The 454,198-nt window shown below is 66.2% G+C and carries 403 protein-coding genes, 2 tRNA genes, 2 rRNA genes and 5 pseudogenes (1 of these 412 cut by a window edge); 240 read left to right on the plus strand and 172 right to left on the minus strand.

The annotated features are described in order from the left end of the window. The 3 genes from ASD15_RS00005 to ASD15_RS00015 form a co-directional block, all read left to right on the plus strand. A 23S ribosomal RNA gene (locus tag ASD15_RS00005) occupies positions 1–94 on the plus strand; the annotation flags it as partial. Between the two features lie 106 nt (positions 95–200). Further along, positions 201–378 (plus strand): 5S ribosomal RNA (gene rrf / locus ASD15_RS00010). 158 nt (positions 379–536) lie between these two features. Beyond that, entirely contained in the window at positions 537–2,264 is a 1,728-nt protein-coding gene (locus ASD15_RS00015) for a M4 family metallopeptidase (protein WP_057152613.1), read from the plus strand. Between the two features lie 65 nt (positions 2,265–2,329). Here ASD15_RS00015 and ASD15_RS00020 read toward each other — a convergent pair whose 3' ends face one another. Continuing rightward, positions 2,330–2,875: an acyloxyacyl hydrolase gene (locus ASD15_RS00020; RefSeq protein ID WP_057152615.1), complete on the minus strand. Its 546-nt coding sequence runs from the start codon at positions 2,873–2,875 to the stop codon at positions 2,330–2,332. A 133-nt stretch (positions 2,876–3,008) separates the two neighbouring features. Between ASD15_RS00020 and ASD15_RS00025 the strand changes: the two genes are divergently transcribed. Next, positions 3,009–3,905, plus strand: coding sequence for an NAD(P)-dependent oxidoreductase (locus tag ASD15_RS00025; protein ID WP_267877818.1), 897 nt, complete (start codon positions 3,009–3,011; stop codon positions 3,903–3,905). 10 nt (positions 3,906–3,915) lie between these two features. On the opposite strand, the gene ASD15_RS00030 is transcribed toward ASD15_RS00025, so the two are convergent. After that, positions 3,916–5,112: a M20 aminoacylase family protein gene (locus ASD15_RS00030; RefSeq protein ID WP_057152619.1), complete on the minus strand. Its 1,197-nt coding sequence runs from the start codon at positions 5,110–5,112 to the stop codon at positions 3,916–3,918. Positions 5,113–5,262: 150 nt separating this feature from the next. Between ASD15_RS00030 and ASD15_RS00035 the strand changes: the two genes are divergently transcribed. The 4 genes from ASD15_RS00035 to ASD15_RS00050 all read left to right on the plus strand — a co-directional run bounded on the left by ASD15_RS00035 (position 5,263) and on the right by ASD15_RS00050 (position 12,108). Next, on the plus strand, positions 5,263–7,350 hold the full coding sequence (locus tag ASD15_RS00035) for a molybdopterin-dependent oxidoreductase (RefSeq protein WP_057152621.1): 2,088 nt from the start codon (positions 5,263–5,265) through the stop codon (positions 7,348–7,350). Between the two features lie 33 nt (positions 7,351–7,383). Continuing rightward, complete coding sequence (locus ASD15_RS00040; RefSeq protein WP_229417996.1) at positions 7,384–8,487, plus strand: aminopeptidase; 1,104 nt, start codon at positions 7,384–7,386, stop codon at positions 8,485–8,487. A 177-nt stretch (positions 8,488–8,664) separates the two neighbouring features. Beyond that, positions 8,665–10,362 carry a long-chain fatty acid--CoA ligase gene (locus ASD15_RS00045; RefSeq protein ID WP_057152624.1) on the plus strand — a complete coding sequence of 566 codons (1,698 nt, stop codon included), beginning with the start codon at positions 8,665–8,667 and terminating at the stop codon, positions 10,360–10,362. 75 nt (positions 10,363–10,437) lie between these two features. Next, entirely contained in the window at positions 10,438–12,108 is a 1,671-nt protein-coding gene (locus ASD15_RS00050; RefSeq protein ID WP_057152626.1) for a long-chain fatty acid--CoA ligase, read from the plus strand. 39 nt (positions 12,109–12,147) lie between these two features. Here the strand turns inward: ASD15_RS00050 and ASD15_RS00055 are convergent, their stop codons facing one another. Both ASD15_RS00055 and ASD15_RS00060 read right to left on the minus strand, forming a co-directional pair. Beyond that, positions 12,148–13,812 (minus strand): alkaline phosphatase, encoded by a 1,665-nt coding sequence (locus ASD15_RS00055; protein WP_057152627.1) that lies wholly within the window; start codon positions 13,810–13,812, stop codon positions 12,148–12,150. A gap of 18 nt (positions 13,813–13,830) precedes the next feature. After that, entirely contained in the window at positions 13,831–14,292 is a 462-nt protein-coding gene (locus ASD15_RS00060; protein ID WP_057152629.1) for an acyl-CoA thioesterase, read from the minus strand. Positions 14,293–14,355: 63 nt separating this feature from the next. Here ASD15_RS00060 and ASD15_RS00065 point away from each other — a divergent pair, with 63 nt between their 5' ends. Further along, complete coding sequence (locus tag ASD15_RS00065) at positions 14,356–16,185, plus strand: ABC transporter ATP-binding protein/permease (RefSeq protein WP_057152631.1); 1,830 nt, start codon at positions 14,356–14,358, stop codon at positions 16,183–16,185. 46 nt (positions 16,186–16,231) lie between these two features. On the opposite strand, the gene ASD15_RS00070 is transcribed toward ASD15_RS00065, so the two are convergent. Further along, positions 16,232–17,491, minus strand: a complete 1,260-nt coding sequence (locus ASD15_RS00070) for a dicarboxylate/amino acid:cation symporter (protein WP_057152634.1) — start codon at positions 17,489–17,491, stop codon at positions 16,232–16,234. A 195-nt stretch (positions 17,492–17,686) separates the two neighbouring features. Between ASD15_RS00070 and ASD15_RS00075 the strand changes: the two genes are divergently transcribed. From ASD15_RS00075 to ASD15_RS00095, 5 genes are read left to right on the plus strand one after another with little or no spacing between them, the layout of a single operon-like run. Then, positions 17,687–18,412 carry an amino acid ABC transporter ATP-binding protein gene (locus tag ASD15_RS00075; RefSeq protein ID WP_057152636.1) on the plus strand — a complete coding sequence of 242 codons (726 nt, stop codon included), beginning with the start codon at positions 17,687–17,689 and terminating at the stop codon, positions 18,410–18,412. Between the two features lie 50 nt (positions 18,413–18,462). Beyond that, positions 18,463–19,410: an amino acid ABC transporter substrate-binding protein gene (locus tag ASD15_RS00080; RefSeq protein ID WP_057152638.1), complete on the plus strand. Its 948-nt coding sequence runs from the start codon at positions 18,463–18,465 to the stop codon at positions 19,408–19,410. Between the two features lie 21 nt (positions 19,411–19,431). Continuing rightward, entirely contained in the window at positions 19,432–20,184 is a 753-nt protein-coding gene (locus ASD15_RS00085; RefSeq protein WP_057152640.1) for an amino acid ABC transporter permease, read from the plus strand. 1 nt (position 20,185) lies between these two features. Further along, positions 20,186–20,878, plus strand: a complete 693-nt coding sequence (locus tag ASD15_RS00090) for an amino acid ABC transporter permease (protein WP_057152642.1) — start codon at positions 20,186–20,188, stop codon at positions 20,876–20,878. Between the two features lie 33 nt (positions 20,879–20,911). Further along, entirely contained in the window at positions 20,912–22,357 is a 1,446-nt protein-coding gene (locus tag ASD15_RS00095; protein ID WP_200953897.1) for an amidohydrolase family protein, read from the plus strand. On the opposite strand, the gene ASD15_RS00100 is transcribed toward ASD15_RS00095, so the two are convergent. Next, entirely contained in the window at positions 22,358–22,621 is a 264-nt protein-coding gene (locus ASD15_RS00100) for a Txe/YoeB family addiction module toxin (protein ID WP_057152644.1), read from the minus strand. Beyond that, positions 22,621–22,860: pseudogene (locus tag ASD15_RS31445) on the minus strand (type II toxin-antitoxin system Phd/YefM family antitoxin); the annotation flags it as partial. The gene ASD15_RS00100 and the pseudogene ASD15_RS31445, both read right to left, overlap by 1 nt. Positions 22,861–22,986: 126 nt before the next feature. Between ASD15_RS31445 and pyrC the strand changes: the two are divergent. The 4 genes from pyrC to ASD15_RS00120 are packed head-to-tail and all read left to right on the plus strand — an operon-like array spanning position 22,987 to position 27,180. Beyond that, positions 22,987–24,036 (plus strand): dihydroorotase, encoded by a 1,050-nt coding sequence (pyrC, locus tag ASD15_RS00105; RefSeq protein WP_057152646.1) that lies wholly within the window; start codon positions 22,987–22,989, stop codon positions 24,034–24,036. A gap of 14 nt (positions 24,037–24,050) precedes the next feature. Continuing rightward, positions 24,051–24,875 (plus strand): DUF3025 domain-containing protein, encoded by an 825-nt coding sequence (locus ASD15_RS00110; protein WP_057152648.1) that lies wholly within the window; start codon positions 24,051–24,053, stop codon positions 24,873–24,875. Positions 24,876–24,933: 58 nt separating this feature from the next. After that, on the plus strand, positions 24,934–25,923 hold the full coding sequence (locus tag ASD15_RS00115; RefSeq protein WP_057152651.1) for a Gfo/Idh/MocA family protein: 990 nt from the start codon (positions 24,934–24,936) through the stop codon (positions 25,921–25,923). Positions 25,924–25,962: 39 nt separating this feature from the next. Then, positions 25,963–27,180: an MFS transporter gene (locus ASD15_RS00120; RefSeq protein WP_057152652.1), complete on the plus strand. Its 1,218-nt coding sequence runs from the start codon at positions 25,963–25,965 to the stop codon at positions 27,178–27,180. 74 nt (positions 27,181–27,254) lie between these two features. Here ASD15_RS00120 and ASD15_RS00125 read toward each other — a convergent pair whose 3' ends face one another. Then, a complete protein-coding gene (locus ASD15_RS00125; RefSeq protein ID WP_157200775.1) occupies positions 27,255–28,283 on the minus strand; it encodes a M23 family metallopeptidase in 1,029 nt (342 codons plus the stop codon). Positions 28,284–28,459: 176 nt separating this feature from the next. Here ASD15_RS00125 and ASD15_RS00130 point away from each other — a divergent pair, with 176 nt between their 5' ends. Next, complete coding sequence (locus tag ASD15_RS00130) at positions 28,460–28,756, plus strand: hypothetical protein (RefSeq protein WP_057152656.1); 297 nt, start codon at positions 28,460–28,462, stop codon at positions 28,754–28,756. Between the two features lie 21 nt (positions 28,757–28,777). Here ASD15_RS00130 and recG read toward each other — a convergent pair whose 3' ends face one another. Further along, positions 28,778–30,865, minus strand: a complete 2,088-nt coding sequence (gene recG / locus ASD15_RS00135) for an ATP-dependent DNA helicase RecG (RefSeq protein ID WP_057152658.1) — start codon at positions 30,863–30,865, stop codon at positions 28,778–28,780. Positions 30,866–30,941: 76 nt separating this feature from the next. Between recG and queA the strand changes: the two genes are divergently transcribed. The 13 genes from queA to ASD15_RS00205 all read left to right on the plus strand — a co-directional run bounded on the left by queA (position 30,942) and on the right by ASD15_RS00205 (position 46,364). Beyond that, a complete protein-coding gene (gene queA / locus ASD15_RS00140; RefSeq protein ID WP_057152660.1) occupies positions 30,942–31,982 on the plus strand; it encodes a tRNA preQ1(34) S-adenosylmethionine ribosyltransferase-isomerase QueA in 1,041 nt (346 codons plus the stop codon). Between the two features lie 8 nt (positions 31,983–31,990). Then, positions 31,991–33,130 carry a tRNA guanosine(34) transglycosylase Tgt gene (tgt, locus tag ASD15_RS00145; RefSeq protein WP_057152662.1) on the plus strand — a complete coding sequence of 380 codons (1,140 nt, stop codon included), beginning with the start codon at positions 31,991–31,993 and terminating at the stop codon, positions 33,128–33,130. Positions 33,131–33,247: 117 nt separating this feature from the next. Continuing rightward, the gene (yajC, locus tag ASD15_RS00150) at positions 33,248–33,577 is read left to right on the plus strand and encodes a preprotein translocase subunit YajC (RefSeq protein WP_025595760.1); all 330 of its coding nucleotides are present in this window, start codon (positions 33,248–33,250) and stop codon (positions 33,575–33,577) included. 63 nt (positions 33,578–33,640) lie between these two features. Beyond that, positions 33,641–35,509 (plus strand): protein translocase subunit SecD, encoded by a 1,869-nt coding sequence (secD, locus tag ASD15_RS00155; protein ID WP_057152664.1) that lies wholly within the window; start codon positions 33,641–33,643, stop codon positions 35,507–35,509. A 21-nt stretch (positions 35,510–35,530) separates the two neighbouring features. Further along, a complete protein-coding gene (secF, locus tag ASD15_RS00160; RefSeq protein ID WP_057152665.1) occupies positions 35,531–36,562 on the plus strand; it encodes a protein translocase subunit SecF in 1,032 nt (343 codons plus the stop codon). A 76-nt stretch (positions 36,563–36,638) separates the two neighbouring features. Continuing rightward, positions 36,639–37,331, plus strand: a complete 693-nt coding sequence (locus tag ASD15_RS00165) for a YafY family protein (RefSeq protein ID WP_057152666.1) — start codon at positions 36,639–36,641, stop codon at positions 37,329–37,331. 222 nt (positions 37,332–37,553) lie between these two features. Next, complete coding sequence (locus tag ASD15_RS00170; RefSeq protein WP_057152667.1) at positions 37,554–39,644, plus strand: TonB-dependent siderophore receptor; 2,091 nt, start codon at positions 37,554–37,556, stop codon at positions 39,642–39,644. An 88-nt stretch (positions 39,645–39,732) separates the two neighbouring features. Next, positions 39,733–40,371, plus strand: coding sequence for a glutathione S-transferase family protein (locus ASD15_RS00175; protein WP_057152668.1), 639 nt, complete (start codon positions 39,733–39,735; stop codon positions 40,369–40,371). Positions 40,372–40,638: 267 nt separating this feature from the next. Beyond that, complete coding sequence (locus ASD15_RS00185) at positions 40,639–41,778, plus strand: hypothetical protein (RefSeq protein WP_057152670.1); 1,140 nt, start codon at positions 40,639–40,641, stop codon at positions 41,776–41,778. After that, entirely contained in the window at positions 41,778–43,208 is a 1,431-nt protein-coding gene (locus ASD15_RS00190; RefSeq protein WP_267877819.1) for a DUF6384 family protein, read from the plus strand. The genes ASD15_RS00185 and ASD15_RS00190 overlap by 1 nt, the downstream gene beginning before the upstream one ends. Continuing rightward, a complete protein-coding gene (locus ASD15_RS00195) occupies positions 43,208–44,737 on the plus strand; it encodes a hypothetical protein (RefSeq protein ID WP_057152672.1) in 1,530 nt (509 codons plus the stop codon). Before ASD15_RS00190 ends, ASD15_RS00195 begins: the two co-directional genes overlap by 1 nt. A gap of 21 nt (positions 44,738–44,758) precedes the next feature. Further along, positions 44,759–45,094 (plus strand): DUF6384 family protein, encoded by a 336-nt coding sequence (locus tag ASD15_RS00200; RefSeq protein WP_157200776.1) that lies wholly within the window; start codon positions 44,759–44,761, stop codon positions 45,092–45,094. A gap of 4 nt (positions 45,095–45,098) precedes the next feature. Next, positions 45,099–46,364 (plus strand): hypothetical protein, encoded by a 1,266-nt coding sequence (locus ASD15_RS00205; protein WP_057152674.1) that lies wholly within the window; start codon positions 45,099–45,101, stop codon positions 46,362–46,364. A 51-nt stretch (positions 46,365–46,415) separates the two neighbouring features. Here the strand turns inward: ASD15_RS00205 and ASD15_RS00210 are convergent, their stop codons facing one another. The 4 genes from ASD15_RS00210 to ASD15_RS00225 all read right to left on the minus strand — a co-directional run bounded on the left by ASD15_RS00210 (position 46,416) and on the right by ASD15_RS00225 (position 49,351). After that, positions 46,416–47,606, minus strand: coding sequence for an alanine--glyoxylate aminotransferase family protein (locus tag ASD15_RS00210; protein ID WP_057152675.1), 1,191 nt, complete (start codon positions 47,604–47,606; stop codon positions 46,416–46,418). Between the two features lie 64 nt (positions 47,607–47,670). Next, positions 47,671–48,507, minus strand: coding sequence for an HDOD domain-containing protein (locus tag ASD15_RS00215; protein ID WP_057152676.1), 837 nt, complete (start codon positions 48,505–48,507; stop codon positions 47,671–47,673). Between the two features lie 102 nt (positions 48,508–48,609). Next, positions 48,610–48,894: a hypothetical protein gene (locus ASD15_RS00220; protein WP_057152677.1), complete on the minus strand. Its 285-nt coding sequence runs from the start codon at positions 48,892–48,894 to the stop codon at positions 48,610–48,612. A 67-nt stretch (positions 48,895–48,961) separates the two neighbouring features. After that, complete coding sequence (locus ASD15_RS00225) at positions 48,962–49,351, minus strand: MarR family winged helix-turn-helix transcriptional regulator (RefSeq protein ID WP_229417997.1); 390 nt, start codon at positions 49,349–49,351, stop codon at positions 48,962–48,964. Between the two features lie 135 nt (positions 49,352–49,486). Between ASD15_RS00225 and ASD15_RS00230 the strand changes: the two genes are divergently transcribed. The 9 genes from ASD15_RS00230 to ASD15_RS00270 all read left to right on the plus strand — a co-directional run bounded on the left by ASD15_RS00230 (position 49,487) and on the right by ASD15_RS00270 (position 63,666). Continuing rightward, positions 49,487–50,410, plus strand: coding sequence for a DMT family transporter (locus ASD15_RS00230; protein ID WP_057152679.1), 924 nt, complete (start codon positions 49,487–49,489; stop codon positions 50,408–50,410). A gap of 24 nt (positions 50,411–50,434) precedes the next feature. Then, positions 50,435–51,373 (plus strand): GlxA family transcriptional regulator, encoded by a 939-nt coding sequence (locus ASD15_RS00235; protein WP_057152680.1) that lies wholly within the window; start codon positions 50,435–50,437, stop codon positions 51,371–51,373. Between the two features lie 165 nt (positions 51,374–51,538). Continuing rightward, positions 51,539–52,777 (plus strand): acetylornithine/succinyldiaminopimelate transaminase, encoded by a 1,239-nt coding sequence (locus ASD15_RS00240; protein ID WP_057152681.1) that lies wholly within the window; start codon positions 51,539–51,541, stop codon positions 52,775–52,777. A gap of 69 nt (positions 52,778–52,846) precedes the next feature. Beyond that, a complete protein-coding gene (locus ASD15_RS00245; protein ID WP_057152682.1) occupies positions 52,847–53,878 on the plus strand; it encodes an arginine N-succinyltransferase in 1,032 nt (343 codons plus the stop codon). Between the two features lie 12 nt (positions 53,879–53,890). After that, positions 53,891–54,940: an arginine N-succinyltransferase gene (astA, locus tag ASD15_RS00250; protein WP_057152683.1), complete on the plus strand. Its 1,050-nt coding sequence runs from the start codon at positions 53,891–53,893 to the stop codon at positions 54,938–54,940. Further along, positions 54,933–56,417, plus strand: coding sequence for a succinylglutamate-semialdehyde dehydrogenase (astD, locus tag ASD15_RS00255; RefSeq protein WP_200953898.1), 1,485 nt, complete (start codon positions 54,933–54,935; stop codon positions 56,415–56,417). Before astA ends, astD begins: the two co-directional genes overlap by 8 nt. 13 nt (positions 56,418–56,430) lie before the next feature. Continuing rightward, positions 56,431–57,771 carry an N-succinylarginine dihydrolase gene (astB, locus tag ASD15_RS00260; RefSeq protein WP_057152684.1) on the plus strand — a complete coding sequence of 447 codons (1,341 nt, stop codon included), beginning with the start codon at positions 56,431–56,433 and terminating at the stop codon, positions 57,769–57,771. A gap of 137 nt (positions 57,772–57,908) precedes the next feature. Further along, positions 57,909–62,639 carry an NAD-glutamate dehydrogenase domain-containing protein gene (locus ASD15_RS00265; RefSeq protein WP_057152685.1) on the plus strand — a complete coding sequence of 1,577 codons (4,731 nt, stop codon included), beginning with the start codon at positions 57,909–57,911 and terminating at the stop codon, positions 62,637–62,639. A 4-nt stretch (positions 62,640–62,643) separates the two neighbouring features. Beyond that, positions 62,644–63,666: a succinylglutamate desuccinylase gene (locus tag ASD15_RS00270; RefSeq protein WP_057152686.1), complete on the plus strand. Its 1,023-nt coding sequence runs from the start codon at positions 62,644–62,646 to the stop codon at positions 63,664–63,666. 6 nt (positions 63,667–63,672) lie between these two features. Here the strand turns inward: ASD15_RS00270 and ASD15_RS00275 are convergent, their stop codons facing one another. Both ASD15_RS00275 and ASD15_RS00280 read right to left on the minus strand, forming a co-directional pair. Beyond that, on the minus strand, positions 63,673–64,542 hold the full coding sequence (locus ASD15_RS00275; protein ID WP_057153597.1) for a DUF2145 domain-containing protein: 870 nt from the start codon (positions 64,540–64,542) through the stop codon (positions 63,673–63,675). A gap of 38 nt (positions 64,543–64,580) precedes the next feature. Beyond that, positions 64,581–65,036 carry a hypothetical protein gene (locus ASD15_RS00280; RefSeq protein WP_057152687.1) on the minus strand — a complete coding sequence of 152 codons (456 nt, stop codon included), beginning with the start codon at positions 65,034–65,036 and terminating at the stop codon, positions 64,581–64,583. An 86-nt stretch (positions 65,037–65,122) separates the two neighbouring features. On the opposite strand from ASD15_RS00280, the gene ASD15_RS00285 reads away from it, so the two are divergent. After that, on the plus strand, positions 65,123–65,629 hold the full coding sequence (locus tag ASD15_RS00285; protein WP_057153598.1) for a DUF1993 family protein: 507 nt from the start codon (positions 65,123–65,125) through the stop codon (positions 65,627–65,629). Between the two features lie 3 nt (positions 65,630–65,632). On the opposite strand, the gene ASD15_RS00290 is transcribed toward ASD15_RS00285, so the two are convergent. The 19 genes from ASD15_RS00290 to ASD15_RS32100 all read right to left on the minus strand — a co-directional run bounded on the left by ASD15_RS00290 (position 65,633) and on the right by ASD15_RS32100 (position 83,700). Further along, positions 65,633–66,412, minus strand: a complete 780-nt coding sequence (locus tag ASD15_RS00290) for an FRG domain-containing protein (protein ID WP_057152688.1) — start codon at positions 66,410–66,412, stop codon at positions 65,633–65,635. A gap of 21 nt (positions 66,413–66,433) precedes the next feature. Then, a complete protein-coding gene (locus ASD15_RS33605; protein ID WP_057152689.1) occupies positions 66,434–68,041 on the minus strand; it encodes a methyl-accepting chemotaxis protein in 1,608 nt (535 codons plus the stop codon). Between the two features lie 75 nt (positions 68,042–68,116). Beyond that, complete coding sequence (locus tag ASD15_RS00300) at positions 68,117–69,196, minus strand: porin (RefSeq protein WP_057152690.1); 1,080 nt, start codon at positions 69,194–69,196, stop codon at positions 68,117–68,119. A 118-nt stretch (positions 69,197–69,314) separates the two neighbouring features. Further along, on the minus strand, positions 69,315–70,268 hold the full coding sequence (locus tag ASD15_RS00305; protein ID WP_057152691.1) for a PDR/VanB family oxidoreductase: 954 nt from the start codon (positions 70,266–70,268) through the stop codon (positions 69,315–69,317). A 27-nt stretch (positions 70,269–70,295) separates the two neighbouring features. Beyond that, on the minus strand, positions 70,296–71,321 hold the full coding sequence (locus tag ASD15_RS00310) for an aromatic ring-hydroxylating dioxygenase subunit alpha (RefSeq protein ID WP_057153599.1): 1,026 nt from the start codon (positions 71,319–71,321) through the stop codon (positions 70,296–70,298). Between the two features lie 17 nt (positions 71,322–71,338). Next, positions 71,339–71,563 carry a recombinase-like helix-turn-helix domain-containing protein gene (locus ASD15_RS00315; RefSeq protein ID WP_057152692.1) on the minus strand — a complete coding sequence of 75 codons (225 nt, stop codon included), beginning with the start codon at positions 71,561–71,563 and terminating at the stop codon, positions 71,339–71,341. Between the two features lie 13 nt (positions 71,564–71,576). Then, positions 71,577–72,548, minus strand: a complete 972-nt coding sequence (locus tag ASD15_RS00320) for a VOC family protein (RefSeq protein WP_057152693.1) — start codon at positions 72,546–72,548, stop codon at positions 71,577–71,579. Beyond that, positions 72,548–74,032, minus strand: coding sequence for an aldehyde dehydrogenase (locus ASD15_RS00325; protein ID WP_057152694.1), 1,485 nt, complete (start codon positions 74,030–74,032; stop codon positions 72,548–72,550). Before ASD15_RS00325 ends, ASD15_RS00320 begins: the two co-directional genes overlap by 1 nt. 10 nt (positions 74,033–74,042) lie before the next feature. Further along, positions 74,043–74,843 carry an aspartate dehydrogenase gene (locus tag ASD15_RS00330; protein WP_057152695.1) on the minus strand — a complete coding sequence of 267 codons (801 nt, stop codon included), beginning with the start codon at positions 74,841–74,843 and terminating at the stop codon, positions 74,043–74,045. Positions 74,844–74,855: 12 nt separating this feature from the next. Then, positions 74,856–76,547 (minus strand): thiamine pyrophosphate-binding protein, encoded by a 1,692-nt coding sequence (locus ASD15_RS00335; protein ID WP_057152696.1) that lies wholly within the window; start codon positions 76,545–76,547, stop codon positions 74,856–74,858. Next, positions 76,540–77,343, minus strand: a complete 804-nt coding sequence (locus ASD15_RS00340; RefSeq protein ID WP_057152697.1) for an SDR family oxidoreductase — start codon at positions 77,341–77,343, stop codon at positions 76,540–76,542. The genes ASD15_RS00335 and ASD15_RS00340 overlap by 8 nt, the downstream gene beginning before the upstream one ends. A gap of 16 nt (positions 77,344–77,359) precedes the next feature. Next, positions 77,360–78,196 (minus strand): IclR family transcriptional regulator, encoded by an 837-nt coding sequence (locus ASD15_RS00345; RefSeq protein ID WP_057152698.1) that lies wholly within the window; start codon positions 78,194–78,196, stop codon positions 77,360–77,362. Between the two features lie 25 nt (positions 78,197–78,221). Further along, positions 78,222–79,157, minus strand: coding sequence for an alpha/beta fold hydrolase (locus tag ASD15_RS00350; protein ID WP_082551443.1), 936 nt, complete (start codon positions 79,155–79,157; stop codon positions 78,222–78,224). A gap of 1 nt (position 79,158) precedes the next feature. Further along, positions 79,159–79,698 (minus strand): cupin domain-containing protein, encoded by a 540-nt coding sequence (locus ASD15_RS00355; RefSeq protein ID WP_057152699.1) that lies wholly within the window; start codon positions 79,696–79,698, stop codon positions 79,159–79,161. 15 nt (positions 79,699–79,713) lie between these two features. Continuing rightward, complete coding sequence (locus ASD15_RS00360; RefSeq protein WP_057152700.1) at positions 79,714–80,475, minus strand: SDR family oxidoreductase; 762 nt, start codon at positions 80,473–80,475, stop codon at positions 79,714–79,716. A gap of 13 nt (positions 80,476–80,488) precedes the next feature. Beyond that, positions 80,489–81,337, minus strand: a complete 849-nt coding sequence (locus tag ASD15_RS00365; protein ID WP_082551444.1) for an ABC transporter permease — start codon at positions 81,335–81,337, stop codon at positions 80,489–80,491. Then, positions 81,338–82,315 (minus strand): ABC transporter substrate-binding protein, encoded by a 978-nt coding sequence (locus ASD15_RS00370; protein WP_057153601.1) that lies wholly within the window; start codon positions 82,313–82,315, stop codon positions 81,338–81,340. Between the two features lie 46 nt (positions 82,316–82,361). Continuing rightward, on the minus strand, positions 82,362–83,153 hold the full coding sequence (locus ASD15_RS00375) for an ABC transporter ATP-binding protein (protein ID WP_229417999.1): 792 nt from the start codon (positions 83,151–83,153) through the stop codon (positions 82,362–82,364). Positions 83,154–83,400: 247 nt separating this feature from the next. Next, on the minus strand, positions 83,401–83,700 hold the full coding sequence (locus ASD15_RS32100) for a hypothetical protein (protein ID WP_157200777.1): 300 nt from the start codon (positions 83,698–83,700) through the stop codon (positions 83,401–83,403). A gap of 148 nt (positions 83,701–83,848) precedes the next feature. Between ASD15_RS32100 and ASD15_RS00385 the strand changes: the two genes are divergently transcribed. After that, positions 83,849–84,961 (plus strand): NADH:flavin oxidoreductase/NADH oxidase, encoded by a 1,113-nt coding sequence (locus ASD15_RS00385; protein WP_057152702.1) that lies wholly within the window; start codon positions 83,849–83,851, stop codon positions 84,959–84,961. A gap of 184 nt (positions 84,962–85,145) precedes the next feature. Continuing rightward, on the plus strand, positions 85,146–86,618 hold the full coding sequence (locus ASD15_RS00390) for an APC family permease (RefSeq protein ID WP_157200778.1): 1,473 nt from the start codon (positions 85,146–85,148) through the stop codon (positions 86,616–86,618). 71 nt (positions 86,619–86,689) lie between these two features. Here ASD15_RS00390 and ASD15_RS33485 read toward each other — a convergent pair whose 3' ends face one another. Together ASD15_RS33485 and ASD15_RS00395 are read right to left on the minus strand one after the other, a co-directional pair. Further along, on the minus strand, positions 86,690–86,812 hold the full coding sequence (locus ASD15_RS33485) for a hypothetical protein (protein WP_267877820.1): 123 nt from the start codon (positions 86,810–86,812) through the stop codon (positions 86,690–86,692). A 2-nt stretch (positions 86,813–86,814) separates the two neighbouring features. Beyond that, a complete protein-coding gene (locus ASD15_RS00395) occupies positions 86,815–87,045 on the minus strand; it encodes a hypothetical protein (RefSeq protein ID WP_157200779.1) in 231 nt (76 codons plus the stop codon). A 182-nt stretch (positions 87,046–87,227) separates the two neighbouring features. Between ASD15_RS00395 and ASD15_RS00400 the strand changes: the two genes are divergently transcribed. Further along, a complete protein-coding gene (locus tag ASD15_RS00400; protein ID WP_229418001.1) occupies positions 87,228–89,102 on the plus strand; it encodes a diguanylate cyclase in 1,875 nt (624 codons plus the stop codon). Positions 89,103–89,106: 4 nt separating this feature from the next. Here ASD15_RS00400 and ASD15_RS00405 read toward each other — a convergent pair whose 3' ends face one another. Then, the gene (locus tag ASD15_RS00405) at positions 89,107–89,436 is read right to left on the minus strand and encodes a YkgJ family cysteine cluster protein (protein WP_082551445.1); all 330 of its coding nucleotides are present in this window, start codon (positions 89,434–89,436) and stop codon (positions 89,107–89,109) included. A 93-nt stretch (positions 89,437–89,529) separates the two neighbouring features. Here ASD15_RS00405 and lhpI point away from each other — a divergent pair, with 93 nt between their 5' ends. Continuing rightward, positions 89,530–90,498, plus strand: a complete 969-nt coding sequence (lhpI, locus tag ASD15_RS00410; RefSeq protein WP_057152706.1) for a bifunctional Delta(1)-pyrroline-2-carboxylate/Delta(1)-piperideine-2-carboxylate reductase — start codon at positions 89,530–89,532, stop codon at positions 90,496–90,498. Here lhpI and ASD15_RS00415 read toward each other — a convergent pair. The 6 genes from ASD15_RS00415 to ASD15_RS00440 all read right to left on the minus strand — a co-directional run bounded on the left by ASD15_RS00415 (position 90,479) and on the right by ASD15_RS00440 (position 97,043). Continuing rightward, complete coding sequence (locus ASD15_RS00415) at positions 90,479–90,775, minus strand: addiction module antidote protein (RefSeq protein ID WP_057152707.1); 297 nt, start codon at positions 90,773–90,775, stop codon at positions 90,479–90,481. The two genes, lhpI and ASD15_RS00415, sit on opposite strands and share 20 nt — an antisense overlap. A gap of 192 nt (positions 90,776–90,967) precedes the next feature. After that, positions 90,968–91,474, minus strand: a complete 507-nt coding sequence (locus tag ASD15_RS00420) for a hypothetical protein (protein ID WP_057152708.1) — start codon at positions 91,472–91,474, stop codon at positions 90,968–90,970. A gap of 83 nt (positions 91,475–91,557) precedes the next feature. Continuing rightward, positions 91,558–92,499: an EamA family transporter gene (locus ASD15_RS00425; protein WP_057152709.1), complete on the minus strand. Its 942-nt coding sequence runs from the start codon at positions 92,497–92,499 to the stop codon at positions 91,558–91,560. A 14-nt stretch (positions 92,500–92,513) separates the two neighbouring features. Further along, positions 92,514–94,679 (minus strand): FUSC family membrane protein, encoded by a 2,166-nt coding sequence (locus tag ASD15_RS00430; protein ID WP_057152710.1) that lies wholly within the window; start codon positions 94,677–94,679, stop codon positions 92,514–92,516. Positions 94,680–94,686: 7 nt separating this feature from the next. Then, complete coding sequence (locus ASD15_RS00435; RefSeq protein ID WP_057152711.1) at positions 94,687–96,375, minus strand: M14 family zinc carboxypeptidase; 1,689 nt, start codon at positions 96,373–96,375, stop codon at positions 94,687–94,689. A 104-nt stretch (positions 96,376–96,479) separates the two neighbouring features. After that, positions 96,480–97,043, minus strand: coding sequence for an NADPH-dependent FMN reductase (locus ASD15_RS00440; RefSeq protein ID WP_057152712.1), 564 nt, complete (start codon positions 97,041–97,043; stop codon positions 96,480–96,482). A gap of 189 nt (positions 97,044–97,232) precedes the next feature. Here ASD15_RS00440 and ASD15_RS00445 point away from each other — a divergent pair, with 189 nt between their 5' ends. Continuing rightward, positions 97,233–98,240, plus strand: a complete 1,008-nt coding sequence (locus ASD15_RS00445) for an alpha/beta hydrolase (RefSeq protein ID WP_057152713.1) — start codon at positions 97,233–97,235, stop codon at positions 98,238–98,240. Positions 98,241–98,269: 29 nt separating this feature from the next. Here the strand turns inward: ASD15_RS00445 and ASD15_RS00450 are convergent, their stop codons facing one another. Continuing rightward, a complete protein-coding gene (locus tag ASD15_RS00450) occupies positions 98,270–99,241 on the minus strand; it encodes a LysR family transcriptional regulator (RefSeq protein WP_057152714.1) in 972 nt (323 codons plus the stop codon). 89 nt (positions 99,242–99,330) lie between these two features. Here ASD15_RS00450 and ASD15_RS00455 point away from each other — a divergent pair, with 89 nt between their 5' ends. Together ASD15_RS00455 and ASD15_RS00460 are read left to right on the plus strand one after the other, a co-directional pair. Next, positions 99,331–99,945: a glutathione S-transferase family protein gene (locus ASD15_RS00455; RefSeq protein ID WP_057152715.1), complete on the plus strand. Its 615-nt coding sequence runs from the start codon at positions 99,331–99,333 to the stop codon at positions 99,943–99,945. Between the two features lies 1 nt (position 99,946). Beyond that, positions 99,947–100,264 carry a multidrug efflux SMR transporter gene (locus ASD15_RS00460; RefSeq protein ID WP_057152716.1) on the plus strand — a complete coding sequence of 106 codons (318 nt, stop codon included), beginning with the start codon at positions 99,947–99,949 and terminating at the stop codon, positions 100,262–100,264. Positions 100,265–100,355: 91 nt separating this feature from the next. Here the strand turns inward: ASD15_RS00460 and ASD15_RS00465 are convergent, their stop codons facing one another. Then, positions 100,356–102,512, minus strand: coding sequence for a S46 family peptidase (locus tag ASD15_RS00465; protein WP_057152717.1), 2,157 nt, complete (start codon positions 102,510–102,512; stop codon positions 100,356–100,358). Between the two features lie 145 nt (positions 102,513–102,657). Continuing rightward, entirely contained in the window at positions 102,658–102,927 is a 270-nt protein-coding gene (locus ASD15_RS00470) for a GlsB/YeaQ/YmgE family stress response membrane protein (RefSeq protein WP_057152718.1), read from the minus strand. 214 nt (positions 102,928–103,141) lie between these two features. On the opposite strand from ASD15_RS00470, the gene ASD15_RS33610 reads away from it, so the two are divergent. Beyond that, the gene (locus tag ASD15_RS33610) at positions 103,142–103,726 is read left to right on the plus strand and encodes a glycine zipper 2TM domain-containing protein (RefSeq protein WP_057152719.1); all 585 of its coding nucleotides are present in this window, start codon (positions 103,142–103,144) and stop codon (positions 103,724–103,726) included. A 38-nt stretch (positions 103,727–103,764) separates the two neighbouring features. Then, entirely contained in the window at positions 103,765–104,928 is a 1,164-nt protein-coding gene (locus ASD15_RS00480) for an acyl-CoA dehydrogenase (protein ID WP_082551446.1), read from the plus strand. A 13-nt stretch (positions 104,929–104,941) separates the two neighbouring features. On the opposite strand, the gene ASD15_RS00485 is transcribed toward ASD15_RS00480, so the two are convergent. The 3 genes from ASD15_RS00485 to ASD15_RS00495 are packed head-to-tail and all read right to left on the minus strand — an operon-like array spanning position 104,942 to position 108,111. Continuing rightward, a complete protein-coding gene (locus tag ASD15_RS00485; RefSeq protein WP_057152720.1) occupies positions 104,942–106,639 on the minus strand; it encodes a long-chain-fatty-acid--CoA ligase in 1,698 nt (565 codons plus the stop codon). Further along, positions 106,629–107,135: a helix-turn-helix domain-containing protein gene (locus ASD15_RS00490; protein WP_057152721.1), complete on the minus strand. Its 507-nt coding sequence runs from the start codon at positions 107,133–107,135 to the stop codon at positions 106,629–106,631. Before ASD15_RS00490 ends, ASD15_RS00485 begins: the two co-directional genes overlap by 11 nt. 31 nt (positions 107,136–107,166) lie before the next feature. Beyond that, entirely contained in the window at positions 107,167–108,111 is a 945-nt protein-coding gene (locus tag ASD15_RS00495) for an HD-GYP domain-containing protein (RefSeq protein ID WP_057152722.1), read from the minus strand. Between the two features lie 241 nt (positions 108,112–108,352). Here ASD15_RS00495 and ASD15_RS00500 point away from each other — a divergent pair, with 241 nt between their 5' ends. Continuing rightward, positions 108,353–109,513, plus strand: a complete 1,161-nt coding sequence (locus ASD15_RS00500) for an AraC family transcriptional regulator (protein ID WP_229418002.1) — start codon at positions 108,353–108,355, stop codon at positions 109,511–109,513. Positions 109,514–109,594: 81 nt separating this feature from the next. On the opposite strand, the gene ASD15_RS00505 is transcribed toward ASD15_RS00500, so the two are convergent. After that, complete coding sequence (locus ASD15_RS00505) at positions 109,595–110,224, minus strand: response regulator transcription factor (RefSeq protein WP_057152724.1); 630 nt, start codon at positions 110,222–110,224, stop codon at positions 109,595–109,597. Then, positions 110,224–113,292: a triple tyrosine motif-containing protein gene (locus tag ASD15_RS00510; protein WP_162249870.1), complete on the minus strand. Its 3,069-nt coding sequence runs from the start codon at positions 113,290–113,292 to the stop codon at positions 110,224–110,226. The genes ASD15_RS00505 and ASD15_RS00510 overlap by 1 nt, the downstream gene beginning before the upstream one ends. 211 nt (positions 113,293–113,503) lie before the next feature. On the opposite strand from ASD15_RS00510, the gene ASD15_RS00515 reads away from it, so the two are divergent. From ASD15_RS00515 to ASD15_RS00525, 3 genes are read left to right on the plus strand one after another with little or no spacing between them, the layout of a single operon-like run. After that, positions 113,504–114,463, plus strand: coding sequence for an alpha/beta fold hydrolase (locus tag ASD15_RS00515; protein WP_157200808.1), 960 nt, complete (start codon positions 113,504–113,506; stop codon positions 114,461–114,463). Beyond that, positions 114,460–115,236: an SDR family NAD(P)-dependent oxidoreductase gene (locus ASD15_RS00520; protein WP_057152727.1), complete on the plus strand. Its 777-nt coding sequence runs from the start codon at positions 114,460–114,462 to the stop codon at positions 115,234–115,236. Before ASD15_RS00515 ends, ASD15_RS00520 begins: the two co-directional genes overlap by 4 nt. Before the next feature lie 19 nt (positions 115,237–115,255). Beyond that, positions 115,256–116,221: an MBL fold metallo-hydrolase gene (locus ASD15_RS00525; RefSeq protein WP_057152728.1), complete on the plus strand. Its 966-nt coding sequence runs from the start codon at positions 115,256–115,258 to the stop codon at positions 116,219–116,221. Positions 116,222–116,270: 49 nt separating this feature from the next. On the opposite strand, the gene ASD15_RS00530 is transcribed toward ASD15_RS00525, so the two are convergent. Both ASD15_RS00530 and ASD15_RS00535 read right to left on the minus strand, forming a co-directional pair. After that, on the minus strand, positions 116,271–117,674 hold the full coding sequence (locus tag ASD15_RS00530) for an ATP-binding protein (protein ID WP_229418004.1): 1,404 nt from the start codon (positions 117,672–117,674) through the stop codon (positions 116,271–116,273). Continuing rightward, the gene (locus tag ASD15_RS00535; RefSeq protein ID WP_057152729.1) at positions 117,671–118,411 is read right to left on the minus strand and encodes a response regulator; all 741 of its coding nucleotides are present in this window, start codon (positions 118,409–118,411) and stop codon (positions 117,671–117,673) included. Before ASD15_RS00535 ends, ASD15_RS00530 begins: the two co-directional genes overlap by 4 nt. Before the next feature lie 164 nt (positions 118,412–118,575). Between ASD15_RS00535 and ASD15_RS00540 the strand changes: the two genes are divergently transcribed. Both ASD15_RS00540 and ASD15_RS00545 read left to right on the plus strand, forming a co-directional pair. After that, positions 118,576–119,328 (plus strand): cytochrome c biogenesis CcdA family protein, encoded by a 753-nt coding sequence (locus ASD15_RS00540; protein WP_057152730.1) that lies wholly within the window; start codon positions 118,576–118,578, stop codon positions 119,326–119,328. Position 119,329: 1 nt separating this feature from the next. After that, positions 119,330–119,848 carry a thioredoxin family protein gene (locus ASD15_RS00545; protein ID WP_057152731.1) on the plus strand — a complete coding sequence of 173 codons (519 nt, stop codon included), beginning with the start codon at positions 119,330–119,332 and terminating at the stop codon, positions 119,846–119,848. Between the two features lie 57 nt (positions 119,849–119,905). On the opposite strand, the gene ASD15_RS00550 is transcribed toward ASD15_RS00545, so the two are convergent. The 4 genes from ASD15_RS00550 to purB all read right to left on the minus strand — a co-directional run bounded on the left by ASD15_RS00550 (position 119,906) and on the right by purB (position 123,134). Continuing rightward, entirely contained in the window at positions 119,906–120,475 is a 570-nt protein-coding gene (locus ASD15_RS00550) for a YceI family protein (protein ID WP_057152732.1), read from the minus strand. Positions 120,476–120,501: 26 nt separating this feature from the next. Next, positions 120,502–121,053 (minus strand): YceI family protein, encoded by a 552-nt coding sequence (locus ASD15_RS00555; RefSeq protein WP_057152733.1) that lies wholly within the window; start codon positions 121,051–121,053, stop codon positions 120,502–120,504. A 31-nt stretch (positions 121,054–121,084) separates the two neighbouring features. After that, the gene (locus tag ASD15_RS00560; protein ID WP_373888157.1) at positions 121,085–121,678 is read right to left on the minus strand and encodes a cytochrome b; all 594 of its coding nucleotides are present in this window, start codon (positions 121,676–121,678) and stop codon (positions 121,085–121,087) included. A 79-nt stretch (positions 121,679–121,757) separates the two neighbouring features. Then, positions 121,758–123,134 (minus strand): adenylosuccinate lyase, encoded by a 1,377-nt coding sequence (gene purB, locus ASD15_RS00565; protein WP_057153605.1) that lies wholly within the window; start codon positions 123,132–123,134, stop codon positions 121,758–121,760. Between the two features lie 128 nt (positions 123,135–123,262). On the opposite strand from purB, the gene ASD15_RS00570 reads away from it, so the two are divergent. The 6 genes from ASD15_RS00570 to ASD15_RS00595 all read left to right on the plus strand — a co-directional run bounded on the left by ASD15_RS00570 (position 123,263) and on the right by ASD15_RS00595 (position 131,889). Further along, positions 123,263–123,871, plus strand: a complete 609-nt coding sequence (locus ASD15_RS00570) for a glutathione S-transferase family protein (RefSeq protein ID WP_057152735.1) — start codon at positions 123,263–123,265, stop codon at positions 123,869–123,871. 21 nt (positions 123,872–123,892) lie between these two features. Beyond that, complete coding sequence (locus ASD15_RS00575) at positions 123,893–124,930, plus strand: LacI family DNA-binding transcriptional regulator (RefSeq protein ID WP_057152736.1); 1,038 nt, start codon at positions 123,893–123,895, stop codon at positions 124,928–124,930. Positions 124,931–125,113: 183 nt separating this feature from the next. Next, positions 125,114–127,483, plus strand: coding sequence for a TonB-dependent receptor domain-containing protein (locus ASD15_RS00580; protein ID WP_229418005.1), 2,370 nt, complete (start codon positions 125,114–125,116; stop codon positions 127,481–127,483). Between the two features lie 25 nt (positions 127,484–127,508). Then, a complete protein-coding gene (locus ASD15_RS00585) occupies positions 127,509–129,512 on the plus strand; it encodes an alpha-amylase family glycosyl hydrolase (protein ID WP_229418006.1) in 2,004 nt (667 codons plus the stop codon). Between the two features lie 20 nt (positions 129,513–129,532). After that, a complete protein-coding gene (locus tag ASD15_RS00590; protein ID WP_057152737.1) occupies positions 129,533–130,504 on the plus strand; it encodes a PfkB family carbohydrate kinase in 972 nt (323 codons plus the stop codon). A gap of 20 nt (positions 130,505–130,524) precedes the next feature. Then, positions 130,525–131,889, plus strand: coding sequence for an MFS transporter (locus tag ASD15_RS00595; RefSeq protein ID WP_057152738.1), 1,365 nt, complete (start codon positions 130,525–130,527; stop codon positions 131,887–131,889). 11 nt (positions 131,890–131,900) lie between these two features. Here the strand turns inward: ASD15_RS00595 and bfr are convergent, their stop codons facing one another. Beyond that, a complete protein-coding gene (gene bfr / locus ASD15_RS00600; RefSeq protein WP_057152739.1) occupies positions 131,901–132,371 on the minus strand; it encodes a bacterioferritin in 471 nt (156 codons plus the stop codon). 213 nt (positions 132,372–132,584) lie between these two features. Between bfr and ASD15_RS00605 the strand changes: the two genes are divergently transcribed. After that, positions 132,585–133,265, plus strand: coding sequence for a Fe2+-dependent dioxygenase (locus ASD15_RS00605; protein ID WP_057152740.1), 681 nt, complete (start codon positions 132,585–132,587; stop codon positions 133,263–133,265). A gap of 102 nt (positions 133,266–133,367) precedes the next feature. Here ASD15_RS00605 and ASD15_RS00610 read toward each other — a convergent pair whose 3' ends face one another. Together ASD15_RS00610 and ASD15_RS00615 are read right to left on the minus strand one after the other, a co-directional pair. Then, entirely contained in the window at positions 133,368–134,024 is a 657-nt protein-coding gene (locus tag ASD15_RS00610) for an energy transducer TonB (RefSeq protein WP_229418007.1), read from the minus strand. A 17-nt stretch (positions 134,025–134,041) separates the two neighbouring features. After that, complete coding sequence (locus ASD15_RS00615) at positions 134,042–134,248, minus strand: bacterioferritin-associated ferredoxin (RefSeq protein WP_057152742.1); 207 nt, start codon at positions 134,246–134,248, stop codon at positions 134,042–134,044. A gap of 220 nt (positions 134,249–134,468) precedes the next feature. Here ASD15_RS00615 and ASD15_RS00620 point away from each other — a divergent pair, with 220 nt between their 5' ends. Genes ASD15_RS00620 through ASD15_RS00630 form a run of 3 tightly spaced genes read left to right on the plus strand, consistent with a single transcriptional unit; the run spans position 134,469 to position 136,923 of the window. Next, positions 134,469–134,741 carry a FeoA family protein gene (locus tag ASD15_RS00620; RefSeq protein WP_057152743.1) on the plus strand — a complete coding sequence of 91 codons (273 nt, stop codon included), beginning with the start codon at positions 134,469–134,471 and terminating at the stop codon, positions 134,739–134,741. A gap of 3 nt (positions 134,742–134,744) precedes the next feature. Beyond that, positions 134,745–136,634, plus strand: a complete 1,890-nt coding sequence (locus ASD15_RS00625) for a ferrous iron transporter B (protein ID WP_057152744.1) — start codon at positions 134,745–134,747, stop codon at positions 136,632–136,634. A gap of 1 nt (position 136,635) precedes the next feature. Continuing rightward, the gene (locus ASD15_RS00630) at positions 136,636–136,923 is read left to right on the plus strand and encodes a DUF6587 family protein (protein ID WP_057152745.1); all 288 of its coding nucleotides are present in this window, start codon (positions 136,636–136,638) and stop codon (positions 136,921–136,923) included. 73 nt (positions 136,924–136,996) lie between these two features. On the opposite strand, the gene ASD15_RS00635 is transcribed toward ASD15_RS00630, so the two are convergent. Beyond that, positions 136,997–138,601 carry an FMN-binding glutamate synthase family protein gene (locus tag ASD15_RS00635; RefSeq protein ID WP_057152746.1) on the minus strand — a complete coding sequence of 535 codons (1,605 nt, stop codon included), beginning with the start codon at positions 138,599–138,601 and terminating at the stop codon, positions 136,997–136,999. Positions 138,602–138,728: 127 nt separating this feature from the next. Continuing rightward, the gene (locus tag ASD15_RS00640) at positions 138,729–141,101 is read right to left on the minus strand and encodes a catecholate siderophore receptor Fiu (RefSeq protein ID WP_057152747.1); all 2,373 of its coding nucleotides are present in this window, start codon (positions 141,099–141,101) and stop codon (positions 138,729–138,731) included. Positions 141,102–141,283: 182 nt separating this feature from the next. Here ASD15_RS00640 and ASD15_RS00645 point away from each other — a divergent pair, with 182 nt between their 5' ends. The 3 genes from ASD15_RS00645 (at position 141,284) to ASD15_RS00655 (ending at position 143,245) form a co-directional block, all read left to right on the plus strand. Beyond that, positions 141,284–141,955 (plus strand): glutathione S-transferase, encoded by a 672-nt coding sequence (locus tag ASD15_RS00645; protein WP_057152748.1) that lies wholly within the window; start codon positions 141,284–141,286, stop codon positions 141,953–141,955. A 69-nt stretch (positions 141,956–142,024) separates the two neighbouring features. Further along, positions 142,025–142,801, plus strand: coding sequence for a 5'-3' exonuclease (locus ASD15_RS00650; RefSeq protein WP_057152749.1), 777 nt, complete (start codon positions 142,025–142,027; stop codon positions 142,799–142,801). Positions 142,802–142,825: 24 nt separating this feature from the next. After that, positions 142,826–143,245 carry an ANTAR domain-containing response regulator gene (locus tag ASD15_RS00655; protein ID WP_057152750.1) on the plus strand — a complete coding sequence of 140 codons (420 nt, stop codon included), beginning with the start codon at positions 142,826–142,828 and terminating at the stop codon, positions 143,243–143,245. 27 nt (positions 143,246–143,272) lie between these two features. Here the strand turns inward: ASD15_RS00655 and mnmA are convergent, their stop codons facing one another. Next, entirely contained in the window at positions 143,273–144,379 is a 1,107-nt protein-coding gene (gene mnmA / locus ASD15_RS00660; RefSeq protein WP_057152751.1) for a tRNA 2-thiouridine(34) synthase MnmA, read from the minus strand. 43 nt (positions 144,380–144,422) lie between these two features. Beyond that, a complete protein-coding gene (locus tag ASD15_RS00665) occupies positions 144,423–144,905 on the minus strand; it encodes an NUDIX hydrolase (protein WP_057152752.1) in 483 nt (160 codons plus the stop codon). A 298-nt stretch (positions 144,906–145,203) separates the two neighbouring features. Here ASD15_RS00665 and ASD15_RS00670 point away from each other — a divergent pair, with 298 nt between their 5' ends. The 3 genes from ASD15_RS00670 to ASD15_RS00680 are packed head-to-tail and all read left to right on the plus strand — an operon-like array spanning position 145,204 to position 148,134. Further along, a complete protein-coding gene (locus ASD15_RS00670; RefSeq protein ID WP_057152753.1) occupies positions 145,204–146,316 on the plus strand; it encodes a Re/Si-specific NAD(P)(+) transhydrogenase subunit alpha in 1,113 nt (370 codons plus the stop codon). Positions 146,317–146,326: 10 nt separating this feature from the next. Continuing rightward, positions 146,327–146,659, plus strand: coding sequence for an NAD(P) transhydrogenase subunit alpha (locus ASD15_RS00675; RefSeq protein ID WP_057152754.1), 333 nt, complete (start codon positions 146,327–146,329; stop codon positions 146,657–146,659). After that, positions 146,656–148,134 (plus strand): NAD(P)(+) transhydrogenase (Re/Si-specific) subunit beta, encoded by a 1,479-nt coding sequence (locus tag ASD15_RS00680; RefSeq protein WP_057152755.1) that lies wholly within the window; start codon positions 146,656–146,658, stop codon positions 148,132–148,134. Before ASD15_RS00675 ends, ASD15_RS00680 begins: the two co-directional genes overlap by 4 nt. Before the next feature lie 47 nt (positions 148,135–148,181). Here the strand turns inward: ASD15_RS00680 and ASD15_RS00685 are convergent, their stop codons facing one another. The 5 genes from ASD15_RS00685 to ASD15_RS00705 are packed head-to-tail and all read right to left on the minus strand — an operon-like array spanning position 148,182 to position 153,523. Continuing rightward, the gene (locus ASD15_RS00685) at positions 148,182–149,111 is read right to left on the minus strand and encodes a TIGR02285 family protein (protein ID WP_082551449.1); all 930 of its coding nucleotides are present in this window, start codon (positions 149,109–149,111) and stop codon (positions 148,182–148,184) included. A 33-nt stretch (positions 149,112–149,144) separates the two neighbouring features. Next, positions 149,145–150,290 (minus strand): UbiH/UbiF/VisC/COQ6 family ubiquinone biosynthesis hydroxylase, encoded by a 1,146-nt coding sequence (locus ASD15_RS00690; protein ID WP_057153608.1) that lies wholly within the window; start codon positions 150,288–150,290, stop codon positions 149,145–149,147. Between the two features lie 41 nt (positions 150,291–150,331). After that, positions 150,332–151,705, minus strand: coding sequence for a Xaa-Pro aminopeptidase (gene pepP / locus ASD15_RS00695; RefSeq protein WP_057152757.1), 1,374 nt, complete (start codon positions 151,703–151,705; stop codon positions 150,332–150,334). Further along, the gene (murU, locus tag ASD15_RS00700; RefSeq protein ID WP_057152758.1) at positions 151,702–152,427 is read right to left on the minus strand and encodes an N-acetylmuramate alpha-1-phosphate uridylyltransferase MurU; all 726 of its coding nucleotides are present in this window, start codon (positions 152,425–152,427) and stop codon (positions 151,702–151,704) included. The genes pepP and murU overlap by 4 nt, the downstream gene beginning before the upstream one ends. A gap of 10 nt (positions 152,428–152,437) precedes the next feature. Further along, positions 152,438–153,523 (minus strand): aminoglycoside phosphotransferase family protein, encoded by a 1,086-nt coding sequence (locus tag ASD15_RS00705; RefSeq protein ID WP_057152759.1) that lies wholly within the window; start codon positions 153,521–153,523, stop codon positions 152,438–152,440. 99 nt (positions 153,524–153,622) lie between these two features. Here ASD15_RS00705 and ASD15_RS00710 point away from each other — a divergent pair, with 99 nt between their 5' ends. Genes ASD15_RS00710 through rsmA form a run of 4 tightly spaced genes read left to right on the plus strand, consistent with a single transcriptional unit; the run spans position 153,623 to position 159,217 of the window. Then, entirely contained in the window at positions 153,623–155,866 is a 2,244-nt protein-coding gene (locus tag ASD15_RS00710; protein WP_057152760.1) for an LPS-assembly protein LptD, read from the plus strand. 57 nt (positions 155,867–155,923) lie between these two features. Further along, positions 155,924–157,315: a peptidylprolyl isomerase gene (locus tag ASD15_RS00715; protein WP_082551450.1), complete on the plus strand. Its 1,392-nt coding sequence runs from the start codon at positions 155,924–155,926 to the stop codon at positions 157,313–157,315. A gap of 23 nt (positions 157,316–157,338) precedes the next feature. After that, the gene (gene pdxA, locus ASD15_RS00720) at positions 157,339–158,430 is read left to right on the plus strand and encodes a 4-hydroxythreonine-4-phosphate dehydrogenase PdxA (protein WP_057152762.1); all 1,092 of its coding nucleotides are present in this window, start codon (positions 157,339–157,341) and stop codon (positions 158,428–158,430) included. Positions 158,431–158,440: 10 nt separating this feature from the next. Next, entirely contained in the window at positions 158,441–159,217 is a 777-nt protein-coding gene (gene rsmA, locus ASD15_RS00725) for a 16S rRNA (adenine(1518)-N(6)/adenine(1519)-N(6))-dimethyltransferase RsmA (protein ID WP_057152763.1), read from the plus strand. A gap of 242 nt (positions 159,218–159,459) precedes the next feature. Here rsmA and ASD15_RS00730 read toward each other — a convergent pair whose 3' ends face one another. The 3 genes from ASD15_RS00730 to ASD15_RS00740 all read right to left on the minus strand — a co-directional run bounded on the left by ASD15_RS00730 (position 159,460) and on the right by ASD15_RS00740 (position 162,343). Continuing rightward, positions 159,460–160,086 (minus strand): hypothetical protein, encoded by a 627-nt coding sequence (locus tag ASD15_RS00730; RefSeq protein ID WP_057152764.1) that lies wholly within the window; start codon positions 160,084–160,086, stop codon positions 159,460–159,462. 22 nt (positions 160,087–160,108) lie between these two features. Next, positions 160,109–160,699 (minus strand): hypothetical protein, encoded by a 591-nt coding sequence (locus tag ASD15_RS00735; RefSeq protein WP_057152765.1) that lies wholly within the window; start codon positions 160,697–160,699, stop codon positions 160,109–160,111. 147 nt (positions 160,700–160,846) lie between these two features. Beyond that, positions 160,847–162,343, minus strand: a complete 1,497-nt coding sequence (locus ASD15_RS00740) for a metallophosphoesterase (RefSeq protein WP_229418008.1) — start codon at positions 162,341–162,343, stop codon at positions 160,847–160,849. A gap of 115 nt (positions 162,344–162,458) precedes the next feature. On the opposite strand from ASD15_RS00740, the gene ASD15_RS00745 reads away from it, so the two are divergent. Continuing rightward, the gene (locus tag ASD15_RS00745) at positions 162,459–163,178 is read left to right on the plus strand and encodes an HAD family hydrolase (RefSeq protein ID WP_229418009.1); all 720 of its coding nucleotides are present in this window, start codon (positions 162,459–162,461) and stop codon (positions 163,176–163,178) included. 37 nt (positions 163,179–163,215) lie between these two features. Beyond that, complete coding sequence (gene hrcA / locus ASD15_RS00750; RefSeq protein WP_057152766.1) at positions 163,216–164,232, plus strand: heat-inducible transcriptional repressor HrcA; 1,017 nt, start codon at positions 163,216–163,218, stop codon at positions 164,230–164,232. Between the two features lie 60 nt (positions 164,233–164,292). Here hrcA and fur read toward each other — a convergent pair whose 3' ends face one another. Further along, a complete protein-coding gene (gene fur / locus ASD15_RS00755; RefSeq protein WP_057152767.1) occupies positions 164,293–164,721 on the minus strand; it encodes a ferric iron uptake transcriptional regulator in 429 nt (142 codons plus the stop codon). A 121-nt stretch (positions 164,722–164,842) separates the two neighbouring features. Here fur and ASD15_RS00760 point away from each other — a divergent pair, with 121 nt between their 5' ends. The 12 genes from ASD15_RS00760 (at position 164,843) to ASD15_RS00815 (ending at position 177,279) form a co-directional block, all read left to right on the plus strand. Continuing rightward, on the plus strand, positions 164,843–165,448 hold the full coding sequence (locus tag ASD15_RS00760; protein WP_229418010.1) for an outer membrane protein assembly factor BamE: 606 nt from the start codon (positions 164,843–164,845) through the stop codon (positions 165,446–165,448). A gap of 12 nt (positions 165,449–165,460) precedes the next feature. Continuing rightward, a complete protein-coding gene (gene dapB / locus ASD15_RS00765; protein WP_057152769.1) occupies positions 165,461–166,267 on the plus strand; it encodes a 4-hydroxy-tetrahydrodipicolinate reductase in 807 nt (268 codons plus the stop codon). 2 nt (positions 166,268–166,269) lie between these two features. Beyond that, entirely contained in the window at positions 166,270–166,941 is a 672-nt protein-coding gene (locus ASD15_RS00770; RefSeq protein ID WP_057152770.1) for a MotA/TolQ/ExbB proton channel family protein, read from the plus strand. 9 nt (positions 166,942–166,950) lie between these two features. Next, on the plus strand, positions 166,951–167,370 hold the full coding sequence (locus tag ASD15_RS00775; protein WP_057152771.1) for a biopolymer transporter ExbD: 420 nt from the start codon (positions 166,951–166,953) through the stop codon (positions 167,368–167,370). Between the two features lie 2 nt (positions 167,371–167,372). Next, positions 167,373–167,699 carry a barstar family protein gene (locus tag ASD15_RS00780; protein WP_057152772.1) on the plus strand — a complete coding sequence of 109 codons (327 nt, stop codon included), beginning with the start codon at positions 167,373–167,375 and terminating at the stop codon, positions 167,697–167,699. 106 nt (positions 167,700–167,805) lie between these two features. Next, a complete protein-coding gene (gene tssI / locus ASD15_RS00785) occupies positions 167,806–170,994 on the plus strand; it encodes a type VI secretion system Vgr family protein (protein WP_082551452.1) in 3,189 nt (1,062 codons plus the stop codon). Continuing rightward, the gene (locus ASD15_RS00790) at positions 170,991–172,565 is read left to right on the plus strand and encodes a hypothetical protein (RefSeq protein WP_057152773.1); all 1,575 of its coding nucleotides are present in this window, start codon (positions 170,991–170,993) and stop codon (positions 172,563–172,565) included. The genes tssI and ASD15_RS00790 overlap by 4 nt, the downstream gene beginning before the upstream one ends. 1 nt (position 172,566) lies before the next feature. Further along, the gene (locus tag ASD15_RS00795) at positions 172,567–173,556 is read left to right on the plus strand and encodes a PoNe immunity protein domain-containing protein (RefSeq protein ID WP_082551453.1); all 990 of its coding nucleotides are present in this window, start codon (positions 172,567–172,569) and stop codon (positions 173,554–173,556) included. A 178-nt stretch (positions 173,557–173,734) separates the two neighbouring features. Next, complete coding sequence (locus ASD15_RS32735; protein WP_057152775.1) at positions 173,735–174,409, plus strand: PoNe immunity protein domain-containing protein; 675 nt, start codon at positions 173,735–173,737, stop codon at positions 174,407–174,409. Between the two features lie 21 nt (positions 174,410–174,430). Continuing rightward, positions 174,431–175,444 carry a PoNe immunity protein domain-containing protein gene (locus tag ASD15_RS00805; protein WP_057152776.1) on the plus strand — a complete coding sequence of 338 codons (1,014 nt, stop codon included), beginning with the start codon at positions 174,431–174,433 and terminating at the stop codon, positions 175,442–175,444. Beyond that, positions 175,441–176,430 (plus strand): PoNe immunity protein domain-containing protein, encoded by a 990-nt coding sequence (locus ASD15_RS00810; RefSeq protein WP_057152777.1) that lies wholly within the window; start codon positions 175,441–175,443, stop codon positions 176,428–176,430. Before ASD15_RS00805 ends, ASD15_RS00810 begins: the two co-directional genes overlap by 4 nt. Positions 176,431–176,451: 21 nt before the next feature. Further along, entirely contained in the window at positions 176,452–177,279 is an 828-nt protein-coding gene (locus tag ASD15_RS00815; protein WP_057152778.1) for a PoNe immunity protein domain-containing protein, read from the plus strand. A 1-nt stretch (position 177,280) separates the two neighbouring features. Here the strand turns inward: ASD15_RS00815 and map are convergent, their stop codons facing one another. From map to ASD15_RS00835, 4 genes are all read right to left on the minus strand, one after another. Then, the gene (map, locus tag ASD15_RS00820; RefSeq protein ID WP_057152779.1) at positions 177,281–178,072 is read right to left on the minus strand and encodes a type I methionyl aminopeptidase; all 792 of its coding nucleotides are present in this window, start codon (positions 178,070–178,072) and stop codon (positions 177,281–177,283) included. Continuing rightward, positions 178,065–178,307, minus strand: coding sequence for a ParD-like family protein (locus tag ASD15_RS00825; RefSeq protein ID WP_056401606.1), 243 nt, complete (start codon positions 178,305–178,307; stop codon positions 178,065–178,067). Before ASD15_RS00825 ends, map begins: the two co-directional genes overlap by 8 nt. Before the next feature lie 71 nt (positions 178,308–178,378). Further along, positions 178,379–178,744, minus strand: coding sequence for a VOC family protein (locus ASD15_RS00830; RefSeq protein WP_057152780.1), 366 nt, complete (start codon positions 178,742–178,744; stop codon positions 178,379–178,381). Between the two features lie 71 nt (positions 178,745–178,815). Beyond that, the gene (locus ASD15_RS00835; RefSeq protein WP_057152781.1) at positions 178,816–179,658 is read right to left on the minus strand and encodes a helix-turn-helix domain-containing protein; all 843 of its coding nucleotides are present in this window, start codon (positions 179,656–179,658) and stop codon (positions 178,816–178,818) included. A gap of 55 nt (positions 179,659–179,713) precedes the next feature. Between ASD15_RS00835 and leuS the strand changes: the two genes are divergently transcribed. From leuS to ASD15_RS00890, 11 genes are all read left to right on the plus strand, one after another. Continuing rightward, the gene (leuS, locus tag ASD15_RS00840; protein WP_057152782.1) at positions 179,714–182,365 is read left to right on the plus strand and encodes a leucine--tRNA ligase; all 2,652 of its coding nucleotides are present in this window, start codon (positions 179,714–179,716) and stop codon (positions 182,363–182,365) included. A gap of 2 nt (positions 182,366–182,367) precedes the next feature. Continuing rightward, positions 182,368–182,952 carry an LPS assembly lipoprotein LptE gene (gene lptE / locus ASD15_RS00845; protein WP_057152783.1) on the plus strand — a complete coding sequence of 195 codons (585 nt, stop codon included), beginning with the start codon at positions 182,368–182,370 and terminating at the stop codon, positions 182,950–182,952. Between the two features lie 18 nt (positions 182,953–182,970). After that, on the plus strand, positions 182,971–183,987 hold the full coding sequence (gene holA, locus ASD15_RS00850; RefSeq protein WP_057152784.1) for a DNA polymerase III subunit delta: 1,017 nt from the start codon (positions 182,971–182,973) through the stop codon (positions 183,985–183,987). Between the two features lie 75 nt (positions 183,988–184,062). Next, on the plus strand, positions 184,063–185,328 hold the full coding sequence (locus tag ASD15_RS00855; protein ID WP_057152785.1) for a glutamate-5-semialdehyde dehydrogenase: 1,266 nt from the start codon (positions 184,063–184,065) through the stop codon (positions 185,326–185,328). Between the two features lie 8 nt (positions 185,329–185,336). Next, positions 185,337–185,765 carry a CopD family protein gene (locus ASD15_RS00860; protein WP_057152786.1) on the plus strand — a complete coding sequence of 143 codons (429 nt, stop codon included), beginning with the start codon at positions 185,337–185,339 and terminating at the stop codon, positions 185,763–185,765. An 11-nt stretch (positions 185,766–185,776) separates the two neighbouring features. Then, positions 185,777–186,379 (plus strand): 2-hydroxychromene-2-carboxylate isomerase, encoded by a 603-nt coding sequence (locus ASD15_RS00865; protein WP_057152787.1) that lies wholly within the window; start codon positions 185,777–185,779, stop codon positions 186,377–186,379. A gap of 56 nt (positions 186,380–186,435) precedes the next feature. Continuing rightward, positions 186,436–187,641, plus strand: coding sequence for a class I SAM-dependent RNA methyltransferase (locus tag ASD15_RS00870; protein ID WP_373888149.1), 1,206 nt, complete (start codon positions 186,436–186,438; stop codon positions 187,639–187,641). A gap of 57 nt (positions 187,642–187,698) precedes the next feature. Continuing rightward, positions 187,699–188,982 carry a multidrug effflux MFS transporter gene (locus ASD15_RS00875; RefSeq protein WP_082551454.1) on the plus strand — a complete coding sequence of 428 codons (1,284 nt, stop codon included), beginning with the start codon at positions 187,699–187,701 and terminating at the stop codon, positions 188,980–188,982. A 201-nt stretch (positions 188,983–189,183) separates the two neighbouring features. Next, a complete protein-coding gene (locus tag ASD15_RS00880) occupies positions 189,184–191,343 on the plus strand; it encodes an HDOD domain-containing protein (protein WP_057152788.1) in 2,160 nt (719 codons plus the stop codon). Then, a complete protein-coding gene (locus tag ASD15_RS00885) occupies positions 191,340–193,625 on the plus strand; it encodes an EAL domain-containing protein (RefSeq protein WP_229418012.1) in 2,286 nt (761 codons plus the stop codon). The genes ASD15_RS00880 and ASD15_RS00885 overlap by 4 nt, the downstream gene beginning before the upstream one ends. A gap of 16 nt (positions 193,626–193,641) precedes the next feature. Continuing rightward, positions 193,642–195,273 carry a tetratricopeptide repeat protein gene (locus ASD15_RS00890; protein ID WP_057152789.1) on the plus strand — a complete coding sequence of 544 codons (1,632 nt, stop codon included), beginning with the start codon at positions 193,642–193,644 and terminating at the stop codon, positions 195,271–195,273. A 20-nt stretch (positions 195,274–195,293) separates the two neighbouring features. On the opposite strand, the gene ASD15_RS00895 is transcribed toward ASD15_RS00890, so the two are convergent. Then, complete coding sequence (locus tag ASD15_RS00895) at positions 195,294–196,529, minus strand: dienelactone hydrolase family protein (protein ID WP_057152790.1); 1,236 nt, start codon at positions 196,527–196,529, stop codon at positions 195,294–195,296. An 80-nt stretch (positions 196,530–196,609) separates the two neighbouring features. Between ASD15_RS00895 and ASD15_RS00900 the strand changes: the two genes are divergently transcribed. Together ASD15_RS00900 and ASD15_RS00905 are read left to right on the plus strand one after the other, a co-directional pair. After that, positions 196,610–197,638 carry a TraB/GumN family protein gene (locus tag ASD15_RS00900; RefSeq protein ID WP_057152791.1) on the plus strand — a complete coding sequence of 343 codons (1,029 nt, stop codon included), beginning with the start codon at positions 196,610–196,612 and terminating at the stop codon, positions 197,636–197,638. 98 nt (positions 197,639–197,736) lie between these two features. Continuing rightward, positions 197,737–199,197, plus strand: coding sequence for a hypothetical protein (locus tag ASD15_RS00905; RefSeq protein WP_057152792.1), 1,461 nt, complete (start codon positions 197,737–197,739; stop codon positions 199,195–199,197). A gap of 60 nt (positions 199,198–199,257) precedes the next feature. Here the strand turns inward: ASD15_RS00905 and ASD15_RS00910 are convergent, their stop codons facing one another. Both ASD15_RS00910 and ASD15_RS00915 read right to left on the minus strand, forming a co-directional pair. Further along, positions 199,258–200,919 carry a methyl-accepting chemotaxis protein gene (locus ASD15_RS00910; RefSeq protein ID WP_057153613.1) on the minus strand — a complete coding sequence of 554 codons (1,662 nt, stop codon included), beginning with the start codon at positions 200,917–200,919 and terminating at the stop codon, positions 199,258–199,260. Positions 200,920–201,022: 103 nt separating this feature from the next. Continuing rightward, positions 201,023–202,315: a M20/M25/M40 family metallo-hydrolase gene (locus ASD15_RS00915; protein WP_157200781.1), complete on the minus strand. Its 1,293-nt coding sequence runs from the start codon at positions 202,313–202,315 to the stop codon at positions 201,023–201,025. 146 nt (positions 202,316–202,461) lie between these two features. Here ASD15_RS00915 and ASD15_RS00920 point away from each other — a divergent pair, with 146 nt between their 5' ends. From ASD15_RS00920 to ASD15_RS00930, 3 genes are all read left to right on the plus strand, one after another. Beyond that, on the plus strand, positions 202,462–203,619 hold the full coding sequence (locus tag ASD15_RS00920; RefSeq protein WP_057152793.1) for a sugar-transfer associated ATP-grasp domain-containing protein: 1,158 nt from the start codon (positions 202,462–202,464) through the stop codon (positions 203,617–203,619). Positions 203,620–203,705: 86 nt separating this feature from the next. Beyond that, positions 203,706–204,662: an alpha/beta fold hydrolase gene (locus tag ASD15_RS00925; RefSeq protein ID WP_082551457.1), complete on the plus strand. Its 957-nt coding sequence runs from the start codon at positions 203,706–203,708 to the stop codon at positions 204,660–204,662. Positions 204,663–204,716: 54 nt separating this feature from the next. Continuing rightward, a tRNA-Gly gene (locus tag ASD15_RS00930) sits at positions 204,717–204,790 on the plus strand. 73 nt (positions 204,791–204,863) lie between these two features. On the opposite strand, the gene ASD15_RS00935 is transcribed toward ASD15_RS00930, so the two are convergent. Further along, on the minus strand, positions 204,864–206,348 hold the full coding sequence (locus ASD15_RS00935; protein ID WP_057152794.1) for a DUF4214 domain-containing protein: 1,485 nt from the start codon (positions 206,346–206,348) through the stop codon (positions 204,864–204,866). Between the two features lie 30 nt (positions 206,349–206,378). Next, the gene (locus tag ASD15_RS00940; protein WP_057152795.1) at positions 206,379–206,855 is read right to left on the minus strand and encodes a hypothetical protein; all 477 of its coding nucleotides are present in this window, start codon (positions 206,853–206,855) and stop codon (positions 206,379–206,381) included. A 192-nt stretch (positions 206,856–207,047) separates the two neighbouring features. Between ASD15_RS00940 and trmB the strand changes: the two genes are divergently transcribed. Next, positions 207,048–207,728, plus strand: a complete 681-nt coding sequence (gene trmB / locus ASD15_RS00945) for a tRNA (guanosine(46)-N7)-methyltransferase TrmB (RefSeq protein WP_057152796.1) — start codon at positions 207,048–207,050, stop codon at positions 207,726–207,728. Here trmB and ASD15_RS00950 read toward each other — a convergent pair whose 3' ends face one another. Together ASD15_RS00950 and ASD15_RS00955 are read right to left on the minus strand one after the other, a co-directional pair. Then, positions 207,729–209,519, minus strand: coding sequence for an amidohydrolase (locus tag ASD15_RS00950; RefSeq protein ID WP_057152797.1), 1,791 nt, complete (start codon positions 209,517–209,519; stop codon positions 207,729–207,731). It lies immediately after the preceding gene. An 18-nt stretch (positions 209,520–209,537) separates the two neighbouring features. Beyond that, the gene (locus tag ASD15_RS00955) at positions 209,538–210,440 is read right to left on the minus strand and encodes a DMT family transporter (RefSeq protein ID WP_057152798.1); all 903 of its coding nucleotides are present in this window, start codon (positions 210,438–210,440) and stop codon (positions 209,538–209,540) included. A gap of 377 nt (positions 210,441–210,817) precedes the next feature. Between ASD15_RS00955 and ASD15_RS00960 the strand changes: the two genes are divergently transcribed. Beyond that, positions 210,818–211,750, plus strand: coding sequence for an AraC family transcriptional regulator (locus ASD15_RS00960; RefSeq protein ID WP_057152799.1), 933 nt, complete (start codon positions 210,818–210,820; stop codon positions 211,748–211,750). A gap of 15 nt (positions 211,751–211,765) precedes the next feature. Here ASD15_RS00960 and recQ read toward each other — a convergent pair whose 3' ends face one another. Both recQ and ASD15_RS00970 read right to left on the minus strand, forming a co-directional pair. Continuing rightward, the gene (gene recQ, locus ASD15_RS00965) at positions 211,766–213,592 is read right to left on the minus strand and encodes a DNA helicase RecQ (protein WP_057152800.1); all 1,827 of its coding nucleotides are present in this window, start codon (positions 213,590–213,592) and stop codon (positions 211,766–211,768) included. Positions 213,593–213,601: 9 nt separating this feature from the next. Further along, positions 213,602–214,435: an undecaprenyl-diphosphate phosphatase gene (locus ASD15_RS00970; RefSeq protein ID WP_057152801.1), complete on the minus strand. Its 834-nt coding sequence runs from the start codon at positions 214,433–214,435 to the stop codon at positions 213,602–213,604. 201 nt (positions 214,436–214,636) lie between these two features. Here ASD15_RS00970 and ASD15_RS00975 point away from each other — a divergent pair, with 201 nt between their 5' ends. After that, positions 214,637–215,854 (plus strand): MFS transporter, encoded by a 1,218-nt coding sequence (locus ASD15_RS00975; RefSeq protein ID WP_082551459.1) that lies wholly within the window; start codon positions 214,637–214,639, stop codon positions 215,852–215,854. Here the strand turns inward: ASD15_RS00975 and ASD15_RS00980 are convergent. Then, positions 215,784–216,719 (minus strand): LysR substrate-binding domain-containing protein, encoded by a 936-nt coding sequence (locus ASD15_RS00980; protein ID WP_057152803.1) that lies wholly within the window; start codon positions 216,717–216,719, stop codon positions 215,784–215,786. The genes ASD15_RS00975 and ASD15_RS00980 overlap by 71 nt on opposite strands. Positions 216,720–216,823: 104 nt before the next feature. Here ASD15_RS00980 and ASD15_RS00985 point away from each other — a divergent pair, with 104 nt between their 5' ends. Beyond that, complete coding sequence (locus ASD15_RS00985) at positions 216,824–217,804, plus strand: aldo/keto reductase (protein WP_057152804.1); 981 nt, start codon at positions 216,824–216,826, stop codon at positions 217,802–217,804. 28 nt (positions 217,805–217,832) lie between these two features. On the opposite strand, the gene ASD15_RS33725 is transcribed toward ASD15_RS00985, so the two are convergent. Then, positions 217,833–218,006, minus strand: coding sequence for a hypothetical protein (locus ASD15_RS33725; protein ID WP_157200782.1), 174 nt, complete (start codon positions 218,004–218,006; stop codon positions 217,833–217,835). A gap of 117 nt (positions 218,007–218,123) precedes the next feature. On the opposite strand from ASD15_RS33725, the gene ASD15_RS33730 reads away from it, so the two are divergent. Beyond that, positions 218,124–218,402, plus strand: coding sequence for a hypothetical protein (locus ASD15_RS33730; protein WP_373888150.1), 279 nt, complete (start codon positions 218,124–218,126; stop codon positions 218,400–218,402). A 51-nt stretch (positions 218,403–218,453) separates the two neighbouring features. Then, positions 218,454–218,627, plus strand: a complete 174-nt coding sequence (locus tag ASD15_RS32110) for a hypothetical protein (RefSeq protein WP_157200783.1) — start codon at positions 218,454–218,456, stop codon at positions 218,625–218,627. A 13-nt stretch (positions 218,628–218,640) separates the two neighbouring features. Here the strand turns inward: ASD15_RS32110 and ASD15_RS00995 are convergent, their stop codons facing one another. From ASD15_RS00995 to ASD15_RS01005, 3 genes are all read right to left on the minus strand, one after another. Further along, a complete protein-coding gene (locus ASD15_RS00995; protein WP_057152805.1) occupies positions 218,641–218,916 on the minus strand; it encodes a YkgJ family cysteine cluster protein in 276 nt (91 codons plus the stop codon). 61 nt (positions 218,917–218,977) lie between these two features. Then, positions 218,978–219,616, minus strand: coding sequence for an HlyD family efflux transporter periplasmic adaptor subunit (locus tag ASD15_RS01000; RefSeq protein ID WP_082551460.1), 639 nt, complete (start codon positions 219,614–219,616; stop codon positions 218,978–218,980). A 139-nt stretch (positions 219,617–219,755) separates the two neighbouring features. After that, on the minus strand, positions 219,756–220,739 hold the full coding sequence (locus ASD15_RS01005) for a CHAD domain-containing protein (protein ID WP_057152807.1): 984 nt from the start codon (positions 220,737–220,739) through the stop codon (positions 219,756–219,758). A 201-nt stretch (positions 220,740–220,940) separates the two neighbouring features. Between ASD15_RS01005 and ASD15_RS01010 the strand changes: the two genes are divergently transcribed. The 6 genes from ASD15_RS01010 to ASD15_RS01035 all read left to right on the plus strand — a co-directional run bounded on the left by ASD15_RS01010 (position 220,941) and on the right by ASD15_RS01035 (position 225,297). Next, the gene (locus ASD15_RS01010) at positions 220,941–222,179 is read left to right on the plus strand and encodes a SpoIIE family protein phosphatase (RefSeq protein ID WP_057152808.1); all 1,239 of its coding nucleotides are present in this window, start codon (positions 220,941–220,943) and stop codon (positions 222,177–222,179) included. Positions 222,180–222,193: 14 nt separating this feature from the next. Further along, entirely contained in the window at positions 222,194–222,751 is a 558-nt protein-coding gene (locus ASD15_RS01015; RefSeq protein WP_057152809.1) for a SiaB family protein kinase, read from the plus strand. Positions 222,752–222,768: 17 nt separating this feature from the next. Next, positions 222,769–223,158 carry a DUF1987 domain-containing protein gene (locus tag ASD15_RS01020; RefSeq protein ID WP_057152810.1) on the plus strand — a complete coding sequence of 130 codons (390 nt, stop codon included), beginning with the start codon at positions 222,769–222,771 and terminating at the stop codon, positions 223,156–223,158. 4 nt (positions 223,159–223,162) lie between these two features. Continuing rightward, a complete protein-coding gene (locus ASD15_RS01025; RefSeq protein ID WP_057152811.1) occupies positions 223,163–223,885 on the plus strand; it encodes a GGDEF domain-containing protein in 723 nt (240 codons plus the stop codon). 123 nt (positions 223,886–224,008) lie between these two features. After that, a complete protein-coding gene (locus tag ASD15_RS01030) occupies positions 224,009–224,596 on the plus strand; it encodes a sigma-70 family RNA polymerase sigma factor (RefSeq protein WP_057152812.1) in 588 nt (195 codons plus the stop codon). Next, positions 224,593–225,297, plus strand: coding sequence for an anti-sigma factor domain-containing protein (locus ASD15_RS01035; RefSeq protein WP_057152813.1), 705 nt, complete (start codon positions 224,593–224,595; stop codon positions 225,295–225,297). Before ASD15_RS01030 ends, ASD15_RS01035 begins: the two co-directional genes overlap by 4 nt. 9 nt (positions 225,298–225,306) lie before the next feature. Here ASD15_RS01035 and ASD15_RS33025 read toward each other — a convergent pair whose 3' ends face one another. From ASD15_RS33025 to ASD15_RS01055, 4 genes are all read right to left on the minus strand, one after another. Next, positions 225,307–228,513, minus strand: a complete 3,207-nt coding sequence (locus ASD15_RS33025; RefSeq protein WP_082551462.1) for a TonB-dependent receptor domain-containing protein — start codon at positions 228,511–228,513, stop codon at positions 225,307–225,309. Then, the gene (locus ASD15_RS01045) at positions 228,510–229,796 is read right to left on the minus strand and encodes a hypothetical protein (RefSeq protein ID WP_229418014.1); all 1,287 of its coding nucleotides are present in this window, start codon (positions 229,794–229,796) and stop codon (positions 228,510–228,512) included. Before ASD15_RS01045 ends, ASD15_RS33025 begins: the two co-directional genes overlap by 4 nt. A 65-nt stretch (positions 229,797–229,861) precedes the next feature. Continuing rightward, entirely contained in the window at positions 229,862–230,110 is a 249-nt protein-coding gene (locus ASD15_RS01050; RefSeq protein WP_057152814.1) for a hypothetical protein, read from the minus strand. Positions 230,111–230,118: 8 nt separating this feature from the next. Beyond that, on the minus strand, positions 230,119–231,621 hold the full coding sequence (locus ASD15_RS01055) for a DUF4331 domain-containing protein (RefSeq protein WP_057152815.1): 1,503 nt from the start codon (positions 231,619–231,621) through the stop codon (positions 230,119–230,121). A 160-nt stretch (positions 231,622–231,781) separates the two neighbouring features. Between ASD15_RS01055 and ASD15_RS01060 the strand changes: the two genes are divergently transcribed. From ASD15_RS01060 to ASD15_RS33615, 7 genes are all read left to right on the plus strand, one after another. Continuing rightward, a complete protein-coding gene (locus ASD15_RS01060; RefSeq protein WP_082551463.1) occupies positions 231,782–233,635 on the plus strand; it encodes a DAHL domain-containing protein in 1,854 nt (617 codons plus the stop codon). Between the two features lie 155 nt (positions 233,636–233,790). Continuing rightward, the gene (locus ASD15_RS01065; protein WP_229418015.1) at positions 233,791–235,911 is read left to right on the plus strand and encodes an ATP-binding protein; all 2,121 of its coding nucleotides are present in this window, start codon (positions 233,791–233,793) and stop codon (positions 235,909–235,911) included. Beyond that, positions 235,908–236,546 carry a response regulator transcription factor gene (locus ASD15_RS01070; RefSeq protein ID WP_057152819.1) on the plus strand — a complete coding sequence of 213 codons (639 nt, stop codon included), beginning with the start codon at positions 235,908–235,910 and terminating at the stop codon, positions 236,544–236,546. Before ASD15_RS01065 ends, ASD15_RS01070 begins: the two co-directional genes overlap by 4 nt. A 54-nt stretch (positions 236,547–236,600) precedes the next feature. Then, positions 236,601–236,987 (plus strand): response regulator transcription factor, encoded by a 387-nt coding sequence (locus ASD15_RS01075; protein WP_057152820.1) that lies wholly within the window; start codon positions 236,601–236,603, stop codon positions 236,985–236,987. A 32-nt stretch (positions 236,988–237,019) separates the two neighbouring features. Beyond that, the gene (locus ASD15_RS01080) at positions 237,020–239,164 is read left to right on the plus strand and encodes an EAL domain-containing protein (protein ID WP_057152822.1); all 2,145 of its coding nucleotides are present in this window, start codon (positions 237,020–237,022) and stop codon (positions 239,162–239,164) included. 23 nt (positions 239,165–239,187) lie between these two features. Beyond that, positions 239,188–240,204 carry a cytochrome-c peroxidase gene (locus ASD15_RS01085; RefSeq protein WP_082551549.1) on the plus strand — a complete coding sequence of 339 codons (1,017 nt, stop codon included), beginning with the start codon at positions 239,188–239,190 and terminating at the stop codon, positions 240,202–240,204. Next, on the plus strand, positions 240,201–242,102 hold the full coding sequence (locus ASD15_RS33615) for a DAHL domain-containing protein (protein WP_157200784.1): 1,902 nt from the start codon (positions 240,201–240,203) through the stop codon (positions 242,100–242,102). Before ASD15_RS01085 ends, ASD15_RS33615 begins: the two co-directional genes overlap by 4 nt. Here ASD15_RS33615 and chrA read toward each other — a convergent pair. Next, positions 242,024–243,388 carry a chromate efflux transporter gene (gene chrA / locus ASD15_RS01095; protein WP_057152826.1) on the minus strand — a complete coding sequence of 455 codons (1,365 nt, stop codon included), beginning with the start codon at positions 243,386–243,388 and terminating at the stop codon, positions 242,024–242,026. The two genes, ASD15_RS33615 and chrA, sit on opposite strands and share 79 nt — an antisense overlap. 86 nt (positions 243,389–243,474) lie before the next feature. On the opposite strand from chrA, the gene ASD15_RS01100 reads away from it, so the two are divergent. Next, positions 243,475–244,158 carry a cation transporter gene (locus ASD15_RS01100; RefSeq protein ID WP_057152827.1) on the plus strand — a complete coding sequence of 228 codons (684 nt, stop codon included), beginning with the start codon at positions 243,475–243,477 and terminating at the stop codon, positions 244,156–244,158. Here the strand turns inward: ASD15_RS01100 and ASD15_RS01105 are convergent. Then, positions 244,149–244,586 carry a universal stress protein gene (locus ASD15_RS01105; protein WP_057152829.1) on the minus strand — a complete coding sequence of 146 codons (438 nt, stop codon included), beginning with the start codon at positions 244,584–244,586 and terminating at the stop codon, positions 244,149–244,151. The two genes, ASD15_RS01100 and ASD15_RS01105, sit on opposite strands and share 10 nt — an antisense overlap. 837 nt (positions 244,587–245,423) lie before the next feature. Between ASD15_RS01105 and ASD15_RS01110 the strand changes: the two genes are divergently transcribed. Beyond that, positions 245,424–245,798 carry a hypothetical protein gene (locus ASD15_RS01110; protein ID WP_157200785.1) on the plus strand — a complete coding sequence of 125 codons (375 nt, stop codon included), beginning with the start codon at positions 245,424–245,426 and terminating at the stop codon, positions 245,796–245,798. 12 nt (positions 245,799–245,810) lie between these two features. Then, positions 245,811–246,050, plus strand: coding sequence for a hypothetical protein (locus tag ASD15_RS33735; RefSeq protein ID WP_373888158.1), 240 nt, complete (start codon positions 245,811–245,813; stop codon positions 246,048–246,050). A gap of 114 nt (positions 246,051–246,164) precedes the next feature. On the opposite strand, the pseudogene ASD15_RS33740 reads toward ASD15_RS33735, so the two are convergent. Further along, positions 246,165–246,318: pseudogene (locus ASD15_RS33740) on the minus strand (helix-turn-helix domain-containing protein); the annotation flags it as partial. A 183-nt stretch (positions 246,319–246,501) separates the two neighbouring features. Further along, a complete protein-coding gene (locus ASD15_RS31470) occupies positions 246,502–248,295 on the minus strand; it encodes an erythromycin esterase family protein (RefSeq protein ID WP_082551464.1) in 1,794 nt (597 codons plus the stop codon). Positions 248,296–248,412: 117 nt separating this feature from the next. Here ASD15_RS31470 and ASD15_RS33745 point away from each other — a divergent pair, with 117 nt between their 5' ends. The 11 genes and pseudogenes from ASD15_RS33745 (at position 248,413) to ASD15_RS01160 (ending at position 259,552) form a co-directional block, all read left to right on the plus strand. Then, positions 248,413–248,805: a cysteine peptidase family C39 domain-containing protein gene (locus ASD15_RS33745; RefSeq protein WP_082551465.1), complete on the plus strand. Its 393-nt coding sequence runs from the start codon at positions 248,413–248,415 to the stop codon at positions 248,803–248,805. 277 nt (positions 248,806–249,082) lie between these two features. Further along, complete coding sequence (locus tag ASD15_RS33750) at positions 249,083–249,268, plus strand: hypothetical protein (RefSeq protein ID WP_373888159.1); 186 nt, start codon at positions 249,083–249,085, stop codon at positions 249,266–249,268. Between the two features lie 209 nt (positions 249,269–249,477). Beyond that, positions 249,478–249,792: pseudogene (locus tag ASD15_RS01120) on the plus strand (IS21 family transposase); the annotation flags it as partial. A gap of 265 nt (positions 249,793–250,057) precedes the next feature. After that, on the plus strand, positions 250,058–250,708 hold the full coding sequence (locus tag ASD15_RS01125; protein WP_057152837.1) for a TetR/AcrR family transcriptional regulator: 651 nt from the start codon (positions 250,058–250,060) through the stop codon (positions 250,706–250,708). 154 nt (positions 250,709–250,862) lie between these two features. Next, complete coding sequence (locus ASD15_RS01130; RefSeq protein WP_057152839.1) at positions 250,863–251,513, plus strand: protein-L-isoaspartate O-methyltransferase; 651 nt, start codon at positions 250,863–250,865, stop codon at positions 251,511–251,513. Positions 251,514–251,531: 18 nt separating this feature from the next. After that, positions 251,532–251,855, plus strand: a complete 324-nt coding sequence (locus tag ASD15_RS01135) for a rhodanese-like domain-containing protein (protein ID WP_057152841.1) — start codon at positions 251,532–251,534, stop codon at positions 251,853–251,855. Positions 251,856–251,881: 26 nt separating this feature from the next. Next, a complete protein-coding gene (locus tag ASD15_RS01140) occupies positions 251,882–253,201 on the plus strand; it encodes a TolC family outer membrane protein (protein WP_057152843.1) in 1,320 nt (439 codons plus the stop codon). 151 nt (positions 253,202–253,352) lie between these two features. Next, entirely contained in the window at positions 253,353–253,859 is a 507-nt protein-coding gene (locus tag ASD15_RS01145) for a sigma-70 family RNA polymerase sigma factor (RefSeq protein ID WP_057152845.1), read from the plus strand. A 3-nt stretch (positions 253,860–253,862) separates the two neighbouring features. Next, positions 253,863–254,906, plus strand: coding sequence for a FecR domain-containing protein (locus tag ASD15_RS01150; protein WP_200953900.1), 1,044 nt, complete (start codon positions 253,863–253,865; stop codon positions 254,904–254,906). A gap of 86 nt (positions 254,907–254,992) precedes the next feature. Further along, a complete protein-coding gene (locus tag ASD15_RS01155; RefSeq protein WP_057152846.1) occupies positions 254,993–257,404 on the plus strand; it encodes a TonB-dependent siderophore receptor in 2,412 nt (803 codons plus the stop codon). A 24-nt stretch (positions 257,405–257,428) separates the two neighbouring features. Further along, complete coding sequence (locus ASD15_RS01160; protein WP_057152848.1) at positions 257,429–259,552, plus strand: TonB-dependent siderophore receptor; 2,124 nt, start codon at positions 257,429–257,431, stop codon at positions 259,550–259,552. Between the two features lie 27 nt (positions 259,553–259,579). Here ASD15_RS01160 and gloA read toward each other — a convergent pair whose 3' ends face one another. The 4 genes from gloA to ASD15_RS01180 all read right to left on the minus strand — a co-directional run bounded on the left by gloA (position 259,580) and on the right by ASD15_RS01180 (position 262,298). Beyond that, positions 259,580–259,993, minus strand: a complete 414-nt coding sequence (gloA, locus tag ASD15_RS01165; RefSeq protein WP_082551466.1) for a lactoylglutathione lyase — start codon at positions 259,991–259,993, stop codon at positions 259,580–259,582. Positions 259,994–260,067: 74 nt separating this feature from the next. Further along, on the minus strand, positions 260,068–260,571 hold the full coding sequence (locus ASD15_RS01170; protein WP_057152850.1) for a PRC-barrel domain-containing protein: 504 nt from the start codon (positions 260,569–260,571) through the stop codon (positions 260,068–260,070). 81 nt (positions 260,572–260,652) lie between these two features. Then, the gene (locus ASD15_RS01175; protein WP_057152852.1) at positions 260,653–261,990 is read right to left on the minus strand and encodes a sorbosone dehydrogenase family protein; all 1,338 of its coding nucleotides are present in this window, start codon (positions 261,988–261,990) and stop codon (positions 260,653–260,655) included. A 50-nt stretch (positions 261,991–262,040) separates the two neighbouring features. Then, positions 262,041–262,298 carry a hypothetical protein gene (locus tag ASD15_RS01180; protein WP_057152853.1) on the minus strand — a complete coding sequence of 86 codons (258 nt, stop codon included), beginning with the start codon at positions 262,296–262,298 and terminating at the stop codon, positions 262,041–262,043. 150 nt (positions 262,299–262,448) lie between these two features. On the opposite strand from ASD15_RS01180, the gene ASD15_RS01185 reads away from it, so the two are divergent. Continuing rightward, complete coding sequence (locus tag ASD15_RS01185; RefSeq protein ID WP_057152855.1) at positions 262,449–263,402, plus strand: DUF3667 domain-containing protein; 954 nt, start codon at positions 262,449–262,451, stop codon at positions 263,400–263,402. A 14-nt stretch (positions 263,403–263,416) separates the two neighbouring features. On the opposite strand, the gene ASD15_RS01190 is transcribed toward ASD15_RS01185, so the two are convergent. Next, positions 263,417–263,797: a VOC family protein gene (locus tag ASD15_RS01190; RefSeq protein WP_057152857.1), complete on the minus strand. Its 381-nt coding sequence runs from the start codon at positions 263,795–263,797 to the stop codon at positions 263,417–263,419. Positions 263,798–264,003: 206 nt separating this feature from the next. Between ASD15_RS01190 and ASD15_RS01195 the strand changes: the two genes are divergently transcribed. The 24 genes and pseudogenes from ASD15_RS01195 to ASD15_RS01315 all read left to right on the plus strand — a co-directional run bounded on the left by ASD15_RS01195 (position 264,004) and on the right by ASD15_RS01315 (position 293,678). Beyond that, positions 264,004–264,906 carry an NAD kinase gene (locus ASD15_RS01195; protein WP_057152859.1) on the plus strand — a complete coding sequence of 301 codons (903 nt, stop codon included), beginning with the start codon at positions 264,004–264,006 and terminating at the stop codon, positions 264,904–264,906. Positions 264,907–264,936: 30 nt separating this feature from the next. After that, positions 264,937–266,604: a DNA repair protein RecN gene (gene recN, locus ASD15_RS01200; protein WP_057152861.1), complete on the plus strand. Its 1,668-nt coding sequence runs from the start codon at positions 264,937–264,939 to the stop codon at positions 266,602–266,604. 30 nt (positions 266,605–266,634) lie between these two features. Next, a complete protein-coding gene (hemH, locus tag ASD15_RS01205; RefSeq protein ID WP_057152862.1) occupies positions 266,635–267,744 on the plus strand; it encodes a ferrochelatase in 1,110 nt (369 codons plus the stop codon). 410 nt (positions 267,745–268,154) lie between these two features. Next, positions 268,155–268,700, plus strand: a complete 546-nt coding sequence (gene grpE, locus ASD15_RS01210; protein ID WP_057152864.1) for a nucleotide exchange factor GrpE — start codon at positions 268,155–268,157, stop codon at positions 268,698–268,700. Positions 268,701–268,794: 94 nt separating this feature from the next. Then, positions 268,795–270,744: a molecular chaperone DnaK gene (gene dnaK / locus ASD15_RS01215; protein ID WP_057152866.1), complete on the plus strand. Its 1,950-nt coding sequence runs from the start codon at positions 268,795–268,797 to the stop codon at positions 270,742–270,744. A 113-nt stretch (positions 270,745–270,857) separates the two neighbouring features. Then, positions 270,858–271,988 (plus strand): molecular chaperone DnaJ, encoded by a 1,131-nt coding sequence (dnaJ, locus tag ASD15_RS01220; protein WP_057152868.1) that lies wholly within the window; start codon positions 270,858–270,860, stop codon positions 271,986–271,988. Positions 271,989–272,104: 116 nt separating this feature from the next. Then, positions 272,105–272,779: a carbonate dehydratase gene (gene can / locus ASD15_RS01225; protein ID WP_057152870.1), complete on the plus strand. Its 675-nt coding sequence runs from the start codon at positions 272,105–272,107 to the stop codon at positions 272,777–272,779. 157 nt (positions 272,780–272,936) lie between these two features. Beyond that, a complete protein-coding gene (locus ASD15_RS01230; protein WP_057152872.1) occupies positions 272,937–274,178 on the plus strand; it encodes a putative DNA modification/repair radical SAM protein in 1,242 nt (413 codons plus the stop codon). Then, entirely contained in the window at positions 274,178–275,731 is a 1,554-nt protein-coding gene (locus ASD15_RS01235) for a UdgX family uracil-DNA binding protein (RefSeq protein WP_057152874.1), read from the plus strand. Before ASD15_RS01230 ends, ASD15_RS01235 begins: the two co-directional genes overlap by 1 nt. Before the next feature lie 56 nt (positions 275,732–275,787). Then, a complete protein-coding gene (locus tag ASD15_RS01240) occupies positions 275,788–276,012 on the plus strand; it encodes an addiction module protein (RefSeq protein WP_162249872.1) in 225 nt (74 codons plus the stop codon). A gap of 388 nt (positions 276,013–276,400) precedes the next feature. Further along, positions 276,401–277,276, plus strand: coding sequence for a TauD/TfdA family dioxygenase (locus ASD15_RS01250; RefSeq protein ID WP_057152879.1), 876 nt, complete (start codon positions 276,401–276,403; stop codon positions 277,274–277,276). Between the two features lie 17 nt (positions 277,277–277,293). Next, the gene (locus ASD15_RS01255) at positions 277,294–278,298 is read left to right on the plus strand and encodes an ABC transporter substrate-binding protein (protein WP_057152881.1); all 1,005 of its coding nucleotides are present in this window, start codon (positions 277,294–277,296) and stop codon (positions 278,296–278,298) included. Between the two features lie 7 nt (positions 278,299–278,305). Continuing rightward, positions 278,306–279,187 (plus strand): annotated as a pseudogene (locus ASD15_RS01260) (ABC transporter ATP-binding protein); the annotation flags it as partial. Between the two features lie 218 nt (positions 279,188–279,405). Next, positions 279,406–280,278, plus strand: coding sequence for an ABC transporter permease (locus ASD15_RS01265; RefSeq protein ID WP_057152883.1), 873 nt, complete (start codon positions 279,406–279,408; stop codon positions 280,276–280,278). A gap of 413 nt (positions 280,279–280,691) precedes the next feature. Continuing rightward, positions 280,692–281,903: a dipeptidase gene (locus ASD15_RS01270; RefSeq protein WP_057152884.1), complete on the plus strand. Its 1,212-nt coding sequence runs from the start codon at positions 280,692–280,694 to the stop codon at positions 281,901–281,903. Positions 281,904–281,965: 62 nt separating this feature from the next. Further along, positions 281,966–282,583 (plus strand): ANTAR domain-containing response regulator, encoded by a 618-nt coding sequence (locus tag ASD15_RS01275; protein ID WP_082551469.1) that lies wholly within the window; start codon positions 281,966–281,968, stop codon positions 282,581–282,583. Between the two features lie 48 nt (positions 282,584–282,631). Beyond that, on the plus strand, positions 282,632–283,774 hold the full coding sequence (locus ASD15_RS01280; RefSeq protein ID WP_057152885.1) for a CmpA/NrtA family ABC transporter substrate-binding protein: 1,143 nt from the start codon (positions 282,632–282,634) through the stop codon (positions 283,772–283,774). Between the two features lie 24 nt (positions 283,775–283,798). Next, positions 283,799–284,473 (plus strand): methyl-accepting chemotaxis protein, encoded by a 675-nt coding sequence (locus tag ASD15_RS01285; protein WP_057152887.1) that lies wholly within the window; start codon positions 283,799–283,801, stop codon positions 284,471–284,473. 9 nt (positions 284,474–284,482) lie between these two features. Next, positions 284,483–285,295: a uroporphyrinogen-III C-methyltransferase gene (cobA, locus tag ASD15_RS01290; RefSeq protein ID WP_082551470.1), complete on the plus strand. Its 813-nt coding sequence runs from the start codon at positions 284,483–284,485 to the stop codon at positions 285,293–285,295. Positions 285,296–285,510: 215 nt separating this feature from the next. After that, positions 285,511–286,809 (plus strand): MFS transporter, encoded by a 1,299-nt coding sequence (locus ASD15_RS01295; protein ID WP_057152889.1) that lies wholly within the window; start codon positions 285,511–285,513, stop codon positions 286,807–286,809. An 18-nt stretch (positions 286,810–286,827) separates the two neighbouring features. Further along, entirely contained in the window at positions 286,828–289,359 is a 2,532-nt protein-coding gene (nirB, locus tag ASD15_RS01300; protein ID WP_057152891.1) for a nitrite reductase large subunit NirB, read from the plus strand. 11 nt (positions 289,360–289,370) lie between these two features. Further along, complete coding sequence (nirD, locus tag ASD15_RS01305; protein ID WP_057152894.1) at positions 289,371–289,718, plus strand: nitrite reductase small subunit NirD; 348 nt, start codon at positions 289,371–289,373, stop codon at positions 289,716–289,718. Continuing rightward, a complete protein-coding gene (locus tag ASD15_RS01310; RefSeq protein WP_057152896.1) occupies positions 289,718–290,926 on the plus strand; it encodes an NAD(P)/FAD-dependent oxidoreductase in 1,209 nt (402 codons plus the stop codon). Before nirD ends, ASD15_RS01310 begins: the two co-directional genes overlap by 1 nt. 19 nt (positions 290,927–290,945) lie before the next feature. Next, positions 290,946–293,678: a nitrate reductase gene (locus tag ASD15_RS01315; RefSeq protein ID WP_057152897.1), complete on the plus strand. Its 2,733-nt coding sequence runs from the start codon at positions 290,946–290,948 to the stop codon at positions 293,676–293,678. 12 nt (positions 293,679–293,690) lie between these two features. On the opposite strand, the gene ASD15_RS01320 is transcribed toward ASD15_RS01315, so the two are convergent. Both ASD15_RS01320 and ASD15_RS01325 read right to left on the minus strand, forming a co-directional pair. Beyond that, positions 293,691–295,589: a DUF4214 domain-containing protein gene (locus ASD15_RS01320; protein WP_057152899.1), complete on the minus strand. Its 1,899-nt coding sequence runs from the start codon at positions 295,587–295,589 to the stop codon at positions 293,691–293,693. 83 nt (positions 295,590–295,672) lie between these two features. Continuing rightward, positions 295,673–296,833 carry an MFS transporter gene (locus ASD15_RS01325; RefSeq protein WP_057152901.1) on the minus strand — a complete coding sequence of 387 codons (1,161 nt, stop codon included), beginning with the start codon at positions 296,831–296,833 and terminating at the stop codon, positions 295,673–295,675. Between the two features lie 105 nt (positions 296,834–296,938). Here ASD15_RS01325 and ASD15_RS01330 point away from each other — a divergent pair, with 105 nt between their 5' ends. The 7 genes from ASD15_RS01330 to ASD15_RS01360 all read left to right on the plus strand — a co-directional run bounded on the left by ASD15_RS01330 (position 296,939) and on the right by ASD15_RS01360 (position 305,090). Further along, positions 296,939–297,694: a gamma-glutamyl-gamma-aminobutyrate hydrolase family protein gene (locus tag ASD15_RS01330; RefSeq protein WP_057152902.1), complete on the plus strand. Its 756-nt coding sequence runs from the start codon at positions 296,939–296,941 to the stop codon at positions 297,692–297,694. A 93-nt stretch (positions 297,695–297,787) separates the two neighbouring features. After that, entirely contained in the window at positions 297,788–299,158 is a 1,371-nt protein-coding gene (locus ASD15_RS01335; RefSeq protein WP_057152904.1) for a glutamine synthetase family protein, read from the plus strand. 13 nt (positions 299,159–299,171) lie between these two features. Continuing rightward, positions 299,172–300,548 (plus strand): aspartate aminotransferase family protein, encoded by a 1,377-nt coding sequence (locus tag ASD15_RS01340; RefSeq protein ID WP_082551472.1) that lies wholly within the window; start codon positions 299,172–299,174, stop codon positions 300,546–300,548. 106 nt (positions 300,549–300,654) lie between these two features. Beyond that, entirely contained in the window at positions 300,655–301,791 is a 1,137-nt protein-coding gene (locus tag ASD15_RS01345) for an ABC transporter ATP-binding protein (RefSeq protein ID WP_057152908.1), read from the plus strand. Positions 301,792–301,807: 16 nt separating this feature from the next. Then, positions 301,808–302,725: an ABC transporter permease subunit gene (locus ASD15_RS01350; protein ID WP_057152910.1), complete on the plus strand. Its 918-nt coding sequence runs from the start codon at positions 301,808–301,810 to the stop codon at positions 302,723–302,725. After that, entirely contained in the window at positions 302,722–303,561 is an 840-nt protein-coding gene (locus ASD15_RS01355) for an ABC transporter permease (protein WP_057152912.1), read from the plus strand. The genes ASD15_RS01350 and ASD15_RS01355 overlap by 4 nt, the downstream gene beginning before the upstream one ends. 41 nt (positions 303,562–303,602) lie before the next feature. After that, on the plus strand, positions 303,603–305,090 hold the full coding sequence (locus ASD15_RS01360; protein WP_057152914.1) for an aldehyde dehydrogenase: 1,488 nt from the start codon (positions 303,603–303,605) through the stop codon (positions 305,088–305,090). 44 nt (positions 305,091–305,134) lie between these two features. Here the strand turns inward: ASD15_RS01360 and panB are convergent, their stop codons facing one another. The 7 genes from panB to ASD15_RS01395 all read right to left on the minus strand — a co-directional run bounded on the left by panB (position 305,135) and on the right by ASD15_RS01395 (position 311,040). Continuing rightward, entirely contained in the window at positions 305,135–306,034 is a 900-nt protein-coding gene (panB, locus tag ASD15_RS01365; RefSeq protein ID WP_082551473.1) for a 3-methyl-2-oxobutanoate hydroxymethyltransferase, read from the minus strand. Positions 306,035–306,154: 120 nt separating this feature from the next. After that, complete coding sequence (locus ASD15_RS01370; RefSeq protein WP_056401868.1) at positions 306,155–306,490, minus strand: DMT family protein; 336 nt, start codon at positions 306,488–306,490, stop codon at positions 306,155–306,157. A gap of 6 nt (positions 306,491–306,496) precedes the next feature. Next, positions 306,497–306,994, minus strand: a complete 498-nt coding sequence (gene folK / locus ASD15_RS01375) for a 2-amino-4-hydroxy-6-hydroxymethyldihydropteridine diphosphokinase (RefSeq protein ID WP_057152917.1) — start codon at positions 306,992–306,994, stop codon at positions 306,497–306,499. After that, positions 306,991–308,589, minus strand: coding sequence for a polynucleotide adenylyltransferase PcnB (pcnB, locus tag ASD15_RS01380; RefSeq protein ID WP_082551474.1), 1,599 nt, complete (start codon positions 308,587–308,589; stop codon positions 306,991–306,993). The genes folK and pcnB overlap by 4 nt, the downstream gene beginning before the upstream one ends. Further along, positions 308,582–309,253, minus strand: coding sequence for an HAD family phosphatase (locus tag ASD15_RS01385; protein WP_057153622.1), 672 nt, complete (start codon positions 309,251–309,253; stop codon positions 308,582–308,584). Before ASD15_RS01385 ends, pcnB begins: the two co-directional genes overlap by 8 nt. Next, a complete protein-coding gene (hda, locus tag ASD15_RS01390; protein WP_057152919.1) occupies positions 309,253–309,921 on the minus strand; it encodes a DnaA regulatory inactivator Hda in 669 nt (222 codons plus the stop codon). Before hda ends, ASD15_RS01385 begins: the two co-directional genes overlap by 1 nt. Before the next feature lie 36 nt (positions 309,922–309,957). Then, on the minus strand, positions 309,958–311,040 hold the full coding sequence (locus tag ASD15_RS01395) for an AI-2E family transporter (RefSeq protein ID WP_057152921.1): 1,083 nt from the start codon (positions 311,038–311,040) through the stop codon (positions 309,958–309,960). A 139-nt stretch (positions 311,041–311,179) separates the two neighbouring features. Between ASD15_RS01395 and purM the strand changes: the two genes are divergently transcribed. The 3 genes from purM (at position 311,180) to ASD15_RS01410 (ending at position 313,987) form a co-directional block, all read left to right on the plus strand. Next, complete coding sequence (purM, locus tag ASD15_RS01400) at positions 311,180–312,223, plus strand: phosphoribosylformylglycinamidine cyclo-ligase (protein WP_057152923.1); 1,044 nt, start codon at positions 311,180–311,182, stop codon at positions 312,221–312,223. A gap of 215 nt (positions 312,224–312,438) precedes the next feature. Next, complete coding sequence (locus tag ASD15_RS01405; RefSeq protein ID WP_057152925.1) at positions 312,439–312,993, plus strand: flavodoxin family protein; 555 nt, start codon at positions 312,439–312,441, stop codon at positions 312,991–312,993. A 10-nt stretch (positions 312,994–313,003) separates the two neighbouring features. After that, entirely contained in the window at positions 313,004–313,987 is a 984-nt protein-coding gene (locus tag ASD15_RS01410; RefSeq protein WP_082551475.1) for an enoyl-CoA hydratase/isomerase family protein, read from the plus strand. A gap of 34 nt (positions 313,988–314,021) precedes the next feature. Here ASD15_RS01410 and ASD15_RS01415 read toward each other — a convergent pair whose 3' ends face one another. Continuing rightward, on the minus strand, positions 314,022–314,954 hold the full coding sequence (locus tag ASD15_RS01415) for a LysR family transcriptional regulator (protein ID WP_057152927.1): 933 nt from the start codon (positions 314,952–314,954) through the stop codon (positions 314,022–314,024). A gap of 127 nt (positions 314,955–315,081) precedes the next feature. Here ASD15_RS01415 and ASD15_RS01420 point away from each other — a divergent pair, with 127 nt between their 5' ends. Genes ASD15_RS01420 through ASD15_RS01435 form a run of 4 tightly spaced genes read left to right on the plus strand, consistent with a single transcriptional unit; the run spans position 315,082 to position 317,201 of the window. Continuing rightward, the gene (locus ASD15_RS01420; protein ID WP_057152929.1) at positions 315,082–315,822 is read left to right on the plus strand and encodes an SDR family NAD(P)-dependent oxidoreductase; all 741 of its coding nucleotides are present in this window, start codon (positions 315,082–315,084) and stop codon (positions 315,820–315,822) included. A 41-nt stretch (positions 315,823–315,863) separates the two neighbouring features. After that, entirely contained in the window at positions 315,864–316,103 is a 240-nt protein-coding gene (locus tag ASD15_RS01425; protein ID WP_057152931.1) for a 4-oxalocrotonate tautomerase family protein, read from the plus strand. Then, positions 316,100–316,750 (plus strand): DsbA family protein, encoded by a 651-nt coding sequence (locus ASD15_RS01430; RefSeq protein ID WP_057152933.1) that lies wholly within the window; start codon positions 316,100–316,102, stop codon positions 316,748–316,750. The genes ASD15_RS01425 and ASD15_RS01430 overlap by 4 nt, the downstream gene beginning before the upstream one ends. A gap of 58 nt (positions 316,751–316,808) precedes the next feature. Then, positions 316,809–317,201 (plus strand): nuclear transport factor 2 family protein, encoded by a 393-nt coding sequence (locus tag ASD15_RS01435; RefSeq protein ID WP_082551476.1) that lies wholly within the window; start codon positions 316,809–316,811, stop codon positions 317,199–317,201. Here the strand turns inward: ASD15_RS01435 and ASD15_RS01440 are convergent. The 10 genes from ASD15_RS01440 to ASD15_RS01485 form a co-directional block, all read right to left on the minus strand. After that, positions 317,191–318,405: a 6-phosphofructokinase gene (locus tag ASD15_RS01440; RefSeq protein ID WP_057152935.1), complete on the minus strand. Its 1,215-nt coding sequence runs from the start codon at positions 318,403–318,405 to the stop codon at positions 317,191–317,193. The two genes, ASD15_RS01435 and ASD15_RS01440, sit on opposite strands and share 11 nt — an antisense overlap. 43 nt (positions 318,406–318,448) lie before the next feature. Next, positions 318,449–320,458, minus strand: a complete 2,010-nt coding sequence (locus tag ASD15_RS01445) for an alpha/beta fold hydrolase (protein WP_082551477.1) — start codon at positions 320,456–320,458, stop codon at positions 318,449–318,451. 83 nt (positions 320,459–320,541) lie between these two features. Next, positions 320,542–322,569 carry a S9 family peptidase gene (locus ASD15_RS01450; RefSeq protein ID WP_229418016.1) on the minus strand — a complete coding sequence of 676 codons (2,028 nt, stop codon included), beginning with the start codon at positions 322,567–322,569 and terminating at the stop codon, positions 320,542–320,544. Then, positions 322,566–324,590, minus strand: a complete 2,025-nt coding sequence (locus ASD15_RS01455) for an alpha/beta fold hydrolase (RefSeq protein WP_057152939.1) — start codon at positions 324,588–324,590, stop codon at positions 322,566–322,568. The genes ASD15_RS01450 and ASD15_RS01455 overlap by 4 nt, the downstream gene beginning before the upstream one ends. Positions 324,591–324,635: 45 nt before the next feature. After that, on the minus strand, positions 324,636–326,642 hold the full coding sequence (locus ASD15_RS01460) for a S9 family peptidase (RefSeq protein ID WP_057152941.1): 2,007 nt from the start codon (positions 326,640–326,642) through the stop codon (positions 324,636–324,638). A gap of 3 nt (positions 326,643–326,645) precedes the next feature. Further along, complete coding sequence (locus ASD15_RS01465; RefSeq protein ID WP_229418017.1) at positions 326,646–328,685, minus strand: S9 family peptidase; 2,040 nt, start codon at positions 328,683–328,685, stop codon at positions 326,646–326,648. Positions 328,686–328,751: 66 nt separating this feature from the next. Then, positions 328,752–330,800 (minus strand): sodium:solute symporter family protein, encoded by a 2,049-nt coding sequence (locus ASD15_RS01470; protein ID WP_057152942.1) that lies wholly within the window; start codon positions 330,798–330,800, stop codon positions 328,752–328,754. Further along, complete coding sequence (locus tag ASD15_RS01475; RefSeq protein ID WP_057152943.1) at positions 330,797–331,138, minus strand: DUF4212 domain-containing protein; 342 nt, start codon at positions 331,136–331,138, stop codon at positions 330,797–330,799. The genes ASD15_RS01470 and ASD15_RS01475 overlap by 4 nt, the downstream gene beginning before the upstream one ends. After that, entirely contained in the window at positions 331,131–332,669 is a 1,539-nt protein-coding gene (locus ASD15_RS01480) for a sensor histidine kinase (protein WP_373888151.1), read from the minus strand. Before ASD15_RS01480 ends, ASD15_RS01475 begins: the two co-directional genes overlap by 8 nt. A 3-nt stretch (positions 332,670–332,672) precedes the next feature. After that, on the minus strand, positions 332,673–333,365 hold the full coding sequence (locus tag ASD15_RS01485; protein ID WP_057152945.1) for a response regulator transcription factor: 693 nt from the start codon (positions 333,363–333,365) through the stop codon (positions 332,673–332,675). 160 nt (positions 333,366–333,525) lie between these two features. Here ASD15_RS01485 and recA point away from each other — a divergent pair, with 160 nt between their 5' ends. The 7 genes from recA (at position 333,526) to ASD15_RS01520 (ending at position 339,462) form a co-directional block, all read left to right on the plus strand. Then, the gene (gene recA, locus ASD15_RS01490) at positions 333,526–334,593 is read left to right on the plus strand and encodes a recombinase RecA (RefSeq protein ID WP_057152947.1); all 1,068 of its coding nucleotides are present in this window, start codon (positions 333,526–333,528) and stop codon (positions 334,591–334,593) included. A 37-nt stretch (positions 334,594–334,630) separates the two neighbouring features. Beyond that, a complete protein-coding gene (recX, locus tag ASD15_RS01495) occupies positions 334,631–335,086 on the plus strand; it encodes a recombination regulator RecX (protein ID WP_057152949.1) in 456 nt (151 codons plus the stop codon). A gap of 221 nt (positions 335,087–335,307) precedes the next feature. After that, on the plus strand, positions 335,308–335,877 hold the full coding sequence (locus tag ASD15_RS01500; RefSeq protein WP_057152951.1) for a DUF2889 domain-containing protein: 570 nt from the start codon (positions 335,308–335,310) through the stop codon (positions 335,875–335,877). A 68-nt stretch (positions 335,878–335,945) separates the two neighbouring features. Further along, positions 335,946–337,115 carry an ADP-forming succinate--CoA ligase subunit beta gene (sucC, locus tag ASD15_RS01505; protein ID WP_057152953.1) on the plus strand — a complete coding sequence of 390 codons (1,170 nt, stop codon included), beginning with the start codon at positions 335,946–335,948 and terminating at the stop codon, positions 337,113–337,115. 13 nt (positions 337,116–337,128) lie between these two features. Next, positions 337,129–338,010 carry a succinate--CoA ligase subunit alpha gene (sucD, locus tag ASD15_RS01510; protein ID WP_056401948.1) on the plus strand — a complete coding sequence of 294 codons (882 nt, stop codon included), beginning with the start codon at positions 337,129–337,131 and terminating at the stop codon, positions 338,008–338,010. A 67-nt stretch (positions 338,011–338,077) separates the two neighbouring features. Next, positions 338,078–338,782, plus strand: coding sequence for an FHA domain-containing protein (locus ASD15_RS33040; protein ID WP_057152955.1), 705 nt, complete (start codon positions 338,078–338,080; stop codon positions 338,780–338,782). A gap of 182 nt (positions 338,783–338,964) precedes the next feature. Further along, positions 338,965–339,462 carry a pilin gene (locus ASD15_RS01520; RefSeq protein WP_082551478.1) on the plus strand — a complete coding sequence of 166 codons (498 nt, stop codon included), beginning with the start codon at positions 338,965–338,967 and terminating at the stop codon, positions 339,460–339,462. A gap of 84 nt (positions 339,463–339,546) precedes the next feature. Here the strand turns inward: ASD15_RS01520 and ASD15_RS01525 are convergent, their stop codons facing one another. Further along, entirely contained in the window at positions 339,547–340,260 is a 714-nt protein-coding gene (locus tag ASD15_RS01525; RefSeq protein ID WP_057152959.1) for a flagellar brake protein, read from the minus strand. A 131-nt stretch (positions 340,261–340,391) separates the two neighbouring features. On the opposite strand from ASD15_RS01525, the gene ASD15_RS01530 reads away from it, so the two are divergent. After that, complete coding sequence (locus ASD15_RS01530; RefSeq protein ID WP_229418018.1) at positions 340,392–343,358, plus strand: sensor histidine kinase; 2,967 nt, start codon at positions 340,392–340,394, stop codon at positions 343,356–343,358. 28 nt (positions 343,359–343,386) lie between these two features. On the opposite strand, the gene moaC is transcribed toward ASD15_RS01530, so the two are convergent. Continuing rightward, positions 343,387–343,884: a cyclic pyranopterin monophosphate synthase MoaC gene (moaC, locus tag ASD15_RS01535; protein ID WP_057152962.1), complete on the minus strand. Its 498-nt coding sequence runs from the start codon at positions 343,882–343,884 to the stop codon at positions 343,387–343,389. Between the two features lie 119 nt (positions 343,885–344,003). Here moaC and ASD15_RS01540 point away from each other — a divergent pair, with 119 nt between their 5' ends. After that, a complete protein-coding gene (locus tag ASD15_RS01540) occupies positions 344,004–345,494 on the plus strand; it encodes a M48 family metalloprotease (protein WP_057152964.1) in 1,491 nt (496 codons plus the stop codon). A gap of 115 nt (positions 345,495–345,609) precedes the next feature. On the opposite strand, the gene ASD15_RS01545 is transcribed toward ASD15_RS01540, so the two are convergent. From ASD15_RS01545 to ASD15_RS01560, 4 genes are read right to left on the minus strand one after another with little or no spacing between them, the layout of a single operon-like run. Beyond that, on the minus strand, positions 345,610–346,215 hold the full coding sequence (locus ASD15_RS01545) for a DUF2946 family protein (protein ID WP_057152966.1): 606 nt from the start codon (positions 346,213–346,215) through the stop codon (positions 345,610–345,612). A gap of 3 nt (positions 346,216–346,218) precedes the next feature. Beyond that, the gene (locus tag ASD15_RS01550; protein ID WP_057152968.1) at positions 346,219–347,211 is read right to left on the minus strand and encodes a YheT family hydrolase; all 993 of its coding nucleotides are present in this window, start codon (positions 347,209–347,211) and stop codon (positions 346,219–346,221) included. A 37-nt stretch (positions 347,212–347,248) separates the two neighbouring features. Then, entirely contained in the window at positions 347,249–347,668 is a 420-nt protein-coding gene (locus tag ASD15_RS01555; protein ID WP_057152970.1) for a nuclear transport factor 2 family protein, read from the minus strand. A 37-nt stretch (positions 347,669–347,705) separates the two neighbouring features. Continuing rightward, positions 347,706–347,903 carry a zinc-finger domain-containing protein gene (locus ASD15_RS01560; RefSeq protein WP_057152971.1) on the minus strand — a complete coding sequence of 66 codons (198 nt, stop codon included), beginning with the start codon at positions 347,901–347,903 and terminating at the stop codon, positions 347,706–347,708. 152 nt (positions 347,904–348,055) lie between these two features. Here ASD15_RS01560 and ASD15_RS01565 point away from each other — a divergent pair, with 152 nt between their 5' ends. The 13 genes from ASD15_RS01565 to ASD15_RS01625 all read left to right on the plus strand — a co-directional run bounded on the left by ASD15_RS01565 (position 348,056) and on the right by ASD15_RS01625 (position 362,494). Beyond that, on the plus strand, positions 348,056–348,847 hold the full coding sequence (locus ASD15_RS01565) for an AzlC family ABC transporter permease (protein ID WP_082551479.1): 792 nt from the start codon (positions 348,056–348,058) through the stop codon (positions 348,845–348,847). Continuing rightward, positions 348,840–349,172: an AzlD domain-containing protein gene (locus tag ASD15_RS01570; protein WP_057152973.1), complete on the plus strand. Its 333-nt coding sequence runs from the start codon at positions 348,840–348,842 to the stop codon at positions 349,170–349,172. The genes ASD15_RS01565 and ASD15_RS01570 overlap by 8 nt, the downstream gene beginning before the upstream one ends. Positions 349,173–349,235: 63 nt before the next feature. Then, entirely contained in the window at positions 349,236–350,450 is a 1,215-nt protein-coding gene (locus ASD15_RS01575; RefSeq protein WP_082551480.1) for a phosphoglycerate kinase, read from the plus strand. A gap of 72 nt (positions 350,451–350,522) precedes the next feature. Continuing rightward, positions 350,523–351,977 (plus strand): pyruvate kinase, encoded by a 1,455-nt coding sequence (pyk, locus tag ASD15_RS01580; protein ID WP_057152975.1) that lies wholly within the window; start codon positions 350,523–350,525, stop codon positions 351,975–351,977. A gap of 36 nt (positions 351,978–352,013) precedes the next feature. Then, positions 352,014–353,078 (plus strand): class II fructose-bisphosphate aldolase, encoded by a 1,065-nt coding sequence (fba, locus tag ASD15_RS01585; RefSeq protein ID WP_057152977.1) that lies wholly within the window; start codon positions 352,014–352,016, stop codon positions 353,076–353,078. A 115-nt stretch (positions 353,079–353,193) separates the two neighbouring features. Further along, positions 353,194–354,087 (plus strand): phosphoribosylaminoimidazolesuccinocarboxamide synthase, encoded by an 894-nt coding sequence (locus tag ASD15_RS01590; RefSeq protein WP_057152979.1) that lies wholly within the window; start codon positions 353,194–353,196, stop codon positions 354,085–354,087. A gap of 2 nt (positions 354,088–354,089) precedes the next feature. Continuing rightward, positions 354,090–354,602 carry a 5-(carboxyamino)imidazole ribonucleotide mutase gene (gene purE, locus ASD15_RS01595; RefSeq protein ID WP_057152981.1) on the plus strand — a complete coding sequence of 171 codons (513 nt, stop codon included), beginning with the start codon at positions 354,090–354,092 and terminating at the stop codon, positions 354,600–354,602. 16 nt (positions 354,603–354,618) lie between these two features. Next, positions 354,619–355,851 carry a 5-(carboxyamino)imidazole ribonucleotide synthase gene (locus ASD15_RS01600; RefSeq protein ID WP_057152983.1) on the plus strand — a complete coding sequence of 411 codons (1,233 nt, stop codon included), beginning with the start codon at positions 354,619–354,621 and terminating at the stop codon, positions 355,849–355,851. Further along, positions 355,848–356,981: an L-threonylcarbamoyladenylate synthase gene (locus ASD15_RS01605; protein WP_057152984.1), complete on the plus strand. Its 1,134-nt coding sequence runs from the start codon at positions 355,848–355,850 to the stop codon at positions 356,979–356,981. Before ASD15_RS01600 ends, ASD15_RS01605 begins: the two co-directional genes overlap by 4 nt. 56 nt (positions 356,982–357,037) lie before the next feature. Further along, entirely contained in the window at positions 357,038–358,672 is a 1,635-nt protein-coding gene (locus ASD15_RS01610) for a S9 family peptidase (protein ID WP_082551481.1), read from the plus strand. Positions 358,673–358,730: 58 nt separating this feature from the next. Further along, positions 358,731–360,242 carry a S9 family peptidase gene (locus ASD15_RS01615; RefSeq protein WP_057152988.1) on the plus strand — a complete coding sequence of 504 codons (1,512 nt, stop codon included), beginning with the start codon at positions 358,731–358,733 and terminating at the stop codon, positions 360,240–360,242. Between the two features lie 170 nt (positions 360,243–360,412). Next, positions 360,413–361,786, plus strand: coding sequence for an SGNH/GDSL hydrolase family protein (locus tag ASD15_RS01620; protein WP_057152989.1), 1,374 nt, complete (start codon positions 360,413–360,415; stop codon positions 361,784–361,786). Between the two features lie 27 nt (positions 361,787–361,813). Beyond that, complete coding sequence (locus tag ASD15_RS01625) at positions 361,814–362,494, plus strand: OmpW family protein (RefSeq protein WP_057152990.1); 681 nt, start codon at positions 361,814–361,816, stop codon at positions 362,492–362,494. Between the two features lie 58 nt (positions 362,495–362,552). On the opposite strand, the gene ASD15_RS01630 is transcribed toward ASD15_RS01625, so the two are convergent. Further along, the gene (locus ASD15_RS01630) at positions 362,553–363,737 is read right to left on the minus strand and encodes an acyl-CoA dehydrogenase (protein WP_057152992.1); all 1,185 of its coding nucleotides are present in this window, start codon (positions 363,735–363,737) and stop codon (positions 362,553–362,555) included. Between the two features lie 102 nt (positions 363,738–363,839). Continuing rightward, a complete protein-coding gene (locus ASD15_RS01635) occupies positions 363,840–364,343 on the minus strand; it encodes a flavin reductase family protein (RefSeq protein ID WP_057152994.1) in 504 nt (167 codons plus the stop codon). 123 nt (positions 364,344–364,466) lie between these two features. On the opposite strand from ASD15_RS01635, the gene msrA reads away from it, so the two are divergent. The 3 genes from msrA to ASD15_RS01650 are packed head-to-tail and all read left to right on the plus strand — an operon-like array spanning position 364,467 to position 368,344. Then, on the plus strand, positions 364,467–365,009 hold the full coding sequence (gene msrA / locus ASD15_RS01640) for a peptide-methionine (S)-S-oxide reductase MsrA (RefSeq protein WP_057152996.1): 543 nt from the start codon (positions 364,467–364,469) through the stop codon (positions 365,007–365,009). Positions 365,010–365,044: 35 nt separating this feature from the next. Beyond that, positions 365,045–366,079 carry an HD-GYP domain-containing protein gene (locus ASD15_RS01645; RefSeq protein ID WP_057152998.1) on the plus strand — a complete coding sequence of 345 codons (1,035 nt, stop codon included), beginning with the start codon at positions 365,045–365,047 and terminating at the stop codon, positions 366,077–366,079. Between the two features lie 21 nt (positions 366,080–366,100). Further along, positions 366,101–368,344 carry a PAS domain-containing hybrid sensor histidine kinase/response regulator gene (locus ASD15_RS01650; RefSeq protein ID WP_057153000.1) on the plus strand — a complete coding sequence of 748 codons (2,244 nt, stop codon included), beginning with the start codon at positions 366,101–366,103 and terminating at the stop codon, positions 368,342–368,344. Here the strand turns inward: ASD15_RS01650 and ASD15_RS01655 are convergent. Together ASD15_RS01655 and pdxH are read right to left on the minus strand one after the other, a co-directional pair. Beyond that, complete coding sequence (locus tag ASD15_RS01655; protein ID WP_057153002.1) at positions 368,314–369,555, minus strand: cyclopropane-fatty-acyl-phospholipid synthase family protein; 1,242 nt, start codon at positions 369,553–369,555, stop codon at positions 368,314–368,316. The genes ASD15_RS01650 and ASD15_RS01655 overlap by 31 nt on opposite strands. Positions 369,556–369,573: 18 nt before the next feature. Beyond that, positions 369,574–370,776: a pyridoxamine 5'-phosphate oxidase gene (pdxH, locus tag ASD15_RS31485; protein ID WP_082551482.1), complete on the minus strand. Its 1,203-nt coding sequence runs from the start codon at positions 370,774–370,776 to the stop codon at positions 369,574–369,576. Positions 370,777–370,857: 81 nt separating this feature from the next. Here pdxH and tcdA point away from each other — a divergent pair, with 81 nt between their 5' ends. After that, entirely contained in the window at positions 370,858–371,691 is an 834-nt protein-coding gene (tcdA, locus tag ASD15_RS01665) for a tRNA cyclic N6-threonylcarbamoyladenosine(37) synthase TcdA (protein ID WP_057153004.1), read from the plus strand. Between the two features lie 159 nt (positions 371,692–371,850). Here tcdA and thpR read toward each other — a convergent pair whose 3' ends face one another. Further along, entirely contained in the window at positions 371,851–372,399 is a 549-nt protein-coding gene (gene thpR / locus ASD15_RS01670; RefSeq protein ID WP_082551483.1) for an RNA 2',3'-cyclic phosphodiesterase, read from the minus strand. A 35-nt stretch (positions 372,400–372,434) separates the two neighbouring features. Between thpR and ASD15_RS01675 the strand changes: the two genes are divergently transcribed. Together ASD15_RS01675 and cysK are read left to right on the plus strand one after the other, a co-directional pair. Continuing rightward, entirely contained in the window at positions 372,435–372,932 is a 498-nt protein-coding gene (locus ASD15_RS01675; RefSeq protein ID WP_057153008.1) for an FKBP-type peptidyl-prolyl cis-trans isomerase, read from the plus strand. 86 nt (positions 372,933–373,018) lie between these two features. Further along, positions 373,019–373,954 (plus strand): cysteine synthase A, encoded by a 936-nt coding sequence (gene cysK, locus ASD15_RS01680; protein ID WP_057153010.1) that lies wholly within the window; start codon positions 373,019–373,021, stop codon positions 373,952–373,954. A 13-nt stretch (positions 373,955–373,967) separates the two neighbouring features. On the opposite strand, the gene ASD15_RS01685 is transcribed toward cysK, so the two are convergent. From ASD15_RS01685 to ASD15_RS01705, 5 genes are read right to left on the minus strand one after another with little or no spacing between them, the layout of a single operon-like run. After that, positions 373,968–375,038: a cation diffusion facilitator family transporter gene (locus tag ASD15_RS01685; RefSeq protein WP_057153012.1), complete on the minus strand. Its 1,071-nt coding sequence runs from the start codon at positions 375,036–375,038 to the stop codon at positions 373,968–373,970. Between the two features lie 3 nt (positions 375,039–375,041). Next, a complete protein-coding gene (locus ASD15_RS01690; RefSeq protein ID WP_057153014.1) occupies positions 375,042–375,344 on the minus strand; it encodes a helix-turn-helix transcriptional regulator in 303 nt (100 codons plus the stop codon). A 50-nt stretch (positions 375,345–375,394) separates the two neighbouring features. Next, positions 375,395–375,910 (minus strand): hypothetical protein, encoded by a 516-nt coding sequence (locus ASD15_RS01695; protein WP_057153016.1) that lies wholly within the window; start codon positions 375,908–375,910, stop codon positions 375,395–375,397. 12 nt (positions 375,911–375,922) lie between these two features. After that, entirely contained in the window at positions 375,923–376,651 is a 729-nt protein-coding gene (locus ASD15_RS01700) for a hypothetical protein (RefSeq protein ID WP_057153017.1), read from the minus strand. 49 nt (positions 376,652–376,700) lie between these two features. Continuing rightward, on the minus strand, positions 376,701–377,225 hold the full coding sequence (locus tag ASD15_RS01705) for a CinA family protein (RefSeq protein WP_082551484.1): 525 nt from the start codon (positions 377,223–377,225) through the stop codon (positions 376,701–376,703). A gap of 158 nt (positions 377,226–377,383) precedes the next feature. Here ASD15_RS01705 and ASD15_RS01710 point away from each other — a divergent pair, with 158 nt between their 5' ends. Genes ASD15_RS01710 through ASD15_RS01720 form a run of 3 tightly spaced genes read left to right on the plus strand, consistent with a single transcriptional unit; the run spans position 377,384 to position 382,700 of the window. Continuing rightward, positions 377,384–378,007: a YfiR family protein gene (locus ASD15_RS01710; protein WP_057153018.1), complete on the plus strand. Its 624-nt coding sequence runs from the start codon at positions 377,384–377,386 to the stop codon at positions 378,005–378,007. Continuing rightward, positions 378,004–380,085, plus strand: a complete 2,082-nt coding sequence (locus tag ASD15_RS01715) for an ATP-binding protein (protein ID WP_229418019.1) — start codon at positions 378,004–378,006, stop codon at positions 380,083–380,085. Before ASD15_RS01710 ends, ASD15_RS01715 begins: the two co-directional genes overlap by 4 nt. Next, positions 380,082–382,700 (plus strand): EAL domain-containing protein, encoded by a 2,619-nt coding sequence (locus tag ASD15_RS01720; RefSeq protein WP_057153019.1) that lies wholly within the window; start codon positions 380,082–380,084, stop codon positions 382,698–382,700. The genes ASD15_RS01715 and ASD15_RS01720 overlap by 4 nt, the downstream gene beginning before the upstream one ends. Before the next feature lie 11 nt (positions 382,701–382,711). On the opposite strand, the gene thiL is transcribed toward ASD15_RS01720, so the two are convergent. Then, entirely contained in the window at positions 382,712–383,710 is a 999-nt protein-coding gene (gene thiL, locus ASD15_RS01725) for a thiamine-phosphate kinase (RefSeq protein WP_057153020.1), read from the minus strand. 20 nt (positions 383,711–383,730) lie between these two features. Beyond that, complete coding sequence (locus ASD15_RS01730) at positions 383,731–383,946, minus strand: hypothetical protein (RefSeq protein WP_057153021.1); 216 nt, start codon at positions 383,944–383,946, stop codon at positions 383,731–383,733. A gap of 279 nt (positions 383,947–384,225) precedes the next feature. Between ASD15_RS01730 and ASD15_RS01735 the strand changes: the two genes are divergently transcribed. The 5 genes from ASD15_RS01735 (at position 384,226) to ASD15_RS01755 (ending at position 390,905) form a co-directional block, all read left to right on the plus strand. Next, positions 384,226–386,544: an NADP-dependent malic enzyme gene (locus tag ASD15_RS01735; protein ID WP_057153022.1), complete on the plus strand. Its 2,319-nt coding sequence runs from the start codon at positions 384,226–384,228 to the stop codon at positions 386,542–386,544. A gap of 129 nt (positions 386,545–386,673) precedes the next feature. Continuing rightward, positions 386,674–387,717 (plus strand): GDP-mannose 4,6-dehydratase, encoded by a 1,044-nt coding sequence (gene gmd, locus ASD15_RS01740; protein WP_057153633.1) that lies wholly within the window; start codon positions 386,674–386,676, stop codon positions 387,715–387,717. Continuing rightward, the gene (locus tag ASD15_RS01745) at positions 387,717–388,658 is read left to right on the plus strand and encodes an NAD-dependent epimerase/dehydratase family protein (protein WP_057153023.1); all 942 of its coding nucleotides are present in this window, start codon (positions 387,717–387,719) and stop codon (positions 388,656–388,658) included. Before gmd ends, ASD15_RS01745 begins: the two co-directional genes overlap by 1 nt. A gap of 5 nt (positions 388,659–388,663) precedes the next feature. Continuing rightward, positions 388,664–389,788 carry a glycosyltransferase family 1 protein gene (locus ASD15_RS01750; RefSeq protein WP_307188264.1) on the plus strand — a complete coding sequence of 375 codons (1,125 nt, stop codon included), beginning with the start codon at positions 388,664–388,666 and terminating at the stop codon, positions 389,786–389,788. A gap of 4 nt (positions 389,789–389,792) precedes the next feature. Further along, on the plus strand, positions 389,793–390,905 hold the full coding sequence (locus ASD15_RS01755; protein WP_057153025.1) for a glycosyltransferase family 4 protein: 1,113 nt from the start codon (positions 389,793–389,795) through the stop codon (positions 390,903–390,905). Between the two features lie 3 nt (positions 390,906–390,908). Here ASD15_RS01755 and ASD15_RS01760 read toward each other — a convergent pair whose 3' ends face one another. Next, the gene (locus ASD15_RS01760) at positions 390,909–391,901 is read right to left on the minus strand and encodes an HD domain-containing phosphohydrolase (protein WP_057153026.1); all 993 of its coding nucleotides are present in this window, start codon (positions 391,899–391,901) and stop codon (positions 390,909–390,911) included. Then, on the minus strand, positions 391,898–395,476 hold the full coding sequence (locus tag ASD15_RS01765; protein WP_057153027.1) for an MHYT domain-containing protein: 3,579 nt from the start codon (positions 395,474–395,476) through the stop codon (positions 391,898–391,900). The genes ASD15_RS01760 and ASD15_RS01765 overlap by 4 nt, the downstream gene beginning before the upstream one ends. A gap of 145 nt (positions 395,477–395,621) precedes the next feature. Here ASD15_RS01765 and ASD15_RS01770 point away from each other — a divergent pair, with 145 nt between their 5' ends. Then, on the plus strand, positions 395,622–396,107 hold the full coding sequence (locus ASD15_RS01770) for a hypothetical protein (protein WP_057153028.1): 486 nt from the start codon (positions 395,622–395,624) through the stop codon (positions 396,105–396,107). A 53-nt stretch (positions 396,108–396,160) separates the two neighbouring features. After that, positions 396,161–396,292, plus strand: coding sequence for a hypothetical protein (locus ASD15_RS33505; protein WP_267877821.1), 132 nt, complete (start codon positions 396,161–396,163; stop codon positions 396,290–396,292). A gap of 23 nt (positions 396,293–396,315) precedes the next feature. Here ASD15_RS33505 and ASD15_RS01775 read toward each other — a convergent pair whose 3' ends face one another. Both ASD15_RS01775 and ASD15_RS01780 read right to left on the minus strand, forming a co-directional pair. Next, a complete protein-coding gene (locus ASD15_RS01775) occupies positions 396,316–396,540 on the minus strand; it encodes a hypothetical protein (protein ID WP_157200787.1) in 225 nt (74 codons plus the stop codon). Between the two features lie 146 nt (positions 396,541–396,686). Further along, positions 396,687–396,771, minus strand: a tRNA-Leu gene (locus tag ASD15_RS01780). A 123-nt stretch (positions 396,772–396,894) separates the two neighbouring features. Here ASD15_RS01780 and ASD15_RS01785 point away from each other — a divergent pair. After that, the gene (locus tag ASD15_RS01785) at positions 396,895–398,856 is read left to right on the plus strand and encodes an APC family permease (RefSeq protein ID WP_057153030.1); all 1,962 of its coding nucleotides are present in this window, start codon (positions 396,895–396,897) and stop codon (positions 398,854–398,856) included. A 7-nt stretch (positions 398,857–398,863) separates the two neighbouring features. Here ASD15_RS01785 and ASD15_RS01790 read toward each other — a convergent pair whose 3' ends face one another. After that, a complete protein-coding gene (locus tag ASD15_RS01790; protein ID WP_057153031.1) occupies positions 398,864–399,328 on the minus strand; it encodes a GNAT family N-acetyltransferase in 465 nt (154 codons plus the stop codon). Between the two features lie 180 nt (positions 399,329–399,508). On the opposite strand from ASD15_RS01790, the gene ASD15_RS01795 reads away from it, so the two are divergent. Further along, positions 399,509–399,916 carry a hypothetical protein gene (locus ASD15_RS01795; RefSeq protein ID WP_157200788.1) on the plus strand — a complete coding sequence of 136 codons (408 nt, stop codon included), beginning with the start codon at positions 399,509–399,511 and terminating at the stop codon, positions 399,914–399,916. Positions 399,917–400,061: 145 nt separating this feature from the next. Next, entirely contained in the window at positions 400,062–400,463 is a 402-nt protein-coding gene (locus ASD15_RS01800; protein ID WP_157200789.1) for a hypothetical protein, read from the plus strand. 1 nt (position 400,464) lies between these two features. Here the strand turns inward: ASD15_RS01800 and ASD15_RS01805 are convergent, their stop codons facing one another. From ASD15_RS01805 to hutC, 9 genes are all read right to left on the minus strand, one after another. Further along, entirely contained in the window at positions 400,465–402,417 is a 1,953-nt protein-coding gene (locus ASD15_RS01805) for an AAA family ATPase (RefSeq protein WP_057153034.1), read from the minus strand. Between the two features lie 222 nt (positions 402,418–402,639). Further along, complete coding sequence (locus tag ASD15_RS01810) at positions 402,640–403,374, minus strand: ABC transporter substrate-binding protein (protein ID WP_229418022.1); 735 nt, start codon at positions 403,372–403,374, stop codon at positions 402,640–402,642. A 71-nt stretch (positions 403,375–403,445) separates the two neighbouring features. After that, positions 403,446–405,161, minus strand: a complete 1,716-nt coding sequence (locus tag ASD15_RS01815) for a glycosyltransferase family 39 protein (protein ID WP_057153036.1) — start codon at positions 405,159–405,161, stop codon at positions 403,446–403,448. A gap of 78 nt (positions 405,162–405,239) precedes the next feature. Continuing rightward, the gene (locus tag ASD15_RS01820; protein ID WP_057153037.1) at positions 405,240–405,509 is read right to left on the minus strand and encodes a type B 50S ribosomal protein L31; all 270 of its coding nucleotides are present in this window, start codon (positions 405,507–405,509) and stop codon (positions 405,240–405,242) included. 171 nt (positions 405,510–405,680) lie between these two features. Next, positions 405,681–406,943 (minus strand): transcription termination factor Rho, encoded by a 1,263-nt coding sequence (gene rho, locus ASD15_RS01825; RefSeq protein ID WP_057153038.1) that lies wholly within the window; start codon positions 406,941–406,943, stop codon positions 405,681–405,683. Between the two features lie 135 nt (positions 406,944–407,078). Further along, a complete protein-coding gene (gene trxA / locus ASD15_RS01830) occupies positions 407,079–407,405 on the minus strand; it encodes a thioredoxin TrxA (protein ID WP_057153039.1) in 327 nt (108 codons plus the stop codon). A 257-nt stretch (positions 407,406–407,662) separates the two neighbouring features. Further along, positions 407,663–408,100: a response regulator gene (locus ASD15_RS01835; RefSeq protein WP_229418023.1), complete on the minus strand. Its 438-nt coding sequence runs from the start codon at positions 408,098–408,100 to the stop codon at positions 407,663–407,665. A gap of 14 nt (positions 408,101–408,114) precedes the next feature. Next, positions 408,115–412,884 (minus strand): PAS domain S-box protein, encoded by a 4,770-nt coding sequence (locus ASD15_RS01840; protein WP_082551485.1) that lies wholly within the window; start codon positions 412,882–412,884, stop codon positions 408,115–408,117. Positions 412,885–413,042: 158 nt separating this feature from the next. Further along, the gene (gene hutC / locus ASD15_RS01845; RefSeq protein WP_057153041.1) at positions 413,043–413,762 is read right to left on the minus strand and encodes a histidine utilization repressor; all 720 of its coding nucleotides are present in this window, start codon (positions 413,760–413,762) and stop codon (positions 413,043–413,045) included. 92 nt (positions 413,763–413,854) lie between these two features. Between hutC and ada the strand changes: the two genes are divergently transcribed. Then, a complete protein-coding gene (ada, locus tag ASD15_RS01850) occupies positions 413,855–414,919 on the plus strand; it encodes a bifunctional DNA-binding transcriptional regulator/O6-methylguanine-DNA methyltransferase Ada (RefSeq protein ID WP_057153042.1) in 1,065 nt (354 codons plus the stop codon). Further along, on the plus strand, positions 414,916–415,671 hold the full coding sequence (locus tag ASD15_RS01855; protein ID WP_082551486.1) for a 2OG-Fe(II) oxygenase: 756 nt from the start codon (positions 414,916–414,918) through the stop codon (positions 415,669–415,671). The genes ada and ASD15_RS01855 overlap by 4 nt, the downstream gene beginning before the upstream one ends. A 3-nt stretch (positions 415,672–415,674) precedes the next feature. Here the strand turns inward: ASD15_RS01855 and ASD15_RS01860 are convergent, their stop codons facing one another. Continuing rightward, positions 415,675–416,313 (minus strand): glutathione S-transferase family protein, encoded by a 639-nt coding sequence (locus tag ASD15_RS01860; protein WP_057153043.1) that lies wholly within the window; start codon positions 416,311–416,313, stop codon positions 415,675–415,677. A gap of 93 nt (positions 416,314–416,406) precedes the next feature. On the opposite strand from ASD15_RS01860, the gene ASD15_RS01865 reads away from it, so the two are divergent. The 9 genes from ASD15_RS01865 (at position 416,407) to ASD15_RS01905 (ending at position 430,101) form a co-directional block, all read left to right on the plus strand. Next, a complete protein-coding gene (locus ASD15_RS01865; RefSeq protein ID WP_057153044.1) occupies positions 416,407–418,068 on the plus strand; it encodes an amidohydrolase in 1,662 nt (553 codons plus the stop codon). Positions 418,069–418,413: 345 nt separating this feature from the next. Continuing rightward, positions 418,414–420,117 (plus strand): urocanate hydratase, encoded by a 1,704-nt coding sequence (gene hutU, locus ASD15_RS01870; protein ID WP_057153045.1) that lies wholly within the window; start codon positions 418,414–418,416, stop codon positions 420,115–420,117. An 11-nt stretch (positions 420,118–420,128) separates the two neighbouring features. Continuing rightward, positions 420,129–421,685 (plus strand): histidine ammonia-lyase, encoded by a 1,557-nt coding sequence (gene hutH / locus ASD15_RS01875; protein ID WP_057153046.1) that lies wholly within the window; start codon positions 420,129–420,131, stop codon positions 421,683–421,685. A 22-nt stretch (positions 421,686–421,707) separates the two neighbouring features. Then, positions 421,708–422,508 (plus strand): N-formylglutamate deformylase, encoded by an 801-nt coding sequence (gene hutG, locus ASD15_RS01880; protein ID WP_057153047.1) that lies wholly within the window; start codon positions 421,708–421,710, stop codon positions 422,506–422,508. Beyond that, positions 422,505–423,869: a formimidoylglutamate deiminase gene (locus ASD15_RS01885; RefSeq protein WP_057153048.1), complete on the plus strand. Its 1,365-nt coding sequence runs from the start codon at positions 422,505–422,507 to the stop codon at positions 423,867–423,869. The genes hutG and ASD15_RS01885 overlap by 4 nt, the downstream gene beginning before the upstream one ends. Then, a complete protein-coding gene (locus ASD15_RS01890) occupies positions 423,869–424,462 on the plus strand; it encodes a HutD family protein (RefSeq protein ID WP_057153049.1) in 594 nt (197 codons plus the stop codon). The genes ASD15_RS01885 and ASD15_RS01890 overlap by 1 nt, the downstream gene beginning before the upstream one ends. Beyond that, entirely contained in the window at positions 424,462–425,682 is a 1,221-nt protein-coding gene (gene hutI / locus ASD15_RS01895) for an imidazolonepropionase (RefSeq protein WP_057153050.1), read from the plus strand. Before ASD15_RS01890 ends, hutI begins: the two co-directional genes overlap by 1 nt. A 26-nt stretch (positions 425,683–425,708) precedes the next feature. Then, positions 425,709–428,414 carry a zinc-dependent metalloprotease gene (locus tag ASD15_RS01900; RefSeq protein ID WP_229418024.1) on the plus strand — a complete coding sequence of 902 codons (2,706 nt, stop codon included), beginning with the start codon at positions 425,709–425,711 and terminating at the stop codon, positions 428,412–428,414. Positions 428,415–428,529: 115 nt separating this feature from the next. Next, on the plus strand, positions 428,530–430,101 hold the full coding sequence (locus tag ASD15_RS01905; protein ID WP_057153637.1) for a glycine betaine ABC transporter substrate-binding protein: 1,572 nt from the start codon (positions 428,530–428,532) through the stop codon (positions 430,099–430,101). Here the strand turns inward: ASD15_RS01905 and ASD15_RS01910 are convergent. The 3 genes from ASD15_RS01910 to ASD15_RS01920 are packed head-to-tail and all read right to left on the minus strand — an operon-like array spanning position 430,091 to position 432,004. Next, positions 430,091–430,579, minus strand: coding sequence for a GNAT family N-acetyltransferase (locus ASD15_RS01910; RefSeq protein WP_057153051.1), 489 nt, complete (start codon positions 430,577–430,579; stop codon positions 430,091–430,093). The two genes, ASD15_RS01905 and ASD15_RS01910, sit on opposite strands and share 11 nt — an antisense overlap. Continuing rightward, positions 430,576–431,508 carry a DMT family transporter gene (locus tag ASD15_RS01915; protein WP_057153052.1) on the minus strand — a complete coding sequence of 311 codons (933 nt, stop codon included), beginning with the start codon at positions 431,506–431,508 and terminating at the stop codon, positions 430,576–430,578. Before ASD15_RS01915 ends, ASD15_RS01910 begins: the two co-directional genes overlap by 4 nt. A gap of 58 nt (positions 431,509–431,566) precedes the next feature. Further along, positions 431,567–432,004: a DUF962 domain-containing protein gene (locus ASD15_RS01920; RefSeq protein ID WP_057153638.1), complete on the minus strand. Its 438-nt coding sequence runs from the start codon at positions 432,002–432,004 to the stop codon at positions 431,567–431,569. Between the two features lie 77 nt (positions 432,005–432,081). On the opposite strand from ASD15_RS01920, the gene ASD15_RS01925 reads away from it, so the two are divergent. Next, on the plus strand, positions 432,082–432,576 hold the full coding sequence (locus tag ASD15_RS01925; RefSeq protein WP_057153053.1) for a DNA-deoxyinosine glycosylase: 495 nt from the start codon (positions 432,082–432,084) through the stop codon (positions 432,574–432,576). Here the strand turns inward: ASD15_RS01925 and ASD15_RS01930 are convergent. Both ASD15_RS01930 and ASD15_RS01935 read right to left on the minus strand, forming a co-directional pair. Next, on the minus strand, positions 432,573–433,697 hold the full coding sequence (locus ASD15_RS01930) for an SRPBCC domain-containing protein (RefSeq protein WP_200953901.1): 1,125 nt from the start codon (positions 433,695–433,697) through the stop codon (positions 432,573–432,575). The two genes, ASD15_RS01925 and ASD15_RS01930, sit on opposite strands and share 4 nt — an antisense overlap. Beyond that, positions 433,694–434,050 (minus strand): helix-turn-helix transcriptional regulator, encoded by a 357-nt coding sequence (locus tag ASD15_RS01935; protein WP_057153054.1) that lies wholly within the window; start codon positions 434,048–434,050, stop codon positions 433,694–433,696. The genes ASD15_RS01930 and ASD15_RS01935 overlap by 4 nt, the downstream gene beginning before the upstream one ends. 137 nt (positions 434,051–434,187) lie before the next feature. On the opposite strand from ASD15_RS01935, the gene ASD15_RS01940 reads away from it, so the two are divergent. Further along, positions 434,188–434,559: a carboxymuconolactone decarboxylase family protein gene (locus ASD15_RS01940; protein WP_057153055.1), complete on the plus strand. Its 372-nt coding sequence runs from the start codon at positions 434,188–434,190 to the stop codon at positions 434,557–434,559. Positions 434,560–434,589: 30 nt separating this feature from the next. Beyond that, entirely contained in the window at positions 434,590–435,933 is a 1,344-nt protein-coding gene (locus ASD15_RS01945) for an MBL fold metallo-hydrolase (protein WP_057153640.1), read from the plus strand. A 37-nt stretch (positions 435,934–435,970) separates the two neighbouring features. Here ASD15_RS01945 and ASD15_RS01950 read toward each other — a convergent pair whose 3' ends face one another. Next, complete coding sequence (locus ASD15_RS01950; protein ID WP_057153056.1) at positions 435,971–436,699, minus strand: hypothetical protein; 729 nt, start codon at positions 436,697–436,699, stop codon at positions 435,971–435,973. A 374-nt stretch (positions 436,700–437,073) separates the two neighbouring features. On the opposite strand from ASD15_RS01950, the gene infA reads away from it, so the two are divergent. Beyond that, on the plus strand, positions 437,074–437,337 hold the full coding sequence (gene infA, locus ASD15_RS01955; RefSeq protein WP_057153057.1) for a translation initiation factor IF-1: 264 nt from the start codon (positions 437,074–437,076) through the stop codon (positions 437,335–437,337). Between the two features lie 46 nt (positions 437,338–437,383). Here infA and ASD15_RS33620 read toward each other — a convergent pair. The 5 genes and pseudogenes from ASD15_RS33620 to ASD15_RS01980 all read right to left on the minus strand — a co-directional run bounded on the left by ASD15_RS33620 (position 437,384) and on the right by ASD15_RS01980 (position 444,703). After that, a pseudogene (locus ASD15_RS33620) lies at positions 437,384–439,242 on the minus strand (methyl-accepting chemotaxis protein). Positions 439,243–439,292: 50 nt separating this feature from the next. Continuing rightward, positions 439,293–441,287, minus strand: a complete 1,995-nt coding sequence (locus tag ASD15_RS01965) for a CocE/NonD family hydrolase (RefSeq protein ID WP_057153059.1) — start codon at positions 441,285–441,287, stop codon at positions 439,293–439,295. Positions 441,288–441,345: 58 nt separating this feature from the next. Then, complete coding sequence (locus ASD15_RS01970) at positions 441,346–442,524, minus strand: tetratricopeptide repeat protein (RefSeq protein WP_057153060.1); 1,179 nt, start codon at positions 442,522–442,524, stop codon at positions 441,346–441,348. Between the two features lie 102 nt (positions 442,525–442,626). Further along, on the minus strand, positions 442,627–443,817 hold the full coding sequence (locus ASD15_RS01975) for a DUF2863 family protein (protein ID WP_057153061.1): 1,191 nt from the start codon (positions 443,815–443,817) through the stop codon (positions 442,627–442,629). A 19-nt stretch (positions 443,818–443,836) separates the two neighbouring features. Continuing rightward, complete coding sequence (locus ASD15_RS01980) at positions 443,837–444,703, minus strand: HDOD domain-containing protein (RefSeq protein ID WP_057153062.1); 867 nt, start codon at positions 444,701–444,703, stop codon at positions 443,837–443,839. A gap of 173 nt (positions 444,704–444,876) precedes the next feature. Here ASD15_RS01980 and ASD15_RS01985 point away from each other — a divergent pair, with 173 nt between their 5' ends. After that, complete coding sequence (locus tag ASD15_RS01985) at positions 444,877–445,452, plus strand: DNA-3-methyladenine glycosylase (protein WP_057153063.1); 576 nt, start codon at positions 444,877–444,879, stop codon at positions 445,450–445,452. 157 nt (positions 445,453–445,609) lie between these two features. Here the strand turns inward: ASD15_RS01985 and ASD15_RS01990 are convergent, their stop codons facing one another. Continuing rightward, positions 445,610–447,268 (minus strand): methyl-accepting chemotaxis protein, encoded by a 1,659-nt coding sequence (locus ASD15_RS01990; protein ID WP_057153064.1) that lies wholly within the window; start codon positions 447,266–447,268, stop codon positions 445,610–445,612. A gap of 42 nt (positions 447,269–447,310) precedes the next feature. Beyond that, the gene (locus ASD15_RS01995) at positions 447,311–447,766 is read right to left on the minus strand and encodes a cache domain-containing protein (protein WP_229418063.1); all 456 of its coding nucleotides are present in this window, start codon (positions 447,764–447,766) and stop codon (positions 447,311–447,313) included. A 237-nt stretch (positions 447,767–448,003) separates the two neighbouring features. Here ASD15_RS01995 and ASD15_RS02000 point away from each other — a divergent pair, with 237 nt between their 5' ends. Genes ASD15_RS02000 through ASD15_RS02010 form a run of 3 tightly spaced genes read left to right on the plus strand, consistent with a single transcriptional unit; the run spans position 448,004 to position 451,743 of the window. Next, entirely contained in the window at positions 448,004–449,398 is a 1,395-nt protein-coding gene (locus tag ASD15_RS02000) for a KamA family radical SAM protein (RefSeq protein WP_057153066.1), read from the plus strand. A 13-nt stretch (positions 449,399–449,411) separates the two neighbouring features. Continuing rightward, complete coding sequence (locus ASD15_RS02005) at positions 449,412–450,944, plus strand: MFS transporter (RefSeq protein WP_082551487.1); 1,533 nt, start codon at positions 449,412–449,414, stop codon at positions 450,942–450,944. Further along, a complete protein-coding gene (locus tag ASD15_RS02010) occupies positions 450,892–451,743 on the plus strand; it encodes a fumarylacetoacetate hydrolase family protein (RefSeq protein ID WP_057153067.1) in 852 nt (283 codons plus the stop codon). The genes ASD15_RS02005 and ASD15_RS02010 overlap by 53 nt, the downstream gene beginning before the upstream one ends. A 72-nt stretch (positions 451,744–451,815) precedes the next feature. Here the strand turns inward: ASD15_RS02010 and ASD15_RS02015 are convergent, their stop codons facing one another. Both ASD15_RS02015 and ASD15_RS02020 read right to left on the minus strand, forming a co-directional pair. Beyond that, positions 451,816–453,138, minus strand: a complete 1,323-nt coding sequence (locus ASD15_RS02015; RefSeq protein WP_057153068.1) for an aspartate aminotransferase family protein — start codon at positions 453,136–453,138, stop codon at positions 451,816–451,818. A gap of 91 nt (positions 453,139–453,229) precedes the next feature. Continuing rightward, complete coding sequence (locus ASD15_RS02020; RefSeq protein ID WP_082551488.1) at positions 453,230–453,805, minus strand: PEP-CTERM sorting domain-containing protein; 576 nt, start codon at positions 453,803–453,805, stop codon at positions 453,230–453,232. A 126-nt stretch (positions 453,806–453,931) separates the two neighbouring features. Between ASD15_RS02020 and ASD15_RS02025 the strand changes: the two genes are divergently transcribed. Further along, positions 453,932–454,198, plus strand: the 5' portion of a protein-coding gene (locus ASD15_RS02025; RefSeq protein ID WP_057153070.1) for a carboxymuconolactone decarboxylase family protein. It continues 285 nt past the right edge of the window; only the first 267 of its 552 coding nucleotides appear in the window; it begins with the start codon at positions 453,932–453,934; the stop codon falls past the right edge of the window.

Raw genomic sequence — 454,198 nt, forward strand, 5'->3', positions numbered from 1 at the left:
GGGTCGTTCGAGACCAGGACGTTGATAGGCTGGGTGTGGAAGTGCAGTAATGCATTAAGCTAACCAGTACTAATTGCCCGTAAGGCTTGTCCCTATAACCTTGACGGTTATATCGCATTTGCCTGTGTTTGAATTTACTACCTAATTTACTTCTTCCAGATTGCAGCCACACACCTGAGTGTGTGGCGTACAAGTCAAAGCCTGATGACCATAGCAAATCGGTCCCACCCCTTCCCATCCCGAACAGGACCGTGAAACGATTTTGCGCCGATGATAGTGCTGCAACCAGCCACCCCTTCCCATCCCGAACAGGACCGTGAAACGATTTTGCGCCGATGATAGTGCTGCAACCAGTGTGAAAGTAGGTTATCGTCAGGCTAGTTATATAAAGAAGCCCACCAAGTGATCTTGGTGGGCTTTTTTCATTTTTGTCCCATTTGAGACACTTTCCACCAAAAAGTCTCATTTCCCGCCTTTTTTGACTCCCCCTGAACGGATGGGCTAACTTTCCTCTCCTACCAACCTGGGAGATAGAAATGGCACTTCGTACGACCATGCTAGCCGCCGCCGTTGCAGCGTCGCTACTTTCCACCGCCCACGCCGCCCCCATCATGGGCGCGCCGGCGTCGTTTTCCCCGCAAGAAAAGGCCCGGCTGATCAGCACGCTGAACGGCGAACGCGGCAAGCACGGCCTGGATACCGATCACGGCTTCGTCATCGGCAGCCAGCATCCCGGCGCACGCGGCCATGCCATCAGCCGCCTGAACCACACCTACAAGGGCGTGCGCATCTTCGAATCCGAGTCGGTGGTGGTGTCCGATGCCGGCGGCAACATCCTCAGCGAATCGATCGCGGACCGCCGCGGCGCGCTGTCGGCCAAGCGCATGGACATCAAGCCGAAGCTGCATGCCCAGCAGGCCGTGGACGTGGCGCTGCGCCGTGTCGGTCCGTACGGCGTGGCGATCGACCCGCCAAGCGCCGAGCTGATCATCTATCCCGTCATGAAGACCGTGCGCGCACCCGGCGCGGAGAACAAGGCGGAAGCCGAGCTGAATGCCACTGACGTCACCGAGGTGCTGGACGGCTACAAGCTGGCCTACCTGGTGCAGACCCGCATGGCCAACGGCAACAAACCCGTGTTCCACAACACCATCGTCAACGCCCAGGACGGCAGCGTGATCGAGCAGTGGAACATGCTGCAAACCGTGATCGGTACCGGCAACAGCCAGTACAACGGCGCCGTGCCTATCAACACCACCCTGAGCGGCACCACCTACAAGATGGTGGACGGCTCGCGCGGCACCGGCGGCACCTTCGGCGCCATGGCCATCACCAACGCCAACCACACCACCAGCGCCGGCAGCGTGTACACCAATTCCAGCAACACCTGGGGCGACGGCCAGCAGTACATCGCCGGCGGCAGCACCACCAACGCCAACGGCCAGACCGCCGCCGTCAACGCGCTGTGGGGCTTGATGAACACCTACGACATGCTGAAGAACGTGCTGGGCTGGCAGTCGCTGGACGGCAACAACACCTCGACCTACATCGCGGCCCACGTCAACACCGCCTACGACAACGCCTACTATTCCGACGGCTGCAAATGCATGTACATCGGCGACGGCGGCAGCTACTTTAACAACCTGGGCTCGATCGACGTGATCGGGCACGAGATGGGCCACGGCGTCACCGCTGCCACGTCCAACCTGAACTACCGGGGCGAATCCGGCGGCCTGAACGAGTCGAGCTCGGACATCACCGGCGAAGCGGTGGAAGCGTATGCGCGCGCCGGCGGCAGCGGCGCCACGCTGCCGTCGCCTGGCGCCAACGACTGGATGATGGGCAAGGAAATCGCCAAGGATGGCCAGCCGCTGCGCTGGATGTACAAACCCAGCAAGGACGGCAGCAGCCCGGATGCCTGGAGCACCTCGCTCAAGCGCCTGGACGTGCACTACAGCAGCGGCCCGAACAACCGCATGTTCTACTTCCTGGCCAAGGGTTCCAGCTCGAGCGCCGGCAGCGAGTACTACAGCAAATACCTGACCAAGGCGCCGTTGGCGATGACCGGCATCGGCCTGGACAAGGCTTACCGCATCTGGTTCAAGGCGCTGAGCACCAAGTTCACCTCCTCGACCAACTATGCGGACGCGCGCCTGAAAGTGCTGGCTTCCGCGCAGGAGCTGTATGGCGTCAACAGCGCGGAGGCCAAGGCCGTGCAGCGCGCTTACGCGGCCATCAACGTGGGAACGGACGTGGCCGAGTAAGCCATCGGCGGGACGAAAAAAAACCTCCGCAGTGTGAACTGCGGAGGTTTTTTCTTGCGTGCGGATTAGTAGCGGTAGGCCAGCTTCACCACGGCGTAGTCGACGCCGCTGTTCGGCTTCTTGATGCCGCCGTTCGAGAAGTGCTGGATCTTGGCGGCCACTTCCCAGTGGTTGTCGAACACGTAGCCAACGCCGATGTGGTCGCCGAACTGGAAGGCGGTGGAGAGCTTGTCGTCGTTGTTGTTGTACAGCTTGGACAGCAGGTGCACGCCGATGCCGCCTTCAACGTAGAAACCCTTCTTGTTGTCGGCGCCGTAGCGGAACACGGGCGTGAAACCGACGTCCACCAGGTCCTGGTGCGCGCCCGGCACATTGTTGGCCATCTTGCCGCGCCACGCGCCGAAGCTGGCGTCCCAGTAACCGCTCAGGCTGGTGCCGTTGGATTGGAACCACTGCTTGTTCCAGTCGGAAGTGGCGCCGATGCGCGCCATCTGGATCTTGGAGGCGCTGGCGTATTCCACGTAGGACGTATCGATCAGCTTGTCGTCGGCAACTGCGGCTTGCATTGCCAGAATTGCGGCGGCCGCCGCGAGGATTTTTTTAGTTTGCATGGCTTCTTTCAGAGTCTGCGCTATATGTCGAGTTATATAGCAGTACTTCATTCTACCGAGATTCACAAAATCGTTCAGGAGGCGCTACTATTCTTACGACATCCTCAACATTGTTCACTCAGGAGTAGTCCCATTGTCAACGCAAATTTCATTCCTTGGTATCGGCTTGATGGGAGAGCCGATGGTGCGGCGCCTGCTGCAAGCCGGCTTCCCCGTCACTGTCTGGAACCGCACGGCCAGCAAGGCCGAACCGCTGGCTGAATTCGGCGCCATGCCGGTGGCCGAACTGGGGGACGCTGTCAGCTCTGCGGACGTGGTGATCTCCATGCTCGAGGCCGGGCCCGTGGTGGGCCTGGTGATCGATGCGGCGCTGCCCTCGCTGCGGCCGGGCGCGCTGTGGATAGACATGAGCTCCACCCGTCAATCCGAGGCGCAGGAGTTCCACACGCGGCTCACGGCGGGCGGCTGCCGTTTCGTGGACGCACCGGTGTCCGGCGGCGTGGCCGGCGCACAGGCGGGCACGCTGGCCATCATGGCGGGCGGCAATGCGCAAGACTATGCGGACGCCGAGCCGGTGTTTGCCGCCATGGGGCGCTGCACGCTGGTTGGACCGGCTGGCAGCGGGCAGGTGTCCAAGCTGTGCAACCAGCTGATCGTGGGCGGTACCATCAACATCGTGGCGGAGGCGCTGCTGCTGGCACAGGCGGCCGGCGCGGACCCGGCTGCGGTGCGGGCCGCGATACGGGGCGGTTTTGCCGAGAGCAAGGTGCTGGAGGTGCATGGACAGCGCATGCTGGAGCGCAATTTCATGCCGGGCGGGCAGGTGCGCACGCAGCTCAAGGACCAGCACAACATCCTGGCCGCCGCGGCTGCGGCGGGCGTGCAGTTGCCGGTCACCGACCTGGTGACGCAGCGCTATGAGGCGATTGTGGACATGTTCCCGCAGGCGGATCACTCGGCCGCGCTGCTGGGGCTGGAGCAGCTCAACACCGGGCAGCGCGTGGGGAACGGGCCGGACCAGTTGCCCTAACGCGCCGCTCTCAGCGCGCCAGCGGCAGCGCCGTTTCCGCCAGCCGCACCCAGAAGCTGGCGCCGATGGGCAGCAGGTTGTCGTTAAAGTCGTAGCTGCCGTTGTGCAGCACGCAGGGACCCAGGCCGTGGCCGCCGTCGCGGTGGTCGCCGTCGCCATTGCCGAGGAAGATGTAGCAGCCCGGCTTTTCCTGCAGGAAGAAGGCGAAGTCTTCCGCACCCATGGTCGGCTCGACCTGCTCGTCCACCTGGTCGGCGCCGGCCACTGCCTTCATCACTTCCACCGCGAACCGGGTTTCCTTCGCATGGTTCACCAGCGGCGGATAGTTGCGCCTGAACGCAAAATCGACTTCCGCATCGAAGCCCGCCGCGATGTTCTCGGCCAGCAGCCGCATGCGCTGCTCGATCAGGTCCAGCACCTCGGTGGTGAAGGTGCGCACCGTGCCCACCATCTTCGCCTCGTCCGGAATCACGTTGGTCGCGCTGCCGGCGTGGATCTGGGTGATCGACAGCACCGCCGTGTCGAGCGGGCTCTTGTTGCGGGTGACGATGGTCTGCCAGGCCTGCGCGATCTGCACTGCCACCATGATGGGATCGATGCCCTTGTGCGGCTGGGCCGCGTGGGCGCCCTTGCCGCGTATGGTCACATGAAACTCATTGCTCGACGCCATCATGGGGCCCTCACACACGCCGAAGCTGCCGGCCGGCATGCCCGGCCAGTTGTGCATGCCGTACACCGCTTCCATCGGGAAACGCTCGAACAGGCCGTCCTGGATCATGCGGCGCGCGCCGGCCCCGCCTTCCTCGGCCGGCTGGAAAATCAGGTACACGGTGCCGTCGAAATCGCGGTGCTGCGCCAGGTGGCGGGCCGCGCCCAGCAGCATCGAGGTGTGGCCGTCGTGGCCGCAGGCGTGCATCTTGCCTTCGTGCTTGGATGCATGGGCGAAAGTGTTGATTTCCTGCATGGGCAGCGCGTCCATATCGGCGCGCAGGCCGATGGCGCGCTCCGAGGTGCCGCTCTTGATAATGCCGACCACGCCGGTCAGGCCCAGGCCGCGCACGACGGGGATACCCCATTCGGTCAGCTTGGCAGCCACCACGTCGGAGGTGCGGACTTCCTCGTAGCAAAGTTCCGGGTGCGCGTGCAGATCGCGCCGGATCTGCTGCAACTCGGATTGAAACGCAATAATCGGTTCTACAAGTTTCATTCTGGGCTCTCCAGTATTTTATTCTTGCTTGCGTCTTTGTAAGACGCCGTGCGCTATAGCGGTATAGCCATTGTAGCCTTTGCCGCCGCCGGATGGGGTAGCGCGGAATCGTTTACGATAGTGGTTTCGATGTTTGTTCCTGGACCCGCCATGACCTCCACCAGCCACGTCCGTGCCGCCTGCCCGCACGATTGCCCCGACACCTGCGCCATCATCGTCACCGTCGAAGACGGCGTCGCCACCGAAGTGAAAGGCGACCCGGACCACCCGCCCACCGGCGGCGTGCTCTGTACCAAGGTGGCGCGCTACACCGAGCGCACTTACCACCCGGACCGCCTGCTGCATCCGCTGCGCCGGGTCGGCAAGAAGGGCGAGGGCAAGTTCGAGCGCATCAGCTGGGACGAAGCGCTGGACGCCATCGCCGCCAAGCTGAAGCCTATCGTGGCGCGCGCACCGGAAGCGCTGCTGCCCTACAGCTACGCCGGCACCATGGGCTTGCTGCAGGGCGAATCCATGGCAGGACGCTTCTTCCACACCTTGGGCGCCTCGCAGCTGGACCGCACCATCTGCGCCACGGCCGGCGCCACCGGCTACAAATACACGGTGGGCGGCTCCACGGGCACCGACCTTGAGCATTTCCAGGACGCCAAGCTGATCATCATCTGGGGCGGCAATCCCATCGCTTCCAACCTGCATTTCTGGACTCGCGCCCAGGCCGCCAAGCGCAACGGCGCCAGGCTGATCGCCATCGATCCCTACCGCTCGCTGACGGCCGAGAAATGCCACCAGCACATCGCCCTGCTGCCCGGCACCGACGCCGCGCTGGCGCTGGGCATGATGCATGTGCTGATCGCCGAAGACCTGCTGGACCACGATTACATCGCCGGGTATACGCTGGGCTTCGAGCAACTGAAAGAACGCGCCGCCGAATGGACCCCCGAGCGCACTGCGGAAACCTGCGGCATCACGGTGCAGGAAGTGGTGGAACTGGCGCGCCTGTACGGCGGCATGGCGAAGAACGGCGAGCCGGTGGCCATCCGCACCAACTACGGCGTGCAGCGCGTGCGCGGCGGCGGCATGGCGGTGCGCAATATCGCCTGCCTGCCGGCGCTGGTGGGCGCCTGGCGCCACGCGGCCGGCGGCATCCAGCTGTCTTCCAGCGGCTCCTTCCCGGCCAACAAGGCCCTGCTGCAGCGCACCGACCTGCTGCAGCGGCACGCCAAACTGCCGCGCACCATCAACATGAGCACCATCGGCGACGACTTGCTGCGCCCGGCCTCGCCTGAATTCGGCCCGCAGGTGGAGGCGGTGATCGTGTACAACTCCAACCCGGTGGCGGTGGCGCCCGATTCGGCCAAGGTGGCGGCCGGCTTTGCGCGCGACGACCTGTTTACCGTGGTGCTGGAGCACTTCCAGACCGACACCGTGGACTACGCCGACATCGTGCTGCCCGCCACCACGCAGCTGGAACACGTGGACGTGCACACGTCTTACGGCCACCTGTACATGATGGCCAACAACGCTGCCATCGCGCCCATGGGCGAAGCCAAGCCGAACACGGAAATCTTCCGCCTGCTGGCCGCGCGCATGGGCCTGGACGATCCTGTTTTCCATGAGAGCGACGATCAGCTGGCGGCGCAGGCTTTCAATACGAAAGACGCGCGCGCCGTCCATTTCGACTGGGAGTCGCTCAAGCAGAAAGGCTGGCAGCGCCTGAACATGCCGGCCGCGCCGTTCGCGCAGGGCGGCTTCCCCACGCCGTCCGGCAAATGCGAGTTCTATTCGGCGCAGATGCTGGCCGACGGCCTCGATCCGCTGCCCGCATATATTGCGCCGTACGAGTCGCGCGCCAGCAATCCGGCGCTGGCCGCGAAGTACCCGCTGGGCATGATTTCTCCGCCGCAGCGCAACTTCCTGAACTCCACCTTTGTCAATGTGACCAGCTTGCGCGCCACCGAGGGCGAGCCGCAGCTCGACATGCATCCGGACGACGCGGCGCAGCGCGGCGTGGCGCACGGCGAAATGGTGCGCATATACAACGATCGTGGCTCATTCGTATGTAAATTGCGCGTCACCGACAAGGCCCGCGCGGGGCTCGTGGTGGGCCTCTCCATATGGTGGAAGAAGCTCGCCGGCGACGGCAAAAACGCCAACGAAGTGACCAGCCAGCGGCTTACCGATATGGGCCGCGCGCCGACTTTTTACGATACACTGGTCCAGGTAGAGAAAGCGGCGTGAGAGTGAAAAATGCGCAAATTTGCCCGACAGCTAATGCGTGCCAGGTTCTGGCTGGCGGCGGGCGCGTGCGCATTGATGCTGGCTGGCTGCGCCCAGTTTAAGTACTACTTCCAGGCCGCGCAGGGCCAGTACGCGCTGTGGTCCGAAGCGCGTCCCATCGAAGACTGGCTGGGCGATCCGGCCACCGACGCCAAGCTCAAGGCGCGCCTGGAAAAGGCGCTGCTGATACGCCGCTTCGCCGTCAAGGAGCTTGGCCTGCCGGACAACGCCAGCTACCGCAACTACGCCGCCCTGAACCGGCCTTATGTGCTGTGGAACGTGGTGGCCACGCCGTCGCTGTCGCTGCGGCCCATCCAGTGGTGTTTCCCGATTGCCGGCTGCGTCAGCTATCGCGGCTACTACAGCAAGGAGGACGCCGAAGCCTACGCCGACGAGCTGCGCAAGGAAGGCAACGACGTGCAGCTGGGCGGCGTGCCGGCCTATTCCACCCTGGGCTGGTTCAGCGATCCGCTGCTGTCGTCCTTCATCAACTATTCCGACGCTGAACTGGCGCGCATGGTGTTCCACGAGCTGGCGCACCAGGTTGCCTACGTGCAGGGCGATTCGCGCTTCAACGAAGCGTTCGCCACGGCGGTGGAGGAAGCCGGCGTGCAGCGCTGGCTGGACATGTACGGCAACCCCGCCATGCGCGAAGCCTACGAGCGCTACAGCGTGCGCCGGCGCGACTTCCTCGACCTGCTGGTGCGGCACCGCGCGCTGCTGGCGTCGAACTATGCGCGCAAGGTCAGCGACAAGAAGAAGCGGGAAGAGAAACTGCGCATTTTCGCCGCGCTGAAAGAGGAATATCAGTTGATGAAAGTCAACAGTTGGGGCGGCTACGCGGGCTATGATCGTTTCTTCGCCGAACCATTAAATAATGCCCACCTTGCCTCTGTTGCAACTTACAATGATTTTTTACCGGGCTTCCGCGCCTTGCTGGCGCAGGAAAAGACCTTCCCGCGCTTTTATGCTGCGGTGCAAGGCATGTCGACCTTGAGCCTGCAGGAGCGCCAGGCCCGCTTGCTGCATCTGGGACAGCCGCCGCCACCCCCACCCGATACGGTCGCTACGCAATCGCTAGCGTCGCCGGAACACTGAACTCTGCTGCGCTGCAGCAGGTTGCGTCTGCGCATTACTTCGTAGAGCAGGGGTTCAAAATCTGCAAAAGCGCTTGCATACTAGCGTGGCGCCCGATAGCATCTTACTCAGTTTGTGTACGAGCGTACTATTTTTTGTTTGCCCCCCAAAAAAACATATCAAGAGACGAGGCACAGGATGGAAAAAATTTGGCTGCAGTCGTACCCCCCCGGCGTTCCAGCGGAGATCGATCCGAACCAATATCGTTCGCTGGTGCATTTGCTGGAAGAGTCCTTCCAGAAGTACGCGGACCGCAATGCCTACGTCTGCATGGACAAATTCCTCACCTATGCCGAACTTGATAGCTATTCCAAGCGCCTGGGCGCGTGGCTGCAAAGCCGCAGCCTGAAAAAGGGCGCGCGCGTGGCGGTGATGATGCCCAACGTGCTGCAATACCCGATCGCCATCGCCGCCATCCTGCGCGCCGGCTATACCGTGGTCAACGTCAACCCGCTGTATACGCCGCGCGAGCTGGAGCACCAGCTGAACGACTCCGGCGCGGAAGCCATCCTGATCCTCGAGAACTTTGCCACCACGCTGGAACAGGTGCTGCCGCGCACCAAGATCAAGCACATTGTGGTGGCCAGCATGGGCGAAATGCTGGGCGGGCTGAAGGGCGTGATCGTCAACTTCGTGGTGCGCAATGTGAAGAAGATGGTGCCGGCCTTCTCGCTGCCGAACGCGGTGCGTTTCAAGGACGCGCTGTCGCAGGGCGCGGGCATGAAGCTCACGCCGGTGGAGCTGAACGCGTCCGACGTGGCCTTCCTGCAGTACACGGGCGGCACCACGGGCGTGTCCAAGGGCGCCACGCTGACCCACCGCAACATCGTCGCCAACCTGCTGCAGAACGAAGCCTGGGCCCAGCCGCGCCTGAAGACCTTGCCGGCCAATGAGCCGCTGACCATCGTCTGCGCGCTGCCGCTGTACCATATCTTCGCGCTGACGGCCTGCGCCATGTGGGGCATGCGCATGGGCGCGATGAACATCCTGATCCCCAACCCGCGCGACATCGGCGGCTTCATCAAGGAACTGTCCAAGTACAAGTTCAACATGCTGCCGGCCGTGAACACGCTGTACAACGCGCTGGTGAACCATCCCGAGTTCAGCAAGCTGGATTTCTCCGGCGTGGTGATCTGCAACGGCGGCGGCATGGCGGTGCAGCAGGCCGTCAACGACAAGTGGCTGAAAGTGACGGGCGTGCCCATCATCGAAGGCTACGGCTTGTCCGAGACCTCGCCGACCGCCACCTGCAACCGCGCCGACGGCACGGCCTTCACCGCCACCATCGGCCTGCCGGTGCCGTCCACCGACATCGCCATCCTGGACGACGACGGCAAGGAAGTGCCGCTGGGCCAGCCGGGCGAGATCGCCATCCGCGGTCCGCAAGTGATGGTGGGCTACTGGAACCGTCCGGAGGAAACCGCCAAGGTGATGACGCCGGAGGGCTTCTTCAAATCCGGCGACGTCGGCGTGATGGACGCCAACGGCTACGTGAAGATCGTCGACCGCAAGAAGGACATGGTGCTGGTGTCCGGCTTCAACGTGTATCCGAACGAAGTGGAAGGCGTAATCGCCGGCCATCCGGGCGTGCTGGAATGCGCCTGCATCGGCGTGCCGGACGAGCATTCGGGCGAAGCGGTGAAAGTGTTCGTGGTGCGCAAGGACCCGAACCTGAGCGTGGAGACCCTGATGGCCTACTGCAAGGAAAACCTGACCGGCTACAAGAAGCCGAAATACATCGAGTTCCGCGACGAGCTGCCGAAGACCAACGTCGGCAAGATCCTGCGCCGCGTGCTGCGCGACGAAGTGGTGGGCGAGAAGAAGAAAGCGGCATAAGCCCACTGGCCACAGGCACAACCGCCTGCTGGCCAGGCGGTTTTTTTATCGAATAATGTTTGAGCGAGGCTACTGATGGACAAGATTTGGTTGAATTCCTACCCCCAAGGCGTACCTGCGGAAATCGACAACACGCAATACAGCTCGGTAACGCATTTGCTGGAGGAGTCTTTCCGTCAGTTTGCCGACCGTAACGCCTACGTGTGCATGGACAAGTTCCTGACCTACCGCGAAGTGGACCAGATGTCCAAGCAGATGGGCGCCTGGCTGCAAAGCAAGGGACTGGAAAAGGGTGCGCGCGTGGCCATCATGCTGCCCAACGTGCTGCAATATCCGGTCGCCATGGCGGGCATCCTGCGCGCCGGCTACACGGTGGTCAACGTCAACCCGCTGTACACGCCGCGCGAACTGCAGCACCAGTTGAACGACTCCGGCGCCGAAGCCATCATCGTGCTGGAGAACTTTGCCACCACGGTGCAGCAGGTGCTGTCGGCCACCAAGGTCAAGCACGTGATCGTGGCCAGCATGGGCGACCTGCTGGGCGGCCTGAAAGGCGCCATCGTCAACTTCGTGGTGCGCAACGTGAAGAAAATGGTGCCGGCCTGGTCGCTGCCGGGTTCCATCAGCTTCAAGAAAATGCTGGCCGAAGGCGCGCGCCTGACGCTCAAGCCGGTGCAGCTGGGCCACGAGGACATCGCCTTCCTGCAATACACCGGCGGCACCACCGGGGTTTCCAAGGGCGCCGTGCTGCTGCATCGCAACGTCATCTCCAACGTGCTGCAGAACGAAGCCTGGCTGGGCCTGGACACCAGCGGCAAGCAGGTGGTGTTCGTGTGCGCGCTGCCGCTGTACCACATCTACTCGCTCACCATCAGCGCCTTCATGGGCATGCGTTTCGGCGGCTTGAACATCCTGGTGCCGAACCCGCGCGACATTCCCGGCTTCGTCAAGGAACTGGCCAAGTATCCGGTGGTGGTGTTCCCGGCTGTAAACACGCTGTACAACGCGCTGCTCAACAACCCGGACTTCGCCAAGCTCGACTTCTCCAGCTACAAGGTATGCAACGGCGGCGGCATGGCGGTGCAGCAGGCGGTGGCGGACCGCTGGCTGAAGCTGACCGGCACGCCTATCATCGAAGGTTACGGCCTGTCCGAAACGTCGCCGGTGGCGACCGCCAACCGGGTCGACATCAAGGAGTTTACCGGCACCATCGGCCTGCCGATCCCGTCGACCGAGATCAAGATCCTGGACGACGACGGCGTCGAAGTGCCGCTGGGCCAGCCGGGCGAGATCGCCATCCGCGGCCCGCAGGTGATGGCCGGCTACTGGCAGCGTCCGGACGAAACGGCCAAGACCATGACGGCCGACGGTTTCTTCAAGACCGGCGACGTCGGCATCATGGACGAGCGCGGCTACACCCGCATTGTCGACCGCAAGAAAGACATGATCCTGGTGTCCGGCTTCAACGTCTACCCGAATGAAATCGAAGGCGTGGTGGCGGCGCACCCGGGCGTGCTGGAAGTGGCCTGCATCGGCGTGCCGGACAAAAATTCCGGCGAAGCGGTCAAGCTGTTCGTGGTGCGCAAAGACCCCAACCTGACCGCCGAAGCCATCCAGGAATTCTGCAAGCACGAACTGACCGCCTACAAGAAGCCGAAATACATCGAGTTCCGCGACGAGCTGCCGAAAACCAACGTCGGCAAAATCCTGCGTCGCCAGCTGCGTGACGAAAAGCAAGCCGCCTGAAGACCTGAATAGTTTCACCCCCGCAAAATGGGGTCAGGGTTAATTAAAAGTTGCACTTTTAATTAACCCTGACCCCATTTTGCTGTTCGGAACGGTGAAGCTGGCAAGGGTGGCGATGGGGCTGGCGGGGTTGCGCACGTCGTCCAGGCCCAGGAACTGCACGCGGCTGCGCTCGGGGCCGATGTCGAACAGCATGTAGCCGCGCTTGTCGCTGCGGCCGTATTTGAGCTGCGGGTTCATGTCGACGTATTGCAGCGTGCGCGCCTGCGCGCGCGAGCCGGAGGTGATGGAGGTGCCGCAGAACTCGGTCGCCAGCACGGGGTTGCCGGCGCCGGCGGGACGGCGGCCGTCGCGCGTGAGCTCGGCGGCGTAGAAGGTGTGCACGTCGCCGGACAGCACCAGCGGGTTGGCAGCGCCGCTGCCCTGCAGCGCGTCGTACAGGCGCTGGCGCGCCGCCGGGTAGCCGTCCCAGCCGTCGGTCCAGTAGCGGCCTGCCTCGCCGTTCACCAGCGGCACCTGGCTGCCGCCGGCCATCAGGGTTTGCTGCGCCAGGATGTTCCAGCGCGCCGTCGACTCCTTCAGCCCCTGTTCCAGCCAGCGCTGCTGTCCGCGGCCCAGCATTTCGCGCGCCGGGTCGCGCAGCTCGGCGCAGGCGCGCCAGTAGACCGAGCTGGAGCCGCCGCGCCCGACAGTGCAGGCTTGCGGCGCGCGGTGCTGGCGGTTGTCGAGCACGTGGAAGCGCGCCAGCCGGCCCCAGTCGTAGCGCTGGTGCATGCGCAGCGTGCCGTAGCCGCCGCCCTGCAGCGTGAGGCGGATCGGCTGGTGCTCGTAGTAGGCCTGGTAGGCGGCGGCGCGGCGCGCGGCGAAGGTGGCGGACAGTCGCTCGTCGCGGTCGGCGGCGTAGTCGTTGGCCACTTCGTGGTCGTCCCAGGTGAGTATCCACGGCGCGGCGCGGTGCGCGGCCTGCAGGTCGGCGTCGCTTTTGTATTGCGCGTAGCGGGCGCGGTACTGCTCCAGCGTGTAGCTTTCGTCCGAGCGCACGGCACGGCCGGGATGCTGGCGCTGGTAGGCGCCCCATTCGTAGATGTAGTCGCCGAGGAAGGCCACCAGGTCGGGCGCGGCGGCGGCGATGTGGCGGTGCGCGGCGTAGCTGCCGAACTCCCAGTGCTGGCAGGAGGCCACGGCCAGCTTGAGCGCGGCCGGCATACTGTCCGGCGCGGGCGCGGTGCGGGTGCGGCCCACCGGGCTGACGGCGTCGCCCAGCATGAAGCGGTACCAGTACCAGCGGCCGGGCTCCAGCCCGGCCACGTCCACATGCACGCTGTGCGCCAGTTCGGGGGCGGCCAGCGCGTTGCCCCTGGCGGCAATGCTGCGGAAGGCTTCGTCGTGCGCCACTTCCCAGCGCACGGCCATGGCCAGCGGCGGCATGGCGGCCGCGTTGAACGGGTCGTACAGGATGCGGGTCCACAGCACCACGGATGTGGGCAGCGGCGAGCCGGAGGCCACGCCGAGGGAGAAGGGGTAGCCGGCGCCGTTCAGGGCGCCCGGGCTGGGCTGCCCGGCGCCGCCGCGGGCGCGCGCCTGTCCACCTGGCTGTCCGCGCGCCGGCTCGCTGCCGGCGAGTGTGGCGCCGGCGGCGGCCATCGCGGCGAGCGCCGATAGCCGGGCTCCGCTCAGCAGGAGGATGCGGCGTCCTGGCTCCATGCGCGGGCGACGTCGCGCTTACAGCAGCGTTTCCAGCGGCGGCACCTGGCGCGGCTTGCGGTCCGGGCCGGTGGCGACGTAGGTCAGCGTGGCTTCGGTTACCTTGACGGTGCACGCCTGCAGGCGGTTGCGCTCCGCGTACACTTCCACGTTCACGGTGATGGAAGTGTTGCCGACCTTGATGATGTCGGCGTAGAAGGACAGCAGATCGCCGACGAAGACGGGGTTTTTGAACACAAAGGAGTTCACCGCCACGGTGGCCACGCGGCCATTGGCGCGCCGCGTGGCGGGCAGCGAGCCGGCGATGTCCACCTGCGCCATGATCCAGCCGCCGAACACGTCGCCGTAGACGTTGGCGTCGGACGGGGCGGGCATGACGCGCAGTTCGGGCATTTTCCCCGGCGGCAGGCCTTGCCGTTCCGGCGCCTGGGGCGCGGCAGCTGCAACGGCCGCAGTGGTGGTGTTTTCGGGCGTGGTCATCGTGATGTCTCGGTAAGGGCTACAATTGGGACTGATTGTAAACCACGGAAGCCCCGTTTCGCCATGCGCCGCTCAGCCACCTCGCCCCCACCGCCACCCGCTCCAGACGCCGCCGGCAAGCCGCCGCGCAGCGACATGGCCACCCTGAAGACCCTGATTCCCTACCTGTGGGTCTATAAATGGCGCGTGCTGGCCGCGCTGCTTTGCCTGATCGGTGCCAAGATGGCCAACGTGGGCGTGCCGGTGGTGCTGAAAAAGCTGGTGGACGAGATGACCATTTCGCCGTCGCACCCGCACGCGCTGCTGGTGCTGCCGCTCGGCGCCCTGGTGGCTTACGGCCTGCTGCGCCTGTCGACCACGGTGTTCACCGAGCTGCGCGAGTTCCTGTTCGCGCGCGTGACGCAGCGCGCCGTGCGCACCATCGCGCTCAAGGTGTTCCGCCATTTGCACTCGCTGTCGCTGCGCTTCCACCTGAACCGCCAGACCGGCGGCATGACGCGCGACATCGAGCGCGGCACGCGCGGCGTCGGTTCGCTGATCTCGTACACGCTGTTCAACATCCTGCCCACGCTGGTGGAGATTTCGCTGGTGCTGGCCTACCTCGTTACGCATTACGACATCTGGTTCAGCGCCATCACCTTCGTGGCGCTGGTGTCCTATATCGTGTTCACCATCACGGTCACCGACTGGCGCACGCACTTCCGCCGCACCATGAACGACCTCGATTCCAAGGCCAACACCAAGGCCATCGATTCGCTGATCAACTACGAAACCGTGAAGTACTTCGGCAACGAGGACTACGAGGCCAGGCGTTACGACGAGGGCCTGCAGCGCTTCGAGTCGGCTGCGGTGAAGTCGCAGACCTCGCTGTCCTTCCTGAACACCGGCCAGTCGCTGATTATTGCCACCGCTGTCACGCTGATCCTGTGGCGCGCCACGCAAGGCGTCATCGACGGCAAGATGACCCTGGGCGACCTGGTGCTGGTGAATGCCTTCATGATCCAGCTCTACATCCCGCTCAATTTCCTGGGTGTGATCTACCGCGAGATCAAGCAAAGCCTGGCCGACATGGAGCGCCTGTTCTCGCTGCTGGACCAGAACCGCGAAGTGGCGGACGCACCGGACGCCAAGCCGCTGCACACCCAGGGCGCGCAGCTGCGTTTCGCGCACGTGGACTTCAGCTACGAGTCCAAGCGGCAGATCCTGTTCGACGTCGACTTCACCATCGCGGCCGGCACCACCACGGCGGTGGTGGGGCACAGCGGTTCGGGCAAGTCCACCCTGTCGCGCCTGCTGTATCGCTTCTATGAAGTGAACCAGGGCGCCATCACCATCGACGGCCAGGACCTGCGCGCGGTGACGCAGGATTCGCTGCGCCACGCGATCGGCATCGTACCGCAGGACACGGTGCTGTTCAACGACACCATCGAGTACAACATCGCCTACGGCAAGCCCGGCTCCAGCAAGGAGGACATCGTGGCCGCTGCCAAGGCGGCGTCGATCCACGACTTCATCGCCAGCCTGCCGGACGGCTACGCCACCATGGTGGGCGAGCGCGGCCTGAAACTGTCCGGCGGCGAGAAGCAGCGCGTGGCCATCGCGCGCACCCTGCTGAAGAACCCGGCCATCCTGATCTTCGATGAAGCCACCTCCGCGCTGGACTCGAAGGCCGAGCAGGCCATCCAGGCCCAGCTCAAAGAGATTGCCAGGCACCGCACCACCATGGTCATTGCGCACCGCCTGTCGACGGTGGTGGACGCGGAGCAGATCATTGTGCTCGACCATGGCCGCATCGTGGAGCGCGGCACGCACCAGTCGCTGCTGGCGGCGGACGGGCTGTATGCGCAGATGTGGCAGCGCCAGCAGGCCAAGGTGGAAGAAGAAGTAGAGTAAAAAAAAGGCTTCCCGAGGGAAGCCTTTTTTAGGTCCGTGCCGAAGATTACGGCAGCGGCGAATCCGACAGTTCCTTGTCCAGCGGGGCAACCAGTTCGCCCTCCCACTTGGCCACCACGGCGGCGGCCACGCTGTTGCCGATCACGTTGGTGGCGGAGCGCGCCATGTCCAGGAAGTGGTCGATACCGAGCAGCAGCAGCAGGCCGGCTTCAGGGATGTTGAACTGGCCCAGGGTGGCGGCGATCACCACCAGCGAAGCGCGCGGCACGCCGGCAATACCCTTGGAGGTCAGCATCAGCACGGCCATCATGGTCAGCTGCGTGGCCATCGACAGTTCAATGCCGTAAGCCTGCGCGATGAACACGGTGGCGAAGGTGCAGTACATCATCGAGCCATCCAGGTTGAAGGAATAGCCGATCGGCAGCACGAAGGAGGCGATGCGGTTGCGCACGCCGAAACGCTCCAGGCCTTCCAGCGTTTTCGGATAGGCCGCTTCGCTCGAGGCGCAGGAGAAGGCCAGCAGGGCCGGGCCCTTCATTTCGTTCATCAGGGCGAAGATGCGGCGGCCCAGGAAGATGAAACCGGCGAAGATCAGCAGGCCCCACAGGATGCCGATGCTCAGGTAGAACTCGGCCATGAACACGCCATAGGTGCCCAGCACGCCCACGCCGCTCTTGGCGATGGTGCCTGCCACGGCCGCGAACACGGCCACCGGTGCGAAGTTCATCACATAGCCGGTCACCTTCAGCATGATGTGGGCCAGGCCGTCGACCGCGTCCACCAGCGGTTCAGCCTTCACGCCCACCGCGGCGGCGGCGGTGCCGAAGAACAGCGAGAAGATCACGATCTGCAGGATTTCATTCTTGGCCATGCCGTCGATGATGGAGGCCGGCACCAGGTGGGTGATGAACTCTTTCAGCGACAGGCCGGTGGCAGCGATGCCGGATGGCGTGGTGACCGCCGGCAGGTGGCCCACCAGGGCGTCGCCCGGACGGAAGATGTTGACCATGACGAGGCCCAGCAGCAGCGACATGACGGAGGCGATGAAGAACCAGCCCAGCGTCTTCAGGCCGATGCGGCCCACTTCCTTGGCGTCGCCCATGCGCGCGATACCTACCACCAGGGTGGCAAACACCAGCGGAGCGATGATCATCTTGATCAAACGCAGGAAGATGGTGGTCAGATAAGACATATACTCGGCAAAGCTGCCAGGATTGGCCAGGCCGACGTTGGCGAAATACCCCACGATGATGCCTAGCACCAGGCTAACCATGATGTAGGTTGTCAAATTATTGCGTGTTTTCATAGGCGGGGTTTCCTGTGGTAGTGTCTCTAAACTGCGCGCCATTGGGTAAATGGCCGGTAGAATGTTGTTTGTGTGATCAATAACTGAGCAAGTGTCGCAGTATCCTTGCGGCCCAGTAGCGTGTCAAGCAACTGTGTCACGAGGCATACATCGCGTGAAATAAACAGTTTGCGGGCCGAATTTTAAACGCAAAAAATGATAGCCATAAAAAAACTCAATAAATGGTACGGCCAGTTCCAGGTGCTCACCGACTGCAGCACCGAGGTGGCCAAGGGCGATGTCATGGTGATTTGCGGACCTTCCGGCTCGGGGAAATCCACGCTGATCAAGACCGTCAACGGCCTGGAACCGTTCCAGGAGGGCGAAATCATCGTCGATGGCACCTCCGTCGGCGCCAAGGGCACCGACCTGCCGGCGCTGCGCGCGCGCATCGGCATGGTGTTCCAGAATTTCGAGCTGTTCCCGCACCTCTCCGTGCGCGAGAACCTCACGCTGGGACAGGTCAAGGTGCTGGGCCGCAGCAAGGACGAAGCCAATGAGCGCGGCCTGAAATACCTGGACCGCGTCGGCCTGCTGGCGCAGCAGGACAAATTCCCCAACCAGCTGTCCGGCGGCCAGCAGCAGCGCGTGGCCATTGCGCGCGCCTTGTCGATGGACCCGATCGCCATGCTGTTCGACGAGCCCACATCGGCGCTGGACCCGGAAATGATCAATGAAGTGCTGGACGTGATGGTGGGCCTGGCGCAGGAAGGCATGACCATGATGGTGGTCACGCACGAAATGGGCTTTGCGAAAAAGGTGGCCAACCGGGTAGTATTCATGGACAAGGGCCATATCCTGGAGGACTGCTCGAAGGACGAATTCTTCGGCGCGCCGCGCTCCGAACGGGCAAAGGACTTTTTGGCGCGTATTATTCACTAGGCCATTTCGGAATCGGGCATCACGTTGTTGAACTTCTTACCGGAGGAATCATGACGTTGAAATCACTGCTGGCTATCTTCATGTGCATGGCCACCGCTACGGCGGCGGCGCAGGAACTCACCGGCACCCTGGCCAAGATCAAGCGCACCGGCACCATCACGCTGGGCGTGCGCGACGGCTCGGTGCCATTCTCCTACCTGGACGACAAGCAGCAGTACATCGGCTATTCGGTCGACCTGTGCATGAAGATCGTCACCGCCGCGCAGAAGCAGCTGGGCATGACGTCGGTGAAGGTGACGATGAACCCGGTCACGCCGGCCAACCGCATCCCGCTCATGGCCAACGGCACCATCGACCTCGAATGCGGCTCCGCCACCAACAACGCCGAACGCCAGAAGCAGGTTGCCTTCGCGCCCACCATGTTCGTGGTGGCCAACAAGCTGCTGGTGAAGAAATCCTCGGGCATCAAGAGCCTGGCCGACATGAAGGGCAAGCCGCTGGTGGTCACCGCCGGCACCACCACGCAGAAGCAGCTGACCATCCTGAACAACGAAATGGGCCTCGGCATGACCATCCTGGTCGGCAAGGACCACCCGGAGTCGTTCCTGATGCTGGAGACCGGCCGCGCGGTGGCGCAGGCCAACGACGACATCCTGCTGGCCGCGCAAGTGGCCGCCGCCAAGAATCCGGGCGACTACGAGATCACCAGGGAGGCGCTGTCGGTCGAACCGTACGGCATCATGCTGCGCCGCGAGGATCCGGCCTTCAAGCAGCTGGTGGACGCCACCCTGGCGCGCTTCTACCAGAGCGAGGACTTCAAGAAGGTGTACGACAAGTGGTTCATGTCGCCGATCCCGCCCAAGGGCATCAATCTCAATTTCCCCATGCCGCCGCAGCTGCAGGCAGTGCTGGCCAAGCCGACCGATTCGCCCGATCCGGCCGCCTATGCGGCGGTGCCGGCCGCGCAGCAGGCCGCCGCCAGGAAGAAACCGAAATAAGCCGGCGCCGGCGGCCGCAGCATGAACTACAACTGGAACTGGCGCATCTTCTGGGATGAGTCGCCGGACGGCGTCCACACCTACTGGGAAACGCTGGTTGACGGCCTGCAATGGACGCTGGCCGCGTCGCTGTGCGGCTGGATCATGGCGCTGGCGCTGGGCGTATTGATCGGCACCGCGCGCACCTTGCCCGACACCCGCGCCGGCGCCGTGCTGCGCCGCCTTGGCACCGCCTATATCGAACTGTTCCGCAACGTGCCGCTGCTGGTGCAGATGTTCCTGTGGTACTTCGTCATGCCCGAACTGGTGCCGGCCGACACCGGCGCCTGGCTCAAGGCGCTGCCGAACGCGCCCTTCGTCACGGCCGTCATCTCGCTCGGCTTCTACACCTCGGCGCGGGTGGCGGTGCAGGTCACTGCCGGCATCGAGTCGCTGTCGGGAGGGCAGGGCACGGCGACGCTGGCGCTCGGCCTGTCGCGCTGGCAGGCCTACCGCTACGTGCTGCTGCCGCTGGCCTTCCGCGTCATCCTGCCGCCGCTCACCAGCGAATTCCTCAACATCATCAAGAACAGCTCCATCGCGCTGACCATCGGCCTGACCGAGCTGACCGCCAGCGCGCGCGCCATCCAGGAGTTCTCCTTCCAGGTGTTCGAGGCGTTTTCCGCCGCCACGCTGATCTACGTCACCGTCAACATCGTCGTGGTGGGTCTGATGCATCTGCTCGAGCGCAAGCTGGCGCTGCCCGGCACTTTCCAGTCCGGCGGGGTGCGCTGACATGTTCGCCGGCTTCGACTTCGACGTTATCGCCCGCTCCTGGGTCTACCTGTTCCAGGTCGGCATGCTGTTTACGCTGGAGCTCACCGTGTTCGCCATGCTGGGCGGCGTGGTGCTGGGCACCCTGCTGGCGCTGGGGCGCCTGTCTTCCAACCCGGTGCTGTCGCTGCTGGCGTCCGGCTATGTGAACCTGATGCGCGCCGTGCCGCTGGTGCTGGTGATCTTCTGGTTCTACTTCCTGGTGCCCTACATCGGCGCCTGGATCATCGGCTCGCCCGAGCCGGTCAAGGTGGGCGCATTCTGGTCGGCGCTGATCACCTTCATCCTGTTCCAGGCCGCCTACTACTGCGAGATCATGCGCGGCGGCATACAGTCCGTGGCGCGCGGGCAGATGCTGGCGGCGCAGGCGCTGGGCATGGGCTACTGGCAGGTGATGGGCCATGTGATCCTGCCGCAGGCCTTCCGCAACATGCTGCCGGTGCTGCTCACCCAGACCATCGTGCTGTTCCAGGACGTGTCGCTGGTGTACGTATTGTCGGTGGCGGACTTCGTCGGCGCCGCCAGCAAGGTGGCGCAGCGCGACGGCAGGCTGGTGGAAATGTATTTGTTCGTGGCGGTAGTGTATTTCGCGGCGTGCAGCCTGCTGTCCTGGCTGGTGCGCAAGCTGCAGCGCAAAGTGGCCATCATCCGGTAATATGCGCGCACTCGAATTTCCAGGGACACTGCCATGCCGTCGATGAAAACCCTCTCCGCCGCGCTGGTTACGCTCGGCCTGCTCCATAGCGCACACGCCGCCGACAAGATCGCGGCCGACCTGGTGCTGACCCAGGCTACGCTGATCGACGTCGCAGCCGGCAAGGCCGTCAAAGGCAAGTCCGTGGTGCTCAAGGGCGACACCATCCTGGCCGTGGTGGACGACAAGGCGCTGAAGAACTACGCACCGAAGAAGACCATCCGCTTGCCGGGCAAATACCTGATGCCCGGCCTGTGGGACACCCATGTGCACTTCGGCGGCGGGCCGGAACTGATCGAAGAAAACAAGCAGCTGATGCCGCTCTACCTGGCGCACGGCATCACCGCCGTGCGCGACTGCTCGGGCGACCTGGCCGGCACGGTGCTGGACTGGCGCGCGCAAGTCGCCGCGGGCAAGATGAGCGGCCCCACCATCTTCACCTCCGGCCAGAAGCTGGAGGGCATCAAGCCGCTGTGGAAGGGCACCATCGAAGTCGGCAACCCGGCGGAAGTGAGCGCCGCGCTGGACCAGCTGCAGGGCCAGAAGGTGGACTTCGTGAAGATCACCGAAAACACGCTCACGCCGGCGCTGTACCTGGAAGCGCTGAAGCAGGCCAGGCAGCGCGGCATGCGCACCTCCGGCCACGTGCCGGTGCAGCTCACGCTGGACACCATGTTCAACGCCGGCCTGGGCACGGTGGAACACCAGTCCTACCTGCTGCGCGCAGCCACTCCGCGCGAGGCCGAGCTGACGGCGCAGGTGGCCGAAGGCAAGCTGACCAGCCGGGACGCCATGAAGCTGAGCCTGGAAAGCTACGACGAAGCGGCCGCGCGCGCCGCCTTCAAGCGCATGGCCGCCGCCGGCACGGCCATCGTGCCCACGCTGTACGGTTCCTACGTCACCGCCTATCTCGACAAGAACGACCACGGCAAGGACGCCTACCTGCAATACATCGGCAAAGGCCTGCGCGCCACCTACGACTGGCGCGTGCAGCGCGCCGCCAAGGACGGCCCGGAAGCGGTCGCCCTGCGCCACGCCCTGTTCGAGAAATCCGCCGCGCTGCTGCCCATCCTGGCGCAGGAAGGGGTCAGCATCGTGGCCGGCACCGACGCCGGCTTCCTGAACTCGTTCGACTATCCCGGCCAGGCGCTGCACGACGAAATCGGCCTGTACGTGAAATACGGCCTGACGCCGGCACAGGCGCTGCAGAGCGCCGTCATCGCCGGCCCGCGTTTCCTGGGCAAATTGGACCGCTATGGCAGCGTAGCGGAAGGCAAAGCCGCCGACCTGCTGGTGCTGGACGCGGACCCGCTGCAGGACATCGCCGCCACCCGCAAGGTCCGCATGGTGGTCAGCCGCGGCACCGCGTACGACCGCGCCGCGCTCGACAAGATGTTGGCAGACGTGAAAGCCTGGGTGGCCGCACAGGACGCGAAGTAGTCATTCGTAATGTGACCACATGCGCAGGACGCGGACCGTCTTTCGGTCCGCGATGATTTCGTAGACCAGCCGGTGATGAATATTGATGCGCCCGGAATAGGTGCCCGCCAGATCGCCGACAAGTTTTTCGTAGCGCGGCGGAGTGGCAAGGGGATCTGACGCCAGGATGTCGAGCAGGACATGCGCCTTGTCTTTTAAGCCAGCGGCGGCGATTTTTTGCGCATCTTTCTGCGCCTGCCTGGTAAAAACCAGGCGCCAGCGCACCAGCTTAGTTCCTCGCTGCTGTTTTCCAACGGCTCGGCCATTCCTGCGCGTATGGACTCGCGCATGCCCGGCACGGACAGGACGAAAAGGGTTTCCTGTACTGCGGCCCAGTCCTCGGCCGAAACGAGCACGGCGCTGCCGTTTGGCCCGGTAATGGTGACCGGCGTATGATTGCTTGCCGTTTCATCAATCAAGCTATGAAGACGGGCGCTGGCGTCGCTGGCGGAAATCGTATCCATGAGTAGCCTCCACGTAGGATTTCACGGCACGCCACTGGCGATGCCCTGTCAAACGGTCTGCGCAACTGTGCGTCATGCCGGGCGCAGAGGGTAAAATGGCGGCATTCCTCACTGAGAGCAGCCGCCATGTCCAACATTGCAACCCCTGACAGCATCACCATCATCCGCCCAGACGACTGGCATTTGCACCTGCGCGACGGCGCCACCATGGCCAGCGTGCTGCCGCACAGCGCGCGCCAGTTCGGCCGCGCCATCGTCATGCCCAACCTGAAGCCGCCGGTCACCACCGTGGCCGCCGCCGAGGTCTACCGCAGCCGCATCCTGGCCGCGCTGCCGGAAGGCATGAGCTTCCAGCCTTTGATGACGCTGTACCTGACCAACAATACCGACCCGGACGAGATCCGCCGCGCCGTCGACAGCGGTGTCGTGCACGCCGTGAAGCTATACCCGGCCGGCGCCACCACCAACTCCGACGCCGGCGTGACCGACCTGAAAAACTGCTACAAGACGCTGGAAGTGATGCAGGAACTGGATCTGCCTTTCCTGGTGCATGGGGAAGTGACCGATCCGGAAGTGGACGTGTTCGATCGTGAAGCGGTCTTCATCGAACGCGTGATGCGCCCGCTGCGCAAGGACTTCCCGGAGCTGAAAGTGGTGTTCGAGCACATCACCACCCGCCAGGCGGCAGAATACGTGGCTGAAGCGGAAGGCCCGATCGCCGCCACCATCACCGCGCACCACTTGCTGTACAACCGCAACGAGATCTTCAAGGGCGGCATCCGCCCGCACTACTACTGCCTGCCGATCCTGAAGCGCGAAGAGCACCGCCTGGCGCTGATGACGGCCGCCACCAGCGGCGACGAGCGCTTTTTCCTCGGCACCGACTCCGCGCCGCACGCGCAGGGCGCCAAGGAACACGCCTGCGGCTGCGCCGGCTGCTACACCGCGCTGCACGCGATGGAAATGTACGCCGAGGCCTTCGAGCGCGCCGGCGCGCTGGACAAGCTGGAAGCGTTCGCCAGCCTGAACGGCCCGGCCTTTTACAACCTGGAGCCGAACGCCGGCACCATCACCCTGCGCCGCGAGCAGTGGACGCTGCCGGCTACGCTGCCGCTGGGCGAGCTGGAGGTGGTGCCGCTGAACGCGGGCGAAACCATCAATTGGAAGATGGCGTAAGGCTGGCTACTAGCGTGTTTGCAGCAATCGACTGGGCGCGTCCCTGGTACCACTCGGTGCGCGCCGCTGCTGCGGCGGCGCGTGTCGACAGCGACTTCGGCGCGGCCAGCATCATCCCCTTCTTCAACGCGCAAGCGGGCGCGCGCGAATTGTGCAATCATCAAGGGCTGCCGCTGGCGTTCGTGCCGCAAAGCGCGCTGCCGGAAGGCGTGGCCTACGAGGAGTTCATCGGCGCCACGGGCGGCGTGCCCACGCGCGAAAACCTGCACGACTTTTTCAACGCCCTGGTGTGGCTCAGCTTCCCGCGCATCAAGCGCCAGCTGAACGCCTTGCAGGCCGCGCAGATCGCGCAGGACGGCGTCGGCAAATCGCGCGGACCGGCGCGCGACGCCGCCACGCTGTTCGACGAGAACGCCGCGCTGCTGGTGGTACACGACACGCAGCAGGGCAGGGCGCTGGTGCAGGCGCTGCGCGGCCACGACTGGCGCACGGCGTTTATCGGCCGGCGCGCGCTGTTCGGCGAAGGGCAGGCACAGGTCTGGCTGTTCGGCCACGCGCTGATGGAAAAACTGGTGGCGCCGTACAAGGCCATCACCGCCCACACCCGCGTGGTGATGGCGGACGAAGGCTACTTCGCGCTCGACCGCGCCGCCCAGCATGCCTGGCTGGACGCGGAAGTGGCGCGGCAACTGCAGGACGAAGGATTGAGCAAGGCCTCCTTCACCCCGCTGCCGGTGCTCGGCGTGCCGGGCTGGTGGCCGCAGCAGGACGAAGAATTCTATAGCGACGCCGCGGTCTTCCGCCCGAAGCGTCAACATGCAACCCGTAGGGCGGGTTAGCGCGGAACGCGCCTGACCCGCCGCAGCGCCGCCCGTGCGGCAGAAAGCGAAAGAAACGATGGACAAGGCAATCCGCTGGGGCATACTGGGCACGGGAAAAATCGCCAAGGCAATGGCGGAAGGCCTGCGCGACACCCCCGGCGCCGAACTGGTAGCGGTAGCATCGCGCACGCAGGAAAGCGCGGACGAGTTCGGCGCGCAATACGGCGTAAAGCGCCGCCACGCCAGCTACCAGGCGCTGGCCGACGACCCGCACGTGGACGTCATCTACATCGCCACCCCGCACCCCATGCACTACGAGAATGCCATCATGTGCCTGAACGCCGGCAAGGCGCTGCTGGTGGAAAAATCGTTCACCGTGAACCGCCGCCAGGCCGAAGAAATCGTCGCCCTCGCGCGCGAGAAAAAGCTGTTCATGATGGAAGCCATGTGGAGCCGATTCATGCCGGCCATCGTGGAAGCCAAGCGCATCGTGGACAGCGGCGACATCGGCAAGCCCGCCGGCGTCACCGCGGACTTCGGCTTCGCCTCGGACGCCGGCCCTGAGCACCGCCTGTTCAACCCCGAGCTGGGTGGCGGCTCGCTGCTCGACCTGGGCATCTACCCGCTGTCGCTGTCGGCCTATTTCCTCGGGCCGGTCGCCTCGGTGCAGGCGCAGGGCGAACTGGGCGCCACCGGTGTCGACGTGCAGGCCGCGTTCACGCTCAAGCATGAAAGCGGCGCCGTGTCCTCCTGCCTGTCCAGCCTGCGCGCCCGCACGCCGTGCGAACTGACCATCTCCGGCGACAAGGGCCATGTGCGGCTGAACTCGCGCTTCCACTACACCAATTCGCTGACGGTGGAACTGGCCGATGGCAGCAAGACCGAGCTGCACATTCCGCGCAGCGGCAACGGCTACCCGCACGAGGCGGCCGAAGTGGTGCGCTGCCTGCGCGCCGGTCTGCTGGAGAGCCCGGTTATGCCGCTCGACGAGAGCATCGCCCTGATGGGCATTCTCGACACCATGCGCGCCCAGATCGGCGTGCGCTACAGCGCCGACGCGTCGTAACCGCATCAACAACAAACCATAAAAACCAGGAGCCACGCCATGTTCACATCAGACCGCGTACCGACGCTCAAATCCGTGCTGCTGGCCAGCGGCGTGGTGCTGACTTTGGCCATGGGCGTGCGCCACGGTTTCGGCTTCTGGATGCAGCCCATCTCGGAAGCCAACGGCTGGACCCGCGAAACCTATTCGCTGGCGCTGGCCCTGCAGAACCTGTTGTGGGGCGCTTTCGGTCCCTTCGCCGGCATGGCGGCGGACCGCTTCGGCACCATGCGCGTGGTGCTGGTCGGCGCGCTCAGCTACATGGCTGGCCTGGTGTGGATGGCGGTGGTCACGCAGCCCACGCTGTTCATCGCCGGCTCCGGCGTATTCATCGGCCTCGGGCTGTCCTGCACCGCGTTCGGCGCGGTCAGCGGCATCATCGGCCGCGTGGCGCCGGTGGAGCGGCGTTCGTGGGCCTTCGGCGTGTCCGGCGCCGCCAGTTCCTTCGGCCAGTTCCTCATGATGCCGCTGGAGCAGTACCTGATTTCGTCGATCGGCTGGCAGGGCGCCTTCTACATGCTGGCGGCGGCGGTCATCATCGCCATGGTGCCGATGGCCCTCTTCCTGCGCGAGCCGCCGGTGGCGCCGGCCGGCGCCGCGCACCAGAGCATCGGCGATGCCTTCGGCGAAGCGATGCGCAACCGTTCCTTCCTGTTCCTGGTGGCGGGCTATTTCGTGTGCGGCTTCCAGGTGGTGTTCATCGCGGTGCACCTGCCGGCCTACCTGAAGGACAAGGGCATGGCGGACCCCAGGCTGGCCGTGATGGCGCTGGCGCTGATCGGCCTGTTCAACATCTTCGGTTCCTACTACGCCGGCAAGTGGGGCGGCATGGTGCCCAAACGCTACCTGCTGTCGGGGATCTACTTCATCCGCTCCATCGTGATCGGGTTGTTCCTGCTGGCGCCCCTGTCTTCCATGTCGGTGTACCTGTTCGCGGCGGCCATGGGCTTCATCTGGCTGTCCACGGTGCCGCTCACCAACGGCGTTATCGCGGGCATCTTCGGCGTCAAGCACATGTCCATGCTGGCTGGCGTGGTGTTCTTCTCGCACCAGATCGGCAGTTTCCTCGGCGTGTGGCTGGGAGGCTACCTGTTCGCCTTGCAGGGCAATTACAACGTGGTGTGGGGCATTGCGATTGCGCTGGGCGTGATGGCGGGGCTGGCCAATCTGCCGGTGGACGAGCGTCCGCTGGCGCGCGGCGCGCTCAAGCCTGCGTAGGCGCGGGAGGGCAGCATGAAGGTCTGGCTGATACGTGCGGCAATGGCGGGCGTGCTGGCGCTGGTGTTCCTGGCCTACTTGCGGCCGGAATTCTTGCTGGACTTGGGCGCGCGCTTCTTGATGTGCTTCTGAGGCGCCGCTTTGCCGGTATTGCCCGCTTTGGCTTTGCTGGAGCTCTTCTCTGTCTTGCCAGTCTTGCCTGTTTTCCCGGCCTTTCCTGCCTTCGCGGGCGCCACGTAGGGCGCTTTGGTGACAAAGCTGCCGTCGGTCGAGGTGTACTGCTTGGCGTTCAGCGCCGACGGCAGCGCGATGTCTTCCAGGCCCGCCAGCAGATGCCCCGGGTCGGTGCGGGCGCCGTTGTAGAACGCTTCCAGGTGCAGGTGCGGGCCGGTTGAGTGGCCGGTTTGGCCGGACTGGCCGATAGACTGGCCGGCCTTCACTTCGTCGCCGACCTTCACGTCGCGCGTGTTCAGGTGTGCGTACAGCGATTTGAAGCCGTTCAAGTGCTCGATCACCACCACTTCGCCGTACTTCTTGTCGCCCAGGTAGCGGTTGGTGGATGCCACCACCACGCCACTGTCGGTTGCCTTGACGGGCGTGCCGACCGGGGTGGAGATGTCGACGCCGCCGTGCGCGCGCCGGCCGCGCAGCGCGCCGAAGAAGCTGCTGACGCGGGCTTTGGCGCTTTCCAGCGGCCACAGCCACCTGGATTTCGGCTTCTCTGCTGCGGCTGTTCCAGTTTCAGGCGTCGCCGCCACCGGCGCCGGCGCTGGTTTCGGACCCAGCATCGCGCCCAGCATGGCGCCAGCTGTCGTTCCCACTGCCGTCACCACCGTCACGCCCAGCGTGGAACTTGCTGATGCGGTGGCGGTAGCCCCCGCCGCTGCCGTCGCCGCTGGCGCCGGCGACGTCGATGCAGCAGCCGCAGCGGCCGCCGGTGCGTGCGCCGGCGTTGCAGGCGTAGGCGCGGATGGCGCGGCCACAGCTACCGCAGGTGTGACGGGGCCTGCCACGTACTGCTGGTCGGCATGCGCGGGCTTCGCCAGTTGCAAACAGGCTGCAGCGACGGCCAGGGACAGGATGGAGGTGGAGAGTGTGCGCATTAGGTGGGCGAGTTTCGCACACCCCGTTCCATCGCGCAACTTCATGCAATTACTGCAACTCTGTCGGCGTCATCAGCCACCGCTTGGCGACTTGGCCCAGCGGGCTTGGTACACACGCCCCGCCGGCCGGTTGCGCCGCCGTCAGCGGCAAATACTGTTCCAGCCTGTGCCTCACAATGAGCCTGATCTTCTTCGCGCTGATCAAAATCTGCGGTATCGCCTTGCCGCAGCTCAGTAGTGAAGAGGAGCGCGCGGTGCGCGTGCTGTCCGAGATGAAGGTGCCGCATCCACTCGCGCCCAAGGGCGACGCTGCGCTGACCGGCAGTTCGACCCTCTCCTGGCCGGGCGAAACGGTGGAGGATGCGTCCCGGACCCAGGCGGCGCTGGCTTGGCTGACGAAACTGAGTCCGGCCTGGCAGAGCAACCTGGCACACTTGCCAGGCAGCCCGCTGTGGCTGGCCGTGGCGAGCTAGCCATCCTGGCGCACGGCTAGGCTACACTTTCAGGAACTCTTCGCGGCCGCCGAGCCAGCGCTCCAGATGGGTTGCCACGGTTTCCGCGCTGGCCGGATCGTGCAGCAGGGCGTGGGCGGCGTCGCGCGCCTGGTCCACCAGCCAGCCGTCGGTCTCCAGGTCGGCGAAGCGCAGCATGGCCTGGCCGCTCTGGCGCGAGCCGAGGAATTCGCCGGGGCCGCGTATCTCCAGGTCGCGCCGTGCGATTTCGAAGCCGTCGGTGGTCTCGCGCATCGTCATCAGGCGCTGCCTTGCGATCTGGCCCAGCGGGCTTTGGTACAGCAGCAGGCACACGCTGGCCGCCGAGCCGCGCCCCACGCGCCCGCGCAGCTGGTGCAGCTGAGACAGGCCGAAGCGCTCGGCGTGTTCGATCACCATCAGCGAGGCGTTCGGCACGTCCACGCCCACCTCGATCACGGTGGTGGCCACCAGCACCTGCATCTGATTGGCGCTGAAGGCGTCCATGATGGCCTGCTTCTCGGCCGGCTTCAGGCGGCCGTGCACCAGGCCCACGTTCAGGTCCGGCAGCGCTTCGGCCAGCAACTGGTGGGTCTCGGTGGCGGTTTGCAGCTGCAGCGCTTCGGATTCCTCGATCAGCGGGCAAACCCAGTACACCTGCCGCCCCTCCAGCGCCGCCGCGTGCACGCGCGCCACCACTTCGTCGCGCCGGTTCTGGTCGATGGCGCGCGTGACGATGGGCGTGCGGCCCGGCGGCAGCTCGTCGATCACCGACACTTCCAGGTCGGCGTAGTAGGTCATCGCCAGGGTGCGCGGAATTGGCGTGGCCGACATCATCAGCTGGTGCGGAATGGCGCCCGTGTTGCCCTTGTTGCGCAGGGTGAGGCGCTGGCCCACGCCGAAGCGGTGCTGCTCGTCCACGATCACCAGGCCCAGGTTCTCGAACTGCACCGTGTCCTGGATCAGCGCGTGGGTGCCGATCACCAGCCGCGCCTCGCCGGACTCCACCAGTTCGGTGGCCAGCGTCTTTTCCTTCTTCTTCAGGCTGCCCGTCAGCCACACCACCCTCACGCCCAGCGGTTCCATCCACGCGGCGATCTTGCGGAAGTGCTGGTCGGCCAGGATCTCGGTGGGCGCCATCAGCGCGGCCTGGTAGCCGCTGTCGATGGCTTGCGCCGCAGCCAGCGCGGCCACCACGGTCTTGCCGGCGCCCACGTCGCCCTGCAGCAGGCGCTGCATCGGATACTGCTGGCGCAGGTCGGCGCGGATCTCGTCCAGCACGCGCTGCTGGGCGCCGGTCAGCTTGAACGGCAGCGCGGCCTGGAAGGCTGTCGATAACTGGCCCACCTTCTTCAGCGCGGCCGCGCCCTTGGAGCGGCGCGCCTGCTGTGCGCGTTTCAGCGACAGCTGCTGCGCCAGCAGTTCGTCGAATTTCACCCGCGTCCAGGCCGGGTGCGAGCGGTCCATCAGCGCGTGCTCGTCCACTTCCGGCGTGGGCGAGTGCAGCAGGCGCACGGCCGGCTCGAAGTCGCTCAGGTGCATGCGCCGCACCAGCTCAGCAGGCAGGGTGTCGGTCCAGTCCACGCGCTTCATGGCCTCGGTGATGGCGCGCCGCAGGAAGTACTGCGGCAGGCCTTCGCCGGACGGGTAAACCGGCGTGAGCGCGGTGGGCAGCGGCGCGCCTTCGTTGATTACCTTGTATACCGGATGCACCATCTCGGCGCCGAAGAAACCGTGCTTTACTTCGCCCCTCGCCCGTACCCGCGTGCCTTCGGCCAGCTGCTTGACCTGGCTGCCGTAGAAGTTCATGAAGCGCAGCTGGATGTCGCCGGTCTCGTCGGCGATGTGCACCAGCAGCTGGCGCCGCGGCTTGAAGGTGATTTCGTTCCTGGTCACCACGCCCTCCACCTGCCAGGTCTGCCCGCCGCGCAGGCAGGCGTCGGCGATGGTGAACACCTGGGTTTCGTCCTCGTAGCGCATGGGCAGGTGCAGCACCAGGTCCATATCGGTGCGCAGGCCCAGTTTGGCGAGCTTGGCTTCGGCGTTGGCGGCGGTGAGCTTGCCGCCCTTGGCGGGTGCTTTCTTGACAGGTTTTTGCGTCGGTACGGGCATAGGTTAGGCAAATTCGCAGGTGCTTCCGTCTACTAGCGTAAAATAGAGGGTTGCCCAACAGTTTCAGAAGTGCGTCATGTATTCTCTATCAGATTTCGATTTTAACTTGCCACAGGAGCGCATAGCGCAATTTCCGCTGCCGGACCGCAGCGCATCGCGCCTGCTGCACGTGGATGGACAAGGCGCGGCGCTCGCGCTGCACGACCGCCAGTTCACCGATATCCTGGACCAGCTCCAGGCCGGCGACCTGCTGGTGATGAACGACACCCGCGTGCTGAAAGCCCGCTTCTTCGGCGTCAAGGACAGCGGCGGCAAGGTCGAGGCGCTGGTCGAGCGCGTGCTCGACACCCGCACCGTGCTGGCCCAGGTGCGCGCCTCCAAGTCGCCCGGCCCCGGCGTGAAGATCCGCCTGGCCGACGCCTTCGACGTCACCGTCGGCGAGCGCGCCGGCGAGTTCTACACCCTGCACTTCGAGGATGACGTGTTCGAGCTGATCGAAGCGCACGGCCGCCTGCCGCTGCCGCCCTACATCGAGCACGCCGCCGACGAGTTCGACGAAACCCGCTACCAGACCGTGTTCAACAAGGTGCCGGGCGCCGTGGCCGCGCCCACCGCCGGCCTGCATTTCGACGAAGCGCTGCTGCAAAAGCTGCGCGACAAGGGCGTCAATTTCGCCTACGTCACGCTGCACGTGGGCGCCGGCACTTTCCAGCCGGTGCGCACCGAAAACCTGGCCGAGCACAAGATGCACACCGAGTGGTACACCATGCCGCAGGCCACCGTGGACGCGGTGCGCGCCACCCGCGCCGCCGGCCGCGACGTCGTCGCCGTGGGCACCACCAGCCTGCGCGCGCTGGAATCGGCCTCGCAGAGCGGCCGGATCGAAGCCGGCAGCGCCGACACGGCCCTGTTCATCACCCCGGGCTACCGGTTCAAGTCGGTCACCCGCCTGATCACCAATTTCCACCTGCCGAAGTCGACCCTGCTGATGCTGGTGTCGGCCTTCGCAGGCTTTGAAGAGATCCGCCAGGCTTACGCCCACGCGATCGCCAACGAATACCGCTTCTTCAGCTACGGGGACGCGATGCTGCTGACGACGCAGTCCCGGGCACAATAAGGAAAACCATGCTGGAATTTAAACTCATCAAGACCGATACCACCGGCTTGACCAAGGCCCGCCGCGGCACCGTGAAACTGAACCATGGCGAAGTGCAGACGCCGATCTTCATGCCGGTCGGCACCTACGGCTCGGTGAAAGCCATGTCGCCGCTGGAACTGAAGGAAATCGGCGCCCAGATCATCCTGGGCAACACCTTCCACCTGTGGCTGCGCCCCGGCAACGACGTGATGTCCAAGTTCGGCGGCCTGCACGGCTTCATGGCCTGGGACAAGCCCATCCTGACCGACTCGGGCGGCTTCCAGGTGTTTTCGCTGGGCGACATGCGCAAGATCACGGAAGAGGGCGTGCACTTCAATTCGCCCATCAACGGCGACAAGCTGTTCCTGTCGCCGGAAATCTCGATGCAGATCCAGCGCGTGCTGAACTCGGACATCGTGATGCAGTTCGACGAATGCACGCCGTATGAAATCCAGGGCCGTCCGGCCACCGTGGACGAAGCGGCCAAGTCGATGCGCATGTCGCTGCGCTGGGCGCAGCGCTCCATGGACGAGTTCAACCGCGGCGAGAACCCGAACGCGCTGTTCGGCATCGTCCAGGGCGGCATGTTCGAGAACCTGCGCGACGAATCGCTGGCCAAGCTGGAAGAGATCGACTTCCCCGGCCTGGCCATCGGCGGCCTGTCGGTGGGCGAGCCGAAGGAAGACATGATGCGCGTGCTGGCCCACGTCGGCCCGCGCCTGCCGCCCAACAAGCCGCACTACCTGATGGGGGTGGGCACGCCGGAAGACCTGGTGGCCGGCGTGTCGAACGGTGTCGACATGTTCGACTGCGTGATGCCGACCCGCAATGCGCGCAACGGCTGGATCTTCACCCGCTTCGGCGACGTCAAGATCAAGAACGCGCGCTACAAGGAAGATACGCAGCCGCTGGACGAAACCTGCTCCTGCTACGCCTGCCGCAACTTCTCGCGCGCCTACCTGCACCACCTGCACCGCTCGCAGGAAATCCTCGGTGCGCGCCTGAACACCATCCACAACCTGCATTACTACCTCGACATCATGCGCCAGATGCGCGAGGCGCTGGACGAGGACCGATTCCCGGCCTGGGTGACGCAATTCCATGCCGACCGGGCGCGCGGAGTCTAAGCGGCAAGCTTGCAAAAACATTTACCGGCCCCACATGGTGGAAACGTCTAGCCCGGACCGGCCAATGCTAGAATACAGCGCTATTTTTTCAAACTAATATAACTACTGGAGTTCCCTGTGTTCATTTCCAATGCCTACGCTCAAGCCCCTACAGACGCACTCGGCCTGGGCGGCAACCTCACCAGCTTCCTGCCGCTGGTCCTGATGTTCGTGGTCATGTATTTCCTGATGATCCGTCCTCAGCAAAAGCGCGCCAAGGAACAGAAAGCGATGATGGACGCACTGGCCAAGGGCGACGAAGTCGTCACCGCCGGCGGCATCCTGGGCAAGGTTTCGAAAGTGACCGACGTCTACGTGACCCTGGAAGTGGCCGCCGGCACCGAGATCGTGGTGCAGAAGCCATCGATCACCACGCTGCTGCCTAAGGGCACGCTGAAAGCGCTGTAATCACCACGGGCCGCCTATCCAGCATACGCGGCCCGTTTGAGTCTCTCCTGGAACGCAGAATATATGAATCGCTATCCTGTCTGGAAGTACATCATCATCGCCATTACCGTGCTGCTGGGCGCACTGTATACGGCGCCGAACTATTTCGGCGAATCCCCCGCACTGCAGGTCACCAGCGGCAAGTCCACCGTCAAGGTCACCAGCGAGCTGAGCGCCCGCGTGGACAGCCTGCTCAAACAGGAGAAACTGGCGCATGAAGCCGTGACCCTGGATGGCGCCGGCAACCGCGTCTCGGTGCGCGTGCGCTTCAACGACACCGACACCCAGTTCAAGGCCAAGCTGTCGCTGGAACGCGCCCTGAACCCGGACCCGAACGACCCGACCTACATCGTCACCAACAACCTGACGGCCAACACGCCGGCCTGGATGCAAAGCATCCGCGCGCTGCCGATGTACCTGGGCCTGGACTTGCGCGGCGGCGTGCACTTCCTGATGCAGGTGGACGTGCAGGCCGCGCTGGACAAGCGCGTGCAAGGCATCCAGACCGCTGTGCGCAGCCAGCTGCGTGACAAGAACATCCGCCACGCCGGCATCGAGCGCAAGGGCAACACCGTCGAGGTGAAGTTCCGCGACGCGGCCACCCGCACCGCCGCCAGGGCCGCCATCGCCGACCAGCAGCAGGACCTGACCATGGCCGACGGCAGCGACGGCGCCGACCTGCTGCTCACGCTGAGCCTGAAGCCGGCCGCCCTGAAGGACGCAATGGACAACGGCGTGCGCCAGAACATCGCCACGCTGTCCAAGCGCGTCAATGAACTGGGCGTGTCCGAGCCGGTGATCCAGCAGCAGGGCCCGGACCGCATCGTGGTCCAGCTGCCCGGCGTGCAGGACGTGGCGCGCGCCAAGGCCATCATCGGCCGCACCGCCACGCTGGAAGTGCGCATGGTGGACGAGAGCATCACCCCCGGCACCGAACTGCAGGCGGCCGTTCCGTTCAATTCCGAGCTGTTCACCGTCGGCAAGAACGTGCCTGTGGTGCTGTACAAGGACATCGTGCTGAGCGGCGACTACATCTCGCGCGCCACCGCCAGCTTCGACCAGAACCAGCAGCCTGCCGTGTCGATCGACCTGAACGGCGACGGCGGCCGCAAGATGCGTGAAGCCACCCGTGAACGCGTGGGCAAGAAAATGGCCATCGTGCTGTACGAACAGAAGGGCAAGCCGGAAGTGCTGTCGGTGGCCACCATCCAGAGTGAACTGGGCAGCAGCTTCCAGATCACCGGCATGGGCAACGCCGAGAACTCGGCCGAGCTGGCGCTGCTGCTGCGCTCCGGCGCGCTGTACGCACCGATGACCGTGATCGAAGAACGCACCGTCGGCCCCGCGCTGGGCGCCGAGAACATCAAGAAGGGCCAGCTGTCCATGGTGTACGGCTTTGCCGCCATCGCCGTGTTCATGATCGCCTACTACATGATGTTCGGCTTCTTCAGCGTGCTGGCGCTGGGCGTCAACCTGCTGCTGCTGATCGCGCTGCTGTCCATGATGCAGGCCACGCTGACCCTGCCGGGCATCGCCGCTATCGCGCTGGCGCTGGGCATGGCGATCGACGCCAACGTGCTGATCAACGAACGCATCCGCGAGGAGCTGCGCGCCGGCGCATCGCCGCAGGCCGCCATCGCGGCCGGCTTCGACCGCGCCTTCGCCACCATCCTGGACTCCAACGTCACCACCCTGATTGTCGGCCTGGCGCTGCTAGTGTTCGGTTCGGGCGCCGTGCGCGGCTTCGCCGTGGTGCACTGCCTGGGCATCCTGACCTCGATGTTCTCCGCCGTCTTCGTGTCGCGCGGCGTGGTCAACCTGTGGTACGGCCGCAAGAAGAAGCTGCAGTCCATCGCTATCGGCACGGTCTGGGTTCCAGGCCAGTCGAAATAACCGTACAGAAGGTAGAACAACATGGAATTTTTCCGCATTAGAAAAGACATCCCCTTCATGCGCCACGCGTTGATCTTCAACGTGGTGTCGGCGCTGACGTTCGTGGCGGCTGTCTTCTTCCTGCTGCACAAGGGCCTGAACCTGTCGATCGAGTTCAAGGGCGGCACCGTGATGGAAGTGAAGTACCCGCACGCTGCCAACCTGGAAGGCATCCGCGCCACCGTGCAGGGCCTGGGCTACGAGCACCCTGAAGTGACCAGCTTCGGCACCGCGCGCGACGTGATGCTGAAACTGCCGATCGTGCAGGGCGCCAAGGGCACCGACACGGCCAACGCGTCGCAGAAGGTGTTCGAGGCGCTGTGCAAGGCCGACAGCGGCAGCATCAAGCGCATGGAGACCGTCTCCGCCAAGGGCGAGCAGATCGCCAAGAACGCTTGCGTGGACGCGGCCGGCGCCGAGACCGTGCAGCTGAACAAGGTGGAATTCGTCGGCCCGCAGGTGGGCGACGAGCTGGCCCAGAACGGCCTGAACGCGCTGGTGATGGTGATCGTCGGCGTGATGATCTACCTGGCCGTGCGTTTCGAGTGGAAATACGCGGTGGCGGCGATTATCGCGAACTTGCACGACGTGGTCATCATCCTGGGCTTCTTCGCCTACTTCGGCTGGGAATTCTCGCTGACGGTACTGGCGGCGGTGCTGGCGGTGCTGGGCTACTCGGTCAACGAGTCGGTGGTTATTTTCGACCGTATCCGCGAAAATTTCCGCAAGCAGCGCAAGGCCTCGGTGCATGAAGTGATCGACAACGCGATCACCTCCACCATCTCGCGTACCATCATCACCCACGGCTGCACCCAGATGATGGTGCTGTCGATGCTGCTGTTCGGCGGCCCGACCCTGCACTACTTCGCCATCGCGCTGACCATCGGTATCTGCTTCGGCATTTACTCGTCGGTGTTCGTGGCCGCCGCCGTGGCCATGTGGCTGGGCGTGAAGCGCGAAGACTTGATCAAGCCGATCAAGGAGAAGGACGAAACCGACGGCGCTGTGGTGTAACACTCCCGCCCCGCGACAATGCCGCCACGCGCAAGCCTGGCGGCATTTTTCATACAGCAATACCAAAGGATGCACGATGAGCCGTACCGGAAGACTATTCCAGCTGATGGACGCCATGCGCGGCAGCCGGCGCCCGGTGACGGCGGCGGTGCTGGCCGAGCAGCTGGGCGTGTCCGAGCGTACCATCTACCGCGACATGCAGACCCTGGCCGAGCTGGGCGCGCCGCTGGAAGGCGAGGCCGGCGTGGGCTACCTGCTGCGCGCCGGCTTCTTCCTGCCGCCGCTGATGTTCGGCGCCGACGAGCTGGAGGCGCTGGTGCTGGGTGCGCGCTGGGTCAAGCGCCAGGGCGACCCGGACCTGGCCCGTGCCGCCGCCAGCGCGCTGGCCAAGATCGCCACCGCCACGCCGAAAGACCTGCGCGACGACATGGCCGAAACCAGCTTGTGGGTGCCGATCGGCTTCAACCAGCAGCAGGAAGACCCGCACATCCTGCCTGCGCGGCTGGCGATACGGCGCCAGCACAAGCTGCGCATCTGCTACAGCGACGAGCAGGGGCGCGCCTCCGAGCGCGTGGTATGGCCATTCGCGCTGGCCTACTTCGAGGGCCGGCGCCTGCTGGCCGCGTTCTGTGAAATGCGCGGCGCGCTGCGCCATTTCCGCATGGACCGCATCCGGTCCGCCGACAGCATTGCAGAACGCTATCCGACCCCGCGCCACGCGCTGCTCAAGACCTGGCGCGAGGAAAACTGCATCACGGAGGAGAGCTAGGCGCGGTTGGCCGCGCAGTTGCCGCCGCAGTTGCCGATTGCGTTAGTCAGCGCACAGAGTGCGCGGCCCCCCGGGCTTATAGTGGAACCGTCTCTTTCAGGACATCCCTAGTTTTGGACTTCACCCGCCGCTCCCCGGCGGGTTTTTTTTGCCCAAATTTGAGAATGATTCTCATTTGCGATATGATGCCGGGTCAGTCACTGCAAATTTGAAAGCCACGTCATGCCCCGCTTTTTCTTCCTCACTTTCGTGCTGTCCGCCTCGTCCCTGGCCTGGGCCCAGGACGATACCGTGCTCGGCACGGTGCGCGTCACCGCCGCGCGCGCGCAGGGCTTCCTGCCCAACACGGTGGAAGCGGGCAGCTTCCGCGGCAGCAGCATCATGGACGTGCCCTCCACCGTCAACGTGGTCACGCGCGACGTGCTGGAACTGCAGGCCGCGGGCGGGCTGTACGACGCGCTGCGCAACACCGCCGGCGTTACGCGCCAGCAGAACGCCGGCGACACCTGGGACCAGCTGGTAATACGCGGCATCCCGGTCGAGAACCGCACCAACTACCGCCTGAACGGCTCGCTGCCCATCATGAACTTCTCGCAGGTGGCGATGGAGAACAAGGAGCGGGTGGAAGTGCTGAAGGGCGCCTCGGCGCTGTACTACGGCTTCACCACGCCGGCCGGGGTGGTGAACTTCGTCACCAGGCGCGCCGGCGCCACCCCCGTCACCAGTGCCGGCCTGCAGATCGACGATAACGGCAGCGCCGTGGCCAGCGCCGACGTGGCGCGCCGCTTCGGCGGCGCCAACGAATTCGGCCTGCGCGTGAACGCCGCCGGCGGCGTGCTGGGCTCCCACCTGGACGGCGTGGACGACGGCATGCGCCGCTTCGCCTCGGCCGCCTTCGACTGGCGCGTGTCGCCGCGCCTGCTGCTGAAAGCGGACCTGGAATACGACCGCCGCAAGATGACCGAGCAGGTGGGCGTCGCGCTGCCGGCCGTGGCCGACGGCGCCATCCCGCTGCCGCGCGCGGTGGACCCGCGCCGCCCGGCCGGCCCCGAAGAAGCCCTCTTCGAAGCGCGCGTGGCCAACGCCCAGTTGCGTGCCGACTATGCGCTGGGCGACAACTGGGCGCTGACCGTGGAAGCAGGCCGCTCGGAGACGGAGCGCGGCCGCCGCCTGGCCATCTTCCGCTTCAACAACAACGCCGCCGTGGCCACCGGCGCCGGCCGCATCAACGGCAACATCCAGACCTCGGTGACCGCGTCCGAGCTGCTGCGGGCGGAACTGGCCGGCAGCTTCGGCACCGGCGCCATCCGCCACGAGCTGACCCTGGGCGCCGCCCGCACCGTCAAGACCCAGGATCCGATCTACCAGGCCAACTACACCATCGCCGCGCAAAACCTGTACCACCCGCAGCCGATCGCCGGCATCGTCTACGGCGCCGTGCCCACGGCGCCCACCACGGCGGCGCTGGCCTCGCGCGACGCCGGCCTGTACGCGCTGGACCGCATGGAGCTGGGGGCGCGGTGGCAGCTGATCGCCGGCCTGCGCCGCGCCGGCTACCGCAGCGAGCAGGGTGCGGCGCGCTACGACGCCGCCAAGACCGCGCCGATGGCGGCCGTGGTCTACAAGGCCGCGCCGGAGCTGAGCTTCTACGCTTCCGCCGCGCAAGGCCTGGAAGAGGGCGAAACCGGCCCCACCGGCACCGCCAACCAGGGCGAGCGCCTGGCGCCGGGCGTCAGCAAGCAGCGCGAGCTGGGCACGCGCTGGCGCGCCGGTGGCGGCAACGGCGGCACCCTGCTGTCGGCGGCGCTGTTCGAGATCGAGCGTCCCGGCTACTACACCAACAGTGCCAACCGTTACGTGGCAGACGGCCAGCAGCGCTACCGCGGCCTGGAGCTGTCCACCCAGGGCCAGCTCACGCGCGAACTGGCGTGGCAAACCTCGGCGCAGTGGCTCGCTCCGCGTTTCCGCAACATCAGCGCCGCCTACAACGGCAAGCTGCCGGAGAACGCCGCGCGCCAGACCGCCAGCGCCTTCCTGTCCTACGCGCCGGCGGCGCTGCCTGGCTGGTCGATCAACGGCGGCGCCTACCATACCGGCAAGCGCCCGGTGAACGATCTGAACCAGGCCTGGCTGGGCGGCGTCACCCTGTTCAGCGCCGGTACCCGTTACGTGACGCAGGCGTTCGGCAAGCGCACCACCTGGCAAGCCAATGTGGAAAACGCAAGCGGCAAGCAGTACTGGGCGGCCGGCGGCACGCGCCTGTCGGCCGGCCTGCCGCGCACGGTCAAGCTCAGCATGAAAGTGGATCTGTAGCGCGGATTTATAGCCTAACGCTACTGACAGAAACTGTCATGGCTGTCTCTTAATATAGCTTTATCGCTAATCACAAACGGAGCCAGCCATGCGCATATACCACCACCCGATTTCGTCCAATGCCCGCCGCGTGGCCATGCTGGCTGCCCACCTGGGGGCGGCGGTGGAATTCGTCGAAGTTGACCTGATGAGCGCGGACGACCGGCGCCGCCTGGGCGAGCTCAATCCCAACAGCAAGATCCCGGTGCTGGAAGACGACGGCTTCGTGCTGTGGGAATCCTGCGCCATCATGCAGTACCTGGCCGAGAAGACGCCGGGCCAGACCGTCTACCCGCAGGACGTGCGTGTGCGCGCCGACGTCAACCGCTGGATGTTCTGGGCCTGCCAGCACCTCTCGCCGGCCATCGGCGTGCTGACCTGGGAGCGTATCTGGAAAGGCTATGTGACCGGCCAGGGACCGGACGCGCGCGAAGAAGAGCGCGGCGAAAGCGACCTGGCCGATTACGCCACCGTGCTGGACAAGCACCTGGCGGGCCGCCAGTGGGTGGTGGGCGACAGCCTGACCCTGGCCGACCTGGCGCTGGCCGCGCCCATCATGTACCTCGACCAGGCCGCGCTGCCGCTGGGCGGCTACGCCAACCTGATGGCCTGGTTCGGGCGCATGCAGCAGCTGCCTGCGTGGAAGCGGACGCAGCAGGCGCTGCCGCCGCAGCCGGCGGAGGCCTGAGCCATGTGCCTGTTATGCGACACGGCGCGCAAGTCGCGCCAGCGCCTGGCGGGCGCGGTGAATTCGGCGCATCCGGCGCCGAACCTGGCTCCGGGCCCGTTGCCGAATTTGCTGCTTGGTTTGCTGCCCAATATGGGCCCGGCTTTGGCCGGGCTTGCGGTTCCGCAAGCGATAAAAGCCGGGTGAGATTTTCGCAAGGATGTTTTTGTTATAAGATGCGTTGCGGGCTACTTTCTTTATAGCAAACCCATCACTTGCGAGTCTCGAATGAACCAAATCAGCTATCTCGACCGTGCAGTCAATGCGCTGCGCACCATCGGCGTCAACCTGGGCAACCGCGAGGCTGCTCCGGTGGTGCCGCTGCTGGAGAAAGTCTCCAAATACGATGCCGTGAAAATCACGGCCATCGCCACCACGCTGCAGTACTCGTCCACCTTCAACGCCGCCGTGCGCGACCAGATCCAGGGCATGGACATCTCCACCCGCTACGCCGAGATCACCACCGGCTTCAACTCCATCCGCGAGGATGCCGAGAAGATGAGCGGCTGGATGGCCGACGGCAAGATCGACTTCCAGGAACGCATCCAGATGGGCTGGATGAAGATGCGCCGCGGTTCGATTCCCGACCGCTTCAACGACATCCGCGCCACCTACCTGGACGTGGCCAAGTCGGCCAACGAACAGATCCAGCGCGAGAACGCCATCCTGGAAGCCTACCGCGACTTCCGCATGGCGCTGAAAACGGCCGAGGTGGACGCGCAGCAGGTGCTGGAAACGGCGACCGCCGAACTGGAGCGCCGCAAGGTTGCGCTGGACGTGGCCAACAAGGCCACCGAAAACGTGGCCGACGCCGTCGAGCGCGCGCGCCTGGAACTGGCGCGCGACGAAGCGCTGCGCGCGGTGCAGGACGAGGACAAGTCCTACCAGATCGTGAAAGACATCGCCGACGACCTGAAGACCTCCTACAACACGGCCGAACTGGTGTTCGCCCGCCTGCAGCAGACCCATACCGTCAAGGAGCGCATCTACCAGCGCGCCGTGACCTTCTTCGCCACCAACGAAGTGGTGTTCACCGGCCTGGCCGCGTCGTTCACCTCGATGGCCGGCCTGGCAGAAACCACCAGCACCATGGACGCCATGACCGACGGCATCAACCAGGGCCTGGAATCGCTGGCCAAGGCCGGCGGCCAGCAGCTCGAAGCGGGCCTGCGCGCCGGCTACGGTTCCACGCTGAAGGCCAGCTCGGTGAGCGCGCTGGCCAACGCCATCGTTGAATTCCAGGGCAGCAGCCTGAAACTGATCGAAGAACTGCGCGAGGAATCGACCCGCACCTCGAAAGAGATCGAAGCGGCCACCGAGGACAGCAAACAGCGCTTCATCGCCCTGCTGAACAAGGGCGCTGCTTAGTGGCGGCAGGCAGGCTGTCCGAACAACTGGGAGCGATGTCCATCATTGATGATCTGCGCCACCGGCAAATGGTGGTGGCCGAGCATCTCGACCTGCCGCGCCGCCGCGCCGACGCGGAGCAGCGCATCCGCAACTACTACGCGGCGCACAACATCCCGGTGGACGACGCGCTGGTCGCGCAAGGCGTGCGCGCCTACTTCGACGGCCGCCTGGAATTCCGTCCCGCCGCGCCGGGCAAGCTGGCCGGCTTGCTGTCGCGCCTGTACGTCAAGCGCGGCGAGCACGCGAAGGCCTACGGTCTGTGGCTGGGCTGCGCCGCGACCTGCCTGGCCATGTGGGGCGGCATGAACTACCGCGACCACTGGCGCCTGCACCGCGACAGCCGCGAACACGTGGCGCAGCTGGCCGAGGTGCTGGAGCAGGCGCGCGCCAGCCAGAAGGACGTGATCGCGCAGGCGGTGCAGCTGGCCGGACGCTCCGGCGCGGCCCACGCGCAGCTGCGGCCCGCCGCAGCCATGCTGGCCCAGGTGCAGGCCGGGCTGCAACAAACCGAAGCAACGCTGAAGGACGCCGCGCCCGAAGCGGACGCCATCACCGCAGACAACCGCGGCGCCTTCCTGGCGGCGCTCGGCCAGCGCAAGGCCGAAGCCCAGTCCGCGCAAGCCGTGCTGACGCAGGCGCAGCACACGCTGCAGCGGCTGGAGCTGATGCTTGGGGCGCAATCGGCCATGCTGGCGCTGCAGCGCCAGTACAGCGAAGCGGTGCTGTGGAACGCGCCGGCCATCCGGCAGCAGGTGCGCAAGGTGCAACTGGCGCTGGAAGAAAACAATGGCGCCGGCGCCACCGCCGCGCAGCTCGCCGTAACGGAACTGGGTACGCAGCTGGCGCAGGCCGCCCTGGCGGAAGGCCACCTGCAGGACGTGCGCCAAGTCGTTTCACTGCTTGGCAAGATGGGCTTGTCCGGCGACGACAGGCTGCGCGTGCAGGCGCTGTCGCAGTCGGCCCTGAGTGCCGCCGCGCAGCTGGACGCAGGGCGCGTGGAGGCGCTGGCCGCGCAGGCTGAGGCCTTGCTGAGCTTCGCCAGGCTGCCGCTGAACATTCTGGTGGCCGACCGCGACGGTGTGCGCTCGGGAGTGGAGCGCAACTACAACGCATCGGGCGGCAAGTCCTGGTACCTGATTGTCGAAGCGCTGGACGCGGAGGGCAACAATGTGCAAGTCCCGGTGCGCAATGCGGAAACCGGCGACAGCACCTGGACCGAATTCTATGGCGTGCGCGTGAGCCGCAGCGAGTATGAGAGGGTGAAGGCCGAGAAGCAGTCCAGCGGCCACGTGGACAGCCGCGAGATGGGCAGCAAGCCGGCCAACTCGCTCACGGTGCGCTACGCGCGCACGCTGAAGGCGCAGCCCGACACGATTACGGAGTGGTGATGGAGCAGGATACCTACATTGCGGAACTCGAGGCCTTTTGCAGCCAGCACGAGCAGGCCCTGGCCGGCATCGAACGGCAGAGCGCCGACACCGCCGCGCGCCAGGCCGGGTGCGACGCCGCCAGCGCCGGGCTGCTGGGACAGGTGGCCGAGCTCCAGCTGGACCAGCAGGTCGAGTTCGGCAACCGGGTCAAGAGCGAACTGGCCGACCGCGCGCGCGAAGAGCAGCGCGAGCGCGCCCGGCTGGCCCAGGCCGAAGCCACGGTGGCGCAGGCGCTGGCCGCGCGCGACCTTGCGCGCCGCGAGTGCGAGGCGCTGCGCAGCCAGCTGCACGCCAACCTGGCCGCCGACACGGCGTTCGTCATCAGTGCGCAGACGCACGTGCTGGCGCGCCAGGCGCGCGATGCCTTCCAGCCGGACCACCACGAGCTGAGCGCCGAATGCAGCGCCAAGCTGGGCCCCTACCAGGCCGAGGGCAGCCTGTACGCCTACCTGCGGCAGCGCCGCTACGGCGACCGCAGCTACGGCGCGCTGCCGCCGGTGCGCATGCTGGATGCCTGGGTCGCGCGGCTCTGCCATTTCAAGGAAAACCGCGCCTCGGAGCAGACCTTGCTGGAGATGCAGCAGGAACTGGCGCGCCGCGCCTGCTTGCTGGACGCGGACCTGGCGCAGGCGGCCCAAGCCGAGCACAAGCTGCTTGACGCCGCCGCCGCCGCGCTGGGCCTGCCGGGCGCCGAGGCGCGCCTGGCCGAGCGCAGCCGCGAGCTGGACTTGCAGCAGGGCGCCGTCGCCGGCGTGCGCGCGGTGCTGGCCGCCTACGCGGACAAGAGCGACGCGCGCTATGTCGCGGCGCAGCAGCTGGTGCGGAATTTCCTGCAGGCCCGTTCCATCGACGAGCTGGCGGCGCAGGCGGCCGCCACCCCGGCAGCGGAAGACGACGCGCTGGTGCAGCGCCTGGCCGGCCTGCGGCAGGAGCGCGCCGCGCTGGAGCAGGCATACGGCGCGCTGGCGGAGCGCCTGCGCGAGGCCCGCGAAAAACGGCTGCTGGCCGGCGAAATCCGGGACCGGCTGCTCGAGGCGCTGCCGCAGGCGGGCGGCGTGACGCGCCACTTCTTCGAGGACGAACTGGATCTGCGGCAGGTGCTGGACGGCTACGTGAACGGCAAGTACAGCGAACAGCAGGTGCACGCGGAAATCGGGCGCCACACGCGCGAGCTGGGGCCTTACCATGACGACGATGGTACGATCTCGTGGATCGAAGTCGGCAAGACCGGCGCCAAGCTTACCGGCACCGTGCTGCTGACGGTGGGGGCCGTGGTGGTGGCGGTGGTGGGCGCGCTGGCCAGCAGCGGCGGTGGCTCGTCCTCTTCCGGCTCGCGCCGGCGTTCGGGGCGCGGCAATTCGGGCGGCAGCAACTGGGGCAGCAGCGCATCGGGCGGCACATCAAACGGCCGCTCCAGCGGTAGTGGCAGTAGCAGCAGCTCGGACAGCAGCAGCGGCGGCAGCTACAGCACCAGCGACAGTTTTTAGTGGCATGAAAGGACAGGCGGTATGGCAGGGAGTCTGAGTGAGCAGCTGGGCGCGATGGCCATCATCGACGAGCTGCGCCACCGGCAGATGGTGGTGGACGAATATCTCGACCTGCCCAGGCGGCGCGAGGAAGTGGCCGCGCGCATCCGCGAATACTACGCAGCGAACCGGCTCGCCGTGGATGACGAGCTGATCGCCGAAGGCGTGCGCGCCTATTTCGCACAGCGCCTGGAATTCGAACCCGGCCCCGCCGACCCCGCCGAACGCGAAAAAGCGCTGCAATACATTGCAGCCCAGCGTGCCGGCCAGGGACGCCCGTCCGGCTGGAAAAGCTGGCTGACCCGCCTTGTCAAATAACGCCATGCTCGCCAGCGAATTCACCGCCGCCATCGCCGAGAACACCCGCATCTACCAGGGCAAGCTGGAAAGCTGCGACCAGCGCACGGCCGATGCCAGCCGGGACCAGACCGCGCTGGAACAGAAGATCGCCGGCCTGCTGCGGCAGGTAGCCTCGCTGCATCTGGAAGGCGGCCAGAATATCGCGGCCGAAGTGGAGCGCGAACTGGCCTTCCGCGCCGATGAGTGGCAAGCCCTGCGCGCCGAACTGCAAACCGTCAACAGCGACGTCGCCAACCATGTGGCAGCCATCCGCCAGCGCGGCGCAGAGATCCGCGAAGCGGCGCTGCGGCCCGGCGCCCACCTGGACGCGGCCCAGGTCCTGCAAGCGGCGCGCGAACGCTACCAGCGCGCCGAGGACGCGCACCAGGCGCTGCTGGCCATGAACGCCGAACTGGAGACCGAGATCGTCTCCAAGCTGGCCGGCTATCGCAGCGACCCCTTGTATGTCTTCCTGCGCGAAGCGGGCTACCGCACGGCCGACTACCGCCGCAGCGGCGCGCAGACCGTCAAGGACGACTGGATCGCGGGCCTGTGTAATTTCGACGCCAACCGCCGCAACGAGAACATCCTGCTGGCCATGCAGCAAGCCTTGCCGGCGCGTGCCGAACGCAGCGCGCAGGCGCTGGCCGATGCGCGCGCGCAGCTCGATGCGCTGTCTTTCGCGCCGCCGCCGCCCACCATCGCCGAGCGCATTGCGCAGGCCGTGGCGCCGCTGGAAGCAGCCCTGGCGCAGGCGGACGAACGGCTGCGCCGCGTGCGCGCCGGCCTGGCCGAGTACGCCGCCTGCACCGACGCGCGCTACCGCCGCGCGCAGGAGCTGCAGGCGGCAAGCCTGAAGTCGCTGCCGATCGCGGAGCTGATCGCACAGGCGCGCGCCACGCCCAGCCCGGAGGACGACAAGCTGGTGCTGGAGGTGGTGAACCTGCAGGACAAGCTGGCCGGCAGCCGGCGCGACTACGAACGCGCACTGGCCGCGCGCCAGCACGCGGAAGAGGATGCGCAGCGCGCCGAGGCGCTGGAAGCGGACCTGCGGCGCGGCGGCTTCATCGACACCAGGGAGATTGATTTCCGCGACGGTCTGGACCTGCCGCCGCTGATCGGCCGCTACATGAACGGCGAACTGTCGCTGGGCGGCTTCACGCTCGAGCTGCAGCAGTTCGCCCGCGAGCTGCGGCCGAAATTCCGCTACAGCGAAACCGCCTGGGGCAGCGGCTCAAGCCGCAGCTGAGCAAAGCCGGTGGCCGCTTGCCTCCGGCGCCGGGGCGCCGCCGGCCGCGCCTTACAGCGCGCCCTGCAGCTGCCGCTCCAGCGCCGCCACGCCGGCCGCCACGTCCACGTCCGCGCCCAGCTCCTTCATGGTCGAACCCAGCGCATGCAGCGTGCGGAACAGGTGGTGGGCGCGGCACTGCTCGCCCATCTGGCCGATGCGCACGATGTTCAGGCCGAAGGAGCCGGAAATCTCCACCCGGTACTTGAGCGAGATCTGTTCGCAGATCTCGGCCCGGTTAATGCCCTCCGGCACCACGATGCCGACCACGGAATTGAGGCGCGACTCCGGCGTGCCGTACAGCTTCAGTCCCATCGCCTCCACGCCGCGCTGCAGGCCCATGGAGCAGCGCAGGTGGCGCGCGAAGCGCACTTCCAGCGTCTCCTGGCAGATCAGGTGCAGCGCCTCGTGCAGCGCCAGGATGCCGGACACCGGCGCCGTGTAGTGGTAGGAAGCGTTATGCCAGAACTGCTCCGCCAACTTGGCATCCAGGCACCAGTGCGGCGGCGGCACGGGGCGCGCGTTGATGCGCTCCCAGGCGCGCTCCGAAAACGCGATCAGCGACACGCCGGGAATCGACGACAGGCCCTTCTGGCCGCCGGTCACCATCGCATCGATCTTCCAGTTGTCCATCTCGCACGGCATGGTGCTCAGGGTGCAAACCGCGTCCACGATCACGTAGCAGCCATACTCGCGCGCCAGCCGGGTGATCTGCGGCAGGTGGATGTTGAACACGGTGGAGGAGGTTTCGCCCTGGGCGATGGTCAGCACCTCGGGGCGGAAGCGTTCCAGGTGTTCGCGCACGGCCGCCACCTGGGCCGCCTCGCCGTCCGCCACGTTCAGGCACGCCACCTGGCCGCCCACGCGGGTGGCCATCTCGGCGAAGCGGCGGCCGAAGTAGCCGTTGCACACGCTCAGCACGCGCGTGCCGGGGAACACCAGGTTGCAGACGCTCATCTCCATCGCCGCCGACCCGGGGCCGGCCACGCCCAGTATCCAGCGCGATTCGGTCTGGAACACGTAGCGCGCCATTTCCTTCATCTGGTGGATGATCTTGGCCATCGTGCCGCCGAGGTGGTTGATGACGATGGAATTGGCTTGCGCCACGCTGTGCGGAATCGGCACCGGGCCGGCGCCCATCATCAGCAGCGGTTCGGAAGGAAGCAGGGAATTGATACTGTCTACGGTGGGCGGCGAGAACATGGAAGCGTGAGTTGTAGTTAATGTTGCTGCAACTATAGCCCATCTTCAGCGAACCGGCAGCAAGCTACAGCATCAGCACCGAGAACAGCGATTTCACGTCGCTGGCCGATTCGCGCAGGATGCCGTCCAGCGTGCCTTCGCCGATGGCGAAATCGATGGTGCGGGCCGCCGCCGGGGTGGTGGCGCCGGGGCGCTGGTGCATGGGGGAGGGCACCGGGGCCAGGTCGTTGGCCAGCAGCAGGGTGTCGCCCAGGTTTTCCGGCGGCAGCGCGCGCATGCCTTCCCACATCGCCTCCACGGACGCCATCACGGCTTCCGGTACCACCAGCTTGCGCAGCACGCCGCGTCCGATGACCATCTCGCCGTGCTCCACCCAGTCTTCCGGTTCGCCCTGCATGACGCCGGGGTAGGCGTCGGCCTGGGCCAGCATGTAGAAGGCGCCCACCTCGTGGATGATGCCGGTAAACAGCGCCGTATCGGGATCGACATGGGTGACGCGGCGCGCGATCACCTGGGCCAGCGCCGCCACATGGGCGGTGTGCTCCCACAGCTGGGCGGCCATGGCTTTCAGGGTGGGATCGGTGATCTTGCTGCCGAGCTGGCGCACGATAAGCGCGGCCACCAGCGACTGCAGGGTGCGCACGCCGAGCCGCTGGACGGCCGAGCGCACGCTGGAAATTTCAGTGCCGGAACGGTTGTAGGCCACCGAGTTGGCGATGGCCACGGTGCGGGCCGCCAGCAGCGGGTCGGCCTGGATCAGCTTGGCTGCGGCCTCGACGTGGCAGTCGGGATCGCTGAGCGCCTCCTGCAGCCGGATCGACGCGTTCACATTGGTCGGGAACGCAAGATCCCCCCGGCTCGCTTGAGCAGCGATTTGCTTGAAGGCGTCCAGTCTGTCCATCAGGAAATTATACGCAAATTATTGCCGTGTGGAATTTATTTGCGACACAATTCGTGCCGGGACTGCGGGTCGCGCCGCCACGCGGCGTGATCCGCTTGTATTTTAGTCGGCTTCGCTGAAGATAGCGTCGCAACCTTCGCTGGTGCCTTCGCTGTCCTGCAGTTCGTCGACCAGGCCGAGGTCGAACAGCTCCTCGATGGCGTTCATGAAGCTGTTGTGCTTGGTGGCGCCGATCAGGCGGTAGATTTCGCCGTCTTCATTGCGCACGCCGATAATCAGCTTTTCCTTGCGCACTTCGTCCGGGGTGTCGACGTTGAGCAACAGGTTGCCGATGATGTGCTTGTCGAATTTCGCAGGCTTTTTGCCTTCGAGCAGGGAGGTTTTCAATGTCGTTCCTTGGTTGTTGGGGGGATGGGCGCGCGCTGGGCCGCTGTGCGAGTCCGCTGGCCGGCCCTCAGGCGCCGCCTGCCGATATCACTTGTTTGAGGCCGGACAGGGTTTTTTCAAGGGCGGCGAAGTCGTCGTCGCTGTAGCCGGCGAACACCTCGCCGCCACGGGAGATGACTTTGGGGAACACTTCGCGGAACACTTGCTCGCCTTGCGGGCTGAGGCGGATGAACCACGAGCGCTTGTCGTCCAGGCTGCGGACCCGTTCCACCAGGCCTTTTTGCTCCAGGCGTTCGATCACGCCTGTCATGGTGCCTTTGGTGATCAGGGTCTTGTCGCCCAGCTCCTTGTAGGACATGCCTTCGGTGTTGCCCAGCGTGGCGATGATGTCGAATTGCGCATGGGTCAGCCCGCACTCGCGCACGTGCTCGCCCGACAGGCGTTCAAAGCCCTGCATGCATTCGGCCAGTAACCGGATACTTTTCAAATATCGTTCGCCCATAGACCGTGATTATAGCTCCCTGCTGCGGGGCGGCAATCGCGGTACACTACGCGGCCAGCGAATATTGATAAATGAACATGAAGCCGATCCATGCCGTCCCTGCCTAGCCACGCCCGCGGCATCGCCGCCCTGCTGCTCGTCACCGTTGTCTGGGGCACCACCTTCCCGGCCATGAAGGACATGACTGCGTACCTGTCCACCAACTGGATCGTGGTGTCGCGCTTTGCCATGGCCAGCGTGCTGCTGTCGCCCTTCCTGGTGCGCGCCAGGTGGGCGGACTGCCGCTACGGCTTGCTTAGCGGCATCGTGCTGTTTTTCTGCTACCTGTTCCAGGTGGAAGGCTTGTCGCTGACCAGTTCGAACCGCAACGCCTTCGTCTGCGGCCTGAACGTGCTGGTGCCGCCGCTGCTGGGCGTGTTCCTGGGCAAGCTGCCGGAGCGCCGCATCGTCGCCGCCCTGGCGCTGGCGCTGGTGGGCCTGTTCGCGCTGTGCTGGGACGGCGCCTTTGTCTGGGGCCGGGGCGACACGCTGGCGCTGCTGGCCGCGCTGTGCTTCGGCTGCTACATCAAGATGATGGAAGTGTTCACCCGCAAGGCCGGGCGCCTGATGACGCTGACGGCGGCGCAAATCCTCACCGTGGCGGTATGCGCGGCGCTGTGGATCGCGCTGCGCGAGGTGCCGCGCGGCCCGGTGGCCGGCCCGCAGGACATGGGCGACTACTGGGAATACATCTGGCAGGGCCTGAAGCTGTACCGCTGGAACCTGATTTACCTGGGGGTGGTGGCCACCGCCCTCATCATTTCGCTGCAAACCTGGGGCCAGCGCCACAGCACGGCCAACGAGGCGGCCGTGATTTATGCCTTCGAGCCGGGCTGCGCCGCCATGTTCGGCTATTTCTGGCTGGGCGAGACGCTCGCCTGGACGGGCCTGCTCGGCGCGGTTTTGTTGATCTCCGGTATGATAGTGAGCCAATGGAGCGTAGCGCGGCCTCCGACCGCGCTGGCGCCCGAGTAATCACCCACTAGCTCAGATCCGCCGATGCCGTTTTCCCCTTTGTCCCGCCTGTCCCAGGAGCAGCCGCTGCGCGTGCTGCTGGTCAATGCGGGCGAGGCGGACACGCTTACCTGGGCCGGCCTGGTCCAGCCGCTGCGCCTGGCCGCGCGCAGCGTGGGCCCGCCATTCCAGCTCGACATCCGCACCCCGCAGCAACTGGCCGCCGGGCCCGCCGGGGGCTGGCACCTGGCGCTGCTGGTGGCCGACGAGCAGCAGGAAGCGCCGCCGCCCGCGCAGCTGCGCGCCGTGGTGGAGCGGCTGCGTGCCGCGCCCTACTGGGGCGGGGTGGGCGCTGGCGTCCTGTGGCTGGCCGAAGCCGGGCTGATGGGCGGCGTGCGCATCGCCCTGCCGTGGGCGCTGTACGCCGACACGGAAAGCATTTCCGAGCGCGCCATCCTGACGCCGCACCTGTTCGAGATCGACGGCCCGCACCTGAGCTGCTGCGGCGGCGCCGCCAGCGCCGACTTCGCGCTGACGCTGGTGGACGCGCTGTATGGCGCCAACGTGCAGGCCGAAGTGAAGGAGGCGCTGTGCATCGACCGCGTGCGCAATCACGAGGAGCGCCAGCGGGTGGCCCTGCAGGCCCGCTTCGGGGCGCTGCAGCCCAAGCTGTCGGAGGCGGTGACCTTGATGGAGGCCAATATCGAGGAGCCGCTGTCGACCGACGACATCGCCAACCTGGTGGGCCTGTCGCGCCGCCAGCTGGAGCGGCTGTTCAAGCAGTACCTGGGCAGCCTGCCGTCGCGCTACTACCTGGAGCTGCGCCTGCAGCGCGCGCGCCAGTTGTTGCTTGAGACCAATTCATCCATCGTGCAGGTGGGGCTGATGTGCGGCTTCTCCTCCGGCTCGCATTTTTCCACCGCCTTCGGCACCCTGTTCGGCAACACCCCGCGCGAGGAGCGCCAGCGCAAGCTGAACGGCTGAGCCGTGGCATAGTCCGCCGGGCATACCGGGTATGCGGAGGCCTTCTGAATTATGAAAATCCTTGTCGCATCCGCAAAAGAGTTTTAGCATCCCGCTTTTTATAATGTCGTACCACCCGTGGCCGCCTGGTTGCGGCCGTACCTCTATACATTGATAGGGAATGCCATGAACGCAAAGCTTGATTCGACTGTAACCACTCGCCCTGTCACCCGGCAGACTTTTGACGAAGTACTGGTTCCAACCTACGCGCCAGCCGCGATGGTGCCGGTGCGCGCATCGGGCCTGGACCTGTGGGACCAGAACGGCAAGCACTACCTGGACTTCACCTCCGGCATCGCCGTGACGGCGCTGGGCCATTGCAATCCCGTCATCGTCGAAGCGCTGACCAAGCAGGCCAACACCCTGTGGCACCTGGGTAACGGCTACACCAACGAGCCGGTGCTGCGCCTGGGCCTGGCCCTGACCGAAGCCACCTTCGCCGACCGCGCCTTCTTCTGCAACTCCGGCGCCGAAGCCAACGAAGCGGCCCTGAAACTGGCCCGCAAGCACGCCCACGCCAAGTTCGGCGAGCACAAATCGCGCATCGTGTCCTGCTTCAGCTCCTTCCACGGCCGCACGCTGTTTACCGTGTCGGTTGGCGGCCAGTCGAAGTACACCGAAGGATTCGAGCCGCTGCCGCCAGCGATCGACCACATCGAATACAACAACATCGAGTCCGCACGCGCCGCCATTGGCGACGACGTGTGCGCCGTGATCGTGGAACCGATCCAGGGCGAAGGCGGTGTGCTGCCGGGCGACAAGGCTTTCCTGCAAGAGCTGCGCGACCTGTGCGACAAGACCGGCGCCGTGCTGATCTTCGACGAAGTGCAGTCCGGCATGGGCCGCACCGGCCACCTGTTCGCCTACCAGGGCTATGGCATCACCCCGGACGTGCTGACCTCGGCCAAGGCGCTGGGCAACGGCTACCCTGTGGCGGCCATGCTGACCACCAACGAACTGGCGGCCTCGCTGGGCGTCGGTTCGCACGGCACCACTTACGGCGGCAACCCGCTGGCCGCCAGCGTGGCGCTGACCGTGCTGAACACCATCAACCAGCCGGCCTTCCTGGCGCGCGTGAATGAAGCGTCGGGCAAGCTGGTGGCCCTGCTGCAGGACCTGACCAAGGAATACCCTGCCATCCTGTCGACCGTGCGCGGCAGCGGCCTGCTGCTGGGCGTGGTGGTGGCCGACGCGTGGAAGGGCAAGTCGAAAGACATCCAGAAGGCAGCCGAAGCGCAAGGCCTGATGGTGCTGATCGCCGGTACCGACGTGGTGCGTTTCGCGCCCGCGCTGGTGGTGAGCGACGAGCAGATCGCCGAAGCCGGCCGCCTGCTGCGCGCCGCGCTCGACAGCCTGGCCGCGTAATGCCCCCGGGGACGGGCCGCCCGGTCCGTCCCCTGCAGCGCCCGTAAGTATAAAAACAAAGGAGTTCACATGTATGTTGTCCGTCCGGTAGAACTTGCGGATATCGCAGCGCTGGAAAAGCTGGCTGCGGTAAGCATGCCGGGTGTCCATACCTTGCCCAAGACGCGCGACAAAATCGCGCAGGCGGTCGAGGCTTCGATCGCATCCTTCAGCGCCCACGTCGATATCCCCAGCGAGGAATCGTACCTGTTCGTGCTGGAATCCCTGGCGGACCACGGCATCGTGGGCACCGCCGCCATCTTCGCTTCGGCCGGCTCCAATGGCACCTATTTCTCGTTCCGCAACGACGTGATCCAGCAGGTGTCGCGCGACCTGAACATCAGCCATAGCGTGCACGCCTTGACGCTGTGCTCCGAGCTGACTGCCTATTCGCAGCTGTCCAGTTTCTATGTCAACGAAGCGGTGCAGAACCGCCCCGAGGCGGCGCTGCTGTCGCGCGCGCGCCTGCTGTTCGCCGCCATGGCGCCGCAGCGCTTCGCCGACCGTTTCTTCGTGCCCCTGGCCGGCGCCACCGGCCCGAACGGCGAGTCGCCGTTCTGGGACGCCGTGGGCCGCAAATTCTTCCAGATGGACTTCCTCGACGCCGAGCGCACCATAGGCGGCGCGCGCAACCGCACGCTGATCGTCGAGCTGATGCCGCACTACCCGGTGTACGTGCCGCTGCTGCCGGGCGACGCGCAAGCCGTGATGGGCCAGATCCATCCGTCCGGCGAACTGGCCTTCAGCCTGCTCACGGCCGAAGGCTTCGAGGCCGACGACTACATCGACATTTTCGACGGCGGCCCCATACTGCAGGCGCACAAGCACGCGCTGCGCACCTGCACCTCGTCGCTGCAGCGCACCGTGGCCACGCCGCGCCCGTCGCGCGCGGGCGAACCGGTGGTGCCCTACGCGGTGGCCGCCAACGCCGGCCAGGAGTTCCGCGCCGTGGTGGTGGCGGTGCCGGCCATCGAAGGCAGCGCCACCATCGCCCTGCCGGTGGAAGTGCAGGAAACGCTGCAGGTTGCCGAAGGCGGCAGCGTGATTTGTGTACGCATCTAAAAAGAGACTCCTATGCTAGTAGTACGCGCCATACAAGCCAGCGACCTGGACGCCCTGTTCGACATGGCCAGCCAGGTCGGCTCCGGCATGACCACGCTCAAGCCGGACATGAAGATGCTGGGCGACCGCCTGGAAATCGCCGTGGCCTCCTTCGCCGAAACCATCCCGCCCGAAAAGCGCGACTACATGTTCGTCATGGAGGACACCGACAGCGGCCGCCTGGCCGGCGTGTGCGCCATCAAGGGCTCGGTGGGCCTGGACGAGCCGTTCTACAATTACCGCATCGGCACCCTGGTGCATTCCAGCCGCGAACTGAAGGTGTTCACGCGCATGGAGACGCTGTATCTGTCCAACGACCTGACCGGCAGCACCGAACTGTGCTCGCTGTTCCTGAACCCGGACTACCGCCACGGCAACAACGGCAAATTCCTGTCCAAGTGCCGCTTCCTGTTCATCGCCCAGTTCCCGCACCTGTTCACGGAAAAGCTGATCGCCGAAATGCGCGGCTACCAGGAGTCGGACGGCCGCTCGCCGTTCTATGAAGGCCTGGGCCGCCACTTCTTCAAGATGGAGTTCGACCATGTCGATGCCCTCACCGCGCAGGGCAAGAAGTCCTTCATCGCCGAGCTGATGCCGCGCCAGCCGCTGTACGTGGCCTACCTGCCGCAGGACGCGCAGGACGTGGTGGGCAAGGTGCACACCTCCACCGTGCCGGCGCGCCGCCTGCTGGAGCAGGAAGGCATGCACTTCGAAGGCTACGTCGACATCTTCGACGCCGGGCCGGTGCTGCAGGGCCGCGTGTCCGAGCTGCGCGCGGTGCGCGACAGCGCCCTGGCCGTGGTCGACGTCGACACCGACATGACGCACGCCTGCGCGCCGCAGCAGGAGCCGGTGCTGGTGTCGAACACCAACCTGAAGGATTTTCGCATGATCCTGTCGGACGCCGCCTCGGTGAACGGCAAGATCGACCTGTCCGCCGACGACCAGAAACTGCTGCGCGTGCACGCCGGCGACGTCGTGCGCACCTTGACTCTCAACGTGAGGAAAAACACCAATGTCTGACGCATCGAACAACGCCCTGAGCAATTTCATCAACGGCCAGTGGTCCGCCGGCCATGGCGCCGAACTGGTGACCATCGACCCGTCGAACGGCAAGCAGACCTGGGCCAGCCGCGAAGCGACCCCGGAAGACGTGGCCGCGGCGGCTGGCGCGGCGCGCGCAGCGTTCGAAGGCTGGGCCCTCGCGCCGCTGGAGCAGCGCGTGGCCATCGTCACCCGCTTCCGCGACCTGCTGAAGGAAAACGCCGAAGAGCTGGCGCTGCTGATCGCCGAGGAGGTGGGCAAGCCGCTGTGGGAGGCGCGCACCGAAGTAACCACCATGGCCAACAAGGTGGACATCTCGATCCAGTCCTACGGCGCGCGCACCGGCGAAACCCGCAGCAAGGTGGCCGACGGCGAAGCCGTGCTGCGCCACCGCCCGCACGGCGTATTCGGCGTGTTCGGCCCGTACAACTTCCCCGGCCACCTGCCCAACGGCCACATCGTACCCGCGCTGATCGCCGGTAATACCGTGGTCTTCAAGCCCAGCGAATACGCGCCGCGCACCGCCGTGAAAACCGTGCAGCTGTGGCAGCTGGCCGGCTTGCCGGCCGGCGTGCTGAACCTGGTGAACGGCGGCCGCGACACCGGCATCGCGCTGGGCCAGAACAAGGATATCGACGGCGTGCTGTTCACCGGCAGCAGCCAGACCGGCGCCGCGCTGCACCGCCAGTTCGCCGGCCAGACCGGCAAGCTGCTGGCGCTGGAAATGGGCGGCAACAACCCGCTGGTGGTGTGGGACATCAAGGACGTCGACGCAGCCGTCTTCATGGCCGTGTCGTCCGCCTTCATCTCGGCCGGCCAGCGCTGCACCTGTGCGCGCCGCCTGGTGGTGCAGACCGGCCCGGCCGGCGACGCCTTCATCGCGCGCCTGGTGGAAGTCGCCTCCAAGCTGGTGGTGGGCGCCTCGAACGCCGAGCCGCAGCCGTTCATGGGCCCGGTGGTGTCGGCGCCGATCGCCGCGCGCCTGGTGCAGGCCCAGCACGACATGGTGGCCAGGGGCGGCAAGCTGCTGCTGGAAATGAAGCAGCTGCAGCAAGGCACCGGCTTCGTTTCGGCCGGCATCGTGGACACCACCAACGCCAAGGGCATCCCGGACGAGGAATGGTTCGGTCCCCTGCTGCAGATTATCCGCGTGGACGATTTCGACAGCGCCATCAAAGCCGCCAACGCCACCGAATACGGCCTGGCAGCAGCGCTGATCTCGAACGACGCAGCGCTGTGGAACAAGTTCCAGGTGCTGGCGCGCGCCGGCATCGTCAACTGGAACCGCCCCACCACGGGCGCTGCCAGCAGCGCGCCGTTCGGCGGCGTGGGCAAGTCCGGCAACCACCGTCCGAGCGCCTACTACGCGGCGGATTATTGCGCCTACCCGGTCGCTTCGATCGAGAACAGCGCACTCGAAATGCCGGCCAAGCTGTCGCCCGGCATGAACTTCTAAGGAAAACGACGCCATGGCGCAAGCACGCGAATTCAACTTCGATGGCCTGGTAGGCCCGTCCCATAACTATGCCGGCCTCTCGTTCGGCAACGTGGCTTCGTTCAACAACGTCAAGAGCGCGTCGAACCCGAAGCAGGCCGCCTTGCAGGGCTTGGCGAAGATGCGCGCGCTGGCGCAGCGCGGTTTTGCGCAAGCACTGCTGCCGCCGCAGGACCGTCCCAATTTCCGCCTGCTGCGCAGCCTGGGCTTCACCGGCAGCGACGCCGACGTGCTGGCCAGGGCCTACAAGGAATCGCCGGTGATTCTGGCTTGCGCCTACTCCGCCTCGCCGATGTGGACCGCCAACGCCGCCACCGTCAGCCCCTCGGCGGACACCGGCGACGGCCGCGTGCACTTCACGCCGGCCAACCTGAACAACAAGCTGCACCGCGCTTTCGAGCACGCGCAGTCGGCGCGCAGCCTGCGCGCCATCTTCAGCGATCCGAAGCACTTCGCCGTGCATGACGCGCTGCCCGGTACTCCGGCCTTCGGCGATGAAGGCGCGGCCAACCACACGCGCCTGTGCGCCGCACACGGCGCGCAAGCGGTCGAAGTGTTCGTCTACGGCCGCGTGGAGTTCGACGCGGCCGCGCCCGCGCCCAAGCGCTTCCCGGCGCGCCAGACGCTGGAAGCATCGCAAGCCGTGGCGCGCCTGCACGGCCTGGCCGCCGAGCGCACCGTCTACGTCCAGCAAAACCCGGACGTGATCGACCAGGGCGTGTTCCACAACGACGTGATCGCGGTCGGTAACGGCAACGTGCTGTTCTACCACGAGCAGGCTTTCGCCGACGAAGCGGCCACGCTGGAGCGCGTGCGCGCGGCCATGGCCGGCGTGGGCGCGGAGCTGCAGGCGGTGCGCGTGGACACCGGCGCCGTGGCCGTGGCCGACGCGGTGCACAGCTACCTGTTCAACTCCCAGCTGCTGTCCAAGGCGGACGGCAAGATGGCGCTGGTGATCCCGCAGGAGTGCCAGGAGAACCCCGCCGTGGCGCGCTACCTGGACGGCCTGGTGGCCAGCGGCGGCCCGGTCGATGAACTGATCCATTTCGACCTGCGCCAGTCGATGCGCAACGGCGGCGGCCCTGCGTGCCTGCGCCTGCGCGTGGCGCTGACGGACCAGGAAGCGGCGGCCATGCACCAGGGCGTGGTCATGACCGAGGCGCTGTACCACACGCTGGTGGCGTGGGTGGAGAAGCACTACCGCGACCACCTGGAGCCGCAAGACCTGGCCGACCCCGCGCTGGCGCTGGAAACCCGCGCCGCACTGGAGGAGCTGACCCGCATGCTGGGCTTGCCGGGGCTGTATGATCTGTAAGTTCGATCTGTAAATTCGAGTAATCATCCCCATATGGTTGCGGGGCCAACCCCCGCAACCGAATAAAGCGTCGCCGCCGTCCAGCCAAAAGCCTCACGGTGTGGACGGAATACACACAACGTATTGGAGAAGCAACGATGACACAAATGCCACAAGACCTGCGCAAACAGACGCTGGACCTGATCAACGCGAACAAGTCGGCCGACAGCGGCCAAGTCTCCGCCCTGATCGGCGCCTGGCTCGCGGCCATAGATGAAGAAGACCTGGCCGGCGTCGCGCCGGACAGTCTGGTCCCGGTGCTGTGGGAAGGTTTTGCGCAGGCTGCCAAGCGCAGCGGCGCAGGTGTGCAGATCGCCAAATTGCGCTACGCCGACGGCCGCGGCGGCAAGGCGACCGCGTTGCTGATCCTGAACGACGACATGCCGTACCTGGTGGACTCCATCGTCATGGCCTTGCGCAAGCAGCGCCTGATCGCCAACGGCGTGCTGAACGCGGTGCTGCCGGTGGCGCGTTCCGCCGACGGCGTGGCGACCGCCGTCGGCGCTGACGCGGCCGGCGGCAAGTTCGAATCCTACGTGCTGGTCCTGCTGGCCGACGACCTGGCCGAAGGCGACCTGGCGGCCCTGGTGGCGCGCCTGGAAATGGTGGCGCGCGACGCCGCCGTGGTGCGCCGCGACCTGGACGCCATGAAAGAGCGCTTCACCAGCGTGGGCGCGGCAGCAGCCGCGAACGGCGGTGCAGAAGGCCAGGAAGTGGCCGCCTTCCTGGACTGGGCCCGCACCGAAGGCTTCGAGCCGTTCGGCTACGCCTATTACCAGGTCAAGCCTGGCGTACGCGAACTGGAACGCGACATCCCGAGCCGCATCGGCGTGCTGCAGGACACCTCGCACCCGATCTACGGCACCTGCCTGGCCAACATCCCCGGCGACTTCGACACCCTCTCCAAGCGTCCGCATACCCTGTCCATCGTCAAGGCCGACGTGGAAGGCACGCTGCACCGCGACCAGCACCTGGACTTCATCGGCGTGCGCAACACCGACGCCAACGGCGCCATCCTGGGCGAACACTGCTTCGTCGGCCTGTTCACCCGCGCCGCCACCATCACCCCGCTGACCCGCATGCCGTTCGCGCGCGGCCGCATCGCGCAGGTGCTGCAGATCGCCGGCGTGCGCAAGGAAGGCTTCCGCGCCGAGAAGTTCGTCGAGATCCTGGAATCGCTGCCGCGCACCGAAGCGATGGAAGCCGAACCGCAGTGGCTGGCCGACGTGTGCGGCGCGGTCGTGTCGCTGTACAAGCAGCCGCGCACCAAGGTGTTCGCCCGCCGCGACGTGTACGCCCGCCACCTGAATGTGCTGGTCTACCTGCCGCGCGAGCGCTACAGCGCCTCGGTGGCGCACGCGCTGGCCAAGGCCCTGCAGCAAAGCTCGGGCGCCTCGCACGTCAGCTCGCAAACCCTGGTGGCCGACGGCCCGCTGGCGCGCGTTTACCTGATCGCGCACGCCGCCCGTTATCCGCTGGACCTGGAGTCCGACATCCAGCGTCCGCTGCTGTCCATCCTGGATGGCTGGCACAACAGCTTCTCCACCCTGGCCGACGCCGTGTTCGAAGAGGGCACCCGCACCAGCCTGCGCAAACTGTGCGCCACGCTGCCGGTGGACTACGTGAACGCCACCGCACCCGCCGTGGCCTTCCATGACCTGGGCGCCATGCTGCGCCAGGGCGACGGCGGCCGCGTGGCCGCGCGCGTGGAACTGGCTTCGGCCGACAGCAAGGCCACCACCATCCGCCTGTACTCGGTGGAGCGCGTGCCGTCGCTGTCCAATATCCTGCCGGCGCTGCACAATGCCGGCGTGGCGATCGACCGCGAGCAGACCTACACCATCCACACCGGCGACGGCAAGCGCCACTTCGTCACCAGCCTGCTGGTGGACGAGGTCAGCGCCGCCAAGCTGGCGCAGCCCGGCGTGGCCGAAGTGGTGCAGGACCTGGTCACCTCGCTGTTCAACAACGAAGCAGAAGACGGCCGCCTGAACGGCCTGGTCATCGAAGGCGGCTTGAGCACCCGCCAGGTGCAGCTGGTGCGCGCCTATGCGAGCTACTGGCGCCAGGCCGGCAGCCGCTTCTCGGTGCGCTACGTGGCTGAAACGCTGCGCAAGCAGCCGGCCCTGGTGAAGGAACTGGTCGATGCGTTTGAACAGCGCTTCAACCCCGCGCTGCCGGAAGCCGAGCGCACCGCAGCGCTGGAGAAACTGGCCGGCGTCAAGTCGCGCCTGGCGTCCGTGAACCATGCGGACACCGAGGAAATCCTGGCCGCCATGGTCGACCTGATGGCCGCCACGCTGCGCACCAACTACTACCAGAACAAGCAGCAGGGCGACAAGATCATCTTCAAGTTCGACACCAGCCACCTGGCGCTGGTGCCGGAACCGCGTCCGTTCCGCGAGATCTTCGTGTTTTCGCGCCGTTTCGAAGGCGTGCACCTGCGCGGCGGCCCCGTGGCGCGCGGCGGCCTGCGCTGGTCGGACCGCATGGAAGACTACCGCACCGAGGTGCTGGGCCTGGTAAAAGCGCAGATGGTGAAGAACGCCGTCATCGTACCGGCCGGCGCCAAGGGCGGCTTCGTGTGCAAGATGATGCCGAAGGACGCCGTGCGCGAAACCATCGCCGCTGAAGGCGAAGCCGTGTACCGCCTGTTCATTTCCAGCCTGCTGGAGGTGACCGACAACCGCGTGCTGGGCAATATCGTCTCGCCAGCGGACACCGTCTGCTACGACGGCGCCGACCCCTACCTGGTGGTGGCCGCCGACAAGGGCACCGCGACCTTCTCCGACATCGCCAACGGCATCGCCGTGCAGCGCGGCTTCTGGCTGGGCGACGCTTTCGCCTCCGGCGGCTCGAACGGCTACGACCACAAGAAGATGGGCATCACCGCCAAGGGCGCGTTCGAAGCGGTCAAGCGCCACTTCTACGAGATGGACCACAACATGGAAACCACCCCGTTTACCGTGGTGGGCGTGGGCGACATGTCGGGCGACGTGTTCGGCAACGGCGTGCTGCTGTCGAACCAGATCAAGCTGCTGGCCGCGTTCGACCACCGCCACATCTTCCTGGACCCGAATCCGGACACCGCCGTTTCCTTTGCCGAACGCCAGCGCATGTTCGCCCTGCCGCGCTCTTCGTGGGAAGACTACAACAAGGAACTGATCTCGCAGGGCGGCGGCGTATTCCCGCGCAGCGCCCGCTCGATCGAACTGTCGCCGCAGATCCGCGCCGCGCTGGACATCGCGGAAACCGCGCTGCCGCCGGAAGAGCTGATGCACCGCATCCTGCTGGCGCCGGTGGACCTGTTCTACAACGGCGGCATCGGCACCTACATCAAGTCGTCGGCCGAGTCGCATGCGCAAGTGAAGGACCGCGCCAACGACAATATCCGCGTCAACGGCAGTGAACTGCGCTGCAAGATCGTGGCCGAAGGCGGCAACCTGGGCGCCACCCAGGCCGGCCGCATCGAGTTCGCGCTGGCGGGCGGCCGCATCTTCACCGATGCGATCGACAACTCGGCCGGCGTGGACTGCTCGGACCATGAGGTGAACGCGAAGATGTGGCTGGACGTGGAAATGAACGCCGGCCAGCTGTCCGAAGCGGACCGCAACCGCATCCTGAACGAAATGACGGACGACATCGAGCGCCTGGTCCTGCGCGACAACACGCTGCAGACGCACCTGCTGGTGCGCGAACAGCAAGCACAGTCCGAGGCAGCGGTGCAGGACGGCTACGCCGCGCTGATCGCCAGCCTGGAAGAAGAGGGTGCGCTGTCGCGTGAACTGGAGCAGCTGCCCACCGTGGCTGAACTGGCGCGCCGCAAGCTCGACGGCCGTGGTTTGACCACGCCGGAACTGGCGGTGGTGATCGCCAACGTGAAGAACCGCTACAAGCGCCTGCTGTCGGCGCTGCCGCTGACGGAAGAGAGCTGGGCCGAGGCGGTGCTCAAGCCGTACTTCCCGGACCTGCTGGTGGCCACCCGTCCCGCGCTGGCGCACCCGCTGGCCAACGCCATCCTGGCCACCGTGCTGGCCAACGAATCGGTGAACCGCTGCGGTCCGCTGATGCTGCGCGAACTGGCTGCCGAACATAGCGTGGATGAAGCCGACGTGATCCTGGCCTGGGGCCAGGCATGGTCGGCGCTGAACCTGGCGCCGGTGTTCGAGGCGCTGGACGCGGATGCATTGAAAGTGCCGCGCGCCGTGTCGATCAAGGTCGACGGCCGCACCCGCAGCCTGCAGCGCGCTGTGATCCAGGGCGTGCTGGCCGTGCCTGCCGACCAGCTGCGCGCAGCCGGCGGCGTGGACGAGCTGACCCGCCTGTTCGCCCAGCCGGACATGCTGAAGAAACTGGTGCCGGCCGATGGCCAGTCCGAAGCCGACACCACGCCGGGCCTGCGTCCTGAATTCGCGCATGCATGGAAAGCGGTGGACGCGGTGGAAGCCGTGGCGGCCTTCGTGTTCGCGGCGCTGTCGGTCAAGCGTCCGGGCGGCATGGACCTGCCGGCCTTCCTGCAAGTGGGCATGGCCCTGCGCAGCCAGGCGGGCATCGACACGCTGGAACGCGGCCTGAAGCTGCCTGCCGCCAGCCGCTCGCAAGAGCAGCTGCGCAGCTACGCCCAGCACGCGCTGCGCCGCACGCAGCAGCGCCTGCTGACGCAAGTGCTGGCCCGCGCCACCAACGGCCACGACGCGGCCGAAGCCGTGGAAGTGGTGACCAACACGCTGGGGCTGTCCGGCTACGCCACCTCGGCGGACCTGGAGCAGGCGATGCTGGACGTGTGGGCGCTGTCCGAAGCGGCCAACGCCGTTCCGCTGGCGGCTTAAGCGCATGGCGATGTTGCCTGAAGCAGTAAGGGCGTTGGCCGAGGCGGACTTCAGCGCCGTCGCGGCCCGCTTCGCGGCGGCCGGTTTTGCGGTGACGCAGCCGGCCGACGGCATCCTGACCGTGAAGCGTCCTACCCCGGCCGATGCCGGTGCGGATGCCGATGGCGCCGCGCGTGCTGCGGTGCTGGTCTCGGTCGGTGTGCATGGCGATGAGACCGGCCCGATCGAAGTGGTGGCCTACCTGCTGGACGCGCTGTCGCGCGACGTTGCGGCCAATGCGTCGGCATTGGCGGTGGACCTGATGCTTTGTGTCGGCAACATCGGCGCCATCCGCGCCGGCAAGCGTTTCATCGACGCGGATCTGAACCGCATGTTCCGCGCCCAGCGCGGCACGCTGGAAGGCACGGCCGAAGCGGCGCGCGCCGACGTGATGATTGCCGCCACCAGCGACTTTTTCAAGGATGCGGGGCCGGTGCGCTGGCACCTGGACCTGCACACCGCCATCCGCCCCTCGGTCTACCCGACCTTCGCCATTGTCCCCGAGATCATCGAGGACGGCGCGCGCGGAAAGCTGATCGGCTGGCTGGGGCAGGCGGCGATCGGCGCCGTCATCATGAATCCGGCATCGGTGGGCACCTACAGCTACTACTCCGCCGAGCATCACGCCGCAGCCGGCACCACGGTGGAGCTGGGCCGTGTCGGCACGCTGGGCGAAAACAACCTGGAGCAGTTCACGGAAGCGTCGCAGGCGCTGGACGACCTGCTGCGCGGCGCGGAGCCCAGGCAGGCGAAAGCGGCGCCGCACGTGTACGCCACCGCGCGCCAGATCATCAAGCTGAGCGACCAATTCCAGATGGCGTTCGGCAAGGACACCTGGAACTTCACACCGCTCAAGCAGGGTGACGAAATCGCGCGCGACGGCGACACGGTCTATACCGTTCAGCACCCGGAAGAAATGGTGGTGTTCCCGAACCCGGACGTCCGCATCGGCTTGCGCGCAGGCTTGATGGTGGTGCGGCTCAGTTAGTCCAGGCTAGTCCAGGGCGATCACCCGGTCGCCCGGTCCGGCCTGGCATCCCGCAGCGGCCGGTGTCCATCCCTTGTGCACCACGATTTGCCGCGCGTTGTGGCAGATCTCCGTGCGCTCGCTGGCAGGATAGCGCTGCTGCACAAAGGCCTCCAGCGTGGACGGCAAGCTCACCTTCAGTTTCATCTCATAGCGGTCCTGCGCCGGATGGTCGTCCAGGTGTACATGCGGCACGAAGTACGAAGCCAGCATCAGGAAGCTCGAGTTTACAGCCACGCCCTCCGGCGCATAGCCCGTTTCGCGCAGCCAGGCCTGCGCCCGCTCGCGCACGTCGCCGCCGTTGGCCAGGTTGCCCCACGCGGCGGCCAGCAGCTCCGCCACCCATTGATTGCAGTTCTGGTATTGCAGGCCGAAGGCGTAGGCGTTCGCGCTGTAAGTGCCCGCCAGCAGGCCAAGTGCAATCTGCCCGTCCAGCGAAGCGAGGCGCACCGTGTTGGCCGCTTCCGCCGGCAGGCGCACCACCGAGATATAGCCCAGCTTCGGATCGTCCGTGCCCATGACGAAGCCGGCCACGCCCTGGTCGAAGATGCGCGGGCGGTCTTCGTCGCAGGAATAGTAAAGCTGGCGCGTGGTCCAGCCGCCGGCATCGCCGCGCCAGCCGAGCGCTGCGTGCGAGTAGCGGATGTTGAAGCGCGACAGGTCCAGGCCGGAGCGGCTCACCAGTGCTGCGCTGCCGCCAGGCTGGCCCAGCTCTTCGCGCACCACGGCGGCGAAGCGCAGCAGGCGATCCTGCTCACCGGCGGTGAGGCTGTTGGAGCGGTCGCAGAAGGTGGCCGCCTGGGCGCCGCCAAGCGGCAGCGCGGCCAGGCTCAGCATGCATGCGCTCAGCGCGCATGCCGCCAGGTGGCGCAATGTCACAGGTTGACGGGACGCGCGGCCAGTTCGCTATGCCAGTCGTCCTCCAGCACCAGGAAGAAGGCTTTTTGCGTGTCCGCGTGCGCGAACTCGAAACCGTAGGAGCGCGGCTGCGTCAGCACCACGCCGCCCAGTTCCAGGCCTTCCTTGGCCGCGATGGCCGCCGGCAGGTCGAGCACCAGCAGCTTGCCGCTGGCGTCGTGCTGCAGGGTCAGGCGGGTGGTGTTGGCCTTGCCCGGCGCTGCCGCCATCTGGATGATGTGGTACGGGCCGCCGGCGGTCTTGTTGTCGCCGCTGGAGCTGTTGCTGGAACCGTTCAGCGAAGTGGACACGCTGCCGCTGGAAGCGGAGCCCGCGCTCGACGCGGAGGAGGTGAAGCTGTCGGCCTGCGCGTTCAGGGCCAGGGTGGCCGCAGCGGCAACGCCGGCGGCCTTGAAAATCGATGGGAACTTCATTGTCATTCCTATAATTGCGCTTCTGCGAGCGAAAACCAGATAATACACGTATGATTTCCACCTTCCTATCATCGAAAGAAGCCGCCATGTCCCTATCCATGTATCAGGTGTCGGTCCCGGTGTTTGTGCGCGGGCTCAATGTATTGTCCGCGTTGCTGAAGAAGGGCGAGGAGCATGCCGCCGCCAGCGGCGCCGTGCCGGACGTGCTGCTGGGCGCTCGCCTGGCCGAAGACATGCTCCCGCTGTCGGCGCAAGTGCAACGCGCCAGCGACGCCTCCAAGCTGTGCGTGGCGCGCCTGTGCGCGGTGGATGCGCCCAAGTTTGAAGACAACGAAGCGAGCTTCCAGCAGTTGCAGGAACGCATCGAGAAAACCATCGTTTTCCTGGAGAGCGTGCCCCAGGCGCAGTTCGACGGCGCCGATGCGCGCGAGGTGACGCTGGCGTTCGGCGCCTTCAGCCAGTCCTTTACCGGCTCGGGCTACCTGCTCACCTTCGCGCTGCCGAACTTCTACTTCCACATCACGACCGCTTACGGCATCCTGCGCGCGCAGGGCGTGAAGCTGGGCAAGCTGGATTTCCTCGGGCCGTTCTGAGAATCACGGGCCGGTGGCGACCGGCCACACCATCTCCAGCTCCATGCCGATGGAGCGCGCCAGGCCGTCCAGGTCCGGGAACAGCGTGGCGTTGGTGATGTTCATCCGGTACAGCGCTTTCATCGCCTCGTCGCGCATGGCCTGCGGCAGCACGATCTGCTTGAGCAGGGCGCCGCTGTCGCCATAGGCGGGCAGGATCTCGTCCAGCGGCTTGTCCAGCATGCCGGGCACCACCAGCGTGCCCGATTGGGCCACCAGGCGCCGGTCCATCTCGGTCGGCTCGCCGATCCAGATGATGGCGTGGCTGTTGGGCAGGTAGAAGCGCGTGAAGTTGCCGCCCTCGCGCGGGTCGATATGGTCGCGGTCCATGCCGGGATCGGTGTGCGGCGCGGCGGTCCACAGGCGCGGCGTGTTCAGCGCGTAGACGGCGGCGTCGCCGGTGGCGCGCTCCAGCGCGAAGAACGCCGCCACGAAGGGCGACTTGGTGAAGTCCAGCAGGCGGGTGGGCGCGCCGTGGTGCTGCATCAGTGCCAGGCAGCGCAGCGCGTTGTCCAGCACCGACGGGTCGGTCAGGTAGTTGTGCGCCTTGCGGCGGAAGATGCGGATGGCGCGTTCCTCGCGCGCGCGCCAGCTGGCCTGGTCCGGGATGTAGGCGCTCAGGTAGCGCGCCAGGGATGTCATCAGCGGCCAGCGCACATCCTGCTGGCCACGGAATGCCCAGCCGTCCAGCTCCGCGCTGAGGGCCGTGAATTCGTTCCAGTTGCTTACACTGATCTGTTCCATCCGCACTCCTCTCAAAATCGGTCAGGCTGCCAGCAGGGCGGGACGCGGGCCCGCCGCGCGGAGCGCCGGACCGTGCATGCCGTCGCCGGCGTTCAGGCGGAACACGCTCACCAGCCGCGCCAGCTCTGCCGCGCGGTCCTGCAGCGCCTGCGCCGCCGCTGCCGCCTGCTCCACCAGCGCCGCGTTCTGCTGCGTGGTCTCATCCATTTGCACCACCGCCTGGTTCACCTGCGCCAGGCCGCTGCTTTGTTCCGCGCTGGCGGAAGCGATCTCGCTGACCGACACCGCCACCTGCGCCACGCTGGTGACCACATTATGCATCGTCGCTCCGGCCTGCTGCGCAAGCTTGCCGCCGCTCGCCACGCTGGCGGTGGAGGCGTCGATCAGGTGCTTGATGTCCTTGGCCGCGGCCGCCGAGCGCTGCGCCAGCGTACGCACTTCGGACGCCACCACGGCAAAGCCGCGTCCCTGTTCGCCTGCGCGCGCCGCCTCCACTGCCGCGTTCAGCGCCAGGATATTGGTCTGGAAGGCGATGCCGTCGATCACGCCAATGATATCGCCGATCTGGCGCGAGGACGCGCTGATCGCATCCATGGTCGCCACCACCTGCTCCACCACCGAACTGCTGCCGGCGGCCACGCAGGACGCGTCCTGCGCCCGTTCGCGCGCCTGCCGCGCGTGCTCCGCGTTCTGGCTCACGGTGGCCGACAGCTCTTCCATGGCCGACGCGGTTTCCTCCAGTGCGCTGGCCTGCTGCTCGGTGCGGCCCGACAGATCCAGGTTGCCCTGCGCGATTTCGCTGGCGGCGCCGGCAATCGCGTCGGTCCCGCTGCGTACTTCACTGACGATGTTGCGCAGGCTGCCGTTCATTTCCTTCAAGGCCTGCAGGAGCTGGCCCACTTCATCCTGCGAGCGCACCTCGATCTCGCTGCTCAGGTCCCCGCCGGCCACGGTGCGTGCCACCCGCACCGCCTCGCCCAGCGGGCCGGTGATGGTGCGCGTGATCCACAGCCCGAAGCCGACCGCCAGCACGCAGGCTGCGGCGGCCAGCAGCAGGATGTGCAAACGCTTGGCGGCATACAGGTCGGCCGCCTCGCGCCCGCTCTTTTCCATCAGCTTGCCGCCGCCGGCCAGGAAGCCTTTCATGCGCGCGGTGTAGGCCAGCTGGTCGTCGCGCAGCGTGGTCATGAGCAGCGCGGACGCGTCGATGGTGCCGCCGCTGCCCGCCAGTTTCATGAACTCGGCCTGGCCGGCCTGGTACTTCGCACGCAGCACCTGCATATCCGCGTAGGCCTTGCGTCCCGCCTCGCTGGACAGCATGCCCTGCAGCTTGTTCAACCCTTCGGCGATGGCCTGCTCGCCGGCGGCGATGGAGGCGGTTTCCGCCTTCAGCATGTCCGGATTATCGGCCAGCAGCATGTTGCGCATCGAGATGGCGTTCTCATTCACCTGCAACAGCAGGCTGGTGGTCAGCACCACTTGCGGATAGCGGTCGTCGACGATCTGGCTGGTGGCCTGATTCAGGCTGGCCAGGCTTTGTACCGCCACCAGTACGATACCGCCCAGTAGCGCGATGATGATGCCGAAGCCTGCCGCCAGCCGGTTGCCGATTTTAAGATTTGCGAACATGTGAACTCCATGGAGAACGCCGCGCGGCCCTGACCGGAACAGGGGCACGGCGCGGCGTGGCACTGCGATCAGGTTTTAGAACGAGTGGTGCACGCCCATCGTGGTCACCAGCTGGTTGCGGCCATCGGCCGCGCCGGTGTTGTTCTGCAGCGCGAAGCGCGCCGAACCGCTGGCTTTCTGGTAGGCCGCCTGCACGTAGAACTCGGTGCGCTTGGAGAAAGCGTAAGCGTTGCCGATGCTGAACTGGTTGTACTTGGCGCCGCCCAGCTTGGAGTTGGTGAAGCCGATGTTCAGGGTGTTCAGCGGGGTGTAGTTCCAGGCCGCGCCCAGGTCCACGTTCTTCTGCTTGAAGCTGGAGGCCGGCAGGTCCACGGTGCTTTGCGTGTACAGCGCGTTCAGGCGCCAGTCGCCGACCTTGTAGCCGCCGCCGGCCGCCCAGGTGGTCAGGCTGTCGAACACGGTGCCGGCGTTGCCCAGGTTGAGCGTGGAGAGGAAGGCGCCCGCATAGCCGGCGGCGCGGTCGTTCTGCTTGCTGTAGGCCAGGGCCAGGCGCACCGGGCCGTTGACGTAGTTGGCGCCGGCGCTGACGTTGCGGCCCTTGCTGCTGTCGCCGGCCTGTTCGCCCATGCCCACCATGGCGCTGACGGTCAGGCCGTTCATGACAGGCGAGGTGTAGCGCACCACGTTGTTGTACTGGTAGGTATTGGCCAGCGTGTCCAGGTTGCCGGGGTGGAAAAGGTAGAAGTTCGTCAGCTGGAAGCCGTTGCTCAGTTTGCCCGCGTAGTCGAACACGATGTCCGGCATGTTGCCAAGCGTGACGCTGCCGAAATTGCCGGACAGGCCGACCATGGTGGTGCGGTTGAACAGCTTGGTGGCGTTGACGCTGGCGCCGGTGTCGGTGGCAAAGCCGCCTTCCAGCTGGAACACGGCCTTCAGGCCGCCGCCCAGGTCTTCCACGCCGCGGAAGCCGAAGCGGTCCGGCTGCATGGTGCCCTGGTCGACGCGCACGGTGGACTTGCCAGCCAGGTTGCTCACGTAAGCCACGCCCGCATCCAGGCTGCCGTAGATGGTGACGTTGCTTTGCGCCTGGGCTGCGCCGCCGGTGATTGCGGTGCTGGCGATTGCTGCTGCTGCGGCGTAGATGTGCTTCTTCATCGGAACTCCCCTTTTGTTATAGGCGGCGCGAGCCGCGTTTCATGGATAAAACGTCGTTTCAAACTTGAATTGGGCGCAAAAAAAACCGGCCGGGTGCCGGTAGCGCAGCGCGCGTGGCTTAGAGGTCGAGCACCAGGCGGTTCCCCTTGCAGCCGGAGACGCAGACCATCATGGTCTTGCCCGACTCGCGTTCGGCCTTGGTCAGCACGCCGTCGCGGTGTTCCGGCACGCCGTCGATCACCGCCGTTTCGCACGAGCCGCACACGCCTTCCCGGCAGCTGTGGTCCACATCGATGCCAGCTTCCAGCAGCGCGTCGAGCAGCGACTTCCCGGCCGGGACCATCACCATCTTCTGCGAGCGGGCCAGCTGGCATTCGTACTCGCTGCCCTGCATCGCCACCACCGGCTCGGCCGGGGCAAAGCGCTCGATGTGCACATTGGGCAGCTTCAGTTCCGCGCAAATGCTTTCGAACGCGTTCAGCATCGGCGTTGGGCCGCAGCAGTAGAAGTGGGCCGCGGCCGACTTGCCGGCCAGGTAGCCGCGCAGGTCCGGCGGGCCGCCCGCCTCCTGGTCGAAGTGGGTCTGTGCGCGGCCGTCGGCCAGCAGCTGGTCGACGAACGCCGCCTCGTTGCGGCTGCGCGCGCAGTACAGCAGTTCCACCGACTTGCCCATGCGGCGCAGTTCGTTGAGCATGCTGTAGATGGGCGTGATGCCGATGCCGCCGGCGATCAGCACCGTGTGCGCGGCCGTTTCGTCGAGCGGGAAGTTGTTGCGCGGCGCGCCTATCTGTATCGTGGAGCCCACCCTCAGCTGCTCGTGCACGTAGCGCGAGCCGCCGCGCGAGTTCCGGTCATGCAGCACGCCGATTACGTAGCGGCGCCGCTCCAGCGGCGAATTCGACAGCGAGTAGCTGCGCACCACGCCGTTCGGCAAATGCAGGTCGATGTGCGAACCGGCCGCGAAGGCGGGCAGCTCGGCGCCGTCCGGCGACACCAGCTCCACGCTGACGATGCCCTGCGCTTCGAAGCGCATGGCCTGCACGCGCACGGTGATCTGTTGACTGTTGCTCATGGCGATTGCTCCCGATACTCTGATGTCTTAGGCGGTCTTCTCTTCGGCGGCGGCGATCTGCGCCTTGGCCAGGCCGCGCAGGTGGCGCCGCAGGCGCACGATGCCCATGTCGTGCTGGTACAGCATTTCGCGCTGGTTGGCGTCCGGCTCCATCGCTTCCAGGATCTCGCGGTCCTGCTCCAGCACATGCCAGTGGCGCGCTTCCAGGCGGTTCTTGTACAGGAAGCGCCAGGTGTCGCGCTGCCAGCCTTCCACCTTGCGCACGCGCCAGAAGAACACGGCGGTGGCGCCTTCCTCCATCGGCGCGTAGCCGCCGATGATGATGAAGTTGCCGCCCGGGCCGCCGGTCTTCGGATAGGGGATCTCGAGGCGCATCCACTGGATGCCGGTTTCGGCATATTCGGTCCAGTCGAAGTTCACGCCGCGCTGGCCTTCCTTCTCGAACACGAAGCCGGTGTCGGTGTCGCGCACGCGGAAGGCGGCGGTGGATTCGCCTTCGGCCATCGAGTGCGACTGCTTGTGCAGGAAGGTGCCGTGCATCGGGTCGAGCACGTTGTCCAGCACGTAGCGGTAGTCGCCGTTCCATTCGGCGTAGCACAGGAAATTCGAGTACTCGGGCGCGCTCAGTTCCGGCGGCAGTTCCAGCGGCGGCGGCTGGTCCACATCCTTGCTGGCGTTGTACAGGAAGATGGCGCCGGCCGCCTCCTGCACATGGAAGGAGCGGGTGGCTTTGGCGCCTTCCAGCTTGCAGCCCGGGCTGCCCGGTACGCTGGTCACCACGCCGTCGAAGCGCACCTGCACGCCGTGGTAGCCGCACGCGATGCGGTCGCCCAGCACGATGCCCTTCGACAGCGGCGCGCCGCGGTGCGGGCAGTGGTCTTCCAGCGCGTGCAGGGTGCCGTTCGCTTCGCGCCACAGCACGAACTTGCGGCCCAGGCGGCGCAGCGAGACGGGGCGCTCGGCGATAAAGCCGGACGGGCAGATCGGATACCACAGGTCTTTCAGGCCGGCGGCGAGGACGGCTTCTACTGGATCGTTGGCTACGGTTCTCATGGCTTGTCCTTCCTTGTTCAGCATTCAGCGGCCAGGCGCGCTACTTCGGCCTGGTACCCTTCTTCGGTCCATGCGCCGCCGCCGGGGAAGCCGGGGCCGGTGCGGTTCAGGTGCGCCACCAGCGCGGTGAGGTCGGCGATGCCGGACGCGAAAGCGCGTTCGATGGAATCGCCCAGCAAGTCCTCATAGCCGGTGGGTTCACGGCGGCGGGTCTGGTGTACGGTCAGGTAACGTTCTTGCATGATGTGTCTCCGTTCAGGACTTTGGTTTGTCGGTCAGGAATTTGCCTTCGGGCGCCTTGGCGTTGCGTTGCCTGCGCGTGTTGCCATCCAGGCCGCCTTCGATGGCCCATTCCGCGAACACCGTGGGGCCGGGTTCGAACTCGCGCGGCTCCCAGTGCTGGTCCAGCTGGTCCTCGTCGGCGTAGTATTCGATCAGGCCGCCGGCCGGATTCTTGAAGTACCAGAAGTAGGCCGACGAGATCGGGTGGCGCCCCGGTCCCAGCTGCGTGTCCCAGCCCTGGCGCGACATGTGCATGCCGCCGCCGAACACTTCGTGGATGTCGCGCACGGTGAAGGCCACGTGGTTCAGGCCGGCCTTCGGATCGGGCGTCTGCAGCAGGAAGATGTCGTGGTGGCCGCCCACGTCGGCGCAGCGCAGGAAGGCGCCGCGGCCGGGGTAGCTGTCCGACTGCACAAAGCCGAAGTGCTTGCGGTAGAAGGCTTCGCAGGCCGCCACGTCCTTCACGAAGAACACCACGTGGCCGACCTCGATCGGGGTGGCGCGCTCGTAGGCCGGGCTGCGCTGGTTCACGCGCGGGCGGTGCGACCAGGTGTTCATCTCGGCGCATTGCACGTCCACGTCCTGCTTGCGGGTGACCTGGAAGCGCACGGCCAGGCCGTTCGGGTCGGTGCAGCCGATGCGGCCGGCGGCAGCGTCTTCGTATGCGCCGGGCAGGCCCCGCACGATGGCGCCGAAGCGCTCCATCACCTCGGGCGATGACACGCCCCACACCACTTCGCGCAGCGTGGGACCGGCTTCGATGGCCGGCGGCAGCGCCGGGTCGTCCGCGCGGCGCACCAGCACGCGGCAGCCGTTCAGCGTCTCGAATGCCAGCAGGCCTGCGGTTTCCTCCACCAGCTTCAGTCCCCAGTCGGAGAAGAAGGTCTTGCAGGCGGGCAGGTCGTCCGCGCCGTAGGTGATCTCGTCGATTCCAAGTACGTCCATTACTTTGCTCCCTGCGCCCACGGCAGCGGCATGTCGTTCATGCCCCAGTAGACGCTTTTCTGTTCCATGTATTGCAGAATGCCGAGGCGGCCCTTTTCGCGTCCCAGGCCGCTGTCGCGCCAGCCGCCGAACGGGGTCGAAATCGAAAACTGCTTGTAGGTGTTGATCCACACGTTCCCGGCCTGCACCGCGCGCGCGTAGCGCCAGGCCTTCTTGTAGTCCTGGGTCCAGATGCCGGCGGCCAGCGCGTACACGCTGTCGTTGGCCTGGGCGATCAGGTCCGCTTCGTCTGTGAAGGGCATGGCCACCAGCACCGGGCCGAAGATCTCTTCCTGGCAGATGCGCCAGTCGTTCTGCACGCCTTCGATGATGGTCGGCAGGTAGTAATTGCCCTTCTCGAACTGGGCGCCTTGCGGGCGCATGCCGCCGGTGCGGATGCGGCCGCCCTCGGCCACGCCCAGCGCCACATAGGACTCGATGCTGTCGCGGTGGCGCGCGGTGATCAGGGGGCCGAGCTGGGTCTTCTCGTCGGCCGGGTCGCCCACGCGCAGCGCGGCGGCGCCGGCGGCCAGGCGCTCCATGAAGCTGTCGTAGATGCTGTGCGCCACGAACAGGCGCGAACCGGCGATACACGACTCGCCCGAGCTGCTGAAGATCCCGTACAGCACGCCGGCCACGGCGTGGTCCAGGTCCGCGTCCTCGAACACGATGGTGGGCGACTTGCCGCCCAGTTCCAGCGACACCGGCATCATCTTGTCGGCCGCGATGTGGGCGATGTGCTTGCCGGTGCTGGTGCCGCCGGTGAAGGACACGCGCTTGACCAGCGGGTGCAGGGTGATGGCGTCGCCGATCACCGAGCCTTTGCCCGGCAGGACGCTGATCAGGCCGGCCGGCACGCCGGCTTCGATGCAGATGCGGGCCAGTTCCAGCGCCGCCAGCGGCGTCACTTCGGCGGGTTTCACCACCACCGCGTTGCCGGCCGCCAGTGCCGGCGCCATCTTCTGCGCTTCGCTGGCAATGGGCGAGTTCCACGGCGTGATGGCGGCCACCACGCCCATCGGCTCGTAGACGCTCATGGTGAGGTTGTCGCCGCGCGCCGGGGTGATGGTTTCCTCCAGCGTTTCGCAGGCTGCCGCGAAGAACTGGAAGGTGGCGGCGGCGCTGGCCACCAGGTTGCGCGTTTCGGTGATCGGCTTGCCGTTGTCCAGGCGCTGCATCTGCGCCAGTTCCTCGCCGCGTTCGCGGATCAGCTGCGCCACTTTGTTCAGCACGGCGGCGCGCTCGTGCGGTTTGCGCTGTGCCCAGCCGCTGGTGCGGAAGGCCAGGTCGGCGCGCTCGATGGCTTCGTGCACGTCGTCCACGCTGGCGGCGTGCAGGTAGGCTACCGGTTCGCCGGTGGCGGGATACAGCGTGGCATACTTGTCGCCGCCGCCGAGGCGCCATTCGCCCGCGACGCAGATTTGTTGAGTGATGTTCGGGTTCATCTGTCTTGCCTTAGATCGAGAGGGCGTGCGCGCGGTTGTTCAGTGCGCGCACCACGCTGAATACCGTCAGCGCGGAAGTCTTGGGATTGGCCGCCAGCGGCTTGCCGCGCATGGTCAGCTCGAAGCCGCCGAAGGCGCCGCTCGCTTCCACGTGGTGCACGTTCTCGGTCGCGGCGGGATCGGCCAGCAGGCGCACCTGCGTGTGGTCCAGGCCCAGGCCCGCCAGCGACAGCGTGGCCGCCACGTTGGCGTTCTTCGGATACAGGCGCGCCGCTTCGCGCGCCGTGCCTTCGAAGATGACCGTGGCCTGCGTCAGCGCGTCCAGGTCCACCAGCTTTTCGGCGGGCGTATCCTTCCACGCGCCGGGCGGCTTGCGGCCGGTGTAGACCACCGAATCCAGGCCGCCGATGCGGGCCGCAGCCAGCGCGTCGATCGCGCCGATCGCCCCGGACAGCAGCTGCACCTGGGTTTTGCCGCGCTGCGCCGCCTGTTCGAGTTTTTCAGCCAGGCCTTCCTCGGACAGGGCGCCCACCGACACCACCATGCACGGAATGCCGCTCTCCAGCGCCGGGATGATGTGTTCCTCGATGGCGCGGTGGCCGGCGCATTCGATCAGCAGGTCGGGCCGGCTGCCGTTCAGGCCGACGCCCACCTTGGTGTGCGGGCACAGTTCGCGCACGGTGGCGCCGGCGTGCTCAAGGCCGGACTCCGGCACGATCACCAGGTCGAACACCACCTCGGGATCGCTTTTCAGCAGCTCCATCACGCCGACGCCGATGGCGCCGCAACCTATCATCGATACATGCAGCATGGCGGGCTCTCCTTATGCGGTGGCGGTGGCGGCTTCGGCCGGCGCGGCTGCCTTCACCGGCGGACCTGCGAAGGCGGTCTTGAAGCTGCCGATGGACAGCATGTCGATCTCCAGCAGGAAGGGACCCGGTTCGGACAGCGCGGTGCGCAGCGCCTGGCCGGCATCGGCCAGGTTGCTCACGCGGGCGTGGCGCAGCTGCAGCGAGTGCGACAGCTCGGCATAGTCCGGCGTGTGCAGGTCGACGTAGTGGCGGCGGCCGCCGTACTGCACGTCCTGGATGTTCTTGATCACGCCGTAGCCCTTGTCGTTCATCAGCACGATGACCATGTCGGCCTTTTCCTGCACTGCCGTGGCCAGCTCGCCCAGGTTCAGGATGAAGCCGCCGTCGCCGGCCAGCGTGAAGGTCTTCTTGCCCGACTTGGTCACCGCCGCGCCGACCGCTGCGCCGATGCCCATGGCCAGGCCCTGGCCGATGCCGCCGCCCAGTGCATGCACGCCCGCCAGCGGATCGAAGATGCGCAGGTAGCGGTTGCCCCAGGTGGAGTTCGACACCGTCACGTCGCGCACCCAGTTGAAGCGGCGGCCCGCCGCTTCCTGCAGCTGGTCCACCAGCGCGCTGTAGGGGCCGAGGCCGTCGACCAGGCCGGCCACCGCCACCGCGCGGGCGGCCTGCAGGTCGGCGATGAAGGACGGGTCGATGCTCATCTTGCCTTCCAGGCGGTCGGCCAGCGCTTCCAGCGCCAGCTCCGCGTCGCCGCAGACGAAGTAGTCGCTCTTGTAGCAGCGGCCTTCGGCGGCCGGATCTGCGTCGATGCGGTACAGCGCGCGCGGCAGCTTCAGTTCGTACTTCAGCGTTTCATTGCCGCGCAGGCGGGAACCCACCACCAGCATGGCGTCGCAGGTCTGGTAGAAGTTCTCCACCGGCTTATGCAGGTTGAAGGCGCCCAGCGAACGCGGGTCGTCTTCGGCCACTACGCCGCGGCCCTGGGTGGTGGTGACCACGCCGAAGCCCATGTCCAGCAGGCGCTGCACCTGCTTCGAGGCGCCGCGGCTGCCGCCGCCCAGCCACAGCATCGGGCGCTTGGCCTTCTTCAGCTGCGCGGCCAGTTCGTCGAGCGCGTGCACCGACGGCTCGTTGCGCTGGATGGGCAGCGGCTTGAAGTCGGACGGCATGTCGATCAGCGCGGCCTGGATGTCGATCGGGATCTCCACGCTGACCGGGCCCATCGGCGGTGTCAGCGCGATCTGGACCGCCTGCTTGACGGTGCTCAGCGCGGTGTCCGTGCTGCGGATGCGGAAAGCGGCTTTGGACACGGCCTTGAGCATGGTCAGCTGGTCCGGCGCCTCGTGGATATAGGACAGGCTCTGGTCCAGGTAAGGCGTTTCAATCTGGCCGGTCAGGTGCAGCAGCGGGGTGCCGGCGGTGAGCGCTTCCACCATGGCGCCGGCGGCGTTGCCGGCCGCCGTGCCGGTCGAGGTCAGGCATACGCCCAGGCCGCCGGTGCTGCGGGCATAGGAGTCGGCCATGTTGGCGCCGCCCGCTTCGCCGCGTGCCGGCACGAAGCGGATCTGGCCGCGTTCGCCGAAGGCGTCCAGGATGGGCATGTTGTGGATGGAGATCACGCCGAAGGCGGCTTTCACGCCGCACTGCTCGAGGAAAGCGGCAATGGCGCCGCCGACGGTGATTTGATTGGTATTAGACATGGCGTGAAAGTCCTCCAGAGACGTCGATATGGCTGCCGGTAGTGTAGGAAGAGAGCGGAGAGGCCAGGAACATGATGGCGCGCGCTGCTTCTTCGGGGAGGCCGAGACGGCCGATTTGAATCTGTTTTTTCTGTGCCAGGCGGCGCGTCCACGCGGCCCAGTCCAGGTGTTGGTCCTCTTCCGGACGGGCGTCGAAGCGGCGCTTCCACTGGCCCGATTCCACCAGGCCGATCAGGATGCCGTTCACGCGCACGCCGTCCGGCGCGAATTCGGTGGCCAGCGAGCGCACCAGGTTGTGCACGCCGGCGCGCGCGGCGGACGTGGCCACCATGTGCGGCTCCGGCTGCACCGCCAGCAGCGAGTTGACGCACACCACCGCGGCGCCGGGCCCGGTCTTGAGCTGCGGCAGGAAGGCGCGGGTGGGGTGGATGATGGAGAAGAACTTCAAACGCAGTTCTTCCATCCACGCTTCGTCGGCGGTATCGGCGAAAGTCGATACGCGGCCCTGGCCGGCATTGTTCACCAGGATGGACGCGGCGCCCAGTTCCCGCTGCACGCGGGCAGCGAATGCCGCCACTTGTTCCGGCGCCAGCACGTCGCAGGTTTGCGCCAGCAGGCGCGCGGCGGGGAACTGCGCGCGCAGTTCGGCGCCAGCCGATTCGAGGCGGGCGGCGTCGCGGCCGCACAGGGCCACGGCGGCGCCGGCTTCCAGCAGCAGCTGTACGGTCGCGTAGCCGATGCCGGACGAACCGCCCGTCACCACCGCTACCCGGCCTGCAAGATTAGTCATGCTCATCATGTGCTCCGTAAAATCAGCGCTGCCAGAGGTTGACGATTTGCGCGGTTTCGGTCGGCGCATGGTCCAGCAGGCGGGAAAGCTCGTCCGCGCTGCCGCGTACCTGGGCCACGATGCGCTCCAGGTGGCCGGTGCCGATCTGCTGGTCGGGGATGGTGGCGCCCAGCGCGGCGACCACTTTGCCGCTGTGGTCGCGCACCGGCGCGGCCATGGTGGAAATGCCGCGCTCGAAGAAGCCCTGTTCCCACACGTAGCCGCGTTCGCGGTCCTGCTGCAGCATGTTGAACAGGTCCAGTACCGTGTGCGGCGTGCTGTCCGAGTACACCTTCAGGTGCTCTTCCGGATACAGCTCGCGCAGCTGCGGCAGGGTCAGGTCCTGCAGCAGCACGCGGCCCAGTACGGTGGCGTGCGCCGGCAGGCGGGTGCCGACGTTGACGGTGCTGACGAACGGCGCCGGGGTACTGGACTTGGCCACGTAGACGATGTTGCGCGCGTCGCGCACCACCAGCGTGGTGGAGTAGCCGATTTCGTCGCGCAGCCGTTCCAGCAGCGGGCGGCCGATCTCGGTCAGCTCCAGCGAAGCCAGGTATTCAAAGCCCATGCGCAGCACGGCCATGCCGAGGCGGTAATCGCGGCCGCCTTCGGCGCGCTCGACGAAGCCCATGCGCTCCAGCGTGGTCAGCAGGCGGAACACCGTGGAACGCGGCACGTCCAGGCGCTTGGCCAGTTCCGGCGCCGACAAGGTCTTCTCGTGGCGGCTGAATTCGCACAGCAGGCGCAGGCCGCGTTCGAGGCCGGGCACCGTGTATTTGTCGGCGCTGTCATCTTCCGCTTGTTCAGGCTTGTTGTTCATGTTTGGTCCCGTAAGTTGTAATGGTTTAGTTCAGGATGGCCGCCGCGGCAGCCTGGGGCTGCTCCACGTAGCAGGCGTGGCCTGCCTGGTCGATCAGGGCGAACGGCAATCCGTGGTGTTCGGCCACCAGGCGGCAATCGGCCGGCGTGGTGACGTTGTCGGCGCTGCCGCAATGGACCGAGGCCACCGCGCACACCGCGCCGGACAGCGCATAATTGTCGATGGCGTCGCCGCACAGCAGGTGCACGGCTTGGGTGTAGCCTGGCAGGTTCAGCTGCGCCATGTTCCAGCGCACCCAGTCGCGCTGGGTAGTGCCGGCATTGCCCGACAACAGGCGGCTGGAGCGTTGCGTGGCCATGCCGTGCACACCCAGTTCGCCGACCGTGGACAGGCGCTCGCGCGCCACTTGCGCACCTTGCGCCAGCCGCGCCGCCTGGCCGTAGCCGCGCGCTGGGCTGAGCAGCACCAGCTTGTCCAGCGTGGCAGGGTGGGCGGCGGCGTAGGCGCAGGCCATCATCGCACCCAGTGAGTGGCCCACCAGCACAAAGCGGCCGGAGTCCAGTACCCCCAGTGCCTGCAGCATCTGGCGCAAGCGGGCGGCGTAGGCTTCCGCGCCGGGACGCGCTGCGGCCAGCACGGAGGAGCTGCCGTAGCCGGGCGCGTTCCATGCGATCACGCGGCTGCCCGGTGCGGCGGCGGCCAGCTCCAGCGCGCAGGGCAGCCAGGAGGCGGCGCCCGAGCCTATGCCGTGCAGCAGCACTACGGTTGACTGCGTGGCGGACTGCGCGGCGGGCGCCGGCGGCACGCCTGGCGCGCCCGGGGCGGCTGCGATTTCGCGGTAGCTCACCATGCCGCCTTCAACGGCGACCGTGCGTTCCGCGAAATGGCGCTCCAGCAGGGACAGGGCGTATTGCAAGCCGTCCGCTTCCGGTGCCATGGCGCTGATGCCGGCAAAGTTCATCTCAGCCTCGCTTGATGCTGGCCAGCGGGTGCTCTGGCGGATAGGTTGGCGTGATGGGCTTTTGCGCGCCCAGCATCACGCACATCAGCGCGTCTTCCTCGCCGATATTGATCTCTTCGCGGTACACGCCGGGCGGAATCGACACCACGTCGCGGTCGGTCAGGATGGTCTCGAAGCGCTCGCCGTCCTTTTCCAGCACCAGCTTCAGCTTGCCGCGCAGGACGAAGAACACTTCTTCCACGTCCACGTGCACGTGCGGCGGGCCTTCATGGCCGGCCGGGATGATCATGGTCGAGAAGGTGAAGTGCTCGGACGGGATCACGCTGCTGTCGTTGGCCACGCCGGTGCCGCCGGTGCCGATGTAGCGCATCTGCGCGCGGCGGTACTTCGGATCGTAGTCGGCCTGGAATTTCAGCGCGTTCCAGTCGTACTTGCGGGTGGAGAAGCGCGCCACGCGCGTGTTCATCCATTCCTCGAAGGAGGCGCCTTGCGGCTGGTCCCAGCTGCGCTGGATCTGCTTTTGTTCGGATACGTCGCTCATTTGTATGCTCCTGATTTAGTTCATTACGAAGCCGCCATTGACGGCAAGGACTTGGCCGGTGACGAAGCGGGACAGGCCGGACAGCGCGAACAGCACCGCGCCGGTCACGTCTTCCGGCACCTGCAGGCGCTGCAGGGCGCGCCCGTCCTGGTAGGTCTGGTAGCGCTGGGCCGGCACGTACTCGGTGGCTTCCACCTTGGTCAGGCCCGGCGCCACCGCGTTGACGGTGATGTTGTGGGCACCTTCCTCGCGCGCCAGCGAACGGGTCATGCCCATGATGGCGCCCTTGCTGGCCACGTAGGCCATCAGGTTGGGCGCGCCCCACAGCGGCGTGTCCGATGCCAGGTTGACGATGGCGCCGCTGCCGGAGGCGCGCAGCGCGGGCAGGCAGGCGTTGGTCATCAGCCAGGTGCCGCGCACGTTTACTTCCATCACCTTGTCCCACATGGCGATCTCGATCTGCTCGGACGACCTGCCGCCCGAATTGGTGATGGCGGCGTTGTTGACCAGGCCGTCGAGCCCGCCCAGCCGGGCCACCGCCGCGGCGGCGCAGGCGTCGATCGAAGCCGGGTCGGCCATGTCGAGCGGGAAGCCGTGCACCTGCAGGCCGCGTTCACGCAGCGCCGCCACCGAAGCGGCCAGCGTGTCGTGCAGGATGTCAGCCAGCGCCACGGTAGCGCCGGCCTCGGCGATGGCGGTGGCGAAGGCCAGGCCCAGGCCGCGCGCAGCGCCGGTGACGAGCACCTTGCGGCCGGCCAGGAGTTGGATAGTAGTCATCTGAAGCGCCTCCTTATTTCGTGCTGGTTGCTGCTTTAGGCAGGTAGTGCAGCACGCGCCGTTCGGCCCATACCACCGCGCCGTAGGTGACGATGCCCGTCAGCGTCAGCGCGCAGATGGCCACGAACACGGCGGCGGTGTTGCCCTGGCCCTCGCCGTCCACCAGCAGGAAGCCCAGGCCCTGGTTGCCGCCCACCAGTTCGCCCACCGTCACGCCGATCACGGCCAGGGTGGAGGCGATGCGCAGGCCGGAGAACAGGGCCGGCATGGCGGAGCGGAATTCCACCAGGCAGAAGATCTGCCAGCGCGACGCGTTCAGCGTGCGCACCAGGTTCACCATGTCCGGGTCCACCGTGCGGATGGCCGAGAGCACGTTGATCATCACCGGGAAGAACACGATCAGCACCGCGACGATGATCTTCGGGTAGATGGTGTAGCCCAGCCACATCACGAACAGCGGCGCGAAGGCGACTTTCGGCGCGATCTGCAGCGCCAGGATGTAGGGCGAGAGCATGGCTTCGGCGCGCGGCGACAGGCCCAGCGCCACGCCGACCGCCAGTCCCAGCAGGGAGCCGAGCGCGAAGCCGATCACCACTTCCATGGCGGTGATGCCGAAGTGGCCCAGCAGGTCGCTGTTTTTCCACATGAAGACCGATTCCTGCAGCACGCGCGAGAAGCGGGGCAGGATGAACTCGGGCATGCCCAGCGCGCCGGGACCCCATTCCCAGGCCGCCAGGAAGATCGCCAGCACCAGCAGGCTGCCCAGCACGGTGCGCGTTTTTTCGCTCAGCAGCGGGGCGGTCTTGGCGGGCGTGGTCATGATGGCGGGGGAGACTGAATTGGCTGAAGTTGCGGTATCCATTTAGCGCGCCGTCCCGATGAACTGGTTGGTGAACAGGTCGTTGACGGCGGCCGCCTTGGAGACGATGCCTTCGCTGACATAGAACTTCTGCACGCTTTCCATGCGCGCGCCGTCGATCTGGCCCAGCGGCTTCTGGTTGGCGTAGACATATTTGCGGTACATATTGAAGATCTGCTCGATGCTCGCTTCCTTGCCCTTGTAGGAAGGGATGGCTTCGACGTAGGCGGCGGTGGCGGCCTTCGGATCTTTCATGATGTCTTCCATGCCGCGCAGCGTGGCGCGCACCAGGCGCTTGAGCAGTTCCGGCTTGTTCTTGATGGTGTCGTCGGACGCCAGGATGGCCTGCGCCATGGACTTGAAGCCGTTGGTCTCGATGATGTCCACCTTGGCGCCGGCGTCGGTGGCGCTGACGATCCAGTCCGGCACGCCGGCCAGCGCCTGCGATTTGCCGGCCGCGAACACCTGCCACACGCCGGACGGGCCGGCGGCCTGGATCGCCGCGTCGCTCTTGCCCAGGTCCACGTGCTTCATATTGCCCAGCAGTGCGTAGTAGGTGGTGTCGGTGTAGGACATGACGGTGATGGTCTTGCCCTTCAGGTCGGCCAGCGACTTGATGCCGCCGCCCTGGTGCACGCCGACCATGGTCAGCGAGCCCGCGCCCAGCACCGCGATGGCTTTCACCGGCACGCCGTTGGCGCGCACGATGATGGGGGTGTCGCCGATGGCGCCGCCGATCACCGCGTTGCCGGCGCCGATCTGTTTGGCCACGTCCACGCCGCCCTTGGCCGCCACGAAGTTCACTTTCAAGTTCTCTTCCGCGTAGTAGCCCTTCTGCTGCGCGATCATCCACGGCGCGAAGGCCGGGGTGTTCGGCGGCGCCGGCAGCAGGTAGGTGACTTCTTCAGGTGCCGCCAGCACTGGTGCGGCGGCGAAGGCCATGGCGACGGCACAGGCGGCCGAGGCGAGGATTTTATGCATGCTCATATACACTCCTGATTAGTATCGAAACGGCGTTCGGTATGGATTAATGCAGTTCGGCTTCCTGGTCCTTGCCCACTTTCAGCAGCTCCATCAGGCGTCCCGCCAGGGGACCGATTTCGGGCAGCTTGCGGCGCGCCAGCGGATCGTTGCGGTGCGGCAGATCGACCACGATTTCCTCGATCACGGTGCCGGGGCGCTCGCTCATCACCAGCAGGCGGTCGGACAAGGCGATGGCTTCGATCAGGTCGTGGGTGATGAACAGCGCGGTGCGCTGCTTCTCGTACAGCATCTGTGCCAGATCCTGCTGCAGGATCATCTTGGTCTGGGCGTCCAGCGCGGAGAATGGCTCGTCCAGCAGCAGCACATGCGGGTCCACCGCCAGGGTGCGGGCCAGCGCCGCGCGCTGGCGCATGCCGCCGGACAGCTGGTAAGGGTAGTGGCTTTCAAAGCCTTTCAGGTGGCACTTGGCCAGCAGCGCATTGGCGGCCTGGTCGCGCTCCTTGGCGGACACGCCGTCGATCTCCAGGCCCAGCCCCACGTTGGCGCGGATGGTGCGCCATGGCATCAGCAAATCCTTTTGCAGCATGAAGGCCACTTTCTTCACCGGCTTGGTCACCAGTTCGCCGCCCACGTACACCTCGCCCACCGTCGGCAGGTACAAGCCGGCGCCCATGTTCAGCAGTGTGCTTTTGCCGCAGCCGGACGGACCGATGATGGACACGACTTCTCCGCTGCGAATGGAAATGTTGACGTTGGTAACCGCAGAACGCGGCTGTGAGGTTTGCCGGTCGATGAAACTCTTGCCGACGTTGCGGAATTCGATTTCGATCATCATTTCTCTCACAATCATATGTTCCACATATAAAACAACGCTTCGTATGTGGGTTGTAATGTGATTGAAATATAGCAGACATTTTTCGAGAATCCAGCTTTTTGTCTCAAATAAAAATCAGCGTTTCATAGGTAAAACAAAGCAAAAAAAATGGGCAGAAATGCCCGGGCGTGAAAAAGGGGGCGCCGCCCTATGGCGCCGCCCCCTTTTCAATTGAAAGTTGCTCTGGAGTGCTGTTGTTTTTTTGCGCTCAGGTTGTAGAGGTCACATGCGCGGCGCGGCGCACGCGCGGCTGCATGGAACGGTCGGGCGCAGGGGCAGCAACGGGTGCTGCAACCGGAGCCGCAATCGGCGACGCTTGGGGAGCGGAAGAAACCGGCGGCAAGTCATTATCCGGTGTGTCCTGTCCTGCCGCGCGCGGGTGGGCAGGCAGCCAGCCGGCGATGGCGGCGGTGCCGGCCATGCACAGGATAATGACGGAGATCGCCGCAACTGCGCTCAGCGCTGAGAAGCGGTTGCTGACAGTGGGGATTTTTTTGATGATCGCCATGATGATCTCCTTTGTTATTTTGCCGAGACTCAAGATTAACGATCCGGCACGCCGCAAGCTATACATGGCCCTGTATCAAAAGTAAGCAACTGTAACTGGCCACTTGAAGTGGCGGTACACTGGCATTTTTTCCCTTCTGGAGCGCTTCATGAGCCAGCTGTTCACCCCTTACGCACTTGGCCCGCTGACGCTGGCGAACCGCATCGCCATCGCGCCCATGTGCCAGTATTCCGCCGAGGACGGCCTGGCCACCGAATGGCATATGATCCACCTCGGCCAGCTGGCGCTGTCCGGCGCCGGCCTGCTGATGACCGAGGCCACCGCCGTGTCGCCCGAGGGCAGGATTTCGGCCTGGGACCTGGGCTTGTGGTCCGACGCGCACCAGGCCGCGCTGGCGCCGGTGGTGCAGGCCATCCGCAAGCATTCGGCCATGCCGCTGGCGGTGCAGCTGGGGCACGCCGGCCGCAAGGCTTCCAGCCAGCGCCCTTGGGAGGGCGGCGCCAGCGTGCCGCCCGCGCACGGCGGCTGGCAGACCGTGGCGCCGTCCGCCGTGCCGCATGCAACGGGCGAGCACGCCCCGCTGGCGCTGGACGAGGCGGGACTGCAGCGCGTGAAGGATGACTTCGTGGCCGCGGCGCGCCGCGTGCATGCGCTGGGCATCGAAGGTATCGAGCTGCACGGCGCGCACGGCTACCTGCTGCACCAGTTCCTGTCGCCGCTGTCCAATCAGCGCACGGACCGCTACGGCGGCACGCTGGAGAACCGCATGCGCTTTCCGCTGGAGGTGCTGCGCGCGGTGCGGACGGCGGTGCCGGAGTCGGTGTGCGTGGGCATGCGCATCTCGGCGTCGGACTGGGTGCAGGGCGGCTGGGACATCGAGCAGAGCGTGGTGCTCGCGCGCGAACTGCAGCAGGCCGGCGCGCACTTCGTCCACGTGTCCAGCGGCGGCATCTCGCCCTTGCAGCAGATTCCGCTGGGGCCGGGCTACCAGATCCATTTCGCCCGCCGCATCAAGCACGCCACCGGCTTGCCGACCATCGGCGTCGGCCTGGTGACGGAACCGGAGCACGCCGAATCCATCGTGGCGCAGGAGGACGCGGACGTGGTGGCGCTGGCGCGCGCCATGCTGTACGACCCGCGCTGGCCCTGGCACGCGGCGGCCAAACTGGGCGCGCAGGTGCAGGCGCCGCCGCAGTACTGGCGTTCACAGCCGCGCGAACTGAAGGATTTGTTCGGCAGCACGCGCCTGGGCCAGCGCTGAGGGCCGGGGGCACGGAGGCGGCCGGCCTGCGTCTTAACGCAACAACACAGTTGTCATTCTTGTACAAAAATCCTCATGGCGAGCGCGGCGTAAGGCCCTATAATCGCTTGTTTTTGACCGTACCCATCAGCAGAGCGCGGCGGCACAACCGGCGCGGCGGCTACACACCATACAAGGAATGCCTGTGACTCAAACGCTGGCCCAGAAATTGACCCGTACCAAGCCGGTCGGTTTGCACGCCGAACAGGGCGACACCCATACCGGAGGCCTGGCCCGTTCCATGGGCCTGTTTTCGCTGACCATGATAGGCGTCGGCGCCACCATCGGTACCGGCATTTTCTTCACCATGGTGGAAGCGGTGCCCAAGGCCGGCCCCTCGGTGATCCTGTCCTTCCTGCTGGCGGCCATCACTGCCGGCCTGACCGCGCTGTGCTACGCCGAGCTGTCGTTCCGCATTCCCGCTTCCGGTTCCGCCTATTCCTTCGCCTACAGCACGGTGGGCGAGTTCCTGGCCTTCATCGTCGCTTTCTGCCTGCTGCTTGAATACGGGCTGGCGGCCAGCGCCACGGCGATCGGCTGGTCGGACTACCTGAACAACTTCCTGGTCAACGCCATCGGCTGGCAGATCCCGGAGACGCTGCGCACACCGCTGATCCTGGCCACGCCCACCGGCTGGGCATGGAACGTCGGCCATTTCAACCTGCCCCCGATGATACTGGTGGCCATGTGCTGCGTGCTGCTGGTGCGCGGCACCAAGGAATCGGCCACCACCAACGCCATCATGGTGCTGGTCAAGCTGGCCATCCTGGTCTTCTTCGCCGCCGTCGCGCTGAGCGGCTTCGATTCCAACAACTTCACACCCTTCCTGAAACCGGTGAGCGGCGAGTGGCTGCCGGGCGCCACCGGCATCGCGGCGGCGGCGGGGACGGTGTTCTTCTCGTTCATCGGCCTGGACACCATCGCCACCGCCGGCGAGGAAGTGCGCAACCCCAAGCGCAACGTGCCCATCGGCATCCTGAGTGCGCTGGTCATTGTCACCGTGTTCTACTTGCTGGTCGCCGTGGCGGCCATGGGCGCCCAGCCGGCGCACAAGTTCGAAGGCCAGGCCGCCGGCCTGGCGGTGATCCTGCAGAACGTCACCGGCAAGGCCTGGCCCGCGCTGGTGCTGTCGGCGGGCGCCGTGATCTCGGTGTTCTCGGTGACGCTGGTGACCATCTACGGCCAGACCCGCATCCTGTACGCCATCTCGAAGGACGGCCTGGTGCCGAAGACTTTCCAGAAGGTGAACGCGAAAACCCATTCCCCGGTCAGCAACACGCTGATCGTGTGCCTGGTGGTGGGCGTGGTGGCCGGCCTGGTCGATTCCACCTTCCTGTGGGACATGGTTTCGATGGGCACGCTGACCGCCTTCATCATCGTGTCCGTGGCGGTGCCGGTCCTGCGCCGCAAGGACCGCGAGGCGGGCATTCCGACCAAGGGCGGCTTCCGCGTGCCGTTCGGACCTTACTTTGTGCCGGCCCTCAGCATCGGCGCCTGCGCTTACCTGATGGTCAACCTGTCGCACGCCACCAAGGTGATTTTCACCATCTGGATGCTGGTGGCGGTGGTGACTTACTTCGGCTACAGCATGCACAACTCGCGCTTGAAGAAGGCCTGACCGTCGGCGGGCATGTGCCCAGAATGACAAAAACCCGGCCTCGGCCGGGTTTTTCTTTGGTATTGCCTGCCTTAGTGCGCCTTGGCCAGGGTTTCCAGCTCTTCCAGCGAACGGTCCAGGACGGGTTGCAGGCAGATGCGGGCAGCGACTGCGGCGGCGGCGATGACAGTGGTGAACAGGGCGATCAGTTCCATGATTAACCCCGCGATGCCATGAAGTGCAGTTCGGTCATCAGGTTAGGCATGTTCGCGTCTGGACGGCTGGCCAGTTCGAACAGCGTAGCCTGTGGTTTGCTGCGCTGCACCGGTGCGGCGGCAGGCTTGTGGGCCAGCAGGGCAGCCATCAGACCGCGTGCTGCCCGGCCAACGTTGGCGAAATAGCTGGTTTCGTTGTAGCTGTTGAACGTCAGGTTGCTTGCGGTGGTCATGATGTGCTCCAATGCGTGTGATGTTGCAGTGCAGTATAGATGCTCCACATCCATAAATAAACTTTTCATTTGTGATGTGGCCTATAAAAAATTCAAATAACTCTGCCGAAGCTGCAGGCACGCAGAGGTAGCTCTGCTGTATCATTGATGGCCTAAAAGCAATTAAAAACAGGGGATTCGGGATGTCTTTGCGTATCAAACTCATGCTCGCCTTGCTGCTGACCGGACTGGCGTCGGTGGCGGTGGTGGGCGGCCTGACTTATTCCAGTGTCAACACCAAGTTCGACACCATACGGAGCAAGCAGGCCGCCGAGCACTTCCATAAATTCATGACGGCTTATTTGACCGAGTATGGCGATTGGAAGACGGCGATTGCCACTGAGTCCTTTGACCGCTTCGTCCAGCGCACCGAGCGCGGCCAGGTGGCGCCGGACAGCGAGCGTCCGAGCGACCTGCTTGAACGCATGCCGCCCAATATCGACCGCCAGTCGCGCCAGGACGAGGCGCGGCCGCCACGCCCCGAAGGCGCCCCTCAGCCCGACGCGCGCCGTGGCCCACCCGATGGCCGCCGCCCCGAACTCGACGAGCGCCGTGGCCCGCCCGACGCGCGCCGCCCCGAGTTCGACGAGCGTCGTGGCCCACCCGATGGCCGCCGCCCCGAACTCGACGAGCGCCGTGGCCCACCCGATGGCCGCCGCCCCGAATTCGACGAGCGCCGTGGCCCGCCCGATGGCCGCCGCCCCGAATTAGACGAGCGCCGTGGCCCGTCCGACGGCCGCCGCCCCGAATTCGACGAGCGCCGTGGCCCGCCCGACGGCCGCCGCCCCGAGTTCGACGAGCGCCGTGGCCCGCCCGATGGCCGCCGCCCCGAGTTCGAAGACCGCCGCGCGCCTCCGGCCGCCGCTCCGGCTAAGGAGGACCGCAGCGTGCAGGCCGACGAGCGCGGCACGCCGCAGGCGGCGCCCCGTATCTGGCGCGCCGCTTACCTGCAGCAGCCGCAGGCAACCGGCGCGACCGAGCCGTTCGCCGGCCAGCGCCAGGCTCCGTCCGACGACCGTCCAGAGCGCGGCCGCCAGCGCCAGGCGCCACCATACCGCTTCGTGCTGACCGACCCGGACTACAAAGTCCTGCTCGGCGCCGGCCAGTACAGCCGCGACAGCCAGTTGCCGGCCGATGCCCGCGCCAAGGCGCGCCCGATCGAAGTGAATGGCAAGGTGGCCGCTTACGTCTCTCCTGAAGGCGTGATCACGCCCAGCCGGCAGGAACTCGAATTCCTTGCCGCCATGCGTTCCTCCCTGGCCGCCGGCGCCGCCGGTGCTGCGCTGCTGGCGCTGGGCCTCGGCCTGGCGCTCAGCCGGGGCCTGAGCAGCCGCCTGAGCCACCTCACCAGCGCCGTGCGCGCCATGCACGGCGGCTCGCTGCGCCAGCAAGTGCCGGTGCAAGGCAAGGACGAAGTGGCCACCCTGGCCAGCGCCTTCAACGAAATGAGCGAACAGCTGGCGCGCAGCCACGAAGAACTGCAAGCGTCGCACCAGACCATCTTGCAGCAGGCCGACCAGCTGCGTGAGCTCAGCATCCGCGACGCGCTCACCAACCTGTACAACCGCCGCCATTTCGACGAACAGGCCAGCACCTTGTACAACCAGGCGGTGCGCCACAAGCGCCCACTCAGCCTGGTCATCGGCGACATCGACTTCTTCAAGAAGATCAACGACAACTACTCGCACGCGACCGGCGACGCGGTGCTGCGCCAGGTGGGCGCCATCCTGCGCCAGCACGTGCGGCTGAGCGACCTGGTAGCGCGTTACGGCGGCGAGGAATTCGTGCTGGCACTACCGGAAACCGACCTGCCGCAAGCGGCTGCCCTGTGCGATAAGCTGCGCCAGATCATCGAGCAGCACCCGTGGCACGAGGTGGAGCCCGGCTTGAAGGTCACCATGAGCATGGGCGTGTTTGCCGACTACGCCGTGGGCACTGCCGAAGCCATGCTGCAAAAGGCCGACGCGCTGCTCTACCAGGCCAAGGAAGCGGGGCGCAACCGCGTCTGCCACGCATAAGCTCCTAAACGGCTTCGGCGTCGGTTTCGATCTCGGTCAGACCATAATGGGCGCGCGCTGCGTTGCAGGCTGGCGTGCCCGCCTCGAATTCGTGGCAGGTGCTGGAACGCTGCGGATAGATGGAACAGCCGACCTGCCGGCCGACTTCGCCGTCCAGCGCCGAACAGCGCGACGGCCGGTGCTCGGTGCCGCGCATCGCCACCAGGTGCGGCGAGATCGGCACCACCATGCGCTGCGGCACGGTGCCGCCCGGATGCGCATCGGTTTCGCCCCAATAGAATGACACGCGGAATTTGGCGCAGCAGGCGCCACAGCTCTGACAGTGTGCGGACATCTTCCATAACAATGAAACAATGTTGACTGCTATGATAGTCAGGACACCGCACGCAATCAAGCGTGCGCGCGGCTACCGGAAACGGAGACATCCATGTCCTCAGCAGCATTGAACGCGGCCGACACCGCCGCCCTGATTCCTTTTCCCGCGCTGCTGGATGCGCTGCGCCTGGCCGTATGGCAGGCCGCGCAAGGCGTCATCGCCTGCCCGGCGCGGCAAGTGGCGCCGCTGGCCGGCGGCGGCGTGATCCTGTCCATGGTCGCCACCGCGCCCGACATCGCGGTCCACAAGCTGATTACCGTGGTGCCGGACAACAGCGTGCGCGGCCTGCCCACCATCGCGGGCCAGGTCAGCGTGCTGGACGCGACTACCGGCGCCGTCGTCCTCACGCTGGACGGCGCCACCGTCACGGGCCGCCGCACCGCCGCGCTGTCCATGCTCGGCATCGCCACGCTGCTGGGCCGCGCGCCGCGCCATGTGCTGCTGGTCGGCACCGGCACCCAGACGCTGAACCATGCGAAGGCGCTGGCCGTCATCTACCCGCACGCCGCCGTCAGCATCGGCGGCCGCACCGGCGCCTCCGCCGAACGTTTCATCTCCGAGCACCTGCACGCGGCGCATGCTGGCGCCCATGGTGCAGACTCGCATGAACCGGGCGCCTTCGCGCGCCCGCCCGCAGCCGCCGACATCGCCGCCATGGCCGACGACATCGACGTCGTCATCACCGGCACCACCAGCAAGCAGCCGGTCTACCTGCACCCCGCGCGCGCCGGGCGCCTCATCATCGCCGTCGGCGCCTTCAAACCCGACGCCGCCGAAATCGCCCCCGCCACGGTGTCAGGCAGCCGCATCTACGTCGACGACCCCGAAGGCGCCCGCCACGAAGCCGGCGACCTGCTGCAAGCCGGCACCGACTGGTCGCAAGTGCAAGGCATCGCCCAAGCCCTGGGCGCCGCCCCGATGGCCGACGCCGAGCCCGTGCTCTTCAAAACCGTCGGCTGCGCCGCCTGGGACCTCGCCGCCGCCCGCGTGGCGCTAAGCACTAGGCACGACCAGGGCTGAACGATAAGCCAAGTGCCTTCGCGACCTTCATGATGGTCGCGAATTCAGGGTTGCCCTCTGCCGACAATGCCTTGTAGAGGCTTTCGCGGGCAAGCCCGGTATCCTTGGCCAGCTGCGTCAATTCTGAGCTCGCTGATGCCATCGCGCAGATATTTGTGTCGCCAAAATTTCCCGCCCGCAAACGCTCCAGTCTCGCGTTGATGCGCAAGACTGCCTGACGATTCTTGAGTGCCGTTTGCCAGCGTTTGAACCTTTCGCTTTGCAGAATCTGAAGCATAAATAACTGTAGTCCATGGGCTACAGCGATGCAAATCGTCCTATCAAACGATAGTCAAGGGAACGCGGTATTGGTGTCGCCACAGTTGGCGATCCGTGGCAGTGTTACTGGCCTGTGTGCGGTTTGTCCCGAGATTCAATTTGAGGGACGGGAATTTTGCTTTTCGGGAGCATCGGATATGCATAGTTGAATCTAAGGCTGCACCTTGTGGTCTTCGGCCTGGGCTTGTTCCATGGCGGCGGGTTCGAGTTCTTCCGCCGAGCGGTTGAGGTGGACGAAGATGCCCCAGGAGGCCAGCAGCACGCCGACGCTGGCGACCAGCGCTGCGACGTAAACCAAGTCTTCGGCGTCCTCGTGGACGGCGCGGAAGGTGGCAACCAGGCCTTCGATGGCCAGCGCCACCACCACCACCACGAAAAAGCGCGACAGGAAGCGCCGCACCCGCGTAGGCGCGCTGATGTCGGCGTCGCGCACCACTTCTTCCTCGATGATGGTTTCGGCGATTTGCAGCGCCACCACGGCGGCCGCCAGGATGCCGATCGCTTCGATCACTTCCTGCGCCGCAGCCAGGCCGAGTTCACCGCCGGCCGCATACCAGCCCATGCGCGCGGCAATGGCGACCAGCAGCAGCGCGCCGCCGCCGAACAGCAGCGCGATCAGGGCATGCAGGCCGCTGCAAACGAGCATCAGCTGTTTCATCGTGGTGCTTCCGGTTGGTTGGGGGTGCTTGTATTGTAGAGCTGACTGGCCGCGCCTTATGTGCGCTACACATCATATGCCGCCTATGGCCGTGGGCGCGCGCGGTCCAGGAAACGGCCGCCCCACAGCACGCAGGCGAGGGCGGCGACGATCAGGGCGATGCCCGCCCACTGCAGGGCGTTGATGGTGTCGCCCAGCACCAGCATGCCGGCCGCGATGCCCACCACGGGCACGCCCAGGCTGAACGGCGCCACCCGGTTCACGGGGTGGCGCTTGAGCAGGCCGGTCCACATGGCGTAGCCGAGGATGGTGGCCATCCAGCCCAGGTAGGCCAGCGAGGCCCAGGTGCTGGGCGGCGCGCCGGTCCAGCGCCAGCGCGTGGCCGGGTCGTCGAACAGCAGCGACAGGCCGATGAAGGGCAGGATGGGCGCCAGGCTGCTCCATACCATGAAGGCCAGCACGTCGAACTGCGGTGTGCTGCGCTGCGCGCGCCGCACCACAATATTGGACGCCGCCCACATCGCGGCCGCGCATAGGCACAGGAGGAAGCCGGCCAGGGTGGTCCCGCCCGCCGCTGCGCCTGCGGCCGCATTGGCCCCGCCCACGTAGTTCAGGCCGAAGCATCCAAGCCCGCAGGCGGCCAGCGCCAGGCCGGCCAGCAGCGCGCGGCTGGGGCGCTCGCTCAGCAGGGCGTAGCTGAAGATGGCGGTGAAGAAGACCTGCGTCTGCAGGATCACGGAGGCCAGCGCGGCGCTCATGCCGGCCCGCAGCGAGAGAAACAGCAATCCGAACTGCCCCACGCCCTGGCACAGCCCGTACAGCAGCACGATGCGCCACGACAGCTTGGGCGGGCGGATGAAGAACACCAGCGGCAGGATGGCGAACAGGAAGCGCCCGGCGCCGAGCTGGAATGGCGTGAAGTCGCGCAGGCCGAACTTCATGGCCACGAAGTTGGTGCCCCAGATGAGGACCACGCACAGCGCCGCTATCAGGTCGCGTCCGCTCAAGGGGGCGTGGTCGGTCATGCTGTCTCCTGTGGCTAGTTGGGGGAGACGTTGTGGACGATCGCCTCGCTGTGAACCACGATTTTATCCGCATCCGCCTGAAGCAGCCGGATGCGCCTCTGAACCACCGGCCAGCCCGGCCAGGCCACCGCCGCTTCCGCGTGGGGGGGCTCGGTCGGAACCGGCTGCGCCGGCAGCGGCGCAATCGGCTGGCCGTGCTGCGCCAGCGCGCGCGACAGGGTCAGGTACACCTGGGCGTGGCTGTGCGCCAGCATGGCGTTGACCGCGTCCGCCGGAATATCCTTCACGTGCCGCCGCAGGATGGCGCGCAGCGCCGCCACGTGCGCCACCAGCAGGTAGTTCTGCACGATGAACAGGTTGATGTCCTCGGCCGCGCGCTGCTTGCTGGCCGGCTCGTCGAGCATGCGCACCAGCGCCGCGCTCAGGCCCGCCAGGCTGTCCATCAGCCGCTTGCGCTCTATGCGGTAGGGGAAGTCGTTGCGGCTTTTTCCCTGCAGCAGTTCGAACGAAGCCTGCATATAGCGCAGGTTCACGTCCAGCACCTGCCGTATCAGGCGCGGCAAGGTCTGGTATTCCCAGTTGGCCAGCACGAAGCTGAATACGGTGGCCACCGCCGCGCCGATGAAGGTGTCCACCAGGCGCTCGGTGATCAGGCTGGTGTTCCCAGGTGCGATCAGGTGCATCTGCAGCAGGATCATGATGGATACCGCAATCGCCGCGTAGCGGTAGCGCAGGTAGATGAAGGTGGGCGTGGCCACCGTCGCCAGGATCAGGATGCCGACGATGGCCGGTGTGTAGTCGACGAACTTCAGTATCAGCGCCGTGATCACGCAGCCGATGATGGTGCCGGCGATGCGGTCGCTGCGGCGCTGCTTGGTCATGCTGAAGCTGGGCTTCAGGATGATCACGATGGTGAGCACGATCCAGTAGCTGTGCGCCGCGTACGGCAGCATGTGGCCCACCGCCAGTCCGGCCGCAATCGCCATCGCCACCCGCAGCGAGAAGCGGAAGATAGGCGAGTCCATGCGGAAGTGCGACAGCATCAGCTGCAGTTCGTACTTCTGCTGCGACAGGAAGGGCTGCATGTCGGCGTCCACCCAGAACGGTGTGCCTTCGTACTCCTTCTGGCTGGCCACGTGCAGCTCGCCTATCATGCGGATGATGGCGCGGATCTTGTTGCGCTGGGCGCGCAGCACAGCCAGCGCCTCGCCTGCGGGCTTGCCCGCGTCGGCGTCCGCCTGCAGCTGCGCGATGGCCGCTTCCAGCGCCTCCATCTCGGGCGCGTAGCTGATGGCCGCGTGCGAGGGCCGCTTGCGCGTCACCGCGTAGCCGACCGACTCGATATCGCGCGCGGCCTTGTAGGCCAGGTCGTGCAGTGTCCTGAGCACCGGCGCGTCGGCCAGGTGGGTGCGCAGCAGCGCGTAGTCGGTGTGGGTGGACAGGATCTGCTCGTACAGGTCCAGCATGCAGACGTGGACCTGCACCACGATGGCGTCCTTGCGGTTCTGGTGGCTGCGCAGGATCAGGTCGCGAGAAGCCTGCTGGCGGTCGGCCAGCAGCGCCTGATGCCGCACCAGCTTGTTAAACTGCTCGGTGAGGTTGTAGCGCGTGTCGTAGAAGTCGGCCTTGATGTCGATGTAGGCGGCCAGCTCGAACAGCGCCTCGGCCAGCACCTGCTGCTTGATGCGGTGGCGCAGCAGCCATGCCAGCGCCATCGCATAGGCCAGATAGGCCACGCTGCCCAGCAGGAACAGGCCGGCGTGGATAAAGGACTCGCGCACCGTCATCACATGTTCCATCGACATGGTCATGATGAACAGCGTGGCGAGCTGCAAAGGCATGGACTTCTTCCCGTACACCACCATCATGCTGGCGAAGAAGCTCACCAGCACCAGCATGGTCATCAGCAGCCAGGGCACGGGGCCGCACAGGCTGATGAGCAGCGTGACGGTCGTGCACAGCAGCACCGACGCCAGCATCTCGTTGAGCTTGTGCTTCAGGGGGCTGGGCATGTCCATCAGCGCCGTGCACAGCGCGCCGATGCACACCGTCATGGCGACGGCCATGCCGGTAAACTGCAGCGCGATGATGGTGACGCCGACCAGGCCTGCCGCGAAGCGCAGGCCCAGGTGGAAGTAGTGGCTGTAGAAGAAGGTCCGCAGGTTGAGTGCGTAGTGCATCGATCTCTTACAGGATCGACAGCACTGGGTAGCGGCGCCACTCCGGCTCGGCATGCCGTTTGCCGTTGTGGAAGATGAAGTGCAGCACCGCGTCCTGGTTGCTCAGCAGGGCAGGGTTGGCCAGCTTCCACGCTTCGAATTTGGCTTTCAGTTCAGGCTCGGTTTCCAGCATGTCCAAAGCCAGGTCTTCGAACACGTAGTCGGAGAAGGCTTCCTTCTTTTCCAGCACGCTGTTGAAGAAGCCCCAGCGGAAGAAGCTGTCGTGGCCTTGCGGCTCCAGCGTCTCCACCGCATAGCGGGCGTTGTCCTGGTCCAGCGAAACGATGTAGTCGCCCACGTTGAGCTGGAAGGCGCCCGTGCGCGCTTCCACTTCCACGCCGTCGTGGAACATGTGGCCCTCGTAGGCGGTGGGGCGCGATTGCACGGAGGCGATGTGGTAGTACTGCGCCTGCACCGTTTCGGCTTTCTCAACGCGCGTCATCCGCACGCCGTTCCATTGCAGGCGCTCGATGGCTTCGCGCCACTGCTGCGGCACCACATACGCTTTCGGCGCGCGCACGGTGACGCTGGCGGGGAAGCTGTTGTAGTAGGCGATGTCCTTTTCCCAAGGCTGGCTGCGGTCATAGGAGAGGCGGGTGTAGTTGCCGATCACGCTGGCGTGGCGCCTGGCGGCGTAGCCCTTGAAGCGGAAGGTGGCGGGATTGCTCTCGTCCATCTGCCACATCACCGGCCAGGCGGCCTGCTTGCGGCCCTCGGCCCTGGCCTCGGCGCGCAGGCGCTTGATTTCGGCGCCGTGCCTGACGGTGAAGGCCAGCGTGGTTTCCACCAGCGCGCGCATGGATTCGTAGCGGTCCGCGAAGGGCTTGAGCATGTGCGTTTCGGGCATGAAGCCGATCACGTGGTGCAGCGCCGCGAAGCCGGTGGAGAAGCGCGGCACTTCCAGGAATTCGGCGATGCCGTCGTCCGGCGTGTCCTGCACCGGATTGACGTACGGGCAGGTCGGCCAGCCGCGCTGCTCCATCTCGGCGTAGATCGCAGGCAGCATGGTGTTGCGCAGGAAGGGGCCGAGGCCGTAACCCAGCTTGTCGGCCTGGGTGTGGATCAGCGTCATGGTATACGGGTAGTCGGCGCCGTTGGAGGTGTGGGTATCCACCATCACGTCCGGCTGCCACGAGGCGATCAGTTGGTTGAACAGCTTCGCGTTCAGGGTGTCGCACTTGACGAAGTCGCGGTTCAGGTCCAGGTGGCGGCTGTTGCCGCGGAAGCCGAACTGCTCCGGGCCGTCCTGGTTCACGCGCGAGGTGTTGGCGCGGTTCAGGCAGCCGTCCACGTTGTATACGGGGATGAACAGGAACACGGTTTCGCCCAGCGCGGCCAGCTTGGCCGGGTCGTGGCAAAAGTCGCGCACCATGGCCATGCAGCTGTCCACGCCTTCCGGCTCGCCCGGGTGGATGCCGTTGTTGTTGAAGAAGACGGTGCGGCCGGCGGCCTTGATCTCTTCGCGGCCGAACACGCCGTCCGCGCTCACCACGCCGCGGTGCACCGGAATGCCGCCGTCCGATACGCCGATCTGCTCGAAGCGCAGCACCTGCGGGAAGCGGCGCGCCAGCTCTTCGTAGAAGGCGATGCATTCGGTCCAAAGGGTGGTCTGGTTACGGTTGCCCTTTTCGTAGGGCGTGAGCATTTCTGGGTGCATGGCGTCTGGATCTCAGAGGTATGGTGGTGAAGGCGCGCCGGGTAGGCGCTGGATCAGAGCCGAATTGTAGCACCGGGGCGGTCTTCCCCGCCCCGGCCGCGCGCTTACACAGGCGCGTTTTTGTCCACCCAGGCCGCGTAGGCGGTGATGAACTTGCGCAGCACTTCGCGGGTCTGGTCGTTGTTCACTTTGCCGTCCTCACCCAGCATCTTGGCGGCGCCGCCGATATAGGCTTCCGGCGCGGGCATGGTGGCCACGTTGAGCGCCACCAGCGACTGGCGGATGGCATGATTGGCGCCGAAGCCACCCACGCCGCCCGGCGACACCGTGACCACGCCGCCGGCCTTGCCGCTCCAGATGCTCTTGCCGGCAGGGCGGGAGCCCACGTCCAGCGCGTTCTTGACCGAGGCCGGCATGGAGCGGTTGTACTCGGGCGAGACGATCAGCACGCCGTCCACCCTGGCCATGGTGTCGCGGAAGGCGGTCCAGGCGGCGGGCGCCTGGCCTACGTCGTCCAGGTCCTGGTTGTACAGGGCCAGGCCGCCGATGTCGACGAACTCGAACGCCAGCGAGGCCGGCGCCAGGGCGATCAGCTCGTGGGCGAACTTGCGGTTGATGGAATCCTTGCGCAGGCTGCCGATCAGGACGGCGATTTTCTTGGTGGTCATGGGACTTCCTTTCATTGGTGAATATGCAAACCTGACTTTAACGCAAGTGCCGCCCGCCGGGCGGACGATAAAAATAGCTTGCTATTAAATCGCGCGCTATATATTATTCATCCCATGCAGCGGCAACAACGTTGCCGGCCTCCCTCAAATAAGTAGTGCACTATTAAATAACCAACGATAGGAAACATCATGCGCACCATCAAAACCCTGATCGCAGCATCCCTGGCCACCCTGATCGCATCGAGCGCCTTCGCCGGCGCCCTGCCGGGCGTGGAAGCCAAGACCGCCAAGTTCCTGACCGCGCTGGAGGGCGGCCAGCCGCTCGAGACCATGACCCCGGCCGCCGCCCGCGCCGTGCTGGAAGGCGCGCAGAGGGGCGCCAAGCTGCCCGCAGCCGACGTGTCGCGCAAGACCATCAGCGTGGACGGGGAAGAGATCAAGCTGGTGATCGTGCGTCCCGCCGGCAGCAAGAGTACGCTGCCCGCCTTCATGTTCTTCCACGGCGGCGGCTGGGTGCTGGGCGACTTCCCCACCCACGAACGCCTGATCCGCGACTTGGTGTCGGGCTCCGGCGCGGTGGCGGTCTATGTAGACTACACCCGCTCGCCGGAAGCCGGTTACGGCGTGGCCATCAAGCAGGCTTACGCCGCCACCAGGTGGGTGGCAGCGCACGGCAAGGAGATCCAGGTGGACGGCAGCCGCCTGGCGGTGGCGGGCAACAGCGTGGGCGGCAATATGGCGGCGGTGGTGGCGCTGATGTCCAAGGACAAGGGTGAACCGAAGCTGCGCTCGCAGGTGCTGCTGTGGCCAGTGACGGACGCCAATTTTGACACGCCCTCCTACCAGCAATTCGCCGACAACCACTTCCTCACCAAAAACATGATGGTCTGGTTCTGGGACAGCTACACCAAGGACGCAGCCCAGCGCAAAGAAATCTACGCGTCGCCGCTGCAAGCCACGCTGCCGCAACTGCAAGGCCTGCCGCCAGCCCTGATCCAGACCGCCGAATTCGATGTGCTGCGCGACGAAGGCGAAGCCTATGGCCGCAAGCTGGACGCCGCCGGAGTGAGCGTCACCACGGTGCGCTACAACGGCATGATCCACGACTTCGGCCTGCTGAACCCACTGACCGGCGTGGACGGCGTGCGCGCGGCGATGAGCCAGGCGTCGCAGGAACTGAAAGCGCGCCTGAAGTAAGCGCGGCGGTGGTTGTTTAGCCCAGCCGTTTAGCCCAGCGCCGGACCCAGGTCTTCGTAGAGGAACTGGGTCAGCGCTTTGATGCGCGCGGTGTCTTTCAGGTCGCGGTGGGTCAGCACCCACAGGCCGGTGTCGAAGCGCGGATCGGGTCCGGCCACGCGCTGCAGGCGGCGCTCCGGGTCCGCCAGGTGGCACAGCAGCGGCGCCATGCCGATACCGTCGCGCGCGGCGTCGACCATGGCCAGCAGGCTGTCGACCCGCATGCGCACCCGCTCGGGCGGCACGTGGCGCGCCAGCCAGCGTGCCTGCTCCAGGTGGGCCAGCGTGTCGTCCAGGCCGATCCAGTCGTGCGCAGCCCAGTCGTCCGGGCCGATGCCGGTGGCGCCGTTGCCGCTGCCGCCGCCATCGCCGCCGCTGATGCGGCCGGCGCCACCCGCGCCGCCAAGCCCCCGCTTGGCGGCCGCTTTCAGATAGCTGTGCGAGGCGTAGATGGCGCTCGACAGCGCGCCGAGGCGTCGGCCGACCAAGGTGTCGGGCGGCGAGTTGGACGGGCGCAGCGCCACGTCGGCCTCGCGTCGGTTCAGGTTCAGGAAGGCGTTGTTGAGCACCAGCTGGAGGCGCACCCCGGGATGGCGCTGCTGGAAGCGCGCCAGGCAGGGCATGAGCAGGCTGCGCGCCAGGGTGTCGGTGGTGGTGATGCGAATCTCGCCTTCCAGCTGCTGGTCCTGGCCGGCCACGGCGCTGCGGGCCGAGGCGATCTGTTCCTCCGCGCCGGCCAATCTGGCCTGCAGCGTTTCGCCGGCCTGCGTCATCGTGTAGCCGGACTGGAAGCGCTCGAACAGCCGCACGCCGAGCGCGCGTTCCAGGCTGTCCAGCCGGCGCAGCACGGTGGAGTGGTTCACGCCCAGTTCGCGCGCGGCGGCCGACACGCCGCCGCCACGGCCCATGGCGCCGCTCAGGGCCATGAAGTAGCGCAGGTCTTCCCAATCCATGTTATGCATTTTCGCAGAATCATTAAGCAGTTTTTGCCAATTTTAATGCGTTTTCGCAGAACCTATACTGGCTCCATCGATTCAACAGGAGCCGCACCATGCTGACGCTGTACACCGCCAACACACCGAACGGCCAGAAGGCCACCATCGCCCTGCAGGAGCTGGAACTGCCGCATGAAGTCCGCGTGCTGGACCTGAACGCCGGCCAGCAGCACCAGCCGGACTTCGCCGCCATGAGCCCCAACCACAAGATCCCGCTGCTGGTGGACGACGGCCAGGCCATCTTTGAATCCGGCGCCATCCTGATCCACTTGGCCGATAAGGCCGGACGCCTGCTGCCGAAAGACGGCGCGGCGCGCAGCGAAGTGCTGCAATGGCTGTTCCTGCAGGTGGCAAGCGTGGGGCCGATGCTGGGGCAGCTGTGGTGGTTCCGCCATGGCGCTTGCACCGAACCGCGCAACGAACAGGCGCTGGAGCGCTACGGCCGCGAAGTGCGCCGTCTTTATGGCGTGTATGAACAGCGGCTGGCGGCCAGCGCCTGGCTGGCGGGCGGCGACTACAGCATTGCCGACATTGCCACCTGGCCGTGGCTGGCCTCGCACCACGAACTGGGGCTGGACATGGCGGCGTATCCTGCGGTGTCCGCGTGGCTGGAGCGCATTGCGCGCCGCCCCGCCACGGCGCGCGGCATGGCGCAGGCGCAAGGGGAATGACATGGCCTGGACGATATTGCTGGCCGCCGCACTGGTAGACATCGCGATGGCGGTGGCCCTCAAATACGCCGAAGGCTGGACCCGTTTCTGGCCCAGCGTGGCGGGCCTGGTGTTCGCCAACGGCGCCATAGCGCTGCTGACGATCTCGCTCAAGCACCTGCCGGTGGGCACCGCCTTTGCCGTGTTTACCGGCCTGGGCGCGGCCGGCGCCGCGCTGATCGGCATCGCCGCCTTCGGCGAAAGCGCCAGCCCCCTGCGCCTGCTGCTGATCGCCGCCATCATCGCCTGCATCGCCGGCCTGAAACTGGCGCCGGCCTGATCGGAGAGGCGAAAAAAAGCCACGCGGGCAGTCGGGCGCGCGTGGCTTTCAAAAGGGCGGGGAGTGACCGCCCGGGGTTAGACGCCGATGTTTACTCGGCGCCCATTTCTTTCAACAGGTTGTCGGCCTTGTCCACGTGCTTCATGTTCCACAGCATGTAGCGCAGGTCGACCTGGATGTCGCGCGTGTTGGCGTTGTTGAAGTCCCAGTCGGAAATGATTGAGTCCAGCGTGCCGTCGAAGGCCAGGCCGATGAACTCGCCCTTGGCGTTCAGCGCGGCCGAACCGGAGTTGCCGCCGGTGATGTCCAGCGTGGCCAGGTAGTTCACCGGTACCGATTTCAGCACAGGGTCGACGTATTTGCCGAAGTCCTTGTTCTTGATCGCGTCCAGCTGCGCTTTCGGTGCGTTGAACTCGCCCGTGCCGGTGGCTTTGGCGGCCACGCCCTTGACGGTGGTGAACGCGGTCCAGGCGGTGCCGTCGGCGGTGCCCCATGGGCGGCCGGCGATCTTGCCGAAGGTCACGCGCAGGGTGCTGTTGGCGTCGGGGTAGACGGCCTGGCCCTTGGTCTTCATGTAGGCGATCTTGGCCTTCATGTAGCTCGAGTAGGCCTGCTGCAGGCTGCCCGCCAGTTCTTCCTCTTCCGCTTCTTCCTTCATGGCCACGTCGTACATTGCGACGGCGGCCTTGATGAAGCTGTCGTTGGCGGCCTGGAAGTCGGCCGGCTTCTTGCCCAGCCATGCCTTGCGCTCGGCGGCGTCGCCCAGCTTGCTGCCGGCGTACAGCTTGTCGATCACGCCTTTCAGCGCGGCCGCGTCCATGCCGTCGACGATGCCGATGGCGGCGTCCCAGTTGGCGTTGCGCTCTGCCTTCGGCATGGCGGCGTACTTGGCCAGGTGGTGCAGCACCAGCGCCTTGTCGACCTTTTCGTCGTAGTTGCGCACCAGTGCCGCCACCGAAGCTTCAATGCGCTTCAGGTCGCGTTCCTGGTAGCCGGCCTTGCGCTCCACGTCCGGCTTTTGCGATTCATTGGCCAGGCGGTACAGCGTGCGCGCGGTGTTCAGCAGGCGCGGCTGCGAGTAGCTCAGTTCGAACTCGCGCTTGACGTTGGCGTCGCGCTTGGCGATCAGCTCTTCCACCTGCGCGATGCCGGCCGCGTATTCGGCCTTGCGCTTGGCGTCGCTGTTGACCCACGCTTTCAGCTCTTCATGCTCGCGCGTCTTGCGGGCCAGGAAATCGCTGCCAGCGTAGGAGTCCAGCATGCCCTGGCGGTTCTTGTAGTAGTTGTTGACGTTGGCAACCTGGCCGGCGTACTTCAGCGCGGCATCCTTGTTGTCCTTGGTCTCGGCGGCGATGATGGCCAGGTTGTCGCCCGACGCCTTCACGAACTGCGGATAGTTCCAGCCGAAGGTGAAGTCCACTTCCGACGGCAGGCGGTGGCGGTTGGTGCGGCCGGGGTAGCCGGCCACCATGATGAAGTCGCCTTCCTTCACGCCTTCCTTGGCCAGCTTCAGCACGTGCTTCGGCACGTAAGGCACGTTGTCCTTGCTGAAGTCGGCGGCCTTGCCGTCCTTGCTCACATAGGCGCGGTAGAAGCCGTAGTCGCCGGTGTGGCGCGGCCACATCCAGTTATCCGTGTCGCCGCCAAACTTGCCCACGCCTTCAGGCGGCGCGTGCACCAGGCGCACGTCGCGGATTTCCAGCTGTTTGATCTTGTAGTATTCCAGGCTGCCATAGTAGGCCGACACGGTGCAGCGGTGGCCCGGATCCTTTTCGCACTCGGCCACCATGGCCTTCTGGTTCTTTTCGATCGCGTCGCTGCGCTTCTTGCCGTTCAGCCTGGCCACTTCCGGGGTGATGATCTTGGACGTCACGTCCAGCACCTCGGTGGTCACGAAGATGCGCGTGCCCGGCGTGGCCGGCACTTCGTCGGCGAAGGTCTTGGCCAGGAAACCGTTGGCCAGCAGGTCGTTCTGCGGCGTGGAGTTGTGCGCCACGCTGTTGTACACGCAGTGGTGGTTGGTGGCAACCAGGCCTTGCGGCGACACGAAGGAGGCCGAGCAGCCGCCCAGGCTGACGATGGCGCCCATCGGGAACTCGGTCAGCTGGGTCAGTTTGGACGGGTCCAGCTTCAGGCCGGCGGCTTTCAGTTGCTTAGCTACTTGTGGCAGCTGTTGCGGCATCCACATGCCTTCATCGGCGTGGGCTGCGGTGCTCAGGATGGCGAGCGCGATCAGGGTTTTGTTCATTGAATAGGACACTCAAGGGCGGAAAAATGCCGAGTATCCTTATGGCGTTCAATTACGTCAACGATATTCTTGGTTGCTGTGCACAAAAAGCCAACGCTGGGCGTTGGCTTTTCGATAATGATTTACCGGCGGGGCAGGGCGCTAGCTAGCGCAAGCGGCCCCGGAATATCAGGTTGACGATACCCAGCAGGATAACCGCACCCAGGAAGGAAACCAGCAGCGACAGCGCGCTGAAATCGTCCGCGTTGATGGTGGAAACGCCGAACAGCGGCGAGAGCAGCCAACCGCCCAGCAGCGCGCCTACGATACCGACCACCATGTTCAGCAGGATGCCTTGCTGCGCGTCGGTTTTCATGACCATGCTGGCAAGCCAGCCGATGATGCCGCCAATTACGATCCAGATGATAAAGTTCATGTCGATTCCCCTTCACAGTTGACAGACAGGCCAACCCGGCCGGGTGGCCCTTGGGACTATTCTCGGCGGGAAGAGGGGGGCAGTCCGTGCGCCAGCGTACGCTGGCCGCTTACATTTGATTACTCTGGAAACATTTTTCCAACAGCCCGATCCGTTTTTGGCGCGTTATCACCGGTATCGGCGCCATTGTGCGTCTATCCTACGGAGAACAAAAATGGAAAATACCTCGACCAGCACCCGCATCCACCCGCTGATGGCTGTCGCCGCCGCGTCCGTCACCATCGCCAGCCTGGTTGGCGCCGCCGCCTTCGCCGGCCTGCTGCCCGGCGCGAAAAGCGATGTGGCGACTGTGCCCGCCACGGCTGCGGTGCAGGGCAGCGCGCCGGCCGAGCTGAGCCCCACCGCGCCGGCCACGCTGCCTGCAGGCAATGCGCTGGCCGTCCAGCCTGCCGCGGCGGCGCCAGCCCCGGCCCCCGCGCCGGCAGCGGCACCGGCGCCGGCGCCCAAGCAGGTCGTGCATCACAAGACCGTGGTGCACCATGAGTACGCGAAGCCTGTCCCGCAGCCGGCGCCGCAGGTGGCGCAGCAGCCCGCTGCGGCGCCCGCGCCTGCCGCCGAGCCTCAGAACAGTGCGCTCGGCATCGGCATCGGCGCGGTGGTGGGCGGCCTGGTGGGCAACCAGGTGGGCGGCGGCAAAGGCCGCACGCTGGCCACGGTGGCCGGCGCCATCGGCGGCGGCTACCTCGGCAACGAGATCGCCAAGCGCAACCAGGCCAGCTCGGCGCCTGAGCAGAAATAATGCGAGAATGCTGGGCTTAGCTACTGAGCAAGCCCAGCATGACCGACTCCGCCGACGCATCCTCCCCCCCGTCCCCCGCCGCATCTGCCTCCCTGCCGGGGGCCGCGCCGGACAGCTACGCTGCGCCGCTGGCGGCGCGCGATGCGCGCCGCATTGCGCACTACGCCGCCGCGGCGGACGCTGAACGCTTGCTGCATCCCGTCCAGCAAGCCTTGCTGCACCGGCGCGGCTGGCTGAAAATGCTGGCGCCGCGCGCCTGCGGCGGCGCCGAACTGGCCTTGCCGGACGCGGTGCGGCTCGAGGAAGCGGTGGCCGCCATCGACGGCAGCATGGGCTGGGTGCTGACCCTGTGCGCCGGCGCCGGCTGGTTCGCCGGTTTCCTGCCGCCCGACACGGCGCGCGCCATCGTCGGCACGCGGCGCGTGTGCGTGGGCGGCAGCGGCGCGCCCACCGGCCATGCCGACCTGGAGGGCGACGGCTACCGCATCAGCGGCCGCTGGGACTACGCCAGCGGCGCCCCCATGGCCACTCATTTCACCTTGAACGCGGTGTTGCGCGAACACGGCCGGCCGCTGCTGGACGAGCATGGCGCGCCGCGCATCCGCGCCTTCATTGTGCCGGCCGGGCAGGTGAAAATGGTGCCGTCGTGGGGCAGCATCGGCATGCGCGCCAGCGCCTCGCACAGCTACCGCATCGCCGGACAGTGGCTGCACCGCGACCATGGTTTTTCCATCGGCGCGGCCAGCGCCACGGCGGACGGTCCGTTGTACCGCTTCCCGTTCTACTCGCTGGCTTTCGTCACGCTGGCCGCCAACATGGCCGGCATGGCCGCCCATTTCATGCAGCTGGCGCGGCCCGCGATGAGCCGCCGCAAGCATTCCATGTCCGGCTTGCCGCTGCTGGAGGCGCCGGGCGTGGCGGCGCTGCTGGAGGCGAAACAGCATTCCTTCGCGGCCGCGCGCAAGCATTTCTATTGGGTGCTGGAGCGCGCCTGGGCGCTGGTGGCGGCGGGCGCGCAACTGGGCGCGGCCGACATGGCGGGACTGCAAGCCGCTTCGCTGGCGCTGGTGGCCGTGTCGCGCCAGGCGGTGGACGAACTGTATCCCTATTGCGGCCTGTACGCCGCCCACGAAGAGAGCGAAATCAACCGCGTCTGGCGCGACTTCCACACCGCCAGCCAGCACTCGCTGCTGCTGCCCTGAGCCGGCTGCCGCGCTAGGCCGCTTCCCGCAGTTCCCTGCGCAGGATCTTGCCGACATTGGACTTCGGCAGCGCGTCGCGGAACTCGATGTATTTCGGCTTCTTGTAGGCGGTCAGCTGCGCCTTGCAGTAGTCCATCAGCTGCGCCTGGGTGAGCGCGGCGTTGCGGCGCACCACGAACAGCTTGACCGCTTCGCCCGAGCCGGAATCTGGCACGCCGATGCAGGCGCACTCCAGCACGTCCGGGTGCGCCGCCACCACGCCTTCCACTTCGTTCGGGTAGACGTTGAAGCCGGACACCAGGATCATGTCCTTCTTGCGGTCGACGATTTTCACGTAGCCGCGTTCGTCCATGACGCCGACGTCGCCCGATTTGAAATAGCCGCTGGCGGTCATCGCTTGCGCGGTCTCGTCGGGCCGGTTCCAATAGCCCGCCATCACTTGCGGGCCGCGTATTGCGATTTCCCCCGCTTGGCCTGGCGGCAGCGGCTGGCCGTGGTCGTCCAGGATGGCCACTTCGGTGGACGGCACCGGCAGGCCGATGGTGCCGGAGAACTCGCCTTGGCCGGGCGGGCACAGCGTGGCGGTGGGCGACGTTTCGGACAGGCCGTAGCCTTCCAGGATAGGCACGCCGGTGATGCCGCGCCAGCGGTCGCTGACCGCCTTCTGCACCGCCATGCCGCCGCCCAGCGTGATGCGCAGGCCGGAGAAGTCCAGCTTGGAAAAGCCGGGCTGGTTCAGCAGGCCGTTGAACAGCGTGTTCACACCGGGGAAGAAGTTCACGCGGTACCGCGACAGTTCCTTGACGAAGCCGGCCATGTCGCGCGGATTGGGGATCAGCAGGTTGGTGGCGCCCCAGCGCGCGCCCATCAACATGCAGGCGTTCAGCGCCAGGATGTGGTACAGAGGCAGTGCGCACACGGTCACCAGTGCGCCGCCCGCCTGCGCCTGGCGCAGCGCCGGACCGGCCCAGGCGTCGTTCTGCAGCATATTGGCGATGACGTTGCGGTGCGTCAGCGTGGCGCCCTTGGACACGCCGGTGGTGCCGCCGGTGTACTGCAGGAAGGCGACGTCGCCGTGTTGCGGTTGCACCGGCCGCAACGGCAGCGCGGCGCCCTGTTGCAGCGCCTGGCGAAAGGGAACCGCGCCAGGCAGGCGGTAGGCCGGCACCATTTTTTTCACCCGGCGCAGCACCAGGTTTACCAGCGCGCCTTTGAGCGTGCCGAGCATGTCGCCCATGGTGGCCAGCACAACGTGCTTGATGTCCGGCGCGCCGTCCGCGAGTACCTGTTCCAGCGTTCCCGCGAAGTTCTCCAGGATGATGATGGCTTCGGCGCCGGAGTCCTTCAGCTGGTGCGCCAGTTCGCGCGGCGTGTACAGCGGATTGACGTTGACCACGGTGCAGCCGGCGCGCAGGATGGCGGCCACCGCGATCGGATACTGCAGCAGGTTTGGCATCATCACCGCCACCCGCGCGCCCTGGCCCAGGCCGCGCTGCTGCAGCCACGCCGCCAGGCTGCGCGAGTGGCCGTCCAGCTCCGCGTAGGTGAGCGCGCTGCCCATGCAGACGTAGGCATTGCGCGCGGCAAAGCGCGCGAAGGACTCGTCGAACAACTGCAGCAGCGAGCGGTATTGTTCCGGGTCGATGGTGGCCGGGACGCCTTCCGGATAGGACTTGAGCCAGCGCAGGTCTTGGTCAACTTCAGGATGCATCTCTTATGGTCTCCTCTCGTATCCGCATCAATGCGTGCGTGCTGTCGTCGGCGCCGGGGCCGGCCACCGTGTCGATCTGGTCCGGCATCAGCTGGCGCCCGTCGGCCGACAGGATGCCCACGCCGGCCACCGGCAGCCCGGTGGCGCGTTCCACCATGGTCAGGCGCGCGCCCTTGGGGTTGGGCGCCCATTGTTCGCCCCAGAGCGTCATGGCGGCCAGGATGGGGTAGAGCGAGCGGCCCTTGTCGGTCAGCAGGTAGTGCAGTACGCGGCCGTCGTCCGGGGCCGGCTGGCGCAGCAGGATGCCGCTGTCGACCAGGCGGTTCAGGCGCTGCGTCAGGATGCTGGTGCTGATGCCCAGGTGCTGCTGGAATTCCTGGAAGCGGCGCATGCCGCAGAAGGCGTTGCGCAGGATGACGAAAGTCCACCATTCGCCCACCTGCTCCAGCGTCTGGGCGATGGGGCAGTTCTTGTCGGCGAAGGAGGTTTTGCTCATCGATGCGGCCTGCTTGGTGAAGTTACAACGACTATAGTAAATTCACTTCGGTTACGCAAGTGAAATTTGCGGCGGGGGCGATGCCGATGCAGCGCACGAAGGCGGCGAAGACGGCGGGATCGAAATGGCCTTCGCGGGTCCAGGCCGCCATGCGCCGCAGCGCGTCCGGCGGGCTCCAGGGCGCCTTGTAGGGACGCTGCGAGGTGATGGCGTCGTACACGTCGCAGACCGCGCCCATGCGGGCCTGCAGGCTGATGTCGGCGCCGGCCAGGCGCGACGGGTAGCCCATGCCGTCGTAGCGTTCGTGGTGGTGCAGGCAGACGTCCGCCACCACCGCCGGCAGGCCGCCTGCCGCGTTCAGCAGCGCGTGCCCGGTCACCGGGTGCAGCTTGACCGCTTCGAACTCGGCCGGGCTGAGCCGGTCGGGCTTGTTCAGGATCTCCGGCGGCACCGTGGCCTTGCCGATGTCGTGCAGCAGGCCGGCCAGGCCGCATTCGCGCACCGCGCCGGGGGCCATGCCCATATGCTGGGCTAGCGCTACCATCAGCGTGCAGACGGCGACCGAATGGGTGTAGGTGTAGTCGTCGCTGGTGCGCAGCCGGATCAGGCTCAGCATGGCGCCGGGATGGTGCGAGAGGGAGCCGATGATGTCGTCCACCAGCGGCAGGGTGGACGCCAGCGCGCCCGGCAGCGCGGCGGCGTCGCCCGCGCGCGCCTGGCTGAACAGCGCGCAGACGGCCGCGCGCGCGCGGTCCACCAGTTCGGCGGCGCGCGCCAGCTCGTTGCCGCTTGCGGCGACGCCTTTGGCGGGGTCGATCCACATTTCCTCCACCGCGCTGGCCTGCAGCCTGGCCAGCATGTCGCTGTCGCGGATCAGGAAGGAGCGTTGCCAGAATGGATGGCTATACCAGCTGCCGCACAATGCCTGCACATACATGCCGACGCGGGCTTGCTCGCGCGTGATTTTCTTGAACATATCCGGAGGTCTTTCAATTGCATCAGATCAGTATCAAGGCGATCACAAGCAAACCCCAAAGACAGGCTCTGATAAAAATCATCGAATTGATCTATTGCTGAAGAGCAGAATGATGGCTGCCTGATTATTGAATGCCACTTGTAAAATATATTTTCAATTTGTGAACTCTTAAAGATCGGGTGCTATAATTTTTATCTGAATCAGTTGGCGCTGAATTGCAAAATGACCAATATACTTCCTTTTGGGAAATGTTCATAGGTCGATACCGGACATTCTTCAGGTCAGTTCAGGACAGGTTAAAAGAGAGATGAATCAGTCAGTCAAGGTCAGTCAATTGCTTCAGGATTCCAGCCCGTCCCCCGCCGCGCCCGCGCCCTACAGCCACGGCGTGCGCTTCTATCCCGCTCACCTGGTGGTGTTCCTGCTGAACCACCTGGCTGCGCGCGGCGTGGCTGCGCAGCAGGCGCTGGCCGGCAGCGGCATCGGGGAGGACGAGATGCGTGTCGCTGCGACGCGCTTTTCCGTGCTGCAGATGGTGGCGGTGATCCGCAACGCCATCCGCTATGCGCCGGACGCCGCGCTGCAAGTGGGCACTTGCTTCAATGCCTCGGCCTGCGGAATTTTCGGGTTTGCCCTGCTGAGCAGTCCGAACCGCAGGGCGCTGCTGCAAGCCATATTGAAATACGATTGCCTGATCGACCCGCTGACGAGCCTGCGTTATGCAGGCAAGGATTGCTGGGCCGTTTGGCAAATCGAGCCCAAGCTGGCCTGCGCCCCCACCGATCCCTTATACCGTTTCGTCGTCGAATTGAAAATGTCGTGTTTTAAATCGATGGTGCGGGATTTATATGGCGACGGCTTTGAATTTAAAAGCATCAGGCTGCGATTCGCCGCGCCGCCGCATGCGGCAGAATATATGGCGATATTCAACTGCGAGATATTATTTGAGCAGGAAAGAAATGAAATCGTTTTCAGCGAAATGCAGACCATAAAGGAGCGGCCGGAAGCGGACGCCATCACGCACGCGATGATGCTGGAATTGTGCGAGCAGTCCTTGCAGAAGATGACGCGCAACGCCACTGCGGCGGGCGCCGTGCTGATGATATTGCTGGGCTGCTCGGGAGTATTTCCCAACATAGACGAAATAGCGCAGGAATTGGCGGTGAACGCCCGCACCTTGCGCCGCCGGCTGGAGGCGGAAGGCACCACGTATAGTGAAATCCTGTCGCGCCACCGCATGCAGCTGGCGCTCAGTTATTTAAGAACCAGCGACCTGAATAATAATGAAATCGCGGCGCGCCTGGGTTATAGCGACGCGACCAATTTCAGGCGCGCCTTCGTCTCGTGGGCGGGTGCGCCGCCCAGCCATTTCCGGCCGGCGGGCGACCTTGCCGGCCCCTAGGGCCGGTTCCTCGGCCTTGGCAAAGCGCCAGGCGCGCTTCCGCCGCCGCCGGGGCGTATCCGGTGAAGGCCAGCTCGATGATCAGAGCTGCATGATGCCGCGCCGTACCGCGATCGCCACGGCTTCCGAGCGGCCGCTGGCGCCCAGCTTGTCCAGGATGTGCTTCATATGCGCCTTCACCGTTTCTTCTGAAATGAACAGCTGACCGGCGATGTCCTTGTTGCGGTGGCCGCGGGCGACCTTGCACAGCACCTCGATCTCCCGCGCCGTCAGGCCGGACTCGCCGGTGTAGTGGGCAAGCTGCGCTGCCACGTCCGCCGGAATGCACCGCCTGCCTTGATGGGCCTGGCGGATGATCGCCGTCAGCTCGTGCGGCAATGTACTTTTAAGGACATAGCCGTGCGCCCCGCCGCGCAGGCAGCGCTGAATGTCCACGTCCCCTTCGGCGGTGGTGAAGATGATGACGTTCGCTTGCGGATCCTCGGCGCGGATTGCCGCCAGGACTTCGATACCGCCGATATCGGGCAGACGCAGATCGAGCAGCGTAATGGCCGGCCTGTGCTGGCGGTACAGTGCCAACGCTTCGCCGCCTTTGGCCGCTTGCGCCACGACATGCATGTCGGGCTGATCGTTGATCACCTTCGACACGCCTTCGCGCATCAGCGGATGGTCATCGACGACGAGCAAGCTGATTTTGGCGGGTTCGCTCATCACATCGGTCCTTTGGCGTCGTCAGTGGCAGCCTGTCTGCGCGGGAAGCAGTGTGCGACCTTCTTAGAAAGCCGTTTCAGCATGCCGTAGTGGTGTTCTGCGTACACCATCTTTCCTGGAACGGCCAGTTCCACCACGGTACCGCCAGTCGACCCGCTCCCTATGGTCAACTTTGCATGGATGCGGCAAGCCCGCTCCTGCATGCCCAGCAAGCCGAAGTGCCCGGGCCTGCCGCTCCTGGCGATATCGGGTGCGATCCCTGTTCCATTGTCGGTGATGCGCACGATCAGCCTGTGCGCGTAAACCAGCACGACGTTCAGCTTATCGCCGCCTGAATGCCTGAGGCCATTGAGGATGGCTTCGTTCCCGATGCGATACACTTCCTCGCGCACGATGGGATGCAGGTCGCGCGCCCTGCCTTCAACAAACACTGTAAATCGCATCGACGCCGGGACGCCGAGCGATTCGGCGGCGCACTGGAATGCCTGGGCGAGGTCGTTCTTTTCCACCGTGGACGAACGCAGGTCGTTCAGTGCCGCGCGCGCCTCCACGGTCGCCTTCGCGAGCCAGTTGGAGATGCTGACGATAGCGTCGTTGAGTTCCCCGGGTTTTTTGGATTCCGCATCGTGGCGCGCGTGATCGGCTATCAGCTTGGTGGCCTGTATCGATTGCAGTATGGTGTCATGCAGCTCTGCCGCAAGCCGGGTGCGCTCGGCGGTCCGCTCATCAAACCGCGCGGTGAGGGCGGCAGCAATTTGCCGCACCCTGATACGGTATGCCAGATAGAAGATCATGACGGTCAAGGCAGCGGCCAGGGCGCGGAACCACGTGGTCTGATAATACGCCGGGGTAACCGTGAACTGAATCGCTGCGCCGGTGTCGTTCCAGACGCCGTCATTGTTGCAGGCGATCACGTTGAAGCGGTAGCTCCCTGGCCGCAGATCGTTGTAGAACGCCTGGCGCCGGTTGCCCGGTTCCTGCCAGGTGGCGTCATGCCCGTCAAGCTTGTAACGGAATTTGACCTTCTGGGGCAGTGCATAGCTCAGCGCTACGTAGTCGATCTGGATGTCTTTCGTCAGCGCGGGCAAGCGCAGGCCGTCCGCGAGCGCGTAGCGCTTGCGGTCGGCGATGATTGCTTCGATATGTACCGGCGGCGGGACGCGGTTAGCCGGCAAGCGGCGCGGATCGATGACTTGCAAGGTCCTGTCATTGGCAAACCACAGCCGGCCATCAGTCGATTTCGCGACCTCGGGAGAGAAGGGCGACGAACCTGCGACGTAACCGTCCAGCAAGCCGAAAAGCCGGAACTTCACCACGGCATTCGGACTGCTCCACCAGGTGTTCAATTCCGAGGCGGGAATGGCGATCACCCCGCAGCTTGCGTAGACCCACAGGGTGCCGGCATCGTCTTTAATCAACGATTCGGTACGGTTGCAGGGCAGTCCGTTGCGGCTGTCCATGATCCGTAGCACGTTGTCCTTCCAGCGCGCAATGCCACGAGACGTTGCCCCCCATAATGAGCCGTCGCGCTCCATCCACATTCCGCCGATACCATTGCCATCCCCCGCGCTGGCCACCACCGTCATTTTTCCGCCCGTGTAGCGCTGCAGGTCGCCGCGCGCTCCGCCGATCCAAACGCCCTCGCGGACGTCGGCCTCGATCGCCCGGCCCGTCGCGGACTTCGGGACCGGAATGGATTCGAGCACTTGCGCGCCGCGGATTTTATGGAGTGTTTGCGGACTGCCGGTCGTCACGGCCCAAATGTTCTGCTCTCCGTCCTGCACGATGCCGATGACGACGCCGAGCGCGCCGCCGTCGGGTTTGGTCACCATCCGGGAGCGGCCTTCCTCTCTCACCACCAGATTCACATCGACGCCATACCACAGCCTGTCCCGGTGGTCGATCAACATCGCCGTGATCTGCTTGCCCAGCAGATCGTCCCCAGTGAGCGAGTGGAGGCGTTTGTCGTCCTTCAGGAAATCCAGCGCGTTGCCATTGCCGACCCAGAGCCCACCGTCGCGCGTGGCGGCCACGCTGGCCACATGGTCGCCGCTCAGTCCCTGCTGGGCGGTCAATGAAACGATAGGCAAATCGCGGAAGCGGTCGATGCCTTGCGATGATGCGACCCAGATATTCCCTTCGCGGTCTTCAAACAACGCATCCGGGGACTCGCTGGCCAGTCCATCATGCCGGCTGAAACGATCCACCGCGTTACGCTGCACGTGGTAGATGCCGTCGCGGACCGTCGCCACCCAGAGGCCGCCTGAGCGGTCGGCATGCAGGGCACTGACAGCCCAGGCTGTCCCGTTGGCATCGTGGGCCCGGAAGCCGCGCCATGCACCATCCTGCAATCGTTGCAGCCCGAGCCCTTCGCCGCTTTGTCCCACGCCGACCAGCACGCTGCCGTCGGCCTGGCGCAGCAGTGCCAGTACACCGGTCGCGCCCGACGCGGAGGCGAGGGGCGGCGGCAAATGCGGGGTGATCTGTTGTGGCGTCCAGTGGTACACGCCATGAACCGTACCCAGCCACATTCCTCCTGAGCCGTCCTCGGCGAGCGCTGCCAGGCCGTCCGTTTTGAATGGGAGACCTTCTTTGGCGCCGAAGCAGCTGATGGCGGCTTCCGTGATGCGGCAGAGCGGCGCGTCGTCCGGGGCGATCAGCCTGGACTTGGCGATCCAGACGTTGCCGGCGCGGTCTTCGACGATCTGGTTGATCTGTGCGCGGAGCGGGTACTTCTTCGCGCTGCCGTTCTTGACGCGGTATAGCCAGCGGGGCGTGCCGACCCATAAGCTGCCGTCCCGTGCCGCCAGCAGACTCAGGATGGCGCATTCGCAGAGGGCGTCTCCTGCCGGCGCCACCCAGGGCACAAAGCGCGCGCCGTCGAAGCGGACCAGGCCTCCCCCTGTCCCTACCCAAAGGTAGCCGTCGGTCGTCTGCGCGATTGCATGGGGAATGCCAGGCAGTTCGCCGTCGGCCATGCGCCATGTCGTATGGGCATATTGCGAGACTGAGCGGTCTGGATCGAGGGCGCGGGCGGTGCGGGCGGGCAGCAAGGACAACAGCAGCATTCCGAGCAGCACCCAGCATCCGCCCCAGCGCGAAGTTAGCACCATGTTTCCGTCTTCTTCTGAGAGGCAGTCCACTGAATTTTTTCAGTCTAACATTGAATTTGTGACATGTGGGTGGCGGAAAAATAACCCTTTCACGGGATAGTCGCCAACAGGCGCCAGTGACATGATCGGTTCCGGTTTTCACGTTACGCAAACAAAGGAGCTGATGATGAAACGGTGTGTGACAGCGGTTTTCATGATGCTGACCCTGAGCGGTCCGTATTTCTTCAACGCCGCCATGGCGGCCGGGCAGAAGATCCCTTCGCTGCCGTCGAGCTTTAAAGCACGGACTGTCAAGGCGCCCGACGGCACGGCGATTTTTGTCCGGTCGGGCGGGTCCGGCCCTGCCGTGGTGCTCATCCACGGCTATGCGGAGAACAGCGATTCCTGGGGCCCGCTGGCGGCCGACCTGATGAAGGACCATACCGTGATCGTCCCCGATTTGCGCGGCATTGGACGGTCGTCGATTCCGGCCGGCGGCTATGACAAGAAAACGCAGGCCGGCGACATCCGCGCTGTGGTCGAGGCCCTGGGACATGACAAGACAGCGGTGGTGGCACACGATATCGGCAATATGGTCGCCTATGCGTATACGGCGACGTATCCCGACAAGGTGGAACGCCTGGCCGTCATGGATGCGCCGATTCCCGGCATCGGCCCCTGGAACCAGATCCTGCAGCACCCTGGCGTCTGGCATTTCAATTTCAACGGACCGGATGCGGAGCGCCTCGTGGCGGGCCGCGAACGGATCTATCTGAACCGCATCTGGAACGCCTTTTCCGCCAGCCCGGATCAACCCAATGCGGCCACCAAGGACTTCTTCGCCAAGACCTACTCCCGTCCGGGCGGCATGCGGGCCGGCTTCGCCCAGTTCGCCGCATTCAGCCAGGACGCCCAGGACAACCAGGCCTTTGCCAAGAGCAAGCTGACCATGCCGGTGCTGGCCATGGGCGGGGAAAAGTCCTTTGGCGCCATGCAGGCGCAGATCATGCGGGAAGTGGCGGCCAATGTGCAAGAGTCCGTCATCCAGGGATCGGGCCACTGGCTGATGGAAGAGAAACCGGCCGAGGCCGTGGCGGTGATCCGCACATTCCTCGGCGCCCCTTCCATGAAAGGCGGACAGCCATGAATCTCGACCTGGCAGGAAAAACCGCGCTGGTCACCGGCTCCACCGCCGGGATCGGCCTGGCCATCGCCACACGGCTGGCAAGCGAGGGCGCGGACGTGATCGTGAACGGCCGCACCGAAGAGCGCGTCAGCAAGGCGATGGCCGCCAGCGGCGCCGCGCATGGCCTGGCGGCGGACCTGGCAAGCGAAGAAGGTTTCCGGCTATGCACCGAGCGCTTTCCGCAAGTCGATATCCTGGTGAATAACCTGGGCATTTTCGAGGCCAAGCCGTTCGGTGACATATCGGACGCCGACTGGCATCGTTTTTTCGACGTCAACGTGGTGAGCGGCATACGGCTGTGCCGTCACTATCTCGCGCCCATGCTGGCGCAGGACTGGGGCCGCATCGTCTTCATTTCCAGCGAATCGGGCCTGCAGATCCCGACCGAGATGATCCACTACGGCATGAGCAAGACAGCGCAGCTTGCCGTCTCGCGCGGCTTGGCGGAAACGACCGCAGGCAGCGCCGTGACAGTGAACGCGGTCTTGCCCGGTCCCACCAGCTCGGAAGGTGTGAGCGCCTTTGTCGACCAGATGGCCAGGGAGGGCGGCCAGGGCAGGGACGCGTTCGAGAAAGCATTCTTCCAGACCGTGCGGCCATCATCGATACTGCAGCGCTTTATCACCCCGGACGAAATCGCGGCGGTCGTCACGTTCGTCTGCAGTCCCCTGGCGGCCGCGATCAACGGCACGTCACTGAAGGCGGACGGCGGCGTGGTCCGCTCCATCGCCTGAAGCCTGGGAGGACAGCGACATGAACATTCTTCACCTTATCGCGCTAGCCGGGTCCTTGCTTGCCGCGCACGCGCGCGGCGCCGAGCCTATCTGGGACGGTAACCAGGTCGACATGGTGAGCGAGAAGCTGGCGGACGGCGTGTATGCCTACTACGCCAGCAATGCGAAGGAGCTCAACGCCAAAGGCGGCGCTGCGGCCACCAGCGGCGGCCTGGTGGTGGGCGCCAAGGGCGCGCTGCTGGTCGACACCATGCTGAACAAGCGCTTGAACAGCCAGGTACAAGCCTTGAGCCGGCGGCTCGGGCACAAGCCCATCCTGTACGCCGTCAACACCAGCTCGCACGGCGACCATACTTACGGCAACATGTATTTGCCGGCGCAGACCATCATCATCCAGCATGCGCAGACGCGCAGTTATCTGTCCGGGCACCTGGACGACGACAAGGCGTTCATGATCAAGCATTTCGGAACCGGGCGCGGCATTGAGCAAATCCAGGCGCGCGCGGCTGATCTGCTGGTTGTGCCGGGCGGCAGACTGACGCTGGACTTGGGCGGCAAAACAGTCGACATCATCGACTTCGGCTTTGCACAGACCGGCGGCGATTTGTGGGTATGGGAGCCGCAGGCAAAAGTCCTATGGACGGGCAACCCGGTGATCGCCCACAAGCCCGCGCTGCCCTGGCTGCTCGATGGCCACCTGGTCGCGACGCTGGACACGCTGCGCCGGGTGTATGCCTTCCTGCCGGCCGACGCCCGTGTCGTTCCGGGGCACGGTGTGCCGATGGGCAAAGAAGACATCAAGTGGCATATCGACTACCTCGATAGCGTCCGCAGCCAGGTACAAGCCGCGGTGGACAAAGGGCTGGGCCTGGATGAGACGGTAAAGCAGGTCGCCATGCCGGAGTTTTCCGGTTACGCGCTGTTCGATTGGGTCCATCCGGCCTTGAACGTCCCTGCCGCCTATCAGGATTTAAGCGGGAAGTAAGCGAGGCACGCTGCGCGGCGGGCGTGCGGCGCCCAGCCGCTTGCGTCGCTCAGCCGTGGCGCAGTGCCAGGCGCGCTTCCAGGCCGCCGCCGGGGCGCTGGTGCAGGCTCAGCGTAGCGTCCATCGCCTGCGCCAGCTGGCGCGCGATCGCCAGGCCGAGGCCGGTGCCGCCGGTGCCCCGGTTGCGCGATGTTTCCAGCCGCACGAACGGCTCGAACACGGCCTCCAGAGACTCGGCCGGAATGCCGGGGCCACGATCCAGCACCGAGATCGTCAGCAGGCCCGCTTGCGGCTGCACCGCGATTTCCGCCGCGCCGCCGAACTTGAGCGCGTTGTCCACCAGGTTGCCCAGCACGCGGCGCAGCGCCTGCGGCCGCGCTACCAGCGCGCCGCCGGCCTTGCCGTGCAGGGTGACGTCGTGGCCCGCGTCGCGGTAGTCGGCCAGCATGCTGTCGAGCAGGGCGTCGGGATCGATGCGGCGCGGCTCCTCGCTGGTGCCGTGCAGGGTGCGCGCATAGGCCACGCCTTCCTTGACCAGGGTTTCCATCTCCTGCAGGTCCTGCTGCAGCTTGGCGTGCTGGGGCGCGTCGTCCATCATATCGACCCGCAGCCGCATGCGCGTGATCGGCGTTTGCAGATCGTGCGAGATGGCGGCCAGGATCTGCAGGCGCTCGGTCATGTAGCCGGCGATGCGGTCCTGCATGGCGTTGAAGGCGCGCGCCGCGCGCGCCACTTCGGACGGGCCGTCTTCCGGCAGGCGTTCAGCCTTCAGGTCCGGCCCCAGGGTGTCGGCGGCCTGCGCCAGCTGGTGCAGCGGACGGGTGGCCAGGCGCACGGCGAACCAGCAGCAGGCGATCAGCACCGCCAGCTGCAGCACCATCACCAGCGGCAGCCAGCGCGATAGCGGGATGCCGGGCATGGGCGTGATGTCGATGGTCAGCGGCGAACCGTCGCTCAGGCGCAGGTGCACCTGCAGGCGCTCGCGGTCGCCGGGCACGGCGTTGGCGGTCAGCTCGTAGGTGGTGCCGATGCCGTCCGCGATCGAGGCGGCTACGCGGGCCGACAGGGTGGCGTCGGGCGCCCCGCCGTCCACGCCCGGTTCCAGCATGAAGTGGTAGCTGCGGCGCGCCAGGCGCGGCAGCCAGGCCGGGCGTTCGGCGGCGGGCAGGCGGTCCAGCAGGGCGACCGAGCTGGCCACCTCGCGCTCGATGTAGCCGACCATGACGTTCATGGTGGCCTGGTTGCGCTCGGTCATGGTGAGCCAGAAGGAGGCGGCGTTGCCGGCCGCCAGGCCGACGAACAGGATCAACGCCAGCCGGGCGAACAGGGAGCGCGGCCAGCGCAGCGCGGGCCCGCGATTGGGGCCGCCGTCGGGCTTGCCGTCGGGGCCGCCGTCGGACCCGCGTGCCGCCCCGGCGGCGGCATCCATGCCCGCGCTGGCGCCGGCCTTCATCCGCGCCCCTCCAGCACGGTCACGGCGGACGAGAACACGTAGCCCTCGCTGCGCAGCGTCTTGATGTAGCGCGGCTCGCGCGGCTCGTCCTTCAAGGTCTGGCGCAAGCGGCTCACCAGCAGGTCGATGGAGCGGTCGAAGGCGTCGGCCTGGCGGCCCTGGGTCAGGTTCAGCAGCTGGTCGCGCGTCAGCACCCGCTGCGGATGGTCGAGGAACACCCGCAGCAGGCGGTATTCGGCGCCGCTCAGCGCCACCATGGTGCCGTCCGCGTCGAGCAGGTGGCGCGCCACCGTGTCCAGCTTCCAGTCGCCGAAGCCGAGCACATGGGCGGCCTCGGTCACCTGCATGTTCTTGGGCAGCATGCGCGCGCGGCGCAGCACGGCGCGGATGCGCGCCAGCAGTTCGCGCGAGGCGAAGGGCTTGGACAGGTAGTCGTCGGCGCCCATCTCCAGGCCGACGATGCGGTCGGCCTCCTCGCTGAGCGCGGTCAGCATCAGCACCGGCACGGTGCGGTGCTTGCCGGCCCGCAGTTCGCGGCACAGCAGCAGGCCGTCCTCGCCGGGCAGCATCAGGTCCAGCACGATCAGGTCCGGTTCGCCCTGTTCCAGCACGGCGCGCATCTGGCGCCCATTGGCGGCCAGCGACACGCGCATGCCGTTCTTTTCAAGGTAGGCAGCCAGCAGTTCGCGGATGCCGCGGTCGTCGTCGACGATGAGGATGTGGTCGGTGTTTTCCATGCAGCCATGATACCCCAGCCCAATTCGGTCTTTGTATCCCTCTGTATCCGCTGCGGCGCGGTACACACTACATTGCAACGGCGCCGCGCGGCGGACACATGCAGGATACCTGCGGGCGGTCCAATGGAGCTTATCCAAACCAATCCGAGAAAGGGAGCGGCGCCATGTACAACCTGCTCGAAACGCCGCTGGCCCTGCTGGCAGGCGTGTTTACCATCGCTTCCCCCTGCGTGCTGCCGGTGATGCCCATCCTGCTGGGCAGCGCGGCGGCGCGCCCCGGCGCGGAGGCGGTAGCCGGCGTTGCCGGCAAGACTGGCAGGAACACCCGGCCGCTGTTCATCGTCGCCGGCTTCATTCTCACCTTCGCCTCCTTCGCCATGCTGCTGGGCGCGGTGTCCTCGGCGGTGCACCAGGCGCAGGAGGCGCTGCGCAACGCCGCCATCGCCATGCTGGCCATTTCCGGCCTGCTGCGCCTGTGGCCTGGCCCCTATGACTGGCTGGTGGCGCGCCTGCAGCAGGCGCTGCCCGGCATGGGCGCGGCGGTGGGGGCGGGCGGCGCGGGCGACGGCCATTTCGGTGGTTTCGTGCTGGGCATGTCGCTGGGCGCGGTATGGACGCCGTGCGCCGGTCCGGTGCTGGCCTCCATCCTGGCGCTGGTGGTGCGCTCGCAGGACCTGGCCTGGTCCGCGCTGCTGATCACGCTGTACGCCATCGGCGCCGCCATCCCCATGCTCGGCATCATCTACGGCGGCCAGTACGCCACCGCCAAAGTGCGCATCGTGGCGCGCCACGCCGCCCGGCTGCAGCAAGTGTTCGGCGTGCTGGTGATTGCCACCGCTGCTGCCATCTACCTGCAATACGACATCCTGATCTACGCCCAAGTGGCTGCCGTTTTCCCTACCCTGAAAGGACTGTGACATGAACATCCCACGCACCCTGGCGCTTGCCGCCGCCTGCGCCATCGCCAGCGGCGGCGCCGTGGCCGGCCCGCTGAAGAACCCCACGCCGGCCGCCGAATTCACCGGCATCGAAAAATGGCTCAACAGCGAGCCGCTCACGGTGCAGCAACTGCGCGGCAAGGTGGTGCTGGTGGACTTCTGGACCTACACCTGCATCAACTGCATCAACGTGCTGCCGCACGTGAAGTCCTGGCACGAGAAGTACAAGGACCAGGGGCTGGTGGTGATCGGCGTGCACACGCCGGAATTCCCCTTCGAGCGCAGCACCAGCAACGTGCAGACCGCTCTCAAGCGCTTCGACATCCGCTACCCGGTGGCGCAGGACAACCGCTACGCCACCTGGAGCGCGTACCGCAACCAGTACTGGCCGGCGCTGTACCTGATCGACCGCAGCGGCAAGGTGGTGTACACCCATTTCGGCGAGGGCCAGTATGGCCAGACCGAAGCGGCCATCAAGGCGCTGCTGGCGCAGAAATAGACCGCCGTGCACATGGCGCACGGCGACGGGGGCGCCTGCGAGCACAGGCGGGCAGGCTTAGTCGGCCTTGATCGCTTCCACCTGGATCGCCAGTTTCACTTCCGGCGAGAAGTTCGGCAGGCCGTAGTTCATGCCGAAGTCGCTGCGCTTGAATTCGCCGGTGGCGTCGGCGCCGCACACTTCACGCTTGTAGCGCGGGTGCATGATGCACTTGAATTTGCTCACGTTCAGCGTCACCGGCTTGGTCACGCCCAGCAGGGTCAGGTCGCCTTCGACCGCCACCAGCTTGTCGCCGTCGAATTTCAGCGACGTGCTTTTGTAGGTCACTTCCGGGAATTTCTCGACGTTGAACATGTCCGCCTTGCGCGCGTGGACGTTCATCGCTTCCAGGCCGAAGTCGATGGTCTTGGCGTCGATCACGATGTCCAGGCTGCCCTTCCTGGCGGCGCGGTCCAGCTGCACGGTGCCGGTGGTCTTGCCGAACTTGCCGCGCCAGACCGACAGGCCCATGTGGTCGGCTTCAAAGCTAGGGAAGGTGTGGTTCGGGTCGATGTTGAAGGTTTCGGCAGCCATGGACGAACCGGCGGTGGCGGCGATCAGTGCGGCGATCAGGAACTTGAATTTCATTGCGTCTCCGTGCAAAGGGGGGATTTTTACTGTGCGACTACGTGGAACTTGATCGTAACATCATCGGCAACCATGCCGGTGTCCTTCCATTCGCCTTCGCCGATGTTGAAGGCCAGGCGCTTGATCGGCAGTGCGCCGTCGAATACCTGGTTCTTGCCGTCGGCCTTCACGGTCAGCGGGAAGCTCACATCGGCGGCCTTGCCCTTGATGGTCAGCTTGCCGGTGACGGTCAGCTTGCCGGGGCCGGCGCTCTTGATGGCGGTGGAGGTGAAGGTGGCTTTCGGGAACTGGGCCGAGTTGAACCATTCCTTCTTGGCCACTTCCTTGTTCATGTCGGCGTCGCCCAGGTCCATGCTGGCGGTCTCGATTTCCACCGTGGCCTTGGACGTTTCCGGCGCGGCCGCGTTGTAGTCGATGACGATGTTGTGCTTCTTGAACTTGGATTCGATCGGCACGTTCATCTGCTTGAAGGTGGCCGAAACGCTGGACTTGGCGGCGTCCGTTTTCAGGACGGCGGCGCTGGCGGCCAGCGACAGGCCCAGCAGGGAAACGAGGACGGCGCGGTGCGTGGTGTTCATGAAAGCTCCAGGGGTAGGTGGCAGGTGGAAATCAGTTGCGCAGCTTGGACAGGTCCGGCAGCTTGGGCAGCATGCGCTTGAGCACATCGTCGCGGTCGATGAAATGGTGCTTCAGCGCGGCGCCGGCATGGGCCAGCACGGCGGCGGCCATGGCCATGTTCAGCCAGTAGTGGATGGGTTTGAAGAATTCCTTCAGCTCGGGCGTGCCTTCGAACAGCGCGGGGATTTGCCACAGGCCGAGGTAGACCACCGGCACGTTGGCGGCGGTGGTGTACAGGTAGCCGGACAGCGGCACGGCGAACATGAAGAAGTACAGCGCGTAGTGCATGGCGTCGGCGGCCTTGACCTGCCACTGCGGCAGGCTGGCCGGCGGCGGCGGCGGCACAGTGGCCTTGCGCCACAGGATGCGCACGGCGGCCAGCAGCAGCACGGTCACGCCCAGCCATTTATGCCAGGAATAGTACTTGAGCTTGGTGGGCGAGAAGCCCTTGATGTCGACCATCGTCAGCCCCAGGAAGAAGGCGGCGATGATGAGGATGGCGACCAGCCAATGCAGCAGCATGGCGGTTTTGGAATAGCGTTGCATCGGCGCCTTTCGGAAATTAGTACGTGTTAGGACTAATATACCAAAGAAAATCAAACCGTGCTTAAGACTGCCTTAGATAGGGCGCGCGGCGGGGCGTTCACGCCCCGCGCGCAGGTCCTTAGATGGCCTTGGCCAGCTTGTCGGCGATGCCGATGTAGTTGGACGGGGTCATGGCCAGCAGCAGGTCTTTGGCTTCCTGCGGGATCGCCAGGCCGGTGATGAAGTCGCGCAGCGCTTCTTTCGAGATGCCCTTGCCGCGGGTCAGCTCTTTCAGCTGCTCGTACGGGTTCTCGATGCCGTAGCGGCGCATGACGGTCTGCACCGGCTCGGCCAGCACTTCCCAGCTGGCGTCCAGGTCGGCCGCCAGGCGCGCCGGGTTCACTTCCAGCTTGTTCAGGCCGCGCAGGCAGCTGTCATAGGCCAGCAGGGTGTAGCCGAAGCCCACGCCGATGTTGCGCAGCACGGTCGAGTCGGTCAGGTCGCGCTGCATGCGCGACACCGGCAGCTTCTCGGACAGGTGCTTGAGCACGGCATTGGCCAGGCCCAGGTTGCCTTCCGAGTTCTCGAAGTCGATCGGGTTGACCTTGTGCGGCATGGTGGAGGAACCGATTTCGCCGGCCTTCAGCTTCTGCTTGAAGTAGCCCAGCGAGACGTAGGTCCAGATGTCGCGGTTCAGGTCCAGCAGGATGGTGTTGGCGCGCGCGAAGGCGTCGAACAGTTCTGCCATGTAGTCGTGCGGTTCGATCTGGATGGTGTACGGGTTGAACACCAGGCCCAGGCGCTGCTCGATCACGGCTTGCGAGAACGCGGCCCAGTCGAACGACGGGTAGGCCGACAGGTGGGCGTTGTAGTTGCCCACGGCGCCGTTCATCTTGCCCAGGATTTCAACCTGCTCGATGCGCTTGACGGCGCGCTGCAGGCGGGCCACCACGTTGGCGAACTCCTTGCCCAGCGTGGTCGGCGAGGCGGTCTGGCCGTGGGTGCGCGACAGCATCGGCAGCTCGGCGTTGACGTGGGCGATCTCGGTCAGCTTGGCCACCAGGCCTTGCAGGGCCGGCACCATCACGCCGTCGCGGGCCGCTTTCAGCATCATGCCGTGCGAAGTGTTGTTGATGTCTTCCGAGGTGCACGCGAAGTGGATGAACTCGGAGGCGGCCACCAGTTCCGGCACGTCCTTGACTTGTTCTTTCAGCCAATATTCCACGGCTTTCACGTCATGGTTGGTGACCGCTTCGATTTCCTTGATGCGGGCCGCATCGGCTTCCGTGAAGTCCGACACCAGCTTGTCCAGCAGCGCGGTGGCGTCGGCCGAGAATGGCTTGATCTCGGCGAAACCGGCTTGCGACAGCGCTTGCAGCCAGTTGATTTCAACCTTCACGCGGTTGTGCATGAAGCCGGACTCGGACAGGATGGGGCGCAGCTTGTCGGTCTTGGAAGCGTAGCGGCCGTCGAGCGGAGACAGGGCCGACAGAGTGGAATATGGCGTAGTAGTCATGGAGGCGGGAAGCAAGTTAATGAAGACGGAGCAATAGAAGACGCAGCAGGCCGCCATTCTACCACCGCAGCGCCTTGGGCCGGATTGTCGATGTTATACTGGCGCCTACTTCTACCCTGTTGGCCTCTATGAAACTCATCGGTTCCCTCGCCAGTCCTTATGTACGCAAAGTCCGCGTTGTGTTGGCAGAAAAGAAGCTGGATTGCCAGTTCGAACTGGAAAACGTGTGGGTGTCCGAAACCCGCATCAATGAAGTCAATCCGCTCGGCAAGGTACCCTGCCTGATCATGGAAGACGGCCAGGCGATGATCGATTCGCGCGTCATGGTCGAATACCTCGACACGCTGACCCCGGTCTGCAAGCTGCTGCCGCCCAACGGCCGCGACCGCGCCGACATCAAGTGCTGGGAAGCCCTGGCGGACGGCATCACCGACGCCGGCGTGCTGGTGCGCCTGGAGCGCACCCAGCGTCCGCCCGAGCAGCAGAGCGCCGACTGGATCGCGCGCCAGCTGAAAAAGGTGGAGCTGGGCCTGGCCGAACTGTCGCGCAGGCTGGACGAGTCGCCGTACTGCGCCGGCATCCACTATTCGCTGGCGGACGTGGCCGTGGGCTGCACGCTGGGCTGGCTGTCCTTCCGCTTCCCGGAAATCGACTGGCGCGGCGCCCATCCCAACCTGGCGCGCCTGTACGACAAGCTGTCCGAGCGGCCGTCGTTCCGCGACACCGCGCCGCAGTAAGCCACCGCCGCCCGCCGCACCATGCCGCCCACCAAGCCGGACGCGCCCAGCGCCCAGCAGCGCCGCCTGCAGATGGCCGACATCGCGCGCCTGGCCGGCGTGTCCACGTCCACCGTGTCGCGCGCGCTGGCGGGCAGCAAGCTGGTCAACGATGAAACCCGGCAGCGCGTCATGGAACTGGCGCGCTCGCTGAATTACTCCATCAACATCGGCGCGCAGAACCTGCGCCTGAAGCAGAACCGCACGGTGGGCGTGGTGGTGCCCTACGACCCGGACACCCGCCAGCAGCTCACCGATCCCTTCTTCCTGGCCATGCTGGGCAGCCTGGCCGACGCGCTCACCGAGCAGGGCCTGGACATGCTGCTGACACGGGTCGACGCCGGCACGCTGGACGCCGCCGCGCAGCCATTCGACAGCGGCCGCGTGATCGGCGTGATCCTGATCGGCCAGTGGCGCCACCATGACCAGCTGAACCAGCTGGCCGCGCGCCGCGTGCCCATTGTGGTGTGGGGCGCGCAATTGCCGCAGCAGCTGTACTGCACTGTCGGCGGCGACAACGTGGCCGGCGGCGCGCTGGCCACCGGGCATTTGCTGGCCCAGGGCCGCAAGCGCATCGCCTTCCTGGGCGACACCAACCTGCCTGAAGTGGCGCAGCGTTACCAGGGCTATTGCCAGGCGCTGGCCGCACAGGGGCTGCAGGCCGATCCGCAGCTGATGGTGCCGGTGTCCTTCCTGCCGGGCGGCGGTGAGGAGGGCGTGCGCGAACTGCAGCGCCGTGGCGCGCACTTCGACGGCCTGTTCGCCTGCAGCGACTTGCTGGCCATGGCGGCCATCAATACCCTGCGCGCGCTCGGGCGCGGCGTGCCGGACGACGTGGCGGTGGTCGGCTACGACGATATCGAGCTGGCTTCCTATTTCCATCCTCCCCTGAGCACGGTGCGCCAGCCCATCGCCGCGGCCGGGCGCGCGCTGGTCGGCGCGCTGCTGGCGCTGGCCGACGGCCACGACGCTGCCTCGCAGCAATTGCCCACCGAACTGGTGCGGCGCGCCAGCGCCTGACCCGGCGCTTCCCCACAGTCAAACTGCAACCGTTTGCAATTCGTAAGGCAAAGGCGCTGCAACGTCTTTGGAAAATTTATTGCAATCGATTGCAATAAAATGCGAACTGGTGAATAATGAGGCAACTGCACACCGCAGACCTGCCGCCAGCGAATGCGGCGCCACCGAGAAAAACCAGGAGACATGATGCAAAACCATCCCGCAAAACTGGGTTGCATGGCTGCGGCCGTCGCAGCCGCCCTGATGCACCTGAGCGCCGCCGCGCAGTCCGCCGCCGCTCCCGAAGCCGCCGTTCCCGCATCCACCGCCGCCAGCGCCAGCGCCGCTCCCGTCCCTGCGGCCGCACCTGCCGCGCCGGCAGCCGACGGCCTGAACATGGAGCGCGTGGTCGTCACCGGCACCGCGCGCGGCAGTTCCAAGATGAAGTCCAGCGTTTCCGTCAGCACCATGGATGCCGACACCATCGCCCTGGCCGCGCCCACCAGCGCGGCCGAGGTGCTGCGTTCGGTGCCCGGCCTGCGCTCGGAGTCCTCCGGCGGCGAAGGCAACGCCAACATCACCGTGCGCGGCGTGCCGATTTCGGCCGGCGGCTCGCGCTACGTGCAGATGCAGGAAGACGGCCTGCCGCTGCTGCAGTCGGGCGACTTCAACTTCATCACGCCGGACAGCTACGTGAAGATCGACGGCACGCTGGACCACCTGGAAGTGGTGCGCGGCGGCTCGGCCTCCACCCTGGCCAGCAACTCGCCGGGCGGCATCATCAACTTCATCAGCAAGACCGGCGAAAGCAAGGGCGGCAGCATCGGCATCGCGCGCGGCCTCGGCTACGACCAGACCCGCTACGACTTCAGCTACGGCGCCCCGCTGACCGACAAGACGCGCTTCTTCATCGGCGGCCACTACCGTACCGGCGAAGGCATCCGCCGCACCGGCATGAGCACGGAAGAGGGTGGCCAGATCCGCGGCAACCTGACCCACGAATTCGAACGCGGCACCATCCGCCTGTCCTTCAAGCACCTGGACGACAAGTCGCCTACCGCGCTGCCGGTGCCGGTGCAGGTCAGCAACGGCCGCATCTCGGAGATTCCGGGTATCGACCCGCGCAGCGTGAGCTTCTACTCGCCGTACTGGGTGCGCGACGTGTCGCTGGACAAGGGCAACGGCCATGTTTCCAGCAACGTCAACGATGGCCTGGCCGTGAAGAGCGACAGCTTCGGCATCGCCCTGTCGCTGGACCTGGGCAATGGTGTAACGCTGAGCGAGAACTTCCGCAAGAGCGACAACAGCGGCCGCTTCATCGGCGTGTTCCCTGCCAATAATGGCGTGATGGGCGCGTACACCATTGCCAGCGGTCCGCAGAAGGGCCAGGCCTACAACGGTCGCGCCTTCAACGCCGTGGTGTTCAACACCGCCATCGACGACGCGGGCAATACGCTGAACGACGTCAAGCTGTCCAAGTCGCTGTCCGTCGGCGGCGGCAAGCTGACCGGCACGGCGGGCTTGTACAGCTCCCTGCAAAAGCTGGGCCTGACCTGGAATTTCAACGAATACCTGATGCAGGCCAAGGGCGACAGTCCGGCGCTGCTGCAAACGTCCAGCGCCACGCCCGGCCTGATCGGCGCGGCCTTCGGCGGCTGCTGCTCGCGCGCCGTGGACATGGAATACAAGCTCACTTCGCCGTACGCCAACCTGGGCTGGGAAAGCGGCCCGCTGAACATCGACGCCAGCGTGCGCCAGGACAACCAGCGCGCCACCGGCAGCGGCAATATCGCCAGCGGCGTTGGCAATGCCGGCTTGCGCTACGAAGCGGCCACGCAGCAACTGGTGAACTACCAGGCCGATCGCACCTCGTATTCGGTGGGCGGCAACTACCAGCTGCAGCGCAACCTGGCGCTGTTCGCCCGCATCAGCGACGGCGTGTCCTTCAATGCGGACCGCATCCTGTTCGGCAGCCCGCTGGACGGCAGCGCGCCGATCAGCCTGAACACCGTCAAGCAGGCCGAAGGCGGTGTGAAATGGCGCCAGGGCGGCGCCAGCGCCTTCCTCACGCTGTTCCAGGCCAAGACCAACGAGAGCAATTTCGAAGCGACCACGCAGCTCAGCACCGCCAACCGCTACGAAGCCAAGGGCGCCGAGCTGGAGGCCGCGTGGAGCATGGGCGGCTTCCGCGTCAGCGGCGGCCTGACCTACACGGACGCCGAGATTGTCGGCACCGCCCCCGGCCAGGAATCGGTGATCGGCCATACGCCGCGCCGCCAGGCCAAGGTGGTGTACCAGGTCGCGCCGAGTTATGAAATCGGCGACGTGACCGTCGGCGCCAGCATCATCGGCACCGGCCGCTCGTGGGCGGACGACGCCAACACCATCGACATGCCGGCCTACCGCGTGGTGCACGCCTACCTGAAGTACCAGCTCAATCCGCAGACCGTGCTGTCGCTCAGCGCCAACAACCTGTTCAACAAGCTGGGCTACACCGAGGTGGAAGGGGACGGCCACGCGGCGCGCGCCATTACCGGCCGCGCGGTCAAGGCCAGCCTGAGCTACAGCTTCTGATCCACCCGCAACCCTCTAGAAGAAGATGATCGAGATGTCCCAGCCTTTGCCGCCTTTGCAATCCCTGCTGTCCGCCATGCCGGCGCTGCCCGACGCGCGGCGCGGCGAATTCGCGCGCCGCTACAGCGAACAGGAGGCCGTGCTGCATCAGCGCCTGTCCGGACTGTACGGCACCCTGCCCGGCTTTGCGCGCTGGTATGCCGAACTGGCGGCGCAAGTGGGGCGCCTGGCGGCGGCCCGCCCGGCAGAGCTGCAGGCGCAGGACGAACAGCGGCTGGCCAATCCGGACTGGTTCCAGGACCAGTCCATGCTGGGCTACTGCGCCTACGCCGACCGTTTCGGCGGCAGCCTGGCCGGCGTGGCGCAGCGCATTCCGCACTTGCGGGAGCTGGGCGTGCGCTATCTGCACTTGCTGCCTTTCCTGCGCCCGCGCGCCGGCGAAAACGACGGCGGCTTCGCCGTCGCCAGCTTCGACGACGTCGATCCCAAGCTGGGCGGCAACGCCGACCTGGATGCGCTGACGGCGCGGTTGCGCGCTGCCGGCATCAGCCTGTGCTCGGACTTCATCCTCAACCACGTGGCGGACGACCATCCTTGGGCACGCGGCGCGCGGCGCGGCGACAGCGCGCTGCGCGCGTACTTCCACGTCTTCCCCGACCGCCGCATGCCGGACCGCTACGAGCGCACGCTGGGCCAGGTGTTCCCGCAAGTGGCGCCAGGAAATTTCAGCTATGTGGAAGACATGGGCGGCTGGGTCTGGACCACGTTCTATCCCTACCAATGGGACCTGAACTACGCCAACCCGGCGGTGTTTGCGGACATGGCGGCAGCCCTGCTGCGCCTGGCCAACCGTGGCATTGAAGTGTTCCGGCTCGATTCCACGGCCTTCCTGTGGAAGCGCGAAGGCAGCAACTGCATGAACCAGCCGGAGGCGCACGCGCTGCTGCAGGCCTTGCGCGCGATTGTCGCCATCGCCGCGCCGGGCGTGCTGCTCAAGGCCGAGGCCATCGTGCCGACGCGCGAGCTGCCGGCCTACTTCGGCGACGCGCAAGCGCCCGAATGCCATATCGCCTACCACAGCAGCCTGATGGCGGCAGGGTGGGGCGCGCTGGCCGAGCAGGACGCCGCGCTGCTGCGTGCCGTGCTGGCCCGTACGCCCGAATTGCCGCCGCACACATCGTGGCTGAGCTATGTGCGCTGCCATGACGACATCGGCTGGAACGTGCTGCGCGCCGAGGCGGGCGAGGCGGACGGCGCGGACGCCGGCCCGGAGCGTGCACGCGCGCGCCTGGCCGCCATCGCCAACTTCTACAGCGGCTCGGCAGGTCAGTACGCCGATGGCGCGCGGCCGAGCGGCGCCGCCTTCCAGAGCAGCGACCCGCACGCGGCGCACGGCAGCAACGGCATGGCCGCCTCGCTGGCTGGCCTGGCCGGGGTACCGGCCCAGGTAGCGCCACCTCCATCGCCGCAGCATCCGTCGCGGCCGCAGCCGCTTGCACAGGACCTGGAGCGGCAGCAAGCCGCCCTGCGCCGCGCGCTGCTGCTGCACGGCCTGGCACTGAGTGCGGGCGCGCTGCCCGTGCTCTACATGGGCGATGAACTGGCCCAGCGCAACGACGACAGCTACCGCGGGCGCTCCGAGCACGCCATGGATAGCCGCTGGCTGCAGCGCCCGGTATTTGACGAATATGCTTTCGCCCAGCGCGGCGACCCGGCCACGCCCGCCGGGCAAATGTATGGCGGCCTGCGCGCGCTGCTGGGCGCCCGGCGGCGGCTGGACGCGCTGGCGGCAGGCGCCCCGCGCACCGTGCTGGCCTCGGCTGCCGCCGTGCTGGCGCTGGCGCGCGGCCCGCGCTTCGTGGCACTGTTCAATTTTTCCGGCAGCATGCAGCCGCACACCCTGGCGCGAGTCACGCCAGGGCAGGGTGCCGCAGACGCCGGCTGGCGCGACAGCTTGACAGGCCAGCTATGCTCGGGTGTAGTGGAGCTCGCGCCCTGGTCCATGCTGTGGCTGGAGGCGGCGCCATGAACCAGCTTAAAGGAGCAGCAATGGAACAAGCACGCGGAGCGGCAACGGCCGTGGTATTTGGCGAAGCGCTGGTGGACGATTTCGGCGACTTGCAGGTAGTCGGCGGCGCACCGTTCAACGTGGCGCGCAACCTGGCCGGCTTCGGCATGCCGCCCTTGATGGTCACCCGCATCGGCGACGACGCCAACGGCGCCCGCATGCGCAGCGAGTTCCAGCGCTTCGGCATGAGCGAGGCCGGCCTGCAAGTGGGCGCCGGTGAACCGACCGGCCGCGTGCAAGTCGAACGCACCGGTGACGGCAGCCACCGCTTCCACATCCTGCCGGACCAGGCCTACGACCGCGTGCAGCCCGCACCCATGCTGGGCGCGCTGGCCGGCCTGGCCGAGCCAGGCCCCGGCCCCGGCGCCCCCTCCGCCGTCTACTTCGGCACCCTGGCCCAGCGCACCGCCGAAGGCCGCGCCGCCCTGCGAGCGCTGCTGCAAGCCTGCAAAGCACCGCGCTACCTCGATCTGAACCTGCGCGACGGCCAGGCCAGCGAAGCCACCGTGTTCGATTCGCTGTGCCACGCCGACACGCTCAAGGTCAACGAAGAAGAACTGGTGCAGCTGTTCGACTGGTACGCCCACATCAGCCCCGGCACCGCCGACATGGACAGCCTGGACGTGCGCCTGGCGTGCGCCGAATTGATCACCAAGTTCTCGCTGGCCTGCATCATCGTCACGCTGGGCCCGCGCGGCGCGGTGCACTACGGCGCCGATGGCGAAGTTACCGCCAGCGGCCCGGCCGACGTGCCGCGCATGGTGGACACCGTGGGCGCCGGCGACGCCTTCTCCGCGGTCTACCTGTACGGCAGCGCCCAAGGCTGGCCGCTCGCGCTCACCATGGCGCGCGCCAACGCCTTCGCCGGCGGCATCTGCGGCATCGCCGGCGCCGTCCCGCAGGACACCGCCTTCTACCAACCCTGGCTCGCGCGCTGGCACAGCGCCGCCTGACACCCCAACCGGAGCACGCCATGGCGCTGCACAAGCCCCGCCTTTCGTTCTGGCAGATCGTCAACATGAACGTCGGATTCTTCGGCATCCAGTTCAGTTTCGGCCTGCAGCAAAGCAGCATGAGCCCCATCTACAGCTACCTCGGCGCCGACGAAGCCAGCCTGCCCTACCTGTGGCTGGCCGGTCCCGTCACCGGCCTGCTGGTGCAGCCGCTGGTGGGGGCGCTGAGCGACCGCACCTTGAGCCGCTGGGGCCGGCGCCGCCCTTACTTCCTGGTCGGCGCCATCCTGTGCAGCCTGGGCCTGCTGGCCATGCCTTTCAGCGCCGCGCTGTGGATGGCGGCCAGCCTGCTGTGGATACTGGACGCGGCCAACAACGTCACCATGGAGCCGTACCGCGCCTTCGTCAGCGACCGCCTGGCGCCGGCCCAGCACTCGCTGGGCTTCCTGACCCAGAGCGCGTTCACCGGCCTGGGACAAACGCTGGCCTACCTCACGCCGTCGCTGCTGGTGTTTCTCGGCATGAGCCGGGACGCCGTCAGCGGCAGCCACATCCCGCATGTGGTGATCGCCGCCTTCCTGATCGGTTCCGTGTTCTCGCTGGCCAGCGTGCTATGGACGCTGAAGACCACGCCCGAGCTGCCGCTGGACGACGAGGAAATCCGCCGCATCCGCGCCGCGCCGGTGGGCTGGCGCAGCACGCTGATTGAAATCGGCGCGGCCGTGCGCGACATGCCGTCGACCATGCGCCAGCTGGCGCTGGTGCAGCTGTTCCAGTGGTACGCCATGTTCTGCTACTGGCAATACATCGTGCTGTCGCTGGCGGCCACCATGTTCCACAGCAGCGATCCGGCTTCGCCCGGCTTCCGTGAAGCGGGCCTGCTGAACGGCCAGATCGGCGCCTTCTACAACTTCATCGCTTTCCTGGCCGCGTTCGCGCTGGTGCCGTTCACGCGCCGCTACGGCCCCAAGCGCATGCACAGCGTATGCCTGGCGCTGGCCGGCGCGGGCATGCTGTGCATCCCGCTGATCGACAGCCCGGCCTTGCTGCTGCTGCCCATGCTGGGCATCGGCGTGGCCTGGGCCAGCATGATGGGCAATCCCTACGTGATCCTGGCGGGCAGCATTCCGCCCGAGCGCACCGGCGTCTACATGGGCATCTTCAATATGTTCATCGTGATCCCGATGATCATCCAGATCCTCACGCTGCCGCTGTACTACCGCGCGTGGCTGGGCGGCCATCCGGAGAACGTGATCAGGCTGGCGGGTGCGCTGCTGCTGTGCGCTGCGCTGGCGATGCTGCTGGTGAAGGTGAAGGCGGCGCGCGGCCGGGACGCGGAAGAAGCGGAACTGGCCGCCGCAGCGGGGGCGGCGGCCAAGGGGTAATGCGGAGCGGCTTATTCGGACATCTGGCTCTGCAGGTAGTTCTGGATGCCGACTTTGCCGATCAGGTCGATCTGGGTTTCCAGCCACTCGATGTGCTCTTCGGTGTCTTCCAGGATCATCAGCAGCAGGTCGCGCGACACGTAGTCGCCGACCTTCTCGGCTTGGGCGATGCCTTCCTTGATCGTGATGTGGGCGGCGCGCTCCAGTTTCAGGTCGCAGTCCAGCATCTCTTCGGTGTTCTCGCCTATCATCACCTTGTGCATGGCTTGCAGGTTAGGCAGGCCTTCCAGCATCAGGATGCGGTCGATCAGCTTGTCGGCGTGCTTCATCTCGCCGATCGATTCTTCGTACTCTTTCTTCGCAATCTTCTCGAAGCCCCAGTGGCGGTACATGCGCGCGTGCAGGAAGTACTGGTTGATGGCGGTCAGCTCATTGGTCAGCTGCGCGTTCAGCAGGCGGATTACGTCGTTGTCACCCTTCATGGGATACCTCTTTTTGTCTGGTTGTTGAAGCAGGAAATGCCGCCATTCTGCCATGAACAAGCTCATATCTGTAAGGAAAACATGAAAAAATGGTCAGATAATAGTGGTGGTGAAAACGCTGTTCGAAGTGCGAACAATTCTCGTTTTCGTTACTCGCGCAGTTGCGCACACTTGGCGGATAATATCGGCTGATCTTCAAGCAAGGACACCGATATGATGCTGCACATTCCCGGCGTGCTCACGCCGGAACAGGTACTGTATTTCCGCCAGCGCCTGGCGCAAACCGACTGGGTCGATGGCCGCGAAAGCGTGGGCGCGCAAGGCGCGCAGGTCAAGCGCAACCGCCAGCTGGCCGAGGGCTCGCCGCTGGCCAAGGAGCTGGGCGACATGGTGGCGCGCGCGCTCACCGCCAACCCGCTGTTCTTCGCCGCCGCGCTGCCGCTGCGCATCCTGCCGCCGTACTTCAACAGCTACGCCGGCGGCGAGCAGTACGGCCTGCATATCGACGGCGCCGTGCGCACCGACGGCCGCACCCTGCAGACCCTGCGCGCGGACGTCTCCACCACGGTGTTCCTGAGCGAACCGGAAGAGTACGAAGGCGGCGAACTGGTGGTGATGGACTCCTACGGCTCGCACGAGGTCAAGCTGCCGGCCGGCGACGCCATCGTCTACCCGTCCAGCAGCGTGCACCGCGTGATGCCGGTGACCCGCGGCGAGCGCATGGCGTCCTTCCTGTGGACCCAGAGCATGGTGCGCGAGGACGCCCGGCGCGCCATGCTGTTCGAGCTGGATCAGAACATCCAGAAGGTGCGCGGCCAGCTGGGCGACAACCACACCACGGTCGGGCTGACCGGCCACTATCACAACCTGCTGCGCATGTGGGCCGAGATGTAGGGGCTGGCAGCCAGGACGAAAAAAATCCCCGCCGGCGCCATGAGGCGCCGGTGGGGACTGAAGGGGTGGTACTCGTAAGCGGTGAAAAGGGAGGCGGGGCGCTCAGACCTGCTGGAAGTTGATCGGCACCAGCACGTACACCGCGACCGGCTTGCCGTCTTCCATATAGGGCTTGAACAGCGCGCGCATGGCGGCGACGCGGCCCGCTTCGTCCAGGTTGCCGGAACCGGAGGACTTGGCGATGATGGCCTGCTCCGGCAAGCCTTTTTCGCTGATCAGCACGCGCAGCATGACTACGCCGGTTTCGCCCAGGCGGCGTGAAATGGTGGGATACACCGGCGCCGGCGCACGCACGTACTCCACGCCCTGCACCAGGCGCGGCGCGGCAGGTGGCGCCGGCGGCGCCGGGGCGGCCTGCTGCGGCTGCGCGGTGGACGGCGCGCTTGGCGCGTCCGCGCTGCGCGGCTGGGCCGGCGGCGGCGTGATGGTGTTTTCGACGGTGATGTTCAGCAGCGGCAGTGGCGGCGGCGTGATGGCCGGGGCCTGCATGACGGGAACGGTCTTGGGCGCCGGCGGTTCCGGCTGCGGCGCGGGAGGCGCCACGAACGACACGTTGACTACCTGCGGCAGCACGGCATGCACGGCGTCGCGCAGCATGCCCGTTTGCAGCAGGTAGAAGAATCCTGCATGAATGGCGACGATCGCCGTGAATTTACCCAGCTTTGCCAGCCCGTCGGGTGAGGGCCCGTCTATCGTCATCGCATGCATTGCATTCCTTACGTGGTCATGGAAGGCCGCTTCAATACTGTTTCATTGATGCAGCCCAGATGTGCGGTCAGGATCTCTTCGGCAGTCGAAGCGCATTGGCCGCAGCACGTGGCCAGGCCCAGGTCGGCGCGCAATTCGTCGATCGAAGTGATGCCCAGTTCTATGGCTTGACGGATTTCGCGGTCTGAGATGTTGTTGCAAATACAAACAATCATTGCGTTACCTTCTGGCTAGGATGGTGCTAACTAAATGCTCACTGATTCTGATGCCGATTCGTCACTTTTAATTGTTTCTTAATGAGAATCATTATCATTACGTTTCCTATTCTGCCGCAACCCGGCGTACAATGCAAGCAGTTCCTGCAAATCCAACTCATTCTCATTTAGCTCTATAATGGCCGCACAGAAATTCATCACCGATCCGACTGGAAGCCCCATGACGCAAGCGCCCCCCCTGACCCAACTCGACACGCTGGAGACCGGCAGAAGCGCCGTGGTCGTGCACGTGGCGCCGGGCAATCCGCAAGAAATGGAAGACGGCGCCGACCTGGCGCGGCGCCTGATGGAGCTGGGCTTCGTGCCCGGCGAGCGCATCCGCATGCTGAAGCGCGGCATGCCGGGCGGCGAGCCGCTGGCCATCAAGGTCGGCAACTCCACTTTTGCATTGCGCCGCTTCGAGGCCGCGCTGATCTCCATTCAACCGGAATAAACCATGGGTGCAGTAGAAAAACCGGCGCAGGCCGCAGCGCAGGCGCCGATGGTGGCCCTGCTGGGCAATCCGAACTGCGGCAAGACCGCGCTGTTCAACCGCATCACCGGCGCGCGCCAGAAAGTGGCCAACTACGCCGGCGTGACCATCGAACGCAAGGAAGGCCAGTTCACTTCGCCCGACGGCCACGGCTTCCGCCTGCTGGACCTGCCGGGCGCCTATTCGCTGAAAGCCCACACGCCGGACGAAGCCATCACGCGTGACGTGGTGGCCGGCCTGCGCGCCGGCGAAGCGGCGCCGGACGTGGTGGTGTGCGTGGTGGACGCCACCAACCTGCGCCTGAACCTGCGCCTGGTGCTGGAGATCAAGCGCCTCGGCCTGCCGATGATACTGGCGCTGAACATGGTGGACGTGGCCAGGAAGCGCGGTATCGCGATCGACGCCGACAAGCTGGCCCGGGAACTGGGCATGACGGTGGTGGAAACCGTGGCGGTGACGGCGGGCGGCGAAAAGTCGCTGCTGCGCGCGCTGGACCTGATGTGGCCGCTGGCCGCCAGCAAGGCCAATCCGCTGGCCGCCATCGACGCGGTGCCGGTGGAGGAGACGCAGCGCGAAGTGCGGCGCATCCTGTCCGTGGTCAGCAACGACAGCGCGGACAAGGGCAACCTGAGCGAAAAGATCGATGACGTGGTGCTGCACCCGGTGCTCGGCCCCATCATCCTGGCGGTGCTGATGTTCCTGGTGTTCCAGGCGGTGTTCGCCTGGGCCGCGCCCGTCATGGAATGGATCAAGGACACGGTGGACGGCGGCGGCGGCCTGCTCAAGGAGCACATGGCCGACGGCGTGCTGCGCAGCCTGCTGGTGGACGGCGTGATCAGCGGCGTGGGCAGCGTGCTGGTGTTCCTGCCGCAGATCCTGATCCTGTTCTTCTTCATCTTGGTACTGGAAGACTGCGGCTACCTGCCGCGCGCGGCCTTCCTGCTGGACCGCATGATGGGCGGCGTGGGCCTGTCCGGGCGCGCCTTCATCCCGCTGCTGTCCAGCTTTGCCTGCGCCATCCCGGGCGTGATGGCGGCGCGCACCATCCAGAATCCGCGCGACCGCCTGGTCACCATCATGATCGCCCCGCTGATGACTTGCTCGGCGCGCCTGCCGGTGTACGCGCTGGTGATTGCCGCCTTCATCCCCGAGCGCGAAGTGTGGGGCATGCTCAGCCTGCAGGGCCTGGTGCTGTTCGGGCTGTACGTGGCCGGCATCGTCTCGGCCATGGCGGTGGCGTGGTTCTTCAAGCGTTCGCTGGGCGCCAAGAGCAAGCAGCCGCTGATGCTGGAACTGCCCAGCTACCACTGGCCGCATATGCGCAACCTGGCCATCGGCCTGTGGGAGCGCGCCAAGATCTTCCTGACCCGCGTCGGCACCGTGATCCTGACGTTGATGGTGCTGCTGTGGGCGCTGAGCAGCTTCCCCGGCGCGCCGGAAGGCGCCACCCATCCGCCGATCTACTACAGCCTGGCGGGCTTGCTGGGGCGCGGCCTGGAATTCATCTTCGCGCCGATCGGCTTCAACTGGCAGATCTGCATCGCGCTGGTGCCGGGCATGGCCGCGCGCGAAGTGGCGGTAGGCGCGCTGGGCACGGTGTACGCGCTGTCCCAGACCGGCGACGAGCTGGCCTCGCAGCTCGAGCCCATCCTGTCGCAGACCTGGTCGATGGCCACCGCGCTGTCGCTGCTGGCCTGGTACGTGTTCGCGCCGCAATGCCTGTCCACCCTGTCGGTGGTGCGCCGCGAAACCGGCAGCGTGCGCTACGCCTTCATCATGGCTGGCTACATGTTCGCGCTGGCCTATACGGCGTCGTTCATCACCTACCGCGTTGCGGTCATGCTGGGAGCCTGATATGTGGCAGCAGATCATCGTCGGCCTGATCGTCGCAGCGGCGCTGGTGCACGCCAGCACCAAGTATCTGCCGGCCGGCTGGCGCCGCCGCATCGTCTACGGGCTGGCCCGGTGCGGGCTGAACGAAGACAAGCTGGCCAGGTTCTTCAAGGTGCAGGACAGCTGCGGTTCCGGCTGCGGTTCCTGCGGCAGCTGCGGCAGCGGCGGCAGCGGCGGTAGCAAAGACGCCGCCGCCCCGCCGTCCCCGCCGGTATCCCGGCGCGTCATCAAGCTCCACGTCCAGCGCTGATCTTTCCGGCCAGACAAATGGGGTCAGGGTTAATTTTCCCGTGCGGGAAAATTAACCCTGACCCCATTTTGCTTTACGGCAGTGGATGGAAGGACTCGGCCTGGGCCACGGGCCAGTACAGGCCGAACACCGGCGGCAGCTTGGAGAGCAGGGTGGGATCGAGCAGCTGGCCGGGCTCGAGGTAGGGCAGCAGCGCGGACGCGAGCTTGACCTGGTTGGGCGAGATGCGCCGCACGATGTGGTGCGGCTTCAGTTGCGACGGATGGGTCAGGCCGGCGGCGGCGATCAGCTCGGCCAGCGCTTTCAGCGTGTTCTGGTGGAAGTGCGCCACGCGCTGGGTCTTGTCCGGCACCACCAGCGCGCGCTGGCGCAGCTTGTCTTGCGTGGCCACGCCGGTCGGGCAGTGGTCGGTGTGGCAGCTCTGGCTCTGGATGCAGCCCAGCGCGAACATGAAGCCGCGCGCGGAGTTGCACCAGTCGGCGCCCAGCGCCAAGGTGCGCGCGATGTCGAAGGCGGTGATGATCTTGCCCGAGGCGCCGATCTTGATGCGCTCGCGCAGCCCGGCCCCTACCAGCGTGTTGTGCACCAGCAGCAGCGCCTCCTGCAGCGGCGTGCCGACGTGGTCGGTGAACTCCAGCGGCGCCGCGCCGGTGCCGCCTTCGCTGCCGTCGACCACGATGAAGTCGGGCGTGATGCCGCACGCCAGCATGGCCTTGACGATGCCGAAAAATTCCCACGGGTGGCCGATGGCCAGCTTGAAACCGGTCGGCTTGCCGCCGGACAGCTTGCGCAGCCGGTCGATGAAGGCCAGCATTTCCAGCGGCGTGGAGAAGGCCGAGTGGTTGGCCGGCGAGATGCAGTCCACGCCCGCCATGACGCCGCGCGTGGCGGCGATCTCCGCGCTCACCTTGGGCCCGGGCAGCACGCCGCCGTGGCCGGGCTTGGCGCCCTGCGACAGCTTCAGTTCTATCATCTTCACCTGCGCGGTGCAGGCGTTGGCGGCGAAGTTCTGTTCCGAGAAGCTGCCGTCCGCGTTGCGGCAGCCGAAGTAGCCCGAGCCGATTTCCCATACCAGGTCGCCGCCGTTTTCGCGGTGGTAGGGGCTGATGCTGCCTTCGCCGGTGTCGTGCATGAAGCCGCCGATGCGCGCGCCGCCGTTGAGCGCCAGGATGGCGTTGGCCGACAGCGAGCCGAAGCTCATGGCCGACACGTTGAACACGCTGGCCTTGTAGGGCTGGGCGCGCGGGCAGTCCGGATGGTTGCCGATTTCGATGCGGAAGTCGTGGCCGTTCACCGGCACCGGCTGGATCGAGTGGTTGATCCATTCGTAGCCGGCCTGGTAGACGTCAAGCTGGGTGCCGAAGGGGCGCTTGTCGGTGTCGAGCTTGGCGCGCTGGTAGACGATGCTGCGCTGGTTGCGCGAGAACGGCGCGGCCGACTGGTCGTCCTCCAGCAGGTATTGGCGGATCTCGGGCCGGATCGCCTCGAACATGAAGCGGAAGTGCGCCAGGATGGGGTAGTTGCGCCGCAGCGCGCGCTTGGTCTGCAGCACGTCGGCGATGCCGACGGCGGTCAGCACGGCCGCCGCCGCCGGCACCCACAGCGGCGCGCCCATGGCCAGTGACAGCGGCAGGGCGGCGGCAGCGCCGGCGAATGCGGAATAACGCAGCATGGTCATGGACGCTCCTGGTCGGTACGGTGGGCCGATTGTAGGGCGGAAACAAAAAAAGCGCCACCGGGGTTCGGTGAACCCGGTGGCGCTGCACGCATGGCCTGCCCGCGAAGGGGCGGCCGGGGCGGGATGCTTAGAAGCGGAAGTTGGCGGTCAGGCTGGCCGAGCGCGGGGTGCTCGGGGTGTAGCGGTAGCCGGACTTGTTGATCGCCGCGACATAGGTCTCGTCGGTGATGTTGTTGATGTTCAGCTGCAGGTCCACGTTCTTGTTGATGGCGTACGCAGCCATGGCGTTGGCAACCCAGTAGCCTTCCACGAAGGCCGGGGTGCCGACGGCGCCGTCGGTGCCGCGCAGCATGTCGCCCGAATAGCGCAGGCCGCCGCCGATCTTCAGGCCCATCGGCAGGGTGTACGAGGTCCATGCGGTGAACGAATCCTTGGGCGTGTAGGTCAGCTGGTTCTCGCCGCTGGCGCTGATGGTCTTGCCGGACAGGACTTCGGTTTTCATGTGGGCGTAGCCCGCGCTGACCAGCCAGCCGCGCGCGATCTCGCCGGTGACGCCGATTTCAATGCCTTCGACGCGCTTCTTGCCGGTCTGGTAGTACTTGGTCAGGTCGGTCGCGTCCTGCTCCACTTCGTTCTTCACGGTGGTGCGGTAGATGGCGCCGGTCAGGGCCAGCTTCTGCTTCAGCAGGTCCCACTTGCCGCCGATTTCCTGGGTCACGGTTTCCTGCGGGTCGAACTTCGGATTGGCCGCGCTGTTGGCGCTGGCGGACAGGGCGAAATTGTTGCCGCCCGGCGGCTGCTTGGAGGTGGCCACGGTGGCGTACACGCTGCTGTCCGGGGTCGGCTTGTACAGCGCCGACAGCTTGCCGTTGACCAGCGTGTCCGACGCGGTCAGGTTGGTCGGCACCGGGGTGCCCACCGGGATCGCGGTACCGGTGGCGGTCGACAGGGCCACCGCGTTGTAGGTGGTGCGGTAGTGGTCGGCGCGGATGCCGCCGCTGAACATCCACTGCTCGCCCAGCTTGGCGGTGTCGAACAGGTACAGGCTCTGGGTGTTGGTGCTGCCGTCGGTGAACGCGCCGCTGCGGGTCGGGTTCAGGCCGGTGAGCGCGGCCGACGGGTCGGGCGCGTACAGCGGGGTGTCGGCCAGGGTGCCCAGGCTGGCGGCCAGGTAGCTGTAGCTGACCTGCTTCTCGTTGGTGAACTCCACGCCGGCCACGGCGGTGTGCTTCATGCCGGCCGCGTCGAATTCGGCGGTCAGGTTGGTCTGGTTGGTCAGGATCTCGTTGCGCTGGTCCTTGATGGTGCGGGTGTTGCGCTTCAACATCCATTGCGAGGTCGGCAGCACCACGCCGGCCGGGGTCTCGGTGATCAGGTTGCCCACCGCGCCGGTGGTGGCGTTCAGGCCGGTCACCATGAAGGCGGTCAGCAGGTAGTCCTGCTTGGTCTTGCCGAAGCGCGCGGTGTTCTGCAGCTTCAGGGACGGCGAGAAGTCGTGGTCCACGCGCACGGTGGCCATGTCCGCTTTCACCTTGTCGTAGTCGCTGGTCGAGCCGTAGAAGCCTTCCGGGTCCACCATGGCGGCGCTGTTCAGGTACAGGCGGCGCTTGGCGGCGTCTTTATTGTTCGAGTCCGGGCTGCTGTAGCCGGGCAGGCCGATGGTCGGCACGCCGCCATCGGGGATGTTGTCCTGGTCCACGTGCAGGTAGCTCAGGGTCAGGCGGGTCGGGCTGCCCAGGCCGAAGGAAACGGTCGGCGCGATGGCCCAGCGCTTGTTCTTGATCACGTCGCGGCCCGGCTTGCCGCTGTCCTGCGCCAGCGCGTTGAAGCGGAAAGCGATGCCTTTTTCAGCGCTCAGCACCTGGTTCACGTCGGCGGTGGCGCGCTTTTGCTTGGCGCTGCCCACGGTCACGCGGCCGGAGTAGGCGTCCTGCATCTGGGCCTGCTTGGAGGTCAGGTTGACCGAGCCGGTCGGCGAGCCGCGGCCGCTGTCGGTGCCGGCCGGGCCCTTCAGGATGTCGATCTGTTCCACGTTGAAGGTGTCGCGCGAGATCGAGCCCATGTCGCGCACGCCGTCCACGTAGATGCTGCTGGAGGCGTCGAAGCCGCGCATGAAGATGGCGTCGCCGGTGTTGGTGTTGCCGTTTTCTCCCAGGAAGAAGGCGCCCACGCCCGGGGTGTTGGCCAGCGCTTCGGTCAGGGTCACGGCGCCTTGCTGTTCGATCAGCTCGCGCTTGATGACGGTGATGGTCTGCGGCGTGTTGACCAGCAGTTCCGTGTATTTGCCGGACGCGGCGCGGTCGGCCTTGAATTCGTTCTCTTTGGCGCCTTCGACGCGCACTTCCTGCACCGCGCCGGCCGGGGCGGCGGCACTGCTGCCGGCGGCGGCGGCTTCGGCTGCGTGGGCGCCAGTGGCAGCCATCGGCAGCAGCATGGCGGCCAGGAGCGTGTTCATCGGAGTGAAGGCTGGGGTTGCGTGCTTGCGGCTTTTGATTGCCATGTTGTGTTTTCTCGGTAAAAGTTTGTAAAGATCAACGAGATGATAGCAATTGCAAGCCACTATGTAAACGAGAATTGTTATCATTCCCATTCAGCTAGAGTGATAGTTCCAGCCGAAACATGGCGGGAATGCTAAGCTGGCGGATTGCGGGGCGCGCCCCGCGCACTATGAGGAAAGCCGTCATGATCGTGGTCCATCACCTGAACAATTCGCGCTCGCAACGCGTGCTGTGGCTGCTCGAGGAACTGGGGCTGGAATACGACATCGTGCGCTACCAGCGCGACGCCAAGACCATGCTGGCGCCGCCGTCGCTGCGCGCCATCCACCCGCTGGGCAAGTCGCCCGTGATCACCGACGGCGACGCCACGGTGGCCGAATCGGGCGCCATCATCGAATACCTGGTGGAAAAGTACGGCAACGGCAGGCTGGTGCCGCCCGCCGGCAGCGCCGACAAGCGGCGCTGGACCTATTTCCTGCACTATGCGGAAGGCTCGGCCATGGCGCCGCTGCTGATGAAGCTGGTGTTCGACCGGGTCGAGAGCAGTCCGGCGCCGTTCTTCGTCAAACCCATCGCCAAGGCCATCGCGGCCAAGGTCAAGGGCAGCTACATCCTGCCGCAGATCGAGCAGCACCTGGATTACCTGGAAGGCGAACTGGGCAAGACCGAGTGGTTCGCCGGCGCCGAGTTCAGCGCGGCCGACGTGCAGATGAGCTTCCCGCTCGAAGCGGCCGCCGCGCGCGGCGGCCTGGCGCGCAGCCGCCCCAAGCTGATGGCCTTCCTGGAGCGCATCCACGCCCGCCACGCCTACCAGCGCGCGCTGGAAAAAGGCGGCCCCTACGAGCTGCTGCGCTGAGCCGGTGCGCTGGGGGGGCGGCGGTGGCCAGTGCTAGAATGGCGCCACTGAACCAGAAGCAGATTCTCCATGGGTAGACTCCTCGCCATCGACGGCTTGAACATTGTGCGCCGCGTGTATGAAGCCAGCCCCGAACCCGATTCGGACCTGAAGGCCGACATCGCGCTGCGCCACGCGCTGTCCTCGTTCCGCAACCTGATCACCGACCACCAGCCGACCCACGTGCTGCCGGCTTTCGACTACGGCGGCGCCACCTGGCGCCACCAGCTCTACGCCGGCTACCGCGAGGGCCGCGCGCCCATGCCCGGCGTGCTGCGCGAGGCGCTGCCGGAGTTCTACCAGCGCCTGGCCGGCTTCGGCCTGCGCGTGGTCAGCCTGCCGGAGGTGGAGGCGGACGACGTGATCGGCACCGTGGTGCTGCGCTGGCTGGCCGAGGACAGGGGCGCGGCGGTGGTGGCCACCACCGACAAGGACCTGCATTGCCTGGTTGCCCAGGGCGCGCTGGTGTGGGACCATTTCAAGAGCGAATGGCACGACTATGCCTGGTGCGAGAAGAAGTGGGGCGTGCCGCCCGAGCAGCTGCCGGATCTGCTGGCGCTGATGGGCGACGCCACCGACAGCATTCCCGGCGTGTCCAAGGTGGGCCTGAAGACAGCGGCCAGGCTGTTGCGCACTTACGGCAATCTGGACGCCATCATGGCCGGCGCCGGCATCCTCAAGGACACGCTGGGCGAAACGTTACGAAAAGAGCGCGAGATGCTGTATCTTTCTCGTCAGCTGGTGCAGTTGAAGACCGACGTGCGGGTCGGCGTGAGCTGGAACATGCTGGCCTGGGAATCCGCGTAAAAGATAAAACAAGTGGGGTGAGAGATGTTAAAAGCGGTGATAGTCGACACCAGCGCGGTGGCGCGCGGCTTGCTGAACACGGTGCTGCTCGACGGCGGCTACGACGTGGTGGGCCAGGGCCACACCGGCGCCAGCGCCATCGCCCTGATGGTGAAGCACCAGCCGCAGCTGGTGTGCATTGCGCGCGACGTGTTCGACGCCGACGAGGCCTCCGTGGCCGAGCTGCGCAAGGGCTGGCCGAAGTCGCTGATCTTCATGGTGTCGAGCGAGTTCGACGCGGCCACGGTGCAGAAGGCGCACGCCATGGGCGTGAACGGCTTCATCGTCAAGCCCTTCAACGCCGGCACGGTGCTCAACACCATCCGCAACACCGTGATCGCGATGGTCAAGCGCCAGCAGAAAGCGCTGGCGGAGCAGAACGGCGGCGAAGCGCCGGGCGGGTAGGGGGGAGCGCAGCGTGGCCCGCCGAGCTCAGAACGTCGAGCCAGCGATAATCCCGCCGCCCAGGCACACATCGCCGTCATACAGCACGGCCGACTGCCCCGGCGTCACCGCCCACTGGGCGTCCGGGAAGCCCAGCGAGAAGTTGAGCGCCCCGTCGGCCTGCACGTCGCACGGCACGTCGGCCTGGCGGTAGCGCGTCTTGGCCGAGATGCGGCCGGCTTCAGGCGCCTCGCCGGCGATCCAGCTGGCCTGGTCCGCCGTCAGCGCGGACGACAGCAGCCACGGATGGTCGTGGCCTTGCACCACCCACAGCGTATTGTTTTCAATGTCCTTGCGCGCCACGTACCAGGCGTCGCTGGAACCGTCGGGGTTCTGGTAAGTCTTCACGCCGCCGATGCCGATGCCCTTGCGCTGGCCCAGCGTGTAGAACGACAGGCCCACATGCTCGCCCACCACCTTGCCGTCCGGCGTCTTCATCGGGCCCGGCTTGTGCTGCAGGTAGCGGCCCAGGAATTCGCGGAACGGGCGCTCGCCGATGAAGCAGATGCCGGTCGAATCCTTCTTGGCCGCGTTCGGCAGCTGCAGCTGCTCGGCGATCTTGCGCACTTCGGTTTTCGGGATTTCACCCAGCGGGAACAGCGTCTTCGACAGCTGCGCCTGGTTCAGGCGGTGCAGGAAGTAGCTCTGGTCCTTGGTGTGGTCGAAGGCCTTGAGCAGCTCGAAGCGGCCGTGCCGGGCATTCTGGCGCACGCGCGCGTAGTGGCCGGTGGCGATCAGGTCCGCGCCCAGGTGCATGGCGTGGTCGAGGAAGGCCTTGAACTTGATTTCGGCGTTGCACAGCACGTCCGGGTTCGGCGTGCGGCCGGCCTGGTATTCGCGCAGGAACTCGGCGAACACCCGGTCCTTGTACTCGGCGGCGAAGTTGACCGCCTCGATGTCCACGCCCACCACGTCGGCCACGCTGGCCGCGTCGATCCAGTCCTGGCGCGTGGAGCAGTATTCGGAGTCGTCGTCATCTTCCCAGTTCTTCATGAACAGGCCGATCACCTCGTAACCCTGTTCCTTGAGCATCCACGCCGCGACCGAGGAATCGACCCCGCCCGACATGCCGATAACGACTTTTTTCTTACTCATTCTTGATTTCCGTCAAACTTCTTTTAACTTGCTTCAAATTCGCTCAAACCTCGTCAAACACGGAGACATGTGTGTGCAACAGGTCCAGGGGCGCCCGTTTGCCCGCCAGGTACTCGTCGACGCAGGTGAGCAGCAAAGGACTGCGGTGGCGCTCGGCGCAGGCCGCGATTTCATCGCGCGTGAGCCACATGGTGCGCAGGATGCCTTCGTCCAGCGGGCGCCCTTCGTGCAGGGCGCCTGCCACGCCGCAAAAGGCGAAGCGCAGATACTGCACCGCCTCGCCGGTGCGTGCCGAACGGTAGCGCGACATATACATGCCCACCAGGCCGGTGGGCGTGAAATCGTAGGCGGTTTCTTCCAGCACTTCGCGCACCACGGCCTGCTCCAGCGACTCGAGCGGATCCAGGTGGCCGGCCGGCTGGTTCAGGCGTATTCCGTCGCTGGTTTCCTCCTCGATCAATAGGAATTTGCCATCGCGTTCGATGACAGCGGCAACGGTTACAGAGGGTCTCCAGGTACGCGGCATGTGTCTCTTCCTTGAAAGAGCCGCCATTTTAGCTTGTTCCGGGGTGTTGCGTTCCGATGTCGCCTAAATAGAGGGAAACTTCGATTAAAACCGGTTTTTGGGACTTGTTTTGCACGTGGTGGAATATGGTTTCCACGGTATGAAACCGGGGGTGTCTTATGCGCGACAGGCTATGGTTGTTGCTCGGCCAAAAAGGTTATCTTTCTAGAAAACCGTGCTATGTTCTCTGGAAGAGCAAGATTTGCAACATTATTTGGCAATATATTTCGCAATATTATTAGCAACTTCTGGAGGCAACATGAGGATAGGCATACCGGCGGAAACGAGGCCTGGGGAAACCCGGGTCGCGGCCACGCCAGAGACAGTAAAGAAGCTCGCTGCCAAGCACCAAATCATCGTCCAGGCGGGGGCCGGCATCACGGCCTCGGTGACCGATGAGGCGTATGCGGCGGCCGGCGCCACCATCGGCACGGCGGCGGACGCGTATGGCGCCGAGGTGGTGCTGAAAGTACGCGCCCCGAGCGCCGAGGAGCGCGTGCTGATGAAGCCGGGCACGGTGTTGATCGGCATGCTCAACCCTTTCGATGCGGAAAACATCACCGCCATGGCCGCTGCCGGGCTGCAAGCCTTCGCGCTGGAAGCGGTGCCGCGCATCACGCGCGCGCAGTCGATGGACGTGCTGTCCTCGCAGGCCAACATCGCCGGCTACAAGGCGGTGCTGGTGGGCGCCAACACCTACCAGCGCTTCATGCCCATGCTGATGACCGCCGCCGGCACCGTGAAGGCGGCCCGCGTGCTGATCATGGGCGTCGGCGTGGCCGGCCTGCAGGCGATCGCGACCGCCAAGCGCCTCGGCGCGGTGATTGAAGCGTCGGACGTGCGCCCGCCGGTGAAGGAGCAGGTGGAATCGCTGGGCGCCAAGTTCATCGACGTGCCCTTCCTCACCGACGAAGAGAAAGAGATTGCGCAAGGTTCGGGCGGCTATGCCCGTTCCATGCCGGCCGACTGGATGAAGCGCCAGGCGGCACTGGTGCACGAGCGCGCCAAGCTGGCCGACATCGTGATCACCACCGCGCTGATCCCGGGCCGCGCCGCGCCGGTGCTCATTTCCGAGGAAACCGTGAAGGCCATGAAGCCGGGCTCCGTCATCGTCGACCTGGCCGTCAGCCAGGGCGGCAACTGCCCGCTGTCGGAACTGAACAAGACCGTCATCAAGCACGGCGTGCACATCGTCGGCGAGCCGGACCTGGCCTGCCACGTGGCGGCGGACGCCTCCGCCCTGTACGCGCGCAACGTGCTGGACTTCCTCAAACTGATCATCGACAAGGAAGACAAACTGGTGATCGACCGCGAAGACGAGATCCTGAAGGCCACCCTGGTGTGCGCCGACAATCTGGTCCTGCGCAAATAAGGAGAACAAAATGGAAGTTAGCCACACCATCATCAATCTCATTATCTTCGTGCTGGCGATCTACGTCGGCTACCACGTGGTCTGGGGCGTTACGCCCGCGCTGCATACACCGCTGATGGCGGTGACCAATGCGGTATCGGCCATCATCATCGTCGGCGCCATGCTGGCGGCCGGTCTGACCGAAGGCCTGACCGGCCAGGTTGCCGGCACCGTGGCGGTGGCGCTGGCCGCCGTCAACGTGTTCGGCGGTTTCCTGGTCACCCAGCGCATGCTGGAAATGTTCAAGAAAAAGGAACCCAAGGCCAAGCCTGTGGCTGCCGCGATCGAGGGAGGCAAAGCATGAGCTTCATCAGCATGAACCTCGTCACGATGATGTACCTGATTGCCTCGGTGTGTTTCATCCAGGCGCTCAAGGGCTTGTCGTCGCCGGCCAACGCGCGCCGCGGCAATGCCTTCGGCATGACCGGCATGGCCATCGCGGCCGTCACCACGCTGGCGCTGATCCTCAAACTGCGCGCCGACGCTGCCAGCGCGGGCATCGGCTCGGGCAATGGCCTGGGCCTCGGCCTGGTGGCGCTGGGCGTGGTGGTGGGCGGCAGCATCGGCGCCTATCTGGCCAAGACCGTCGAGATGACCAAGATGCCGGAACTGGTGGCCGCCATGCACTCGCTGATCGGCCTGGCCGCAGTTTGCATCGCGGTGGCAGCCGTGTCCGAGCCGCACGCCTTCAACATCGCCAAGGTGGGCGAGGCACTGCCGCTGGGTAACCGGCTGGAACTGTTCATCGGCACCTTTGTCGGCGCCATCACCTTCTCGGGATCGGTGATCGCTTTCGGCAAGCTGGCGGGCAAGTACAAGTTCCGCCTGTTCCAGGGCGCGCCGGTGGTGTTCGCCGGCCAGCACATGCTGAACCTGGCGCTGGCGGTGGTGATGGTCGGCCTCGGCCTGGCCTTCGTGTTCGCCGGCGGCGTGGAACCGGCATGGACCCCGTTCATCATCATGACCGCCATCGCCTTCGTGCTGGGCGTGCTGATCATCATCCCGATCGGCGGCGCGGACATGCCGGTGGTGGTGTCGATGCTGAACTCCTACTCCGGCTGGGCGGCGGCCGGCATCGGCTTCTCGCTGAACAACTCCATGCTGATCATCGCCGGTTCGCTGGTGGGTTCCTCGGGTGCGATCCTGTCCTACATCATGTGCAAGGCCATGAACCGCTCCTTCTTCAACGTGATCCTGGGCGGCTTCGGCGGCGACGCAGCGGCGGCCACCTCGGGCGGCGGTTCGCAGCCTGCGCGCCCGGTCAAATCGGGTTCGGCGGACGACGCGGCCTTCATCATGTCGAATGCGGAAACCGTCATCATCGTGCCAGGCTACGGCCTGGCGGTGGCGCGCGCGCAGCACTCGCTCAAAGAGCTGGTCGAGAAGCTGACCCACAAGGGGGTGACCGTGAAGTATGCGATCCATCCGGTGGCGGGCCGCATGCCCGGCCACATGAACGTGCTGCTGGCGGAAGCCGAAGTGCCGTACGACCAGGTGTTCGAGATGGAAGACATCAATGGCGAATTCGGCCAGACCGACGTGGTGCTGGTGCTGGGCGCGAACGACGTGGTGAACCCCGCCGCGAAAGATCCGAAATCGCCGATCGCTGGCATGCCGATCCTGGAGGCTTACAAAGCGAAGAGCATCATCGTCAACAAGCGCTCCATGGCCTCCGGCTATGCGGGCCTGGATAACGACCTGTTCTACCAGGCCAACACCATGATGGTGTTCGGCGACGCCAAGAAAGTAATTGAAGACATGGTCAAAGCGGTCGAATAAGGCGGCTGCGCGCCAGACCAAAGCCCGCCTTCCGGCGGGCTTTTTTTTTAGTCGAAATCGGACGCGGGGCTGGGCCTGGCGCGCCGGCGGGCGAATTCGGCGGTGTCGGCGGCGTAGCGCTGGCGCGACGATTCGGTTTGCCAGCTCGATTGCGCGCGCACCAGTGCGGCCGCGCCTTCGCGCGTGCCGAGCAGGCGGTCGATGCGGATGATGGCGGCGCGGCCCCACGGCGTGCGAGGGCAGGCGAAACCGGCGGTGACGGGGGCGCCGCTGCCGGCCACCGGCACCGTGGCCAGCGTGGCCAGCTCCGGCGCGCGCGCGCGCTCGTAGGCGAAAGCGAAGTCATAGTCCAGCGTGTAGTCGGTGCGGCCGGCGGCGATCATCTTGAAGATGTTCTTGCCGTAGTTGCCGGCCGCCGTGGTGTGCAGCCCGGATGGCGCGGGCCGCTGCGCGATGGCCTGGTCGGCGAACTCGCCATAGCTGCGCTTGTCCACCACCAGGCCGCGCAGCGCGCCCTGCGCCAGCAGGGCGGTGAGGTTGGCTTCGCCGGCACTGTTGAGCGGTATGGCCGGCAGGGTGTCGCTGCGCACCACGAGGCTGGGCGGCGGCAGGCGGTTGGCGTCGCTGAAGTAGGCGATCCGTTCGCGGTCCGGCGTGCGCAGCGCCGCAGCGAAGCAGACCTGCTCGCCGCGCCCCAGCATCTCCCAGGTACGGCGCGCGTTGGCGTAGATGAAGCGGTGTTCGGTGTGCGGCCATCTGGCCAGGATGAAATTGACCGCCTGGTCGGCCACGCCCTGGCCCGGCTTGCCGTTCACAGGGATGGAAGCGGGGGCGAAGTCGGGCATCACCCAGGTCATCACGTCGCCGGCTTGCGCGGCGCGGCAGGCGGACAGCAACGCCGCCACGGCCAGCGCCACGCTCAACGCGCGCCGGTGCAGCGGAAGGGAGGCGCTGGCTTGGGGGGCGGAGGCGGGCATGGCGCGTCGGCTGGCTGGTGGCTGGCTGGGCGTCTAGCGGCGGCCGTACATCATCAGTTCGGCCAGCACGCTGCGCGCGGGGCCGAACAAGTCGATGGCGGCAAGCGAGGCGCCCAGCAGGACCTGCGCGGGCGAGTCGTTGGCGAACACGCGCGCCATGGTGTCGGTCAGGTGCACGGTCAGGCTGCGGTCGCCGCGGCGCAGGCTTTCATATTGCGCCAGCATGGACGGCGTGGCGCCTTGCGCCAGCAGGCGCGCCAGCACGGCGGCGTCGCGCAGGCCCAGGTTCAGGCCCTGGCCCGCCACCGGGTGCAGGGTCTGCGCGGCGTTGCCGATGGCGGCCATGCGCGCCGATCCCTGTACGCCGGCGTTCAATCCGAGCGGGAAGGCCAGCCGGCGCGAGACGCCGGTGAAGCTGCCCAGCCGCGTGCCGAAGGCCTCGCCCAGCTGCTGCAGGAAGGCCGCGTCGTCCAGGCCGAGCAGGCTGTGCGCCGTCTCCGGCCGCACGCACCACACCAGCGAGTATTCATCGTCCTGCGGCAGCAGCGCCAGCGGGCCTTGCGCGGTGAAGCGCTCGTAGGCGCGGTGCGGCACCGGCGCGCTGCTGCGCACCTGCGCGATGATGGCGGTCTGGCCATAGTCGCGCTGCATGGACTTGGCCTGCTGCTCGCCGAACAGGCCGCCCTCGGCCTGCACCACGATGGAGGCCGTGAGCGTGCGCCGCTTGCCGTCCTCCTCGACGGCGATGGCGACCTGGCCGGGCTGCTCGTCCAGGCCGGTCACCAGCGCGGGCCGCAGCGCGGCGATGCCGGCGCGCCCGCAGGCCGCGCCCAGCTCCGTCACGAGCGCGCCGTATCGGCTCACGTAGCCCAGTGCGTCGAGCTTGTGCTCCTCGCGGTCTATCACGCTGCGGCCGAACTGGCCACGGCGCGACACGTGGATCTGGTGGATGGCGGTGGCGGGCACCGGCCAGCTGCCGATGTCTTCCAGGATCTGGCGGCTGCCGTAGGACAGGGCCAGCGAGCGCGGATCGTTGCTGGCCTGCTGCAGGGTGCGTGCGTCGATCAGCGCGATGCGCTGGGGCGCCACGCTGCGCTTGACCAGCAGCGCCGCCAGCGCCATGCCGGCCGGGCCGGCGCCGCAGATGGCGATGTCATAGTCCGGCGGCAGCGGCTGCATCTGCTGCACCGGCGCTGCGCCGGTATAGGTGCGCGGGCCGCTCATGGCTGCGCGGCCGGCTGCGCCGCTTGCTGCACGGCGTGCTGCATCAGCGTCTCGATCTCTTCCACCGTCTTCGGCGCGGCGGCGCTCAGGATGGTATAGCCCTCGTTCGTCACCAGCACGTCGTCCTCGATACGGATGCCGATGTGCCAGTACTGCTCGGGCACGTCCTCGCCCGGGCGCACGTAAATGCCCGGTTCCACCGTCAGCACCATGCCCGCGTGCAGCAGGCGCGACGGGGTGCCGGCGGTGTGTACATCGCGGTACAGGCCCACATCGTGCACGTCCATGCCCAGCCAGTGGCCGGTGCCGTGCATATAAAAGCGCGTGTAGGCCTTGGCGGCGATGGCTTCATCCACGCTGGCGTACTTGCTCTTGTCCAGCAGGCCCAGGTCCAGCATGCCCTGCGCCAGCACCCGCACGGCGGCGTCGTGCACCGCCTGGTAGGGCTGGCCGGGGTGGATCGCCTGCAGCGCGGCGGCCTGCGCCGCCAGCACCAGTTCGTACAGCGTGCGCTGCGGCGCGCTGAAGCGGCCGTTGACCGGATAGGTGCGCGTAATGTCGGAAGCGTAGCCATCGAGCTCGCAGCCGGCGTCGATCAGCACCAGGTCGCCGTCTTTGGTTTGCGCATTGTTGGCGTTGTAGTGCAGCACGCAGGCATTGGCGCCACTGGCGACGATGGAGTTGTAGGCCGGCGCCTGCGCGCCATGGCGGCGGAACTCGTACAGCAGCTCCGCCTCGATCTCGTACTCGTGCATGCCGGGCCGCGAGGCACGCATGGCGCGCGCGTGGGCCAGGCCGGAAATGGTGGCGGCGCGCAGCATGGTGGCCTGCTCGTCCTCGTCCTTGACCAGGCGCATCTCATCGATCAGCGGCAGCAGGTTGTGCTGCGTTTCCGGCGCCGTCACGCCGCTGCGGGACTGGCCGCGCACCGCGTCTATCCAGCGCTTGATTTGCGGCTCCAGCAGTGTGTGCTGCGCCGCGCGGCCTTGCGGCGCGTACAGCGTGGCGACGTTGGCCAGCAGGCGCGCCATCTCGGTATCGAGCGCGGCGATGGGGAAGGCGGCGTCGACGCCGAAGGCTGCGCGCGCCGCTTCGGGGCCGTGCCGGTAGCCCTCCCAGATTTCGCGCTCGGCGTTTTTCTCGCGGCAGAACAGGATGGCCTGGGCCGGCGTGTCGTGATGCGGCGCCGCCAGCACCAGCACCGCTTCGGGCTCGGTGAAGCCGGTCAGGTAGTAGAAGTGGCTGTCGTGGCGGTAGGGATAGTCGCTGTCGCTGTTGCGCGGCACTTCGGGCGCGGTGGCCAGCACGGCCACGCTGCCCGGCTCCATCAGCGCCAGCAGGCGCTTGCGGCGCAGGGCGTAGGCGTTCATGGCGCGGAGCTTCCGGCGGCGGCCTTCACGCCGTTGAGCTCATTGAGCTGGTCCACCGTGCCGACGTTGACCCAGTCGCCCTCGTACAGCTCGCCGCCCACCTGGCCCAGGTCCGCATACTGGCGCAGCAGCTTGCCCAGGCCGGCGCGCTGGCCCGGCGCGATGCCGTCGAACATTTCGGCGCGGTACACGCCGATGTTACCGAAGTTCCACAGCGTCTCGCCTTCATTGGCGACGGTGTACATGTTCAGCGCGAAGTCGCCCTTCGGGTTGTGCCAGGGGTTCTTGGTCAGCCAGATCCAGGCCGCGTCGCGCTTGTCCTTCGGGTAAGGGTTGCCCCACATGTCCTTATCGTGCAGCACGTCCTTGACCTGTTCGAAGTCGAAGTAGGGACAGTAGATGTCGCCCGAGATGGCCAGGAAGGGCTCTTCGCCCAGCAGGTGGCGCGCCTGCGCGATGCCGCCCGCCGTTTCCAGCGGCACCGGCTCCGGCGAATAGCGGATCTGTGCGCCGAACTGGCTGCCGTCGCCCAGCGCGTCCTCGATCATGTGGCCGAGGTGGGAATGGTTGATGACGATGTCCGTGATCCCGGCGCGCACCAGGTTCAGGATGTGCCAGACGATCAGCGGCCGGCCGCGCACCTTCAGCAGCGGTTTCGGGCAGTCGTCGGTCAGCGGACGCATGCGCTCGCCGCGTCCGGCGGCCAGTATCATGGCTTTCATGGCGCCGTCCTCAGAAGGTGTAGCCGACTTGGGGCTGCTTGTTTTCCAGCGCGTCCAGCAGGCGCACCAGCGGCTTCAAGTCCTTGTAGCGGCCGGCCGTCTTGCGCACGTACTCCAGCACCGTCGGCAAGTCGCCCAGGTACAGCGGCTTGCCGTCGCGGTAGTTCAGGCGGCAGAAGATGCCGAGGATTTTCAAGTGGCGCTGCAGCGCCATGTACTCGAAGTCCTTGTAGAAGGAATCGATGTCCTTGTTTACCGGCAGGCCCTCGGCCTTGGCGTGCTGCCAGTAGCGGATGGCCCAGTCCAGCACCAGTTCCTCGTCCCACGAAATGTAGGCGTCGCGCAGCAGCGAGGCCACGTCGTAGGTGATGGGGCCGTACACGGCGTCCTGGAAATCGAGGATGCCGGGATTCTTCTCGTCCATCCACATCAGGTTGCGCGAGTGGAAATCGCGGTGCATGTAGACCTGCTGCTGCGCCAGGCAGTTGGCGATGATGGCGTCGAACACCTTCTGCAGCTCGGCCGCCTGGGCTTCGGTCAGCACCGCGCCCAGGTGCTTGGCGATGTACCATTCCGGGAACAGGTTCAGCTCGCGCAGCATGAAGGCGCGGTCGAATTCGGGCAGCACGCCGGGCTGGCTGGCCTTCTGGATGTTCACCAGCGCTTCCAGCGCCTCGGCATACATGGTGGAGGCATTGTCGTGGTCCAGCACTTGCAGATAGGTGCTCACGCCCAGGTCCTGCAGCAGCAGCAAGCCGCGCTCGACGTCCTGCGCCACGATGGCAGGCACCGATACGCCGGCGGCGGCGAACAGCGCGTCAACCTTGACGAAGGCCGGCACGTTCTCGCGTTCGGGCGGCGCGTCCATCACGATCAGGGTGGCGCCGTGGGCCGGCTGGTGCGCGGGCAGCACGTCGACGCGGAAATAGCGGCGGAAGCTGGCGTCTGCCGAGGCAGGGCGGGCCGACGCGGGATCGACCAGGTTGAGGGAAACGAGCCAATCTTTCAACAGGATCAGGCGTGCGTCGGTCGCCTGGGCGCCGTCGTGGGCGGCGTTGCATGCGCCGTTAGGTGATAAGTTAGACAATAAAGACATGAAACAGCCTGTGGAATCCGGTTGGTGTGAACAATTCCCATATAATAAGGGATTCAACTTAAAAAATCGCCTGTCAATGGTGTTTCGTCCCTTCATTTCATGAGCCGGTTCTCAGTCCCTCCTAGCCCCCACAGCTGGGCGTTCGCGCTCACGGCCCTCGTCACCGCCGCCGCGGTGCCCGGCTATGCCCAGACCGCCCCCAAACGCAGCCACGTGGCGGACCCGGAAGCGCCCACCGTCATCCGCGCCGAAGAATTCGACGGCCGGCCGGACCGCGAGCTGAATCTGACGCGCGATGTGGAAATCGTGCGCGACAAGACCCGCGTCACCGCCGACACGGCCTGCTTCCGCCAGGTCGAGGACGAGGTGGAGGCGCGCGGCGGCGTCAAGATCTGGCGCTACGGCGACTACTACACCGGCGACGAGCTCAAGTTGAACATGGAGTCGGGCAAGGGCTATATGCTCAACCCGACCTACAAGCTGGAGCTGAACGCGGCCCAGGGCAAGGCGCAGCGCATCAACTTCCTCAACGAGGACGAGGCGCTGGTCATCGACGGCACCTACAGCACCTGCCAGGGACCGAATCCGGACTGGTACCTGAAATCGAGCACGCTGAACCTGGATTCCGGGCGCGACGTGGGCGTGGCCGGCAAGACCGTCGTCTACTTCAAGGACGTGCCCATCATCGGCACCCCGGCCATGTCGTTCTCGCTGTCGGGCGCGCGCCGCTCCGGCTGGCTGCCGCCGATCCCGGGCTTCGGCTCCAAGGGCCGCGCCGAGCTGACGGTGCCGTACTACTTCAACATCGCGCCCAACCGCGACCTGACGCTGTTCCCGCGCCTGATCGCGCGGCGCGGCATCCAGATCGGGGCGCATGCGCGCTATATCGGCGAAACCGACGCCGGCAGCTACGCCGGCGACACCTTCGTCGAGTACCTGCCGAACGACAAGCTGGCCGACGCCGACCGCTGGATGATCACGTCCAACCACACGCAGGCCATCGCCAAGGACTGGTCCTACGGCTGGAACGTGCGCGCCGCATCGGACAACAACTACCCGAACGACTTTTCCAAGACCGTGTCCGGCTCGGCCGAGCGCCAGCTGCTGCGCGAGCTGCGCACCGACTATCGCGGCGAATACTGGAGCCTGTCGGCGCGGGTGCAGAAGTACCAGGTGCTGCAAGACCCGGCGGCCGTCGCCGGCTCGCCGCTGTTCGTGCCGCGCCCGTACGACCGCCTGCCGGCCATCAATTTCCACGCCGCCCGCTACGACGTGGCCGGCTTCGACTGGCAGGTCAGCAGTGAACTGACCAGCTTCTGGCATCCGACCCTGACGCGCGGCAACCGCCTGGTGGCGGTGCCGCAGGTGAGCTACCCCATCATCGGCCCCAGCTACTTCATCACGCCCAAGCTGATGCTCAACGCAGCGGCCTACCAGCTCGACCCGCACGACGGCGCGGACGGCAAGTCGCTCACGCGCGCCGTGCCCACCATGTCGCTCGATTCGGGTCTGGTGTTCGAGCGCGACACCAAGCTGTTCGGCCGCAACGCCACGCAGACGCTGGAGCCGCGCCTGTTCTACGTGAAGACGCCGTACCGTGACCAGAAGGAGTTCCCGAACTTCGACACGGCGGCGGCCACCTTCAACTTCTCGCAGATCTTCAACGAAAACCGCTTCGTCGGCTCGGACCGGGTGGGCGACGCCAACCACGTCACGGCGGCGGTGGTGTCGCGCTTCCTGGAAGCGAGCGGCGCCGAGCGCCTGCGCCTGGCCTTTGGCCAGCGTTTCTACTTCAGCGACCAGCGCGTGCAGCTCGACGCCAGCACCCCCACGCGCGACGCCAAGTCGGACATCCTGCTGGCGGCCACCGGCGTCATCTCCGACAGCTGGGTGCTCGACAGCGCGGTGCAGTACAATCCCTCGGACAGCCGGGTGGTCAGCTCGAACCACGCGGTGCGCTGGAGCCCCGGCCCGAAGAAAGTGCTGAACCTGGGCTACCGCTACCTGCGCGACTCGGTCAGCAACAAGGACGTGTTCAAGAACGTGGACCTGTCCAGCCAATGGCCGCTGACGGCGCGCTGGTACGGCGTGGGCCGCATCAGCTATTCTTTGCAGGGCAAGAAGATCCTGGAAGGCTTGCTGGGCCTGGAATACGCGCACGATTGCTGGGTGTTCCGCATGGGCGCGCAGCGCTTCGTGACCACCGCCGAGGAAGCGTCCACGCCGATCTTCTTCCAGCTGGAACTGAACGGCCTGTCCAAGTTCGGCGTCGGCAATCCGCTGGAGGTGCTGCGCAACAGCATTCCAGGCTACCAGCGCCTGAACGAGAGCACCCGCCGCTAACCCGGCTTTATCCTTCACCACTGACTCATGAGCGTCACATCTATGCGTAATGCCCGTATGCACCAACTCAAGATCGCAGCCCTGCTGCTGTGCGCCATCACCGCCGGCGGCCAAGCCCTGGCGCAGGACGCCAAGCCAGCCGCCACCCCCGCAGCCGCCCCTGCCGCCGGCAAGGGCTTCACGCCGCCGGTCCCGGTCGGCCAGACCAATAACACGCCGATCGACTCGATCGCCGTGGTCGTCAATGAAGACGTCATCACCCGCCGCGAGCTGACCGAGCGCGTCAAGACCGTGGTGCAGCGCATGAAGGCGCAAAACGTGCAGCTGCCCGGCGACGCCGACCTGCAGCGCCAGATCCTGGAGCGCATGATCGTCGAACGCGCCCAGCTGCAGCTGGCCAAGGAAATGGGCGTGCGCGTGGACGACAATCAGCTCGACCGCGCCATCGCCCGTATCGCCGAGCAGCAGAAGCTCACCGTGCAGGACATGCGCAACCAGATGGAGAAGGAAGGCATCACCTTCGCCGCCTTCCGCGAAGAGATCCGCGAAGAGATCATCATGCAGCGCCTGCGCGAGCACGAGGTCGACTCCAAGGTGCAGATTTCGGACGCCGAAGTGGACGCCCACCTGGCCGCCGAAGCGGCCATGGCCGCCGAGCAGTTTGAAATGAACATCTCGCAGATCATGATCCGGATTCCGGAGAACGCCTCGCCGGAAGTGATCGCGCAGAAGAAAGCGCGCGCCGACGAAGTGATGCGCCAGCTGCGCACCGGCGCCGACTTCGCCAAGATGGCCGCCACCTACTCCGACGCCGGCGACGCGCTCAAGGGCGGCGAAGTGGGCTGGCGCAGCGCCGACCGCCTGCCGCCGCTGTTCGCCGAAGCGCTGGAAAAACTCAAGCCGGGCCAGGTCACGCCGGTGATGAAAAGCGTGGGCGCCTTCCACATCCTGAAGCTGAGCGAAAAGCGCAGCATGGCCGAAGCCCAGGCGGCGGCGGCCGTGACGCAGACCCGCGCGCGCCACATCCTGATCAAGGTCACCCCCAGCACCAGCGCGGCCGACGCCAAGCGCAAGCTGGAAGACCTGAAGGAGCGCCTGGACAACAAGGCCGCCAAGTTCGAAGATCTGGCGCGCCTGCAGTCGAACGACACCTCGGCTTCCAAGGGCGGCGACCTGGGCTGGCTGATGCCGGGCGACACGCTGCCGGAGTTCGAGGCGGCCATGAACGGCCTGAAGATCGGCGAAGTGAGCGCCCCGGTGGAAACCAGTTTCGGCTACCACCTGATCGAAGTGCTCGAGCGCAAGACCGACGACCTGTCGAAAGAGAAGCAGCGCACCGCCGCCCGCAACGCCATCCGCGAACGCAAGACCGAGGAAGCGGCCGAAGACTGGCAGCGCCAGGTACGCGACCGCGCCTACGTCGAGTACCGCGGCGACGACCTGAAATAATCCACCAGGGAAGGGGAGCCTCGATGAGCGCCACTCTGCAATCCGGGCGCCCCAGAGTGCGCCCCCCCGGCGCCCGCCCGGCCATTGCGGTCACGGTGGGCGAACCGGCCGGCATCGGTCCGGAAATTTCCATCCGCGCCGCCTGGGCCATGCGCAAGGAAGTCAATTGCGTGCTGCTGGGCGACGCCGCCTTCCTGGCCATGACGGCCAGCTATATCGACCCCGAGATCCGGCTGTCCGCGCTGTCGCTGCAGGCGGTGCGCAACGGCGGCCTGCCGCACTTCGGCCCCGGCACCGTCAGCGTGATCGACGTGCCGCTGGCCGCGCACGTGGTGCCCGGCACGCTGGACAAGGAAAACGGCCGTGCCGTGCTGGCCACGCTGGACGCGGCCATCGAAGGCATCGGCGCCGGCTGGTTCGACGCGGTGGCCACGGCGCCGCTGCAAAAGAGCACCATCAACGACGCCGGCGTGCCGTTCTCCGGCCACACCGAATACTTCGCCGAAAAAACCGGCACCGCGCAAGTGGTGATGATGCTGGCCGGGCAACCGCTGTCGCCGGCCGGCGAGGCGCCGCAGCCGCCGCTGCGGGTGGCCCTGGCCACCACCCATTTGCCGCTCAAGGATGTCGCCGGCGCGCTGACGGTGGACAGCCTGGGCACCACGCTGGACATCATCGCGCACGACCTGAAGACTAAATTCGGCATCGCCGCGCCGCGCATCCTGGTGGCCGGCCTGAACCCGCACGCGGGCGAAAACGGTTACCTGGGGCGCGAAGACCTCGACGTGGTGGCCCCGGCCATCGCGGCGGCGCAGGGGCGCGGCATCGCCGCCAGCGGCCCCTATCCGGCCGACACCCTGTTCCAGCCCAAATACCTGCGCGACGCCGACTGCGTGCTGGCCATGTACCACGACCAGGGCCTGCCGGTGCTCAAATACGCCACCTTCGGGCGCGGCATCAACATCACGCTCGGCCTGCCGCTGATCCGCACCTCGGTCGACCACGGCACCGCGCTCGACCTGGCCGCGCAAGGCCTGGGCCGCGCCGAATGCGGCAGCATGGAAGCGGCCATCGCCGCGGCCGCCGCCATGGCCGGCGCCGCTCACCACATTTAAAAGAACAACCATGAAACACATCGCACGCAAACGCTTCGGCCAGAACTTCCTGCACGACGACAACGTCCTGTCCAGCATCACCGAATCCATCAACCCGCGCCCCGGCGACGCCATGGTGGAAATCGGCCCCGGGCTGGCCGCGATGACCGACCAGCTGCTGCGTTCGTTGCCCCACATGCACGTGGTCGAGCTGGACCGCGACCTGGTGGCGCGGCTGGAAAAGAAATACCCGCGCGACAAGCTGACCATCCACTCCGGCGACGCGCTCAAGTTCGACTTCGGCAGCATCCCGGTGCCGGCAGGGCAAAAGCTGCGGGTGGTCGGCAACCTGCCGTACAACATCTCCAGCCCGCTCCTGTTCCACCTGGCCGACTTCGCGCCGCAGGTGCAGGACCAGCACTTCATGCTGCAAAAAGAAGTGGTCGAGCGCATGGTGGCCGAGCCGGGCAGCAAGGTATATGGCCGGCTGTCGGTGATGCTGCAATGGCGCTACCACATGGACCTGCTGTTCGTGGTGCCGCCGGAAGCGTTCGACCCGCCGCCAAAGGTCGATTCGGCCATCGTGCGCATGATCCCGGTGGCCAAGCCGCTGCCGTGCGACCGCGAGACCCTGGAAGCGGTGGTGCAGAAGGCGTTCTCCCAGCGCCGCAAGGTGATCCGCAACTGCCTGTCCGGCATGTTCACCGAAGAGCAGATCCGCGCCGCCGGCATCGACCCCACCGCCCGCCCCGAGACGGTCGCGCTGGAAGGCTATGTCGCCCTCGCCAACTTGCTGAAACCGGTCTAACTTTCCCAACCCCAAAATGGGGTCAGGGTTAATTATCTATGCAATCCACGCATAGATAATTAACCCTGACCCCATTTTGCGTTGGAGCAAGCAAAAAAAAAGCCCGCTCAGGGAGCGGGCTAAATCCAATTCTTTGGGAAGAAATGGAGGAGACAGGTGCATTATGCTGCGCCGCAGAATATATCGCCAATTTATTTTGGCGATACCAGTTATTCTGCTAATTTATATCTCCCCGCTCCTTCTTACGGCGTCGGTGCGCAGGTCACCACGATGTTGGCGCGCGGGGCGTTGCCCATCACGTCGGTGCCATTGGCAACGCTGCAGCCCAGCTTGACCGGGCTGACCGTGACCGAGGTGATTTCCAGCACGGACACGCCGTAGGCCTGGCCATCCGCGACCGGGGTGCCGAAGGTGAAGTTCGGCGTGTCCTTGGTCAGCAGGACCTGGCCGCCCAGGCTGCCGTTGGTCAGCTTGACGTTGTAGTCGCCGGTGATGCCGGTGACCGTGCCGCCTATGGTGTAGGTGTTCTGGGTGCAGATTACGCTGGCCGAGATGGAGGCGGTGTGGCCGGCCGAACCGCTGCCGTTGACCACGCTGCACGTCATGTGGTCCGGCTGCTTCAGCACCTTGATGTCGTAGGCGGTACCGTAGGAAATGCTGTTGCCGAACTTGAAGGTGGTGGCGCCCACCGGCACCGGCAGGTTGTCGCTGCCGTTTTGCAGCACCAGGCCGCTATTGGCCATCGGCTGCGAAACGCCTTGGCTGGTGACGAACACGCCGGCCACGTCGAACGACGCTTTGCCGCCGCAGGCGCTCAGCGCCAGCAGCAGGGCCGCCGCAGCGGTAGTGCGTACAGGGAATGCTTTCATGTATTGCTCCAGGCTTGTTTGATCACGCAGGTTTGTTCACGCAGGTCACGGCGACGGTGTTGACGGCGGCCATCGGCATCTTGGCCGCAGTGCCGTTGGCGACGGTGCAGTTCTGCCCGGCCGGCTGCGTGAGCACGGTCACGCCGTACGGCGCGCCGTTCGGCACCGGGACCGGGAAGGTGAACGTGGTGGCGCCAGGCAGGATGGCCACCGTGTTGTCGCCGTTGGCCAATGCCAGGCCGGCGCCGGTCAGGCCGCTAACCGTGCCGCCCAGCGCAAACGGCTCGGTGGAGCAGGTGATCACCGTGGTGCTGTAGGTGTAGTAGTTGATCTTGTTCTTGTTGTTGCTCGGCAGGCAAGTCTGGCCGTCCGGGCTCTTGTCGACCTTCACTTCGAACGCGGTGTCCGGCGCCAGCAGGTCGGGGAAGGAGAAGCTGGACGGCGCGCCGTCGATCACCAGCTGCTTGCCGCCGTTGCTCAGGATCAGGCCGGCACGGTTCAGGCCGATAATGCTGCCGCTCACCGGCAGGCTGCCGCTGTCGCTGCCGCCGCAAGCGGCCAGCGCGCTGGCCAACAGCAGGGCGGCGCCGCAACGCGAGGTCAAACTTTTCATAAAACTCTCCAGATACTGATGTAGGTACAAAGGTAAGGAAGGCCGGGCCTTGCGGCTGCGGAGGCAAGAGGCGCAATCGGCGCCTATTTTAGTGCATCCGGAACCGGCAACTTGTAACAGCTTGTGACTTTTGACATGCGAAACCGGCTATTGTACTTGTGTCACGCTGCATACGGAGCGTCGGCCGCTGATACGGCAGCGGTTTTTTATCGCGCCATGGCGGTCGTGCACCGTCACACTCCACTCGCCCGGCGCGCCGCGCTCCATGGCCATGAAGCCGAAGCCGCCTATCCAGCTGCTGAACTGATCGACCACCGCACCGGGCGCCGGGGTGATGCCGGCCGGTAGCCTGGCCGGCAGCGGGGCCATGGCCTCGGCGGTGCCGGAGAAGCCTGCCACGAACTGGGTCGGGTGCGCACTGGAAAAGCTCAGCTGCTGCCACAGGTGCACATGCCCGGACAGCAGCGCCTGCACCCGCGCCGGCAACAGCTGCGGATTGAGCGAACCGAAGCTTTGCTGCAGGCCGAGGTCGCCCAGGTGCCAGGCCAGCGCCCCGTTCGGCTGGACTTCGGCGCCCACACCCAGGATGGGGTGGTGCATCACGGCGATGTTCCACTCGGCCTGCTGCGCCAGCCCGTCCAGCCGCTGGTAGGTGGCGCGGTATTGCTCGTGGCCGGTGTCCCCCGGTTTCAGCCCTTTCCAGGTGGTGGAAGCCGTGTCGGCCACCAGCAGCTGGGCGCCGCCGCCCAGCGGTACGGCGTAGGGCGCGCTGTAGTTGGCGTCGCCGTCGCGTGCGGGATCGATGCAGTCGCGGCCGCTCTGCAGGGGGCGTGGGTCGAGCAGGCGCCACCAGCCCTGCCCGGCGCGCTCGCAGTGTTCGTGGTTGCCGCGCGCCACGACCCATGGCGCGGCCGCCAGCAGGGCGGCCCCGGGGCGGAAGAAGTCTTCGCGCCAGGTGTCCCAGCCGTAGCCGTAGGGGCTGCCGGCGCAGCCCGCCTTGCCGGGCGGGCAGGGGCTTTCCCGGTAGTGGTAGTCGCCCACGTGCACCACCAGGTCCGGCTTCCAGGCCGCCGCCGCCGCCGCCACCGTGGCGAAGGGGTAGGCTTGCGGGTCGTTGCAGTCCTGGAATTCGTTGCCGCTCCTTTTAAGGCGGCAGCCGGTGTCGCCGATGACGACGATGCGCTGCGGCGCGGGGCGCGGCAGCGGCAAGGCGGTGGCAAAGCCCGGCCCTTCCACCCTGGCGCTGGCGGCTCCGGGCGGCAGGTCCGCTTCGCACACGCGTAGCGGGAAGGCGGAGGGCTTGGCGTCGCCCTTGGTGGCGTTGGGGCGCAGCGGCAGGGTGGCCGGCGCGGCGCGCTGCGCCATCGGGCGGCTGGCGCCATCGACCACGATGGCGGGGCAGGCTGCCGCGTCGAGCACCACGCGCGCGACGGCGCCGGACTCGCCCACCAGCACGTAGGCGGCGTAGCCGCCCTGCGCGTCCGGTGCGGCCGGGGCGGACAGCTGTGCCGGCCCTGCCGTGGGCTGGAGGGAACAGGCTGCCAGCAAAGCCAGCTGGGCCAGCGCGGCCAGCGGCCGCCATGCCCGCCATAGCGGCGACAATGGCAGCGGGGAGGGGGCGCGCAAGGCGGGCAGTTGGGGCAAGGGACACTCCGTGTGGACAATCCGCTAATTTAGCATGCGCTGGCCCTGCCTTGCACCGCAACCGCAGCGCCGCCGCGTGCTCCCCATGCCGCCGCAGCCGTGCGACAATACCGCCATGACTGCCCGCATGCCCCCGAAAGCCATCCTGTTCGACCTGGACGACACGCTGTGGCCGATTGCCCCGGTGATCGCCCAGGCCGAAGTGACCCTGCACGCCTGGCTGGCCGAGCACGCCCCGCGCGTGGCGCAGCAGTTCTCCATCGACCAGCTGCGCGCGCGCCGCATGGCGCTGCTGGTCGAGCGCCCCGAGCTGCACGTGGACCTAGCCAGCCTGCGCCGCGCCGGCCTGCAGGCGGCGTTCGCTGAGCTGGGCGAGGACGAGCGCCACCTGGACGGCGCCATGCGCCATTTCTCGGCCGCGCGCAACGCCGTCCAGCTGTACGATGATGTGCTGCCCGGCCTGCTCAAGCTGAAGGAGCGCCTGGTGCTGGGCACCATCACCAACGGCAACGCGGATCTTGAAGTTGTCGGCATGGCCCACCATTTCAAGGTGTCGCTGGCGGCCGCCCACTTCGGCAGCGCCAAGCCGGACCCGGCCATTTTCCTGGAAGCGTGCCGGGTGCTGAACGTGCCGCCGTCGGCGGCGGTATATGTCGGCGACGATTTGAAACTGGACGTGGAGGGCGCCCAGCGCGCCGGCCTGCGCGCGGTGTGGATGAACCGGCGCGGCGCCGCCGCCCTGGCCGAGGCCGAGGCGCACGGCATCGCGCCGGACGCCGTCTGCGCCACATTCGACGAACTTCTGCACTGGCTGGAGACCCAGCTGGCAGATTGATCTACAGCCAGCGCGCGTCTGCGTGCATAATAACCCTATGCAACTCGATATTCGTGCCCAAACCCTGCTCAAGGCGCTCGTGGAGCGCTACATTGCCGACGGCCAGCCGGTAGGCTCGCGCGCGCTGTCGAAAATCTCGGGACTGGAGCTGTCCCCGGCCACCATCCGCAACATCATGGCGGACCTGGAGGAGCTGGGCTACGTATCCAGCCCGCACACCTCGGCCGGCCGCATTCCCACGCCGCGCGGCTACCGCATCTTCGTCGACACGCTGCTGACGGTGCAGCATATCGACGAGAGCTCGGTGGAGGCGCGCATGCGCCTGCCCAGCCAGCAGCCGCAAAAGCTGATCGCCAACGCGGCGCAGATGCTGTCCTCGCTGTCCCAGTTTGCCGGGGTGGTGATGGCGCCGCGCCACGAGTCGGTGTTCCAGCAGATTGAATTCCTGCGCCTGTCGGAGAAGCGCATCCTGCTGGTGATCGTCAGCCCGGCCGGCGACGTGCAGAACCGCATGCTGCTGACCGACGTCGACTACACGCCGGCCCAGCTGGTGCAATCGGCCAACTACATCAACCAGCATTACAGCGGCCTGGCGCTGGAGGAAGTGCGCGGACGCATGCAGGGCGAGCTGCGCCAGCTGCAGACCGACATGGGACGCCTGATGCAGCAGGCAGTGGAGGCCGGCAGCGAAGCGATGGCCGACAGCGCGGACGACATGGTCATTTCCGGCGAGCGCAACCTGCTGTCGGTGAGCGACTTGTCGTCCAACATGACGTCGCTGCGCCAGATGTTCGACATGTTCGAGCAGAAGACCGGCCTGATGCAGCTGCTGGACGTGTCGAGCAAGGCTTCCGGCGTGCAGATCTACATCGGCGGCGAGTCGAACCTGGTGCCGATGGACGAGATGAGCGTGGTGACCGCGCCGTACGAGGCGAACGGCAAGATTGTCGGCACGCTGGGGGTGATCGGGCCGACGCGCATGGCGTATGAACGGGTGATACCGATCGTCGACATCACCGCCAAGCTGCTGTCAAACGCCCTCAGCAACCACTAGGCTACCATCAGGCAGCCATCAGGCAGCCATCAGGCGACCACGCGCCAACCACTCAGGAAATTACGGCTTGTGCGGGCAGGCCGTCTTGACGCAGTTGCCGTAGATGGCCAGCGCGTGCTCGGCGATCTTGAAGCCGCGCGCTTCGGCAATGCTTTGCTGGCGCTGCTCGATTTCTTCGTCGAAGAATTCTTCCACCCGGCCGCAGTCCAGGCACACCAGGTGGTCATGGTGCGAGCCGGCGTTCAGCTCGAAGATGGCTTTGCCGGTCTCGAAGTGGTTGCGGTTCAGCAGGCCGGCCTGCTCGAACTGGGTCAGCACACGGTAGACCGTTGCCAGGCCAACATCCATATTGTCCGCCAGCAGGATCTTGTAAACATCCTCCGCAGTCAGGTGGCGCACCGGGCTATTCTGGAAAATGTCGAGGATCTTCAGGCGCGGTAAAGTCGCTTTCAGGCCGCTTGCCTTCAGGTCGGTTGGGTTGTTGCTCATGTTTCTTACTCGTGTGTGGGACAATGTGCTTTATCATATAGTGTTTTGGCACTTCCGCTCAATCGATTTGAGGTCATTTATGCGCATCACCCAGGCTATACCGCAGTCCATGTTGCACACTATGAAACGCCGCACGCCCCTCGCGGCGGGCGCGATTTGCCTTGCGCTGGCCGTTTCCGGCTGCGCCTCGCTCAGCACGCTGGGCGAAAAGAAGGCTGACCTGAAAGTCGAAGACAACGCGGTGGTGGCCGGCAAGGGCGCCCAGGTCCGCAGCATTTCGCAGCTGCAGAAATTCATGTGGTTCTTCTCCCCTTACCGTCCCGACATCCAGCAGGGCAACTTCATCTCCCAGGAAATGCTGCAGCAGCTGAAGCCCGGCATGACGCGCGACCAGGTCCGCTTCATCCTCGGCACCCCGCTGCTGCAGGACATCTTCCACGCCGACCGCTGGGACTATCCGTTCCGCCTGGCGCGCGGCAATGGCGAGACCATCGACAGCACCGTGGTGGTGTACTTCAAGGAAGGCAAGGTCGACCGCTTCGAAGGCGGCAACCTGCCCACCGAGCAGGAGTACATCGCGCTGATCGCCGGTCCGCCGAAAAACGCCAAGCAGGTGCTGAAAGAGCAGAACAAGGGCGTGTCGCCGACCTCGGCGCCGCTGCCGGCCGGCACCGACTCGGGCGCAGGCGCGGCCGTGCCGGTCACGCCGAAAATCGAATCGAAGTAAGAAGGACCGAGCATGACTGAACTGAACATTGCAATCGCGGGCGCGAGCGGCCGCATGGGCCGCATGCTGATCGAAGCCGTGCAGGGCACGCCGGAAGTGCGCCTGTCCGGCGCGCTGGACCGCGAAGGTTCGCCCAGCCTGGGCCAGGACGCCGCCGCCTTCTCCGGCAAGCCGGCCGGCGTGGCCATCGAATCGGACCTGGCCAAGGGCCTGGCCGGCGCGCAGGTGCTGATCGACTTCACGCGCCCCGAAGGCACGCTGGAACACCTGGCCTACTGCGCCGAGCACGGCATCAAGATGGTGATCGGCACCACCGGTTTCGACGAGGCCGGCAAGGCGGCCATCGCCGCGGCGGCCAAGAAGACCGCCATCGTGTTCGCGCCCAATATGAGCGTGGGCGTGAACGTTACGCTCAAGCTGCTGCAACTGGCGGCCAGGAACCTGAACGTGGGCTATGACATCGAAATCATCGAAGCGCACCACCGCCACAAGGTGGACGCGCCGTCCGGCACCGCGCTGAAGATGGGCGAAGTGGTGGCCGAGGCGCTGGGCCGCGACCTGAAGGATTGCGCGGTCTACGCGCGCGAAGGCGTGACCGGTCCGCGCGATCCGTCCTCGATCGGCTTTGCCACCATCCGCGGCGGCGACATCATCGGCGACCACACCGTGCTGTTCGCGGCGGACGGCGAGCGCATCGAGATCAGCCACAAGTCCAGCAGCCGCGTGTCCTATGCCAACGGTTCGGTGCGCGCCGCGCGCTTCCTGGCCGACAAGTCCGTGGGCCTGTTCGACATGAATGACGTGCTGTCGCTGAACTGACGATGAACGACCTGGAGAACCACTTCAGCCTGGCCCGCTACTGGGAGCAGGGCGATGCGCTGAGCCACGCGGTGGCCTATGTGCTGCTGGCGATGTCGCTGGTGAGCTGGTACTTCATCCTGTCCAAGGCGTTCGCCTCGTGGCGGGTGCGGCGCAGCGCCGGCGCCGTGGAAATCTTCTGGAACGCACCCACCATGGGCGACGGCGTGGCCGCGCTGGAAGCGGCCGACCCGGAGCGCATCTACCTGCCGCTGGCCCAGCAAGGCGCAGCGCAGGTGGACGTGGTCAGCAAGCGCACACTGGCCGGCGACATGGGCCACGCCGAACAGGTCACGCGCGTGCTGCGCGGCGCCATCCACCGCTCCACCATCAAGCTGGAAAGCGGCCTGACGCTGCTGGCCTCGATCGGCTCCACCGCGCCCTTTGTCGGCCTGCTGGGCACGGTGTGGGGTATCTACCATGCGCTGTCGGCCGTCTCCAGCCACGGCACGGTGCAGATCGACAAGATCGCCGGCCCGGTGGGCGAGGCGCTGATCATGACCGGCATCGGCCTCATGGTGGCGATCCCCGCGGTGCTGGCCTACAATGGATTCAACCGCGTGAACCGCCTCACGCTGTCCGAACTGGACGCGTTTGCGCACGACCTGCACGCCTACCTGACCAAAGCCCGCTAAGGAACCGCCATGGCTTTCGGCGCATTCAACCACCACCGGCAGAAGGAAGCGATGTCCGACATCAACGTCACGCCCATGGTGGACGTGATGCTGGTGCTGCTGGTGATTTTCATCCTGGGCGCGCCGGCCTTTACCAGCGCCGTCAAGCTGGACTTGCCCAAGGCCCAGGCGCAGCAGTCGCAGCAGCAACCGGCCACGGTGACGGTGGCCATCGACGGCGCGGGCAAGCTTTACTGGAACAATGAAGCGGTCGCGCAGGCCGTGCTCGAGCAGCGCCTGGACGAAGCGGCCAGGATGGAAGTACAGCCCGAGCTGCAACTGCGGGCCGACAAGGACACCCGCTACGAAGTGGTAGCGCAAGTGATGGCGGCCGCGCAGACGCGCGGCCTGAGCAAGATGGGTTTCGTTACCGACCCGAAGGAAAAATAATCATGGCTACCGCAGAATTGAACGGCGCAGCGATCAAGGATTTCGACAGCTTCCACGCCGAATGCAAGGCCGCCTTCGGCTTCCCCGACACCTACGGCAACACCATGGACGCGTGGATCGACTGCCTGAGCTATGTGCGCGACGAAGACGGCATGACCAGCTTCCACCTGAAGCCGAACGAGGTGCTGGAGGTGGTCATCAAGGATGCCGCCGCCATGAAAGCGGCGGTGCCGGACATCCTCGAAGAGATCACGTTCTGCATCGGCGGCATCAACGAGCGCTACGAAGACTACGGCGAAAAGCCCGCCTTGAAGCTGACCCTGAAGTAAGCCGGGCGCCGCCCGCAGGTTACTGCGCGGCAATCGAATCGTTCTTGCGTGATGTGTATTTCTGAGTTGTAATCTCAGCCGTACATATTAATTCGCTAACATTCCGATGCCCGCGCCTGACTTCACTCAAGCAAGCCGATTGTTGCAACTTGCCACCCCGCTCGGGGCGGACGTGCTGCTGGCCGAGCGCGTGCGGGCGGAAGAGGCGCTGGGCGAAGGCTTCCGGGTGCGCATCGACGCGCTGTCCACCGACGCCGGCCTGGGCCTGCGCGCACTGATCGGCCAGCCGGCCGTGCTGCAGGTGCTCTCGCAAGAGGCCGGCGCGCCGCGCGCCTTCCACGGCCACATCACCGCTGCCGAGCTGGGCGGCGCGGACGGCGGCTTCGCCCGCTACGCGCTCACCCTGGAACCATGGACCGCCTTCCTGGCCCACGGCCGCGACAGCCGCGTGTTCCAGGACGCGACCGTGTTCGACATCCTGGACGCCGTGTTTGCGCGCTGGCACGGGCAGGGCAAGCTGGCCCCGGCCTGGCGCTTCGACATCCAGGACCGCGCGCAATATCCGCGCCGCAGCCTGGTCACCCAATACCAGGAGAGCGACTTCGCCTTCGCCGAACGGCTGATGAGCGAAGAGGGCCTGTTCTACTACTACGAGCACAGCGCGGATCCGGCCAGCCCCAGCCTCGGCATGCACACGCTGGTGGTTGCCGACCACAACGGCAGCTTCCAGCCCAACCCCTGCGGCGAAGTGCGCTTTACGCAGCCGGGCGCCGTCATGAAGCAGGACAGCATGGACCGCTGGCGTACCGAATTCCGGCTCGGCACCAACGCGGTCGAGCTGCTCAGCTGGGACTACCGCGCGCTGGACGTGCGCAGCGTCAGTGCCGCCAGCGCCGACCCGGCCGGCGACGGCGCCCCGCTGGCCAGCCGCGACGCGCCCGGCCTGTACGCCTATGTGAGCCGAGAGCACGGCCAGCGCATCGCGCAGCGCCAGCTGGAAGCGCTGGAAGCGCAGCAGGAAGTGCACGTGGGCGCCGGCACCGTGCGCACGCTGCTGCCCGGCACCACCTTCACCCTCAGCGGCGAAGCGACCTTGGACGCCGCCGGCGGCGACGCGCGCACCATGCTGGTGGTGCGCGCCGTCCACCTGATGCACAACAACCTGGCCGCCGACCTGCGCGCCAGCGTGGCCCGCGCGCTGCCCGCCAGCCCGCTGCAAGCCCTGCTGGATGGCGAGCTGGGCGCCGTGCTGCACAGCGCCGCCGTATCTGCTGTCGGCGCCGCTGCTGCCGGCCGCAGCGCAGGCGATGCCAATGGCGCCGGAGCCGCCGTCGGGGCCTCCGGCCGCGCTGCAGGCCTGCTCGACAGTACCGCCAGCGCGCACGCTGCCGGCGACAGCATCGCCGAGCGCCCGCTGTACCGCAACCGTATTGAAGCCATCCGCGCCGCCGTCCCTTACCGCTCGCGGCGCGACGACGGCCAGGGCCAGCTGCTGCGCCCCCGTCCCGCCGTGCGCGGCCAGCAGACCGCGCTGGTGGTCGGCCCGCCCGGCGCGCCCGTGTACACCGACCGCGACCACCGCATCAAGGTCCAGTTCCACTGGCAGCGCGGCGACGCCAGCCATAGCCGCCTGGCGCACCCGGACCCGGCCAGCCACGCCGGCGCCCCGGCCGACGACCAGGCCGGCACCTGGGTGCGCGTGGCAACGCCGCTGGCCCCGGTGGCGGGCGCCAACTGGGGCAGCAACGCCGTGCCGCGCGTCGGCCAGGAAGTGCTGGTGGACTTCATCGAAGGCGACATCGACCGCCCCGTCGTAATCGGCGTGCTCTACAACGGCAAAGGCGCCGCCGACGCCCAAAGCAACCAGGTGGCGCAAGGCGGCGGCAGCGCCACCGGCAACGCCGCCGCCTGGTTTCCCGGCGAAGCGGCTGGCCATGCGCATCCAGCCGTACTGTCCGGCATCAAGAGCCAGGCCCTGCAAGCGAGCCAGCGCGGCGACGGCAGCTACCGCCAGCTGGTGTTCGACGACAGCCCCGGCCAGCCGCGCGTGGCCTTGCAGCACCATGCCAGCCCGCACACCGGCACGGCCGAACTCAACCTCGGCCATCTGCGGCACCAGACCGACAACCAGCGTCTTGTCCCGGCCGGCTTCGGCGCCGAACTCAAAGCCGAGCACGCCACGGCGCTGCGCGCCGGCGCCGGCATGCTGCTGTCGGCCGACGCCCGCGCCGGCGGCATCGGCGCCCACATGGACGCGCGCGAAGCGCAAACCCAGCTTGACAGCGCAGCCCAGCTGCAAACCCAGCTGGCCGATACCGCCCAGCAGCACAACGCCGGCCTGCCGGACGCCAACGGCGCCAAGCCCGCACCGGCCGAGCTGCCAGCCATCAAGCAGACCACGCAGACCGCCGCAGCGCTCTGCGCCGTTGCCGGCGGCAGCGCCATGGGCGGCGGCAGCGAGGGTGGCGAAGGCGGCCTGGGCGACGCCACCGCCTACAGCCAGCCGCTGCTGCAGCTGTCCAGCCCGGCCGGCATCGCCGCGCTCACCCCGGCCTCCGCCATCGTCACGGCAGCGGCCCACAGCGCCATCACCGCCGGGCAGGACATCGACCAGGCCGCGCAAGGCAACCTGCTGCACCAGGTCAAATCGGGCATCACCCTGTTCACCTACGGCAAAGCCGGCAACGCGGACAAGCCCAACCAGGAAACCGGCATACGCCTGCACGCCGCCAGCGGCAAGTTCAGCAGCCAAAGCCAGTCCGGCCCCACCCGCGCCACGGCCGACAAAACCATCACCGTGGCCAGCACGGCCGGCAGCGTCACCGCCGCCGCGCGCCAGCACGTGCTGCTCACGGCACAGGGCGCCTACATTCGCCTTGAAGGCGGCAACATCGACGTGCACGGCCCCGGCACCATGTCCTTCAAGGCCGCCATGAAAGACCTGACCGGCCCGTCCAGCGCCAGTCCCGAACTGCCCGCGCTGCCGCACCCGGACAACATCGGCAACGACATCGAACTGCGCTTCCAGTACGACGACCTGGACGGCGTGCCTGGCGCCCCTTTCCTCGTCACCTTCGCCAACGGCACCGTTCGCAAAGGCAAGCTGGACGACAAAGGCCACGCCCAGCTGAAGAACGTGCCGCCGGGCGACTACACCGTGGAGTTCGGCGAAGACCCGCGCGACTGGGAAGCGCCGCCACTGCCCGAACCGGAGCACAGGAAAGCCGAGGTGCGCGAGCAGGGCAGGCTGGCCGTTGAGCAGGCGCGCGCCGAGTACGAAAGGGGGCAAGCTTGAGCATCATCGACGACTGCGTGAAGTTCCTGGAAGACCTCATCATGGGCGACTTCAACGATGAGCAAATGGTGTCCGCGCAAATCATCGGCGGCCTGGTCTCGCTGATCCCCGTGATGGACCAGGTGATGGACGTGCGCGACATCTCCGGCACGCTGTACCGCATCAACAAGCACGGCGGCTTCGGCAAGGCCTCGCTGGACCAGAAAGTGGACCTGGGTTTCGCCGCCTTCGGCGTGATCCCCGAAGTGGGCAGCGCCTTCAAGACCGTGTTCAAGCCGCTGTACCGGCAGCGTAAGCGCGCCAAGGGCGTCATCAACAGCGGCGTGGCGATGATAGAAACCATGCTCGGCAAAAAGAAAGGCGGCGCCGTGCGCTGGGTGCGCGCGCTGGACTGGGCCGGCAACACGCAAGCGGCCATCATCCAGGCCAACATGGCGCTGGAAAGCTGCATTGCCATGCTGGACTACCTGGGCCAGAAACACTGGTGGTGCCCCGACCGCATAGAACAGTTGGCGCGCGACGTCGCCCCCAGCCTGCGCTCCATGCGCGGCAAGCTCGCCGCCCCGATCCGCGAAGCCGCCGCCGAGATCCGCAAATTCCTGGAAGGCCTGCTGGGTGAGCATGCGGCTGCCGTGGCGATGTCGGTGGCGGGCAATGCTGCGATGGTGCGCGGCAGCGGCGCCCCCGCCAGCCGTGCAAACGGTGCGCGTAGTCCGCCGAGGCATAAGGATATGGCGGAAACTCCTCGCACTCAAGGTAAGAAAGCATCTGGACGCACACTTACTGTGGCCCAAAAAATGGCCTATGAAGCTTATGCTGTCCTAAATCATGCATTGAAGGGGCTATTGGGGGAACACATTGTTGATCATTATGTTATCGAAAAGAAGAGCTGGGGAATGCAGTGGAATCGGCACGACATAATTGCTGCGAGCAGGGGAGGCAAAAAGAGCGGATGGCAAAATGATTACAAGAAAATTAATGACAATGAGATTCCTTTGTATTTGTGCACGCCAAGCTCTCATGTTTTGACCAGCGGCATAGATTCACTCTGGATAACAAACCGTAATGTTCCTCGTCAATATGCTGTAGTCGAGGCCAAGGCTAGTATGAACCCGGGGGCTCAATTACTTAGTTTGCTTGGGGAAGCAAACGGTACAGCAGTACCGGGCCAATCTCCTGGCGGACAACGGCCGGGCAGTGGAGGGAATAGAACCGGAGCTGCAAGGCCTCGACCCGCTCGAAAGCCTGTGCAGTCCAAAGTCCTGCAGATGAGTGAAGAGTGGGTCCAGGCGCGACTAAGAAGAGATTTTGGATCAATATTTATTAGAGTCGATGATAACTACACTCGTCACGTTATGTTGGTTACTCCTGTGGAAGCAGCGGAACATATTTCTGCATTAAATAAGATATTAGAAAATGATTTGATTAATAAACCTCGAGAGGCACAGGAGTTCGCATCTGAGCATGCTAACCACAGTATTGCCAATGAGTTTGATGCGGTGGATATAGATAAGGCTAACGAGACATACAAAAAATCGGGTAAGCCCCCTAAGACAAGGCCGAAAAAATAAAATGAACAATGAATTTGAACTGGTGCGCCGTCAGCCATATATTGACAAACAAACTTTTTTAAACACGATCACGCATTATCGTAGCGATGAGACGATTGCTGAGGAAAAGCTATTGCGGCAGGAGGGCTCACCGAAGCGACAACGCGGGACGCTGGTCTTCATGGCGGGGAATCTCTGGCGAGAGTTCCAGCTGCGCTACACAGCGGGCGATGCGCTTGCCGACTTGGCTGTCTTCCTTACGGTCGTGGTGGAAGGTTACGAGCGGGCAGCAGAGATAGGAGACCAAGTTCCAGAAAACGATTACGCGCCAGTGTTCACGCTGAATGACCCGATGGATGAGTACGTGGATTACATCGGTTTGCTGAGCGCCGCAGTCCTGCTGCATCGAGAGGATCTGATACCCAGAATTCACGCCCTCCTTGCAGGGACGGATTTCGACGAGGCAGATCTGCTGGTTGAAGAACTGTTGAATTTTTATCTGCCTGATCGCCCAATGGTCGATCAGTGGTTCTGGGACAAGCCCTACGGTATATTGGTGGAAGTGATTGACAGCGAGACTGCAGCGGCCAAAGTCAAAGGCATGCAAAAGTATGTGACGAAGTGGTACTCTTCGATGAAGGGGCAAGCTCATTTCTGGGGCAAGCACGAGAAAATCACGCCGGAATACTCGGACTATGTCGGCTACTGGGCGTTCTGCGCCGCTGCCTTCACTTACCTCTATGATATCGACGACAGCGGATACCGGAATGAAACGGTGTATCCAAAGGACTTGGTGGACTACGCCCGCAGTAAGCCGCGCCAACCTGTCCGCCTCAAGGACGGAAATGAAATCCTGCGTGTTGCTGGCGGCCAGCCCTGCCCACAGACTGGAAATTGGTTCAGCCCTGCCAAGGAAGACAGCGCGCGCCACTTCAAGGAAGGCGAGCTCATGCCGACGTTCAATGCGTCCGAATACGGCCAGACAATCTGGCAGTGGAGCCCTAGTATCTAAGCACGCGCGACAGGCCATCGTGAATGCTACGTTTTCGGAGCGGCGGCGTCAGCCCTACATCGATGAGATCAGTTTTATAAATACACTTGCTCACAACCGGAGCGAAGCAGAATTTGGGGAACAGGAACTACTAAGATATCGAGATACAGAGCGTGACAGGAGCGTAATTCTAGGGGCCTTGGCCACTTCTATATGGGGCGATTTTCAGTTGCGGTACACGGCGGGCGAGGCGCCGTCCAAACTGCACCGCGAGGATTTGATTCCACGTATCCATGCGCTCATGAAAGGTACCGACTATGACGGGTCAGATCTCCTGATCGAAGAATTATTCAACTTCTATCTCCCGGAGCGTCCCATGGTAGATGAATGGTTCTGGGATAAGCCGTACGGTATGTTAGTCGAGGTGATTGACAGCGAATCATCAGTTGCCAGAGCTAAAGCCATGAAGAAGTACGTGACGAAGTGGTATTCGTCAGTGAAGGGGCTGGCGCATTTTTGGGGCAAGCACGAAAAGGTCACTTCAGAATACTCGGAATATGTCGGATACTGGGCATTTTGTGCCGCCGCGTTCACGTACTTGTACGATATCGATGACACCGCTTACCGGGACGAAGTCGTGTATCCCAAAGACCTGGTAGACTATGCGCGCAGTATGCCTCGCCAGCCCGTCCGACTCAAGGACGGTACTGAATTTCTTAGGGTGGCAGGAGGCCAGCCTTGTCCACGCGCGGGAAACTGGTTCAGTCCAGCCAAAGAGAACAGCGCGCGGCACTTTAACGATGGTGAACTTATGCCGACCTTCAACGCATCCGAATACGGCCGGACAATTTGGCAATGGAACCCAAGTGCATAGCCATGCGTCTAAGGCCGTATCGTGAGCGCACCGTTCTCGGTCCGCCGGCGTCAGCCGTATATCGACGAGCAAACCTTTCTCAATACGATAGCGCACTATCGCCGGGAGGCGGAACAGGGCGAGCAAGATCTAGTCGAGAATTCACATTTGCCGCGTGAGCAAAGTGTGATTCTTGGATTTATGGCGGGCTTCCTCTGGCGCGAATTCCAGCTACGATACACCGCTGGTGATCCTCTTCCCGAGCTAGCTGAGTTGCTTACCAAGGTCGTAGTTGCGTATGAACGCGAAGCCGAGTCGTCGGACCGGTTGCCCGAGGAAGAGTACATTCCTGTCTTTGCACTAGATGATCCTATCGATGAGTATGTGGACTTTATCGGATTGATTAGTGCCTGCGTACTTCTACATCGCGAGGACCTGATCCCGCGTATACACGCTTTGGTGGCCGGAAGCGCATATGACGAAGTGGATTTCTTGATTGAGGAATTGCTGGGTTTTTATCTACCGGACCGTCCCGCAATGGATGAGTGGCTCTGGGATAAACCCTACGGGCTGCTAGTTGAGGTCATCGTCGGCGAAACAGTTGCAGTCAAAACCAAAGCGATGAAAAAGTATGTGTCGAAGTGGTATTCGTCGATGAAAGGACTGGCCCATTTTTGGGGCAAGCACGAGAAGATGAAGCCTGAGTATTCTTCGTACGTCGGGTATTGGGCATTTTCTGCTGCGGCTTTTACCTATCTCTACGACCTCGATGACAGCGCGTATCGCGACGAGGTGGCGTACCCGCAGGACTTTGTTGAGTATGCTCGCAGCATGCCACGTCGGCCAGTCAAACTGGAGAACGGAAGCGAATTGCTTCGTGTCGCGGGTGGCCAATCATGCCGCGCGCTGGAAACTGGTTCAGTCCTGCGAAAGAGGGAAGTGGCCGCCAGTTCAAAGAAGGCGAGCATATGCCTTCGTTCGATGCCTCTGAATATGGCCAGACAATTTGGCAGTGGAATCCGGGTACCTGAGCGTGAGCGCGTGGAGATGAAATGACCACTCCGTTCAAGGTCCGCCGGCGCCAGCTTTATATTGATGAGCAGAGCTTTGCCAGCACAATAGCTACCTATCGGCGCAATGAGGAGCTGGCAGAAGAGACGTGGCCAGAGCGAAAAGATGCTCCCCGTGGCGGGACCGTGCTTTTGGGTTACATAGCTGGAGGACGTTGGCGTGAGTTTCAGCTACGATACACGGCAGGCGAAGGTCTGGCTGACCTTGCTGCTTTTCTCACGGTAGTCGTCGAAGCATATGAGCGCGAGGCCGACGCAACGGACCGGCTACCCGAGGACGAATACAGCGCTGTGTTCACGCTGGACGATCCAATCGACGAGTATGTGGACTATATAGGATTGCTTAGCGTCTCAGCATTGCTGCACCGCGAAGACCTCATACCGCGCATCTTTGCCCTGATGGAGGGGACAGACTATGATGAAACCGATCTGCTGATTGAAGAGCTCTTGAATTTCTATTTGCCTGACCGCCCAGCAGTAGATGAATGGTATTGGGACAAACCTTACGGCATGTTGGTTGAGGTGATCGACAGCGAGACACCCGCCGCCAGAGCCAAGGCCATGAAAAAGTATGTGACTAAGTGGTATCCGTCCATGAAGGGCCTTGCGCATTTCTGGGGCAAGCACGAGAAAATCTCGCCGGAGTACTCAGATTACGTTGGTTACTGGGCGTTCTGCGCCGCCGCATTCACCTATCTTTACGACATTGACGACGGCGGATATCGGAACGAAATAGTGTATCCCAAGGACTTGGTGGACTACGCCCGCAGCATGCCGCGCAAACCTGTCCGCCTCAAGGACGGCAATGAAATGCTGCGTGTTGCCGGCGGCCAGCGCTGCCCAAGGGCGGGAAACTGGTTCAGCCCAGCCAAAGAGGACAGCGCCCGGCATTTCAATGAAGGCGAACTCATGCCTTCGTTCGATGCATCCGAATACGGCCAGACAATTTGGCAGTGGAATTCCGCTACATGAGCGTAAGTGCCTGGAGGTGAAATGGCCACTCCCTTCTTAGTCCGCCGGCGCCAGCCTTACATCGACGAGCAGATCTTTCTCAACACGATAGCCCACTATCGCCGCGACGAAGATCAAGGCGAGCAAAAACTGACGGAGAACGGGCACGTGCCGCGTGAGCAAAGTGTGATTCTCGGATTCTTGGCAAACTTCCTGTGGTGCGAGTTTCAACTGCGGTACACGGCAGGCGATCCGCTTCCCGACCTGGCAGAATTGCTCACGAAAGTGGTCGCCGCCTATGAGAGAGAAGCAGAGTCATCCGCCCGCCTGCCCGATGACGAATACATTCCAGTCTTCGCCATGGACGATCCTATCGATGAGTATGTCGACTTTATCGGCTTGATCAGTGCCTGCGTTTTGCTGCATCGCGAGGATCTGCTACCGCGCGTTTACACCTTGGTAGCAGGTGGCGCGTACGATGCAGTGGATCTTGTGGTGGAAGAACTGCTGGTTTTTTATCTGCCTGACCGTCCTCCAGTAGATGAATGGTTCTGGAATAAACCCTACGGGTTGCTGGTTGACGTGATAGATAGCGACACGCCGGCAGCCAAAACCCAAGCGATGAAGAAGTACGTGTCGAAGTGGTATTCTTCGATGAAAGGGCTGGCGCATTTCTGGGGAAAGCACGAGAAAATGAAGCCTGAGTATTCTTCATACGTAGGCTACTGGGCCTTCTGCGCCGCCGCGTTCACTTACCTCTACGATATCGACGACAGCGCATACCGCGACGAGTTGGTGTATCCGAAGGACCTGGTCGACTACGCCCGCAAAACGCCGCCGCCCGCCGCAAAAGCGACCGGGGGCGCTTAGCTTATTGCTGCTGCTCGCCGGGTGCCAGGGTCAGCACCTCGAAACCGGTCTCGGTCACCGTCACCATATGCTCCCACTGCGCGGACAGCGAACGGTCGGCGGTGACGACGGTCCAGCCGTCCGGCATTTCGCGCGTTTGCGGCTTGCCGGCGTTGATCATCGGTTCGATGGTAAACAGCATGCCCGGCTGCAGCACCACGCCGGTGCCCGGCTTGCCGTAGTGCCGCACTTCCAGGTCCTCGTGGTACACCAGGCCGATGCCGTGGCCGCAGTAGTCGCGCACCACGCTGAAGCCGGCCGCTTCGGCCACGGTCTGGATCGCGTGGCCGACGTCGCCCAGCGTCGCGCCCGGCTTCACCGCGCGGATGCCGGCCCACATCGACTTGTAGGTGACGTCCACCAGCCGTTCGGCCTGCTTGCTGGGCTGGCCCACGTAGTACATGCGGCTGGTGTCGCCGTGCCAGCCGTCCTTGATCACGGCCACGTCGATGTTGATGATGTCGCCGTCGCGCAGCACGCGCTTGGGCGAGGGGATGCCGTGGCAGATCACTTCGTTCACCGAGGTGCACACGGTGGCCGGGAAGCCACCGTAGCCCACGTTGGCCGGGATCACCTGCTGCTCCTTGACGATGTAGTCGTTGCAGATCTTGTCCAGCTGTTCGGTGGTGACGCCGGCCTTGATGTGCGGGCCGATCATGGTCAGCACGTCGGCCGCCAGCTGGGCCGCCACGCGCGCCTGGGCGATCTGGTCGGGACTCTTGATGAGGATGTCGTTCGGCTTTTTCTTACGCATGGTGCCGGCGCTCCTCGATGGGGGCGCCGATGGCGTCGGCCAGCGTCGGGCCGTCCTGCGCGGCGGAGCGCAGCAGCATCTGGCAGATGTCGCTGTAGCGCAGTTCGGGATTGGTTTCGGCCAGCATGCCGATGCGCAGCCAGTGTTCGGCCTGCGCGTTGATGGAGCGGCTCAGTGCGCCGCTCGCCACCCGCAGGTTCTCGTGCATCTGGTCGGAGATTTTTACTATGCCCATGGTTGTTCGTTTGATATATGAAGTGTATATGAAACGTATATTACCATGGGTTGCGGATCAGCGCACGGGGGTCAGCGTACGTCCTCCGCCTTGAACAGCGGGTTGTAGATCAGGCCCAGCACGTTGCCGTAGGGGTCGTTCAGTTCGGCTACCCTGATGCCTTCGCCCACGTCCTGGATGGCGGAAAATACCGTGGCGCCCAGCGCGGTGATGCGGGCCACTTCGGCGTCGATGTCGTCCACGCCCCAGTAGACGCGGCTGCCGGACGGGCCGGGCGTGCCGTCCGGGAACAGCCCCAGCTCGAAGCCGCCGATGGCGAAGCCGATATAGAACGGCTGGTCGAAATAGGGGCCCACGCCGAACACGCTGGTGTACCAGGCCTTGCCTTGTTCCATGTCCGGCACGGGGTACATGGCGGTGCGTAATCCTTTGATCATCTTGCTCTCCCTGGTTGAAATGATGGCTATCTTGCCACGCCGGGAGCGGCCGCGATTGGAAAATTGGAAGGTCAGCGCAGGAAGTTTTCCGGGGCGCTGCCGGAGAATTCCTGGAAGTCGTGGATCAAGTGGGACTGGTCGAAGTAGCCGCAGTCCAGGGCCAGCCGGGCCCAGTCCGGGGCCGGGGCTTCGGCCAGGGCGCCGGTGGCGCGGCGAAAGCGGGCGATGCGGGCGTACATCTTGGGCGTCAGGCCCACCTTGGCGCGGAACTGGGCGGCCAGGTGCTGGCGCGACACACCCAGTCCGTCGGCCAGTGTCTCGATGCGCAAGGCACCGCCGCTGCGCTCGATGGCGTCCAGCGCGGCGCCGACCAGCGGGCCGGCCGGTGACGGCGCGGACAGGCCGCCTGCCGATGGCCGGGCCGGGCGCGGGGGAATTGCTGCGGCCGCCTTGCCGCCAGCGGCGGCTTCCCGCAGCCGGGCCAGCAGGCTGCGCTCGATCAGCGCCAAGCGCTGGGTGTCGCTCAGCTCGCGGCCCCACAGGCTGTCGGCCAGCCGGTCGGCGCCGCTGCGGCCCCAGAGCTGGTCCAGGTCGCTGCGCCGGTCGGCCAGGTGGTGCAGCGGCAGCGCCGGGCCATGCGGCGGCGACAGGAATATGCCTGCCGCGCCCGGCTTGAAGCGCACCGCCACGGTGCGCACCACCCGCTCGGAGGCCACATGGATGGCGCGTGTCATCATGCCGACGGCGAACGCCGGCGCGCCGGTATCCTGCCACAGGATGTCGATGCAGTTGTCCGGCAGCACCCGGTGCGAGGCCGCGCGGCCGTCCTGCGCCGGGCCGCCGGACGCGCTCGCCCACAGGCACGCGACATACGGGCGCAAGACGGGGTGAGGCGGAAATTCCTTATAGTGCATGCTGTTATAATGACCGGTTCATATCCACCAATATTTCATACTGGCCGCACACATCATGCAAGATAAATATAGTCCCGCCGACGTTGAAAAAGCCGCCCAATCGCACTGGAAGGCGATCGACGCCTACAAAGCGGTAGAAAACGACCCACGTTTCCCCAAAGGCAAGTATTACGCTTGCTCGATGCTGCCTTACCCTTCGGGCAAGCTGCACATGGGCCACGTGCGCAACTATACAATCAATGACGTGATGTACCGCTACCTGCGCATGAACGGCTACAACGTGCTGATGCCGATGGGCTGGGACGCGTTCGGCATGCCGGCGGAAAACGCGGCCATGGCCAACAACGTGCCGCCTGCGCAATGGACCTACTCCAACATCGCCCACATGCGCGAGCAGATGGAGTCCATGGGCCTGGCCATCGACTGGTCGCGCGAAATGACCGCGTGCAAGCCGGAATACTACAAGTGGAACCAGTGGATGTTCCTGAAGATGCTGGAAAAAGGCATCATCTACAAAAAGACCGGCACCGTGAACTGGGACCCGATCGACCAGACCGTGCTGGCCAACGAGCAAGTGGTGGACGGCCGCGGCTGGCGTTCGGGCGCGCTGATTGAAAAGCGCGAAATCCCGATGTACTACGCCCGCATCACCGACTACGCCGACGAGCTGCTGGAATACGTGGACACCAAGCTGCCGGGCTGGCCCGAGCGCGTGCGCACCATGCAGACCAACTGGATCGGCAAATCGACCGGCGTGCGCTTCGCCTTCCCGCACGAGATCAAGGACGCCGACGGCAAGCTGATCCAGGACGGCAAGATGTTCGTCTTCACCACCCGCCCGGACACCATCATGGGCGTGACCTTCTGCGCCGTGGCGGCCGAGCACCCGCTGGCCGCGCACGCCGCGCAGAACAACCCGGAACTGCAGGCCTTCATCGCCGAGTGCAAGATGGGCTCCGTGATCGAGGCCGACATGGCCACGATGGAGAAGAAGGGCATGCCGACCGGCCTGTTCGTCACCCATCCGCTGACCGGCGCGCAGGTTGAAGTCTGGGTCGGCAACTACGTGCTGATCACCTACGGCGACGGCGCCGTGATGGGCGTGCCTGCGCACGACGAGCGCGACTTCGCCTTCGCCAACAAATACAACCTGCCGATCAAGCAGGTCATCACCACCGCCGCCAATCCCGAGTTCTCCAGCACCGAATGGCAGGAATGGTATGGCGACAAGGACGTGTCCATCGTCACCAACTCCGGCAAGTACGACGGCCTGAATTACGCCGCCGCTGTCGACGCCGTGGCGGCCGACATGGAAGCCAAGGGCCTGGGCGAGAAGAAGGTCACCTTCCGCTTGCGCGACTGGGGCATTTCGCGCCAGCGCTACTGGGGCACGCCGATCCCGATGATCCACTGCGCCGACTGCGGCTCGGTGCCGGTGCCGGAAAAAGACCTGCCGGTGGTGCTGCCGGAAGACTGCGTGCCGGACGGCACCGGCAACCCGCTGAACAAGTACGAAGCCTTCCTGAAGTGCGACTGCCCGCAGTGCGGCAAGCCTGCGCGCCGCGAAACCGACACCATGGACACCTTCGTCGATTCGTCGTGGTACTACATGCGCTATACCTCGCCGGGTTCGAACAACGCCATGGTGGACGAGCGCAACGACTACTGGATGCCGATGGACCAGTACATCGGCGGCATCGAGCACGCCGTGATGCACCTGCTGTACGCGCGCTTCTGGACCAAGATCATGCGCGACTTCGGCCTGGTGAAGTTCGACGAGCCGTTCGTCAACCTGCTGACGCAGGGCATGGTGCTGAACGAGACCTACTACCGTGAAGACGCGGCGGGCAAGAAGACCTGGTACAACCCGGCCGACATCAACCTGACCACCGACGACAAGGGCCGCCCGCAAAGCGCGCTGCTGAAGGAAGACGGCCAGCCGGTGAACATCGGCGGCACCGAGAAGATGTCCAAGTCGAAGAACAACGGCATCGACCCGGCCGCGCAGATCGAGCAGTACGGCGCCGATACGGCCCGCCTGTTCACCATGTTCGCCTCGCCGCCCGAGCAGACGCTGGAATGGTCGGGCTCCGGCGTGGAAGGCGCGAACCGCTTCCTGCGCCGCGTGTGGGCCTTCGGCTATGCGCAGAAAGCGCGCATCGAAGCGGTGGGCGGCAGCGCCACCGTGTCGGCGGCCGTGGCCGGCGACGCGCAGAAAACCCTGCGCCGCGAACTGCACAAGATCCTGCAGCAGGCCGACTATGACCTGAAGCGCATCCAGTACAACACCGTGGTGTCGGCCTGCATGAAGATGCTCAACACCATGGAGTCGGCCAAGCTGGACGACAGCGCCGAATCCAACGCCGTGATCGCGGAAGGCTTCGCCATCTTCCTGCGCCTGCTCAATCCCGTGGCGCCGCACATCACCCACGTGCTGTGGGAAGAGCTGGGCTACGGCAAGGCGCTGGGCGACCTGCTGAACGCGCCGTGGCCGCAGGTCGATGCCGCCGCGCTCGAGCAGTCCGAGATCGAGATGATGATCCAGGTGAACGGCAAGCTGCGCGGCTCGGTGAAGGTGGCCAAGGGCGCCGACAAGGCCGCCATCGAAGCTGCCGCGCTGGCCGAGGAAAGCGTGCAGAAGTTCATCGAAGGCACGCCGAAGAAGGTCATCGTGGTGCCGGGCAAACTCGTCAACATCGTGGTGTAAGCATGCAGACCACCATCCATAACCTGAAACGCGGCGCCGGCGCGCTGCTGGTGGCGGCGGCGCTGGCCGGCTCGCTGTCGGCCTGCGGCTTCCACCTGCGCGGCTCGGGCGGCCACTACACGCTGCCGTTCCCGGCCATGTACGTCGGCCTGCCGGAATCGTCGCCGCTGGCGATCGATTTGAAGCGCAACATCCGCGTCAACGGCAACACGGTGGTGGTCTCCGATCCGGCCAAGGCCGACGGTGTGATCGAGGTGCTGACCGATCCGGAAAAGACCCGCACCAAGAGCATTCTGTCGCTGAACAACAATGGCCGCGTGCGTGAATACCTGCTGGCCTACACCATCGTGTTTCGCGTGCGCGACAAGCTTGGCAACGAGCTGCTGGCGCCCACCAGCATCAGCCTGAATCGTCCGATCACCTTCGACGAGACCCAGCTGCTGGCGAAGGAGCAGGAAGAGGCGTTGCTGTACAAGGACATGCAGACCGACCTGGTGCAGCAGATGATGCGCCGCATGGCCGCCATCAAGCCAGTGTCGCAGATGTCGATGGCGCCGGCCACGCCGGTTGCCGCGCCCAAGGAATAAACGGATGCGGAACAACGTATGCAACTGAGGCTGGACGCGCTGGACGGGCATTTGAGCAAGCCGCTGGCGCAGCTGTACGTCATCACCAGCGACGAGCATCTGCTGGCGCTGGAAGCGGCGGACAAGATCCGCCGCAGCGCGCGCGCGCAGGGTTATTCCGAGCGCGACGTGCTGACCGTCGAGCGCAGCTTCAAGTGGGGCGAGCTGCTGGCGGCGAACCAGGCGTTGTCCCTGTTCGGCGACAAGAAGCTGATCGAGCTGCGCATCCCGACCGGCAAGCCGGGCAAGGACGGCGGCGCGGCGCTGCAGAACTATGTGAAGGATCTGAGTCCGGACAACCTGACGCTGATCACGCTGCCCAAGCTGGACTGGCAGACGCAGAAGGCGGCCTGGGTGGCCAGCCTGCAGCAGGCCGCCGTGTACATCGACATTCCGAATGTCGAACGCGCGCAGCTGCCGGGCTGGATCGGCAACCGCCTGGCTGCGCAAGGCCAGAGCGCGGACCGCCAGAGCATCGACTTCATCGCCGACCGCGTTGAAGGCAATTTGCTGGCGGCGCACCAGGAGATACAGAAACTGGGCCTGCTGCACGAAGCGGGCAAACTGACATACGAACAAGTGCATGACGCGGTGCTGAACGTGGCGCGCTATGACGTGTTCAAACTGAGTGAAGCGATGCTGTCCGGCGATCCCGCGCGGCTGGTGCGGATGCTCGAAGGCTTGAAAGGCGAAGGCGAAGCGCTGCCGCTGGTGCTGTGGGCGGTGTCGGAGGAAATCCGCACGCTGCTCAAGCTGAAGGCCGGTACGGCGCAGGGACGGCCGCTGGGCGCGCTGCTCAAGGAGTACCGCATCTGGGGCCCGAAAGAGCGCATGATGGAACCGGCGCTGCGGCGCGTGTCGCTGCCGCTGCTGGAGGCTGCGCTGCAGGAAGCGGCGCAAATCGATAAGATGATCAAGGGCCTGCGCGCCAAGGCTTTCGCGGGCGACGCATGGGACGCAATGCTGCAGCTGGCGCTGAAGGTGGCGCGCGGCTGACAACCAACCGCAACGGCCGGGATCGGACCCGATGGTCTGACCCCGGAACTTGCAGTGGTTTTCCGAGGGAATGTAATGGACATCACGCAATACATGGAACAAGTGGGCCGCCAGGCGCGCGCTGCATCGCGCGCCATGGCCCGCGCCGACAGCGCGCAGCGCAATCGCGCGCTGCTGCTGATCGCCGACGCGATCGAACGCGACGCGGCCGCCCTGCGCGCCGCCAACCAGCTGGACCTAGACGCGGCCGCCGCCGCCGGCATGGCCCCGGCATTGCTGGACCGCCTGGCGCTGTCCGACAAGGCCATCGCCACCATGGTGGAAGGCCTGCGCCAGATCGTGGCGCTGCCGGACCCCATCGGCGAGATCAGCGGCCTGAAATTCCGCCCGAGCGGCATCCAGGTGGGCCAGATGCGCGTGCCGCTGGGCGTCATCGGCATCATCTACGAAGCCCGCCCGAACGTCACTGTGGACGCGGCCGGCCTGTGCATCAAGAGCGGCAACGCTACCATCCTGCGCGGCGGTTCGGAAGCGATCAATTGCAACCGCGCGCTGGCCAGGCTGGTGATGGAAGGCTTGCAGGGCGCCGGCCTGCCGAAAGACGGCGTGCAGGTGGTCGACACCACCGACCGCGCCGCCGTCGGCGCGCTGATCACCATGCCGCAGTATGTGGACGTGATCGTGCCGCGCGGTGGCAAGGGCCTGATCGCGCGCCTGATGAAGGAGTCCACCGTGCCGATGATCAAGCACCTGGACGGCATCTGCCACGTCTACATCGACGCCAAGGCCGACATGAAGAAGGCGCTGGACGTGGCCTTCAACGCCAAGTGCCAGCGCTACAGCCCGTGCAACACCATGGAAACGCTGCTGGTGGCGCGCGCCATCGCGCCGCAGGTGCTGCCGGAACTGGCCAGGCTGTACGCGGCCGAGCAGGTGGAGCTGCGCTGCGATCCGGAGTCGTACAAGATCCTGGAAGGCTACCCGCACCTGGCGCACGCCACCGAGGAGGACTGGGCCACCGAATACCTGGCGCCGATCCTCGCCGTGCGCGTGGTGGACGGCATCGAGCAGGCCATGGACCACATCAGCACCTGGTCGTCCAAGCACACCGAATCGATCATCACCGAAGACTACAGCGACGCCATGCGCTTCCTGCGCGAAGTCGATTCGGCTTCGGTGATGGTGAACGCGTCCACCCGCTTCGCGGACGGCTTCGAGTACGGCCTGGGCGCCGAGATCGGCATCTCGAACGACAAGCTGCACGCGCGCGGCCCGGTCGGCCTGGAAGGCCTGACCTCGCTCAAATACGTGGTGTTCGGCCACGGCGAAGTACGGAAATAAGGCGGCCTATGCTCTGGGTAAAAGCGTTCCACATCCTGTTCGTCGTGTCCTGGTTCTCCGGGCTGTTCTACCTGCCGCGCATCTTCGTCAACCTGGCGCTGGAGAAGGAAAGCGTGAGCAAGGAGCGCCTGCTGCTGATGGCGCGCAAGCTGTACCGCTTCATGATGATGCTGTCGGTGCCGGCGGTGCTGCTGGGCGCGTGGCTGCTGTGGCTGCAGTACGGCGGCGGCGACAGCTTCAAGATGCCGGGCTGGATGCACGCCAAGCTGGCGCTGGTGATCCTGGCCATCGGCTATTCGCACGCCTGCGGCGCCATCCTGAAGAAATTCGAGCGCGGCGTGAATACCCGCAGCCACACGTGGTACCGCTGGTTCAATGAAGTGCCGGTGCTGCTGCTGCTGGCCATCGTCATCCTGGTTGTCGTCAAACCCTTCTAAGAGAGAAGCGCATGAGCAAAACCTGCCAATACTACTTTGCCCCGCATTCGCCGTGGAGCTACCTGGGCCACGAGCGTTTCGTGGCGCTGGCCAAGGCGCACGGTGCGCAGATCGATATCCGTCCCTTCGATCTGGGCAAGGTGTTTGGCGTGTCCGGCGGCCTGCCGCTGGCCAAGCGCGCCCCGCAGCGCCAGGCTTACCGCCTGGTGGAGCTGGCGCGCTGGTCCACCTTCCTCGGCGTGCCGATGAACGTGCAGCCCAGGTTCTTCCCGGTGTCGCCGGATGCGGCGGCCAAACTGATCATCGCCGCGCGCCTGACGCACGGCGTGGACACGGCGCTGCAGCTGTCGGGCGCCATCATGCGCGGCCTGTGGGCCGAGGAGCGCAACATCGGCGACGAAGAGACGCTGGTGCAGATCGCGAACAGCTGCGGCCTGGATGGCCGCGCGCTGGTCAAATCGTCGGAGACGGCCAGCGTGCAGGCCGAGTACGACAAGAACACCGAGGAAGCCACCGCCGCCAATATATTCGGCTCGCCGTGGTACATCCTCGATGGTGAAAGTTTCTGGGGGCAGGACAGGCTCGATTTCCTCGAGCGCGCACTGGCCCCCTGAAGTACATCGTTCCGCGCAGGCGGAACGTTTTTTTTAAACGGATAAAAGGTACCCCTATGGCTTCCTATTTTTGCCCATGCCCGCGCGGCATGGAAGCGGCGCTGGCCGAAGAACTGACTGAAATCACGCAGCTGCCCGGCAGCACCCTGAAGGTGCACAACCAGGTGCCCGGCGGCGTGCATTGCTCCGGCGCGCTGGAAGACGCCTACCGCGTCAACCTGCATTCGCGCATCGCCTCGCGCGTGCTGATGCGCATGGCCGCCGGCGGCTACAAGAACGAGAACGACATCTACGACTTGACCCTGGCGCAGCCGTGGGAAGAATGGTTCGGCGTCGACCACACCATCCGCGTCGATGTGACGGCCGTGAAGTCGCCCTTGAAGAGCCTGGAATTCACCACGCTGAAGATCAAGGACGCGATCTGCGACCGCTACCGCGACATGTACGGTTCGCGCCCGTCGGTGAACACGCGCGAACCGGACATGCGCATCGTCGGTTTCCTGGACGCGCACCAGTACATCGTCTACCTGGATACCTCGGGCGAAGCGCTGTTCAAGCGCGGCTGGCGCGACGAAACGGGCGACGCGCCGCTGCGCGAAAACCTGGCCGCCGGCCTGCTGCGCGTCTCCGGCTGGAAGCCGGGCACGCCGCTGTTCGATCCGATGTGCGGCTCCGGCACCATCCTGTGCGAAGCGGCGCAGATGGTGCAGGGCATTCCGCCCGGCGCGCGCCGCCGTTTCGCGTTCGAGAAGTTCCACGACTTCCAGCCTGCGGTCTGGGCCGACATGAAGAACGCCATCAAGCCTAACCCGCTGCCGTCCGAACCGACCATTTTCGGCTCCGACATTTCGGGCGACATGGTGGCCATGACGCGCCACAACCTGAAGTGCGCCGGCATCATGTTCGACATTCCGCTCAAGCAGATCGAGGCGCAGGAAGTGAAGGCGCCGACCGAGCAGCCGGGCATCCTGCTGACCAACCCGCCGTACGGCGAACGCATCGGCGTGCGCGGCGACAGTAGCCTGCCGGAAGACGAACTGGCGACCTCGTTCTACTCGGCCTTCGGCACCACGCTCAAGCAGCGCTTCGCCGGCTGGACCGCCTTCCTGTTCACTGCCGACCTGGGCCTGCCCAAGCTGCTGCGGTTGAAGGAAGCGCGCAAGACGCCGTTCTTCAACGGCGCGCTGGAATGCCGTCTGTTCCGCTTCGACATGGTGGCCGGCTACAACCGCCGCGAAGAAGCCAAGCCGAAAGCACAATAAGCATTACCCGCCGCGCAGGTCCGGCGATGCCGGACCGGCGGCAGAACCGGACCTGACATGTTTCCTACGCCTCCCGCGAACCTCCCTCCCGATCCCGTCGCCGAGATCCCCCCGCCCGAACCGAGCCACGCCAAGCCGCTGAGCGCCTTCGCGCTGGCCATCGTGCTGGCGTCGCTGTCGATGCTGGGACCGTTCTCGATCGACGCCTACCTGCCGGCCTTCCCGAATATCCAGGCTTCGCTGCACGCCACGCCGCTGGAAGTGCAGCAAACCCTCACCGCCTACATGCTGGCCTTCGCCGCCATGGTGCTGTGGCACGGCGCGCTGGCCGACGCCTTCGGGCGCCGCAACGTGGTGCTGGTGTCGCTGGTGCTGTTCGCCATCGGCACCATGGGCTGCGCCGCCGCACACTCGGTGCATTACCTGTGGTTCTTCCGCGTGCTGCAGGGCGTGTCGGCCGGGGCCGGCGTGGTGGTGGGGCGCGCCATCATCCGCGACCTGTACGCGGACGCGCCGGCCGCGCGCCTGCTGTCCATGGTCACCATGATCTTCTCGATCGCGCCGGCCATCGCGCCGGTACTGGGCGGCGTCATCGTCAAATACCTGGACTGGCGCGCCATCTTCCTGTTCCTGTTCATCTACACCGTGGGCCTGTTCCTGGTGTGCTACCGCCGCCTGCCCGAAACGCTGCCGCCCGGCCGGCGCCAGCCCTTCAATCCGCGCTACCTGGCGCGCAACTACCGCACCATCTTGACGTCGCCGCTGTTCCACCTGAAGTCCGGCGTGGTGGCGTTCAACTTCGCCGGCCTGTTCGTCTACATCACGGCGGCGCCGGTGATGCTGCCGCGCCACCTCGGACTCGGACCGGACCAGTTCGGCTGGCTGTTCATTCCCGCCGTGAGCGGCATCTTCCTCGGCGCGCTGGCGGCCAACCGCATCGCCGGCAAGATGAGCTTCGCGCGCCAGATCGGCATCGGCTTCTGCTTCCTGATCGCGGCGGCCAGCGTCAACGTCATCTACCATTGGTTCCAGCCGCCGTCGCTGCCGTGGAGCGTGGCGCCGCTGTTCTTCTACACCTTCGGCATGTCGGTGGTGGCGCCGGCGGCCACCTTGCTGGGACTGGATCTGTTCCCGCATATTCGTGGTACGGTAGCATCTTGCCAGTCATTCGCCACCACCTTGCTGGGCGCCGTGGTGGCCGGCGCCATCGCACCGGTGCTGTCGGACTCCGTGTTGTGGCTGGCATACGGGCAGTTGGCGTTCACCGTGACGGCGCTGGCATTGTGGTTGACGGCGCGCTATTACCGGAGCATGCTGTCAGCCCAACAGGCGGGCGGATAGTTATCGGCAAGGAAGTGTGATAAGTTTAGGAAGAAATTTTAATTGCCGATAAGTTATCTAAGTTGTTTATGCTACTATCGCTTTCCGAGTGCCTGATTTTTCTACAGTTTTCTACAGTTGGTTAAATATTAATGCGGTGGCGCCCTGCCGTTGAGCGCCTCTCAACTTCGATAAAGTTCCTTGGCGGCAATGCGTGATACGATGCATCAATCAGACCATGATATTCGCAATCGCTTGCTGATTGCCCGTCTGCCGGCCATGCCGCAGATACTCATCAAGTTGATAGAGCACTTGCAGGCCGACGACGCCGGCATGCCGGAGCTGGCCGCGCTGATTGCCAAGGACGCCGGCATGACCAGCAAGATCCTGTCGGTCGCCAACAGTTCCGCCTACCACCGCAACAACCGCGCCGTGGGGCTGGAGCAGTCGCTGGTATCGCTCGGCACGGACATGATCAAGACGCTGGTCATCAGCGAATCGGTATTTCAGACATTTAACAGTTTCCCCCATTCCGGCAGCACCGACCTGCGCAGCTTCTGGAAAAGCTCGCTGACCACCGCCGTCATCGCGCGCGACATCGCCAAGCAGCTCGAGTACCCGCACGCCGAAGAAGCCTACCTGGCCGGCCTGCTGCACAACGTCGGCCGCCTGGCGCTGCTGGCCACCGCGCCGAAAGAATACGCCTTCAACTTCACCGCGCGCGACGACGAAGACCTGTGCGCGGTGGAGCAGCGCACCCTGCAGATCACGCACTCCGAAGCGGGCGCCTGGCTGATCGAGCGCTGGAACCTGGACTCCTTCCTGGCCGACAGCGTGCTGTACCACCACGAGCCGGTGGCGCGCCTGGAAGCGGCCCATCCGCTGATCCGCATCGTGCGCCTGGCGCACCTGCTGTGCAGCCATGAGGACGAGGACGAGGCCATTGAGGCGGCCGCCGGCCTGTGCGCCATCGGCAGCGACGCGCTGCACGTGATCTGCCACGCCGCCGCGCGCCAGGTGGAAAAGTCGGCCGCCTACCTCGGCATCGAACTGGCCGGCGCGGACGACATCGTGGCGCCGGTCGCCTACGCGCCGCCGCCGCCGGTGGACCCGGTGCAGCAGCGCCTGTCCGAGGAGGTGCGCAACATGGTGCTGGTGTCCGAAATGGGCCAGACCTTCGCGCGCCAGACCGGCGAGACCGGCATGCTGGAAGCGATGACGCGCTCGGCGCGCATCCTGTTCGACTTCGACAATACCGTGATCCTGCTGGAGAACCCCACCGGCCACGCCCTGGTGGGCATGGCGGCGGGCGAGCAGCAGCAGCGCCTGGCCGAATTCTCCATCCCGCTGGCCAAGGGCGGCACGGTAGCCGACGCCGCGCGCGAGCGCCGCGTGGCTTACCTGAGCCAGGCCGGGCAGGGTGCGGCGCCGGTCGGCATCTCGGAAGAGCAGCTGTTCCGCATCCTCGGCACCGAGAGTTTCGTGTGCGTGCCGCTGGTGGCCGGGCAGCGCTGCCTGGGCGTGCTGGTGGGCGGCGCTGCGGCCTGGCAGCTGCCTTCGTACCACAAGCGCGAGCGCTTCCTGCAGGCCTTCGGCAACCAGGCTGCCGCCGCGCTGGAAACCCAGCTCTCCGAACGCGGCCACGCGCGGCGCCAGATCGCCCACGTGGCCGAGGAATACCGCGAGGCCTCGCGCCGCGTGGTGCACGAGGTCAACAACCCGCTGTCCATCATCAAGAACTACCTGTCGGTGCTGGACACCAAGCTGGCGCGGCGCGAGCCGGTGGTGGGCGAGATGTCCATCCTGAACGAGGAGATCGACCGGGTCGGCGCGCTGATCAACGGCCTGGCCGACCTGCAGCCGTCCGACGGCAACCGCGTGACCGACGTGGCGCGCGTGGTGGACGACGTGCTGCGCCTGTTCCGCGCCACCGACTTCGTGCCGGCCTCGGTGCAGATCCTGGTGCGCATGCAGGACGAGCCGGCCGAGATCGAGGGCGACGCCGACATCCTGAAACAGATCCTGGTCAACCTGGTCAAGAACGCGGTCGAAGCGCTGCCGGACGGCGGCCGGATAGAGATCGCCAACCGCGGCCATGTGAACCGCGAGCGCAGGCTGTACCTGGAGCTGGTGATCGGCGACAATGGCCCCGGTTTGTCGACCGAGGTGCTGGCCAACCTGTTTACGCCGGTGCGCAGCAACAAGGAGGGCAAGCACCACGGCCTGGGCCTGTCTATCGTGCACAGCCTGGTCAAGAAGCTGGACGGCATGATCACCTGCCGCAGCGGCAAAGCCGGCACGACTTTTGAAATCCTGCTGCCCGTGAGGGGCGGCAACAACCTCACCGCCGGCGCGCAATCGCGGGCGATGGATTCTGTATGAAAGACGCGATGAACTCGCCCTACGCTGCCGGCGCCCAAACCCCGCTCCCGGCAACCGACGCCACGAGTGCAACCGCCGCCGTACCCCTGGCGAGCGATTTCTGTCCCCGCCTGCTGCTGGTGGATGACGAGCCACGCCTGCTGTCTTCCCTGTACGAACTGCTGCGCGACCGCGACTACCAGCTGGTGACCGCCACCTGCGGCAGCGAAGCGCTGGCCCAACTGACCAAAATGAAGTTCGACCTGGTGCTGCTGGACCTGCGCCTGCCCGACATGAGCGGGCACGAGATCATGGACTTCATGAACGGCAAGGGCATCGACAGCGACGTGATCGTGATGAGCGGCGACGTCGGCATCGAAGCGGCGATCGGCGCGCTCAAGCGCGGCGCCTACGACTACCTGCGCAAGCCCTACAGCCGCGAAGAACTGCTCAAGACCGTGGAAAACGCGCTGGCGCAGCGCCGCCTGGCGGTGGACAACGAGCGCATCGCCGAGCGGCTGGAAACCTCCGAGCGCATGTACCGCAACCTGGTGGACAGCTCGCCGGACATCATCTACACGCTGAACCAGGATGGCCACTTTACCTTCGTCAACGACCGCGCCTACCAGCTGCTGGGCTTCACGCGCGAAGAACTGCTGGGACGGCACTACTCGGTGCTGATCCACGACGAGGACCTGGAGCGCGCGCGCTACGTGTTCAACGAGCGCGGCGGCGAACGCAGGGTCGATGAACGCACTTCGCGCAACGTCGAGCTGCGCCTGAAGTGCAAGGGCAACGGCATCGAGCGCACCTTCAGCAACACCTTGATGACGATGCCGATGAACGCCATCGGCGTGCACACCCCGGAGCATGCGCGGCAGGAGCACTACGGCATCTACGGCGTGGCGCGCGACATCACCGACCGCAAGCGTGCCGAGGAAGTGATTTCCTACCAGGCCTACCACGACATCCTGACCGACCTGCCGAACCGCATGCTGTTCAAGGACCGCCTGGGCCTGGCGGTGATCCAGGCCAAGCGCAAGCTTACCGAACTGGCCGTGATGTTCGTCGACCTGGACCGCTTCAAGCTGGTCAACGACACGCTGGGCCACGTCAAGGGCGACGAGCTGCTGCAGCAGGCCGCGCTGCGGCTGAAGGAATGCCTGCGCAAGGGCGACACGCTGGCGCGCCAGGGCGGCGACGAATTCACCATCGTGCTGCCGGAGCTGCGCGACCGGGGCGACGCCAAGGTGATTGCCGAGAAGTTCCTGGAAAGCCTGCAAAAGCCATTCGACCTGGACGGCCACCAGGTGCACATCTCGGCCTCGATCGGCATTGCCGTGTATCCAAGCGACGGCGAGAGCATCGACGAGCTGCTGCGCCATGCCGACATCGCCATGTACCAGGTGAAAGCGCTGGGCAAGAACGGCCACAGCTTCTATCACAACTCCATGCTGGACATGTCGCACCAGAAGATCGCGCTGGAGCAGGCGCTGCGCCGCGCGCTGGAGCAGAACGAGCTGGAAATGTATTACCAGCCGCAGATCGACGTGGCCACCGGCCGCATCATCGGCGCCGAGGGGCTGATGCGCTGGAACCATCCGCAGCGCGGCCTGCTGTCGGCCGGCGAGTTCCTGCCCTTCGCCGAAGAGAACGGCCTGATGCTGCCGATCTCGGACTGGATGCTGGGCGCGCTGTGCCGCGACCTGCTGCAGTGGAACGCGAACGGCGGCGAAGCGCTGCGCCTGTCGCTGAACCTGTCGCCGCAATACCTGGACCGGGGCGACTTCTTCGAGAAAATGCGCGGCGCGCTGACGCGCTACGGCATTTCGCCGGCGCAGATCGAGGTGGAGATCACCGAGAACATCTGCATCCGCAATCCGCTCTACGCCATCGAGCAGCTCAACAAGCTGTGCCAGCTGGGCGTGTCGGTGGCGATCGACGACTTCGGCACCGGCTATTCCTCGCTGTCCTATCTGCACCGCTTCCCTATCCACACCATCAAGATCGACCAGAGCTTCGTCAAGGAAATCCACGACGAGCAGGGCCACTATCCGGTGATCCTGGCCATCATTTCGATCGCGCGCGGCCTCGGCCTGCACCTGGTGGCCGAAGGCGTGGAGACCGAGATCCAGGCGCGCTACCTGCAAGCCAACGGCTGCACCACCATGCAGGGCTACCTCTACCACCGGCCGATTTCGCTGACCAGCTTCATCGGCGTGCTGCAGCAGCAGGCGCCCGAGCATGCGCGCGCCGACGCGCTGGTCCAGCACGAAGCGGTCATCGCGGCCTTCCAGGCCTGACGCGGCGGAACCGGCCATGCAGAAATTTTCCGCCTCGGAAGCGCACGCCCCTGGCGCCGGCACCGGGCCGGAGAACTACACCGCCGAATTCCTGCGTGTGAAAGACCTGGCCGAGCGCGGCGTGGCCAACGCCCAGCACAGCCTGGGCTTCATGTACTTCAACGGCCAGGGCGTGGAACAGAGCTATGAGCTGGCCGTGGCCTGGTACCGCCAGGCCGCCAACGCGGGCCTGGAGCACGCGCAGTACAACCTGGGCGTGATGTGCCAGAAAGGGCAGGGCCTCAAGCAGGACCTGGCCGAGGCGGCGCGCTGGTACCAGCTGTCGGCCGAGCAGGGCTACGCCGCTGCGCAATACAACCTGGGCTGGATGTACGCCAAGGGCCATGGCCTGCAGCAGGATACGCAGCAGGCCATGCACTGGTTCAGCAAGGCCGCCGAGCAGGGCGACGCGGGTGCGCAGAACAACCTGGGCATGATGTACGACACCGGCAAGGGCGTGCCGCAGGACTTCAGGCAGGCCATCGCCTGGTACCGCAAGGCGGCCGAGCAGGGCTACGCGCGCGCCCAGTTCAATCTCGGCCTGCGCTATGACAACGGGCAGGGCGTGGCCAAGGACGTGAACCAGGCCATGTCCTGGTACCGCAAGGCCGCCAAGCAGGGCTACGCGCCGGCGCAGTTCAACCTGGCGCTGCGCTACGACAAGGGCGACGGCGTGCCGCAGGACACCCAGCAGGCCATCCAGTGGTACCGCTGCGCGGCCGAGCAGGATCACGCCAGTTCGCAGTTCAACCTGGGCCTGATCTACGACAATGGCGGCGGCAGCGGAGCTGGCGAGCCTGTCCCGCGCGACGAGCAGAAGGCGCTGCACTGGTACCGCAAGGCCGCCGCGCTGGGCCATGCCGCTGCGCAGAACAACCTCGGTCTGCGCTACGACCATGGCCAGGGCGTGCCGCAGGACTACGAACAGGCGCAGCACTGGTACCGCATGGCCGCCGAACAGGGCTACGCCGCCGCGCAATACCATCTTGGCCTGCTGTACGACAATGGCCACGGCGTGGTGCAGGATGTGCAGGAAGCCGTGTTCTGGTACCGCAAGGCAGCCGACCAGGGCCACCTGCGCGCGCAGTTCGACCTCGGCCTGCGCTATGAAACGGGACGCGGCGTGCCGCAGGACGGGCGCAAGGCCATCGCCTGGTACCGCAAGGCGGCCGAGCAGGATTACGCGGCGGCGCAGTACAGCCTGGGCCAGCTGCTCGACAGCGACGACAGCCCGGCGCCGGACAGCGTGCAGGCCGGCCTGTGGTACCGCAAGGCGGCCGAGCAGGGCCACGCGCTGGCGCAGTTCGCGCTGGCGCTGCGCTACGACACCGGGCACGGGCTGCTGCGCGACTACGGCGAGGCGCTGGCCTGGTATCAGAAGGCGGCCGCGCAGGGGCATGCGCGCGCGCAGTTCAACGTGGGATTGATGTATTACAGCGGGCAGGGCACCGCGCCGGACATGGCGCAGGCATGGCTATGGCTGTCGATGGCCGATCGCGGCGGCGTCAGCGCCGCCGCGCGCTATCTGCAAAACGCCGCCGGCCGCATGGACCCGCCCCAGCTGGCGCTGCTGCGCGAGCGCGTCGAGCTGTTGCCAGCACCGGCCTAGGCGCAGGCGGCTCCTGCGGGCTAGCGCGGAGCGCGTAACCCGCCATCGCCCGGCGCGCGTCCGAACTGCTTCTCCAGCCAGTCAAACGCATCATCCTGCTCCTGTTGCGGAAACACGTGCCCGCCCGGCAGCATGCGCGCCTCGAATTTGTCCTGTGCGCCCCAGGCCCGCCACACCTTCTCCATCTTGCCGAACGCCTGCTGCACCGACGCGGCGGGGAACAGCCTGTCCTGCGCGCCAGCGAAGAACATCGCCGGCTTGGGCGCGGCCAGGCTGGCCACGTCCGGAAAATCCATGTGCCGCAGCAGGCCGGGATGCAGCATATTCCAGGCCGAACTCCCGCGCAGCTGGTTATTCCCCGGCACCATCAAGCCCTCCGTGGTGGCCATCCAGTTGGCCGCCACCACGGCCGTCACCGCGTCCGACAGCGCCGCCACCTGCCAGGCCCGGAACGCGCCCATGGAAAAGCCTATCGCCGCCACCCTGCGCGCATCCACCTCCGGCCGCGAGGCCAGGAAGGCCGCCGCGCGCGCGTCCTCGGCGGCCATGATGCCGGCCAGCGAACTGCCCAGGTTGAAGGCGTTGGCGGCCAGCGCCTGCTGCGTGTCGCCCGTCAGCGGCCCCCGGTCGCCCCAGCCCAGCGCGTCCACCGCCAGCACCACGTAGCCGCGCCTGGCCAGCGCGTCGCCCGGATAGCGGCCGGAGAAGTGCTTGTCGGCCCAGGCCTGCGAGGACGCCAGGCGCGCCTTGTCCTGTTCCGAATCCTGCGGCGTGTCGCCCCAGGGCCGGATGGCCTTCTCCTTGCCGATGTCGAACTTGCCGCCATGGTCGTGCAGCATCAGCGCGGCGGGGAATGGTCCGGCGCCCTTCGGCACCAGCATCAGCGCACGCACGCGGCTCTCGGCGCTCAGGTTGAACACCACCTGGCGCGCCACGTAGCTGCCCCGGTCGGTCTCGGCGATCGCCTGCGGCTGGAAGGGCGTGTTGTCGGGCGCCTGCAGGGTGAGTTCCCACAGTTTGGCGCGGCCGGTGCTGCGCCAGGCCGGCAAGTCTTTCACCTGCGGCGACCAGGCCATGGGAAAGGCCAGCTTGGCCTTCAGCGCCTGCTGGAACACCGGCATGTTGTCGGCCACGCCGGCGCGCTGGTAGTCTTGCTGGTGATCGTGCTGGAGCGCCTGCTGGTCCTGCGCCGCGGCCGGCAGCGCCAGGCCTGCCGCCAGCAGCACGGCGCTCAGATTCGGGAACGATATAGGCATATGTGTAACATCCTGAAAAATTGCCACGCAACAAATGCAAGAATAGTAACCTTGGACTTCTTTTATTGAAAGGACGTGTCATGCTGAAACAAGTGCTTCCCGTGTTGTGCCTGATTTTGCCAGCCGCTTCGGCTTGGGCGCAAACCGAAGCGACGCCGCCGGCGGTCCAAACGGAGGCTGCGGCCGGCGCCGAGGCCGAGGCCGTGCCGGAAAAAATCCTGGTGGTGGGACAGAAGCCGGGACCGGGCTTGTGGAAGGTGAGCAAGGATGGACACGTGCTGTGGGTGTTCGGCACCTATTCGCCGCTGCCCCAGAAAATGGAATGGCGTTCGCAGCAGGTTGAATCGGTGCTGTCCCAGTCGCAGGAGTACCTGACGCCGCCCGGCGCGTCGGCCAGCGTCGGCTGGCTGCGCGGCCTGACGCTGCTGCCAAGCCTGATCGGCGTGAAGAAGAATCCCGACGGCGCCACCCTGAAGGACGTGCTGCCGGCCGACGTCTACGCGCGCTGGCTGCCGCTGAAAGCCAAATACCTGGGCGACAACGACAGCATCGAGCGTGAGCGCCCCATCTTCGTTGCCGAAACCCTGTTCCGCGCCGGCATGCAGCAGGCCGGCCTGTCCAAGGGCTACGAAGTGGGCCGCAAGCTGGACGGCATCGTCAAGCAGCACAACATCAAGGTCGTCAAGACCGGCATCCAGCTGCCGACGGACGACGCCTCCGGCATGATGAAGGACTTCAAGAAGTCGCAGCTGGCCGATGTCGCCTGCTTCTCGAAGACGCTGGAACGCCTGGAAAGCGACCTTGACGCCATGCGCGTGCGCGCCAACGCGTGGGCCAAGGGCGACCTGGAAGCGATCCAGAAGTTGAGCTTCCCCGACCAGGAAACCGAATGCGGCGACGCCATGCTGAACGCCGAATTCGCCAAGAGCCGGCCCGGCTTCCAGAACGTGAAGGAAAGGATGCAGGCCGCCTGGGTGACGGCCGCCGAGAAGGCGCTGGCCACCAACAACAGCACCTTCGCCACCCTGCGCCTGGCCGACATCCTCAAGCCGGATGGCTACCTGGCCGCGCTCAAGGCCAAGGGCTACACCGTGGAAAGCCCGGACTGAGCGGCCCCGCGCAAGGCATTGCCAACGCCGCTGCGCCCCCTTAGCATAGCGCCTTCGGCGGCAACGGCGCTGCTTGAAAATAAGACAAGGGGACGTGAATGAAACGATACGGCAAGCTGGCCATCATGGTGATGGCGGCGTGGGCATGCGCGGGCGCGGGCATGCATGCACAGGCGCAGGAGGCCGCGGGCGGCGCCAGCGTCTGGGCCGGCAAGAAGTCGTCCTGGCTGGCGCTGCAGGGCGGCCAGCGCGACGAAGTGTTCCGCTTCGCCGAGCAGTACAAGCAGTACCTTGCGGTGGCGCGCAGCCCCTACACCGCCACGGCCGAAGCGATCCGCCTGGCCAAGGCGGCCGGCTTCGCCGAACTGACCCGCCCCGACCAGGTGAAACCGGGTGCGCGCCTGATCCTGCCCGCGCGCGACCGCGCCGTGGTGCTGGCGGTGGTAGGCCAGCAGCCGCTGGTGTCCGGTTCGCACGTGGTGGGCACCCACCACGACAGCCCGCACATCGCGCTCAAGGCGCGCCCGGTGAACGGCGCCGCGCGCGACGGCCTGGCCGTGTTCAACACCGTCTACTACGGCGGCATCAAGAAATACCAGTGGGCCAATGTGCCGCTGGCGCTGACCGGGCGCATCGACACCACCGACGGCCGCACCATCGCCGTCTCGATCGGCTTCGATGCGGCAGATCCGGTGTTCGCCATCGGCGACGCGGCGCCGCACGCGGACAAGGAACTGCGCAACCGCAGCTACACCGAAGTGTTCAAGGGCGAGGAACTGGACCCCGTGGCGGGCAGTATCCCTGGCGAGAAAGCCAGCGTGGTGGCCGAAGTGCTGCGCGCGCTGAAGGAGAAATACCGCATCCAGGAAGAAGACTTCGTCAGCGCCGATCTGCACCTGGTGCCTGCAACGCAGCCGCGCGACGTGGGCATAGACCGCGGCCTGGTGGGTTCCCACGGCCAGGACGACCGCCTGAGCACCTACTGCGCGCTGCGCGCCTTGCTGGACCTGGACGGCGCACCGGCGCAAACGGCCATCGCCTACCTGTCCAATTTCGAGGAAGTCGGCTCGGTCAACAATACCGGCGCATCGTCGCAGTTGCTGAACACCGCCTACGCGCGCCTGGTGAGCGGCCAGAAGGGCGCGCTGTACAGCGAGATCGATCTGCGCACGGCCTTGCGCCACGCGCAGGTGGTCAGCGCCGACACCAACGATGGCTTGTCGCCGCTGTTCCCGGAAGCGTCCGAGGCAAGCAACGCCGCCCGCATCGGTTTCGGCGTGACCATCAAGCGCTACGGCGGCGGCTTCGACGCCAACTCCGAGTACACCGCCAGGATACGCGGCATCCTCGACCAGGCGTCCATCCCGTGGCAAACCCATACGCCCAAGGTGGATGTGGGCACCGGCGGCACCATCGGCCGCTTCATGTCGCAGCAGGAGATGGAAGTGATCGACATGGGCGTGCCGCTGATTAGCATGCACTCCACCTTCGAGATGGCGAGCAAGGTGGATGTGTGGAACTTCTACCGCTTCATGAAGGCGTTCTACGCCGCCAGGTAAGCGGCGGCATCAAACCCGGATCAAGCGGTATCAAGCGGTATCAAGCGGTATCAAGTGAAATCAGGCCCGGCGCGCCATCGGCAGCGCCGCGTGCCTGGTCCGTGCCGGCACCGCCGGCGCCGCGCTGACAGCCGCTCCGGGCGAGGTTTTCCGCGCGTCCGCCTGCGGCGGCAGCTTGAACACTTCCAGCGCCTTGGCCACTGCTTGCGCCTGCGTGTCCAGCACGGCGGTGGCGGCCGAGGCTTGCTCCACCATCAGCGCGTTCTGGTGCGTTACCTCGTCCAGTTGGACGATCGCGTCCTTCACCTGGCTAATGCCGGTGCTCTGCTCGCGGGTTGAATGGCTGATGTCGCCCATGATACCGGCCACCCGGCCGATGGCCGCGATCACCGCATCCATATCCTTGCCGGCCGTGCCGGCGATGTCTGCGCCGGCCGCTATCTTGCCGGCCGAAGCGTCGATCAGCGCCTTGATGTCCTTGGCCGCCGCCGCGCTGCGCTGCGCCAGGCTGCGCACCTCGCCGGCCACCACGGCGAACCCGCGCCCGCTCTCGCCGGCGCGCGCCGCTTCCACCGCCGCATTGAGCGCCAGGATATTGGTCTGGAAAGCGATGCCGTCGATCAGGCTGACGATGTCCACGATCTGGCGCGAAGAGCTGCTGATGTCGTTCATGGCCACCACCACCTGCGCCACCGCCACGCCGGTGCGCTCGGCCAGCGCGGTCGCCTCGCTCGCCACGCCGCTGGCGGCGTTCACGTTGTCCGCCGTCTGGCTCACGGTGCCGGTGATGTGGCCCATATTGGCCGACGTCTGTTCCAGGTTGGACGCCTGCGCCTCGGTGCGCGCCGACAGGTCCGCATTGGCGCTGCGCACCTGGGTGGTGGTGCTGCGCGTGAGCGCGAAGTTGCCACGGATATCGACCAGGATGGAGGCCAGGTTCAGGTTCAGCTGGCGGATGAATGCCTGCAGCTGGCCCAGTTCATCGTGCCGGTCCACCGCCATGCGGGTGGTCAGGTCGCCGCCCGCCAGGATGCGGGTGGCGTTGATGCTGGCCTGCACCGGCGCCACGATGGCCTGGTGCAGATTGCGCCAGCCGGACAGCGCCATCAGCGCCATCAGCAGCGCCTGCAGGTGCAAGGCGCGTTCGCCATACGGCAGCACGGCATGGGCCGCCATCGCCAGCGCCAGCAGCGTCATGCCGCCGAAGCACAGCGCCAGGCGCTGCGCCAGCGTGATGTCGCGCAGCGCATTGGCCAGCTTGCGCCAGCCGCGCGCCGCAGCGGCGCCGCGCACGATGCTGATGCCGTCCGGGTTGCCGCCCTTGACGCTGCGGTACAGCTGCTCGGCGTCCTGGATCTGCTGGCGCTTGGGCTTGGTGCACACCGACATGAAGCCGGTCGCCGCGCCTTTCTCTATCACCGGCGTGACGTTGGCGATGCACCAGAAAAAGCCGCCGTCCTTGCGGCCGTATTTCACCAGCCCGCGCCACGGTTCGCCGGACAGCACGGTGCGCCACATGTCCGCGTCCACTTCCGGCGGCATGTCGGCATGGTACAGCGCATTCTGCGCGCGCCCGGCCAGCTCCTCGTCGGCAAAACCGCTGGCGTGCATGAAGGTGGAGTTGGCGTAGGTAAGGCGCCCCTTCAGATCCGTGGTGGTGACGATGGGCTTGCCGTCTTCAAGGACGGTCTCGTGGCCGGCCGCTTGCGGTGTGCTGCGCATGTGCAATCCTGTGCATGGAGTTGACGAAAGGTGGCCTGCATACTAACAGATTCAAGTGTCAACTATTTCCCAGTGGCATGGTTACAACAGTGCGTGGTTCAGCTCATTTTCTTTGTGCCGGCTTGACGCGCGCGCCGGCCAGCTGCGCCACACCGGCCAGCGTGGTTTGCGCCGCGTTCAGGCCAAGCAGGAAGTCCTTGTCCGAAAAGTTCGCGTACAGGTCGGTGGGCTGGTGCCAGTGCGGATTCCAGCCGGCGCCGATCTGTTGTCCGCGCTCGTTCTCGCGCAGCGAAATCGATGGCACCAGGTCCATGAACGGCGTGGAGTCGGTGTTGGTCATATGGAAGCCGACAGCCGCCGGGTAGTGGGTGGCGTACTTGTCGTTGGCGGCGCGGAAGGCCCAGGCCAGCTTGGCCGAGGCGTCCGCCTGTTTCGACTGCGACTGGTACTCGATGTTTACGTCCGCCTCCGCGCGCTGCTCCTTCGGCGCGGTGTACACCGGCTGGCCCTTCGCGTCCAGCACCGGCTTGCCCGCCGCGTCCAGCTTGGGCACAGGCATGCCATGGTCGAACAGCATCATGTCGTGCTGGATCATGCCCAGCCACTTCGGTTCAGGATACTTGCCCGATCCCGGCGGCGATTCCACGCCCTGCAGATGCTGGCGCTGCGCCACGTAGGCGCTGGCGCCGTTCAAGCCGGTCTCCTCGTTGTTCCACAGGATGAAGCGGATCGAGCGGTCCGTCTCCACGCCCGGTGCGCTGAAGATGCGCGCCAGCTCCATCACCAGTGCGGTGCCGGAGCCGTCGTCATTGGCCGCCTCGCCGAAGCCGATGCCGTCCATGTGCGCGCTGACGATGTACATTTCGCCCGGATGCGTGCTGCCTAGCTTTGTGCAATAGACGTTCTCGCGCAGCGAGGTGCCCAGCGGCGTCGGCTCCGCATTGATCGCGCGCAGGCGTTCGTCGGGCTGCAGCATGGGATCGTTGTTCACGCCGATGGGCGCGCGCTTGCCGAACAGCGTGCTGCCACCCTGGCCCGGCGGCCCGCCCGCGCCGCCGCCGGCCTGCACCGCAGGCTTGCCGCGCACCGCCGGTTCCGTGAACTGGTACTGCACCCGTTCGGTGTTGGTGCAGCCATAGGACTTCAGCTGCGCCTCGATCCAGTCCAGCGCCTGGCGGTTACGCTCCGTGCCCTGGCGCCTGTCGCCGAAACGGGTCAGGCTCTTGATGGTGGCCTTGTACTTTTCCAGGTCCAGCTGATTGACCAGCGCGGCGACCGGATCGGCGGACGCCGCCGGTGCTGCTGCCGGGGGCTGCGCGGCGGCGTGCGGGACGGCGAATGTGAACGACATGGCCAGCGCGGCAAGGCCGGCGTTGCGGGTGGAAATCGGCGTCATGCAAAGTCCTCGGATCGGGGGAAATACCGGCCATCATGGCAGATCCGCAAATGGAGCGCAAACCAGCGATTCAGGTTGAATTGGCGCATGTTCTCACCTACTCTGGAAGCTCGCATCCGGCCACCCTGATAGATCGGAGTGAGAACATGCTGACAAAGTACGCCGAGAGTTTGAACGAATGGCGCAGTTGGAGCGCGCTGGCCAGGCAGCAGACCGGCAAGAGTGTCATGACGCAGCTGCGCGAGATCCACGCCCTGCGCAGCATGGGCGGCCGATGCGGCATGTCCGACTACTACTGCTACAAACTGTACGACGACAGCTACCAGCTGGGGCGCGGCGCGCGCGACTACCTGGGCTGGCGGCTGGAGTCCAGCCTCGGGATGGCGCTCAATCCGCGCCACGCGGTCCTGCCGGCCTGGGACAAGCTTGCGTTCACGGCGCTGGCCGGCGCCGCAGGATTGCCCGTCGTACCGCTGCGGGCCTACTATCACAGCGCGGCGCTTGTGCCGCCGAGCCATGGCGAGCATCTGAAGACGCCAGCCGAAGTGGGCGCCTTCCTGCGCAACCCTGCCAATTTCCCGCTGTTCGCCAAGCCCGCTTTCTCGCAGCAAGGGAAGGGCGCCGAATACTTGTCTGGCTACGACCGGGAAATCGACGCGCTGCAGATCCTTGGCGGCGCCACCGTGGCGGTGGACGATTTCCTGCGCCGCCTCACCGTCAGCATCGATCCTCGCTATCACCGTCCCGAGTGCGGCTTCGTGTTCCAGTCGCCGCTGGCGCCCGCGCCGGAAATCCACGCGCTGACCCACTGGGCCGCCATCTGCGGCGTGCGCGTCATCTGCCTGAACGGACCGGAAGGCGCCAGGCCCATCGCCGCGCTGTGGAAAATCGCCGTGCCGCCCAACCACGTCGACAACTTCAGCAAGGGCAAGTACGGCAACCTGCTGGCCAGCGTCAACCTGGCCGACGGCAGCGTCACCCGCACGCTGACGGCGTTTTGGCCCAACACCTCCGTCCACCTCGCGCACCCGCTCACCGGCGCGCGGCTGGAAGGGTTCAGGGTGCCGGGCTGGGAGCAGGTGCTGGAGGCATGCCGCCAGGGCGGCGCGTGCTTCCCGCTGATGCGCATCCACCATTGGGATTTCGCCCTGACCGACAAGGGGCCGGTGATACTGGAACTGAACGACCTGGGAATGACCATCGGCCCGCAAATCCACGGACGCGGCCTGCTGACCGAAGAAATGCGCGCTTTCCTGCGGCGCCACGCCAACCTGGACGCACATCCGTGGATCAAGGCGCTGTAGCGCGCTTGCGCCGGCCCGGCTGCCAAATTGCCAAATGGCACACAAAAGCCGCGTAGAATGCAGTTTTGGCAATTCGGGATTATTTCATGACGAAAAGAAGCATAGCCGCATTCCTGTTTGCGGCCTTGGTTCCGCTGTACGCATGCCAAGCTCACAACGCGACCGCACCGGCACCGCAGGGCACTTCTGCGCTTCTGACGCCTGAAATCGGCGGAATCAAGCAAGTCGTGCAAATAACGACGGATGATCCCGGCAAACCCGTTCTCCTGTTTCTATCCGGCGGCCCCGGAAGTTCCATGATGAACAACGCCGCCTCCTACACCAATATCTTGAGAGAACGATTCACTATCGTTCAATGGGACCAGCGGGATGCCGGCAAGACCTTCAAACTGAATCCCTCACCCGTCCAGCCGAGCGTGGCGCTAATGGAACGCGATACGTTTGAAGTCATCGAGTTCCTCAGAAAAGAGCTGAAGCAGGAGAAGATCTATCTGTTGGGCAGTTCCTGGGGAAACGTCCTGGGATTCCAGATGGTCCGTAACCATGCCCATCTGCTGCACGCGTACTTCGCGGTTAACCCTGTAGTCAGCCAACTGGCAAGCGAGAAAGAATTGCTGGCGACCTTGAAGACCCACTTCGCGGAAGATTCCGTGGCGAGCGCAGAACTGGCCAAGGTCAATATCCCATTCAAGAATGACGAAGACTTGCTATACCTGAGGAAATGGCTCTTCTACAAAGAAGGTAAAAAGCAGGTAACAAGCAACGAATTCCGAACCGGCTTTCTCCATTGGTCGAAGAACTGGTCTCCGGTATGGAATGAAGTGATGAATATCGATTTGCCCAAGACCTTGGGGCGAGTTGAAATCCCCATCTACTTCTTCGTTGGCAAGAACGACATCCAGACATCCACCCGAATCACGACAGAGTATTACGAGAGACTACGGGCTCCGAAGAAGGGCCTGTTCTCATTCGAAAATTCAGGACATCAGATTCATCACGATGAGCCGGAGAAGTTTCAGCAGGCATTACTCCGGGCGTTGTAGGAATCGCTTGCGGGTTTGCCAACAGCGTGCAAACCCGCGTAGAATGCGTGGCATGCGGGTGTAGCTCAATGGTAGAGCAGAAGCTTCCCAAGCTTACGACGAGGGTTCGATCCCCTTCACCCGCTCCAGCTGCTCCGGCCACTGGCGCGCAGGCGCCGAGCCACTGCGGGCCCGCATTCGCGCCCGCTCCCATCCAGAACCTTAGCCGTACGGCGTGTAAGCGAAACCGTTGGCGATCAGGCCGGCGTTCAGCGCCTGGCTTTCCAGACTCTCCGAGAATCCAAGCATCACCTGCGCCACGCTCACGCCGGCTGCCAGTCCGTTCATCCAGAACGCCTTGCCTTCCGCGTCCGGCTGGCGGTCCAGCGTGTTGACGTACAAGCCGGTGACCAGCGTGTCCAAATTGGTGATGCTGCCATACAGGTTCAGGAACTCCGGCGTCCGGGTGAAGCTGTCGGCGATCTGTTCGAGCGAGTAGCCGTTGTCCATCGCCTGCAGCCAGAAGCCCAGGCCTCCGGCCGCCGGTGCGCGGTTGAAGGCGCTCTGGAACAGGCGGAAAATCTGGCCGGCGCTGCCGCTGGCGTCCACGTCCAGCGCCAGGCTGCTGTCGGCGAACTGGATGCGCTCCACGCCCGTCAAGGTATTGACAGCGCCGCCTGCTGCCGCACCGACGGTGTAGCCGCCGGCCACGCCCGTCACCGTGTAGGCGGCGCGGTTGCCGGCGAGGACGACGGTGTCGATGCCTTCGCCGCCGTTGACGGCGTGGCCATTGTCGCCCAGGACGATGCTGTCCCTGCCGGTGCCGGCGTTAACCGACAGCCGCGCGCCGCCGCCAGTCACGCTGATGCGGTCATTGCCGTCGCCCGCCGCCACCAGCCAGTTCGTGTTGACGATGGCCGGCAGCGACACGCTGATCACGTCATTGCCGGCAAAGTTGGCTGCGTTGGCCAGCAGCTGCTGTTCGTTGGGCACCGTGCTGCCGGTGACCGCCATCGATGCGCCGCTGATCAGGGCCGAGCTGCCGTCCACGTAGTACTGGGCATAGTCGGTGAGCGTTCCCGAGACGGTGGCGCTGGCGGTGCCCTGGCCGATGGCCGTGGCGTTGCCAGATATGTTGAAGGTGCCGGTGATGCGGCCGCCTTGTTCGAACAGCTCGGTGGTGCGGGTGAGGGTGTCCACCACGCCGGAGAAGATGTTGCCGTCGCTGACGATGGCGCCGTGCGCCTTGAGTACCGTGTTGCCGATCGTGCTGTCATAACCCGTTGCGCCGCTGGTGACCAGCTGCTGCAGCGTGAGTGTGCTGAACGTGCCGCCCTTGTTCGCCAGCAGCAGGCCGCCGCTGGCGTTGCTGGTATAGCCGAAGTTCAGCTGGCCGTCGTACACCAGGCGGTAGCTGCCCGACACGTGTTCTTCCAGCGAGCCGGCCGAGAAGTTGCCGCTGGCCGCGCCGGGATTCGTGTTGACCAGGCCAGCCAGGGTCTGGAATGCGCCGTCCGGGTAGTCCAGGTAGCCGTCCGGGCCGGCCAGCGAGCCGGTGGCGTAAGTGCTATGGGCGGCGGTGAAGTTGGCGCCGGCCGTGATGAATTTTCCGACCTCGCCGGCAAGCGAGGCGGTGGGACGCGCGGTGCGGTGGGCTTCCAGGGTGGCCAGCATGGCCTGGCTGAAATTAACGGTAACGGTAGTCATTGCGTATCTTCTTAATAAGGACAGCGATCATCAGCGGGACAGCTCTACGTCCACCCATACAGCATACGCTAAATGCTTGTTTTGCCAAACTGCGCCGCCGCGTATGGCCGCGTCGCAGGAGACGGACTGGCCTTCGATCTCTTCGCGCCGCTGGCGGTCGCGGAAGGCTTGCGCGTCCTTCTGCGACAGGTAGCCCGTCATGCGGCCCGCAATGAATACCGCGACCGGCTTGTCGTCATAGGGATTGAGCGGGTCCACCGCCAGCACCGCCTGCAGGCGCGAGTCGGCGCCCTGGTCGCCGTGCTCGCCCGCCAGCGCGCGCACGGTGGCGAGGTAGCGCGATTCGGCCACCACCTCGGTCAGCATGCGGCCGCCGTCGGACCAGTGCTTCACCGGCGCCGCCGGCTGTGCGGGCTCGTAAGCGCCTGCCTGCTTGGGGGCGGGCGCCGGCGGCACGCGGAAGCCCTTTTTCAGCAGCAGGTACATGGCGGCCAGGGACAGTGCCATGATGGCAAGAAGGAGTGCATCGGTCATTGTGGGGAGGGCTAGTCGGTCAAAGCCGTATTATCGCAGGCCCGGCGCCGCCGGTGGTTGCTGCGGACCGGCTCACGTATAATGGCGGATCGTCCTTAGAATTCGTCCCTTACTCACATGTCTTCCGATACTCCAAACGATAACCCGGCCAACCCAGCACGCGCCATGCTTTACGACCCGACCGAACACCGCATCCGCAGCTTCGTCACGCGCGCGGGCCGCCTGTCCACCGCGCAGGCGCGCGCGCTGGAAGAACTGGGTCCGAAATTCATGGTGCCTTACGTGAAAGCGCCGCTCGACTTCGAGCAAGCCTTTGGCCGCAAGGCGCCGGTGGTGCTGGAGATCGGCTTCGGCATGGGCGACACCACGTCGCACATCGCGCGCGGCATGCCGGAGAAGGACTTCCTCGGCGTGGAAGTGCACACGCCCGGCGTGGGCAGCCTGCTCAAGCAGATCGGCGAGCAGGAGCTGACCAACCTGCGCCTGATCCAGCATGACGCGGTGGAAGTACTGAACAACATGATCCCGGACGGCTCGCTGCACGGCGTGCATGTGTTCTTCCCGGACCCATGGCACAAGGCGCGCCACAACAAGCGCCGCCTGATCCAGGGCCCGTTCGTCAAACTGCTGACCGAGAAGCTGGCGCCGGGCGGCTACCTGCACTGCGCCACCGACTGGCAGGAATACGCGGAGCAGATGCTGGAAGTGCTGGGCGCCGAGCCTGGCCTGCAAAACACGGCCGAAGGCTACGCGCCGCAGCCGGCCTACCGTCCGCTCACCAAGTTTGAAAACCGCGGCCTGAAACTGGGCCACGGCGTATGGGACCTGGTGTTCACCAAGAAGTAATCAAAAAGCCACCGCCTCGTACACGACCTTACCGCCCACCACGGTCTGCAGCACCTTGGTGTCGGCGATGTCCTCGGCCGGGACTTCCATGAAGTTCCGGTCCAGCACGATCAGGTCGGCCAGCTTGCCGACTTCCAGCGAACCCGTCTCCTTCTCCTGCCGCAGGGTGTACGCCGCGTTCATCGTGACGGCGCGCAGCACGGCCGCGCGCGGCATGCCGGGCGCCTCGCCCAGCCGGCCGGCGTACTCGGGTGGCGCCGGGTTGGCGGCGCCTTGCGCCGCAGTGCGCGTCACGCCCACTTTCAAGGCGTACCACAGGTTCAGCGGGTCCACCGGCCAGTCGCTGCCATAGGCGATGCGCGCGCCCGCGTCCAGCAGCAGCGATTGCGGCTGCACGATGGCGTAGCGTTCCTTGCCCAGGTATTCCTTCAGCGCCCCCACCGTGTCCGGCGCCGGCTTGGCCCATTGGAAGGACAGCACAGCCGTGGCGTCCAGCTGCTTGAAGCGGGGGAAGTCGGCCGGGTCCACGATTTCGTCGTGCGCCAGTGCGGCGCGCACGTCCTTGCCTTCCGGCGCGGCGCGCAGCGTTTGCAGGGCGTTGAGGGTGTCGCGCACGGCGCCGTCGCCGTCGGCGTGGATGTGCGGGTCGATGCGGGCTTTTGCGAGCGCCGACAGCGTGGATTTCAGCAGCGCCGGGGTGAAGTAGCTGTCCGGTCCCTTGCTGGTGCCGGGCGCCCAGTGCGGATGCTGCGGCGTGCCCTGGTTCGTGTAGTAGGGCGCCAGCATGGTGCCGGTGAGGGCCGGCGCGGCGATCACGCCGTCCATGAACAGCTTGGCGTGGCGCACCTGCATGGACGGCGCGGTGCGCGTGGGACCCTGGTCGAATCGCCTGGCGAGCTGACTGATTTCCTTGAACGCCTTGCCGGATATGGCGTCCTGCGGATCGACCAGCACCGCGAAGTGCCCGCGCGCGGTGAGCTTGCCCTGCTTTTGCAGCTGCGAGAAGGCGGCCAGCGTCTCGGGATCGGTATAGGCGTCGAGGAAGGTGGTGATACCCTGCTTGCGCATGGCCTCCAGCGCGGCGGAGGAGGCGGCCAGGTTTTCCTTCGGCGTGAGCACGGGCATGAACTTGCTGACCATGTCCTGCGCCGCGTCCTCCAGGATGCCGGTGGCGTTGCCGGCGGCGTCGCGCGCGATTTTTCCGCCCTCAGGATCGGGCGTGCGGGCGGTGACGCCGGCCAGCTTCAGGGCTTTGGAGTTGAGCAGCACGGAGTGGCCGAAGGACGAGCGCACCACCACCGGGCGGCTGGTTTTAAGGCTGTCCAGCGCGGCGCTGGTGATCGCCACGCCGTCCGGCAGCATGCCCTGCTGGAACCAGTTCACCACCTTCAGCCAGCGCTGTGGAGCGGCGTTCTTCTCCTTGTCCAGGCAGGCCTGGATGCGTGCCTGGAACTGCGGCACCGTGAGCGGCTGATAGTCGAGGCTGCAATTGAGCAGGCGCGAGCCGCCGGATTGCGGATGCATGTGGCCGTCCACCAGCCCGGGCATCAGCATGCGGCCCTGCAGGTCGATCACGCGGGTCTGGCCGCTGGTGTGGGCTTGCGCGCCGGCGTTGTCGCCCACGTAGACGATACGGCCGCCGCGCACGGCCAGCGCCTGCTGCACGCTGTCCTGCGCGTCCACGGTGTAGATGTAGCCGTTGCGGTAGACCGTGTCGGCCGGGGCGGCCGGGGAGGCAAGCGCCGCTGCCGGGAGCAGCAACAAGGTGAGGGCGAATCCGGTACCGCGCATGCAGTTCTCCTGGTTTGTTTATCTCGCGCGGGCCTCCGTGCGGCCCAGCGCAGGCCAGGACGGCATGAAGGCCAGCAGGTTGCCGGCCAGGACCAGCGCCAGGCCGCAGAAGGCCAGCGCGGTCCAGTGGTAGTCCTCGAATATGGTGGACGCGCTCAGCGCCACGATGGGGAATAATACTGTGGAATAGGCAGCACGGTCAGGGCCGATGCGCCCGACCAGCATCAGATAGGCGGTGAAGGCGATCACCGAACCGGGAATGGCAAGGTAAAGCAGCGAACCGGCATAGCGCAGGCCCGGCTCCCAGGTGAAGGGGATGCCCAGCACCAGCGCGCCCACGGTCAGGATGGAAGCGCCGATGGTCATGGCCCAGACGTTGGTCAGCCACGGCGCCAGGCCGAGCGCCTGCATGCGGCTGGACAGCAGGTTGCCGGTCGAGAAGCAGAGGGTGCCCAGCAAGGCCAGTCCCAGGCCGGCCAGCATGCCGCCGTCGTTCCAGTGGCCCTGCATCTGGGGCAGGAACAGCAGGGCGATGCCGCACAGGCCGAGCAGGGCGCCGCCCACCACCTGCGGGCGCAGCGCCCGGCCCAGGAACAGGCGGCCGTTCAGCGCGTTCCAGATCGGCGCGGTGGAGAAGACCACGGCCACCAAGCCGCTCGGCACCCACTGGCTGGCATAGTAAAAGCAAAGGAAATTACAGCAGAACAGCGCCACGCCCTGCGCGGCCAGGTAAGGCCAGGCCGCGCGCGGCGGCCAAATTTTCTTGCGCATGGCAAACAGCACCAGCAGCAGCACTGCCGCCGCGATCCAGAAGCGGTAAGCGATGGACACGGGCGCCGGCACCACGCCGAGTTGGAACTTGATGGCGATCCAGGTCGTGCCCCAGATCAGGACGGTAAGCAGGTAAAGAAAAGCGTTCATGGTGCGGTCCGTTAGATGGCGAGCTGGCATGATGGCGCCGTCCCGTCCCCGCCGCTTGTCCCGGTTTGCGCAATTATCAGCCACCCTTGGCGACCTGAGCCGCATCCCGCCAACTTCGGGGTCTGACCCCGAAGTTGGCGGGATGCGGCTCAGGCTGCTTGTGGGAGTTGTCCGATGGATGAGGGATAGTCCGATTTGGCGCAGCTTGCAAAGCGAGCTGAGCCGCATTCTTTCCCCTTCGGGGTCTGACCCCGGTTTTGGGGGAATGCGGCTCAGGCTGGTTGTGGGAATTGTCTGGGTGGGGAGGGATTGTCTGATCTTGCGCAAATTGGGGCGGGCGGCGGGCGGGTGCTTGGCGGGCGTGCTAGACTTTTTGCATGGCTACTTTTTCCCGCTCCGCTTTCGATACGGCCGCGCCGCCCGGCGCGGAGGCGATTTCGCATGCGGTCTTCAAGACCATGTCGAATACCGACGCGACCCTGGAGCGCTTTGCCTGGCTGGGCGACGGGCTGGCCGCCGCCATCTGGCAACGGGAGACGGATGAGGAAGTGACCACTTACTCGCAGCCGGGACACCATACCTTTTCCTGCTATCTGGGCGGCGGTTACCGCACCGAGCGCAATGGCGCGGGTGTGGCGCCGGGGCAGTATGGGGCGCCGCAGCGCCTGTGCACCTTGCCGGACTGGCACGAGTCGCACTGGCTGGTGCGTGACAAGCTGCGCCTGCTGCACGTGTATTTCATGCCGGAGCATTTCACCCGGCGCGCCGTGGTGGAGCTGGACCGCGAGCCGCGCGAGTTGACCCTGGCCGACCGCACCTACTTCGAGGATCCGCGCCTGGTGCAGCTGTGCGAGGCGCTGGTGGCTTCGCCGTGGCAGGGCGCCGACGCGCTGCTGCGCGTGAACGAAATTACCCACGCGACCTTGAGCGAGCTGCTGAAGTCACAGTCGATGATAGACCCGGGCGCGCGGCTGCGCGGCGGACTGGCGCCGGTGGTGCGGCGCAGGCTGGCGGAGTTTATCGAGGCCCACCTGGCCGAGGCCATCACGCTGGGCATGCTGGCGCAGGTGGCTTGCCTGTCCGAGTTCCACCTGGCGCGCATGTTCAAGGTGTCGTTCGGGATGCCGCCGTCGGCCTGGGTGGCGCAGCGCCGCCTGGACCGGGCGCGCAGCATGCTGAGGTCGGGCGAGTTGCCCTTGCAGCAGGTGGCGGATGCTTGCGGTTACGCGGACTTGAGCCATTTTAGCCACCGTTTCCGTGCCGCCACCGGCGCGCCGCCGGGACGCTACCGGCAGATCGTCGCCGCCTGACGCGCGCTCCAGCCTTTACAGCATGTCCGCGATCAGGGCGACGATCTCGTCGCCGTACGAGGCGAGCTTTTTCTCGCCCACGCCACTGATGCCGCGCATGTCGTCCAGCGAGGTCGGCTGCGCCTTGGCGATTTCGCGCAGGGTGGCGTCGACGAAGATCACGTACGCCGGCACGCTGTGCGCCCGCGCCGTCTCCACCCGCCACCAGCGCAGCTTGTCGAAGATGGCCTGTTCCTTGCCCGACAGTTCGGTCTCGGCGTAGCCCTTGGCCGCCGCCGCCGTGGAGCGCTTCTGCTTGACCGGCTTCTGGTACTGCCGCAGCTGCACCTTCTGGCCGCCCTTGAGCACCGGCCGCGCCGCGTCGGTCAGCTTGAGGGAGCTGTATTGTTCGTGGTCCACCGTCACCAGCCCGAGCGCGATCAGCTGGCGCAGGATGGCGCGCCATTCCTGCTCGCTGCGGTCGGCGCCGATGCCGAACACGGACAGCGAGTCGTGGTGCCAGGTCTTGATGCGCTCCGTTTCCACGCCGCGCAGCACTTCGATCACGTGCCCGGCGGCGAAGCGCTGGTCGACCCGGTAGATGGCCGACAGCAGTTTTTGCGCCGGCACCGTGCCGTCAAAGCTGATCGGCGGGATCAAGCAGGTGTCGCAGTTGCCGCACGGGATGGCCTGCTCGCCGAAATAGTCCAGCAGCCGCACGCGCCGGCAGCTCAGCGTTTCGCACAGGCCCAGCATGGCGTCGAGCTTGGTGCCCAGCACGCGCTTGAAGGTTTCGTCCGCTTCCGATTCGTCGATCATGCGCCGCTGCAGCACCACGTCCTGCAGGCCGTAGGCCATCCAGGCGCTGGCCGGCATGCCGTCGCGGCCGGCGCGCCCGGTCTCCTGGTAGTAGCCTTCGATCGACTTGGGCAGGTCCAGGTGGCACACGAAGCGCACGTCCGGCTTGTCGATGCCCATGCCGAAGGCGATGGTGGCGCACATGACAATATTGTCTTCGCGCAGGAAGCGGGCCTGGTTGGCGGCGCGCTTGGCGTGCTCCATGCCAGCATGGTAGGCCATGGCGCGCACCCCGTTCTCGTTCAGGAACTCGGCCGTCTCTTCGACCTTCTTGCGCGACAGGCAGTAGACTATCCCGGAGTCGCCGCCATGCTCGGCGGTGATGAAGTCGAGCAGCTGCTTGCGGCCGTTGGCTTTCTCGACGATCTGATAGCGGATGTTGGGCCGGTCGAAGGAGGACACGAACTGCATCGCGTCTTCCAGCTGCAGGCGCTGCACGATCTCGGCGCGGGTCTGCTGGTCGGCGGTGGCGGTGAGGGCGATGCGCGGCACGTTGGGGAACTGCTCGTGCAGGATCGACAGCTTGATGTACTCGGGCCGGAAGTCGTGGCCCCATTGCGACACGCAGTGCGCTTCGTCGATGGCGAACAGCGCGATGTTGGAGGCCTGGAACAGGTCGAAGCAGCGCTGCGTCATCAGCCGCTCGGGCGCCACGTACACCAGGTCGATCTGGCCGGTGCGCACCAGGCGCTCGATGCGGCTGGCTTCTTCGTAGGTCTGGGTGGAGTTCAGGAAGGCGGCGCGCACGCCTACCTCTGCCAGCGCGTCCACCTGGTCCTGCATCAGGGCGATCAGCGGCGAGATCACCACGCCCACGCCGTCGCGCACCAGCGCGGGAATCTGATAGCACAGCGACTTGCCGCCGCCGGTGGGCATCAGGACCAGCGCGTCGCCGCCGTTGCTGACATGGTCGACAATTTCTGCCTGGTGGCCGCGGAAGGCTGGGTAGCCGAAAACGGTTTGCAGCAGATTGAGGGCGCGTTCGCTGGTGTCCTGATTGGTCATTTCTCTACTTTAATCGGCCCACACTACCAGGCCGGAATAATCGGTGGCGATTACCACCAGTCCGAATATGATGCGATACCACGCAAAAATTGTGAAGTCGTGCGAGCTGATATAGCGCAACAACCAGCGCACGCAGAGGAAGGCCGACACGAATGCGGCTACCATGCCGACGCCGAACATCGGCAAGTCGGCCGCCGACAGCAGCGCGCGTTCCTTGTACAGCGAGTATACCGTGGCCGACAGCAGCAGGGGAATGGCGAGGAAGAAGGAAAATTCCGTGGCCGCCTTGCGCGACAGGCCGAACATCATGCCGCCGATGATGGTGGCGCCGGAACGGCTGGTGCCGGGGATCAGCGCGAACGCCTGGGCGCAGCCGACCTTGAGCGCGTCCAGCGCGCTCATGTCGTCCACCGACTGCACGCGCACGGCGGCCGGGTTGACCTTGGCGCGCTTTTCCACCCACAGGATGACGAAGCCGCCCACGATGAAGGCCGCCGCTACCGGCACCGGCGAGAACAAATGCGCCTTGATGGCCTTGTTGAACAGGAAACCGAGGACGGCCGCCGGCAGGAAGCCGATCACCAGATTGGCGATGAAGCGCTGCGCCTTGGGATCGCTGAACATGCCGCTGAGTACCGAGGCCAGGCGTACGCGGTATTCCCACATGACGGCGATGATGGCGCCGGTCTGGATCACGATCTCGAACACTTTCACTTTCTCGCCGACGAAATTGAGCAGGCTGCCGGCCAGGATCAGGTGGCCGGTGGAGGAGATGGGCAGGAATTCGGTAAAGCCTTCTACCAGGCCCATGATCAAGGCCTGCAACGCGAGTGTGATGTCCATATTTGTCGTAATAGCAAGTGATTGGGAAAAGGGCGTCGAAGCTTACCATGACCTGCCGCGTTCGCCCGCCCCCTATCGGGCGCGGCCCGCATTGTACCTTGCCGGTGATAAGCTGGACTTATCACAGCCCCGGTAAAGTCGAATTGGATGTAAACGGACGGCAATTCCATACTCCTGCCATCGATCAAGCAGGAGCAAATCATGACGACTATGAAGGAAACGGCAGCGCCGAAGGGACTGATAACACTGCTGGCGCTGGTGTGCGGCGTCTCCATCGCCAGCGGCTACTACGCGCAGCCGCTGCTGGGCGACATCGGCCGCGCGCTGGGCGTATCCGAAGCCTACGCGGGCGCGCTGCCCATGTTTACCCAGATCGGCATCGCCATCGGCGCGCTGCTGTTTCTGCCCCTGGGCGACATTGTCAATGACCGCAAGCTGATACTGGCTATGATTTGCGCGCACGTGGGCGCGCTTGCGCTGGTGGCCCTGGCGCCGTCCGCGCCGGCGCTGACCTGGGCCAGCGCGCTGATGGGCGTCACCACCATCACGCCTTATTTGCTGCCGGCCTACGCCGCCAAGATCGTGCCGCCGGCGCAGCGCGGCCACGTCACCGGCCTGCTGGTGCGCGGCATCTTCGCCGGCATCCTGCTGGCGCGCACGGCCAGCGGCTATATCGGCCACTACACGGACTGGCGCACGGTGTACTGGATCGCCGCCGCGCTGATGATGGCCATGGCGGCGCTGCTGGCCTGGCGCCTGCCGCCCACCATGCCGCGCAGCGATCTGAGCTATCCGCGCCTGCTGGCTTCCCTCTGGACCGTATTCCGCCGGCAGCCGGTGGTGCGCTACGCCACCGCGCGCCAGGGTTTGATGTTCGGCGCCTTCAATGCCTTCTGGATCAGCCTGGTGTTCTACCTGGAGACGCCGCGCTTCCACATGGGCAGCGACGTGGCCGGCCTGTTCGGCGTGATCGGTGCGGCAGGCGCCTTCGCCGCGCCTGTTTTCGGCAAGGTGGCCGACCGGCGCGGCCCGCTGTTCGCGGTGCGCCTGGGCACCGCCTTGGCACTGCTGGCGTGGATGGTGATGGCGCTGTTCGGCCAGCATCTGGCCGGGCTGGTGGCGGGCGTGCTGCTGCTGGACCTGGGGGTGACGGCCTCGCACGTGTCGAACCAGACCATGATCTACCACCTGGGGCAGGACATACGCGGCCGCGTCAGCACCATCTACATCCTCGGCACCTTCATCGGCGCGGCGCTCATGTCCGGGCTGACGGCCTGGGTGTGGGGCCGCTGGGCCTGGAGCGGCGTGTGCGCGCTGGGCATCGCCGCCACCGGGCTGGCGGTGGCGGTCAGCTTCGCCCAGAGAGCTCGGCCAGATCGAACTGGGCCCTGCGCGCTTCAGCCGCAACCAGTTCGATGAATTCGAGGATCAGCGGGTTGTCCTCGCCGCCGCGCGAGAACACCTGCACCTGCAGCGGCCCCATGCCCTCCACCGGGCGCACCACGAGGCCGGCGGGCGGCGCCGAGAAGATATAGGTGGCGCCCACCATCGCCCCCATACCCTGGCCCACCAGCGACATGCCCATCTGCGGCTGCGAGGTTTCGTAGACGAAGCTGGGCGTAAAGCCGTGCGCGCGGCAGCTGTCGACCATGCGGTCATACAGGTCGGTGTTCAGACGGCGCTCGAACATGATCAGGCGCTGGCTGCGCAGGTCGTCCACGGTGATGGCGGCGCGCGCGGCCAGCGGATCGTCCTCGCGCAGCAGCAGGGCCCAGCCGGAATCGAAGATGGGCTGGCCGCGCAGGCTGCCGTCGGCCGGCAGCGGCGCCACCTGCACGCCGAAGCCGACGTCGATGGTGCGCTTGAGCAGCGCGTCCATCTGCAGCACCGAATTCATTTCATGGCGCAGGATGCGCACGTTGGGATACAGCGCCTGCAGCCGTATCAGCGCGGGCGGGATGAAGGCCAGGTTGGTGTACTCGACCAGGCCGATGGACAGCGTGCAGCTGCGGTATTGGCCGGCCTCGCGCGTAAGGCGCAGCGCGCGCTCCATCTGGCTGAACATGATGTCGAGTTCATCGCGCAGCACCGCGCCGGCGGGCGTCAGCTCCACGCTGCGCCGGTCGCGCCGCAGCAGCTCCACGCCCATGGTCTGCTCCAGCTTGGCAATCTGCTGGCTCAGCGCGGGTTGCGTGACGAACGCCAGTTCCGCCGCGCGGCGGAAGTGCAATTCCTTCGCCACGATGGAAAAATAGCGCAGCTGCCGAAGTTCGATGCCTCTCATACGTCCTCACTTACAACTTATCGTGGTTTCTGTTTTACCATGCATGATATAGATACAATGAATCGGCCGCGTTATAGTGGCCCGGACTGTCAAGGAGGAGTTGCATGGAATATGTGAATCTCGGCCGCAGCGGCCTCAAAATATCGCGCCTGGCGCTGGGCTGCATGACCTACGGCGTACCGGACCGCGGCGGCCATGCATGGACGCTGGACGAAGAGCAGAGCCGTCCCGTGATCCGCCACGCGCTGGAGGCGGGCATCAACTTCTTCGACACCGCCAACTCGTACTCGGACGGCACCAGCGAGGAAATTGTCGGCCGCGCCCTGCGCGACTTCGCCCGCCGCGACGAAGTGGTGATCGCCACCAAGGCCTATTTCCCGCAGGGGAAGGGACCGAACCAGCGCGGCCTGTCGCGCAAGGCCCTGATGGCGGAAATCGACAACAGCCTGCGCCGCCTCGGCACCGACTACGTGGACCTGTACCAGATCCACCGCTGGGACTACAGCACGCCGATCGAGGAAACGCTGGAAGCGCTGCACGACATCGTCAAGGCCGGCAAGGCGCGCTACATCGGCGCCTCGTCAATGTACGCCTGGCAGTTCGCCAAGGCGCTGTATGCCGCCGACCGCCATGGCTGGACGCGCTTCGTCTCGATGCAGAACCAGCTCAACCTGATCAACCGCGAGGAAGAACGCGAAATGTTGCCGCTGTGCGCGGCCGAAGGCATCGGCGTGATCCCGTGGAGCCCGATGGCGCGCGGCCGCCTGACGCGCGACTGGGCCGAAGCCAGCAGGCGCTCCGACACCGACCTGATCGCCAAGGAAATGTACACCGCCACCGAAGCGTCGGACCGGCTGGTGGCCGAGCGCGTGAAGCAAGTGGCGGAGGCGCGCGGCATCCCGCGCGCGCAGGTGGCGCTGGCCTGGGTGCTGCAGAAGTCCGTGGTCACCTCGCCCATCATCGGCGCGGCCAAGTTCTCGCACGTGGACGACGCGGTGCAGGCGCTGTCCGTGCGGTTGAGCAGGGAAGAGCTGGCGCTGCTCGAATCGGCCTATGTGCCGCACCCGGTGGCCGGCTTCAGCTGACAGGCAGCTGCCGTCTATGCGCAACCTTTCATCCCGGCTGGTCGTCAGGCGGCTTGCCGGCGCGAAGCCTGCAATCGGTATCTGGTGGATGGTCCTGGCGGCACTGGCCGGTATTGCCGTGCCGCTCCTGATGTATCCGCTGGCGACGCTGTCGGCCCTCGCCGGGTTTGGTGTGCTGATCAGGTGTGACCTGGCGCGGCACGCGAACAAGGTCGCTGGCGGTTTATCGCTTCTTGCAGCCCGGCGGCAGGGGCGATCGATTTGCCATTTCGCGCGGGAGTTCGATTGCCGCGCAACCGACACCTGGGTTGTTCGCGCTGTGTATGAAACACTGCAGGACGAACTTGGCGCATACCGCGCAGGCTTTCCGCTGTCGGCCGGCGACCGGCTCGTCGCAGACCTGTTTATCGATCATGAGGATCTGGATCTGGCAATTGTCCCGGGCATCGCACACCGTTCGCTGCGTTCGCTGGAGAACCTGGAGCAGAATCCGCGGCATGGGCAAGTCGTAACGGTGGGGGACCTGGTGCGCTTCTTCCAGGCGCAACCCCAGGTCGACAGTCCCAATGGACTCCTGTGTACGCCAGCGAACGGATAGCATCGCGAGCGGGGCGTAAGGTGGTTGTTCCAGCCACCGAAGGAGATTGCCATGAGCAAGCACAACAACGATCCACGCGAACAGCAGCAGCGCGAGGCGCAGCAAGCGCAGCAGGAAGCGGCCAAGAACCAGCAGCGCGCCGAGGAAGCTGAAGTCGCGGGCCGCCACAAGAACGACGGCCAGAAGGATCACAAGGGCGCCGACAAGGGCCCGCGCGGCCAGTAAGGCCTGCCCGCCCTCAGGGCGCGGTCGCGCGTTCCAGGTCCGCCAGCCAGACCATGGCGTGCTCGCGGCTGCCGCCGCACATGTCGGCGGCCGGCTGCAGGCCGGCGCAGAAAGCGGGCCGTTCCGGCTGGCCGAAGATCATGCAGCGCATGTCGTCGGCCAGCTGGATGCAGCGCTCGCCGGCCGGCTTGCCGTTGGGCATGCCCGGAATCGGCGACGTGATGGAGGGCGCGGTGCAGCAGGCCCCGCATCCGGGGCGGCACTGCACCGCGGTTTTTGCTGTTGTCATGAGTACACTGTTGCGCGGCGCTGGAATTCGAGGCCGACAGTATACTCCTGCGCCGGCAACGTTAGGGCCGCAGCGAAGGCCAGCTGCTCAGCGCAAAGGTGGCGCGCGCCTGCTGGCCGGGTAGCAGGCCGTCCACTTCACCCAGTTCCAGATAGAGCTTGGCCATCTGCATCGGCTTGTCGCCTTGCGAGATGACGATCACTTTCTGCGCCTTGACACGCTGCTTCAGCGCGGCAATGTCCACTTGCACCGGCTCGTCCAGGTTCAGTTCGCGCAAGCGCGAGCGCGGCACCGAGGCGACCACGCGCATGCGGGTCGGATCGAACAAGGTGATGACGTGCCGGCCCGGCATCGCCACGTCGCCCACCTTGGCCAAGGTGGCCGAGACGATGGCGTCGTAGGGCGCGGCGATTTCCGTGCCGCCGATGCGCGCCAGCAGCTGGCCGGCTTTCACGCGGTCGCCGGTCTTGACCAGCAGCTCGGTGACTTCGCCGGCCACGCCGGAACGCAGCGTGCATTGGCGCAGCGACTCGGCGTAGGCGTCGCTGATACGGGTTTCGTTGGTTTCCTGCGCCGCTGTGGCCGCGTGCGCGGCATGCAGCGGGAACAAGGTGAGCGGCGGCAGCGATAGCGCGGCGGCTACGCAAAAGCACATACTGGCCAGCGATTTTGAGGCTGGCGCATGCAAGGTCTGAGGCATGGTTGGTGCGTCCCTGGAGCGTTATATTTTTTATCATGCCCGTGCAGTGCGGGGGTGGGGCACGCGCGGGCAAGCTGCCGAGTATATAAAACACCGGGAAAGAAATCATGCAAATTGTTACGTACTGTTGTTTCTTTGCTCAGGCCGGCGCGCGCGCCTGCCGGACGCGGCGCCACAGTTTGCGCAGCTTGCCCTTGCCGCCGTGCGTGGTGGAAGCCAGATAGCCGCGCGTGAAGGCGGCGCTGCCGTCCAGCCGCGCTTCGCCGTGCTGCAGTTTTTTCAGCAGGCCGTCCGCCACGGCGGTGTCGTTCAGCCAGCCCAGTTCGTCCTGCAGCTTGGCCAGGCTGCCGATATACGGCCGCACTTGCCGCTTGGGATAGAGCGACTGGAAGAATTCGGCTGCGTAGCGCGCGCGCTTGGCGGCGATGCGCACGCGGTGGCGCGCCTTCGCGCCCCGGTGCGCACCGGACAGGCGCAGTTTGCGGCCGCGCTTGAGCAGGCGCGCGCGGCTTTGCGCCAGCGCTTCGTCGGCGAATCCGAGCGCGGACTGCGACAGCGCCTGGCGCTGGCGCCCGGTGCAGTGGCTGCGCCAGGCCGCGTCGTGCAGCCAGCCGCCCAGGTTGCGCATCAGCTCTGCGTAGCGTTCCGTGCTGACCGCGTCGGCCGCCGCCGCGCGCAGGTCGTTGGCGCGGCTTTCGGCCGCCAGCCGCACCAGCACCAGTTCCATGTCGTCCGGCAGGCCTTCCGCCACGCGCGGCAGCGTGGACGATGCCAGCACGTCCCAGTCGCGCGCCGCGCCCAGCTGTTCTCCCAGCCAGCGCAGGTCGCTGCGCAGCGCCGCGGGCAGTTCCAGCAGCGGCGCGTACAGCGCCAGTGCCGAGCGCAGGCGGCGCAAGCCCACCCGCATCTGGTGCAGCGCTTCGGGCGCGTTGCCGCGCGCGACGGCGGCGTGGTTGGCGGCGATCTGCTCGCGGCAATTGGCGGCGATGCGGCGGAAGGCCTGCTCCGCGCTGAGCTGCCTGTTGAGCGTGAGCGGCGCGGCGCGGACGGCGGCGGTGTCGGCCTCCGCGCGGTGCACTTCGGCGATGGTGGGCTGTTCCGCCAGGTCGAGATGGGCGTTCATGGCTTTGCTCCTGATGCAGAAGTTCTACCTTAGCACTGCCGGCCCGCCCGCCGCGCTAGCTTGCCGACAACCAAGGTTGCCGTAGCGTCATACTGATGTAACAAAGGCATGGCAAGATGCCGGCTGTTCATCTCTCTCCCAATGGATGTTTTGGCCCGCACTCTCCCCGGTGCGGGCCGTTTTTTTCTAAAGGAACCGGCTGTGGAGTTCAACGCATCGCGCCTGGATCTGCCCCGCTTCCGTCTGTCGACGGCGGCCGATTTGTGCATAGAAACCGTGTCCGTGCAGTCGGACATGAGCAACTTCGGCGTGCTGGAACTGTTCACCGAACGGCGCGACCTGATGAGCCTGCCCGTCATCGAGAACGACCGCCCGATCGGCCTGATCAGCCGCAACATCTTCATGTCGCAGATGTCCAAGCCCTTCTACCACGAGGTGTACGGCAAGAAGAGCTGCATCGCCTTCATGGACAAGGAGCCGCTGATCGTGGACGCGGCCATGAGCATCGAGGCGCTCACTTTCCGCGCCGTGGAGTCGGGCGAGAAGGCGCTGGCGGACGGCTTCATCATCACGCGCGGCGGCGCCTTGGGCGGCGTCGGCTTCGGCCTGCAGCTGATGAACGTGGTGGCCAATATGCAGGCCGAGAAAAACCGCCAGATCATGCACAGCATCGACTACGCCAGCGTGATCCAGCGCGCCATGCTGCGCACCTCGCGCGCGGCGCTGGCGGAAACGCTGCCGGACGCGCACCTGGTATGGCAGCCGCGCGACGTGGTCGGCGGCGATTTCTACTACTTCGCGAAATACGGGGACGGCTGGTTCGCCGCCATCGCCGACTGCACCGGCCACGGCGTGCCGGGCGCCTTCATGACCCTGATCTCCTCGTCCATCCTGACGCAGGCCTTGCAGGCGTTGGGCCCGCGCGATCCGGCCGCGCTCATCGCGGAGGTGAGCCGCGGCGTGAAATCCATGCTGGGCCAGATGGAAGGGCAGGGCGGCGCCACCGAATCGGACGATGGCATGGACGCGGCCTTCCTGTGGTTCGAGCAGTCCAGCCGCAAGCTCAGCTTCGCCGGCGCGCGCCTGGCGCTGCACATCGTGCCGCCGGCGCAGGACGGATCGGACGCGCCGGTGCAGACCTTGGACAGCGACCGCATGGGCGTCGGTTACGTCGGCACGCCGTTCGGCTTCCGCTGGGACGCGCGCACGGTGGAAGTGGCGCCGGGCAGCCTGCTGTTCATCACCACCGACGGCCTGGTCGACCAGATCGGCGGCCCGCGCGAGATCGCTTACGGCAAGCGCCGTATCCGCGACGTGCTGCTGGCGCAGCGCGCCGCGCCGTCCGCGCAGCTCAGCCAGGCCTTGCTGGACGACTTCCAGGCCTGGCAAGGCGCGCAGCCGCGCCGCGACGACCTTACCTTTTTCTGCTGCCGTCCCTAAGGAGGGAACTAGCTTTGCTTTACGAAGAATTCAACGAGTTTTGGGACGTGGCGCGCAAGCGCAACATCATCTTTTTCTACGCCGGCTACTTCTCGCAGCACGTGGTGGCCGCCATCGCCGAGACCATCAAGGCGCGCCTGGACACGGCTGGCGCGGCGGGGCCGACGCGGCGCCGCATCTTCTCGTCCTTTGTCGAGATGTCGCAGAACATCATGCACTACTCGTCGGACACGCTGACGCCGGACCACGCGCTGGCGAGCCAGATGCGGCGCGGCTCGTTCTGCATCGGCATGCGCGGGGACAGCTTCTTCCTGCTGTGCGCCAACCCGGTGTCGACCGAGAGCGTGGAGAATATCCGCGCGCGCCTGGAGCCGCTGCACAGCATGACCATGGAAGAGATCAAAACCGCCTACAAGAAGGCGCTGCGCGACGAAACCCCTGCCGACAGCAAGGGCGCGGGGCTCGGCTTCCTGACCATGGCGCGCGACGCCAGCGCGCCGCTGGAGTTCGAGTTCGTCAAGGAGACGCACGACCCGGATACCACGGTGTTCTGCATCAAGGCCATTATCTGAACAAGAAAACCTACGACATGGAACCCTACTACATCTCAGCTTCCCCCACCTCGCCCGAGATCGATTTCCGCTTCGACCGCCACACGCTGTCGATCAAGGGCGAATCCTATCCGGAAAACGCCGCGCTGTTCTACGGCCCGGTGATCGAACAAGTGCGCGCCTACCTGGCCGGCTGCGGCCAGGCCGACATCACGGTCAACGTGTCGCTGGCCTACTTCAACAGCTCCAGCACCAAGATGCTGTTTACGCTGTTCGAGGCGTTCAACCAGGCCGCCATGGACGGCTGCGCGGTGCGCCTGAACTGGTACTACGACGAGGACGACGACACCATCCTGGAGTTCGGCCAGGAGCTGCAGGACGACTTCGGCGCGCTGGAATTCGTCAATCATCCCGTGGCGCACAACTGACGCCATGGCCGAGCCGGATCTGTTCGCCGCCGAGAGCGCGGTGCTGGCCGCGGCGCGCGCGGCGCACGAGGACGACAATGCCGGCGCGGCCGACTACCGCCGCGTGCTGGGCGAAATGATGGTGCACTACGAGCGCCTGATGCGCGAGACGCGCCGCCTGATCCGCCGCAGCGACCGCGCCGAACGCGACATGAACCAGCTGAACCGCCAGCTGCACGAGCTGGCATGCCAGCTGGAGTACCGCGCCACGCACGACCCGCTGACCGGGGCGCTGAACCGCGCCGCGCTGATCGAGCGTGCCAGCGGCCTGCTGGAGCAGGACGACGTGGCCCTGATCGTGCTCGATATCGACCATTTCAAGCAGGTCAACGACGATTTCGGCCACCCGGCCGGCGACGCGGTGATCCAGGCCGTGGTGCGCTGCCTGAATGGCTTGCTGGGCGAGCAGGTGGCGGTGGGCCGGGTGGGCGGCGAGGAGTTTTCCGTGGTGTGGCCGACGCGCCACCTGGCCGAGGCGGCCGTGCTGGGCGAGCGCATTTGCCACGCCATCGCGCGCGAAGTGTTCGCCGCGCCGATCGACCGGGCGGTGACGGCCAGCGTGGGCATCAGCTGGAACCCGCGCGGCACGCCGTTCGACACGGCCTACCTGCGCGCCGACGAGGCGCTGTACGACGCCAAGCGCGCCGGCCGCAACTGTGTGCGCCTGTCGCCGGAGACGGGACGTTGAACTGGAATTGAACTGGTCCCCACCGAGACAATGCTCGCTTCGGCGTTGAAATTGCGCTAATCTTTACCGCTGTTGCTGTCACCGCGCGGTTTCCCATTAACGCAAGTTCCACCGAGGCATACCTTGGCATCAGCGTCCCCCACCGATCCCCAGCAACTCCGAGCCTGGCTGGCCGCTGCGGCCGCCCGCGACGCCAAGGCCTTCCGCGCCCTGTACGATGCAACTTCCCCGAAACTGTTCGGCTACGCGCTGCGTATATTGCATAAGCGCGAGCTGGCCGAGGAAGTGCTGCAGGAGAGTTTCGTCTCTATCTGGAACAGCGCCCGCAGCTACCAGAGCCAGTTGGCCGCGCCCATGACGTGGATGGCGGCCATCGTGCGCAACAAGGCGCTCGACGCGCTGCGCCGCACGGACGGAACCCTGGAGATCAATGTGGACACTTTCGACAGCAGCATCCTGAATGCCTTGCACGATCCCGGCGCCACGCCCATCGAGGCGCTGCAGATCAGCAGCGACGCCAAGGCGCTGGCCTACTGCATGTCGATGCTGGAAGGGTTGCACCGGCAGGTGATCGGCATGGCGTTCTACCACGACCTGTCGCACAGCGAAGTGGCGCAGCAGATGGCCATCCCGATCGGCACGGTGAAAACCTGGATCCGCCGCAGCCTGGAGCGCCTGAAGACCTGCCTGGCCAAGGGGGAACGGCAATGAACCTCCGCGACAAGCCGGGCCTGCGCGAGAAGCTGGCCGCCGAGTACGTGCTGGGTACGCTGAAGGGCGGTGCGCGGCGCCGCTTCGAGGGCCATCTGCACAACGACGCAGCGCTGCGCCGCACCGTGGCCGAATGGCAGGATCGCCTGCTGCCGCTGTCCGAGTTCGCAGGCGAGCAGCGCCCGCGCGCGGAAGTGTGGCGCGGCATCGAGCGGCGCCTGAACCTGAAGGCGCCGGCGCCTGCGTGGCAGTTCTGGCGCCAGGAATCGGTGGGCTTCTGGCGCGGCCTGAGCCTGGCGTCCGGCGCGTTGGCCGTGGTGCTTGCCGTGACGCTGACCCAGGCGCCGCCGGAGGTGCCGGCCATCAACTACGCCGCCACGCTGACGGACGAGCGGTCGCAAACCGCCATCCTGCTGACCGGCGATAGCCGGCGCCAGGTGCTGGAGGTGCGCGTGGTGAACAGCGTGGCCGTGGCGGACGACAAGACACTGCAGCTGTGGGCGATTCCGAAGCAGGGCAACCCGCGCTCGCTGGGCATCCTGCCGGACAACCGCAGCGCGAAGCTGGCGCTGTCCGAGCGCGCCATCGGCAGCGACGTGCAGCTGCTGGCGATCAGCCTGGAGCCGAAAGGCGGCTCGCCCAATCCGGACGGTCCCACCGGTCCGGTGCTGTACAAGGGTAACTGGGTGAGGCTGCTCTGACGCGCCGGGTTAAAACCTGTGCGTCAGCGTGAGCCTGAAGGAGCGCGGCTCGACGGGGTGGAAGTGGCGGTCTGCCACCCCTTCGGCCGCTTCGCCGGGCAGGCGCGAGACGTAGTAGTAATCGATGTCGCTGGCGCGCTTGTTGAACAGGTTGAACACGTCCAGTGCGAGGCTGGTGCCGGCGCCGAGCTTGTAGCCCACGCGCGCGTAGGCCAGCGCGCTCGAGGCCGAACGTACGCCATTGTCTTCGGCCAGCGGGCGCGGGCCGAAATAGCGCAGCTGCACGCCGCCGGACCAGCGCTGCACATCCGTCACCGTCACGCCGAACGAGGCCACCTTTTCCAGCGCGCCGGGTATGCGCCTGCCGGCCGGGTCGCTGTCGCGGTAGCGCGCGCGGGAGGCTGCCAGGTCCAGGTCGAACTGCAGCCAGGGCCGGGCCAGATAGTGGTTGTTCCATTCGATGCCGCTGCGGCGGCTGGCGCGGCTGGCTTCGGTTTGGCCCGCGTCGCCGACAAACACCAGTTCCGAATCGAGGTCCAGCCGCCACAGCGCCAGGGAGCTTTGCAGGCCGGGCAGCAGTTCGCTGCGCAGTCCGGCTTCATAGCCGCGCGTGGCGGCCAGCGGCGTGGCCGGCTGGGACGGCGTGCCGCCGGCCTGGCCGCTTTGCGTTACGCCGCGCGCGTCGTTGCTGTGGAAACCCTTGCCGAAGTTGAGGAAGTACTCGGTGCGCGCCCAGGGGCCGAAGATCAGCGACAGCTTGGGCGAGACGATACCGCCGGACGCCTGTTCGTTGCCGTTGCCGCCGGCGGCGCCACCGGACACCGCGAAGCGGTAGGCGTCGTAGCGCAGGCCTGCCACGGAGCGGAACGCCGGCAGCCACTGGGCCACGTTCTCGGCATACAGCGCGGCGCTGCTTTCTGCAACGCGGTCTTCGCGGATGGTGGCGGTGCGTTCGCGCCGTCGGGTGGCGTACAGCCCAACCGGCGACAGCTTGTCGTAGCGGCCTTGCGCGCCGATCCTGCTGCGCATCTCGACACCGTGCAGAGCATGCAGCCAGGTATGGCTGGCGTCGAAGCCGGCCACGTTGCGGTGCTCGCTCTGGTTGAACTGGTCGCCCTGTCCGGAATCGGCCAGCAGGTAGGTGAAGTTGCTGTACAGGTCCAGGCTGGAACGGATGGCGTAGGCGCTCAGTTCGGAGCGGCTGGCGGCGCCGCGCCGGTGCAGCTGCCAGGACAGGCTGTAGCGCGCGCTGTCGCCGCCGTCGCTGGGATCCAGCGTGCCGTAGCGCCCTATCAGGCCCGCCTCGACGGCGCGCAGCGGCACCTGGTCGGTGGCGCTCCAGCGGTTGCGGTAGGCCATGGCGGTGAGGCTGTAGCCCTGGTCCGCCGTGCCGGCGCTGTAGCGCAGCACAGCGCTGTATTTGCGCACGCGCTCGGGCGTGTCCCAGGGGCCGTCGTTGCGGTTCGCTTCCAGCGCGTACAGCAGCTTGCCGTCGGGCGCCGCGCTGCCGGTGAGGGCGCCAGTGCCAGTGCCGATGCCGGTGCTGCCCGCCGCCATGGCGCGCCGGTAGCCGTTGCCGCCGATGGTGGCGCTGGCCATGGACGGCAGTTCGTCGGCCAGGCGGATGCGGGCCGTGCCGGCGGAGGCGAAGTCGCCCTCCTCGGAGAAATAGGGGCCTTTGCGGTAGTCGATGCGTTGCACCAGTTCCGGTATCAGGAAGTTCATGTCCGAATAGCCCTGGCCGTGCGCGTGGCTGCGCATGTTGACCGGCATGCCGTCGATGAAGGTGGCGAAGTCGGTGCCGTGGTCGAGGTTGAACCCGCGCAGGAAATACTGGTTGGCTTTGCCGTCGCCGCTGTGCTGGGTGACGATCATGCCGGGCACGAATTCCAGCAGTTCGCCGGTGCGTAGCGCGGGCCTGCTGGCAATCAGGCTGGAGGTGATGCGGCCCTGGCTGGCCGCGTCCGATGTCCCGACGGCGTTGTCGTAGTGCCCCACGACCGCGACCACCAGGGGCGGCCCGGCGGCGAAGGCGCGTTCGCTGAACCACATGCTGGCTGCCGCGATGATGATCGTCGAACCGCCCGCCACCACCACGCGGCGGTAGAACCAGGTGGCGCGCATCAGGAAGGCCAGCGGCAGGAAGGCGGCCACGATGGCCAGCTGTCCCAGCTCGACGCCGGCATTGAAGCCCAGTAGTGCCAGCAGCAGCGACCCTTGCGGCAGCCCCAGGCCGCCCAGCACGCCGGCGAAGCCGAAGCCGTGGATCAGGCCGAAGGCGAAGGCGCCCGCCCAGCGCCGCGTGTGCACGAAGGGTCTGAGGTTGTTCAGTGCGGCGACGATCACCGAGGCGGCGATCACGGATTCCACCAGCTGCGACGGCAGGGCGACCACGCCGAGCGCGGCCAGGCTGAGGGTAATGGAGTGCGCCAGCGTGAAGGCGCTGACTGTCTTCAATACGTCGATGGCGGCCGCGCGGAAGTGGGGCGTTTCGCGCCAGGCACGCTCGCGCCAGACCAGCACGGACGGCAGCAGCAGCGACAGCAGGAACAGGATATGGTCGTAGCCGATCCAGATATGCCACACGCCGTGCTTCAGGTAGGCGCTGAACTGCGCCAGGCGGGAAGCTTGCGCAAGCTGCAGTACCTGCTCCGGCCGCTCGCTGCCGAAGATGGCGCTGCTGCTGTGCGCTGCGCCGCCGGCGGTGTGCTCCAGGCGCAGCAGGCCTTTGTGCTGCGGGTCGGTGTCGGCGAACAGCCGGTAGCCGATGCGCAGCGCCTCCGGGACGGCGGGGCAGTGGGCGCGAAAGCGCAGCACCGAGTAGGCGCCGTCGGTGTGATGGTCGATCAGCTGCTCGCCGGCGGTGACGGTGCAGGGCGCCGAAGCGGCGCCGCCGGCTGCCAGGCTGAGACGGGACAGCGCGTAGGCGGCGATTTGCGGGTGGCGCTCGCGCACTTCGTCCCAGGTGAGCTGGCCGTCGCCGTCGCTGTCGAGGCCCAGCGCATAGTCCAGGTCGCGCAGTGCGATGTCCCACTGGCCGTCGATCTGTTCGCCGCCGGTGCGCAAGGTGAGGTAGCTGTCGCTGGGCTTGTGGGCCTGTGCGGTGCCGGCCGGCAGCGCCAGCATGACTGCCAGGGTGGCCGCTAGTGCGGCTTTGATCGTGGCTGCGGCTGCGCGGCGCGGCAGCCGGCGCGCGGTGCGAAGGCGGCGCATCATGGCCGGCTCCGCGCGGCGATGGCGATGGGCGTTGCGCCCGCCGGCATGGCAAGTTGAACGGCGAGCGGCTGGATGCTGCTGTCCTCCAGGCCGGTTTGCGCCAGCCAGGCCAGCGCGGGTGCCGCGGCGGCGCGGTCGTTCGCCTGCCGGGCCGCTTCAAGCAGGATGCGCAGGTCGGCCGGCTCTTTCTGCACCGCCCAGTTTTGCAGCGCCAGTGCCAGCGCGGCCCTGGCGTTGCCGCGCAGGTGCAGCTCGTAGCGGGCCTGTTCGCGCTGGTGCACGCTGTCGCCGCGCAGGGAGGCGGCGTCGAAGCGTGCCTGCAGTTCGCGCACGGCGTCGGCCAGCGCCGCTTGCCGCGCCGGGGAGGGCAGCGTGGCTTGGCTTTGCTTGAGCGCCAGCGCGTAGCGCAGCAGCAGGCCATCGATGCGGCGCTGTTCTTTGAGCAGCCCGGCCGCTTGGCCGGGCTGCCCGCGGTCCAGCAGAAAGTCGGCGTAGGCGCCTAGCAGGTAGCTGTCGCGCGGGGCCAGCTTGAGCGCGGCCAGGAAGCGCGCTTCAGCCAGGCGCGCGTCGCCGCGCCGGGCGGCCATTTCGGCCAGCTGGGTCAGCGTCCACGCCTGCATGGCGGGGTCGGCGCCGGCGCTGCGCTGCAAGGTGGTGGCGAGCAGCAGCTCGCTCTTGCGCAGTTGCCCGGTCAGGCCGGACACATTGGTCAGGCAGGTGATGCTGGCCAGCTCGCCCGCCAGCGCCGACAGGCGCGCGCAGCTGGCGGTGGCGGCGGCGTACTGTCCCAGTACCGTCTGCACGGTGGCGCGCGTGAGCCAGGCTTGCGCGTTCGCCGGCTCGGCCGCCGTCACCGCGTCCAGGTCCGTCATGGCCTCCGCGAAGTGGTGCGTGCCTTGCAGCAGCGTGGCGCGCAGTAGCCGCACGGCGGCGGGCGGCGCGGCCTGCTTCCACCACGGCGCCAGCGCCGCTTGCGCATAGCCGAAGTAGCGCGGGTCGGCCTCGCTGCGGCCGGCGGCGATGTAGCGCTGCGCCAGGGCGGCGGCCAGCTGCACGTCTGCCGGTGCGGCGGCCAGCTGCAGCCGCATGCGGCGCAGTTCCTGCTGCTGCGGGTCGGCGCGGCGCGGCAGGGTTTCGATCACGTCCGCGCCCGAGCGCGGCAGGTAGGGCGCCGCCAGCGCCGGCGGCGCCTGCAGCGCAACGATGGCGGCGAAAGCGGCTGCCATCAGAAAGGGCGCCATGACCGCCGTGCTGGCGGGCAGGATGGAGCGAGTCTTGTGCATGGTATTGCATCCAATGAGAGCCCTGCACCGGACGGGGTTGCGGTACGGCGCAGGGCGTTGCCGGCCTACTCGGCCGGTTCGCTGTTTTCCGGCGTGGTAACTGCCACGCCGTCGATCGCCGCTGGTTCCTTGTCCTCGGGGCTGGCGCCGATGAGGGCCAGCACAGCGGAATAGAAGGCGTCGGCCATGGTGACCGGCGGCGGCGGCGCCACCACCGGCGCGGCGGGGGTGCCGCCGCCGGAGCCGCCGCAGCCTCCCAGCAGCAGGGCCAATGCAAGCGGTGCGAGCGTTGTAACGCGGATGGGCGTTTTCATGGCGCCTCCTATTTCTGCGGAGAGCCGGCCAGCGGCGTCTTCAGGTAAGGGAAGCCGGCCGTGACGAAGGTTTCGTCCAGGAAGGCGCCGTCGGTGAAGCGCAGCGCCCCGGCCGGAGCGTCGGCCGGGGTGCAGCCCAGGTTCAGGGTGCACAGCTTGCCCATCATCACGCGCAGCGCGATGTCGACCACGTCGTCCCCGGGGCGGCGGCCGTTGGGGAAGCCGGCGTTGTCGCCGTCGATCACGCCCAGGCGCTTTTGCGCCCCGCTCGGCGTGGGAGCGATCGCGGTGTTCAGGCGCAGCATCTCGGACGCGGTCACCGTGGCCGGCTGGTTCAGGCCTTTCACGCCGGTCAGGAAGGCCGCCACCAGGTCGTTGCGCGGGAAGTTGGTGGGCGCCTTGGCGCCGGCGCTGCCGTACAGGATTTCAACCAGCGCCGGCAGCGTGGGGTTGGTCACGTAGTCGGCGAACTGGCCGTCGGCGGAAGGCTTGCTGTGGTTGAAGCGGTCCTTGTCCTTCAGGCCGATCACCACCTCGTTGACCAGCGGCGCGCCCAGGCGCGACACCTGGGTCCAGGCGCCGCCTTCTTTCGAAGAGCCCACCGCGCTGCCCGGCGTGGCGTTGAGGAGGCGGCCCTGGCGCATGCTGGCGGTGGTCCAGCCGCCGATGACGGGGTCGCCGCCGGTGGCGGAGGCGGTCAGGCAGTCGGCCGCCACCTCCAGTTCGATCGAGGTGACGTTCTTGAACGCCAGGTCGTCGCGGGCGTTCTTCTCGGCGCTGGCCAGGAACTCCACCGCCGGCGCCTTGATGTTGATCAGGTCGAAGGTTTCGCCCAGGTTCACCACGAAGGGGTCCTTGCGCTGGCCCACAAACAGGCGCGCCGGCGTGCCGCAGCCGGGAATGTTGACCGCGTAGACGTGCTTGGCGGCGTAGCCGGCGTAGTCCGGAATGGTCTTGTTGCCAATGTTGTCGACCGGTTTGTCGAAGGTGCTGCCGCCGCCGGCCGCGTTGGTCAGCGCCGCGCGGCCGCCGCCACGGCGGTCGCCGCGCACCACGGACACACTGTAGGTTTCGCGCACATTGAGCCCGGCGGGGTTGACGTCGTTCACGGCGCCGCCGTTGATCACCAGCGGGATCGACACCTTCTTGCCGCCCACAGTGAGCTGGGTGTCCTTGTTGGTGCTGCTGAAACGGAACTGGAAGGTCAGGTCTTCCCTGGCGTCGCCGTTGTTGTCGATGTGGATCTCGTACAACGCGTCCGGGTCCATGGCGAAGTAGTTTGGGCCGCCGTAGGCGTCCTGCAGCGGCACGTAGTTGGCGATCAGGGTGACGAACTTTTCGCGGCCGGGCTCGTAGCTGCGGAACATATAGAAGTCGGTGGCGTCCACCTTGGGCTGTTTGGTAATGAAAGGCGCTTCCCTGTGGCTGGACGCGAACGCTTGCGGCGCCAGTGCCAGGGCGACCAGGTTGCCGATCAACCAGGGTCTGAGGTGCAGTCTGCTATTTGCCATGCTAGTTCCCCTTTTGTCATGTGGTGTGGAGGTGCTGCACACGCATATACGTCAGGGGCGCCGGATCGGTTTCAGGAAAACGCGAATTTAGCGGCGACACCGCGGCCATTGTTCAATACAATCGAGTTCGACCTGACAGTAGCGGGGAGGCGCTTCGCTCATGCGCGCACGAGAGCAGCTTTTCACAAGCAACCCAGCCCTGGGACCGGATACCGGACCAGCCGCGCGCGCGCGGGGCTGGTGGCCGTTGGGCTTGCTGGCGGTGCTGCTGGCGGGCGCGCTGCTCTACCTGTTCCTGCAGGACAGGCGCAGCGCGGCCTCGGATTATTACGAGAACGTGGCCCTGCTGCGCCAGATCAAGGAGCTGGACGCCACCTGGGAGGCCGACGTGCTGAAGGCCCGGCTGGGCATGAAACAGGACGGTGAAGCGCTGGCGGCCACACTGCACGAGCTGGACCGCTTGCCCAAGCTGTTGCGTATCCCCCCGGCCGGCCAATCCGGTTCCGGCGCGCTGGACGCCAGCGTGGCGGCGCTGCGGAGCGCGCTGACGCACAAGGCCGGGCTGATTGCGCAGTTCCAGGTCCATAACGATGCACTGCGCAATGCGCTGGCATTCCTGCCGCAGGCCACCGACGAACTGGTGGAGCTGGGCGCCGACGGCGGCAGCGGCGCGGTGCGGCATGCCGGCGCGGCCGCCAACAAGGTGCTGCTGGCTACGCTGGTCTACAACGGCAGGCCCAGCGACGAAGCCTTTTTCGATATTGAACTGGCGCTGGCGGTGCTGTCCGCCGCCGCGCGGCCTCTGCCGCCGGCGCTGGCGCAGCGGCTGGAGCAGATCGGCTTGCACGCGCGCACGGTGGTGCGCGAACGGCTCGCCGTGCGCGACCTGCTGTTGCGCGTCACGGCGGCGCCGGCGGCCGCGCATGCGGACCGCATCAGCGCCATCCTCACCGCCGAGCATCAGCACAGTATCGCCAGGGTGCAGCAGCAGCGCCTGTATTTGCTGCTGCTGTCGGCCGCGCTGGCGGCGCTGCTGCTGTACGCGGCGCTGCGCCTGATCCGCAGCCATGCCATCATCCAGCGCGTCAACAGCGAGCTGCAGCAGGTCAACGAGGGGCTGGAGGCGGCGGTGCGCGAACGCACCGGCGAACTGCTGAGCGCCAACGGCCAGCTGCAGACCGAAATCGCCGAACGCAAGCAGCTCGAGGGGCGCCTGGTGCAGTCCGAGAAGCTGGCCTCGATCGGCCAGCTGGCGGCCGGCGTGGCGCACGAGATCAACAATCCGCTGGCCTTCCTGGGCGCCAACGCCGCCATGCTGGAGCAGTACCTGGCGCGCCTGTTCGAGATGCTGGCCATCTACCGGGACGCGGAGCAGGCCATGGCCGCCCAGCCCGAGCTGGCGGCCCGCCTGCGGCGCGAGCGCGAACGGCTGGAGCTGGACTATCTGCACGAGGACATCCCGGACATCCTGCGCGAATCGCGCCAGGGCATGGCGCGCGTCAGCAAGATTGTGCAGGCGCTGAAGGAGTTCGCGCGCAGCGACGCGCAGCAGCAGTGGGAACCGGCCGATCTGCATCGCTGCATCGACGCTACGCTGGAGCTGATCGCCAGCGACTTGCAGCAGAAGGCCGGCGTGGTCAAGCAATACGGCGCGCTGCCGGACATCGAATGCGTGCCCTCGCAGCTGAGCCAGGTGGTCATGCACCTGCTGCTGAACGCCTGCCAGGCCGTGGGCCCGCAGCGCGGCCGCATCACCATCCGCACCGGTACGCAAGACGGGCAGGCCTGGTTCGAAGTGGCCGACGACGGCTGCGGCATGGCGCCCGAGGTGGTGCCGCGCATATTCGATCCCTTCTTCACCACGCGCGACATCGGCCAGGGCACCGGCCTGGGCCTGGCGCTCTCCTACGGCATCGTGCAGCAGCACCGGGGGCGCATCGATGTGCAATCCGCGCCGGGCGCGGGCAGCACCTTCCGTGTCACCTTGCCGCTACGGCGGGCGGAGGAAAGTTAGCGACGTGATGCCGGTTTTGCAATAGAATCGAAGCGTCGTTTCCGCCAGCAGGAGGTGCACCGTCCATGCGCTCGTCCGAGCCGCCGCCCCCACGCAGGCAAGCCATCGGTGTGCGCGCCAGCCTCGCCCTGCTTGTCGTGGGTTGCATTGTGCCCATGGCCGCAGTGGCTGGCTTTTTGATAGTCGATTTCTACACGCGCGAACGCGCCCAGCTGCTGGCCAGCACGGTGGGCCAGGCGCGCGCCATCATGGCCGCCGTGGACGCCGGGTTCCGCAGCACCGAAGCGGCGCTGCAGGCGTTGAGTACGTCGCACCAGCTCGAGCGCGGCGACCTGGCCGGTTTCCATGCCCGCGCCGTCGAGGCGCAGCGCCAAATGGAGGCCGACGGCGTGATCCTGATCGACGCCGGCGGCAACTTGCTGATGTCGACCCGCCGCGCCTACGGCGAACCCTTGCCCAAGCTGGGGCCGACACCGCTGCTGAAGCGCATCCTGGCCACCGGCCGGCCGGGCGTCTCCAACCTGTTCCCGGCCCCGGTGGGCGGGCAGCTGATGTACACCATCGGCGTGCCGGTCCGGCGCGACGGCGCGATCGCCATGTCGCTCAACGCCACCGCCTCGCCGGTGCAGCTGGCCGCGCTGCTGGCCGCGCGCAAGCTGCCCGACAGCTGGCGCACGGCCATTATCGACGGCAGCGGCAAGATCGCCGCGCGCAGTCACGACATCGCGCGTTTCGCAGGCCGCCCCACCACGCCGGCGCTGCTGCGCCAGCTCGAGCTGGCCGACGAGGGCGGATTCGAAACCACCACCCTGGACGGCATCCCGGTGTACACCGTGTACAGCCGCTCGCCGGACAGCCGCTGGAGCGTGGCACTGGGCATTCCGCTGGACGAATTGACAGCTGGCCTGCGCCGTTCGCTGGCCTGGCTGATCGCCGTTACGCTGGCCGCGCTGGCGCTCGGCCTGGCGCTGGCCTGGCGCATCGGCGGCGGCATCGCGCGCTCGGTGCGTGCGCTGGCCGGCCCGGCGGCGGCGGTGGCCTCCGGCGAGGTGCCGGCGATCCCGCCGCTGGCGCTGCGCGAGGCCAATGAGCTGGGCCTGGCCCTGCAGCAGGCGGGGGCCACGGTGCGCACTGCCCAGGCCGAGCGGCGCGAGAGCGAGCAGCAGCTGGCGCTGGCGGCCGAAGCGGCGCGCATGGGCATCTGGGTGCGCGACCTGGTGCGCGAGCGGGTCTGGGTGTCGGCCTCCTGGCGCGAACTGTTCGGCTTCCGCCCGGACGAGCCGGTGTCGGTCGAGACGCTGCTGCAGCGGGTGCACCCGGACGACAGCGCCGCCGTGCGGCGCGTGCTGGAGCAGGCCGCGCGCGGCGAGCGCTATGAAATCGAGTACCGCATCGAGCCACCGCAGGGCGGCTTATGCTGGGTGGCTTCGCGCGGCAGCTGCGAAGCGGGCAGCGACGGCGTGCCGCGGCTGGTGCGCGGGGTGGCGCTCGACATCACGCAGCGCAAACTGGCCGAACTGGAAATGCAGCAAAAGCAGCGCGAGGTGACGCACCTGGCGCGGGTGGCGACGCTGGGCGAGCTGTCCGGCGCGCTGGCCCATGAGCTGAACCAGCCGCTGACAGCCATCCTGAGCAACGCGCAGGCGGCGCAGCGCTTCCTGCGCCATTCCACGCCCGACCTGCTGGAGGTGGACGCCATCCTGGCCGACATCGTGGCCGAGGACCAGCGCGCGGGCGAAATCATCCGCCGCCTGCGGCGCCTGTTCGACAAACGCGAGGCGCCGCGGCAGCCGGTGGACGTAAACCAGGTGGTGATCGGCGTGCTGCGCCTGCTGCGCAACGACCTGCTCAGCCATGGCGTGGCGCTGTCGTCGGTGCTGGGCGCCGGCGGCGCGCACGTGCTGGCCGACAGCGTGCAGCTGCAGCAGGTGCTGATCAACCTGCTGATGAACGCCTGCGACGCCATGGCCTTGACGGAAGCGGGCGGCAAGGCGATCGGCGTGCGCACCGCGCTGGACGACGATGGCTGGGTGCGCATCATCATCGCCGACTGCGGCAGCGGCATCCCCGCCGCCGCGCTGGAGCAGGTGTTCGCGCCCTTTTACAGCACCAAGGAAAGCGGCATGGGACTGGGCCTGTCGATCTGCCGCGGCATTGTGTCGGCGCACGGCGGCCAGCTGTGGGCCGAGAGCAATCCGGACCGCGGCGCCAGTTTCCACGTCCGGCTGCCGCTGGCCGGCGCCGAAGCGGCGGTGGGACAGGGAGCGCCGGCATGAACGGCGCCATGCTGCCGCCACCGGTGCGGCCGCCGCCGCGGGTGTTCGTGGTGGACGACCAGCCGGCCATCCTGAAGGCGCTGACCCGGCTGCTGGCCTCGGCCGGTTTCGCCGTGGCGCCTTACGAGTCGGCGCAGGCCTTCCTGGCCAGCGGCGCCGCGGCGGAGCCGGGCTGCCTGGTGCTGGACCTGTCCATGCCGGACATGGACGGCATGGCCCTGCAGCAGGCGCTGGCAACCCAGGGCAGCGTGCTGCCGCTGATCTTCCTGACCGGCCATGGCGACATCGCCAGCGGCGTGCGGGCCATGAAGCAGGGCGCCTTCGACTTCCTCACCAAGCCGGTGGACGCCGACGAGCTGATGGCGGCGGTGCAGGCTGCGCTGGAACTCAACACGCTGCTGCGCACGGCGGACGCCGAGCGCGACGCGCTGCGCCGGCGTTACGACAGCCTGACCCCGCGCGAACGCGAGGTGATGGCGCTGCTGGTCGAAGGCCTGCTCAACAAGCAGGTGGCGGCCCAGCTGGGCACGGTGGAAAAGACCGTCAAGGTGCACCGCGCCCGCGTGATGCAGAAAATGCAAGTGCGCTCGCTGACGGCGCTGGTGCGCCTGGCCGACAAGCTGCGCACCCGGTAGGGTTGGGCCAAGGTCCAATATCGCGCGCCGGCCCGGCGCGCTATCTTGCCAGTCATGGATACCACCACACTTCCCTGGGTTGCCGTTGTCGACGACGAGGCAGCCATCCGGCGCGCGCTGATGCGGCTGTTGCGCGCGGCCGGCATCCCGGCCCGCGACTACGACGGCGGCGCCGCGCTGCTGGCGGCGCTGCAAGACGGCGCCGGCGCGCCGTTCTGCGTGGTGCTGGACCTGCACATGCCGGGCATGTCCGGCCTCGAGGTGCAGCGGCGCCTGGCCGAGCTGGCGCCGCGCACCGGCGTGATCGCCGTCACCGGCCAGCACACGGCCGAAGGGCAGGCGCGCGTGCAGCGCGGCTGCGCGCTAGCTTATATGCTCAAACCGATGAACGACCAAGCCTTGCTGGAGGCGATCGCCGCCGCCCGCACGGGCTGGCAATAGCTGCAACCATAACAACAGCACTGGAGAATACCATGGCAAGCTTGTCCGAATTGCAGCAGGCCGGCATCCTGATCGTCGACGACCGCCCCGTCAACGTGGTGCTGCTCAAAACCATGCTGGAGTGCGCCGGCTACGCGCGTGTCGATACCACCAGCGACCCGTGCGGCGTGGTGGAACTGCACCGCGCGCAGCGCTATGACCTGATCCTGCTGGACCTGAACATGCCGTTCATGAATGGCTTTGAAGTGCTGGAAGGGCTGAAGGAAGTGGAGGCGGGCGAATATCTGCCCGTGCTGGCGGTGACGGCGGCCCCCGAGCACAAGCAGCGCGCGCTGGACGCCGGCGTGATGGACTTCATCTGCAAGCCGTTCGACCACTGCGAGGTGCTGGCCCGCATCCGCAACCTGCTTGAAGTGCGCTTGCTGTACACCGGCACGCGCGACCAGGGCGCCCGCCTGGCCTGTTACGACGCGCTGACCGGCCTGCCCAACCGCAGCCTGTTCCAGCGTTCGCTGGAGCAGATGCTGGCGGGCGAAGGGGAGCGCTCCAGCGCGGTGCTGATGCTGGACCTGGACGGCTTCGCGCGCACCAACGACACCCTGGGCCATGCCGCCGGCGACGCGCTGCTGCGCCAGTTCGCCCAGCGCCTGCAGCAATGCGCGCCGGAAGGCAGCGTGGTGAGCCGCTTCGGCAACGACGAATTCGCCATGGCCTTGGGCGGCCTGGCCACGCAGCACGACGCGCTGCAGGCCGCCGAGCAGCTGCGCCACTGCTGCGCCCGGCCGTTCCAGCTGGAGCAGGGCGAAACGCTGCTGACGGCCAGCATCGGCATTGCGCTGCATCCCGCCGACGCGGCCGACGCCGCCACGCTGATGAAATACGCCAGCACCGCGCTGCACCAGGCCAAGCAGGGCGGCGGCGGCGCTTGCCGCTTCTTCACCGACGCGATGGACGTGCAGGCCCAGCGCCGCTTTGAATTCGAGCGCGCGCTGCGGCTGGCGGTGGCCAACGGCGAATTCGAACTGTACTACCAGCCCAAGGTGGAAGTGAGCAGCGGCCGCATGGTCGGCGCCGAGGCGCTGCTGCGCTGGAACCGGCCCGGCTACGGCCCGGTGTCGCCGTCGGCCTTCATCCCGCTGCTCGAGGAGACGGGCTTGATCGTGGAAGTGGGCGCCTGGGTTATCGACACGGCCTGCCGCCAGATTGCCCTGTGGGCCGCATGTCCCGGCGGGCCGGTGCCGGTGGCGGTCAATGTGGCCAGCCGCCAGTTCGCCGACAGCGGCCTGCAGCAAACCGTGGCGCACGCCATCGCGGCGCACGGCATCGCGCCCGAGCTGCTGGCGCTGGAGGTCACCGAGAGCGCGCTGATGGACGACACCGAGCGTACCGCCGCTGCCATGGCGACGCTGCGCACCATGGGCGTGAAAGTGGCCATCGACGATTTCGGCACCGGCTATTCCAGCCTGGCCTACCTGAAGCGCTTCCCGGTGGACGCGCTCAAGATCGACATCGCCTTCATCCGCGACGTCACCGTGGACCCGGGCGACGCCGCGCTGGTGGACGCGATCATCGCCATGGCGCACAGCCTGGACCTGGAAGTAGTCGCCGAAGGCGTGGAGACCGAAGCCCAGCTGGCCTACCTGGCGCGCCACCGCTGCGACCAGATCCAGGGCTACTATTTCAGCCGCCCGGTGCCTGCCATGCAGTTCCAGCGCCTGCTGCTGGAAGGCGCCAGCCTGGCGCTGCCCGACACCGGCGCACCGCCGCTGCGCACGCTGCTGCTGATCGACGACGAGCCGCACGTGCTGTCGTCGCTGCAGCGCCTGCTGCGCCAGGACGGCTACCGCGTGCTGACCGCCAGCGGCGCGGCCGAGGCCTTCGAACTGCTGGCGCGCCACCAGGTGCAGCTGGTGCTGTGCGACCAGCGCATGGAGGAAATGAGCGGCACCGAGCTGCTCGACAAGGTCAAGGACATGTATCCGGATACTTTCCGCATCATCCTGTCCGGCTACACCGACCTGGCCACCATCATGGAGTCGATCAACCGGGGCTCGCTGTACCGGTTCTGGACCAAGCCCGGGGACAACCGCATGCTGCGCGAGAATGTCCGTGCCGCGTTCCGCCACTACTGGCAGCTGCACGGCCTGTCCAGCGCCGACCAGGCGCAGTGCGCCTGACCATTCCGCCGCAGGAGCCCGCCATGTCGTTCCGCCATCCACAATACAGGACCGCTGCGCCACCCGCACGGCGGTGCGCGGCCATGCCGGCGCTGGCGCTGTTGCTGGCGACTGCGCCCGTGCCGGCCGCCCCGGTCAACGAACCGATCCAGCCCGTGCCGCAGTCGCTGCGCCAGGATCCCGCCAAGGCCGCGCTAGGGCAGCGCCTGTTCAACGATACGCGCCTGTCGGCCAACAACCGCGTGTCCTGCGCCACCTGCCACGACCTGGCGCGCGGCGGCGCCGACAGCCGTGGCGTGTCCCTTGGACTGGATGGCAAACCGGCCGCGATGAATGCGCCCAGCGTGTTCAACGCGGCGCTCAACTTCAAACAGTTCTGGAACGGCCGCGCCGACACGCTGGAGGCGCAAATTGGCCTGGTGGTAGAAAACCCGGCCGAGATGGGATCGCGCTGGCCGGACGTGGTGCGCAAGGTTCAGCAGGACGCGGCCTACAGCAGCGCCTTCGCGGCTGCCTACAAGGACGGCGTAACGCGCGCCAACATCGAGCACGCGCTGGCCTCGTTCGAGCGCACCCTGATTACGCCCAATTCGCGCTTCGACCGCTACCTGCGCGGGGAGCACGGCGCCATCAGCGCAGCCGAGCGGGCAGGTTACACGCGCTTCAAGCAGTACGGATGCATCGCCTGCCATCAGGGCGTCAATGTGGGAGGCAATATGTTCCAGAAATTCGGCGTGATGGCCGACTATCCTGCGCGCGGCGGGGCCGGCTGGTCCGCCGGCCGGCCGGACCAGGGGCGCTATGCGCTTACCGGCAGCGAAGAAGACAGATACGTCTTCAAGGTACCCAGCCTGCGCAACGTGGCGCGTACCGCGCCGTACTTCCACGACGGCTCGGCCGCCACCCTGGAACAGGCCATCGACATCATGTTCAAGTACCAGCTGGGACGCCCCGGCAGCGCCGAGGACAAGGCGCTGATTGCCCAGTTCCTGGCCACGCTGGACGCGCAGCCGGTATCGCGGCCGGGAGCACGGCCATGAACTCCCGGCTGCCGCTGCTGGGCGGGATTCTTGGCGTTGCGCTGGCCGGTGCGCTGCTGTTCCAGTATCGGCAGGGCCCCAGCTACGACGCCTCGTCCTATTTTGAGAGCGTGGCGCGCCTGCGCCAGATCAAGCAGCTCGACGCGCAATGGGAACTCGACGCGATGAAGTCCAGGCTGGGCATCAACCAGAGTTACGACGAGCTGGTCAATCCCTTGCCGATGCTGCACGCGCTGCCGCAACAGCTCGGCGCGGACACCGGCGCGCTCGACCGCCCTGGCGCGCAAGCCCTGGCCGGCAGCGTGGCGGCACTGGAACGCGAATTGTCGCGCAAGGCCGCGCTGATCGAGTCGTTCAAGTCGCACAACGCGGTACTGCGCAACTCGCTGGCCTTTCTGCCGGTCGCCACCGGCGAACTGGTGGACCTGGGGCGCAGCCAGGCGCCGGACAGCGCCATCGGGCGCGCCGGCGCGGCGGCCAGCAAAGTGCTGCTGGCCACGCTGGTGCACAACCAGACCGGCGCCGACGAGCACCTGGCGGCCATTGAAGTGGAACTGGCCGGGCTGGCGGCGGCGCGCCGTTCGCTGCCGCCGGAACTGGCGCAGCGGCTGGACCTGTTCACCCTCCACGTGCACACCGCGCTGCGCGAGCAGCAAGCCGTGCATGGCCTGCTGGCGCGCGTCGCCGCCGCGCCCACCGGCACGCACATGGACCAGATCAGCGCATTGCTCAACCACGGACAGGAGCGCGACGCGCGGCAGATGCAGCAGCACCGCGCCGGCCTGCTGCTGCTGTCGGCGGCGCTGGCCGCGCTGTTGCTCTACGCCGGCTGGCGGCTGATCCGCAGCCACGCCATCATCAATAGCTTCAACAGCCGGCTTCTGCAGGCCAACGAGGGCCTGGAGGCGGCGGTGCGCGAGCGCACTGGCGAGCTGCTGCGCGCCAACGACAAGCTGCAAACCGAGATGGCCGAGCGCAAGCAGCTGGAAGGACGCCTGGTGCAGTCCGAGAAGCTGGCCTCCATCGGCCAGCTGGCGGCCGGCGTGGCGCACGAAATCAACAATCCGCTCGGCTTCCTGGCCTCCAATTCCGACATGCTGGAGCAGTACCTGGAGCGGCTGTTCGAGATGCTGGCGATCTACCAGGACGCCGAGCCGGCCATGGGCGCCGTTCCGGGCCTGGCGCCACGGCTGCAGGCGCAGCGTTTGCGGCTGGAGCTGGACTACCTGCGCGATGACATCCCGGTTTTGCTGGCCGAATCGCGCGACGGCATGGCCCGCGTCAGCAAGATCGTGCAGTCGCTGAAGGATTTTTCGCGCACCGACTCGCTGCAGCAGTGGGAGTGGGCCGATTTGCACCGCTGCATCGACTCCACCCTCAACATCATCGCCAGCGAAGTGCGCAAGGTGGCCGACGTGCGCAAGGAATACGGCCCGCTGCCGGACGTGGAATGCATGCCCTCGCAGCTGAACCAGGTGTTCATGAACCTGCTGGTCAACGCCAGCCACGCAGTGGGGCCGGAGCGCGGCCTGATCACCATCCGCACCGGTGTGGCGGACGGCCAGGGCTGGATCGAAGTGGCCGACACCGGCTGCGGCATCGCGGACGATGTGTTGCCGCGCATATTCGATCCCTTCTTCACCACCAAGGCCATCGGCAAGGGCACCGGGCTGGGCTTGTCGCTGTCGTACGGCATCGTGCAGAACCATCGTGGCCGCATCGATGTGGAGAGCGCGCCCGGCGCCGGCAGCCGCTTCCGCATCACGCTGCCGCTGCAGCAGTCAAGCCAGCGGCAGTCGAGTTTGCAAGACGGCCAGCGCTACGCGGCGCCGGCCAGCCGCAGCGCCAGCCCGGCCAGCGCGCAAGCGGCAATGACCTGCACCACGTTGACCTTGTAGCGCAACAGCGCCACGGTGGCGCCCAGCGCGACCAGCGCCGACAGCCAGTCGAAGCGGCCCTCGAAGCCCTGCGGCCACAGCACGTGGTAGCCGAAGAACAGTGCCAAATTCACGATCACGCCCACTACCGCGGCCGTGATGGCGGTCAGCGGCGCGGTAAATTTCAGGTCGCCGTGGGTCGATTCGACCAGTGGGCCGCCGGCCAGGATGAACAGGAAGGAAGGCAGGAAGGTAAACCACGTGACCAGCGCGGCTGCCGTGGCGCCGGCCAGCAACAGCAGGTCCGGCCCCAGCGCTGCCTTGGCGTAGCCGCCCACGAAGGCGACGAAGGCCACCACCATGATCAGCGGGCCGGGCGTGGTTTCGCCCAGCGCCAGGCCGTCCATCATCTGCGTGGCCGTAAGCCAGCCGAAATGGTCAACCGCGCCCTGGTAGACATAGGGCAGCACCGCGTACGCGCCGCCGAAGGTGAGCAGCGCGGCCTTGGTGAAGAACCAGCTCATTTGCGTGAGCGTGTGCTGCCAGCCGAACAAGGCCGTCAGCGTCGCCATGGGCACGGCCCACAGCGCGGCGCCCGCGGCGGCGATGAGGGCGAGCTTGCGCCAGCTGAAGCGCGCGTGGGCCGGCGTGGGCGTATGGTCGTCGATCAGCGCCGCGCCGAAGGACGGGAGCGCCGCCCCGTGGCCGCCGCCGGCCTGGAATTTGTCCGGCATGCAGCGTCCGCCCGCGTAGCCGGCCAGCGCGGCGGCCAGCACGATGGCGGGGAAGGGCACGCCGCCGGCGAAGATGGCGGCGAAGGAGGCGCCGGCGATGCCCCACAGCCAGCCGTTCTTCAGCGCCCGTCCGCCGATGCGGTGCGCTGCCTGCAGCACGATGGCCGCCACGGCCGGCTTGATGCCGTAGAACAGGCCGGCCACCAGCGGCAGGTCGCCATAGGCCACGTACACCCATGACAGGCCGGTGAGGATCAGCAGCGAAGGCAGCACGAACAGCGCGCCGGCCACCACGCCGCCCAAGGTGCGGTGCATCAGCCAGCCGATATAGGTGGCCAGCTGCTGGGCCTCGGGGCCGGGCAGCAGCATGCAGTAATTCAGCGCGTGCAGGAAGCGCCGCTCCGAAATCCAGCGGCGGCGCTCCACCAGTTCCTGGTGCATGATGGCGATCTGTCCGGCCGGGCCGCCGAAACTGATGAAGCCCAGCTTGAGCCAGAAGCGGAACGCCTCGCCGAAGCTGACGGCTGCAGGGGCGGCGGTGCCGGAATCGCTGAGTGGCGCTGGTGTATGCATGCGGCGGGCTGGCTGTTAAAAGGATGGCAGTATTCTATCAACCGGTCTTATAGTACTGCTAAGCTTGAATTTCTTCGGAGCACACCATGTCCAGTTGCTGCGGCGGCGCTTGCGCCTCAAGCAAGCCGCCCATCGATCCCCGCTACCGGCGCATCCTGTGGGTGGCCCTGTTCATCAACGCCGCCATGTTCGGCGTCGAGCTGTTGGGGGGACTGCGGGCCGAGTCGGTGTCGCTGCTGGCCGACGCCGTCGACTTTTTCGGCGATGCCGCCAACTACGCGCTGTCGCTGTTTGTGCTCGGCATGGCGGCGGCGTGGCGCGCGCGCGCCGCGCTGGCCAAGGGCGTCATGATGGGCGGCTACGGCGTGTTTGTGCTGGGCAAGGCTGGCTGGAGCCTGGCCGCCGGCACGGCGCCCGAGCCGGCCACCATGGGCCTGATCGGCGTCATCGCCCTGCTGGCGAACGGCACGGTCGCGCTATTGCTGTACGCCTTCCGCGACGGCGACGCCAACATGCGTTCGGTGTGGCTGTGTTCGCGCAACGATGCGATCGGCAACGTCGCGGTCATGCTGGCCGCGCTGGGCGTATTCGGCAGCGGCGCCAGCTGGCCGGACCTGGCCGTGGCGGCCGTGATGGCGGTGCTGGGACTGACGGCGGCGCGCACCGTCATCGTGCAGGCGCGCCGCGAACTGCGCGCAGGCGCGGGCAGCGGCGGGGCCATGAGCGGCTCGCCAGCGCCGCCCAAGGCCCGTAACAGCGCTCAGCGGTAAACCAGCACCGGGATGTCGGTATGGGTCAGCACTTTCTGGGTTTCGCTGCCCAGCAGCACGCCCTTCACGCCCTTGCGTCCGTGCGACGCCATGCAGATCAGGTCGCAACCCTTGTCCCGGGCCGCCTTGACGATGGCTTCATAGGGATGGTCATTGACCATGGACACGGTCTTGCACGCCACGCCGGTCTCGTCTGCCGCGCCCTGAATCCCGGCCAGCACCTTGGCGGCGAAGGCCTGGCTGTCCAGCCGGTATTGCCCGGACGTGTCCGACAAGACGCCAGGCAGGATCGACAGCACGTGAAACTCCGGGGTCACGCAGAGGCCGGTGACCTGCGCGCCCATCTCCTTGGCCAGCGCGATGCACTTGCGGCTTGCCATTTCGGACATGGCCGACCCGTCGGTGGGTAAGAGAATATGCTTGAACATGTTAACCTCCATAGCTTTGGCGGCATGTCCAGCTGCACGCACGCTACGCCACGCTGCTGCCCATGGCCGTATTGGCAGCGCCGGCACCAGCGCGCCGTCGGGCACCATGCTGCTCCTTGCAGCAGTCCCTTCTTCAGTATAGGCCGCGCCGTCGGCGCGTGTAAGGCGCCGCCTGTTCAGCGAGCCGGCGTAGTGCGGAAGGTCTTCTCTCTATTGGACGTGCATCGTTGAGCTTGCCTGCCATCGGTGCAGTCATCTATTCGGACACCAGAGCGGTGGCAGCTCGGAACATTGACTTGAACAAGGGGCCTTTAGAATCATGGGCTTACGGCTCGGCCCCTCATTCTAGCCGCGCTCCCGTAGCTTGAACAACCTGCTGCAGTGCCTATCTGTGGAAACGGCGAATAAATATAGACTTGAACGGGAGCGTGCAGTAGCCAGGTCGATCACCCGCGGCGCAGGCCTGAGCGACTGTGCCGTCGTGAAGGACTATAATTGGCTGTCAGGCTCCGCCTTCGAGGAAAATTATGAAAGCTTCGCAGTTGATGGTTTACCGTTTCTCCGAGCCGCCAGCGGAGCTGACTGTACAGACCAAAATTCTTGGGACGACCGCTGCCGAATGGGAGGAAGCGAGGGTAGTTACTTCCGGATCACCCTTCGCGAGCTGGAAGAGCGCGCAAAACAAGCTTGTGAGCTAGCCCCGCCGTTTTAAGCCGCCCTTCGCCTAGCCGCCAAATGGACGTAGCCCAGCTCCGCGCAATTTTGAGAGGTGAATTTGCCCACATGACGGTCGCGGTCACCCACAGGACCATACCCCAGCTATGCGAAGACTTGGGAATGCCTGACCCCGACAGCGAGATGTCAAAGCGAGGTCGGCTGGACTGGGCCATCAGTGAAGTTCCCGATGAGGAGCTTGCCGACATAGCCGGCCGATTTCTCGAAAAATGCGCGCCGAGTCCGGCTGTGCGCATGAGCTTGGAAGATATCATCTGGGCCGATGACTGCTGCCCCGATATTTCCAAGCGCTGCAGGCGCGAAGTGGCGCGCGTACTAGACACCGTTGACCTCTATACCGACGTCAAGGGATTTGACGCGTTGCTGGACTCGCTCTGGGACCTCGGTTCAGACCCATGGGCGGACGTTTTCGGGCGCCAACCGTCGGGGCTGCTCGCCGACATTGAGCAACACGTCCACAGAAATCCCGACGATTGACCTGTTGAAACGCTGTTTGACAAATTGGGAGCGTTCGATGCTCCTAACCGCCGGTTTGCGTATTTATTGGAAGGCTTGGCATCGGGCAATGTGCGGCCCGACGAACCGGCACAGCGCCATTTTGTCGATCTCGTCAACAAAATGCTCCGGTCCCATGCCATTGAGCTCGCGAAACGGGGAATAAGGACGGCTATCCGGTCTTCAGTATTGTCTCGATGGGCTATAGAGCTGTTCGTTTGCGCGCTGAATTGACCCACTCCGTTTGACCCTCCCTCCACTGTCTGGCGAACGCCGCGACCCTGTCGTAAGACCCCTTAAATCCCAAATTGATCAGGAAGGCGTATGGATCGATGGCGCTGGCGGATTGGCGCTCCGCATAGGCGGGTTCGGTAATTTCCGAGCGCAGATAGCGCCGGACGGTGTTGCGGGAGATGCCGAGCCTCTTGGCAATTTCCCTGAGCGGGACCTGGTCACGAAGGTGCCAGCGTCTGATTATTCCTAGTAATGCCACGTCAATCACTCCGATCCCCTGCTCATTCTGATAAGTAGGATTGTGTGCTAACCGTGGGTCAATTTTCGATGCAAATTATGCGGCAAAGTGGGTCAGTTTTCGGTGCAAATCAACAAGCTTGGGCTATCCTCTTTCGGCGTTAAGTAATATTAGCGAAGCCAAAATTTTCTCGGCTTCGCATTCTTTTTATCACTATCGGGTCAGGTACTTCGGTGGCGACACTTCGTTCACAAAAATCAAACCATCAAAACTAAGTTTTGGAGTGATCTGAATAATATTTATTCCCCAATTACGCGTGTAAATTTTCTGCTTCCAACGAGTGTCTTGTTGACTATCGCTTAGGTTCACAAAGCATACTTTGCATTTCTGCCCGCTAAGTACCCCTTCCAAAGTCGTGCTCTCCGGCTGAGTTATTTCATAGACTTGGCGGGCATTATTTGACGCCCTGCCATTTCCCATGATGAGCCCAATAGCGTACAGTTTCGCCGACAGAGCTGTGCTTAGACGTTCTCCCATCATGAGGGATCCTGTCGGTCCAGGCCAATTGCGAGCCACATGAGAATTGTGGGCCCAGACGACCATGCGATCACCTTTGGGTAGATTTTCTGCCAATAGCTGCACGTTGGCTGCCATCGCTGCGTCTCGACGGTTCAGTCGCTCACTGCCGCCAAGGGCAGTTTGCTGCATCGATATATAATCTTGGCGAGCAGTTAAGAGGGAAATGAGATAATTTATACGTGCTACCTCGTCTACCCTGCTCATACCTTTTATACGTTGCCGCAGCACGGTCTCAAGATCGCGGTAAGTTTTTTCTATACCATCGAATTGTTTATCCTTTAACGCTACTATTAGCTTCTTCTCGGCGATCTGTAATGCGCGAGCAGTGCTCTCCCGGTCAGAGGTATTCCTCGAAATCTCGTCAATTATCGCGGGTTTAAACTTCGGCTCTTGAATGTCAAAGCCAACTATATCAAGCGTTCGCCCTGCAGCGCGAGCGCTCTTGATATATTTGAACAATTCGACAACTTCTTTGGTGTGCCAAACTTGAAACAAGCACTTCCGCACCGCCGCCTCAGCATCCATGCTTTCGAGTACTGTATTTACCTCCGCACAACTCTGCATTGGACTCTCGAAAGCGACGACGCTTACTCGAGCATTTTCGTGCAAATATTTAATAAGATCAGATTTTACGGTTGAAAACTCGGAGACGCCATGCCCGCTTTCCCCTAAAGCAACAATCTGAGCCCGTCTTGCGTCTAGAATGTCCTTTAATATTTTAAAGTCAATTCGTTTTTCTAAGGCAGAGGCTGAAAAATTATGGAGGCGCTCCGCCCCCGATCCTGAAAACTCAGTGGGCCTTGCGGCTACTTCAGGCGCGGCTGACAATTTCCCATCATCAACTGTAGAATTATTAACAGTCAGATGAATGTCGTCAAACCAAGACTCACCATCACCGCTGAATAAGACGCCGTACACAATCCGAGCTGTACCTGGCGGAATTTTTTGATGTATCTCATACTTTGTCCAATCGGTGCTGCCATGTGGAGTTCTACCATACATATTGTCAAGGGCAAGCGTCTTTCCTTCTTTTGAAACGGTCTTAATCCAAAGTGCTGAAATTCCCGAAACGTGATTTTTTGTTCTAATCCACCCAGCCAAGACGACTGTTCCTGACAATTCTGAGGCGGGTAAGCTTTGATGTAACTGCACCATGCCACCCCGCGTTGGCGTTGCTTTGCTGAGATAGATGGCACATTTTCCAGAGTGGGAGTTAGCGCAGTGCGGCATGGAGTCCCCTATGTCGACGTTAGCTTGCCAGTATTTTAGCGATAATCCTCCCTCCCATTCTTCAAAGCTGGGATTTCGCACCGTGAAGTCGTTCGCCTGAGCGCCGCCAACGGCGGCTACGAAGAGGAACGCCACGGTCACACGGCATTTTTTTACTGGCTTGCCTTCCCAAAACTTAAATATTTTCATCCATTCCATATATAATCTTTCCGATAGTCAATGTGCCGTTATGATGCGTCAAATCTCATTATCAAGCAAGTAAAGCTCACCTAGAACGATGTGTTCGTTCTTCGTTAAAGGTCAACATAGAAAATTATGAGAGAAATTCTTCAGACAGAGGCCAGCGAGTCTGGCTTGGCTTGTATTGCCATGTTATCGAGTTATCATGGTCACCATATCGACCTTCAACAATTGCGTCGGCGCTTTCCAACAAGTTTAAAGGGCAGCGCCTTGCCGCAGCTCATCAAAACAGCCGATGCTTTGGTCCTCGCGGCACGTGCCGTTCGAGCAGAAATGGAAGAGTTGGAACATCTTCAGCTGCCTGCAGTTCTTCATTGGAATATGAACCACTTTGTTGTATTAAAGAGGCTAAACTTTAGCGGAAAAAACGCACAGCAGTCATACTGGACCCTGGCTACGGCGAACGGGAGGTATCACTCAATGAACTTTCCCGTAGTTTTACCGGGGTGGCACTTGAATTCAGCGTAACGCCCAGATTTGAAAAACGCAAAGCGCAGCCGACAGCCCCATTATCCGACCTGGTTGGCCCCGTCGTGGCTATCCGCCGGGCGCTTGCGCACATATTAACGCTTGCGGTGGCACTAGAAATTTTAGCGATTGGCGCTCCACTTTTTAATCAGTTCATTATCGATGGTGCGATCGTTTCACAAGATCGCGAGATGATGACGGTCCTGGTGATGTCTTTTTGGCTAGTATTGGTCACTAGAACTCTAATTGACTTGGCGCGAAGTTGGTTTTTAATGCGATGGGGGTAGAAATTGGCTACCAATGGGCAACTAGGGTTTTCTCGCATTTGGCTCGACTTCCCGTCCAGTATTTTGAGAAGCGGCATGTCGGTGATATTGTATCGAAGTTTGCTAGCTTAAACTCGATTCAATCTACGCTCACATCACTATTTATTGAAAGTGTGTTGATTTGCACCGAAAACTGACCCACTTTGCCGCATAATTTGCATCGAAAATTGACCCACGGTTAGCACACAATCCTACTTATCAGAATGAGTAGGGGATCGGAGTGATTGACGTGGCATTACTAGGAATAATCAGACGCTGGCACCTTCGTGACCAGGTCCCGCTCAGGGAAATTGCCAAGAGGCTCTGCATCTCCCGCAACACCGTCCGGCGCTATCTGCGCTCGGAAATTACCGAACCCGCCTATGCGGAGCGCCAATCCGCCAGCGCCATCGATCCATACGCCGGCATCTCCCGCAACACCGTCCGGCGCTATCTGCGCTCGGAAATTACCGAACCCGCCTATGCGGAGCGCCAATCCGCCAGCGCCATCGATCCATACGCCTTCCAGCTTTCGGGCTGGCTCAAGACAGAGGCGGCCAAATCCCGTAAGCAGAGACGCAGCCTCAAGCAGCTTCACGAGGAGCTGATCAATTTGGGATTTAAGGGGTCTTACGACAGGGTCGCGGCGTTCGCCAGACAGTGGAGGGAGGGTCAAACGGAGTGGGTCAATTCAGCGCGCAAACGAACACCGCCGTGCCAAGCGAGACAATACTGAAGACCGGATAGNTGATCAATTTGGGATTTAAGGGGTCTTACGACAGGGTCGCGGCGTTCGCCAGACAGTGGAGGGAGGGTCAAACGGAGTGGGTCAATTCAGCGCGCAAACGAACACCGCCGTGCCAAGCGGGCAAACTTGACGCCCCCTTGCCGGGGGTCTAATATAAATGACTCAAAAGTAAGTAAGATGGCAAGTCATCACTATCCCCATGCAAGCTCCAACTGATATCAAACCGCGCTGGGAACGGCGCAAGGACGCGCGGCCGCAGGAACTGCTGGAGGCCGCGCTGGAGCTGTTCGTCGAGCGCGGCTTCGCCGCCACCCGGCTGGAAGACGTGGCGCGCCGCGCCGGCGTCTCCAAGGGCACGCTGTATCTCTATTTCGAAAACAAGGAAGAACTGTTCAAGGCCGTGGTGCGCGCCACCATCGGCCAGGCCATCGGCCAGGCCGAGCTGGACCTGGCCGCTTCCGACGCCCCCAGCGCCACGCTGCTGAAGGAAATGCTGATGCGCTGGTGGGGCCAGGTCGGCGCCACCAAGCTGGCCGGCATCACCAAGCTGATGATGGCCGAGTCGGGCAATTTCCCGGAACTGGTGCGCTTCTATGAAGACGAGGTGGTGGCGCGCGGCAATGCGTTGCTGGTGCGCGTGCTCGAGCGCGGCCTGGCGCGCGGCGAGTTCCGCCCGCACGACCCGCAGGTGATGATGCCGGTGCTGAGCGCCCCGGTGCTGATGCTGATGATGTGGAACAACGCCTTCCTGCCCTGTGGCGGCGGCAGCAGCATCGATCCGGAGCAGTACATGGCCGCCTTCCTCGACCTGGCCGTGCGGGGGCTGGCCCCGGACGCCGCGGTGCCGTAAAAATGGGCAGCGCGGGCGTTTTTTGCGCGTTCAGCCCCCCGAATCTGCAGGCTGTCGCAATTTCCCTCAGTCCGTCGCCGATATCGTTAATATGCCGTCCTGACCAGTTCAACGATAAAATGACGGATTATTTAATCCTTCACCGAGTTTAAAGATGAATATCGAACAAGCCCGCTTCAACATGATCGAACAGCAAATCCGTCCATGGGACGTCCTGGATGTGGACGTGCTGGAGGTGCTGAACGTGGTCAAGCGCGAGAACTTCGTCCCTGCCAGCCACAAGAACCTGGCCTTCGCCGATACCGAAATCCCGCTGGGCAATGGCTACACCATGCTGACCCCCAAGCTGGAAGCGCGCATCCTGCAGGACGTGCAGCTGAAAAAACATGAGAACGTGCTGGAAATCGGCACCGGCAGCGGCTACATGGCCGCCCTGCTGGCGCATCGCGGCCGCCACGTCACCACCGTCGAGATTGCGCCGGAACAGAAGGCGCAGGCCGAGCAGAGCCTGGCTGCCGCCGGCGTCACCAACGTCACCGTGGAACTGGGCGACGGCTCCCAGGGCTGGACCAACGGCGCCCCGTTCGACGTCATCGTGCTGTCGGGCGCGCTGCCCAAGCTGCCGGAAGCGTTCCTGCAGCAGGTCAAAGTGGGCGGCCGCATCTTCGCCCTGATCGGCGAGGCGCCGGTCATGTCGGGCGTGCTGATCACCCGCACCTCGGACGGCTACGAGCAGAAGAAACTGTTTGAAACCGACGTCAAGCCGCTGCAATCGGCCACCAAGCCGTCGCAGTTCACGTTCTAAGCGGAACGGGAGCGTCGCATGCAACACATTACTGCGCTGGAACTGGCCGACTGGCTGGCCGACGACGCGCGCCCCAGCCCGTTTTTGCTGGACGTGCGCGAGAACTGGGAGTACGAGACCTGCCATATCGCCGGTTCCACGCTGATGCCGATGAACTCCATCCCGGCCCGCATCGACGACCTCGATGAGGACGCGGCCATCGTCTGCATTTGCCACCACGGCGCGCGCAGCATGCAGGTGGCCGCTTTCCTGGAGCGCAACGGTTTCGGCAAGATCACGAATTTGACGGGCGGCATACATGCGTGGGCTGTTCAGGTCGACAGCACCATGCCAAAATACTAATTGTTATTGATTCCACGGAGAACGCAATGCAGAAACCCTTAATCGCCTTGCTGATCAGCAGCGCACTGTTGACCATAAACGCACAGGCGGCCGACCTCATCCAAGTGTACCAGCAGGCGCTCGCCAACGACGCCACGTATGCCAGCGCGCGCGCTGCACTTGCTGCAGGTCAGGAAAGGACGACGCAAGGGCGCTCCGGTTTGCTGCCGGTGATTGGCCTGGGTGGTTCCAGCACCAAGATCACCGGCGACTTCGAATCGAAGGCCGACGACCCGTTCGGCGCCGGCAGCGGCCCGCGCGACAACTCGCGCAACCAGTGGTCGCTGAGCCTGTCGCAGCCGCTGTTCCGCTGGGACCGCTGGGAAACCTACCAGCAGAGCAAACTGAGCCAGGCGTCCACGGAAGCCGTGTTCGCCCAGGCCCAGCAAGACCTGATCACCCGCGTGGCGCAAGCCTATTTCGACGTGCTGACCGCGCAGGACAACCTGTCGTCGATCCAGGCGCAGAAATCGGCCACCACCGAACAGCTGGCCTCGGCCAAGCGCAACTTCGAGGTCGGCACCCAGACCATCACCGACACGCACGAAGCGCAGGCGGCGTACGACCTGGTGGTGGCGCAGGAGTTCGCCGCCATAAACGACCTGGAAGTCAAACGCAACGCGCTGCAGCAGATCATCGGCGCCGCGCCGGGCTCGCTGTCCACGCTGCGCACCGGCGTGACCATCGCCGCGCCGCAGCCGGCCGCGATCGAACCGTGGATAGCGTCGGCCGAGCAGCAGAACTATTCCGTGGTGGGCGCACAGCTGAACCTGGAAATCGCCAAGCGCGACATCTCGCGCAACCGCGCCGGCCACCTGCCGACGCTGGACCTGGTGGCCAGCAAGGGCCGCGACAGCGTGACCGCCTCCGGCATCACCAAGACCAACGCGGTCGGCGTGCAGTGGAACGTGCCGCTGTTTAACGGCTTCGCCGTGACCAGCCGGGTGCGCGAATCGATCGCGCTGGAAGACAAGGCGCGCAACGACCTGGAGGCCACGCGCCGCGCCGCCGCGCAGAACGCGCGCACCGCTTTCCTGGGCATGAACAGCGGCCTGGCGCAGGTGCGCGCGCTGGAAGCGGCCGAAGTGTCGAGCAAGTCGGCGCTGGACTCGAACAAGCTGGGCTACCAGGTGGGCGTGCGCATCAACATCGACGTGCTGAACGCGCAGCGCCAGCTGTACTCCACCCAGCGCGACCTGTCGCGCGCACGCTACGACACCATCATGAACGGCCTGCGCCTGAAGTCGGCGGCCGGCACGCTGAAGGAAGCGGACCTGGCGCCGATCAACGAACTGCTGGTGAAGTAAGCTGCGGCTTGCCTGTCCCGACACAAACCCCGCATCTGCGGGGTTTTTTGTTGTATTGACATACAGTTTGATTAAGATAATAATGAGAATCATTCTTATGTAGCCAGCCTGCCTGGGCAAGCCAACATTCCCCTCTGTTCCGGAGTCTGGCTTGGGCTTAGCCGCCGCACACGATCCTGTTGCCGATTTATATGCCCGCCACCACGGCTGGCTGAGCGGCTGGCTGCGCAAAAAAATGGGTTGCGCCGACAACGCCGCCGACCTTGCGCAGGACACTTTTGTGCGCATCCTCTGCCGTCCGCTCGACTGGAGCCAAGTGCGCGAACCGCGCGCCTTCCTGAGCACGGTGGCGCACGGCCTGATGGTCAACCAGCTGCGGCGCCAGGCCATGGAACGCGCCTACCTGGACGCGCTGGCCGCCCAGCCCGGCCAGTCCAGCCCTTGTCCCGAGAGCCGGGCGCTGGTGGTCGAGGCGCTGATGGAAATCGACGCGCTGCTCGACGGCCTGCCGCCCAAGGCGCGCCTGGCCTTCCTGCTGTCGCAGCTGGAAGGGCTGCCGTACGCGCAGATCGCGGAGCGGCTCCATGTGTCGCTGAGCATGGTGAAGAAATACATGCTGCAGGCGGTGACCCACTGCATGCGCATCGAGCGGGCCTGAATCGTGGACGGCAAGCGTACGAAGGCGGGCGCCGTGGAGCAGGCCGCGCAGTGGTTCGTGGTGCTGGCGTCCGGCGAGGCCGGCGAGGCGGACCGCGTGTGCTGGCAGGCCTGGCGCGACGCGCATCCTGACCATGAACAGGCCTGGCAGCGGGTGGAGGGCAGCACCGCCCGCTTTGCCGCCATTCCGCAGGGGCATGCGGCCGCGTCGCTGCGCGCGCTGGCCGATCCCCGTTTGTCCAATCCCCTTCCCACTTTGCCTGCCGCCGCCGCGCCCCCGTCGCGCAGCCGCCGCAAGGGACTGGCGCAGCTGGCGGTGCTGCTGGCCGTCGCGGCCGGCGGCATGCAGGCCTACCGCCTGAGCGACTGGTCGGCCGACTTCGTCACCGCCGCCGGCGAGCAGCGCGACACCACGCTGGCCGACGGCAGCCGCCTGCTGCTCGACACCGGCAGCGCCGTGGACGTGGCGTTTTCGTCCGGCAGCCGGGTGCTGCGGCTGCGGCGCGGCCGCATCCTGGTCGTCACGGCGGCCGATCCGGCGCCGCGCAAGCGTCCCTTCATGGTGGAGACGGCGGACGGCCGGGTGCAGGCGCTGGGCACCCGCTTCACCGTGCGCAAGGACCCGGACAGCACGCTGGCCACCGTGCTGGCGGCGCGCGTGGCGCTGCATGCCGGCGGCATTGCCGGCGTCGCCGCCGCGCTGCCCGCCGACGGCCGGGCGCCCATCCTGGACGCGGGACAAGCCGCCCGCTTCAACCGCAACGGCCTGCTCGAACGGCACGCCGCGCCGCCCGCCGGCGAGGCCTGGGTCTCTGGCATGCTGGTGGCCGACGATATGCCGCTGGGCGAGCTGGTGGCCGAACTGGCGCGCTACCGCGCCGCGCCGCTGCTCTGCGACCCGTCCGCCGCCCGCTTGCGCATCTCCGGCGCCTTTCCGCTGCGCGACACCGAGCGCGCCCTGGCTGCTGTCGGCGCCACGCTGCCGGTGCGGGTGGAGCGCCGCGCCCAGCCCGGCGGGGAAAGCGACTTGCTGGTGCGCCGAAAATAAATGGCGATGCGGACTGTACTTTTTCCGGTTTCGATTGGCAAGCAGGGGATAGCACCATTACTCCAACCTTGCAAGGAACCCTTTTCATGACACGCATACCATCCGGCCGCCGCGCCAGCCATCTGTTCGCCCTCCACCTTGCCGCCAGCGGCGTGCTGCTGGGCGGCGCCGGCCTGGCCGGCAGCGCCTACGCGCAGGCGGCCAGGCAGTACGCCATTCCCGCCGGTCCGTTGGGTCCAGCGCTGACCCGCTTTGCCGCCGAAGCCGGCGTGGTGCTGAGCTTTGCGCCAGCGGCCGTGGCCGGCAAGACCAGCCCCGGGCTGAACGGCAGCTTTAGCCCTGAAGACGGCTTGCGCGCGCTGCTGCGCGGCAGCGGCCGGCAGCTGGAAAAGACCGCCGCCGGCTACACCCTGGCCGTCGCGCCCGCAGCGGCGCAGCAAGCGGCTCCGCAGGAAGCCACGCTGGGCGAGGTGACGGTGCTGGCGCAGGCCGGGCAGGAAAGCGCCTGGGGCCCGGTCATCGGCTACGCGGCCAGGCGCAGCGCGGCCGGCACCAAGACCGACACGCCGCTGCTGGAAACGCCGCAGGCGGTGTCGGTGGTGACGGCCGACCAGATGGCGGTGCTCAAGGTGCAGAGCCTGGGCGACGCGCTGGCCTACACGCCCGGCGTGATTGCCGTGGCCGGCTACAGCAAATCCTACGACAATTTCGTCAGCCGCGGCTTCGCGCTGCGCGACGACAGCGGCAGCCTGGTGCGCGACGGCCTGAAGCTGGGCGGTAGCGGCTGGGCGTCCGGCCAGCAGGAGCCGTACGGCCTGGAACGGGTGGAACTGCTGAAGGGCGCCGCCTCGGTGCTGTACGGCGCCAGCGCGCCGGGCGGCGTGCTCAACACCGTCAGCAAGCGGCCGGGGCCGGACATGCTGCGCGAAGTGCGCGCCGGGATCGGCAACCTGGGCCACCGTGAGGCCGCCTTCGACCTGGGCGGCGCCGTGGCGCCGGACAGCGCGTGGAGCTGGCGCCTGACCGGCCTGGCGCGCAACGGCGACACCCATGTCGACCACACCCCCAGCAACGGCCGCTACATCGCGCCCGCCGCGACCTGGCGCCCCGACGCGGCCACCTCGCTGACCCTGCTCGGCTACCACCAGGAACGGCGCACCGCCTATTACTACCCCTTGCCCGCCGAGGGCACGCTGGTGCCCGGCCGCTACGGCCGGCTGCCGCGTGAGCGCTTCGTCGGCGAGCCGGACTTCGACCGCGAGGACACGCGCCAGAGCGCCTTCGGCTGGCTGTTCGAGCACGCCTTCTCCGATACCGTGAAGCTGCGCCACGGCCTGCGCTGGATCAAGTCCTCCAACCGCGTGCGCTTCACCGGCCTGGACGGCTGGGTCGATCCGGCCGCGCCGCGCGCGCAGCACCGCACCGCGTACGACGAACTGGAGAGCACTTCCGGCGTGAGCACCGACACCAGCGTGGAATACCGGGTGCAGTCCGGCGGCGTGGCGCACACGCTGCTGGTGGGCCTGGACGCCAGCCGGCTGCGCCCGCACAGCCAGTGGTCCCTGGCCAGCTTGGCGCCGCTGGACCTGTACGCGCCGGTGTACGGCGCGCAGCCCGGCCCGATGACACTGGTGCCCAGCTATTCGCAGCGGACGGTGCAGACCCGCAAGGGCCTGTACGCGCAGGACCAGATCAAGTTCGGCCAGCGCTGGGTGCTGCTGCTGGGCGGGCGCCAGGACTGGACGCGCGACGCCGCCTCGCCGCTGTTCGGCACGCCGGCCTGGAGCACGGAACGCGACAGCGCCTTCACCGGCCGCGCCGGCGGCGTCTACCTGGCCGACGGCGGCCTGGCGCCGTTCGTCAGCTTCAGCCAGTCCTTCCAGCCGCAGGCGGGCAGCGACCAGAGCGGCAAGCGCTTCAAGCCCACCGAAGGCGAACAGGCCGAGTTCGGCCTGCGCTGGCAGCTGGCGCCGGACGGCCTGCTGCTGTCGGTCAGCGCCTACCAGCTGGCCCAGCAGAACGTGGTGACGCGCGACCCGGCGCAGCCGCAGCTGCGGCGCCAGCTGGGCGAAGTGCGCGCGCGCGGCGTGGAGCTGGAAGCCAAGGGCCGCATCGGCGGGCACCTGAACCTGATCGCGTCCTATGCCTACACGGATGCGCGCACCACCCGGAGCTTGAACACGGCCGAGGTCGGCAAGCGCACCGAGTACGTGCCCTACCACCAGGCGTCGGTGTGGGCGGACGGCGAGCTGGGCGGCGGTTTCCAGGCCGGCCTGGGCGCGCGCCACGTGGGCAGCTATGCGGATGTCAACGGCACCGGCGCGGGCGTGCCGGCGGTGAACGTGGTCGACGCCATGCTGGGTTACCGGACCGGCCCCTGGCTGCTGGCGCTGAACTTCTCCAACCTCGGCAACAAGCAGGCGCTGGCCTGCGGTTCCGGCAGCTGCAACTACGGCGAAGGCCGCCGTGCCAGCGCCAGCCTGGCTTATCGCTGGTAAACCCTGTTCTTTTTGGAGTGTGATTTGCGCATCAATCTACTGTGCGGCCTGGCCGCCACGATGGCCCCGGCAACGGCGGCAATGGCCGCCGACCCCGCACCGGACAGCCGTATCCTGCCGCAGGTGACCGTTACCGCCGAGGCCGAAGGCCTGCTGCCGCAGGCGTACGCGGGCGGCCAGCTGGCGCGCGGCGGCCGCCTCGGCCTGCTGGGCAACGTCGACACCATGGACACGCCGTTCCAGCTCAGCAGTTTCACCGCCCAGGCCATTGCCGACCAGCAGGCCGCCACCGTGGCCGACATGGTGCGGCTGGACCCGTCGGTGCGCAGCACGGCGCCGGGCGGCGACGTGGCGGACGCCTTCTTCGTGCGCGGCTTTGCGCTGGGCGACAACAACATCGGCGAAATCGCCTTCGACGGCCTGTACGGCGTGGCGCCCAACTACCGCCTCATGGCCGACTACGCCGAGCGTATCGAGGTGCTGAAAGGCCCGGCGGCCATGCTGTACGGCATGTCGCCGAACAGCGGGGTGGGCGGCAGTATCAACCTGGTGCCCAAGCGCGCCGGTGCCGACCTGAGCCGCGTGCGGGCCGACTTGTCGTCGCGTTCGCAGCTGGGCGGGCACCTCGACCTGAGCCGCCGTTTCGGCGCGCAGCGCCAGTTCGGCGCGCGCTTCAACGCCACGCTGCAGGACGGCGACACCGCGCTTGACCAGCAGTCGCGCCGCGCGCGCATGGGCGCGCTGGCGCTGGACTACGAGGACGCACGCCTGCGCGTCACGCTGGACGCCATCGACCAGCGCGAGCAGGTCGACGCGCCGACGCGGCGGCCGTTCCTGAGCGCCGGCCTGGCCGTGCCGCAGGCGCCCGGCGCCCGGCGCAACCTGACCCAGCGCTGGGAATGGTACGACAGCACCGAACGCTCGGCGCTGCTGCGCGCCGAGTACCAGGCGGCGCGCGCGCTGACGCTGTTCGCCAGCCACGGCGCGGCCAGCTCGGACGTGCAGCGCCTGTTCAACACGCCGTCCATCGTCAACGCCGCCGGCGACACCAGCGTGGCGCCGGCCCGGGCCGGCTTCGATATCGAGCGCGACGCCGGCGAAGCGGGGCTGCGCGCCGCTTTCGCCACTGGCGCCGTGCGGCACCGGCTTACGCTGCAATGGAGCCGCTACAACGACCGCTACGGCACCGGCTCGGTGGCCGGGCAGGCCTACGCGTCGAATATCCACCGGCCTGCCGAACGGCCGGCGCAGGCCGTGTCCGCGCCGGCCTCGCTGCCGCTGCGTTCCGCCAGCCGGCTGGACGGCGCCGCCGTGTCGGACACCCTGTCCCTGTTCGGCGAGCGCCTGCAACTGATGCTGGGCTTGCGCAAGCAGGACGTGCGCTCCGACAACTTCTCCCCCGCCGGCGCCGTGACGGCGCGCTACGACGATAGCGCCGTCACGCCGATGGTGGCCGTGGTGATCCAGCCGGCACACGGGCTGGCGCTGTACGGTAACTATGTGGAAGGCTTGAGCAAGGGCGACATCGCGCCCGGCACGGCCAGCAACGCTGGCGAGGTGTTCGCGCCCTACAAGGCCAGGCAGCGCGAAGTGGGCGTCAAGGTCGACCATGGCCGGCTGATGACCAGCCTGAGTGTGTTCCAGATCACGCGCCCGAGCGGCTTCATGAGCGGCAACGTGTTCGGCGTGGAAGGCGAACAGCGCAACCGCGGCGTCGAGTTGAACGCCTACGGCGCGGTCGCGGGCGGCCTGCGCCTGCACGGCGGGCTGGCCTGGACAGACGCCAAGCTCGTCAAGACCGGCAATCCCGCCACGGCGGGAAAGACCGCCGTCGGCGTGCCGGATCTCCAGCTCAGCGCGCAAGCCGAGTGGGATGTGCCGCAGCTGGCGGGGCTGACCCTGACCGGCGGCGTGCTGCACAACAGCGCGCAGTACGCCAACCAGGCCAACAGCCAGCGCTTGCCGGCCTGGACCACTGTCGATGCCGGAGCCCGCTACCGCACGGTGGTGGGCGGCAAGCAGGTGGTGCTGCGCGCCACGCTGCGCAATGCCGGCGGCAAAGACTACTGGTCCGGCGCGTCCACCTGGGGCACGCTCACGGCGGGGGCGCCGCGCAGCCTGCTGCTCTCGGCCACCACCGACTTCTGAGCGGGCCGCGCCGGGGCGGCCGCGCGCTTAGGCGTGCAGGCCGGCGCCGGCGGCGTCGAACTTGCGCTCGATCAGCTCGATCTTGTAGCCGTCCGGGTCGGTGACAAAGGCAATCACGGTGCTGCCGCCCTTGACCGGGCCCGGTTCGCGCGTCACGTTGCCGCCGTTGGCCTTGACGGCGGCGCAGGCGCTGACGATGTCGTCGGCCGAGATGGCCAGGTGGCCGTAGGCCGTGCCCTGCTCGTACTCGGTGACGCCGTAGTTATAGGTCAGTTCCAGTTCCGCGTGGTCGGGATTGGAACCGTAGCCGACGAAGGCCAGCGTGTACTGGTATTCGGGATTGTCGCTGGTGCGCAGCAAGTTCATGCCGAGCACCTTGGTGTAGAAATCGATGGAGCGTTGCAGGTCGCCGACCCGCAGCATGGTGTGCAGTATGCGCATAGAAATCCTCATGTAAAAGCAGGATTCTATGCGCTTTGCCGCGATCGCGCTGGCGCTGCGGCCAGCGCCGGCGTTTAGCGGTTGCCGGGGTTGGTCGGGTTGTAGCCGCTGCCGCCCAGGTCGCTCTGCAGCGTGCTGCTGCCCGAGCCCATCACGCTGCCGCTGGCGGTGCGGTAGCCGGCGCCGGGCGTGGTGCCGTAGTAGCTGTGGATCTGGTTGCTGAACTCGGCGCTGGCCATGTCGGGCCAGTGGTCCTTGTCGAAGCCGGGGGCGTTTTCCAGGCGCTCCTTGCTCACATCCAGGATGAAGCGCTTGTTCACGGTGTCCAGTTCCAGCGCCTGGAAGGGTACGGCGAACAGCTTGTTGCCCATGCCCAGGATACCGCCGAAGGACAGCACCGCGTACGCCACTTGCCCGGTCTGCATGTCGAGCATGAACTCCTTGATGTCGCCCAGGTCCTCATCCATGCGGTTGTACACGTCTTCACCCATCAGCGTGTCGGCCCCCATCAGGCGCGGGCCGGGGCCGCTGTCGGTGTCGCGGTAAATGCCAAAAGTGTCTCGGTCCAGATAGCTCATTGTCGTCTCCAATTCGAGTAAGGCCGGCCGGGCAAAAACCGGCAAAAGGTTGCCCGTCGTGCGTGCTCTTTCAGTTCCCTTTTAGTTTCCCTTGGGCGTGACGCGCCAGATGATGTTGCCGACATCGTCGGCCACCAGCAGCGCGCCGCCCTTATCTACCGCCACCCCCACCGGGCGGCCCTGCGCCTTGCCGTCCCGGTTCAGGAAGCCGGCCAGGAAATCTTGCGGCGGGCCGGACGGCTGGCCGTTGGCAAACGGCACGAACACCACTTTGTAGCCGCTGTGCGGCTTGCGGTTCCACGAGCCGTGCTGGCCGATGAAGGCGCCGTTCCGGTAGCGTTCGGGGAACAGCTGCCCTTCGTAGAACGCCAGGCCCAGCGAAGCGGTATGGCCGCCCAGCGCGTAGTCGGGCGCGATCGCCGTGGCCACCAGTTCCGGCCTGGGCGGCTTGACGCGCGCGTCCACGTTCTGGCCGAAGTAGCTGTAGGGCCAGCCGTAGAAGCCGCCTTCCTTCACCGAGGTCAGGTAGTCCGGCACCAGGTCGTTGCCCAGCTCGTCGCGTTCGTTGACCACGGTCCATAGCGCCTTTGACTGCGGCTGCCAGGCCATGCCGTTCGGATTGCGCAGGCCGGTGGCGAACAGCCTGGCTTTATTGGTGGCCAGGTCCAGCTGCCAGATGGCGGCGCGGCCTTCCTCCTTGTCCATGCCGTTCTCGCCCACGTTGCTGTTCGAGCCCACCGTGGCGTACAGGTATTTGCCGTCCGGGCTGGCGATGATGTTCTTGGTCCAGTGGTGGTTCAGCGGGCCGCCCGGCAAGTCCATCACCTTCACCGGTGCGGCCGTGATCTCGGTCTGGCCTTCCTGGTAGGGGAACTTGACCACCGCGTCGGTGTTGGCCACGTACAGGTCCTGGCCCACCAGCGCCACGCCGAACGGCGAATGCAGGTTCTTCAGGAACACGCTGCGGGTTTTCGCCACGCCGTTGGCGTCGATGCCGCGCAGCAGCGTGATGCGGTTGGCCGATTGCGTGACGGCGCCGGCCTTCTTCATCTGCGACTTCATGATCTTGCCCTTGATGCCTTTGTCATCCTCCGGCTTGGGCGGGGCGTTGCTTTCCACCACAAGCACGTCGCCGTTCGGCAATACATACACCCAGCGCGGATGGTCCAGGTCCCGCGCGTAGGCGCGCACCGAGAAGCCGGCCGCCGCCACCGGCGCGCCATTGGCGGCCCAGCGCGCCACCGGCGCCACGTTGACCGTGGGGATCAGCGAGCGCTCGGGCGCGGGCAGCACGGGTTGCGGTCCGAAACCGGGCGGATACTGCTGGGCTTCGGCTGCGCCGGTCATGACAACCAGCGCGGCAGCGGCAAAGGCGGCCAGGGCGAGTGCGGGGCGGATCGGTGCGGCGTTCGAGCTCATGGGCGGCGTCTCTCGGTGGGTGGTCGTTCGGCTGGGGCGGTTGCGGCGCGTCAGTCCTGTTTCACTCCGGCTTGCGGCTGGGCCTTGCCGGGCGCGCGCGGTTGCACTTTTTCCACACCGCGCACGCCGTGCAGGTCGGTGTCCACCAGGCCTTGTTCAAGGTCGCTGGCGGCTTGCCGGATCACGCTGCGCGCTTTGGGCGGATGGCCGTCGGGCGACTCGTCGCGCTCGTGCGGCAGGCGTTTTTCATCGTCGCTGCGCACCGGCGTCTCGGTGTTGACCTGGCGGTCCTTGGCTTCGGTAACCATGATCGGCCTCCCTTGTCTGCATTGAGGAATCATCTTAGCGCCGCGAACGGTGCGCAGTCGCGCAATTGAACTTTATTGAAACAGTGCATCTTTTGCATGAACTCAGGTAACATTCCTGCTTGTGCCGTCAGCCCAGAAGAGAACTCAGCCGTGAAGCCCGAACTCGCCCAGCAGCAGGACCGTCCACCCGAACCGCACGATCAGCACGCCGCGCCCGCCAACTGCCTGAACTGCAACGCCGGCATCAGCGGCAATTACTGTCACAACTGCGGCCAGGAAACACGCACCCATGCGCCCAGCTTCATGGAATTTGCGCACGAGTTCGTCGGCCATTACGTGGCGCTGGAAGGGCGGCTGTGGGGCACCTTTACGCGCCTGCTGTTCCGCCCGGGCGCGCTCACCAATGAATACCTGGCCGGGCGCCGCAAGCGCTACGTGGAGCCGCTGCGCCTGTACCTGACGCTGAGCATCCTGTTTTTCGCGCTGCTGAAATTCACCAATACCGAAGTGATCAACCTGGACGCCAAGACGCCGCAGCCGGCGGCCGAGGTGGCGCAGGCGGTCAAGCAGGAGGCGCAGGGCATACGCCGCGAGATCATCGCCAACGGCACGGTCAAGGACAAGGAAGGGCGCGACGTGATGCTGCAGGAGACCGTGCGCTCCAAATCGCCGCGCATGGCCGACGCCATCGAGAACTTCGACAAGCTGCCCGCCGAACGCAAGGGCCAGGCGCTGTCGGACGGCTTCTTCCGCTACGGGCCGTACGCCATGTTCGCGCTGATGCCGCTGTTCGCGCTGTACCTGAAGGTGTTGTACCTGGGATCGGGCCGGCGCTACGGCGAGCACCTGCTGTTCGCGCTGCACACCAGTTCGTTTGCCTTCGTCATGTTCGCGGCGATCAAGCTGATCCCGGAAGACAATTTCTTCACCTTCGTGCTGCTGTGCTGGCTGGTCGGCTATCTGCCGTGGGCCATGCGCCGGGTGTACGGCGGCAGCCGGAGCGCGACGGCGCTGCGCTGGACGGTGCTGATGATGGCGCACGGCATTTCGCTGGCCATCGCCATCACCGTGGCCATGGGCGCCGGGGTGGCCACGGCGCACTAGGCCGGCAGGACGGGCTACTCGGGCGCCACCGCCGGCTGCCACAGCTCGACCTTGTTGCCGTCCGGGTCCATGAACCAGCCGAAGCGGCCGTAGTCGAAGGTCTGCGGATCGCCCACCAGTTCGGCGCCGCCGGCCACCACCTGGGCCAATGCCTCGTCCAGGTTGTCCACCACCAGGTTGAACATGAACTCGCGCTTGGACGGCGCGAAGTAACCGGTGGTGTCCTTGAACGGGCTGAACACGGTGCAGCCGCCGGCCGGCATGGCGCCGGGGAAGAAGGACGCGTAGTCGGTGGATTCGCCGGGGAAGCCCAGGTGGGCCTGGTACCAGCTCATCAGCGCTTGCGGATTGCGCGATTTGAAAAAGACGCCGCCCACGCCCAATGCTTTTGCCATGCTGTTCTCCCTGTGGTGATGACCGCTGTTGTCGCCGGTCGTTATCCTTGATGCAATCTTGCTTGCACTCCGCCGCCGGCCGTTTTATACTGTTTGCATATACAGTATTTGTGTGCGTTTGCTGCATGGCAGAAGGCTGCATTATCGGTTACTCTGACTGGTGTTGCCACCCCAAGTTGCTCCCCCCAATCAAGACCGAGAGATCTATGCCCGCCACGCAAGCCCTATTCAACACCATCGCCCTGGTTGTCCGCCAAAACACGGCCGGTATCGAAACGCCGGTCCGCAGCCTGCTGGCGTTCCTGCAGGAAGGCGGCCACCACATCGTGCTGGAGGCGGAAACGGCGGCCCACCTGGGCATGCAGGATTACCCGGCCATGACGCCGGACGAGATCGGCCGGCACGCCAGCGCGGCCATCGTCATGGGCGGCGACGGCACCATGCTGGGCCTGGCGCGCCAGCTCGCGCCCTACGACGTGCCGCTGATCGGCATCAACCAGGGCCGGCTCGGCTTCATGACCGACATTCCGCTGGAAGGCATGCTGCCCATCCTGGCGCAGATGCTGGCCGGCAGCTACCAGGCCGAGCGGCGCACCCTGCTGGAAGGCAGCGTGCTGCGCGACGGCAAGGAAATCCATGTCGGCCTGGCGGTCAACGACGTGGTGGTGTCGCGCGGCGCCGGCGCCGGCATGGCTGAGCTGCGGGTCGATGTCGATACCCACTTCATGTACAACCAGCGCTCGGACGGCCTGATCATCTCGACCCCCACCGGCTCGACCGCCTACGCGCTGTCGGCCGGCGGGCCGCTGCTGCATCCCACGCTGGGCGGCATCGTGCTGGTGCCGATCGCGCCGCACGCGCTGTCGAACCGGCCCATCGTGCTGCCGGATTCGAGCGAGATCCAGATCGAGATCGTGCGCGGGCGCGACATCACCGTCAATTTCGACATGCAGACCTTCGCCAGCCTGCAGGCGCAGGACCGCATCATCATCAAGCGTTCGCCGCACGCCATCACCTTCCTGCACCCGGAAGGCTGGAGCTACTACAACACGCTGCGCGAAAAGCTGCACTGGAACGAATACCCGTCCACCGACGGCAAATTAGTCTGACACTGGTCCAACTTCACTTTGCTATTGCCCATGCTGCGTACCCTGTCCATCCGCGACTTCGTCATTGTCGACACCATCGAGCTTGAATTTTCCGCCGGCTTCACCGTCTTCACCGGCGAAACCGGCGCCGGCAAATCCATCCTGATCGACGCGCTGACCCTGGCGCTGGGCGGGCGCGGCGACGCCAGCGTGGTGCGCGAAGGCGCGGCCAAGGCCGACATCACGGCCGACTTCGCCGTGACCGAGCAGGCCGCCGCCTGGCTGGCCGCCAACGAGTTCGCCACCGACGAGGGCGGGGCGCTGCTGCGCCGCGTGATCGACAACGCCGGCCGTTCCAAGGCCTACATCAACGGCGTGGCCGCCACCGCCGCCCAGCTGCGCGAGCTGGGCGACCTGCTGGTCGACATCCACGGCCAGCACGCCCACCAGTCGCTGCTGAAAACGGACGCGCAGCGCGAGCTGCTGGACAACCAGGCCATCATCAAGGACGGCGCCGCCGCCGAGTCCCTGAAGGCGGTGGCCGCCGCGCACAAGGCCTGGCGCGCGCTGGCGCGCCAGCTGGAGGAATACGAAACCAACGCCGCCAACCTGGCCTACGAGCGCGAACGCCTGGAGTGGCAGGTGGGCGAACTGGACAAGCTGGCCGCCAAGCCCGGCGAGTGGCAGGACATCTCCAACGAGCACAGCCGCCTGTCGCACGCGGCCAGCCTGCTGGAAGGCGCGCAGGAAGCGCTGGCCGCCATCTCCGAAGCGGAAGACCATCCCATCGTCTCGCAGCTCGGTTCGCTGAGCCAGAAGCTGGGCAAGCTGGCCGCCATCGACACCGAGCTGCAGCCCACGGTGGACCTGATCGAATCGGCCCGCATCCAGCTGCAGGAATCGGTGTACGCGCTGAACACCTACCTGGACCGGGTGGAGCTGGACCCGGACCGCCTGCGCCAGGTGGACGCGCGCATGGAAGCGCTGCATTCGGCCGCGCGCAAGTTCCGTGTGGCGCCGGACGACCTGCCGGACGAGCACGCGCAGCTGTCGGCCAAGCTGCGCCAGCTGGCCGACGCCAGCGACCTGGACAGCCTGCGCCAGCAGGAAGAACAGCTGAAGGCGGCCTATATGGCGCTGGCGCGCCGGCTGTCCGCCACCCGCGCCGCCGCTGCCAGGGGCCTGGCTACCGCCGTCACGCAGGCCATGCAGGAACTGAACATGACCGGCGGCGCCTTCGACATTGCGCTCAACCCCTGCGAGCCGGGCGCGCGCGGGCTGGAGCAGGTGGAATTCCTGGTGGCCGGCCACGCCGGCGTAGCGCCGCGTCCGCTGGCCAAGGTCGCCTCCGGCGGCGAGCTGGCGCGCATCGCACTGGCCATTTCCGTCATCACCTCCAACGCCACCGCCACGCCGACCCTGATTTTCGACGAAGTCGACAGCGGTATCGGCGGCGGCGTGGCCGAGGTGGTGGGGCGCCTGCTGAAGCGCCTGGGCCAGGCGCGCCAGGTGCTGTGCGTGACGCACTTGCCGCAGGTGGCCAGCCAGGCCAACCAGCACTTCCAGGTGGCCAAGGGCACGCTGGACAACGGCAAGACCGCTTCCCGCATCGACGTGCTCGACAGCAAGGCCCGCGTGGAAGAAGTGGCGCGCATGCTGGGCGGGCTGGAAATCACCGCCACCACCCGCAAGCACGCCCGGGAGTTGTTGGCTTTATAATGTCGGGTCTTCCTCCCGTCATTGCGATCCATGGCCTTCCTCAAAGAACCACCCCACACCCACGGCAGTCCCGGCGGCAGCGCCGTGGTGCTGGTCAACCTCGGCACGCCGGATGCGCCCACGCGCTCGGCGGTACGGCGCTACCTGAAACAGTTCCTGTCCGACCCGCGCGTGGTGGAGATTCCGCGCGCGCTGTGGTGGTTCATTCTCAACCTCATCATCCTGCCTTTCCGTTCCGGCCAGTCCGCCAAAAAATACGCGTCGATCTGGACCCGCGAGGGCTCGCCGCTCAAGGTCAACACCCAGGAGCAGGCGCTGCTGCTGCGCGCCGCGCTGGGCGAGCGCGGCCATGACCACGTCACCGTCGCCATGGCCATGCGCTACGGTTCGCCGTCGCTGCCGGACGTGCTGGCGCGCCTGAAGGCGGACGGCTGCGAGCGCGTGCTGCTGCTGCCGGCCTATCCGCAGTATTCGGGCACCACCACCGGCTCCATCTACGACGCCGTGTTCGCCCATTACAAACAGATCCGCAACGTGCCGGAACTGCGCTTCATCCGCAATTACCACGACCATGAGGGCTATATCCACGCGCTGCAGGAGTCCATCCTGGCGCACTGGGAGGCGCACGGCCGTCCGGAAAAACTGGTGCTGAGCTTCCACGGCGTGCCCAAGCGCACCCTGCTGCTGGGCGACCCCTACCACTGCGAATGCCTGAAAACGGCGCGCCTGCTGGCCGCCAGGCTGAAGTTGACGCCGGAGCAATACGTGGTCACTTTCCAGTCCCGCTTCGGCAAGGCCGAGTGGCTGCAGCCCTACACGGCGCCCACCGTGCAGCAGCTGGCGCGCGACGGCGTGCGCCGGGTGGACGTGATCTGCCCCGGCTTCACCAGCGACTGCCTGGAAACCCTGGAAGAAATCGCCATGGAAGTGCGGCACGACTTCATGGCCGCCGGCGGCAAGGAATTCCACTACATCCCCTGCCTGAACGCCACCGCCGGCTGGATCGCCGCGCTGGCCGAGATCGCCGAACAGCACATGATAGGCTGGCCGACCATGGTGGCCCAGCCCCAGCGCGATGCTCTCAAGAAAGAGGGCGAAGCCGCGCGCGCGGCCGCCCTCAAGCTTGGTGCGGAAAACTGACGCTCGCCCGGCAATGCTGTCCAAGTGATAATCAGCACTTGCCGGTGGTGAGTGCCAGCCTGTTACAATACCCGGTCTTCGGGCGGCAACTACTGTAGTAATTCGGAGTAGCAGATCCAGGCGACGGCCAGAACGATGTAGGCCACGATGGACGCTGCGATGAGTGGCAACTTCATGATGCGCTCCCCACGCTGTACGGTTGGCTGGACGGCGGCGCCGTGCTCGCCTTCCATTACATAGTAGCTGCTGCGGTGCAAAAAAATATCTCTCTTGTGAGTCAGTTTGTAACGGCGCTGTTACGCAAAGTGCAACGCCGCGCGAATACCCCTTGAAAAGGTAGGTTATAGCCCCACTTGCTGCCCGTGCCGTACCAAGTAATGTCTAACACACGATTTGTAGGAGTCTTTCAGATGCAAGATCAGGAAAATCAAGCAGTCCCGAATCCCGAGGCGGAAGCAGCGCCAGCGCAGCCATCGACTCCCGCCGACGGCGCCGCTCCTACGCTGGAAGAGCAGCTGGCCAGCACCGAAGCGCGCCTGGCTGAAATGCACGACGCCTTCATGCGCGCCAAGGCCGACGGTGAAAACATCCGCCGCCGCGCCCAGGAAGACGTTGCGAAAGCGCACAAATTCGCCGTTGAGAGCTTCGCCGAGGCCATGGTGCCGGTGAAGGACAGCCTGGAAATGGCGCTGAAGGTGGAAGCGCCGACGCTGGAATCGCTGAAGGAAGGCGTGGAAATGACGCTGAAACAGCTCAATTCGGCCTTCGAGAAGAACCGCCTGCTGGAAATCATGCCGGCCCAGGGCGACAAGCTGGACCCGAACAAGCACCAGGCCGTGGCCGTGGTGCCTGCCGAGCAGGAAGCGAACACCGTGGTATCGGTGCTGCAGAAGGGGTATATGATCGCCGACCGCCTGCTGCGCCCGGCCATCGTGACCGCTGCGCAGGCAAAATAAATAGTAAGAGTTGCTCAGCGCAAGCACTTGAAATCACACAGCATTTCCCACATATAAGAAGCATCTGAAACTTAGCAAACAAGGAAAATAAATCATGGGCAAAATTATCGGTATTGACCTGGGAACCACCAACTCCTGCGTTTCCATCATGGAAAACGGTCAGCCTAAGGTAATCGAGAACGCGGAAGGCGCGCGTACCACGCCATCGATCATTGCTTACCAAGATGACGGCGAAATTCTGGTCGGCGCGCCGGCCAAGCGCCAGGCAGTCACCAACCCGAAGAACACCCTGTTCGCGGTGAAGCGCCTGATCGGCCGCAAATTCGAAGAAAAAGAAGTGCAGAAGGACATCGCGCTGATGCCTTACCAGATCACCAAAGCCGACAACGGCGATGCGTGGATCGGCGTGCGCGACAAGAAACTGGCGCCACCGCAGATCTCGGCGGAAGTGCTGCGCAAGATGAAGAAAACGGCGGAAGACTACCTCGGTGAAGAAGTCACCGAAGCCGTGATCACCGTGCCTGCTTACTTCAACGACTCGCAGCGCCAGGCCACCAAGGACGCCGGCCGTATCGCCGGCCTGGACGTCAAGCGCATCATCAACGAGCCGACCGCGGCCGCGCTGGCCTTCGGCCTGGACAAGACCGACAAGGGCGACCGCAAGATTGCCGTGTACGACCTGGGCGGCGGTACCTTCGACGTATCGATCATTGAAATCGCGGACGTGGACGGCGAGAAGCAGTTCGAAGTGCTGTCGACCAACGGCGACACCTTCCTGGGCGGCGAAGACTTCGACCAGCGCGTGATCGACTATATCATCGACGAATTCAAGAAGATCAACGGCCTGGACCTGAAAAAGGATCCGATCGCCCTGCAGCGCATCAAGGCTTCGGCCGAGCGCGCCAAGATCGAACTGTCGTCGTCGCAGCAGACCGAGATCAACGAGCCCTACATCGCCATGGCGAACGGCGCGCCGGTCCACCTGAACCTGAAGATGACCCGCGCCAAGCTGGAATCGCTGGTCGAAGAGCTGATCAACGCCACCATCGAGCCATGCCGCACCGCCATCAAGGATGCCGGCGTGAAAGTGACCGACATCGACGACATCATCCTGGTCGGCGGCATGACCCGCATGCCCAAGGTGCAGGAAAAGGTCAAAGAGTTCTTCGGCAAGGATCCACGCAAGGACGTGAACCCGGACGAAGCCGTGGCCGTCGGCGCCGCGATCCAGGGTTCGGTGCTGTCGGGCGACCGCAAGGACTTGCTGCTGCTGGACGTGACCCCGCTGTCGCTGGGTATTGAAACCCTGGGCGGCGTGATGACCAAGATGATTCACAAGAACACCACGATTCCGACCAAGTTCTCGCAAGTGTTCTCGACCGCCGACGACAACCAGCCTGCGGTGACCATCAAGGTCTACCAGGGCGAGCGTGAAATCGCGGCCGGCAACAAGGGCCTGGGCGAATTCAACCTGGAAGGCATCCCGCCGGCATCGCGCGGCACGCCGCAGATTGAAGTGACCTTCGACATCGACGCCAACGGCATCCTGCACGTGGGCGCCAAGGACAAGGCCACCGGCAAGGAAAACAAGATCACCATCAAGGCGAACTCGGGCCTGACCGAAGACGAGATCCAGAAGATGGTGAAGGACGCCGAGCTGAACGCGGAAGAAGACAAGAAGGTCAAGGAACTGGCCGAGTCGCGCAACCAGGCCGACGCGCTGGTGCACTCGACCCGCAAGTCCCTGACCGAATACGGCGACAAGCTGGAAGCTGGCGAGAAAGAGAAGATCGAAGCGGCCATCACCGATCTGGAAGCCTCGATCAAGGCCGGCGACAAGGCCGACATCGACGCCAAGGTGGCAGCGCTGTCGACCGCTTCGCAGAAGCTGGGCGAGAAGATGTACGCCGACATGCAGGCGCAGCAGGCTGCGGCCGGCGGCGGCGCCGAAGGCGGCCAGCAGGCTGGCGGCCAGCAAGAGTCCAAGGCGCAGCAGGACGACGTGGTCGACGCCGACTTCAAGGAAGTCAAAGACAGCAAGTAATTGGTTTTTCGGCTGCGGCCGCAAGACTGACGCCGAGCCGTGCATCCCTGCAAAGGGGCCGGCTCGGCTTTTTCGCATAATCAGTACCAGTAAATAAGCAAGGTGCCTACAACATGGCAAAGCGTGATTTTTACGAGATCCTCGGCGTCGCGAAGAATGCGTCCGAAGACGAGATCAAGAAGTCCTATCGCAAGCTGGCGATGAAATACCATCCGGACCGCAATCCGGACAGCAAGGAATCGGAAGAGAAGTTCAAGGAGGTCAAAGAGGCCTACGAGATGCTGACCAATCCGGAAAAACGCGAAGCGTATGACCGCTACGGTCACGCCGGCGTGGACCCGAACATGGGCGGCGGCGGGGGCGGCGGTTTCGGCGCGGGCGGCTTCGGCGATGCCTTCGGCGACATCTTCGGCGACATTTTCGGCGGCGGCGGCCGTGGCCGCAGCTCCGGCCCGCAGGTCTACCGCGGCGCGGACCTGCGCTACAACCTGGAAATCACGCTGGAACAGGCGGCGCACGGCTTCGACACCACCATCCGCGTACCGTCCTGGGACAAGTGCGACACTTGCCACGGTTCCGGCGCCAAGCCCGGCACCGCGCCGGTCACGTGCTCCACGTGCGGCGGCCACGGCCAGGTGCGCATGCAGCAGGGCTTCTTCAGCATCCAGCAGACCTGCCCGAAATGCCATGGCACCGGCAAGATCATCACCGATCCTTGCTCGCCTTGCGGCGGCGCGGGCCGCATCAAGCGCAACAAGACGCTGGAAGTGAAGATCCCGGTCGGCATCGACAACGGCATGCGCATCCGCTCGTCGGGCAACGGCGAACCGGGCACCAACGGCGGGCCGCCGGGCGACTTGTACGTGGAAATCCACATCAAGCAGCACGCGGTGTTCCAGCGTGAAGGCGACGACCTGCATTGCGAAATGCCGATCTCGTTCGCGCGCGCGGCGCTGGGCGGCGAAATCGAAGTGCCTACGCTGTCGGGCAAGGTGTCGTTCACCATTCCCGAAGGCACCCAGTCGGGCAAGACTTTCCGCCTGAAGGGCAAAGGCATCAAGGGCGTGCGTTCGGGTTACCCGGGCGACCTGTTCTGCCACGTGGCCGTGGAAACGCCGGTCAAGCTGACCGACAAGCAGAAGGAACTGCTGCGCGAGTTCGACCGCGCCACCGTGGAAGGCGGTTCCAAGCACAGCCCGCAGAGCAAGACCTGGCGCGACAAGGTGAAGGACTTCTTCGAATAGCAGCCATTGTTCGGCGCAGATGATGCGCCGCACCAAATCAGGTAACATAGCGTTATTCCCGGACCGCCCCTTGCCACCCCGGCAAACGGGCGGTCTTCGCACGTTTGAGAGGACATATGAGCGAACAAAACGTAAGCAATTCGCCGCTGGCAGACCTGCTGGTCAACAACCGCGCCTGGGCCGATTCCATGGTTCAGCGCGATCCTGAATTCTTCAAGCGCCTGGAGCAGCAGGCCTCGCCCGAATACCTGTGGATAGGCTGTTCCGACAGCCGCGTGCCCGCAAACGAGCTGCTGGGCCTGGCTCCCGGCGACGTGTTCGTCCACCGCAACATCGCCAACGTGGTGGTGCACTCGGACCTCAATTGCCTGTCGGTGCTGCAGTTCGCCATCGAAGTGCTGAAGGTCAAGCACGTGATCGTGGTCGGCCACTATGGCTGCAAGGGCGTGCACGCCGCCATGACCGGCACCCGCGTCGGCCTGGTCGACAACTGGCTGCGCCATGTCAACGACGTGGCGCAGAAGCACGAGCGCTACCTGGGCGACGTGCTGCCGTCGCGCGAACGTGCCGAGCGCATGTGCGAGCTGAACGTGGTGGAGCAAGTGGTCAACGTGTGCCAGACCACCATCGTGCAGGACGCGTGGGACCGCGGCCAGCCGCTGACCGTGCACGGCTGGGTGTACGGCCTGAAGGACGGCCATCTGCACGACCTGGAAATGACGGTCAGCGCCGGGCACGAACTGGCCGCCCGCCTGGGAAGCCGCCTCGGCAAATACGACGCCACCGCCTAAGCGCCGCGGCGCCCCGGGTCCTGGGCGCTGGCCGGAGGGCGGCTTGGCGCTGCAAGCGCCGCACCCGCCAGGCTGACCCGCCCCTGACCCGCTAATTTTCGGTAGCTCCCCGCCTGCCTGCGATATACTGTTTATATATACAGTATCGAGGCAATCAATGGAGCTCACCGACAAGCTGGAAATCCTGGCCGACGCCGCGAAGTACGACGCCTCCTGCGCCAGCAGCGGCGCGCCCCGGCGTCACTCCATCGGCAAGGACGGCCTGGGCGCCAGCACCGGCATGGGCATCTGCCATAGCTACACGCCGGACGGCCGCTGCGTGTCGCTGCTGAAAATCCTGCTCACCAATTTCTGCATCTACGACTGCCAGTACTGCGTCAACCGCCGCACCTCCAACGTGCCGCGCGCCCGCTTCACGGTGCAGGAGGTGGTCAAGCTGACGGTCGACTTCTACCTGCGCAACTACATCGACGGCCTGTTCCTCAGCAGCGGCATCATCCAGTCTGCCGACTACACCATGGAACAGCTGGTCGCCATCGCCCGCGAGCTGCGCGAAACGCACCAGTTCCGCGGCTACATCCACTTGAAGACCATTCCCGACGCCGATCCCGCGCTGATCGCCGCCGCCGGCCGCTATGCCGACCGGCTCAGCGTGAACATCGAGCTGCCGTCTCAGGACAGCATCGCGCGCCTGGCGCCGGAGAAGAACGTGCACACCATCAAGCTGGCCATGGGCGCCATCCGCCTGCGGCTGGACGAAAAAGCCGAGGAACCGAAGGCGCCCGCCTTCGCCCCTGCCGGCCAGAGCACGCAAATGATCGTCGGCGCCGACGCCAGCGACGACAAGCACATCCTGGGCACGGCTGAAACGCTGTACAGCAGCTACAAGCTCAAGCGCGTGTACTACTCGGCCTTCAGCCCGATCCCGGACAGTCCGAAAAGCGTGCCGCTGGCGCCGCCGCCCATGCAGCGCGAGCACCGCCTGTACCAGGCCGACTTCCTGCTGCGCAGCTACGGCTTCCGGGTCAGCGAACTGCTGCCGGGCGACGGCACGCAACCCGGCAACCTGGCGCTGGACATCGACCCCAAGCTGGCCTGGGCGCTGGCCAACCGCGAGCATTTCCCGATGGATCTGAACCGCGCCGACGCGGCCATGATCGCGCGCGTGCCCGGCATCGGCCTGCGCAACGCGCAGCGCATCGTCGAGCTGCGGCGCCTGCGGCGGGTGCGCTACGCCGACCTGTCGCGCCTGCGCTGCAGCATGAAGAAGATCGCCCCCTTCATCATCGTGGCCGATTACGCGCCCGCGAGCGACACCACGCCGTCCGACACGCTGCGCCGCGCCATGGCCGATGCGCCGCAGCAGATGAACTTGTGGCCGGAGTTGCGGGCGGCGTAATGGCCGGGCTCGTTCACTCCATTGCCGTGGCCGGCTTCGACGACTGGCGCGCGGCTGCGCGCGGACTGATCGTGCGCCGCGTGCCGCCTGAATCCGTACAATGGAGCGCACCTGGAGGCGGCGGCGACTTGTTCGGCGCCGTGGCCGGCCCGGCTCCCGTGCCCGGTACTGCCGCTCAGCCCGCTTCGCCCGCGATACCGCGTGCAGCTGTTGGCGTGGCCGCCGCCTCGGTTAGCGCAGCGTCCCTGGGCAGCGCAGCGTCCGTCGCGCCGGCAATGCCTGCGGCGTCCGCCATGCGCATTCCGCGCGAGCTGATGGCGCTGCTGCAAGGGGCCGCCTGCTACCGTGCTGAAGACCGTTGGGCCTTCCTGTACAAGATCCTGTGGCGCTGGCAGCAAGGCCAGCGGGAGGTGATGTCGATGGCGGACGAAGACGGCAACCGCTTGCACGGCATGGTCCGCGCCGTGCGCCGCGAAGAACACGACATGCACGCCTATTTGCGCTTCCGCGAACGGCCTGCGGGCGAGGGTGCGCCGCGCTTCGTGGCCTGGTTCGAGCCCGCGCACGACGTGCTGCCGCAAGTGGCGCAGCACTTCGCCGCCCGCATGGGCCGCGCCACCTGGCTTATCGCCACGCCGGAGGCCACCGTGCTGTGGGACGGCGCCGCGCTGCACGCCACCGGCCCGCTCGCGCGCGGCCCTGCCGACATCGAGGACGCCGGCGAAGCGCTGTGGCTCACCTACTACCGCAGCATCTTCAACCCCGCGCGCCTGAACCCGGACGTGATGCACAGCCACGTGCGCTCGCGCTTCTGGAAGCATATGCCCGAAGCGGCGCTGGTGCCGGAGATGGTGTCGCAAGCGGCGGCCGGCGCGCGCCGCGTGGGCCAGGCCAGCGCCGTTGGCCGCCGCAGCGGCACCACGATTCCCATCGCGCCCGAGAAAGCGCAGCCCGAGCGCCAGCAGCCGCACACGCTGGACGAATGCCGCCGCTGCGAACTGTGGCAGCACGCCACGCAAGCCGTGCCGGGCGAGGGCGCGCGGAAGGCGCGCATCATGCTGGTGGGCGAGCAGCCCGGCGACCAGGAAGACCTGCAAGGCCATCCCTTCGTCGGCCCCGCCGGCGCGCTGCTCGACCGCGCCCTCGCGCAGGCCGGCGTGGACCGCGCCACAGTCTACGTCACCAACGCAGTGAAGCATTTCAAATGGGAACCGCGCGGCAAGCGCCGCCTGCACAAGACCCCCGCGCAGAAGGAGATCCTGGCCTGCCACTACTGGCTGGAGGGCGAACTGGAGCAGGTCGCCCCGCAAGTGGTGGTCGCACTCGGCAGCACCGCGCTGAAGGCCATCCTCGAAGACAGCCACGCCGCGCTGAAAGACTATATGGAGCAGCCGGTGCAGCACGCCGGCCGCTGGGTGGTGGCCACCTACCATCCCGCCTACGTGCTGCGCGTGCCCGGCGCCGACGAAAAATCCCGCGCCCTTGCCGCCATGGTCGCCGCGCTGCGCAAAGCGCGCGAGATTATTGATGCACAGCAGAGGACCGGGCGGTAGTTTGGGGAGAGACCTGAAGCGGAGGTATGATTATCCAGGCTGAAGAGGAGCACCGAATGCAAACGAAACTTGAACTATTGGCAGCAGAGGCATTGAAGCTATCGCAGGGAGAGCGCGAGGCATTCGTGCAATTGCTAGTCGCCAGTTTGGATACGGAAGCTGGCAATGAAGACGCGCTTGCGGCCGAAGTCGAGCGTCGTATCGACGAAGTCGAAAGCGGGAAGACGAAGGTTATCCCCATGGCGGATGCCTTGGCGCTGGTGCGTGCGGGCTTGAAGTGAAACTGGTGATCGTTCCTGCGGCCCTCGTGGAATTGCAGGATGCGGCCGCTTTCTATACTGTGCAAGCGAATGCTGAGTTGGGGCGTGCGTTTGTGGCCGAGTTTGAGCGGGTCGTGAATCTTGTCTTTTCAGCCCCCAATTGGGCGCCGTTTTTCGCGGTGCCCGTCGCCGCTACTTTCTTCGCAGATTTCCTTATAGCGTCATCTATCAAGTGGCTCCAGAGGAACTGCGTGTGGTTGCGCTTGCTCATCAAAGGCGCCGGCCGGCCTACTGGGCTGGGCGGAAATAGTATGCGACAAGAATCGCATATGAATAGCCGATAAGCTTCGTTTTCTTCATGAGGGGAGCGGCATAGACTGGGGGCATATTCAACGCAAGGACCAGTCCCATGTCTGCCGTGCTCAGTCCTGTTCAATCTTTCGATATCAAGGTTTTCGACGCGCCGCTCGGCGCGGAAGTGACGGACCTCGACCTGTCGCAGCCGCTCGGCAACCGCGACTTCCAGCGCCTGCACCGCGCGCACCTGGACCACCACGTGCTGGTGTTCCGCGACCAGCGCATCACGCCGCAGCAGCAAGTGGCGTTCAGCCGCCGCTTCGGCCCCTTGCAGATCCACGTGCTGCGCAATTTCCAGCTGGCCGAGGCGCCCGAGGTGCTGATCATTTCCAACATCATCGAGAACGGCCAGCCCACCGGCCTGGGGGACGCCGGCCACTTCTGGCACTCGGACCTGTCGTACAAGGACAAGCCCAGCCTGGGTTCCATGCTGCACGCGCAGGAGCTGCCGGAGCAGGGCGGCGATACGCTGTTCGCCAATATGCACCTGGCCTACGAAACATTGCCGGTGGCGCTGCGCCGCGCCGTGCAGGGGCTGCGTGCGGAGCACAGCTACCTTGCGCAGTACGAGCAACTGCGGCGCCGCAATCCTTTCCGCCCGCCGCTGACGCAGGAGCAGATCGATGAAGTCAAGCCGGTGCTGCAGCCGGTGGTGCGCGTGCATCCGGAAACGGGGCGCCGCGCGCTGTTCGTCAGCGAGCATTTCACCACGCGCATCGCGGGTTTGCCGGAAGACGAGAGCACCGCCCTGCTGGCGGAACTGTTCGCGCACAGCGTCAAGCCCGAGCACATCTACCGCCACCAGTGGCGCCCGCGTGACATGGTGTTCTGGGATAACCGCTCGTTGATGCATCTGGCGGCCGGCTGTCCGCCCCACATGCGCCGCAAGCTGTACCGCACCACCATCGAGGGCGACGTCCCGTTCTGAACATATCTGGAGCAAGCATGAGTAAACTGAAGTTCATCGCCGCCGCCGTGGCTGCCGCCGCGCTCGGCCTGAGCGCGCAGGCGCGAGCCGAAGGCCGCATCCGCATCGCCGAGCAGTACGGCGTCACCTATCTGCTGCTGAACATTGCGCAGGACCACAAGCTGATTGAAAAGCATGGCAAGCAGCAGGGCATCGATATCGCTGTCGAGCGCACGCAGCTCTCGGGCGGCGCCGCCATCAACGACGCGCTGCTGTCCGGCAGCATCGATATCGCCAGCGCGGGAGTCGGCCCGCTGCTGACGATATGGGACCGCACCAACGGCAAGCAGAATGTGCGCGGCGTGGCCTCGCTCGGAAACTTCCCCTACTACCTGGTCAGCAACAACCCCAAGGTGAAGACCATCGCCGACTTCACCGAGAAGGACCGCATCGGCCTGCCGGCGGCGGGCGTGTCGGTGCAGTCGCGCATCCTGCAGATGGCGGTGGCCAGGCAGTGGGGCGACAAGGAGTTCAACCGCCTGGACAAGCTCACGCAAACGCTGCCGCATCCTGATGCCGCCGCGGCGGTGATCGCGGGCGGCACGGAGATCAATGCGCACTTCGGCAATTCGCCTTACCAGGAGCAGGAGCTGGCGCAGAATCCGAACGCGCGCATCGTGCTCAATTCCTACGATGTGCTGGGCGGGCCGAGTTCGTCGACGGTGCTGTACGCCACCGAGAAGTACCGCAACGAGAACCCCAGGACCTACCGCGCCTTCACGGCCGCGCTGGCGGAGGCGGCGCAGTTCGCGACCGCCAATCCCGAGGGCGCGGCCGATGCGTATCTGCGCGTGAGCAAGAGCAAGGTGGACCGCGCGCTGCTGCTGAAGATCATCAAGAACCCGCAGGTGCAGTTCAAGGTGGCGCCGCAGAACACCTTCGGGCTGGCGCAGTTCCTGCACCGCGTGGGCGTGCTGAAGAACCAGCCCGCCAGCTGGCGCGATTACTTCTTTGAAGACCCGGCCATTGGCCAGGGCGGATAGGACGATCATGAGCCAGCAGTCGCGACAGCATCCGACGCCACATGCGCCATTGCACGCCGTGCCGAAATGGCACACGCTCCCCAACGGCGCGGCGCAGGCGGCCGTGCAGCCGCTGCTGCGCGCCGAGGGCGTGAGCCTCGAATACCGCAGCCGGGCGCACACGGTGCGCGCCACGCATGACGTGAGCTTCGATGTCTATCGCGGCGACCGCTTTGTGCTGCTTGGACCTTCGGGCTGCGGCAAGTCGTCGCTGCTGAAGGCGGCGGGCGGCTTCCTCGCGCCGAGTGCCGGCAGCATCAGCCTGAACGGGCAGGCGGTGCATGGACCGGGACCGGACCGCGTGGCCGTGTTCCAGGAGTTCGACCAGCTGCCGCCGTGGAAGACTGTGAAGCAGAACGTCATGTTCCCGCTGCTGGCTTCCCGCAAGCTGAAGCGCGGCGAGGCCGAGGAACGCGCCATGCACTGGATCGGCAAGGTAGGCTTGGCCGGCTTTGCGGACGCGTATCCGCACACGCTGTCGGGCGGCATGAAGCAGCGCGTGGCGATTGCGCGCGCGCTCGCCATGCAGCCGGAAGTGCTGCTGATGGACGAGCCCTTTGCCGCGCTGGACGCGCTCACGCGCCGCAAGATGCAAGAGGAGCTGGGCCGCCTGTGGGAGGAGGCGCGCTTCACGCTGCTGTTCGTCACGCACTCGATAGAAGAGGCGCTGGTGGTCGGCAACCGCATCCTGCTGCTGTCGCCGCACCCGGGTCGCGTGCGGGCCGAGCTGAACAGCCACCAGTTTGGCCTGCACAGCACCGGCAGCCCCGAGTTCCAGGCCGCTGCCAATCGCATCCACCGCTTGCTGTTCGACGAGGATGTATCCGCCGCGCCCGACAGCGACGCTGCCAGCGCTGCATCGGCCACCGTCACGCCCGCATCCGCAACGGCATCCGCCTCCGCCAGGGATGCCAGGACCGCCGCTGCTCCGGCCGAAGCCTCCATCTCTGCCGCCGCGATTGCAATCGCCAGTGCGGCTGGCCTGCCGGTGCCGGTCCCGGCATCAACGCCTGCTTTGCCGCTGGGCCGCTATGATGCCGTGGATGCCATCGGCCGGAGGCTCGCGTTATGAACCTGCTGCTCGAACCGCCGATCCGCCAGGAATTCGAATACGCCGCCGCGCCGCCGGCGCCGGCCAGCGTCACGCGTCCGCTACCGCTCGCGCAGCGCGTATGGCAGCAGGACTGGCTGCGCAAGGCGTTGATCCTGCTGGCGCTGGCCGCCGGATGGGAAGCCATCGCGCGCTGGCAGAACAACGACCTGCTGCTGCCCACCTTCCTGCAAACCGCAAGCGCCTTCGCGGCAGGCGTCGCCAGCGGCGAACTGCTGGAGCGCGTGCGTGTCTCGCTCAGTATCCTGCTGCAAGGCTATGTGCTGGGCGTAGTCGCTGCTTTCGCGCTCACCGCGCTGGCCGTCACCACCCGCCTCGGGCGCGACCTGCTGGAAACACTGGTCGCCATGTTCAACCCCTTGCCCGCCATCGCGCTGTTGCCGCTCGCGCTGCTGTGGTTCGGCCTGGGCAACGGCAGCCTGCTGTTCGTCATCGTGCACGCGGTGCTTTGGCCGCTGGCGCTGGGCGCCTACGCCGGCTTCCAGGGCGTTCCCGAAACGCTGCGCATGGCCGGCCGCAACTACGGCCTGCGCGGCCTGCCGCTGGTGGTGCAGATCCTCGTCCCCGCCGCGCTGCCCGCGATAGTCTCCGGCCTCAAGATCGGCTGGGCCTTTGCCTGGCGCACGCTGATCGCCGCCGAGCTGGTGTTCGGCGTCTCGTCCGGCAAGGGAGGTCTGGGCTGGTACATCTTCCAGAACCGCAATGAGCTCTACACCGACAAAGTCTTCGCCGGCCTGGCCGCCGTGATCCTGATCGGCCTGCTGGTCGACAGCCTGGTGTTCCGCACCCTCGAACGCGCCACCATCCGCCGCTGGGGTATGCAACGCTGATGCGGCCTATTCCAGAACCCAGCGTCCGTTGCGTTGAATCTGCTCATGCATGGCGTCGGGAGCGAGGTCGCGTGGAATTGTCCTGCAGCCTGACTTCGATAACCTCCCAGTGCATTTTTACTCCCAAGGCGGTATGGGATTTGGGCGCTGCAACGTCTGGCACCACTGCCAGTTGGTGAGCAGTTCGTTCTGATGTAGCTTAGCCCAGCCAAGCACGAGGCTCAAGGCGCGAAGCGTCTCATGGAACGAGCGAATCGTGGGCATCAGTTACTCCGGCGTTCACGGGGGGCAGCCAGCGTACTGCCGCGTGTGCGCTACGGTTTGTGCTATGTCATGCTTGAGCAGAAAAATGGTTAAGATGGCTGTCTTGCCAATTCATGAAAGCCATACTCATGCGTCATGCATATGCTTTTTTGCTCGCCTTCGGACTCACCGCCGCCCACGCCGCCGAAGCGCCTGCCGAGGCGGCGCTCAAGCACGCCAAGGCGCTGCTGGACAAGGTGCCGCTGGTGGACGGCCATAACGACCTGCCGTGGACCATACGTGAGGACAAGGCCCATCCGATGGATGTGGATGCCTACGACCTGCGCAAGCTGAACGGCCAGCAGACCGACTTGCCGCGCCTGAAGGAAGGCCGCGTGGCGGTGCAGTTCTGGAGCGTGTTCGTGCCCGGCGAACTGAAACAGGGCTGGGCGCGCACCCAGCTGGAGCAGATCGACCTGGCCAAGCGCATGATCGCGCGCTACCCGGAACGCCTGGTGCTGGCCACCCGCAGCACCGACATCGCCAAGGCCCGCAAGGCCGGCAAGCTGGCCAGCTTCATCGGCATGGAGGGGGGCCACGTCATCGAAAACAGCCTGGGCGCGCTGCGCGCCTATTACGACCTGGGCGCCCGCTACATGACCTTGACCCACAACGTGACCCTGGACTGGGCCGACGCCGCCCTCGACCTGCCGCGCAACAAGGGCCTGAGCAACTTCGGCAAGGAAGTGGTGCGCGAGATGAACCGCCTCGGCATGCTGGTGGACCTGAGCCACACCAGCCCGGACGTGATGCGCCAGGCGCTCGACACCAGCGCAGCGCCGGTCATCTTCTCCCACTCCAGCGCCCGCGCGCTGGTGGACCATCCGCGCAACGTGCCGGACGACGTGCTGGCCCGCATGGCGGCCAACGGCGGCGTGGTGATGGTGACCTTCGTGCCGGCCTTCGTCTCCACCGACTACATGCGCTGGAAGGACGGCCTGATCGCCCGCACCCGCACCATGGAGCGCGACAGCCCCGCCTACAAGGTGGTGGAAGCGGCCTATATCAGGCAGGCCGGCCCCGCGCCCAAGACCACCTTGCAGCAGGTGGCCGACCATATCGATCACGTGGCCAAGGTGGCCGGCATGGACCATGTGGGCCTCGCCGCCGATTTCGACGGCGGCGCCACCACCGAGGGCTTGAATGACGTGTCCACCTACCCGGCGCTGTTCGCCGAACTGATACAGCGCGGCTGGAAGGACGCCGACCTGGCCAAGCTGGCCGGCGGCAACATCATCCGCGCGCTGGCCAAGGCCGAACAGGTCGCCGCCCGCCTGCAGAAAGAGCGCGCGCCCTCCATCGCCGGGCTGCCGGCAAAATAGTGATCGTTCGGGGGTGGTTTGATTCTTGCTAGTAACCCAGTATTGAATCAGAGCACCCCAAGATGGCATCCAAGCGACAATCAGCGCCCCCGGCGCGCAATCTACGTATCGTGGTGGTCCAGGCGGCCGACGCGGCAACGCGCGCGCACGCCCTGAACGCCGGCCTGCAGGAGGCGGGCTACGAGATCGTCGCCTCCCTTCCCGCCGACATGCATCTGCCCGAGCAGATCGCCCTGCTGCAGCCCGACATGATCATCATCGACGCCGAATCGGACGCGCGCGACGTGCTGGAGCACATCGTCATCGCCACCCGCGACGAGCGCCGCCCCATCGTCATGTTTACCGAGGACGACGCTCCTTCCAGCATGGAAGCGGCGATGGCGGCCGGCGTGTCCGCGTACATCGTGGCGGGCCTGCAGGCCGAGCGCATCAAGCCGGTGCTGAACGTGGCGCTGGCGCGCTTCAAGCAGGAGCAGAAGCTGCTGGCCGAACTGGACGACACCCGCCACAAACTGGCCGAACGCAAGGTGATTGACCGTGCCAAGGGCCTGCTGATGACGCGCCACGGCATGACCGAGGACGCGGCCTACCAGAAGCTGCGCAGCATGGCCATGAACAAGAATTTGAAGCTTGCCGAGATCGCCCAGCGCATCCTCGACGTCGAGGATTTACTGGGCTGATTTTGGTGCATGCACCATTATGGTGCATTTTTGTAGAGGAAAAGAGCGATGACGAAGCATGCGGCACCGGAAAAGCAAGTGGTCAGGATCGGGTTCAACCCGCTGACCGACTGCGCCTCCGTGATCATGGCTGCGGTGCTGGGCTTTGATGAGAAATACGGCATCAAGATCGTGCCGAGCAAGGAGTCGTCGTGGGCCGGCGTGCGCGACAAGCTGCTCACCGGGGAACTGGACGCGGCGCACTCGCTGTACGGCATGGTGTACGGCACCCAACTGGGCATCGGCTGGCAAAAGCGCGACATGGCCATCCTGATGAATCTGAACCGCAACGGCCAGGCCATCACCTTGTCGCGCCGCCTGGCCGAGCAGGGCGCGGTGGACGGCGCTTCGCTGGCCGCGCTGATGAAAAGCGCGCCGCGCACCTACACCTTCGCGCAGACCTTCCCCACCGGCACCCACGCCATGTGGCTGTACTACTGGATGGCGGCGCACGGCATCGATCCGATGCGCCATGCGCGCGTGATCACGGTGCCGCCGGCGCAGATGGTGTCCAACCTGGGCGCCGGCCACATGGACGGCTTTTGCGCCGGCGAGCCCTGGGGCCATCGCGCCGTGATGGACGGCATCGGCATTACCGCCGCCACCAGCCAGCAGATCTGGCCCGAGCATCCGGAAAAGGTGCTGGCCGCGTCGGCCGAATTCGCGCGCACGCATCCCAACACCTGCCGCGCGGTGATTGCCGCCGTGCTGGAGGCCAGCCGCTGGATAGACGCCAGCGCCGCCAACCGCATGGCCATGGCCGAGATCATTTCGGCCGTGCCCTACGTGAACACCAGCAAGGACGTGATCTGCCAGCGCATCCTGGGCCACTACCAGGACGGCCTGGGCAAGAGCTGGGAAGACCCGCACCCGCTGCGCTTCCACCACGAAGGCGCGGTGAATTTCCCTTACCTGTCGGACGGCATGTGGTTCATGACCCAGCAACGGCGCTGGGGCCTGCTCAAGGCCGATCCCGACTACCTGGCCGTGGCCAGTTCGGTACACCAGATAAACCTATACCGCGAAGCAGCGGAAATGACGGAGACACCCGTGCCGCAAAGCGTCCTGCGCAGTTCCACGCTGATGGATGGCAAACAGTGGAACGGCAGCGACCCGGAACGCTATGCGGCGTCCTTCAGCATCAGGCAGTAGTAGAAACCCACCAAGAGGGTGCAGATGGCAAATTACGGAGCGGCCGCACTGGCCACCAAGAACGAAGCGCCCGCGCTGTCGGGCGAAGTATTTGGCGCATTGATCAATCTTTCCGGCCGGCGGCGCTTCACGTCGCAGCGCCTGGTGCTGTACGCGGTGCTGGCCGGCCAAGGCCAGGAAAACGCCGCCGCCACCGCGCGCGAGGCGCTGGCGCTGTTCCGCGGCGCCCACCACGCGCTGGTGGAGGGCAGCGATACCGTGCCGGGCATCTTCTGCCCCGAGCTGGAGGAGGTCTACTTCGGCCGCCCCGGCGGCGATCGCCAGATCCGGGACTTCATGGACCTGGCCGAGCGCACCCTGCGGGCCTGCGAGGACGAGTCGCGCGGCGCGCAGGCGCTGCTGGCCCAGCTGGTCGAGATGACAACGCCGGTGCTGGCGCTGCTGAACCAGATCACCGCCATCTATGAAGAGCAGTCCAAAAAGCACGCGCTGCTGATGAAAAAGCAGCTGCGCGGGGTGATCACGGAAATCGAAACCATTGCCAAGCAGGCCAAGATGGTGGCCTTCAACGCGCGCATCGTGGCGGCGCGGGCCGGTTTCGCCGGGCGCGAATTCGCCGTGGTGGCGGGCGTGCTGTCGAACATCACCGGCGAAATCGACGACATGGTGAAAACGGCCCTGAACACGGCCAATGCATAGGAGCGTAGCATGAACCAGCAAGGCAAAGTCACCCTGGTGGGCGCCGGTCCCGGCGACCCGGACCTGCTCACCCTCAAGGCCGCCAAGGCCATCGCCGCCGCCGACGTGCTGCTGGTGGACGACCTGGTGAACCCGGACATCCTGGCCTGCGCATCGCCGCGGGCGCGCGTAGTCCAGGTCGGCAAGCGCGGCGGCTGCCAGTCCACGCCGCAGGAATTCATCGAGCGGCTGATGATCGCCGAAGCGCGCGCCGGCCAGCATGTGGTGCGCCTGAAGGGCGGCGACCCCTACCTGTTCGGGCGCGGCGGCGAAGAGCGCGCGCAGCTGCTGGCGCACGGCATACAAGTGGAGGTGGTGCCCGGCATCAGCAGCGGCCTGGCAGCGCCGTCCAGCATCGGCATCCCGCTCACGCACCGCAGCTGGAGCCAGGGTGCGGTGTTCGTCACCGGCCACGGCAAGGACGCCGGCTCGGAGCCGAACTGGCCGGCGCTGGCGCAAAGCGGGCTGACCCTGGTGATCTATATGGGCGTGGCGCGCTGCGCCGCAATACAGGCCGGCCTGCTGGCCGGCGGCGCGCGCCCGGACACGCCGGTGGCGGTGGTGCAATCGGCCACCCGTGACGCGCAGCGCCAGCTGATCACCACGCTGGGCGAACTGCCCCAGGCGCTGGCCGCCAGCGGCCTGGGCAGCCCCAGCATCATCGTGGTGGGCGACGTGGTGCGCTGCGCGGACGCATGGGGCGGTGCACACGATGGTGCACCCGCATACGCACCATCGGAGTGCGCTGTTGCACCGCAATATGCCACCGGCACCCTGAATTAAGTTCGTTGAAGTAACAATATCGGCCGCTCCCCCCTGTAAACCGCACTGCGCCTGTCTGGCACGCCTCTTGCAAAGGATAAGGACAGGATCAATGGCGATCCCCCAAACAAATGCGCTGGTCTAACGACGGACTGGCAGGACAACGGCGTCCGCCCAGCTTGATGTTAGATCAAGGCTGCGCGGACGCTTTTTTGTTTTCTAGACGGGATAAAAAAATGGCCAGCAAAGCTACCAGCATCAAGCTCTTCACCATCTCCACGCCGCCGATGCGTGCCTTCCACCTGACCTGGATGGCGTTCTTCATCTGTTTCTTCGCCTGGTTCGCCTGCGCGCCGCTGATGCCGGTGATTAAGGGAGAGTTCGGCCTGACGATGGCGCAGATCGCCAACATCAATATCGCCGCAGTAGCCATCACCATCGTCGTGCGCCTGATCATCGGCCCGCTGTGCGACCATTTCGGCCCGCGCAAGGCCTATACCGGCCTGCTGCTGCTGGGCGCGATCCCGGTGCTGGGCGTGGCCGCCGCGCAGAGCTACGAAAGCTTTTTATTTTTCCGCCTGCTGATCGGCGCGGTCGGCGCCAGCTTTGTCATCACCCAGTACCACACCTCGGTGATGTTCGGGCCGAACGTGGTGGGCACGGCCAACGCGGCAGCCGCGGGCTGGGGCAACGCCGGCGGCGGTGCGGCGCAGGCGCTGATGCCGCTGCTGATGGCCGCCATGATCATGCTGGGCGTGGGCGAGAAGTTCGGCTGGCGCGCGGCACTGGTGGTGCCGGGCGTGCTGATGCTGGTCATGGCCGTGGTGTACTACCAATTCACGCAGGACTGCCCGCAAGGTAACTACAGCGAGCTGCGCGCGGCCGGCATCGCCATCGAAGGCGGTAAGAAAGGCGGCTGGGACAGCTTCAAGCTGGCCGCCACCAACTACCGCGTGTGGCTGCTGTTCGTCACCTACGGCGCCTGCTTCGGGGTGGAGATCTTCATCCACAACATCGCCGCCGTCTACTACGTGGACCACTTCAAATTGTCGCTGGGCCAGGCCGGCATGGCCGCCGGCAGCTTCGGCCTGCTGGCGCTGTTCGCCCGCGCCCTGGGCGGCTGGGTATCCGACAAGGCCGCCATGCGCGGCACCCTGAACAGCCGCGTCACGCTGCTGTTCATCATGATGATCGGCGAAGGCGTGGGCCTGCTGTGGTTCGCCAACGCCGACAGCGTCGCCTTCGCGGTGATCGCCATGCTGGTGTTCGGCCTGTTCACCCACATGGCTTGCGGCGCCACCTACGCGCTGGTGCCGTTCGTCGACAAGCGCGCCCTGGGCGGCGTGGCCGGCATCATCGGCGCGGGCGGCAACGTCGGCGCGGTGGCGGCGGGCTTCCTCATGAAGGGCATGGGCGGCGACGTGCAGCAAACCCTGAGCATCCTCGGCGTGCTGGTCGCGGCATCGGCGGTATGCGCCATCGCAGCGCGCTTCAGCAGCGCGGCGGTTGAAGAGTCGGCCCTGGCCGCAGCTTAAGAATCTAGGAGCAAAGCAATGAACATCATCGTCATCGGCCACGGCATGGTAGGCCACAAATTCCTCGAAAGCCTGGCCACCCACGGCGGCAACGCCAGGCTGAACGTGACCATCCTGTGCGAAGAACCGCGTCCGGCCTACGACCGCGTGCACCTGTCCGAGTTCTTCGCAGGGAAAAGCGCCGAGGACCTGTCGCTGGTCAAGCCCGGCTTCTTCGACCGCGACGACATGGTGCTGCGCCTGAACGCCCGCGCCACGGCCATCGATGCTGCCGCCAAGACCGTCACCACCAGCGACGGCGAAGTGCTCAGCTACGACAAGCTGGTGATGGCCACCGGCTCCTTCCCCTTCGTGCCGCCGCTGCCGGGCAAGGAACGCAAGGACTGCTTCGTCTACCGCACCATCGAAGACCTGGAAGCCATGCTCGAATGCGGCAAGCGCTCCAAGACCGGCGTGGTGATCGGCGGCGGCCTGCTGGGCCTGGAATGCGCCAAGGCGCTGCGCGACATGAACCTGGACACCCACGTGGTCGAGTTCTCGCCGCGCCTGATGGCGGTGCAGGTCGATGACGGCGGCGCGCGCGTGCTGCGCTCCAAGATCGAAGCGCTGGGCGTGACCGTGCACACGGCGAAGAACACCACCGCCATCGTCGACGGCGTGGACGGCACCCACCGCATGCAGTTCGCCGACGGCAGCCACCTGGACGCCGACATGATCGTGTTCTCGGCCGGCATCCGCCCGCGCGACATGCTGGCCAAGGAAAGCGGCCTGGAAGTGGGGCCGCGCGGCGGCATCGTCATCGACAACAACTGCATGACCTCGGACCGCGACATCTACGCCATCGGCGAATGCGCGCTGTGGGGCGGCATGATCTACGGCCTGGTGGCGCCCGGCTACGAAATGGCGCGCGTGGCGGCCAAGCACCTGCTGGGCGAAGCGGCCGAATTCAACGGCGCGGACATGAGCACCAAGCTGAAACTGATGGGCGTGGACGTGGCCTCCATCGGCGACCCGCACGGCAAGGAAGAAGGCAGCCGCGTGTACCAGTTCATGGACGAGCGCAAGCAGATCTACAAGAAGATCGTGGTGTCGAGCTGCGGCCGCTACCTGCTGGGCGGCGTGATGGTGGGCGACGCCAGCGAGTACGGCACCCTGCTGCAAATGATGCTCAACAAGATCGAACTGCCGGAGTCGCCCGAGTTCCTGATCCTGCCGCAGTCGGACGGCAAGGCCAAGCCGGGGCTGGGCGTGGACGCGCTGCCCGAAGGCGCCCAGATCTGCTCCTGCAACGACGTGTCGAAAGGCGCCATCTGCGCCGCCGTCGGCGACGGCGCCACCAGCATCGGCGCGCTCAAGTCCTGCACCAAGGCCGGCACCGCCTGCGGCGGCTGCGTGCCGCTGGTGACCCAGGTGATGAAGGCCGAGATGAAGAAGCTGGGCATGGACGTCAACAACCATGTCTGCGAACACTTCGCCTACTCGCGCCAGGAACTGTACCACCTGATCCGCGTCGGCCAGATCCGCACCTTCGACGCGCTGCTGGCGCAGCACGGCAAGGGCCTGGGCTGCGACGTGTGCAAGCCGCTGGCCGCCAGCATCCTGGCCTCCTGCTGGAACGACTTCGTGCTGAAGAAGGAACACGCCAGCCTGCAGGACACCAACGACTACTTCCTGGGCAATATCCAGAAGGACGGCACCTACTCGGTGGTGCCGCGCATGCCGGGCGGGGAAGTGACCGCCGACGGCCTGATCGCGGTCGGCACCGTGGCCAAGAAATACGGCCTGTACACCAAGATCACCGGCGGCCAGCGCGTCGACCTGTTCGGCGCGCGCGTCGAGCAGCTGCCGCTGATCTGGGAAGAGCTGATTGCCGCCGGCTTCGAAACCGGCCACGCCTACGGCAAGTCGCTGCGTACCGTGAAGTCCTGCGTCGGCTCCACCTGGTGCCGCTACGGCGTGGACGACAGCGTGGGCCTGGCCATCGAGCTGGAAAACCGCTACAAGGGCCTGCGCACGCCGCACAAGATCAAATTCGGCGTGTCCGGCTGCACCCGCGAGTGCGCCGAAGCGCAGGGCAAGGACGTCGGCATCATCGCCACCGAAAAAGGCTGGAACCTGTACGTGTGCGGCAACGGCGGCATGAAGCCGCGCCACGCCGAACTGATCGCCTCCGACCTGGACAAGGCCACGCTGGTGCAGTACATCGACCGCTTCCTGATGTTCTACACCCGCACCGCCGACCGCCTGCAGCGCACCAGCACCTGGCGCGACAACCTGGAAGGCGGCCTGGACTACCTGAAGGACGTGGTCATCAAGGACAAGCTGAACATCGCCGCCGAGCTGGAAGCCGAAATGCAGAACGTCGTCGACACCTACGAGTGCGAGTGGAAGGTGGCCGTTACCGACCCTGAGACGCGCAAGCGCTTCCGCCACTTCGTCAACAGCGAGCAGGCCGACCCGAACGTCATCTTCATGGAAGAACGCGGCCAGATCCGCCCGGCCACGCTGGAAGAGCGCAAGGCCGTCGTCATCCCGATCAAAGTAGCTTGAGGAGAAGCACCATGCACCGCGATATCCAAAACGACCGCTGGACCGCCATCTGCGCGCTGGAAGACATCGTCCCGAACACCGGCGTGTGCGCGCTGCTGCAGGGCGAGCACGTGGCCGTGTTCCACGTGAACGACGGCGAGCAGCGCGTGTTCGCCATCCACAACTACGACCCCAACTCGCACGCGTCGGTGCTCTCGCGCGGCCTGGTGGGCAATCTGGGCGAACGCATCGTGGTCGCCTCGCCCATCTACAAGCACCATTTCGACCTGCAGACCGGCGAATGCCTGGAAGCGCCGGAACACTCGGTGGCGACCTATCCGGCCCGCATCGACGGCGGCAAAGTCTGGGTGGGTGCGTAATGAAACCGGCACTGGTCGTCATCGGCAACGGCATGGCGGGCATGCGCACCGTCGAGGAGCTGCACAAGCTGGCGCCGGACCTGTACGACATTACCGTGTTCGGCGCCGAGCCATACGGTAACTACAACCGCATCCTGCTGTCGCCGGTGCTGGCGGGCGAGAAGACGGTCGACGACATCATGCTGCACACCCGCGAGTGGTACGAGAGCCACAACATCACGCTGCACGCGGGCGACCCGGTGGTGCACATCGACCGCCGCAAGCGCATCGTGCGCGCGCAGTCCGGCAAGGAAGTGCGTTACGACCGCCTGCTGCTGGCCACCGGCTCCAAGCCCTTCATTATCCCGGTGCCCGGCCACCAGCTGCCCGGCGTGATCGCCTTCCGCGACATCCAGGACGTGGAGACCATGCTGGAGGCGTCGCGCAACCACAAGCACGCGGTGGTCATCGGCGGCGGCCTGCTCGGGCTGGAAGCGGCCAACGGCCTGCTGCGCCAGGGTATGCAGGTGACCGTGGTGCACGTCACCGATGCGCTGATGAACCAGCAGCTCGACAAGCCGGCCGCCCAGCTGCTGCAGAAGGCGCTGGAAAACAAGGGCCTGAACTTCATGCTGAACGCACAGACCGCAGAAATAGCGGGCCCGGACCGTGTAACGTCGGTGCGCTTCAAGGACGGCAGCGAAATACCGGCCGACCTGGTGGTGATGACCGCCGGCGTGCGCCCCAACATCGCGCTGGCCAAGGAAGCCGGCCTGCACTGCGACCGCGCCATCGTGGTCGACGACACGCTGCAAACCTACGACCCGCGCGTCTATGCCGTGGGTGAATGCGTGCAGCACCGCAGCGCCACGTTCGGCCTGGTGGCCCCGATCTGGGAGCAGGCGCGCGTGTGCGGCGCCCACCTGGCCGGCGCCGGCCACCGCCGCTACGTGCAGCAGACATCCCCCACCCGGCTGAAAGTGACGGGCGTGGACCTGTACTCGGTGGGCGACTTCATCGGCGGCGAAGGCAGCGAAGACCTGGTGCTGCGCGACGCCAAGCGCGGCGTGTACAAGCGCCTGGTGCTGAAGAACGGCTGCATCACCGGCGCCGTGCTGTACGGCGACGTGCAGGACGGCCCGTGGTACTACGACCTGATCCAGAACCGCACCGACATCACCCCGATACGCCAGCACCTGCTGTTCGGCCAGGCCCTGTGCGCCGCGTAAAAATTGAGTGAGAACCATCGTGAACCTGTCCCAAGATAATCTGTCGGTACAAACCACTTGCGCATACTGCGGCGTCGGCTGCGGCGTGAAGGCCACTCCGCAGGGCGACGGCACGGTTGCCGTGGCCGGCGACCAGGACCACCCCGCCAACCTGGGCAAGCTGTGCGTCAAGGGTTCCGCGCTGGGCGAGACGGTAAGCCTGGACGGCCGCCTGCTGTATCCGCAGGTGAGGGATGAACGCGGTTCTGCCGCCTTGCGCCGGGTCTCCTGGGACGAAGCGCTCGGCAAGGTGGCCGGCAAATGGCAGGCCGTCATCGCCGAACACGGCCCGGACGCGGTGGCGCTGTACGTCTCCGGCCAGCTGCTGACGGAAGACTACTACGTCGCCAACAAGCTGATGAAGGGCTACGTCGGCAGCGCCAATATCGACACCAACTCGCGCCTGTGCATGTCGTCGGCCGTGGCCGGCCACAAGCGCGCCTTTGGCGAAGACCTGGTGCCGGTCTGCTACGAAGACCTGGAACTGGCCGACATGATCGTGCTGGTGGGCTCCAACATGGCCTGGTGCCATCCCATCCTGTTCCAGCGCATCGCCCGCGAACGCGAGAAGCGCCCCAATCTGAAGCTGGTGGTGGTCGACCCGCGCCGCACCGCCACCTGCGAACTGGCCGACCTGCACCTGCCGGTCAAGCCGGGCACCGACGTGTGGCTGTTCAACGGCCTGCTCAGCTATCTGTCGCGCATCGGCGCGGTCGATCCCGAATACGTGGCGGCGCACACCAACGGCTTCGAGGCCGCGCTGGCCGCCGCCGAAGTCGATTGCGCCGATCCGGCCGCCGTCGCCAAGGCCTGCAAGATCAGCCTGGGCGCGCTGATGGAATTCTACGAATCGTTCGCCGCCACCGCCAAGGTCATCACCGCCTTCTCGATGGGCGTGAACCAGTCCTCGGCCGGCACCGACAAGGCCAACAGCATCATCAACTGCCACCTGGTCGGCGGCCGCATCGGCAAGCCGGGCATGGGCCCGTTCTCCATCACCGGCCAGCCGAACGCCATGGGCGGGCGCGAAGTGGGCGGCCTGGCCAATATGCTGGCCGCGCACATGGACCTGGACAACTGCGCCCACCGCGACGCGGTGCAGACCTTCTGGGACTCGCCGCGCATGGCGGACAAGCCCGGCCTGAAAGCGGTGGACCTGTTCGAGGCCATTGAAGCCGGCCGCGTGAAGGCGGTGTGGATCATGGCCACCAATCCGGTGGTGAGCCTGCCGAACGCGGACCAGGTCAAGCGCGCGCTGGCCAAGTGCGAGCTGGTGGTGGCCTCCGACATCGTCCTCGGCACCGACACCAACGCCTACGCAGACGTGCTGCTGCCGGCCCTGGGCTGGGGCGAGAAGGACGGCACGGTCACCAATTCCGAACGCCGCATCTCGCGCCAGCGCGCCTTCCTGCCGGCGCCGGGCGAAGCGCGCGGCGACTGGTGGATCATCTCGCAGTTCGCCCAGCGCATGGGCTACGCCGGCTTCGATTTCGGCGCCGTGCACGAAGTGTTCGACGAACACGCGCGCCTGAGCGCCTGGCGCAACAGCGCCGACGACCTGCCGCGCGTGTTCAACATCGGCGGCCTGGCGAACATGAACCATAGCGCTTTCGACACCATGTCGCCTGTCCAGTGGCCGGTGCGCGAGCACGTCGGCGTGGACGGCGGCACGGCGCGCCTGTTCGAGGATGGACGCTATTCGCACCCGGACGGCAAGGCGCGCTTCATCGCCACCTTGCCGCGCCTGCCGGCACACCAGATCGACGAGGACTTCCCGCTGGCGCTGAACACCGGCCGCGTGCGCGACCAGTGGCACACCATGACGCGCACCGGCCGCTCGGCCAGGCTGGCGGACCACGTTCCGGAATCGTTCATCGACATGCATCCGCAGGACGCGCTGATCCACGGTGTGCGCGAAGGCGAGCTGGCGCGCGTGACCAGCCAGTGGGGTTCGATGGTGGCGCGCGTGCAGCACGGCGGCGGCATCGCGCGCGGCGGCGTGTTCATTCCCATCCACTGGAGCGGCCAGACTTCGTCGGACGCGCGCGTGGGCGGGGTGGTCAACCCGGTGGTCGATCCGGTGTCGGGCGAGCCTGAGTTCAAGCACACGCCGGTGCGCATCGAGCAGTTCCGCGTGAGCTGGCATGCCTTCATCCTGAGCCGCAGCGAGCTCGGCCTGGACAGCGTGGCGCACTGGACCCGCATCCAGGGCAAGGAATTCGCGCGCTACGAACTGGCCGGCCGCAACAGCATCGCCGACTTCAGCGGCTGGGCGCGCGAACTGCTGGGCGTGCAGGATCCTGACGCGGACTGGCTGGAATACGCCGACCGCACCGAGGGCATGTACCGCGCGGTGCACGTGGTGGACGACCGCATCGAGCAGTGCATCTTCCTGTCGCCGCGCCTGGACCTGCCGGCGCGCAGCTGGCTGGCCGGCCTGTTCGCCGAGGAGGCACTGGCCGACGCCGACCGCGCCAGCCTGCTGATCGGCCGTCCGCTGAAGAAGGGCGTGGATGTGGGGCCCACCGTGTGCTCCTGCTTCGGCGTGGGCCGCAACACGATCTGCTCGGCCATCCGCGAGCAGGACCTGAAGTCGGTGCCGGAAGTGACCGCCTGCGTCAAGGCCGGCGGCAACTGCGGCTCCTGCGTGCCGGAGCTGAAAAAACTGCTGGCGGAAACGCGGCTGGAAATCGCCGCCGATGCGCCGGCCTGAGGCGGATACGCCTCAGAACACGCGGCGTATCCGCCCGCGCAGGGCGCTGCTGCCGCCCTCGCAGTGCTGTTCGAAGCGGGCGTCGAGTTCTTTCACGTTGCCGTTTTCGTAGCTGATCTTGTCGATCACGAACCAGCCGGTCAGCGTATTGCAGCCGCGTCCGTTGCCACCCCACGACATGCCGCCTTTGACGGCGTTGTGGAAGGGGTAGCGCTGCAGTCCGCCGTAGTAGCCCGGTTTGAGCTCGCTGAGCGAATTCATGCCCACGAACTCGCCGCTCCAGCGGTCGCCGTTGCTGTTGACGCTGACGGTAAAGCTGTTGCCGGTAACGCTGACGGTGGCAGCGCTCTCCAGATAGAGGTATTTCTTGCCGCCGCCGATGTAGTCGCCCGCCGTGCTTTCCAGGTAGACCGAATTGCCGGCCGGGTTCACCGTAGGCGTCCACAGACCCGCGGGCACCGGCAGTACCGGGCCTGGCGCGCCGGTGTTGTCGGCCGCGTTCCAGTGCACCTGCCCGCGCAGCGCCGAGCTGCCGCCTTCGCAGTGCTGCTCGAAGCGCAGGTCGATTGCCGACAGCTTGGCGCCGGCGTATTCCACCTTGTCCACCACGAACCAGCCGCGCAGCGTGTTGCAGCCGCGTCCTTCACCGGACCAGTCGAGGCCGCCCATATTCGCGTTCTGGAAGGGATAGCGCGTCAGGTCGCCGTAGTAGCCGGGCGAGAGCCTGGCGCCGCTGCCCGATTGCTTGAAGTCGCCCGTCCAGTCCTGGTCGCCCGCCACCCGCAGCGACAGGTAGTTGTCGCTGGCCGACAGGGTAAACGCGGCATCGCTCTGGCGGTACAGATAACTGCGGTTGCCGACGATGTAGTCGCCGCCCGAACCTTGCAGGTACACGTAGTTGCCGGCCGCCGGCAATGCGCTGGCGTCCGGCTTCCACAGTTCCGGTATCACCTTGGCCACCACCAGCAAGGACACTTCCTTGCTGCGCGTGGCGCCGGTGCGCACCGTCAGCGTCACCAGGTATTGGCCGGCAACGTCGGGGGTGAACGTGGGCGTGCCGCCCTGGGTGTTGGCCAATACCGCCTGGCTGCCGCCGGGACGCATCAGCATGGCCCACTCATAGGTCAGCGGTCCATTGGCCGTGCTGGCCGTGCCGTCCAGCTGCACCTGCGAGCCGGCCAGTACCTCTTGCGAGCCGCCGGTGCGCGCCACCGGGGTGTAGCTGACGCCGCGCTCGAAGATGGCAATGCCTTGTTGCATGGCGGCCTTCACGCCCAGGCGGTTTTCGTCGCTTTCGCTGAACCCCATCAGCACTTGCGGCGGCGTGGCGACGCCGCGAATCAGGGCGGTGAGCCAGAAGGCGACGCCGTCCGGATCGCCATCGCGGTGCAGGATGTTCCGATACAGCTTGCTGACGAAGTCGTTCGGTGCGGGGGCCGGACCGTACAGGCGGCGGAATTCGTCGGAGTCGATGAAATTGCCGGCAATGGTTTCCAGCGAATAGCCGCTGTCCAGCGCATTGGTCCAGAAGGTCAGGCCGCCAATGGCGGGGGCGCGGCCGAACGCCGCCTGGTACAGGCGGTAGACCACCGCAGGTGTGCCGTCCGTGCCCAGCACCAGGGAGCTGTCGGAGAAGCGCAGCGTGCTGTTGACCGGTACGCTGACCTGCACGCCGCTCTTGTTGGTGACCGTGGCATAGCTGCCGGAGTTGTAGACGGTGTAGTCCGAGCGCAGGCCTTCGAAGCGGCGCACCTCGGTGCCGGCGCTGACGGCGGCAGCGGCGCTGGCGACGGCGCCGCCGCTCAGCAGCTTGGGCTGCATGGCTGCCGCTGGTTCGGCAGGCTGTTCGCCGCCGCATCCGGCCAGCATGCTGGCCAGCAGCAGCGCGCCAAATAGTAGTCTTGCGTTCATTGATTGAGCTGGAGGAGAAAAAGGAGCGCTAGCGTAGCATGGCGGCCTGTGTCCAAATGTCACCAATTTCCACGCCGGCGCGCTCAGGGAGTGCTGCGCGCGGGGGCCAGGCCGCGCTGCCGTTCCCACCACGCGCTGGCCAGGAACAGCGCGCAGCCCGCGAACAGCACGGCGGGCAGCGCCTGGATGCCGGCGCTCTGCATCAGCACCCCCGTGACCAGCGGACCGCCCGCGCTGGCCACGCCCCACGAGGCATTGACCACCGCGCTGGCCGTGGTGAGCGACGGCCCGGAGAATTTCTCTCCGCATGCCACCAGCGACAGCATGTAGATGGCGCCGGCCGCCGCGCCCAGCGCCACCAGCAGCGTCCACCATAGCCACGGCGTGCCGGCGGCGAACGGCAGCAGCGGCAGCAGCAGGCACACCGCCACGCCGCAGGCGACGTGCACGCGCCGGCGGCCGTAGCGGTCCGCCAGCCAGCCCATGGCGAACTGCAGCGCCGTATCGCCCACCAGCACCACGGTGGCCGACAGCAGCGCCAGCTCCGTTACGATGCCCTGGCGGATCGCATACACTGGCAGGAAGCTCAGGATCAACGTGTCGAACAGCGCGAAGAAGGCCGCGCCCATCACGATCATCGGCATTTTCGGCAGCACGCTCTGCCAGCGCGGATGCGGCTCATCGCTGTCCGGCAGGCGCGCCCCGTTGATCAGTCCCAGGCCCGGCAGCGCGAGCAGGAACAGGCCGCCGCAGGCCGCAAAGCTCCACGCCACCTTGCCGTTCAGCGCCGCCACCAGCGCCGGACCGGCCAGCTGGAACAGCGTAAAGCTGGTGGTGTAGATGGCCACCACGCGCCCGCGCGAGTTGTCCGGCGCCAGCCGGTTCACCCATGCCTCGCCCACCGTAAACAGCACGCCCATGGCGGCGCCGAACACGAAGCGCAGCACGCCCCACAGCCACACGTTGTCCGTGATCTGCATCAGGGCGGTGGACAGCGCCGCCGCCCATACCGCGCCGATCATGGTGCCGCGCGGCCCGAAACGCGCCACCCAGCCGGTGACGAAAGGCGCCGAGCCGAGGATGCCGAGCGCACTGGCCGCCGTCACCAGGCCGATCAAGTGCGCGCCCGCGCCGCGCTGGTCCAGCGTGAGCGCGGCGAGGGGAATGGTGGCGCCGAGCCCGAGGCCGACGACGCCGATACTGAGGATGAGGGCGAAGAAGTCGCGCCAGGGAAGATGTTTCAATGTGTGGCTTTGCAGCAAAAGTGTTGTGCGTGATGATAGCAAATCTGGAAATGTGATAAATTGGCTTATCGCTTAAACGGAGGCCTCTGCACAGAGACTGAAGCCATGCGCCGACCATTAGTTATCGTCCCCGCCTGCACCCGGCATATAGGCTCGCATCCCGACCACGCCGTGCATTCCAAGTACATCGACGCCGTTGTACAGGGAGCCCGCTGCATGCCGCTGATCCTGCCTGCGCTGGGCGCGCAGACCGATTTCGAAGCCGTGCTCTCGGCCGCCGACGGCATCATGCTCACCGGCTCGGCCTCCAATCTGCAAGCCATCCTGTACGGCCAGGAAGTACTCAACCTCGAACTGCCGCAGGACCATGCGCGCGACGCCACCACGCTGCCGCTGATACGCGCCGCCCTCAAGCGCGGCATCCCGCTGATGGCGATCTGCCGCGGCTTCCAGGAACTGAACGTGGCGCTGGGCGGCACCCTGCACCAGGCGGTGCAGGAAGTGCCGGGCATGCTGGACCACCGCGACAGTCCGCTGGATACGCTTGAAAAACAGTATGGCCCGGCGCACCGCGTCCAAATCGCGCCGGGCGGAAAACTCGCGCACATCCTCGATGGCGCGCGCGAGATCATGGTCAATTCCCTGCACGGGCAGGGTATCGACCGTCTCGCGCCGGGGCTGGTGGCGGAAGCCACCGCCGACGACGGGCTGGTGGAAGCCTGCACCGTCGCCACGGCGCCCGGCTTCACGCTGGCGGTGCAGTGGCACCCTGAGTGGCAGGCCACCGCCAACCAGGATTCAATGAAAATGTTCCAAGCCTTCGGGCAGGCATGCCGTACCTACCAGGAACGCATTCCTTAGCTGCGCTCTCATTGCAGCCACGCTGCAGTCCCGCGTACACGGCCCGCAAGCGATACCCGGCCGTGTCAGATCAAGACTTTTAGAGAGCTCATCATGGCAATTCGCGAAAACTTTACGTACACAGATATGGATTTGTGGCTCAATGAAAAACGGGTCACCGAAATTGAATGCCTGGTCCCCGACCTGACCGGCGTCGCCCGTGGAAAGATCCTGCCGCGCGGGAAATTCACGCAGGAGCGCGGCATGCGCATCCCTGAAGCGGTGCTGGGCATGACCGTCACCGGCAACTATCCGACCGACGACGCGGCCTACGACCGCGCCATCTCGGCCACCGACCGCGACATGATCCTCAAGGCCGACCCCACTACCATCACCATGGTGCCGTGGGCCACCGACCCCACCGCGCAGGTGATCCACGATTGCTATTTCGCCGACGGCGCGCTGGTGGACTTCGCGCCGCGCACCGTGCTGCGGCGCGTGCTCAAGCTGTACGCGGAGCGCGGCTGGAAGCCGGTGGTGGCGCCCGAGCTGGAGTTTTACCTGACCGCCAAGAATATCGATCCCGACCTGCCGCTCAAGGCGCCCATCGGCCGCAGCGGCCGCGCCGAGACCAGCCGCCAGATCTACAGCATCGACGCGGTCAACGAGTTCGATCCGCTGTTCGAGGACATCTACGACTACTGCGACCTGATGGGCCTGGACGTGGACACGCTGATCCACGAAATCGGCGCCGGCCAGATGGAGATCAATTTCCTGCACGGCGACCCGCTCGGCCTGGCCGACAAGGTGTTCTTCTTCAAGCGCACCCTGCGCGAAGCGGCGCTCAAGCACGACATGTACGCCACCTTCATGGCCAAGCCCATGGCGGGCGAACCCGGATCGGCCATGCACGTGCACCAGAGCGTGGTGGACGTGAAGAGCGGCCGCAACATCTTCAGCAACGAGGACGGCTCGCCGGCCGCCGTGTTCAAGCACTACATCGGCGGCCTGCAGCGCTACATGCCCGCCGCCATGGCCATCGTGGCGCCGTACGTGAACTCCTACCGCCGCCTGGTGCGCCACACCGCCGCGCCGATCAACATCCAGTGGGGCGTGGACAACCGCACCGTGGGCTTCCGCGTGCCCGAATCCGGCGTGCAGGACCGCCGCGTGGAAAACCGCATCATCGGCGCGGACGCCAATCCCTACCTGGCGCTGGCCGTCACGCTGGCCTGCGGCTACCTCGGCATGACCGAGCAGCTCGAACCGACGCCGGCCACCACCGGCAGCGCCTACGACATGAAATACGAGCTGCCGCAAGGCCTGCCGGAAGCGCTGGCCGCGCTGCGCAAGGAGGACAAGCTGCGCGCCGTGCTGGGCGACCGCTTCATCGACGTCTACGCCGCCATCAAGGACGTGGAGCACCAGGAGTTCATGAAGGTCATCAGCCCCTGGGAACGCGAACATTTGCTGCTGCACGTTTGACAGGGGCGCCATCATGACGGACACCAAAACCATCCAGCAGCAGGACCATGCGCACTACCTGCATCCCTTCACCGACCACAAGGCGCTGGGCGAGAAGGGCGTGCGCGTGATGGTGCGCGGCGAGGGCATCTACCTGTGGGACTCGGAAGGCAACAAGATTTTGGACGGCATGTCCGGCCTGTGGTGCGTGGCGGTGGGCTACGGCCGCACCAGCATCTCCAGGGCCGTGTACGAGCAGATGGAGACGCTGCCGTTCTATAACAGCTTCTTCAACACCACCAACGTGCCGGCGGTGCAGCTGGCGGCGCGCCTGGCGCAGCTGGCGCCGGCGGGCTTCAACCGCGTGTTCTTTACCGGCTCCGGCTCGGAAGCGAACGACACCAATGTGCGCATGGTGCGGCGCTACTGGGACCTGCTGGGCTTCAAGGAGCGCCACGTCATCATCAGCCGCCACAACTCCTACCACGGCAGCACCATGGCGGGCGCCTCGCTGGGCGGCATGAGCGGCATGCACGAGCAGGGCGGCTTGCCGATTCCCGGCATCGTCCACATCGGCCAGCCGAATTACTACGACGACGGCGCCGGCCTCACGCCCGACGAATTCGGCCTGCGCTCGGCATCCTGGCTGGAAGCGAAAATCCTGGAAGTGGGACCGGACAAGGTGGCCGCCTTCATCGGCGAGCCGGTGCAGGGCGCCGGCGGGGTGATCATCCCGCCGGACACTTACTGGCCCGAGATCCGCCGCATCTGCGACAAGTACGGCATCCTGCTGATCGCCGACGAGGTCATCACCGGCTTCGGGCGGCTGGGGCGCTGGTTCGCCTCCGAGCCCTTCAGGCCGGATTTGATCACCTTCGCCAAGGGCGTCACCTCCGGCTACGTGCCGCTGGGCGGCGTGCTGGTGAGCGACCGCGTGGCCGACGTGCTGATCGCGCAGGGCGGCGACTTCAACCACGGCTTCACCTATTCCGGCCACCCGGTGGCCTGCGCGGCGGCGCTGGAAAACCTGCGCATCCTCGAAGAGGAGGGGCTGGTCGGACGCGTGGCGAACGACACCGGCCCCTATCTGAAGCGGGCTTTCCTCACGCTGGCCGAGCACCCGCTGGTCGGCAGCGCGGAGAGCTGCGGCTTCGTGGCCGGGCTCAACCTGGTCAAGCGCAAGGCGGAAAACGTGCACTACCAGGTGCGGTTCGACCCGGCGCTGGGCGTGGGCATGCTGTGCCGCGCCCACATGTTCAACACCGGCATCATCATGCGCGCCGTGGGCGAGCGCATGATCATTGCCCCGCCGCTGGTGATGACGCACGCGCAAATCGACGAGATGGTGTCGCTGATCCGCCGCGCGCTGGACCTGACGCTGGAAGAAGTGCGCCAAAGAGGGCTGTTGTAACCGCATTTTGGTAGTCTTCCTCGATATGCTGCATTTATAATCACGTCTCTTGCCGTGCGGCCTCGCCGCGCGCGTGCATCCCGATTAAGCTTATCAATTCGCCAATATGACGACAGTCCAACCCGCCGACGCTGGCCAGCCTTTCCTGTTAATCCGCAATCTGGTCAAGGATTTTGACGGCGTGCGCGCCGTCAATGATGTGTCGGTGACGATCAACAAGGGCGAGATTTTCGCCCTGCTGGGCAGTTCGGGCTGCGGCAAGTCGACCCTGCTGCGCATGCTGGCCGGTTTCGAAACGCCCACCTCCGGCGCCATTACCCTGGGCGGCAAGGACATCATCAGCACCCCGCCGTACGAGCGCCCCATCAACATGATGTTCCAGTCCTACGCGCTGTTTCCGCACCTGTCGGTGTGGGACAACATCGCCTTCGGCCTGCGCCGCGACGGGTTGCCGGCGCAGGAAGTGGCCGCGCGCGTGGACCACATGCTGTCGCTGGTGCAGCTCACGGCCTACGGCAAGCGCAAGCCGCACCAGCTGTCCGGCGGCCAGCAGCAGCGCGTGGCGCTGGCGCGCAGCCTGGCCAAGCGCCCGCAGCTGCTGCTGCTGGACGAACCGCTCGGCGCGCTGGACAAGAAACTGCGCGAGCAGACCCAGGTCGAGCTGGTCAACATCATCGAACAGGTCGGCGTGACCTGCGTGATGGTCACCCACGACCAGGACGAGGCGATGAGCATGGCCACCCGCATTGCCATCATGAGCGAGGGCCGCATCCTGCAGGTGGGCGCGCCGGGCGAAATCTATGAAACCCCGAACTGCCGCTTCGTGGCCGACTTCATCGGCTCGGTCAACCTGTTCGAAGGCCGGGTCACCGAAGACCAGCCCAGCTACGTGGTGATCGAATCGGACGAAACCAGCCACTACGTCAGCCACGGCATCACCGGCACCGACGACATGGAAGTGAGCGTGGCGGTGCGCCCGGAGAAGATCGTGCTGCAGCCGAACGCGCCCACCATGTCGCAGCGCGCCAAGGTGGAAGAGCACGGCCACAACTGCGTGCAGGGCGTGATCGCGGCGGTGTCCTACTTCGGCAACGAAACCCACTACCAGGTCAGGCTGGACAGCGGCATGCGGCTCAAGGTGGCGCGCACCAACTCGGCGCGCCATGCCGAAGCACCCCTGCAGCGCGAGCAGCGCGTGCACGCGTGGTGGGACGGCAGCGACGTTGTCGTGCTGACCCGTTGAGCGGCAGGGGCTTTCCATGTTCACATTCTTCAAAGACCTGCTGACGCTGCGCTGGCTGAGCGGCCGCAGCGCCGTCATCGCCGTGCCCTACCTGTGGCTGATCGGCGCCTTCCTGATCCCCTTCCTGATCGTGGCGCGCATCAGCTTCACCGAGGTCGATGCCGGCAATCCCTTCGGCACCCTGGTGACCTATGCCGAGGGCATCGTCGATATCAAGATCAAGGTATCGAACTACCTGTTCATCGCGGCCGACGAGCTGTATGTGCTGACCTATCTGAGCTCGCTCAAGTACGCCGCCATCACCACCGCCTGCTGCCTGCTGATCGGCTACCCGTTCGCCTATTTCATGGCGCGCGCGCGGCCCTCGCTGCGCCCGGTGCTGCTGATGATGGTGATGCTGCCGTTCTGGACTTCCTTCCTGCTGCGCATCTACGCCTGGAAGGGCATCCTGGCCAACCAGGGCATCCTGAACAACTTCCTCATCTCCATCGGCGCCATCCAGGAACCGCTGCACATGATGAACACCTCGTTTTCGCTGGTGCTCGGCATGGTGTACGCCTACCTGCCGTTCATGATACTGCCGCTGTACACCAACCTGGCCAAGATGGACCTGCGTTACCTGGAAGCGGCGGCCGACCTGGGCGCCACCCCGTGGCAGGCGTTCTGGCGCATCACGGTGCCGCTGTCGAAGTCCGGCATCATCGCCGGCTCCATGCTGGTGTTCATTCCCGCCGTGGGCGAATACGTCATCCCCGAGCTGCTGGGCGGCCCGGAAACGCTGATGATAGGGCGCGTGCTGTGGGACGAATTCTTTACCAATAACGACTGGCCGATGGCGTCCTCCGTCACCGTGGTGGTCATTCTGCTGATCCTGGTGCCGATGGCGATCCTTAACAAATACCAGGCCGAACAAAGCGAAGGAGGGCGCAAATGAAGGGCTCCCTGATCCCGCGCTGGTTCGGCCGCGGCTGGCTTTCGCTCGGCTACATCTTCCTCTACCTGCCGATCATCGTGCTGGTGGTGTTCTCGTTTAACAGTTCGCGCCAGGACATGGTGTGGAGCGGCTTCTCCACCCAGTGGTACGGCGAGTTGATGCACGACAGCGAGATCATTTCCGGTTTCGGCCTGTCCTTGCGCATTGCCTTCCTGACGGCCTGCTCATCGGTGGTGCTGGGCACCTTCGCCGCCTTCGTGCTGAACCGCTACCGCCGCTTCGCCGGCCGTACCCTGTTCTCGGCCATGACCAGCGCGCCGCTGGTGATGCCGGAAGTGATCATCGGCCTGTCGCTGCTGCTGATGCTGGTGTCGGCGCAGAAGATGTTCGGTTTCCCGGAGCGCGGCCTGAACACCATCTGGATCGGCCACACGCTGCTCGGCATGGCCTACGCCACCGTGGTGGTGCAGTCGCGCCTGCAGGAGATGAGCAAGTCGCTGGAAGAGGCGGCCATGGACCTGGGCTGCCGTCCCTACCAGGTGTTCTTCCTGGTCACGCTGCCCAACATCAAGCAGGCGCTGGCCTCGGCCTGGCTGCTGACGTTCACGCTGTCGCTGGACGATGTGGTGCTGTCGGCCTTCCTGTCCGGGCCAGGCTCGACCACCATGCCGCTGGTGATCTTCTCGCGCGCCCGCCTCGGGCTGGACCCGCGTGTGAACGCGGTGGCAGCCATCACCATCCTGGTGGTGACGGTGGCGGTGATCGCCTCCAGCGTCTACATGGCGCGCACCCAGCGCGCACGAATGAAACAAGTCTCCGCCGCCGGCAAGGCGTAAAATGATCTGGCGGGCGCCTGCCCGCCAATCAAGGAGCAAGCATGGCAGACGCACTTTGGCACGAGCGCGCACTTGCGCTGAACATCGACGGCCGCGCCTTCATCAACGGTGAGCGCGCCTGGTCCCGCACCGAACAGCAGTTCGACAAACATTCCCCCATCGATGGCCGCAAGCTGGCCGCCGTGGCCCGCTGCGGCGCGCCCGACGTGGACGCGGCCGTGCAAGCCGCCCGCGCCGCCTTCGAGGATGGCCGCTGGGCCGGCATGCCGCCCGCCAAACGCAAGCGCGTGCTGATCCGCTTTGCGGACCTGATCCAGCAAAACGCCGCCGACCTGGCGCTGCTGGAAACCCTGGACATGGGCAAGCCGATCAAATACAGTCAGAGCGTGGACGTGGGCGCGGCCGCCAACTGCATGCGCTGGTACGGCGAAGCGGTGGACAAGGTGTACGGCGAAATCGCCCCCACCGCCAGCAACAGCCTGGCGCTGATTACGCGCGAACCGGTGGGCGTGGTGGGCGCCATCATTCCGTGGAACTACCCGATGATCATGGCCGCGTGGAAGATCGCCCCGGCGCTCGCGGCGGGCAACAGCGTGGTGCTCAAGCCGTCCGAAAAGGCGCCGCTGACTTCATTGCGGCTGGCCGAGCTGGCGCTGCAGGCGGGCATTCCGGCCGGCGTGTTCAGCGTGCTGCCGGGCTACGGTAACGAAGCGGGCAGCGCGCTGGCGCTGCACATGGACGTCGACTGCATCGCCTTCACCGGCTCCACCCGGGTGGGCAAGCAGATCATGCAGATGGCGGGGCAGTCGAACCTGAAGCGCGCCTGGACTGAATTGGGCGGCAAGTCCGCCAACATTGTCTGCGCCGACTGCCCGGACCTGGACGCGGCGGTGGCGGCGGCGGTGGGCTCGATCTATTTCAACCAGGGCGAAAGCTGCAACGCGCCGTCGCGCCTGTTCGTGGAAGAGTCGATCAAGGACGCCTTCATCGAAAAGGCGCTGGCCATGGTGCCGCGCTACCAGCCGGGCGATCCGCTGGACGAAGCCACCGTGATGGGGGCCATCGTGGACGAAGTGCAGATGAAAACGGTGCTGGGCTATATCGAGGCGGGCAAGGCAGGCGGCGCGCGGCTGCTGGCGGGCGGCGCGCAGGAGCGCGCGCAAAGCGGCGGCTATTACGTCGCGCCGACCTTGTTCGACCAGGTCGACAGCGGCATGAGGATCGCGCAGGAAGAGATATTCGGACCGGTACTGTCGGTGCTCAGCTTCACGGATGTGCAGGACGCGGTGAAGCAGGCCAACGCCACGCCGTACGGCTTGCAGGCGGCGGTGTGGAGCGCCAACATGAGCAAGGCGATCCAGGTGGCGCGGGCCTTGAGGGCCGGCACGGTGCACGTGAACCAGTACGACGGCGACGACATCACCGTGCCTTTCGGCGGCTACAAGCAGTCCGGCAACGGGCGCGACAAATCGCTGCACGCCTTCGACAAGTACACCGAGCTGAAGACGACCTGGATACAGATCGGCTGACGATGGGCGGGTGACGCGCCCGAGGCGCCAACCCGCCGTTGCGCCTAGAAGCAGTGTTCCTGGGCCGGGAAGGAACCATCCTTGACGGCGGCCACATAGGCGCTGACGGCCGCGTCGATGCTGGTCTGCCCTTCCATGAAGTTCTTCACGAAGCGTGCCTTGCGGCCAGGGAACACGCCCAGCAGGTCGTGCATCACCAGCACCTGGCCGGAGCAGTCCGGACCGGCGCCGATGCCGATGGTCGGCATGGCCAGCAGCTCGGTCACTTCCTTGCCCAGCTGGGTGGGAATCGCCTCCAGCACCACCATCGCGGCGCCGGCGGCCTGCAGCTTCAGCGCGTCCGACTTCAGCAGCTCGGCGCTCTCGATGGTCTTGCCCTGCACCTTGTAGCCGCCCAGCTGGTGCACCGACTGCGGCGTCAGGCCCAGGTGCGCGCATACCGGCACCGAGCGCTCGGTCAGGAACTTCACGGTCTCGGCCAGCCAGGCGCCGCCCTCGATCTTCACCATGTGCGCGCCGGCCTGCATCAGCTTGACCGCGTTGTCGAACGCCTGCTGCGGGTTGGCGTAGGTACCGAACGGCATATCGGCCAGCACCAGCGCAGACTTGTTGCCACGCGCGACCGCCCGGGTGTGGTAAGCCACTTCGTCCAGCGTCACCGGCAGCGTCGAGTCCAGGCCATTGCAGACCATGCCCAGCGAATCGCCGATCAGCAGCACTTCCACGCCGCAGCGGTCCATCAGCGAGGCGAAGCTCGCGTCATAGCAGGTGAGCATGGTGATCTTGTCGCCGGCGGCTTTGCGCGCGTTCAGCGCTGGGATGGTGACCGCCTTGTGCGCCACGGGTTTTGCCGGCGCCGCGGCCGGAGCGGCGGCAGCGCTTGCACCAGCGGCCGGCACAGGAGCGCTGCCCGCCATTTCGTTACCTTGCAAATAACCAGACATGGATGTTCCTCAAGTAGTGTGATCCCGGTGGCGCCAGTGTAATGCCTGCCGCCAAACCGCGTATTCTACCTGCGAAAGAACTTTCTTTTCAGCGTGGGGATCCGAAATAGACGGCGGCCACTATTTGCCCACAAAGAGGAAGGCTACGGCCGCCATGATGCAGCCGAACGCCGCCAGGTGCCGCCAGCTCACCGGCTCGCCCAGCACGGTCACCATGAACACGCCGAACACGATCAGCGCGATGGCCTCCTGCGTCACCTTCAGCTGCCCGGCGCTCCAGCCGCTGGCAAAGCCGATCCGGTTGGCCGGCACCGCCAGGCAGTACTCCACGAACGCGATGGCCCAGCTGATCATGATGACCGTGAACAGCGGCTTGTTCATGCCGCCCTTCAGGTGCCAGTACCATGCAATGGTCATGAAGATGTTGGAGGCGGCGAGCAGAAGGAGGGTTTGCATGGGCGCTTACAGCTTGGTGATGGCCTGGCCGGCGACGGCCGATTCGAAGCAGCGCGCGGGGACGCGGCCGGGGATGGCGATGTTGCCGGCGATTTCCAGCAGCGGCACGATGACGAAGGCGCGCTCGCACATGCGCGGGTGCGGCACGGTCAGCTCGGGGCTGTTGATCTGTTGCCGGCCGTAGAGCAGCAGGTCCAGGTCCAGCGTGCGCGGGGCGTTGTGGTAGGGGCGCTCGCGGCCGTGCGCCTGCTCGATGCCCTGCAGCGCCTGCAGCAGCGCTTGCGCACCCAGTTCCGTTTCCAGGCAGGCCACGGCGTTGATGTAGTCGTCGCCGCTGGAGTCGATCGGGGCGGTGCGGTACAGCGAGGAGACGGCGCTCACGGTGCAGCCGGGCAGGGCGCGCAGGCGCGCGATGGCGTCCTGCACGTTGGCCTGTGCGTCGCCCAGGTTGGCGCCGATGCCGATGTAGGCGGTGGTGCCCATGGCGTTCAGCACCGCGCTCATTGGCCGTCGTTGCCGCCGCCGTTGCCGGTGTCGGCGCTGGCAGGGGCGCGTTTGCGGGGCGCGCGCGGTGCACGCGAGCGCGGCGGACGCGGTTCGCGCGGCGCGGCGTCGGCGCCTGCTTCCGCGTGCGCATTGCCCCCCGCTGTGCGGCCGCCGGCCTGGCCCGCGTCGGCGCGGCTGCCGCCGCTGTAGTCGCTGTCGCCGTCCTGGCTGCCTTGGCCGGCATCGCCGCCTTCGCCGCCTTCGCCGCCTTCGCCTTTGCTGCGGCCGCCGCGGCGCGGAGGACGCTTGCGCTTCGCACCGCCGGCAGCGCCGCCGCCGTGGCTCAAGCCGGCCACCAGCTGTTCGCGTTCGGTTTCGTCGCCGTCGTAGAAGGCGGTCCACCATTCGCCCAGCTCGGCGTCGATCTCGCCCGAGGCGCAGCGCAGCAGCAGGAAGTCATAGCCGGCGCGGAAGCGCAGGTGTTCCAGCAGCTTGTACGGGTTCTTGCCGGTGCGGCGTTCGAAGCGCGGCTGCATCGACCAGATGTCGCGCATGTCCGAACCGATCTTGCGCTGCAGGGCCAGTTTTTCGGTTTGCGAATCGAGCACGTCGTCCGCCGCCAGGTGCAGCGCGGGGATCGGGAATTCGCTGGCGGCCTTGTAGGCGTTCCACTTCTCCAGCACCTGGTGCCACAGCAGCGACGCGAACAGGAAGCCCGGCGAGACGGTCTTGCCGGCGTGGATGCGCTTGTCGGTCGAGTCCAGCGCCAGGGTCACGAACTTCACGCCCAGCGGCTGCTCCAGCACCACGTCGAGCAGCGGCAGCAGGCCGTGATGCAGGCCTTCCTTGCGCAGCTGCAGCAGGCAGGCCAGCGCCTGGCCCGACATCAGGAGCTTGAGCATCTCGTCGAACACGCGCGCCGGGGGCACGTTGTTGATCAGCGGCGCCATGATGGTGATCGGCTCGCGCGTGCCCGGCTCGATCTGGAAGCCCAGCTTGGCCGCGAAGCGCGTCACGCGCAGCATGCGCACCGGGTCTTCGCGGTAGCGCGCTTCGGGCACGCCGATGATGCGCAGCGTCCTGGCGCGGATGTCCTCGATGCCGCCGTGGTAGTCCCACACTTCCTCGTTGGCCGGGTTGTAGTACATGGCGTTGATGGTGAAGTCGCGCCGCTCGGCGTCCTCGGCCATGCTGCCGAAGGTGTTGTCGCGCAGGACGCGGCCGTGTTCATCCTTGGGCGCGTTCTCGATCGAGGGGCCGCGGAAGGTGGTCACCTCCAGCAGGTCCTGGCCGAACATCACGTGCACGATCTGGAAGCGCTTGCCGATGATGAAGGCGCGCCGGAACAGGCGCTTGACCTGCTCGGGCGTGGCGTCGGTGGCGATGTCGAAGTCTTTCGGCTTCACGCCCAGCAGCAGGTCGCGCACGGCACCGCCGACCACGAAGGCCTGGTAGCCCGCTTCCTGCAGGGTGCTGGTGACGCGCACGGCGTTCGAGGACAGCAGGCGCGGGTCGATGCCGTGCTGGTTGGCGCCAAGTACCACCGGGACACTGGTGTCTCGCACGGGGGCTTCTTTGACACCGAGGATTTTGCGGATCAATTTCTTAATCATTGAATATATTTATCGTTGGCCAGCCTTTTTCGGCGGCGTGGCTGGTCAGTGCGGCGTTCGGATTGGTGGCCACCGGGTGGGTGACGACCGACATCAGCGGGATGTCGTTGTGCGAGTCGCTGTAGAAATGCACGGTCTCGAAGTCTTCCAGGCGCTTGCCCAGTTTCTCGAGCCAGGCCTTGGTGTGCACCACTTTGCCGTGGCCCTGGGTCGGCGTGCCCACCAGCTTGCCGGTGATGCTGCCGTCGGCCGCCACTTCCGGCATGGCCGCGATCAGGTGCTCGATACCCAGCGCCTCGGCGATGGGCGCGGTGATGAAGTGGTTGGTGGCGGTGACGATGGCCACCAGGTCGCCGGCGTCCAGGTGCTTTTGCAGCAGCGCGCGCGCGGTCGGGCGGATGGCCGGGGCGATCACTTCGCGCATGAACTGCGCGTGCATCTGGTCCAGTCTGGCGCGCGGGAAGCCGGCCAGGGTGCCGAGCGAAAACTCCAGGTACTCCACCGGGTCCAGCGTGCCGGCCTGGTACTGCTCGAAGAAGGCCTGGTTGCGGGCCGCGAAGGCCTGCGCGTCGACGGCGCCGATGCGGCACAGGAATTGGCCCCATTCGTAGTCCGAATCGATGGGCAGGAGGGTGTGGTCGAGGTCAAACAGGGCCAGGTTCATCATTCTTTCGCTTCCGCCTGCAGCCATTCGCGCAGCAGCGGCAGGGTAATGGGACGTTGGGTTTCAAGGGAATATTGGTCGAGCGCGTCCAGCATTTCCGACAGCGAGCGCATGTCGCGCCGGTAATGCGAAAGCAAATAGGGTAACACGCCGGGCGACAGCGTCAAGCCGCGGGCCGCCGCCGCCGTGGTCAATGCGGCAACCTTTTCATCGTCGGTCAGGCCGTGCAGGCGGTAGATCAGGCCCCAGCCCATGCGCGTGCGCAAGTCCTCGCGCACCGGCAGCACGGCCGGCGCCACCGCGCCGCTGCACACCATGAAGGCGTTGTTGGCGCGGATCTCGTTGAACAGGGCGAAGGCGTCGATCTGCGCCAGCGGCGACAGCTTCTCGCAGTCGTCGAGCAGGTACAGGTCCACCTCCGGCGAATAGACGAATTCGGATTCGATCGAGAACGGCGAGATGTAGCGCGCCCCTTCCAGGGCGCCGAGTGCCTTCAGGATGTGGCTCTTGCCGGCGCCGGTGTCGCCCCACAGGTAGGCGAAATGCTCGCGCGAGGTGCGGCCGGCGAACTCGCGCATCAGCGCGGCCACCTCGGCGTTCTGGCCCACCTCGAAGGAGTCGAGGGTGAGCACAGGCTCGGCGCCTAAATCCAGCACCAGTTGCTTCATGGCTCCCGCCCCGCAGTTTGCATATTCGTCTTCACACTACGCATTATAAAAGCTGCTGCGCAAGTAGTGGCCGCGAAGATGCTTGAAGGCCACCATCAGGATGGCCGAGGCGGGCAGGGCCAGCAGCACGCCGACGAAGCCGAACAGCTGGCCGAAGGCCAGCAGCGCGAAGATCACCGCCAGCGGGTTGAGGCCGATGCGCTCGCCCACCAGGCGCGGCGTGAGGAAAAAGCCTTCGATGACCTGGCCGGCGCCGTAGATCACGGCCACCGCGATCACGCCGCTCCAGTCGGTGAACTGCAGCACGGCGGCGATCAGCGCCAGCACCAGACCCAGGCCGAAGCCCAGGTAGGGGATGAACACCAGCAGGCCGGTCAGGATGCCCACCGGCAGCGCCACGTCGAAGCCGGCGATGGCCAGGCAGCTCGAGTAGTACACGGCCAGCACCACCATCACCAGCAGCTGGCCGCGCAGGTACTGCGCCAGCAGGGTGTCGACCTCCTCGGCCATGGCCACGGTGGCGCCGATATAGCGGCGCGGCACGGCGCCGGCGATGCGCGCCATCATCTGGTGCCAGTCCAGCAGCAGGTAGAACAGCAGCACCGGCACCAGCACCAGGGTGGCGATCCAGCCCAGTACGGCGGTGCCGCCCACGCGCGCCGAGGCCAGCACGGCGGTCCAGATTTCGTCGCCGCTGGCGACCATCTGCTGCGAGACGAGTTTTTTGATGCCGGCCGAATCGAGCTGCACCTTGATGCCCATTTCGCGCAGGCGCGGGCTCAGCAGGTCGTTGGCCTTGGCCAGGAAAGCGGGAATCTGCGCCTGCAGCAGCGGGATCTCGGTTTGCAGCACGGGTACCACGATCAGCACCATCGACAGCACCGCGCACAGGAACAGCAGCACCACCGCCACCACCGCGATCGGGCGCGGCACGTCGAAGCGGCCCACGCGCAGGCGGTCGATGCGGTCCACGCCGGGATTGAGGGCGTAGGCGATGATGGCCGCCGCCAGGAATGGTGTCAGGACAGGGCCCAGCGCCACCAGCAGGACGCCGAATGCCAGCCACAATGCTACCCAGAATGCCGTTTGTTTTTGTTCGACCGAGAGGGGGAATGGCATGTGGGGAAGATGTTTTTCGTAAAAACGGCAGGTTGACGGGGCATTTTGATAAAATAGCGGACTTGCCGGGTTTTGCGTCACAAATGCACGAATTCCGGCCACCGCCTTCTATTTTACCGCCTCCGCTGCGAAATACACCATGAGCCAACCTTCTAATGTTTCCCTGTCCTACCGTGACGCCGGCGTCGATATCGACGCTGGTGATGCTTTAGTCGAAGCGATCAAGCCGTTTGCCAAGCGCACCATGCGCGAAGGCGTCATGGCCGGCATCGGCGGCTTCGGCGCGCTGTTCGAGATCAGCAAGAAGTACCAGGAGCCGGTGCTGGTGTCCGGCACGGACGGCGTCGGCACCAAGCTGAAGCTGGCCTTCGAACTGAACCGCCACGACACGGTGGGCATCGACCTGGTGGCCATGAGCGTCAACGACATCCTGGTGCAGGGCGCCGAGCCGCTGTTCTTCCTGGACTACTTCGCGTGCGGCAAGCTGGACGTGCCGCAGGCGACCGACGTCATCAAGGGCATCGCCAAGGGCTGCGAGCAGTCCGGCGCGGCGCTGATCGGCGGCGAGACGGCGGAAATGCCGAGCATGTACCCGGCCGGCGAGTACGACCTGGCCGGTTTCGCGGTGGGCGTGGTGGAAAAATCGAAAATCATCGACGGCACCAAGATCGCCCCGGGCGACGTGGTGCTGGGCCTGGCCTCGTCGGGCGCGCACTCGAACGGTTACTCGCTGGTGCGCAAGATCATCGAAGTGGCCAAGCCGGACCTGGAAGGCGACTTCCACGGCCGCAAGCTGGCCGACGTGCTGATGGAGCCGACCCGCATCTACGTCAAGCCGCTGCTGGCGCTGATGGCCTCGATGGAAGTGAAGGGCCTGGTGCACATCACCGGCGGCGGCCTGGTGGAAAACATCCCGCGCGTGCTGCAGCCCGGCCTGACGGCCGAGCTGGACGGCAAGTCGTGGACCCTGCCGCCGCTGTTCCAGTGGCTGCAACAGCACGGCGGCGTGGCCGACGCTGAAATGCACCGCGTGTTCAACTGCGGCATCGGCATGACCGTGATCGTCTCGGCCGACAACGCCGACGCCGCCATGGCCCAGCTGCAAGCGGCCGGCGAAACCGTCTACCGCATCGGCGCCATCCGCGCGTCGGCGGCAGGCGAACACCAGTGCGTGGTGGTCTAATGGCCAAGGCGCGGACCTGATCCGCGCCGCAGCACACCATCCCAGGCATGCTGCGGCATGCCTTTTTTACGTCTTTATTGGTTACATGATGTATCAAATGAATTGCTGATTGTGGGATTTATGTTCGCCTTGGGAACAACTATAGTGGTTCCATGCCGAACGGAAACGACGGCAGCAGCTAAGGAAACCCCACCATCACAACCTGGAGAACCATCATGAACTCGCACATCGTCATCGTGTACCACAGCGGCTACGGCCACACCGCCAGGATCGCCGAGGCAGTTGCCGAAGGCAGCGGCGCCACCTTGCTGGCCATCGACGCCGAAGGCCAGCTGCCTGAAGCGGGCTGGGACTTGCTGGCCAAGGCGCAAACCATCATCTTCGGCTCGCCCACCTACATGGGCAACGTGAGCTGGCAGTTCAAGCGCTTTGCCGACACCGCCTCGTCGGTGTGGTTCAAGCAGGGCTGGAAGGACAAGCTGGCGGCCGGCTTCACCAACTCGGCCTCGGTGGCGGGCGACAAGCAGACCACGCTGTACACCCTGTTCACCCTGGCGCAGCAGCACGGCATGCTGTGGGCCGGTACCGGCATGATGCCGAGCAACGCCAAGAGCGCGCACCGCGACGACGTCAACTACCTGTCCTCCTTTGCCGGCCTGGCCACCGCCACCCCGTCCGACGCCGCGGTGGACGAAATCCCCGCCGGCGACCTGAAGACCGCGCGCCTGTTCGGCGAACGCATCCGCCAAGTCACGGCACGCCTGGCCTGAGGAGACCATCATGACCTTCGCCATCAAACGCATCGCCGGTGCGCTGGCGGCCGCCTTCGCCGCCGCCACCCTTGCCGCGAGCTTCGCCGGCGCCGCCCAGGCTGCCGCACCGAAGGCGCCTGCCGCCAGCGCCGCCCCGATCAGCGCCGCCCCGATTGGCGCCGAAGCGCCGGACGCCAAGATCCGCCTGACCCGTGTCACGCCGGCATACTGGAAAGTGACCTTCGCCAACGCGCCGCTGAACATCGTCGGCCCGAAGGAAGTACGCGAACTGGTCCGGATCGTGGAAGCCATCGAAGCCGACCAGCAGGTGCAGGTGGTGGTGTTCGACAGCGCCATCCCCGGCAGTTTCATCGCCCACTACGACCTGCTTACCCCGCTGGAAGAATCGACCGGCATGGCGCCCGGCCCCACCGGCATGCACCCGGTGCCGGACCTCATGGTGCGCATCGCCCGCCTGCCGATCGTCACCATCTCGGCAATCCGCGGCCGCGCCACCGGCATCGGCAGCGAGCTGATACTGGCCACCGACATGCGCTTCGCCAGCCGCGAAAAAGCCGTGCTGTCGCAGTGGGAGGTGGGCGCCGGCCTGGTGGCGGGCGGCGGCCCGATGGCGCGCCTGCCGCGCCTGGTGGGACGCGGCCGCGCGCTGGAAATCCTGGTGGCTTCGGACGACATCAACGGCGACGTGGCCGAGCGCTACGGCTACGTGAACCGTTCGCTGCCGGATGCCGAGCTGGACGGTTTCGTCGACACCATGGCGCGCCGCATCGCCTCCTTCGAGCGCGCCGCCATCGTCGACACCAAGGCGCTGGTGAACCTGGCCAGCCTGCCGCCGGACGCCGAAATGCAGCCGGGCTGGGACGCCTTCATCGCCTCGGTCAAGCGTCCCGCCACCCAGCAGCGCCTGAAAGCGCTGGTGGAGCAGGGCTTGCAGCAACCCGGCGCCATCGAGGACAACCTCGGCCGCGCCACCGCCGCCTACCGCAAATAAGCCGCCAAGGGCCGCCGGCCCTGCCCGGCGCGTGTTACACCCGCTCCCGGGGCGCGGCTTGCCCCAGGCGCCCCGTCATGAAATCGACAAAGGCGCGCACCCGCAGCGACAGGTGGCGCGCGTGCGGGTACAGCAGGATGAAGGGGCGCGAGGTGCCGCCGAACTGCGGCAGCAGCTCCACCAGCGAGCCGTCCGCCAGGTCGCGCTCGACGATGTAGCGGTAGGTCTGCACCAGCCCCGCGCCCGCGCGCGCCAGGGTCACGATGCCCAGCACGTCTTCGGCGCAGGTGTAGCCGCCGCTGGTCATCATGTCGATCTGCTTGCCGTCCACCTTGAACTGCCACGGGATCTTGCGCCCGCTGCTGGGCAGGTCGAACTGGATGCACTCGTGCTGTTTCAGCTCGTCCAGCGACTTGGGCGCGCCAGCGCGTCTCAGGTAGGCCGGCGCCGCCACCAGCACCAGTTCCGCATCCTCCAGCTTGCGCGCGATCAGCGATGAATCGGCCGGGTCGCGTCCGCGCACCACCATGTCGTAGCTTTCGTCGGCGAAATCGATGTTGCGGTTGCTGATGTGGACCTGCACCGTCACCTCCGGATACAGCGCACGGAACTCGGGCAACATGGGCAGCAGCCGGTAGTGGCCGTAGGGCGTGGGCACGCTGATGCGCAGCGGGCCCGCCGGCGCCTTCTGCGCGCCGGTGACTTCCCGCTCCGCCTCGAGCAGCCGGTCCAGCGCCTCGCGGCACTGCTCGTAGTAGCGCTGGCCGCCGTCCGTCAACCGGATCTGGCGCGTGGTGCGCACGAACAGGCGCACCCCCAGCCGCTCCTCCAGCCGCGCGATCGAGCGGCTCACCGCCGCCGGCGTCACGCCGCTCTGGTTGGCCGCCGCCGTGAAGCTGCCCAGTTCCGCCGCCTGGCAGAACAGCTCGATGGTGCCGAGCTGCATTTCGTCGAAGTTACGCTGCATAGATTACACCGTGTATTAAGTCATGTTCCATATTAGCCATTTATTGGCCCGGATGGAATAAGTAAAGTGTGTTCATGCCGCAAACAAACCCAGCGGTAACCCTCTCAAACCTGAACTGGAGCACACCATGAACAGCAACAAAACCGTCATCGTCACCGGCGCATCGAGCGGCATCGGCTTTGCCATCGCCAAGGCTTACCTGGCGCGCGGCTACAACGTGGTCGGCAACGCCCGCAGCGCCGACGGCCTGCAGACCGCCGCCGCCCAGCTGGGCAACCCCGCCAACTTCCTGCCGGTGGCCGGCGACATCGCACTGGCCTCCACCGCCGCCGCGCTGTTCGAGCAAGCCGTTGCCGCGTTCGGCAAGGTGGACATCCTGATCAACAACGCCGGCATCTTCCTGCCCAAGGCCGTGGGCGACTACACGGAAGAAGAAGTCAACACCATTGTCGGCACCAACCTGATGGGTTTCTTCTACCCGTCGCAGCAGGCGGCGCGCCACATGAGCGCCAACCAGGCCGGCCACATCGTCACCATCACCGCTGCCATCGCCGAGCAGCCCAACGCCAAGGTCAACGCGCTGCTGCCCATCCTGATCAAGGGCGGCCTGAACCACGCCACGCGCGGCCTGGCGATTGAACTGGCCGGCTCCAATGTGCAAGTCAACGCGGTGGCGCCCGGCATTATCCGCACCCCGATGCACGGCACCGACGAAGGCACCCAGCACTTCCTGAAAGGCCTGTCGCCCGCCAACCGCGTCGGCGAGACCGACGACATCGTCAACGCCGTGCTGTACCTGACCGACTCGTCTTTCGTCAGCGGCACCGTGGCCGTGGTCGACGGCGGCGCAGCGGCCGGCACCTGGTAAGCACCCCCACCGCCCATCACTTCACCCCAAGGAGAATCACCATGCCGTACGTAAATATCCGCATCACCAAGGAAGGCGCCACCGCTGCGCAGAAGCTGGAACTGATCGAAGGCGCAACCGACCTGCTGCAGCGCGTGCTGAACAAGAACCCGGCCACCACCTTCGTCATCATCGACGAAGTGGAGATGGACAGCTGGGGCGTGAACCGCGAGAACGTGGTCACCATGCGCGCGCGCGAAGCGGCAGCCCGCGCGGCGGCCAAGCTGGGAGACAAGTCATGAAACTGGTCTTCGCCGGCGACCCGATGTGCTCGTGGTGCTACGGCTTTGGCAAAGAGCTGACCGCGCTGACGCAGCGCCACCCGGAGCTGGAACTGCAGATCCTGGTGGGCGGCGTGCGGGCCGGCGCCACCGACCTGCTGGACGACACCGGCAAGCAATTCCGCCTGGGCCACTGGGCCCGGGTCGAGGACAGCAGCGGCCTGCCGTTCAACCGCGCCGCGTTCCTGGCGCGCGAGAACTTCGTCTACGACACCGAGCCGATTTGCCGCGCTGTGGTGGCGGTGCGGCGCGTGGCGCCGCAGGCCGACCAGCTGGCCGTGTTCCGCGCCCTGCAGCATGCGTTCTATGTCGACGGCCTGGACACGACCGACGGCGCGGTGCTGGCCGAGGTGGCGTCGGCGGCGCTGGCCAAGGCCGGCCACGCGGTGCCGGCCGCCGCCCTGCATGCGGAGTGGAATAGCGCGGCGGCCATCGCCGTGACGGCGGCCGAGTTCTCGCATGTGCGTTCGCTGGGCATCCGCAGCTTCCCCGCGCTGCTGCTGGACACCGGCGACGGTTTGTACGAGATCAGCCCCGGCTATGCCCATGCCGACAAGCTGGAGCAGCAATTGCAGGCAACCTTGCAGCACGTCGCTGCCGCCGCATAGCGCTGCGGCACGGGGAGGGCGCCAGCCGGCGTGTTCCCCTTTTTGAAAGGAGCATGAGATGAACCAGCCACCCACGCGGCCCGCAGCGGCCGACATCGCCGGGATCGCCGCCGTGGCCGAAGCCTATCTGCGCGGCGTATATGAAGGGGACAGCGCCGCCCTGGCGGCGCTGTTCGCGCCCGAGGCCCAGGTCTACGGCGACATCGACGGCCAGCCCTACTTCAAGACCATCGCCGCCTACCTGGCAGGCGTGGCCAGCCGCGCCAGTCCACAGTCGCTGGGCGAGCCGTACCGCATGCGGGTGCTGTCGGTGGACAGCATGGGCAGCATCGCCACTGTGCGGCTGCATTCGCCCATGCTGGGATTCAATTACCACCTATACCTGACCTTGCGCCTGGCCGACGGCGCGTGGCGCATCGTCAACAAGACCTTCGCCCACCTCACTTCTTGAGGATCTTGGCCACCGGCGCCGGGCGCAGGCGGAACGCGTCCGGCATGCCGGAGCCGAGCAGGGGCCGCAGGTACAGGCGGAAGGCGTCCGTCACGCCAGTGCCGCTGGCGGTGATGAATTCGTCCTCCATGGTGCGCGTCTTGCCCGCCACGTCGGCCAGCGGCAGCAGCACGTAGTCGGCCGAATAGTAGCCGGTGCGCTTGATGGCCACCGAGCCGCAGCGATCGCCCCACATGGCGAACTGCACCGCCTTCTCGCCCACTTCGCGCGCCTCGCGCTGGTCCACGTCCGACACGCAGCCGATGAAGGAGCGTTGCAGATAGCCGAAGGTGTCGCCGCGCACGCGCTTGATGCCCAGCCTGGCCTTGATCTGGTCGCACAGCAGGTCGGCCAGCGCGCCGGTGCCCGACAGCTGCACATTGCCGTGCGCATCGCGCTCCACCTCCTTGGCCAGCAGGGTGGCGATGGCTTCGCCGGACGCGTCGTGGATGCCTTCGGACACCGCGATCACGCAGCGGCCGTACTGCGCGTGAGTGGCTTGCACGTCCGCCAGGAACTGCTCCAGCGAGAACACGCGCTCGGGCAGGTAGATCAGGTGCGGGCCGTCGTCGGGGAACTTCTTGCCCAGCGCGGAGGCGGCCGTCAGGAAGCCGGCATGGCGCCCCATCACCACGCCCACGTAGACCCCGGGCAGCGCGGCGTTGTCCAGGTTGGCGCCGGCGAACGCTTGCGCCACGAAGCGCGCCGCCGAAGGGAAGCCGGGCGTGTGGTCGCTGCCCACCAGGTCATTGTCGATGGTCTTGGGGATGTGGATGCAGCGCAGCGGGTAGCCGGCCGCCCTGGCGCGCTCGCTGACGATGCGCACCGTGTCGGACGAGTCATTGCCGCCGATGTAGAAGAAGTGCTCGATCTCGTGCGCGCGCAGCACTTCGAAGATCTGCTCGCAGTAGGCCGCGTCCGGCTTGTCGCGGGTGGAGCCGAGCGCGGAGGAGGGCGTGGCGGCCACCATCTCCAGGTTGTGGCTGGTTTCCTGGGTCAGGTCGACGAAGTCCTCGTTGACGATGCCACGCACGCCGTGCAGCGCGCCGTACACCCGCGTCACATGCTGGAAACGGCGCGCCTCCAGCACCACGCCCACCAGCGACTGGTTGATGACGGCGGTGGGACCGCCTCCCTGTGCGACCAGAATTTTTCCCGACGGCATGCGCATCTCCTCGTGAGTGGACTGCCGCCAGCTTACTCCGTTTTTACTCGGCTTTGGCGGCCCCGCCGATTTGCCGGGCCAGGAATTTCTCCACCCGGCTCCAGAAGTCGATCTTGGTCTGGGGAATGTCCCAGCTGTGCTCCTTGTTCTCGTACTCCATCAGCTCGGCTTGCGGATTATGGGCCTTGAGCGCTTTGTAGAGGCTGCGGCCGTGGCTGAGTGGAACGTGTCTGTCGGTGCTGCCGTAAGCCATCAGCAGGGGCTGGCGGATGCGCGATGCCTGCTGCAGTGGCGAGGTGGCTGCCAGCTGCGCTGCATCTTGCTTCAAGTCGCCCACCAGCGCCGGCATGCCGGGGCCGCGCCAGTCCACGGGCAGGTAGTACGGTTCAAACCGATCTTCCTGTTGCATCAGCGCGATGTCGGTCACGCCGGCCCAGTTGACGCCGCATTTGAACAACTGTGGATCTTTCAACAGGCCCATCAAGGCGGAGTAGCCGCCGTAGCCGGCACCGGCGATGCAGATACGCTGCGGGTCAGCGATGCCCTGCTCGATGGCCCAGCGCGCCGCGTCCGCCACGTCGTCCTGCATCGACAGGCCCCACTGCTTGAGGCCGGCGCGGAAGTGCCTGTTGCCATAGCCGGTGCTGCCCCTGAATTCGGGCTCCAGCACGGCGTAGCCCCGCGAGGCGAGGAATTGCGCTTGCTCGTCCCATTGCAGCTCGCCGCCCCGTTGCCAGGGACCGCCATGCACGAGCACCACCATCGGCAGGCTTTTTTTCCTGCCACTGGGCAGTGTCAGCCAGGCCGGCAGCGGCAAGCCGTCGCGCGCCTTGAGCCATTTCAAGTCCTTCTGCCCCATGTCGTCGGGCCGGATGGCCGGCCGGGTGGCGGCAATGGTGGTGAGCTTCCCGGTGTCGCGGCGATACACCATGTAGACCATCGGTTGCTGGTCCGAGTAGCTGCGCACCAGCAGCCACGGCGATTGCGGGCGCAGCGGCGGCGTCACCAGGTTGATCAGGCCTGGCGCCAGCGTATCGATGTGCTTTTGCACCGCCTTCATGTCCTCGTCCAGCCAGGCCATGGTGCGCCCGTCGGCCAGCACTTCGTAGCCGAGCAATTTTCCGTTGCTCAGCACGGGTACTCCGCTGAAATCGAAGGCCGGCAGTGCGACCAGCGCATCACGTTCCAATTCACCGGTAGCCGGGTCCATGCGGCGCAAGGCCAGCTTGTCGCCTCCGGCACGCGTGCTGACCAGCAGTTTGCCATCGGGGCTAAATGCGACCGGGTCGAAACTGCTGGCTGATTCCCCAGCGGCGTCGAAGCTGGCCAGCACGCGCCAGCTGTCGCTGTCGGGCTGCAGATAGTAGTAGGTGCTCTTGCCGTTCATAACCGAGAGCGTCAGACGCGGCCGGCCTTGCGCATCGAGCAGCAATCCATGCATCGGTGCCGGCAAGGACACAACGCTGGTGTTTCTGCTCAAGGTGTCGATCTGGAGCAGCTCAAAACTGACGGAGGTGCCCTTGTTGTCCCATTGGGCCCGTGCGGCATGGACCGTGTTGTTGTCCCGCCCGGGCGGCTGATCCAGAAAGTAGGTGTTGTAGGGCAGTATCTCGCCCGGGGCGCTGCCATGAACTTCGCTGGATTGGCCGTCGCGGGAAACCAGCTGCCGCTCGCCGCTGCCGTCCCGGTTGACGGCGAACAGCCCCGGCGCGTAGTACCGGTTGCCAATGGCGGTCGACTTGTCGCCCAGGTTGTAGACCAGGCGCTCGTCGCTGATCCACATGAACTGGTTCACGTCGGCTTCGTCGTACTGCGCCAGTACTTGCAGCTTGCCGGTGTCCAGTTCCATCACCGACAGGCCGTCGCGCGTACGGTAGCCGCCGGTGCGCAGCGCCAGATAGCGCCCGGAGGGCGAAAGCTTGGCGCCGCTGACCGGGGCCTTTTCGAAGAACCTGCGGACCGGCACCTCGGCCTCCGCTGGCGCCGTCAACATCAGCGCGAACAGCAGCGCAGCGACGCCTTGCAGACCGCCTTGCAACACTTTCAATCCCATAGCCGCTCTCCCCTTTAATGATGAGAGAGCGTAGCTTGCCGCCGTTGAGTGCGGCGCGCGCTTCCACTGCGTGTGCGCAGGCCCTAGCGCGCTGCGTTCGGGCCGATGTGGCGGTCCAGGAATTTCTCCACCCGGCCCCAGAAGTCGACGCGGGTCTTGGGCAGCGTCCAGCCGTGGCCCTCGTCGCCGTAGATGACCAGCTCGCTGTCCGGGCTGCCGGGCTTGAGCGCGTCGTACAGCAGCTTGGTCTGCGCCACCGGCACGCGCTGGTCCGCGCCGCCGTGCGCCAGCAGCACCGGACGGTGGATGGCGGCCGCCTGCTGCAGCGGGGAGGTGGCCTTGAAGCGCGCCGCGTCCTTGACCGGGTCGCCCAGCAGGACCGGCAAGCCGAACTGGCGGTAGGTGTCGCCCATGTCGGACACGAAGCGGTTGTTCTGGCTGGCCAGCATGGTCAGGTCCGACACGCCCGCCCAGCTGATGCCGCACTGGTACAGCTGCGGATCTTTGACCAGGCCCATCAGCGTGGCGTAGCCGCCGTAGCTGGCGCCCGCGATGCAGATGCGCTTGGGATCGGCTATTCCTTGCGCCACCGCCCAGCGGGTGGCGTCGGCCACGTCGTCCTGCATGGCCAGGCCCCATTGCTTCCAGCCCGAGTGGGCGTGGCGCGCGCCAAAGCCGGTGCTGCCGCGGAACTCCGGCTGCAGCACCGCGTAGCCGCGCGAGGCCAGGAACTGCGCTTGCGCTTCCCACTGCCATTCGTTGCCGCGCACATACGGGCCGCCGTGCACCAGCACCACCATGGGCAGCATTTTCTTCGCCTGCTTCTCGCTGCCCTTTGGCAGCGTCAGCCAGGTCGGGATCACCAGGCCGTCGCGCGCCGTCACGCGGTGCAGGTCCTGCTGGGCCATCGCTGCCGGGTCGACTGCCGGTTGGGCGGCGCCGATCTTGCTGAGCGCCTTGGTCTCGGTGTTGTACACCAGGTATAGCGCCGGCTGCTTGTCGGAAAACGCCTCCACCAGCATCCATGGCGATTGCGGCCGCCGCGGCGGGCGCACGATGTTGGCGGTGTCCGGCAGCAGCGCATCGACGGCCTGCTGGACTGCCGCCATGGCAGGATCGAGCCAGGTGGTGCCGCGCGCGTCGCTCAGCAGTTCCACGCCCACCATGCGGCCCTGGCTGTACACCAGTGCGCCGGAAAAGTCGTAGTCGGCCAGCTCAAGCAGCGCATCCTTGTCCATGCCGGACCTGGCCAGGTCGTAGGTGTACAGGCCGCGCTTGTCCTTGCCGTGCTGCGCGCTGACGTACAGCTTGCTGTTCGCGCCGAAACCGAGCGGCGTGAAGACGCCGGTCGTGAGGCCATAGCTCGCGAAGCTGGCCAGCTTGCGCCAGCTGTTTTGCGCCGGGTCCAGGTACATTACCGAGGTCTTGTCCTGTTCTTCGGTCAGCACCAGGCGCGGCGCGCCGTTCTGGTCGAGCAGCCAGCTCTGCACCTCGCCGGGCCGCGTCAGCGTTTCGACTGCGCCGTTGACGGTGTTCATGCGCAGCAGGTCGTAGCTCTTCACCTCGTTGCGCACCTCGTTGAAATTGGCGCGCTGCACGTAGATGGAATCGGAGTCCTGCGCGCCCACCTGGGACAGCAGGTAGACGTTGAACGGCAGCACCCGCGTGCGGATGCTGGTTTGCGTGCTGTCGCGCGCGTACGTGGCGCGTTCCACCAGCTGGCGCATGTCGCTGCCGTCGCGGTTGGCGGCATACATGCCCGGCGCGTAGCGCACGGCGCCGGGCGCTTCGGCAAGGTCCACCGTATCGAACACCAGGCGCTGGTTGTTTACCCACTGGAACTTGCCGATGTCGGCGTCGCTAAAGCGCGCCACGCCGCTGACTTTGCGGGTGTCCAGCTCCACCACGGCCAGGCCGTCGCGTTCCTTGCCGTTGTTGACCTTGAAGGCCACGTAGCGCCCGTCCGGCGACAATTCCGCGTCGCTGAAGCTGGGGTGGTTGAAAAAGCTTTCGATGGCGGGCGGCGCGGCGGCGGCCGGACCGGGCAGGGCTGCCAGGGCGGCCGGCAGTGCGGTGCGCAGGGCCAGGTGCAAATGGGCGATACGCATCATTGCGCTCCTTTCGCAGGGCCGATGTTTTTATCCAGGAAGCGTTCCACGCGGGTCCAGAAATCGATCTGGGTCTTGGTCAGTTTCCAGCCATGCCCCTCGTCCGGGTACAGCACCCATTCAGGCGCCTGGCCTGCGGCCTGCAGCGCGTCGCGCATCTGCGTGCCGTGCTCCTGGGTCACGCGGCGGTCGGCGCCGCCGTACGCCATCAGCAGCGGACGCTGGATGCGCGCGGCCTGCTGCAGCGGCGAGGTGGCCTTCAGCTGGGCGGCGTCCTTGTCCTGATCGCCCACCAGCAGCGGCATGGCGTACTGCTTCCAGTCGTCGCTCAGGTCGGGGCGGATATGCCACTTGCCCTTGGCGCTGTACATCAGCGCGATATCGGTCACGCCCACCCAGTTGATGCCGCACTGGTACAGGTCGCCGTCGTTGACCAGGCCCATCAGCGCAGCGTAGCCGCCGTAACTGGCGCCGGCGATGCAGATGCGCTTGCCGTCGGCGATGCCTTGCGCGGTCGCCCACTTGGCCGCGTCGGCCACGTCGTCCTGCATCTTCAGTCCCCACTGCTTCCAGCCGGCGCGGAAGTGCGCGTCGCCCAGGCCGGTGCTGCCGCGGAAATCCGGTTCCAGCACGGCGTAGCCGCGCGTGGCCAGGAACTGGGTGTGCGGATTCCAGCCCCAGCTGCTGCCGCGCGAGTACGGGCCGCCATGCACCAGCACCACCAGCGGCAAATGCTTGCTGCGGCCGGGCGGCAGCGTCAGCAGGGCGGGGATCTGCAGCCCGTCGCGCGCAGCGTAGCGCACCACGGCCTGCTTGCCCATGGCGCCCGCATCGATCTTCGGATAGCTGCTGCCCACGCGGTCCAGCTTGTTCTTTTCGCGGTCGTACAGGTAGTAGCTGGACGGCTGGCTGTCCGAGTAAGCCGTCACCAGCACCATCGGGGTTTCCGGGCGGCGCGGCAAGGTCACCAGGTTGGTGGTGTGCGGCATCAGGGCGTCGATCCGCGCCTGCATCGCCTTCATGGCCGGATCGAGCCACACCGTGTCGACGGCGTCGGCCGAGTAGCGCACGCCGAGCAGCTTGTCCTTGTCCATGATCAGACTGCCTGCGAAGTCATAATCGGCCACCGTCACCAGCGGCTTGGCGGCCAGCTTGCCGCTGGCGATATCGTAGCTGTACAGCGACGTCTTATCCTGCCCGGCGCGCGCGCTGACATACAGGGTGCCGTCCGGTCCCAGTCCCACCGGCGTGAAGCTGTTCAGCTCGGCATAGGCGGGGAACGCGGTCAGCTGGCGCCATTTTTCCGTGGCCGGGTCCAGGTAGTGGATGGCCGCCTGGTCGCGGTCGAGCGTCAGGGCCATCCGCGCGTTGCCCTTGAAATCGAGCAGCCAGGCGCGCGTCGGGCCGGGACGGCTGACCTGGCTGGCCTTGCCGGTGAGCGTGTTCAGGCGCAGCAGGTCGACATAGTCGATGCCGCCGGCGCTGTATTGCGGACTGAGGACGTAGACGAACTCGCTGTCCTGCGGCCCCCGCTGCTGCAGCAGGACGACGTTGGACGGCACCAGCTTGGCCGCCGGGGACGGGTGGTCGTAGGCGATGTTGCGGTTGACCAGCTGCTTGTAGCCGCTGCCGTCGCGGTTGACGGCGTACAGGCCGGGGCCGGACTTTTCGTCGCCCGGCGCCAGCGTGCGGTCGGTCGAATCGAAGGCGATACGCTCATCGTTGACCCAGGTGATGCTGCTGATGTCGGCATTGCTGAACTGCGCCACCACCTTGGCGCTGTTGTCCTTCAGGTCCAGCACGGCCAGGCGGTCGCGCTGGCCCTTGCCGCCCAGGCGCGCGGCCAGGTAGCGGCCGCTGGGCGACAGGGTCGGGCTGCTGAACTCGGGCGTGCTGAAGAAGTCCTCAACCGGCGGCAGGGCGGCCGCCGTGGCGGACGGCGCGGCGGCGCAGGCGAACGGGGCGCCCAGCGCCGCCAGCGACAGCGCGGCGGCCAGGATGGTGCGTTGGAACAAACGCTGCATGGTTATCCTTCCGATTGTAAAATTATCAATATAACAAAGCTTGGATCACGGCTGGGGGCCGATGTGCTGGCCCAGGAACTTCTCCACCCGGGTCCAGAAGTCGATGCGGGTCCGGGTCAGCGACCAGCCGTGGCCTTCACCCGGGTAGACCACCAGTTCGGCCGCCGGGTTGTGGGCCTGCACGGCCGCGTGGAAGCTGCGCCCGTGCGGCAGCGGCACGCGGCGGTCCTCGCCGCCGTACGCCATCAGCAGCGGCTGCCGGATGCGCGCGGCGCGGTGGACCGGCGAGGTGTCGCGCAATTGCTGCGCGTCCTGCACCGGATCGCCCACCAGCTGCGGCATGCCGTACTGGCGCCAGCCCTCGTCGGTATCGGAGATCGCGCTCCAGTGGTCCTTGTACAGCAGCGCCAGGTCGGTCACGCCCAGCCACTGCACGCCGCATTTGAACAGCTCCGGGTTGTTCGCCAGGCCCATCAGGGTGGCGTAGCCGCCGTAGCTGGCGCCGGCGATGCAGATGCGCTGCGGGTCGGCGTGGCCCTGCGCGATGGCCCATGTGGCGGCGTCGGCGATGTCGTCCTGCATGGCCAGGCCCCATTGCTTCCAGCCGGCGCGGAAATGGCGCGAGCCGAAGCCGGTGCTGCCGCGGAACTCGGGCTCCAGCACCGCGTAGCCGCGCGAGGCCAGGAACTGTGCCTGCTCGTCCCAGCCCCACTCGTTGCCGCGCACGAAAGGCCCGCCGTGCACCAGCACCACCAGCGGCAGCTGCTTGCCGCCGCCGGCCGGCAGCGTCAGCCAGGCCGGGATGGCCAGGCCGTCGCGCGCCTTGATCTGCACCAGGTCCTGCTGGCCCATGGCGGCCGGGTCGATGCGGCCGTACGCCGCGCCCAACCTGCCCAGCTCCTGCGTGTCGGCGTTGTACACGTAGTAGATCTTGGGCTGGCGGTCCGAATACGAGGTCACCAGCATCCACGGCGTTTGCGGCCGCAGCGCCGGGCGCACCAGGTTCACCAGGCCCGGCAGCTTGGCGTCTACGTCCGCCTGCACCGCCTTCATGCGCGCGTCCAGCCAGACTGTGCTGCGCGCATCCGACAGCAGCTCCAGGCCGACGATCTTGCCGCCGCTGTAGATCATCCTGCCCTGGTAGTCATAGTCGGCCAGCGACACCAGCGGCTCGGCGGCGAGCTGCTGCTTTGCCGTGTCGTACAGGTACAGCGCCTCCTTGTCCTTGCCGGCGCGGCTGCTCACGTACAGCTTGCCGTCCGAGGCCAGGCCAACCGGCCAGAAGTTGCCGGGCGAGTCGCCGTAGGACGGGAAGCTGGCCAGCTGGCGCCAGGCCTTGCCGGCCGGGTCCATGAAATGCACGGTGGCGGTGCCGTCCTGGTCCGACATGGCCACACGCGGTTCGCCCTGCGCGTCGAGCAGCCAGCTCAGCACCTTGGCCGGGCGCGGCAGCACGTCGGCCTTGCCGGTGACGGTGTTCAGGCGCAGCAGGTCGTAGTTGTCCAGATCCCAGGTCAGTTCGTTCCAGTTGGCGCGGCGCACATAGATCGAGTCGCTGTCCTGGGCGCCCTGCTGGCCCAGCAGGTAAGTGTTGTAGGGCAGCGCGCGCTGCTTGACCATGCTGCCGGTTTCGCTGGCCGGGGTGAAGCTGGGGTCCACCAGCATGCGGTAGCCGCTGCCGTCCACGTTGGCGGCGAACATGCCGGGGGCGCTGCTGCGGTCGCCGGCCGGCACGCTGGCGTCGCGCGTGTCGAAGACCAGGCGCTGCGGATTGACCCACTCGAAGTCATCGATGTCGACATTGTCGAAGCGCGCCACGCCCTTCACGCTGCGGGTGGCCAGTTCCAGCGCGTACAGGGCGGCGCGGCCGCCTTCGCGGCTGCCGGTGAAGGCCACATATTTGCCGTCGGGCGACAGCTTGGGCCGGCTGAAGCTGGGGCTTTCGAAGAAATGCCCGGCGGACGGCGGTGTCGCGGCCGAGGCGGCCAGGGCCGGCGCGGCAAGCGCCGCGCACAGGATCAGGCGCGCGGACTGGAGGGGATGGCTGCGCATGGCTTACTCCTTGGCTGGTGCTGCCTGGCGGGGGCCGATGTGGCGGCCCAGAAATTGTTCGACCCGGGTCCAGAAGTCGACCCGGGTGGCCGGCTTGCTCCAGCCGTGCTCCTCGTCTTCGTACTCGATCCATTCCACTTGCTGGTTGCCGGCCGCGCGCAGCGCCTTGCGCAGCCGTTCGCCGTGCACCGGCAGCACGCGCCGGTCGTCGTCGCCGTAGGCCAGCAGCAGCGGCTGGGTGATGCGCGCGGCCTGCTGCAGCGGCGAGGTGGCCTTGAACTGCTCGGCGTGCGTGACCGGGTCGCCGAGCAGCGTGGGCATGCCGTATTGCTGGAAGTCCTTGGACAAGTTGGCATTGAAGCGCCAGTGGCCGTCGTACAGCAGCTGGATGTCGGTGACGGCGGCCCAGGCTATGCCGCACTTGAACAGCTGCGGATCGTTTACCAGGCCCATCAGCGCGGCATAGCCGCCATAGCTGCCGCCGGCGATGCAGATGCGCTTGCCGTCCGCGATGCCTTGCCCGACAGCCCAGCTGGCGCCATCGGCGATGTCGTCCTGCATCTTCAGTCCCCATTGCTGCCATCCGGCGCGGTAGTGGGCGTAGCCGTTGCCCGTGCTGCCGCGATATTCAGGCTCCAGCACGGCATAGCCGCGCGAGGCCAGGAACTGGGTCTCGGCGTTCCAGCCCCACAGCGTGCCGCGCACTGCCGGCCCGCCATGCACCAGCACCACCAGCGGCAGCTGCGCGGCCTGCCCGGCAGGCAAGGTCAGCAGGGCGGGAATGTCCAGGCCGTCGCGCGCCTTGTAGCGCACCATGCGCTGCGTGCCCATCTGCTGCGGCGCCATGGCGGGACGGCTCTCGGCCACGCGCACCAGTGCCCCGGTGCCGGTGTTGAACACCGAGTAGACGGCCGGCTGGCGGTCCGAAAACGATTGCACCAGCACCCAGGCGGTGGCGGCGCGGGCCGGCAGTTCCACCAGGTTGCGGGTGTCGGGCAGCAGGCTGTCGATGGCCTTCTGCATCGCGCTCAAGGCCGCGTCGTCCCACCACATGCCCTGGTCGTCGCCCGCGTAGCGCAGGCCGCGCACCCCGTTCTTGCCAACGATGAACTCGCCTTCGAAATCGCGGCCCGGCAACGCGAGCCAGCGCTTGTCAAGCAGTTGCCGCGCGTCCGGATCGAACACATACACGCCGCTTTTGTCGTTGTCCCGGTTGGCGCGGGCCAGCAGCTTGCCGTTGGGCAGGAAGACCAGCGGGTCGAAGCTGTCTTCACTGCCGGTAAATGTCTTGAAGCTGGCCACCACTTCCCATTTGCCGGTGGCCGGTTGACGGTAATAGATACCGGTGTCGCCCTGGGTGCCCGCCACGCCCAGGCGCGGCTCGCCCTGCGCGTCGAGCAGGTAGCGCGCCACGCCGGGCGGCGAGTCGATCTCCTGCCGGTCGCCGGTGACGGTGTCGAGCTTGAGCAGCCGGGCACTGTAGCCATAGCCTGCGCCGGCGTGGCGCACGTCGGCGACATAGACCCAGTCCGAGTCCTGCGCGCCGGCGTCGTCGAGCATGAAGGTATGCCATGGCAACAGGCGGGTGGCGGTTTCGGACCGGACCGCCCGGCTGGTGCGGGCCGCCAGTTGCCGGTAGCCGCTGCCGTCGCGGTTGACCGCGAACAGGCCTGGCGCGTAGCGTTCCGAGTAGCGTTCGGCATAGCGGTTGCCCGCAGTAAACAGGAGGCGCTCGTCGTTGACCCAGCGGAACTCGCCCACGTCGGCGTCGGCGAAGCGCGCCGCCACCGTGCGGCTGTTGTCGCGCAAATCGATCACGCTGACTTGCTGGCGCTTCGGTCCGGCTTCCCGGATCGCCAGGAAGTGCCCCCCGGGGGACAGGGCCGCCGCGCTGACGGCCGGCGGCTGGAAGAAGCTGGCGGCGGGGAGGGGGCGGTCTGCCGCCAGGGCGGCCGGAGCTGCCGTGACTGCCGAGCTTGCCAAGCCGGGCGCGGCGGCGAAGATGCAGGCCGCAGCGGCGCACATGGGCTGGAAGGTAGGCATACGGTCGGGCTAGTGCGGTTGCAAATTAGATAATTTCCACACAATAACATTTCCCGCCGCGTTTGCCTAGTTTTGCTCCGGTGAACGGATATGGGCCAGCAGCGCCTGGGTGTCGCGCCCGGGCGGCGCCGTCAGCAGGCTGACCACGGCCATCGCCAGCATGCCGGCCGGCACGCCGAAGATGCCGGCCGACACCGGCGCGATGTGGAACCACTGGCCGGCCGCGCTGCCGCCCAGGATGGGATTGGCGTGCAGCATGTAGTACAGGCACACGCCGAAGCCCGCCACCATGCCGGCCACCGCGCCCTGGCGGTTGGCGCGCGGCCAGAACACGCCCAGCACCAGCGCCGGGAACATGGTCGAGCCGGCCAGCGAGAACGCCGCGCTCACCAGCGACAGGATGTCGGCCGGCTTGGTGGAGGCGGCGTAGGCGGCGATGAAGGCCACCGCCAGCAGCAGCAGCTTGGAGATGGTGACCCGCTTCTGGGTCGAGGCGCTGGGATCGACGATGCGGTAATAGATGTCGTGCGACAGCGCGTTGGAAATGGCCAGCAGCAGTCCGTCCGCCGTGGACAGCGCGGCGGCCAGGCCGCCGGCCGCCACCAGGCCCGATATCACGTAGGGCAGGCCGGCGATTTCGGGCGTGGCCAGCACCAGCACGTCGCCGTCGATGGCGATCTCGGCCAGCTGCACGATGCCGTCGCGGTTCACGTCGGCGATGCTGATCAGCGGATGCAGCTTGTCCACGTTGGCCCAGTAGGACACCCAGGTGGGCAGCTTGGCAAAGTCGCTGCCGACCATGGCGGTGTAGACGTCGAACTTCACCAGCACCGCCAGCGCCGGGATGGTCAGGTAGATCAGCAGGATGAAGAACAGGGTCCAGAACACCGACACCCGGGTTTCGTGCACCGACGGCGTGGTGTAGGAGCGCATCAGGATGTGCGGCAGGGCGGCCGTGCCCACCATCAGGCAGAACACCAGCGCCAGGAAGTTGTTGCGCTTGGTGTCCGACTGGGCCCGGTCCTGCGCCGGGAAGGGCTCGGCGTGCGGCGTGGGCGGCGCCGCGCGGCGCAGGTTGTAGGCGCGCGCGGCGTCCCAGGCGGCGGCCGCTTCCTCGACGGTTTTCGGATAGTTGATCAGGGCCTTTTCCGCCGCGCGGATGTCCAGCAGCGTGGCGTTGCGCTGCTTGACCGCGTCCAGCCGGCGCTGCGCTTCCACCCGGCCGGCGTCCCAGCTGGCCGGCAGGCCGTCGAGCTTCTGGCCATAGTCGTTGGCGCGCTGCAGGAAGATGGCGCGCACCTCCTGTTCCCTGGGATCGTGCGCCAGGCTGGCCTCGCGCGCGCCCAGCGTGGGCAGCAGCTTGCCGTAAGCCACTTGCGGGATCGGGTTGCCGCTGTGCTTGGCCGACAGCCACATGGCCGGCAGCAGAAAGGCCACCAGGATGATGATGTATTGCGCCACCTGGGTCCAGGTGATGGCGCGCATGCCGCCCAGGAAGGAGCACACCAGGATGGAGGCCAGGCCGAGGAAAATGCCGACCGAGAAGTCCACCCCGGTGAAGCGCGAGGCGATCAGGCCCACCGCGTAGATCTGCGCCACCACGTAGATGAAGGAGACGACGATGGTGGCCGCCACCGCCATGATGCGCACATAGCGCCCGTGGTGCGGGCCGCCGTAGCGCGCGGCCAGGAAGTCGGGGATGGTGTACTGGCTGAACTTGCGCAGGTAGGGCGCGATCAGCAGCGCCACCAGGCAGTAGCCGCCGGTCCAGCCCATCACGTAGGCCAGGCCGTCGAAGCCGTGCAGGTACAGGGTGCCGGCCAGGGAAATGAAGCTGGCCGCCGAGATCCAGTCGGCGGCGGTGGCCATGCCGTTGAACATGGCCGGCACGCGCCGACCGGCCACGTAGTATTCGGCCACGTTGGAGGTGCGGCTGACCAGGCCGATGGCCGCGTACAGCGTGATGGTGGCCAGCATGAACAGATAGCCTATCCACACGCGCGGCATGCCCTCGTTCTCCAGCACCGCCAGCGCCACCAGGAAGCAGGCGAAGCCGGCCGAGAAGGTCAGGTAGTAGCGCGACAGGCGCCTGAAGTAACCGGGCTTGGCGCTCATGCGTGCTCTCCGGCCGGCGGCGCGGCCGGCGGCGCGGCGGCGTGGAACTGGCGGTCCAGCCGGCGCATGCGCCAGGCGTAGAGACCGATGATGGCCAGGTAGACCAGCGAAGCGCCCTGCGCCGCCAGGTAGAACGACAGCGGCCAGCCGAACAGCATCAGCCCGGTCAGCTCGCGCGCGAAAAACACCACGCCAAAGCTGGTGGCCAGCCACAGCAGCAGCAGGGCGGTGGTGACGCGGCGCGTCTTGCGCCAGTGCAGGGCGCGCCGCGCGCGCAGCGCGCCGGGATCGGCGCCGGCCGGGGCGGGCGGCGCGGCGTGGTCTGCGGGCTTAACCATAGTAAGGCTCTTCTGGATCGGGTTCGCCGTCGGCCGCGCGCAGCGGGAAGCTCAGGCGGAACAGGCTGCCGGGCAGCTTGGCGTTGTTGCTGCGCGGGTTGCTGAAAATGTCGATGTCGGCGCCGTGCTGGTGCGCGATCTCGCGCACGATGGCCAGCCCCAGTCCGCTGCCCTCGGCGCTGCTGCCGAGGATGCGGTAGAAGCGTTCGAAAACATGGGGGCGCTCGGCGGGCGGAATGCCGGGCCCGGTGTCTTCCACTTCCACCACGCCCTCGCGCTCGGAGCGCCGCACCCGCACCGTGACGGCGCCGCCGGCCGGGGTGTAGCGCAGCGCGTTGTCGATCAGGTTGGACAGCGCCTCGCGCAGCATGGTGGGATTGCCCTCGATCGGCACGTCGCCGTCGGCCGGCGCCTCGAAGCCGAGGTCGATGCGGTAGTTGAAGGAGGCCGGCACCCAGTCGCGCACGGCGCTGCGCGCCAGCTCGGCCAGGTCCACCGGCAGCAGCGCGGCGCCGGCCTGCGGCTGGTTTTCCGCGCGCGCCAGGGCCAGCAGCTGGTTTACCAGCCGGGTGGCCGATTCCGAACTTTTCGCCAGCTGCTCCAGCGAGCGGTGGATCTCGTCCTGGTCGGTCTGGCGCAGCGCCAGCTCGGACTGCATGCGCATGCCGGCCAGCGGCGTCTTCATCTGGTGGGCGGCGTCGGCGATGAAGCGTTTCTGCATCTCGATCGACAGCGACAGCCGGCTCAGCATCTCGTTGAGCGAGCGCACCAGCGGCGTGATCTCCTCCGGCACCTGGCGCGAATCGATGGGGCTGAGGTCGTCCGAACTGCGCGCGCGGATGCGCTCCTGCAACTGCGCCAGCGGCGACAGGCCGCGCGCCAGCGCGAACCACACCAGGGCCAGCACGATGGGCAGCACGATGAACTGCGGCAGGATCACGCCCTTGATGATTTCATTGGCCAGCTTGGCGCGCTTTTCCAGCGTCTCGGCCACCTGCACCAGTGCCAGCCGCGATTCCTCCGCGCCCTGGTCCTCCAGCCCGACCCAGGAATAGGCGATGCGGATCGGCGTGCCGTGCATGTTGCCGTTGCGGAACTGCACCAGGCCGGGCTTGACCCGGTCCTCCTCCGACGGCGGCGCCAGTTCGCGGTCGCCGTCCACGTAGGCGCCGTTGGGGCCGACGATCTGGAAGTACACGCTGTCGACATCGTCCGCGCGCAGGATGTCGCGCGCCGAACCGGGCAGGCGCGGCGCCAGCTTGCCGTTTACTTCGTGGATTTGCTGCGCCAGCACGGTCACGCTGTCTTCCAGCGCGTGGTCGAAGGGCTGGTTGGCGATGGACTTGGCCACCAGGTAGGTGATCGCGATGCTCATCGGCCACAGCAGCAGCAGCGGGGCCAGCATCCAGTCCAGGATCTCGCCGAACAGCGAGTGCTGGATATCGTCTTCCTTGCCGGCGCCGGCGGGCTCCTGCCAGGGCAGGTCTTCCTCGTCCTGCTCTTTGAGCGTGCCGGCGTCGCGCTGGTCCACGGCTTACTTGGCCTCGCCGCGCGGCGTTTCGCTGTATTTTTCCAGGCAATAGCCCAGCCCGCGCACGGTGGCGATGCGCACGCCGCCCACCTCGATCTTCTTGCGCAGCCGGTGCACGTAGACTTCGATGGCGTTGTTGCTCACTTCCTCGCCCCATTCGCACAGGTGGTCCACCAGCTGTTCCTTGGACACCAGCCGACCGGTGCGTGCCAGCAATATCTCCAGCAGGCCCAGTTCGCGCGCCGACAAGTCCAGCATCTGGTCGTTGATGTAGGCCGAGCGGCCCACCTGGTCGTAGCTCAGCGGGCCGTGCTTGATGATGGTGGAGCCGCCGCCCTGGCCGCGCCGGGTCAGCGCGCGCACCCGCGCCTCCAGCTCGGACAGCGCGAAAGGCTTGGCCATGTAGTCGTCCGCCCCCAGGTCCAGGCCGTTGACGCGCTGCTCGATGGAGTCGGCGGCCGTCAGGATCAGCACCGGCAGCAGCGAGGAGCGCGCGCGCAGGCGGCGCAGCACCTCCAGCCCGGACAGCTTGGGCAGGCCCAGGTCCAGGATCAGCAGGTCGAACTCCCGGGTGGACAGGGCGGTGTCGGCCTCCTGCCCGTTCTTCACGCAGTCGATCGCATAACCGGACTGGCGCAGCGAACGGGTCAGCCCGTCGGCCAGTACGCTGTCGTCCTCGGCAAGTAAAATACGCATAATGTCACCCGGCTTCAGAAGCTTCCATTGTGTTTCATTTCTCTCAAGGTGGCTAGCTTTTGATCTGCTGCAAACTCCGTTGAAAACAGTGCTTGCAAAAAGCACTGGTTTTTTATACAGTACCACCTGTACAGACCAACCTCTTGCCGAAAGATTAATCATGGACGATAAAAAAGGCGCAGTACCCGCAGCCGAAAAAGCCAAGGCCCTGGCCGCCGCACTGGCTCAGATCGAAAAGCAGTTCGGCAAGGGCTCCGTCATGCGCATGGACGCCAGCGCGCCGATCGAAGAAGTGCAGGTGGTCTCCACCGGCTCGCTGGGCCTGGACATCGCGCTGGGCGTAGGCGGCTTGCCGCGCGGCCGCGTAGTGGAAATCTACGGCCCGGAATCGTCGGGTAAAACCACGCTGACCCTGCAAACCATCGCTGAAATGCAAAAGCTGGGCGGCACCTGCGCCTTTATCGACGCCGAGCACGCGCTGGACGTGGGCTACGCGCAGAAGCTGGGCGTGAACCTGCACGAGCTGCTGATCTCGCAGCCGGACACGGGCGAACAGGCGCTGGAAATCTGCGACGCGCTGGTGCGCTCCGGTTCCGTGGACATGGTGGTGGTCGACTCCGTCGCCGCGCTGACGCCGCGCGCCGAGATCGAAGGCGACATGGGCGACTCGCTGCCCGGCCTGCAAGCCCGCCTGATGTCGCAGGCGCTGCGCAAGCTGACCGGCTCCATCAACCGCACCAACACTCTGGTCATCTTCATCAACCAGATCCGCATGAAGATCGGCGTGATGTTCGGTTCGCCCGAAACCACCACCGGCGGCAATGCGCTGAAGTTCTACGCCTCCGTGCGCCTGGACATCCGCCGCACCGGCTCCATCAAGTCGGGCGACGAGGTGATCGGCAACGAAACCAAGGTCAAGGTCGTCAAGAACAAGATCGCGCCGCCGTTCAAGGAAGCCCACTTCGACATCCTGTACGGCGCGGGCACCTCGCGCGAAGGCGAAATCATCGACCTGGGCGTGGAAGCGAAGATCGTCGAGAAGTCCGGTTCCTGGTACAGCTACAACGGTGAACGCATCGGCCAGGGCAAGGACAACGCCCGCACCTTCCTGGTGGAGCGTCCCGAACTGGCGCACGAGATTGAAAACAAGGTGCGCGCCTCGCTCGGCGTGCGCGCGCTGCCGGCCATGGGCGCCGACCCTGCGCCCAAGCTCAAAGCCGTAGAATAAAACCAGGGGCGGACCGGTCAGTCCGCCCTTTTCACATATGCCCATGCCTCCCGTCAGCCTCAAAGCCCGCGCGCTGCGCCTGCTGTCCGCGCGCGAGCACAGCCGCACTGAGCTGGCGCGCAAGCTGGCGCGCCACGCGGAAGAGGGCGACGATATCGAAGCGCTGCTCGACTTCCTCGAAAAGAACAACTGGCTGTCCGAGGAACGCTACGCCGAATCGCTGATCCACCGCCGCTCGGCGCGCTACGGCAACGCCCGCATCGTGGCCGAGCTGCAGCAGAACGGCATCAAGGGCGACGCGCTGAACGAACTGAAGGCCGGCCTGGCCGAAGACGAAACCGCGCGCTGCTGCGAAGTGTGGCGCCGCAAGTTCGGCGAACTGCCGCAGGACGCCCAGGAACGCAACAAGCAAATGCGTTTCCTGCTGCAGCGCGGCTTCTCCTCCAAGGCCATCCAGGCCGCTATGAAAGGCGTCGACCTCGATGAATACTGACGCCCGTGCGCAAGCGTAAAAGTCCCTGCGGCGGCTAAGGATTTGCAACTACTTGTTATATGCCACGTCGCAAGTCGCGCTTGGGTGTGCTACACTTTTGGGGTTTTTGCAGCACCGCGGGTGCGGTGGTTGTCCGTAGAAGCTGCGGCAACGTGCATTCTTGTTAAGAGAATAGTGCAAGGCTGCTTACTAAATTTGGCCGCGCGAGCGGCATCGGTCTTATGTCCCTGTCAACTCCAGTCTCCCGACGTGCGCTGCGGCACACGCGCGCAATAGACATCCAGGCGTTCGCGCGCGAGGATGGGCTATGGGATCTCGACGCCCATATCACCGACATCAAAGTAAACGCCACCAAGCTCGCCTCCGGCGTGCGCGACGGCGGCATGCCCCTGCACGACCTTTCCTTACGCATTACGGTAGACCGCCAACTGAACATCGTTGCCGCCGAAGCCGTCTCTGACGCGGTTCCCTATCCCGGTTTTTGCAACACCATCGGCCCTGCTTACGCGGCCCTGGTGGGACTGAACCTGATGAAAGGATTCCGGCATGAACTCAAGCAGCGCCTGCATGGCATCGCCGGCTGCACCCATCTGACGGAACTGGCCCAGATCCTGCCAACGGCGGCAGTCCAGGCCTTCGCTAACGATGTCTGGCCGACGCATGATGCGGCTAGCGACAACGTTCCGCATGAAAAGCCTTTCCAGCTCGACAAATGCCACGCCCTCCGCACCGACGGCGGGGCAGTTGCCCAGTTTTACCCGCGTTGGGTAGCCAAACCCGAGTTGGCCTAGCGCACGCACTATCCTAGTTTTTTAAACATAAACTTTAAACATCAGTTTCAATCAGAAGGGAAGCCAGCATGAAAATCCATGAGTATCAGGGCAAAGAAATCCTCCGAAAATTCGGAGTGACGGTTCCGCGCGGTATCCCGTGCCTGTCCGCAGACGACGCAGTCAAAGCTGCCGAGACGCTGGGCGGTTCGGTTTGGGTAGTCAAAGCGCAGATCCATGCTGGCGGCCGCGGCAAAGGCGGCGGCGTGAAAGTAGCCAAGTCCCTGGAACAAGTGAAAGAATACGCTGACCAGATCATGGGCATGCAGCTGGTGACCCACCAGACCAGCCCTGAAGGCCAGAAAGTACGCCGCCTGCTGATCGAAGAAGGCGCGGACATCAAGAAAGAACTGTACGTATCCCTGGTAACCGACCGTGTTACCCAGCGCGTCGTGCTGATGGCTTCCTCCGAAGGCGGCATGGACATCGAAGAAGTTGCCGAGTCCCACCCAGAACTGATCCACACCATCGCCATCGATCCTGCAGTTGGCCTGACCGACGCTGAAGCGGCCGGCATCGCCGCCAAGATCGGCGTACCGGAAGGTTCGATCGCCGACGCCGTCACCAACCTGCAAGGCCTGTACAAAGCCTACTGGGAAACCGACGCATCGCTGGCCGAAATCAACCCGCTGATCCTGACCGGTTCGGGCAAAGTCATCGCCCTGGACGCCAAGTTCAACTTCGACGCCAACGCCCTGTTCCGCCAGCCGGAAATCGTCGCCTACCGCGACCTGGACGAAGAAGATCCAGCCGAAGTCGAAGCATCGAAATTCGACCTGGCCTACATCTCCCTGGACGGCAACATCGGCTGCCTGGTGAACGGCGCCGGCCTGGCCATGGCCACCATGGACACCATCAAGCTGTTCGGCGGCGAGCCAGCCAACTTCCTGGACGTAGGCGGCGGCGCCACTGCAGAGAAAGTCACCGAAGCGTTCAAGATCATGCTGAAGAACCCAGAGCTGAAAGCGATCCTGGTGAACATCTTCGGCGGCATCATGCGTTGCGACGTGATCGCCGAAGGCGTGATCACCGCATCGAAAGCCGTTTCGCTGAAAGTGCCTCTGGTGGTGCGCATGAAGGGCACCAACGAAGACTTGGGCAAGAAGATGCTGGCCGAATCCGGTCTGCCTATCATCGCAGCCGACACCATGGAAGATGCAGCCAAGAGCGTTGTCGCCGCTGCAGCCGGTCAAGCTTAATTAAGGAATCAACATGTCCATTCTGATCAATAAAGACACCAAAGTCGTCACCCAAGGCATCACCGGCAAGACCGGCCAGTTCCACACCCGTATGTGCCGCGAATACGCGAACGGCAAAAATGCCTTCGTCGCAGGCGTGAACCCGAAGAAAGCCGGCGAAGACTTCGAAGGCATTCCAATTTTCGCTAACGTAACCGAAGCGAAAAAAGAAACCGGCGCCAACGTTTCCGTGATCTACGTTCCACCAGCAGGCGCAGCTGCCGCCATCTGGGAAGCCGTGGAAGCCGAAATGGACCTGGCCATTTGCATCACCGAAGGCATTCCTGTCCGCGACATGATGGCCCTGAAGGACCGCATGGCCAAAGCCGGCTCGAAGACCCTGCTGCTGGGCCCTAACTGCCCAGGCCTGATCACCCCTGACGAAATCAAGATCGGCATCATGCCAGGCCACATCCACCGCAAGGGCCGCATCGGCGTGGTTTCCCGTTCGGGCACCCTGACCTATGAAGCAGTGGCACAGCTGACCGCCCTGGGTCTGGGCCAGTCGTCGGCAGTTGGCATCGGCGGCGACCCGATCAACGGTCTGAAGCACATCGACATCATGAAGGCCTTCAACGACGATCCGGATACCGACGCGGTCATCATGATCGGCGAAATCGGCGGTCCGGACGAAGCCAATGCTGCATATTGGATCAAGGACAACATGAAGAAGCCGGTAGTGGGCTTCATCGCCGGTGTCACCGCTCCTCCGGGCAAGCGCATGGGCCACGCCGGCGCGCTGATCTCCGGCGGCGCCGACACCGCGCAAGCCAAGCTGGAAATCATGGAAGCCTGCGGCATCACCGTCACCAAGAACCCGTCCGAAATGGCGCGTCTGCTGAAGGCAATGCTGTAATTCACTGTTTTAGTGAATAATAACGGGGAGCTTAGGCTCCCCGTTTTTTATTGCCTGGAGATTTTGCTTGGGGAAGATCATCATTTCGCGCGACGGCGTGGTGGAACAGGAAGTCCCGCTGAGCCGGGAACGGATGAGCATCGGCCGCCGCAGCCGCAACGACATCGTGCTGAGCCATCCGGCCGTCAGCGGCGAGCACGCCGTCATCACCACCATCCTCGACGAATCCTTCCTGGAAGACCTGCGCAGCACCAATGGCACCTTCGTCAACGGCCAGCGCGTGGGCAAGCACTTCCTGCAGCACCAGGACACCATCAAGATCGCCAGATACCGGATCGAATACCTGGCCGACGGCGTGCGCCCGGTTCCCGCACCGATGGGCGAGAGCGTCACCATCCCGGTCGCCCCTCCATACCGCCCGGGCTCCGCTCCGGCGGCCGCAAACGCGTCCACGCCCGCCGCCGCTGCGGCGCCTGCCGCGCTGTCCGCAGCATTACCCCCTGCCGCGCTTGGCCGCATTGAAGTGCTGAACGGCGCCAACGCGGGCAAGCAACTGGCGCTGACCAAACCGCTGACCACGCTGGGCCGGCCCGGCGTGCAGGTGATTGTCGTCTCGCGCGCGGCGGACGGCTATTCCGTGGTGCAAGCCGACGGCGACGCCATCGCCACCCTGAACGGCGCCGCCCTTGGCAGGCAGCCCCAACGCCTGCAAAACGGCGACGTGCTTGACCTGAGCGGCACGCAGATGGCATTCAAACAAGATTTAGCCTGACAAAAATCGTCAACTGCCAAACTTCGGCAGCCCGGCTGACAAAAATCGTCAGCCAGACGGGGCCGAAGTGACGAAAATTGGCGCAGATTACATGCAAAAGGCCGGTTTAGGACCTGGCACACCAATTGCTCTAACTCAAGTGTGGCACCAAACAACCAGTTCACCCCTTGAGGAGCAGCAAAATGAAATCCATGAAAATGATGAAGAAACAAGCCCAAGCCGGTTTCACCCTGATCGAACTGATGATCGTCGTGGCAATTATCGGTATCCTGGCAGCAGTGGCAATTCCTGCGTACAGCGACTACACCATCAAAGCCAAGGTCGGTAATGCACTGGGTTCGGTCAACTCCATCAAGACTGCGGTTGGTCTGTGCTCGCAAGAAGCCGGTGGCTCGTTCGACACCTGCGATACCGGCTCCGGCGGCGTTCCTGTTTTCACCCCAACTAAAGAAGTCGCCGGCGTAACCGTCACGAACGGTACCATTGTCTTGACCATGGGTACTGGCATCGGCACTGGTGTGGATGGTCTGCTCATTACCATGGCACCTACGCTGAACGGCTCGACGATTTCTTGGGATAACACGACCACGGTGACTCAACCTGCCGCACTGGCCGCCATTACGAAGAATAACGTTACCGCGGCAGCAGCCCCAGCCCCAGCCCCAGCGCCAGCCCCATAAGCTAACACCCCATCACCGCAGACGGCGCTCCGGCGCCGGCGCGAAAAAAAACCTGGCCTCGGCCAGGTTTTTTTGCTTTTATGCCTACACAATCTTCTGCCGGTCGGCGATCAGCGCTTCGTAGGTGAGGTTCTGCAGCAAGGTGTAATGCGTCGGGTCGAGATTCACGAACTGCACGCCATAGGTGAACACCTCCGGCTTGTCGCCCGCCGCAGGCTTGATCACGTTGATATTGCGGATGCTCGCGTGCGTGTTGACCAGCACCTGCCGGTTGCCCGGCTGCGCAATCAGCGTGAACGACAGTCCCACCATCGCATCATCCGATTCCAGTTGCCGCTTCGATTCGATCAGCGCCCCCGACACGCTCAGGTTCACCAGGAACACCGACACGCTGCCGCTGGTCTCGCAGCTCAGCTGCGCCGGAATATCCACCTTCACCCGCATCGCCGTGCGCAAGCTGGTACCCTGGATCTTCTCGGGGAAGGACAGGTGGGCGTAGAACAGCGGCCGCCCGAACACGCGCTGCACGATGGCCGAGAAGGAACATACGTTCACGCCCGAAAACACCCGTATGGTCAGCTTGTCCCCCTCGGTGACCGAGATGGGCGCGCCGCTTTCGAACGGCACCTTGACGATCATGTACTCGTCCTTCACCCAGCCGATCAGCGTGGAAAAGTGCTGGATTGGCTTCATGGTCCGGTGCGTGATGAACTGTATCCTCCCTCCGACCTGGAGGTTCATCTGTTCAAATTCATATTCCTGAGGCTTGATCTCGGCTGGCGTGCTACCACTGCTCATTCGTGCGCCCTTTTGTTGTTCCTATGTCTATGAAATCGATTATATACCGGGGGTAATATTTTTACAGTATTGCAATAATGACGCTCCTTTCTATACCATCGCAGCACTCCACCGTAACAATGCCGTGCCACATGATGATCCTGCCTGCCATCACATCCCTGTTGTTTCTGTTATTGCTCGCCGGGTATCCAACCGCCGCTGCGGCCGCGCCCCGGCCGCTGCTCATCGACTACACCCACACAGCCTGGACTGAGCTGGACGGCGCGCCGGCCGGCGCGACGAAGTTTGCGCAAGCGCCGGACGGCTGGCTGTGGATCTCCACTCCAACCGGCCTGTATCGCTTCGACGGCGTGCGCTTCGAGCGCACCGAGAAGGTCTACGGCCATCCGCTTGCCGCCAGCAACATCATGGGCCTGGCCACCACGCAGGATGGCGCAGTCTGGGTCGGCTACCGCGTCGGCGGCGTGTCGGTCTTCAGGAAGGACGGCGCGCACACCTATGGGGAAAGCGACGGCCTGCGAACAGTGGGCGTCATGCATATCGAAGCGGCGCCGGACGGGGCGGTCTGGGCCGCCATGCGCGACGGCGTGGCGGTGCTGCCCCCGGGCGGCAAGCGCTTCCAATACCTTGGCCCCGAAGCCGGCCTGCCGTCGCTGGGCGCGTTCCAGATCCTGTTCACCCGCGATGGCGTCACCTGGATCGGTACCAACACCGGGGCCTACTTCCGCCGGCCGGGCGAAACCCGCTTCAGCCAGGCATGGCCGCGCAAGGCGCTCGTGGCGCTGTGCGAAGCGCCCGACGGCGCCCTGTGGGGCAACGATTTTGCAGGCGGCTACTACCGGATACACACCGTCGCCCCCGCCGCCGGGGAGGGACCCGTCAAGCCCGAGCTCGAAGGCTCGTTCATGCGCTTCGACCGGCAGGGCACCATGTGGATGATCCACCGCGACAGCCTGGAGCGCAGGCTGGCGCCCGACGGTCCCAGCCTGCCCGACCAGCGCCTGTCGAAACTGAACGGTATCAGCGGCCCCATGCTGGGCGCCTCATTCCTGGACCGCGAAGGCAATCTGTGGATCGGCACTTCGCGCGGCATAGACCGGCTGCGCCCGAACCGCTTGCGCACCATGCCCGTCGAGAAGCAGCTGGAGTTTCCGGCGCTGGTGGCCGGGCCGTCCGGCGACGTATGGGTGGGCGACTATTCGGGCGACGTGTGGAGCTACCGCGCCGAGGGCCGTGTCCGCCGCGAGGTCGCGGGGCCGATCACTGCCAGCTACACCGGCCCGGACGGCGTACTGTGGCTGGGCGGAATGGAAGGCGTGCAGCGCCGCGCGCCCGATGGCAGCGAGACGCTGATACGCTCGCCGGACGAGGTGAAAAGCCTGCGCATACACGCCATGCAGCAGGACCGCGACGGCGCCCTGTGGGTCTCCTTCTCGTCCGGCAAAGGCGTATACAAGCTTGTGCAAGGGGCATGGACGAAGCTGGGCGCTTTGCAGGGCATTCCCGCGCCGCTGATCACCACCATGGCGCTCGATGGCGAAGGCAACGTCTGGATGGGGCATCTGCGCAGCCAGATCACGGTCGCCGCACCAGGGCAGGTACGCCGGCTCGGGCCGCAACAGGGTTTGCAGATCGGGACCGCCTTGCATCTGTACTTCGACGGCAACACCATGTGGGCCGGCGGCGAAAACGGCGTTGCCGCCTACCGGGACGGCCGTTTCGTCCCCCTGCGCGGTGAACGCAGCGAGCAATTCAGGGGCGTGTCCGGCATCGTGCGCCTGCCCGGCGGCGACCTGTGGCTGAACGGGGCAGACGGCCTGTTCCGCGTTTCCTCAGCCGACCTCGGCGCGTGGCTGAACAGCGGCGCGAAGCCGGTGGCATTCGAGCGCTTCAATGCGCAGGACGGCATGCAGGGGCGCGCGCCGCAGTTGCGGCCGGTGCCCTCGCTGAGGCTGTCAAGCGAGGGCGCGTTGTGGTACGCCACCACCGGCTCGGTCGGCACCATCGATCCGGCCAGGATCCCGCGCAATCCGTTGCCGCCCCCGGTGGAAGTGGTCAGCGTGCTGTCCGGTGGCGTGCGCTACGCCATCCCGGATGCCGGCGCGCTGGCGCTGCCGCAGGGCACGCGCGACCTGCAGATCGACTTCACCGCGCTGAGCCTGTCGCTTCCGGAGCGCGTGCGGCTGCGCTATCGGCTGGCCGGGCTGGATCAAGCGTGGCAAGAGCCGGAAGGGCGGCGGCAGGCGTACTACACCAATCTGGCACCCGGCAAATACCGTTTCGAGGTCACGGCATCGAACGAAGACCATCTATGGAACACCAAGGGCGCGGCGCTGGAACTGGAAATACCGCCCACCTTCGTGCAAACCGGCTGGTTCAAGCTGCTGCTGGGTGCGCTCGTGCTGCTGCTGTTGTACGCGGCTTATGCGCTGCGCATACGCTACCTCACGCGGCGGATGCAGGAACGGCTGCAAGAGCGCCTGGCGGAGCGCACCCGCATCGCGCGCGCCCTGCACGACACCCTGTTGCAGAGCATGCACTCGTTGCTGATCTCCTTCGACGCGCACAGCCGCCACTTGGAGGAGGGCACGCAGGAGCGCACCCGCCTGGACCGTACCCTCAACCTGGCGGAGCAGCTGCTGGTGGAAGGCCGCGACCAGATCCTGGACTTGCGCGCGTCGGCCTCGCCGGACATGCTGGAGCTGACCCTCGAGCAGCTCGGCAAGGCGCTGGCCGACCACCGTCCGCATGCGTTCGCCATGCAGGTCGCCGGCACGCCGAGGCAGTTGCGCAAGGAAGTGCAGGATGAGATTTACGCCGTCGCGCGGGAGGCGCTGTTCAATGCTTCGCGTTACGCCGATGCCACGCGCATCGAACTGGAACTGGCGTATGGCGGCAGCGCCTTCGTGCTGCGCATCCGGGACAACGGCCGGGGGCTGGACGAGTCGGTGGCCGCTGCCGGCCACCGGCCGGGCCACTGGGGCCTGGTCGGCATGCGCGAGCGCGCCGGCGGCATCGGCGCCAGCCTGGAGATCGGCAGCAAGCCGGGCGCCGGCACCGAGATCACGCTGACGGTGCCCGGCAAGCGGGCGTACTGAGCCGCGTACGGAGCCGCGTACTGAAAACTTAGCTGGTCGCGCTCCAGTCGCCGCTCTTGCCGCCGTGCTTTTCCATCACGCGGATATCGGACATCACCATGCCGCGGTCGACCGCCTTGCACATGTCGTACACGGTCAGCAGCCCCACCTGCACCGCAGTCAGCGCCTCCATTTCCACGCCGGTCTTGCCGTAGGTTTCCACCTGCGCAGTGCAGTGCACGCTGGAGGCGGCCTCGTCGGTGGTGAAGTCCACCGTCACGCGCGTCAGCGCCAGCGGATGGCACAGCGGCACCAGGTCGCTGGTGCGCTTGGCGCCCATGATGGCGGCGATGCGCGCGATCCCCAGCACGTCCCCCTTCTTTGCGCTTCCCGCTAAAATGATCGCCAGCGTCTCCGGTTTCATGCGGATACTGCCGGCGGCCACGGCGGTGCGGTGCGTTTCCTGTTTTGCGCCGACGTCCACCATGTGGGCCTGGCCGGTGGTGTCGAAGTGGGTGAGCTGGTCTGGGGCTGGAGTGCTGGTCATTGGAGTATAGTTCGTCAGTTGCAGGTATCGACAGGTATCATATCATTGTGAAATCAAAACGTTTTTTGCTGCGCTTGCTCCCTCTGGCTGCATCCCTGCTGTTGGCCGCCCCCACGGGCATGGCCCAGATGCCGCTGTCCAAGCCCCTGAATCTCCCCAGCCTCGGCGACACCGAGCGGCAGGAGCTGTCGCCGTTGATCGAGCGCAAGCTGGGCGAGGAGATCATGTATGACATCCGCAGCAACAAGGATTACCTCGACGACGCCCCCATCCTGGAATACCTGAACACGCTGGGCAACACCCTGGTGGCGGCCCATCCGGGCGCGCGCGGCGAGGCCAGCTTCAACTACTTCTTCTTCGCCGTGCGCGACGGCCAGCTGAACGCGTTCGCGCTGCCGGGTGGCTTCATAGCCGTGCATTCGGCGCTGCTGCTGGCGGCGCAGTCCGAGTCCGAACTGGCGTCGGTGCTGGGCCACGAAATCGGCCACGTGGCGCAGCGCCACATCGCGCGCCAGCTGGGGCAGCAGAAGCAGGACGCGCTGATCCCGCTGGCGGCCATGATCCTGGCCATCCTGGCGGCCAAGTCCAGTCCGGACGCGGCCATGGGGGTGATGATGGGCGGGCAGGGCCTGGCCATCCAGCGGCAGCTCAACTTCGGCCGCGATGCCGAACGCGAGGCGGACCGGGTCGGTTTCCAGATCATGGGCGAGGCCGGTTTCGACACCAGCGGCATGGTGGCTTTCTTCCAGCGCATGCAGACCGCCAGCCGCAACTACAGCGACCTGGTGCCGGCCTATCTGCTGACCCATCCGTTGACCACCGAACGCATCGCCGACATCCAGGCCCGCATCCGCGAGCAGCCCTACAAGCAGCGCCTCGACAGCCTGGCGTTCTACCTGGTGCGCTCGCGCGCGCGGGTGCTGCAGGATTTGAGCACGCAGGGGCTGGCGGAGTCGATCCAGTATTTCGAAAGCCTGATGGAACAGGACAACCGCCAGCAGAAGACGGCCGGCCAGTACGGCATGGCCTTCGCCATGTTCAAGAAGAACGATTTCGTGGCGGCGCAGCGCTGGCTGGACAAGGCCCGCGCCACCATCGAGGCGCCGATGCCGGCCGGCGTGTTCGGCATGGGCAAGCGCGACACGGCGCCGACCGTGTTCACCAGCCTGTCGCTCGATATCAAGCTGGCGCAGGAGTCGAATCAGGCGATGGTGGCGGCGGCCTTGAAGGAGGCGCTGGCGGCGCACCAGCAGTTCCCGTTGTCGCGCGGCATTGCGCACCAGTACGCGGAGGCGATGATACTGTCCGGCCAGCTGGAGGAGGCGGCGCGCTACTTGCGCGAGCAGGCGCAGTTCTACAAGGAAGAGCCGGAGGTGCACGATCTGCTGGCCAGGGCGTATGCGAAGCAGGGCAAGATGGCCTTGCAGCATATGGCGCTGGCGGAGTCGTACACTTTGCAGGGCGGCACGCTGGCGGCGCTGGACCAGCTGAACCTGGCGCGCAAGGCCAGCGATGCGTCCTTCTACGACCAGGCGCAGATCGATGCGCGCGAACGCGAGCTCAAGCAGCGGCGCAAGGATGCAATGGGGGACAAGTACAAGGAGCCGTAGGCGGCGCCTGGCGGACTACGCGCTGCGCGCTAATCCGCCCTGTGGGCGAGCGGGACGAGCGGGTAGCCGGCCGCGTAGCGCGGGTTCGGTGCGGAGCACCGTAAGCCGCCGGGCGTCAGGGCGCCGCGTCCGCTTGCGGCAGGCGCACGAAGCCGAAGCGGGCGGGGATGTCGTCGCGCCGCAGGCGCTGCACCGGCACCGTTGCACCGCCGGTGCGCAAGGTGAGCGCGGCGGTGGCCGCGCTGTCCTCGATCCATGCCAGCAAGGTGTCGTCGCCTACCGGGTGGCCATCCATCTGCAGCAGCTCCATCGCTTGCGCCACGTCGCGGTCGTCCAGCTGCGCCACCACGGCGCCGCGTTGCAGCAGCACCTCGCCGTCTTCCGTCAGATACGCCGCCTCCGGCCGGCCCAGCGCCTCGCCGGTGTGCAGCACAAAGCCCTGCGCCGGATCGGTGCGCGCCACGAACGGCGTGGTCTCCAAATTCAGATACACCCGCTGCGGGCCATTCTGGAAGTACCAGCAGCCGCGCTCGTCGCTGGCGTAGTTGCGCACGATGAAGCCCACCAGCGCGGCGTTGGTCAGCTTGTCGCCGGGCAGATTGAAGTGCTGCGCGCGCTCGTCGCGCATGCGCCAGTTGCCGCGCGCATCCAGGCCGAGCCAGCCGTAGCAGTGCGGCACGTTCGGCCATTTGGCCAGCGCCTGTTTTACGATGTCATCCATGGTTCAAGCTTCGCACATCTGGCCACGGCCGGCCGCACGGCTGGCGGTTTCGCCTTCCAGGAAGTGGATCATGCGCCTGGGCAGCCAGTTGAGCGAACCGGGCGGGCGGCCCACGGCAAAGCCGACATGCCCGCCCTGTTCCGGATACTCCAGCAGCACGCCGGGCGCCGCCTTGCGCGGCAGGTGAATGCCGGGCAGGAAGGGGTCGTTCCTGGCGTTCAGCACCAGGGTCGGCACCGTGATGTCGAGCAGCACGTGCTTGGCGCTGGCGCGGTCCCAGTAGTCGTCCGTGTTGCGGTAGCCGTGCAGCGGCGCGGTCACCACGTTGTCGAAGGCGTACAGGTCGTCGGCGGCCATCAGCGCGTTCAAGTCGTACAGGCCGGGGAACTGCTTCAGCTTGGCCACGCACTTGGGCTTGAGCGTGTTCAGGAACATGCGCGTGTAGATGCGGTTGAAGCCGCGCGACAGCGATTCGCCGCCGCGCGCCAGGTCCAGCGGGGCCGACACGGCGCACGCCGCATCGACGATCTCGGCGCCATGCTGCGACTCGCCCAGCCAGCGCAGCAGCGCATTGCCGCCCAGCGACACGCCGGTGGCGTAGAAGCGGCTGCAGGCGGCATCCATGGCGCGCGCGTGCAGGCGACGGATGACCCATTCGATCTCGGCCGCGTCGCCGGAATGGTAGAAGCGCGGCGCCAGGTTGGCCTCGCCCGAGCAGCCCCGGAAATGCGGCACCGCGCCGGACCAGCCGCGTGCGCACACGTCGGCCATCAGCGCGCGCGCGTAGTGGCTGTCGGACGAGCCTTCCAGGCCGTGGAACAGCACCACGAAGGGCTGGCCGGGCTGGCCGTCGACGAAATCGACATCGATGAAGTCGCCGTCCGGCGCCTGCCAGCGCTCGCGGCGGAAGGCCACCGGCGGCTTGCTGATGCAGGTGGCGGGGTAGATGGTTTGCAGGTGGCCGCTGGGCAGCCACAGTGGTGCGGTGTAGTTCATGGCCCTGTACTCACAACGGAACTCGGCTGCGGCAACCTTAATGCAGCACCTGCTGCGGATTGTCCACCGGGATCGGGCCGGGCGCCACGGACACATGGCGCAGCACGATGCGCCAGCCCTTCGGCGTCTTGATGTAGACGTTGCTGGCCACCAGGTGGGCCGGCTCGCCGGTGGCGGCGGTGGTGCCTTCCACCACGGAGTGGATGGAACTCATCAGATTGTGCGTTTCATGCAACACCGCCGGCCGGATGTGCAGGCCGCCATGTTCCAGGATGATGGACCACGATTCGCGGATCGCGCGGTGCCCCACCAGGCGCGGACCGCCCGGGTGGATGCAGGCGATTTCCTCGTCGTCAGCCCACAGGGCCATCAGGGCTTCCACGTCGGCCCGGTTCAGCGCATCGTAAAAAGCGGCTTCGACTTCGCTTGCGCTACCGTTTAATTGCTTTTTTGGCATGGCAGCCTCCGGGCGTTGATGGAAAACATGCTGATGCTTAGTGGTGCGGCACCACCGCGCCCGGCTTCAGGCGGTAGGCGGTACCGCAGTACGGGCATTTGGCCACGCCATCATGGTTGAACTCCAGGAATACGCGCGGGTGCGAGGACCACAGCGGCATGGCTGGGTTCGGGCAATGGGCCGGCAGGTCTTTTCCGTCGAGCTCAACTGCAGCGGCTTGGGTGGCTTGGGTCATCTTGGCTATCTCCGTGAAACTTAGGCTGAAAACACCGATTTTAACGGATTCGCGCAATTCCAAGAATCATCGGTAGAATAGCGCCTGATCTACAGTACCGGCCGATGGCGTTCGCTTCCACTGAAACGAGGCGCGCGTGGCAGGAAAACCACATGAACGAAGCCACGCCTGCCCCTGTTCCGGCCACCGCCGCCGCCACCGCCACAGTCACAGCCGCCGACGTAGCCCTGCACGACGAAGCCGCCTGGCGCGAGGGACTGCGCACCGGCATTCCCACCTTGTTCGGCATCGGCGCCTGGGGCCTGGTGGTGGGCGTGGCCATGGTCAAGAGCGGGCTGACGGTGCCGCAGGCGCTGGGCATGACCTTGATGGTGTTTGCCGGCTCGGCCCAGCTGGCCTCGCTGCCGCTGATCGCGGCAGGCGCGCCGATCTGGGTCATTTTCCTGACCGCGTTTGCCGTCAACCTGCGTTTCGTGATCTTTTCCGTCATCCTGGCGCCGCATTTCGCCGGCTTGCCGTGGCGCCAGCGCTTCGTGCTCGGTTATTGCTCCGGCGACATGACGGCCGCGCTGTTCCTGCAAAAATACCCCAGCGTGGAACCGGTGCGCGGCAAGGTCTCCTATCTGAAAGGCTTGATGTACCCCAACTGGGCCGCCTGGCAGATCGGCTCCATCGCCGGCGTGTTCCTGGGCAGCGCCGTGCCGGCCGAGTGGGGGCTGGGCTTCGCGGGCACCCTGGCCATCATCTGCATCATGGTGCCGCTGACGGCCAACCGGCCGGCCGTGGTCGGCGTGATCGTGGCGGGCGCGGTGGCGGTGGCCGGCGCCGGCCTGCCATACAAGCTGGGCCTGCTGGCCGCTGTCGTGATCGGCATGCTGAGCGCCATGGCGGTGGAAGAATTGACGGAAAAGCGCGGACGCCTGAAGGAAGACAAGCATGGCTGACTGGGAAATCTGGCTGACCATCGCGGCGCTGGCCATCGCCACGGCCGCCACGCGCGCCTCGTTCTGGCTGGTGGGGCACCACATCACCATCCCGAAACGGGTCAACGAAATGCTGCGCTATGCGCCGGCCTGCGCGCTGGCGGCCATCGTGGCGCCGGACTTGCTGCTGGCGCAGGACGGCGCGGTGCATATCGGCTTCGACAACCTGAAACTGGTGGCCGGCGCGGTCTCAATCGCGTTTTACGTGGTGCGCAGGAACATGCTGGAAACCATCATTTTCGGCATGCTGTTCTTCACAACCCTGAGACTGTTGCATATCTTCTAAGGGAATCGGGCCCGGCGTTGCGGTAGAATAGCGGTCTTTCCAACCTTCGTCCTTTGGGTAGCCATGCAAGCTGTTCTGAACTTCATTCGTCTGCAAGATCTGATCGACCAACATGCGCTGCAAGGCAAGCGCGTGTTCATCCGCGCCGACTTGAACGTGCCGCAAGATGACGCCGGCAACATCACCGAAGATACCCGCATCCGCGCCTCCGTGCCGGCCATCCGCGCCGCCGTGGCGGCCGGCGCCAAGGTCATGGTCACCTCGCACCTGGGCCGCCCCACCGAGGGCGAGTTCAAGCCGGAAGACAGCCTGGCGCCGGTCGCCAGGCGCCTGGCCGAGCTGCTGGGCCAGCCGGTCGAACTGAAGCAGGACTGGGTGGACGGCGCCGGTCTGGAAGGCCTGCAGGCCGGCCAGGTGGTGCTGCTGGAAAACGTGCGTGTGAACAAGGGCGAAAAGAAGAATGCCGACGAGCTGGCGCAGAAGATGGCCGCCCTGTGCGACGTCTATGTCAACGACGCGTTCGGCACCGCGCACCGCGCCGAGGCCTCCACCCACGGCATCGCCAAGTTCGCGCCGGTGGCTGCCGCCGGTCCGCTGCTGGCGGCCGAGCTGGACGCGCTGGGCAAGGCGCTGGGCGCCCCGGCCCGTCCGCTGCTGGCCATCGTGGCCGGCTCGAAAGTGTCGTCCAAGCTGTCCATCCTGAAGGCGCTGTCCGAGAAAGTGGACGGCCTGATTGTCGGCGGCGGCATCGCCAACACCTTCATGAAGGCGGTCGGCCTGAACATCGGCAAGTCGCTGGTGGAAAACGACCTGGTGGCCGAAGCCAAGGCCATCATCGACATCATGGCCGCGCGCGGCGCCGAAGTGCCGATCCCGGTGGATGTGGTGTGCGCCAAGGAATTCTCGCCAACGGCGGCGGCCACCATCAAGGATGTGGCCGACGTGGCGGACGACGACATGATCCTGGACATCGGCCCGAAAACGGCCAAGCTGCTGGCCGACAAGATCGCCGCGGCCGGCACCGTGGTGTGGAACGGCCCGGTTGGCGTGTTCGAGTTCGACCAGTTCGGCGAAGGCACCAGGACGCTGGCGCTGGCCATCGCCGGTTCCAAGGCATATTCGATTGCCGGTGGCGGCGATACGCTGGCGGCGATTGCAAAATATGACATTACCGATAAAATTGGTTATATCTCGACCGGCGGCGGCGCTTTCCTGGAGTTCCTGGAAGGCAAGACTCTGCCTGCGGTGGAAATTCTGACCCAGCGTTTCAACAAGTAAAACCTGGGGGCGGACCCGATGGGTCTGCCCCGCCCGTCGCATCTGCTTGTCCGCTCCCAGCAAAGGAACTCTATGTCCCGTGGTACCAAAATCGTCGCCACCATCGGCCCCGCTTCCACCGACTTCGCCATCCTGGTCAAAATGATACGGGCCGGCGTGGACGTGGTGCGGCTGAATTTCTCGCACGGCAAGGCGCAGGACCATATCGAGCGCGCCGCGCTGGTGCGCAAGGCGGCCGCCGAGTGCGGCCGCGAGGTGGCGATCATGGCGGACATGCAGGGCCCGAAAATCCGCATCGGCAAGTTTGAAAGCGGCAAGATCGAACTGGCCAACGGCGACCAGTTCATCCTCGACGCGAAGTGGGGCGAGAACGGCGAACTGGGCAACCAGGAGCGCGTGGGCCTGGACTATAAGGCGCTGCCGACCGACGTGCGCCCGGCCGACGTGCTGCTGCTGAACGACGGCCTGATCGTGCTGGTGGTGGAGCGCGTCAGCGGCAGCGAAATCCACACCACCGTGAAAATCGGCGGCGAGCTGTCCAACAACAAGGGCATCAACCGCCACGGCGGCGGCTTGACCGCGCCGGCCCTGACGGCCAAGGACATGGAAGACATCAAGACCGCGATGAGCTTCCAGGCCGACTACCTGGCCATTTCCTTCCCGAAAAACGCCACCGACATGGCGATGGCGCGCCAGCTGGCCAACATCGCCGGCGAGCCATACCGCCACAAGGCCATGATGATCGCCAAGATCGAGCGCGCCGAAGCGATTCCGGCGCTGCAGGAGATCCTGGACGCGTCCGACGGCATCATGGTGGCGCGCGGCGACCTGGCCGTGGAAGTGGGCAACGCCGCCGTGCCGGCGCTGCAAAAGCGCATGATCAAGATGGCGCGCGAATCGAACAAGCTGGCCATCACCGCGACCCAGATGATGGAGTCCATGATCGTCAACGCGGTGCCGACCCGGGCCGAAGTGTCCGACGTGGCCAACGCCGTGCTGGACGGCACCGACGCCGTCATGACCTCGGCCGAAACGGCCTCCGGCAAATACCCGATCGAGACCGTCGAAATGATGGCCGCGATTTGCGTCGAGGCCGAGCAATCCGAATACAACAAGCTGGACGCCGATTTCCTCAACGTCCGTTTCACCCGCATCGACCAGTCCATCGCCTACGGCGCGCTGTTCACCGCGCACCACCTGCGCGTGAAGGCCATCGTGGCGCTGACCGAATCCGGCTCCACCGCGCTGTGGATGAGCCGCCACAGCATCGACACGCCGATTTTCGCGCTCACCCCGAGCGTGACCACCGCCCGCAAGGCCTCGCTGTACCGCAACGTGCGCGCCTACCAGCTGGCGCAGGGCGATTCGAGCGAAGTGGTGCTGCACCAGGTCGAAGAGCTGCTGGTGGAGTACGGCATCGTCAAGAAGGGCGACATGATCGTGGTCACCTGGGGCGAGCCGATGGGCCAGGTGGGCGGCACCAACGCATTGAAGATAGTGAAGGTGGGGGAATTCTCCCCGGCCTGATCACGTACCGATTTTTTTATTGTTTGGAGTAATACCATGTCCCTCGTATCCATGCGTCAGCTGCTGGACCATGCCGCCGAAAACGGCTATGGCATCCCAGCCTTCAACGTCAACAACCTGGAGCAGGTGCAGGCCATCATGGCTGCCGCCGATGCCCTGAACAGCCCGGTCATCATGCAAGCATCGGCCGGCGCCCGCAAATACGCCGGTGAAGCCTTCCTGCGCCACCTGATCGACGCCGCCGTCGAAGCCTATCCGCACATCCCGGTCGTCATGCACCAGGACCACGGCCAGTCGCCGGCGGTCTGCATGGCCGCGATCCGCTCCGGCTTCACCTCGGTGATGATGGACGGTTCGCTGGAAGCGGACGGCAAATCGGTGGCTTCCTACGACTACAACGTGGAAGTGTCGCGCGAAGTGGTCAAGTTCTCGCACGCCATCGGCGTGACGGTGGAAGCCGAACTGGGCGTGCTCGGTTCGCTGGAAACCATGAAGGGCGACAAGGAAGACGGCCACGGCGCCGACGGCACCATGACCCGCGAGCAGCTGCTGACCGACGTGGCCCAGGCCGCCGACTTCGTGCAGCGCACCCAGTGCGACGCGCTGGCCATCGCCATCGGCACCTCGCACGGCGCCTACAAGTTCACCCGCAAGCCGACCGGCGACATCCTGGCGATCGACCGCATCAAGGAAATCCACGCCCGCATTCCGAACACCCACCTGGTGATGCACGGCTCCTCGTCGGTGCCGCAGGAACTGCTGGCCATCATCCGCGAATTCGGCGGCGACATGAAGGAAACCTACGGCGTGCCGGTCGAAGAGATCCAGGAAGGCATCCGCCACGGCGTGCGCAAGATCAACATCGACACCGACATCCGCCTGGCCATGACCGCCGCCATCCGCAAATACCTGTTCGAGAACCCCGCCAAGTTCGACCCGCGCGACTACCTGAAGCCGGCCCGCGCCGCCGCTGAAGAGATCGTCAAGGCGCGCCTGCTGGCGTTCGGCTGCGAAGGCCAGGCCGGCAAGATCAAGCCGCTGCCGCTGGAAAAAATGGCCGAGCGTTACAAGGCCGGCGCCCTGGCGCAGATTGTGAAGTAAAATTCTGTCTGGAACGGGCCGGGGGATTCCCCGGCCCGATTTTCTTGACCGGCGGGCACGCAGGCCCGCGCGCCGGTTTCGCTTTGTCTCGCTTTATCACATCACCCTCCCCGCTATGAACAGCCTTTACCAATCCTCCATCAAATCCCTGCCACTGCTCGGCCATGGCAAAGTGCGCGACAACTACGCTGTCGGCGACGACAAGATCCTGATCGTCACCACCGACCGCCTGTCGGCCTTCGACGTTGTCATGAACGAACCGATTCCCGGCAAGGGCATGGTTTTGAACCAGATGAGCGACTTCTGGTTCGAGAAACTGGGCCACATCGTGCCGAACCACCTGACCGGCGTGGCGCCGGAATCCGTGGTGGCCGCCGATGAAGTGGAGCAGGTAAAGGGCCGCGCCGTGGTGGCCAAGCGCCTCAAGCCCATCATGGTGGAAGCGGTGGTGCGCGGCTACATCATCGGCTCCGGCTGGAAGGATTACCAGGACACCGGCAGCATCTGCGGCATCGCGCTGCCGGCCGGCCTGAAGCAGGCTGAAAAGCTGCCCGAGCCGCTGTTCACCCCGGCCGCCAAGGCCGACCTGGGCGAGCATGACGAAAACATCAGCTTTGCCGAAATGGAAAGCCGCATCGGCGCCGAACTGGCCGCCAAGATGCGCGACACCAGCATCGCCCTGTACCGGGCGGCCGCCGAATACGCCGCCACCAAGGGCATCATCATCGCCGACACCAAGTTCGAATTCGGCCTGGACGAAAACGGCGTGATGCACCTGATGGACGAAGTGCTGACGGCCGACTCGTCGCGTTTCTGGCCGGCCGATTCCTACCAGCCCGGCATGTCGCCGCCGTCGTTCGACAAGCAGTTCGTGCGCGACTACCTGGAAACGCTGGCCTGGGGCAAAACCGCACCGGCGCCTGCGCTGCCGGCCGACGTCATCGACAAAACCCAGGCCAAGTATTTCGAAGCCATCGAACGCCTGACCGGCGAGAAGCTGAAGGTATAAGCATGGCCGATCAGAACAAGCCTGTCGTCGGCGTCATCATGGGTTCGTCCTCGGACTGGGACGTGATGCAGAACGCGGTGTCCATCCTCAAGCAGTTCGGCGTGCCGTTCGAGGCCCAAGTCATTTCCGCGCACCGCATGCCCGACCAGATGTACGCCTACGCCAAGAGCGCGCGCGCGCGCGGCCTGCGCGCCATCATCGCCGGCGCCGGCGGCGCGGCCCACCTGCCCGGCATGGTGGCCGCCATGACCATCGTGCCGGTGCTGGGCGTGCCGGTGCCGTCCAAGTACCTGCGCGGCGAGGACTCGCTGCTGTCCATCGTGCAGATGCCCAAGGGCGTGCCGGTGGCCACCTTCGCCATCGGCGAAGCGGGCGCCGCCAACGCCGCGCTGACGGCGGTGGCCATGCTTGCCGCCACCGACGACGCGCTGGCCGACAAGCTGGAAGCGTTCCGCGTCCAGCAAACCGGCGTGGCCCAGGCCATGACCTTGCCGCTCCACGACTTTGCCGCTTGAATGGTGCGCTTGAATAATGAGTAATCCCAAGTCTTCACCGCAGGCGGCCCGCCAGCCTGCAACCGCGCTGGCCCCGTTCCTGCCCACCGCCAATCCGCAAGCCTGGCTGGGCGTCATGGGCGGCGGCCAGCTGGGCCGCATGTTCGCGCAAGCCGCGCAAAGCATGGGCTACCAGGTGGCCGTGCTGGAACCGTCCGACGACTGCCCGGCAGGGCAGGTCGCGCAGCGCCTGATCAACGCCGGCTACAGCGACGGCCCCGGCCTCGACGTGCTGGCCGCGCAGTGCTTCGCCGTCACCACCGAGTTCGAGAACGTGCCGGCCGACAGTCTGTCGCGCCTGGCGCAGCACGTCTTCGTTGCGCCCGACGCGCACGGCGTGTCGGTGGCGCAGGACCGCATCGCCGAGAAACGCTTTTTCGTCGATTGCGCGGCCAAGTCCGGCGTGCAGCCGGCGCCGCACAAGGTGATCGCCTCGCAGGACGACATCGACGCCATCGGCGACGCGTTGCTGCCGGGCATCCTGAAAACCGTGCGCATGGGCTACGACGGCAAGGGCCAGGTGCGCGTGCGCTCCCGCGAGGACGTGCGCGCCGCGTTTGAATCCATGGGCAAGGTGACCTGCCTGCTGGAGAAAATGCTGCCGCTGGCCTACGAAGTGTCGGTGCTGACCGCGCGCGGTGCGGACGGCCAGTCGGTGGTCTACCCGATCGCCGAAAATGTGCACCGCGACGGCATCCTGTTTACCACCACCGTGCCGGGCCCGAATGTGTCCGACGACTGCGCGAAAAAGGCGCAGGCGGCGGCGCAAGCCATCGTGGCCGAACTGGGCTACGTGGGCGTGCTGTGCATCGAGTTCTTTGTGCTGGCCGACGGCTCGCTGGTGGTCAACGAGATGGCGCCGCGCCCGCACAACAGCGGCCACTACACCATGGACGCCTGCGTCACCAGCCAGTTTGCGCAGCAGGTGCGCGCCATGGCGCGGCTGCCGCTGGGCGACGTGCGCCAGCATTCGCCGGCCGTGATGCTGAACATCCTGGGCGACGTCTGGTTCAGCGACGAGTCGGACGCCACGCGCGAGCCGGCCTGGGACCAGGTGCTGGCGCTGCCCGGCGCCAATCTGCACTTGTACGGCAAGGACGACCCGCGCCGCGCGCGCAAGATGGGCCATGTGACCTTCGTCGCGCCTACGCTGGCGGAGGCACGGCGGCAGCTGGAAGCGGCCTGCGCCATCCTGGGCATCGCACCGTGACCGCAGCGATCGACCTGGCCGCCATCCGCGCGGCCGCCGTGCTGCTGGAAGCGGGCAAGCTGGTGGCGTTTCCCACCGAGACCGTGTACGGCCTCGGTGCGGACGCCGAAAACCCGCAAGCGGTGGCGGCCATCTACGCCGCCAAGGGCAGGCCGCAGGACCATCCGGTCATCGTGCACGTGGCGCCGGGCGCCGACCTCGGCTACTGGTGCAGCGACATCCCGGCCGAGGCCTACCAGCTGGCCAAGGCCTTCTGGCCCGGCCCGCTGACCATGATCCTCAAGCGCAACGCCCATATCCCGGACGCCGTGTCCGGCGGCCAGGACACGGTGGGCATGCGCTGCCCGTCGCACCCGGTGGCCATCGCCTTGCTGGCCGCCTTCAAGGGCGGCAAGGGCGGCGTGGCCGCGCCGTCGGCCAACAAGTTCGGCAACGTCAGCCCGACCACCGCGCAGCATGTGCGCGACGAATTCGGCGCCATGGTGCTGGACGAGGCGGAAGCGGCCGAAGCCGCCGCCCACGCCTACGCCGCCGCCATCACCGCCAGCATGGCGGACCCGGCCGATGCAGCCGCCGGCGCGGCGTCGGCCGCCGGCGCGCTGCGCCTTGCCGTGCTCGACGGCGGTTCCAGCCAGGTCGGCATCGAATCGACCATCCTCGACCTGTCGCGCCTGGCCACGCACGGCCCGGTGCTGCTGCGCCCCGGCCATATCGGCGCGCAGGACATCGCCGACGTCATCGGCGCCATGCCCAACCTGCCCGACCAGAGCGCCCCGCGCGCCTCCGGCACGCTGGAATCGCACTACGCGCCCAAGGCCCCGGTCGTCCTGGCCGACAGCGCGGTGCTGCCCGACCTGCTGGCCAAGCTGGCCGCCAAGGGCCGCAAGGCAGCCGTGATCCATTATTCGGCCCTGCCGCAGGCGAAGCAGGGGCCGCACCAGCATATGCCGCCGGACGCCGCCGGCTATGCCTTCGGCCTGTACGCCGCGCTACGCGCCATGGACCAGACCGGCGCCGAGTTGATCCTCGTCGAAACGCCGCCACAAAACGACGCATGGCTGGGCGTCAATGACCGACTCCGGCGCGCAGCTTTCGGTTCTTCTGGTATTGTTGAGACGTTCCTGCAATAGTGAAAGGGAACCACGCCGGAGCGGTCCGGCGCGCATAACAAGAAGAGGAGGTCGCCATGACCCGAACCTTGTATGCCTGGCTGGCGGCGATCCTTGCCGCCGCACCTGCAAGCTCGCCGGCCCAGGACGCGCCGCCGCCGTTCGCGCCGGTCAGCATGCCCCGGCCGGGCGCCGCCTCCGCGCCGCCTCCTGCTGCCATCCCGTCCGCCCCCGCAATTGCCACCCCGACCGCCCCTGCAAGCGCCCGCGCGGTCCACAAGACGGTGCCATCGGCCGCCATGTCCGTGCAGCCGGCGGCCCCGCGCGGCACCTTGCTGGCCGGTCCCGCCGTGGTGCCGATCGACCTGGTCACCGACAAGGTCGACAAGCTTGAAGCTGCGCTGCTGCGCACGCTGCTGGAACGGCGCGACGGCCTGCTGGCCGTCACCGGCGAGCCGCGCTGCACCATCGCCGTCCACAGCCTGCGCTACCAGACCGTGGGCGGGCAGGGCGAGCCGGCCGACGCCGGCGGCGTCATCATGCTGCCCTCCGGCGCCGATCCGCAGTGCAGCGGCCCCCGCCCGGTACTGCTGTACGCCCACGGCACCGTGCTCGACAAGACCTTCAGCATGGCGCGCCTGAACGGCGAAGCGCGCCTGGTCGCCTCCATGTTCGCGGCCCAGGGCTATATCGTGGTGGCGCCGGACTACGCCGGCTACGGCAACTCCAGCCTGCCTTACCACCCCTACCTGAACGCCGAGCAGCAGGCCGGCGACATGGTGGACGCGCTGCGCGCCGCGCGCACCGCCTACGCCGTGCTCGGCGCCAAGGCGTCCGCCCAGCTTTTCCTGACCGGCTACTCCCAGGGCGGCTTCGTGGCGCTGGCCACGCAGCGCGCCATCCAGCTGCACCATGCGGACGAATTCACCGTCACCGCCACCGCGGCGCTGTCCGGCCCGTATGCGCTGGTGAGAATGGCCGACGGCATCTTCAGCGGCCGCCCCAACACCGGCGTCACGTCCTATCTGCCGCTGCTCACCACCTCCGGCCAGCGCGCCGGCGCCGCCCTGTACGCCGCGCCGGAAGACCTGTACGAAGCGCGCTACGCCAGCGGCATAGAAAGCCTGCTGCCCAACAAGGTCCGGCTGGACGACCTGGTCAGGAAGGGCCGGCTGCCCAAGGGCGGCGCCCTGTTTGCGCGCGACTCGCAGCCGCAGGCGGCGGACGCCTCCGCCTTCTTCGCGGACAGCAACCTGGTGCGCACCAGCTACCGCAATGCCTACCTGCAGGACATGGCCAGCAACCCCTGCGAGCGCGACCCGGCCGAACCGCTGGCCTGCGCGCCCCAGCACAATCTGCGCAAATGGATGCAGAAGAACGACTTGCGCACCTTCACGCCGACCTCGCCGCTGATGCTGTGCGGCGCCGGCAAGGACCCGGTGGTGCCGTTCGCGAACGCCGTCGCCACCCATGCCTACTTTGCCGCGCATGGCGCGGCAGCGGTGCTGGTGGACCTGGAAACGCCGCTGCCGGACGATCCTTATTTGCCGTTCAAACAAGGTTTCGCGCGAGAACGCGACACGATGCGCGCCGATGCTGTCAAAAAGGGTAGCGATCCTGTCAAGGCGGTGTCCGATCGATACCACAGCCGGCTGGCTGCGCAGTTCTGCCTGATGTCCGCGCGCAGCTTTTTCCAGTCCGCAATGCCCTGACTCTGCTATGCTGATTTGACAGAAAAATCGGCGGAGTTGGCATGTTTTACCAGAAGTTTTGACAGTTTCACTACTGGCGGTTGCAGTGGCCGCTTGCGGTGGCGGCAGCGCAGGCAGTGGCAGTGGCGGCGGCAACAGCGGCGCGCCGGGCGGCACCAGCCCCGTGGTGGTGGCGCCGCCGCCATCCCAGCGCGGCACCCTGGTGGGCGGCCCCACGGCGGTCGCTGCCTACGACGCGCAAGCGCTCAAGCAGCTGCTTGACAGCGCGCAGAGCGGCGCCAGCAGCATCACCAGCACGCCGCTGTGCGCCGTCAGCACCTATACGCTGCGCTATCGCACCATCGGTTCGGCCGGCGAAGACACCGACGCCAGCACCGCCCTCATGCTGCCGTCCGGCGCCGATCCCGCCTGCACCGGTCCGCGCCCGGTGCTGCTGTACGCGCACGGCACCTCGCCGCTGAAGTCCTACGATATGAGCAAGCTGGACGGCACCGAGGCGCGCCTGATCGCCGCCATCTTCGCCGCGCAAGGCTACATCGTGGTCGCGCCCAACTATGCCGGCTACGCCGGCTCCTCGCTGGGCTACCACGCCTACCTGGACGCCGAGCAGCAATCGGCCGACATGGTGGACGGCCTGCGCGCGGCCCGGGCCGCGTTCAGCGCTGTCGGCGCCAGCGCCTCGGCGCGGCTGTACGTCACCGGCTATTCGCAGGGCGGCTACGTGGCGCTGGCCACGCAGCGCGCCATGCAGACGCGCCACGCCGCCGAGTTCACGGTAACCGCCGCCGCCGGCCTGTCCGGTCCCTACGCGCTGCTCAAATTCGGCGACGCCATGTTCGGCGGCGCGCCCACGCACGGCGCCACCGCCTTCCTGCCCATGCTGGTCAACGCCGGCCAGCACGCCGGCGCGCGCCTGTACGCCAGCCCCGGCGAGATGTACGAGGCGCCGTACGCCTTCGGCGTCGAAGACATCCTGCCCGGCACGCTCAGCCTGGGCGACCTGGCCAGCCTGGGCAAGCTGCCCGCCAGTGCCTTGTTCGCCTTGGATTCCATGCCGCAGGCGGACGGCAGCAAGGCCTACTTCAATGACGGCAACCTGGTCCGCACCAGCTACCGCGATGCCTACACGGCCGACCTGCGCGCGCGGCCCTGTGACGCTAGCGGGACTGCCGCCGCCGACGCGCTGGCCTGCGCGCCCCAGCACCCGCTGCGCCTGTGGCTGCAGAAGAACGACCTGCGCAATTACGCGCCGGCCGCGCCGCTGCTGTTGTGCGGCGGCGACGCCGATCCCCTGGTTCCCTATTACAACACCAGCGCGGCGGCCGACCATTTCCGCGCCCGCAATCCGGGCGGCACGCTGCACGTGGTGAACCTCGACGCCACCCCGTCGCTGTTCGGCGACGATTATTCCCAGCCCAAGCTGGGCTTCCTGGCCGCCAAGACGGCGGTGCGCGCCAATGCCGCCGTCAGCGGCGGCTCGGGCGACGCCGCCGTGCGCGACGCCTACCACGCCGGCCTGGTGGCGCCGTTCTGCCTGCGCGCGGCGCGCGACTTCTTCCGTGCCCGGTGAAATGTATCCTGAGTGAAATGTATCCGTACTGTAATTATTTGACGCTTTAGTCTAAACTGCCCAATTTACAAAATTGCGCTATACAACCCCTGCCGGGGCTGGCATATTAATCGGGTTGCAAATAGCACGCCCGTGCGTTTAAAACAAGAATATTCTTTTCAGGAGATACAATGCGTCACACCAAACTCGCCCTGGCGGTCATGGCCGCGGCAATTCTGGCCGCTTGCGGCAGCGGCAGCCCAACCGGCGGCGACCAAACCCTCAAAGTCAAATTCGCATCCCAGGTGTCGTTCGGCGACAGCCTGTCCGACGTCGGCACCTACAAGGTCGGCACCGTGGCAGCCCTGGGCGGCGGCAAGTTCACCATCAACGGCAACAACACCGCCGCCAATCCCGCGCTGACCGGCAAGATCTGGATCGAGCTGCTGGCGGCCCAGTTCGGCCTGCCGGCCCCCTGCGCGGCGCAGACCGGCCTGGAAGGCAACGCGGCCAAGGGCTTCAGCGTGCCGGTGCAGAACCACACCGGCTGCTACGCCTACGGCCAGGGCGGCTCGCGCGTCACCAACCCGGTGGGCGACAACCACAAGTCCACCGGCAGCGACGTCGGCGCGCTGACCGTGCCGGCCGTGACCCAGGTGAAAAACCACCTGGCGGCCGTGGGCGGCAAGTTCAAGGGCGACGAGATCGTCTTCATGTGGAGCGGCAATAACGACCTGCTGCTGGGCCTGGAGCACCTGTCCACCGCCGCCACCGCCGCCGGCGCCGCCGCCGGCAACACCGCCTTCGCCAACAGCCTGGTGGCCCAGCTGGCGGCCGGCGCGACCAACCCGCAAACGGCGGCAGCGTCCATCGGCCTGGCCCTGGCCACCGAAAACGCGCGTCCCGGCAAGACCGAGACCTCGGTGGTGACCGCCGCCGTGACCGCCGCCGTCATGGCCGGCAACACCGCCGCCGCGGTGCCGGCCAACCAGCTGGCCATCGTCACCAAGGCCAAGGCAGACGGCGCTGCCGCCGGCGCCAAGGCTGGCGCCGACTACGCCGCCGCCAACGGCCCGGCACTGGTGCCGGTGATGATCACCGCCGCCAAGGAAGTTTCGGCCCTGGTGAAGACGCAGATCCTGGCCAACGGCGCCAAGTACGTGGTGGTCAACAACATCCCGGACGTGGCCAACACGCCGTCCGGCCTGTCGCGCTCGGAATCGACGCGCACGCTGATCAACGCCATGGTAAAGGGCTTCAACGATACGCTGACCGCCGAACTGGGCACCACCGACGGCGTGCTGATCATCGACACCTACAGCGTCAGCCATGACCAGGCCACCAACCCGGGCCCGTACGGCCTGACCAACGTCAAGGAAACCGCTTGCGACCTGACGGCGGCCAAGAACCCGCTGAGCAGCTCGCTGACCTGCAACGGCTCCAACCTGAAAGCCGGCGACGTCAGCCACTACTCGTACGCCGACACCGTGCACCCGACCCCGTTCCTGCACTTCCTGCTGGCGCGCTACGTGTCGGAAAAAATGGTCGTCAAGGGCTGGCTGTAATCACTGCAATTCTGGAGACATAACAAGATGAAAATTCGTTTCAATAGCGCTGTCAAAATGCTGGCGCTGGCTGCCGCCATGGGCGCCGCCTCGGGCGCGTCGGCGCAGGCGGCCGGCGAATGGGTGGTGAAAGCCGGTATCAACAAGATCACGCCCAAGGTCAAGAGCGGCAACGTCAGCGCCCCGGCGCTGCCGGAGAGCAAAGCCGACATCGGCGCGGACACCCAGCCGATCTTCACCATCGGCCGCATGCTGACCGATAACATCTCGGCCGAACTGGACCTGGGCTTGCCGTACAAGCACAAGATCTATGGCGCCGGATCGCTGGAAGGCACGGGCCAGCTGGCCACCTCGGAAGTGCTGCCGCCCACTGCCTTCCTGCAATACCGCCTGTTCCAGCCGACCGCCACGATCCGTCCTTACGCCGGCGTCGGCCTGACCTACGCCTACTTTCGCAAGGAAACCGGTTCCGGCCAGCTGACCGCGCTGCTCAACCCGGGCGGCCCCGCGTCGACCTTCACGATGAAGAACAAGTGGGCCGCCAGCGTGCAACTGGGTGCCACCATGGCCATCAACGCCAAGTGGTTCGCGGACGTGAACGTGGTCAAGACCAGGCTCAAGACCACCGCCAGCTACTCCACCGGCCAGACGCAGGAAGCGCGCCTGGACCCGACCGCCGTTGCCATCATGCTCGGCACCCACTTCTAAGCCGCGGCAGACGAAAAAAAACCGCCTCACGGCGGTTTTTTTTTCGTCCGGGCCCGGCTTACTGGAAAGCCTGGATGCCGGTCTGGGCGCGGCCCAGGATCAGCGCGTGGATGTCGTGCGTGCCTTCATAGGTGTTGACCACTTCCAGGTTCACCATGTGGCGGATCACGCCGAACTCGTCGGAGATGCCGTTGCCGCCCAACATATCGCGCGCCACGCGGGCGATGTCCAGCGACTTGCCGCAGGAATTGCGCTTCATCATGGAGGTGATCTCGACGGCGGCGGTGCCGGCGTCCTTCATGCGGCCCAGCTGCAGGCAGCCTTGCAGGCCCAGCGTGATCTCGGTCTGCATGTCGGCCAGCTTCTTCTGCACCAGCTGGTTGGCCGCCAGCGGACGGCCGAACTGCTGGCGGTCCATGGTGTACTGGCGCGCCGTGTGCCAGCAGGCTTCCGCCGCGCCCAGCGCGCCCCAGGCGATGCCGTAGCGCGCCGAGTTCAGGCAGGTGAACGGGCCTTTCAGGCCGCACACGTCCGGGAAGGCGTTTTCTTCCGGGCAGAACACATTGTCCATCACGATTTCGCCGGTGACCGAGGCGCGCAGGCCGAACTTGCCGTGGATGGCGGGCGCGGACAGGCCGGCCATGCCTTTTTCCAGCACGAAGCCGCGGATCGCGCCTTCATCGTCCTTGGCCCACACCACGAACACGTCCGCCACCGGGGAATTGGTGATCCACATCTTGGCGCCGGACAGCGCGTAGCCGCCCGCTACCTTCCGGGCGCGGGTAATCATCGAGCCGGGGTCGGAACCGTGGTTCGGCTCGGTCAGGCCGAAGCAGCCGATCCACTCGCCGGTGGCCAGCTTGGGCAGGTATTTCTGTTTTTGTGCTTCGGTGCCGAACTCGAAGATGGGCACCATCACCAGCGACGACTGCACGCTCATCATGGAGCGGTAGCCGGAGTCCACGCGTTCGACTTCGCGCGCGATCAGGCCGTAGCTGACGTAGTTCAGGCCGGGGCCGCCGTACTGGTCCGGGATGGTGGGGCCGAGCAGGCCCAGTTCGCCCATCTCGCGGAAGATGCTGGTGTCCATGCGCTCGTGGCGGAACGCTTCCAGGATACGCGGCGCCAGCTTGTCCTGGCAGTAGGCGGCGGCGGCGTCGCGCACCATGCGTTCTTCGCTGGTCAGCTGGTCGTTCAGCAACAGGGGATCGTCCCAGTGGAATTGCGCGCGGGCTTGGCTCATGGTGTGGTCTCTGGTTATGGTGAAAGATCCCGGTATTCTAGAACGCCGACCCCGCAGCGGCTATTCAAATGGCGACACCAATTTCCGTTTTTAGCCCAGGGTTCAGCGCAGCCCCCGGAACTGCCCGCCGTGGAACACCAGCGGCGCCTGCGGGGCCGATTCGCAGTGCTCCACTTCGCCCACGAAAATCACGTGGTCGCCCTCCGGGTAGCGGCTGCGGTTGTGGCATTCGAACCACGCGGCGGCGCCCTTCAGGATGGGCTGGCCGGTGCGCGACAGCTCGTACTCGGCGCTGGCCCACGGGTCTTCGCCGCGGCTGGAGAACAGCTTGGCCAGGTGTGCCTGGCTGGCGTTGAGCACGTTGATCACGTAGTGCGAGTTGCCGGTGAAGATGGGCAGGCTGTTGGCGCCGTTGGCCAGGCTCCACAGCACCAGCGGCGGGTCGAGCGAGACGGAATTGAAGGAGCTGGCCGTCAGGCCGCGGAAGGTGCCGTCGGCCAGGCGGGTGGTGATGACGGTAACGCCGGTGGCAAACTGCGACAACGCCTGGCGGAAGTGCAGCGTATCGAATTCACGCGAGTCGGCGCGGGGGGAGCTAATATTCATGGGGAACCTGTATTTTCCAACATTATGCCAAAGAACCGCACCGCACAGCATTTGCAGGTGCATGCGCTTGCGCTTTGCGTTACAGTAGTCATCATCAAACGTGCTCTGAGCGGGAGGGACGGTATGACTAGCAATGCGGCAGCGACGGAAGTGGCCGTGCTTGGCGGCGGCTGTTTCTGGTGCACCGAGGCCGTGTACCTGGAAGTGCGCGGCGTGCGCGGCGTGCAATCGGGCTACACCGGCGGCCAGCAGCCCGACCCCACCTATGAACAGGTGTGCACCGGCGCCACCGGCCATGCCGAAGTGGTGCGGCTCGAGTTCGACCCGGCCGTCATCAGCTACCGCGACCTGCTGGAAATCTTCTTCACCATCCATGACCCCACCACCTTGAACCGCCAGGGCAACGACGTCGGCACCCAGTACCGCTCGGTGATCTATTACCAGTCGCCGGAACAGGAAGCCACCGCGCGCCAGGTGATCGCCGAAATGGCGGTGGTGTGGGACGCGCCCATCGTCACCGAACTGTCGCCCGCGCAGCCTTTCTACAAGGCCGAGGACTATCACCAGAATTATTTCGAGCAGCACCCGCTGCAAGGCTATTGCGCCTTCGTGGTGGCGCCCAAGGTGGCCAAGTTCCGCAAGACCTACAGCAACCGCCTGAAGTAAGCTGTATAAAAACGATAACAATAAGTGGCTGCCCCATGAAGGTAGTGATTGTTGACGATACCCACATCAACCTGGTGTTGATGTCGCGCCTGATCGGCAAGCTCGAAGGCGTGGAGACGGTCAGCTTCCGGGCCGCGCACCCGGCGCTGGCATGGTGCAACAGCCATGCCTGGGACTTGCTGATCATCGACTACATGATGCCCGACATGGACGGCCTGGCGCTGATCGCCGGGTTGAACCATGGCCTGCAGGCGGACCCGCGCGAACGCCCGCCGGTGCTGATGGTCACCGCCAGCACCGACGTCGAGGTGCGCCACCGCGCGCTGGAGAACGGCGCCAGCGACTTCCTGATCAAGCCGATCGACAAGGTGGAGTTCCTGGCCCGCACGCGCAACATGCTGCAGCTGCGCCGCGCCACCGTGGGCCTGCGCGACGAGGTGCGCAAGGCCACCGCCGAACTGCGCGCGCGCGAGCAGGAAACCATCATGCTGCTGGCGCGCGCCTCCGAATACCGCGATCCGGAAACCGGCGCCCACATCCTGCGCATGGCGCATTATTCGCGCCTGATCGCGGCCGAACTGGGGCTGTCCGAACAGGAGCAGGAAGACATTTTGAACGCGGCGCCGATGCACGACGTGGGCAAGGTCGGCACGCCGGACCAGATCCTGCTCAAGCCGGGCCGCCTGAACGAGGAGGAAATGGCGGTGATGCGCCAGCATGCGCGCATGGGCTATGACATCCTCAAGGGCAGCCAGGCGCGCATGCTGCAGCTGGCCGCCGAGATCGCGCTCAGCCACCACGAGCGCTGGGACGGCGCCGGCTATCCGGGCGGCCACGCCGGCGAGGACATCCCGCTGGTGGGCCGCATCGTCGCCGTGGCCGATGTGTTCGACGCGCTCACCAGCGTGCGGCCGTACAAGCAGGCCTGGAGCATGGAACAGGCGCGCCAGTACCTGCTGGACCACCGCGGCAGCCATTTCGACGCGCGCTGCGTGAACGCGCTGCTGGCGCGCTGGGGCGAAGTGCAGGCCATCAGCGCGCGCTACCGCGACGAGGGACGGCCGGCCTGAGGCCAGCCGCGCGGCGCCGCCATGCAGTACGCCCGCCTGCTCAACCTGGTGCAGCGCGCGCTGGGCGCGCAGGACGACGCGGAAATGCGGCAGCGCCTGGCGGACCTGCGCGCCATCGGCGAAACCACGCTGGCCAACGGCTTGCTGGCCCTGCTGGTGGAGGGCGAGCGCGCCGACCCCGGCCCCGGTCCCGGCCTGCCGCCGCAGCGTGAGACGGAGGCGGACGCGCGCCACCGGCAGGAGCTCACCGAACAGATCCTGGACCAGCTGCCCATCCCCGTGTTCCTGAAGGACCGCGAAGGGCATTTCCTGCGCTTTAACAAGCGCTTCGAGGAATTCACGCAGCGCACGCGCGAAGAAATCCTGGGGCGCACCATCGAGCACTTCGCCTCCCCGCGCTGGGCCGAGGCCACGCGCGCCGAGGACAGCCTGGCCTGGCGCAGCGGCCGCATGGTGACCAGCGAGCGGCGCCTGATGAGCTTTGATCCGCCGCGCGACGTGCTGGTCAGCCGCAGCGTCATCAACAGCGGCGGGCGCAGCTATATGCTGGGCTACTTCATCGACATCAGCGAACAGCGCGCCGCGCGCGACGCCATGCAGCGCGCGGTGGAATCGGCCGAAACGGCCAGCCGCGCCAAGAGCGAGTTCCTGGCCAATATGAGCCACGAAGTGCGCACGCCGATGAACGGCATTCTCGGCATGACGGAACTGGTGCTCGAATCGGACCTCACGCCCGAGCAGCGCGCCGACATCGGCCTGGTGAAGGCCTCGGCCGACGCCTTGCTGGCCATCGTCAACGACATCCTGGACTTCTCCAAGATCGAGGCCGGCAAGCTCGACCTGGAGGACGTGCCGTTCGACCTGCGCCAGATGGTGGAGGACAGCGTGCGCGTGATGGCGCTGCGCGCGCGGCAGAAAGGGCTGGCGCTGCGCTGCGAACTGCCGGCCTCCCTGCCGCGCAACGTGAAGGGCGACCCGGGGCGGCTGCGGCAGGTGCTGATCAACCTGATCGGCAACGCCATCAAGTTCACCGGCCAGGGCGGCGTCACGGTGGCGGTGGCGCTGGGGCGCGAGGACGACGAGCGCTGCGACGTCACGTTTTCGGTGCGCGACACCGGCATCGGCATCCCGCTGGAAAAGCAGAAGCTGATCTTCGAGGCGTTCGCGCAGGTGGACGGCTCCACCACGCGCGAATACGGCGGCACCGGGCTGGGGCTGACCATCTGCCGCCGGCTGGTGATCCTGATGCAGGGGCAGATCGGCGTGGCCAGCGAGCCGGGGGCGGGCAGCACCTTCAGCTTCACGGTGCCGCTGCGGCACACCGGCCTGGCCGTGGCCGCGCCGCTGCCCGCGCTGCAGCCGCCTGCCGCGCGCGGGCTGGTGCTGGCGGAGGGCGATGTGGCGGCCGCGTCGCCGGGCCCGGCGACGCCGCGCCACGCCGACATGCGCAGCGGCCAGGACCGCCGCCGCGATCCGGCCGCCGCCGGCAGTCCCGGGGCGCCGGCCGAGGCGCGCGCCGGCAGCCTGCGCGTGCTGCTGGCGGAGGACAACCCGGTCAACCAGCGCCTGGCGCTGCGCCTGCTGGAAAAACTGGGCCACCGCGCCACGCTGGTCGACAGCGGCGTCGCGGCGCTGGAATACGCCACCAGCGTGCGCTATGACGCCGTGCTGATGGACGTGCAGATGCCCGGTCTGGATGGCCTGGCGGCCACGCGCCACATCCGCCTCTGGGAGCAGGGCAGAGATCAAGGCGCAGGGCAGGGCGGCGCACCCGGCGCGGCGGCGGCGCGGCGGCTGCCCATCATCGCCATGACCGCGCGCGCCATGGCCGGCGACCGCGAGCGCTGCCTGGAAGCGGGCATGGACGGCTACCTGTCCAAGCCCATCAGCCTGGCGCGCCTGCGGGACGCCCTGGCCGGCTGCGCGGCGCCCGCCCTGGCCCGGCGGGAGGCGGACGGTGCTCCCGGCGGCCTGCCGGTGCTGGACTGGCAGGCCGCACTGCAGCGGCTCGATGGCGACCAGGACTTGCTGCGCGAACTGGCCGCGCTGTTCCTGCTGGACGGCCCGCAGCTCTGGCGCGAAGTGGCGGACGCGCAGGCCGCGCAGGACAGGGAGCGCGCCGCGCGCGCCGTGCACAACCTCAAAGGCGTGCTGATGAACTTCGGCGCCGCGCGCGCCATCGCCGCCGCCGACAGCGCCAGCATCCCCGCCATGGAAGCGGCGCTGCAGCAGCTCTACTCAGCCCTCGGCGACGCCCTGGCTTGAGATGCCCCGGCCTGGTACATATAGCCGCGCGACCAGGGCAGCACGCGCGGATTGCGCCCGGCCTTGCCGCACACGATCTGGTACAAGCTGAGCAGATCCTGTTCGAAGCCGTACACGCAGCCCGCCAGATACACATGCCAGATGCGGAAGCGCTTCTCGCCGGCCAGCGTCCTGATGCGCTCCGCGTTGGCCTCGAAATTGTCGGTCCAGATCGAACAGGTGCGCGCGTAGTGGCGGCGCAGGTTCTCCACGTCGTACGCCTCCAGCCCGCCTTGCTGCATGGCCTTGAGCACCTGCCCGAGGTGCACCAGCTCCCCGTGCGGGAACACATACTTGTCGATGAATTCGCCGCCGCCGTATGGCGTCTCGCCGCCCTCCGCGTCGGTGCTGGTGATGCCATGGTTCATGGCCACGCCGTCCTCCGCCAGCAGGGCATTGATGGCGCTGAAATAGGCCGGCAAATACTTCAGGCCCACGTGCTCGAACATGCCCACGCTGGTGATGCGGTCGAAGCTGCCGCGCACGTCGCGGTAATCCTGCAGGCGGATTTCCACCAGCTGTTCCAGCCCCGCCTCGCGCACCCGCTCGCGCGCCAGCTCGAACTGGTTCTGCGACAGCGTGATGCCGACGCAGCGCGCACCGTGGCGCTGCGCCGCGCGTATCACCAGCGCGCCCCAGCCGCAGCCGATGTCGAGCAGCGTCTGCCCCGGCTGCAGCCGGATCTTGGCCAGGATATGGTCGATTTTCTTGATCTGCGCGGCCGCCAGGTCCTCGTCGCCGCGCTCGAAGTAGGCGCAGGAATACACCATGGCCGGGTCCAGGAACTGCTGGTAGAACTCGTTGGAGACGTCGTAGTGGTAGCGGATCGCCTCGGCGTCCTTCTTGCGGTCATGCGTAAAATTGCGCGCGATGCGGGCGAAGCGCCCTTGCTCCTTGAGGGTGGAGCGCGCCAGCGCGTTCACCACGGCGATCATGTCGCGCGCCGCGCCGCGCACCTCGATCAGGCCCTCCACGTAGGCCGAACCGAGGTTGGACAGGGACGGCGTGAGTAGGTAGCGCGCGGCGGATGCGCGCGGCAGGCGTATCGTCACGCGCGGCGGCTCAGGGGAAAAGTCGAACTGCTGGCCGTTCCACAGTTCTATGCGCAGCGGCATGGCGGTCTGGTGCTGCACCCCCGCCATCCAGGCGCTGAGTCGGTTTTGCGCGAACACGGTTGCCTCCCTAAAAAATCAGGGCTGCAAGCGCTCCTTCTTCCAGCTGCCGTCCGCTTGCAGCGTAAACACGATGCGGTCATGGAAGCGCGAGCGGCGGCCCTGCCAGAATTCGACCCGCTCCGGCACCAGGCGGTAGCCGCCCCAGTGCGGCGGGCGCTGCGGCTGGCCGCCGCTGGCCGCTTCCACGGCCGCAAAATTCGCTTCCATCTCGGCCCGGCTGGCAATGCGTTCGCTCTGATGCGAGGCCACCGCCGCCAGCTGGCTCTTCACGGGACGGCTGTAGAAGTACGTATCGCTGTCCTCGGCCGAGGTCTTTTCCACGCGGCCCTCGATGCGCACCTGGCGTTCCAGCTCGCGCCAGAAAAACAGCAGGGCCGCATGCGGGTTCTGCGCTAACTGCTGGCCTTTCTGGCTCTCGTAATTGGTGTACCACGTGAAGCCGCGCGCGTCGTATTGCTTGATCAGCACGACGCGCGAGCTGGGCTTGCCGTCCGCGCCCACGGTGGCCACGCTCATGGCGTTGGCCTCGAAAACTTCGGCCGTCATGGCTTCGTCGAACCACTTGGCGAACTGGTCCACCGGGTGGTCCAGCGTGTCGGCCTCGTCCAGGCTGGCGCGGCCGTAATCGAGCCGCAAGTCGGCGATGTCGACGCCGGCGGCGGTGGCTGGGGCCGGCGCCGCTGCCGGCGCGATGCCCCGCCGCGCCTGCATGGCATCGCCCAGTTGCTGCATCTGCACCGGGCTGAAGATGCGCTTGGCCATCGGCGCGATGTGCTGTTCTTCCTGCTCCATGTGGGCCGTGTAGTCGGCGACGAATTTCTCCACCGCTGGAGCGGACAGGGCGGTATCTGTCCCTGTGGCAATTTTGTCAAGTTGTGCTTTAATTATAAGCCAATCCCCATCCATTTGCTGGTGCTGCGCAAGGAGGCGCGGCATCATGTCGCGCAGCACGGCGGCATCGTCGCCGCGCGCGGTGGCGTCCAGCATGGGCAGCAGGTTGCGCTCCTCGTCCTCGTGGTGCAAATGGGCCGCGTTGCTGAAATATTTCAGCACCGCCTGCGCCGCCTGGCGCGCCTGCTGGTCGGCGCCGTGCTGCGGCAGGTGGGCCAGCAGCTTGCGCAGGGTGGCGAGCTGCTGGCGGATGCGGTCGTGGCAGTGTTTCAGGACGGCGATGGGCTGGCTGAAGTCGGGCGCCGTGTCGATCAGGGAATTGCTCATGGAGGGGCTCGTCGGTTTGGCTATGGATAGTCAGCCATTCTAGAATAAATCCTTGCCGCCCGCGTCCGTTAGAATGACGGGATGACCGACCTAATTTCCCCCCCCAACCCCGAAGTGGACTACGAGCGCCGCTTCGGCGGCGTTGGCCGCCTGTACGGCCAGCCCGCGCTGGAACGCTTCCGCAACGCCCACGTCTGCGTGATCGGCGTCGGCGGCGTCGGCTCCTGGATCGTCGAGGCGCTGGCCCGCAGCGCCATCGGGCGCCTGACCCTGATCGACCTCGACAACGTGGCCGAATCGAACATCAACCGCCAGATCCAGGCCCTGACCGGCACGCTCGGCCAGGCCAAGATCCACGCGCTGGCCGAGCGCATCGCGCAGATCAACCCCTACTGCGACGTGACGCAGATCGAGGACTTCATCGAGCCGGACAACCTGGAGCAGATGGTCGGCGTGGGCCGCTACGACTACGTGGTTGACGCCATCGACAGCGCCAAGGCCAAGACCGCGCTGGTGGCCCACTGCCACCGCCACAAGATCCCGCTGATCGTGATCGGCAGCGCCGGCGGCAAGACCGACCCGGCCAAGATCGAAGTGCGCGACCTGTCCAAGACCGAGCAGGAGCCGCTGCTCAAGAAAGTGCGGCGCCGGCTGCGCAGCAACTACGGCTTCCCGCCGGGCATGAAGAACAAGTACAACATCGACGCCGTGTTCTCGATGGAGCCGCTGCAGGCGCCCAACACCGGCGAAGCGTGCTCGATCGACGGCGACGAGCGGGCGGTCACCGGCCTGAACTGCGCCGGCTACGGCTCCGCGATGGTGGTCACCGCCACCTTCGGCATGGTCGCCGCCGGCCACGTCCTGAACAAGCTCGCCGCCCAGGTCACCCCGCCCCCCGCCCCGGCTGCAGCCTGAACCAACATCCCCCAGCCCAGCCTAGCCCAGCCTAACCTAGCCCAGCCCAGCCCAGCCCAGCCAGGCAAAGCCCAGCCAAGCAGCCTGAGCCGCATTTACCCCCACTTCGGGGTCAGACCCCGAAGTGGGGGTAAATGCGGCTGAGCTCGCTTGCGTAAGTTATTGATTTACTTGAGCATGTTTTGCGGCAATGGCCATGTAGCTGCCGTTGGGGAAGGATTCGACCAGCGCCACGCCGGTGGCGTGCCACGGCACCGGTTCGAATTGCGCGTCCGGCGGGGCGCTTTTTGCTTCGCGCGCCAGCGTGATGTGGGGTTTGAAGTCGCCGTGCGTGGCGGCGGTAAAGCCGGCCGCTTCCAGCCGCCCCATCAGGTCGGCCTGCAGCGCGGACAGCGCCGGCGGCGGCGCCGACATGCCGGCCCAGGCAATCCGCGGACGCTGGAAGTAGCCCAGCATGTCCACCCGCAGCCGCAGCTCCGGCACCGCCAGCCCGTCCAGTATCGACAGCAGCGGCGCCATCGCCGCGGCCGGCTGTTGCCCCAGGAACGCCAGCGTCAGGTGCAGCTTGGCCGGGGCGATGGCCCGTCCCGGCGCCAGCGGCTGCAGCCGCGCCAGCGCGGCGCGCGTGTCCTCATCCGGCCACAACGCGAAAAAAAGCTTGTGGCCGGTCTGTTGAATAATTGCATCGGATGGCTGATTTGTTATCATGTGCGTCGCTTGAAACCTCAACGAAAGAATACATTATGGCCCGTCGTTCTGTTTTGTTCGCATTCCTGCTTGCCAGCATCGCCACCGCCACCCTGGCGCAGGCCGCCGGCCAAGCGCCCGCCACCGCTGCCGCCGCTGATGCGCCCGCGCCGGCGCCGGTCGTGGTCGGCTCGGCCCAGCCCGGCCCAGCCGCCGATTCGCTGATCGTCAACGACGTCAAAGTCGGCGCCGGCAAGGAAGCCACCGCCGGCCACCTGGTGCGCGTCAACTACACGGGCTGGCTGTACCGCCCGCTGGCCAAGAACCAGCGCGGCAAGAAGTTCGACAGTTCCATCGGCCGCGAGCCGCTCGAGTTTACGCTGGGCAAGGGCCAGGTCATCAAGGGCTGGGACCAGGGCGTGCAGGGCATGAAGGTGGGCGGCAAGCGCATCCTCATCATCCCGGCGGAACTGGCTTACGGCCCGCGTTCGGCCGGCGAGATTCCGCCGAACTCGGCACTGACCTTTGAAGTGGAACTGCTGGACGTGAAATAAGTCCTGCCAGGCCGCGCCCGGCGTGGTGCGCGGCCTCGAATTCGGCGTAGACTGAAGCTTCCAGCCACTCGAGCGGAGCCTACGCCATGAATATTGCCAACGATGTCACTGAACTGATCGGCAACACGCCGCTGGTTCGCATCAACCGGATGGCCGCCGGCGCACCGGCGCAAATCCTTGCCAAGCTAGAGTTTTACAGTCCCGCGCACAGCGTGAAAGACCGCATCGGCCTGTCCATGATCCAGGCCGCCGAAGCGGCCGGCCAGATCCGCCCCGATTCCATCATCCTTGAGCCTACCAGCGGCAATACCGGCATTGCGCTGGCCATGGTGTGCGCCGCGCGCGGCTACCGCTGCGCGCTGACCATGCCCGACACCATGAGCCGCGAACGCCGCATGCTGCTGCGCGCCTATGGCGCCGAGCTGATACTGACGCCGGGCAGCGAGGGCATGCTGGGCGCGATCCGCCGCGCCGAGCAGCTGGCCGAGTCGGACCCGCGCTACCTGATCCTGCAGCAGTTCAACAACCCGGCCAACCCGGAGGTGCACCGCCGCACCACCGCCGAGGAAATCTGGCGCGACACCGACGGCCGCGCCGACATCCTGGTGGCCGGCGTGGGCACCGGCGGCACCATCACCGGGGTGGGCGAAGTGATCAAGGCGCGCAAGCCGGAGTTCCAGTGCATTGCCGTGGAGCCGGACGCGTCGCCGGTGCTGTCGGGCGGCCCCAAGGGGGCGCACCCGATCCAGGGCATCGGCGCCGGCTTCGTGCCGGCCGTGCTGAACACCCAGGTGTACAAGGAAGTGATACGGGTGAAGAACGAGGATGCCTTCGCCACCGCGCGGGCGGCGGCGTCGCAGGAAGGGCTGATGGTGGGCATTTCGTCGGGCGCGGCGCTGTGGGCCGCGATCCAGGTGGCGCAGCGGCCCGAGAACGCGGGCAAGCTGATCGTCACCATCATCCCGTCGTTCGGCGAGCGCTACCTGAGCACGGCGCTGTTCTCGGGACTGGCCGACCAGTAGCGGCCGGCCGCGCTCAGGGCGCCTGCAGGCAGCAGGCGTGGTCGGTTGTGCCCATCTCCACCTGCAGCGTGCAGTGGTGCACCGCGAAGTCGGCCTTCAGGCGCGCGGCGATCTCGTCGAGCGCCTCGTCGCCGGGGTGCCCGCCCGGCATCACCAGGTGGGCGGTGAGCGCCGTTTCGGTGGTGCTCATGGCCCAGATGTGCAGGTCGTGCACCTCGTTCACGCCGGGCCGGGCGCGCAGGAAGCGCTCCACTTCGGGCGCGTCCACCGATTCCGGCACCGCCGCCAGCACCAGCTTCAGCGCTTCGCGCAGCAGCGCCCAGGTGCTCACCATGATGATGACCACGATGGCGATGCTGACCAGCGGGTCGAGCCAGGTCCAGCCGGTCCACAGCACGGCCAGGCCAGCCAGCAGCACGCCCAGCGAGATGGCGGCGTCGGCCGCCAGGTGCAGGTAGGCGCCGCGGATGTTGATGTCGTCCTTGGCGCCGGCCATGAACAGCCAGGCCGAGAAGCCGTTGACGGCGATGCCCACCGCCGCCACCACCGACACCGTCAGCCCGTGCACCGGGGTGGGGTTCATCAGCTGCTGCACCGCTTCCCAGGCGATGGCGCCGCAGGCGGCCATCAGCAGCATGGCGTTGAACAGCGCGGCCAGCATGGAGCTGCTGCGCAGGCCGTAGGTGTAGCGCTGGTTGGGCGCGCGCCTGGCCAGGATGGCGGCGCCCCAGGCCAGCATCAGGCCCAGCACGTCGGACAGGTTGTGGCCGGCGTCGGCCATCAGCGCAGTGGAGTTGGCGACGAAGCCGTAGCCGAATTCGATGGCGACAAAAACCGTGTTCAGCGCAATGGCGATGGCGAACGCGCGGCCCTGGCTGTTCGGGTCGCCATGGTGGTGGTGATGGCCGCCATGGCCGTGACCGTGGCCGTGATCATGGTCATGGTTGCGGCCGTGGTCATGCTGGTGTCCATGCTCATGGTCGTGCTCGTCATCGTGGGCATGTTGGTGGCCATGCTGGTGCTCGTGCGCGCGGCGGTGGCCGGCGCGCTGCGGTTCGTGCTGGTGGTCGTGGTCGTGTGGCATGGCTTATCCGGGTTCGGCGATATGCTCGAGCATATCGTGGAGCACGCCGCTGATGTGGGCATCGGCGGCGGCGTAGAAGACCTGCTTGCCCAGGCGCTCGGATTTGACGATGCGGGCGGCGCGCAGCAGGCGCAAATGGTGGCTGACGAGCGAACTGCTCAATTGCAGCGCGGCGGCGATGTCGCCCACGGCCACCGGCGCCGCCACGCAGGCGAGCACGATGCGCAGCCGCGTCGGATCGCCCAGCAGGTGGAACAGGTCAGCCAGCTGGGCGATGGACGCGTCGGATTCGGGTGGGGTGCACATAAGTCAACATATGAATAGGTGTTCACATGTTAGCACATTACGGCGGGCGCTTACTTTTGCAGTTCAGCCTGGATCTGCTCGCGGGCCTTGGCGTCCAGCTTGTCGATGGCGCGGGTCAGCTTCTCGGCCTGGGCCAGCGCCGCCGCTTGCTGCACGGTCAACTGGGGCGCCGCCGCAGGCTTGCTGAACAGCGCCTGCACGCCGGTCACCAGCAACGCGGTCAGCAGCGAGATGCCGGCGGCGGCGGCCAGCAGGCGCAGTTCGCGCGGCGTCAGCAGCGGCGACTGGGTGGCGATGGCTTGCACCGGCGCGGCCGGGGCGGGCGCGTAGCCGGCGGTGGCGGGGGCGGCCGGGCTGGCCGGGGCGCGGGCCGGCGCCAGGCCGCCGGCGGCGCGCGCCTGCTCGGCCAGCTCCTGCGAGGCGGCGTCGATGCGCGCGATGTGGCGCTCCACCGATTCGGCCAGCACCGCTTCGTTCAGCGCCACCAGCGCGAAGATGGGATCGTCGATATCGACCTTGACGCCGGTTTTTTCAAACACGAGGCTGCGCAGCTTGTGCTGGTCCATGGCGCCGTCCTCTTACCAGCTGACTTTGTCGAGCTGCTCGAACAGGTCGCGGAACACCACCTTGATGCGCTGCTTTTCCATTACGTTGAATTTGTCGCTGGCTTTCACTTCGTCGGCCGTCAGGCGCGCCGTGTTCATCTTCTTGATGTCGGCGCCGAAGGTGTCGGCGTTGCGTTGCGTGAGCACCACGCGGCCCACCACGCGCGCGGCGTTGTCGGCGTAGGTCTGCGATTCGATGAAGGACTTGCCGGAGGCCGACACCAGCTGGCCGAAGTGTTCGTTCTCCCACAGCACCAGCGGCACCGAGGTCGATTTTGCCGTGGACAAAAAGCCCATCGCGGTGTCGTGCAGCGTGTCGCCGCCGCCGACGATGGTGTGGATGTAGACCTTGCGGCCCGACTCCTGCAGCAGCGCGAAGCAGTCGTTTTCGATCAGGTAGGCCACCAGCGGCGAGAAGGTGTTGGCGCCGTTGTCGATCACGCAGTTGCCGTCTTCCTCCAGGATGTCGATCATCAGCGCGTCGAAGCGCTTGGGGTCGATGGTGCGCGCGTCCGTCATCACCGGCACGTGCTTCACGTCCATCGCCTTGTAGCGCGAGAAGGTGGCGTTTTCCTGGTCGGTGTCGTAGCAGCGCAGCGGGGTTTCGTCCTTGGCCGCCAGCCATTGCGCCAGGATGGTCGACACCAGGGTCTTGCCTATGCCGCCTTTGCCCTGCAGGATGAAATGTACGGTGTTCTGCATCGCGCTCTCGTGAAATATGTCTCTGATTAGTGGGCCTGCCCGGCACGCACTATACCAAAAAGCGCAGCAGCCCTTGCAGCGAATGCGCCACGGCCTGCTCGCGCACGGCGCGCCGGTCGCCGCCGAACACCAGCCGCTCGGTGCGCACCCAGCCCGGCCCGGCCCAGCCGAAGCACACCGTGCCCACCGGCTTGCCGGCCACCGCGCCGCCCGGGCCGGCGATGCCGGTGGTCGACAGCGCCACCTGGGCCGCGCTGTGGGCCAGCGCGCCCACCGCCATCGCCGCCGCCACTTCCTCGCTGACGGCGCCGTGCTGCGCGATCAGGCCGGCCGGCACGCCCAGCATGCCGGTCTTGGATTCGTTGGAATAGGTGACGAATCCGCGCTCGAACCAGCCGCTGGAGCCGGCAATTTCCGTCACCGCCTGCGCCGCGCCGCCGCCGGTGCAGGACTCGGCAGTGCACAGCCGCAGGCCGCGGCTGTGCAGCGCTGCGCCCACGTCGGCGGCCAGGCGCTGCGGCCCGTCCGGTCCTTCCAGCGCCTGGCTTGCCTGTTCCGTTGCCGTGTTGTCCATTTGCGTACTCCTCTTGCATTGCGTACAGTTATTTAATGGACACATTCTAGCCCGCCGCGCTTTGCGCACGGTCAAAAAATTATGCTCAGCAAGGGCAAAAATGCGTACACTCGATTGGCCTGAATCTACTTGGTTTCTAAGTTAAAGGGAGGGGAGACATGCAGCTTGCAAGCTTGCCGCGACTGCTGCGTCTGCCGCTGGTCCTGGCGCGGTTCGTCCGCCGGCTCGCGCCGCAGCTTGCCGTGCCCCTCATGTTCCTGCTGTTGCTGCTGCAGGCGGCGCCACGGCCCGCCGCCGCCCAGGACAATAGCCTGGAACGCCAGGTCAAGGCCGCCTACCTGGTCAAGTTTGCCGGCTTCGTCGAATGGCCCGAGGGCAGTTTCGTGCGCCCCGACAGCCCGCTGCTGATCGGCGTGATGGGCGCCGACGCGCTGGCCGACCAGCTTGAGCGCAGCGCGGCCGGCCACAGCGCCAACGGCCACCCCTTGCAGATAAAAAAACTCAGGAAGGGCGAGCCGCCCGGCCACCTGCACATCCTGTTCATCGGCGCGCTTGACAGGGCCAGCCTGCAGGAGCTGCTGGCCGCCATCCGCAGCCAGCCCATGCTCACCGTGTCCGACAGCGAGGAAGCGCACGCGCTGGGCAGCATCATCAATTTCGTGCTGGCCGACGAGCGGCTGCGCTTCGATGTCGCGCTCAAGCCGGCCGCCGCCGCCCGCATCCGCATCAGCGCGCGCATGCTGTCGGCGGCGTACCGGGTGGTGCCGGGAGGGGCGACATGACGGACCAGCGCATGGAAGGGGGGCACATGAAGGGCGGGCATATGCGGCGCATGCGTTCCCTGCGCCAGAAGCTGCTGGGCGTAGTCATGCTGACCACGCTGGTGGCGCTGCTGGTGTCGCTGGCCATGATCGTGGCCTACGACCTGCGCGCCTACCACCAGAGCGTGAGCGGCGACATGAGCACGCAGTCCGAGCTGATCGGCCACATGAGCAGCGCCGCGCTGGCGTTCGACGACCGCGCGCTGGCCAAGCAGACCCTGTCGCTGCTGCGGCTGCGCCCCAAGATCAACGCCGGCGCCATCTACAACGCCAAGGGCAAGCTGTTCGCCAGCTACGTGGCGCCCGGCCAGGACGACCACTTCCCGCAGCAGGCCGAGGCCGACGCCATGCGCTTTGAAGACGGCAAGCTGACGCTGTTCAAGCGCATCGTCGACAACGGCGAGCTGGTGGGCACGGTCTATTTGCGCGCCGAGTACGAAATGGTGGGCCGCCTGGCCGACTACGTGGGCATCGCGCTGCTGGTGATGCTGCCGGCCATGGGCATCGCCTACCTGATCATGCGCCGCACCGACTACATCATCACCCGCCCCATCCTCGACATCCGCGACGTGGCGCGCGAGGTGGTGCAGACCGGCGACTATTCGCGCCGCGCCGCGCCCACCAGCGAGGACGAGGTGGCGCAGCTGGTGGAGTCGTTCAACTCCATGCTGAGCGAAGTGGAAATCCGCCAGCGCGAACTGGCGCAGTCGAACGGCGAACTGGCGCGCGAGGCCGAGCAGCGCACGCTGGCGCAGCAGGAAGTGATGCGGCTGAACGAGGAACTGGAGCAGCGCGTGCACGAGCGCACCTTGCAGCTGGAGGCCACCAACGGCGAACTGGCCATGGCGATGGAAGAGGCCAAGAGCGCCAACCAGGCCAAGTCGGCCTTCCTGTCGTCCATGAGCCACGAACTGCGCACGCCGCTCAACGCCATCCTCGGCTTCGCCCAGATCCTCACTTCCGACAAGCTGCCCTCCACCCTGGTGCAGAAGAAGGAGTTCGCCGGCCATATCCTGAAGTCCGGCCGCCACCTGCTGACCTTGATCAACGAGATCCTCGACCTGGCCAAGATCGAATCGGGCGCGGTGGCGCTGTCGATGGAGCCGGTGGCGCTGCAGGAGATGCTGCAGGAGGTGCAGAGCATGACCGAGCCGCTGGCGGCCGCGCGCGGCATCCGCATGCTGTTCCCGGACAGTTGCCAGGCCACCGTGGGCGCCGACCGCACCCGCCTCAAGCAGGTGCTGCTCAATTTGCTGTCCAACGCCATCAAGTACAACCGCGAGGGCGGCGCGGTGGTGCTCGACTGCAGCAGCAGCGGGCCGGGCCTGCTGCGCCTGTCGGTGCAGGACACCGGCATCGGCCTGAAACCGGAGCAGGTGGCCATGCTGTTCCAGCCTTTCAACCGCCTGGGACAGGAGAGCGGGCCGGAGGAGGGCACCGGCATCGGCCTGGTGGTCACCAAGCGCCTGGTCGAGCTGATGGGCGGGGTGATCGGCGCCTCCAGCAGTCCGGGCGTGGGCAGCCTGTTCTGGATCGAGCTGCGCGCCACCGAGCCGCTGCCTTCGCTGGTCGACAGCGAAACGGCGCGCGCGCTGGTCGACAGCGCCGGCGGGCGCGCCCCGGACGCGCCGGCCGTGATCCTGTATGTCGAGGACAATCCGGCCAACCTGAAACTGGTGGAGGAGATCATCAGCTTCCGGCCCGACCTGCGCCTGCTGCCGGCGCCCGACGCCCACCTCGGCATCGAACTGGCGCGCGCGCACCAGCCGGACGTCATCCTGATGGACATCAACCTGCCCGGCATGAGCGGCCTGGACGCCATCCGTGTGCTGCGCAGCGACAGCCGCACCCAGCACATTCCGGTCATCGCGCTGACCGCCAACGCCATGCCGCGCGACATAGAAAAGGGCGTTGCGGCAGGATTCTTCCGTTACCTCATCAAGCCGATCAACATCGATGAGTTCACGGAGGCCATCAACAGCACGCTGGCCTATGTAGCCGAACGCACCGACCGCAAAGCCAGCAAGGAAATGTCATGATTACCCAGGCCGACATCCTCAACGCGAAGATCCTGATCGTCGACGACCAGGCCGTCAACGTGCAGCTGCTGGAGTACCTGCTCACCACCACCGGCTACACCGCGGTCAGCTCCACCACCGACCCGCGCGTGGTGGCGCCGTGGCACGAGCAGCACACCTACGACCTGATCATCCTCGACCTGCACATGCCCGGCATGAGCGGCTTCGACGTGATGAACGCGCTCAAGCCGCTGGAGGCCGATGCCTACCTGCCGGTGCTGGTGGTGACGGCGCAGCCGGACCACAAGCTGGCCGCGCTGGAGGCCGGCGCGCGCGATTTCGTCAGCAAGCCCTTCGACCCGGTGGAAGTGCTCACGCGCATCCGCAATATGCTGGAAGTGCGGCTGATGCACCGCGAATCGAAGAACTACAGCGCCTTGCTGGAGCAGACCGTGCGCGAGCGCACCGCCGAGCTGCAGCGCTTCCGCAGCGCGATGGACGCCACCGCCGACGCCATCTTCCTGATCGACACCGCCACGCTGGCGCTGGTGGACGTGAACGACGGCGCTTGCCGCATGCTGGGCTACGCCCGCCCGCAGCTGCTGGCGCTGGAGCCCGAACGCATCGGACTGGGTGCGCGCGACAGCCTGCAGGTCCATTGCAACGCAGCCTTGACCACCGTGGGGACGGCGCGCGCGCCCGAGCTGCTGGAGACCGAGCTGACGCGCCAGGACCTGGCGGCGGTGCCGGTGGAACTGTACTGGCAGCTGCAGCAGGGCGGCGGCTTCGACCAGGCCGGGCCGCATCCGGCGGGCGTGCAGCCGACCCTGATTTGCGTGGCGCGCGACATCAGCGAACGCCGCCTGGCCGAGGAGCGCCTGCTGCACATGGCGCACTACGACAGCCTGACCGGCCTGCCCAACCGCACGCTGTTCTTCCAGACCCTGGCCGAGGCCATCGAGCTGGCGCAGGACAAGGAATGGCGCATCGTGGTGCTGTTCATCGCGCTGGACCGCTTCAAGAACATCAACGATTCGCTGGGTCCGGCGGCCGGCGACGAGCTGCTGCGCCAGTTCAGCAACCGGCTGGTGCAGTGCGTGCGCATCCGCGACACCGTGGGCCGCCTGGGCGGCGACGAGTTCGCACTGATCCTGACCATGACGCGCAACCAGCAGGACGCGGTGCTGGTGGCCAACGAGGTGCGCGAGGCGCTGCGCGCGCCGTTCGACCTGGAGGGCCACCCGGCCGCGCTGACGGCCTCGATCGGCATCGCCATGTACCCGGACGACGCCACCGACCCCGAAACCCTGGTCAAGTACGCCGACACCGCCATGGAGCGCGCCAAGCAGGCCGGCCGCGACGGCTACCGCTTCTTCACCGCCGGCATGAACGTGCAGGTGCTGGCGCGGCTGGACCTGGAACTGGCGCTGCGCCGCGCGCTCGACGAGAACGAACTGCTGCTGTACTACCAGCCCAAGGTCAACCTGACCACCGGCCGCATCAGCGGCGCCGAGGCGCTGCTGCGCTGGCAGCGGCCCAACTACGGCATGGTGTTCCCGGCCGAATTCGTGCCGGTGCTGGAGGACACGGGGCTGATCGTGCGGGTCGGCGCCTGGATCATCGACGCGGCCTGCCGCCAGATCGCCGCCTGGGGCCGCTCCATGGTGGGACCGGTGACGGTGGCGGTGAACGTGTCGAGCCGCCAGTTCGTCGAGGGCGACCTGGAAGGCGAGGTCAAGGCCGCGCTGGAGCGCCACAAGGTGCCGCCCGAGCTGCTTGAGCTGGAGCTGACCGAGACCGCGCTGATGTCCAACGCCGAGCGCACCATCGGCGTGCTGGGACGGCTCAAGGAGCTGGGCGTGAAGTGCTCGATCGACGATTTCGGCACCGGCTATTCCTCGCTGGCCTATCTGCAGCGCTTCCCGATCGACAAGCTGAAAATCGACATCGCCTTCGTGCGCGACATCACCACCAACCCGAACGACGCGGCGATCGCGCTGGCCATCATCAGCATGGCGCACAGCCTGAAGCTGCGGGTGATCGCCGAGGGCGTGGAGACGCGGCCGCAGCTGGAATACCTGCGCCGCAACCGCTGCGACGAGATCCAGGGCTATTTCTTCAGCCGCCCGCTGCCGGCCGACGAGATGGGCCAGCTGGTCGAGGGCGGGCGCAGCCTGCCGCCGGACCCGAACCAGGCTGCCGAGCCGCCGCAAACCCTGCTGATCGTGGACGACGACGTCAATGTGCTGTCCTCGCTGCACCGGCTGTTCCGGCGCGACGGCTACCGCATCCTGACCGCTGCCACGCCGGCCGAAGGCTTCGAGCTGCTGGCGCTGTACCCGGTGCAGGTGATCGTGTGCGACCAGCGCATGCCCATCATGAGCGGCACCGAGTTCCTCAGCAAGGTCAAGGAGATGTATCCGGACACGATACGGATTATCCTGTCCGGCTATACGGGCTTGGAGGCGGTGCTCGATTCGATCAACCGGGGTGCGATCTACCGCTTCTACACCAAGCCCTGGGACGATATCCAGCTGCGGGACAATATCCGGCTGGCCTTCCACCACTACTGGCTGATGCACGGCACCGGGCGCCGCGTGGGCGAGCCGGGCGAGGACCATACGTCGCTGGCGTGACCCGCCAGCGTTCAGCCAAAGTGGTCGAAGCCGTGCAGCTTGAGGGCCAGCGGCGCGCCGTGCACATCGACCAGGCGCAGGCCGGCTTCGGCTTCGATGCGACCCACCCGCGTGACCGCCGTGCCGCTTTGCGCGCCGGCCGCCAGCACCGCCCCGCGCGCTTCGGCAGGCGCGGTGAAGCACAACTCGTAGTCGTCGCCGCCGGCCGCCGTGTACGCGCGCCGCCAGTCCTGCGCGCAGCCGGCCAGCACCGGGCCGGCCGGCAGCGCGTCCACGTCCAGCACCGCGCCCACGCCGGACAGCTTCAGGATGTGCCCGACGTCGCCCACCAGTCCGTCCGAAATATCGATGGCCGCGTGCGCGATGCGCTGCTGGGCCAGCAGGCGCCCCAGCGCCACGCGCGGCGTGGGCGCGTGCAGCCGGGCCGACGCCGCCGCGAAGCGCGCCGCCCCGTCCGCGCCGCCTGCCGCCTGCGCCAGCTGCGCCCCCGCGCCCGGCTCGTTCAGGCAGGCCGCCAGCGCCAGGCGCGCGTCGCCCAGCGTGCCGGAGATCCAGATATCGTCGCCGGGCCTGGCGGCGTCGCGCCGCAGCGCCTCGCCCGGCGCCAGTTCGCCGAAGATGGTGATGCAGATGTTGAGCGGCCCCTTGGTGGTGTCGCCGCCCACCAGTTCGCAGCCGTGGGCGTCGGCCAGCGCGAACAGGCCGGCCGAAAAGCCCGCCAGCCAGCCGCGGTCGGCCGACGGCAGCGCCAGCGCCAGGGTGAAGGCGACGGGGCGCGCGCCCATGGCGGCCAGGTCGGACAGGTTGACGGCCAGGCTTTTATGGCCCAGCTGGTACGGGTCGGCGCCGGCGAAGAAATGGCGGCCCTCCACCAGCATATCGGAGGAAATGGCGGTCTGCATGCCGGCGCCGGGCGTCAGCAGGGCGCAGTCGTCGCCTATGCCGAGCGTGGCGCGCAGCGGGCGGGGGCGCTTGAAGTATTCTGCGATGAGGTCGAATTCGGAGAGCATGCCGCCATTGTACTAGCGTACTAGGCGTTGCCGCCCTCGGCCAGTTCGTCCTCCAGCGCCGCCTGGCGCTTGTGGCGGCTGGAACTGTAGCCCCAGATGCCGGTCGAGACGATGGCCGCCGCCGCCAGCAGCGCCGATTGCGCAGTGCCGGGTTCGGCAAAGCACAGCATCACCGTGGCAACGGGAAAGGCTAGACTGGAGAGTCGGAAGCTGTTGTGCCAGAACTGGTAGCTCATCGCGCGCCCTTCTTTCAAAAATGGCAAAGCATGTCAGTAAGGCCAGTCTATTACGTGAAAGCTACATTGTCTAGGAGAACTAAAGCCTTTCATTCAACTATCCTGATCCTGGCGCAATAGTTGCGCTCCGAAAGGCGGATGTGCCATAGAAAGAATTGATAAAATTGATAAGGCCGATAGTTATTCTGCCGGATTCGTGAAAATACCTAGCTGACTGAAAGAATTGGTCTGATAGAATCGGAAGCTTTCCCGATAGACAAACAGGAAGGCAGCAAGAGCATGGATTCGTCATCTGATAAAAAAGAGGAATTGAGACAACAACTGCGCCTGGCCGCGCTCGAATACCACGAGTGCCCCAAACCCGGCAAAATCAGTGTAACCCCCACCAAGCAGTTGACCAACCAGCGCGACCTCGCGCTCGCTTACTCTCCCGGCGTGGCTGCCCCCTGCGAAGAAATCGTCGCGGATCCCGCTAATTCCTACAAGTACACCGCGCGCGGCAACCTGGTCGCCGTCATCACCAACGGCACCGCCGTGTTGGGCCTGGGCAATATCGGCCCGCTGGCCGCCAAGCCGGTGATGGAAGGCAAGGGCGTGCTGTTCAAGAAGTTCGCCGGCATCGACGTGTTCGACATCGAGATCAACGAATCGGACCCGGACAAGCTGTGCGACATCATCGCCTCGCTGGAGCCGACCTTCGGCGGCGTAAACCTGGAAGACATCAAGGCGCCCGAGTGCTTCACCATCGAGCGCCAGCTGCGCGACCGCATGAAGATCCCGGTGTTCCATGACGACCAGCACGGCACCGCCATCATCGTCGGCGCGGCGCTGCTGAACGGCATCCAGCTGGTGGGCAAGGACATCAAGGAATGCAAACTGGTGGTGTCCGGCGCCGGCGCGGCCGCGCTGGCCTGCCTGGACCTGATCGTCGACCTCGGCTTCCCGCTGGAAAACATCTTCGTCACCGACCTGGCCGGCGTGGTCTACAAGGGCCGCACCGAGCTGATGGACCCGGACAAGGAGCGGTTCGCGCGCGACACCCCGGCCCGCACCCTGGCCGAAGTGATCCCGGACGCCGACATCTTCCTGGGCGTGTCCGCCGGCGGCGTGCTCAAGCAGGACATGGTCAAGCAGATGGCGCCCAACCCGCTGATCCTGGCGCTGGCCAACCCGAACCCGGAAATCCTGCCGGAAGACGTGAAAGCGGTGCGCGGCGACGCCATCATCTGCACCGGCCGTTCGGACTACCCGAACCAGGTCAACAACGTGCTGTGCTTCCCCTACATCTTCCGCGGCGCGCTCGATTGCGGCGCCACCACGATTACCCGCGAGATGGAAATTGCCGTGGTGCACGCCATCGCCGAGCTGGCGCACGCCGAGCAGTCCGACATCGTGGCCACCACCTACGGCATCCAGAACCTGTCCTTCGGTCCGGAATACCTGATCCCGATGCCGTTCGACCCGCGCCTGCTGACCAAGATCGCCCCGGCCGTGGCCAAGGCGGCCTTCGACTCCGGCGTGGCCACCCGTCCGATCAAGGACCTGGAAGCCTACGCCGACAGCCTGCAGCAGTTCGTGTACCGTTCCGGCACCTTCATGAAGCCGCTGTTCGCGGTGGCCAAGCAGACCCCGGCCGAGCTGAAGCGCATCGTCTACGCCGAAGGCGAGGAAGAGCGCGTGCTGCGCGCCGTGCAGGTCATCGTCGACGAGCGCCTGGCCCGTCCTATCCTGGTCGGCCGTCCGGCCGTGCTGGAGAGCCGCATCCACAAATTCGGCCTGCGCCTGCGCCAGGGCATCGACTACGATGTCATCAACCCGGACTTCGACGAGCGCTACCGCGACTACTGGACCGCCTACTACGCGCTGGCCAACCGCCAGGGCGTGACGCAGGAATACGCCAAGCTGGAAATGCGCCGCCGCCATTCGCTGATCGGCGCCATGATGATCAAGAAGGGCGACGCCGACGGCATGATCTGCGGCACCTTCGGCACCACCGACCTGCACCTGAAGTATATCGACCAGGTGCTGGGCAAGCGTCCCGGCGCCTGCGTCTACGCCGCCATGAACGTGCTGGTGCTGCCGGAGCGCCAGCTGGCCATCGTCGACACCCACGTCAACGAGAACCCGGACGCCAACCAGCTGGCCGCCATCACCATCATGGCCGCCGAGGAAATGAAGCGTTTCGGCCTGCAGCCGCGCGCCGCGCTGCTGTCGCACTCGAACTTCGGCTCGTCCAACAGCGCCTCGGCGCAGAAGATGCGCGCCGCGCTGGCCATCGTCAAGGAACAGGCGCCGGAGCTGGAAGTGGACGGCGAAATGCATGGCGACACCGCCATGGATTCCAAGCTGCGCCAGAAGATCATGCCCGATTCGACCCTGACGGCGGACGCCAACCTGCTGGTGATGCCCAACATCGACTCGGCCAACATCGCCTACAACCTGCTGAAAACGGCGGCCGGCAACGGCATCGCGGTCGGCCCCATCCTGCTGGGCTGCGCCGCGCCGGTGCACATCCTGACCCCCTCGGCCACCGTGCGCCGCATCGTCAACATGACGGCGCTGTGCGTGGTGGACGCGGTGGCCCAGCGCAAGGCGTAAACCAACTGGTTGAGATCGCCCTGTAACGAGATGTAAGTAGTGTAAAGCCCGTCCGGCGCCAACCGGGCGGGCTGCATGTCTCTGTTACAATAACCGGCTGTCAAAGTTCTGTTGGAAAACGTGAATATCATGCAAAAGACTAAAAAAGCGCTCGTTACGGGCATTACCGGCCAGGATGGCGCCTATCTCGCAGAACTGTTGCTGGGCAAGGGCTATGTTGTCACCGGTACCTACCGCCGCACCAGCTCCGTTAATTTCTGGCGCATCGAAGAACTGGGCATACAGAATCACCCCAATTTGAAACTGGTCGAGTACGACCTGACCGACTTGAGCTCGAGCATCCGCCTGCTGCAGAACGGCGACTTCGACGAGGTCTACAACCTGGCGGCGCAAAGCTTCGTCGGCGTGTCCTTCGAACAGCCCGTCACCACGGCGGAAATCACCGGCATCGGCCCGGTCAACTTGCTGGAAGCTATCCGCATCGTCAACCCGAAGATCCGCTTTTACCAGGCGTCGACCTCGGAAATGTTCGGCAAGGTGCAAGCCATCCCGCAAGTGGAAGACACGCCGTTCTACCCACGCAGCCCGTACGGCGTGGCCAAGCTGTACGCCCACTGGATGACCGTGAACTACCGCGAGTCCTACGGCATCTTCGGCTCCTCCGGCATCCTGTTCAACCACGAGTCGCCGCTGCGCGGCCGCGAGTTCGTCACCCGCAAGATCACCGACTCGGTCGCCAAGATCAAGCTGGGCAAGCTCGACGTGCTGGAACTGGGCAATATGGACGCCAAGCGCGACTGGGGCTTTGCCAAGGAATACGTGGAAGGCATGTGGCGCATCCTGCAGGCTGACGAGCCGGGCACCTACGTGCTGGCCACCAACCGCACCGAAACCGTGCGCGACTTCGTCACCATGGCCTTCAAGGCCGTCGGCATCGCCATCGAATGGAAGGGCGAAGCGGAGCAGGAAACCGGCCACGACGCCAAGACCGGCAAAGTGCTGGTGCGCGTCAATCCGAAGTTCTACCGTCCTGCCGAAGTGGAGCTGCTGATCGGCAATCCGGCCAAGGCCACCAAGGAACTGGGCTGGGCGCCGAAAACCACGCTGGAAGAGCTGTGCCAGCTGATGGTGGACGCCGACCTGCGCCGCAACGAGATCGGCTTCTCGTTCTGATGAACGCGCCGGTGCAAGCCTTGCAACTGCTGTCGCCCGCGCAGGAAGGCGCAGGCAAGCGCGCGCTCGTCACGGGGCTGGCCGGCTTTACCGGCCAGTACGTGGCGGCCGAACTGCGCGCGGCCGGCTACCGCGTCACCGGCACCACGGTGCCGGGCCATGCCGGCGTGTCCGAGGACATGCTGGCGGTGGACCTGACCGACCGCGCCGCCGTGGCGGCCATGGTGCAGCAGGTGCAGCCGGACGTGGTGGTGCACCTGGCGGCCATCGCTTTCGTGGCGCACGCCGACATCGAACAGATTTACCGCGTCAACGTGGTGGGTACCCGCAACCTGCTGGAAGCGCTGGCCGCGCTGGCGAAGAAACCGTCGGCCGTGCTGGTCGCTTCGAGCGCCAACATCTACGGCAACGCCGACTTGCCGATGCTGAACGAAGACGTGGCGCCGGCCCCCGCCAACGACTACGCCGTCTCCAAGCTGTCCATGGAATACATGGCCCGCTTATGGATGGACAAGCTGCCCATCGTCCTTACGCGTCCGTTCAATTACACGGGCGTGGGCCAGCACGAGAACTTCCTGCTGCCGAAAATCGTGTCGCACTTCCGCCGCAAGGCGGCCGACATCGAACTGGGCAACCTGCATGTGTGGCGCGACTTCTCGGACGTGCGCATGGTGGCGGCGGCCTACCGCCAGCTGCTGGCCAAGGCGCCGGCCGGGCAAACCTTCAACATCTGTTCCAGCACCGGCTACTCGCTGGGCGAAGCGCTGGACATGATGGGCCGCATCGCCGGCTACCAGATCAACGTGCATGTGAACCCCGCCTTTGTGCGCGCCAACGAAGTGGTGCGCCTGGTGGGCGACAACACCCGCCTGGCCGGCGTGGTGGGACAGATCGTGCCGGTGCCGCTGGAGCAAACGCTGCGCTGGATGTACGAGGCTTGAGTGTCTTGCGCATTGGCCTTTCCACCACCACTGTTGAGCCGGTCCTGACCGGCGGCCGGCTTGACGGCATAGGCGTCTACAGCCAGGCCCTGCTGCGGCATTTGCCGGCGGCCGGCTGCGCGGTGCAGGCCTTGTCGTTTGCGCCCTTCGGCCAGGGCGCCTCCGCCCTCAGCGTGGGCGCCCCCATGCCGCATTCCTTCCCGTATACCACGCTGCGCGACCTGTCCACCCCGGGCGCCGTGCGCGAGCACATGCCCAGCGTGGACCTGTACCACTCCACCGACTACCGCACCGTGCGCATGGACTGCATGGTGGTGGCCACGCTGCACGACGCGCTGCCGCTGTCGCACCCCGAATGGTGCAGCCCTCGCCTGCGCGGCCTGAAGAACTGGCTGCAGCGCAAGGCCGCGCGCAAGGCCGACCACGTGATCGCCGTGTCGCACTTCGCCGTGCGCGAGCTGGAACAGTGTTTTGGCGTCGATCCGCGCCGCATCAGCGTGGTGCACAACGGCGTCGACGAGCGCTGGCTGGATGCGCCCGCCCCCGAGGCGGTGGCCGCCACCCAGGCGCAGTACGGCCTGAAGCCGGGCTATTTCCTGTTTGTCGGCACGCTGCAGCCGCGCAAGAACCTGGGGCGCGTGCTGGAAGCCTACCTGGCCCTGCCGCCGGTGGTGCGCGCCAAGCGCCAGCTGGTGGTGGTGGGCGCGCCGGGCTGGCGCAGCGGGGAACAGCAGGCGCAAATGAAAGCGGCGGTGCAGAACGGCGAAAACGTCGTCTGGCTGGACCGCCTGACCCACGAAGAGCAGCTGCGCCATGTGTACGCGGGCGCGGGCGTGTTCGTGTTCCCCTCCCTGTACGAGGGCTTCGGCATCCCGGTGGTGGAGGCTTTCGCGTCCGGCGTGCCGGTGGTCGCCTCCAACACGTCGTCGCTGCCGGAAGTCACGCGCGGCGCCGCGCTGGAGGTCGATCCGCTGTCGGTGCCCGAGATCGGCGCGGCCATGCTGGAGCTGGCGCGCGACGACGCGCTGCGCGCGCGCTGCGTCGCCGCCGGCCGCGTGCGCGCCGTCGAGCTGACCTGGGCCGAGACCGCCCGCAAGACGGCAGCCGTGTACCACACCCTCTTATCCTGAACCTATGCGCGTCCTCCATTTCTACAAGACCTATTACCCCGATTCGTGGGGCGGCGTCGAGCAGGTGATCCGCCAGATGTGCGTGGGCACCACGCGCCTGGGCGTGAAGAACGACGTGCTCACGCTGACCCGCAACGGTGGCCCCGCGCAGATGGAGATCGAAGGCCACACGGTGCACCGCGTGCCGCTCAGCTTCGAAATCGCCTCCAACGGCATGTCGTTCGCGGCCATCCGCAAGCTCAAGCAGCTGGCGCGCGACGCCGACGTGATCCATTACCACTTCCCGTGGCCCTTCATGGACCTGGCGCACTTCATGGCGGGAATCGGCAAGCCCAGCGTGGTTACCTACCATTCGGACATCGTGCGCCAGAAAACGCTGCTGCGGGTGTACGCGCCGCTCAAGCGGCGCTTCCTGGGCAGCGTGGACGCGATCGTCGCCACCTCGCCCAACTACCTGGCCTCGTCGCCGGTGCTGGGCCGCTTCAAGCACAAGACCCGCACCATCACCTACGGCCTGGACCAGTCGATCTATCCCAAGCCTTCGCAGGCGGTGCTGGACAAATGGCGCGCGCGCTGTGGCCAGCGCTTCTTCCTGTTCGTGGGCATGCTGCGCTACTACAAGGGTCTGCACATCCTGCTGGACGCGCTGGCCGGCACCGACTATCCGGTGGTGATCGTCGGCGCCGGGCCGCTGGAGCAGGAGCTGAAATCGCACGCGGAACGCCTGGGCCTGACCCACGTGATGTTCGTCGGCGCGCTGGAGGAGGAGGACAAGGTGGCGCTGCTGGAGCTGTCCTACGCCATGGCGTTCCCGTCGCATTTGCGTTCGGAGGCGTTCGGCATTTCGCTGCTGGAGGCGGCCATGTACGGCAAGCCGATGATATCGAGCGAGATCGGCACCGGCACCACCTACATCAACGTGGACCAGGAAACCGGGCTGGTGGTGCCGCCGAGCGACCCGCAGGCCTTCGGCGCCGCGATGCGCACCTTGTGGGAGCAGCCGGAACTGGCCGCCGCCATGGGCCGCCGCGCCGCCCAGCGGTACCAGGACCTGTTCACCGCCGAGCGCATGGCGCGCAGCTACGTGGAACTGTACCGCGAGCTGGCCGGGAAATAAGCCTCAGCGCTCCGCCCAGCGCGCCTTGATCTCGACGATGGCGGGCAGGCGCTCCAGGAACAGGTCCACCAGTTCGGGATCGAAATGCTGGCCGCGCTGCTGGCGCAAATACTGCACCGCTTCCTCCACCGGCCACGCCTCCTTGTAGGGCCGGGCTGAAGTGAGCGCGTCGAACACGTCGGCAATCGCCACGATGCGGCCCTCCAGCGGAATGTCCTCTCCGGCCAGCCCGCGCGGGTAGCCGCTGCCGTCCCATTTCTCATGATGGGTGAGCGCGATATTGCGCGCCAGCGCGAGCATGCCGTGGGCGTGCTCGCCGATGATGTCGGCTCCTATCGTGGAGTGCGACTGCATGATCTTCCACTCGTCCTTGTCCAGCGCGCCCGGCTTTTGCAGGATGCGGTCCGGAATGCCGATCTTGCCCACGTCGTGCATGGGGGCGGCGTGCAATAGGTCCTCGGCGGCGATCTCGCTCAGGCCTGCGGCCAGGCCCAGCACGCGCGCGTAGTGGCTCATGCGGATCACGTGCAGGCCGGTTTCATTGTCCTTGTACTCGGCGGCCAGGCCGAGCCGCTGCACGATCTGCAGCCGCGTTTCCTTCAGTTCGTCCACCCGCACCAGCGACAGGTGAGTACGCACGCGGGCCCGTACGATGGGCGGGCTGAGGGGCTTGGTGATGTAGTCGACGGCGCCGGCCTCGAAGCCGGTGACCTCGTCGTCCGGATCGCACAAGGCGGTGGCGAAGATGACGGGGATGGCAGCGGTGGCCGGGTCGGCCTTCAGCATGCGGCAGGCTTCGTAGCCGGTCATGCCGGGCATCATCACATCCATCAGGATCAGGTCGGGCCGTTCCTGGCGCGCCAGGTCGAGGCCGCGCGCGGCGTCCTTGGCGAACAGCAGGCGGTAGTGGTCTTGCAGGATGTGGCGCAGCAGCTGCAGGTTGCTCGCTTCGTCATCCACCGCCAGGATCAGCGGCTGCAAAGGGGCTTGGTTCATTGCGGACTCTCTTGGGAATGGGGCAGCGCGTCGGCCATCACGGCGTCCAGTTTAGCCTGCGCCAGCGGGAAATCAAAATTCGCCACCGCCAGGTGCAGCTGTTCCAGCGCGGCGGGCGGCACGTGGCCTTGCACGCGGTGCGACAGGCTGGCCAGCGCCGCGTCGTCCAGCGCGCCGCGCCGCAGCGAGTGCAGCAGCCGCTGCGCATCCTCGCGCGCCGCTGCAATGTCGAGCGCCAGCGCGGCCAGTATCGGCGAGGGAGGCGCCGCCTGTCCGGCTGTCCCGGCCTGGTCCTGCTGCCGTGCGCGGATCGCCTTCAGCGCGGCGGCGAGCTGCAGTGCCGCGCCAGCCAGGGCCGCTTCCAGCGCCGCGCCCGGCGGGGACGCCGCAGCCTGGTCTTCCGCCTGTCCTGCGACCAGCTCTTCGATATCCGACAGCGCCTGCGCCAGCTGTTCCAGCCCGAGGTTGGCGGCCACGCCGCGCGAACGGTGCGCCAGCGCCTGGATGGCTGCATGGTCGCCGCTGGCGCGCAGCGCGGCGAACTGCTGCGCGCCGTTGCCGTGTTCTGTGAGGAAGTGGGCCAGCGCGGCCTGGTAGCCATGCTCGCTGCCGTCCCAGCGCCGCAGGCCGGCTGCTTCGTTGAGCACCTGCAGCCCCAGTTCAGGCCGCGCGCCGTACAGCCCTGCAGGCGGGACCGGCAGGGCGGGAAGGATGGGGGCGATGGTGGCGTGTGGCGCGGCTGGCGCATCCGGTGCGGCAACCGCGGCCTGCCCGGCAAGCGCGTCCGGCGTCGCCTGCGCCAGCACGCGCGCCAGTTCGCGCGACAGCTGCGCCCAGTCGACCGGCTTGGATGCGAAGCCGTCCATGCCGGCCGCCGAACTGGCCTGCCGGTGCGCGTCCAGTACACTGGCCGTCATGGCGATGATGGGCACCCGCCGCCGGCCCGCTTGCGCCGCCTGCGTGCGGATGGCGCGGGTGGCGGCCAGGCCGTCCATCACCGGCATCTGCACGTCCATCAGGATCACATCGAAGTCCGCGCTGCCGGCCAGGTTCGCGGCGGCGGCGCCGTCGGCCGCCGTCGTCACGCTGTGGCCGCGCCGTTCCAGCAATAGCCGCAGCAGTTCAAGGTTCTGCGCCACATCGTCCGCCGCCAGGATGCGCAGCGGCGGTAGCGCCACTGCGCGGTCCGCGAGCGCCGCCGCCGTGTCCTCCGCTGTCTCCGCCGATCCGGCCAATCCTTCGATACCCGCCGCGCCGCCTGCCAGCGCCGGTTGCGCCTGCGCCGGCACCAGCGGCAACAGCACATGGAACACCGTGCCCTGGCCCTGCACGCTCTCGGCCCAGATGCGCCCGCCCATCAGCTGCACCAGCTGCCTGCTGATGGTGGTGCCCAGGCCCGTGCCGCCATAGCGCCGCGTCATCGACGGATCGGCTTGCGTGAAGGGATCGAATATCGCCTCGAGCCGGTCCGGCGCAATGCCGATGCCGGTGTCGCGCACCGTCAGGTGCAGCTGGCCGTCGCGCAGCGCCGCATGCAGCGCCACGCCGCCGTGCGCGGTGAACTTGATGGCGTTGTCCAGCAAATTGGTCAGGATCTGCCGCATGCGCAGCTCGTCGCCGTGCAGCCGCACCGGCAACTGCGGCGCATAGCCGACCTCCATTGCCAGCCCCTTGGCGCGCGCGCTGGCGCCGCTGGTCGAGGTCAGCTCGTCGATCAGCGCCAGGAAATCGTAGTCCGCCAGCTCCAGTTCCACCGCGCCCTTGTCCAGTTTCGCCGTGTCGAGAATCTCGTTGAGCAGCCGCAGCAGCGCCCGGCCCGCGCTGCGCACCGTGTTCAGATGGCGGCGCTGCTCCGGCTGCAGCTCGGTGTCCAGCAGCACGTCGGTGAAGCCGAGGATGGAATTCATCGGCGTGCGGATCTCGTGGCTCATATTGGCCACGAAACTGGCGCGTGCGGCGGCAGCCTGCTCGGCGTGGTCCTTGGCGCGCCGCAGTTCCTGCTCCATCTGCCGCCGTTCGGTAATGTCCAGCATGACGCCGTCGATCCAGCGCACCTGGCCTGCCGCGTCGCGCACCACGGCGCCGTGCTCCCAGATCCAGCGCAGGCCGCCATCCGCATGCTGCAGGGCGTATTCGATCAGGTAGGGCTGTTCGCTGGCGATGCTCTGGTCCAGTGCCTGCACCACGCGCGGGCGGTCGGCGGGCACGATCAGGCCGGTCAGCGTGCGGCTGGTGTCCGGGCCGACGAAGTCGCTTGCCGGATAGCCGGCCACCAGTTCCACCCCGTCGCTCAGGAACACCAGCGGATGCGCACCGCCCGCCATGCAGCGGAACGAGATGCCGGGGATATGCCCGATCAGCGAGCGGAATTGCTGCTCGCTTTCACCCAATGCCTGCACCATGGCACGGCGCTCGCTGATGTCGGTGATGAACAGCACGAACAGGTCCTCGCCGCCCAGGCTGGCGTGGCCCAGCGCGCGCCGGATCGGCACCAGGCTGCCGTCCTTGTGCAGGCCGTACAGCTCCGTGCCCGCGTGGGCCTGGCGCGCCGCTGCGCTGTCGCGCTGGCGCAGGTGGTACAGCAGCCCGTCCTGCGCCGACTGCAGCGGATCGGCCACCAGCACCGCCACGTTGCGGCCGATAATCTCGCTGCGCCGCCAGCCAAAGATGCGCTCGGCAGAGGCGTTGAAGTCCTGGATCACGCCGTCGCCGTCGACCGAGATCACGCCGTCCACCGTGGTGGTCAGCAGCGCGCGCATCCAGCTCTCGCTGCGGCGCAGGCTGCGGTACAGTTCGCGGTAGCGCAGCAGGCCGTAGGCGCCCGTCACGAACACGGTGAAGGCCACGGTGATGACGGAGATGGCCAGCGCCAGGAAGCCGCTGCCGGGTCCGGGCGCAGTGCCGGGCGGCGGCACGCCGACGAACCGCGCCGCCTCCATGCCGGTGTAGTGCATGCCGGCGATGGCGCAGCCCATGAACAGCGCGCTCAGCGCCAGCCGGGTGCCGTTCTTCAGGTGCAGCGCGCCGCGCAGGCCGAAGCGCACCCACAGCGCCGCCGTGCCCAGCGCCACTGCAACCAGGATGGAGACGCCAAACATCACCGGGTCGTAGCGCAGCGCCAGCGTCGATTCCATGGCCGCCATGCCGGCGTAGTGCATGGCGGCGATGCCCAGGCCGACCATCAGGCCGCCGCAGCCCAGGGTTTTGCCGGTAACCTTGCGCCGCCGCACCAGGGCCAGCGCCACGCAGGACGCACCCAGGCTGGGCAGCAGGGACAGGATGGTAAGGGTGGGTTCGTAGCTGACGCTGGTGCACAGGTTAAACGCCAGCATGCCGATGAAGTGCATCGACCACACGCCGCAGCCCAGCGCCAGGCTGCCGGCCAGCAGCGCCACGGTGCGCAGCATGCGGTGGCTGCCGCCGCGCGCCTGGCCCGCCAGCTGCAAGCCCATCCACGACGAAAACACCGCCACCAGCACCGACAGCACCACCAGCTTGGGATCGTACTGACCATAGGTCATCAGTGCCGGCTCGGCCGGCGGCGAGAACAGCTGCAGCAGGGAACTTTGGTCCATGGCGGTTGGCGATTGAATAAATCCTGTTGCAATAAATGTCAGCAACATACATTATCACATTTCCATGTGGAAATATGACCATGTGTTGCGGCTGTGCCGAATTGAATGAAGACGAGTTTTCCATTCCGGAATTGGATGAGAGCGTATGGCTGAGCTGATATGGCGAGGACAGTGCCTGGTCTGGCGCGCCACCGGCGAGGCGGACGATACGGCCGCCGCCCGCGAGGCCCTGGCGTCGGGAAAGGTCCAGGGCGTTGATGCCTGCAACATGGATTTCAAGGGGGCGACCGAATTGTTGCTGGAGCGCTTGGCTGACGACGGGAGCGCGGTGGCCGTCACGCTGCGCCCGACCCGCAAGGAGGGGCGGCGCGTCGTGACGGACCGGGATGCGGCCGCCCTCACGGTGACCTTCGCCAGCCCCATTCTGTACCAAGTGATGGAAGAAGCGGTCGCTGCCATGCACGGCCTGCGCGTGCCGGACGAACGGACCGTGCTGTGCGAAATGGCAGGCAACGCCTACATTGACGGTCTGGGCCTGGAGCAACTGCGTCCCGGCGTGCGCTATTTCTTGCTGCGCACGGCGCACTCGGTAGTGTGGGCGGCGTGCGCGGAAACGCCCGCGCTGTCATAGGCAATGCATAAGCTGGCCACGACTACTTCACGGGGCGCACAAGGCAGGATCCGATGAAGCATTACAGCGTATGCCGCGTAGAAGGCATGGGCGATGGCGACGAGGAAGAGCAGCAGCAGCTGCAAGCCATGCTGGAAGAGGCGCGCAGCTATCTGCAGGAAAATTTCTTCACCGACGAAGATTGAGGCGGCCGCCTCGCCAGGTCCGCTTAGCGGCCCCCTTCGGGACCGGCTGCCGTGCCGCTGGTGACGGTTTGCAAGTCGTATTCCAGGCGTTCCTTGCTGGTCACTTTGACGGTCGAGTCGCGGCGCGGCAGGCGGCTGCCGGTCTGGGCGTACTGCTCTTCATAAGTGGGTTTGCCTTCCATTTCCGCATTGGTGGCGCAACCGCCCAGTGCGGCCCCGGCCGCGAGCATCAGGAGTAGCTGTTTCATTGCAGTCCTTTTTGATAACTAATTAACGGAATGCAATCCTAGCATCAAACGCGGGGAAATTGCCAATATACCAAGCGCGAGGCAACAAAAAACCCGCACTGCCAGGGAAGACATGCGGGTTCTGCGCTGATGCTGTTGTGCGGTAATGGTGCCCCGGGCCGGAATCGAACCGGCACGAATTTCTTCGGCAGATTTTGAGTCTGCTGTGTCTACCAGTTCCACCACCAGGGCGGCACTGTACGCGCAAGGCATACATTATAGTCCAGCCCCGGAGAAATTGTAAGCCTGCTCACGGCCCGCCTGTGTCATCATTCTGCTTACGTACGCCAACCGCCCCCAGCCGGGGCCGAACGCATGAAAAACAAGAAGATACGCGAGATCATCCTGGGCAAGGCGCTCGACCCGATGCGCTCCGAAACCCGCCATTCGATGGCGCTGGTGGCCTTCCTGGCCTGGGTCGGCCTGGGCGCCGACGGTCTGTCCTCGTCCGCCTACGGCCCGGAGGAAACCTTCCGCGCGCTGGGCACGCACACCCACCTTGGCCTGTATATGGCGATCGCCACCGCCATCACGGTGTTCATCATCGCATTGGCCTACAACCAGGTGATCGAGCTGTTCCCCACCGGCGGCGGCGGCTACCGCGTGGCCACCAAGCTGGTGGGTCCCTACATGGGCCTGATCTCCGGCTGCGCGCTGGTGCTCGACTACGTGCTTACCATCGCCATCTCCATCGCCTCCGGGGTGGACGCGCTGGCCTCCTTCCTGCCGCTCGGCTTCCAGCCCTACAAGCTATGGGCCGAGGTGTTCTTCATCGGCCTGCTGATCGTGATGAACCTGCGCGGCCTCAAGGAGGCCATCCAGATCCTGCTGCCGATCTTCGTCGGCTTTGTCGTCACCCACCTGATCCTGATCGTGTACGGCATCGTCGCGCATGCGGAACACCTGCCCGGCCTGATCCCCAGCACCATGGACGAAACCGTGAGCCTGGCGCAGGGCATAGGCTGGACCGGCGTGGCCGGCATGCTGCTGCTGGCCTACTCGCAGGGCGGCGGCACCTACACCGGGCTGGAAGCGGTGTCCAACAACGTCAACCTGCTGGCCGAGCCGCGTGTGCGCACCGGCAAGATGACCATGCTGTACATGGCGCTGTCGCTGGCGGTGACGGCTGGCGGCATCATCATGCTGTACCTGCTGTGGGACGCCCAGCACGTGCCGGGCGAGACGCTGAACGCGTCCACCTTCAAGAGCATCATCAACCACATGGACCTGGGCGGGCCGGTGGTGAACCAGGTGCTGCTGGCGGTGGTGCTGGCGTTCGAGGCCGGGCTGCTGTTCGTGGCCGCCAACACCGGCTTCCTGGGCGGGCCGTCGGTGTTGTCGAACATGGCGGCCGATTCCTGGGTGCCGCACAAGTTCCGCTACCTGTCGACCCGGCTGGTGACGCAGAACGGCATCCTGGTGATGGGCCTGGCCGCGCTGGCCATCCTGTGGTGGACCGGCGGCAGCGTCACCCTGCTGGTGGTGCTGTATTCGATTTCCGTGTTCCTGACCTTCGCCATTTCGCTGTTCGGCCTGTGCCTGTACTGGGTGCGCAACCGCAAGAAGAACCCGCGCTGGCTGGGGCGCTTCCTGCTGTCGCTGGTCGGCTTCACGATCTGCGCGGGCATCCTCGTGATCCTGCTGATTGAGCGCTTCGCCGAGGGCGGCTGGGCCACCGCGCTGATCATCGGCGGCATCGCCGCCGTGTGCGTGGTGGTGCGCAACCACTACCGCGAGACCAAGCGCGCCATCCATTCGGTGGACGAAGTGTTCTCCAGCCAGCCGTTCGGCCCCAACCGCGAGCCGGTGGAGCCGGACCCGCAGGACCAGACGGCGGTCTTCATCGTCGGCAATTCGCGCGGCGGCGGTTTGCACGCGCTGCTGTGGGTGCAGCGTATGTTCCCGGGCCACTTCAAGAACTTTTTGTTCATCAACGCGCGCACGGTGGATTCGCACGCTTACGGCGGCGAAGGCGCGCTCGAGCAGATGCGCAACGAGGCGGAAACCACGCTGGAGTACTTTGTGGACTTCTGCCACAGCCACGGCATGGCGTCCTCGTCCTACCTGGGCTTCGGCACCGACGCGGTGGACGAGGTGACCCGCATGTGCGAAGAGATCAGCAACGAATTCCCGAATGCGATCTTCTTCACCAGCAAGCTCATTTTCTCCGCCGACAACTGGTTCACGCGCGCCCTGCACAACCAGGCCTCCCTCGCCATCCAGCGCCGCCTGCATCTGGAAGGCTTGCAGATGGTGATTTTGCCGATGAAGGTGTAACGCGGGCTTACGGCAGCAGCTTGCGCATGGTGGCGTTGGCCAGCAGTTCGCCGCGCACGGCGACCTGGTTGCGGGTCTCGACGGTAAAACCGTGGCGCGCAAATAGCGCTTCGGCGGTCAGGCTGACGTCCGAACGCAGCACCGCGATGCGGCGTTCGGCCGCCAGCCCGAATAAATGCCGCAGCAGCGCCTGCCCGATGCCGCGCCCGGCATACGGCGCGGCCACGAAGAACATGTCGATGTAGCCCGAGGGCTGCAGGTCGGTGAAGGCGGCCAGTTCGCCGTCCACCTCGGCCACCCAGCTCTGGTTGGCGCGCATGCGCTGTTCCCACAATGCGGCATCGTAGTCGTCCGGCGCCCACGCGCGCAGCTGTTCGGCCGTGTAGTCGCGGCTGGCCAGGCCGTGCACGGAGGAGTGGAAGATGGCGCGCAGCAGGGCCTCTTCGCCGCGCTGGTAAGGTCGGATCTGCATGCGGCTATCTTACTCCGCCGCTTTGCCGCCTGTCCGCGTGAAATCGCAGATTGGCCCCGTCAATCTGCCGTTTGTCGCGCGCATGCAGCGGCGCGCCAGCCGCTTTGCTATCTTGATCCTGTCCCCGCTAAAACGAGAACAGCGGTGACCGCCAGGTCAACCAGCATACGGAGAAACACCATGAAAAGAACATTCGCCGCAATGGCAGCCACTGCCGCTCTGTCCTTCCTCGCCGCCGGCGCCGCCGCCGGCCCGCAAGTCGTCGGCGACAGCGCCGACAGCGTGCAGATCAAGCGCGCGGCCTACAAGCTGTCCCCATCCGAGTTCAACGACTACGCCCACCTGTTCGTGCTAAGCAATGGCACCAAGATCAAATTCGCCAACAGCGTCAACCGCTACTACGCCGAGCTTCCCGGCGCTGGGCGCGTCGAAATGTATCCGCAGGCGCCGGGCGTGTTCAAGACCGCCGCCGGCACCCGCTTCGAGTTCCGCGAGCAGGGCGGGCTGGTCGCCATCGACAAGCTGGAGCGCCTGCCGATGGCGCAGGCGATGCCGGCCAAGGGCGTGACCGTCCTGGCCCGGCGCTAGCCGGCCGAAGCGCGCCCCGGCCCACGGCGCTATGGGGAAGCGCGCCGGGATAGAAAGAATCAGTGAAATCGGCGCTTACGCTCCGCCGTGCGGCTGCTAGTATGAAATGATGCTGCAGCGGCCTTTCCGCTGATGGGAGCGCATCATGAAAACTTATCTGGGCGCCGTCGTGGGCGCAGCCTTGGGCCTGGCAATGTTCTGCGCGGATGCGGAAGCGCAGTCGGACAGCGTGCAGATCAAGGCGCCGCAGCAGGCGCCAAAAGTCATGCGCCTGGCGCCGGGCGAGTTCGACGAGTACGCGGCATCCTACGATTTGAGCAATGGCGAGCGCATCGCGTTCTCCCAGCGCGGACAGCGTTATTTTGCACAGTTGGGGGGCGAGCCGCGGACCGAGCTGCTGCCGCGCGCACCCGGCGTGTTTATCACGCCTGCCGGCGCGCGCGTGGAGTTCAGCAACAAGGGAGCTGAACTCACGATACGCAATTACGAACGGCTCGTCACCAGCGCTGTGCTGCCTCCCGGCACGGTGATGATGGCGGTGCGCTAAGCTACGCCAGGCTGGCCGCGTGCGCGCGGCGGTCCGCCACGCGGCGCTCCGGGCGCTGCGGCGGGGCCGTGTCCAGCCGTTCTTCCAGCAGCGCGAAGATTTCGTCCTTGGACAGCACGTAGCGCTCCAGCAGTTCTTCCTTCACCGATTCCATGACGGCGCGGTAGTCGCCGATGGCGCCCAGCGTGTAGCTGTACAGCTCGTCGGCCTTGGCTTCCACTTCGGCCAGCGTGTGCTCGTTGTTGTCGTGCTTGAACTGGCTGTAGTCCAGCTTGGAGCGCGAGTACATCGACAGCTGGTTGACCATGGTGTCCAGCATGCGGGTGGCTTTCTGGATGTCGTTCTGGCTGCCCACGGAAATGCCGCGCGCGCCGTAGAACAGTTCCTCGGCCGCCACGCCGCCGTACAGCTGGATCACATCCTGCTCCAGCTCCTCCAGCGTGCGCAGCGCCATATCGTCGCCGGCCGACAGCACATAGCCCAGCGCGCCCAGTTTCGAGACCGATTCGGTGCTGATTTTCAGCAGGTGCGACTTTTCCTTGATCTCGGCCAGCGGCAGGCCCTGGCGCAGGTAGGGATCGATCTGCATGAAGAAGTGGCCCAGTTCGTGCAAGGCGATGCGCTCGCGCTGGCGGCTCTTTTCAGCCGTGGTGGCGCGGTCGGTCAGGCCGATGGTGGCGCGCTCGAAGGCGCGGAACATCAGGCCGGTGTCGATGACCTTGCCTTCCTGGATGGCGATCATGCTGGCGCGCTCGACCACGGTCTCCAGCACCGCCGGACTCAGGTTGGCGGTGATCTCGGCCACCTGGTTCAAGTCCAGCTTGTTCCAGTCCACGCAGCCTTCCTGCTTGCGCTTGAGGAAGGATTCCACCAGCTGCGCGCGTTCGTTCTTGTTCGGCAGGCGGAAGTTGATCTTCACCGAGAAGCGGCGCAGCATGGCTTCGTCCATCTGCGAGCTGGCGTCGTCGAAGTTGGACGCCACCACCCAGATCACGCCCGCGCCGTCGTCCTTCTTCACGCCGTCGAGCAGGCCAAGCAGGGTGTTGGCGGTGTCGTCTTCCCACTTCTTTTCGCCGCGTCCGCGCGGCATGAACAGCGCCTGCGCCTCGTCCAGGAAAATGATGCAGGAGCCGCGTGCGCAGGCCTTCTTGTACAGCGCGTTCAGTGCCTTCGAGCCGCCGCCGATATAGCCCGATTCCAGCGCCGAGCCGGAAGCCTGGATCAGCGGAATGTTCAGGCGCTTGGCCAGGTAGCCTGCCAGCTTGGTCTTGCCGGTGCCCGCCGGGCCGGTCAGCATCACGTTGAAGGGCTTGTCGATGTTGTGCGACTGGTAGACGCGGCGGTTGCGTATCATGTCTTCCAGGTGCAGCACTTCCTGCTTGATGTCGTCCATGCCGATCAGGTCGTCCAGGCTGCCCTTCAGCTGGTCCGGCGAAATCACGCTGGCGCTCATGCCCATGCCGGGAATGCCGAATTTCAGGCCCAGCAGCAACAGCAGCACCACGGTGATGTCGAACGCGTGGCGCTGCAGGAAGTCGCGGGTGGGCGCCAAGGCGCCGCCGTCGTCCTGCAGCACGGCCTTGTGGCTGGACAGCCATTCTTCCTGCGCAATGCCGTAGGGAATGCCGTTGCGCAGCAATACCTCACGCTCCAGGCTCAGGTGGGACGTGCTGGGCACTTTCACCACGTGCAGCTCGGGCGCGTCCTTGAACTTGTAGATGTAGCGCGGCGCTTCCGACAGCGGCTTGGCCACCAGCAGGTAGTCCAGCCGCTCGCGCTGGGTTGCCAGCGCGGTGATCTCGGCGATGTTCTGCGAGCGCACCACCGGGCTGGTGTCTTGCGCCACATTGCTGCGCCAGGCGGCCAGGCCGACGGCCAGCGCGATGGCGGCGAGCAGGGCAATACGGACCCAAGTATTCTTGAGCGCGAGCTGAAGCTTATAGATGTTGAACATGGTCTTTGGACTCGGCAGACTGCTGGCGGGCTGTGGCCAGAAGATGTCGTACAGGGGCTGGAGCGCAGGGTGGGGCGGTGGCCAGCGTTGCTTTTAAGCATGCCCTAGGGCAATGGATATCGAGCACTATAGCGTGCTCTGCCTGTTTTGTGTGCAGTCGGCGCAGAAAAAAACGGACTCAGCCACAGCGTGGACAGCTTGATAATGCCTTGATTACAAGGACTATTTTCGTTTTTCCAACAACGCGTACTTGCGCTCCAGGCGGGCGTACGTGCCGTCGCGGCGCATGCCGTCCAGGGCCGCGTTCAGCTTGTCCACCAGCGCGTCCGGCAGGGCCGGATTGCAGGCCAGGTAGACCTTCACCTTGTGGAAAGTCAGCAGCGGCGCCAGCTCGCCCCGCTCGATGGCGGGGAACTGCGCCAGCGCGTGGTTGCCGGAACGCATGCCTATCGCCCACAGGTCGATGCGGTTCAGCAGCAGCTTTTTCGGGTTGGACGCATCGCTCTGCACCGGCTCCACATGGAAACCCCGGGTGCGCAGGAACTCGTCACGCGCGTCGCCATGGTAGGTGCCGATGCGCAGCGGGCGGGCGTCCTCCAGCGTGCGCAGCGGAAACTTGTGGTCGGCGCGGCCGATGAACACCCATTCGGACTGGTCGGTGGGGCCTATCCATTTGAACTGGTGCTCGCGCTCGGGCGTGCGGGAGGTGGAATAGACGCAGGTGGCGGGTTGCTGCAGCGCCAGGGTATAAGCGCGTTTCCAGGGCAGGATGTCGATCTGGTAGGGCACGCCGGCGCGCAGCAGCATGGCCCGGATCTTGTCCGTTTCGCGGCCGGTAACCTGGCCGTCTTCCTTCCAGCTGGCCGGCGGCGAATGCTCGCCGGCGATGAACAGCGCGCCCGGCAGCCCGGCCACGGCGGGCGCGGCGGCCAGCGCAGCCCCCAGCAGCGTTGTCATAAAAATCAGTCTTGTTGCCATGGATACTTTATTAACAGCACGCAGCCTACCATGGCAAGCCGCGCGGCGCGCTATTGCGCGCGGCGGTACAGCCGGAAACGTTCCTGGCGGTCGGAGGCGCGGCGGCCTTCCCACAGCTGTTGCCAGTGCGGCGCGCGGTAGGCCGGCGCCAATTCGGCGCTGTCGTCCATGCGGATGTTGTCTTGCAGTAATAGCATCTGGCACTGCTGGCCCGGTTTGCCGAACGGCAGCTTGCCGAAATACACGAAGGAGGCGCGCTGGGCCGGGGCGACATTGGTTTCCACGCAGCCGGTGCCGGGCGGCACCACGGCGGCTGCCTGGCGCGCCACCGTGGCGTAGCTCTTGCTGTAGTTGGCGGCCGGCAGGAACAGGGTCATGGCCAGGATCCATACCAGGATCAGGCCGCCGGACGACAGCACCACCGCGCGCCACAGCACGGCCGGCTGGCGCGACAGGCGCCAGTGCACCAGCATGAACCAGCCGATGGTGGCGCAAAAGGCCACCAGCACGGCCGGCGCGCGGAACTCGGGGTTGAAGCCGGGCACCAGCTTGAGCGCGTTGTGCGCCGCCTTGGCCGGCCAGCCGGTCAGCATGGCGCTCCAGAACAGCCACAGCGTGGCCGCGCACAGGGTCAGCACCATGACGGAGAACCAGTCGATGGCATTGATGGCGCCGCGCTTCATGGTCAACAGGCCGAAGGCGGCCATGATGGCCAGCGGCGGCAGCAGCAGCAGCAGCTGGCCTTGCTCGGGCGCCGGGTGGCACAGGGCCAGCAGCGTGGCCATGCCGGTGAAGGTGACCGGCACCACGATGTGCAGCACGCGGCGCTGGCGGCGCCAGGCGTACACGGCCCAGGCGGCGAACGGCCAGGCCGGCCAGAAGAACCACACGCCCACGCGCAGGAAGTAGCCCAGCGACTGCGGCGTCGGCAGCGCGATCTGCGCGTAGTTCCATTGCATCCACGCGCCCAGCTGGGCGTCGCCATGGCTGAGCACGGCGGGCAGCAGCCACGGCATGGTGGCCAGCGCGCCCACGCCGGCCGACACGGCCAGGTGGCCCAGCGTGCGGCCGGCCGGCATGGCCAAAAATTGCGAGCACAGCAACAGGGCCAGCACCAGGAAGGCTGGCGCCAGCCAGCCGCGCGCCAGCACCATCAGGCCGAGCGCCAGGCCGATCAGGGCGGCGTTGCGCACCGAGGGCAGTTCCATGTAGCGCACCGAGCGGTACAGCAGCAGCGACAGCAGCGCCACTTGCAGCGGTTCGGCGGTGGTGACATGGCTTTGCACCAGCAGGCCCAGGCAGCCGAGGTAGATCAGGCTGGCCGCGTCGGCCAGCGTGCGGCCGAAGTCGTCCGGCGCGGGCTGGCCGCCGAAGGCCAGTTTCAGCGGCTGGGCGTCCTGGCGACGGCCCAGCGCGAAGGTGACGTACCACAGCGACAGCACGCCCAGCAGGAAGACCATGATGGTGGACACGCGCGCGGCCAGCACGTCGCCCATCAGCCAGCCGAACAGCTTGATGCAGGCCGCGCCCAGCCAGAACGCCAGCGGGCCTTCGTCGGGCATCGGCAGGCCGGCGATATTGGGCCACAGCCAGTCCTGCACGCCGCCTTGCGCCATGGTCCACATGATGCCGAAGCTGGCGGCGTCGTCGCTCTTCCACGGTTCGCGGCCGATCAGGCCCGGCAGGATGTACAGCAGGAACAGGGCGTAGATGGCCCAGCGGGGCAGGGCCAGGGTGGCGGCGGCGGGCAGACGGACTGGCTTCATCGGCAGGGGCGCAAAAAGAAATGAGTATGAATGAAAAAAAGGCAGCCGTAGCTGCCTTTTTTCTCGCACTGGGGCAGATTAGCCTGCAGCGACGGAAGTCTTGGAACCGACGGAACCGAACTTCTGGCGGAATTTCTCAACGCGGCCAGCGGTGTCGACGATTTTGTGCTTACCGGTGAAGAATGGGTGCGATTCAGCCGACACCTCGATCTTGACCAGAGGGTATTCTTTACCTTCGTGTTCAATTTTTTCGCGGGTCTGGATGGTCGAACGGGTGATGAACTTGAAGTCGCACGACAGGTCGTGGAACACCACTTCGCGGTAGTCTGGATGGATTTCTGGTTTCATGTGCTTCTCTCTAGGGGTAGGTAGCCAAACAGCACTTCGTCGGTCGTCCAGCTTCTTGACCCGATTGCCGCTCACTTGCCAGTGGTTAAAAACAACCGTCGATTATACAGCGGATAAAAAAAAGCGGCAAGCCGGGTGGCTTTGCCGCTTTTTCATGACGAAACGGGGGAATTAACCGCCTCTTCTCATCATGTCGAAGAATTCCAGGTTGGTCTTCGTGGCCTTCATCTTGTCGAGGATGAACTCCATCGCTTCGATCTCGTCCATCGAGTACAGCAGCTTGCGCAGGATCCAGATCTTCTGCAGCTGGTCGGCCTTGATCAGCAGTTCCTCGCGGCGGGTGCCGGACTTGTTCAGGTTGATGGCCGGGTAGACGCGCTTCTCGGCCAGGCGGCGCTCCAGGTGCACCTCCATGTTGCCGGTACCCTTGAATTCCTCGTAGATCACGTCGTCCATGCGCGAGCCGGTTTCGATCAGCGCGGTGGCGATAATGGTCAGCGAGCCGCCTTCTTCAATGTTGCGGGCAGCACCGAAGAAGCGCTTCGGACGCTGCAGCGCGTTGGCGTCCACACCGCCGGTCAGCACCTTGCCGGAGGCCGGGATCACGGTGTTGTAGGCGCGCGCCAGGCGGGTGATCGAGTCCAGCAGGATCACCACGTCTTTTTTCATCTCGACCAGGCGCTTGGCTTTTTCCAGCACCATCTCGGCGACCTGCACGTGGCGGGTGGCCGGTTCGTCGAAGGTCGAGGCGACCACTTCGCCGCGCACCGAGCGCTGCATCTCCGTCACTTCCTCTGGACGTTCGTCGATCAGCAGCACGATCAGCGTCACGTCAGGGTGGTTGGCGGTGATGGCGTGCGCGATGTGCTGCAGCATCACGGATTTGCCGGACTTCGGCGAGGCCACCAGCAGGCCGCGCTGGCCCTTGCCGATCGGCGAGATCAGGTCGACGATGCGGCCGGTGATGTTCTCGGCGCCGTTCATCTCGCGCTCCAGGCGCAGCGGCTCGTTCGGGTGCAGCGGCGTCAGGTTCTCAAACAGTATGCGGTGCTTCGACGCTTCCGGCGATTCGCCGTTGACCTTGTCTACCTTGACCAGTGCGAAATAGCGCTCGCCGTCTTTCGGCGTGCGCACTTCGCCTTCGATCGAATCGCCGGTGTGCAGGTTGAAGCGGCGGATTTGCGAAGGCGAGATATAGATGTCGTCGGTCGACGCCATGTAGGACGCGTCCGGGGAGCGCAGGAAGCCGAAGCCGTCCGGCAGCACTTCCAGTGCGCCGTCGCCGAAGATCTGCTCGCCGGACTTGGCGCGCTTCTTCAGGATGGCGAACATCAGTTCCTGCTTGCGCAGGCGGGCCGCGTTGTCGATGTCCAGGCCGATCGCCATCTCCAGCAGGGCGGAGACGTGTAAGGCCTTCAGTTCAGATAGATGCATATGTGTGAGTGTCCCGTGACGGGAAGAAAAAGGTAGGGGAGGGAACTGCGTGGGGTTGATCAATGAGGGAAACGGTGTGGCCCGTTTTCCCCGGCCAAGCAGGCGGTGCTGCGGGCGCAGCGCCGCCTATCTTACTTAAATATTGCTGTCGATGAAAGAGGTCAGCTGGCCTTTTGCCATCGCGCCGACTTTTTGCGCTGCCGGCACGCCGTTCTTGAACAGGATCAGGGTCGGGATGCCGCGGATGCCGAACTTGGCAGGAACGGCCTGGTTGGCGTCCACGTCCAGCTTGGCGATGGTCAGCTTGCCTTCGTATTCCTTGGCCACTTCTTCCAGGATCGGGGCGATGCTCTTGCAAGGACCGCACCATTCCGCCCAGAAGTCCACCAGCACTGGACGGTCGGATTTCAGCACTTCGGTGTCGAAGGATGCGTCGGAGATGTGTTTGATATTTTCGCTCATGTTTTTCCCTCGGTGGGGGGTATGGGTTAGTTACGCCTGGATGATTATGCCACTGTAGATGGATATCGTCTTGACGCTGCCGGGTTACAGGCCGCAGATGGAGACGCTTTCCATGAATTCAACAGATGCCCTGAATGATGGCAAGAGGATAACAGGCGGGAGATGGATCAAATAATAACGCATTTTTGCCGCCTGTGCGGAAAATGCTGTTGTGGCTCGCGGGCAACACATCGATGCGCCATTTCCTGACCGTGCTGCTAGGCGCTGCGGTGCGCCAGGGCCAGCGCCACCAGGTCGTCCAGTTCGGCCGGCGCCACCGGCTTCTTGCAGGCGCCCAGGATGGTCAGCCCCTGCGCCATGGCCAGCCGTTCGGCGGCGCGCAGCACGCCCGCGTCCATGCCCGACAGCAGCACCACCGTGCCGCGGTAGTCGCCTTCGGCCACCAGGCGCAGGAATTCGATGCCGTCCATGTCCGGCATCGACAGGTCGCACACCAGCAGGTCGCGCGGGCCCTGGGCCAGCAGCGCCAGGGCCGCCTTGGCCGAGGTGGCGCTGGCCACGTCGAAGCTGCCGCGCAGCGGGCTCAGTTCGTCGAGCATGTCTTCCAGCAGGGCCAGCATGAAGGAGTCGTCGTCCAGCAGCAGCACCCGCAGCGGGGCCGGGCCGGATTGTTGCGTACTTGTTTGGGCAGTCATTGCTTAGTCGTTGCTTAGTCGTCGTTGGCGAAAGTGGTGTTGTTCATGATGACTTCGGTGATCCGTTCCAGCAGCGGCCACAGCCCGGCGGCCAGCGCGCGCGCGCGCGCCAGCTCCTCCTGCGGCGTGCCGGGCGCCAGTTGCTCCAGCGCCAGGCAGATCTCGGCCATGCCCAGCGCGCCGACGGTGCGCGCCGAGGACTTGATGCGGTGCCCCAGCTCGCGCACCCGCGCCACGTCGCCGCGCGCCAGCGCGCTGTCGATTTCCTCGAAGCCGTCCTGCGTGGTCTGCAGGAACTTGAAGGCGAACTTGCGTATCTTCTGCGGATTGTAGCCGAGCAGCTGCGCCAGCACCGATAAATCGACCACCGCCGGGTCGCCCGCCAGCGTGGGCTTGAAGGCCGGCACGCGCGGGCGCGCGGACGGCGCCGCGGTGCCGCTGTGCAGCGCCGCGTCGCTGTCCTCGGCGCGCTGGGCCGGCAGCCAGTTGGCGATGGTCTGGTACATCAGCGCCGGCTGGATCGGCTTGGAAATGAAGTCGTCCATGCCGGCGTCCAGGCAGCGCACCCGGTCCTCGCTGGTGGCCGTGGCGGTCATGGCCAGCACCCGCAGTTCGGCCAGCTCGGGGTCGGCGCGGATGCGGCGGGTCGCCTCCAGGCCGTCCATCAGCGGCATCTGCACGTCCATCAGCACGCAGTCGAAGCTGGCCTGGTGCAGCAGGGCCAGCGCTTCCTGGCCGTTGTTGGCCAGGCACACCGAGCTGCCGGCCTCCTCCAGCATTTCCAGCGCAATCTGCTGGTTGAAGGTGTTGTCCTCCACCAGCAGGATGCGGGCGTCCTTCAGCGCGGCCATGACGGCGGCGGTGCGTGCGCTGGCCACCAGCTCGGCGGCCGCGTCGCTCACGCTGCTGATCAGCTGCGGCACCGCGCGCGGCGACACGCCCAGGCGCGCGGTGAACCAGAACGTGCTGCCCTGGCCGGGCGCGCTGCGCACGCCGACCTCGCCTCCCATCAGCTGGGCCAGCTGCTTGCAGATGGCCAGGCCCAGGCCAGTGCCGCCGTATTCGCGCGTGGTGGAGGTGTCGGCCTGCTGGAAGGACTGGAACAGCTTGCCCATTTCCTCGTCCGACAGGCCGATGCCATGGTCGCGCACCTCGAAGCGCACCAGGCAGTTGGAGGCGTCGCTGACGGCATTGACCACTTTGACCACGATGTGGCCGTGCTCGCTGAACTTGATGGCGTTGTTGGTGTAGTTGATCAGCACCTGGCCCAGGCGCAGCGGGTCGCCGCGCAGCACCGGCGGCAGGCTGGGGTCGAGCTCGAACAGCAGGTTCAGGCCCTTGCCGGCCGCCTTCGGCGCCACCACTGTGGTCAGGGTCTGGATCACATGGTCCAGCGCGAAGTCGACCTGCTCGATTTCCAGCTTGCCGGCCTCGATCTTGGAAATGTCGAGAATGTCGTCGATGATGCCCAGCAGGTGTTCGCCGGCGAAGCGGATCTTCTCCAGGTAGTCGCGCTGGCGCGGGTTGAGGTCGGTTTTCAAGGCCAGGTAGGCCATGCCGATCACGCCGTTCATCGGGGTGCGGATCTCGTGGCTCATATTGGCCAGGAACTGGCCCTTGGCCAGGCTGGCCTCCTCGGCCACCTGCTTGGCCTGGTCGAGCTGCTCGGTGCGCTGCGCCACGCGCTCTTCCAGGTGCTCGTTCAGTTCGCGCAGCGCCTGCTCGGCGTGCTTGCTGTCGGTGATGTCGATCGACATGCAGATCAGGTAGGCCGGCTGGCCGCGCTCGTCGAACACCGGGTTCTTGAAAGTGCGCAAGTGGCGCTGTTCGCGCAAGGTGGGGTTCCACACGGTTTCTTCGTAGTCCAGCATCACGCCGCCGGCGAAGGCGGCCGCGTCGCGGGCGCGGAACGCGGCCAGCTCGTCGGGCGAGTGGAAGGCGCTGTCGTCGCCGCCCATCAGCTCCTCGAAGCGGTAGCCGAACTGCGCTTCGCAGGCCGGGTTCATCAGCAGGAAGCGGCCATCCGGCGCCTTGATGAACAGGCCGGTGGGCATCATCTTGATGATTTCCTGCAGCCGCTGCTCGCCCTGGCGCAGCGCGTCCTCGCTGCGCTTGCGGTAGCTGATGTCGGTCAGGCTGGCCACCGCCATCGGCGTGGCGCCCAGCTCGTCGCGCATCGGCTCGGCGTTCACCGACAGCCAGCACTGGCTGCCGTCGGCCTGGCGCACGCCCATGACCACGCCGCGCACCGACTGGCCCGACACCAGCGCCAGGTACACCGGGTGCTCGTCGCGCGCGAACGGCAGGCCGTCCTCGTGCACGCCGGGCCACAGGCCGGCGCCGGGGTGGGCCGCCGCGCCCAGCATGCGCGCGGCAGCCGCGTTGCTTTCCAAAATCAGGCCGTCGCCGTTGAGCACCACCAGGCCGTTGGTCACCGCGTTGAACACCGACGCCATGCGGCGGCTGGAGTTGCGCAGCGCCTGGTCGGCCAGGCGGCGGTCGTTGATGTCGGTGATCATGGCCAGGGTGCCGGCGTAGGCGCCGCTGTCGGTATTGACCAGGGTGGTCGACAGCAGGCCCCACATCGGCGTGTGGTCCTTGCGGAAGAAACGCACGTCGCCCTGCTCGGCCTGGCCGGAACTGCGGCGGCGCTGGTGGCGCAGCAGCAGCGCCTGGCCTTCCTCGTCCATGAAGGCGCTCATCGGCTGGCCCAGCATTTCCTCGGTCTCGTAGCCCAGCATGCGCGCCATGGTGGGGTTGACGAAGGTGGTCTTGTCGTCGGCGTCGGTCATCCAGATGCCCTCGGCGGCGGTCTGCACGATCAGGCGGTAGCGTTCCGAATTGGCCTGCAGCGCCTCCTCGGCGCGCTGGCGCTGCGTCATGTCGCGCAGCGACAGCACCGACAGGCCCTGGCCGGCCATCTGGATCGGCGCCAGGTGCACCATGGCCGGGAAATGGCTGCCGTCCTGGCGGCGCGCGGTCAGCACGCGGCCGGGCAGGCCGGGCCGGGTGAACAGCTCGCGCGGGCGGCCCGGCGTGCTGCGCATGGTGTCGGGCACCAGCAGTTCCATCGACAGGCCGGCCATCTGCTCGGCGGCGCCGTAGCCGAAGCACTGGGCGCAGGCGCCGTTGGCCTGGCGCACGTGGCCGTGGCGGTCGGCCAGCATCATGGCCGCCGGCGTGGCCTCCAGGATGGCCGCCACGCGCGCCTCTTCGGCGGCGGTGCGCTCGCTGATGTCGCCCAGGGTGCCGGTCATGCGCAGCGCGCGGCCGCTGCTGTCGCGCGCCACCACCATGCCGCGCCCCAGCACCCACTTCCAGCTGCCGTCGCGGCAGCGGATGCGGAACTCGCAGGACAGCGCGGTGCGCTCGGCCTGGCCCGGCCCGGCTGCCGCCTCCGGGACCGGGGCCGGGACCGGCTCGGCAGCGCCGCCGGCCGGCGCCGTGGGGCCCACCGGCGCCATGAATTCGTCGGCCACCCGGGCCTGGTCGTCCGGGTGCACCAGCGCCATCACCTGCTGCGCGTCGGGCTTGAACTCGGCCGGGTCGTAGCCCAGGATGTCGCAGTAGCGCGGCGACAGCGTCAGCGCGTCGGACTGCGGCAGCCAGTCCCACACGCCGTCGCCGGTGCCCTCCAGCGCGAAAGTGGTGAGCTGCTCGGCCTTGCTGGCGCGGTCCTCGGCGGCCGCCAGCGCCGCGTTCAGGCGGCGCAGCCGCAGCGCGCCGGCCACCGCCAGCAGCAGCGCCAGGATGGCCGCGCCGGCGCCGTACTGCCAGGCCGCGCTGTCGGCCGGCGGCTGGTACAGCAAGCCGTCCAGCGGGAAGTTGGCCGGCAGCATGCCCAGGCTGGCGTAGGTGTCGGCGATGGCGCGCCAGCGCGCCGGGTTGCTGTAGCCCAGTTCGATCAAGCGCTGCTCCAGCAGCGGGATGGTGTGCTGGGCCTCGAACATCAGGTGCTCGCGGCTGTGGCTGTTGGGGTAGCGCGCGCGGATCAGGTCGGCGATCTCGCCCGGGTGGGCCATGGCGTACTGCCAGCCGCGCAGGGTGGCCGCGCGCATGGCGGCGGCGCGCTTGGGATGCTCGCGCAGTTCGCTCTCGGTGGTGTACAGGTTGTCGCCGTAGAAATCGATGCCGGCCGCGCGCGGCGAAATCACGTCGTAGCGCAGGCTGGCGCGGTCCAGCACGTAGGGCGCCTCCGAGGTGTAGGCCGACATGGCGTCCACCTTGCCGTTGATCAGATCGTCAAGGTTGTAGCTGTGCGGCACGCTGCGCAGCTGGTCCAGGTCGATGTCCTGCTGCTTGAAGTAGGCCCGCAGTTCTTCGTTGCCGGGCGCCAGCATGAGGCGCTTGCCGCGCCAGTCCAGCGGCACGCCGTTGTCGCCGCGCCGCACGAACAGCGCCGACGCGGAATGCTGGAAGATGGTGGCCAGCACCACCACCGGGTCGCCGGCGGCGCGCTTGAGCAGCAGGGCGCTGCTGCCCACGCCGTATTGCGCCTTGCCTTCCAGCACGGCCTGCACCGGGTCGGCCCCGGGCTGGGCTTCGCGCAGGGTGACGTCCAGCCCCGCCTCGCGGTAATAGCCTTTGTCTTGCGCGGCGTAGTAGCCGGCGAACTGGAACTGGTGCAGCCATTTCAGCTGTACGGTGATGGGCTCGGCCGCGCCGGCGCCGCCCGCCAGCAGCAGGTTGGCCACGGCAGAAGCCGCCGCGCAGGCCAGCGCGGCAGCCCAGCGCGGGCGGCGCGGACCGGACGGCAAACTGGACTGAGGACGGCGATGCAGCAAGAGCTTCCCTTTCGCAAATGCGCACGGGGCGCGGCCCCGTTTTTCTCAGCCAACTATAGCATCGAAATTTTGCCTGTAGGGTTTACTTTATGGCCGCCAGGCACTAGCTATTTATTCACTTGCAATGTGCAAGCGAGCCTTGCGGAGGGCACGCCGGCCTAGGCAAAGCTGCCGGCGAACTGGTAGCGGTGGCCGGGATGCCACATGGTGGCGATCGAGGCCACCTGGCCGGCCGAGCGGGTCTGGCGCTTGAGCACCAGGCAGGGCTGGCGGGTGTCGATGGCCAGCATGTCGGCGATGTCGCGCGGCGGGCTGAGCGCCTCGATGCTGTAGGTGGCCCCCTGCAGCGGCGCGGCGGCCATCAGGTATTCGTTGGGGGTGACGGCGGCGAAGTCCTGGCTCATGTAGAGCGGCGCGCAGGCCGGGTTGACCCAGCGGTCCTCGACCTGGATCGGCACGCCGTTTTCGAAGTGCACGATGACCGAATGGAACAGCACCGAGGCCGGCGGCAGCTCGAACTGCTTGGCCAGCAGGTCGCCGGCCTTGCTCTGTTCCAGCAGTTGCAGGCTGCTGCGGTGGGCGTGGCCGCGCGCGCGCACCTCGTCGGCGATGCTCTTGATTTCCAGCAGCGTGGCCTGGTATTTTTGCTGCGCCACATAGGTGCCGGAGCCCTGGCGGCGCGTCAGCACCTGCTCGGCGGTGAGCTCGCGCACGGCGCGGTTGACCGTCATGCGCGAGACGCCAAACTGCTTGACCAGCGCCTGTTCGGACGGGATCACGTCGCCTTCCTTCCAGGTGCCGGCGGCGATCTGCTCCAGCAGATGGTCCTTGATGCGCTGGAAAATGGGGGTGGTTTCGGCTGCCTGATGTTGGTTCATGGGATGATTTTAATTCAAAAGCAAGAGTCGGGGTGTGGCGATCTTGGCGGCTGGCTACCATGGCCCCATAATGAAACCACTACGGAGCAGTCATGGACACCACCTTCAACAATGACGACGAGCGCTGGGCCGCCGTGCAGCAGCGCGACGGCGAGGCCGACGGCCAGTTTTACTATTCCGTGCGCACCACCGGCGTCTATTGCCGCCCCTCGTGCGGTGCGCGCCCGGCGCTGCGGCGCAACGTCCGCTTCCACGCCAGCATGGCCGAGGCCGAGGCGGCCGGATTCCGGCCCTGCCTGCGCTGCAAGCCCGACCAGCCGCCGCTGGCCGAGCGCCACGCCGCCATGGTGGCGCAGATGTGCCGCCTGATCGACGAAGCCGAGAGCGAGCCGGACCTGGCCAGCCTGGCCGAGGCCAGCGGCATGAGCCGTTTCCACTTCCACCGCATCTTCAAGGCCCAGACCGGGCTCACGCCCAAGGCCTACGCGGCCGGCGTGAAGCAGCGCCGCATGCAGGCCGGATTGGCCGGCCCCGGCAAGCAGGCCAGCGTGACGGACGCTATCTACGCGGCCGGCTTCAACTCCAGCGGGCGCTTCTACGCCCAGTCGTCCGGCGCGCTGGGCATGACGCCGAAAGCCTACCAGGCCGGCGGCAGCGGCGCGGCGATCCGCTTCGCCGTGGCGCAGTGCTCGCTGGGCGCGATCCTGGTGGCCAGCACCGACAAGGGTATTTGCGCCATCCTGATCGGCGACGACCCAAACGAGCTGGCGCGCGACCTGCAGGACCGCTTCCCGAAAGCGGAGCTGATCGGCGCCGAACAGGACTACGAACGGGTGGTGGCCGCCGTGATCGGACTGGTGGAGGCGCCCGAAATCGGCCTGGCGCTGCCGCTGGACGTGCGCGGCACCGCCTTCCAGCAGCGCGTGTGGCAAGCCTTGCGCGAGATTCCGGCCGGGCAGACCGTCAGCTACGCCGAGCTGGCCGAGCGGGTAGGGCTGCCGAAAGGCGCACGCGCCGTGGCCGGCGCCTGCGCCGCCAACGCCATCGCGGTGGCGATCCCCTGCCACCGCGTGGTGCGCAACGACGGCTCGATTTCCGGCTACCGCTGGGGCGTGGAGCGCAAGGCCGCGCTGCTCGAGCGCGAGGGGGCGAAGTGAGCCCCCGCCAGCCCCGGGCCGCAGCCCCCGCGCCGGGCGCCTTCGCCGGCCTGTCCGCGCGCTGCCAAGCGCTCGACTGGCAGGACATCGCCGCAGACCTGGACGCCCACGGTTGCGCCATCGTTCCCGGCCTGCTGACGCAAGAAGAGTGCGTCCGCCTGGCCGGCGCCTACGCCAAGCCCGAACTGTTCCGCAGCCGGGTGGTGATGGAGCGGCACGGCTTTGGCAAAGGCGAATACCAGTACTTTGCCTATCCCTTGCCCGGTCCCATCGCCGAACTGCGCGCCGCCCTGTACCCGCCGCTGGCGCGCATCGCCAACCGCTGGTACGACGCCATGCAGCTCGAGCCGCGCTTCCCGCCGCGGCATGAAGACTTCGTGGCCCGCTGCCACGCCGCCGGCCAGGTCCGCCCCACGCCGCTGCTGCTGCAATACCGCGCCGGCGACTACAACTGCCTGCACCAGGACCTGTACGGCGAGCACGTGTTCCCCCTGCAAGCGGCGGTGCTGCTGTCGCAGCCCGGCGCCGATTATGAAGGCGGCGAATTCGTGCTCACCGAACAGCGCCCGCGCATGCAGTCGCGCGCCGAGGTGGTGCCGCTGGAGCAGGGCGGCATGGTTATCTTCCCGGTCTTCCACCGCCCTGTGAGCGGCACGCGCGGCGCCTACCGCGTCAACCTGCGGCATGGCGTGTCGCGCCTGCGCAGCGGCTCGCGCCACACCCTCGGCATCATCTTCCACGACGCAAGCTGAGCCTCAAGGCAACTCCCGGCCCGAAAACGGGTCGATCGAGTACGGGTGGCACTGGTGCAGGAAGCCTTCCTGCGACGCCACCCGCGCCACCCAGGCCGACACGTGCACGAACTCGGCCAGCGGCAAATTCGCCTCCTCCGCCCGGTGGGTGTACGCATACACCGACATATCCGCAATCGTATAGGCGCCGCCCGCGATGAACGGCCGCGTGGCCAGTTCGCGGTCCAGCATGCGCAGCGCGTGCAGTGAACCGGCGCGCCTCATCGCCACCAGCTCGGCGGGGCGGCGTTCCAGCTTGCCGGTCATGGTCCAGTGCCGCAGCGTGGCGATGGCGCCCACGTAGTCCTGCTCGAACGACAGCCACTGCATCACCTTGGCCAGGCCGAAGCCATCCTGCGGCAGGTAGCGCGTGCCCTGCGCCAGGTAGGCCAGGATGGCGTTCGATTCGGCCAGCACCCGGCCATCGTCCAGCCGCAGCGCCGGCACCGCGCCGGCCGGATTGACCGCCAGGAAGTCCGGACGCCGGCCTTCGCCCTCGAAAATACTGATGTACTCGGTGCGGTAGGGCAATTGCAAATGATGCAGCAGCAGGCGCACTTTCCAGGCGTTCTGGGAAGGCAGGTAGTCGAACAGGGTCAGCATGGTTACGCTCCAGGGGAAAACCATATTGGACCAGCTTGCAAATTTCGCTACACTCTCCTTCTTGCTGTTGAATTCACTCTGGAGATTGTTTAGATGCGCCCGACCACCCTGATGCTTGCCCTCTTCACCGCGCTGCCCCTGCTGGCCACCGCGGCCACCATCATCGACAACGCCAACGGCTACACGCTCAACGCGGCCGGCCGGCTGGTGAGGTTCGCCGCGCTGGCGTACGACGACGAAGGCAAGCTCATCGCGGTGGGCGGCAGCAAGGCGGTGGCGGCCAAGGCGCCGGCCGGCGCCACCCGGGTCGACATGCAGGGCAAGACCGTGCTGCCGGGCCTGATCGATGCGCACGGCCACGTGTTCGGCCTGGGCGCCATCGCCACCGGCGTGGAGCTGTACAGTTCCACCTCGCTGCCCGGCGCGCTGCAGGCGGTGGCCGACTTCAGCAAGGCCAACCCGCAGCGCGCCTGGGTGGTGGGCAACGGCTGGAACCAGGAGATCTGGAAGCTGGGCCGCTTCCCCACAGCGGCGGAACTGGACGGCGTGGTGGCCGACCGTCCCGCGCTGATGCACCGCGTGGATGGCCATGCCGTATGGGTCAACAGCAAGGCGCTGGCGCTGGCCGGTATCACCCATGAAACGCCCGACCCGGCCGGCGGCAAGATCGAACGCGACGAAATCGGCCGCCCGACCGGCATCCTGGTCGATGCCGCGATGGACCTGGTCAACAAAGTGGTGCCGGTGCCGACCGAGGCCGAGTCGCGCGCCTCGCTCGACGGCGCGCTGGCGCACATGGCCAAGGTGGGCCTGACCAGCGCGCACGACGCCGGCATCGGCGTTGGCGAAGACCGCCTGTTCCGCGCCTACGCCGACGGCGGCAAGCTCACCGCCCGCATCTATGCCATGATCGGCGACACCAGCGCCGACTTCGACCGGCTGGCCAAGGACGGCCCGCTGCAAAGCTATGCCGGCGGCATGTACGCGCTGTCGGCGGTCAAGCTGTACTCGGACGGCGCGCTGGGCAGCCGCGGCGCCGCGCTGATCGCGCCCTACAGCGACGCGCAGCATACGCACGGCCTGCTGTTCTACAAGAACGACGAGATGCTGGCCAAGATGGAGAAGGCCATGAAGGCCGGCTACCAGGTCAACGTGCACGCCATCGGCGACGCCGGCAACCACCAGATCCTGGACGCCTACGCCGAGCTGCTGAAGAAATACCCGGACGCCGCCGCGCAGCGCCACCGCATCGAGCATGCGCAGGTGGTGACGCCGGCCGACATCCCGCGCTTCAAGGCGCTGGGCATCATCCCGTCCATGCAGCCGACCCACGCCACGTCCGACCAGAACATGGCCGAGCAGCGCGTCGGTCCGCAGCGCATCAAGGGCGCATATGCGTGGCAGACCTTCCTCCGCCAGGGTTCGAAGATCGCCTGCGGTTCGGACTTCCCGATCGAGTCGCCCAACCCGCTGGCCGGCATCCACGCGGCCGTGACGCGCCAGGACGCCAGCGGCGCCCCGGCCGGCGGCTGGTACAAGAACGAAGCCATGACGCTGCTGCAAGCCTTCCGCTGCTTCACGCTGGACGCCGCCTATGCCGCGCGCCAGGAGAAGGACATCGGCTCGCTGGAAGCGGGCAAATGGGCCGACTTCATCGTCACCGACGCCGACCTGTTCAAAGTCCCGGCCGCCAACATCGGCAGGATCACCGTGCTGCAGACCTGGGTGGCGGGCAAGCAGGTGTACAAGAAGTAATTGGGGGTGGCATTGGGTGCGGCGCGCGGCGCCCGCGACGCTTCGCGCCCTGTCAAGGCAAGCTGTCATGTGGCGTCGCGTCGCGCAGCAGTGTGAATATTGCAGACGCAAGCCGCTTGTATTGTTTGGCAGGCAATTCAGCCTGGGCTTTCACGGCCCTATCCGGATGGCGACGGCTTGCCCCAAGGCTTCATTCACAAGGGGCAAATCCAATCAGGGGAAGGGAAGCGATATTTGTCAGACAGGGCTTGACTTGGTTGTATAGACAACTTATGCTGGGAAGATGCGCGGAGGGCGTGCGACGATCTTTTGCTCCTCCGCATCACCTGCAACCAAGGAGACGACATGAGCACTGCCCTCGCCAACGATCCACGTTTCGACGCCACCCGCAATATCCGCGCCCCGCGCGGCCCCGAGCGTGTCTGCAAGACCTGGGGTGCGGAAGCGGCCTATCGCATGCTGCAGAACAACCTCGACAACGAAGTCGCGGAAAACCCGCAGCACCTGGTGGTGTACGGCGGCATCGGCCGCGCCGCGCGCAACTGGGCATGCTATGACCAGATCCTGGCGTCGCTGAAGGCGCTGGAAGCCGACCAGACCCTGCTGATCCAGTCCGGCAAGCCGGTCGGCGTGTTCCAGACCCATGAGGACGCGCCGCGCGTGCTGCTGGCGAACTCCAACCTGGTGCCGAAGTGGGCCAACTGGGAACACTTCAACGAACTGGACCGCGCCGGCCTGTTCATGTACGGCCAGATGACGGCCGGCTCCTGGATCTACATCGGCACCCAGGGCATCGTGCAGGGCACCTATGAAACCTTCGCCGAAGCGGGCCGCCAGCACTTCGGCGGCGACCTGGCCGGCCGCTGGATCCTGACCGCCGGCCTGGGCGGCATGGGTGGCGCGCAGCCGCTGGCGGCCACCTTCGCCGGCGCCGTCTCGCTCAACATTGAATGCCAGCAGAGCAGCATCGATTTCCGCCTGCGCACCAAGTACCTGGACAAGCAGGCCGCCTCCATCGACGAGGCGCTGGCGCTGGTCAAGTTCCACACCGAACGCAAGGAAGCCATCTCCATCGGCCTGCTGGGCAATGCGGCCGAGATCCTGCCGGAGCTGGTCAGGCGCGCCAAGGAAGGCGGCCCGGTACCGGACATGGTCACCGACCAGACTTCGGCGCACGACCTGGTGAACGGCTATTTGCCGCGCGGCTGGAGCGTGGCGGACTGGAAAGCGGCGCAGCAGGACCCCGAGCGCCACGCGCGCCTGGTGGCCGCCGCCGCCGACTCCTGCGCCGCCCACGTGCAAGCCATGCTGGAGTTCCAGCAGCTGGGCGCCAAGGTGGTCGATTACGGCAACAACATCCGCCAGGTGGCCTTCGACCAGGGCGTGGAAAACGCCTTCGACTTCCCCGGCTTCGTGCCGGCCTACATCCGCCCGCAATTTTGCGAAGGCCGCGGCCCGTTCCGCTGGGTGGCGCTGTCCGGCGACCCGGAAGACATCTACAAGACCGACGCCAAGATCAAGGAACTGTTCCCGCACCACGCGCAGGTGCACCGCTGGCTGGACATGGCGCGCGAGCGCATCGCCTTCCAGGGCCTGCCGGCGCGCATCTGCTGGCTGGGCCTGGGCGAGCGCCACATCGCCGGCCTGGCGTTCAACGAGATGGTGCGCAACGGCGAGCTGAAGGCGCCGATCGTGATCGGCCGCGACCATCTGGACACCGGCTCGGTGGCCAGCCCCAACCGTGAAACCGAAAGCATGAAGGACGGCACCGACGCCGTCTCCGACTGGCCGCTGCTGAACGCGCTGCTGAACACCGCCGGCGGCGCCACCTGGGTCTCGCTGCACCATGGCGGCGGCGTGGGCATGGGCTACTCGCAGCACTCCGGCGTGGTGATCGTGGCCGACGGCACCGACGCCGCCGCCAAGCGCCTGGCGCGCGTGCTGGTGAACGACAGCGGCTCGGGCGTGATGCGCCACGCCGACGCCGGCTATGAAACTGCGGTCGCCTGCGCCAAGCGCAACGGCCTCAATCTCCCAATGATCAAGTAAGCGAGCACCCAATGACGCAAAGCCAAAGCAAAGCCTGGACCCTGAACCCGGGCAAGATGACCCTGTGCGAACTGCGCGCGGCCTGGAACGACTGCGCGCCGGTGACGCTGGCCGCCGAAGCCTATCCGGTGATTGAAGCGTCGGCCGCCGCCGTGCGCGCCATCGTGGCCAAGGGCGACGCCGCCTACGGCATCAACACCGGTTTCGGCCTGCTGGCCAAGACCCGCATCCCCGACGAAAAACTGGAACAGCTGCAACGCAACCTGATCCTGTCGCACTCGGTGGGCACCGGCGAGCTGCTGTCGGACGCGGTGGTGCGCCTGATCATGCTGATGAAGATCGGCAGCCTGGCGCGCGGCTACTCCGGCGTGCGTCCGCTCATCATCGACACCTTGCTGGCGCTGTACAACGCCGGCATCATGCCCGCCATTCCGGCCAAGGGTTCGGTCGGCGCCTCGGGCGACCTGGCGCCGCTGTCGCACATGACGCTGGCCATGCTGGGCGTGGGCCAGGTGCGCCACAACGGCGAGCTGGTGCCGGCGCTGGACGCGCTGAAGGCCGCCGCCATCGCCCCCGTGGTGCTGGCGGCGAAGGAAGGCCTGGCGCTGATCAACGGCACCCAGGTGTCGAACGCGCTGGCGCTGCACGGCCTGTTCATGGCCGAGCGCCTGCTGGAAGCGGGCATGGTCACCGGCTCGCTGTCGCTGGACGCGGCCAAGGGCAGCGATTCGCCGTTCGACGCGCGCGTGCACGAAGTGCGCGGCCAGCCGGGCCAGATCGCCGCCGCCGCCATCTACCGCGAGCTGGTGAGCAACAGCGCCATCCGCGCCTCGCACCTGGTGGGCGACGAGCGCGTGCAGGATCCTTACTGCCTGCGCTGCCAGCCGCAGGTGATGGGCGCGTGCATGGACATCATCGGCAACGCCAGCCGCACCCTGCTGATCGAAGCCAACGCCGTCACCGACAATCCGCTGCTGTTCCAGGAGGGCGACAGCGCCGTGGTGGTCTCGGGCGGCAATTTCCACGCCGAGCCGGTGGCCTTCGCGGCCGATACGCTGGCGCTGGCCATCGCCGAAATCGGCAGCATTGCCGAGCGCCGCATCGCGCTGCTGATCGACGCCACGCTGTCCGGCCTGCCGCCTTTCCTGGTGCGCGATCCGGGCGTCAACTCCGGCTTCATGATCGCCCACGTGACGGCAGCCGCGCTGGCGTCCGAGAACAAGTCGCTGGCCCATCCCGGCAGCGTGGACACCATCCCGACCTCGGCCAACCAGGAAGACCATGTCTCGATGGCCACCTACGCGGCGCGCCGCCTGGACGACATGGCGCACAATACGGCTGTCATCCTCGGCATCGAGCTGCTGGCGGCGGCGCAGGGCATCGACTTCCACCGTCCGCTGAAGACCTCGCCGCAGCTGGAACACGTGCACGCGCAGCTGCGCGCGCAGGTGCCGTTCTTCGACGCCGACCGCTTCTTCGCGCCGGATATCGAGGCGGCCAAGCAGATGGTGCTGAAGGGTGAGCTGAGCGCTACCTGCAAGAACCTGTTCACGCCGCTGCATCCGTAACGAGCTTCAGGGGGACGACCAGATGGACTTTCAATTCGCGGCAGGCAGCCTGCCCTTGCTGGTGTCGATGCCCCACGTGGGCACCGACATCCCGGACGATATCGCGGCCGGCTTCGCGCCGGCCGCGGCGGTCAAGACCGATACCGACTGGCACCTGGTGCAGCTGTATGGCTTCCTGCGGGAAATGGGGGCCTCGACGCTGGCGGCGCGCTGGTCGCGCTACGTGATCGATCTGAACCGTCCGCCCGAGAACACCAATCTGTATCCGGGGCAGGACACCACCGGCCTGTGCCCGGTCGACACCTTCGGCCGCGCGCCGCTGTACCCGGCAGGCGGCGCGCCCGATGAAGCCGAAGTGCAGCGCCGTTTGCAGCTGTACTGGAAGCCCTACCACCAGCAGCTGCGCGCCGAGCTGGACCGGCTGCTGGCCATCCACGGCCGCGTGGTGCTGTGGGACGCGCACTCCATTGCGTCGGTGGTGCCGCGCTTTTTCGAAGGCAAGTTGCCGGACCTGAATTTCGGCACCGCCGACGGCGCCGCCTGCGCGCCCGGCATGACCGACGCCATCGCCACGCTGGCGCAGGCGCACGGCGGCTACACGGTGGCCGTGAACGGCCGCTTCAAGGGCGGCCACATCACGCGCCACTACGGCAAGCCGGCGCACAACGTGCACGCGATCCAGCTGGAGATGTGCCAATCCACCTACATGGACGAGACGGCGCCCTATGGCTACCGTCCCGACCTGGCCGCGCAAGTGCAGCCGCTGCTGCGCCAGCTGACGCAGGCGGCAGCCGATTGGGCGGCCAAGGGAGCGCAAGCGTGAGCGCGTTGTTTGCAAAAAACGCCTTGCTGCCGTCCGGCTGGGCGCAGGACGTGCTGCTGCAATGGGACGCCGGCGGCGAGCTGATCGACGTTACGCCCAACGCCTTGCACCCGGCCGGCGTGGAGCTGGCCGAATACGCCATCCCCGGCATGGTCAACCTGCACTCGCACAGCTTCCAGCGCGCGCTGGGCGGGCTGACCGAGAAGGCGGGCGACGGGCCGGATTCCTTCTGGACCTGGCGCGACCTGATGTATCGCTTCGCCCGCAACATCACCCCCGCGCACATGGAAGCCATTGCCGCGCAGCTATTCAGCGAATGCCTGCGCCACGGCTACACCTCGGTGTGCGAGTTCCACTATGTGCAGCGGGCGCCGGACGGGGCCATGTACGCCAACGCCGCGGAAACGGCCGGGCGCGTGATCGCCGGCGCAAGGCTGGCCGGCATCGGCGTGACCATGCTGCCGGTGTTGTACAGCTACGCGGGCTTCGGCGAAACGCCGCTCAAGCCGGAACAGCTGCGCTTCAAGACCGACGCGCAGGACGTGCTGAAGATCATTGGCGAGCTGGAAGCGCTGCGCGACGCGCAAACCGAGGTCGGCGTGGCGCCGCACTCGCTGCGCGCCGCTTCCGTGTCCCAGATCAACGAAGTGCTGGCCGCCTTGCCGCACAATCGGCCGGTGCACATCCATATCGCCGAGCAGCAGGGCGAGGTGCGCCAGTCGCTGGACTTCAGTGGGCGCCGTCCGGTGCAATACCTGTATGATGAGGTGCAAGTGGACCGCCGCTGGTGCCTGGTGCACGCCACCCACCTGGTGGACGGCGAAGTGCAGGCCATCGCACAAAGCGGCGCCGTGGCGGGCCTGTGCCCGACCACCGAGGCCAACCTGGGCGACGGACTGTTCCCGCTGGAGCCGTTCCTGGCGCAAGGCGGCCGTTTCGGCATCGGCAGCGACAGCCATATTTCGCACAGCGCCGTCGAGGAACTGCGCTGGCTGGAGTACGGGCAGCGCCTGATGCAGCAGCGCCGAAATATCGCGGTGTCGGCGGTGCAGCGCAACGTGGGCGACTTTTTATGGCAGGGCGCCTTGCAGGGCGGGGCGCAGGCGGCGGGGCGCGCGGTGGGCGCGCTGGAAGCGGGCAAGCGGGCGGACATCGTCGTGCTCGACGACGGCCATCCGAACTTGTACGGGCTGGCGGCGGACGAAGTGCTCGGCACCCTGGTATTCAGCGGCAACGACAATCTGGTGAAGCATGTATTGGCTGGCGGCCAGTGGGTGGTGCGCGAGCAGAAGCACGCGGCGCAACAGGCCATCGCCGCGCGGTTCAAACAGACGCTGGCCGAACTGCGGGAGTTCAGGTAATGAGCAAGCTGATACAGTACGCAAGCCTGCACGCCACGCCGTGGAAGAACGGCGGCGGCAGCACCACCGAGATCGCCATCGCACCCAACGGCGCCACTTTCGACAACTTCGACTGGCGCATCAGCCTGGCCACGATAGCCCACAGCGGTCCGTTCTCGCTCTTTCCCGGCATCGACCGCACGCTGACGCTGGTGAGCGGGCCGTGCGTGGTGCTGGATGTGGGCAACGAGCGCCAGGTAGCGCTCAGCGAGCGCGAACCGGTGGTGGCCTTCCCGGGCGAGATCGCCGTGTCGGCCACCGTGGGCGACGGCCCCACCACCGATTTCAACGTCATGACGCGGCGCGCGCGCTGCAGCCACCAGCTGGAGCGGCGCGTGGTGCGCGACTTCTCCACGCTGGAGCGGCGCAGCCCCACCACCATCGTGTTCCTGGCCGAAGGCGAAAGCCTGACCATGATCAGCGCCGACGAGCGCGTGGCCATGGTGCGCTACGACGCGCTGGTGCTCAACACCGAGGACGTGTGGACCCTGGAGGCGTCCAGCGCCACGGTGTTCATCGTCGACATCATCCCCAACGAGGAAGAAGACGAATAATGACGTGGGACGTGTTGTACACCAATGTGCACCTGGCCACCATGGCCGGTGCCGAAGGCTACGGCGAACTGCGCAACGGCGCCGTCGCCGTCAAGGATGGCCGCATCGCCTGGCTGGGCAGTGCCGGCGATGCCGCAGCGGCCGGCAGCGCCGCCACGGTGCACGACGGCGCCGGCTGCTGGCTTACCCCCGGCCTGATCGACTGCCACACGCACATCGTCCACGCCGGCAACCGCAGCGACGAATTCGAGGCGCGCCTGAACGGCGCCACCTACGAGGACATTTCGAAGGCCGGCGGCGGCATCATGTCCACCGTGCGCGCCACCCGCGCAGCCACCGACGACGAGCTGTACGCGCAAAGCCTGCCGCGCATCGCCAGCCTGCTGGCCGAAGGCGTTACCACGCTGGAGATCAAGTCCGGCTACGGCCTGACACTGGAATCGGAAGCCAAGATGCTGCGCGTGGCGCGCCGCGTGGGCGCCACGCTGCCGGTGAGCGTGGCCACCACTTTTCTCGGCGCACACGCCGTGCCGCCCGAATTCGCCGGCCGCGCGGACGACTACGTGGCCGAAGTGTGCGCGATGATGCCGCTGCTGGCCGGCCAGGGACTGGTGGACGCGGTGGACGCCTTCTGCGAGCGCATCGGCTTCAGCAACGCGCAGACCGAGCGCGTGTTCCAGGCCGCCGCCGCCCTCGGGCTGCCGGTCAAGCTGCACGCCGAGCAGTTGTCGGACCAGCGCGGCGCCGAACTGGTGGCGCGCTACCGCGGCCTGTCCGCCGACCACCTGGAGCACCTGACGGCGGACGGCGTCGCCGCCATGCAGGCGGGCGGCACGGTCGCCGTGCTGCTGCCGGGCGCCTACTACTTCCTGCGCGACACCACGCCGCCCCCGGTGGCCGCCTTGCGCGCGGCCGGCGTGCCGATGGCGGTGGCCACCGACAACAATCCCGGCACCTCGCCGATGACTTCGCTGCTGCTGGCCATGAACATGGTCTGCACCCTGTGGCGGCTGACTCCGCTGGAAGCGCTGGCGGGCTGTACCGTGCACGCGGCCCGCGCGCTGGGCCGCCAGAACGATATCGGCACGCTGGAAGCGGGCAAGCGCGCCGACTTCGCGCTGTGGGACATCGCGCGTCCGGCCGACCTGTGTTATTCCTTCGGCTACAACCCCTGCCGGGGCGTGGTCAACGGCGGCGTGCTGCGGGCGCCGGCGCTCTAAAATCCCGCCCGGGGGCGCTGGCGATCGTGTACATTAATACGATCACCAGCGCCCCTTCCCAGATCATCATGCGTCCGATCCGCCTCGCCGTACTGCTGGCCCTGAGCACCCAGGCCATCGCCCAGACCCCGCCGTCCCCGGTGCCGCCCAATCCGGATGTGCCGGTGGTCGCCACCACGCCGGCACAGCCTGCCGCACCCGGCGCGCCTGCCGCGCCGGTGGCCGCCGCCGCAGCGCCCAAGCCTTTCGCCGACATCGTCAAGGGCGCGCAGCGCCTGCCGGGTTTCTTGTCCCTGTACCAGAAGGACGAGAAAGTATGGCTGGAGCTGAAACCTGAGCAGTTCGACAAGCCCTTCTTCATGTCCGTGAATACCCCGAACGGCATCGGCGAACGGGGCGTGTATGGCGGCCAGATGACGCGCAGCGAAGTGGTCATGTTCCGCAGGATCGGCAGCCTGGTGCAGCTGATCGCGCTGAACACCGGCTTCCGCGCCACGCTGGGAACGCCGCAGGCGCTGGCCGTGTCGCAGGGCTTTTCGGACAGCCTGCTGAGCGCAGCGCCGGTGGTCAGCGCGCCCAATCCGCAGGGAAAAGGCATCCTGGTGGAAGCGAACGCGCTGCTGTTCACCGACATACCCGGCTACGCCACGCGGCTGGACTACGCCTTCCGCCTGCCGTACAGCCTGGACCCGCGCAACAGCAGCTTTAGCAACGTACGCAGCGACGACGGCATGACCGGCTTCCACGTGAACGCGCACTACTTCGTGCCGCGCATCGCCGCCGCGCCGCTGATGCCGGTGCCGATGTATATGCCGCCGCCGTTCACGCTGCCCGACCCGCGCAGCATGTTCCTCGGTTTCTACTACAGCTTCATGCCGCTGCCCGCGCAGCCCATGCCGGCGCGCGCGGCGGACGACCGCATCGGCCACTTCGTCACCACCAGCCTCGATTTCACGGACGACATCAAGCCCAGCCAGGCCAGCCATGCGGTGAACCGTTGGCGCCTGGAGAAGAAAGACCCGGCGCTGGCCGTGTCGGAACCGAAGCAGCCCATCGTTTACTGGCTGGACAAGAACATCCCCGAGAAATACCGCGAATCCGTGAAGCAGGGCGTGCTGGCGTGGAACGCCGCCTTCGAGCGCATCGGCTTCAAGGACGCCATCGTAGTCAAGCAGCAGGACGCCAAGGACAATTTCGACACCATGGACGCGCGCCACGCTTCGGTGCGCTGGTACGTGGGCGTGGACGCCGGCTTCGCCATCGGTCCCCGCCAGGTGGACCCGCGCAGCGGCGAGATCCTCGATGCGGACATCGGCATGTCCGACGTGTTCGCGCGCGGCGCGCGCCGCATGGCCAGCGAGGACACGCGCTTCAATCCGGAAGCAGCGGACCATGCGCACGGGTACGCCGGCAATCGCACCGTCAACGGTATCCGCTGCGACTACGGCATGGAATCGGCCCAGGAAATGGGTTTCGCCATGGACCTGATGGAGGCGCGCGGCGACGTCGAGATGGACAGTCCGCAGGCCGAGGCGGTGGCGCAAGCCTATGTGCGCTCGGTCATCATGCACGAGGTGGGGCATACGCTGGGCCTGCGCCACAACTTCCGCTCGTCCACCATCTACAAGCTGAAGCAGCTGCAGGACAAGGCCTTCACCAGCAAGAACGGCATGAGCGGCTCGGTCATGGACTACACGCCGTTCAACCTGGCGGTGAAGGGCGAGCAGCAGGGCGAATACGTCACGTCCGCGCTGGGGCCGTATGACTACTGGGCCATCGAATACGCCTACAAGCCCATCGCGCCGGAGCAGGAGAAGGAGGAGCTGGCGCGCATCGCCAACCGCTCCAACGAACCGTTGCTGGCCTTTGGCACCGACCAGGAAGCCTATGGCGGCGTGTCCGACCCTGGCGTGAACATCTTCGACCTGGGCGACGATCCGCTGGCCTATTTCCAGAAGCGGCTGACCATGTCGCGCGAGCTGTGGGACCGCGTGCAGACGCGCCGCCTGAAGCCGGGCGAGAGCTACGAGTCGCTGCGCCGCAGTTTTGAATATGGCTTCTCGCAGTTTGCGCGGGTGATGCCGGTGGTGGTGAAGTATGTCGGCGGGGTGACGCACTTGCGCGACCACGCAGGCACCGGCCGCGCCACGTTCACGCCGGTACCGGTCGAGCGCCAGCGCGCCGCGCTCAAGCTGCTGACCAACAACCTGTTCCGCGCCGACAGCTTCAAGTTCACGCCGGACATGGTGAGCCGCCTGGGCGGGGACCAGCTGTTGAACCGCACGCGGCCCGATATCTCAATCGGCAGCTACGTGCTGTCGCTGCAGGCGGCTGCGCTGGACCAGCTGATGTCGGACCCGGTGGCGGGCCGCCTGCTCGACTCGCAGGAGAAGGTGGACCAGCCGAAGAAGGCGCTGGCGCTCGACGAGCTGTACACAACGGTGCAAGCAGCCGTGTGGAGCGAGCTGAAAACCGGCAAGGACATCGGCAGCATGCGGCGCAACCTGCAGCGCGAACACCTGAAGCGGGTGGCCACGTCGCTGCTGCGCTCCGCGCCCGGTGCGCGGGCGGACGCGCGCAGCCTGCAGCGGCAGCAGGCGCTGGCCCTGCAGCGCGACATACGCGGCGCCATGTCGGGTTCCATCAGCAACGAGGCGCGGGCGCACCTGGCCGAGAGCTATGAAACGCTGAGCCAGGCCCTCAAAGCGCCGATGCTGCGCACGGGCGCCTGACTTGCGGCGCCCGAGCGGCGGCGTGCGCGGCGCCAGCGATCTTTTCAGCGCGCCTGCCTGGCGGGCTGCCCTGAGTCCGAGCGGGCGCGCGGCTGGCGCCGGCCTATGCGCCGCGCTGCTCGCCGCCGCAGCGACGGCCGCCGCCGCGGCCGACGATGGCGTGCTGCGCGTCGGCTCCAAGCGCTTCACCGAATCCTACGTGCTGGGCGAAGTACTGGCGCAGACCGCCGCGCCGCACGTCAAAACGGAGCACAGGCAAGGGCTGGGCAACACCGCCATCGTGCTGGCCGCCCTGCAGGCCGGCAAGATCGACGTCTACCCCGAATACACCGGCACCATTGCGCTGGAAATCCTCAGGCGCGGCGCATCCGCGCCGCTGGAGCAGCTGCGGCGCGAGCTGGCGCCGATGGGGCTGGGCGCGGCGGTGCCGCTCGGTTTCAACAACACCTACGCCTTGGCTACGCGCGGCGACGCCGGAAGCGGCGCGCCGCGCACCTTGAGCGGCCTGGTGGGGCAGGGCGGCTACAAGTTCGGCCTGTCGCATGAATTCATCGGCCGCGCCGATGGCTGGCCCGGGCTCGCGCAACGCTACGGCCTGGCGCAAAAGCCGGTCGGCCTGGACCATGGCATCGCCTACGAAGCGCTGGCGCAAAAGCAGGTGGACGTGATCGACATCTATTCCACCGACGCCAAGATCAGCCAATACGGCCTGCGCGTGCTGGACGACGACAAAGCCTACTTCCCCCGCTACGACGCGGTCCTGCTGTACCGCTTGGACGCCGCCCAGCGTTTCCCTGCTGCCTGGCGCGCCATCCAGCAGCTGGAGGGCGCCATCCCGGCCGCCGATATGATCGCCATGAACGCCGCCGCCGAAGTCGAAGGCAAGAGCTTCGCAGCAGTCGCCGCCGCCTGGCTCGCCACCCGCGCCGCCAAGCCCGCCCGTCCCATGCCGGCCGGCAGCGCGCATGCCGCGCCGGGCGACGCTGGTGCCGCCGCCGCCGCCGCCGCCCCGTCCACCTCCGGCCAGCAGGCCGCAGGCTCGGCTTCGCGCCCCGGCCTGCTGGCCAAGATCTTCGACGCCAGCCTGTGGACCCTCACGCGCCAGCACGTCACCCTGGTGCTGCTGGCGGTGGCGCTGGCCTGCGCGGTCGGCGTGCCGCTCGGCGTGCTGGCCGCCTCTGTCCCGCGCCTGCGGCAAACGGTGCTGGCGCTCACCGGCGTGCTGCAAACCATCCCCTCGCTGGCCTTGCTGGCCATGATGATTCCCCTGCTGGGCAGCATCGGCACCGGCCCCGCGCTGGTGGCCCTGTTCGTGTACGCGCTGCTGCCCATCGTGCGCAACACCTGCACCGGCATCGGCCAGGTGCAGCCCGGCCTGAAACTGGCCGCACAGGCATTGGGACTGAGGGGATGGCACAAGCTGGTGCATGTGGAGCTGCCGCTGGCCATGCCGGTGATACTGGCGGGCGTGAAAACGGCGGCGGTCATGAGCGTGGGGACGGCCACCATAGCGGCCTTTATCGGCGCCGGCGGCTACGGCGAACGCATCACCATCGGCCTGGCCCTGAACGACAACGATATGCTGCTGGCGGGCGCCTTGCCCGCCGCCGCGCTGGCCCTGCTCACGCAAGGCCTGTTCGAACTGCTGGAGCGCCTGGCGGCGCCCGGGGGACGGATCAGTCGGTAGCCAGCTGGGACAGCGCGTCGCCGGTCACGCGGCAGATGCGCCAGTCCGGCATCACGGTGGCGCCCATGCCCTGGTAGAACTTGATGGCGTTCTCGTTCCAGTCCAGCACCGACCACTCGAAGCGGCCGCATTTGCGTTCCACCGCCAGTTGCGCCAGCGCCACCAGCATTTGCTTGCCATAGCCCTTGCCGCGGCAATTCTGCTTCACGTACAGGTCTTCCAGGTACAAGCCCTTCTGGCACAGGAAGGTGGAGAAGTTATGGAAGAACAGGGCAAACGTCACCACTTCGCCGTCCTCCACGCCCACGATCGCCTCGGCAGCCGGATGGTCGCCGAACAGGCTTTCATGCAGCTTGCGCTCGTCGGCCACCACCATGTGTTCCAGTTTTTCAAACACCGCCAGCTCAAAAATCATGCCGAAAATGGCGTTGACGTCTTCAGGCAGGGCGGGACGGATGGACAGGCTGTTTGAGCTCATGATGCTTCGAGGTTGCTTTCTAAAGGGGTTGATTTGGCGGGCGACGGCGCTTTCAGCGCCCAGGCCACGCTGGACAGGCACAATACCATGCCGAACCACTCCATGGCACCGGGCCGGTAGTGTTCCAGCTGGATCGACAGCAGCACCGAGATCACCGGCGTCACCACGCCGATGTACACCGCCTTCTGCGAGCCGATGCGGTGGATCAGCGTGAAATAGGCGCCGAAGGCGATCACGGAGCCGAACAGCGACAGGTAAATCAGGCCGGCCCAGTAGCTTGGGCGCGAAGGCAGGCGGAATTCCTGTCCGTTGAGCAGCGCCCAGCAGGCCACCGCCACGGTGCCCCAGAACATGGCCCAGGCCATGGTCAGGAACACATTCGACGATTCTTCGCGCACCTTCACCACCACCACGTTGCCGATGGTGCTGGCCACGGTGGCGCACAGCGCCAGCCCCAGGCCGAGCAGGAAATGGCCGCTGCCGCCGGACAGGATGTCCTTCCACGCGTGGTGGATGGGCTGGTAGAACAGCAGGATCACGCCGCAGATCGACACCGCCGCCGCATTCCACATGCGCCAGGTGAGCGGCGTGCCGAACATGAGCCGGTTGCAGATCGGGGTCCAGAACACCATCAGCACGAACAGCACGGCCACCAGCGCGGACACCAGGTACTGCTCGGAAGTATAGGTGCAGACATAGCTGATGGCGAAGGTGGCCACGCCCTGCAGCATCATCCAGCGCTGCACCTTCCACGGCATGCGCAGGCGGTCGCCGCGCAGCAGGCACCAGGCGAACAAGGTGGCCGAGGCCAGGCCGAAGCGGTACACAATGGAGACTGCGGGGGCGACGTCGCCCAGTTGCAGGGTGATAGCCCAGAAAGTGGAACCCCAGATCAGGCAGGCGATGGCGAAGAGGATAGGCGAGGACATGCGGGCAGTATACGGGCTTTCCCCGTGTCTTGCTCGGTACTAACTTTTGCCGGCCGGCTCAGTACGCCAGCTTCAGTTTGCGGTACAGGAAGCTCAGCACGAACAGCGGCCCGATCAGCAGGAAGCGCACATCGTCGAAAAAGGACGGCTTCTTGCCCTCGATCTTGTGGCCGATGAACTGGCCGATCCAGGCCAGCACGAAGATCGCGATCGACAGCGGCAGGATGGACGGCGGCGGCAGCACCGACAGCACGCCCAGCATGGCCAGCGACATCACCAGCATGCCGGCCGCGAACGGGATCGACAGCCGCACGTAATAGGCCAGCGACAGCAGCACCACGCCCAGCGCCGCCAGCGGCTGCAGGCACCAGATCAGCCCCAGCAGGGAAAATACGATGGCCGGCACGCACACGAAATGGATGATCTCGTTGGTGTGGTTCAGGTGGCTTTCGCTATACTTGGCCAGCAGCACATCGATGGGGCGCGGTTCACTCATGCTCAGAATCTCCAGCATTGTTATTGTTCAGCACTACCGTCCGATTCTACACTGGAACCCCGCCCCAACAAGAGGCCATGACGAACAAACAAGAAACCACGGCGCTGGCCGGCCTGGCCCCGGTGATCGACGCCCGCACCCGCATCCTGATCCTGGGCAGCTTCCCCGGCGCCGCCTCATTGGCAGCACAGCAATACTACGCCCACCCGCGCAATGCCTTGTGGCCCATCCTGTCCGCGCTGACCGGCGATGACCTGGCAGGCTTGCCCTACGGCGAGCGGCTGCCGCGCCTGCTGGCGCACGGGTTCGGGCTGTGGGATGTGCTGGGCGCCTGCGAGCGCCAAGGCAGCCTGGATTCGGCCATCCGCAAGCCCGCCGCCAACGACTTCGCCCGCTTGCGCGAACTGTGTCCGCTACTGGAAACGGTGGGTTTCAACGGCCAGACCTCCGGCAAGTTCGCGCCCGGGTTTGCCGCGCAGGGCTACCGCGCCGTGGTGCTGCCTTCCACCTCGCCAGCCCATGCGTCATTGACGCTGGCGCAAAAGCTGGAGCGGTGGAAAGTGCTGCTTTAGCGCGGGCCCATCCTGGCGTCCGCCGCGGCAAAGTGCGCCATCTGGTCTGCGTGGGCCTTTACAAAGGATGGGCGGGCTGTGGCGCGCGCGAGGTAGGCGCGGCAGGCGGGGAAGTCCGACAGGCCGCCGAAGCGGTCTACCAGGCGCAGCACGTCGGCCATCGTGATGTCGGCGATGGAGAAGGAGCCGGCCAGCCACTCGCGTTGGGCCAGCACCGGCTCCAGGTGGGGGAGGCGGGATTTTTTGAGGAAGTCGTCCATCATTTGCCATCCCGGTGTGCCGTCGTTGTTGCCCGAGAACTGCATCAGTGCCCACGGCAGGCTGGCCATCTCGACGGAATTGAGGGCGGCGAACAGCCACTCCAGGGTCTCGGCGCGGCCGCGCGGGTCGGCAGGCAGCAGCGCCGTGCTGCGCTCGCCCAGGTGCAGCAGGATGGCGCCGGTCTCGAAGACCGACATGCCGCCGTCGGTCAGCCATGGCACCTGGCCGAAGGGCTGGTGCGAAAAGTGTTCGGCCTGGCGGTCGCTGAACGGCACACTCTGGACGCGGTAGGGCAGGCCGGCTTCTTCCAGTGCCCAGCGCACGCGAATGTCGCGCACGAAGCCCCTCGGCATTTCGGGCACCCAGTCGAAGGTGGCGAGCACCAGCGGCTTGGGCGCGACCAGATTTTCAAGCAGTTCGAAGCCCTGTGCCCAGCCTTGTGCGTGGGCCTGGCCGGCCTCGCGGCCGGGCATGCGCTCGTGCGTGAGCACGATTTCCGTGCCGGCGCCGGCGATGTTGAATTCCACTGTCACCAGCGTTTCAGCGTGGTGCGTGGCGTCCGAGATCCAGGTGAAGGCGAGCTTCTTGTTGCGCTCGATGTGGCGGTATTCTCCGTAGTGGCGCAAGGGCTTGTTCGGCGAGTGCATGATCACTTCGAAGGCGCCGCCGACGCGCGCGTCCACGCTTGCGGTGCTGCGCGCCGTGGTGCCGGGGTGCATCCACTGCGCCAGGCTTTCCGGGTCCAGCCAGGCGTCGAACAGTTCATCGACGGTGGCGGGAATGGTGCGCCTGACCACCACGGTGCCCGCGGTGTTTTCGGCATCGCTGCCGGTATTGTTGCCGTTCTTTGCCTGTGTCATTGTGTGCTCCCGGGTTTGTTCTTGTTGCGGTTCCTGAGTACGAAATCCTCCAGGGCCGCCAATCGGCTATCCCAGAAGCGGCGGTACAACGCCATCCATTCGGCGGCTGCCGCCATAGGGGCGGCGTTCAGGGACAGTACATGGTCGCGGCCTTGCACGGTGCGCTTGACCAGCCCCGCGCGTTCCAAAATGCGGATGTGCTTGGAGGTCGAGTTGAGCGAAATCGGAAAAGCGCTCGCCAGCTCGGTCACCCGCGCATCCGACTGCGCCAGCCGCGCGAGGATGGCGCGCCGCGTTCCGTCGGACATCGCCACGAAGAGATCGTCCAGCTGCGTTGTATTATATTCACCCATAAGGGTTAATGTAGGCCGGCGCCAAGCCGGAGTCAAGCAGATTCCGATCGAATTATTTTTTCGGTGCCGCGAATCCTTTCGGCGCTTGCCCGCCTCTTAGCTGATGCAGTACTTCCACACAACCCCAAGGAGACCACATGTCCGGATACCAAAGCCCAGCAGACTTGACCCTGGCGAAAGAACTCATCCAGCTCGCCCCCACGGAGGCGAAAGCCTTCCTCGGCCTGAAGGCCGCTGCCGAACGCGCAGGCGGCGCCATTCCGGAGAAGTACCGCGAACTCATTGCCATCGCGGTCGCCCTGGCCACGCAGTGTTCCTACTGCATCGACGCGCACGCGAAGAACGCCGCCAGGGCAGGGGCCACGCGCGAGGAGATCGCCGAGGCGGTATTCATCGCCTCCGCCCTGCGCGCCGGCGCGGCAGTCGGCCACGGCCTGCTTGCACTGCGGCTGTATGATGAAGCCGTTTCCCCTGACGCAACCGGTACTGCCCAGGCTACCCCGCCCTGAGATCGCATGCTGCTCGCTGTAGAATGCGGCATGAGCAAGCAACTTAAAATTTCGAGAATACTGCACGCGGGCTATGTGTTCGAGTGCGAGGGGACGCAGATCGCGTTTGATACGATCTTCGAGAATCCGTTCAGCCGCAATTGCCACGCTTTCCCGGACGTGCGTTTCGACCACGCGCAGATCCGCGAGCAGAAGTTCGCCGCCGTGTTCATCTCGCACTTCCATGACGACCACTGCTCGCTCGAAAGCCTGGACCTGCTGGACCGCGCCACGCCGCTGTACATCTATTGCATCTTCGACGAGCTGTTCGAGATGGTGCGCCGGCTCGGCTTCGCCAAGGTGCAGCAGCTGCAGCTGAATGTGCCGGTGCGTGCCGGTCCGTTCGAGGTGATCCCGCGCGAGGCCATGGATGCGGACGTGGATTCGATGTTCCAGGTGAAGGCGGCCGGCATGAACGTGCTGAACGTGGTCGATTCGTGGATCGACGGCCACACGCTGGCCCAGCTGGCGCAGGAGGGCCCGTGGGACATGGTGCTGTGGCCTTTCCAGACCATGCGCGAGATCGAGGTGCTGCAGCCGTCGCGCAGTGCGGCCGCGCCGCCGGAACTGCCGGAAGAGTGGATCGCGCAGCTCAAGGTGCTCAAGCCGCGCTACGTGGTGCCGAGCTCCTGCCAGTTCCTGCAGGAGCCTTGGTCCTGGTACAACCGCGCCTTCTTCCCGATCAGCTACCGCCAGTTCGCGCGGGAGGTGGGCGAGGCGCTGCCGCAGGCGCAGGTGGTGCGGCTCAATCCATCCGTGTCGGTGCTGCTGGATGCCGCCTCGCTGAAGGCCGCGCCGCCGCTGCCCTGGGTCGTGCCGGTGGGCGAGCAGGACGTGGACTATCAATACCAAGGCAACGCCGCGCCTCCGCGCACGGCCGACATCGCGCGCCATTTCGCGCCGCTGACGGCCGCGCAGGCCTCGCGCGTGACGGACTATTGCCGCTCCGGCCTGCTGGAGAAATACGGCGATGTGGAAGCGTCGTCCGAGTATTTCGACGAGACGCGTTACTGGCAGTTGTCGGTCTACGACCATGCCGGCCAGGTCACTCGGTTCCGTTACCGCCTGGATGCCGGCGGCGCCCATGCTGACGACGGCAACGCGGCGCTGGGCTGGACCACGGAAATCCCGGCGGCCAAGCTGTATGCCGCGCTGGAGCTGGGCGAGTCGCTGACGTCCATGTACATGCGCATTAACGACGCCGTATTCGATCCCGCCACCGAGCGCTGTCTGCAGGACGCCGACGCCGTCGACGACCCCCTGGTCCGCTGCCTGTTCAGCGACACCTTCGGCGCCTACCAGGCCGCCCAGCTGCGCCGCCTGCTGGCGCGCTAGCTGGCCCGAGCGCGGAAGCCGGCCTTCGCAACTTCCACTATTTGCCCAGCAAAGCCAGCGACTGTTCCCAGTCCTGGCTCCAGCCGTACAGGAAATCGTGCGACTTGAAGGCGCGCTTCAGGGAGCCGATCGGCACGCCGTACACGTCGTGCAGGCCGAGCGCCAGGGTGACCGGGTTCCATACCGCGTTGCGCCTGGACTTTTTCGCGCTGGCCTTCACGCGCGCGCCGTCGTCGCCGAAGATGCCGATGGCCTCGTCCAGCGCCTGGTCCAGGTCCAGCCTGGCCAGGCGGCCGAACGCGGCCAGCACTTCGGCCTTGGGGATGCCGAATTGCGACTCGCGCGCGGTCTCCAGCCTGGGCGGCCTGGCCGCTGCCTCGGCCTCGTGCTTGAGCCGCCCGGCCAGTTTTTCCACTTCCTTCTTCAGGAAGCGCAGCGCATGCAGTTCGCGCCGGAAGCCCGGCTCGGGCAGGCGCGTGACGATCTTGTACGCATCCTTGGTGATGGTGATCAGTACGTCCGCGCTGCCGGCCGCCAGGCGCTGCGTGTCGCCCTCATAGAAGATGGGCGCCGCGTAGCCGCCGTTGGCGTCGCCGAACAGCTCGGGGTAGGCGGCGTCGTAGTCCAGCCACACGTAGGGCGTGAGCCCTTGTTCGATCAGCCGCGCCAGCGTCCACGGGGTGGCGGTCTGCTGGGCCAGCCAGGCGCAGGCTTCGTCGGTGGTGGCGCGGAATGGCAGGTCTGGGGTTGCGCTGGGGGTGCTCATAATTCTTTCTGCGAAATAGTTTTGTGCGTCGCACAAAACTGTGTTACACTTGCGTCTTCGGTGGAGTTCTGAACCCCGCCGAGCCCTGGGAGACGAGCGATGCCGCGTGTGTAAAGCTGCGAAGCACTCAAGTCGGATGGGGATTGTAGTTCAAGATACGATAGTCGGTTTACACATTGGAGGCACCATGCAGATAGCATGGGCGTCCGAAGCTCCGGCACCGCGCAGATAGCACGGGCCAAGCAGCGATTGTAGCATTATTGGCAATACATTGAAACGAAGCCCGCAGCAAGCGGGCTTTTTTTTTCCCGCCTCCCGTCCTCCCCAGTTGGTCCCCGAATTCGGCGCAGCAGCGCCCACACAGGAGTAAATGCATGGCTAAAGAAGAACTGATTGAAATGAGTGGCGTCGTGTCCGAAGCGCTGCCGGAACTGCGTTTCCGCGTGGACCTGGACAACGGCCACAAGCTGATCGCCTATACCTCGGGCAAAATGCAAAAGAACCACATCCGCATCCTGGCGGGCGACAAGGTGACGCTCGAGCTGTCGCCGTACGACCTGACCAAGGGCCGCATCATTTTCCGCCACATCGAAAAACGCGGCCCAGCGCCGACGCAAAACTTCCCGCGCCGCCGCTAAGGCCACAGCGGGCCGCAGCTGCCGTAGCCACGGCCGCCGGCCCCGCTTACACCTTAAAGAAGGCCACCAGCTCCTGCAGCGTCTCGGCCTGGGCGCTCAGTTCCTCGGCGGTTGCCGCCAGCTGCTCGGACGAGGCGGCGTTGGTCTGGGTCGACTGGCCGAGCTGCCCCATGGCCTGGTTGATCTGGCCGATGCCGGCGCTCTGTTCGTCCGAAGCGGCGCTGATCTCCTGCACCAGCCCTGACGTCTTGCCGATGGCCGGCACGATTTCCTGCAGCAGCGCGCCCGCCTGTTCGGCCATGCCGACGCTGGCGTGCGCCGTCTGGCCGATTTCCTGCGCCGCCACCTGGCTGCGTTCGGCCAGCTTGCGCACCTCGGCCGCCACCACCGCAAATCCCTTGCCGTGTTCCCCCGCGCTGCCGCCTCGATGGCCGCGTTCAGCGCCAGCAAATTGGTTTGGTAGGCGATGTCGTCGATGATGACGATCTTCCTGGCGATCTGCTGCATCGCCGCCGCCGTCTCCGCCACCGCCCCGCCGCCGGCCTGCGCCTTGCTGGCGGCATCGCCTGCGATTTCCGCCGTCACCTTGGCGTTGGCCGAATTCTGCTGAACCGACGCCGTCATCTGCTCCACCGAGGCACTGGTCTGCTCCACGCCGGCCGCCTGTTCGCTGGAGCTCTGGCTCAGCGACTGGGCTGTGGCGCTGGTCTGGCTGGCGGCTTCGCTGATGCCGTCGGCCGCTTCGCGCACCCGGCCCACGGTATCGGCCAGGCGTTCCACCATCAGCTTGAGCGAGCGCGCCATGCTGTCCTTGTCGCGCGCGGCCAGCGCGATGTGCTGCGTCAGGTCGCCCTCGGCCACCTTCAGCAGCACTGCGTTAACGTAAGCCGGTTCGCCGCCCAGCTGGCGGATCAGGTGGCGGCTGATGGCCCAGCCGATCAGGCCTGCCAGCAGCGCGATCACCGCCACGCTGGCGCCCATCAGGTTGCGCGTCTGGCGCTGCCGCGCGACCCGGTCGTCGATCAGTGCGCCCAGTTCGCCCAGGCCGGCGTATGCCGCCTCGAACTGCGTGTCGATGGCGCGCGTGGTGAACGCGATATAGTCGGACGAAGGATAGTCGATGGTGTCGGCCAGCACCTTGCCGCGCGCCAGGTCGGACACTTCCTGCGCCATGCGCATGGCGCTGGCCACTGCCGTGCCCAGCTTGCGCTCGACGGCGGCATTGCCGTCGTAGCTCTTCAGGAAGGAGCGGGTGGCGCTGTCGATCGCCAGCCTTTCCTTGGCCAGCAAGCCGTACATGGCGGCGCGGCCGTCGATGTCGATCTGTTTCGAGGCCAGGATGCCGGCGCCCCTGGCGCGCAGCTGGCCGGTGCTTTCGGACAGCTGCGGCAGGTCGAACAGCACGCCGCGCATCAGGTAATAGCTGTCGGCGTCCGGGTCCAGCGCCAGGCCATAGCGGTCCGCCACGCCTTCCAGCAAGAGCAGCAGCACTTCGCACAGGGCGGTGTGGCCCTGGTAGCTGTCGGCCGTGTTCAGGCTGCGCGATGCGACCCGGGCTTGCAGCGCCTGCCAGTCGTTGCGCACCTGCGCCAGCACCTTGGCGGTGGCGCGGTGCTCGCCCTTGAGCAGGGTTTCCACTTCGGCCAGCGCGCGGCCCACTTCCTCGGCCTTGGCGCTGCGCTGGTTGGCCAGCTGGCCGGTGGTGACGAAGGCGGCAGACAGGCCCCGGTGCTGCTGTACCCGCTGCAGCAGGCGCATGGCCGCTTCGCTGGGCGCCACGCCGCTGCGCTCGGTGACCGAGTAGTCTATGCTCTTGTTGCTGCCATCGAGGTACAGTACCAGCGGAGGCAACACCAGCAGCACACCCATCATGCCCAGCAGGGCGAAACGCTGCCACAATCTCATGCTGTTCAATAGTCTCGCCACGCTGCCTCCCAACGTCGGTTAACAATCCCTCACGGTAGAACCTGCACCGCTATGCCGGACGCCATGCCCGGCGCGTGATACACGCGCTGCGTGGCCTTCTTGAAGTCCTCGGGCCTGGCGCGCGGGATCTCCATGAAAGCCTGCGGGTTCAGGTCCACCAGCGGGAACCAGGAACTTTGCACCTGCACCATGATGCGGTGGCCGCGCCGGAAGGTGTGGTTCACCTCGCCGATGCTGTAGTTCAGCGCCTCCACCTTGCCCGGTACGAATGGCTCCGGCTTCTCGAAGCTGTGGCGGAACTTGCCGCGCAGCGGATTGCCGCGCACCAGCTGCTGGTAGCCTGCCATGTTGGCCTGCGGCGGGCCCACGTCGTGCTCTTCCTCCTGCTTGCCGCCGACCTTGCCTTCGTCCGGTTGCGGATAGTCGTCCGGGTACACGTCGATCAGCTTGACCACCCAGTCGGCGTCGGTGCCGCTGGTGGAGACGAACAGCTTGGGCGACACCGTGCCCACCACCGTCACGTCCTGTTCCAGCACTTCGCTGCGGTATACCAGCACGTCCGGCCGCGAGGCGGCGAAGCGCTGGTCGGAGACCATGTATTCCTTCGGCACGCCGGTGGCCGGGTAGCCGATGTAGGGCACCGGCTTGGCCGGATCGCTGACGTATTCGTCGTAGCCGGCGCCGCTGATGGCGCCCGGCTGCTGCCAGCCCAGGGTGCCGTTGGCGCCGAAGTACAGCGTGCGCGCCCTGGCCTGCTGCGGCGGCCAGGCGCTGTAGCTGCGCCAGACGTTGCTGCCGGTCTCGAAGGCGCGCACGTTCGGCGCGGCGGCCGCCTTGCCGCCCTTTTCCCCCGCATCCTTGAGGTGCTGCTCGAAGAAGGGCAGCAGGATGTGCTGGCGGAAGTAGTCCGAGGTCTTGGCGTCGAAGCGCACATGGCCGAGGCGCTTGCCGTCGTCGCCGGCCCAGCCGCCGTGCACCCACGGGCCGATCACCAGGCCGTTGTAGATGCCGGGATTGTGGCGCTTGATGGACTGGTAGGTGGTAAACGGGCCTTGCAGGTCTTCCGCGTCGTACCAGCCGCCCACGGTCAGCACGGCCGCCTTGATGTTCCTCAGGTGCGGCGCGATATTGCGGCTTTGCCAGAACGCGTCGTAGGTGCTGTGCTCCACGTTGGGCCAGAACAGCGCGCGCTGCTTGTCCGTCATGGTGGCGCCGATTTTCTCCAGCGTGCGGTGCTTCAGGAAGAAGTCGTAGCCGTCGCTCGCGCCGTAGTCGAAGTCGGTCCAGGTGGCCGGCAGCGGCGTCGGGTTCGGCTCTTCCGTGAAGGCGGCGTAGAAGTCGAAATTGGCGGCCAGCATGAAGGCGCCGCCGTGGTAGGAATCGTCGCCCATGTACAGGTCGGTCACCGGCGCCTGCGGCGAAGCGGCCTTGATGGCAGGGTGCGAATCGATGATGCTGGCCGACGTGTAGAAACCGGGGTAGGAGATGCCGTGGATGCCGACCTTGCCATTGTTGTTGGGCACGTTCTTCAGCAGCCACTCCACCGTGTCGTACATGTCCTGGCTTTCGTTGCCTTCGCCCGGCTGGCGCTTGGCGTTGAGGTGCGGCGTCATCTCCTGCCACTTGCCCTCGGACATGAAGCGGCCGCGCACGTCCTGCTTGACGAAGATGTAGCCGCTGGTTTCGAACGCGCGCGACGGGCCGAGGTGCTTGGGATAGAAGTCCACGCCGTAGCGCAGCTTCTCATCGGCCGTCACGCCGGCGCTGTAGGGCGTGCGCTGCATCAGGAAGGGATAGCGTTGCGAGCTGTCCTTGGGCACGTAGACGGCGGTGAACAGGCGCACCCCGTCGCGCATGGGGATGCGGTACTCGTACTTGGTGTAGTGCTCGCGCACCGAATAGGTATCGGCGGCGGGGGCGTCGTTGCCGGCGTGCGCGGCGCCGAAGGCCAGCAGCAGGCCGAGGGCCAGGCCGGAAAGGGCGGTGCGTAGTGGAGCGTGCGGTGCGGTGCGTGGTGCGGTCATGGGCGTTTACATAGTCGGGGCTGAGCCCATCAGTGTAACCCGCCCATCGCGCATGTTGTCAATTTGAGTAGGCGTTGCGTTGGCGTTCCTGGAACTTCAGCCGGTCCAGCTTGGCCGCGTACAGGTCGTGGTCGCTGCGCGTGGTGCTGTTGTCCATCGCCAGTTTCATGTGCTTGTCGGCGGTTTTCATGTCGCCCAGGTAGTAGGACGCGACCGCCAGCCAGAAATGGAACTCATGATAGTAGGGCGCCCGGTCCACTTCGCGCGCGAACAGGTGGCGCGCCTTCTTGTAGTCGCCTTCCTTCATGGCTTTCTGGCCAAGGTTGAAATAATGGAAGGGCGGGTACGGCTCCAGCCGCGCCAGCTCCTCGCGTATGGCCGCCGCCTCCAGCGTGCGGCCCATGTTGTCGAGCACCTGCACCAGGTTGAACATGGCAATGGTGTTGTTCGGCTGCAGCTGCTGGGCGTAGCGCAGTGCCGCTTCCGCCTGCGGCAGGTTGCCGTGGTGCTGGTAGACGATGGCCAGCGTATTGTAGGAGCTGAAGAAAGTGGGGTCGGCCTGGGTCGCCTTGCGCGCCCACCAGTAGGCCCGCTGCAGTTCCTTGCGCGCCAGCGACTCGGCGGCGCGGTTGTTCATGAACATGGCGACGATGCGCTGTTCCGGGATGGGCACCGTCACCAGGTTCCTGGTTTCCGCGGGCGGCTCGAAATCCACCACCATGAACTGGTTCGGCTCCACATTGTGCGTGTCCTTCATGCGCGACTTGCCCAGCACCAGATTCACGTGGCCGCTGGCGAAGTACAGGTTGCCGGTGCGGCTCCAGGTCTCCTCGGTGGTGACGGCCTGGTATTGCACCGACATGTCCATTTCGCGCGCCATGGCCGCCGTCATCACCACCAGCGACAGGCAGTTGCCGCGCCGCGCCTCGAAGGTCTGGGCGGCGTTGCGGGTCATGGTGGCGTCGTACTCAAGCTTGAGCTGGTCGCGCTTGTACAGCGCGTCGAACAGGATCAGTTGCGGCTCGCGCCTGGCGCGCGAATGCGCCAGCGTTTGCGCGTACTTCTTCATTTCGTCGGTGAGAGCGAAAATCTGGCCGGCGTTGATGTCGGGGTCGGGCTGGCCGAACAGCTCATCCTGGAACAGCTGCGCGGACGGCGGAGGCGGCGCCACCGTGGCGCAACCGGCCAGCAGCAGCGATGCGGTGAGCGACAGGAGCAGGGCGGTAAAGCGTTTCATGGTACACCTCCATGAAACAAGTATCCTCGGCTGCCATGCCACTGTCAAACGGCAAATATGCGGCGTTGCAGCAGCCCTCCGCAGGGCAGAATGGCGGGGATTTTAGCCCAGCGGCCTGGCTTCCACCGGTTGCCCTTGGGCGTCGAAACGCTGCGCCACGGACACTGCGTGCAGGCCGATGGTGGCCAGCGCGTCGGCGATGTCGTCCACCTCCAGCTGTAGGTCGCAGCCGAGGTCGATCGGCTTGTCGCAGCACAGCAGCACGGCGCCGCCGGGCGCGCCGTACAGGGTCACGCGCAGCACCATGTCACCGCGCACGTCGGCCGGGGCGATGACGGCGCTGGCCTCCGGATGCGCCTGCAGCGCCTGGCCCAGCTTGGCCATCATGTCCAGCATGGCGTATTCGGCCTGCGCCTGTTCCTTGGCGCCGTAGAACAGGTCCTGGTACAGGAAGTTCAGCTCCAGCGGACGCGCGCCGGCCAGGCAGCGCTGCACCAGCGGCGCCGCCTTCAAGGTCCACTGGCGGTAGCGCTCCATGCGCGCGGCGTAGTAGTCGTCCTGTTCCTGCTCGCCTTGCGGCGGCTGGTAGAACGGGTCGTCGGCGCGCTTCAGCGCAAAGCCCAGCAGGAAGCGCAGTTCCACCGCCGTGTCGTCCGCGCCGAAGCCGGTTGGCGCCCAGCCGCCCATGCTGCGCTCCAGCGCGGGCGCAGCCTGCATTTTCTTTTCCATCATCGAGGTGGCCGCCTCGCGCACCATGGCGTTGAGCTGGCTGTAGCTGACGCGGTCGATCTCGTCCAGGTCGTAGGCATGCTGCACCAGCACCACCTTGGCTTTCGGGCTTTCCAGGCCGTCCTTGGTAAAGCTCTGCAGCAGTGCGTCGAACGCGGCTTCGTCCTGGAATTCCTGCGCCTGCACCAGCCCGCCCGTGCTGTGCACGAACACCGGAATGGCGAAGGCGTTGATCTCGATGTCGGGCTGGCCTTCGCGGCGGATCAGCACCGTGCCGGCCGCCTCTTCGACGGTCTCGCGCAGCAGGCGGTAGGCGTCCACGTCTTCGAAGCGGGCCAGTTCGATGGCGCTGTAGAGCAGCTCGTCCTTCTTCTGCTGCACGTACTTGCGCACCTGGCGCGGGAATTCGGCGGCCTTCTGGCGCAGCTCGGCGCTCAGCTGGTCGCTGTCCTCCTGCTCGGCCAGTTCCAGCGCGGTGGCGCACAGCGCCTCGGCCAGGAATTCTTCTTTTTCTTCGGGTGGGGTGCTGTTCTTGCGGGGAGCGGGGCGCTTATTTTTAGGCATGTGTGCGCTGATGGCGTATTTAATGTTCGGTGTGGAAGGTTTCGTGCAATTCGTCGAGCAGGTCGGCGGTTTCGTCCTCGGACAAGCCGAGGTGGGCGCAGGCGATGTCGCCGCCCTTGTCCCACTCCAGCGAGCTGCCGTAGCCGTGCAGGCGCTGGATGCCCTTGTCGGCCAATACCGAGAGCGCGACCAGCGAGCGCACCGCGTCGTCGGTGGCGTCGTCGTTCATCACGGCGTAGTCGTGATGGTGCAGGATGGCCCAGGACACGTCCGGCGACAAGCCCCAGTTGCGTGCCAGCAGGCAGCCGATGGCGGCGTGGTTGGTGCTGTGGCGGGCATCCTCGACCAGCGTGAATTTCTGTTCGGCGTCGCGGCTGGCGATGGCGAAGGTGTCTTTATAGTCCGGGAAGCGGCTCATCAGCAGCGGCACGCCGATGTCGCAGAACAGGCCGAAGGTGTGGGCGATGTCCGGCGGCGCGATGCGCAGCCTGCGCGAGGTGAACACCAGTGCCTGCGCGCGGCGCGCCGAGATTTCCCAGAAGCTGTCCAGGTTGCCGTCCTTGCCGTCGATGGCCTGGCGCGCCAGCAGCCCGGTGAGCAGCGCGGCGCACTGGTTAATACCGAGGAAATTGATGGCCTGCTCGACCGACTTGGCCTTGCGCGCGGCGCCGAAGAAAGGCGAATTGGCCAGCTTCAGCAGCGCGCCGGACATGCCGACGTCGTTGCCGATGATGCGGGCGATGCGGCGTGGCGAAGGATCGGTTTCCGCCAGTTCCCGTTGCAGATCGACCAGCAGGCTGGGACGCGGCGGTATGCGGATCGAGCGCAGCAGCGCGTCCTCTACCGTGGAGGCGATTACCGGGGCTGGGGCAGCAACTGAGTTCATGATTGGTTGGGGGGCGGGTCCGCACGAATTGCTGATTATCGCTCGTTCCGCGTTGCTGTAGCGCAAAATTCCGAGAAAAAAAGTGTAAATGCAGCACGTGCCGGCGAAACATTGGCAGATGTGCACCGCGTGCATGCAAGCGTGCGCCGCTGGGGCGCGCTAGTATTGCACTTATGACTACTATCATTGCTGGGATAGATTTTAACGCACCTTCGCACGAGGTGGCGCCGCAGCTCATCGGTGTGACCGTGCTGGTGGATGGCGTGGGCGGGCGCATCGTGGAAACCGAGGCCTACGACATGACCGAGCCGGCCGCGCACACCTTCAGCGGGCCTAGCGCGCGCAACGCTTCCATGTTCGGGCCGCCGGGGCATGCTTATGTGTATTTGTCGCATGGCATCCACTGGTGCTTGAATTTTGTGTGCCGCGAGGCAGGGCACGGCGCCGGGGTGCTGATACGGGCCATCGAGCCGCTGGCCGGGCTGGACGCGATGCGCGTGCGGCGCGGCGGTGAGGATGTGCGCATGCTGTGCTCAGGGCCGGGCAAGCTGTGCCAGGCGATGGCGGTGACGCGCGCGCACAACGGTCTGGCGTTGACGGCTGCGCCGTTCGAGCTGGTGGCGCCCTCGGTGCCGCTGTTGCCGGCAGCGCTGGCCGTGGGCCCGCGCATCGGGATTTCCAAGGCGATCGAGCTGCCGTGGCGTTTCGGCGAAGCCGGCTCGCGCTTCCTGAGCCGGCCATTCAGGTAGGCGCTGGCGGAACAAGGGATGGCCGTGATCAGTTCGTGCGCGAATGTCGTATCGCTACGGACGGCGGCCAATCGCGGACTGCCGGCCCCGTCCAATTTTTGGATGATGTCGAGTTATCAATTTAAATGGCAGCCGGTCAAGTTCTTCTGATTCAGCGTCAAGCTGCGCGGCGTTGGGACTTCATGCTGGGGCGTGCTCCGGTTAGCAGCGCCGTACTTCGCATCGGGCTGTTTTCGGCCCGGCGTTCGGCGGCGGCGCTGGTGGCGCCGCTGCCGTCAAGCTGAAACACGCCGACCGCGAGCGACAGCTGCGCCGCCTGTTGCTGCAGGCTCTCGGCGGCGGCGGCGGCTTGCTCCACCAGCGCGGCGTTCTGCTGCGTTACGTCGTCTATCCGTTCCACCGCCTGGTTGACCTCGGCGATGCCCTGCGCCTGCTCTGCGCTGGCGTCGCTGATGCGGGTGATGATGTCGTTCACCTGCTGCACCGACGCCACGATGTCGTCCATGCTGCTGCCGGCCTGGTTCACGCAGGCGCTGCCGCTGTCGATGGTGGCCACCGAGTCCGCAATCAGGGCCTTGATCTCCCTGGCGGCGCCGGCCGAGCGTTGCGCCAGCGTACGCACTTCGGCGGCCACCACGGCAAAGCCCCGCCCGGACTCGCCCGCGCGCGCCGCTTCCACTGCCGCGTTCAACGCCAGGATATTGGTCTGGAACGAGATGCCGTCGATGACGCCGATGATTTCCACGATCTTGCGCGAGCTGGCCCGTATGGTGTCCATGCTGTTGACCGCTTGCGCCACCGCCGCGCCGCCCTTGCTGGCCAGGCCGCTGGCGCTGGCCGCCAGCGCGCAGGCCAGGCGTGCGTTGTCGGCGTTCTGGCGCACCGCCTGGGTCAGGTTTTGCATGGCGCTGGCGGTTTCTTCCAGCGACGCGGCCTGGCGTTCGGTGCGGTTGGACAGGTCCAGGTTGCCGCTGGCGATTTCGTGCGAGGCAGTGTCGATCGACTGCACCGCGCCGGTGACGGTGCGCAGCGTCTGGCTCAGGTTGGCGATGGTCTGGTCCAGCGCGCGTGCCGTGTCGGCGATTTCGTCGCGCCCTTCGTTGCGCTTGCCCAGCGCCAGCCGGCCGGCGGCCAGTTCGCGCACTGCGTCGCCGATGGCGTGGATGTCGCGCAGCAGCGCGGCGCGCACCCGTACCGTGGCCAGCAGCGACAGCGCGATCGACAGCAGCACCAGCCCGGCCATGGTCACGCCCAGCGCCTGGAAGTCGGCCCGGGCCTGGCTGTGGGCCTGTTCGCTCAGGTGCTTCTCCAGCGCGGCCAGCTGGCCCAGCTGCTCGTTGAGCAGCACGAACTGCGCCTCTGCCTTGGCCATGGAATTGGTGGCGATGGACTGGTCGACCGCGGCGATCTCCATGGTCTCCAGCACCTGTTTGCGGTAGCCGGCCAGCGCCTGCGCGGAGGCGTCGACGAATTTGCGTTCGGCCGGGTCGGCCACGCCGGCCAGCGCGGCCAGCTGCTTGTCCACGCTGGCATGGCGCGCCTTGATTTGCGCACTCAGCGCGTCCAGGCGCGCCTGTGCGAAACTGCCGTTGATCCAGGCCAGCAGCTGGTAGATATTGGCGTGCGCGAACCTGGCGTCGCCCATCACGCTGGCGGTGGCTTGCAGGCGCGCGGCGCGCACCTGCACCAGGTTTTCCATCGAGGCGTTCTGGCGCACCATGCCGTAGTAGGCGCTGGCCGAGGTGACCACCAGCAGCACCAGCACCAGGCAGGGCGCCAGCAGCAGTTTCGGTCCGATCCGCAGTTTGTTCAGCATGGCAGCCTCCCCGGCCAGGTTCGCATTCGCTCGCCACTTCTGCTACTTCTTGTAGATGCCGGCTTCCAGCACCACGTCGCCCACCCGCAGGATGTAGGTGGTCTTCGGTTCGATCTTGCCGCTGGTCGGGTTCTTGTACATGTAGTCGACCCAGCCCTTGCCCTTCTTGGCGGCCAGCTCGATGATCTCGCGGCGGTACTTTTTGCCGTTGGCATCCGGTACGTCTGTCAGGTCCTTGCCGACGATGGCCGGATTGACCGGGTGGGCCAGCACGATGCCGGTGTGGATGTCGCGCATGTCCACGTACAGCGAACCCTGCAGGAACTCCGGGTCCTTGGCGCTGATCTTCTTCATCATTTCTTCCTTGCCGTTGGCCTTGATGAAGGCGGCGCCGCGTTCGGCCATCGCGATGGCGTCTTTCTCGCTCGGCTCGGCGCTGGCCCGGGCCGACGAGATGGTGGCAGCTGCGCCCAGGCAGAGCAGGGTGCCGATCAGCATGCGTTTCATGGAGGTCCTCCGTGAGTTGTGTGTCGGATTACTTTACGTCCCGCAGGCAGCGTCCGAATTGCGATAGCGCAAGCTTGCTGCGAGTCATCTTCAGCCGCTGCGGATGCGTCAAGAAAACGTGCCTTTCTGGAAAATAGCCGGGTGCAACTTGATCCTCGGCAACGCGGCCCGGCCGTTGAAAACTACGATGAAGTTCCCACCCAAATTTCCATCACCCGGGAGATTGCAATGACCGCAGACTCGTTGCCCGTGAAGTTCAAGCCCTACACCCGCCAGACCATCAACCAGGCCCGCCAGTGGGCGTGGATGCCGGACCACTTGCGTGAAGCGACGCAAGTGGTGTCGCATGTGCTGCCGTTCCGCACCAATGAGTATGTGCTGGACCAGCTGATCGACTGGAACAAGGTGCCGGACGATCCGATCTACCGCTTGGTCTTCCCGCACCGCGACATGCTGGCGCCGGAGGAGTACGCGCACCTGCGCGACCTGGTGCTGGCGAAGAAGGACGACGCGGCCATTGCGCGCTACGTGCACGGCCTGCGCATGCGCATGAACCCGCACCCGGCCGGACAGATGACGCACAACGTGCCGCGCGTGAACGACGCGCCGCTCAAAGGCCTGCAGCACAAGTACAAGGAGACGGTGCTGTTTTTCCCCAGCGCCGGGCAGACCTGCCACGCTTACTGCACTTTCTGCTTTCGCTGGCCGCAGTTCGTGGGCATGGAGGACATGAAATTCGACGCCAGGGAAACGGCGCAGCTGGCGGCTTACCTGCGCGAGCACAAGGAAGTGACGGACGTGCTGATTACCGGCGGCGACCCGCTGATCATGAATACGCGCTCGCTTACAGCGTTCATCGAACCCCTGCTGGCGCCGGAGCTGGCGCACATCCAGAACATCCGCATCGGCACCAAGTCGGTGGCGTATTGGCCGCAGCGCTTCGTGTCCGACAAGGATGCAGATGATTTGCTGCGCCTGTTCGAGCGGGTGGTTGCGTCGGGCAAGAACATGGCCATCATGGGACACTACAACCACGCGGTGGAGCTGAGGCAGGAGATTGCGCAGAAGGCGGTCAAGCGCATCGTCGGCACCGGCGCCACCCTGCGCATGCAGGGGCCGCTGATCCGCCACATCAACGAGGACCCGAAGAGCTGGGCCGAGCTGTGGACCACCGGCGTGCGGCTGGGGGCCATTCCGTACTACATGTTCGTGGAGCGGGACACCGGGCCGCGCGAGTACTTCCAGCTGCCGCTGGCGCGCGCGCACGAAATTTTCCAGCAGGCTTACCAGATGGTGTCCGGCTTGTCGCGCACGGTGCGCGGGCCGTCCATGAGCGCATTCCCGGGCAAGGTGGTGATCGACGGCGTGGCCACCATCGCCGGCGAAAAGGTGTTCGCTTTGCAGTTCCTGCAGGCGCGCAATGCGGACTGGGTGCGCAGGCCGTTTTATGCCAGGTACGATGCCGACGCCACGTGGATGGACGAGCTGGTGCCGGCTTTCGGCAAGGAGAAGTTCTTCTTCGAGGAAGGCCAGACGCCGCCGCGCAAGATCATTCGGCTTGCCACCGCGCGCGCCGGCGCGGTGCCGTCGCCGTCCTGCGGCTCGCGCAGCAACGCGGCCTGATGGAGATGACGCCATGGCCGATGGGGGTTCCGACGGTGGCGCGCGCGCCGCCGAGGCGCAGGCTTGGCGGGATACGACGGCGTCTAGCCCGCCCTACGCAGGCGCCGATCCTGCCGATGCCGCGTGCGGGCCGCCACCCCGTGGGGCGGGTTCCGCAACCGGCCATGGAGCCGCGGCCAGCGCATCGTCATGGCTGGCATATGGCGTTCCGGCCGTTATCGGCCGCGTGCGCCAACCCGGCTCGCTGCCGGGCGCGCAGGTGTTCTTGCTGGTGTTCCTGCCGTTCGCGCTGGGCCACTACCTCTCCAGCTTGCTGCGCAATGTGAACGCCGTCCTGGCGCCGCAGCTGATGGCCGAACTGGCGCTCACGCCCGCCCAGCTTGGACTGCTCACCAGCGCCTATTTCTTCTCTTTTGCGCTGGTGCAGCTGCCGGTGGGCGTGGCGCTGGACCGCTACGGCCCGCGCCGCGTGCAGTTCGCCATGCTGTGCCTGGCCGCCGCGGGCGCGCTGGCGTTTGCCGGCAGCCGCGAGCTGAACCAGCTGCTGCTGGCGCGCGCGCTGATGGGCATCGGCCTGGCGGGCTGCTTCATGGCCGCCGTCAAATCCATCTCCACCTGGATCTCGCCGGCCAGGCTGCCGTCGGTGCAAGGCTACCTGATCGCCGCCGGCGGCCTGGGCGCGGCCAGCGCCACCTTGCCGGTGCGGCTGGCGCTGCGCTACATCGACTGGCGCTGGCTGTTCATCGCGCTGGCGGCCGGCTGCGCCATCGTCGCGCTGCTGATTTTCCTGCTGGCGCCGACGCCGCCGGAGACGCCGCGCACTTCCTTCACGCGGCGCATGCTGGCCGAGGTCTGCGCCAATCCCATGTTCCGCGAGACCGCCTGCCTGGTGCTGATGCCGCACGCCGTGTTCTTCGGCATCCAGGGCCTGTGGGTCGCGCGCTGGCTGAACGACGTGGCGCACTTCGACCAGCAGGCCATCGCCTGGCTGCTTTACCTCGGCATGGCGGCTGTCATCTTCGGCGCCATCTCGGTCGGCATGATCACTGAATGGGCCGCGCGCAAAAACATCGCGCCGCTCAGCGTGGCGGCCGCCGGCATCGCCCTCTACATCGCCATCCAGTGCGGCTTCGTGCTGGACTGGGCGCCCAGCTACCAGCTGCTGTCGGTGCTGTTTACGCTGGTGGGCACCATCACCGGAATCGAGTACGCCATCGTCGCGCAGGCCATGCCGCCGGCGCTCACCGGACGCGCCTCCACGTGCCTGAACCTGTTGATATTCCTGGGCGCGTTCGCCGTGCAGGCGGGCTTCGGCGCCATCGTCGGACTGTGGCGGCCGGACGCCTTGCAGCACTATCCGGCCGTGGCTTACCGTACCGCGTTCGGCGTGCTGGTGCTGCTGCAACTGGCCGGGCTGGTACGCTTCCTTGCGCGCCGCCGGGGTCGCTCCGCGCGATCCGGTAAAATGGCGGCTATCAACTCCAAGGAAGATTATGAAACTGGTTCGTTACGGCCGTCCCGGCAAAGAGAAGCCCGGCCTGATTGATGATGAAGGCAAGCTGCGCGACCTGTCCGGCGTGATCGATGACATCGGTCCCGAGCAGCTGTCCGACAAGGCCATCAAGAAGCTGTCCAAGATCGCGCACGCGGACCTGCCGCTGGTGCGCGGCAATCCGCGCATGGGCGTACCGGTGGCGAAAGTGGGCAAGTTCATCGGCATCGGTCTGAACTACTACGATCATGCAGCCGAGATGAATCTGCCGATTCCGAAGGAACCGATCGTGTTCATGAAGGCCACCACCTGCCTGTCCGGCGCGGACGATCCCGTGATGCTGCCGAAGGGTTCCAGGAAGACCGACTGGGAAGTGGAGCTGGGCATCATCATTGGTACGCGCGCGCGCTATGTGAGCGAGGCCGACGCCGAGAAGCACATCGCCGGCTACTGCGTGGTCAACGACCTGTCCGAACGCGAGTACCAGCTGGAGCAGGGCTCGCAGTGGGACAAGGGCAAGGGCTGCGACACCTTCGGTCCGGTCGGTCCATGGCTGGTGACGCGCGACGAGGTCTACCACATCGACAAGCTGGACCTGTACCTGGAACTGAACGGCAAGCGCATGCAGACCGGCAGCACCGAAAACATGATCTTCTCGGTGCGCCAGATCGTCAGCTACCTGTCGCAGTACATGACGCTGGAACCGGGCGACGTGATCGCCACCGGCACGCCGCCCGGCGTGGGCAACGCGCGCAAGCCGAAGCGCTTCCTGAAGAAGGGCGACTTCATGCGCCTCGGTATCGCCGGCCTGGGCGAACAGCAGCAGGACGTCATCGCTTACCAGCAGTATTGACCGCGGCGGGCCAGGCGCTTGCACGGCTGCGCATTTCGCAGGGAGGTTGTGGCGTAGCCCCGAGCGGCCACGTCACGCCAGCGCCCTGGCCAGCGCCTCCTGCAGCCGCCCCACGATCTCCGCCAGCTCCGCCTCGGTGGCGATGAAGGGTGGCGCCAGCAGCACATGGTCGCCGCGCTCGCCGTCGATGGTGCCTCCCATCGGATACACCATCAGCCCGCGCCCCATGGCCGCCTCCTTGACCGCCGCATGCATCCTGGCGGCCGGCGCGAACGGCTCCTTGCTCTCGCGTTCTTGCACCAGCTCCAGCGCCCAGAACAGCCCCCGTCCCCGGATATCGCCCACGTGCGGATGGTTGCCGAAAGCCTCCTTCAGCATGCGCCGGAACGCCGCCCCGCGCACGGTCACCGCGCCCAGCAGGCAGTCGCGCTGGATCACGCGCTGCACCGTCAGCGCCGCCGCCGCAGCCACCGGGTGGCCGATGTACGTGTGCCCGTGCTGGAACACACCGCTGCCTTCGCGGATGCGCTGCACCACGTGTTCGCGGGCCAGCACCGCGCCGATCGGCTGGTAGCCGGCGCCCAGCCCTTTGCCCAGCGCCACCAGGTCCGGCAGCACGTTTTCCTGCTCCACCGCGTACAGCGTGCCGGTGCGGCCCATGCCGCACATCACCTCGTCGGCGATCAGCAGCACGCCGTACTTGTCGCACAGCGCGCGCACGCCCTTGAAGTAGCCGGGCGTGGCGGTAATGGCGCCGCCGGTGGCGCCCACCACCGGTTCGGCGCAGAAGCCGATCACCTTCTCCGGCCCGGCCGCCAGGATCTCCGCTTCCAGTTCCGCCAGCAACGAGGCGGTGTAGTCGTTCAGCGTCTGCTGCGGCAGGCGGTCGCGGTATTCGTAGCAGGCCGACACGCGCCGCACGTCCATCAGCAGCGGCGCGAAATGCTTGCGGCGCGATTCGTTGCCGCCCAGCGCCAGCGCGCCGAGCGTGTTGCCGTGGTAGCTCTGGCGGCGCGCGATGAACACGCTGCGCTGCGCCTGGCCGCTCTCCACGAAGTACTGGCGCGCCAGCTTGAGCGCCGTTTCCATCGCCTCGGAACCGCCTGACACCAGGTAGACGTGATTCAGGTCGCCCGGCGCGTCGAAGGCCAGGCGCGTGGCCAGTTCCTCGGCAACTTCGCTGGTGAAAAAGCCGGTGTGGGCGTAGGCCAGGCGGTCGATCTGCGCATGCATGGCCGCCAGCACGTCCGGGTGGCCGTGGCCCAGCGAGGACACGGCGGCGCCGCCGCTGGCGTCGAGATAGGTATTGCCACGGCTGTCGCGGAGGGTGATGCCTTTGCCGCCGACGGCAATCGGCGGCATCTGGCGCAGGCTGCGGTGAATGATGTGGCTCATGTCGTCCTCCGGTTGATATGGAGAGACGACAATAGATCGCCGCGCAGCCGGAGTTGTTGATTTTTGTCGCTTCCGGTGCGAAAAATTTCCGTCAGGATGCGCGCTTGCGTGCCAGCGCCCCCACCAGGGCCAGGCCGGCCAGCAGCATGCCGTAGGTTTCGGGCTCGGGGATGGCGGGCACGTTCAGCGACATCAGGCTGCCCACCTTGTCCGGGCTGTCGCCCTCGTACATGCCGACCTTCAGGTGCGGCGACGTGAAGTCTTGCGTGCCGCCGGTGAAGGTGAACTCGAACACCATATCGTCCGTCAGCGCCAGGTGCGAGCCGAAGGCGCAGATTTTCATGGGGTTGGCGCCGTTGACGCAGCCGTTGGCGGACAGCTCGTTGTTGTTGATCGTCCAACTGAGGCCACCGGGTGGCGCCGCCGTCAGCGATACGCTGCTGAACGAGCCAACGTCCTTTATGCCGAGCATGCCCAGCGTGGTGGCGGTGGACCAGTCGCCGGTGGGATTGGCGGCGTCGATTTCGAGGCGCAGCACGTTTGCCATGAAGGAAGTCGTGAAGGTGACGCCCTGGAACTCCAGGACGCCCGCGTTGGCGTTGCCCGCCATGCCGAGACAGGCCGCAAGCGCCACGGGCGCTACGATGCGTTTGAGAATTGAAGACATGTGTTGCTCCTTTCTGGAATCGATGTGGGACTGCGCCTTAATAAATATCACGCAGCTAGTGAGCACAATGTCGAAAAACGCAAACACGGCTCACTTAAGCCAAGAGTTGTTTGCTAATATTTCCGCATGACAGAACGCCTCGGCCCCATTCCCTTCGCAGAGCTCTCGCCGCAGCAGCAAGCCGCCGCCCAAGCCATCATCGACGGCCCGCGCGGCGCGCTGTACGGCCCCTTCGTGCCCTTGATACGCAGCCCGGAGCTGATGGAATGCGCGCAGCGCATGGGCGAATACCTGCGCTACCGCAGCGCCATCGGCACGCGCCTGTCGGAATTGGCCATCCTGGTGACGGCGCGGCAGTGGGACCAGCAGGTGGAGTGGGCGATCCACGCGCCG

The organism is Massilia sp. Root351, assembly GCF_001425045.1.
In the GTDB taxonomy this organism is placed as follows: Bacteria; Pseudomonadota; Gammaproteobacteria; order Burkholderiales; family Burkholderiaceae_D; genus Rugamonas.

Bases quoted from the DNA above. Each gene is read 5' to 3' on its own strand.
- ASD15_RS00015 (WP_057152613.1), top strand. From the start codon at position 537: ATGGCACTTCGTACGACCATGCTAGCCGCCGCCGTTGCAGCGTCGCTA.
- ASD15_RS00020 (WP_057152615.1), bottom strand. From the start codon at position 2,875: ATGCAAACTAAAAAAATCCTCGCGGCGGCCGCCGCAATTCTGGCAATG.
- ASD15_RS00030 (WP_057152619.1), bottom strand. From the start codon at position 5,112: ATGAAACTTGTAGAACCGATTATTGCGTTTCAATCCGAGTTGCAGCAG.
- ASD15_RS00035 (WP_057152621.1), top strand. From the start codon at position 5,263: ATGACCTCCACCAGCCACGTCCGTGCCGCCTGCCCGCACGATTGCCCC.
- ASD15_RS00040 (WP_229417996.1), top strand. From the start codon at position 7,384: ATGCGTGCCAGGTTCTGGCTGGCGGCGGGCGCGTGCGCATTGATGCTG.
- ASD15_RS00045 (WP_057152624.1), top strand. From the start codon at position 8,665: ATGGAAAAAATTTGGCTGCAGTCGTACCCCCCCGGCGTTCCAGCGGAG.
- ASD15_RS00050 (WP_057152626.1), top strand. From the start codon at position 10,438: ATGGACAAGATTTGGTTGAATTCCTACCCCCAAGGCGTACCTGCGGAA.
- ASD15_RS00055 (WP_057152627.1), bottom strand. From the start codon at position 13,812: ATGGAGCCAGGACGCCGCATCCTCCTGCTGAGCGGAGCCCGGCTATCG.
- ASD15_RS00060 (WP_057152629.1), bottom strand. From the start codon at position 14,292: ATGACCACGCCCGAAAACACCACCACTGCGGCCGTTGCAGCTGCCGCG.
- ASD15_RS00065 (WP_057152631.1), top strand. From the start codon at position 14,356: ATGCGCCGCTCAGCCACCTCGCCCCCACCGCCACCCGCTCCAGACGCC.
- ASD15_RS00070 (WP_057152634.1), bottom strand. From the start codon at position 17,491: ATGAAAACACGCAATAATTTGACAACCTACATCATGGTTAGCCTGGTG.
- ASD15_RS00075 (WP_057152636.1), top strand. From the start codon at position 17,687: ATGATAGCCATAAAAAAACTCAATAAATGGTACGGCCAGTTCCAGGTG.
- ASD15_RS00080 (WP_057152638.1), top strand. From the start codon at position 18,463: ATGACGTTGAAATCACTGCTGGCTATCTTCATGTGCATGGCCACCGCT.
- ASD15_RS00085 (WP_057152640.1), top strand. From the start codon at position 19,432: ATGAACTACAACTGGAACTGGCGCATCTTCTGGGATGAGTCGCCGGAC.
- ASD15_RS00090 (WP_057152642.1), top strand. From the start codon at position 20,186: ATGTTCGCCGGCTTCGACTTCGACGTTATCGCCCGCTCCTGGGTCTAC.
- ASD15_RS00095 (WP_200953897.1), top strand. From the start codon at position 20,912: ATGCCGTCGATGAAAACCCTCTCCGCCGCGCTGGTTACGCTCGGCCTG.
- pyrC (WP_057152646.1), top strand. From the start codon at position 22,987: ATGTCCAACATTGCAACCCCTGACAGCATCACCATCATCCGCCCAGAC.
- ASD15_RS00115 (WP_057152651.1), top strand. From the start codon at position 24,934: ATGGACAAGGCAATCCGCTGGGGCATACTGGGCACGGGAAAAATCGCC.
- ASD15_RS00120 (WP_057152652.1), top strand. From the start codon at position 25,963: ATGTTCACATCAGACCGCGTACCGACGCTCAAATCCGTGCTGCTGGCC.
- ASD15_RS00125 (WP_157200775.1), bottom strand. From the start codon at position 28,283: ATGCGCACACTCTCCACCTCCATCCTGTCCCTGGCCGTCGCTGCAGCC.
- ASD15_RS00130 (WP_057152656.1), top strand. From the start codon at position 28,460: ATGAGCCTGATCTTCTTCGCGCTGATCAAAATCTGCGGTATCGCCTTG.
- recG (WP_057152658.1), bottom strand. From the start codon at position 30,865: ATGCCCGTACCGACGCAAAAACCTGTCAAGAAAGCACCCGCCAAGGGC.
- queA (WP_057152660.1), top strand. From the start codon at position 30,942: ATGTATTCTCTATCAGATTTCGATTTTAACTTGCCACAGGAGCGCATA.
- tgt (WP_057152662.1), top strand. From the start codon at position 31,991: ATGCTGGAATTTAAACTCATCAAGACCGATACCACCGGCTTGACCAAG.
- secD (WP_057152664.1), top strand. From the start codon at position 33,641: ATGAATCGCTATCCTGTCTGGAAGTACATCATCATCGCCATTACCGTG.
- secF (WP_057152665.1), top strand. From the start codon at position 35,531: ATGGAATTTTTCCGCATTAGAAAAGACATCCCCTTCATGCGCCACGCG.
- ASD15_RS00165 (WP_057152666.1), top strand. From the start codon at position 36,639: ATGAGCCGTACCGGAAGACTATTCCAGCTGATGGACGCCATGCGCGGC.
- ASD15_RS00170 (WP_057152667.1), top strand. From the start codon at position 37,554: ATGCCCCGCTTTTTCTTCCTCACTTTCGTGCTGTCCGCCTCGTCCCTG.
- ASD15_RS00175 (WP_057152668.1), top strand. From the start codon at position 39,733: ATGCGCATATACCACCACCCGATTTCGTCCAATGCCCGCCGCGTGGCC.
- ASD15_RS00185 (WP_057152670.1), top strand. From the start codon at position 40,639: ATGAACCAAATCAGCTATCTCGACCGTGCAGTCAATGCGCTGCGCACC.
- ASD15_RS00195 (WP_057152672.1), top strand. From the start codon at position 43,208: ATGGAGCAGGATACCTACATTGCGGAACTCGAGGCCTTTTGCAGCCAG.
- ASD15_RS00200 (WP_157200776.1), top strand. From the start codon at position 44,759: ATGGCAGGGAGTCTGAGTGAGCAGCTGGGCGCGATGGCCATCATCGAC.
- ASD15_RS00205 (WP_057152674.1), top strand. From the start codon at position 45,099: ATGCTCGCCAGCGAATTCACCGCCGCCATCGCCGAGAACACCCGCATC.
- ASD15_RS00210 (WP_057152675.1), bottom strand. From the start codon at position 47,606: ATGTTCTCGCCGCCCACCGTAGACAGTATCAATTCCCTGCTTCCTTCC.
- ASD15_RS00215 (WP_057152676.1), bottom strand. From the start codon at position 48,507: ATGGACAGACTGGACGCCTTCAAGCAAATCGCTGCTCAAGCGAGCCGG.
- ASD15_RS00225 (WP_229417997.1), bottom strand. From the start codon at position 49,351: ATGCAGGGCTTTGAACGCCTGTCGGGCGAGCACGTGCGCGAGTGCGGG.
- ASD15_RS00230 (WP_057152679.1), top strand. From the start codon at position 49,487: ATGCCGTCCCTGCCTAGCCACGCCCGCGGCATCGCCGCCCTGCTGCTC.
- ASD15_RS00235 (WP_057152680.1), top strand. From the start codon at position 50,435: ATGCCGTTTTCCCCTTTGTCCCGCCTGTCCCAGGAGCAGCCGCTGCGC.
- ASD15_RS00240 (WP_057152681.1), top strand. From the start codon at position 51,539: ATGAACGCAAAGCTTGATTCGACTGTAACCACTCGCCCTGTCACCCGG.
- ASD15_RS00245 (WP_057152682.1), top strand. From the start codon at position 52,847: ATGTATGTTGTCCGTCCGGTAGAACTTGCGGATATCGCAGCGCTGGAA.
- astA (WP_057152683.1), top strand. From the start codon at position 53,891: ATGCTAGTAGTACGCGCCATACAAGCCAGCGACCTGGACGCCCTGTTC.
- astD (WP_200953898.1), top strand. From the start codon at position 54,933: ATGTCTGACGCATCGAACAACGCCCTGAGCAATTTCATCAACGGCCAG.
- astB (WP_057152684.1), top strand. From the start codon at position 56,431: ATGGCGCAAGCACGCGAATTCAACTTCGATGGCCTGGTAGGCCCGTCC.
- ASD15_RS00265 (WP_057152685.1), top strand. From the start codon at position 57,909: ATGACACAAATGCCACAAGACCTGCGCAAACAGACGCTGGACCTGATC.
- ASD15_RS00270 (WP_057152686.1), top strand. From the start codon at position 62,644: ATGGCGATGTTGCCTGAAGCAGTAAGGGCGTTGGCCGAGGCGGACTTC.
- ASD15_RS00275 (WP_057153597.1), bottom strand. From the start codon at position 64,542: ATGCTGAGCCTGGCCGCGCTGCCGCTTGGCGGCGCCCAGGCGGCCACC.
- ASD15_RS00280 (WP_057152687.1), bottom strand. From the start codon at position 65,036: ATGAAGTTCCCATCGATTTTCAAGGCCGCCGGCGTTGCCGCTGCGGCC.
- ASD15_RS00285 (WP_057153598.1), top strand. From the start codon at position 65,123: ATGTCCCTATCCATGTATCAGGTGTCGGTCCCGGTGTTTGTGCGCGGG.
- ASD15_RS00290 (WP_057152688.1), bottom strand. From the start codon at position 66,412: ATGGAACAGATCAGTGTAAGCAACTGGAACGAATTCACGGCCCTCAGC.
- ASD15_RS33605 (WP_057152689.1), bottom strand. From the start codon at position 68,041: ATGTTCGCAAATCTTAAAATCGGCAACCGGCTGGCGGCAGGCTTCGGC.
- ASD15_RS00300 (WP_057152690.1), bottom strand. From the start codon at position 69,196: ATGAAGAAGCACATCTACGCCGCAGCAGCAGCAATCGCCAGCACCGCA.
- ASD15_RS00305 (WP_057152691.1), bottom strand. From the start codon at position 70,268: ATGAGCAACAGTCAACAGATCACCGTGCGCGTGCAGGCCATGCGCTTC.
- ASD15_RS00310 (WP_057153599.1), bottom strand. From the start codon at position 71,321: ATGAGAACCGTAGCCAACGATCCAGTAGAAGCCGTCCTCGCCGCCGGC.
- ASD15_RS00315 (WP_057152692.1), bottom strand. From the start codon at position 71,563: ATGCAAGAACGTTACCTGACCGTACACCAGACCCGCCGCCGTGAACCC.
- ASD15_RS00320 (WP_057152693.1), bottom strand. From the start codon at position 72,548: ATGGACGTACTTGGAATCGACGAGATCACCTACGGCGCGGACGACCTG.
- ASD15_RS00325 (WP_057152694.1), bottom strand. From the start codon at position 74,032: ATGAACCCGAACATCACTCAACAAATCTGCGTCGCGGGCGAATGGCGC.
- ASD15_RS00330 (WP_057152695.1), bottom strand. From the start codon at position 74,843: ATGCTGCATGTATCGATGATAGGTTGCGGCGCCATCGGCGTCGGCGTG.
- ASD15_RS00335 (WP_057152696.1), bottom strand. From the start codon at position 76,547: ATGTCTAATACCAATCAAATCACCGTCGGCGGCGCCATTGCCGCTTTC.
- ASD15_RS00340 (WP_057152697.1), bottom strand. From the start codon at position 77,343: ATGAGCATGACTAATCTTGCAGGCCGGGTAGCGGTGGTGACGGGCGGT.
- ASD15_RS00345 (WP_057152698.1), bottom strand. From the start codon at position 78,196: ATGAACAACAAGCCTGAACAAGCGGAAGATGACAGCGCCGACAAATAC.
- ASD15_RS00350 (WP_082551443.1), bottom strand. From the start codon at position 79,157: ATGAACTTTGCCGGCATCAGCGCCATGGCACCGGAAGCGGACGGCTTG.
- ASD15_RS00355 (WP_057152699.1), bottom strand. From the start codon at position 79,698: ATGAGCGACGTATCCGAACAAAAGCAGATCCAGCGCAGCTGGGACCAG.
- ASD15_RS00360 (WP_057152700.1), bottom strand. From the start codon at position 80,475: ATGACTACTATCCAACTCCTGGCCGGCCGCAAGGTGCTCGTCACCGGC.
- ASD15_RS00365 (WP_082551444.1), bottom strand. From the start codon at position 81,337: ATGGATACCGCAACTTCAGCCAATTCAGTCTCCCCCGCCATCATGACC.
- ASD15_RS00370 (WP_057153601.1), bottom strand. From the start codon at position 82,315: ATGCATAAAATCCTCGCCTCGGCCGCCTGTGCCGTCGCCATGGCCTTC.
- ASD15_RS00375 (WP_229417999.1), bottom strand. From the start codon at position 83,153: ATGATGATCGAAATCGAATTCCGCAACGTCGGCAAGAGTTTCATCGAC.
- ASD15_RS32100 (WP_157200777.1), bottom strand. From the start codon at position 83,700: ATGGCGATCATCAAAAAAATCCCCACTGTCAGCAACCGCTTCTCAGCG.
- ASD15_RS00385 (WP_057152702.1), top strand. From the start codon at position 83,849: ATGAGCCAGCTGTTCACCCCTTACGCACTTGGCCCGCTGACGCTGGCG.
- ASD15_RS33485 (WP_267877820.1), bottom strand. From the start codon at position 86,812: ATGGAACTGATCGCCCTGTTCACCACTGTCATCGCCGCCGCCGCAGTC.
- ASD15_RS00395 (WP_157200779.1), bottom strand. From the start codon at position 87,045: ATGACCACCGCAAGCAACCTGACGTTCAACAGCTACAACGAAACCAGC.
- ASD15_RS00400 (WP_229418001.1), top strand. From the start codon at position 87,228: ATGTCTTTGCGTATCAAACTCATGCTCGCCTTGCTGCTGACCGGACTG.
- ASD15_RS00405 (WP_082551445.1), bottom strand. From the start codon at position 89,436: ATGTCCGCACACTGTCAGAGCTGTGGCGCCTGCTGCGCCAAATTCCGC.
- lhpI (WP_057152706.1), top strand. From the start codon at position 89,530: ATGTCCTCAGCAGCATTGAACGCGGCCGACACCGCCGCCCTGATTCCT.
- ASD15_RS00415 (WP_057152707.1), bottom strand. From the start codon at position 90,775: ATGCTTCAGATTCTGCAAAGCGAAAGGTTCAAACGCTGGCAAACGGCA.
- ASD15_RS00420 (WP_057152708.1), bottom strand. From the start codon at position 91,474: ATGAAACAGCTGATGCTCGTTTGCAGCGGCCTGCATGCCCTGATCGCG.
- ASD15_RS00425 (WP_057152709.1), bottom strand. From the start codon at position 92,499: ATGACCGACCACGCCCCCTTGAGCGGACGCGACCTGATAGCGGCGCTG.
- ASD15_RS00430 (WP_057152710.1), bottom strand. From the start codon at position 94,679: ATGCACTACGCACTCAACCTGCGGACCTTCTTCTACAGCCACTACTTC.
- ASD15_RS00435 (WP_057152711.1), bottom strand. From the start codon at position 96,375: ATGCACCCAGAAATGCTCACGCCCTACGAAAAGGGCAACCGTAACCAG.
- ASD15_RS00440 (WP_057152712.1), bottom strand. From the start codon at position 97,043: ATGACCACCAAGAAAATCGCCGTCCTGATCGGCAGCCTGCGCAAGGAT.
- ASD15_RS00445 (WP_057152713.1), top strand. From the start codon at position 97,233: ATGCGCACCATCAAAACCCTGATCGCAGCATCCCTGGCCACCCTGATC.
- ASD15_RS00450 (WP_057152714.1), bottom strand. From the start codon at position 99,241: ATGCATAACATGGATTGGGAAGACCTGCGCTACTTCATGGCCCTGAGC.
- ASD15_RS00455 (WP_057152715.1), top strand. From the start codon at position 99,331: ATGCTGACGCTGTACACCGCCAACACACCGAACGGCCAGAAGGCCACC.
- ASD15_RS00460 (WP_057152716.1), top strand. From the start codon at position 99,947: ATGGCCTGGACGATATTGCTGGCCGCCGCACTGGTAGACATCGCGATG.
- ASD15_RS00465 (WP_057152717.1), bottom strand. From the start codon at position 102,512: ATGAACAAAACCCTGATCGCGCTCGCCATCCTGAGCACCGCAGCCCAC.
- ASD15_RS00470 (WP_057152718.1), bottom strand. From the start codon at position 102,927: ATGAACTTTATCATCTGGATCGTAATTGGCGGCATCATCGGCTGGCTT.
- ASD15_RS33610 (WP_057152719.1), top strand. From the start codon at position 103,142: ATGGAAAATACCTCGACCAGCACCCGCATCCACCCGCTGATGGCTGTC.
- ASD15_RS00480 (WP_082551446.1), top strand. From the start codon at position 103,765: ATGACCGACTCCGCCGACGCATCCTCCCCCCCGTCCCCCGCCGCATCT.
- ASD15_RS00485 (WP_057152720.1), bottom strand. From the start codon at position 106,639: ATGCATCCTGAAGTTGACCAAGACCTGCGCTGGCTCAAGTCCTATCCG.
- ASD15_RS00490 (WP_057152721.1), bottom strand. From the start codon at position 107,135: ATGAGCAAAACCTCCTTCGCCGACAAGAACTGCCCCATCGCCCAGACG.
- ASD15_RS00495 (WP_057152722.1), bottom strand. From the start codon at position 108,111: ATGTTCAAGAAAATCACGCGCGAGCAAGCCCGCGTCGGCATGTATGTG.
- ASD15_RS00505 (WP_057152724.1), bottom strand. From the start codon at position 110,224: ATGAGCGAACCCGCCAAAATCAGCTTGCTCGTCGTCGATGACCATCCG.
- ASD15_RS00510 (WP_162249870.1), bottom strand. From the start codon at position 113,292: ATGCTGCTGTTGTCCTTGCTGCCCGCCCGCACCGCCCGCGCCCTCGAT.
- ASD15_RS00515 (WP_157200808.1), top strand. From the start codon at position 113,504: ATGAAACGGTGTGTGACAGCGGTTTTCATGATGCTGACCCTGAGCGGT.
- ASD15_RS00520 (WP_057152727.1), top strand. From the start codon at position 114,460: ATGAATCTCGACCTGGCAGGAAAAACCGCGCTGGTCACCGGCTCCACC.
- ASD15_RS00525 (WP_057152728.1), top strand. From the start codon at position 115,256: ATGAACATTCTTCACCTTATCGCGCTAGCCGGGTCCTTGCTTGCCGCG.
- ASD15_RS00530 (WP_229418004.1), bottom strand. From the start codon at position 117,674: ATGAAGGCCGGCGCCAGCGCGGGCATGGATGCCGCCGCCGGGGCGGCA.
- ASD15_RS00535 (WP_057152729.1), bottom strand. From the start codon at position 118,411: ATGGAAAACACCGACCACATCCTCATCGTCGACGACGACCGCGGCATC.
- ASD15_RS00540 (WP_057152730.1), top strand. From the start codon at position 118,576: ATGTACAACCTGCTCGAAACGCCGCTGGCCCTGCTGGCAGGCGTGTTT.
- ASD15_RS00545 (WP_057152731.1), top strand. From the start codon at position 119,330: ATGAACATCCCACGCACCCTGGCGCTTGCCGCCGCCTGCGCCATCGCC.
- ASD15_RS00550 (WP_057152732.1), bottom strand. From the start codon at position 120,475: ATGAAATTCAAGTTCCTGATCGCCGCACTGATCGCCGCCACCGCCGGT.
- ASD15_RS00555 (WP_057152733.1), bottom strand. From the start codon at position 121,053: ATGAACACCACGCACCGCGCCGTCCTCGTTTCCCTGCTGGGCCTGTCG.
- purB (WP_057153605.1), bottom strand. From the start codon at position 123,134: ATGACTACTACGCCATATTCCACTCTGTCGGCCCTGTCTCCGCTCGAC.
- ASD15_RS00570 (WP_057152735.1), top strand. From the start codon at position 123,263: ATGAAACTCATCGGTTCCCTCGCCAGTCCTTATGTACGCAAAGTCCGC.
- ASD15_RS00575 (WP_057152736.1), top strand. From the start codon at position 123,893: ATGCCGCCCACCAAGCCGGACGCGCCCAGCGCCCAGCAGCGCCGCCTG.
- ASD15_RS00580 (WP_229418005.1), top strand. From the start codon at position 125,114: ATGATGCAAAACCATCCCGCAAAACTGGGTTGCATGGCTGCGGCCGTC.
- ASD15_RS00585 (WP_229418006.1), top strand. From the start codon at position 127,509: ATGATCGAGATGTCCCAGCCTTTGCCGCCTTTGCAATCCCTGCTGTCC.
- ASD15_RS00590 (WP_057152737.1), top strand. From the start codon at position 129,533: ATGGAACAAGCACGCGGAGCGGCAACGGCCGTGGTATTTGGCGAAGCG.
- ASD15_RS00595 (WP_057152738.1), top strand. From the start codon at position 130,525: ATGGCGCTGCACAAGCCCCGCCTTTCGTTCTGGCAGATCGTCAACATG.
- bfr (WP_057152739.1), bottom strand. From the start codon at position 132,371: ATGAAGGGTGACAACGACGTAATCCGCCTGCTGAACGCGCAGCTGACC.
- ASD15_RS00605 (WP_057152740.1), top strand. From the start codon at position 132,585: ATGATGCTGCACATTCCCGGCGTGCTCACGCCGGAACAGGTACTGTAT.
- ASD15_RS00610 (WP_229418007.1), bottom strand. From the start codon at position 134,024: ATGACGATAGACGGGCCCTCACCCGACGGGCTGGCAAAGCTGGGTAAA.
- ASD15_RS00615 (WP_057152742.1), bottom strand. From the start codon at position 134,248: ATGATTGTTTGTATTTGCAACAACATCTCAGACCGCGAAATCCGTCAA.
- ASD15_RS00620 (WP_057152743.1), top strand. From the start codon at position 134,469: ATGACGCAAGCGCCCCCCCTGACCCAACTCGACACGCTGGAGACCGGC.
- ASD15_RS00625 (WP_057152744.1), top strand. From the start codon at position 134,745: ATGGGTGCAGTAGAAAAACCGGCGCAGGCCGCAGCGCAGGCGCCGATG.
- ASD15_RS00630 (WP_057152745.1), top strand. From the start codon at position 136,636: ATGTGGCAGCAGATCATCGTCGGCCTGATCGTCGCAGCGGCGCTGGTG.
- ASD15_RS00635 (WP_057152746.1), bottom strand. From the start codon at position 138,601: ATGACCATGCTGCGTTATTCCGCATTCGCCGGCGCTGCCGCCGCCCTG.
- ASD15_RS00640 (WP_057152747.1), bottom strand. From the start codon at position 141,101: ATGGCAATCAAAAGCCGCAAGCACGCAACCCCAGCCTTCACTCCGATG.
- ASD15_RS00645 (WP_057152748.1), top strand. From the start codon at position 141,284: ATGATCGTGGTCCATCACCTGAACAATTCGCGCTCGCAACGCGTGCTG.
- ASD15_RS00650 (WP_057152749.1), top strand. From the start codon at position 142,025: ATGGGTAGACTCCTCGCCATCGACGGCTTGAACATTGTGCGCCGCGTG.
- ASD15_RS00655 (WP_057152750.1), top strand. From the start codon at position 142,826: ATGTTAAAAGCGGTGATAGTCGACACCAGCGCGGTGGCGCGCGGCTTG.
- mnmA (WP_057152751.1), bottom strand. From the start codon at position 144,379: ATGAGTAAGAAAAAAGTCGTTATCGGCATGTCGGGCGGGGTCGATTCC.
- ASD15_RS00665 (WP_057152752.1), bottom strand. From the start codon at position 144,905: ATGCCGCGTACCTGGAGACCCTCTGTAACCGTTGCCGCTGTCATCGAA.
- ASD15_RS00670 (WP_057152753.1), top strand. From the start codon at position 145,204: ATGAGGATAGGCATACCGGCGGAAACGAGGCCTGGGGAAACCCGGGTC.
- ASD15_RS00675 (WP_057152754.1), top strand. From the start codon at position 146,327: ATGGAAGTTAGCCACACCATCATCAATCTCATTATCTTCGTGCTGGCG.
- ASD15_RS00680 (WP_057152755.1), top strand. From the start codon at position 146,656: ATGAGCTTCATCAGCATGAACCTCGTCACGATGATGTACCTGATTGCC.
- ASD15_RS00685 (WP_082551449.1), bottom strand. From the start codon at position 149,111: ATGCCCGCCTCCGCCCCCCAAGCCAGCGCCTCCCTTCCGCTGCACCGG.
- ASD15_RS00690 (WP_057153608.1), bottom strand. From the start codon at position 150,290: ATGCAGCCGCTGCCGCCGGACTATGACATCGCCATCTGCGGCGCCGGC.
- pepP (WP_057152757.1), bottom strand. From the start codon at position 151,705: ATGAACGCCTACGCCCTGCGCCGCAAGCGCCTGCTGGCGCTGATGGAG.
- murU (WP_057152758.1), bottom strand. From the start codon at position 152,427: ATGAAAGCCATGATACTGGCCGCCGGACGCGGCGAGCGCATGCGTCCG.
- ASD15_RS00705 (WP_057152759.1), bottom strand. From the start codon at position 153,523: ATGTCTTTATTGTCTAACTTATCACCTAACGGCGCATGCAACGCCGCC.
- ASD15_RS00710 (WP_057152760.1), top strand. From the start codon at position 153,623: ATGAGCCGGTTCTCAGTCCCTCCTAGCCCCCACAGCTGGGCGTTCGCG.
- ASD15_RS00715 (WP_082551450.1), top strand. From the start codon at position 155,924: ATGCACCAACTCAAGATCGCAGCCCTGCTGCTGTGCGCCATCACCGCC.
- pdxA (WP_057152762.1), top strand. From the start codon at position 157,339: ATGAGCGCCACTCTGCAATCCGGGCGCCCCAGAGTGCGCCCCCCCGGC.
- rsmA (WP_057152763.1), top strand. From the start codon at position 158,441: ATGAAACACATCGCACGCAAACGCTTCGGCCAGAACTTCCTGCACGAC.
- ASD15_RS00730 (WP_057152764.1), bottom strand. From the start codon at position 160,086: ATGAAAGCATTCCCTGTACGCACTACCGCTGCGGCGGCCCTGCTGCTG.
- ASD15_RS00735 (WP_057152765.1), bottom strand. From the start codon at position 160,699: ATGAAAAGTTTGACCTCGCGTTGCGGCGCCGCCCTGCTGTTGGCCAGC.
- ASD15_RS00745 (WP_229418009.1), top strand. From the start codon at position 162,459: ATGACTGCCCGCATGCCCCCGAAAGCCATCCTGTTCGACCTGGACGAC.
- hrcA (WP_057152766.1), top strand. From the start codon at position 163,216: ATGCAACTCGATATTCGTGCCCAAACCCTGCTCAAGGCGCTCGTGGAG.
- fur (WP_057152767.1), bottom strand. From the start codon at position 164,721: ATGAGCAACAACCCAACCGACCTGAAGGCAAGCGGCCTGAAAGCGACT.
- ASD15_RS00760 (WP_229418010.1), top strand. From the start codon at position 164,843: ATGAAACGCCGCACGCCCCTCGCGGCGGGCGCGATTTGCCTTGCGCTG.
- dapB (WP_057152769.1), top strand. From the start codon at position 165,461: ATGACTGAACTGAACATTGCAATCGCGGGCGCGAGCGGCCGCATGGGC.
- ASD15_RS00770 (WP_057152770.1), top strand. From the start codon at position 166,270: ATGAACGACCTGGAGAACCACTTCAGCCTGGCCCGCTACTGGGAGCAG.
- ASD15_RS00775 (WP_057152771.1), top strand. From the start codon at position 166,951: ATGGCTTTCGGCGCATTCAACCACCACCGGCAGAAGGAAGCGATGTCC.
- ASD15_RS00780 (WP_057152772.1), top strand. From the start codon at position 167,373: ATGGCTACCGCAGAATTGAACGGCGCAGCGATCAAGGATTTCGACAGC.
- tssI (WP_082551452.1), top strand. From the start codon at position 167,806: ATGCCCGCGCCTGACTTCACTCAAGCAAGCCGATTGTTGCAACTTGCC.
- ASD15_RS00795 (WP_082551453.1), top strand. From the start codon at position 172,567: ATGAACAATGAATTTGAACTGGTGCGCCGTCAGCCATATATTGACAAA.
- ASD15_RS00810 (WP_057152777.1), top strand. From the start codon at position 175,441: ATGACCACTCCGTTCAAGGTCCGCCGGCGCCAGCTTTATATTGATGAG.
- ASD15_RS00815 (WP_057152778.1), top strand. From the start codon at position 176,452: ATGGCCACTCCCTTCTTAGTCCGCCGGCGCCAGCCTTACATCGACGAG.
- map (WP_057152779.1), bottom strand. From the start codon at position 178,072: ATGCGTAAGAAAAAGCCGAACGACATCCTCATCAAGAGTCCCGACCAG.
- ASD15_RS00825 (WP_056401606.1), bottom strand. From the start codon at position 178,307: ATGGGCATAGTAAAAATCTCCGACCAGATGCACGAGAACCTGCGGGTG.
- ASD15_RS00830 (WP_057152780.1), bottom strand. From the start codon at position 178,744: ATGATCAAAGGATTACGCACCGCCATGTACCCCGTGCCGGACATGGAA.
- ASD15_RS00835 (WP_057152781.1), bottom strand. From the start codon at position 179,658: ATGCACTATAAGGAATTTCCGCCTCACCCCGTCTTGCGCCCGTATGTC.
- leuS (WP_057152782.1), top strand. From the start codon at position 179,714: ATGCAAGATAAATATAGTCCCGCCGACGTTGAAAAAGCCGCCCAATCG.
- lptE (WP_057152783.1), top strand. From the start codon at position 182,368: ATGCAGACCACCATCCATAACCTGAAACGCGGCGCCGGCGCGCTGCTG.
- holA (WP_057152784.1), top strand. From the start codon at position 182,971: ATGCAACTGAGGCTGGACGCGCTGGACGGGCATTTGAGCAAGCCGCTG.
- ASD15_RS00855 (WP_057152785.1), top strand. From the start codon at position 184,063: ATGGACATCACGCAATACATGGAACAAGTGGGCCGCCAGGCGCGCGCT.
- ASD15_RS00860 (WP_057152786.1), top strand. From the start codon at position 185,337: ATGCTCTGGGTAAAAGCGTTCCACATCCTGTTCGTCGTGTCCTGGTTC.
- ASD15_RS00865 (WP_057152787.1), top strand. From the start codon at position 185,777: ATGAGCAAAACCTGCCAATACTACTTTGCCCCGCATTCGCCGTGGAGC.
- ASD15_RS00870 (WP_373888149.1), top strand. From the start codon at position 186,436: ATGGCTTCCTATTTTTGCCCATGCCCGCGCGGCATGGAAGCGGCGCTG.
- ASD15_RS00875 (WP_082551454.1), top strand. From the start codon at position 187,699: ATGTTTCCTACGCCTCCCGCGAACCTCCCTCCCGATCCCGTCGCCGAG.
- ASD15_RS00880 (WP_057152788.1), top strand. From the start codon at position 189,184: ATGCATCAATCAGACCATGATATTCGCAATCGCTTGCTGATTGCCCGT.
- ASD15_RS00885 (WP_229418012.1), top strand. From the start codon at position 191,340: ATGAAAGACGCGATGAACTCGCCCTACGCTGCCGGCGCCCAAACCCCG.
- ASD15_RS00890 (WP_057152789.1), top strand. From the start codon at position 193,642: ATGCAGAAATTTTCCGCCTCGGAAGCGCACGCCCCTGGCGCCGGCACC.
- ASD15_RS00895 (WP_057152790.1), bottom strand. From the start codon at position 196,529: ATGCCTATATCGTTCCCGAATCTGAGCGCCGTGCTGCTGGCGGCAGGC.
- ASD15_RS00900 (WP_057152791.1), top strand. From the start codon at position 196,610: ATGCTGAAACAAGTGCTTCCCGTGTTGTGCCTGATTTTGCCAGCCGCT.
- ASD15_RS00905 (WP_057152792.1), top strand. From the start codon at position 197,737: ATGAAACGATACGGCAAGCTGGCCATCATGGTGATGGCGGCGTGGGCA.
- ASD15_RS00910 (WP_057153613.1), bottom strand. From the start codon at position 200,919: ATGCGCAGCACACCGCAAGCGGCCGGCCACGAGACCGTCCTTGAAGAC.
- ASD15_RS00915 (WP_157200781.1), bottom strand. From the start codon at position 202,315: ATGACGCCGATTTCCACCCGCAACGCCGGCCTTGCCGCGCTGGCCATG.
- ASD15_RS00920 (WP_057152793.1), top strand. From the start codon at position 202,462: ATGCTGACAAAGTACGCCGAGAGTTTGAACGAATGGCGCAGTTGGAGC.
- ASD15_RS00925 (WP_082551457.1), top strand. From the start codon at position 203,706: ATGACGAAAAGAAGCATAGCCGCATTCCTGTTTGCGGCCTTGGTTCCG.
- ASD15_RS00935 (WP_057152794.1), bottom strand. From the start codon at position 206,348: ATGACTACCGTTACCGTTAATTTCAGCCAGGCCATGCTGGCCACCCTG.
- ASD15_RS00940 (WP_057152795.1), bottom strand. From the start codon at position 206,855: ATGGCACTGTCCCTGGCCGCCATGTACCTGCTGCTGAAAAAGGGCTTC.
- trmB (WP_057152796.1), top strand. From the start codon at position 207,048: ATGCTTTACGACCCGACCGAACACCGCATCCGCAGCTTCGTCACGCGC.
- ASD15_RS00950 (WP_057152797.1), bottom strand. From the start codon at position 209,519: ATGCGCGGTACCGGATTCGCCCTCACCTTGTTGCTGCTCCCGGCAGCG.
- ASD15_RS00955 (WP_057152798.1), bottom strand. From the start codon at position 210,440: ATGAACGCTTTTCTTTACCTGCTTACCGTCCTGATCTGGGGCACGACC.
- ASD15_RS00960 (WP_057152799.1), top strand. From the start codon at position 210,818: ATGGCTACTTTTTCCCGCTCCGCTTTCGATACGGCCGCGCCGCCCGGC.
- recQ (WP_057152800.1), bottom strand. From the start codon at position 213,592: ATGACCAATCAGGACACCAGCGAACGCGCCCTCAATCTGCTGCAAACC.
- ASD15_RS00970 (WP_057152801.1), bottom strand. From the start codon at position 214,435: ATGGACATCACACTCGCGTTGCAGGCCTTGATCATGGGCCTGGTAGAA.
- ASD15_RS00975 (WP_082551459.1), top strand. From the start codon at position 214,637: ATGACGACTATGAAGGAAACGGCAGCGCCGAAGGGACTGATAACACTG.
- ASD15_RS00980 (WP_057152803.1), bottom strand. From the start codon at position 216,719: ATGAGAGGCATCGAACTTCGGCAGCTGCGCTATTTTTCCATCGTGGCG.
- ASD15_RS00985 (WP_057152804.1), top strand. From the start codon at position 216,824: ATGGAATATGTGAATCTCGGCCGCAGCGGCCTCAAAATATCGCGCCTG.
- ASD15_RS32110 (WP_157200783.1), top strand. From the start codon at position 218,454: ATGAGCAAGCACAACAACGATCCACGCGAACAGCAGCAGCGCGAGGCG.
- ASD15_RS00995 (WP_057152805.1), bottom strand. From the start codon at position 218,916: ATGACAACAGCAAAAACCGCGGTGCAGTGCCGCCCCGGATGCGGGGCC.
- ASD15_RS01000 (WP_082551460.1), bottom strand. From the start codon at position 219,616: ATGCCTCAGACCTTGCATGCGCCAGCCTCAAAATCGCTGGCCAGTATG.
- ASD15_RS01005 (WP_057152807.1), bottom strand. From the start codon at position 220,739: ATGAACGCCCATCTCGACCTGGCGGAACAGCCCACCATCGCCGAAGTG.
- ASD15_RS01020 (WP_057152810.1), top strand. From the start codon at position 222,769: ATGGAACCCTACTACATCTCAGCTTCCCCCACCTCGCCCGAGATCGAT.
- ASD15_RS01025 (WP_057152811.1), top strand. From the start codon at position 223,163: ATGGCCGAGCCGGATCTGTTCGCCGCCGAGAGCGCGGTGCTGGCCGCG.
- ASD15_RS01035 (WP_057152813.1), top strand. From the start codon at position 224,593: ATGAACCTCCGCGACAAGCCGGGCCTGCGCGAGAAGCTGGCCGCCGAG.
- ASD15_RS33025 (WP_082551462.1), bottom strand. From the start codon at position 228,513: ATGATGCGCCGCCTTCGCACCGCGCGCCGGCTGCCGCGCCGCGCAGCC.
- ASD15_RS01045 (WP_229418014.1), bottom strand. From the start codon at position 229,796: ATGCACAAGACTCGCTCCATCCTGCCCGCCAGCACGGCGGTCATGGCG.
- ASD15_RS01050 (WP_057152814.1), bottom strand. From the start codon at position 230,110: ATGAAAACGCCCATCCGCGTTACAACGCTCGCACCGCTTGCATTGGCC.
- ASD15_RS01055 (WP_057152815.1), bottom strand. From the start codon at position 231,621: ATGGCAAATAGCAGACTGCACCTCAGACCCTGGTTGATCGGCAACCTG.
- ASD15_RS01060 (WP_082551463.1), top strand. From the start codon at position 231,782: ATGCGCGCACGAGAGCAGCTTTTCACAAGCAACCCAGCCCTGGGACCG.
- ASD15_RS01065 (WP_229418015.1), top strand. From the start codon at position 233,791: ATGGCCGCAGTGGCTGGCTTTTTGATAGTCGATTTCTACACGCGCGAA.
- ASD15_RS01070 (WP_057152819.1), top strand. From the start codon at position 235,908: ATGAACGGCGCCATGCTGCCGCCACCGGTGCGGCCGCCGCCGCGGGTG.
- ASD15_RS01075 (WP_057152820.1), top strand. From the start codon at position 236,601: ATGGATACCACCACACTTCCCTGGGTTGCCGTTGTCGACGACGAGGCA.
- ASD15_RS01080 (WP_057152822.1), top strand. From the start codon at position 237,020: ATGGCAAGCTTGTCCGAATTGCAGCAGGCCGGCATCCTGATCGTCGAC.
- ASD15_RS01085 (WP_082551549.1), top strand. From the start codon at position 239,188: ATGTCGTTCCGCCATCCACAATACAGGACCGCTGCGCCACCCGCACGG.
- ASD15_RS33615 (WP_157200784.1), top strand. From the start codon at position 240,201: ATGAACTCCCGGCTGCCGCTGCTGGGCGGGATTCTTGGCGTTGCGCTG.
- chrA (WP_057152826.1), bottom strand. From the start codon at position 243,388: ATGCATACACCAGCGCCACTCAGCGATTCCGGCACCGCCGCCCCTGCA.
- ASD15_RS01100 (WP_057152827.1), top strand. From the start codon at position 243,475: ATGTCCAGTTGCTGCGGCGGCGCTTGCGCCTCAAGCAAGCCGCCCATC.
- ASD15_RS01105 (WP_057152829.1), bottom strand. From the start codon at position 244,586: ATGTTCAAGCATATTCTCTTACCCACCGACGGGTCGGCCATGTCCGAA.
- ASD15_RS01110 (WP_157200785.1), top strand. From the start codon at position 245,424: ATGCCTGACCCCGACAGCGAGATGTCAAAGCGAGGTCGGCTGGACTGG.
- ASD15_RS31470 (WP_082551464.1), bottom strand. From the start codon at position 248,295: ATGGAATGGATGAAAATATTTAAGTTTTGGGAAGGCAAGCCAGTAAAA.
- ASD15_RS33745 (WP_082551465.1), top strand. From the start codon at position 248,413: ATGAGAGAAATTCTTCAGACAGAGGCCAGCGAGTCTGGCTTGGCTTGT.
- ASD15_RS33750 (WP_373888159.1), top strand. From the start codon at position 249,083: ATGGGGGTAGAAATTGGCTACCAATGGGCAACTAGGGTTTTCTCGCAT.
- ASD15_RS01125 (WP_057152837.1), top strand. From the start codon at position 250,058: ATGCAAGCTCCAACTGATATCAAACCGCGCTGGGAACGGCGCAAGGAC.
- ASD15_RS01130 (WP_057152839.1), top strand. From the start codon at position 250,863: ATGAATATCGAACAAGCCCGCTTCAACATGATCGAACAGCAAATCCGT.
- ASD15_RS01135 (WP_057152841.1), top strand. From the start codon at position 251,532: ATGCAACACATTACTGCGCTGGAACTGGCCGACTGGCTGGCCGACGAC.
- ASD15_RS01140 (WP_057152843.1), top strand. From the start codon at position 251,882: ATGCAGAAACCCTTAATCGCCTTGCTGATCAGCAGCGCACTGTTGACC.
- ASD15_RS01155 (WP_057152846.1), top strand. From the start codon at position 254,993: ATGACACGCATACCATCCGGCCGCCGCGCCAGCCATCTGTTCGCCCTC.
- gloA (WP_082551466.1), bottom strand. From the start codon at position 259,993: ATGCGCATACTGCACACCATGCTGCGGGTCGGCGACCTGCAACGCTCC.
- ASD15_RS01170 (WP_057152850.1), bottom strand. From the start codon at position 260,571: ATGAGCTATCTGGACCGAGACACTTTTGGCATTTACCGCGACACCGAC.
- ASD15_RS01175 (WP_057152852.1), bottom strand. From the start codon at position 261,990: ATGAGCTCGAACGCCGCACCGATCCGCCCCGCACTCGCCCTGGCCGCC.
- ASD15_RS01180 (WP_057152853.1), bottom strand. From the start codon at position 262,298: ATGGTTACCGAAGCCAAGGACCGCCAGGTCAACACCGAGACGCCGGTG.
- ASD15_RS01190 (WP_057152857.1), bottom strand. From the start codon at position 263,797: ATGGCAAAAGCATTGGGCGTGGGCGGCGTCTTTTTCAAATCGCGCAAT.
- ASD15_RS01195 (WP_057152859.1), top strand. From the start codon at position 264,004: ATGCCCGCCACGCAAGCCCTATTCAACACCATCGCCCTGGTTGTCCGC.
- recN (WP_057152861.1), top strand. From the start codon at position 264,937: ATGCTGCGTACCCTGTCCATCCGCGACTTCGTCATTGTCGACACCATC.
- hemH (WP_057152862.1), top strand. From the start codon at position 266,635: ATGGCCTTCCTCAAAGAACCACCCCACACCCACGGCAGTCCCGGCGGC.
- grpE (WP_057152864.1), top strand. From the start codon at position 268,155: ATGCAAGATCAGGAAAATCAAGCAGTCCCGAATCCCGAGGCGGAAGCA.
- dnaK (WP_057152866.1), top strand. From the start codon at position 268,795: ATGGGCAAAATTATCGGTATTGACCTGGGAACCACCAACTCCTGCGTT.
- dnaJ (WP_057152868.1), top strand. From the start codon at position 270,858: ATGGCAAAGCGTGATTTTTACGAGATCCTCGGCGTCGCGAAGAATGCG.
- can (WP_057152870.1), top strand. From the start codon at position 272,105: ATGAGCGAACAAAACGTAAGCAATTCGCCGCTGGCAGACCTGCTGGTC.
- ASD15_RS01230 (WP_057152872.1), top strand. From the start codon at position 272,937: ATGGAGCTCACCGACAAGCTGGAAATCCTGGCCGACGCCGCGAAGTAC.
- ASD15_RS01235 (WP_057152874.1), top strand. From the start codon at position 274,178: ATGGCCGGGCTCGTTCACTCCATTGCCGTGGCCGGCTTCGACGACTGG.
- ASD15_RS01240 (WP_162249872.1), top strand. From the start codon at position 275,788: ATGCAAACGAAACTTGAACTATTGGCAGCAGAGGCATTGAAGCTATCG.
- ASD15_RS01250 (WP_057152879.1), top strand. From the start codon at position 276,401: ATGTCTGCCGTGCTCAGTCCTGTTCAATCTTTCGATATCAAGGTTTTC.
- ASD15_RS01255 (WP_057152881.1), top strand. From the start codon at position 277,294: ATGAGTAAACTGAAGTTCATCGCCGCCGCCGTGGCTGCCGCCGCGCTC.
- ASD15_RS01265 (WP_057152883.1), top strand. From the start codon at position 279,406: ATGAACCTGCTGCTCGAACCGCCGATCCGCCAGGAATTCGAATACGCC.
- ASD15_RS01275 (WP_082551469.1), top strand. From the start codon at position 281,966: ATGGCATCCAAGCGACAATCAGCGCCCCCGGCGCGCAATCTACGTATC.
- ASD15_RS01280 (WP_057152885.1), top strand. From the start codon at position 282,632: ATGACGAAGCATGCGGCACCGGAAAAGCAAGTGGTCAGGATCGGGTTC.
- ASD15_RS01285 (WP_057152887.1), top strand. From the start codon at position 283,799: ATGGCAAATTACGGAGCGGCCGCACTGGCCACCAAGAACGAAGCGCCC.
- cobA (WP_082551470.1), top strand. From the start codon at position 284,483: ATGAACCAGCAAGGCAAAGTCACCCTGGTGGGCGCCGGTCCCGGCGAC.
- ASD15_RS01295 (WP_057152889.1), top strand. From the start codon at position 285,511: ATGGCCAGCAAAGCTACCAGCATCAAGCTCTTCACCATCTCCACGCCG.
- nirB (WP_057152891.1), top strand. From the start codon at position 286,828: ATGAACATCATCGTCATCGGCCACGGCATGGTAGGCCACAAATTCCTC.
- nirD (WP_057152894.1), top strand. From the start codon at position 289,371: ATGCACCGCGATATCCAAAACGACCGCTGGACCGCCATCTGCGCGCTG.
- ASD15_RS01310 (WP_057152896.1), top strand. From the start codon at position 289,718: ATGAAACCGGCACTGGTCGTCATCGGCAACGGCATGGCGGGCATGCGC.
- ASD15_RS01320 (WP_057152899.1), bottom strand. From the start codon at position 295,589: ATGAACGCAAGACTACTATTTGGCGCGCTGCTGCTGGCCAGCATGCTG.
- ASD15_RS01330 (WP_057152902.1), top strand. From the start codon at position 296,939: ATGCGCCGACCATTAGTTATCGTCCCCGCCTGCACCCGGCATATAGGC.
- ASD15_RS01335 (WP_057152904.1), top strand. From the start codon at position 297,788: ATGGCAATTCGCGAAAACTTTACGTACACAGATATGGATTTGTGGCTC.
- ASD15_RS01340 (WP_082551472.1), top strand. From the start codon at position 299,172: ATGACGGACACCAAAACCATCCAGCAGCAGGACCATGCGCACTACCTG.
- ASD15_RS01345 (WP_057152908.1), top strand. From the start codon at position 300,655: ATGACGACAGTCCAACCCGCCGACGCTGGCCAGCCTTTCCTGTTAATC.
- ASD15_RS01350 (WP_057152910.1), top strand. From the start codon at position 301,808: ATGTTCACATTCTTCAAAGACCTGCTGACGCTGCGCTGGCTGAGCGGC.
- ASD15_RS01355 (WP_057152912.1), top strand. From the start codon at position 302,722: ATGAAGGGCTCCCTGATCCCGCGCTGGTTCGGCCGCGGCTGGCTTTCG.
- ASD15_RS01360 (WP_057152914.1), top strand. From the start codon at position 303,603: ATGGCAGACGCACTTTGGCACGAGCGCGCACTTGCGCTGAACATCGAC.
- panB (WP_082551473.1), bottom strand. From the start codon at position 306,034: ATGTCTGGTTATTTGCAAGGTAACGAAATGGCGGGCAGCGCTCCTGTG.
- ASD15_RS01370 (WP_056401868.1), bottom strand. From the start codon at position 306,490: ATGCAAACCCTCCTTCTGCTCGCCGCCTCCAACATCTTCATGACCATT.
- folK (WP_057152917.1), bottom strand. From the start codon at position 306,994: ATGAGCGCGGTGCTGAACGCCATGGGCACCACCGCCTACATCGGCATC.
- pcnB (WP_082551474.1), bottom strand. From the start codon at position 308,589: ATGATTAAGAAATTGATCCGCAAAATCCTCGGTGTCAAAGAAGCCCCC.
- ASD15_RS01385 (WP_057153622.1), bottom strand. From the start codon at position 309,253: ATGAACCTGGCCCTGTTTGACCTCGACCACACCCTCCTGCCCATCGAT.
- hda (WP_057152919.1), bottom strand. From the start codon at position 309,921: ATGAAGCAACTGGTGCTGGATTTAGGCGCCGAGCCTGTGCTCACCCTC.
- ASD15_RS01395 (WP_057152921.1), bottom strand. From the start codon at position 311,040: ATGCCATTCCCCCTCTCGGTCGAACAAAAACAAACGGCATTCTGGGTA.
- purM (WP_057152923.1), top strand. From the start codon at position 311,180: ATGAGCCAACCTTCTAATGTTTCCCTGTCCTACCGTGACGCCGGCGTC.
- ASD15_RS01405 (WP_057152925.1), top strand. From the start codon at position 312,439: ATGAACTCGCACATCGTCATCGTGTACCACAGCGGCTACGGCCACACC.
- ASD15_RS01410 (WP_082551475.1), top strand. From the start codon at position 313,004: ATGACCTTCGCCATCAAACGCATCGCCGGTGCGCTGGCGGCCGCCTTC.
- ASD15_RS01415 (WP_057152927.1), bottom strand. From the start codon at position 314,954: ATGCAGCGTAACTTCGACGAAATGCAGCTCGGCACCATCGAGCTGTTC.
- ASD15_RS01420 (WP_057152929.1), top strand. From the start codon at position 315,082: ATGAACAGCAACAAAACCGTCATCGTCACCGGCGCATCGAGCGGCATC.
- ASD15_RS01425 (WP_057152931.1), top strand. From the start codon at position 315,864: ATGCCGTACGTAAATATCCGCATCACCAAGGAAGGCGCCACCGCTGCG.
- ASD15_RS01430 (WP_057152933.1), top strand. From the start codon at position 316,100: ATGAAACTGGTCTTCGCCGGCGACCCGATGTGCTCGTGGTGCTACGGC.
- ASD15_RS01435 (WP_082551476.1), top strand. From the start codon at position 316,809: ATGAACCAGCCACCCACGCGGCCCGCAGCGGCCGACATCGCCGGGATC.
- ASD15_RS01440 (WP_057152935.1), bottom strand. From the start codon at position 318,405: ATGCCGTCGGGAAAAATTCTGGTCGCACAGGGAGGCGGTCCCACCGCC.
- ASD15_RS01445 (WP_082551477.1), bottom strand. From the start codon at position 320,458: ATGGGATTGAAAGTGTTGCAAGGCGGTCTGCAAGGCGTCGCTGCGCTG.
- ASD15_RS01450 (WP_229418016.1), bottom strand. From the start codon at position 322,569: ATGATGCGTATCGCCCATTTGCACCTGGCCCTGCGCACCGCACTGCCG.
- ASD15_RS01455 (WP_057152939.1), bottom strand. From the start codon at position 324,590: ATGCAGCGTTTGTTCCAACGCACCATCCTGGCCGCCGCGCTGTCGCTG.
- ASD15_RS01460 (WP_057152941.1), bottom strand. From the start codon at position 326,642: ATGCGCAGCCATCCCCTCCAGTCCGCGCGCCTGATCCTGTGCGCGGCG.
- ASD15_RS01465 (WP_229418017.1), bottom strand. From the start codon at position 328,685: ATGCCTACCTTCCAGCCCATGTGCGCCGCTGCGGCCTGCATCTTCGCC.
- ASD15_RS01470 (WP_057152942.1), bottom strand. From the start codon at position 330,800: ATGAGCGCCAAGCCCGGTTACTTCAGGCGCCTGTCGCGCTACTACCTG.
- ASD15_RS01475 (WP_057152943.1), bottom strand. From the start codon at position 331,138: ATGGTTAAGCCCGCAGACCACGCCGCGCCGCCCGCCCCGGCCGGCGCC.
- ASD15_RS01485 (WP_057152945.1), bottom strand. From the start codon at position 333,365: ATGCGTATTTTACTTGCCGAGGACGACAGCGTACTGGCCGACGGGCTG.
- recA (WP_057152947.1), top strand. From the start codon at position 333,526: ATGGACGATAAAAAAGGCGCAGTACCCGCAGCCGAAAAAGCCAAGGCC.
- recX (WP_057152949.1), top strand. From the start codon at position 334,631: ATGCCCATGCCTCCCGTCAGCCTCAAAGCCCGCGCGCTGCGCCTGCTG.
- ASD15_RS01500 (WP_057152951.1), top strand. From the start codon at position 335,308: ATGTCCCTGTCAACTCCAGTCTCCCGACGTGCGCTGCGGCACACGCGC.
- sucC (WP_057152953.1), top strand. From the start codon at position 335,946: ATGAAAATCCATGAGTATCAGGGCAAAGAAATCCTCCGAAAATTCGGA.
- sucD (WP_056401948.1), top strand. From the start codon at position 337,129: ATGTCCATTCTGATCAATAAAGACACCAAAGTCGTCACCCAAGGCATC.
- ASD15_RS01520 (WP_082551478.1), top strand. From the start codon at position 338,965: ATGAAATCCATGAAAATGATGAAGAAACAAGCCCAAGCCGGTTTCACC.
- ASD15_RS01525 (WP_057152959.1), bottom strand. From the start codon at position 340,260: ATGAGCAGTGGTAGCACGCCAGCCGAGATCAAGCCTCAGGAATATGAA.
- ASD15_RS01530 (WP_229418018.1), top strand. From the start codon at position 340,392: ATGATGATCCTGCCTGCCATCACATCCCTGTTGTTTCTGTTATTGCTC.
- moaC (WP_057152962.1), bottom strand. From the start codon at position 343,884: ATGACCAGCACTCCAGCCCCAGACCAGCTCACCCACTTCGACACCACC.
- ASD15_RS01540 (WP_057152964.1), top strand. From the start codon at position 344,004: ATGGCCCAGATGCCGCTGTCCAAGCCCCTGAATCTCCCCAGCCTCGGC.
- ASD15_RS01545 (WP_057152966.1), bottom strand. From the start codon at position 346,215: ATGGATGACATCGTAAAACAGGCGCTGGCCAAATGGCCGAACGTGCCG.
- ASD15_RS01550 (WP_057152968.1), bottom strand. From the start codon at position 347,211: ATGAACTACACCGCACCACTGTGGCTGCCCAGCGGCCACCTGCAAACC.
- ASD15_RS01555 (WP_057152970.1), bottom strand. From the start codon at position 347,668: ATGCCAAAAAAGCAATTAAACGGTAGCGCAAGCGAAGTCGAAGCCGCT.
- ASD15_RS01560 (WP_057152971.1), bottom strand. From the start codon at position 347,903: ATGACCCAAGCCACCCAAGCCGCTGCAGTTGAGCTCGACGGAAAAGAC.
- ASD15_RS01565 (WP_082551479.1), top strand. From the start codon at position 348,056: ATGAACGAAGCCACGCCTGCCCCTGTTCCGGCCACCGCCGCCGCCACC.
- ASD15_RS01570 (WP_057152973.1), top strand. From the start codon at position 348,840: ATGGCTGACTGGGAAATCTGGCTGACCATCGCGGCGCTGGCCATCGCC.
- ASD15_RS01575 (WP_082551480.1), top strand. From the start codon at position 349,236: ATGCAAGCTGTTCTGAACTTCATTCGTCTGCAAGATCTGATCGACCAA.
- pyk (WP_057152975.1), top strand. From the start codon at position 350,523: ATGTCCCGTGGTACCAAAATCGTCGCCACCATCGGCCCCGCTTCCACC.
- fba (WP_057152977.1), top strand. From the start codon at position 352,014: ATGTCCCTCGTATCCATGCGTCAGCTGCTGGACCATGCCGCCGAAAAC.
- ASD15_RS01590 (WP_057152979.1), top strand. From the start codon at position 353,194: ATGAACAGCCTTTACCAATCCTCCATCAAATCCCTGCCACTGCTCGGC.
- purE (WP_057152981.1), top strand. From the start codon at position 354,090: ATGGCCGATCAGAACAAGCCTGTCGTCGGCGTCATCATGGGTTCGTCC.
- ASD15_RS01600 (WP_057152983.1), top strand. From the start codon at position 354,619: ATGAGTAATCCCAAGTCTTCACCGCAGGCGGCCCGCCAGCCTGCAACC.
- ASD15_RS01610 (WP_082551481.1), top strand. From the start codon at position 357,038: ATGACCCGAACCTTGTATGCCTGGCTGGCGGCGATCCTTGCCGCCGCA.
- ASD15_RS01620 (WP_057152989.1), top strand. From the start codon at position 360,413: ATGCGTCACACCAAACTCGCCCTGGCGGTCATGGCCGCGGCAATTCTG.
- ASD15_RS01625 (WP_057152990.1), top strand. From the start codon at position 361,814: ATGAAAATTCGTTTCAATAGCGCTGTCAAAATGCTGGCGCTGGCTGCC.
- ASD15_RS01630 (WP_057152992.1), bottom strand. From the start codon at position 363,737: ATGAGCCAAGCCCGCGCGCAATTCCACTGGGACGATCCCCTGTTGCTG.
- ASD15_RS01635 (WP_057152994.1), bottom strand. From the start codon at position 364,343: ATGAATATTAGCTCCCCCCGCGCCGACTCGCGTGAATTCGATACGCTG.
- msrA (WP_057152996.1), top strand. From the start codon at position 364,467: ATGACTAGCAATGCGGCAGCGACGGAAGTGGCCGTGCTTGGCGGCGGC.
- ASD15_RS01645 (WP_057152998.1), top strand. From the start codon at position 365,045: ATGAAGGTAGTGATTGTTGACGATACCCACATCAACCTGGTGTTGATG.
- ASD15_RS01650 (WP_057153000.1), top strand. From the start codon at position 366,101: ATGCAGTACGCCCGCCTGCTCAACCTGGTGCAGCGCGCGCTGGGCGCG.
- pdxH (WP_082551482.1), bottom strand. From the start codon at position 370,776: ATGAGCAATTCCCTGATCGACACGGCGCCCGACTTCAGCCAGCCCATC.
- tcdA (WP_057153004.1), top strand. From the start codon at position 370,858: ATGACCGACCTAATTTCCCCCCCCAACCCCGAAGTGGACTACGAGCGC.
- thpR (WP_082551483.1), bottom strand. From the start codon at position 372,399: ATGATAACAAATCAGCCATCCGATGCAATTATTCAACAGACCGGCCAC.
- ASD15_RS01675 (WP_057153008.1), top strand. From the start codon at position 372,435: ATGGCCCGTCGTTCTGTTTTGTTCGCATTCCTGCTTGCCAGCATCGCC.
- cysK (WP_057153010.1), top strand. From the start codon at position 373,019: ATGAATATTGCCAACGATGTCACTGAACTGATCGGCAACACGCCGCTG.
- ASD15_RS01685 (WP_057153012.1), bottom strand. From the start codon at position 375,038: ATGCCACACGACCACGACCACCAGCACGAACCGCAGCGCGCCGGCCAC.
- ASD15_RS01690 (WP_057153014.1), bottom strand. From the start codon at position 375,344: ATGTGCACCCCACCCGAATCCGACGCGTCCATCGCCCAGCTGGCTGAC.
- ASD15_RS01695 (WP_057153016.1), bottom strand. From the start codon at position 375,910: ATGGACCAGCACAAGCTGCGCAGCCTCGTGTTTGAAAAAACCGGCGTC.
- ASD15_RS01700 (WP_057153017.1), bottom strand. From the start codon at position 376,651: ATGCAGAACACCGTACATTTCATCCTGCAGGGCAAAGGCGGCATAGGC.
- ASD15_RS01705 (WP_082551484.1), bottom strand. From the start codon at position 377,225: ATGGACAACACGGCAACGGAACAGGCAAGCCAGGCGCTGGAAGGACCG.
- ASD15_RS01710 (WP_057153018.1), top strand. From the start codon at position 377,384: ATGCAGCTTGCAAGCTTGCCGCGACTGCTGCGTCTGCCGCTGGTCCTG.
- ASD15_RS01715 (WP_229418019.1), top strand. From the start codon at position 378,004: ATGACGGACCAGCGCATGGAAGGGGGGCACATGAAGGGCGGGCATATG.
- ASD15_RS01720 (WP_057153019.1), top strand. From the start codon at position 380,082: ATGATTACCCAGGCCGACATCCTCAACGCGAAGATCCTGATCGTCGAC.
- thiL (WP_057153020.1), bottom strand. From the start codon at position 383,710: ATGCTCTCCGAATTCGACCTCATCGCAGAATACTTCAAGCGCCCCCGC.
- ASD15_RS01730 (WP_057153021.1), bottom strand. From the start codon at position 383,946: ATGAGCTACCAGTTCTGGCACAACAGCTTCCGACTCTCCAGTCTAGCC.
- ASD15_RS01735 (WP_057153022.1), top strand. From the start codon at position 384,226: ATGGATTCGTCATCTGATAAAAAAGAGGAATTGAGACAACAACTGCGC.
- gmd (WP_057153633.1), top strand. From the start codon at position 386,674: ATGCAAAAGACTAAAAAAGCGCTCGTTACGGGCATTACCGGCCAGGAT.
- ASD15_RS01745 (WP_057153023.1), top strand. From the start codon at position 387,717: ATGAACGCGCCGGTGCAAGCCTTGCAACTGCTGTCGCCCGCGCAGGAA.
- ASD15_RS01755 (WP_057153025.1), top strand. From the start codon at position 389,793: ATGCGCGTCCTCCATTTCTACAAGACCTATTACCCCGATTCGTGGGGC.
- ASD15_RS01760 (WP_057153026.1), bottom strand. From the start codon at position 391,901: ATGAACCAAGCCCCTTTGCAGCCGCTGATCCTGGCGGTGGATGACGAA.
- ASD15_RS01765 (WP_057153027.1), bottom strand. From the start codon at position 395,476: ATGGACCAAAGTTCCCTGCTGCAGCTGTTCTCGCCGCCGGCCGAGCCG.
- ASD15_RS01770 (WP_057153028.1), top strand. From the start codon at position 395,622: ATGGCTGAGCTGATATGGCGAGGACAGTGCCTGGTCTGGCGCGCCACC.
- ASD15_RS33505 (WP_267877821.1), top strand. From the start codon at position 396,161: ATGAAGCATTACAGCGTATGCCGCGTAGAAGGCATGGGCGATGGCGAC.
- ASD15_RS01775 (WP_157200787.1), bottom strand. From the start codon at position 396,540: ATGAAACAGCTACTCCTGATGCTCGCGGCCGGGGCCGCACTGGGCGGT.
- ASD15_RS01785 (WP_057153030.1), top strand. From the start codon at position 396,895: ATGAAAAACAAGAAGATACGCGAGATCATCCTGGGCAAGGCGCTCGAC.
- ASD15_RS01790 (WP_057153031.1), bottom strand. From the start codon at position 399,328: ATGCAGATCCGACCTTACCAGCGCGGCGAAGAGGCCCTGCTGCGCGCC.
- ASD15_RS01795 (WP_157200788.1), top strand. From the start codon at position 399,509: ATGAAAAGAACATTCGCCGCAATGGCAGCCACTGCCGCTCTGTCCTTC.
- ASD15_RS01800 (WP_157200789.1), top strand. From the start codon at position 400,062: ATGAAAACTTATCTGGGCGCCGTCGTGGGCGCAGCCTTGGGCCTGGCA.
- ASD15_RS01805 (WP_057153034.1), bottom strand. From the start codon at position 402,417: ATGTTCAACATCTATAAGCTTCAGCTCGCGCTCAAGAATACTTGGGTC.
- ASD15_RS01810 (WP_229418022.1), bottom strand. From the start codon at position 403,374: ATGACAACGCTGCTGGGGGCTGCGCTGGCCGCCGCGCCCGCCGTGGCC.
- ASD15_RS01815 (WP_057153036.1), bottom strand. From the start codon at position 405,161: ATGAAGCCAGTCCGTCTGCCCGCCGCCGCCACCCTGGCCCTGCCCCGC.
- ASD15_RS01820 (WP_057153037.1), bottom strand. From the start codon at position 405,509: ATGAAACCAGAAATCCATCCAGACTACCGCGAAGTGGTGTTCCACGAC.
- rho (WP_057153038.1), bottom strand. From the start codon at position 406,943: ATGCATCTATCTGAACTGAAGGCCTTACACGTCTCCGCCCTGCTGGAG.
- trxA (WP_057153039.1), bottom strand. From the start codon at position 407,405: ATGAGCGAAAATATCAAACACATCTCCGACGCATCCTTCGACACCGAA.
- ASD15_RS01835 (WP_229418023.1), bottom strand. From the start codon at position 408,100: ATGACTGCCCAAACAAGTACGCAACAATCCGGCCCGGCCCCGCTGCGG.
- hutC (WP_057153041.1), bottom strand. From the start codon at position 413,762: ATGAACCAACATCAGGCAGCCGAAACCACCCCCATTTTCCAGCGCATC.
- ada (WP_057153042.1), top strand. From the start codon at position 413,855: ATGGACACCACCTTCAACAATGACGACGAGCGCTGGGCCGCCGTGCAG.
- ASD15_RS01860 (WP_057153043.1), bottom strand. From the start codon at position 416,313: ATGCTGACCCTGTTCGACTACCTGCCTTCCCAGAACGCCTGGAAAGTG.
- ASD15_RS01865 (WP_057153044.1), top strand. From the start codon at position 416,407: ATGCGCCCGACCACCCTGATGCTTGCCCTCTTCACCGCGCTGCCCCTG.
- hutU (WP_057153045.1), top strand. From the start codon at position 418,414: ATGAGCACTGCCCTCGCCAACGATCCACGTTTCGACGCCACCCGCAAT.
- hutH (WP_057153046.1), top strand. From the start codon at position 420,129: ATGACGCAAAGCCAAAGCAAAGCCTGGACCCTGAACCCGGGCAAGATG.
- hutG (WP_057153047.1), top strand. From the start codon at position 421,708: ATGGACTTTCAATTCGCGGCAGGCAGCCTGCCCTTGCTGGTGTCGATG.
- ASD15_RS01890 (WP_057153049.1), top strand. From the start codon at position 423,869: ATGAGCAAGCTGATACAGTACGCAAGCCTGCACGCCACGCCGTGGAAG.
- hutI (WP_057153050.1), top strand. From the start codon at position 424,462: ATGACGTGGGACGTGTTGTACACCAATGTGCACCTGGCCACCATGGCC.
- ASD15_RS01910 (WP_057153051.1), bottom strand. From the start codon at position 430,579: ATGAGCTCAAACAGCCTGTCCATCCGTCCCGCCCTGCCTGAAGACGTC.
- ASD15_RS01915 (WP_057153052.1), bottom strand. From the start codon at position 431,508: ATGTCCTCGCCTATCCTCTTCGCCATCGCCTGCCTGATCTGGGGTTCC.
- ASD15_RS01920 (WP_057153638.1), bottom strand. From the start codon at position 432,004: ATGAGTGAACCGCGCCCCATCGATGTGCTGCTGGCCAAGTATAGCGAA.
- ASD15_RS01925 (WP_057153053.1), top strand. From the start codon at position 432,082: ATGACGAACAAACAAGAAACCACGGCGCTGGCCGGCCTGGCCCCGGTG.
- ASD15_RS01930 (WP_200953901.1), bottom strand. From the start codon at position 433,697: ATGACACAGGCAAAGAACGGCAACAATACCGGCAGCGATGCCGAAAAC.
- ASD15_RS01935 (WP_057153054.1), bottom strand. From the start codon at position 434,050: ATGGGTGAATATAATACAACGCAGCTGGACGATCTCTTCGTGGCGATG.
- ASD15_RS01940 (WP_057153055.1), top strand. From the start codon at position 434,188: ATGTCCGGATACCAAAGCCCAGCAGACTTGACCCTGGCGAAAGAACTC.
- ASD15_RS01945 (WP_057153640.1), top strand. From the start codon at position 434,590: ATGAGCAAGCAACTTAAAATTTCGAGAATACTGCACGCGGGCTATGTG.
- ASD15_RS01950 (WP_057153056.1), bottom strand. From the start codon at position 436,699: ATGAGCACCCCCAGCGCAACCCCAGACCTGCCATTCCGCGCCACCACC.
- infA (WP_057153057.1), top strand. From the start codon at position 437,074: ATGGCTAAAGAAGAACTGATTGAAATGAGTGGCGTCGTGTCCGAAGCG.
- ASD15_RS01965 (WP_057153059.1), bottom strand. From the start codon at position 441,287: ATGACCGCACCACGCACCGCACCGCACGCTCCACTACGCACCGCCCTT.
- ASD15_RS01970 (WP_057153060.1), bottom strand. From the start codon at position 442,524: ATGAAACGCTTTACCGCCCTGCTCCTGTCGCTCACCGCATCGCTGCTG.
- ASD15_RS01975 (WP_057153061.1), bottom strand. From the start codon at position 443,817: ATGCCTAAAAATAAGCGCCCCGCTCCCCGCAAGAACAGCACCCCACCC.
- ASD15_RS01980 (WP_057153062.1), bottom strand. From the start codon at position 444,703: ATGAACTCAGTTGCTGCCCCAGCCCCGGTAATCGCCTCCACGGTAGAG.
- ASD15_RS01985 (WP_057153063.1), top strand. From the start codon at position 444,877: ATGACTACTATCATTGCTGGGATAGATTTTAACGCACCTTCGCACGAG.
- ASD15_RS01990 (WP_057153064.1), bottom strand. From the start codon at position 447,268: ATGCTGAACAAACTGCGGATCGGACCGAAACTGCTGCTGGCGCCCTGC.
- ASD15_RS01995 (WP_229418063.1), bottom strand. From the start codon at position 447,766: ATGCTGATCGGCACCCTGCTCTGCCTGGGCGCAGCTGCCACCATCTCG.
- ASD15_RS02000 (WP_057153066.1), top strand. From the start codon at position 448,004: ATGACCGCAGACTCGTTGCCCGTGAAGTTCAAGCCCTACACCCGCCAG.
- ASD15_RS02005 (WP_082551487.1), top strand. From the start codon at position 449,412: ATGGCCGATGGGGGTTCCGACGGTGGCGCGCGCGCCGCCGAGGCGCAG.
- ASD15_RS02010 (WP_057153067.1), top strand. From the start codon at position 450,892: ATGAAACTGGTTCGTTACGGCCGTCCCGGCAAAGAGAAGCCCGGCCTG.
- ASD15_RS02015 (WP_057153068.1), bottom strand. From the start codon at position 453,138: ATGAGCCACATCATTCACCGCAGCCTGCGCCAGATGCCGCCGATTGCC.
- ASD15_RS02020 (WP_082551488.1), bottom strand. From the start codon at position 453,805: ATGTCTTCAATTCTCAAACGCATCGTAGCGCCCGTGGCGCTTGCGGCC.